Below are 450951 nucleotides of genomic sequence, written 5' to 3'. Positions count from 1 at the left end.
GCGCGCCCGAGAGAATATCGAGATTGCGCGAACGAATGAAGACCTCCCGCCCGCCGAAGCCGATATGATCGTCATTGTCGCCCTCGAAGCGCACCGTGCCTTGCGAAGAGACGAAGATCTGCGCGGTGGGTGCGTTGACCGTCGGCCCTCCGAAGATGCCACCGTTGGCGCTGGCGAAGGTCAGGTTGCCCGAGACATCGAAACTGGCCGAACCGTTGATCATGATCGATCCGGCGTCGGTACGGATCATGGCATCGGCCCCGCCCCGGGTGCCGAAGGCGTGCACCGCAAGCGCGTCGATCTCCATGGTACCGCCCGAGGCATCGAGATCGATCAGCCCGCCGAAATCATCGCCATCGACATCGATTATGGCGTCGCCGATCAAAAGCGACGCGAGCGAATCAACGGCCAATGAAACCGATCCCCCGGAAGCTTGTGCGGTCCCGCCGGTGGTCGCCGACGCGTCGAGGTCGAGCAACCCGATCGAACTGCTGCCCGCTGCGGAGGTACGGAATAAGAGGGCGCCTCCCTGCGCCATCCCGGTACCCGAGAAGGCCGTGGCATAGAGCGACAACGCCGGCGCACTGAAGGTCGCGCCGGACACGGTGATATCGATTCCCCCACCCTGCGCATCGCCGTCGGCATCGGTTCCGGTGCCGCCCGTCGCATCGACCCTCAACAATCCGCCGCCGCCGACGGTGACCTGGCCGGTCGAGCCGACCATCAAGCTGGCGGTCCCGCCGGCGGCATTGCCACCGATCACACCCGCCCCGCCCATTGCCGAAGCGTCGAGGCCAAGCGTGCTGCCAACCGAAAGGCTGCTACTGCCCGTCGTCGATATCCGCGCAATCCCGCCTTGCCCGGTTCCACCATTGCCATTGGCAGAGGCGCCGCCGTAGCCGCCTGCGTAATAATCGATGGCGCCCGTAACAGTCAGCATCGAGTCGAGATCGATCGAGACCTCGCCACCGAGGCCTATGCCCCCATCGCCAGTCGTCGCGTCACCGCCCGTTCCCGTGGTGCTGCCATAGAGGCTGGTGGCGTTGAGGGTACCGGCGAACACACCGATTCCGGCCTCCCCACCCTTGCCGATACCACCGGTCGAGCCGAAACCGCCCGTACCGTTCGCAATCGTGGAGATTGCAGCCGCATCCACGCGTGACTGCGAAGCGAAGACCCCCGCGAGGCCGCCCGTTCCATCACCGCCTGCCCCGAAACCGCTCCCGCCCGAGCCGCCCTGGCCACCAAAGCCACTGGCGGCGAGGTTGAGCGAGGTGAATGTCGCCAGGCCGTTGCCGAGCGACCCATCGCCACGGCCGCTGAACGTGCCCGCCTGCGTCGTACCACCCGTGCCATCGCCGCCACGCCCACCGGCCTGGCCGGTTCCACCGACCCCGCCGATGCCGCCATATCCGGCGGAAACGAGAACGGTCGATCCGGTTATGCTGAGCGTTCCATTGTCCCGCCCGGCAATGGCAAAGACCCCACCCGTTCCCGGCGTGCCCTGGTAGGTCCCGCCGGTTCCATCGCCGCCGTCGCCCGCGGCAATCGAAACGCCATCGCCGGCGCCGCCATCGCCGCCATATCCGCTGGCGTAGGCGGAGGCATTGCCGCCGATCGTGACGCTGGCGGCGAGCGCCTGCGACCCGTCGGCCTGGATAAAAGAGGTCCCGCCGGTGGCATTGCCGCCGTTGCCGCCGAAACCGACCGTCGCATCACCGCCGAATGCCTGGGTGGAAAGATAGGCATCGCCATCGATGGCGATACTGCCGAAAATTGCATAGACCCCGGCATTGCCGCCGATGGCATCGCCCCCGGTATGGCCATCGCCCCCGAAGCTGTTGGCCTGCAGATTGGCATCGCCGGTCAGGGAAATGTCGCCCGTATCCTGCGTCAATATGATCGATCGCCCGCCCAGGCCATCGCCGCCGCGCCCGTTCGCGCCGAGGCCGTCGCCGGCCAGCCCATGGGCACTAGCCGATACGCTGGCGAGGTCGATGGTCCCGGTTCCCCGCGCAAACACTTGCGCGATCCCGCCGGTACCGTTGCCGCCCGATGCACCTTGCCCGCCCAAGCCACGGACCAGCAGGTCCGTCAGGCCGGCTATCGTTATGCTGCCGTCCGTCGACTGGATATTCGCGAGACCGCCCGATCCGGCGCCCCCGAGATCGCCGCCGCTGCCAAGCCCGAAAGCCGCGGCGCCCTCGCCGCCGAAGCCCTCGGCGGAAAGCTGGACCGCACTACCGAAGCTGATCGTGCCTCCGGTCGCCAGGATTTGCGCCGTGCCGCCCATTCCCAGCCCGCCGTTGAAAACGCCGAGCGAACCGTCGGCATCGCCGCCATAGCCCGAGGCGCGCAGCGTGGCGGTGCCGGCGACATCCACCCGGCCGCCGCTTTGCGCAACGATTTCGCTGGTTCCGCCGGTGCCCGTGCGCCCCCGCAGCCCGTTGCCGAATGCGAGTGTATCCATTCGCAGGGTGCCGCCCAGACTGATCGAGCCAGCGTTGGACGCCAGCACGCTGGTGGTCCCGCCAAAGCTGTTGCCGAGCGTTCCGCTGGTAAAATGGTCGTTGCCCTCGGCGCGCAACCAGACGTCTCCGTCGATGGTGAGCGTTCCGCCATTGGCTTCGAGTTTGACGGTGCCCCCGGTCGTATCGCCATTGTTCTGGGTCGGCGTCGCATCGGCGAAGAGACCGCCGGTAACGGCAAGCGCGGCACCGCCGCGTGCGAGCAGATCTATGGTGCCCCCTACGACATCGCCCGTGCCGAGGATCGTACCCTGGGAACCGAGTTCGACATCGCCGGTGATAGTCACGTCGTTGCCGTTTTCGGCGACGAGCGAAATCGATCGCGCGCCACGCGCGATCAGCCCGTCGGCGAAGGAAATCGCGCCGGCATTCGAACTGACCCCGAAAGAACCGGTTGCGCCGGCAAAAACGCTCGACGAAAAGGTCGCGGAACCCAGCACCGAAATCGATTCCTCGAGCGCGTTTTCGTTCACCGCGCCGGTCGAGACCGAGCGGCCGAAGACATCGTAACCGGCCGACAGGATGATATCGCCATTGTCGATGCCCGCCGTGGCCGCTGTGTCGAAGCCGAGATTGCCGCGCAGGAGCATGGTGATCGGATCGGTCGTCGCCCTGGCGACCGCATAGATCAGGTGGTTGTCGCCCGAGCCCGTGCTCGACGGCCCGCCCGTCGTGCCGCTGTGGTCGATCGGATTGGCCACGCTCGTCCCGACCGGTATCTGGATGTCGAACAGTCCATTGTTGTAGGTCAGATTGACTTGCTCGCCCGCGACATAGGCTGTCGAGCCATTGATGTAGGCATTGCCGCGCATGGCGATCTGCGGCGCGGCAACGGCGAAATAGCTGCTCTCACCGGTCGCCGTGATTTGAGCCCCGGCATCGATCGATACACCCGCGGTGGCCCCCGATGCGCCGGTCAGTTGCAGAGTCCCGCCAGCCGCGTAGCTGTCGAAGCTGTTGAGATCCGGGTCGAGCGTGGTCAGCAGGAGCTGGCCGACATCGAACACGGCATTGCTGCCGACCAGGATGCCGGTGGGCGAATAGAAGGCGACCATCCCGCCATTGGAAAAGGCTCCGCTCGCATCCTGCAGGCGCGATATGACCGAGCCCTGGAACACCACCACATTGCCATTGGTCGAGGGCAGGATCCGGTTGAGCACGGCAAAGCCGCCCTGCCCCGGACCGTCCTGGAAATAGGCAGTGCTTCCATTGGGCAGGAAGGTCAGCGCATTGCCGAAATTGTCCTCGAAGATCGTCCAGTCGAGCACTGCGGTGGCAGAGGTAATCGTGATCGTATCGACATTGGTAACCGAGCGATCGACAGTGCCCGTGCCGCGCACGAAGCTGGGAGTGCCGTTGAAGGCATCCGCTGCGGCAGGTTCCGGCAGCGCGAGCGCGGCTGCCATGGCGAGCCCCGCCCCGCCGAGCATCAGGGTCGAACGGCGAGTGTGTGAACGGACCATGTCAGTACCTCCAGGGAAGCAGGCGGGTGGTGAGCGAGAAAAGCAGCCGGACATCGCCGCGATCGGCCGCGAAATCGGGCTTCTCGAGCGGGACGGCGACCGCCACGTCGGCTTGCAGCGCACTGCCATAGGCGAAACGCAGGCCGGCACCGGCCGACCACAGGCGGTCGGGATTGAGCGGCGAACGGCTCGGATCCTCGTTCCAGGTCCAGGCCATGTCGGAGAAGAGATACCCTTCCCAGGCCATTTGCTTGGGGCCCGTGGGCGCGGTCGATCCGTAACCGACCTCGAACGACAGCGCGTAGCCGCTGTCGCCGAGGATGCTGCCCGGATCGTAACCGCGGCCGATCGAATAGTTGCCCGCGGCGAACTCCTCGAAGGCAGGCAACGGATCCCGCGTGAACTGGGCACTCATGCCGAGCGAGAAGCGCAGGTCGGGGATCGGGCGGTAATCGGCCTGCCCCTCGAGCCGTAGCAGCATCGGGGTGGGATCGGCCTCGATCCGGTTCGGCGCAGTTCCGGCGGCGATGCAGGCGAGCGGATCGGCGCGGCAATCGGGACTGGCATCGAAGACGTCGAGCCCCTGCCTCAGCTCGATCGCGCTGCGCGCGGCGAGCTTGGGCGCGAAGCCGCTGTAGCCATCCGTCCCCGCAATGCTCGCTGGATCGGCATAGTTCGATTCAAGCCGCAGGAACACGGTCCTGACCCGGTCGCGCGTCAGCCGCAGGTCGTTGACTGTCAGGTCCTGATCGACGAAATCGAGCCCGCCGCTCAGGATATGGGTCGCGCTCCGGCTGCGCTGGATCGGATAGGCCAGCCCCGCCGTGGCAAAAAGCGTCTCGGATTGCACGTCGAGCCCGGGCAGGCCCAGATCGGGATCGGTCCAGCTGTAGGTGAACTGGCCGAACATTCTCAGCCCTTCGCTTCCCAGCGCGAAGTCGTGGCCGATCTGGACGGTCTGTTGCTCGTCGAAATCGGCGGTCGAAAACAGCGCGAGGCTGGTCCGGTCGCCGAGCCCCGTCAGGTCGTAGACCTCGCCGCGCAGCAGCCCACCGAACCGACCGAGCGATTTCGAACCGAGGTTCTGGACGTTGGAGTCGAGCGCACCGCGCCGCCGGACGACCGCGATGTCGCCGACCAGATCGCCCGGCGCGCCGTCCGCCGCGGGACGCAGCGAGAGGCGTACGTCGACCCCCGGGAGATCGTCGGCCAGCAACAGGTAGCGCTCGGCACGGCGGGTGTTGAAGACCGCATCTTGCGTGAGCGGCTCGAGATAGCCTGCAACCAGCTGTTCGGAAGGACCGGCATCGCCGCGTACCCGCAGCGCGGTGACCCGCCCGAAGACGATCCGCATCTCGGCATCGCCGTTCGACAGCCGCTGCGCCGGGATCTCGACCGTCGCGAGATAGCCCGCCTGCTGCAGCCGCTGGTTGGCGGCCGCGCGGATGTCGCACAGGACCGCGATCGGCAATTCGCGGCCGAGATAATCCTGATAGGCGCCCGCCAGCGCCACGTCGGGTGCCTTCTCCGCCCCGACGAAGCGCACCGAGCGCAAGGTCACTGCGATATCGGCGAGGTCGGGTGCATCGAGCGCACAGGGCGCGCGCTCCATTCCCCCGTCGATGGTCAGCGTGGTGGCCGGACGCACCGGCTCGCGCGCTTGCGGCGGTGCCAGTTCGCCGCGGCTCGGCACCGTCTGTGCTTGTGCCGCAGCAGGCAGAGCGAGCGCCATGGCCCCCGCGAGCAATGCCGCCTTTGCGGTACGCGGTGCGGCGCCACTGCCGCAGATGAAATGCATGTTGATTCGCTGGCCCAAGCCCATTCGGATCGCCCCCTCAACAACGCGCCCTTGCGCGTTTGCCGACTAGTTCAGCGATCCGACGAGCCCGTGAAACCGGGCCTCTTCTTGGTTGATGGCAGTGTCTTAACACCACCCGAATGGAAAAGTCATGCGGAAATTTCCGACCACCCATCAGAGTGTTCCGCCCGCTTGATCAATCCCCGCCCCACCCGGCGCCCTTCATTCTTCTGCAGCCAGAAGCCCAGCGGAGCGACAGAGCCGCAACAGGATTCGGAAGCGGATCGCCGCAATTGCGCCACACGGCCGCCGTGCGCGCGGACAGAGAGTGCTGGAGAAAGGGTATAGGAGTGGTGCCGCTTACAGGACTCGAACCTGTGACCCCATCATTACGAATGATGTGCTCTACCAACTGAGCTAAAGCGGCACTCGTCGCTGACAAGCGAGAAGTGGAGGCCCGAGCCGGAATCGAACCGGCGTGCAAGGATTTGCAGTCCTCTGCGTAACCACTCCGCCATCGGGCCTCGCCCGGCCTCTCGACCCGGGAAGCGGCGCACTAGCGATTCTCCGGGACAAAGGCAATCGCCTCGTGGCGCCTTCCGTTACGTCAGTCTGGACGCGTGCCCACGGAGCGGCAATGACCCGCTACATGAGCATAGCAAATCTCCTCGATCCGATTACCGCAGGTGGCGGCCAGACGCGTTTTTCGGGCCTCGATGCCTGGATGCAGGGACGGACGCTCTACGGCGGCGCCTCGGCGCTGATCGCCTATACCGCCGCCGTCCGCGCCTTCCCCGACCTGCCGCCCCTGCGCGCCGCGCAGGTCGCCTTCGTCGCCCCGACCGGGCCCGAGGTGGAATTGCGGCGCGAGATCGTGCGGCAGGGGCGCAATGTCGCGCAGGTGCGCAGCGAGATCTGGTGCGAGGGCGCATGTACGCTCACCGCCTTCTGGCTGTTCGGGACCGAGCGCGAGGCCAATGCCGAACACGATGCCGCGCCGGTTGCAGACTGGCCCGGCGGTCCGGAAGAGGCCGAACCCGCGATGCACGGCAAGGGGCCGGCCTTCATCCAGAACAATTTCGAACTCCGCCGGGCACAGGAATTGCAGGGTCCCGGCGAACCGGTGGTGCGCCGCTGGGCGCGGCTGACCGAGCGCGAGGGACTCGACCCCGTGAGCGAGCTGGTCCTGCTTGGCGACGTGCTGCCGCCGGGTGCGATGCGCGCGATGCAGCGGCAGGGCCCGATCAGTTCGATCAACTGGAGCTTCAACCTGCTCGAGCCGGCGCCGCAGACACGCGACGGCTGGTGGCTGTCCGAAAACGCCAGCCAGCATGCCGCGCATGGCTATTCCTCGGAGCGGCTGCGGCTGTGGAATTCCGAGGGCCGGCAGGTGCTCGACGGCATGCAATGCGTTGCGGTGTTCGGCTGAAGGGAAGGTCGCGGATTCGACGTTCCCGGCGCCGGTTGGCGGACGCCCCGAACAGGAAATCTTAATCATGATGCGCTACCCGACCAGCGCATGAAGCTGATGATCGAGAACAGGTTGGCGATCGGATGGCCCGCGGCCTTGCTGTTCGCATTTGCCTATGCCGTTCTGGCCGCGGTCTCGCTGACATATACGCAAACAAACGACGGAATCGCGATCATCTGGCCCTCGAGCGGGGTATTCGTCGCCGGCCTGCTGCTGCTGCGGTCCAGGGCACGAGCGCTGCTGATCGCACTCGTCGCGCCGGCAAGCATCGGCATCAATCTGGCATTCGGCGCAAGCCTCGGGGTCGCGCTCGCCTTTACCATCGCCAATCTCCTCGAAGGACTGATCGCCAGCCGGATCGCCGGCGACGGCCGGCGCGGTTGCGGCCGCTTCGACCAGCCGCAATGGGTGCTACGGTTTTCCGTCGGAGCGCTCGCCGCGGCCGTGGTGAGCGCGACAATCGCAACCGTCACCACCGGTCACGCGGCGGATCGGGCCTTCGCGCTGTCCTGGTTCGCCACGGTCCTGCTGGGCATCCTGATCGTGGCACCGGCAATCGTGACCGCCACGCGCATCGTCGCCGGTGAGGAACCGATCGCGGAAGGCAGGCGGCAGGCCCTTGCGGTTCTGGCATTTTGCGCTGCGACAATCGGCCTGACCTTTTTCCAGAGCGATTACCCGCTGCTGTTCCTGCCGCTGGCGGCAACGGTGCTCGCCACCTACGTGCTGGGCGTGACGGGCGCATTGGCGATGGTCTTCGCGATCGCCGCCGCTGGCAGTTTCGCCGTTTCTGTCGGAACCAGCCCCATCGCATTCGTCGGCGATCCGGTTGCAGAAATCTACTTCTTCCAATTCTATCTGCTGACGATGTTCGCTTCGGCACTGCCGCTGGCCACGCTGCTCGCGAAATCGCGCGCGCAGATGAAGGAGATCGCGTTTCGCAAGGCGCAGCACGAGGCGGCGCAGTCCTTCGCCCACGTCGGCCATTGGCGATACTGCCTCACGACCAGAACGAGCGAATGGTCGGACGGCATGTTCCACATCTACGGGCTCGATCCGGACAGGGACCAGGCGATGAACCTGGAGCACGGATCGATCATTCCCGAGGACAATGAGAAGGTCCGCGCGGTACTGGCGAAAGCGGTCGTCGAGCAGAAATCCTTCATCCTGAAGGCGCGCATCAAGCGCTCGGACGGTTCCATTCGCCATGTTGAATCGCTGGGTGACATCGAATTGGAGGACGGGCGGCCCGTCGCTATCTTCGGCGTACTCAAGGACGTTACCGAACATGTCCGGGCCGCAAAGGAATTGGAACGCCAGAAGGGACGAGCCGAAAAGCTGGCGCGCGACGCGGTGCTGCTGGCCGAGACGGACCAGCTGACGCATGTCGCCAACCGGCGCAAGCTGCTCGCGCGGCTGGCCGAGGAAATCGCCCGCGCCGACCGTGCCGGGCGCGACTTGTCGGTGATGATGATCGATGTCGACCATTTCAAATCGGTCAACGACATCCATGGCCACGCGGTGGGCGACCAGGTACTGTGCGAAATCGCGGCGCTGGGCGAGCGCTCCCTGCGCAAGGGCGACCTGTTCGGTCGGCTAGGCGGCGAAGAATTCCTCGCCATCCTGCCCGATACTTCGGCAGAGGGCGCAGCCATGATCGGCGAAAGGCTGCGTGTCGCCTGCCACAAGCTGGACTGGGAAAGCCTCGAAGGACCCCAAAGCGTATCGATCAGCCTCGGCGTTGCCGAGCACCACAGGGGCGCCGACGAAATCTTCCTCCTCCAGGCCGCCGATACCGCGCTCTATCAATCCAAGAATAGGGGCCGGAACCGCCTGACGATCGCGGCCTGAGTGCGGTCACGATACATGGATTGGGGCGTGCGTCGAATGCAGGGAGGCCCCGCAAAGTGACGCCTTCACTCATTTTCGACCATGGCATTCAACCATGGGAGCAAATCGCAGTCTGCGGAAGGCATTTGCCGATTGCCACGCCCACCTAGACGAGAGCGAAGAAGCCTCGCTCAGGACGAATGCGGGGCAGGCAATGCCTGCCCCGAACTCTCAAAGCGCATCACAGCTGCCGTAGATTACAGTATAGTAGGGAGACCAGGTCACCCCTTCCGATACTTCCCTGCCATCACAATATACCGTGAAACTTCCAATAACAGCACCATTAGCATCCAGATACGTATACTGGATATGGAAGTCATAATTCGGGAATGCCGCCGCAGGTGCAGCCGCAAGCATGGCAGCCGCGAAACCGATGAGGATCTTTTTCATGCAAAACCTCCCTTACACTAGGCCCTTTCCTAGTAAGGGGAATTCTATCAACGAGACAGAGTCAAAACAAGTATCCGTTCGCCACCTTTTTTCATCTAAACTGCTATCATTGTAAATATCCATTGGAATTCATCGGCCATTCTCCTTCCAAATTTCCGCTTTTTGGGGCACATCATATTTAATGAATTCCTTAATGTCTGATCGACCCCTGGTTCGAGCTTCGGGTCGGAATCAGAGGTTTATTTGTGTCTATCCCAGGTGCGCCGGGAGGCCGCAATTACAGCGCATCGTCTGTTACCGCAGCCGTGAACAGGCCTGCGGGGCTCATACGCCCCTACTCAGCGGCAGTAGTCGGCGAGGTCCCCGCTAAAATCTCGATCGATCGGCAGCACCGCCGCAAGCCGATATGAGGTTCCGCAGGGAAATTCCTTATCGCCCGCATCAGGTGTCTGGACGGCGCGGGCTCGAACGCCTTGCCGCCTGTCGATCCGCCGTCACTCGTCCTTGAACACCGGCGCGCGCTTCTGCATTTCGGCCATCACCGCCTCGATCTGGTTCGGCTGGCGGATGATGCCGTCCTGCTCCTCGCTCTCGGCGAGCAGGATCGCGTCCTCGCCTTCCTCATGCATCACGCGGAACAGGCGCTTGGCGCCGCGGATCGCCTGCGGGTTCTTGTTGGCGATCGCCTCGGCCAGCGTGGTGGCGCGCGAATGCGGATCGTCCTCGACCATGGTGGCAAAGCCCAGTCCAAGCGCTTCCTCGCCGGAGAACTCGCGATTGGTATAGGTCAGCTCGCGCAGCGTATCGTCGCGCACCAGCCCGCGCCACAGCGCATAGCCGCCCATGTCGGGCACTAGGCCCCATTTCATTTCCATCACCGCCATCCGCGTGGCCGGATGGACCACCCTGATGTCGGCGCCGCTGGCGATCTGCAGCCCGCCGCCGAAGCACACGCCATGGACGGCGGCAATCACGGGAACCGGGCACTTGCGCCAGGTCATGGCGGCTTCCTGCGCGCGATTGGCATTGCCGTGTGTGCGGGTCGCGAGCTTGCCCGAGCCCGCCGGATCGCCACCGAAGCTGGAGGTGTCGAGCCCCGCGCAAAAGGCACGGCCCTCGCCCGACAGCACTACCGCGCGCAGACTCGGCATTGCGCGCAGCGCCTCCCCTGCCTCAAGGATCGCCTCGAACTGCGCCGGATCGAGCGCATTCATCTTGTCGCCGCGGGTAAAGCGCACCTGCGCGACGCCGTTGTCGCCCAGATCGATGGAAACACGGTCGTTGAAATTCATGAAACTGCCTCTCGCCCACGGGATGCCTCGTCCCCTTCGTAGCTCACGGATGCGACAAGTCCAGTTGCTCCGCCACCCGGCTCAAGCTGGAAGCGCAGAGTGGCGAGGCGGTAGCCGCCGAGCGGGTCGGTCTCGACCAGCCAGGCGCAACGCGCGACATGCAGCTTCGCACGCAGGCGCGAGACATGGACGTCGAGCGAGTTGGTTTCGGGGACATGGTCGAGCCGCCAGACTTCGCGCAGCAACTGCTTGCGCGGCACCCGAATGCCGGGAGTTTCGGCGAGCCGCCAGAGAAGCGCGAATTCGCGCGGATGGAGGCCGAGCCAGCGCCCCGCCACACGTCCGTCGCGATGGAACAGGTCGAGCGCCACCGGCCCTGCCTGGAGAAGCCGCGGCAGCGACCGGGCCCGACCCGAGAGACGGGAAATCCGCGCGACGAGTTCGACGAAGCCGACACGGCTGCCAAGCGCATCGCCCAAACCCTGGTCGAGCAGCCGGGCCCGCTCGTGCGCATCGTCGACCCCGATCGCCGCGATCCGCCCGCGCCGGGGCAGCGCGCACCAATCGGCAGGCCGGCTCGCCGAGCGCCAGTCGAGCACCCCCGGCAGGCCGTCAGCCGCTTTTTCGGCACAGGGAGCATGGCGCATCGACCAATCGGCCTGCCGCAGGTCCCATCGGCGCGGCACATCCGGGCTGTTCGAAAGCCAGACGAACGCCGTTCCCCCCATGAATCGACCCCCTCGTTCTGCGAAGCGGGACCGAGACTAAGTAAATGGATTCGTTTGCAAACAGCTGTGAGGGGAGTTGCCTCCGAACCGGAGGCAATTCGCCGCTAGCCGCCCGCGTGTTCGGCGAGGAAACGCTTGACGTTGCGCGCCGCCTGGCGGATGCGCTGCTCGTTCTCGACCATGGCGATCCGCACGAAGCCCTCGCCCTCCTCGCCATAGCCGACCCCCGCCGCAACCGCGACGCCGGCATGTTCGAGCAGCTGCTTGGAGAATTCGAGACTGCCCATATTGTGGAACGCCTTGGGCAGCGGGGCCCAGGCGAACATGCTGGCGGGCGGCGAGGGAATATCCCAGCCCGCGCGGGCGAAGCTTTCGACCATCACGTCGCGTCGGCGCTGGTAGCGCTGGCGATTCTCCTCGACGATGTCCTGCGGCCCGTTGAGCGCGGCGCAGGCCGCCGCCTGGATCGGCGTGAAGGCGCCATAGTCGAGATAGGACTTCACCCGCGTCAGCGCCGATATCAGCGTCGGATTGCCGACCGCGAAGCCCATCCGCCAGCCGGCCATCGAATAGGTCTTCGACATCGAGGTGAATTCGACCGCGACGTCCTTCGCGCCCGGAACCTCGAGGATCGAGCGGGTCGGCTTGCCGTCGTAATAGAGTTCGGAATAGGCGAGGTCGGAGAGCACCCAGACCTGGTTCTCCTTCGCCCAGGCGACCAGTCGCTCGTAGAATTCGAGATCGACGGTCTCGGCGGTCGGATTGCTGGGATAGTTGACCACCAGCACCGTCGGCCTCGGCACGGTATAGGCCATCGCATTGTCGAGCGCCTTCCAGTACTGCTCGTCGGGCGTGGTGGGCACGCTGCGGATGGTGGCCCCGGCGATGATGAAGCCGAAGGTATGGATCGGATAGGATGGGCTCGGCGCGAGCACGACGTCGCCCGGCGCGGTGATGGCGGTGGCCATCGAGGATAGACCTTCCTTCGAGCCCATCGTCACCACCACTTCGCGTTCGGGATCGAGGTCGACGTTGAACCGACGGCCGTAGTAATTGGCCTGCGCCTTGCGCAGCCCGGGGATCCCCTTCGACTGCGAATAGCCATGCGCGCTGGGCTTGCCCGCCACCTCGCACAATTTGTCGATCACATGCTGCGGCGGGGGATGGTCGGGATTGCCCATGCCGAGATCGATGATGTCGCGCCCCGCGCGCCGCGCCGCGTGCCGCATCGCGTTGACTTCGGCGATGACATAGGGCGGCAAGCGCTTGATGCGGTAGAATTCGTCGGACATTCGGGCTCCGTGGCGCGTTGGTTGAGTCACACTGATTACCTATTCACCGGGCAGGTGCCAACGGGACGGATGCATCGGGACGCGCAATATCCTATTGTCCCCCCAACAGGTGCTTGGCACCAGGCAGGAGCGATGATGACCGACGACGGCCCCGATCCCTTCACCAACATGTTCGAAGCCCCGGCCAAGCTGGCGCGCGCGCTGTTCGCGCCAATGGCCGAAGCCACCGCGGGCACGCCGCTGTCGGCCGAGGACATGCGCCACTGGGCGGAGGTCGGGGCGAAGCTGCAGGGGATGTGGCTCGAATATCAGGCCGAACAGATGGCCGATCCGCAGGCGATGGGGCCGTGGTTCGACCCGACCCGCTGGATGCAGCTGGCGCAGGACTGGTATCGCCAGATGCCGCTGGCCGATCCCGCTCGGCAGCAGGCGCTGGTGCAGGATGGGATGGCGCTGTGGCAGCAGGTGATGGACCACTACACGCTCGGCCCCGACGGTCAGCCGGAAGAGAAAGGCGAGGCCGACCTGCCGCGCCGCGACCGCCGCTTCGCCGATCCGCGCTGGCGCGCGCATCCCGCCTACGCGCTGATCCACCAGACCTACCTCTTCCTCGCCGAACGCGCCGCCGAAATGGTCGACCAAATCGACGGCCTTTCGGACGACAAGCGCGAGCAGCTGCGCTTCACCACGCGCGCGGTGACCGAAGCGGCAAGCCCGGCGAATTTCCCGCTGCTCAATCCGGTGGTTATGGAGCGCACGCTCGAGACCAGAGGCGAGAATCTCGTCAAGGGCATGGAGCACCTGCTCGCCGACCTCAGGCGCGGACAGTTGAGCCATACCGATGCAAGCGCCTTCACCCTGGGCGAGAACATCGCGGTGACCCCGGGCAAGGTGGTCCACGAAACGCCGCTCTACCAGCTGATCCAGTACTCGCCCTCGACCGAAGAAGTGCTGGAGACGCCGCTGGTGATCTTCCCGCCGTGGATCAATCGCTTCTACATCCTCGACCTCAACCCGAAGAAAAGCTTCGTCAGATGGGCGGTCGACCAAGGCGTGACCGTATTCATGGTCAGCTGGAAATCGGCCGATGCCAGCATGAAGGATGTGGTGTGGGACGATTACGTCCGCGCCCAGATCGACGCGATCGACCACATCCGCGAACGGCTGGACGTGCCGCGGGTGAACGCGATCGGCTATTGCGTCGCGGGGACCACGCTTGCCGCGACGCTCGCGCTGCTCCACCGCCGCGGCGAACAGGACAAGGTGCAGAGCGCGACCTTCTTCACTGCGCAGGTCGATTTCGAAAAGGCAGGCGAGCTGCTCAATTTCGTCGACGACGGCCATCTCGGCATGGTCAAGGCGCTGAGCGCCGACGGCTATCTCGACGGGCGCTACATGGCGGCGACCTTCAACCTGCTGCGCGGAACCGACCTGATCTGGAATTACGTCGTCAACAACTACCTGCTGGGCGAGGACTACCCGGCCTTCGACCTGCTCCACTGGAACGGCGACGTCACCAACCTGCCTGCAAAGTGGCACGCGCAATATCTGCGCGATCTCTACCGCGACAACCGGCTGGTCGAGCCCGACGCGCTTAGCATCGACGGCACTCCGATCGATCTCCGCCTGGTCGAGACGCCGAGCTACGTCCAGGCGGGCAAGGAGGACCACATCGCGCCGGCCGAGAGCGTTTGGAAGATACGCGACCACTTCAAGGGCCCGATCAAATTCGTCCTCGCGGGCTCGGGCCATATCGCGGGCGTGGTCAATCCGCCCGACGCGAACAAATACCAGTACTGGCTCAACGAAGGCGAGGCGCATACGCTGGCCGAGTTCCGTGATGGCGCGGTCGAACATCCGGGCAGCTGGTGGCCCGACTGGATCGAATGGCTGCGCGCACAAGCCGACGCAACCATTCCGGCCTCGGGCAAGCGCAAGCCTGGCGGCAAGGGCGACAAGGTGATCGAAGACGCGCCGGGACGCTACGTCGCCACTCGCTAAGCCTCGGAGCAACTACCACTTTCCCGATTATTGTGCACTGCACAAAAATCGCTTGACTTCGCACATGCAATGCCTATTTTGTGCAGTGCAACAAAGCGAGGTTTCCGATGGCCGACAACCAGAGCAAGATCGATGCCGCCGCCGAGAAGGCCTTTGCCGAGGCAGCGGAGAAGAAAACCGCAGATGCGGTAAACGCCAAGAAGGTCGAAAAGGCCGTCGAAGCGGACACTACGGCTCCGGTGAAGACCGAGGTCATTGCCAAGGCTGTTGCGGCCAAGCCCGAGAAGGCTGCGCCGAAGAAGCAGGCTCTGGCCAAGAAAGCCGCGCCGAAGAAGGCCCTCGCCAAGAAAACCGCATCGGCCGCCCGCCCGGCTGCAGCGAAAAAGACCAAGACGGCCCCCAAGAAGGCCGCCGCTCCCGAGGCGCAAGCCGCCAAGACCTCTCCGATTTCCCAGTTGAAGGAAACCATCATGGCCACTGCCAAGAAGACCGCAACCACCGATTACACCGCCAAGGCGAAGGAACTGGCTGCCGACGTGCAGACCCGTGCCAAGGCCGCCTACGACAAGGGCACCGAAATGACCAAGGACGCCGTCGAATTCCAGAAGGGCAACATCGAAGCCTTCGTCGAATCGGGCAAGATCCTCGCCGCCGGCATGCAGGACATGGGCCGCACCTATGTCGAGGAAGCCAAGTCGGCTGCCGAGACCGTCCAGGAAGACGTCAAGAAGTTCACCGCGATCAAGTCGCCGACCGAACTGTTCCAGCTGCAGGGCGAAATCGCCCGTCGCAATTTCGACACGCTGGTCGCGACCACTTCGAAGAACGCCGAAGCCATGCTCAAGCTCGCGAACGAAGCCTTCGCGCCGGTTTCGACCCGCATGAGCCTGGCCGCGGAAAAGGTCCGCAAGGCCGCCTAAAGGCGAAATCCAGCTTCAATTCCGCCGGGCACTCTCTCCTCTCTCCCTCGCCCGGCGAATTGGACACCGTGGGCCGGATGGTTTCGTGCCATCCGGCCCTTTTTTCGTCTCATTGCAACCACGCGACCCGCGGCCGCGCCGCTGGCGCCTTGCGATTTGGCCGGGCGATACGATAATGGCACCTGAAATGTCCCAGATTCCGACTCCCCTCGAAATCCGCGCCACAGACGGCGACGACGATGCGCGCGATGGCGAAGGCCAGGTCGGCATTGCCACCAAGACTCGCGCCAAGCCCAAGAAACCCAGCCAGTACAAGGTACTGCTCCTCAACGACGACTATACCCCGATGGAATTCGTGGTCATCGTCCTGAAGCGCTTCTTCCGCATGGACATGGAGGAAGCGACGCGGGTCATGCTGCATGTCCACCAGAAGGGCGTCGGCGTCTGCGGCATCTTTCCCTATGAAGTGGCCGAGACCAAAGTCCACCAGGTGATGGATTTCGCTCGTCAGAACCAGCACCCGCTGCAATGCACGCTGGAAAAGGCCTGAGCGGCCGCTCCCCAGCCGAGCGACAAGGGGCATGACCTGCGCCGAAAAGCGCGCTAGGGGCTCCGGCGGAGACAATTGACCGGCGGCCCCTTGCTCAAATTCCTGCCCAGTATCGATCGGTATATCTTCCGGCTCGTGATCGTGCCGATGCTGGCCGTGTTCGCGATCGCCGCCTCGCTGCTGGTGCTCGACAAGATGCTCCGGCTGTTCGATTTCGTCGCGGTCGAAGGCGGCCCCGTGGGCGTCGTATTCAAGATGCTGATGGCGCTGGTGCCCGAATACGCCAGCCTCGCGATCCCGCTCGGCCTGCTGCTCGGCATCCTGCTCGCATTCCGCAAGCTCGCCACCAGCAGCGAGCTCGACGTGTTCCGCGCGGTAGGCCTCGGCTACGGGCGGCTGTTGCGCGTCCCGTTCGCGATCACCGCCGTGCTGATGGTGATCAATATCGCGCTGGTGTTCTTCATCCAGCCGGTCAGCCGCTATTACTACGAGCAAATGGAATACGAACTGCGCTCGGGCGCGCTCGGGGCCTCGATCAAGGTCGGCGAGTTCACCACGCTGGCCGATCGCATGGCGTTGAGGATCGAAGAGAGCGAGGACGACGGGCGGCGTCTCAAGGGTATCTTCGCCCGCGTCTCCAACGACAAGGGGCAGGTGCTGTCGATATCGGCCAAGGAAGGCGCCTTCCTTGCCACCACCGATGATCCCGACACGATCATCCTGCGGCTGACCGACGGGACCATCGTCCAGGATACCGGCAGCCAGACGCCGCGCGTGCTCACCTTCACGCGCCACGACCTGCCGATCGACCTGCCCAAGATCGAACAGTTCCGCGCCCGCGGCGATGCCGAGCGCGAATACATCCTGCCCGAACTGCTGCGCATCGGCTGGAGCGATGGCCAGAGCGATGCCAAACGCGACGCCAGCCAGGCGAGCTTCAACTTCCGCCTGGTCGAGGTGGTGATGATGGCGCTGATGCCGCTGCTGGCCGTTGCGCTGGGGATTCCGCCGAAACGTTCGACCAGCGCGCTGGGCGTGTTCCTGTCGATCGTGATGGTGGTCGCCTATCACAAGGTCAATCAATATGGCGAAGACATCGCCGCACTCGGCCGGGTTGATCCGATCCTCGCCCTGTGGGGGCCGTTCCTGCTGTTTGCCGCACTAATCGTGTGGATGTACTGGCGCGTCGCCTACGTCCCCGGCGGGCAAGCGATCGGCGCGCTCGAAATCTGGTTCGGCAAGATGACCAAGCGCCTCGGCAAGCTGTTCCGGCGCCGCCGGCTGACGATCGACCTGGCGGCGGCCGAATAACGGGAAATCCATGCAGCTCGACTTCTTCCCCTCGCGCACGCTGACGGTCTACCTCGCCAAGCTCTTCGTCGCGCGGATCGCGGCAATGCTGTTCGTGCTCGTGCTCGTGCTGCTGATGCTCGACCTGCTCTCGACCAGCGGAGAAATCCTTGCCGTCCCGGGCAATGGTCAGGGCGAGTTGCTGACCTATGCGGGGCTGCGGATACCGCAGCTGATCGCGCGCTTCCTGCCCTATTCGGTGCTGCTGGCGACGCTGATCACGCTGGTCACGCTGAACCAGAACAGCGAGGTCATCGCGATGAAGGCGGCGGGGCTGTCCGCGCACCAGGTGCTCGCCCCGCTGTTGTTGACCGCGGGGCTGGTTTCGCTCGCCAGCTTCGGTTTCAACGAACGCGTCGTCACGCGGGCTACCGAGACGCTCAAGGCCTGGGAAGCCGTCGAATACGGCCCGATCCCGACCGAGAGCCGGGTACGCACCAACGTCTATCTGAGCGACGAGGACAACATCCTCACCGCCGCCTATCTTGCAGGCCGCGGCGATGCCATCGCCATGCGCAAGGTCACCTGGTATCGCCGCAATTCCGAAGGAATGATCGTCGAGCAGATCGCCGCCGACAGCGCGCGCTATGCCAATCCCGGCTGGCGGCTCGACGGCATCACCCGGTTCAGCGTGCAGAATGCGGTGACCGACCGACCGCAATCGCTGGTAGTCGGCGAAGCGCTGACCCCCGACCAGATCGACCTCGCCAAGATCGACCCCGATGCCGAGCCCTTCTGGACACTCACGCGATCGATAGCCGAGTTCGAGCGGGCCGGACGCCGAACGACCGAGCTGCGGGCGAAATGGTGGCACAAGATCTCGGGACCGCTGTCCGCGTTCCTGATGCCGCTATTGGGCGCGGTGGCCGCCTTCGGCCTTGCGCGTTCGGGCCAGTTGTTCGTCCGTGCGGTCATCGGCATGGCGCTGGGCTTCGCTTACTTCGTGGTCGACAATGCTGCGCTCGCGATGGGGAGCTTCGGCGGCTATCCGCCCTTCCTCGCGGCATGGGCCCCATTCTTCCTGTTCCTGCTGATCGGCGAGACGGTGCTTATCCGCACCGAGGAATGAGCGACTTCTCGATCCGCCTGGCACGGGTCGAGGACGCGCGTCACTTGCCGGCCATCGAGTTGGCAGCCGGCCGGCTGTTTCGCGATGTCGCAGGGCTTTCCGGCATTGCGGGAACGCATGCGATCCCCGAAGACAAGCAGGCGGCACTCATTCGGAAGGGCCATTCGCTGGTGGCGGAGGCGGACGGCCGGCTGGTGGGGTTCATTTCGACCGAACCCTTCCGCCGCGAGCTTCACATCCGCGAATTCTCGGTCCATCCCGATGTGCAACGGCAAGGCGTGGGATCGGTTCTCCTGCGCGCGCTCGCTATCGATGCGCACAATAGCGGCTTTGCCGCGCTCACGCTGACCACTTTCACCGATGTGGCCTGGAATGCGCCCTTCTACGCGCGGCACGGCTTCGAGCGGATTGCCGATCTCGAGGCGTATCCACGGCTCAAGGCCGACATCGAACAAGAGGCCGCGCACGGCCTTCCGCGCGAGCGACGATGCGCCATGATCCGCTTTCTCGGCTGAAGCACTTTTCGGGGAACCTCCTCGTCCGCGGGCTGTTCTTGCCACAATGTTGCCACAAAGGAGACGTGACATGACCAAGCTCGCCATTCCCGCGCTCGCCGCCGCTCTCGCACTCGCTGCTTGCGGTGAGGCCGATACGGCCGAAACCGCCGATACCGCAGCGACCGATACCGCCGACACGACTGTGATCACGCCGACCGCGACCGAAACCGTCGTTGCCGAACCGGCCGACGCCGCTGAAGGCTCGAGCGTGACTATCGACGGCAAGGACGTTGACGCGACGATCAGCGAAGACGGCGTCAAGGCCGACGTCAACGTCGACTGAGATTGATCGGCTTGCCCGGCTCATTGCCGGGTGGAATGCGAAAGGCCGCTCCCATCCACCGAGGGGAGCGGCCTTTTCTGGTGGCTGCGCTATAGATATGCGTCGATAGCTTGCGGCGGCACCACCCTAGGGCCGCACCGCACGCGAACAACTACCGCATCGTATTCCGCGCGATCCGCGCGACCAGTACGGCCATGCCGGCATGGTTGGCGCCATGATAGCTCGAATCCGCCTCCAGCTCTGCCACCAGGCGGCGGTGCGCCTCGGGCAGAGAATGATAGGGCATCGAGGGCATCAGATGGTGCAGCGCGTGGTAGCGCAGCCCCACCGGCGCCCACAGCTCCGCGACCATGCCGGGCGGCGGCACATTGACACTATCGAGGAACTGGGCGGTGACGGTCATCGCCTCGCCCTCGTTCTCCCACAGATGTGCCACCAGTGTACGCAGCTGGTTTAGCAGTGCGACCACCGACGCCACGGCGAGTGCGACGAGCAGCGGCTTCCAACCGAAGGCGAAGATGCTGCCGATGAGTGCCCAGCTCCACAGCATGCCTCCCGTTTCCTGCAGCACTACGCGTCTGGACAAATCGCCTTCGGGAGGGCGGCGGCGGAAATCCGGATTGATCGCCAGTGCGCTCAGCCGTTGCCAGGTCAGCTGGCGGATCGGCGGCACGACGGCCCCAAGCGGTACCAAGATGGCAAAACGCAGCAACAGCGCGGCGGGTGCGAGCAGCGCGATCAGGACGAAGGCGGGCAGGCTCCACGGCTTCATCAGCGCCAGCGGAAGATATTCGGGATCCTCGATCGTGCCGTATTGTGTGCGCTTGTGGTGCAGCGTGTGCACCTGTTCGTACATGAAGGATGGGGTCAACATGGGGATGCCGACCAGCACGTTCCATGCCGTCCGGAAGCCGGGCAGCGCGCCGTTGCGGAAATGCGATATCTCGTGAATGAACAGTAGCGCGCGATATAGCGCGAGCACCGCCAGAGCCGCCAGAGCCAGGGCTGCGGGAAGGCTTTCGACGAGGATCGCGCCCGCCAGCGCGCCATAGCCTACCAGCGCCGAACCGATCATATCGGGCCAATAGATACGCGCTCGATGGGCCGCGATGTCCTTGGTCAGGTCGCGCGCGGCGCGCAGCATCGCCTTGTCGTCGGGAAGCTGGGCGTGCCAGCCCGAGCCCGCCTCGCGAGGCGAGCCGATCTCGGCAGCCGGAATCGGTGTCTGTTGCACATTCATGGTCGAATTTCCTGGGAGGTCCCTAGCCGAAAACATGCGCACGATACAGCGCACGCTGTCGATCATAGTGATCGCGGACCCGCGTTTCCTTGACAAAGATCAGATAGCGCACACAGGGCTAACCCGAACTGAACGAAGGTTATGCGCGAATGTCCAGAGCAGATGTGGTGATCGAGTCGGTCGTGGGCAAGAAGGGGCGCGCCGAATTCGTCGACTGCGGCCGGGCCATTGCCGTTCGCGAGCCGCATTGGGTGCCACAGCTGCGGTCCGAACAGCTCGAACTGGTCGATCCCGACCGGAACCCCTTCTTCGGCCACGCCTCGCACCAGCTCTTCATCGCCCGCCGCGGAGGCCGCGCGGTCGGCCGGATCTCGGCGCATATCGACCATCTCGCACTCGAACTGCCGCGCGAACAGGGCTTCGGCCCCGGTGCCGGCATGTTCGGCTATTTCGATGCCGAGGACGAGGACGTCGCCCACGCCCTGCTGGCCAGGGCCGAGGAATGGCTCCGCAGTCAGGGCATGAGCCGTGCGATCGGCCCGATTTCGATGTCGATCTGGGAAGAACCGGGCCTGCTGGTGAAGGGTCAGGACCACGATCCGATGATCATGATGGGGCATCACCCGGCGACCTACCAGCACTGGATCGAAAGTGCCGGCTATGTCCGGGCCAAGACGCTGCTGACCTACGATCTCGATGTGACCCACGATTTCCCGCCGCTGATCCGCCGGATCGTCCAATCGGGCCAGCGCAACGCTCGGATCACCTTGCGTCCGGTCGACAAGAAGCGCTGGGACGAGGAAGTTGAGGTTATCCTCGCCATCCTCAACGACGCCTGGTCGAACAATTGGGGTTTCGTGCCCTTCACGCCCCAGGAAATTGCCTATGCCGGCAAGAAGCTGAAGCCGATCATCCATGAAGAGATCAATCTCGTCGCCGAACTCGACGGGCGCCCGGTCGCCTTCATGCTGACCTTCCCCGACGTCAACGGGGTATTGCGCAAGGTCGATGGCAAGCTGCTGCCCTTCGGCTGGTTCCACCTACTGCGCTGGATGCGCAAGCCGGTAGGGTCCGACATGCGCGTACCGCTGATGGGCGTCCTCAGGGAACTGCACAATTCGCGCCTCGCCAGCCAGCTCGCCTTCATGATGATCAGCCAGATCCGAGACACCGCCACGCGTCTCTATGGCACGCAACGCGCGGAAATCGGCTGGATTCTCGACGACAACCAGGGGATGAAAGCGATTGCCGACGCGATCGAGAGCGAGGTCAATCGCGAATATGCGATCTACGAAAAGGCGCTGCCGCACGGCTGAACCGGCGCGGCTGTCGCAATTCGGCCACGCTGCGCCGCCGAAGCGCAGGCCCCGGGAACTGCGGGAGTAGCCACCCCGTTGGCAAATCAGAGACGGTGAACGGTTCGCCGGGCCTCGCGAGATCCTATGACGCAGCATCCCAAATCCACAGCGCACGCGCAATTGCCAGCCCATGTGCTCGTGGTGGAGGACGATGCCATCCTCGGGTTGACGATCGAACAGGCGCTGCTCGATGCCGGCGTCGCCCGCGTCGCCCTGTCGCCCTCGACCGAAGAGGCGCTGCGCCACCTGCGCGAAGAGCGGCCCGAGGCGATCGTGCTCGACGTCCACCTCGCCGACCGCGACGATGGCTGGGCGATCGCCGAACTGGTCCGAACGCTCGGCCCCGACAGCCCGCGGATCATTTTCTCGACCGGGGCGCCGCAGGACATTCCCGCAGACATCGCGGCACTCGGATGCATCCTCGAAAAGCCGTATGACGCCGCGATCCTGATCGATCTGTTGCGCCAGCCCAGGCGACGCGGAATCATCTCGCGCCTGCGCGGCGCATTGCGCTAAGCCTGCACCCCCCCTCCCCCATGTTGCGCGCCCCGTGCCTGTTCGAACCGGCGCGTGCGCCGCAGACAAGAAAAAAGGCCTCCGCTGCGAAGCAACGGAGGCCTTTCGGGATCGTATCACCAGCCGCTTGGACGGGAGGGGGGGTCTCGGCGGTGACATAGGGAATACGCGCCGCAAGAAAGAGGGTTCCCAGGGGGTGAAACTTTTTTGGAGCTCCTCCCAAAACGCTGTCAAATGAAGGGCCTGCACCTGTCTGCCTGACGATCGAACTGCGCATATTGGGCCGTGTGCGCCAGGTCGGGCACATGGATTGCGCGCGACTTCCATTCGACCAGCCCCTCCCGCTCCAGCTGGCGAAGCGTGCGGTTGGTATGGACCAGCGACAGGCCGAGCATGTCGGCGATCTGGCCTTGGGTGATCGGCAACGCGACAATGTTGTGATCGTCGGCCAGGCAGGTCGACTGCGCGCGCTCGAGCAGCCATACCGCAAGATAGGCGACCCGCTCGCGCGCGCTGCGCTGGCCGAGCGAGACGATATGCCCCTCGAGCGCGGTCTCTTCCTTGGCGGCGAGCCAGGTGATGTCGTAGCCCAGCCGCGGATGTGTCGATATGAGTTCGATGAACTCCTTGCGTTGGAAGCGGCACAAACGCGCATCGATCAAGGCTTCGATCGCGTGACTAGAGGGTTCGTCGAAGGCGCCCTGCAAGCCGACGAGATCGCCCGGGAACATGAAGTTCACGATCTGGCGCCGCCCATCGTCGAGCGAGCGAGAGCGGATCAGAACACCATCGAGCACGGTATAGAGCCGCTCGTGCTCGGCCCCCTCCTCGATCAGAATATCGCCACGGTCGAGCCCGATCTCGCCATCCTTGAACCCCTGCAAATAGGCGAGCTGACGCTGATCGAGCGGGCGCAGCCCCGGGCAATTCTGCAAGGGGCAAGCGGTACAGGAAACGGGATTGGCTACTTCGTACAAAGCAATCGTTCCTCTGCAGAAATTTCGCTGCGGGATGCGCTTGAAAAGGCGCGCTTGTCAAACGCATCGCTTGCGGCAGCTTGGTTTGGAACCTAACTCCGTCGCGCACGTTAGAAGCGCGCACCTTAAGGAAGGGGTCTCAATGTCGCTTGGTGATCAGATTGCTCGTAACCTGCCGTACTTGCGCCGCTATGCACGCGCGCTGACCGGTTCGCAGGCTACGGGAGACGCATTTGTCCGTGCCACGCTCGAAGCCGCCTTGGCTGACAGCGAACTCAAACAGTCGCTCGAAGGCGGTCGCGTGCCGCTCTACCGCGCGTTCAACAAGGTATGGTCGAGTGCCTATATGGACATTCCCGAAACCGTGGGTGGCGACGGCCACGAAAGCGCGGCGCAAGATCGCCTCAAGTCGGTGACCCCGCTCAACCGCCAGGCTTTGCTGCTGACCACGCTCGAGGATTTCTCTTCGGAACAGGCGGGCGAAATCATGGATATGCCGGCCGACGATATCGAGCGGCTGGCGCAGGAAGCGGTCGCCGAAATCGACAAGGAATCGTCGACCAGCGTCCTCATCATCGAGGACGAACCGCTGATTTCGATGCAGCTCGAAGATCTCGTCACCTCGCTCGGCCACGAAGTCTGCGGTACTGCGGCCACCCGCACCCAGGCGCAGGAAGTCGTCGCCGACCAGACCCCGGGCCTCGTGCTCGCCGATATCCAGCTGGCCGATGGCTCTTCGGGCCTCGATGCCGTCGATGACATCTTGGCGATCAGCAGCGTGCCGGTGATCTTCATCACCGCCTATCCGGAGCGGCTGCTGACCGGCGACCGGCCCGAGCCGACCTATCTCGTGACCAAGCCGTTCCAGGAACAGACAGTGCGCGCGGCAATCAGCCAGGCATTGTTCTTCGGTTCGAGCCGCCCGCTCGGCTGATTACGCAGCCAGATTTGCACAATTAGAAAGCCCGGGCCGCATGGCCCGGGCTTTTTGTCGCCTGCTTCTATGCAGCGCCCTCTCAGTGCCCCCGGCCGCCCGGTCCCTTGCGACGCAGCTCGAACTCGCTCGGTTCGCGTATCGGAACCAGCAGGATGCAGCGCACCCCCTCGGGCAGGAAATCGAGTTCGACCGGATGCCGCAGCTCGTGCGCGACGATTTTCTCGATGAGATCGGTCCCGAAACCGCGCCGTTGCGGCTTGGTAACGGCGGGCCCGCCGCTTTCGATCCACTCGATCCGGGCCAGCTTGTCATTGACCTGGACCCAGTTTACCGCAACGCTTCCGCCGGGGACGCTGAGCGAGCCGTATTTCGCGGCATTGGTCGACAATTCGTGGATCGCTAGGCCAAGCGACAGCGCATCGTTGGGCGCGAGTTCGGTGTGCGGGCCGATCAGATCGAGCGTATGGTCTTCATCGCTTGCATAGGGGGACAGCTCGACCTCGACCACCGAGCGTATCGGCGTGGTGCCCCAGTCCGATTGCGTCAACAGGTCGTGGGTGGCAGACAGCGCCCGGATGCGTCCGTCAAGACCTTCGGCGAATTCGTCGAGACTGTCCGAACGGCGCCGGGTCAGCGAAACGATGGACAGGACGTTGGCGAGCGTGTTTTTGACCCTGTGGTTGAGTTCGCGGGTCAACGAATTGCGGATCGAATTCTGCTCTTCGAACCAGGTGATCGCCCGCCGGTCTTCGAGCGACTGCTGGGTCAAAAGCCGCGACACCAGCATCAGCAGGCTGGCCACCGCCAAGCCGAACAGCAGGGTAATCATCGACATCGAGGACAGCCCTTCGGCGCGTGCCGACTGCACTTCCAAGATGATCCGCCGGTTGGCGAGCTGGACCTCGCGCCTCACAGCATGGCGCCCGTCGACCCACCCATCGCTCTGCGCCAGGATGGGTTGCGCTGCAGTCTCGCCATCGATCAGGCGCGCCCCGATCACGTCGAAGCTGACCAGCTCTCCGGCCGACGCGAGGAATTGAGACGCGTTGAACGGGCTGTAGATGAAACCCTTGAGGCTGCGCGTGCGACTGAGCCCTTCATAGACCGGCATGTAGATCAAAAAGCCTGCGGCATCGCCGCCACCTTCCTGCACCAGAACGATCGGGCCACTTGCTGTCGGCCGATCCTCGGCCGCAGCGAGATCCATCGCCGCCCGTCGGACCGGTTCGGAATACATGTCGTAACCGAGTGCGCGGCGATTGCGAACGGTATCGGGCTGTAGGTAGAGGATCGGAGCCAGCATATCGCGGGGCAGTTCGGCGAGACTGGGAGTGACCCGTTTCTTCTCGACCCGGCCCTCGCCCAGCCGCGCTTCGAACTGTTCGACCTCGTCGGCATGGATTACGGGAGCCCAGCCGATCCCCTCGGCTCCCCGGTAGTTTGCATCGAGCCGCAATTCCGACACGAACCGGCGGAACAGGTCGGGCGTCACCTGATCCTGCGTTGCCAACAGCGCCGCGCCCGCACGCAAATAGGCCGAGCTGGTATAGGCGCGACGCTCGATCGCCGAAGTCATCGACTGCGCCTTGCGCGCGACATCGGCCGCGTCGCGCTGCTGTTCGCCGCGTTCGATCGCGAATACGCTGAGTACGGTGATGGCGCTGACCAACACGAATATCAGCACCGGGATTCCGCGCGGATAGTCGATCAACCAACGCCTGCGGCGCCCTTTGCGTTGGAGTTCTTCGCTTTCCAGCTTCCTGCCCCTGACGATTTGCCCGTCCCTCGGTATGCCATACTATGCCGCGCGCGGAGTTTGGTTCCGGCCCGCGCGGGCGGGAACTCCAGGCCGTCCCGTGCGTTGTGCCAAGCACATCAGGGATCGATCTTCCCGCCAGCGGCTACGAATATCCGTCGCGGGAAGCCTAAAAGGGTACCATTTTTCAAGCCATGAATTCCGATACGCCGAAAAATCCGCAGCGCTCGAGCGCGGGCGGCCCGCCGCCGACTTCCGCCGCGCAGGACAAGGCAAGCGAGCCGGACTGGGCCAACGGCCTGCGCCAGCTATACGACGAGGTCGTCGAGGAACCGCTTCCCGACAGCTTCCGCAACCTGCTCGCGCAGCTGGACTCGAAAGACTGATGTCCGACGCGAAACGGACGGCCGCCGAAAAGGCCGATTTCAAGCGCGAGCTGACCGAGGTCGTTCCGCACCTGCGCGCCTTTGCACGCGGGCTTTGCGGCCGGGCCGACATGGCCGACGATCTGGTGCAGGAGACATTGCTCAAGGCATGGGCGGCGCAAGAGCGTTTCCAGCCCGGCACCAGCATGCGCGCCTGGACCTTCGTTATCCTGCGCAACGCCTATCTGACCGATATGCGCCGCAACCGTTTCCGCGGCGAATATGACGAAACGGTGGCGGAGCGTGTGCTCACCGCGCCTGCCGGCCAAGAGGAGCCGATCCACCTCTCCGACATGCATCGCGCGCTGCTGACGCTTCCGCCCGAGCGGCGCGAGGCCTTGCTGCTGGTTGGCGCCGGCGGCTTTTCCTACGAGGAAGCGGCAACGATTTGCGGCTGCGCGGTGGGTACGATCAAGAGCCGCGTGGGACGCGCCCGGGCCGCGCTCAACAGCATGTTGTCGGAGGGGAATATACCCCAGCGTTCGATCGACGATCATGGTGCACACCGCGCCATCCTCGAGGAACTCGACGAGGTCGCTGCGGGCCAGGGCGGCAGTCGAGCGTAGGATTCCTTCGCTCCGGCAGCGCTTGTCACGTTTCGTCGTGCAGGGCAGATAGATGGCGATGAGCGATCGCGAGCCACCCGAACAGAAAACGTCCCAGCCCTCCACGCGGCGATCGAACCGTCTCGCTTTCGCCGAGCAGGAGCTGCGGCTGATTTCATCGCTAGTGCTGCTGATCGGCCTCGGCCTGTTCTTTGCCCTGCCTTTCGTCCTGTCGATCGGCTCGGTCGTCTTCCTGCCGGTGGTGACGGCCGTGGTGCTGACAGTGATCCTTTCGCCGCTGGCAGACAAGCTCAACGGGTGGGGCCTGCCCAATGCGCTCGCCTCGATCGCGGCACTGCTCTTTTTCTTCGCCGTGCTGCTGCTCGCGCTGGCACTGATCCTGCAACCGGCGATCGCCCTGTTCGACGACGTGCCGACGATGGTGCGCCAGGTCATGCAGCGTTTCGGCGAGGTACGCGAACAATTCGCATGGATCGCCGCGATCAACGAGCAGCTCGCCGAGCTGATGAAGAACGAGGGCACACGCGAGGTCGTACTCGCCGCGCCGAGCCTGCTCGAACAAGTCGCCTTTGCCACGCCGAGCCTGATTCTCGAAACCGTCCTGACCCTGCTGATGGCGTATTTCATGATCGAGGCCCGCGTGCGTCTGCGCCAGCGTCTGCTGTTCGGCCGCGCCAGCTTCGGCACCAGCATCAAGGCGGCCCGCGTGATCCGCGAAGTACAGGACCGGGTGGCCGCTTACATTCTTACGGTCGGCTGGATCAATGCGCTGGTGGGCGTGGTCGTGGCCTTCGGCGCATGGGCGCTGGGGGTCGATGCACCGATCATGTGGGGCGGGCTCGCCGCACTGCTCAATTTTCTGCCCTATGTCGGTCCGATCGTGATGATCGCCCTGCTCGGCCTATTCGGGATCGGGACGGCAGACACCATCGTCATCGGCCTTGTGCCCGCCCTGGCCTATCTCGTCCTGCACACGATCGAGGCGAATCTGTTCACGCCGTCGATTCTCGGCGCGCGGTTCACCATGAACCCGGTGCTGATCCTCATTGCGCTGTCCTATTTCACTTGGATTTGGGGAGTTTTCGGAGCGCTGCTTTCGGTTCCCATCCTGCTGATGTTGACCGCGCTGTTCGACCATGTCGGACGCCCCAATCTGGTCGGCTTCGTGTTCGGCGAACCGCTCTTCGCGACCAATCCGTTCGACGAGGATTCCGCCCCCCGGTCCGGCGCATAGAAAACCCGCCACCATCGCTGGCGACGGGTTCTCGATAACAGACCTGAAAGCTGCTTAGGCCGGATATTTCCAAGTCGTGCCGCGGGCGAGGTTCTCGCTGGCGAACTTCCAGTTCAGCTTGCCATTGACCGCATCGAGATAGGCCGGGCGGGCATTCTGGTGGTCGAGGTAATAGGCGTGTTCCCACAGGTCGATCACGAGCAGCGGGTTCACCCCGTCCTGGTCGGCCAGCGTGTCACCATCGTGCGTTTCCTCGATCGAGAGCTTGCCGTCCTTGACTGCGAGCCACACCCAGCCGCTGGCGAAGTGACCAGCACCGCTCTCGGCAAGCTTCTTCTTGAGCCCGTCGATCGAACCGAAGGCATCGTCGATCATGCTCTTGAGTTCGTCGGATGCGCTGGTTTCATCGGGGGCCATCGAATGCCAGTAGAAGCCGTGATTCCAGCTTTGCGCCGAATTGTTGAACAGGCCCTGGTTGCTGCCCCGAGCCGACGCGATAACCTCTTCCAGGCTTTTGCCTTCCAGATCACCGCCCTCGATCGCCGCATTGGTCTTGTCGATATAGGCCTTATGGTGCTTGCCGTGGTGGAACGACAGCGTCTTGGCTGAAACGGCCGGTTCCAGCGCTGTGTCGTCGTAAGGCAAGTCGATCAGCTCAAAAGCCATGGATAGTCCCCTCTGGGTTGGTGTAAAAATTTCCGTACTCGCGTCCCTAACGCCCGTGCGGACGCGTGGTTGCACATAGCGGCGATATTGTGCGCGAAAAGGGGGATGAGCGGTCTTTTATTCGCCGCCCATCCACGCCATGGGTGTCCGGCGCAATCTGGAGACGCCCTACACATGGCCCGCAAGTTTTTCGGCACCGACGGCATCCGCGGCCGCACCAACGAGGGCGTGATGACCGCCGCCACCGCCATGCGCGTGGGCCAGGCCGCCGGGACGTATTTCCTGCGCGGCGGGCACCGCCACCGGGTGGTGATCGGCAAGGACACCCGCCTGTCGGGCTACATGATGGAAAGCGCGCTGGTGGCCGGATTCACCAGCGTGGGCATGGACGTGATCATGACCGGCCCGCTGCCGACGCCGGCGATCGCCATGCTGACCCGCGAAATGCGCGCCGATCTTGGCGTGATGATCTCCGCCAGCCACAACCCGTTCGAGGATAATGGCATCAAGCTGTTCGGCCCCGACGGGTTCAAACTGTCCGACGAGGCCGAGCTGGAAATCGAAGGTCTGCTCGAGCAGGACCCGCAGCTGGTCGAGCCCGAGCGGATCGGCCGGGCGCGCCGGATCGAGGATGCGCGCGGACGCTATCTCCATGCGGTCAAGCAGTCGGTCGCCTCGGACATCCGCTTCGACGGGCTCAAAGTCGTGGTCGATTGCGCGCACGGCGCCGCCTACCAGGTCGCTCCCAGCGCGATCTGGGAACTGGGCGCCGAAGTGATCACCATGGGCGTCGAACCCAATGGCACCAATATCAACCGCGAGGTCGGATCGACCTCACTCGATGCGATCAAGGCCCGCGTCGTTGCGGAAGGTGCAGATATCGGCATCGCGCTCGATGGCGATGCCGACCGGCTGATCGTGATCGACGAGCAGGGCGAGACAGTCGACGGCGACCAGATCATGGCGTTGATCGCCAGTCGCTTGCAGGAGCAAGGCAGCCTTTCCGGCGGCGGCGTGGTGGCAACGGTGATGTCGAACCTGGGGCTCGAGCGCCATCTAGCCGGCATCGGCCTGACGCTGGAGCGCACCAAGGTAGGCGATCGCTACGTGCTCGAGCGGATGAAAGAAGGCGGATTCAACGTCGGCGGCGAACAATCGGGGCACATGATCCTGCTCGACCATGGCACCACGGGCGACGGAACGGTCGCGGCACTGCGCGTGCTCGCCAGCCTGGTCCGCTTCGACGGCCCGGCCAGCGAAATGCTGCATGTCTTCGACCGCGTACCCCAGCTACTCCGGAACGTGCGCTACGCGGGCGGTGCGCCGCTCGACAATGCCGGGGTCAAGCAGGTCATCGCCGAGGCCGAAGCCGAGCTCGAGGGCAAGGGGCGCCTGGTGATCCGCCCGTCGGGCACAGAACCGGTCATTCGCGTCATGGCCGAGGGCGACGACGCTGCGCAGGTCGAAGCGGTGGTCGATCGTATCTGCGCCGCCGTGAGCGAGGCCGCCTGATGCTCGAGATGCGACCCGACTGCGAACGCTGCGGCACCGACCTGCCCGCTGCGGCGCCCGGCGCCTTCATCTGCAGCTTCGAGTGCACGTTCTGCGCCGAGTGCGCCGAAGCGCTCGACGATATCTGTCCAAATTGCGGCGGCGAACTGATGGACCGACCGACGCGGGCGATGAAACTGCAAGAGAATTTCCCGCCGAGCGCGACACGGAAATTCAAGGGGTGAGCGGTATTCCGGCTCCTCCCCGCGTCCTGTCGATCGCGGGCTCGGACAGCTCGGGCGGTGCAGGCATCCAGGCCGACATCAAGACCATCACCATGCTCGGCGGCTTTGCCATGACTGCGATCACCGCTGCCACCGCCCAGAACAGCCGGGGCGTGCAAGGCGTCGAAACGCTCGATCCGCAATTCGTGCTCGAGCAGGTCGACAGCTGCCTGTCGGACATCGGCGCCGACGCGATCAAGATCGGCATGCTCGGATCGAGCGAGACCGCGCGACTGCTGGCGGAGAGGTTGGACAGTTTCGCCGGACCGATCGTGTTCGATCCGGTGATGATTGCGACCAGCGGATCGGTGCTGGCCGACGCGGAAACCATCGCCGGCTTTGCCGCGCTGATGGAAATCGCGACCATCGTCACCCCGAACCTGCCTGAACTCGAAGCCCTCACCGGTCGTGAAGGCCTGGCCGACGAACACGTCTTCGAGGCGGCGATGGAACTGGCCGGTCGCCATGGCGTGCAGGTTCTGGCCAAGGGCGGGCATGCGGGCGACCCGGCGCAGGTGGTCGATCGCATTGTCTCTCCAAGCGGCAAGCTTGCCAGCTTCGCCCATTCACGGATCGATACGCGACACACACATGGGACGGGCTGCACGCTCTCCGCCGCGCTCGCGACATTGCTCGGACACCGCCAGCCGCTCACGCATGCGATCCGCATCGCCCGTGCCTTCACCCATGCCGCGATCGAGAATGCGCCCGGTTTCGGCGAGGGCTCCGGCCCGCTCGGACACCAGGCGGTGCGGCGGCTGGAGCCTGCCGAAGAGAGCTAGCGATCGAGTTCGTAAAAGGTGGTGATGTGTTCCCAGGCTTCTTCGGCGCTTTCGCACCAGTGGAACAATTCTAGATCCTTCCGCGAGATCGTTCCCTCGTCGGCGAGCGCCTCGAAGTCGATCACGCGGGTCCAGAACTCCTTGCCGAACAGCAGGATCGGCATGGGCTTCATCTTCCCCGTCTGGATCAGCGTCAGCAGTTCGAAGAATTCGTCGAAGGTCCCGAAGCCACCCGGGAAGACCGCCACTGCACGCGCGCGGAGCAGGAAGTGCATCTTGCGCAGCGCGAAATAGTGGAAGTTGAGCGAAAGATAGGGCGTCACATACTGGTTGGGCGCCTGTTCGTGCGGCAGGATTATGTTGAGCCCGATGCTTTCGGCACCCGAATCGCTCGCCCCCTTGTTCGCCGCTTCCATGATCGAGGGGCCACCCCCCGAACAGACGACAAACTGGCGCTTGCCGTCCTCGATGATCGATTTCTCCGATGCGAGCTTGGCGAGGTTATAGGCCTCGGCGTAGTATTTGCTCTTCTTGACCAGGTTCTCGATCACCCGGCGTTCGTCCTCGGGTAGATCCTTGGCGCCGTCCAGCGCGGTTTGCGCCGCTTCGGGCGGGGGGATGCGCGCCGAACCGTAGACTACCAGCGTTGATCCCACACCCGCTTCGTCGAGCAGCATTTCGGGCTTCAGCAGCTCCAGCTGGAAGCGCACCGGACGCAGTTCGTCGCGCAGGAGGAAATCGGTGTCCTGATAGGCCAGCTTGTAAGCCGGATGCGCGGTCTGCGGGGTCTGGTGCGGATGGATTTTTTCGAATTCGGCCTCTTTGTCGGCCGGGTAGAACTTGCGATCCGAAAGGTCGCGTTCGCTTTTCTTGTCGGTCATGTCCCGCGCGATAGTGCCGCCAAGGGCGGCGCACAAGCACCGACGGAAAAGGAAATGGCAGGGGTGACAGGATTCGAACCCGTGGCCCTCGGTTTTGGAGACCGATGCTCTACCAGCTGAGCTACACCCCTGCAGGAGGGCGCGCATTAGTATGGCCGCCCGCACTTGGCAAGGCGCATATCGCTCTCCCCGATCAAGTGATATATCCGGCTTCCGATGCATGCTCCCGCAACTTCCCGCATTCCGGTCGACCTGCTGCTGCGCGCCTATCGCAGCGGCGTCTTTCCGATGGCCGACCATCGGAGCGACCCCGAAGTCTACTGGGTCGAGCCGCGCGAACGCGCCGTGATCCCGCTCGACGGCTTCCGCCTCGCGAAAAGCCTCAAGAAAGTCCTGCGGCAGGACCGGTTCCGGGTCACCTGCAATGCAGACTTTCCAGGCGTGATCGCCGAATGCGCAGCCCCGCGCGAGGAGCATGCCGAAAGCTGGATCAGCCACCGCATCGAGGCGAGTTACCTCGCACTGCACCAGGCGGGGCACGCGCACTCGATCGAGTGCTGGCAAGGCTCAAAACTGGTTGGGGGTCTCTATGGCGTCGCCTTCGATCGAGTGTTTTGCGGCGAAAGCATGTTCAGCCGCACCGCCGACGCGAGCAAGGTGGCGCTCGCATGGCTCGTCGCGGCTATGCGCAGCGCGGATTACGCACTGCTCGACTGCCAGTTCATGACCGATCATCTGGAGCGCATGGGGGCAGTGGCGATCCCGCAAGCCCGCTACATGGCGCTGCTAGCCGCCGCCGACGGCTATCCCGCCGAGGCATTGCCCGAATCGGTGGCGCGGTTCGGCGCCTCCTCATCACCCGGGAAATCCATTGCGCAGTCCTTGATCCAGACGTCGTAAATCGGGTGCTCGACCACATTGAGGCTGGGCGAGTTCTTGAACAGCCAGCCGGAAAAGACCTTGCGGAATGTGTCCTCGGTTCCGCGCTCCTTGACCAGCAGCTGCACGAAGGCGCCGGTTTCCTTGGGCATTTCCCACGGCGCGGTGCGCTCGCAGGCCTGCAGGCGGACGATCACGTCGCCCACCCGCTGCTGCTCGCCCGGTTTGAGCTCGATGTCCTGGCTGACATTGTTCCGCTTGTTGAGCAGGCCCAGAGTCGCAACCCGTTCGGCCATCGGCGTGCCGAGACCCGCCTCGGCTGCGGGCTGCGCGGGCAGCGCCGACTGCTGCAGATCTTCCGGGATGGCGGTCGCCACCGCGTCGGAAGGCTGGTCGGGCGCATTGTCGCACCCAGCGAGCAGCGCTACCGGAACGATGAGGGCGAGCGCCCCGCGCACCGTCACGCCTCGGGCGACCAGGCTTCGTAATCGCCTGTCGCAGGCGCGCGCCGGCCACCGCGCTCGAGCGCCCCGGCGGGGCGGTAGGCGCCAGCCGTTCCCGTAGCGTTCGGCGTGTAGTCGGCTTCCCAAATGCGGGCAGGCGGAAGGTGGCTTTCGGGAATGTCGTCGAAAGCGCCGTGCAGCCAGCCGTGCCATTCGCTCGGCACGCGGCTGGCATCATTTGCTCCGTCGTAGATCACCCAGCGCCGCTCGCGACCCTCGGCACTCTTCTTCTTGGAACGGTAGTACTTGTTGCCCTGCGCGTCGGTGCCGACATGCTCGCCATTGCGCGAGGACCACAGGAGCGTGCCGATGGTGGCACCGTCCCACCAGGTGAAAATCTTGCCGAGGAAGCTCATGGCCGCGCGGTTAGCGGATTCGCGCGCGCGGGCCAAGACCGTTCGACACTTACCATTCGACGCGATCGCCGGGCTCGATGCCCAGTTCCCCGGCCCGTCCACCGCGCAGTTCGAGTACGCCCAGCACGTTGCCAACCGAATAGACCGGATCGAGCGAATAGGGCTCGGTCATGGCGGCGATGTTGCTGATCGTATTATCCGGTCCGATAAAAATGATGTCGAGCGGGAGCGGAGTGTTCTTCATCCAGAAGCTCTGCGCGGTGGTCCCGTCATAGGGGAAGATCATCCCCTCGAAATCGCCAAGCTCGGTGCGGAACATGAGACCGCGCGCCTGCGCTTCGCGGGTATCGGCCACTTCGACATGGAAACCGATACTCTCGTCTCCGCTGGTGACGGTCAGAGGAATGATTTTCAGTCCCGAGACGGGGTGCACATCCGGAGCGGGAGCTTCGACTGTCTTCAGCGACTCGCCCGCAGTCGATTCGGCCTGTGTCTGCGGCGAGCAGGCGAGCAAGGTCGCCATTCCGGCGAACACGCCGAGGCCCTTCAGTGCGATTCGTCCGGTATTTCTGCGACCCATTCCTCGAGCTCCTCGATGGTGCACGCTTCGATGACGCGCCTGGCATGGTCGAAGTCATGGCCCGCGCGAACCATGGCGGCAAGCCGCTTTTCCCTGAGCTTGCGCACATCTTCGGGGGCGCCGTCGAGCGGACGTCCGAAGGGCCCGAAACCGCGCTTGCGCGCGAGCACCAGCGCCGCGCGGCGCTTCGCCGCCTCTCCGGGCCCGAGATCATGACGCAGTTTCTCGCCGATTCCTGCGGCGCGCAGGGTCTGCTCGACCCGCCGCGCGCCATAGCCACGCGAAGCGAGATCGGCCGCGCGCGCGCGGCCATAGGCCTCGTCGTCGACATACCCCCTGGCAGCGAATTTGGAGACAAGCCTCTCGACATCCGGCTCTTCCCCATCGACGACTCCGCGCTCGCGCAGCTTGCGCTCAAGATAGGCTTTCAACTTGCCGGTGCTGGTCGCGAATCGGGCGACATAGGCCAGCGCCAGCTCCTCCAGCCGGCTACGATCGAGCGGTTTTGCCCGGCGGCTAATGCGCCCGGATGTTGCACGTTCATCATCCATCGGCCATATTCCTGCCACAGTCCTTTAAGATTGGGAAACGTGGGAGAGCGCGCGACCTTACGGTTCGCGTGACAAATCGAGCAATGAGGGAGGCCGCAGGGCCCCAGCAATTCACGGGTATCGCCGAACATTATGACCGACGCCGTATTGACGCCGACGCCGAACGATTGCGACCTGCCGCGTCGCCGCTCGGACTTCGCGACCTTCAACGAAGCCATCGACTACGCTGCCCGTAGCGCGAAGGGCCTCAATTTCCACGATATGCGCGGAGCGCTCGAACGCGTCTATTCCTATGCGCAGATGAGGGAGGACGCGATCGAGGCTGCCCGACGGCTCGTCGCGATGGGCATCGGCAAGGAGGACCGGGTCGCGCTGGTCGCCGATACAAGCCCCGAATTCGCTGCGCTTTTCTGCGGTTGCACGATGATGGGCGCCTGGCCCGTTCCGCTTCCGCTGCCGACCACTTTCGGGGGCAAGGAAAGCTATATCGACCAGCTGTCGGTGCAGCTTCAGAGTTCGGATCCGGAGATACTGATCTATCCCGGCGAGATAGCCGAGATGGCCAAGGCGGCCGCCGACCGGCAGGGTTGCGGCGGCGAAAGCTGGACCGAATTCGCCGAACGCCCCGCACCGGACTGCGCGCTTCCCGAAGCCCGACCGGACGACATTTGCTACCTCCAGTATTCGAGCGGTTCGACGCGCTTTCCCACCGGTGTCGCGGTGACCCATGAAGCGCTGCTGCACAATTTGCGCGGCCATGCCGAATCGATGGAAATCGGCACCAACGACCGCGTGGTCAGCTGGCTCCCGTGGTATCACGACATGGGCTTGGTCGGATGCTTCCTGTCGCTCGTGGCGAACCAGGTTTCGGTCGATTATCTGAAGACCGAACATTTCGCGCGCCGTCCGCTTGCCTGGCTCGACCTGATCAGCCGCAACAAGGGCACAACGCTCAGCTATTCGCCGACCTTCGGCTACGACATCTGTGCGCGCCGCATCTCCAGCCAGAGCCATGTCGCCGACCGCTTCGATCTGTCGCGCTGGCGCGTCGCGGGCAATGGCGCCGACATGATCCGCCCCGACGTGATGCAGAACTTCGTCAACGCCTTTGCCGACGCCGGTTTCCAGGCGAGCAGCTTCAACCCCAGCTACGGCCTCGCCGAGGCGACGCTGGCGGTGACCGTCATGCCTCCGGGCGAAGGCATCCGCGTCGAGCTGGTCGAGGAAGAGCGGCTCTCGGGCCGCCCGCGCGACTTGTCGAAGCCGGCGCGTTATCGCGCGATCGTCAATTGCGGCAAGCCTATCCCGGGGATGGAAGTGGAAATCCGCGACGAGAAGGGCGCGGCTCGCGGAGATCACCAGATCGGCAAGGTCTGGTGCCGCGGCAAAAGCGTCATGCATTCCTACTTCCGCAACGAGGAAGCGACGGACGACTGCCTTGTCGACGGGTGGCTCGACACGGGCGACATGGGCTACATGGCCGACGGCTATCTGTTCATCGTCGGACGCGCGAAGGACATGATCATCATCAACGGTAAGAACCTGTGGCCGCAGGACATCGAATGGGCGGTCGAGCAATTGCCCGGCTTCAATCACGGCGATATCGCAGCCTTTTCGATCGATACCGACAACGGCGAGGAAGCGCCCGCCGTGCTGGTGCATTGCCGGGTGTCCGATCCCGAGGAACGGATCCGGCTGCGTGACCAGATCGCCGACAAGGTTCGCGGCGTGACGGGCATGAGTTGCGTCGTCGAACTGGTTCCGCCGCGCACGCTGCCACGCACGAGTTCGGGCAAGCTGAGCCGTGCCAAGGCGAAGAAGCTGTACCTCGCAGGGGAGATCCAGCCGCTGGAGCTAGCGGCCTGAACAGGTAAGCAGCACCGGTAAAAGCAAACCAGTCGGGCACCTAGGGTTTCACCGCACGAATCGGCGCAGTTCGTCGATTGGTGCGGAACCGGTAGTGCCCATGTGAATATCACGAATGTTCGTGCGGGTCGCTACGCCGGTTATTACGCAGATAGAGAATGTCGCACCTACTCCCTGGCAAACGTGTACTGATTGTCGAAGACAATCCGATAATCGCATACGATATCAGTGATTTGGTAGAAGATACCGGAGCCGAGCCCGTCGGCCCCGCACTCGATCTCGCGACCGGCCTGCGCCTGGCCACCGAAAACCAGCTGGATGCTGCCTTGCTCGATATCGATCTCGGCGGCGAATTTGTCTGGCCGATTGCCGAGGCCCTCGACCGCCACGAAGTGCCCTATGCTTTCGTCAGCGCCCAATGCAGCGCGGATGTGATGCCCGAAGGCTTTCGTGCGCGACCCCGCATCTACAAGCCCGCCAAGCCGAGCGACATTGTCGATGCCCTGGTCGGCTTTGCAGGAAAATCGAAAGACGTGGCTTAGGTCCGAGCGAGCGCGCGCTACGCGCTAGTACGGCGTAAGCCGCTGTGTCAGCCCGACAGCGATCGCTATTTCCGACGGCACCGGGCCGGCCTTGGCGACAAAGTCTCAAGCCCTTATCCCACCTGCAAAAGTCCATGCTGCCGCAGCCCGGCAAGGAGCCAGAATTGGCTTGCCCCGGGGCGGTTCGAGGCGGCATGATCGCAACCAAGAACGACACCGTGCTTGAAGATCGTGTATTGCGACCCTAATACAGGATCATAGCCGCCTGGAGAGACAGCCGCCCATGAGCGAGACCAAAACGCAGACTGCCACCGAGACCGCCTTCGATCTCACCCCGCCCGATCCGGTGCCCGAGGTGAAGCCCGAAAAGGCCGCGGGCCTGGTGCCGGTGTCGGAAGAGGTGAAGAGCAAGCTCGAAAGCAAGGTCGACGGTTTCGTAGCCGATCTCCTTGCGGAGGATGCGAACTCGCCCGAATTCGGCAAAAAGGTCGACCAGCTGACCAATATGGGGCGTAAGGAAATCATGGCGGCGGCCGGCATGTCCAACCGCTTCCTCGACCGCCCGGTGCGCGCGATGGACAAGGACGAGGGTGTCGGCGCCAACCTTGCCGAGCTGCGCCGCGTGGTCGAGGACCTCGACCCAGGCAAGCGCGGCAAGCTGTCGGGCACGCGCAAGATCCTCGGCATCATCCCCTTCGGCAACAAGCTGACCAATTATTTCCGCAGCTACCAGAGCGCGCAGACGCATATCCAGTCGATCCTCAACAACCTTGCCAGCGGCAAGGACGAGCTGATCATGGACAATGCCGCGATCGATGTGGAGCGGCAGAAGCTGTGGGAGGCGATGGGCAATCTGGAACAGATGATCCACATCTCCAACACGCTCGACGCGAAGCTGGAGGAGAAAGCGCAGGAACTCGACGCGACCGACCCGGCCAAGGCCAAGGCGGTGCGCGAAACCGCCCTTTTCTATGTCCGCCAGCGCACGCAGGACCTGCTCACGCAGATGGCGGTCAGCGTGCAGGGGTACCTCGCCCTCGACCTGGTAAAGAAGAACAATGTCGAGCTGGTGAAGGGCGTCGACCGCGCCAGCACCACCACGGTAGGCGCACTGCGCACCGCCGTGACCGTGGCCGAGGCGATGACCAACCAGCGCCTTGTCCTCGGCCAGATCACCGCGCTCAACGACACGACAGCCGGGATCATCGATTCCACCAGCACGCTGCTGCGCGACCAGACCGGCAAGATCCACGAGCAGGCCGCAGCCTCGACCATTCCGCTCGAGACGCTGCAGCGCGCCTTCCAGAACATTTACGACACGATGGACGAGGTAGACAATTTCAAGCTCCGCGCGCTCGACAGCATGAAGCAGACGGTCAACCTGCTGACCGACGAGGTCGAAAAGTCGAAAGGCTATATCGCCCGTGCCGAAGGCCAGGCGCAGGCGCAGAAGCAGGTCGCCGAATCGAATCTGCTGAGCATCGAGGGCTGAGGAGCCAGTCCACGTGAGCGACCTGACCCGCGACAGCGACCGAATCCTCGCCGAAAGCAAGGCGCTGGTGCGCGACAACCGCGAAGGCGGCCGACATCGCCGTGCGCCCTCCATCGGCGCGGGATCGGCCAGGGCGAAGCGCGAGCACCTCAAGGCCAAAATCCGCAACGTGGCCGTGGCGCTGTTCGCAATCTGGGTCGGCATGGGGGTGCTGGGGCTCGTTCTCGACGGGATCGGCTTCGTCGGCGTGATGGCGCTGGCGGTCGCCAGCATCGTCGCGATCGGCGTCCTTGGCAAATACCCGCGGATCAAGACGCCGAGGCGTGCGGACATCAATAAGGGCAATGTCCAGCAGATGGTCAGCCGGACCGAACTCTGGCTCGAGGCGCAGCGCCCCGCCCTGCCTGCACCCGCTGCGCGGATCGTCGAGGACATGGGGGTCCAGCTCGATGCTCTCGGCCTCCAGCTCGAGGGCCTTGACCAAGAGCACCCCAAAGCGCGCGAAGTGCGCAGCCTGGTGGGTGAACAGCTGCCCGAGATGATCGACAGCTACCGCCGCATCCCCGAGCATCTGCGCAGGGAAGAGCGCGCTGGCTCGACCCCCGACCAACAACTGACCGACAGCCTCGACAAGATCAGCAGCGAAATCGATTCGATCACCCGCCAGCTTGCCGAGGGTTCGCTCGACGACCTCGCGATCAAGCACCGCTATCTCGATTACAAGTTCGGGAGTGGCGCCGAAACCAGCCCGCAACTGGAGCACAAGGACTGATGCGCGTTCCCATTCCTCACGATCTCGCCAAGGAAGAGGTTCGCCGCCGCCTGCGCGAACACAGCCATGAAATCGGACAGTTCGTGCCCGGTGGGCTGGCCGACGTGACCACCCACTGGCCCAACGAAGACCGCATGGACCTGTCGGTCCGGGCGATGGGGCAGGGCGTCGACGGCTGCGTCCTCGTCGAGGAAGGGCAGGTCGTGTTCGAAGTCAATTTGCCCCCTGCCTTGTCCTTCTTCGAGCCGATGGTCGCCAATGCGATCCGCCAGCAGGGCCAGAAGCTGATCGCCCCGAAATAGACTGGCGCCTTGCCGCCCGCGGCAGAATTTCCTGTTTCCGGAACGAATTTCGGCCTAGGACGCTGCAAGGGGAAGTACGTAGTCGGTCGAGCCGACCGGGGTACGTTTCGGCCTCCCGAGGCAGGACGGTAGGGAAAGTGAGGCCGAACGAATGCGGGCAACAGATGGGGTGGGTCGCACCATCCGCAATTATCTCAAGGATGAAACTTCCGTCGAGCATGCCCGGCTCGACGAGCGGCTCGGCGCGCTTATAACCGACGACACCAAAGATTACGCCGCATTCCTCGCCATCCAGTATTGTGCTCGTCGCGGCATCGAGTGCTGGCTGGACCGGCATGGCCCACCGGAACCCCCTCCACCGCAGACCGGCCTGATTGCGCGTGACCTGGCCGACCTTGGTCACCAGCCTCCCCTCGCCACCCCCGATTTCGCTATGTCCGACAGTGCGCAGGCACTGGGCGTGTGCTGGGTGCTGGCGGGTTCGGCGCTCGGCAACAGGACGATCCTGTCGCGGATGGCGAGGCTAGGCGCACGGCGCCCGGTGGCCTTCCTTTCGGATCCGGAGATGGGGGAATATTGGCGCGGCTTGCTTCCGGCCTTGCAGCGCCCCGCGACGGAAAGCGGGACCAGCGCCGTGCTCGACGGCGCGCTTGCCACCTTCGCCCATTTCAACGCGGCGGCTGCGGACCACCCGCTCCTCGAGATGGCATGATGCAGCCGCAGGACGTCAATCTCACCAACTGCGATCGCGAACCTATTCACCAGCTCGGTCGGATCCAGGGCTTCGGTGCGCTGATCGCGGTCAATTCCGACTGGTTCGTAGCGCATCGCTCGACCAATCTCGAGGTCGTTCTGGGTGACGGACGCACCATCGCGATAGGCGACCGGCTCGAACGGCTGATCGCGCCCGCCGCCATTGCCGAACTGCGCAGCTCCGCAGCGGCGCTCGTACTCGAAGACCAGGTCGAACGTCTGTTCGGCCTGCAGTTGTTCGGTCGCGGGGAACTGTTCGACTGCGCCCTGCACAGCTCGGGCGCCAACACCATCATCGAGATCGAGCGCCATGTTTCGGGCGACCTGAACCGCCAGCTCGGCATGCTCCAGCCGCTGATGACGCGGCTCGACAAGCAAACCGATGTGCAGGGTCTGGTCGATGAGGCTGCCAGGCAGCTGCGCCACGCGCTCCAGATCGACCGAGTGATGGTTTATCGCTTCCGCGAAGACCTGTCGGGCGAAGTCATCGCCGAGGCCGCCCGCGCGGACCTCGAGAAATTCCTTGGCCTGCGCTATCCGCGATCCGACATTCCCGATCAGGCGCGCGCGCTGTACCTGCGCAATCGCTTCCGGATCATCGCCGATGTCGACGCGGAGCCGATCCCGGTCGAACCGGCTGCCTCGCTCTCGGGCGAGCCGCTCGACCTCAGCATGAGTTCGTTGCGGGCAGTATCTCCGGTCCACATCGAATACCTCAAGAACATGGGTGTGGGCGCCTCGCTGTCGATCTCGATCATCGTCGGGGGCAAGCTTTGGGGACTGTTCGCCTGTCACCATTACGGGCCCAAGCTGCTGCCCTATTCGAGCCGCACCTCAGCCGAGCTCTTCTCCGAATTCTTCTCGCTCATGCTCGATCGCACCATGGCCCGCGAAGGGGCCGAACTGCGCGAGCGGGCGCGCGCGATCCACACGAGGCTGATGCGCGACGTCGCCTCGGGCGCCTCGCTCTCCACGAGCCTGCCCACGATCGAACCGGTGATCCAGCAGATCATCCCGCACGACGGCGTTTCGATATTCGTCGAGGGCGTCTACGACGCGCGCGGTTCGGCGCCGAGCGAGGATGAATTTCGCGCCATGGTTCCCAGCCTCAACGGGGGGGCGACGAGCCGGATATTGGCCAGCGACTCGATCGCCGAGCGGCTGCCCGGTGCCGAAGCCTTTGCCGACCGTGCCGCCGGCGCGCTGATCATTCCCGTGTCCCGGACACCGCGCGATTACCTGGTGCTGTGGCGCAAGCCATTGGTTCAGACCGTAACCTGGGCCGGAAACCCCGATAAGCCGGTCGAGACCGGACCGCTTGGCGACCGCCTGACCCCGCGCAAGAGTTTCGAAGCGTGGCAGGAAACCGTCGAAGGACGAGCAGAAGGCTGGTCCAGCGCGGAAATCGAAATTGCCGAAAGCCTGCGGGTCACGCTGCTCGAGATAATCCTGCGCCTGACCGACGAGGCAATGAGCGAACGAACCAATGCGCAACGTCAGCAGGAACTGCTGATTGCCGAGCTCAATCACCGCGTGCGCAACATCCTCAATCTCATCCGAGGACTGATCAGCCAGTCGAAGAGCGACGCGGTCGATATAGAAAGCTTCGTCGAGATTGTCGGCGGACGCATCACCTCGCTTGCTTCGGCGCATGATAACATCACCAAGGGCAACTGGTCGCATGCCCCCTTTGCCGATTTGTTGGAAACCGAGGCCAATGCCTATCTCGCGGGCAAGAAGGAACGGCTCGACCTGTCGGGTCCCGAAGCGATGATCGCGCCCGAAGCCTATACCGTGCTCGCCCTCGTGATCCACGAGATGATCACCAACTCGGCGAAATACGGATCGCTCAGCGATCAGGCAGGTAGACTGGCGGTCGAGGTCAGCCGCGATGCCGAAGGCCAGTTCTGCCTCGATTGGCGCGAGACCGGTGGCCCGCCGGTCAAGCCGCCAATTCGACGTGGTTTCGGCAGCACGATCATCGCACGCTCGATTCCCCACGATCTGGGCGGTTCCGCAGAGATCGACTATCGTCTGGAGGGGGTCGTCGCCCGCTTCTGTATTCCCGGCCGTTACGTCGAATGGCGGTCGCGCGAAAGCGAATCCACCGCGACTCCCGAATCCCGAAAGAAAGCCCGTTTGGAAAGCCCGCCCGCAAGCGTCCTGCTGGTCGAGGACAGCATGATCATCGCGCTCGATGCGGAAGACTGCCTCAAGGAACTCGGGGTGGAGACGGTGCGCACCGAAAGCACGGTCGCGGCAGCGCTCGATGCGCTGGCGAAAAAGCGTCCCGCGCTCGCGATTCTCGACTACAATCTCGGCAAGGAGAACAGCGAGCCGGTGGCCGAGAAGCTCCGCGAAATGGGCGTGCCCTTCTGGCTCGCAACCGGGTATGGCGAGATGGCCGACCGGATCGCGAAACTCGGCGCGATAGGCCTGCTGACCAAGCCCTATGGCAAGGTCGAACTAGAGCAGGTGCTCGCCAGCTACACCCCGGACTAGGCCGGGACCAGCAAGACGCGATCAATTGAAGAAGCGCTGCTGGTAATAGAAGGTCGCGGCGACCGGGTTACCGCGGGCATCGCGCGCCGGCTCGAAGCGGATTTGCTCGTAAGCAAGCTGGCATACGACCGCGTCGGTCTCCGGAAAGGGGCTTGGGCGATAGATGCTGCACCCTGTGACCCGGCCCGCGGCTGAGACCGATAGCCTGACAATGACCGACTTTCCGATCCGAGCCTGCCGCCCTCCCGGCGGCACGGGAAATGCGCTCGCATCGGTGATCGCGCGCACCAGAACGGGCTTGCTTGCTGCACCGCCGCCATGGCCGCCTCCGCCCTCGCCGCTGCCGGTACCTTCTCCCTGCCCAGCACGACCCGTACCCTGACCCTGGTCGGTGGCCCCGGCACTGTCCGCAGTACCGGTCGACGAGGCGCGTGGTGCGGGAGGGTCCTTGCGCATCGGGCGTTTGGGCTTGGGCGCGGTCACCGCGTCGGGCACCGCCTCGCGGCCGGGATCGCCCTGCGCGCCCTCGGGGTCGGGAGCGGTCGGCTCGGGTTCCTCATCGGGGACGGAAACGGTGACCGTGAAGGCCGACACCACGCTGCGTTCGACACTGGCCACTGCACCGGGAGCAAGTGCCCGGACAAGAGCGTAGAACAGCGCGATGTGGATCAGGACGATCAGCACGACGACCCAAAGGTTGGGCCGCTGTTTCGTCTGGCTGTAGCGGGCGGCCTTCTGGTCCATTCCGGCTCAACGGGAATCGGCACCCTCCTGTTCCGCTTGGCAGGCCGTCGAGCATGAAAAAGGGCGGTCCTCCGCGAGGAGGACCGCCCCTGTAGTCTGCGCGCGGGGCTCGCGGCCCCGCACCCTTATGATCAATAGCCGACGATGACCGACAGGCTGGCTGCGCGCGGCGAACCAATCTGGGCGAAGCCGAAGCCATCCAGCGAGCCGCCGAAGAAGCCGACGTAGTATTCGTCGAACAGGTTCGTCACGTTCAGCTGCAGGGCAACGTCACCGCCGGTCGGGAATTCACCCAGCGTCCAGCGGACGTCGAGGTCGACCAGCGTGTACGAAGGGATCTTCGCATCGAAGGTGAACGGCGTGCCGTCGAACAGTTCGCCATCGACATCGGTGTTGGTGTCGTTGTTGAAGCGCGGACCGGTGTGCTTGACCTGTGCGCCGAACTCGAAGGCACCGACGGCCACCTGGCCGCGAGCACCGAACGAGTACTGCGGAGCACCCGATTCGCTCTTGCCGCCGGTCAGCAGGAAACCCTGCTCGCCTGCGGTGGTGCAGGAGTAACGACGGTCGCCGACCTGGAAGCTGCGGCAGGCACCGATGGCGGTGTCGTCAGCGATTTCCGAGTCGTTGTACGAGCCGAACACGTAGAGCAGCGAGTTGCGGGTCGGACGCCAGGCGATCGAGCCGTCGATTCCCCACTTGTCCACGTCGCCGAGGTTGCGGTAGACGACCGCACCTTCGCCGTTGTTCGCTTCCGGATCGAAAGCCGAAGCAAGACGGTTCTTGTACATCGTGTAATACGCGCCGAGCTGCGCTTCGATCTGACCCGACTGGTAGCGCAGGCCGAGGTCGAAGCTGTCGGTGGTTTCCGGGTTCGGGTTCGCACCGGCATCGCCTTCGTCGAAGAACAGCGATGCGTAGAGCGGGTCCGTGCCGGGGACCGACAGGCCCTTGGCGTAGTTGGCGAAGAGCGAAACTTCCGGCGTGATTTCATAGATGAAACCGACGTTCGGGAGCAGCTTGTCGTACTTCAGCGTGCGCGAACGCGGCGGGGCTGCGTTCGGATTGGCTGCTTCGTAGCCGGCGAGGTCGAAGCCCGGGTTGGGGCAGTCGACGAAACCGTTGGCCGAAGTGGTGTAGCAGAACTGGTTCAGTTCGCGGGTGAAGAACGGAGCGCGCAGGGCGAGCTTCGCGGTGAAGTCGCCGAAGCGACCACGGTATTCACCAGAAAGCTGGTGCAGAATTGCATACGACAGACGGTTGCGCTTGTTCACCTCCACGCCGTTCACGTCGAGCAGCGGGTTGTCGATCGCGAACACGTCGCTGATCTCACCGTTGCCCAGCATGTTGGTGATCTGGCCGGTCTGACGGTGACGTGCACGGTCCCAGGTGTAGGCGAAACGCACGCGGTGATCGTCGTTGATCGAGTAGATCAGGTTGGCCACGACGCCGAAGCGGTCGGTCGTGGTCTGGCTCGGATCGTTACCCGCAACTTCGTCGTCTAGATCGCCGTCGTTGTTGAGGTCGCGGCCGAAGTAGTAGCCGCCGCGGAAAGCACCGGTGTAGTTGGTGCCGCCGGCGTTGAAGAAGCCTTCACGCAGATCGTCCGGGCCGCCGCCGTTTGCTTTGACGTACTGGTAGCTCGGGTCGAAGGTGAAGATCAGGTCGTCGGTGATCGTGAAGCGCGATGCACCACGGATGTTTCCGGTGTCCGACGGGTTGTAGCGGCGATAGAAGGCAGAGCCGCAACCCGTGCGATCATTGTAGTCGACGCTTTCGCCCGGGCTGCCCGTGCCGCCGATGACGACCCGCGGATCGACCTGGCAAGGATATTCCTCGCTCGCGGCGTAGACAGAGAACCGGTCGCTCTTGCTGTCGAAGCCCGGGGTGTTCTCGTAATAGGACAGGAGGGTTTCGAGGCCTTCCGAACCGGCGAAGTTGTTGCGGTTCTGGTTGAAGTGACCCGAAACCGAGACGAAGTCGCCATTGTCGCCGAGGTCCTGCCAGATCCGGCCGTTGACCTGCGTCTTGTTGATGCGACCATACGGGTTGTAGGGCACACCGTAGGTCGTGTAGCTGACCGAGGCGAACGCCTTGGTTCCGATGCCGGTGAAATCGCCGGTGTCGATCATGCCGAAGCCACGCACATAGGTGGTATTCTCGGCGCCCGACGCGAGGACGTCACCGAAGGTCATGGTGCCGACGAAGCCGAAGTCGTCGCCCGGCTCACGCGTGCGGATGTTGATCGTGCCGCCGGTTGCCGAAGCGGTCGGGCTGTCGACGTCGGTGGTGCCGAGGTTGACGTTGACGCTTTCGAGGACTTCCGGATCGACCTGCTGGTTGGTGTAGAGGGCGTAGTTACCCGAATCGTTCAGCGGCAGGCCGTCGAGGGTCTGCGAGACGCGGTCCGCACCGAAGCCGCGGATGGTGAAACCACCGCCCGACGAACCCCAGGGGTCGTTGTTCTGGAAGCTGACGCCAGGCACCAGGTTGATGATGTCATTGACAGTCTGGCCGGGGCGCTGGCGACGGATGATTTCCTCGCCGAGGACCTGCTGGGCCTTGGTGGTGTCCGGGTTTTCGACACCGCCGACACCGGTTTCGCGGGCGCCGGAAACGATGATGACGTTGTCGTCGAAGTCGACCGAACCGGTCGACTGCGCGGCGGCCGGAGCGGCGACCATGGCGCTGGCGGTGCTGACCACCGAGGCGGCCAGGAGATATTTAAACTTCATCGAGATGATCCCTTCGGTCTCTTGATGCGGGATTGCTGGGCGAGAGGTGATCCCCCCCTAGGCGGGACACGTTGCTGCCAAGCTATGGAAATGTGACAGAGTCAAGACAGGCGTGGCACTTACGCCGCGCCACGCCTGCAGATGATTATTTTTCGCTGTAATTTCCGCGCGTTAGAACAGTTGCATTTTAGCAACTCAGTAAAATTTTCGCCTAGCGCGCGATTTTGCCGCGCCGCAAATGGTGCAGCGCGGCAAATCAGGCGAGATTGATCTCGCGCAGACGCTGCATGAGGAAATCATGGCTGCTGATCGCCACCGGATGATCGTCCGGACGATCGGGATCGATGCAGGACGGAAGCGTCTCGATCACGTAGTCCGGCCGGAAGTGGAGGAAGAATGGCATCGAATAGCGCGCGCGATAGGCTGCCTCGCCGCGCGGGTTGACCACGCGATGCGTGGTGGAGCGCAGTTTGCCGTTCGTCAGGCGGTCGAGCATGTCGCCGATATTGACCACCAGCGCGCCCTCGGGCGGCGCCACGGCCTTCCACTCGCCCTGCGCGGTCAGCAGTTCGAGGCCTGCCTCCTCCGCACCGAGCAAAAGGGTGATGGTATTGATATCGCCATGCGCGGCGGCACGGATGGCGCCTTCGGCTTCCTCGCCCTCGATCGGGGGATAGCGCAGCAGACGCATGACCGAATTGCCGTCTTCGACAGTCGGCGCAAAGAAATCGCGGTCGAGGCCAAGGTGCAATGCGATTCCTTCGAGCACGCGGCCACCGGCGGTTTCGAACGCCGCATAGAGTTCGGAGAAGGTTTCGCGGAATCCCGCCACTTCGTCCGGCCAGATATTGTCGGCCATGTATTGGGCGAGCGGGTGGCCTTCGGGCAGTTCGCGCCCGACATGCCAGAATTCCTTGAGGTCGTGGACCGTGGCATCCTTGGCCTTTTCGGTCCCGAAGGGGGTGTAGCCGCGGGCGCCGCCGCCGCCGGGAATATGATAGGCTTGCTTCACCTCGTCGGGGAGCGCGAAGAACTCCTTGGCCAGCGCTTCGGCGCGGTCGATCAGTTCCTGGGGAATGCCGTGATCGCGGATGACGGCAAAGCCGTATTCCTCAAAGCTGCGGCCCAGTTCGTCGGCGATGCTGTCGAGCGGTTGTGCCAGCGACACAACCGCGATTTCGGTATTCGAATCGGTCATAGTGGGTGCGCCCTTTAGTACGGGAGGAAGAGTCCCGCCAGCGCCGCGCTCATCAGATTGGCGAGGCTACCGGCAGCGAGCGCACGGATACCCAGCTTTGCGATCACGGGTCTTTGATTTGGCGCAAGTCCGCCGGTGACCGCCATCTGGATGGCGATCGAGCTGAAGTTGGCGAAACCACACAGCGCGAAAGTGATGATCGCACGGCTACGATCGGACAGTACGGACGGGTCCATTGCGCCGAGATCGATGAAGGCGACGAATTCGTTGAGGACGATCTTGGTGCCGAACAGGCCGCCCGCGGTGCCGGCCTGGTCCCACGGGATGCCGATCAGGAACATGACCGGCGCGAAAACGAAGCCGAGCAGCTGCTGGAAACTGATGTCGGGATAGCCGAACCAGCCGCCGATGCCGCCGAGGATGCCGTTGGCGAGCGCCACAAGCGCGACGAAGACCATGACCATCGCGCCGACTGCGACCGCGAGCTTGACCCCCGTCTGCGTTCCCTGCGCAGCGGCCTCGATCACATTGGCGGGACGGTGCCCTTCCTCGAAGGTCTCGGCGACCTCGACTTCGTGCGGCTTGCCGCTCTCGGTCAGCGCCGCAGGCCCTTCGGAGCTGATGCGCGCATCTGGCAGCTTGATTTCGCCCTCAGGATCGACCCCGGCCAGCACCGCCGCATCGCGCGCCAGCACGCTGTCATCGTCGGGCATGATGATCTTCGCCATCAGAATCCCGCCGGGTGCCGACATGAAGGCCGCCGCAAGCAGGAAGGGAACCGCCTCGGCGCCGATGAAGCTGGCATAGGCCGCGAGTATGGTCCCCGCCACGCCTGCCATTCCGACGCTCATCAGCGTGAACAGCCGGCTCGGCGTCAGCGCGGCAAGATAGGGACGCACGACCAGCGGGCTTTCGGACTGGCCCACGAAGATATTGGCCGCGCTGCCCAAGGCCTCGACCTTGCTGATCCCGGTGATCCAGCCGATCGCGCCGCCGACCCAGCGCACCAGCCGCTGCATGATGCCCCAGTGATAGAGGATCGAGACGATCGCTGCGAAGAAGACGATGACCGGGAGGGCGGCAATGACGAAGGTGTTGGTGAAGGGATTGGCATCCATCGGCCCGAAAACCGACTCGATGCCGACCTTCGAATAGGACAGGAGCGCAATCACCCCGTTCGAAAGCGCCTGGATCAGTTGCACGCCCCACGGCGTCCGCAGCACCAGCAGCGCCATCAGCGCTTGCAGCGCGAAGGCCGCACCCACCACCCGCAATTTGATTCGCCGCTTGCCCGTCGAGAGGAGAAAGGCGATCAGCAGGATCGCCAGCACGCCGGCGAGATTGATCAGGATGGGCGACATCGAGGTCCCTTCGGGCAATACAAGTTGCGGATGAAATCAGCCGCTGTCTTGCTTGCGCTGCCCCATTAGTCAATTTTCCCCGCTCACCGACGGCCTCGCCGTCCCCCGTTAGTACGAGGCCAATCCATGAATGAACCCGCCCACGAGACCCGGCTCGCCACTGCCGCCATGCCGCTCGGGCTGTTCGTCTATACCCTGCTCTATGGCGGGATGACCGTGCTGGCGGGCGTGCTTGCCTACAAGCAGGTCCAGCTCTGGCCCACCGAGCTGGCGGTGGAATCCGGCATCTTCGCCTTCCTGCTGCTGGTCGTGATTTCGAGCACTATCGCCCAGATCTACGGCGAAAAACTCGCGAACCGGATCGTGTGGTGGGGATTCATCCCGCTGCTGATCGCCTCGCTGCTGATGCAGCTGGTGCTGAACCTTCCCGCGTCGGTGGAGATGGTCGAATTCCGCGGCGAGGACCTTGCCGCTTTCGAACGCGTGCATGCGACACTCTGGCGCGTGTGGATGGCGGGACCTGCCGCCTACATCGTCTCGTTGCTATTGAACGTGTGGATTTTCTCGCGCCTGCGCGGATCGGGTGAAGGCGCTTCGACCCTATCGCTCATGGTCCGCGGCGCGATTGCCTCGGCGCTGAGCCAGGCGATCGATTCGGTGATCTTCATCACGCTCGCCTTCTACGGCCAGTTCGAGATCACCAATTTGCTGATCGGCCAGGTTTTGGCCAAGGTCGCGCTCAGCTTCGTCCTTGTGCCGTTCCTGATCACCGGCGGCGTCGCGCTCGCCCGCTGGCTCGACCGGCGCTAGAGCCTTTTCACGTTTTCGATCAGGGTTTCCTGAAGCCTTTCGCCGTGGAGGACCGACACGTCGCCGGTCGTCTCGAGCACAACCGCGCGAACCTGCGAGAGGTCGAGGACATTGGCCTCGCGCAGCTTCGCGACCAGATCGCTCTTGGCAACACGCGTGGCGCCGAGCGCTTCCTCTAGGAATATCCCATCGCGCATCAGGAAGACGGGTTCGTTCTGCATCACCTGTTCGGCCGCTGCCGCAGATTTGCGCAGGCGCGCCGCTGCGTACTGGACTAGGAACAGCCCCGCCATCGCGACCATCGATTGCGCGAACCCCTTCCAGTCGCTTGCTTGCGCCGCACCGGCAACGAGACTGCCAAGCGCCACTGTCATGACGAAGTCGAAATTCGTCATCTTCGACAGCGAGCGAAGCCCGTTGATGCGGATCAGCAGCACGATCCAGACCATCGCTGCAACGGACAGAAGCACGCCGCGGAGGGCGATATCGAGCCAGGTGTCGTCGACAAACATGGGGTAACAACGCACGAACGCCGCGCGTCTTTCCCGAGCAGGACCCTGCCCTAGCGCTTCAAGCGTGCAGCATGCCAGGCGATATGGTCGGCCAGAAAGGTCGAGATGAAATAGTAGGAGTGATCGTAGCCCTCCTGCATCCGGATTTCGGCGGGGATGCCGGTGCGCTTGCAGGCTTGGACCAAGAGCTCGGTCTTGAGCTGGTTCTCGAGAAAATCGTCGCTTGTGCCCTGGTCGACGAGCAGACCGTCAAGCCGCGCGCCGTCCTCGATCAGCGCGCAGGCATCGTATTCGCGCCAGGCCTTGCGATCGGTGCCCAGATAGCCGCCCAGCGCCTTCTCGCCCCAAGGGCAATTCAGCGGGCTGACGATCGGCGAGAAGGCGCTGACCGAGCGGAAGCGGCCGGGATTGCGCAAGGCCACGGTGAGCGCGCCATGCCCGCCCATCGAATGGCCGGTGATCGCCTGACGCTCCAAATCGACCGGAAAATGCTCGGCGATCAGCGTGGGCAGTTCCTGCTCGACATAGCTGCGCATGCGGAAATGCTTGGTCCAGGGCTCCTCGGTCGCATCGACATAGAAGCCCGCGCCCTTGCCGAAGTCGTAGCCCTGGTCGTCGGGCACATCCTCTCCGCGAGGCGAGGTGTCGGGCGCGACGAAAATCACGCCGTGCTCGGCGCAGGCGGCACGAAATTCGCCCTTCTCGGTGACATTCGCATGGGTGCAGGTCAGCCCCGAAAGGAACCACAACACCGGCAGCATCGCACCCTCCGCATGCTCGGGCACGAAGACCGAGAAGGTCATCTCGGTGCCGGTGCTGGCAGAGGCATGGCGATAGACGCCCTGCACACCGCTGTGGCTGCGATGCTCCTCGACCGTTTCCAGCGCCGCCATGGCTTAGAGCGAGGCCTCGTAATCGGCGGTGGTCTTCTCGGCCACTTCCTCGGCCGTCACGCCGGGAGCCAGCTCGATCAGGCGAAACTTGCTGTCGTGATCGGGACGATGGAACACGGCGAGGTCGGTGATGATCATGTCGACCACATTCTGCCCCGTCAGCGGCAGCGTGCATTCGGGAATGAACTTGGGGCTGCCGTCCTTGGCCGTGTGCTCCATCACCACGATGATCTTCTTCACCCCGGCGACGAGGTCCATCGCGCCGCCCATGCCCTTGATCATCTTGCCCGGGATCATCCAGTTGGCGATGTCGCCGTTCTGCGCAACTTCCATCGCGCCGAGCACGGTCAGGTCGATATGCCCGCCGCGGATCATGGCAAAGCTCGCCGCGCTGTCGAAATAGGCGCTGTGCGGCAGTTCGCTGATTGTCTGCTTGCCCGCATTGATCAGGTCCGCATCGACCTCGTCCGGGTACGGGAACGGCCCGATGCCGAGCATGCCGTTCTCGCTCTGCAGCGTGACATGCATGCCCTCGGGAATGTGGTTGGCGACCAGCGTCGGGATGCCGATGCCGAGGTTGACGTAATAGCCGTCTTCCAGTTCCTTCGCCGCGCGGGCGGCCATCTGGTTGCGATCCCAGCCCATTACGCAGTCTCCCTCTCGCGGGTCGTCGTAAATTCGATCTTCTTGTCGTAGGGTGCGCCCACGATCATGCGCTGGACGTAAACGCCCGGCAGATGGATGCAGTCGGGATCGAGGCTGCCGGTCGGCACGATCTCTTCGACCTCGACCACGCAGACCTTGCCGCAGGTCGCGGCAGGCAAGTTGAAGTTGCGCGCGGTCTTGCGGAAAACGAGATTGCCGGTCTCGTCGGCCTTCCACGCCTTCACGATGGCGAGGTCGGCGAAGATGCCGCGTTCGAGGATGTAGGTCTCCCTGACCCCGTCTCGATTGGCGAATTCCTTGTGCTCCTTGCCCTCGGCGACCTGCGTGCCGACGCCGGTCTTGGTGTAGAAGCCGGGAATCCCCGCGCCGCCTGCGCGCATGCGCTCGGCAAGCGTGCCCTGCGGGCAGAATTCGACCTCGAGTTCGCCGGAGAGGAACTGGCGTTCGAACTCCTTGTTCTCGCCGACATAGGACGAGATCATCTTCTTAACCTGCTGGGTGCGCAGCAGCATGCCGATGCCTTCATTGTCGATTCCCGCATTGTTGCTGGCGAAGGTGAGGCCCTTCACCCCGCTGTCGCGGATCGCGGTTAGCAAGCGTTCGGGAATGCCGCAGAGGCCGAAACCGCCGCTGGCGATGAGCATGTCGTCGCGCAGCACACCCTCAAGCGCCGCGGCGGCATCGGGATAGATCTTGCCAGCCATCAGAACACCACCACGCTGCGGATGCTTTCGCCTGCATGCATTAGGTCGAACCCCTTGTTGATTTCTTCCAGGCTAAGGACATGAGTGATCATCGGGTCGATCTCGATTTTCCCGTCCATGTACCAGTCGACGATCTTGGGAACGTCGGTGCGGCCTTTGGCCCCGCCGAACGCCGTGCCGCGCCAGTTGCGGCCCGTCACCAGCTGGAACGGCCGCGTCGCGATTTCCTTCCCCGCCTCGGCCACGCCGATGATGATGCTGGTGCCCCAGCCGCGGTGGCAGGCCTCCAATGCGGTACGCATGACCTCGGTATTGCCGGTGCAGTCGAAAGTGTAGTCCGCCCCGCCATCGGTCATCTCGACCACCTTGGCGACCACCTCGTCATTGCTCATGCCCTTGGTGTTGAGGAAGTGGGTCATGCCGAACTTGCGGCCCCATTCCTCGCGGTCCGGGTTGATATCGATGCCCACGATCATGTTCGCGCCCGCAAGCCGCGCGCCCTGGATGACATTGAGGCCGATCCCGCCGAGGCCGAAGACGACGACATTGTCGCCGACCTGCACCTTGGCCGTGTTGGTCACGGCGCCCACGCCCGTCGTCACCCCGCAGCCGATGTAGCAGCTGGTCTTGAAGGGTGCGTCCTCGCGAATTTTCGCGACCGCGATTTCGGGCAGGACGGTGAAGTTCGAGAAGGTCGAGCAGCCCATGTAATGGAAGATCGGCTCGCCCTTGTAGGAAAAGCGTGTGGTCCCATCGGGCATCAGGCCCTTGCCCTGCGTCGCGCGGATCGCGGTGCACAGGTTGGTCTTCCCCGAAAGGCAGGATTTACACTGGCGGCATTCGGGCGTGTAGAGCGGGATGACATGGTCGCCCGGCTTCACGCTGGTGACGCCTGCCCCGACTTCGCGTACGATGCCGGCCCCTTCATGCCCCAGAACGCTGGGGAAGATGCCCTCGCTGTCCAGCCCGTCGAGCGTATAGGCATCGGTATGGCAGATGCCGGTGGCCATGATCTCGACCAGCACTTCGCCCGCCTTGGGCCCTTCCAGATCAAGCTCGACGATCTCGAGCGGCTGTTTCGGGGCGAAGGCGACGGCAGCGCGGGTCTTCATGGATGTATGTGCTCCGGTTCTTGCAAGCCGGCGCTCCGGCCTCGTGGGCGGAAGGTGGTGGTGAGCCGTGCTGGGTTCGAACCAGCGACCTACTGATTAAAAGTCAGTTGCTCTACCGACTGAGCTAACGGCCCGACCACGGCGTGCCACCTAGGGGCGCTGTCGCGGGTGGTCAAGCGGCTGTTGCAGCTATCGCGTCACGCACGCGCTTCCGCCCGCCGCGACAGCTGGCGCACGGTCAGCCGGGTCACGGGATCGCGCCAGTGCGGGGCGATCTGCGCCGCGGGGCCGAGGACAAAGCGGCGCTCGCGAAACGCCGGGTGCGGGATCGCCAGATCGCGCGAGTGCCACGCACCGCCACTCCACAGAACGATGTCGAGATCGAGCGTGCGCGAGCGCCAGCGCTGCCCCCGTCGCTCGCGTCCGAACACCTGCTCGATCGCCTGGAGGCTTTTCAGCGCCTCGCACGGCTCGAGATCGCCTGCGATCAGCGCGGCACCATTGGAATAGCGGCGCGAAGATGGGCCAAGCGGCCGACTTTCGATCCAGCGCGAGACCGCCTCGACCTGCCAGCCTTCCTCCGCCAGCACCGCCACCGCCGCATCGAGCACCGCGCGTGGGCGCCCCACGCCGGGCAGGCGCCGGTTCGAGCCCAGTGCGATCAGGTAGCGATGTGCGCTTGCCTCGGTCATGGCCCCGCCCTAGCCTCCGCGCGACCAACAGCCAATCGGGAGCGGCGGGGCATGAAGGTGAAGGCAATTCTGCTGGCGGGTGCGCTGGCAATGGCGGGACAGGCTGCGGCGCAGGATGGCAGCGAGCGCCAACTTACCGCGCACGAGCAGCGCGTGCGCGACATCTACCGCGACATCATCGCCTTCCGCAGTGCCGCCGGTCACGACCAGGTGGATGACGAGGTCGCCTATCTCAAGGGGCAGCTCGCCGCAGCGGGCTTTGCCGAGGGTGACCTGATGGTCACCGACTACGACAGCGCCGGCAGTGCCACCCAGGGGCTGATCGTGCGCTATCGCGGCGATGGATCGTCGGGCAAGAAGCCGATCGTCCTGCTCGCACACATGGATGTGGTCGACGCGCTGCCCGAGGACTGGGAGCGCGACCCCTTCACGCTGGTGGAGGAAGACGGCTATTTCTTCGGTCGCGGGACGCAGGACAACAAGTATGGCGTCGCCAATCTCACCGGCACCTTCATCCGGCTGAAGGAGGAAGGCTGGGTGCCCAACCGCGATCTCTACCTCGCCTTCTCGGGCGACGAGGAGACCGGGATGATCTCTACTCGCGCGCAGGCCAGGTGGATCGCCGACAATGTCGACCCCGCCTACGTCCTCAATTCGGATGCCGGCGGGATCGGACTGGCCGACGATTTCTCACCCATCGCGCAGCAGGTGCAGCTCGCCGAAAAGACCTATGTCACATTCGACATCACCGCGACCAATCCGGGCGGCCATTCCTCGCGCCCACGGCCCGACAATGCGATCTACGATCTCGCCGTTGCGCTAACGCGGATCTCGCAACACAGGTTTCCGGTGCGTGAGAGCGCACTGACGCGCAGCTATTTCGCCGCCATGGGCCGGAACATTCCCGGCGATCTGGGCGCGGCGATGCGCGCCTTTGCGGCCGATCCCTCCGATGCCGCGGCGATCGCGACGATAAGTGCCGATCCGGGCTTCGTCGGCACGCTCCGCACCACCTGCGTCGCGACCATGCTCAAGGCCGGCCATGCCGAGAACGCGCTGCCGCAAGCGGCCAGTGCGACGGTCAATTGCCGCGTCTTTCCCGGCGAGGGAGTGGCCTCGGTCAAGGCCGCGCTCGAGCAGGCGATCGGCAATGATGCGATCAGCGTGACGCAGCGCGCCGAGGCGACCGAGAGCGCGATGAGCAGCTTCCCCGACGAGGTCCGCGATGCGCTCGCCACATCGCTGACCGCACGTTTCGGCAAACCCATCCCGATGGTCCCGACGATGTCCTCTGGCGGGACCGACGGGATGCACTACCGCGCACTCGGCTATGACACCATCGCCATTGGCGCGGGGGCCAGCCGCTCGCAGGATATCTACGCCCACGGACTCGACGAGCGCATGCGGGTCGATGCCTTCTATGCCGGGCTGGACCACTGGAGCATCGTGCTCAAGCAGCTCGCCGGAAGCTAGAAGATGTCGTTCTCGGCCGCACGCACGGCAAACTCTCCGAGCGTGAGTATGCGCTTGCGCTTCAGCAGGCCGCCGCGTGCGAGATTGAAGGGCACGTCGACATCGCTCGAATAGTTCGCGGCGCGCAGCCGCACCTCCATCGCTCCCTGCATGGCATGATGCTGGACGATGGCGACCGCCTGGATCGTGCCTTCCTCCGCACGCATCCGGAGCAGTTCGGCAAACCGGTCGAGCACCGACTGCGCCCCGTCGATAGCTGCGGTTTCGAGGACGGCGACGTTCTGGATCGCCCCGTTTGCACGCAGTTCGAACAGGAGCGGGAAGAAGGTCCCGTCCTTCTCGATTCGGGCGATTCCCGCCTCCAGGGCGACCGTGAACAGCGCATCGAGCTGGACCTGGTCGATGCCCCCGCCCAAGCTCAGATATCCTCGCAGATCCGTCCGTAGAGCTGCGGTCGGCGATCGCGGAAGAAGCCCATGCCCGCGCGGTGCCTGGCAGCGCGGTCGAGATCGAGTGTCGCGACCAGGACGCCGCTGTCCGAGGCGCCGAATTCTTCGGTCAGATCGCCCCATTCGTCGCAGATGAAGCTGTGGCCGTAAAAGCTCTGCTGCCGGGCTGCGGGGCCTTCGTGGCCGATCCGGTTGGCCGCGCAGACGGGCATGCAGTTCGACACCGCATGGCCGATCATCGCGCGCCGCCACATGCGGCTGGTGTCGAGATCGGCGTCATAGGGCTCGGAGCCGATCGCTGTCGGATAGAACAGCACTTCGGCGCCCTTCAGTGCCATCACCCGCGCGCATTCGGGATACCACTGGTCCCAGCAGATGCCGACACCAATGCGCGCGCCGAAGACGTCCCACACCTTGAACCCGTCGTTGCCCGGGCGGAAATAGTACTTTTCCTCATACCCCGGCCCGTCGGGGATGTGGCTCTTGCGATAGGTGCCCATGATCGCGCCGTCTGGCCCGATCATCGCGAGCGTATTGTAGTAATGATGCCCGTCGCGCTCGAAGAAGCTGGTCGGAATCGCCACACCGAGCGCCTTCGCGAGGTCCTGCATGGCCCGCACGCTCGGGCTTTCCGCCGTGGGGTGGGCAAGCGCAAAGAGGTCTTCCTCCTCCTCGCGGCAGAAATACTCGCCTGCAAACAGCTCGGGCGGCAGGATCACCTGCGCGCCCTTTGCGGCGGCCTCTTCGACCAGTGCAGACACTGCGGCGATATTGTCCGCTGCATCCTTGCGAGCGAGCGGCAGTTGCAGGACGGCGACGGTCAGTTCTCTCATGCCCGCCGCCCTATGCCGCGGATCCGGGGCTGTCCATAGTTCACGCCTTGGCGAAGAGCAGCGTCATCCGGTCGCTTTCGCCGATGCTCCTGAGCTCCTCGCGCTTGGTCCCCAGCGAGGGGGCGATTTCCCACACGCCCCGGGAATGGTCGGCAGTATCGCGCGGATTGGCGTTGATTTCGCTGCTCGAGACGAGGCGAAAGCCGTGCGCTCGCATAAGTCCGACGACATCCGCCTCGCGCAGATAGCCGTTCTGTCCGAGGGTGTAGTCGGCCGGGGCGTCCGCCTTCGCGCGGTGCTGGACGACACCCACCATGCCCCCGGGCTTGAGCAGGTCGCGGATGCGGGTGAGTTCGGTATACATCACCCCGGAGCGGAGCAGGTTGTGCATCTCGCGGAAGATCAGCACGCGGTCGACCTGCCCCTTCAGCTCGGCGGGCAGATCCTGCGAGCCATAGATTGCCATCGGCGCACCGGTAAGCCCCCAGCCGGGCGCTGCTTCGCGGAACTTGCCGGGAAGCCCGGCGAAGTAGTTTTCGCTGCCCTCGTTGTCGGCTGCGGCGGGATCGGGGGTCAGGCCGATATAGAGCCCCTGCGGTCCCAGGTAGGGCACCAGTATCCGCGTGTACCAGCCGCCCGCGGGCATGTAGTCGACCACGGTCTGCCCCGGCTCGACCTGGAAGAAGGCGAGCGTTTGTGCCGGGTGGCGCCAGACGTCGCGCGCGCGATCTTCGTCCCTGACAGGTGCTGCCAGAACCGTTTCCATCGCGGGGGCGGCAGTATCTGCCTGCTCGGCCTGCGGCTGCTTGTCCGGCCCCAGAATCACATCGAGGATGCGACCGAGCACCTCGCGGGTCGATCCGCCTTCCTGCGCGGCGAGCGGCGCGGCGCCGGCGGCAAGTGCTACACCGGCAAGCACGGTTGTGATCGGTTTACGCATTGATTTCTCCCCTGTTCGTGCCCGCAAAGGAATAGTTTCCTGGGCCCGCATGACAAGGACGAAGCGGCTCCCTATCTGTTCCGCGCAAAGGAGATCGAGTGACATGGCTAAACAGCAGGCGATCGTCGCGGGCGGGTGCTTCTGGTGCACCGAGGCGGTGATGAAGGACGTGATCGGCGTCGACGGGGTCGAGAGCGGTTATATCGGCGGGCACAAGGCCGATCCGACCTACAAGGAGGTTTGCACCGGCGATACCGGCCACGCCGAGGGCGTACGCGTGACTTTCGACGACGACCAGATCACCCTCGCCCAGCTCTACGACGTCTTCATGGGCACGCACGATCCGACCCAGTTGAACCGCCAGGGCAATGATGTCGGCACGCAGTATCGCAGTGCGATCTTCCCGCTCGAGGGGCAGGAAGAGGAAGCCTGCGCGGCCATCGCGCGGTGGAACGACGAGCATCCGGGGCAGGAGGCGGTGACCGCCGTCGAAAGCGGCGAATGGTACCCCGCCGAAGACTACCACCAGGAGTATTGGGAAGGCGAAGGCCAGCGCAATCCCTACTGCCTTGCGGTCATCCCGCCGAAGCTGATGAAGCTGCGCAAGAGCTTCCAGAAATACCTCAAGGACGATGCCTGATCCCGCTTCCGGCCTTGTAGGAAACGGGAAGGATTTCCCCTCGAGAGTCCATAGACATGGACCGCCTGTTACACAGTCCATTGCGAAAAAAGTGCACGGCCCGCACGACGCCTCCTGACGGAGAGGCAACGGGTGTGCGGATCGACCATGCGGCATGGCGCGACCATCGCATGGCGGAGCCATTGTAGGAAAGCGCGTGCTCTGCAATTCTGGGCTCCATGGCGGGAGCACAGGGCAAGCAATTTACGCACGACCATGTCGTCGAGGCCGACGGCAGCGTCACCTTTGCCTGTTCGCAGGACACGCAGACGTGGCCGTGGACGGCGATCGGACCGCACCATCCGGGCGCAATCCAGGCCGCGAGCTACTGGCTGAGCGTCGAAAGCGCCATGGCGCTGGGTGGCTGGGATCCCGACAAATGGTCGGCGCTGACCTGGACCCGCTGGGCCTGCGGAGAACCCGGCGTCGGCCGCATGGCGCATGGGCGATACGAGCGCGTGCGGATCGACGGGAAAGAGAGCTTCTCGATACATCTCTATGATGCGCAGGACGCGCTTGTCTGCCGCCTCGACGGGCGCGGCGTGGTGTTTCGCACGCGCGATTTCGAGAAGTGGCGGAGCCAGGCCAAAGAGGCGTCGGCAAAGGTCGCTTCGGCCGGTTTCGGCTATGCCGATCCCGAAGTGCTCGGCCTGGATGAAAGCGAGTTCGCCTTCCTCGGCCCGCTCGACGGTGCCCGGGCGATCGGCCTGCTCGACGCAGACAACGCCATGCCCCCTGCCCACCCCTGGCTCGACGGCTCGGGCGACCACGTAAACTCAGCGCACCTTGCCGAGGTGGCGCGGCAGTTCACCAGCCTGCTACGCGGCGGCGCACCCTTCCGCGTGACCAAGGCCGAGATGCGCTTCGACCGCTATGTCGAACTGGGTGTGCCGTTCGAGGTCGAACGTGTCGGTGGGACGGAGAACAGGGTTACGATGCAATTGCGCCAGTCGGGACGCGCCTGCACTTGGATCGACTACGGGCTGGAAGCCCTCTAGCCCTTCGTCCATCGCGCAATGAAAAAGCCGTCGAGCCCGCCGTACTCGGCGAGCATGGAGGGATTGGTGCGCAGCCAGCCTTCGGTGGTCGGGGCCAGCCCGGCGGGCAGTTCTTCCGCCAATACCGGCGCGATGGGCAGGTCGACCGCCCTCGCCTGGTCCTCGCCCTCCTCGCGCTCGAGCGAGCAGGTCGCGTAGACCAGCGTGCCGCCCGGCTTGAGCCAGCTTTTCGCGCGGTCGAGCAGCGCGGCTTGCAGATCGGCCATTTCCTCGATCTGCCGCGGGCCGATGCGGTGGAGCACATCGGGATGGCGGCGCGCGGTACCGGTGGCGGTGCAGGGCGCGTCGAGGAGGATGGCATCGAACTGGTGCTTCGGTTCCCATTTGAGCGCGTCGGCGCGGACGGTGCCGGCCTTCAGCCCGGTGCGCTTGAGATTGGCCTTGAGCAGGTCGAGCCGGCGCTTCGAGATATCGAGCGCGGTGACCTGCCAGCCCTGCGCCGCCAGCTGCAGCGTCTTGCCGCCGGGCGCGGCGCAGAGGTCGAGCACGTGGCGCCCCTCTCCCGACCCGAGCAAGCGCGCAGGCAGCGAGGCGGCGAGGTCCTGCACCCACCAGGCGCCATCGGCGAACCCGGGCAGTTTCTCGACATTGGCGCCGCGCGGCAGGCGCAGGTGGCCGGGCATCAGGCTGTCGGCGGACAGCTGGACGGTCCACTGCTCGGTCTCGGCGGAATCGCGCAGCGTGAGGTCGAGCGGCGGCGGTTCGGCAAGTCCTGCGGCCACGGCCGGTGCCCGCTCGCCCCAGCGCTGCGCCACTTCGGGAGGCAGCGTCGGCACCCCGGGCAGCGCCACTTCGCGCTTGGTCAGCGTCGAGAACACGCCATGTGCCAGCCTGCGCGGCCCGCCGGCGAGCAGGTCGAGCCCGGTCGCCACCACCGCATGCGGCGGCGTGCCGAGGCGGAGCCATTGCGCCAGCATCATGCGCAGAACCTGCCGCGCCTTGGCATCGTCGGGCAACGGTCTGGTCGTTGCGCTGTCGATCAGCGCATCGAGATCGGTGAGCCAGCGCAGAACCTCGCTCGCGATCGCGCGGGCGAGTGCCTTGTCCTCGAACTTGCGCAGGTCCTTGGTCGCGCCGGCGAAGGCGATGTCGAGCGTCTCGCCGCGACGCAGCACCGCATCGAGCAGGCGCAGCGCCGCGCGGCGGGCGTGGATACCTTGGGGTTGGGCCATTGGACGCGCGCCTTACGCGCACTTGCGCAAAGCCGCCAGCGCCATCATCTTGCCTGCATGACCGAGCGCGCGACCAAACGCCCCCAGGGCTTCGATAAGCCTTCGCATTGGACCAACGACCCTCCGCCCGAGCCGAAGAAGAGCGAGGACGCAGAAGAGCTGAGCCCGACCCGTTACGGCGACTGGGTCAAGGACGGCATCGCGGTGGATTTCTGAGCGTCATCAGTCATTGCGAGCGTAGCGAAGCAATCCAGTCCGGACGCTTCTGGATTGCCGCGGAGCCTTGCGGCTCCTCGCAATGACTAGGAAAGCGGCTTGAGCGCGATCTTGAGCCCGTCCCTGGGCTTGGGGATCGGCCAGGCCTGCCATTCGGGATCGCCGCCAGTCAGTTCGACGCGGTAGCGCGGCAGGAGCTGCGCCATCAGGATCTTCACCTGCATATAGGCGAAGTGCAGGCCGAGGCACATATGTGCGCCGCCGCCGAAGGGGACCCAGGCGTATTTGTGGCGGGCCTTTACCTTGTCGGGCGTGAAGCGCAGGGGATCGAACTTTTCGGGCTCGTCCCAATATTCCTCGCTGTGGTGGGTCCAGTGGATGTTGATCCCGACCGGCGTGCCTGCGGGAATGCGATAGCCGCCGAACTCGAATTCGCGCAGCGCGCGGCGGGGCATCGAGGGCACCGGGGGAATGAAGCGCAAGGCCTCCTTGAAGGCCATTTCGGTCAGCTCGAGCTTGCCGAGATCCTCATAGGCGAGATCGCGCGGCTTGCCCGAAGCATCGGAGCCGCCGGTCACCGCCTCGACCTCGGCGCGCAACTTTTCCTGCCACTCGGGGTGCTTGGCCAGCAACCACAGCAGCGAGGTCGCGGAAGAGGTGATGGTGTCGTGCGCGGCCATCATCAGGAAGTTCATGTGATCGACCACCTCGTCGACAGGCATCAGCCTGCCATCGTCATACTCGGCGGTGGCGAACTGGCTGAACATGTCCTGCCCGCCCCCCTCGGCGCGGCGGCGATGGGTTTCGCGGGTAAAATAGTCGACGAGATAGGCGCGCCCGTCGACCCCCCGCTTCATCTGCGTGAAGGGCAGCGGCTTGCGCACCGGCGCGACGCTGGCCTGCACCATATCGACGAAGGCACGGTTGATCGTGTCCGCCTCGGGCCCCCAGGGAATGCCGATAAAGCTGTCGGCGGCAAGATCGAGCGTCAGTTCCTTGATCGCCGGGTAGAAGCGCATCTGCCCCGCGCCCCATTCTTCTACCCGCCGGGCGATCCCCCGATTGAGCGCTCCGGAATAATGACGCATCGGCCCCGGCTTGAAGGCAATCGAGAGCGCGCGGCGGTCGGCGCGGTGATGGTCGAAATCCATCAGCATCAGACCGCGCGGGAACAGCTTGTCGAGGATCGGGCCCCAGCCCTGCTCGGAAGAAAACAGCTTGTCGCGGTCGAACAGCACCAGCTCGTTGGCATCGGCACCGATCAGCGCGACGTTCCAGCCGCCGAAAGCCTTGTTCTTGTAAACCTTGCCGTATTTTTCCACCATCGCCTTGGCCATGCCGTGCGGATCGGCGAGCATGCGGAAAGTGTTGCCGACCAGCGGCCAGCCCTTTTCTCCCGGGATATGCGCGAGCGCGTGCGCATCGGGATTGCCCTCGGTCCAATGCGTGGGCGCGGCTTCGGTCGGCTGGTGGGCGGCAAGCGTGGCCATCGGTAGCTCCTGACAACTTACCTCGATGTAAGTAATTTCTAGCCTTGAATCCAGCCTCCAAGCTCGCGCCGCAGCAAGGTTTCGAGCATGGCAATTCCGGCATGGGAGGTATTGAGGCAGGACAGTGCGGCGAAATGCTCGCCCCCGGCTGCGGTGAACTGGTCACGCCCCTGGATCGCCAGCTCCTCGAGCGTCTCGAGGCAGTCGGCCGAAAAGCCCGGCGCGGCAATGGCGAGACGCTTCGTCCCGGCCTTCGCTTCCTCCTCGATCACTGCATCGGTCGCCGGTTCGAGCCATTTGGCACGCCCGAAGCGCGACTGGAAGCTGGTGCGCAGGCGCAGGCCTGGTCGGGCGAGCTTATCCTCCACCAGCCGCGCGGTCTTGCGGCAATGGCAATGATAGGGATCGCCCAGATGCAGCGTGCGCTCGGGCATGCCGTGGAAGCTCAGCAACAGCAGTTCGGGGACGAAATCGAGCGCATCGAGCTGGCGCGCAAGATCGCTGGCGAGAGCATCGATATAGGCGGGATCGTCGTGATAGGGCGGCAGCGTTCGCAGCGCGGGTTGCCAACGCATTGTCCGCAGCTTCTCCGCAGCCTTGTCCACAACGGTCGCCGTCGTCGCCGCACTGTACTGCGGATAGAGCGGCGCGAGCAGGATGCGCTCGCACCCCGCATCCATAAGCGACTGGATGCGGTCGGGGATCGACGGGGTGCCGTAGCGCATCGCCCAGTCGACCATGACGTCGGCGCCCAGCCGTTCCTGCATCGCCTCGGCCTGAGCCCGCGTGATCGCCGCCAGCGGCGAACCCCGCTCGGTCCACACCTGGCTGTAGGCATGCGCACTTTTCTTCGGGCGTGTGTTGAGGATGATGCCGCGCAGGATCGGCTGCCACACGAGCGCAGGGAGCTCGACGACGCGCCGGTCGGACAGAAACTCGGCAAGATAGCGCCTCACCGGGCCCGGCTCGGGCGCATCGGGCGTACCGAGATTGACCAGGAGCACGCCGACGCGCCCCGAGGTAACCGGCGGATGGTCGGCGGGTGGATTCTGTCTCTGCCAGGTCATAGGCCCTCCGAAAGCAATGGCAGGCGGCGAAAGCGCACGCCGGTGGCAGAGTAAAGTGCATTTGCGATCGCCGGCGGCGCAACTGCCACGCCGAGTTCCCCCGGATCGAAAGGTGGCGCCTCGCTGGGAAGGAATTCGATCACCATGTCCGGACAATCGGCCAGCGTCGGCAGCGACAGGCCGGCGAGCGTATTGGGAACCGGCTTGCCATCTTCATAGGCCACGCTCGATCCGGTCGCGAGCGACAGGCCGAAGATCAGCCCGCCCTCGATCTGCTGCCGCGCAATGTCGTGGTTGACGACCCGGCCGATGTCGACCGCGACATGGAAGCGGGTGACGCGCACTCCGCCCTCGGCCAGCGCAGCCTGTGCCACACAGGCGATTCGCCCCCCGGCATCGGGCGTGCCGACCCTGACCATGGCCAGCCCCTGTCCGGTTCCCCGGCGCCCGCCGTCCCAGCTCGCCAGCCGCGTCGCACGCCGCAGGCAATCGGCCATGCGGGGGCTCTTGCCGAGCATCTCCATGCGATAGAGAAAGGGGTCGCGGCCCGCGCGCTCGGCCAGTTCGTCGATGAAACTTTCGGTAAAGAAGGCGGTATAGGCCATCGCATTGCCGCGCATCCGCCCGCTCGGGAAAGGCAGGCTCACCGGCACGTGATCGATCGCGAGATCGGCGATGGCATAGGGCGGCACCGCGCCTTCGCAGGCCAGCGCATCGGCCTTGCCCGCAGCGTGTTCGATCGCCGCCTGCGGGGTCTTGTTGTCGAACAACCGCAGGCCGAACTCGCGCATGGCCGCGGGCATGGCCAGCCGCGCACGCCAGGCCGCGATCCGTCCGCCGCTCGCCGGCTCGAAGCCCGCTTCCAACCGGGCGCTGATTGCCGGCCGCACGGGGAGCGACTGGAATTCCTGGACGCGCGGCCAGGTCAGCTGGACAGGGCGCCCGACCTCCCTGGCGATCTGCGCCACCTCGATCGCATGGCGCCGCTCAAGCCTGGCGTCGAAACTGCCACCCGCGGCCGTCGGGTAAAGCACCACATCCTGCGGCGCTATGCCGATCGCCTTGGCTGCCGCTCGGCGCGTCAGTTCGGGGGCTTGTGCCGCAATCCACAATTCGAGCTTGCCGCCGTCGAAACGCGCGGTGGCGCTGGCGGTCTCGATAGTGGCATGGACTGCGGGGGCGACCGCATAATCCTGCGCATAGTCGGGCCGCGCGAGCAGGTCGTCGGCATCACCCTGATCAACGACACGCTGGGCCTCGCCTTCGCCGAGCGCCGCATCGAGCGCCTGCAGCGCACCGGCGCTCTCGACCGCGCCTGGCCCGGCGAAAGTCGGGCGCATCGCCTTGAGCGCCTGTTCGGCGACCCACCAGCTCTCGCCCACCGCGGCGAGGTAGCGCCGGGATTTCACCACCGCGACGAGCCCTTTCATATCGGTGACCGCGGCGGCATCGAAACGGGCAAGGTCGGGCTGGCCGAGCGGTCCGTGGCGGATCGAGGCAAAGACCATGTTCGGCAGGCGGATGTCGCCCGCGAACAGGAAGCTGCCGTCGACCTTGGCGGGCAGGTCGAGCCGCGGATAGGTCGGCGCGAGTTCGGCCGCTGCGGGAGAGGCCTCCTCGCTTGCAGGCATCACCCGCAGGGGCGGCGGGTCGGGCGGATCGAGTTCGGCCGCCTCTTCGACCAATGCGCCGAAATCGAGCTGCCGACCGCCATGGCGAACCAGACCCTGCTCGACCTCGCACTCCTCCCAATCGACGTCCCACCGGTCTGCCGCCGCCATGGCCAGCAGTGCGCGGGCGCTCGCCGCCGCTTCGCGCAGCGGCTGCTCGTAGGCAGCCAGCGAGGTGCCATCTGCGGTAGCGGCGAAGGCGTTCGAACGGGCGAAGCTTTTCGCCAGCCGGCTGTCGGGATCGTCCGCCAACCCCGGCAGGCGCGACCATAGCGGAGCCCATTTCGCCGCCAGCGGGAGATTGGCGTAGAGCCCCGAAGGCGGCACGGGTTCGATACCCACCTGGCGCCAGTCCGCCCCCAGTTCGACCGCCGCGACCTGCGCAAGTACCGTTGTCACCCCCTGCCCCATCTCGAGCTGGGGCACAGCCACCGTTATCACGCCATCCGTGCCGATGGTGATCCAGCCGCCGAATGCGCGCTCACCGGGTCCCGGGACGAGCGGGCTGGAGTAATGGCGCGGCCAGAGCCACCAGGCGACCGCGAGTCCGCCACCGGCCGCCGCGCCTGCGATAAGCTGACGCCGCGTGACGGGAAGCCGGTCTAGCTGTTCTCGCCAATCCATGCGTCGACCCTGGCGGCGATTTCGTGGAAAGGCGAGCCCAGCGCGCCGTCATCGGCAGCGGGTGGCTTGCCCCGGTCGCTCCCCTCGCGGATCGCAAGGTCGAGCGGTATGCGCCCGAGGAAGGGCAGCTCGAGCCGCGCGGCAGCGGCCTCCACCCCGCCCTTGCCGAAGGGGTCGGACAGCTCGCCGCAATGCGGGCAGGCGTAGCCCGCCATGTTCTCGACCAGGCCGATCACCGGAACGCCGGCCTGGTCGAACAGCTGCCCGGCGCGCGCGGCATCGATGAGTGCGAGGTCCTGCGGGGTCGAGACCAGGATGGCGCCCATCGGCTTGAAGCGCTGGAGCATCGTCAGCTGGACGTCGCCCGTCCCCGGCGGCAGATCGACCAGCAGCGTGTCGACATCGCCCCAATGCGCATCGACCAGCTGCGACAGCGCATTGCCCGCCATCGGCCCGCGCCAGGCGAGCGCACGCCCCGGTTCGACCAGATGGCCCATCGACAGCACCGGAATTTCGAAAGCGCTCTCCACCGGAACAAGCTTTTCGTCGCGCGCAACCGGCTTGGTGCCCTGGTTGCCGAGGATGACCGGCTGCGAGGGGCCGTAGATGTCGGCATCGACCAGCCCGACCCTGTGCCCGCGGCGGGCCAGCGCAATTGCAAGATTGGCGGTCAGCGTCGACTTGCCGACCCCGCCCTTGCCGCTGCCGACCGCGATCAGCCGGCGCTGCGTGCGTTCGGCGGTCATCGCCACATGCACCTGCGAAATATCGTCGCGTGCCGAGAGAATGTCGGTCACCGCGCGCTCGATCTCGGCGCGCTCGCTTTCGCCCAGCCCCGCCGCGTCGATGACGGCGATGGCCCGGCCATCCTTCACGGTCAGCGCGGAAACGCGGGCGGCAATACTGGCGGGCAGAAGCGATTTGGGATCGATCGAACTCATGGGGCGCGCTGCTGTAGCATCGAAAAGCGCGCGGCAACCCCTGTTTTTCCGAAGAACGACACCTATAAGGGATGGCATGAGAATTTTCGACGGGTTCGGACAGAGGATAGCGCTGGCGATGGCGGGCAAGAAAAGCCCCTGGGGCGGCGGCTCGGGCAATGATGGCGAGGGCGAGCAGGCTGGCGGTAGCGACAGCGGCGACAAGCCCAAGGGGCCGCGCAACCCGTGGTTGCCGCCGGGTGGCGGAGACGGCGGTCGCCGCGCGCCCAATATCGAGGATATCTTCAAGAGCCGCGGCCCCGAAGGCCCCCGCCGCAGTGGCGGTGGCGGACCGGGAGGACCCAATTTCCGCTTCCCCCAGCGCCCCGGCGGCAAGAGCTGGTTCCCTATCGCGCTGCTGGGCATCGTCGTGTTCGGGCTGTTCGCAACCAGCGTCCACCTGGTCGAGGCGCAGGAAAAGGCGGTGGTCAAGACGCTCGGCAATTTCACCCGGACGATGGAACCGGGCCTCAATTTCTCCGCGCCCTTCCCGATCGAGACGGTCGACGTCGAGGATGTCGAGGGCGTGCGCACCGTGCGCATCCCGGGTAGCGATAGCCAGGCCAAGCTGATCCTGACCGGCGACCAGAACCTCGTCGACCTCAGCTATATCGTGCGCTGGAACATCAAGGACCTCGCGGACTTCAAGTTCCGCGTGGTCGACCCGATCGAGACGGTCAACGACGCCGCGGAAGCCGCGATGCGCGCCTCAGTCGCCGAGACCGAGCTCGACGAGACCTTCTCGGGCCAGGGCCGCGCGGCGATCGAGCTGGACGTGCGCGAGCGCATGCAGCGCACGCTCGATGGCTATCAGGCGGGCATCCGCGTGCTCGGTGTCGAAATCGAGAAGGCCGACCCGCCGGCGCAGGTGGTCGACGCCTTCCGCGACGTGCAGGTCGCCGAACAGAATGCCGATGCCGCGCGCAACCAGGCGCGTGGCTATGCCCAGCAGGTTATCGCGCAGGCCGAGGGCGAGGCCGAGGCCTTCGACAAGGTCTACGAACAGTACCGCCTCGCGCCGCAGGTGACGCGCCAGCGGCTCTATTACGAAACCATGGAGCGGGTCTTGAGCCAGACCGACAAGACCATTGTCGAGTCCAATAATGTCACCCCCTACCTGCCGCTGCCCGAGCTGCGCAAGCGGGCACAAAGGAGCGCCCCCGCCAACGTCGTGACCGCGCCGGAGGGCCAGTAAGATGAACGATTTTCTGCAGAAATACCGCACCGCGGTGATCGCGCTCGGCGTGGTTGTGATCGCCTTCATGATGAGCGCCTTCGTCGTGCCCGAGGAAGAACAGGTCGTCATCATCCGCACGGGCGAGCCGGTCGGCACGATCAATACGCCGAACGGCAAGACCCGCGCCGGGCTCTATTTCCGTGTGCCGCTGATCGAGAGCGTCAACCGCATCGAGAAGCGCCTGCTCGACCTCGAGATGAAGGACGAGGAAGTTCTATCGGCCGACCAGCAACGTCTGCTGGTCAACGCCTACGCCCGCTTCCGCATCACCGATCCGGTGCGCATGGTCGAACGCGCGGGATCGACCGATGGCGTGCGCAACGCGCTCGAGCCGATCCTCAATTCGGTGCTGCGCCAGGAACTCGGTCGGCGGACCTTCCAGGCCATGCTCACCGCCGAGAGGGGCAATGCGCTGGCCAATGTCCGCGCCAATCTCGACCGCCAGGCGCGCCAGTATGGCGCCGAGGTCGTCGACGTGAAGATCATGCGCACCGACCTGCCCGAGGCGCCGCTGCAATCGGCCTTCCGGCGGATGGAATCGGACCGCGAGCGCGAAGCGCGCACGATCCGCGCGCAGGGTGGCCGCGACGCCCGCATCATCCGCGCCGATGCCGATGCCCAGGCGGCCAAGATCTATGCCGACAGCTTCGGCAAGGATGCCGAATTCTACGATTTCTACCGCGCGATGCAGAGCTATGACGCGACCTTCTCCAATCCGGAGAACAGTGCGGCGAGCAGTATCATCCTGTCGCCGGACAATGAGTATCTGCGGCAGTTCCGCGGGCGGCGTTGATCGTTCGTCGAGCTGGCGCCCTGCCGTTCAATCGGCATTCAGCGGCGAGGGAGACAGTGCCTCGCCGGACCGCAGGGCAAAGGGCGCGGTAGCGATGCCGCGACCCTGAGCCCCGCCCAGTAGAGAAGAGGACGAAAAGGACGTGAAGCCCGTGCGATACGCATATTCCGTGACGAGTGCGCTGCTGGTGGGCGGCGCCGCCATCTCGCTCGCGACCGGCTATCCGGCCGGCGCCCAGGTCGCCCAGAACGACGACAGCCACATGGCGCGCGTCGTGCCGCGCGCCGGCGCCCCGACCAGCTTCGCCGACCTGACCGCGCAATTGCAGCCGGCGGTGGTCAACATCTCCACCCGCCAGCGGATCGAGGTCGCGACCAACAGCGGCAATCCCTTCGCCGGAACGCCTTTCGAGGGGCTGTTCGGCCAGCGCCGTGGCGGCGGCCAGCAGCAGCCGCAGTTCCGCGAGGGCCAGTCGCTCGGCAGCGGCTTCATCATCTCGGCCGATGGTTATATCGTGACCAACAACCATGTGGTCAGCCCCACCGGCCGGGGGACGGTCGAGGAAATCACCGTCACCATGCCCGACGGGACCGACTATCCCGCCAAGCTCGTGGGCACCGACGCGCAGAGCGATCTTGCCGTGCTCAAGATCAGCCGCGGCACTCCCTTCCCCTTCGTCGAATTCGGCGACAGCGCGCAGGCCCGCCCGGGCGATTGGGTGGTCGCGATCGGCAACCCCTTCGGCCTCGGCGGCACGGTGACCTCGGGCATCGTTTCGGCGGTCTATCGCAACACCGGCCAGGGCGGCGCCTACGATCGCTACATCCAGACCGATGCCGCGATCAACCGCGGCAATTCGGGCGGCCCGCTGTTCGACATGCAGGGCAATGTCATCGGCATCAACAACGCCATCTTCTCGCCTTCGGGCGGCAGTGTGGGGATCGGCTTCGCGATCCCCGCCGAAATCGCCGCGCCGATCGTGCAGAAGCTGCGCGACGGGGTCGAGATCGAGCGCGGCTATCTCGGCGTTCAGATCCAGCCGGTCGCCGACGACCTCGCCGATTCGCTTGGCATGGCGCAGAATCGCGGCGAGTTCATCCAGTCGGTCCAGCCGGGCGAACCGGCCGACAAGGCGGGCATCCGTGCGGGCGACATCGTCACCAAGGTCAATGGCAAGGACGTCACTCCCGACCAGACGCTGTCCTATCTCGTCGCCAATATCGCGCCGGGCAGGACCGTCCCCATCGAGCTGATCCGCAATGGCGAAACCCGCCGGGTCAACGTCACCGTCGGCAAGCGCCCGAGCGAGGAGGAACTGCGCCAGCAGCAGCAGTTCAACCCCGATGCCGAGGACGATGACCAAATGCAGCCCGACGAAAATGCAGTGATCGAGCAGAAGCTCGGCCTGCAGGTCCTCCCGCTGACGCCGCAGATCGCGCGCCAGCTGGGCGTTGGCGCCGATACGCAAGGACTTGTGGTTGCCGGGGTCGATCAGAACGCCGACGCGGCGCGCAAGGGCCTGCAGCGCGGCGATATCATCCTCTCCGCCAACTATCGCGGCCTGACCTCGCTCGACGATCTCGAAGCCGCGATCGGCACTGCCCAGCGCGAAAAGCGCGAGGCCGTGCTGCTGCGCGTCCAGCGCCGCGGACGTTCGCCGGCCTACGTCGCCGTCCGCCTGCGCTGACGGTCGGGCTGCCGGACCATCCATAAGAAAAGGGCGGCTCCCTCGATGCGAGGGGGCCGCCCTGTTCTTTCGGGTATCGTTATTCGACCGGTCGGGCCGTCGGCTGCGGACGCGGCGTGGGCTGCGGCCTGGTGTCGCGCCGCGCCCCCGTCGCCTCGTTGAGGAAATCGTCGCCCACCGCCTGCGGTGCGCCATCGGCGCCGCGCTGCGTCGGCGACGGAACCCGCTGGCCGCTGGGTCCCGGCGGCGGCGCGCGCCCCGGATCGAGCGTGCGATCGAACTCGTCGCCGAAGGGATCCTGGCGCGGACGGTCGGAGGTACCCGGTTCGATCAGATTGCCCTGCTCGTCGATGAAATAGTAATCCTCGGGGTCGCCGAGCATGTACTCGTCGTCGGGCTCGAGCTGCCATTCGGGCAATTGCAGGTCGGTGTCGAACTGCTCGACCGGGCGATCCTTGACCGCATAGCGCATATAGGCGGCAAAGGCGCGTGCCGGAGCGGTGCCACCGGCGAGCCCCGCGACGCGGGCGTTGTCGTCACGGCCCATCCAGACCCCCGTGGTGATGCCCGAGGAAAAGCCAACGAAATAGCCGTCCTTGTTCGAGCTGGTGGTACCGGTCTTGCCCGCCACCGGGCGCCCGATCTGCGCCGCGCGGCCGGTTCCCGTGGCCACCGCCGTCTGCAACAGGTCGGTAATGCCGGCCGCGACGTAGTCGGGGACCAGTTGCGTGCTGCGGGCCTGCTCGTGACGATAGAGCAGGTCGCCCTCGGCGGTTTCCACTTTCAGGATGCCATAGGGTTCGACCGAATTGCCGCCCGCCGAAACCGCCGCGAAGGCGCGGGTCATGTCGATCAGGCGGACCTCGTTCGATCCCAGCACCATGGCGGGGTAGGTGTTGATTTCGGTAGAGATGCCGAAGCGCCGGGCCATCGAGGCGACCGTGCCGAAGCCGACCTCGTTACCCAGCTGCGCCGCGACCGTATTGATCGAATAGGCGAAGGCCGTGCGCAGGTCGATCTCGCCGACATTGCGCCCGCTCGAATTGCGCGGGCTCCAGCCGTTGATCGTGACCGGCGTATCGACCACCCGGTCGTCGGGCGTATAGCCCGCCTCGAGCGCGGCGAGATAGACGAACAGCTTCCACGCCGAACCGGGCTGGCGCAACGCATCGGTGGCGCGGTTGTAGTTCGTTTCGACATAATCGGTGCCGCCGACCAGGGCGAGAACGGCGCCGTCGCGATCCATGCTGACCAGCGCGCCCTGCGCTCCCGCGGGCGTGTTCGACTTGATCGATGCGGTCGCCGCGCGCTGCATGCCGACATCGAGCGTGGTCCAGACCTCGATCGGCTCGGTCGTATCGGGCAGCAGCAGGTCGAGCTGCGGCAGCGCCCAGTCGGTGAAATAGCGGACCGAATTCTGGCCGGCCTCTTCCTTGAGCTTGACCGCGCTCGGATCGACCGTGACGTCGGGCGCGATACGCCCCTGTTCCTTCATCAGCCGCAAGACCACGCTGGCGCGGCCCACCGCGGCATCGACATCGGCCGTGGGAGAATAGCGGCTCGGCGCCTTGACCAGTCCGGCGATGATCGCCGCTTCGGCAACCGACAGATCGGTTGCCGGATGGCTGAAGAACTTGCGGCTGGCCGAATCGATGCCGTAGGCTCCACCGCCGAAATAGACCTTGTTGAGATAGAGCTCGAGGATCTGTTCCTTAGAGAACTTCCATTCCAGCGCCATTGCCAGAACCGCCTCGCGCAGCTTGCGATCGAGCGAGCGGTTGTTGTTGAGGAAGACGTTGCGCGCCAGCTGCTGGGTGATCGTCGAGGTCCCGCCGACACGCTCGCGCGAACCCGTAATCCCTTCGATGATCGCCCCGGTTGTGCGCCACGGGTCGATGCCGAGATGCGAATAGAACCGCCGGTCCTCGACCGAGACCATCGCATCCTTCATCACCTGCGGGATCTCGTCGGCGTCGAGCCACTTGCCAAAGCTCGGACCCAGTTCGACGATCTCGGTGCCGTCGCGCGCGCGCACGACGATCGTCTGCGCCGTCTGCGTCGCCTTGAGCTGGTAGTAGTTCGGCATCGAACGTGCCGCGAAAGCGACCGCGAGACCGACGAACAGCGCCACCAGCAGAGCCAATGCGCCGCCCCAGAGTAGCAGGCGGCGGGCCCAAAGCTTGAAGCGGCTTTGCGGTGTGTCCGCGGCGGCCCGTGCAGCGCGATCCTTGCGCGCCGAGCGCTTGCGGCGGCTCCCTCTCTTATCCATCTTTTACGCAGGCATCCTTGTTGCTCGCCGCCCTATAGTTGCCACAATCTTGCATGGCGAGGTCTAACGCCGCGTGAACACGGCGCGATCGGCAACGGGCTATCAATCTTCGGGTTCGAAATCGAGCGCTGCGGAATTGATGCAATAGCGCATGCCCCCGCGATCGGGCGGGCCATCGGGAAAGACGTGGCCGAGATGTCCACCGCAATTGGCACAGGTCACTTCGGTACGAATCATCCCGTGCGACGTGTCGCGATGCTCGTCCACCGCCTCTCCCTCGGCGGGCGCGGTGAAGGCCGGCCAACCGCAGCCGCTGTTGTATTTGGTCCCGCTCTCGAACAGCTTCTGCCCGCACCCGGCACAGTAGTATTCGCCTGCCTCGTAATGCTTGTCATAGCGTCCGGTGAAGGCGCGTTCGGTGCCCGCCTCGCGGAGGATGTGATACTGCTCGGGAGTGAGCTTCTCGCGCCATTCGGCATCGCTGAGTTCGGGCTTGTCGGGCACGGCTTGTCCTTTCCTGTCGCCTTCCCATATAACGGCAACCGGAGCCCGTGCACGCGGTTCCGCAAGCGATAGACGATTTGCTTGACGATTCGGGAGGGCGCCGCTAAGTGCGCCGCTTTCCGGCGGCCCATGCCGCCCTTTCGCACGCATTGTACAAGATTTTCCGCCGCGCACGCCGTGCGGCCTGACGAGGACAGACATGGCCAATACGCCGCAAGCCAAGAAGCGCATCCGCCGCAACGAGAAGCGCGCCGAAATCAACGGCGCCCGCATGAGCCGCATCCGCAACTTCCTCAAGAAGGTGGAAGTCGCGATCGAAGGCGGCGACAAGGATGGCGCCCAGGCTGCACTCAAGACCGCCCAGCCCGAACTGGCTCGCGGTGTCGCTCGCGGCGTGCTGCACAAGAACACCGCGGCACGCAAGATGAGCCGCCTGACGAAGCGCGTCTCCGCTCTCTGAGTGCGCGCCGGTCGCCGACCGGCTTGCCGAACACACAAGGGGCTGCCGGTCGAACCGGCGGCCCCTTTGTCGTATTCCAGTTGCGTTCCGATACCGACCTGAAACGGGCCCGCAACATAAACCCAAGAAAACCCACGATTCGCTGACCGAAATCGCGTGAATTCGAATGAATTCATGGGGTTGAACGCAGGCCTGCGGCTTACACCCGAGTCAACAACTATATTTCATATTTTTTGCAGTTATCCCCCTTGCGACTCATCCGGAGTGCGACTTACACAATCGTCCTCGGCTCGAGGCGGGACAGCTTGGGCTCTTAGACAGTCGACGATTGGGGAACCTTCGGGAAACATCGTTTTCCGGAGCGGGCGGAACTGTGCCCGGACTTGCCAATAGTGAGAAACATAGCAGTCGGCATTGAGAACCGACCGGGGGTGATTGGTGAATGCGTAAGACATCGGACATTGGCGCGCACAAGGCACAGGACGATTTGATGGAAGATCAGGAAGCGGTGAACCTCGCGGCGGACTGGGCTGACATCAGCCAGGGCCTGCGAAAGGATCTCGGTCACCAGCTTCACAGCCAGTGGATCAAACCGATTCAGGTCGGCGGGATCGACAAGGCCACCGGCACGCTCGACCTTTTTCTGCCGACCGAATTCAGCGCCAATTGGGTCAAGGATCGCTTCGCCGACCGGCTCAGCCTGGCGTGGAAGATTGCCCGCAGCGAAGTGCGCGACGTGCGCATCCAGGTCCACCCGGGCCGCCGCCAGATCGCCGACCTTCGCCTGCATTCGGACGGGCGCCGCGCCGCCAACGATGGCGCCGACACCTCGATGATGGCGATCGGTGCCGACACGCTCGGCGATGCCGGCTTCACCAGCTCGGTCGGACTCGATCCTAGCCTGACCTTCGCCGCCTTCATTACCGGCGAAGCCAATGTGCTCGCCTTCAACGCTGCGCAGCGCATGGGCGCGACCGAAAAACCGCAGTTCTCGCCGCTCTACCTCAAGGCCGCCACCGGTCAGGGCAAGACGCACCTGCTTCACGCGATCGGTCATGCCTTCCTGCAAGCGCATCCGCGCAGCCGCATCTTCTACTGCAGCGCCGAACGATTCATGGTCGAATTCGTCCAGGCGCTCAAAGCCAACCAGATGCTCGAGTTCAAGGCGCGGCTGCGCAGCTTCGACCTGCTGCTGGTCGACGACATCCAGTTCATCATCGGCAAGGCGTCGGCGCAGGAAGAGCTGCTCTACACGATCGACGCACTGCTCGCAGAGGGCAAGCGGCTGGTCTTCGCCGCCGACCGCGCGCCGCAAGCGCTCGACGGAGTCGAACCGCGCCTCCTCTCGCGCCTGTCGATGGGCCTCGTCGCCGATATCCAGGCGGCCGATATCGAACTGCGCAAGAAGATCCTCACTTCCAAGCTGGCGCGTTTCGCCCCGCTCGAAGTGCCCGGCGACGTGCTCGAATTCCTCGCCCGCACGATCACGCGCAACGTTCGCGAACTGGTCGGCGGGCTCAACAAGCTGATCGCCTATGCCCAGCTGACGGGGCAGGAAGTCTCGCTCCAGCTAGCCGAGGAACAGCTGACCGACATCCTTTCGGCCAACCGCCGCCGGATCACGATCGACGAGATCCAGCGCACCGTGTGCCAGTTCTACCGCATCGACCGCTCGGAAATGAGCAGCAAGCGCCGCGCGCGCGCGGTGGTCCGTCCGCGGCAGGTGGCGATGTACCTCTCCAAGGTGCTTACCCCGCGCAGCTATCCCGAAATCGGGCGCAAGTTCGGCGGGCGCGACCATTCGACCGTGATCCACGCCGTCCGCCTGATCGAAGACTTGCGCCAGCGCGATGCCGACATGGACGGCGATGTGCGCAGCCTGTTGAGACAGCTCGAAAGCTGACGGGAAAACTCCGCAACCCTGCGGCTCCGCCCTACAATTCATCCACCGCCCGCCGACAGGTCCATGCACAGACCTGTCGACAGGCGGCGTGCGAGGCGTCAAAGAGCCACGCGTCATGCACGAACCCCGAAACCCGCCGCGTACCGAAGTGGCGCTGCCCCATTCCTTCGCCGCCGCGCTGCTGCGCGGGGCGCGCTGCCGTTGCCCGCGCTGCGGCGAGGGGCGGCTGTTCCGCGCCTGGCTCAAGCCGGTCGACACCTGCCCCTGTTGCGCGCTCGACATCTCGGGGCAGCGTGCGGACGATTTTCCCGCCTATGTCTCGATCTTCGTCACCGGCCACCTGCTCGCCCCGGTGCTGATCATGCTGGTCAGCGACTTCGCGCTTTCGACCATGGCGATCCTTGCCATCATCCTGCCGCTCGCCGTCATCTTCATGCTGCTGACTCTGCAGCCCGCCAAGGGGGGCGTGATCGCGCTGCAATGGTGGCACGGCATGCACGGCTTCCGCCGCGAGCGGCTGCCCGAGAACGGGGGCGGTTCCGAATGAGCCTCGAGCCCGACCGCCTCGAACGCTTCGCGCGCCACATCGTTCTGCCCGAGATCGGCGGCGCGGGCCAGGTCGCGCTGGCGGGCAAGCACCTGGTGCTGGTCGGGCTCGGCGGGATCGGCAGCCCCGCCCTCCAATATCTCGCGGGCGCGGGAATCGGCAGGCTCACGCTGGTCGACGACGACCGCGTCGATGCGAGCAATCTCCAGCGCCAGACGCTCTACAACGCGCGCGATGTCGGCCACGGCAAGGCGGTGATCGCCAAGCGCTGGGTGACGGGTTTCGACCCCGCGCTCGATGTCGCGATCAGCGACCGGCGCATAACCGCCGGGAATGCGCACGAGCTGGCGGTGGGCGCCGACCTGGTGCTCGACGGGACCGACAATTTCGCCACTCGCCTCGCGGTTTCCGATGCTTGCGTGGCCGAACGCGTGCCGCTGCTTTCGGCCGCGGTGGGGCGCTTCCAGGGCCAGGTGGGCGCTTTCGCCGGGCACCTGCCCGACCAGCCCTGCTACCGCTGTTTCGTCGGCGACGCCTTCGATGCCGAGGATTGCGACACCTGCGCCGAGGACGGCATGCTCGGCGCGATGGCGGGATGGGTTGCGACCTTCGCCGCGCTGCAGGCGGTGCGCATCCTGCTCAAGGACGTCAGCGCGCTGGGCGAGGCCGACTGGGGCCGCGTCCACTTGCTCGACGGCCTCGCCCCGGCAATGCGCAGCTTCACCATCGCCAAGGACCCGGAGTGCCGGGCCTGCGGGTCAGCCGGCTAGAAGTTCCTCCACCCAGCGCGGCACGATCTGCGTCGCCGGGCCGTGACGCGATTCGTGGAACCAGCGCGAGCCCATGCTCGGCTCGAGATTGAGCTCGAGCGTGCGGATGCGCAGCGCACGGGCATTCTCGACGAAGCCGGCGGCGGGATAGACCGCCCCCGAAGTGCCAATGCTGACGAACAGGTCCGCCTGCCGCAGCGCGGCGTGAATGCGGTCCATCTCGTAGGGCATTTCGCCGAACCATACGACATCGGGGCGCAGCGCGGGCGTGCCGCAGACGGGGCATCCGGGCCGGTCGATCAACGTCCCGGTCCAGCGCGAGCGCGTGTCGCAAGCGGTGCACCAGGCGTTGAGATGCGTGCCGTGCATGTGCAGCACCCGGCTGGCCCCGGCGCGTTCGTGCAGATCGTCGACATTCTGCGTCACGATCAGCAATTCGCCCTCCCACGCGGCATCGAGCCGGGCGAGCGCCTCGTGCGCGGCGTTGGGCTGCTTGGCCTGGATCGCCTCGCGCCTCTGGTCGTAGAAGCGCAGAACCAGGTCGGGATCGCGCGCGAAGGCTTCGGGCGTGGCTACGTCCTCCACCTTGTGCTGTTCCCAAAGGCCGCCGGCATCGCGAAAGGTGTCGATCCCGCTTTCGGCGGAAATCCCCGCCCCGGTCAGGATCACGATGTTGCGCATCTCGCTCATTTGCCTTCAAGTAGCGATGCGGTAGGGCAAGTCAAAGACCGGCCTTGGATCGTGACCGGCAGGGAGACAGAATGGCGCGGATCGGGATAATCGGCAGCGAAGGCGCGATGGGCCACGCGCTGGCCCATGTAATCGCCGCCACGGGGCACGAGCTGTCGGGCGGCATTGACCGTGGCGGCTGCGCCGAAAAGCTGGCCGATGCGAGCGAGGCACTGGTCGATTTCAGCGCTCCGGCAGCGCTCTGCACCAATCTTCATGCTGCGATCGGCGCGGGTGTTCCGATGGTCATCGGCACGACCGGGCTCGAGGAAAAGCATCATCGCGCGATCGACGAGGCGGCGCGCGTCGTTCCCGTACTCCAGACGGGCAATACCTCGCTCGGCGTGACGCTGCTGGCGCATCTGGTGCGCGAAGCTGCCGCGCGGCTCGGCCCCGATTGGGACATCGAGATTCTCGAGATGCACCACCGCCGCAAGGTCGATGCGCCGAGCGGCACCGCATTGCTGCTCGGCGAAGCGGCGGCAAAGGGGCGCGGGATCGAACTCGCCGACCATTCCGAACGCGGGCGCGACGGCCATACCGGCGCGCGCGAGGAAGGCGCGATCGGCTTCGCGAGCCTGCGCGGCGGCACCGTGGCGGGTGAACACAGCGTCATCCTGGCAGGCGAGGACGAGCGTATCACGCTGGCGCACAGCGCCGAAGACCGCAGTATCTTCGCGCGCGGCGCGGTGCGCGCGGCTGAATGGCTGATCGGCAAGCCCGCAGGGCGTTACACGATGGACGAGGTGCTCGGGCTCTAGGAAGGGAGAAGCCGTGGCGGGACTGCGCCGGACATTGCACAACCAGCTCTTCGTCGGGGCGCATCCCGACGGACGGCTGACGCTGCTCAACCGCCTGCTGATCCTCGTCATCGTCGCCGCCGTCGTCTCGGCCGCACTCTCGACCGAATCGACGCTGCCGCCGCAATGGCACCGCGCGCTGGTGCTGGGGGAGCTCGCCTTCGGGGCGATTTTCCTGCTCGAGTATCTGGCGCGGATCTATGCCGCGGCGGAGGAGCCGGGCGACGCAAGCAACTGGGCCAAGCGCTGGGCCTTCATTCGCTCGCCGATCGGGCTGATCGATCTCTTTGTGGTCGTCTCCACCCTGCTGCCGCTGGTTACCGCCGACGCCGCCATGCTGCGCACGATCCGCCTGCTGCGCGTCTTTGCAGTGATGAAGTTCGGCCGCTTCAGCCATGCGATCAAGGCGGTGTGGGGCGCCATCGCCGACCGCGCCGACGATCTCATCGTCACCATGGCGCTCGCGTTCGTCTTCGTGCTCGTCGGGGCGACCGCGCTCTACATGGCCGAGGGGCATATCCAGCCCGAAGTGTTCGGCTCGATCCCGCGCGCGTTGTGGTGGTCGGTCATCACGCTGACCACGGTCGGCTATGGCGATGCCTATCCGGTGACGGCGATCGGCAAGGTTTTCGGCAGCGTGCTCGCGCTGTCGGGCATTGCCTTCGTCGCCATGCCGACCGGGATCATCGCCTCGGCCTTTTCCGAAGCCATGCAGCGCCGCCGCGACCAGAAGATCGAGGATATGCGCGCGCATCTTGCCCGGCTCGACGAGATCGACGAGAGCGTCGAGGCCAAACTCGCCGCTCTCGAAAGGGCCAACAAGCCGCACCCATGACCAAGGACCAGATCTTCGAATTCTTCCGCCGGTTGGCGGAGGACAATCCCGCGCCCGAAACCGAGCTCGAATATGGCAATGCCTACCAGCTGGTGGTGGCGGTCGCGCTGTCGGCGCAAGCGACCGATGTCGGAGTCAACAAGGCGACCCGCGCGCTGTTCCGCAAGGTCGAAACGCCGCAGCAGATGCTCGAGCTGGGCGAGGAGGGGCTGAAGGAGCACATCAAGACGATCGGCCTGTTCAATTCGAAGGCCAAGAACGTCATCGCGCTCAGCCAGCTGCTGGTCGACGAATATGGCGGCGAGGTGCCCGACACGCGCGAGGACCTTGTCCGCCTGCCCGGCGTCGGCCGCAAGACCGCCAATGTCGTGCTCAACTGCTGGTTCGGGCAGGAGACCTTCGCGGTCGACACGCATATCTTCCGCGTCGGCAACCGCACCGGGCTCGCCAAGGGCAAGACGCCCGAACAGGTCGAGGCGAAACTCGAGAAGCGCGTCCCCCAGCCCTTCCGCCTCGGCGCGCATCACTGGCTGATCCTGCATGGCCGCTATGTCTGCAAGGCGCGTACGCCCGAGTGCTGGCGCTGCAAGGTCGCCGATTTGTGCAGCTACCGGAAGAAGGTGCTGGAGAAGCCTAAGGGGCGGTGAGGTCTATCTCTCCGACACTGGCTCAAGCCGTATAAGGTCTTCCACCACAACCTCTCTGTCCGAGCCTCCCAAATGCCCGAAAGCGCCGCTCTTTGAAGTTCGACGGCCAATAAATTCGATCTTGTAGAGCTTATCGGTGGCAAAATTCATCGGCGGGTGCTGCACAGAAACGAGACCCTTCAAACTCATCGAGCCAAAGTCCGGTCCACCGTTTGCTGTTTTCCATTTGAAAACACTCGCGGACATCTTGTGGAATGGCACTCAGTCCGCCCCCTCTAAATGCATCGACACATATCTCGTTGATGCCGGGCAGCGACTCTCGCAACAAAGCGATATCTTCTTGCGCTAGTTGGTCGGTTTCAGACGCGCAGCCTAAGGTCGCCGCGCAAGCGAGACCGCCGATGAGCCTAAACATCGTCCGCCGAGATCATCTCCTCGGTATCGATCTCGCCCGTCATCACCGCCACCGTGGTCGCCACCGCGGCGTCGCCGCTGACGTTGGTGGTGGTCCGCATCATGTCCATGATCCGGTCGACCCCGGCGACGAAAGCGATCGTTTCCAGCGGCACGCCGACCGCGCCGAAGACCAGCGCCATCATAATGAGGCCCGCGCCCGGGATACCCGCCGCGCCGACTGCGCCGAGCGTGGCGAGGATCGAGATGAGGAAATAGTCGCCCCAGCTGAGATCGACTCCGAAGATCTGCGCGCCGAACAAGGTGGCGAGGCCGAGATACATCGCGGTGCCGTTCATGTTGATCGTCGCGCCCAGCGAAATGACGAAGCTCGCCACCGAGTTCGACACGCCGAGATTGCGCTCGGCACAGCGCAAGGTCACCGGCAGCGTGGCGTTGGACGAGGCGGTCGAATAGCTCACTGCCATGGCGTCGATGATGCCGCGGAAGAAATCGCGCACGGGCAGCTTGGCGAGGAACTTGATCATCGCCGAATACATCACGAAGATGATCAGCAGGCAGCCTGCGTAATTGAGGCCGACCAGCTTCGCGAGGCTGACGAGCGCGTCGAGCCCGAGCGTGCCCGCCACCCACGCCATCAGCGCGAAGACGCCGAAGGGAGTCAGCTCCATCACCACCATGGTGACCTTCTGCATGATGATGGCGCCGCTATCGAACACCTTCTGGACCGGCAGGCCGTCGTCCTTGGCCATCAGGATGCCGATGCCGATCAGCATTGAGAAAACGATCAGCGGCAGCACCGCAACGTCGGCCATCACCTGCACCGGGCTTTCCGGGACGATCGACAGAATCATGTCGACCGCGGTGGTCGGATTGGGTTCGGGCGTGGCGCCCATCTGGATCGCGCTGGTATCGACCCCCGCCCCGGGCTGGACCAGCGTGCCCAGCGCGAGGCCGAGCCAGACCGCGATCTGGCCGGTGACCACGAACAGCAGCAGCGCCCTGCCCCCGACCGCGCCGAGCTTGCGCAGGTCGCCGATCGCGGCGACGCCCGATACGAGGCTGAAGAAGATCAGCGGGACGACCAGCATCTTGATCGACTTGATGAAGAAATCGCCGATCCACTTGATGCTCTCGGCTTCGGGGCCCCAGGCCCAGCCGGTCAGCACACCGAGGATGAGCGCAGTCACCACGCGCTGCCACAGCGGAATTTCGAACCAGGTCTTCAGCATATTCCCAACCCCTCTTTTCGTCATCGCGAGGGGCGAAGCCCCGCGGCGTTCCAGGGCGTCACGCGCCCCGCTCCGGATTGCCGCGTCGCCTTCGGCTCCTCGCAATGACGAGGATTATTCCTGTCTCAGCGCGTCCTTGGCAATCCGCGCGTAGATGCGGCTTAGCGTCGAAAGGTCCTCGATGGCCACCGCTTCGTCGCGCTTGTGCATGGTTGCGTTGGTGAGGCCGAATTCGATCACCGGGCAGACGGCGCGCAGGAAGCGCGCGTCGGAGGTGCCGCCAGTGGTCGAGGGCTCGGGATCGAGCCCCGTTTCCGCCTTCACCGCGGCAGCGATGATGTTCGAGAAGGTACCCGGCGGCGTCAGGAAGGGCTCGCCCGAGATGATCGGCTTGGCCAGCCCACCGTGCTTTTGGGCGATGGCGCCAATCCTTTCCGACAGCGATGCGCCCGAATGCCGGTCGTTGAAACGGATCGAGATGCGCGCCTCGGCCTTCGCGGGGATGACGTTATGCGCCATGTTGCCGACCTCGAGATCGGTGATCTCGAGATTGGACGGCTGGAACCAGTCGGTCCCCTCGTCGAGCACCAGCGCGTCGAGTTCGGCAAGCATGGCGACGAGCTTGGGGATCGGATTGTCGGCGAGATGCGGATAGGCGACGTGCCCCTGCGTACCCTCGACCTCGAGCCAGATATTGACCGAGCCGCGGCGGCCGATCTTCATCATGTCGCCGAGCCGGTTGACGGATGTCGGCTCGCCGACGAGGCACAAGTCGGGCCGATGGCCTTCTGCGCGCATGAAGTCGATCAGCGCGCGCGTGCCGTGCAGTGCCGGCCCCTCCTCGTCACCGGTGATGATGAAGCTGATCGTCCCCGCATCGGCAGGCACCTTGGCAACCGCATCGACCATGCAGGCGATCGCGCCCTTCATGTCGACCGCGCCGCGGCCGTAGAGCAGCTCGCCGCGCACCTCGGGCTCGAAGGGCTCGGAAGCCCAGCCGCTGCCGGGAGGCACCACGTCGAGGTGTCCGGCAAAAGCGAAATGCTTCGATCCTTCGGGGCCGCGCCGGATGGCGAAGAGGTTCTCGACCGGCGCCTCGGGCGTGCCGGCCTCACCCTCGCCGCGTGTGAACCGCGCCACCTCGAAGCCGAGGGGAGCGAGCATCGCCTCCAGCGCGTCGAAAACTGCGCCGGTCGCGGGCGTGACGCTGGGCGCGGCGATTAGCGTCTTGGCGAGGTCGAGGACAGTGCTCATCGACGGTCCTCCTCGACCGCCAGCGGACCGGGTTCGAAAGCCTTGTCGAGATAGTCGGCCATCCGCAGACCCGCCTGCAGCACGCGGCGCCGCGCGATCGGCGCGGAGCGGGCGATCAGTTCCTGCGACAACGCGGTCTCGCGCGGCAGCTCGCCTGCGCATGGATCGCAGCCGAAGGTCTCGGGATAGACGAAGCTGCGCGCGATCTCCCAGCTCTCGCGGCCCCAGTCGGCGGCGTTCCCGCCTGCCAGCTCGGCGCGTTCGGCTGGCGAATAGCGGCGGGCAATGGGCGGATCGCCACTGATCGCGCGTTCGGCGAGCGGTCCGTCCCAGATCCAGTGAAGGTTGAGGCCCGGCACGATGCCGTAATCGGCCTTGCGGTCGTTGCCGCCGCGATCGTCGAGATCGCCCGAGTGGAGCGGCATGTGGATGTCGCCGATGAAATGGACAAGGAAGGCGAGCGCTTCGAGGCGGACGTTGTCGGGCAGGCTCTCGTCGGCGAGAATCCGCTCGTTGCGCTCTACCTGTGCGCTGACACAGCCCTGACCCGAGCAGTTCTTGCGCGCGTCGTAGGGCTCGGTGATGGGCTCGGTCTGGTAATGCCAGGCGAAGGTATAGCCCCAGCGCCAGTATTGCCCTCGCAGGCAATCGGGCCAGACGCTCGCATCCTCCAGCGTGTCGAGCGCGCATTCGGGCGTACCGAGCTGCGGCGCGGTCTCGAGCAGCCGCGCGATCTTGGCCCGCGTATCGGGGCGCACGTTCTCCAGCGCGATATCGGCAGTGACAGTGTGCGCGTAGAAGCCCCAGGCCTGCGCCTGTGCTGGCAACAGCCATGTCGCAAGCGCGGCGAGCGCCGCCAGCGCGGTCAGGCGATGGTTTCGTATTGTTCGATGACCCATTCTTCGTTTTCCGATGCCTCGATCCAGGTTTGCAGCCACTCGTGCTCCCATACCGCCTGCATATAGGCGGCGGCGAAGCCGGGGACCGGGATCTGGTAGCTGATGAAGCGTGACACGACGGGGGCGAAGAACACGTCCGCCGCGCCGAAAGTGCCGAACAGGAAGGGCCCGCCGTTGCCGAAACGGCTGCGCGCCTCCGCCCACAGGCCGAGGATGCGCAGGATATCTCCCCGGCAGGCCTCGCTCGGCTCGAAGCCTTCGAAGCGCCGGCGCACGTTCATCGGACATTCGCTGCGCAGCGCCTGATAGGAGGAATGCATCTCGGCAACCATCGAGCGCGCCATGCCGCGCGCGACCGGGTCCTTTGGCCAGAAGCGGTCGCGCCCGACCTTGTCGGCGAGATATTCGAGGATCGCGAGGCTGTCCCACACCACCGCCTCCTCGTCCCACAGGATCGGCACCTTGCCGTGCGAGGGCTGCGTGCCCCCGTCGTTCGACTTGAGCTCGTCCCACGCCTCGCCGAACATCGGCACGGTGATCTCCTCGAACGAGACCCCGGACTGCTTGGCCGCGAGCCAGCCGCGCAGCGACCAGCTCGAATAGTTCTTGTTGCCGATGATCAGTTTCATGCGTGCATCCCACCTTGCTTGCGGGGGCGGTAGAGGTTCAGCTTGGCACTGTCGAGGCTGAACAGGGTGGAAGGGCTCCGGGTGACGAAGGTGACAGCGGGTCACCCGCGCACATGCGCAGCATTCTTCTTTTTGATCAGAGGCTTGCCTTCGATTCTCGTCAGGGTGACACCGATGGGGCGTCCCGGCCACTCCCCGGATCTCCTCGCGACCGGGGCGCGCACTCTAGGCAGAAATGGCAGTTGTAGGAAAACGGTTCTCTCCCGCTCGACTTGGGCCTACGACAGCCGCCATGACGCTGCGCCCCTTCCACCTCGCCTTCCCTGTCGACGACCTCGCCAAGGCCCGCGAATTCTACGGCACGGCCATGGGCTGCCGCGAGGGTCGGTCATCGGACGAATGGGTCGATTTCGATTTCTACGGCCACCAGATCGTGGCGCATCTCGCGCGCGGACAGGCGGGCGACCGCGCGAGCAACCATGTCGACGGCCACGGCGTGCCGGTGCCGCATTTCGGCATCGTGCTGGCAATGGACGACTGGCAGGCCCTTGCCGACCGGCTGACCGCGGCAGGCGTGGAGTTCGCCATCGAACCGACGATCCGCTTCAGGGGCCAGCCCGGCGAACAGGCGACGATGTTCTTTCGCGACCCCAGCGGCAATGCGCTGGAAATGAAGGCCTTCGCCAACGACGACATGCTGTTCGCGAGGTAAGTCGTTTGCGGCCGCAGGTCAGAAGAAAGACTGGCATCCGCGTGGTATTCGACTGCCCCGACAGCGTCCGCTCTTCCAATTTCTCCTGCATCATGCATTATCGGCTTCTCTTTGGGGGGAGGGATTGTCGTGTTGAACAGCAACGACTTGGTCAATCGCACTCTGGACGCGCTCGAGCGTCTGATGCGGATGTTCGCCATCGAGCGGTATCTCTACCTGATCAGCGCCCTGATTTCCTTCATCCTGCTGGTCATCGCGATCGTCCGCCTCATCACCGAGGACGGGGTCGGGGCGCTCGATCTCTCGCTCATCTTCGGGGCGACCGGCCTGATCGCGGCATCGGCGGCGCGGGTCTCCTATTTCCTCAACAAGTCGTTCGACCTCATTTCGTCGATCATCCAGCGGCTCGCCGAAGTGGAGACGGAGGAATGACCAGCCGATTCTCCGAGGACGATCTCGAATCGCTGAACAGCCTGACCGAAAAGCTCGGTCGGTCGAGCAGGGCCGCGATCCCCATCTTCGCGCTGGGCATCATCGCCACGCTGGTCGGCTCGGCGATCGCGATCTTCTATATCTTCAGCCTCTCCGACCGGCTCGAGAAAGCCAATGTCGAGCTCAAGCGGACCGAGGCGGTGCTCGAGGACACCAACCGCAGCCTGGAAACCGCCAACCGCGCGCTGGCGCAGGCGAGCGAACAGGCCGAGACGCCCGCGCCGGTGATCGAAACCGCGATCCGCGAAGTATCGAAGAGCCAGGTCGACCTGACGCAGGCCAAGCGCACCGTATCGCGCGCGGCGACCAGCCTGCCGGTGCAGACGACGCAGCAGACTGCGCAGCGTGTGTCCAACAACGATCTGACCGGCGAATGGGTCGACGGCTACGGCACGACGCTGCGGATCACGCAGGAGGGCAGCGCCTTCAGCTTCGTCACCCATGGCACCCCGATCCCGGGCTTCAAGGAACCGATCCGCGGCCGCGCGGAAGGCCGGGTCGAAGGGAACAGGATCCGGTACAGCTACAGCGACAATATCGGCCGGAAGGGCCGCTGCGTCGCGCGGATCGAGCCGGGCTACAGGAAGCTGGAAGAAACCTGCGTAATGAACGACGGCAGCCGCTCGACGACGACGATCGTCCGGACCTGATCTCCACCGTGCCGGCTGGTCCGTCGGTGCCGGGAAGCCGACTCGCAGCCAACGACCCGATTGCGGGCTTTCGGAGGTTCACGGAGTCCCCCATCCCTGCCTTTGCAAGCCCGATCGAGCCAATCCGCAGCGCATGATCCGAATGTTGAGTGGGAACTTGGCTGTTTATCTCACGTTCATCGCAACATGAATTTGGCCTTGCTTCTACTAATCCAAAGCGCAGCTATCACCTCGACCGCGCCAGAAACGGCCCAGCCGAGCGCCTCACCTCCCGACATTGAAATAGTAGGACAAATTCGCGCCCGTAGCGTCGCGATCGAGCGTGAAGAACCATCATCGATTGTTCTTCACACGGAGCCGTCCGCCGATGAGCCACGAGTGATTGTCGAGCGCTCAGCGCCAGGAGGCGATGCCGAATACGAAGATCTCGAGATCCGCCTTCACGCGGAGGCGCGCATCGACAATGCGCTGGCGCCACCCGCGCGCCGATCCCCACCGTACGAGGCACCCCCCGTGTCGACGCCCGATGTTTCACAGCCGAATTTAGAGGAGACGCCAGAATGAAGACCTACTTGGCGATGATGTCGCTGCCGCTCGCAGCGATGCTTGCCCAACCAGCCATGGCACAGGAGCGCAGCCAGACGCTAGATTATCTGCGCGAGGTCCCGGCAGAGCAGCAGCCCGATGTCCTGCTCGACGTTCCGAAGCTGGCTGTGGAGGAAATCACTCTCGAGGTTGAGGACGTCAACGCCCAGCTCTCGCTCGACGCCCGCGTTGCCAACCTTGTCGAGCTGCGCGCCGGGGCCGATGTCAACATCGGTGGGGTCAAGCTGACAATCAAGGGAGTCGAGGCACAGGTCGCGCTCGTGGTTCGCCTCGATAACGTACGCGGCATCGTCGAGCGCACGCTGCAGACACTCGATCAAAACCCCGAAATCATAAGCACGCTCGGTTCCACGCTCAACAATACGGTTGGAACGGTCGGCGATGTGGCTACGCAAGCGGTAGGCACCGTCGGGGACCTGACTCAAGGAATTCTGCGTTCGGGTCAGGTATTCAATCTCGCACGCTCGGGGCTGAGCCTGGTCAACGAGACCGTCAATTCGGCCGGGAACACGGTTCGCCGACTGCGCGGATCGGATGGATCGGTTTATGAGGTGGTCACTGATGCCTCGAACAAGATCCTTCGGTCTTCGCGCGTCTCCAGCTGATCATCTAAGACGGCTTGCCGACAAGCTCGCCTTTCCCGGTGAACCGGCATTCGGCCAGAGCGGGCCGGGGTACTTTACAAGACCTCGGCCCGACACTGGGATCGACAGTCGGGTTTCACGAAGGCCACGGGCGATGGGCCTTGCCGTTAACCCGCCAAGCGCCGCTTGGCAGGGCCGCCCGAATTGAGGCTGCGACATGCTTGCGCGCCTCGGCCTCGGTCGCGGCGACCACCTTTACGGGCGCCTTGGCGAAGCCGTAGCGAGGCATGGCGACCGCACGAAATCACGCCTATCGATGCCTCCACCCTGTTTCATGGTGCCGAGAGATATTGCAGAATATAATTGGTCGAAGTGCTGACCCAGCCGAGCTCGAGATGGTTGGCAGCCACCGTGACACTGCCGCCGTGGGTCGTCATTCCGGCCGTGTCGCGGCAACTCGCGATGAACACCACCCCGTCGGACGGCCCGGTATGTTCATTGTGGAGGAGCGCGATGTCGGCTTGGTCGCCACATATATTGTGGATCCGCACAGCCGAGGGTGAAGGGGCCTGGCGGATGACGTCGACCAGCGATTTGGGCAGATAGGCTGCCAGGCCCGGTCCCGAACTGTAGAAGCCCTGTCCGCCGTGGAAGGTCGTGTACCAGTCCTGTTCGTTGACCGGCAATCCGTAGGTGCCGCTCCAGTCCTTGAGCAATTGCGCCGAGCCGGGGAAATAGGGCGAATCGTAGGTCCATTCCGCACCCGAGCGCCACAGGCCGTAGCAGACCAGCTTGTCGTGCGGCGTCGGACCGTTGATCACGCCTCCACAGGCCGGATAGACGGTCAAGCTGAACGTCCATCCGTGGCGGAAGGACAAGTCGATGCCATTGTTCGCCGATCCCAGCAGGATCAGGCGGCGGACATCGCCGCGATAGGCGGTGCCCCAGGACTTTCGCACGCTCGAGACATACATGCGCGCGTTCGACGCCGCCTTCGACCATGCCACCACATCGACCTGGCCTGCGCCCGTGCGGGACTTGATGACGGCAATCGCGTCGGCAATCTGCTCGGACCAGAAGTACCCGTCGCCATTCTTATGCGGCAGCCCGAGGGCAAAGACGCGATGGCCCTGGGCCGACAGCTGCTGCATCAGACCGGTAGACGGGCAGCTCGATCGGCCGCAGCCGTAATTGCCCGCTTCATTCGGATCGGCCCAGGCGACATCGGCATCCTGGTTCGCACCATGCACGAGCAGGACGGGGACTTTCGTGCCGACGTTCCAGTTTGGAGCATAGTAAAGAAGAAATCGCGAACTATGCGGGCGAGCGGAGCCGAAGAAGGTCGCCCGCTGGCCGGTCTGATCGCCGCGCCCGTCGGTCGGGAAGCTTTCTTGTGTGAAAGCCGTCAAATTGTCGCGCCAGCGTTCGACGCGTACCCATCCGTTGGCGATCCCGGTGGAATATGTCGCTTCCAGCGTAGTCGATCCGGCATGGGCAGAAGGCCCCCATGCGAGCGCACACAGCGCCAGCAGCAGTATCCAAGCGCGGTTCATCGTCCCTCTCCTCCAGACATGCTTTGCGGTTTTGCGAGCCCCATCTCCCGATGGAGGTAGTCGGCGATCCTGCGACGCACGTCCTGGGCAGCGTCGAGCACTCCGAAGGACAGGAAGGCGTGGATGGTTTCCTCGGCACAGTGATGAACACTTTCGACGCCCGCGGCACAGAGCTTGTCGTGATAGGCGATCGCCTCGTCGCACAAGGGGTCGCAACCTGCCGTTACGATCATCGCGGGGGCCAGGTTTGCGGGGATGGGCGCGAGTAGCGGCGAAACGCGCGGGTCGCCCGCCAGGCTCACTTTATCACCGAGGTAATTGTCACGCGCAAACTCGATCGCTTCCGCGACAAGGAAGTGATTGCCTTGTCCGAACCGGGCGCGAGAGGGAAACATGCCATGCGGGCTGGCGATGTCGGTCATGGGATAGATCAGGACCTGGCAGGCCAGAGGTGGAGCAATGCCAAGGGCAGATCTGCAAGCGAGCACGGCGGCCAGATTGCCCCCGGCACTGTCGCCGATCACCGCCAGCCGGTCGGGATCGCCCCCGATCGTCGCGCCATGGCGATACAGCCATTCGAGCGCGCATTGCGCATCGTTCAGTCCGTCGGGAAAGCGATGTTCGGGAGACAGCCTGTAATCGAGGCTGAGGATCGCGACATCGCTGAGCGCGGCCAGCGACCCTGCCAACCCGTCGTAGGCGGCAATCCCTCCAAGCGACCAGCCACCGCCATGAAGGAACAGCGCTAGCGGCACGGGTCCCTCGTCGGCAACAGCCGGGCGATATAGGCGCGCGTTTCGTTCTCCATCGGCGCAAGGCACCGCGAGGTCGACGACCTGCGCCGGGGCTACGTCGCGATCGGCACCGCGAAAGCGATCGAAGACGGCATCGGCGAAGGCGCGCGATGCGGCCATTCCTTCCGCTTCGATGCGATCCGCCCATTCATCGCGCATCGCATCGTATTCGCGCAGCAGCGCCTGGGACTGCTGGTCCAGCAGTTCCTTTGCCTCAAGCTCGGTCCGGGTCATCAGAAGCGCAGGAAGAAGCGCAGATCGTAGGTGGCCGGGGCGCCGTAGAAGCCAAGCTGCACACCCGGAAAATCGGACAAGTTGAAACCCTGGACGCGTACGGCGTTGTCGGTGAGGTTCTGCACACCGGCGCGCAGTTCCCAGCGATCGTCGCGATCGCCGACCGCCACGAAACCGTTGATCCGTTCATATCCGGGCTGGCGCAGTACCGGAGAGTCGGTGATTTCCGTGGCCACTTCGGACCGGTAGGATCCGTCGATATGAATCGTCAGGGCCAGATGGTCGGATATCGGCCGCTGCCATGTGGCTCCCAGGCTGGCATTGAAATCGGGCGCATTGACCGGGCGCCGGTCGCTGACATCGGTTACGACACCGCCGACCAGGATGTCGAACTCGCGATATTTGGCATCGAGCAGGCCGAGCGATCCGGTCAAAGTCAGCTCGTCGGTGGGACGCGCGGCGAGTTCGAGTTCGGCACCATAGGCGCGCGAAGACGCCGCATTGGTGAACAGGCTGACGAATACGCCGGTCACGGGATCGGAGCCGAAGGACGTGACCTGGACGTCGGTATAGTCGTTATAGAATAGCGCCGCATTCAGCACGAGACGATCGTCGAGCCAGCTCGTCTTCGCACCTGCCTCGTAGCTCCAGACATATTCCGGACGGAATGGCCTGAACCCGAAATCGGTCGTCGCGCGACCGTCGAACCCGCCACTCTTGAACCCGCGTGAAGCGGACAGGTAAATCATGGCATCCTGGCTGAGATCATAGCTTATCGAAGCGCGCGGCGTGAACGCCTCGAAGCTCGCCTCGCCGGAGATCGGCGTTCCGGCAACGCCAATGCCCGTCAGGAAATCGGGCGTGTTTTCGATGACCGAGACCGTCGGGTCGAAGAAGCTCTCGAACAAGCGCGCGGACGTTCGGTCTTCCCAGGTATACCGCGCCCCGGCCGACAAGGTGAGGCGGGGGGTCAACGCATAGGTGAGATCGGCGAAGATCGCATAACTGTCGGTCTTCTGGCGGGTCTCTGCCAGGCTGGACGTCGGGAACCCGAACGCGGTGACCGGAAAGCCGAATAGTGTGGCTGCGCCATTGTCGACCCCCGAAAAGGTCGTGTCGTCATCGTGGAAGTAATACAGGCCCGCGGTCAGGCTGAACCGGTCCCGGTCGTCATAGGTCGCCCGCAGTTCCTGGCTGAACTGTTCCTGGTCCTGCAGCAGCAGAATATCGAGAATCGGCAGCGGCGACCCATCGGTATCGAGATTCAGATCGAATTCGAACGACCTGAAGGCCGTGATCGATTCCAGGGTCACGCGGTCGCTGGCATCGAAGCGGGTGGTCAGCGCAATCCCGTAACCGGTCTGATCGTTGAGACCATTGGCATTGACATCGACGCGATAGGGATCGTTCGATGCCGCAAAGGTGACATTACGGGTGCCGTCGAATCCGGTTATCGCTGTTTCGCGAACGGGGCTGCGCGACGTGTCCGGCCGATCGATCCGGACATCGCCGCTGAGCAGGAATTCGAGGGTGTCGGTCGGCTGGAGCAGGAGGGTTGCCCGGCCTGCAAACGTCTCGACATCACCGTCATCATTGCCGGTGACGCTGTTGCGGGCATACCCGTCCCGCCGGGTATAGGCGGCGGCCAGCTTGCCTTTGAGCACGTCTCCGGCGACCGGGCCGCTGATCCGTCCCTTGGCGGTAACCGACCCGAAATCGCCGGCTCCCGCCTCCATATATCCCGAGAGGTAATCGGTCGGCCGGGTAGACACGAATTTGATCGCGCCGCCAATCGTGTTGCGGCCGTAAAGCGTGCCTTGCGGTCCGCGCAGAACCTCGATCCGTTCCACGTCGAACAGTTCGAGAAATGCCGCCTGTGATCGGGCGATGAAGACATCGTCGACATAGACGCCGACACCCGGGTCGGCGAAGGCGAGCGAATCGTTCTGGCCGACGCCGCGGATGTAGATGACGGCATTTCCGGCATCGCCCTGATCGAGATACAGGTTGGGCGTGGCGTACTGGATACCCGACAGCGTATCGGCCTGGAGGTTCGACAGCGCCTCGTCGTCATAGGCGGAAATCGCGATCGGTACTTCCTGAAGCGATTCCTCGCGTCGGCGGGCGGTGACGATGATGGTGTTGGCGCTTTCGACGATCGGCCCGTCGGCCGGAACTTCCTGCTGGGCCAAGGCCGGCATTGCCTGGACCAATGCAGTCGTGGCACACAGAATGCTCAAGAGGCGCGCCCGCTTTTTCGCCTTATTCATGATGTCCTCCCCGTCCGGCCACCTCGGTCGGCGGCCGATAATTCGGGGCCGATGTGCGGGGGGAGAGCCTATCGTGTCGAGGACGCGCTCGCGCAATCCCGCAGGACATTTTCGCTCACAGCCTCTGCGGCGTACCTCGCCGGGGTGGTCCCCGTCCATTGCTTGAAAGCGCGCGAGAAACTGCGGATATCGGAAAACCCGAGAAGGTCTGCGACGACTTCGGGCGGTCGGCCCGCTTCAAGCAATCGGCGGGCACGGCGGTCGAGCGTTTCCGCTCTCAATGCCCGGAAACTTAGTCCCTCCGCGGACAGCCGTCGGCGCAGCGAGGCTACGCTCATCCCGAGAGCGCGAGCGATCTTGGCCTGATCGTCCATCCCGGCTTCCAGCTTGCTGCGCACCCGCGATACGAGATCGGCGCGCTCGTTCGTCGGGGACCCTGTCGGTCCCACGAACTCAGCCAGGATCCGATCGTAGACGTCGATGGAATTGAGCGTTTGCGCCGGAGCCAGGGGTACGAGTTCGGCTGCCGAACCAGCATATTCCAGCATATAGGCTGGTGCTCCCAGCCGAACCGGCACCGACCAATATCCCAGCATTCCATCTGCGCCGCGCTGTTCCCGGCGACTGTGGACCGCACGGAGTTGCGGCGTAAGGTCGCATCCGGCCCACATCGACAACAGCGTGTGAACGAAGATCATGACCCCTTCCATCACCATTGCACGGGTCAGGGGGCCATCATCGAAGATAAAGGGAAATTCGGCATCGTCGATCCGGTAGAGGATCCGATCTCCGTGGCGCTCGATGCGATTGTAGCTCCCGCCATGGAGCAGGTTATAGGTTTGCGCGGACAGACGCATTGCATCGGCGAGACTGGCCGCGTCGCGAATACGCTCACCGACCAGATTGGTCGCCCCCAGAAGCAATGGTCGGGCAGACAGGGCGCAGGTCTCATCCTCGATTTCCGCGAGCCTGACCCGCATCATCGTGAAGTATTCGAGGGGCGAGAGATCTGGATCGATGGCGTTGCCGTAATCCACCGGGTCGCGGTGCCTGTTGCGGGCCATCGAAAGGGGTTCCGACATGGCGAAATGCTAAGTTCCCGCGCAGCAGGCGTCAATTGTCCGGCGGATCGGAGATGTGCGGCAAGCGCTTCGCTATCCCACTCGCTAGCCGCCCAGAGAAGCCCGGACAGACGAATACCTTGGCTTAGATCGCCCGCAATCGCACCGCCTTATTCACCTCACCAGAGACTGGCTAAAGAAGTAAGCTCCACGATCGTCCGCTTCCCACCCGAACTGAGCCAATTGGCGGGTGCAGCCGAGCGCCCGGGAGCGGGCGTTGCTCAGACCCCGGTATCTCCCAGCACCGCGGCGCGGAGCTCGCCGATGCCCATGCCCTTTTCCGCGCTGGTGACGTGGATTTCGGGATAGGCGGCGACATGCTTGCGCGCCTCGGCCTCGGTCGCGGCGACCACCTTCGCCAGCTCGCTCGCCTTCATCTTGTCGGCCTTGGTCAGCACGACGCGGTAGCCCACGGCCGCTTCGTCGAGCATCTTCATCATCTCGCGGTCGACGTCCTTGGGGCCGTGACGCCCGTCGACCAGCACCAGCGTGCGCGCGAGCACGGGGCGCCCGCGCAGATAGGTCTTCACGAGGGTCTTCCACTTCTCGACCACCTTCACCGGCGCCTTGGCGAAGCCGTATCCGGGCATGTCGACGAGGCGGAACAGCGTCGGATCGCCGACCTCGAAGAAATTGAGTTCCTGCGTGCGTCCCGGCGTCACCGAGGCGCGCGCAATCGCCTTGCGCCCGGTGAGCGCATTGATCAGCGAGCTCTTGCCGACGTTGGAGCGCCCGCAGAAGGCGATCTCGGGCACGGTCGGTTCGGGCAGGAACTTCAATTGCGGGGCCGAGAGGAGGAAATCCACCCGGCCCGAGAACAGCTTGTTCGCCCGCTGTTCGAGCTCGGCCCGCGCGGCGGCTTCTTCCTCGCTCATCAGCCCGCCTTCGCCGCCTCGGCGGCCTTCTTCGCCTTCTCTTCCTCGATCATCGCGCGCATCTGCGGATGCTTCGAGTAGAGATATTTCTGCTGCGCCAGCGTGAGCACGTTGGAGGTTACCCAGTAGAGCAGCAGGCCGGCCGCGAAGGGCGCCATGACGAACATCAGGATCCACGGCATGATGTTGAAAATCTGCTGCTGCATCGGATCCATCGCGGAGGGGTTGAGCTTGAAGGTCAGCCACATGGTGAAGCCGAGCAGCACGGCGAGCACGCCGAGGCCGAAGACGATCATCAGGAACTGCGGCACCTGGATGCCGACCAGCGAGAGCGCATTGGCGAGGTTGGCCGGATCGGGCGCGGCAAGGTCCTTGATCCACAGGAATTCGCGGTGGCGCATCTCGATGCCCAGCACGAGCACCTTGTAGAGCGCGAAGAACACCGGGATCTGCAGCAGCATCGGCAGGCAACCCGCGACCGGATTGACCTTCTCGGTCTTGTACAGCTCCATGATCTTCTGCTGCTGGACCTGCTTGTCGTCCTTGTACTGCTCCTGGATGGCCTTCATCTTCGGCTGGATCGCCTTCATCGAGGCCATGCTGGCGAAGCCCTTCTGCGCGATCGGGAACATCAGCCCGCGCACGATGAAGGTCAGCGCGATGATCGCGATGCCGAAATTGCCCACCGCATCGTAGATCGTGCGTAGCAGCCACAGCATCGGCTTCTCGAACCAGCGGAACCAGCCCCAGTCGATCGCGAGGCCGAATTTCTGCAGCCCGGCATCCTCGTAACGGTCGAGCACCACGCTTTCCTTGGCGCCGGCATAGAGGCGGCTGGTCCGTGTCAGCGACTGACCCGGTGCGATGGTTTCGGGCTGATAGATCATGTCGGCGCGATAGGTCTCGTTGCCCAGCGCGCGGAAGGTCGTCTCGGGCGTGGTCGCATCCTGCGGGACCAGCGCGGCGAGCCAGTAGATATCGGTGAAGCCCGCCCAGCTGGTGCGGCCTTCGGGACTGACGCGGCCCGCCTCGTCGACATCGTCGTAGTCGACATCGTAATCGGCTGCGTCGCCGAACACGCCGATCGGGCCCGAATGCGCGATCCACAGGTCCTGGCTGGCGGTCCGGCTGGTGCGGTTGACGAGGCCGAAGGGCTGGACGACGACGGCACTGGCGCCGGTGTTCGCCACCGACTGCGTGGCGGTGAACATGTAATTGTCGTCGATCGCATAGCGGATGCGGAAGACCAGGCCTTCGCCATTGTCCCAGCTCAGCGTGACGGGCGTGGAGGCGGTCAGGACCTCGCCGTCGGCCTGCCACAACGTATCGGGCCCGGGCACCTTGAGGTTCGAGCCGACCCAGCCGAACTGCGCGAATTGCTGCGCCGGGGTGCCGTTGGGGGAGAACAGGCGCACCGGCTGGCTGTCCTTGCCGGTGCCTTCCATGTGGTCCTTGAGCACGACGTCGTCGATCACCCCGCCCTTGAGGTTGATCGAGCCGGCGACGCGCGGAGCATCGATCGGCAGGCGGTCGGGGCTGGCGAGCGCGGTCTCGAGATCGGCCTTTTCGAGCGCTCGCAGTTCGGGATCGACGAGCCCGCCGGTGCGGGTGTGCTGGGTTGCCGGCGCCTGCGTCGCGTTCTCGGCCGTGGCGGCCTGCTCGGTCGGAGTGTCGGCCTTGCCCGCGACCGGTGCTTGCGGCTGCGGGTAGAAATATTCCATCGCCGAGTTCCAGCCCACCAACAGCAGGAAGGAGAGCGCAATGGCGACGATCAAATTGCGATGGTTGTCCAAGGTCGGTCCCGTCTTTGTCCGGTCGAAATCATGAATGTGGGGTGGTGTCTTAGCCTGTCAAGACAGTTCTAGGGCACCGGGTCGTGGCCGTGGCCGCCCCAGGGATTGCAGCGCAATATACGCTTCGCCGCCATCCATCCACCCTTGATCGCGCCGTATTTTCCCAGCGCCTCGATGGCGTATTGGCTGCACGAGGGATGGTAGCGGCACGAAGGCGGCAGGATCCGGCTCGGGCCGATTTGCCACAGGCGGGCGATCGCGATCAGCAGTTGCTTCATGCCCGCAGGCTCCGGCGGTGGCGCGGTGTGCGCGGGCGATCGCCCTTCCCCTCGGCGGCCCGCGCCAGCGCGGCGGCGAGCTCTTCGCGCAGAAGGGCGAAATCGCGTTCCACCCCGCCTTCGCGGCCGATCAGGATGTGATCGTGATCGGGCAGGCCGGCATCGGGCAGCGCGGCCCACAGCAGTTCGCGAAAGCGCCGCTTCATCCGGTTGCGCACCACGGCATTGCCGATCTTCTTGGTCACGGTGATGCCATAGCGCTTGCCCTGCCCCGCGTTCGGCCGGGCGAGCAGCACGAAGCCCGGACGCGCCACGCGCAGCCCGCGATTCGCGGCGAGGAAATCGCCGCGCTTGCGGATGACGGAGAGCGAAGGGTGCATGAAAGCCAGATACGCGAACGGGCCCCCGATTGGGAGCCCGTCGGCTTTGTCGTCAATGTCGCCGCGCGTCAGGCACGGCGCATCACCTTACGCGCAGAGCTTCTTGCGGCCACGGGCGCGGCGGGCGCGCAGGACCTTGCGGCCACCCGGGGTAGCCTTGCGTGCGAAGAAACCGTGGCGGCGCGAGCGCACGAGGTTCGAGGGCTGGAATGTCCGCTTCATCGGATCGTCCTTACTAAAAATTTGGTTGGCTGCCGGCACACACGAATCGCGCCAACAAAAAGGGCCGCCCCTGCGAGCGACCGCCTTACAGGGCCGCGCGCCTAGGCGAATGCAGCCCGCCCGTCAAGAAAAAGTGACGTTGGCATAGGCCAGCGTCGGGACCGGCTTCGCCACGCTGCGGCGGGCCGGCGTCTTGGCCTGCTGCGGGCGGCCCGACCAGCGGCGCATGTCGCTCGCGCCGAGCCACAGCGCGCGGCGGTGCGGCACCGAATTGGTGAAATCGTAGAAGGCACGCGCCTGTTCGGTGGTCATGCCCATTTCGCGGTAATAGTCGAGATACTGGCGGTTTTCGGGGGCGTCGATCGAGAAATCGGCAGCCTCGCGGCCATAGGGGTCCATCCAGCTGTGCACGGCGAATTCGGCGCCCTCGGCGATGTCGCGCTCGACCCCGGCGAGGAAGAGTTCGACCGCACCCGAACGGACCGAGCCGATCGCCGGGACATGAGTCACCAGGCCCGCCTGGCGGATCATCCGGCCGACGCTGAGATTGGCGCGGTCGTCGCGCGTGCCGGGGCATTCGACCATGTCGAGCTGCTCGAGGCCGGGGAAGTCGCGCAGCATCGCGCGGAAGAAGCCGGGGGTCGAACCGTCGGTTTCGCCGACCAGCGCGACGCGGCGCTCGTCGATCACGCGGAACGGGCCATATTGCGCGATCCCGCGGTTGTAGTCGCGGAAGCGGCGGTCGATGAAGGGCGGTGCCTTCCACACCGGCAGCGCGGCAGGCTGATAAACCTGCGGCCGGACCGCGGCGAGTGCCTGCCTGTCGTCCTGCCGCGGCTGCACCGGGCGAACGACGGCAGCGGGTGTGAGGGCACGGCCCTGATGCGTCTGCTGGACCACCGGGTTCGACACATAGACGACCGGGAGGCTGACCAGCGTCAGCGATTGGGCGGAGGTGGGGACCGCGGTCAAGGCGGCCAGGGCGGACAGGAGGAGGGCGGCGATTCTGGACATGGCAAGTATTTGCCGCCCGCCCGCTTTCCAGCCGCTCAAGACCTATGGCTAACCTGCTGTTAAGCATAATCCTTCAGCTCCGATCCGGAGGTGCTTTCCCCTCGACAAGCCACCACTTTCGCGCCATCGTCTAGGTGCGAACACGGAGGCAGGGGTTAACGCTGGTCGCACTTGTCAAAACCGTGGCCTATCTGGGGCTCGAAGCACGCGGCGTGGAAGTGCAGTGCTCGGTCGCGCCGGGCCTGCCGAAATTCAATATCGTCGGCCTGGCCGACAAGGCGGTGGGCGAAAGCAAGGAACGCGTGCGCGCCGCGCTCGCCAGCATGGGGCTCGCGCTGCCGCCCAAGCGGATCACGATCAACCTCTCCCCGGCCGACTTGCCCAAGGAAGGATCGCATTACGACCTGCCGATTGCGCTGGCGCTGCTCGCGGCGATGGGGGTGACCGACGCCGAACAGCTGGGCGACTGGATCGCGGTGGGCGAACTGGCGCTCGATGCGCGGATCGTCCCCTCGTCCGGCGTATTGCTTGCGGCGATCCACGCCGGCGCGGAGGAGGTAGGGCTGATTTGCCCCAAGGCGCAGGGCCCCGAGGCACGCTGGGCGAGCGAGGTGCCGGTCTGCGCGGCTCCCGATCTCGCCAGCCTGCTCAATCATCTCAAAGGAACCCAGCATCTCCCCGATCCCGAACCCGGCGTGGTCGAAAGCGAGCCGGGCGGCGCCGACCTCGGCCAGGTCAAGGGTCAGGAGACCGCCAAGCGCGCGTTGGAGATCGCCGCGGCGGGCGGACACAACCTGCTGATGATCGGCCCTCCCGGGGCAGGCAAGTCGCTGCTCGCCAGCTGCCTGCCGGGGATCCTTCCCCCGCTCTCGCCCGCCGAGGCGCTCGAGGTGAGCATGGTGCAATCGGTGGCGGGCACGCTCGAGGAAGGCCGCATCAGCCGCAGCCGCCCGTTCCGCGCGCCGCACCATTCGGCAAGCATGGCGGCGCTCACCGGTGGCGGGCTGCGCGTGAAGCCGGGCGAGGTCAGCCTCGCGCACCTCGGCGTACTGTTCCTCGACGAGTTGCCCGAGTTCCAGCGGGCGGTGCTCGATTCGCTGCGCCAGCCGCTCGAAACGGGCCAGGTCGATGTTGCGCGTGCCAATGCGCATGTGACCTTTCCCGCCAATGTCCAGCTGGTCGCGGCGATGAACCCGTGCCGCTGCGGACATCTCGGCGATGCCGCGCTCGCCTGCAGCCGCGCGCCGCGCTGCGCCGCCGACTACCAAAGCAAGGTCTCGGGCCCGATGCTCGACCGCATCGACCTGCACGTCGAGGTCGATCCGGTCAGTGCCGCCGACCTCGCGCTGCCCCCGCCTGCCGAAGGGAGCGAGCTAGTCGCCGCGCGGGTGGCGCACGCGCGCCAGCGCCAGACAGACCGTGCCGAGGCGAGCGGCGCGCGGACCAATGCCGAGCTCGACGGCGATGCGCTGGAAAAATTCGCCAGCCCTGATGAGGCGGGCCGCCAGTTGCTGATGCAGGCCGCCACCGCCATGCGGCTCTCGGCCCGCAGCTATACGCGAATGCTGCGCGTGGCGCGAACGATCGCGGATCTGGCAGGAGCGGAGCAAGTGGGCCGCATTCATGTGGCCGAAGCGCTGAGCTACAGAAGGCAGCCCCCGCGAGCGTGAACGTCACGCCTGGTATCCGGGTGGTAGCGGACTGTCTGCCCTTGGGCCGAAAGGTGGTATGAGAGACTTCCAACCGGCCAGGTTCGACGAGGCGGCCATGATGAACATTGATGGACGATGCCATTGCGGGCGCGTAACCTACGAAGCGTCGATCGACCCTGCGCTCGTTCGGATTTGTCATTGCCTGGATTGTCAGTCGCTGACGGGCTCAGCCTATCGGGTCACGGTTCGTGCAGCAAAGAAAGACCTAACCATCACCGCCGGATCGCCGAAGAGCTATACCAGGTATGGCGACAATGGTCGCAAGCGATTGCAGTATTTCTGTGACAATTGCGGATCGCCTCTGTTTACGACCGGTGAAGGGGCGGATTCGGCGATCTGGGGCATACGCTGGGGCAGCATCAGACAGCGCGAGGCCCTCTCGCCCGCATCGCAGATCTGGCGCCGGTCGGCAGCAAATTGGGTCGACCGCATCGATCAGCTGCCTGCCCACGACAAGGACTAGAAACCCCTCGCTACGCACCATGATTGTGAAGCACCTGAACGGAAACGATGACCACTCAAAGGTAACGAAGGTTCGGTGGCTGGCGCCCGCATCGAGACGTTAGTGGACGATCGCGGCTCTCGCGGATGGCTGACGGTCGGTCGCACCTATGTCGCCCAAGCGTTGAGCTACCGCGAGTGCGAGCGTACCGACCATGCAGGACTATTCGGGCGCGATGAGCCCCGCCGCGTGGCGCACCGCCTGCCAATGCCCTGCCACCGGGGCACTGGCTGGAAAGATTTCGAGTTCGACAGCAGCCGGCAACCCCCGCTCCTCGAAGACCGTCCCGTCGGGCGCAGCGAACACCTCATTCGACAGTTCGAGCAGCCAGCCATTGGGCAGCCGTTTGGCCAGCGGGGTCGAAAAGGAACCGCGAGTGGTGCTGCCCATCTGGACCACCCGCGGGTTCTGCCGCAGCGCCAGGGTGGCAAGTTCACCGCCGCTGACCGTGACGTCGCTGGTCAGGACGGCGACAGGTCCGGTGAAGCGGGGCCCCTCGGCAGGTTCTATCGTATGGGCGAAAGGCGCGAGGCCAGAACCATGGGTGACGGTAGTAAAGCCGGTATAGGCCCGATCGGTGAACCGGCCGGGGATGGCCTTGGCGATCTGGTCCCAGCCACCGCGATTGTTCGACAGGTCGAGCACGACCCCCTTCACTCCAGTCGCCGCGAAGGCAGCGAAGGCTTCGTCCATGATACGGTCGAATTCGGCCAATTCGGCCGCCGCCCACTGGTCGCTGCCGAAATCTTCGCGATCGGTGAACCCGCCCATCTGGAAGATTTGCAGGTAACCGACGCGGCCGTCGATCTCGCCCCACAGGATGCGGTCGCGCCCCGTGTGATGGGCGGTACCGCCGAGCTCGTCCACTGCCTGGTCGATCAGGCCGATGAGCCAGTCGCGCTCGCCGCCCTCGGTCGCGCGCACGCGCGGCAGCGTCACGCCCTGTCCGTCCTGGATTCGGCGCCGTTCGCCGTCCACCTCGCCGATCAGTTTGGTGTGACTGTCCGAGAGACCGTCCATATAGGCCGCCAGAGCGTCCCATAATTCCGCATCGGTCATGTCGGGACGCAAGGTCGCGCGCACGCGCGCGGCACGCGCCTTATGGTCGGGTGGGCGACGATCGAAGAAGGCGTAATGCCGCTCGAATGCATCGAGAAAGGCTGCGGCAACGCCCGTCGGGCTCGTATCGACGGGTTCGGTGCAGGCTTCGGGCAGTGCGGGCAAGCGGTCGAACACCACATTGGTGTCGCCGCGCAGCAACTGGAAGATTGCACTCTCGCCATCGGGGAGCAGACGAAAATAGCGATAGCCGACCGAATCCATCGCGCTGAGCGAACGATCGCCGCGTTCGGGGCTGTAACAGCTTGCGCCAACCTCATATTGACGCGGGCCGTCCTCGTCGATCGCGAGGATCCGTCCATAGCCACGGCTCTGCCAGACACCGCGCACGGCGGGATCGGTCACGCCGTCTTCGCTGGAAACGGTTCGCAGGGCGCCTGCATCCAACCAGGGGTGCGGCAGTTCCTGTGCCGCGACACGCGAGGGCAGCACGCAGCAGGCAAGCAGCGCGAAGGTGAATGCTTTGCAGGGGATATCGGCCATGCGCATTTCTCTAGGCCCGGTGCCGGAAAACGCAAAGCGGGGACGTCGAGCCGATTACCGTAGTCGACGAACTCGCAGAGCCCGGCCCGGCGAGCCCTGCTTCAGTCGGCCTCGCTCAGGTCGAGATTGAGCTTGACCGGTTCGTGTTCGCGTTCGCCTTCGAACTTCTTGAGGAAATCCTCGATCGGAACCTGCTGATCCTTGTCGACGAGCGGATTGGCCTCGCCCGTGGTGCCCCCACGCATATCGTCGGGGGTCATGCGGACATGGATATAGGGTACCCATACCTCGCCGAACTCGGCCTGCTGGTACCACACATCGAGGATGTCGTAGGACGCCCATTGCCCGCCCGGTTCGCGCAAGCGGATGCCCTCGCCGATACGCGGCACCGTCAGCGCCTTGATGCGATGCACGCTCTGATGCGTTTCGTTCTGGACTTCGATTTCGATCACTAGGCAGGTCCGGCGCTGATCGGGTGGAATCGGTGGTGGACGGGCTTATGCCAGCGATGGGTTGAGATCGTTTTAACGATGACGTCACGCAGCCACGGGGTCGCTGCGCAGGGCCACCCGTGCAAGCTGCGCTTGTCACGGCGGCGGAAATCGCCCATTCGGCCAGGCGTGGGGCATGCATTGGAACCGGCCCCGCCGGTGGACCGCCGAGACACAAACGCGAATTCGCCATCCAGCCGTGACCACACCCGCCGATCCGATTGCCTCGCTGCGCCAGCGCTATGCCGACTTGTATCCCGGCCTGCGCGAGCGGCTGCCGGCGATAGCGCTCGCGCTGGTCTTCGAAGCGCTGCTGGTCCTGCTGCTGCTCTCGCTCGGCTCGGTGAAGCGCGAGGTGGTGGCGATGACCGATACGCTGGTGGCGTTCACCACCCCGGCCGAGCAACAGGAAGCGGAGGACGAGCCCGTCCCCGCACCCGCGCCCGCCGAGCAGGCGCAAGCGGCACCGCCCATGCCCACGCCGCCGCAAGCGCGAGCCGCGGAAGAGGCGCCGCGCCGCCCGCTGTCGCCGCCGCTTGCCGCCCCGCGCCCGATCCTGCGCAATGATTTCTCGCTCGACCGCGCCCCGCGCACCGCTCCGCCCGCTCCCGCCGCCAGGCCGCAGGCCTATGGCCCCAGCTTCACCCCCTCGCCCGGCGACACGCCGCGGATCGATGGCAGCGGCCCGCATGGCGAGCCGCTCTATGCCGCGCGCTGGTATCGCGAACCCTATGACGACGAGCTGGCTGGCTATCTCTCGACCGCGCAGGGGCCCGGCTGGGGGTTGATCGATTGCCGCACCGTTGCCGACTATCGCGTCGAGGATTGCGTGGTCGTCGCCGAATCGCCGCAGGGCTCGGGCATCGCAAAGGCGGTGCAGGCCGCGGCGTGGCAGTTCAAGGTCCGCCCGCCGCAGCGTGGCGGACGCCCGATGGTCGGCGAATGGGTGCGGATCCGGATCGACTACGGGATCGCGCCGGCCGATGCGGCGGCGCGGCGGTTTCGCGCCGACTAGGCCGCCGCGAGCCGAGCGGCGCGATTCAGGCCGCGCTCTGCGCCTTGCGCATGCTGGCGATGTCGATCACCTGGCCGCGTTCGAGCGCCGCACCGGCCTCGGCGCGACTGCCGTCGGCACGGATGCCGAGGCTGCCACGTTCGACGAGGTGGAGATCGGCCGGTCCGAGTATCCGGCCGTCGTGGCTGAGAATCGAGGTCGGACCGATCGGCAGGCGATCGCGCTCATCGACCAAGACGGGGTTTTCCACCACTTCGGCGCCGTATTTCTGGCCCCACTGGCGCAGCGCGACCATCGCCGGGAGCAGGTCGAGCCCCTTGTCGGTCAGCCGATACTCGATCTTGCGCTTGTCGTCGGCGCAGGGGTCACGCTTGAGGATGCCGTTGGCGACCAGCTTGGCAAGCCGGTTCGAGAGGATATTGCGGGCAATGCCGAGCTCGCTGAGGAACTCCTCGAAATGATGCAAGCCGTTGAAACTGGCGCGCAAAATCATGAACGACCATCGCTCGCCCATGACTTCAAGCGCTTGCGGCAGGCCGCATTCGGTCAGTTCGCGCAGCGGTTCGCGGAGGTCACCCATAAAATCAGTCCTCTTTCGGCAACCTATCCTCTCTAGCGCAAAATCGGCGTTTGCCAAATAATTCGAAAACTGGGTTGCATTGCAAAACCCAATAGCCTAGAGCGCCTCACAGCATTAGGTTGCGATTTGCAACTGAATTGCAGAAAGCTCAATTCCTGTTGAGATAATTGCAACCCGGAAGGACTCCCCCCATGACCTCCATCCTCTCCCGCGCAAGCCATGTCGGCGTTTTCGCCGCGGCTCTCGCCTATACCGGCCTGACCTTTGGCGCCCTCGCACCGACCGCGGCCGAAGCCAAGTCGAACGGCTATTTCTACACCGTCGAGCTGGCCCAGCCGGTCGCTGCGCCGACCACCACCGTGGCTGGCGGCGTCGCCTGGGCCTGCAAGGGCACCACCTGCGTTGCCAACAAGGGCAACTCGCGCCCGCTGCGCATGTGCCGCGAACTGCAGCGCGAACACGGCGCGATCGCCGCTTTCACTGCCAATGAGGAAGCGCTCGACGCCGACAAGCTGGCGCAGTGCAACGGCTGATGAAGCATCACCCCCACCCCTCTCCATCGGGTGGCTGACTACGGGCTCCGGCGAACGCTCGCCGGGGCCCTTTTTCTTGGCGAGCCTATCTCTTTCTCAGATGAGACCGCGCCGCGCGAGGTCGGCCTCGAGCCGATCGGCAGCAGTGAAATGATGCGCGTGCCAGCCGCAGGCCGCCGCCGCGTCGACATTGGCGCGGTTGTCGTCGATGAACAGCATCCTTTCGGCAGGCAGGCCGAACCGCCGCTCGGCCAGCGCGAAGATCGCCGGATCGGGCTTGGCAAGCTTCTCCTCGCCCGAGACCACGATTTCGCGGAAGCGGTCGAAAATCGGCGCGGTCGGGCGAAAGCCGGCCCAGAATTCGGCCCCGAAATTGGTGATTGCGAACAGCGGCACTCCGTCCGCATCGAGCCGTTCGACAAGCTCGAGGCTGCCCGGCACCGGCCCGGGAATGGATTCGTTGAACCGCGTCGCATAGGCGCGGATTTCGGTTTCGAAATCGGGATAGAGGGCGATTCGCTCGGGCACCATTTCGGCCAGCGTGCGCCCCTGGTCGTGCTGGAAATGCCATTGCTCGGTCACGACCTCGCCGAGCAGCTTTTCCAGCCGTGCCTCGTCGGAGACGATCTTTGCGAACAGGTGCCTGAGCTGCCACTGGTAGAGAACGCGCCCTACGTCGAACACGACGGCTTCGATCGTCATCCTTACCTCGCTACCGGAGGGGCTGCCGCAGGCTCCAGGGAGCATCGCCCCAAACACGAACGGCCCGCACTCCTCGTCGGAGCCGGGCCGGTCGAACAACGCTTCCGCCCGCAAGCGAGCGGAGCCGCGAATTAGCCCTGACGGGCCTTGAAGCGGCGGTTGGTCTTGTTGATGACGTAGGTGCGCCCGCGGCGGCGGATGACGCGGCAATCGCGATGGCGGCCCTTGAGCGACTTGAGGCTGTTGCGAATCTTCATGGTGTCTCTCGTCAAATAAATACGCGCCGGAAATGGTGTCCCGACGCGCGAAATCAAGCGCGCCGTTAACTGCCCCGGGGGATTCGGTCAACTTCTTTTGCGTGCGTGCCGGACCTCCGTCAGGCCCTTGCTGTGCCAGCCCGCGTGCAAAATCATCGCCGCGCGATCATCGGCCCGAGCGGCTGCCCGCCGAATATATGGACGTGCAGATGGGGGACTTCCTGCCCACCATGCGCGCCGACATTGGCCATCATCCGGTAACCCGGCTCTACCAGTCCCTTGTCGCGCGCGACCTGGCCGACAGCGCGCACGAAGCCGGCTATCTCCTCGGCGCTTCCCCGAGCACTGAAATCGTCCCAGCTGACATAGCGCCCCTTGGGCACCACCAGCGTATGCACCTCGGCCTGCGGGTTGATATCCTCGAAAGCGAAGGCCCATTCGTCTTCGTATACCTTGGTCGAGGGAATTTCGCCGCGCAGGATCTTGGCGAAAATGTTGTCGTCGTCATAGGGCAGCGTCGGATCGATCGGCATCTACTTGGTTCTCCCGGCCTTTTCCTCGAGTCCCGATGTCCCCTCGCGCCGGTCGAGCTCGGCCAGCACATCGGCAAAAGCGACATCCCGCGCATCGAGCGCCACGAGCAGGTGGAAGAGGATGTCGGCCGCCTCGCCAGTGAGTTCAGCCTCGCTGCCCGAAAGCGTCGCCACCGCCGCCTCGACCCCTTCCTCGCCCAGCTTGCGCGCGATCTGCGGCAAGCCCTTGGCATGGAGACTGGCGACATAGCTTTGCGAAGGGTCGGCCCGGCGCCGCTCGGCAATGGTCCGTTCGAGGCGGGTTAGCGTGTCCATGGCCCGCGCTATGCACGGGCCCCGCGCCCAGCGTCAATCTTCGTTGCGGCTCACCAGGAAACGACCGATCAGCAGGCCCGCCAGCCCGACCGCGACCAGCGTCAGCGTACTCGGCTCGACCAGCCGCGCGGCCAGGCCCGCGGGACCGCCGAGATCCGCGAATTGCGCGGCCAGGGAAATGAACTGGCTGGACATGGGGCCTTTTTAACATTTGGCACGAAATCCCGCATGAACGGGACGCGCGCCGTCCCGCTGCGGGACGGTCTCAACCGCGGGCAGGCAACCCCGCCGCGCGCAGGGCGGCATGCGCCTCGGCGATCGTATGCTCGCCAAAATGGAAGATCGAGGCGGCGAGCACCGCGCTGGCATGGCCGCGCGTCACCCCTTCGACGAGGTGATCGAGCGATCCGACCCCGCCGCTGGCGATGACCGGAACCGACACCGCATCGGCGATCGCGCGGGTCAGTTCGACATCGTAGCCCGCCCTGGTCCCGTCGCCATCCATCGAGGTGACGAGCAGTTCGCCCGCGCCCAGTTCGGCAAGGCGGATCGCGTGTTCGACCGCGTCGATCCCGGTGGGCTTGCGTCCGCCGTGCGTGTAGATTTCCCAGCCGCGCACCGCGCCGCTGGTCGAGGCTCGCGCATCGACGCTCGCGACGACGCACTGGCTGCCGAATTTCTCGGCGATCTCGCGCACCAGTTCGGGGCGGCTGACGGCGGCCGAATTGACCGCTACCTTGTCCGCGCCCGCGAGCAGCAGTGCCCGCGCATCCTCTACGCTGCGCACCCCGCCGCCGACAGTCAGCGGCATGAAGCAGACCTTTGCGGTGCGCTCGACCATGTCGAGCAGCGTCCCGCGCCCTTCGTGGCTGGCCGAGATGTCGAGGAAACAGAGCTCGTCCGCTCCGGCGGCGTCATAGGCCTTGGCCTGTTCAACCGGGTCGCCGGCATCCTTGAGATCGACGAAATTGACGCCCTTGACGACGCGCCCGTCGCGCACGTCGAGGCAGGGAATGACGCGGATGCGGACGGTCATGCAGCAGTCGACCACGATACGTAGATGACGGGCAGAACCGCAGCACATCCGATTATAATCGGATCGGGGCTCACGCTGATGGGACCCAACCGACGCGCTACCGCCACGATCGCTGTGAGCGCAACGAACAGCACGAGGAATTCGATCACAGACAGCAGTATGATCTTGCCGCTGGAACCAAGGGCAATGCCCGCGCCAGCTGCGACAAGACAACCGACCGCAACGACCAAGAGGCGTTTCATATGCCCTCCGCTGCGCGCAGCGCCTTGGCAAGATCGAGCCGGCCGTCATAGAGCGCGCGCCCGGTGATCACGCCTTCGATCCCCTCATGCGCAAAGCGCGCCAGCAGGTCGATGTCGGACAGGCCCTTGACCCCGCCACTGGCAATCACCGGGATGTCCACCTGTCGCGCCAGCCCGACCGTTGCATCGATATTGACCCCGGTGAGCAATCCGTCGCGGCCGATGTCGGTAAACAGCAGCGCGGCGACGCCGGCATCCTCGAACCGCCGGGCGAGATCGATCACCGACACGTCCGAAACCTCTGCCCAGCCCTCGGTCGCGACCTTGCCATTGCGCGCATCGACCGCCACCACCACGGCGCCGGGATGTTCGCGCGCCATATCCTTGACGAATTGGGGATCCTTGAGCGCGGCGGACCCCATCACCACCCGGGCGACGCCCGCCGCGAACCAGCCTTCGACATCGGCGCGCGTGCGGATACCGCCCCCGAGCTGGACGCGCCCCGGGAACGCCGCGACGATCGCCTCGACCGCCGCGCGGTTCTGCGCCGCCCCCTTGAACGAGCCGTCGAGATCGACGACGTGCAGATGCTTCGCCCCGGCTTCGGCGAAGAGCCGCGCCTGCGCTGCGGGATCATCGCCATAGACGGTCGCGCGGTCCATATCGCCCTCGGCAAGGCGCACGACCGCACCCGCCTTGAGGTCGATGGCAGGAAAGACGATCAAGGTTTCCACTCCAGGAATTTGCCCAGCAGGTCGAGCCCGTAGGCCTGGCTCTTTTCGGGATGGAACTGCACCCCGGCGATATTGTCGCGCCCGACCGCCGCAACCAGCCCGCCGCCATGGTCGGTCATCGCCAGCACATCCTCGTGATGGCGTGCCTTGAAGTGATAGGAATGGAGAAAATAGGCCTCGCCCGCAGCGATGACCTCGTGCCCGCGCGCATGCGGCAGCGGAGCGACATCGTTCCACCCCATGTGCGGGACCTTTACGCTGCTGTCGGTAGGCTCGATCAGCCGCACCGTGCCCTCGATCCAGCCGAGCCCGCTGGTCTCGCCATGTTCGAGGCCGCGCGTGGCCAGCAATTGCATGCCCACGCAGATACCGAGGAAGGGTGCCCCGCCAACGAACACCCGTTCGTGCATCGCCTCGATCACGCCGGTTTCGGCGCGCAGTCCCTCGGCGCAGGCCTTGAACGAGCCGACCCCGGGCAGGACGATCCGGTCGGCGGCGCGGATCGCGTCGGGATCGGCGGTCACCCTTACCCTGGCGCCGACCTTGCGCAGCGCGTTTTCCACCGAGTGCAGATTTCCGGCCCCATAATCGATGAGGGCGATCACTTCACCCACCTAGCTGTCCCTTGGTACTCGGGATCGCACCGCCCTTGCGCGGGTCGATTTCGACAGCGGCGCGCATCGCGCGGGCGAAGCCCTTGTAGATCGCCTCGCAGATATGATGGTTGTTGGTGCCGTAGAGCAGTTCGACATGCAGCGTCAGCCCGCAGGTCTGCGCGACCGAATGGAACCAGTGCTCGATCAGCTCGGTGTCCCATTCGCCCAGCTTTTCCTGGCTGAAGCCCGCGCGCCACACGAGATAGGGCCGCCCGGAAATATCGAGCGCGACGCGCGCCAGCGTCTCGTCCATCGGAGAATAGGCGCTGCCGTAGCGTGCGATGCCGCCCTTGTCGCCGAGCGCGGCGGCCAGCGCCTGGCCCAGCGCCAGTGCGCTGTCCTCGGTCGTATGATGCTGGTCGACATGGAGGTCGCCATCGACCTTCAGTGTCACGTCGATCAGCGAATGCTTGGCGAACTGTTCGACCATGTGATCGAGAAAGCCGATCCCGGTGGCGACTTCGTAGCGCCCCCTACCGTCGAGATCGACCTCGACGAGAATCCTGGTTTCCGCGGTGTTGCGTTCGATCCGTCCTGTGCGCATGCCAGCCGCGCTAGAGCGACGCGCGGCGCGGCGCAAGGAAATGCGCCCCTGCGCGGGGTAAAGACCCACTTAAACCGCTTGACCAGGCCCGCCTGCCACTCCACCTAAAAGGGCATGAGCGACGATACGCCCGACAGCCTGATCCCCTACGATTCCATCGTCCAGGAAGCCCTGCGCGCGGTGGTAGGCCGCGTACTCGGCGAGATCGAACAGACGGGCGGCGAACTGCCGGGCGCCCACCACTTCTACATCACCTTCAAGACCCACGCCCCGGGGGTGTCGATTCCGGCGAATTTGCGCGAGCGGTTCCCCGACGAGATGACTATCGTGCTGCAGAACAAGTTCTGGAACCTGACCGTGCGCGAGGACGGATTCGCGGTTGGCCTGTCGTTCAACCAGGTTCCGGCCGAGCTCGACATTCCCTATGCCGCGATCACCCAGTTCGTCGATCCGGCGGTCGATTTCGGGCTGCAGTTCCAAGCCACCGTCGCCGACATGGCGCCCGCGCAGACCGAGCATCCCGACAATGACGGGTCGGAACAGGGCGGAGACGAGGCCGTTAAGGGAGCAGACGACGGTTCGAACGTTGTCACGGTCGATTTCGGCCGCAAGAAATAGGCGCCGGGCCGTTCCCGGCGGAACGGGGCAGGACATGGCGAGACGCGGGCCGACCGGCGCAGACAAGGCTGATCATCTGACCGATACCATGGGCAAGGCGCTCGAGCGGGTTACCGACGAGCGACCGGCGTTGCCCGATCCGGTCCCCGGACCGAGCCCCAACCCGGCCACCAACCTGATAATCCACGACATCATGCTGCGCAGCGCGGGGCGCCTGTCGCGCATGGCGGTCGAGAAGGCGCTGCTCGGCAAGCAATATGGCAAGCAGTTCGCCAAGGACGCGGTCGAAAACCGTAGCGTGGTTCACACGCTCGCCGCCTATGGCGTGACCAAGGTCGCGACGCGATCGGTGCCGGGCGCGGTGGCGGTGGGCACCGGCCTGCTCCTCAAGGTGCTGTTCGATCGCAGCCAGTCGCGCCGCAAATCTCGCCGCGAGGGCGAGCGGCAATTGCGCAAGCAGGCGAGGCGCGCCGACAAGAACTGACGGCATCGCCCGCGCGGGGGTTGATTTGCCGCCCCGCGATGCGGCAACAGCGCGCATGGCCGATTCCACCAACCGTTCCGACAAACTCGCCCGCCGCGGGCTGATGTTCATCCTTTCCTCGCCCAGCGGCGCGGGCAAGACGACCATCTCACGCATGCTGCTCGCCGCCGACGACGAGATCAAGCTATCGGTCAGCGTCACCACCCGCCCGCCACGCCCGGGCGAGAAAGACGGTGTGCATTACTATTTCGTCGACGATGCCGAATTCGACCAGATGGTCGAGGAGGACGATTTCTACGAATGGGCCCCCGTCTTCGGCCATCGTTACGGCACGCCCAAGGGGCGCATCCGCAACGCGCTGAAAGAAGGGCAGGATTTCCTCTTCGACATCGACTGGCAGGGTACGCAGCAGCTCTACCAGAAGGACCAGCAGGACGTGGTGCGGGTCTTCATCCTGCCGCCGAGCATCGCCGAACTCGAACGCCGGCTGCGCGGCCGCGGAACCGACAGCGACGCCGTGATCGCCGCGCGGATGGAACGCGCCCGCGCCGAGATCAGCCACTGGGATGCCTATGACTATGTCGTGATCAACGAAGACGTCGACAGCTGCTTTGCCAAGGTGCGCGAAATCCTCGACGCCGAACGGATGAAACGCCAGCGACAGACCGGGCTGATTCCCTTCGTGCGCGAATTGATGGCCTGACCGGCTCGACATGGTCTTTTTGCCGGGGACAGTCCGGATGCGAATTGTCAATCTTTGCCCGCTATCGCTAGAACCGCACCGCGCGAGCAAGCGCGAAATCGAGGATCCGGGAATTCAGGGTGGCCATGTCCGCGATGGAGTTTGACGAAGGCGCGAAGACCTTGGCATTCCTCAAAAGCCATCGCCTGCCGCCAACCCCCCAGAATTATACGCTGGCCTATATCGCGCTGCACGATCGCGGATCGCCCATCGCACTGGCGATCAAGGCGATCACCGACGAGGGGTTCCGCATCAAGCAGGAGGAGGTCGACACGATCTTCGAGCGGCACGGCGGGCTCGCCATCTTCGGCTTGCAGGAACGCAACAACGTCTCGCTCGCCACGCAGCTGCGTCACCAGACCCTCAAGATCAGCGAACTGACCTCGTCGGCCGCCGATGCGACGGGCGCTTTTGCGCGCGAGCTGAGCGAAGAGGCCGATGCCTTTTCGGGCGACAGCACCAATGCGATGACGGTCATCGCCAAGATGGTCGAGCATTCGCTGCAGGCACAAAGCCGGCTGACTGCGGCGGTAAAGGAAGTGAAATCGCTGCGCGAGGAGCTCGAGGCGGCACGCAACGATGCGCATCGCGACGAGTTGACCGGGCTGGCCAACCGCCGCGCGATCGACGCGCTGCTCGCCGAGCTCGCCGAAAAGGGCGAACCGCGCGTCATTGCGCTGTGCGACATCGACAATTTCAAGTCGGTCAACGACCGCTATGGCCACAGCGTCGGAGACCGCGTGATCAAGCTGGTCGCCAAGACGCTCGAGGAAACCTGCGCGCCGCATTTCGTCGGTCGCTGGGGCGGCGAGGAATTCATCTTCGTCATGCGTTCGCGCGACTTCAAGGGCGGCGCGAAGCTGCTCGACAAGGCGCGGTTCGAACTCGCGGCGAAAGAATTCAAGCTGCGCGAGACCGACGAACCGATGGGATTGCTCTCCTTTTCGGGCGGTGTCGCGCTCGCCACGGGGGGGGCCGAATCGAATGCCGCGACGCTCAAGGCGGCCGACGAGGCGCTCTACCGAGCCAAGTCCTCGGGCCGCAATCGCGTGATCTGCGCCGAGGAGTTCTGACCGCCGTCCGGGCGCTCAGCCCGGTTCGGCAAAGTGGCTCGGCAGAAGCGCGTTGACGATGCCGCCGTCGACGGTCAGCGTCTCGCCGATCGTATAGTCGCCCGCGCGGCTGGCGAGATACACCGCCGTGCCGCCCATGTCGTACTTGTCGCCCACACGCTTACTGGGAATGCCCGCTGCGGATTTCTCCTCCTGGTCGCGCGCCGCGCGGTTCATGCTCGAGGGGAAGGCCCCGGGCGCCAGGCTGGTGACATAGACATGGTCCTTGACCAGCCGTGCCGCCATCCGGCGGGTAAGGTGGATCAGCGCCGCCTTCGAGGCCTGGTAGCTGTAGGTTTCCCAAGGATTGACCCGCTGGCCGTCGATCGAGGTGATGTTGATCACCTTTCCGGGCTTCTCGGCGCTCGCCGCGGCAGTCAGCAGCTTGTGCAGCTTCTGGGTCAGGAAGAAGGGCGTCTTGACGTTGAGGTCCATGACCTTGTCCCATCCGCTTTCGGGGAACTCGAGATAGTCGACACCCCAGGCCGCGCCGGCATTGTTGACGAGGATATCGAGCTTGCTCTCACGGCTGGAGAGCTCCTCGACCAGCGCCTCGATCCCCGCGAGGGTCGAAAGGTCGCTCTTGATCCCGATCACTTTCTCGCCCAGTTCGGCGCAGGTTTCCTCGATCTCGTGGATCTTGCGCGCGCTGATGTAGACGCGGTCGATCCCGGCGGCGAGGAAGCCTTCGACGATCATCTTGCCGATACCGCGGCTGCCGCCGGTCACCAGCGCCACGCGCCCCTTGAGGCTGAACAGGTCTTCGAGGGTCATTCAATTCTCTCCCAATTGCCCCCTCCCGCCTGCGGGAGGGGCAGTGAGACTTGGCATCTCGATGCCCAGTCGCAGCGGGGTGGGTCCAAGCGCTTGGCCTTCCCACCCCCCGGCCCCTCCCGCAGGCGGGAGGGGAGAGTGTCAGTAGCCCATGAGCTCCGCCACGCGACCGGCATGATAGTACTGGTCGCCGAGGAACTCCTGCAGCGCGCGGTCGCGCTTCATGTAAAGGCCGATGTCGTATTCGTCGGTCATACCGATGCCGCCATGCATCTGCACGCCTTCGCGCACCGCGAGGCCGGCGACCTTGGCCACCTTGGCCTTGGCGACCGACGCCATGAGATCGGCCTTCTCGCTGCCCGCATCGACCAGCTGCGCCGCCTTGATCGTGACCGCGCGGGCGATCTCGACCTCCGAATAGAGGTGCGACGCGCGGTGCTGCAGCGCCTGGAATTCGCCGATTACCCTGCCGAACTGCTTGCGCTGCTTGAGATAGTCGACGGTCATGTCCATCGCGCCGCGGGCGACGCCCACGCCTTCGGCAGCCGAGCCGACCCGACCCGCCATGAGCATGGCGTCGAGCACTGCGCGTCCACCGTCGACCTCGCCGATCACCGCATCGCCGTCGAGCTCGACGCCGTCGAAGGTGATGTGGCTGGCCATCGAGCTGTCGACCAGGCGCACGCTGTCGTGGGTCATCCCCGCGGCATCCTGCGGCACGGCGAACAGCGTCACGCCATCGGGCTCGCTATTGCCGCCCGAAGTGCGCGCGGCGACCACGATCATCTCGGCGCTCGCGCCGTAGACCACGAAGTCCTTCCTGCCCGACAACTTGAAGCCGTTGCCCGATTTTTCGGCCTTGCACGCGATCCGCTCGGGGCGGTGCTTGCGGCCTTCGTCCACGGCGACGGCATAGACCTTCTCGCCCGCGATCAGGTCGGGAAGCCAGCGGCCCTTCACATCGTTGCTGCCGTGCTTGAGCGCGGTGGCCGCAAGCACGGAGGAGGACAGGAAGGGCGAAGGCGTGAGGTTGCGGCCGATTTCCTCGAGCACGATGTTGGCCTCGACCTGGCCCATGCCGAGCCCGCCGTCGTCCTCGTCCACCAGCATGCCGGTGAAGCCCATTTCGGCGAACTGCTGCCACAGGCCGTGGCCGAAGCCGTCCTTGCAATTGCGGTCGCGCCAATGGCGCAGCTGGTTCTTGATCGAACCCTCTTCGCCCATGAACTGGCTGGCGGTTTCGGCCAGCATCGCCTGGTCGTCGTCGTAATAGAGAGGCATCGATCAGGCTCCCGGCAGGTCGAGAATACGCTTGGAAATGACGTTGAGCATGACTTCGGAGGTGCCCCCTTCGATGCTGTTCGCCTTGGTCCGCAGCCAGTTGCGCGAGGGCTTGCCGCCGCCGGTCTCCTCGCTTTCCCATTCGAGCGCGGTCGAACCGCCGGCGGCCATGATCAGTTCGTGGCGGCGCTTGTTCAGCTCGGTACCGGCATATTTCATCATGTTGGGCTGCGCGGGGTGCGCCTTGCCGACCTTGATCTCGTCGAGGAACTTTTCGCCCATGGCGGCATAGGCCAGCGCGTCGACATCGAACTGCGCCAGCTCGGCGCGCAGCACCGGGTCGATCTCGCCATTCGCGCGGGTGAGCACCGCGCCGATCGCGCTGGTACGATCGCCGCCATCGGCGCCCGAGATCATCTCGCGCTCGTGGCCGAGCAGGTACTTGGCAACATCCCAGCCGCGATTGACCTCGCCGACATAGGCGGGAACGTCCTCGCCATAGCTCTTGGGTACCTTCACATCGTCGAAGAAGGTCTCGCAGAACGGGCTGTTGCCGCTGATCAGCAGGATCGGCTTGGTCGACACGCCTTCGCTGGCCATGTCGTAGAGCATGAAGGTGATGCCCTGGTACTTGTTCGCCTTGTCGGTGCGGACGAGGCAGAAAATCCAGTCGGCCTTGTCAGCGTAACTGGTCCAGATTTTCTGGCCGTTGACGACCCAGTGGTCGCCCTTGTCCTCGCCGAAGGTCTGCAGGCTCACGAGGTCCGAGCCGCTGCCCGGTTCCGAATAGCCCTGGCACCAGCGGATTTCGCCGCGGGCGATTTCATTGAGGAAGCGCTGCTTCTGGCCTTCGGTGCCGAAGTGCAGCAGCGCCGGGCCGAGCATCCAGATGCCGAAGCTCGACAGCGGCGGGCGCGCGCCGATGCGGCTCATTTCCTCGCGCAGCACCTTGGCTTGCGCGGGCGAGAGGCCGGCACCGCCATACTCCTTGGGCCATGCGGGCACGGTGTAGCCCTTGTCGCGGCAGGCCTCGAACCAGGCCTTCTGCGCATCGTTCTTGAACCTGGCATTGCGGCCGCCCCAGTAGATGTCGTCCTCGTCGCGGACGGGCTCGCGCATTTCGGGCGGGCAATGGGCGTCAAGCCAGGCGCGCGTCTCGGCGCGGAAGGTCTCCAGGTCGCTGTCGGACATGGGCCGAATCCTCTCTTCTAAAGCAGCGGTATGTTGACGCTTACGTTAGGGTGATTCGCCCCATCCATGCAAGGCCACTCGCGGGAGGCGCCATTGCCGTAACGTCAGCCGGATTTCATTGACGCGCCCCCCTGCTCCCCTAAGCTGGCGGTGGAGAAATTCGGGGAGAGAGTAGGCATGCGATTCTCGGGCAAGACCGTGGTCGTCACCGGTGCGGCATCGGGTATCGGTGCGGCGGCGACCGCGTTGTTCGCGCGCGAAGGCGCGGTGGTCTTCGCCAGCGATATCGATGTTGCCGGCGGCGAGAAGCTGGCTGCCGAGACCGAAGGCGACGTGCGCTTCGCCGAATGCGATGTCTGCGCCCCATATGCGATCAAGGCGTTGATGGATCGCGCCGCCGACGAGACCGGCGGGATCGATACGGTGTTCAACAATGCGGGCGCCGGCGGCGCGCGCGAGAACATCGCCGAGATCGAGCCCGAAGCCTGGGACCGGACGATGGACCTGCTGCTGCGGTCGGTGGCGTTCGGGATCCGCTATGCCGTGCCGCACATGATGGGACGCAAGGGGGCGAGCATCGTCAACGTTTCGAGCGTCGCGGCAGTCGGTCCGGGCTATTCGCCGACGACCTATGCCGTGGCCAAGGCGGGCGTGCTGCATCTCACCAAATGCGCAGCGACCGACTTGGCCCAGCACGGCATCCGCGTGAACGCGGTGCAACCCGGCTTCATCAACACCAACATCTTTACCGCCAGCCTGGACATTCCCGAGGAATTCAAGGCGCAGGCCAAGGCAAGCATCGCGCAAATGTCGTCCAACGCGCAGCCGGTGGCGCGTGGCGGCCAGCCGATCGACATTGCCAATGCCGTGGCCTTCCTCGCCAGCGAAGAAGCCGGCTTCATGACCGGCACCTCGCTGATCGTCGATGGCGGGCTGACCCTCGGGCCGCGGCATAGCTGGGATCCGGAGGAAGGCGGCGCGTTCGAGGCGCTGATTGCGCTCGAGGAACAGGTGAAAGCAGCGCAGCAGACCGCCTGATGCCTTTCGTTTCCGGTCCCCTTCCCCAGCGCCTCAAGCTGGTCCACGGCTTTGGCGCGGTGGCCTTCGGCGTCAAGGATTCAGGCTTCAGCTTCTTCCTGCTGATCTTCTACAACCAGGCTCTCGGCATGGATGCGGGCACTGTCAGCCTCGCGCTGGCGCTGGCGCTGGTCATCGATGCCTTCGTCGACCCGCTGCTTGGCAACCTCTCAGACCGGACCTGGTCGCGCTGGGGCAGGCGCCTGCCATGGCTCTATGCCGCACCGATCCCGCTCGCCTTCGCCTGGGTGCTGATGTGGCACCCGCCGGGCGGAGGCACGCCGGGTTTCTGGGAATTGCTCGCCATCGCGGTGTCGGTGCGCGTCCTGCTGTCGGCCTGCGAGGTCCCCTCGGTAAGCCTGCTGCCCGAAATCACCGCCGATTACGACGAACGCACCACGCTGTTCCGCTATCGCTACCTGTTCGGATGGTGCGGTGGCCTGGTGATGATGTTTCTCGCCTATTTCGTCTTCATGCCCGGGCCCGAAGGGCTGTTGCAGCCGGACGGCTATTTCTGGTTCGGCCTCGTCGGCGCGCTATTGATGGTCGTGTCGGTGCTCGGGTCGGCGCTCGGCCAGCACAGGCTCGTCGCCGGCTACCCCGAGACCAGAGCCCCGCCCTTCAGCTGGCGCGGCGCCTTCGGCGAGATCGTCGATGCCTTCAGCGAGAAGGCTTTCCTGATCTTCGCGGCGGGTGCGCTCGCGGCCTATATCAGCCAGGGACTGACCTTCTCGCTGACGAATTACCTCAACATCTTCGTCTGGCGGTTCGACACCGCCGAACTGCGGATATTCCCCCTCATCCTGTTCCTGTCGGTCATCGCGATGTTCTTCATCGTCGGGCCGATGCACCGGCGCTGGGGAAAGCCCAGGAGCGCGGTCATCGGCTCGCTCGGCTCGCTCGGAGTTATCCTGACGCCCTTCTCGCTCTATCTCGCGGGCCTGTGGCCCACGGTGGGCACGCCGACGAGCGCCGCGCTGTTTTACGGCTTCCTACTGGTATCCAACACGCTGGGCGTGGTGGTGATGATTTCGGGCAGCTCGATGATCGCCGAGATCGTCGAGGCCTACCAGGAACGCACCGGTCGCCGCGCCGAGGGCAGTTTCTATTCGGGCAACTGGTTCGTCCAGAAATGCGCCACCGGCGGCGGCATCCTGCTCGGCGGCCAGGTCATCGCATTGTCGAACCTGCCCGCCAGGGCGGCGCCAGCGAGCGTGGCACCCGAAGTCGTAACGCAGATGATCCTGCTCTATTGCGGAGCGATCACCATTCTCGGACTGATCGCCGCCTACTGGCTCGGGCGCTTCCCGATCGACCGCGCGCAGCACGAGGCGCGGCTCGCCGCACTCGACGCCGCGGCCCGCGCGGATGTCGACGCAGCGGTCACCCCACCCTGATTAGCCCTTGGCGCGGCGTCGCTGTCGTGCCAGTTTCCTAAAGCAACGGAATCGAGAGAGAAGAGGACAGCAACGATGGATTTCGAACCGACAGAACGGCAAGCATACTGGCGCGACCGGGTGAAGAACTTCATCGACGATCACATCCGTCCCGCCATCCCGACCTACAAGGAGCAGGATGCCGAGGGCGACCGCTGGAAGGTCATCCCCGTGGTCGAGGAACTCAAGGCCAAGGCCAAGGCCGAAGGCATCTGGAACCTCTTCATGCCGCCGCGCAACGACGGCCATCACCATGTCGAGGAAACCTACGAATTCGAAGGCCCCGGCCTGACCAATCTCGAATATGCGCTGTGCGCCGAGGAAATGGGCCGCGTCGGTTTTGCCTCCGAAGTCTTCAACTGCTCGGCGCCCGACACCGGCAATATGGAAGTGTTTCACCGCTACGGCACGCGCGCGCAGAAGGACAAGTGGCTGACCCCGCTCATGAACGGCGAGATCCGCTCGGCCTTCCTCATGACCGAACCCTTCACCGCCTCCTCCGACGCGACGAACATCGAGACCCGCATCGAGCGCGATGGTGACGAATATGTCATCAACGGCCGCAAATGGTGGTCCTCAGGGCTAGGCGATCCGCGCTGCAAGGTCTCGATCGTGATGGGCAAGACCGATTTTTCAGCCGGTCGCCACGCCGCACAGTCGATGCTGCTCATGCCGAATGACGCGCCGGGCGTGAACATCATCCGGCACCTGCCCGTGTTCGGCTATGACGATGCGCCGCACGGCCACATGGAGGTCGAGCTCAAGGACGTCCGCGTCCCGGTCGACAACATGCTGCTGGGCGAAGGACGCGGCTTCGAGATCGCGCAGGGCCGTCTCGGTCCGGGCCGTATCCACCACTGCATGCGCACCATCGGCGTCGCCGAGGAAGCGCTCGCCAAGATGTGCAAGCGCCTCCAGGAACGCGAAGCCTTCGGCAAGCCGATCTACAAGCATTCGGTATGGGAAGAGCGCGTTGCGCGCGCGCGTATCGATATCGATATGACACGCCTCCTCTGCCTCAAGGCGGCCGACATGATGGACAAGGTCGGCAACAAGGCCGCCAAGCAGGAAATCGCCATGATCAAGGTGCAGGCGCCCAACATGGCGCTGAAGATCATCGACGATGCGATCCAGGCGCATGGCGGCGGCGGCGTGAGCGAGGACTACGGTCTCGCCAGCGCCTATGCCCACCAGCGCACGCTGCGTCTCGCCGACGGGCCGGACGAGGTCCACGCCCGCTCGATCGCGCGCATGGAATTCGCCAAGCACCTGCCCGAGAAGGGCCCCACCGCGAACGCGCTGCGCGAGGGCGCGGCCCCGACTTCGGGCAATGATAACCTCAGTTCGGGCGACATGGGAGCGACGCGCTGATGGCCAAGGCTGCAATCCTCGAACAGGTCGGTTCGCTCACGATCGGCGAGGTCGAACTCGCCGATCCGGCCCCGCACGAGGTCCTGATCGACACCAAGGCCTGCGGGCTGTGCCATTCGGACCTGCACTTCATCGACGGCGCCTATCCGCATCCGCTGCCGGCCATTCCCGGCCATGAGGCGGCGGGCGTGGTGCGCGCGGTCGGCAGCGAAGTGAAGACGGTGAAGCCGGGCGACCACGTGGTCTCCTGCCTCTCCGCATTCTGCGGGCACTGCGAATTCTGCGTCACCGGCCGCATGGCGCTGTGCATGGGGGCGGACACGCGCCGCGACCAGACTGCCAAGCCGCGCATCATGCGGGCCGACGGCAGCGGCCCGGTCGCCCAGATGCTCAACCTCTCGGCCTTCGCCGAACAGATGCTGATCCACGAACACGCCTGCGTGGCGATCGACAAGGACATGCCATTGGACCGCGCGGCGGTGATCGGCTGCGCGGTGACGACGGGGGCGGGCACGATCTTCAACGCCTGCTCGGTCGTACCGGGCGAAACCGTGGCCGTGGTCGGCTGCGGCGGCGTCGGCCTGGCCGCTATCAACGCAGCCAAGATCGCCGGTGCGGGCAAGGTCATCGCCCTCGACCCGATCAAGGAAAAGCGCGATCTGGCCGAGGTCCTCGGCGCGACGCATACGATCGACGCCATGGCCGACAATGCGGTCGAGGAAGTGATGAAGATCACCGGCGGCGGCGTACACCATGCGATCGAGGCCGTCGGCCGCCAGGCCAGCGCCGATCTCGCGGTCAAGATCCTGCGGCGCGGCGGCACCGCGACGATCCTCGGCATGATGCCGCTCGACTGCAAGGTCGGCCTTGGCGCGATGGACCTGCTTTCGGGCAAGAAGCTGCAGGGCGCGATCATGGGAATGAACCACTTCCCGGTCGACCTGCCGCGCCTCGTCGATTTCTACATGCGCGGCCTGCTCGACCTCGACACGATCATCGCCGAGCGCATCCCGCTCGAAAAGATCAACGAGGGATTCGAGAAGATGAAGGGCGGCCATTCCGCCCGCAGCGTGGTGGTGTTCGACTGAAGCAACGAGCCCCAGCGAGGGCTGGGGCCTCCCTCGGCACAGCGCCGACCATAAGGAGGTCCCAGCCTTCGCTGGGAAACAGGAATGAGTGAGATCGATTTCGACAAGGAAATGGTCGGCACGGTCGAAGTGTCCGACGCCGACGCAATGGACCTCGGCGCGCTGACTGCCTGGTTCGAGGCCCATGTCGAGGGCTTCGAGGGACCGATCGCCTATTCGAAGTTCAAGGGCGGGCAGTCGAACCCGACTTATCGGATCGATACGCCGAACCGGTCCTATGTGCTGCGCCGACAGCCCTTCGGCAAGCTGCTGCCCAGCGCCCATGCGGTCGACCGCGAATACAAGGCGATGCACGCGCTCGGGCCGACCGGCTTCCCCGTGCCCAAGACCTATGGCCTGTGCGAGGATCCGGAAGTCATCGGGTCGAAGTTCTTCGTCATGGGCCTCGCCGACGGGCGGAGCTTGTGGAACGGCTCGCTGCCGAACAACACGCCTGAAGAACGGCGCGAAATCTACAATGCGATGATCGACACCTTCGCCGATCTGCATACCAAGGATCCCGACGCCATCGGGCTGTCCGATTTCGGCAAGCCGACCGATTATTGCGCGCGCCAGATCAGCCGCTGGTCGAAGCAATACAAGCTGTCGGAAACCGAGCACATGCCCAAGATGGAGCGGCTCATCGAATGGCTGCCCCAGACCATCCCGCCGCAGCATGAAAGTTCCGTCGTTCATGGCGACTACCGCCTCGACAACATGATCTTCCACAAGACCGAGAACCGTGTCCTTGCGGTGCTCGACTGGGAGCTGTCGACGCTGGGCGACCCGATCGCCGATTTCAGCTATCTCATGCTCAACTGGCACAATCCGCACGACGGACGTGCCGGGCTCGAAGGGCTGGACCTGAAGCAGCTCGGAATCCCCTCGCAGGAAGAAGCGGTCGAACGCTATGTCGCGCGCACCGGCTATCCGGTTCCGCCGATGGACTGGTACTTCGCCTACAACCTCTTCCGGCTTGCAGGCATCATGCAGGGGATCAAGAAGCGCGTGATCGACGGGACCGCATCCTCCGCGCATGCGAAATCGATGTCCGAACGCGTTGCTCCGCTGGTCGACCGCGCTTACGATTTCGCCGTCGCCGCAGGGATGGACTAGCGCTGCGGGCCTGCTAACGACCCTTCCGAATTCTATTCGGAGATTACCATGAGTGCCGACCTCGAAACTGCCATCGAAGCCGCGTGGGAAGACCGCGCCAATGTCACGCCGCAAAGCGCGGACGTGCGCGAGGCGGTGAATGCGGCGCTTAGCATGCTCGACAGCGGCACCGGCCGCGTGGCGGAGCCCGATGGCAAGGGCGGCTGGACGGTCAACCAGTGGCTCAAGAAGGCCGTGCTGCTCAGCTTCCGCCTCAACGACAACCGGGTGATGGAAGGCGGCAGCGCCGGCCATCCGGCTTTCGACAAGGTGCCGAGCAAGTTCGCCGGCTGGGACGATGCCCGTTTCCGCGACGCAGGCTTCCGCGTCGTTCCCGGCGCGGTGGCCCGCGAGGGCGCCTATATCGCGCCCGGCTGCGTGCTGATGCCGAGCTTCGTCAACATTGGCGCCTATGTCGGCAAGGGCACGATGGTCGACACCTGGGCCAGCATCGGCAGCTGCGCGCAGATCGGCGAAAACTGCCATATCTCGGCGGGCGCGGGGATCGGCGGCGTGCTCGAACCGATGCAGGCCAACCCGACCATCATCGGCGACAATTGCTTTATCGGCGCGCGCAGCGAGATCGTCGAAGGCGTCATCGTTGGCGAAGGCTGTGTCGTATCGATGGGCGTCTTCATCACCCAATCGACCAAGATCGTCTACCGCGACACCGGCGAGGTGATCCGCGGCCAACTCCCGCCCTTCTCGGTGGTCGTTCCCGGCACCTTGCCCGGCAAGGATGGCGGCCCCGGCCTCGCCTGCGCGGTGATCGTCAAGACGGTCGATGCCCAGACCCGCGAAAAGACGGGGATCAACGACCTCCTGCGCGACTGAGCCGCCGGAACATTCGCGCTGTGTGAACGTAAACCTCCCTGAAACACGCGGGTTCGCGACAAGACAGGGAGACAAAGCGTGCACAAGGAAGGCGAAGAAGTCCATCTCGACGAAACCGAGGCGAGTGGCGGCTCGAAGGAAGGCGTCGTGCGCTGGGTGCTGGCCGGCGGCCTGCTGCTCGCGATCATCCTGCTTTCGATCACCTGGATCATACCCGCGCTGAGCACCGGCGATGTCGAGGAGGAAGGGACCGTCAGCGGCCAGATTTCCTCGATGGAAGATGACGGCGACGACACCGACAGCATCGTTACCGATCTGGGCGACGACCAGACGGCCACCCCGGACGATGAGACGACGATGGAAGACGGCATCGAGGTCATCGAGAACTGACCGGGACGGGAGATTCGCACATGGGCACATCGAACAGCTTCCGAACCGGCCAGTATGTCGAATGGGACTGGGGTGACGGCAAGGGCCAGGGCCGGATCGCGGAACGTTACGAACGCGATGTCACCCGCACACTGAAGGGGAGCGAGATCACCCGCCACGGCGATGCCGACAATCCCGCCTATCTCGTCAGGCAGGACGATGGCGACGAAGTTCTGAAGCTCGGCTCCGAGCTCTCCGTCCAAGACTGATGCCGGCGAAGTCGAAAGCCCAGCAGCGTGCGGCGGGCGCCGCGCTCGCCGCCAAGCGTGGCGAGACGAAGGTCGATGACCTCAAGGGTGCCTCGCGCGAAATGTACGACAGCATGAGCGAGGATGAACTCGAGGATTTCGCCTCGACCGAGCTCGATGGCCTCCCCGACCATGTCGACGGCGACTGATCGGGATCGGTTTGCCCCGTTCCTGCAGGCGCAGGATGGCGGGGTCTACGAACGCGCGCTCGAGGAGATCCGCGAAGGCGCCAAGACCAGCCACTGGATGTGGTTCGTCTTCCCCCAGATCGCAGGCCTCGGCAAAAGCGCGGCGGCGCGCAAATTCGCCTTGGCGAACGCAGCCGAGGCGCGCGCCTATTGCGCGCACGAGGAGCTGGGCCCGCGGCTGTTCGAGGCAAGCGAAGCCATGCTCGACTGGGCGGGAACGATGCGCGCCGAGGATATCCTCGGCCCGCTCGACGCGATGAAGTTCCGCAGCTCGATGACCCTGTTCGAAGCCGCCTGCCCCGATGACGACGCGCAGGTCTTTGCCGACGCGCTCGAGCAGTTCTTCGATGGCGAACGCGATCCGCTGACACTCGAACGGCTGTGATCCACCGCCGGACAGCCAGTCCCTATTCTTCGGGCAGCGGAGTTTCGATCGGCGGCATGTCGCGGACGCTCGCCGCATAGCGTTCGGCGGTGCGCAGCACGCGCATCATATTGCCGCTGGCGATCTTCTGCAGATCGGCCTTCGAATAGCCCCGACGGGCGAGCTCGACGAACAGCGCCGGGTAGCCACTGGCATCCTCCATGCCGACCGGGCCGATGGCCATCCCGTCATAGTCGCCGCCGAGGCCGATATGGTCGATCCCGGCGACCTTGCGGATGTGATCAATGTGGTCCGCCATGTCGGAGACCGAGGCGGTCGGCGTCGGGTGCGCTGCGTCCCATTGCTCGAGAGCAGCGGCCACTGCGTCGGGCTGGCCGCGCCACAGCGATTCGAGCCGTGCCTTTTCGCCCTCGCGATTGGCATACCACTGCCGTTGTGCCTCGCTGAGATAGCCCGGCAGTGCCACGACCATCACCACCCCGCCGTTCTTGGGCAGACGCGCCAGCACGCTGTCGGGCACGTTGCGGGCATGGCCGTTGATCGCGCGGGCGCCCGAATGGCTGAATATCACCGGCGCCTTGGCGACATCCAGCGCGTCCATCATCGTCGCCTCGCTGACATGGCTGAGATCGACCAGCATGCCGAGCCGGTTCATCTCGCGCACCACCTGCTCGCCGAAGGGTGTGAGCCCGTCGTGCTGCGGCGTGTCGGTGGCGCTGTCGGCCCAGGACATCTTCTTCGAATGCGTCAGCGTCATATAGCGCGCGCCGAGCGCGTAGAACTGGCGCAACACCGCAAGGCTGTCCGAGATGGCGTAGCCGCCTTCCATGCCCAGCAGCGAGGCGATCCTGCCGCGCTTCATCGCTGCCGCAACCTCGTCGGCCGTTGTGGCGAAGGCGAGGTCGTCGGGATAGCGCGCGATGAGCCGTTTCATCACGTCGATCTGCTCGAGAACAGCCACCGTGGCTTCGGCGTCGGGTAGGCCGGCCGAGACATAGACCGACCAGAACTGCGCCCCGACATGCCCCTTGCGCAGGCGCGGCAAATCGGTGTGCATCCCGCCCTCGCTCCATCCGTTGGGCGGCGCCTGTGTCGTGTCGGTAAAGTCGAAATCGGCGAGCATGTTGCGATAGCGGTCGCGCAGTTGCTCGGGGACGTCGTTGTGCCCATCCCATACCGGCGCCGCCTCCAGCGCAGCCTCGGCCTCCTGCTCGGGCGTCTGGGCCAGAGCGGGCGTTGTGCAGATACAGGCGATGGCGGCGGCGAGCAGGAAATGGCGCATGGTCAGGAACCCCTTGATGTCTTGCGGGCTGTCCTAGCAAAGACGACCCGCAAGGAAAGGCCCAACCATGACGATCACCGCCCGCTGGAACGGCGAGACCCTGGCCCGGAGCGACGATACGGTCGTCGTCGAAGGCAACCACTATTTCCCCGCTCGCGACGTTGCCCGCGGCGTGCTGGTCCCGAGCAAGACGACGAGCCACTGCCCGTGGAAGGGCACGGCGAGTTATTACTCGATCAATGCGGGCGGCGCGATCAACGCCGACGCCGCCTGGTACTACCCCGAGCCCAAGGAAGCCGCCGCCGAGATCAGGGACCGCATCGCCTTCTGGAAGGGCGTCGAGGTGGTCGAGGAGTGAGCCCCGCCCGCGCGATCATCGAGCAACTCGGCCTCGAACCGCATCCGGAAGGCGGCTGGTACCGCGAGACCTGGCGCGCGCCCGCCGCAAAGGGTGAACGCGCTGCCGCCACCGCAATCCACTTCCTGCTCGAGCACGGCCAGGCCTCGCACTGGCACCGTGTCGATGCCTCCGAGATCTGGCTGTGGCACGCGGGCGATGCACTCGAGCTGTCGCTGGCCGAAACCGACCGGGGGCCCGCCCGGACGATCACGCTCGGCCCCGACGCCCTCGGCGGCGAGGCGTTCCAGCATGTCATCGCCCCGCAGTGGTGGCAGGCCGCACGACCCGCCGCGGGCGCGCATGGCTATGTGCTGGTATCCTGCGTCGTGGCGCCCGCTTTCGAATTCGCGGGCTTCGAACTCGCGCCCGAAGGATGGGAACCGGGCGAGTGATCCGGACCGGTTTGCGCTGGCTGCTGGCGCTGTTCTACGCCTTGGCCGGATACATGCATCTCGCAGATCCGGCGCCCTTCCTGGCGATCATGCCCGATTGGGTGCCAGCGCCCGAGGCGGTGGTCTGGTGGACCGGCATTGCCGAACTGCTTGGAGCGGTCGCGCTCACCCAGCCTTTCAGCAAGCCGCTGCGCTACGCGGGCGCCATGGGCCTCGCGCTCTATGCGATCTGCGTCTTTCCGGCGAATATCCACCACTTCGCGCTCGACATGGCGCGCCCCGATGGCGGGTGGGGCCTCGGCTATCACTTGCCGAGGATGCTTGCGCAGCCGCTGCTCGTGTGGCTCGCGCTGTGGACCGGCGGCGCAACGGACTGGCCGCTGCGCCGCCGGTAACCAGGATCAGCTCATGTGCTTCGAGACGGCGCCCGTCATCTTGAACATCGAGATCTGGTCCTTGCCGATCACCGCGCCGAGCTTGTCGTCGGGGTTGATCATGCGCTTGTCCTTGGAATCCTGCAGGTTGTTCGCCTTGATGTGATCCCACACCTTCGACGTGACCTGGGCGCGGGTCATGGGACCCTTGCCGACCACGTTTTCCAGTTCCGGCGACAGGTTCACCGGCTTCTGCAGTGCGTTGTTCTTGCCAGCCATGACTAATCCTTTCCTTGGCTATGCTTCAATCTACGTCGTCGAGATCGTCGACATCCAGTTCCTCGACCTCATGGCCTTCGAACCGGGCTGTCAGGACCGCGGCGGCGGTTACATGTCCGTCGAGATTGCGGACGAGTTCTTCGTGCGTCGCCCCCGGCATCAGCGTGAGCGGGAGGTCGATCGCGAATAGCTGGAAGACGTAGCGGTGTTCCTCGCCGAGCGGCGGGTCGGGCAACAGCCATTCCGAATTGCCGTGGGCGTTCTTGCCGGTGCGCGGCGGGGTTTCGCCCTCCATCAGCTTGCCCTTCTGCGGCGGCAGGCCCCAGACGGTCCAGTGGACGTGGCCGCGATCGGCATCCTCGGCGACCAGCACCAGCTCCTGCGCGCCGGGCGGCGGCGCGGTCCATTCGAGCGGAGGGGCGACCGCGTCTTCCTCGATCGCAGTGAAGGAGGGGTCGAGCTCGCCACCATGGCGGAAGGCCGCGCTGGTCAGCGCGAAGCCGCCGCGGCCGAGCACGCGTTCGTCGGCCACTTTCTCGAGTGTCAGGACATGCCCCACGGCTTCCCCGCCAACCGCATCTCGAACCCAGGGCGCACCACCGCCAGCCATGAAAACTCCTCTTTTCGCGCCCCAAGGGCGTCTTCAGGGACGCCTTTAAGGCATAGCTGCGGGCTACAAACCATACCACGCGGTGAAATTTGCACCGTTTTCGGGGGGAAACGGGGCTTGCCAACGATCATCAGCGCCCTTGCCCCACCCGGAATTACCCGTCATGGATCGTGTCCGGCCCCGGCAGGGGCACTTCGCAATAACTGCATGGGAGCAGGCGCATGAGGCTGGGTCGCACCTTAATCTCCGCCACACTGGCACTGTCGTTGACCGCCTGCGGCGGCGGGAATTCCGGCGGCGGGAATACCGGCGGAGGGGGCACGGGCGGGGGCGGCACGAGCGACTCCTGTTCGCTCGCCAGCCGGCAAGACTGGGCGCTGGGCCAGCTCGACGAATGGTATCTCTTCCCCAGCCTGCTCGACAAATCGGTCAACAAGGCCGGTTACACTTCGCTCCAGGCCTATCTCGATGCGCTGGTGGCGCCCGCGCGCGCGCAGGACCGCGATCGCTTTTTCACCTACATAACCTCGATCGCGGAAGAGAATGCGCTCATCAACAGCGGTTCGAACGCCGGCTTCGGCGTAAGGCTAAGCTACGACGTCGCCGCGCGGCGTGTCTTCGTGGTCGAGGCGTTCGAGAATGCGCCAGCCTTTGCCAAGGGCATCGACCGCGGGAGCGAGATCCTGGCAGTCGACGGACAAAGCGTCGATGCGCTGATGGCCGCCGGCGGGGCGCAGGCGGTGGTCAATGCGCTGGGACCGAGCGACGCCGGCGTCACCCGAAGGCTCACTGTCAAGCAACCCGGCGGCAGCCAGAGCGATATCTCGGTGACCAAGGCGGACTATTCGCTCGATCCGATCTCGGATCGGTACGGCGCCAAGATCCTCGACAATGGCGGTACCAAGGTCGGCTATATCAACCTGCGAACATTCATCATCGACAGCGCCAAGCAACAACTGCGCGAGGCGTTCTCGAGTTTCCGCGCACAAGGCGTGACGCAGGTCATCCTCGACCTGCGCTACAATGGTGGCGGGCTCGTCTCGGTGGCCGAACTGCTCGGCGATTTGCTGGCGGCCGACAAGACCGGTCAGGTTTTCAGCCGGACTTTGTTTCGCGATTCGAAGAGCGAATACAACGAGGTCCGCAATTTCGCCGCCGAAACGCAGGCGATTACGGCCACCAGGATCGCCGTGATCGGGACCGAGGGGACCGCCTCGGCGAGCGAACTCGTGACCAATGCCTTCATCCCCTATCTCGGCGCCAATATCGCGCTGGTGGGAACCGACACCTATGGCAAGCCGGTGGGCCAGATCGCGCGCGACCGCTCAGCCTGCGACGATCGCTTGCGCGTGGTCGCCTTCCGCTCGGTCAATGCCGACGGCGGCGGCGACTATTACAGCGGTCTCGCCGGCGTGATGCCGCGGACCTGCCGCGCTGCGGACGATATCCTCAAGCCGCTCGGCGATCCGCAGGAAGCCTCGATCTCCACCGCGCTCGATTTCCTCGCCGGGCGCAGTTGCACCGCAATCGGCGCCGCGCCCGGCGCCACCGCCACGACCGGTACAACCCCGACGCGGCGCGAACTGGTGATGCCCGAAGCGCCGAGCCCGGCGCAGCTTGAGATTCCGGGGCTGCAGTGAGCAACCGGCGCTACACCAGCTTCGCCGAGTTCTGGCCGTTCTACCTGCGCGAGCATGCACGCCCCGGCACCCGCGCCCTGCATTATGTCGGGACCACGCTGGTCGTGGCGCTCGCGATCGGCGCGCTCGTCACCGGCAGGCTGCTGCTCTTCGCGGCGATGCCGGTGGCAGGGTATCTCTTCGCCTGGGTGGCGCATTTCGGACACGAGAAGAACCGTCCGGCGACCTTCACCTATCCGCTATGGAGCCTGCGTGCCGATTTCCGCATGTGGTGGCTATGGCTGACGCGGCGGCTCGGCCCCGAGCTCGACGCCGCCGGGGTCGCGCGGCGCTAGGCCAGCGCGGCGGCGAGCGTCAGCAGGCCGAGTCCGAGCGAGAGCGGCACGCGCAGGGCCATCCACCAGCGCGGCGCCAGCGCGCCCAGTCGCGCATCGACGCCGATGCTGACCAGCAGCGCCCCTGCGAGCATGACCAGCGAGGGTTCGGGCCATTGCCAGCCGAGGGCCCAGGGCAAAAAGCCCGCCAGTGCGACGAGGCTCGGCACGACGGCCGCAATCCACAGCCAACCGAGTGCATTGCGCCGCTCTGCCGCGGGCGCGGCGGCAGCGATTCCCCACCACGCCCCGCCGAGGAAGGAGAGGATCAGTGCAGCATAGGCGAAAGCCAGCGTCAGCGCTCCGGCGCGCCAATCGGCAGGGCCGGCGTAAAGCACCGCGACGCAGCCGAGCTGCGGCAGGAGCCCGGCGATGCCGAGCCAGCGAGGCAGGACCGGAACGCTAGCCACGCCGGCGCAGCGCGATCAGGAAGGCGACGAACCCCAGCGCGAACAGCAGGTCGCCCGCGACGATCGCGCCGATCGCCGGGTTTCCACCCTCGTCCCAATTGGGCGGACCGAGCATGAGCACGACCATCGCCTTGCCGAGAATACCCGCTAGCAGCACCGGGGCGAAGCGCTTCGGCTCGCGTGCGACCAGCGCGTAGAGGATGCCGAAGGCGAAGATCAGCACGCCGTTGACCGCCTCGGCGAAGCCCCATTCGGAATCGAGGAAGGCGCCGAGACCGATGACCAGATTGTAGGCCGCGGCGATCCAGAAGAAGAGGCGCCAGCCGCCGATCGCCCGCTGCGCCATCACGGCGCCTCCGGTCCGCTGAAGGGCTGGCTGTCGGTCCAGGCGCAGCCCTGCCGTTGCTCGCCGCCGATCATCAGCGTCGCGGTATAGGGATAGCTCCGGTCGCTCATCCCGTCCGAGCACGCACCCGGCGTGATCGTCATGTCGAAGGACGATCCGTTCAGGCTTCCACTGAAGCCGATCCCGTTGTTGCCCGAGAAGCGCTCGACCGCGAACTCGCTGCCGCCCGGATTGTCGGGCGTTTCATAGGTCGCCATTCCGCCCGCCGCAGCCCCGCCCCAGAAGGGCTCGGTGCCGGTATAGTGGACCGTCTCGCCCGCCGCGATCCCGTCGAAGGACCCGGTGGTGGAGTCGCCCGGTGAATCGGCGCTGCCATCGCTGCAGGCGGTCATGCACGCCAGGCCAAGGAGGATCGAAAGGTGGCGAAGGCTCATTCGGCTTTCCTGTGTTCGCGGATGAAATCGACCGTCTCGGCGCGGGCCTGCATCGCCTCGGGCACCGGCAGCAGCATCCAGACGTGGAACATGTCGGCATATTCGCGATAGATGTGATCGGGCATGCCCGGCTCGCCGAGCCTATGCGCCAGCCGCCGCCCGTCGACCAGCAGGATGATGTCCGCCGTGCCCGAAAAGATCGCCATCGGCGGCAGTCCGTCGAGATCGCCGAACAGCGGGCTGACTCGCGGATCTTCGGCCGGCAATTCGCCGCGATACATGGCGCCGCAGGCCTCGAGCCCGCTGACCGCGAGCATGCGGTCGCGCGGTTCGATCTCGTGCTGCCCTTCGGCCTTGCCGGTGGCATCGAGCCAGGGCGAATAGAGCACCAGGCTGCCCGGCAGCGGCGCGCCCTCGGACTTGAGCATTTGAGCCAGCGCCAAGGTCATGCCCCCGCCCGCGCTATCGCCCATGACGGTGAGATTGTCCGCCCCATACCGCTCGGCCAGTTCGAGATAGAGCGCACGCATCTGGTCGAGCGTCCCCGCCGCCTTGGCCTCCGGCGCGAGCGGATAGAGCGGCACTGTGGCCGAGGCGCCGAGCCGCTCGCACAGATCCACCACCGTGTCCCAGTGGAGCGCGGCGATATCCATCACATAGCCGCCGCCATGGAGGTAGAGCAGGTGCGGCGCGCCGGGCCTCGCCCCGCCCCTGGGCTCGATCGTCACCACCGGATAACCGCGGCTGGAGAACTCGCGGATATCGAAGCGCTTGTGCCATTTTGCCTGCGGGCGGACGGGCCTCTGCCGGCGCATCCTGGCGATCCGCTCGGCCAGTTTGTCGGGCTGCGAGAAGAACCGTTTGACCCCGAGCAACGGCAGCGCGAGATTGACGAGGCGGGCGCGGATGCTGGCCATGGTTCGCCCTCAGCCCGGGTTGGTTTCGAAGGCGGGCACCGCGCCGGTCTCGACCCAGCACTGCTTGCTGCGCGTCCAGATATGCACGGCGGGGCTGAAATCGCGGGCGTCGTCGAGCGTCCCCGCCTTGACCCACAGCATGCCGGGCGCGACCTCGACTTTCGAGAACAGCGGCGATCCGCAGGTGCCGCAGAACAGCCGCTCGACGCTCTTTCCGCTCTCGCCGCTGTCGCAATAGGTCACCGGTTCACCGCTGATCGCGACCTGGCCCTCGGGCACGCCGAGGATCGTGGAAAAGGCGCTGCCCGACTGTTTCTGGCAATGCGTGCAATGGCACACCATCGCCGCCGCAGCCTCACCCTCGATCTCGTAGCGGATCGCCCCGCACAGGCAGCCGCCCTCGCCCTTCGTCATGCCGTCTCTCCCATCTGCGCGGGCGAGACTACCCCAAAGGCGCGGCGTGTCCAGCGCTGGCGGGCGCCGGAGAGCGGAACCTAGCTCCCCGCCCCGGCGTTGGCAGGGGAGGAGAGAGCAGCAGTGACCACGCCACGCCATCGCATCCACCGCCCGAGCGCGCACCGGCCGATCGATCGGCGCTGGCTGGCCGCGCCGCTGCTGGTCGCGGCTGCGCTGGCCGGGGCGCTCAGCGGCAAGTCGATCGGCTCGACCCCGATGCTGCGGCAGGCCGGCGTCCCCTCGCCCGGCGATGCGCCGCCCGCACCGCCCGCGCTTGCCGACGCGCGCGCCGTGGCCGAGCCGCTCCCCGACCACTACCCGCTGGTCACCCCGACCGGCACCATCCCGGTGGCTGCGCTCGCCCGCCATGGGCGGCTGCGGGGAACGAGCGACGCGTGGTCCGATGGCGCCGAGCGGGCGTATCTCGAAGCCGAGGCCGATTGGGCCTTGAGCGAGGCCGAGATAGAGCGCCTCGCGCAATGGCAACCGCCCCGCAGCGCGCCGCGCACCTCGGCTCCCCAGCCGGACGCCGCTCCGGCGAGCCCCGCGACGGACGCCGCCCCCGGCGCCTCGTCGAAGCCCTCCGGCGCGCTGGCCGCGAGCGCGCCCGCCAAAGCTCCCGCCAGCACGGCATTGACCGCCCCCGCGAAAGCCCGGTCCGGCACGCTCGCCATCGCAGGCAAACCCGCTGCGACGCCCGCCGCCTCGGCCGCGCCAGCCGCACCCGCGCCCGGCCTCTGACGCTGCGCGCCGCCGCCAGCGGGTGACGAAGGTGACAGCGTGTCACTTTCGCGCTTCCTCCTCAAACGCCTGTAATGCCGCGATCAATTCCGCATCGGACAGCGCGGACGGACAGGGGGACGCGGCGAGATAGGCCGGATCGGCGCTGGTCCCGGCGCGGATCCGTTCGAGTTCGCCCGGATCGCCGGGCCCCGGCAGGCCGGTGGCGGGAGGATCGCCCGCCTCGATCTGTCCCAGCAGCGCCTCGAAATCGCGCGCATGGCGCTCGGCCAGCGGCCCCAGCCGCCCGAGCACCGGATTGCCGCCCAGCGTCGAGCGGCCGAGCAGCGCCACCGTCAGCCGCTCGTCGTAGCGGCGATAGCTGCCGACCTGCTCGCCCTGGTAAAACACCGGCACCTCGACCCCGTTGAGCGCGCGGTCGAGCGCGGCATGCGCGAGCACGTCGAAGGAATGGTGGAACGCCACCTCCCACGCGAGGTCGAAGGCCTGCCCCTTCATCCGGCTGCGCAGCCGATAGGCCGACTGGCGCGACATCCCGACCGACTTCGCCGCCTCGGTCACCGAATGCGTGGCGGACAGCGCGCGCAGGAAGCGCACCTGTCTTGCGAGCGACCAGCCGTCGTGGCGGGTGGGGGCCTCGGGGGCGGAGGGTGCATCGGAGAGCTCGGAAGCGGCGGGCGGGATGGGGCTGTGCTGGGTCATCTGGCAGGATAAGGCACAGAATGGGGGGTGTAGGAAAGTTTGCCTGCACGCCCCCTGGAGAAGCCTCGACTACCGCCGGTCGCTCACGAACGACGGCTAACCCCGAAGTCGCCGGATCCTGCGCCCAACCGCTAGGGCGAAATGATGAACGGCGGACATTGCGTCACCTTGCGCCCCAACAATTCAGATAGCTTGGCGAGGGTGATTGTCATGTCGTGCGTATAGCTCATCGTCCCGTCGCTATACACGATGTAGCAGGCGTATTCGCATTCGCCAGGAGGTGAGCCGGGTCGCAAGTTACATCGTCGATGCAGCGGCCGGGGCGGTTTGGGCCGGCTCGGCGTGGACAGCCAGTCTATGAACGCGACGACAGCGACCACCACTATCGCGACGACGACCACCACCGCCGCTGCGGCAAGCAATGCGGGCCAAGAAATGGCCACTCCGCCCCCAAGGGCCGCGCCTCCTCCAATGGTTACGGCGGCCATCACACAGGCTCCTTGCCATGCGAGGACTTGCCGCTCTGGCGCAATGCTTCGAGCTGGTCGCGATTGATCTCGATCCCGCCGCTGTTTTCGGGGAGAGGCTCGAAAGCCGGCCCCGGCCTTGGCGGTAACCGCTTGACCCACGCAAGCAGGGCCACTGCCGCAATAAACATAACGACCAATACGATAAAAAATTCTGCGTCCGCAGTGATGTATAGCGTGGAGGTATCCGGTGCCATTTCACCCCCCATTGAGTCATTCGACTCGAAATGCGCGCACCCTTCAGCCGCAAATACACATTTTTACAGAAATTCGCAATCATGCGCGATGAACCTTGCAGCCCCTCTATCCGTTTATTCGTATCGAATATTTTGACAGTCCGCGCTGGCAGGTGATGGCGCAGGTGTCGCCGGGCGAGCTGTTCGATGAAGCGCTCCGCCTTCGGGCCGGTCTAGCGGCTGTTGTCGGGCGCGGCGCTGCGCGCGGGGGGATCGGGATCGTCGCTCATCGCGCAGGATAAGCCACAGAATGGGGGGTGTAGGAAAGTCTGCCTGCCGTTTACCCGCCCCACCCGCCTGCGCTAGCGAAGCGCGCATGAGCGCGCCCACCACTCTCGTCCCCACCATCCTCGTCGATGCCGACGCCTGCCCGGTGAAGGAAGAAATCTACCGCGTGGCCGAACGCCATGGCGCACATGTCCGCGTGGTCAGCAACAGCATGTTCCGCGTGCCGGTGAACGAGCGAGTCAAGCGCGTGGTCGTTTCGGACGGCTTCGATGCCGCCGACGATTGGATCTCGGAGCATGCGAGCCCAAGCAGCGTGGTGGTGACCGCCGACATCTTGCTCGCCGAGCGCTGCCTGAAAAGGGGCGCGCAGGTGCTCGCGCCCAACGGCAAGAGCTTCGACGCCGCGAGCATCGGCAGCGCCGTCGCCACCCGCGCGATCATGGAGGATCTGCGCGCGGGGATGGACGGCATGGGCGGCGGCCCGCCGCCGTTCAGCAAGGCGGACCGGTCGAACTTCCTGCAGGCGCTCGACCGGGTGCTGGTGCGGAGGGGGCGCTGAGCGAGCAGCGTTGCGCAAACCACGAGAGTCGAGCCCCTACACGAAATGCGCGGGATCAGTATTCTAAGCTTTGCTGCCCCTCAGCACCCCAAGGAAACGACCGTTGCTTCTCATCTAGGGCAGCGGTGAACTCCCGCTGCGCTTCTGAATAAGCCCAAGTGTGAGATCGACGGTGAAATTCTTCGAGAAGAGCTTCCCGAACAATAGGATCGTGAGCCAGAGAGCGAGCTAAATCGACTATAAATTGGCCTCGGCGTGATCCAAACTGCAATCTGACAAGCTCAGGAATAAGGTGGGCTACCAGATGCGCTCTCTGATTTCTAGGAAAGCTAGACCAGTCCTCTTTGAAGGTTTGTAACCTCCTATGCGCTGCTGTTTCCGCGACCGCCCAAGGCCTATACTCGGAGAATATCCGCTCACCCAATTTAGGCTTTTCAAGAAGTGTTGATAGAAAACGACTCAAGCGCAGCTCTTGGCGCGATGCTCCTGAAATACTTCTAAGTATCTTCGCAAACTCAATTTCAGAAGAATGATCTTCCTTAAAGACCGCACTCAGATGGGCTGTTTCGAGCATTCTCGATTTGAGAGCGTCGTTAAGTGAATTCGCGTCGTAACTCGACTTCTCTAAAGCAGCGGAAAGCTTCTCCCTAGGTATGCTTTGTGTCGTCCAGCCCACCATAAACTTTGAAGCTGCGACAACCTTTGAAAAGCATTGCTCCCCATGACCGTGCCGAGCAAGGTCATCCATTAAAATCTCATAGAAAGCGTTTCTCGAAATTGAATTCGCAATCCATTTGTCGTTTACGAGATTAGTTAGGCGCCCGTCCATCTCTTCGGGTGTTTCAATAAAGGGGCGCAAAACCTCTAGAGCGCGCGCTTCGATCTTATTATTTTCAGCAAGTTGCCGGAAAGTTTCCAAGCCCCAGAATTGAACGTCATCCTTCGCGAATGCGCAACCAACTATTTGGTCTTCTGTCGGATTATAAGCGAGTTCCTCCGCCAAAGGGAAATCAGGCAGTCCGTCGAATGCCAATAATTTTGGCGCGATAGACTCTATCAGACTGGCTTGAATGAACAATTCCGGACCCTCGGGTCGCGAGAAAATTGCTTGAGCAAATGCCGGAAATCCCGGCCGGTCCACGCAATATCCGCAGATTATCCATTGGGACTTCATATCGACAATCCCAATTCTTCATAAAAAGCTCGAACTTGGCCTTCGATCTGAGCCTGGTAATACTCAGGGTGGCGGCCGGGAATGAAGCGATACGGGATTATAGTGACCTCTTCTGGAAGTGCAGACAGAAAAGGCGCCTTCTTGTCGCCATCCCAGAACGTGTGAGGGACGACAACAGCTAGCAAGTTCTGATCGAGTAGGACAGGATCGCCAAAAGTCACTTCGATCGAACAAATCCTATCATCCGGTTCGTTCCGACCCGGCGAAGCGAGCAAAGTCAGATAGGCCCTACCAGACAACTCCCACGCTTCCGCCGCATCATCGGCATTTCTCAGTCTGGAACGGTCAGCGTCAAAGTAAGCACCTTGGCTTTCGAAGCTCGCAGAAATGAGCCTTGCAATTCGCTCAGGATCATCTCCCAACGAGAAGTGTTCGACTTTAAAGTCTTCGTCGAGGACATGCGAGTAGAGGCGATTGAAGAATGCTCCCGTATCAAATGCATGGATATTTTTTGCTCTGGCCAAAATATCAGACTTGAAAAGGAAGCAGCAGGGGCAAGAGGCTTCTATCTGAATGGTGGCGTCAGAAGTGACGCGATAAGCAGGCCGCCCATAAAAAAAGTACGCCAAAGCTTCGCGAAAATGCTTGCACTCGCGAGGCGAAATCCTCTTTTTTTCAAGAATTTCGACTGCTCGCAACGACCGCGCAATATGCGTCAAAGGTAGCTGTGATTCTTCAATCGGATCGTGCTTGTCGACCCATTCCTGAAAATCGCTCACAATCTTTCGAATCCGTTGATGCTGGATGTTACCTGATTCTTTCTGGACTACGCATCTCCGTCTGTCGCGGTAATGTAAAGCTTCTCGCCCTTCTCACGATACACCTCGCTCATCTCCTCCATGCCCTTCTCCGCCACCTCGGCCTCTTCGGCTGAGGTCTCGGCACGCAAGTTCTCGCTCGCGAAGTAGCTGTCCGAGTTCTGCTTCGCCGCGAAGTCGCGCACAACTCCCTACAACGTCATCACCCCCGGGCGCGGCTCCTTGAGCGCGTAGCTCACTGCGCTCAGCGGGGCGCCGGCCTCTTCGAGCGCGGCGCGGCGGCCGGCGGGGTTGGTCGAGAGTTGCGCGGCTTCCCAGCGGCTGGTCGCGGCGAAGCACTCATGCGCGAGGCAGCGCGCGACGAAGCCCGCGGTGCGCGGCCAGCGTTCGGCATCGACCTCGAATCCGGCATAGCGCGCATTGGGAAAGAAGCTCGCCAGCGCCACGTCCGCCAGCCCGATCTCGCCGAAGAGGAAGCCGTCTGCGGGCACTTGCCCTTCCAGATAGTCGAGCACCATGGGCATGTCGGTTTCGAGCGTCGCGGCGATGCGCGCTTCGTCGCCCGGTTCCTTCCACACCAGCGGGTGGACGACCTTCTGGTAGAACAGGCCCCAGATGAAGACATCGCCCATGCGCGTGTCGGCGAATTCCTCGAGCCAGCGCGCGCGGGCGCGATCGGCGGGGGTCGCGGGCAGCAGCGCGTGGCGGTCGGGATATTGCTCGTCGAGCCAGGCGCAGATCACCGAGCTGTCGGACAGCGCGAGGTCGCCCTGCACCAGCACCGGGATGCGGCGCAGCGGCGAGAGGCGGGTGAAGGCGTCATTGCCGTAGAAGGGGGTGATCGGGTCGATCGTATAGGCGAGGCCCTTCAAGGCCATGCAGGCGAGCACCTTGCGCACATAGGGGCTGACGAAGCTGCCGATGATGAGGATATCCTCGTCCGGCGCGGCGCCCGCCCCCTGCGCCGCGCGCTCAGTCATGCTCGCGATCGCCCTGGCCCATGTAGAGCTCGCGGCCGGTTTCCTCGTAGACGCGGCTCATTTGCTCCATGCCTGCCTCGGCATTCTCGACCGGCGCGGTGGCGGCGAGGTAGCTGTCCGAGTTCTGCTTCGCCGCGAAGTCGCGCACTTCCTGCGTGATCTTCATGCTGCAGAACTTGGGCCCGCACATGCTGCAGAAATGCGCGGTCTTGGCGCCTTCTGCGGGGAGCGTCTGGTCGTGATATTGCTCGGCCGTGTCGGGGTCGAGGCTGAGGTTGAACTGGTCGCGCCAGCGGAATTCGAAGCGGGCCTTGCTCAATGCATCGTCGCGGACCTTGGCCGCCGGGTGGCCCTTGGCGAGGTCGGCGGCGTGGGCGGCGAGCTTGTAGGTCACCACGCCGACCTTCACGTCGTCGCGGTCGGGCAGGCCGAGGTGTTCCTTGGGCGTGACGTAGCAGAGCATGGCGGTGCCGTACCAGCCGATCTGCGCCGCGCCGATGCCGCTGGTGATGTGGTCGTAGCCGGGCGCGATATCGGTCACGAGCGGGCCGAGCGTGTAGAAGGGCGCTTCGCCGCAGGCCTCGAGCTGCTTGTCCATGTTCTCCTTGATCTTGTGCATCGGCACGTGGCCGGGGCCTTCGATCATCACCTGGACGTCCTGCTCCCAGGCGCGCTTGGTGAGCTCGCCCAGCGTGTAGAGCTCGGCGAACTGGGCTTCGTCGTTGGCGTCGGCGATAGAGCCGGGGCGCAGGCCGTCGCCCAGCGAATAGGCGATGTCATAGGCCTTCATGATCTCGGTGATCTCGTCGAAGCGCTCGTAGAGGAAGCTCTCCTTGTGATGCGCGAGGCACCATTTCGCCATGATCGAGCCGCCGCGCGACACGATGCCGGTGACGCGCTTGGCAGTCATCGGGACATAGGGCAGGCGGACCCCTGCGTGGATGGTGAAATAGTCGACGCCCTGCTCGGCCTGCTCGATCAGCGTGTCGCGGAAGATTTCCCAGGTCAGGTCCTCGGCAATGCCGCCGACCTTTTCCAGCGCCTGGTAGATTGGCACGGTGCCGATGGGGACGGGCGAGTTGCGGATGATCCATTCGCGCGTGTCGTGGATGTTGCGCCCCGTCGAGAGGTCCATGACAGTGTCGGCGCCCCAGCGGATCGACCAGACCATCTTGTCGACTTCGGAGGCGACGTCGGAGGCGACGGCGGAGTTGCCGATATTGGCGTTGATCTTGACGAGGAAGTTGCGCCCGATCGCCATCGGTTCGGTTTCGGGGTGGTTGATGTTGGAGGGGATGATCGCGCGGCCGCGCGCGACCTCGTCGCGGACGAATTCGGGGGTGACGTAATCGGGCAGGTTGGCGCCCCAGGGCTGGCCGTCATTGCGCGCGGTCAGGCGGGCGGCCTCGTCGCGCAGCATCTCGCGCCCGAGGTTCTCGCGCTCGGCGACATATTCCATCTCGGGGGTGATGATGCCGCGGCGGGCGTAGTGCATCTGGCTGACGTTCATGCCGGGCTTGGCGCGAAGGACCTTCTTCGCCACGTTCGGGAAGGCGGGGACGCCGCCCGAACGGTCGGGGCCGAGCTGGCCGTTGTCTTCGGGCTTCACTTCGCGCGCGTCGTATTCCTCAACGTCGCCGCGCGCCATGATCCACGCGCGGCGCTTCTGCTCGAGGCCCTTGCGGATGTCGATCTGCGCATCGGGATCAGTATAGGGGCCGCTGGTGTCGTAGACGCGCACTGGCAATTCGCCGCCCTCGAGGTCGATCTCGCGCATGGCGACCTGGATACCGCTGCCGGATTTCGCACCGACATGGACCTTGCGGCTGCCGCGGATCGGACCGGTGGTGACTTCGATATTCTCTCCCGAGGGGGGGATGTCGAAATTGCTGTTGATGTCGGCCATGGGTCTACTCTCCAAATGGCGGATGGAGAGCGGGCTTCGATCGCGTGCCGCCCACTCCCTCCGCCGATGCTAATCGGTTCAGGTTCGACGGGTCGGACGCAGCTACGCGCCCCTCTCAGCCACAGCTGGCTCCCCGGGGATGGCGGCCGGTTTAGGCGCATGGAGACAATCCCGCAACCGTCGATGCGGTCGCCCGGACCGGCTTCAGGGTTGCTCGTAGCTCTCGATCCGCGCGTCCACGGTGCGCGGCGGGCTGTCCCAGGCGATGACGAAGGTCTTGCTTTCTGCCTGCGCCATGCGCTCGATCTCGACCACGCGTTCTTGAGCGCCATCACTCACCACCAGCCGCACGGTGTGCGCGGTCCTCGTCCCACGGTTGGTCACCTCGACCGGGAGCAGGAACTGGCCGTTCTGGCTGCGCATCTCGTCGAATTTCGGCTCGGTCTCGAAACGGACTTCCTTTTCGGGTCGGGTCGCTTCGAAGACGAGTATGCCGATCAGCAAGAGCAGCAGCAGCAGGCTGACGAGACGCACGATCCAGCCGAGCACTGTGGGCGGGTGCCCGCCCTCCTCCTCGCCGGTCTCGCGCGTATCGGTCTGGCCGCCCGCATCGCTCCGCATTGGGCTCGCTTGAGTCACAGGATCAATCTCCCTCCAGCGCCACCCAACGTGGTCGCATAGGTCAAGGCAACGGTCTGGGGCAGCCAGACCTCGATCGGGTCGAGCGGAGTTCCGTAACCGAACACCCACAGCAGGATCATGCTTAGGGCGAAGGCGAGGATGTAGGCCAGCAGGGCCTCGAACCAATCGCTCGTGATGAATTTGCGATCGCTGAGATCACGCTCTTCGAACTGCGCGATGGTGACCGTAAGATAGGATATGCCGAGCGAAATCACCGCAGTGGCCAGTACCAACCACCAGCTTTGTCCTTGCACGATGAGCTTGGTTTCCTGCGTGGGCGCGATGTTAAAGGCAAACAGGAAACCACCGAGAAAGGAACCCAGCAGCACCTGCGTGTCTAGGCCGAACGCTGTCTGGCCGACCTTGGCGCTATCCCCGGCGCCGAGCTGGTTGATCGCCACCGCCGCCCCCATGCTCATCGGGATGGTTTCAAGCGCGATGAGTTTGATCGTGATGTAGAAATTCAGCGCGGGTCCGACAATGCCGGTTACAGTCAGGGTTATGACACTGGCGAACATGCCGATGCCGAGTGCGACCACCGCGTCCCACCACTTCGACTTCGACCACTGGCGATGGCGGAAGCCCGAGAATTCCAGGTAAAGCCGGTTGAGCCCGATCGAGAGCAACAGGAAGACGAGCAGCACCCAATCGGAAATGTCGCGCGCGGTGAGCCACATTTCCTCGGTGAAGAGCAGCGGTAGCGAGACGAACAGCGCGCCGGCAATACCACGGGCGAGGTCCCGGATTTCGACCTGGCCGGCCGGACAGCATTCGCGACCATCGTCGATCGGCTGGTTCCACTTGGTAGTTCTCAACCAAGGGCTGCTCGTGAAAGCCTGCACCACGATATCTTGCCCCCGTTTCGATCTGGCATGCCGGAGGCACACATTAGAGGTTGAAACCGTCACGCCTCGACAAGTTCCCGCCCCCCCCGACTGAGCCGCGCGGCATTCGGGCAGACGGGCGAGACTCCGTCACAATGATGCAACTGATTTGCATTAGCCTTGACTCTTGCAAGTGACTCGCATTAGCGGGCTGGCAAGTTCAGACGAGGAAATCATCATGCACATCGCTTCCCCCGCCGCGCGGCTGCTTGCCAGCATCGCGCTCGCCCCTGCCCTCTTGTCCGCCGCGCCCGCCATGGCCGAGGCAATGATGGACAGCGCCGAAAGTGCGCCCGGCATCATCGTGCGGGGCGAGCGGCAGGACGATCCGCCGCGCAGCGCGACCAAGCTGCCGCTCGCCCTGGTCGACACGCCGCAATCGGTCAGCGTGATCGGCGAGGACCTGATCGAGGATTTCGGCTTCGACGAGATCAACGACGCGCTTGCCGTCGTGCCCGGCGTCCAGGTCGAGCAGGTGGAAACCGACCGCACCTATTACACCGCGCGCGGCTTCGACATCAGCTGGCTGATGGTCGACGGGCTGGCGACGCCCAATGTCTACGGCCCCACCAGCGGCTCGCTCGATACCGTGTTCTACAGCCGTGTCGAAGTGGTGCGCGGCGCCAATGCATTGCTTTCGGGCATCGGCAATCCGGCGGGAACGATCAATTTCATCCGCCGCCGCCCGACCGGCGAGACCGGCGGTTCGGCCGCGCTGAGCTATGGCTCGTGGGACACGTTCCGCGGCGAAGCCGATCTCGACCTGGCGCTCGATGAAAGCGGCAGCTGGGGGCTGCGGGCGACCGGCGCGATCACCAGCGGGGAATCGCATCTGCGCGACTACACCGCCGATCGCTTTGCCGGGCAGATCGTCCTCGTCGGCGATCTCGCCCCGAACCTGTCGGTCGCGCTCGGCTATTCGCACCAGCAGAACAATGCCGACAACGTATTGTGGGGCGCGCTGCCGCTGATCCACACCGACGGATCGCCGACCGATTACCCGGTCGGCACTTCGACCACGCAGGACTGGACCTTCTGGGACACGACCAACAGCCGCGGCTTTGCCGAAGCGGCGCTCGGCCTCGCCGAGAACTGGACGCTGAGGACCGTCCTCACACGCCAGGACATTTCGAGCGATTCGGAACTGTTCTATGTCTACGGAACACCCGACCCGGCGACCGGCCTCGGCCTGTTCGGCTATCCGGGCGCCTATAATTACGACACCGGCGGCTGGATCTGGGACACGGAGCTTGCCGGCACATTCGCCGCCTTCGGGCGCGAGCACGATGTCTCGGTGGGCGTGCAATACAGCGATACCGGTTTCCACTATCTCGGGCGCTCGGTCCCCTTCGCCGATCCCGCATGGGGCGCGCTCCCGGCGCTGCCCGACTGGACCGGGCAGGAGGTCGGCCGCCCGGCCTACGATCCGCCCGCCGAGCAGGCCGATTTCGATTATCGCATGTGGCGCGCCTATGCCGCGACGCGGCTCGAGCTGACCGACCGGCTGAGCCTGATCGGCGGCGCCAACGTCATCGACGTCACCTCCGACGGAGTGAGTTTCGGGGTCAATTTCGGGCGCAAGGAGAGCGCGATCAGCCCCTTCGCCGGGGTGACCTTCGAGGCCTTCGACGGCCTCAACCTCTATGCCAGCTATTCGGACATCTTCCTGCCGCAGCACGAAACCGGCACCGACCTCACCCCGCTCGGCGCGGCCAGGGGCGAGAGCATGGAAGTGGGCCTCAAGGCGCAGACCCCCGATGGCGCGCTGCTCGGCACGCTGGCGCTGTTCCGCGCCGAACAGTCGAACCTCGCCGAATCCGTTGGGCTCGACCCCACCACGGGTCAGACGCTCTACACCGGGATCGACGTGGTCAGCCAGGGCGCCGAAATCGAGATCGCCGGCCGGATCGGCGAAGGGCTGGTAGTCCAGGCGGGGCTGACGCATCTCTCGCTGGAAGATGGCACGGGCACCGAAGTGCGCAGCTACGTGCCGCGAACGACCGCCGATGTGGCGCTGCGCTGGCAGCCGACCGAGCGCCTCTCGCTCGGCGCGGTGCTCGCCTGGCAGGACGATGTCCATGTCGACACCGCCTATGGCCGGGTCGAGCAGGATGCCTATGCCACGCTGCAATTGCAGGCCGGCTACCAGCTGACCGACGCTCTCGAACTGCAGGCCAACATCGCCAACGTCACCGACGAGAAATACCTCGCGAGCCTCTATTGGGAGCAGGCCTATTACGCCAAGCCGCGCAATTACACGCTGACGCTGCGGGGCAGTTTCTGATGTCCGACGGCACGTTGTGGCTCGGCTGCGCGCTCGCGGCGGGGGGCGTGGCGGTGCTGCGCCTGTCATGGGGGCGACCACACCGCGATCGCGGCCTCAATGCGCTCGGCTGGGCCGGGATCGCCGGGGGAACGCTGCTCGCGGGCCTCTCCGAGGGGGCCTGGGGCGTGGCGGTGGCAGTGCTATGTGCCACAAGCGCCGCGGCCCTGCTGCTCGCCCATTCCGCCGTGGAGAAACCGCGTGCGGCGCGTCGATCCGCCCCCACCGTTCGGATTGCCGCATCCGCCGCGCGGCCTGCGCGCCCGATCCACGGCCTGACGACTTTCGTGCTGGGCGGACCGCTGGCGCTGGCAGTGGCGGTGGTCCTCGCGCTCGCGATCCGTGTTGCGGCGATGCGCTGGCCGGTCGCCGAGGCCGACGGCAATGTCATGGTCCTCGCGCTGGTGCCGCTGCTCTGGCCGCTGCTCGCATTCGCGATGCTGATGACCGAGCGCCGCCGCGCGCAATTCGCCATGCTGCTCGTGCCGCTCGCCGGCGCCGCGGTCCCGCTCCTGCTGCTGGGGAGCGCCGCATGAGTGCGCTGCTGTCCAAGGACATCGTCCGCCGCGGCGTGGCCGCGCATTCGGCGATCGGCCTGATCTGCTGCGCGCTGCTCTATCTCATCTGCGTCAGCGGCGCGACGATCATGCTCTACGAGGAATTCCAGCGGCTCGAGCAGCGCGATGCACCCGAGATGGACAGCATTGCGCCGCAGGCGGTCGAGCGCGCGGTGGCCGCAGTCGTCGCCTCCGAGGCGGGGCAGGCCCCGACCACGCATCTCTACGTCCACATGCCGACCGAGGCGCTGCCGCGCACCACGATCACCACCGACACGCAGGCTGTGCATGTCGATGCGACGGGCGCGATTGCGGTGCCTGAGGAAAACGCCTGGTCCGAATTCCTGCTCGCGCTGCATTACCGGCTCAACCTGCCACCGGTCTGGGGGATGACGCTGGTCGGGATGTTCGGGGCGATGATCGTCGCGCTCGGCATATCGGGCGTGGTCGCGCATCCGCGCATCTTCCGCGACGCCTTCCGCCTGCGCGCGCGCCGCAAGGACGAGATCGCGACGCTCGACTGGCACAATCGGCTGGCGGTGTGGACGCTACCCTTCGCGCTCGCGATCGCGCTGACCGGGGCGATGATCGGGCTGTTCTACGTCGCGGGCTTCTCGCTCGCCGCGACGGCCTATGACGGCGACAGCGATGCGGCGCTGGCGCCGGTCTTCGGGGCGGAGGGCGAGGCCGACCCGGCCCCTGCACCGCTGCCGCGCGTCGCCCCCGTGCTGGCCCATATGGCGCGCGAATACCCCGCGGTGCGCGTATCCTACGTCATCCTCCACGATCCTGGAACGCGCGGGCAGCATGTGCAGGTTATCGGCGAGCACGCGCGGCGGCTGGTCTTCGGCGAATATTACCACTTCGCGCCCGACGGCACCTTCGAGGGGACCACCGGGCTGGCCGACGGCGCGACGGGGCAGCAGTTCGCCGCCTCGATCTACAATCTGCATTTCGGCAATTACGGCGGGCTGCCGGTCAAGATCGCCTATATCGTCTTCGGCGTGGCGCTGGGCGTGGTGGTCGCCACCGGCACCTTCATCTGGCTCGACAAGCAGGCACGCAAGGGACGACCGCGGCCGCTGGTCCGGGCCGGCTGGTGGGGCGTGACGCTGGGCGTGCCGCTGGCGATCCTCGCCACGCTGATCGCCCGACTGGCGCTGGGGAACGGGGCACCCTTCGTCGCGATCTTCTGGGCGGTGACCGTCGCCACCGTGGGTCTGGCGATCGCGCGGCGGCGAGTCCGGACCAGGCGGCGCCTGCCCCCGGCCAATCCCGAATACGCGCGCTGACCGCGCCCGCCGGAAAAGGAAGAGGCCGCCGTCCCTACTTCCCGCCGGCGGCGATCCAGGCGTCGATCTTGGCTTCGAGCACGGCGAGCGGGATATTGCCCGAATTGAGCACCTCGTCGTGGAACACGCGGATGTCGAAATCCTCGCCCAGTGCAGCCTCGGCGCGCGCGCGCAGCTGCTTGATCTTCAATTCGCCGATCTTGTAGCCGAGCGCCTGGCCCGGCATCGCGATGTAGCGGGCGACCTCATTCTCCGAATAATCGCGCGGATTGCCGTTCTCGACCATGTATTCGACCGCCTGCTCGCGGGTCCAGCCGAGCGCATGCATGCCGGTATCGACGACCAGCCGCACCGCGCGCTTCAATTCGCCGTCCTCGAGCGCCTGCAGCCGGTCGACCGGATCGTCGTAAAGGCCCAATTCGTAGCCGAGGCTTTCGGCATAGAGCGCCCAGCCCTCGCCATAGGCGGTATACCAACCGTGGCGCAGCGTATCGGGCAGGCTCTCATCCTCGATCGCGAACATGATCTGGAAATGGTGCCCCGGATTGCCCTCGTGCATGTAGAGGCGGACCGAGGGGCTCAGCTCGCGCTCGGCGGCATTCCAGCCGCTGAAATAGAAAGTGCCGGGGCGCGATCCGTCCTCTGCACCCGGCTGGTAGGAGGCGGCGAGCTGGAACTGCTCGCGATAGGGCTCGTAGGGCTTGATCTGCAGTGCCGCCTCGGGCTGGCGCAGGAACATCGGCCCGATCGCGGCATCGACCTTGCGGCCGACCTCGTACCACGCCTCGGTCAGCGCCTCCTTGGTTGTGTAGACCGGCGGCCTCCGGTCGCCGCGCGCGGCAATGGTTTCGGCACGCGCCTTGGAGATGCGCGCGACCTCCGACAGGCCTAGTTCGTGGACCTCGCGCGCGGTGAGCGGCAGCGTGGTCATCTCGGCAATGCGGTAATCGTAATAGGCCTCGCCGCCCGGGTTGTCGGTCGCGCCGATACTGCTGCGGGCCCGCGGCAAGTAGGTCTCGGCGAGATAGGTCCGCAGTCGGCGCATGGCCGGGTTGAGTGTGTTTGAAAGGGCGGCATGCAATTGCGTGCGCGCCGTTTCTTTTTCGGCCTCGGTGAAGCTGTCGGGCAGGCTGCGCAGCGGGGCGAGATAGGGGTTGGTGTCGTCGGGTGCGGCGAGCTGGATGTCGAGCTGGTCGATCATCAATTCGACCGTCAGCCGCGGCAGCGTGATCCCCTGCGCCAGCCCCGTGTCGAAGCGCGCAATCACATCCTCGACCATCCGCGCATAGGCCGCGTGCCGCGCGATGTTGTTGGCGTAGTCTTCCGGCGTCTTGAACGGCATGACCCCATCGGGGGCGGAAAGGCTGGGATAGTCGCCCTGTATGCCGCGGAAATGATCGAGCGGCAGCGCCAGTTCGACGGCAAGGACCTCGGGCACGAAGCCGGCCAGCGTGCGCTGGTTGGCATATTCGAAAGTGTCGTAAGCGATCCGGTCGCCCGCATCGAGCGCCGCCCGGTCGATCATCGCCAAGGCGGCGAGGTTATCCTCGGCGGCTGTGCGTTCGGCCTCGAAACCCGCCGCCGACCAGTCGCCCAGCTTGTCGGCATGGGTGAAGTCGCCGCGATAGAAGGCGGCGATGGGGTGACGGACCAGAGCCGCGGCCTCGCTTTGCGCGAGCAGGGCGCGCAGGCGCTGCGCTTCGGTCTGCGGGGCCGCCGTTTCGGCCTGGTCCCGGGCATGGGCCGCGGGTGCGGCGAGCACGCCGGTGGCGATGGCCAGCGCCGAAGCGAGGCGCAGTGCGGTACGGTTCATCATCGTATTTCCTTCGCTGCGGGGGCAGGACTTACTGGCCGCCGCCCGCGATCCAGGCGTCGATCTTGGCTTCGAGCACGGGCAGCGGAATGTCCCCCGTGTTGAGAACCTGTTCGTGGAACTTGCGGACGTCGAAATCCTCGCCCAGCGCGGCTTGCGCCTTGGCCCGCAGCTGCTTGATCTTCAATTCGCCGGTCTTGTAGGCGAGCGCCTGTGCCGGCATCACGATATAGCGCGCGGTCTCGCTTTCGGCGAAGTCGCGCGGCTGGCCGTTGGCGACCATATATTCGATCGCCTTCTCGCGGCTCCAGCCGAGCGCATGCATCCCGGTGTCGACGACCAGCCGCACCGCGCGCAGCAATTCGCCGCCCTGCAGCGCTTCGAGCCGGTGGACCGGATCGTCGTAGAGGCCGAGTTCGTAACCGAGGCTTTCGGCATAGAGGCCCCAGCCCTCGCTGAAGGCGGTGAAGCCGCCATAGCGCATGAATTCGGGCAGCTCCTCGTTCTCGATCGCGAACATCGACTGGAAGTGGTGCCCCGGATTGCCCTCGTGCATGTAGAGGTTGATCGAGGTGCCGAGCTTTCTTTCGGCGACATTGTAGCCGCTAAAATAGAAAGTGCCCGGACGCGTGCCGTCGGCCTTGCCCGACATGTAGCTGGCGGCAAGGTTGAACTTCTCGCGATAGGGTTCGTAGGGCTCGATCCTGAGCTCGGTCTTGGGTTGGCGCAGGAAGACTTTTTCCATCAGCGGATCGACCTGCTCGGCGACGCCGTACCACGCCTGCTGGAGGTCCGCCTTGGTGGTGTAGGTTTCACCGGTGCGGCCGTTCGCCTCGGCCTTGGCGGCATCGATTGCCGCATTGATGCGCGCCACCTCGGCAAGGCCGGTCTGATGGATCTCCTCTGCGGTCAGCGGCAGCGTGGTCATCTCGGCGATGCGATAGGAATAGTAATCGTCGCCGCCCGGATTGGCGGTCGCCGCGATCGTCTCGCGAGCCTGCGACAGGTATTCATCGGCGAGATAGTCGCGCAGCTTGTGCAGCGCGGGGAACAGCGTGTCGGTCAGCACCGCGCGATGTTGTTCGGTCAAGGCGGCGCGGTCGGCCTCGTCCATCGCGTCGGGGAAGTTCTCCACCGGCGCCCAATAGGGGCTCGCCTCGGGGCCTGCGGCAAGCTGCGTGTCGAGCTGCTGGATCATTAGCTCGACCGACATGCGCGGCAGGGTGATGCCCGCTGCCGCGCCGGTGCGGAACCGGTCGATCGCCTGGTCGACGATCTTCGCAAATTCGCGGTGGCGGGCGAAGTTGTTGCGATAGTCCTCGACCGTGTCGAAGGGCATCAGCGCGCCCGGCGCGGAGAGGCGCGGATAGAAGACGTGCAGCCCGCGGAAATGATCCATCGGCAGCGCGAGGACGGTCGGGAAAACATCGGGTGCGGTCTGCGCGAGCTGGCGCTGCTGTGTGTATTCGAAGGTGTCGAAGGCAATGCGGTCGGTCGCGCCGAGCGCATCGCGGTCGATCTTCGCCAGCGCGGCGAGGTTGGCCTCCGCCGCCTTGGTTTCGGCGAGATAGGAGGCAGGCGAATAATCGCCCAGCTTGTCGGCATCGCTGAAATCGCCGCGGAAGAAGGCCGAGGTCGGATTTCGATCGAGATAGGCCGCCTCGCTCGCCTCGAACAGCGCGTGGAGCTGGTGCGCGGCGTGCTCGCCGGCGGACATGCGGGCGTGATGCTCCGCATGGTCCTGAGCGACGGCGGCGGGCGCAGCCACGGTGGCGCAGGCGATGGCGATCGCCGAAGCGAAGCGGGTCAGTCTAATGGTCATGCGAGTCTACCCCCAGGGAATCAGGCCGCGAGGCTAGCGGGGGCGGTGGCCGCGGCAAAGCCCCTTCGACCAACCGGTCAGCACAGTCCGCGAACGGCGTTCAGCCGAACTCGAGCCCTTCGAATGTGCCCGATTTGCGCCACTGGTCGATGTGGCTGAAGAACCCCATCGCCCCGGCGGGATGGCCCATGGCGAAGCGTTCCTGCTCGCCATAGCCCTGCCCTTCATTGTTGTAATAGCCGGGCGTGCATTCGGTACTGCCGAGCCGCGCGCCGGGACCGGTGAGGAGGAAATCGATCCACGCCTGCTCGGCCTCGGCGCTGGGCTCGACCGTCGCATGCCCGCCCTCTTCGGCATGTTGCACAACGCAGGCGACCGTATCGGCGTGGTCGACGAGGTTGTGCGGGTAGTTGGCGATGAAGGCCGCGGCCTGGTTCTGCTGGACGAAGAACATGTTGGGGAAGCCGTGGACGTGGAGCCCGTGGAAGCTCTTCATCCCGTCCGCCCAATAGTCCGACAGCTTTTGCCCGCCGCGCCCGGTGACGTCATAGCCCGCGCGCTCGGTGAAATCGGTGCCGACCTCGAAGCCCGAGGCATAGACGATGCAGTCGACCTCGCACTCGCGGCCATTGGCGACCACGCCTTTCGCCGTGATCCGTTCCACGCCCTTGCCGTCGGTATCGATCAAGTGGGTATTGGGGCGGGTGAAGGCCTGCAGATACTCGTCGTGGAAGCACGGGCGCTTGCACAGCTGGCGGTACCAGGCCTTCAGCTTCTCGCCCGCCTCGCCGCCGACGATTTGTTCGGCGCGCGCGCGGATTTCGCTCATCTTCTGGTTGTCGGCATCTTCGAAGGCGGCCATGATCCCTTCGGGCGTTCGCTGTTCGGGCGGCATGTCGATCACCTGCGCGCGGATACGCTTACCGAGATCGGTCCAGCCATCGTCGACAAGGTCCTCAGCCGGGAAGCCGACGCCGAGATTGGCGACGAAGTTCTCCTGCCATTTCTTTTGCCAGCCGGGCTCGGCGACGCTGTCGAACCAGTCGCGCTCCAGCGGACGGTTGTTGCGTTCGTCGACCGATGACGGGGTGCGCTGGAAGACGTAGAGCTCCTTTGCATCGCGCGCGACGTTGGGCACCACCTGCACCGCAGTCGCGCCGGTACCGATCACGGCGACGCGCTTGTCGGCCAGCCCGGTCATCGGATCGCCTTCGGGCGTGCCGCCGGTATAGCCATAGTCCCAGCGGCTGGTGTGGAAGCTCTTGCCTTCGAACAGCTCGATCCCCGGCAGGCCCGGCAGCTTGGCGACATGCAGCGGGCCGGTGCCCATCCCGACATATCTCGCCGTGAATTCATCGCCGCGATCGGTGCGCACGATCCACACCTTGAGCGCATCGTCCCATTCGAGGTCGGTCACCTGCGTGTGGAACAGCGCCTTGTCGTAGAGGTCGTATTGCCGGCCGATGCGGGTGCAATGGTCGCGGATTTCGGGGGCGTGGGCGTATTTCTCGCTCGGCATGTGCCCGGTTTCCTCGAGCAGCGGCATGTAGATCATGCTCGCCGTGTCGCACTGCGCGCCGGGATAGCGGTTCCAGTACCAGGTGCCGCCGAAATCGCCGCCCTTCTCGACGATGCGGTAGTCGGTGATCCCCACTTCCTTCAGCCGCGCACCGACGACGAGGCCGGCAAAGCCCCCGCCGATGAAAGCGAAGGTGACGTGGTCGGTGACCGGATCGCGTTCTTCGCGCGGCGTATAGGGATCGGTGGCGAGATCGGAGAATTCGCTCTCCAGCCGCTTGTATTGCGCCGAACCGTCGGCGCGCAGGCGCTTGTCGCGCTCCTCGGCGTATTTGCGCCGCAGCGCATCCTTGTCGATCACGCCATCGCCGAGCGCCGTAGCCATGCTTCTCTCTCCCCCGTCGCGCCAGTCTCGATTCGCAACCGACCCATCATGCGGCGGGGGAGGATGATCGACAAGAGCCCAGGCGGCTAGGTTCCGAGGATGCCCGGAAGGTTCAGCCCCTTCTCACGCGCGCATTCGAGCGCGTCGTCGTATCCCGCATCGGCATGGCGCATCACGCCGGTCGCGGGGTCGTTCCACAACACGCGCTCGAGCCGCCGCGCCGCATCCTCGGTGCCGTCGGCGACGATGACCATGCCGGCGTGCTGGCTGAACCCCATGCCGACCCCGCCGCCATGGTGCAGGCTGACCCAGGTGGCCCCGCTGGCGGTGTTGAGCAATGCGTTGAGCAGCGGCCAGTCGCTGACCGCGTCGCTACCGTCCCTCATCGCCTCGGTCTCGCGATTGGGGCTGGCGACCGAGCCGGAATCGAGGTGGTCGCGGCCGATCACCACCGGGGCTTTCAATTCGCCGCTTGCAACCATTTCGTTGAACGCCATGCCGAGCCGGTGGCGATCGCCCAGCCCGACCCAGCAGATGCGTGCGGGCAGGCCCTGGAAGGCTATGCGTTCGCGCGCCATGTCGAGCCAGTTGTGGAGGTGATGGTTGTCGGGCAGCAGTTCCTTCACCTTGGCGTCGGTCTTGTAGATGTCCTCCGGGTCGCCCGAGAGCGCGGCCCAGCGGAACGGCCCGACGCCGCGGCAGAACAGCGGGCGGATATAGGCGGGAACGAAACCGGGGAAGGCGAAGGCATTTTCGAGGCCCTCTTCCAGCGCGACCTGACGGATGTTGTTGCCATAGTCGAGCGTGGGGACGCCCGCGTCCCAGAAGGCAAGCATGGCTTCGACCTGTTTGCGCATCGAGGCGCGCGCGGCTTTTTCGACTGCCTTGGGATCGCTTTCGCGCTTCGCGCGCCATTCGCCCATGCTCCAGCCGAGGGGCAAATATCCGTTCACCGGATCGTGCGCACTAGTCTGGTCGGTGACGATATCGGGGCGCACCCCGCGTTTCACCAGTTCGGGGAAGACTTCGGCGGCATTGCCGAGCAGGCCGACCGATTTCGCCTCGCCCGCCGCGGTCCAGCGCTCGATCATGGCGAGCGCTTCGTCCACGCTGTCGGTCTTCTCGTCGAGGTAGCGGGTGCGCAGGCGAAAATCGATGCTCTCGGGATTGCATTCGACCGCGAGGCAGCAGGCCCCGGCCATCACCGCGGCGAGTGGCTGCGCGCCGCCCATGCCGCCAAGCCCGCCGGTGAGGATCCACTTGCCCTTGAGATCACCGCCGTAATGCTTGCGACCGGCCTCGACGAAGGTCTCGTAGGTCCCCTGCACGATGCCCTGCGTGCCGATATAGATCCACGAGCCAGCGGTCATCTGGCCGTACATCATCAGGCCCTTCCTATCGAGCTCGCTGAAGTGGTCCCAATTGGCCCAGTGCGGCACGATGTTGGAATTGGCGATCAGCACGCGCGGCGCGTCCGAATGCGTGCGGAAAACGCCGACGGGCTTGCCCGACTGGACCAGCAGCGTCTCGTCGTCGGCCAGCGTCTTGAGGCTCGCCAGGATCGCCTCGAAATCACCCCAGCTGCGCGCGGCGCGACCGATGCCGCCATAGACGACCAGCTCGTCGGGGTTCTCGGCCACCGCGCGGTCGAGATTGTTCTGGATCATCCGGAACGGCGCCTCGGTCTGCCAGCTGCCGCAGGTCAGTTCGGGCCCGGTCGGCGCCGTGATTTCGCGCGCATTGCGCCGGTCGATGGTCATGCAAGCTCTCCGAAGGTGGCCTCGATACCGGCGAAGACCTCGGCGAGTGCATCGCGCAGGTCGGCCGCTTTGTCGGCGCAATAGGCAAAGGGCGGTTCTTCCGCCTCGAGATAGGTCGATTGCGCGATCTCCATCTGGATCGCGTGGATGTTGTCGTCCGGGCGGCCATAGTGCCGCGTGGTCCAGCCGCCACGGAAGCGCCCGTTGACGACATAGCTATAGGGGCCATTGGCGCAGGCAATCGCGACCGCGCGCTCGATCGCGGGGGCGCAGGTCGCACCCATGTTCGTGCCGATGTTAAGGTCGGGCAGCGTGCCTTCGAACAGGAAGGGCAGGTGCGACTGGATCGAATGGCAATCGTAGAGCACGGCGAAGCCATGCTGGGCCCGCACGCGGTCGAGCTCGCCTTGCAAGGCCGCGTGATAGGGTGCGTGGAACAGCTCGCGGCGACGCGCGATCTCGGCCTCGTCGGGCTCCTCGCGCCACAGCGGATGGTTCTCGAAATCGACCATGGGCACCAGGCCGGTCGTGTTCTGGCCCGGGTAGAGGCTGGCCCCGTCGGGCGGGCGATTGGCATCGATCACGTAGCGGTTGAACACGGCGCGGACCACACTCGCATCGGGAACGAGCTCGTCGTAGAGCTGGGGGATATGCCAGTCGGTATCGGCCAGCATGGCCCCGCGCTCGGTCAGCCTGGCGCGGATGTCCTCGGGCACGAAGGTCCCCGAATGCGGCTGCGCGAGAACGAGCGGCGAACTGCCGGAAACGACCGTGACCGGGGTCATGGCGCAAAACCCGCAATGGTTTCGACCGCGATCCCATCGGCGAGCAGCTGCCCACCCAGCAATCCGGCCATGGCGGCGATATCGGGCTCCATCAGGCGATCTCCCGTGAGTGTCGGCGAGGCGGACCGGATGTGCTCCATCGCCCGCTGCAGCGTGGCACTGGTTTCGAGCGGGGCGCGACATTCGATCCCCTGCGCGGCCGTCATCGCCTCGATGCCGAGTATGGCGGCGAGATTGGCGTTCATTTCGAACAGGCGGCGCGCGCCGTGGCAGGCCATCGAGACATGGTCTTCCTGATTGGCCGAGGTCGGGGTCGAATCGACCACGCGCGGATTGGCGAGCGCCTTGTTCTCGCTCATCAGCGCGGCGCTGGTGACTTCGGCGATCATCAGGCCCGATTGCAGCCCCGGCGAAGGAGCGAGGAAGGCGGGCAGGCCGAAGCTCAGCGCCGGATCGACCAGCAGCGCGATGCGCCGCTGCGCGATGGCGCCGATCTCGGACACGGCGATGGCGATCCCATCGGCCGCCATGCCCACCGGCTCGGCATGGAAATTGCCGCCCGAAACGATCGCGCCATCGCTGAGGACCAGCGGGTTATCGGTCGCGGCATTGGCCTCGATCCTAAGGACGTTCCCGGCATGGGCGAGCTGGTCGAGACAGGCGCCGATCACCTGCGGCGCGCAGCGCAGGCAATAGGGGTCCTGCACGCGCAGATCGTCCTCGCGGTGGCTCTCGCGGATTTGCGAACCGGCGAGCAGCGCCCGGATCGTGCGCGCGGCGATGATCTGGCCGCGATGGCCGCGCAGCGTGTGGATTTCGTCGCGGAAGGGCGCGGTCGACCCCATCGCGGCATCGAGCGAGAGCGCGGTGGTGACAAGCGAATTGACCGCCAGCCGCCAGCTGTCGAACAGCGCAGCGAGCGCGAGCCCGGTCGAGACCTGGGTGCCATTGAGCAGCGCGAGCCCTTCCTTGGCCTCGAGCACGAGCGGTTCGAGCCCGGCACGCTGCAGCGCCTCCCCCGCAGCCATGCGTTCGCCGCGATGGAAGGCATCGCCCTCGCCGATCAGCGTCGCCGCGACATGGGCGAGCGGAGCGAGGTCGCCCGAAGCGCCGACCGAGCCTTTCTCGGGCACCACGGGGATGACCCCCGCTTCGACCAATTGCTGCAGCCGCTCGACCACCACGGGCCGCACGCCCGAGGCGCCACGCCCGAGCGAGAGGCATTTGAGCGCTATGATGAAGCGGACGATTTCGGGTGCCAATGGCTCGCCGAAACCGGCACTGTGCGAGAGCACGAGATTGCGCTGGAGCGTTCCGAGATCGGTATCGCCGATGCGCACGCTGGCGAGTTTGCCGAAGCCGGTGTTGACGCCGTAGATCGCCTCGCCCGAGCCGAGCGCCGTGGTGAGCCGCTCGGCCGATTGCGCCACCGCCGCCATCGCCGCATCGTCGATCCGGAAGGGATCGGGCGAGCGATAAAGCGCTTCGAGTTCGGCCAGCCCGAGCGATCCGGGCGCAAGGTCATGCATGTGTGTAGGTTCCTGCAGTGATCCGGCCGCGCAGCAGGCGCCCGCCGATCCAGTAGCTGAGGTAGTCGGGGTGGGAGACGTCCCATACGGCGAGATCGGCGCGCTTGCCGGGTTCGATGGTCCCGTATTCGGCTCCAAGCCCCAGCGCCTTCGCCCCGTTTCGGGTCGCGCCCGCGAGCGCTTCTTCGGCGGTCAGCCGGAACAGCGTGCACCCCATGTTCATCGCGAGACGCAGCGAGGAGAGCGGCGAGCTGCCGGGGTTGCAATCGGTCGCCAGCGCCATCGCCACGCCCGCCTCGCGCAGCGCGTCGATCGGCGGCAGCCGCGTTTCGCGCAGCGCATAGAAGGCGCCCGGCAGCAGCACCGCGACGACACCCTTCTCGGCCAGAGTCGGCACATCCTCGGGCGCAAGCCATTCGAGGTGGTCGACCGATAGCGCATCGTATTCGGCGGCGAGCACCGCGCCCTTGAGATCGCTCAGCTGCTCGGCATGGAGCTTGACCCTGATGCCGAGTTCGCGCGCCGTGTCGAAGACGCGGCGGATCTGGTCGGGGGTGAAGCCGATGCCTTCGCAGAACCCGTCGACCTCATCGACCAGCCCTTCGGCGGCGGCGTCTTCGAGGCCGGGAATGACGACCTCGTCGATATAGCGGTCGGCTGTGCCCTCATATTCGGGGGGCAGCGCATGCGCGGCGAGCCAGCTGGTCACGATCCGCACCGGACGCTCGGCCTCGATCGAGCGCGCAACGCGCAGCATGCGCAATTCGTGTTCGATACTGAGCCCGTAGCCCGACTTGACCTCCACCACAGCGACCCCGTCGGCGATCAGGTCGTCCACCCGGCGCAGCGCGCTGGCGAGCAGGTCCTCGTCCGAGGCCGCGCGCGTGGCGGAAACGGTTGAGCGGATACCGCCCCCCGCACGCGCGATCTCTTCATAGCTCGCGCCTTCGAGCCGCAGCGCGAATTCACGGGCGCGGTCGCCGCCGAAGACGAGATGCGTATGGCAATCGACCAGCGCGGGAGTGACGAGCGCGCCGCCGAGATCGACCTGCTCGAAGCCGGCATAGGCTTGCGGCAATTCCGCCTGCGGTCCGACCCAGGCGATCCGCCCGTCCTCCACCGCGACTACCGCATCTTCGACCAGCCCATAGCCGCGCTCGCCCTCGACCAGGGTCGCAGCGCGGCAATGGGTGAAGACTCGGCCGGTCATGCTCTTGCGTGGCTCCTCTCTGTGTGATTATGTATGCACATAATAAGCGAAAGGCGCAACGGCAAATGGGCAGCATCATATCGGCGCGGCAGGTTCTCACGCCTTCGGGCTGGCTCGCCGATCAGGCGATCCATATCGACGATGCGGGTACGATTGCCGAAGTCTCGCCGCGCGGCTTCGATGCGGCGCAGGCAGTCGGCACCGTCCTGCCCGGGCTCGCCAATGTCCACACGCACAGCTTCCAGCGCGCGATGGCGGGGTTGGCCGAAGCGCGCGGCCCCGCTGGGGTGGACGATTTCTGGACCTGGCGGCAGGTCATGTACCGCTTCCTCGACGTGCTCACGCCCGAGCAAATCGAGGCGGTGGCCGCGCTGGTACAGCTCGAGATGGCGGAGGCCGGCTATGCAGCCTCGGCCGAGTTTCACTATCTCCACCACCGCGTCGGCGGCGGGCATTACGACGACATGGCCGAGACCTCGCGCGCGATCTTCGCTGCCAGCGAGGCGAGCGGAATGGGTCTCACGCACCTGCCGGTGCTCTATAGCTACGGCGGGCTCGATGGGCGTGCGCTGAAGGGCGGGCAATTGCGCTTCGGTTGCACGGTGGCGGAATTCGAGACGCTGTACGCACGCATCGCCGATGTCGCGCGCGCCCTGCCCGCCGACTTCCGCCTCGGCGTCGCCCCGCATTCGCTGCGCGCGGTCGACCGCGCCGGGCTCGATGCCTGCCTCGCGCTGTGCCCCGAGGGACCACTGCACCTCCATGCCGCCGAACAGGTCAAGGAAGTCGAGGAGGTCGAAGCGCATCTCCATGCCCGCCCCGTGCGCTGGCTGCTCGACAATCTGCCCATCGACGAGCGCTGGTGCCTGATCCACGCGACCCATCTCGATGCAGGCGAAGTCACTGACCTTGCCGCCTCCTGCGCGGTCGCGGGGCTGTGCCCGACGACCGAGGCGAACCTTGGCGACGGCATCTTCGCCGCGCGCGACTATCTCGCTGCGGCCGGGCGCTACGGCGTGGGATCGGATTCGAACATCCGTATCTCGGTGGCGGAAGAGTTGCGCATGCTCGAGGTCTCGCAGCGGCTCGCGCATCGCCAGCGCGCGGTGCTCAGTGACGATGCCACCCGCTCGACCGGGCGCTATCTCTACGAGCGCGCCGCGCGCGGCGGGGCGCAGGCGATCGGGCGCAATTCCGGAGCGATCGAGGCTGGGCGGCTGGCCGACGTGGTCGCGCTGCGCGACGATTTGCCCTTCCTCGACTGGCCGCGGCCCGACCAGCGGCTCGATGCGTGGATCTTCGGGGTCGAAGCGCGTGCGGTGAGCGATGTATGGTCCGCCGGACGCCATATTGTACGTGACGGTAATCATGTTCGCGCAGCTGCCATCCGGGCGCGCTTCGCCAAGACCATTCGCGAGCTGGGTGCGGCGCTGTGAACGCGCGGACGCACCGCGGCATCCGCGCAGCAATCCGCGCGCGCATCGTCGCGGGCGAATGGCAGCTGGGCGAGCTGATCCCCGGCGAGGCCGACTTCGCGCAGGAATACGGCTGCTCGCGGACCACGGTGAACCGCGCGTTGCAGGCGCTTGCCGAAGAAGGGATGGTCGAGCGCAAGCGGAAGGGCGGAACCCGCGTGCGCCCCCTGCCGCTGCCGCAAGCGCAACTGCGCATTCCGCTGCTGCGCGAACAGGTCGAGGAATCCGGCCGGGCCTATCGCTGCGACACGATAGTGCGGCGAGTTGCACGACCGCCGCAATCCGCCGCCGAACGGCTCGGCACGGGCGAGACCGAGGCGGCCTATCTCGAAACGCTCCATTTCGCCGACGAACGCCCCTTCGCCTTCGAGACCCGGTGGATCAGCCTCGCCGCCGTGCCGCAATTCGCCGAGGCCGAGCTTGGGGAATTGAGCGCCAACGAATGGCTCGTCCGCACGGTCCCCTTCACCCGCGGCGAAGTTGCGCTCTCGGCGGCGACGGCCGGGGAGCGGATCGCCGGCCTGCTCGATACGCAGCAGGATGCAGCGCTGTTCACCATGGACCGCACCACCTGGCTCGAGGATCGCCCAGTCACCACCATGCGGCTGCATTACACGCCCGGCTACACGCTGGAATTCCCGATCTAGCCCGCCGCCAGCGCCTTGCCGCCGCGACTGGCCACTGCGCCGAGCCCGAAGAGCAGCGCGAGCACCCAGGCGAGAAATCCGATGGCCGGGATCATTCCCACCAGCAGGATGGTCGCCGCGCCCAGCACGGGCCACAGCAGCCGTGCGCCCCATCCCGTGGGCGGGGTGTCGGCGCGGGTGGCCAAGCGGCGTTCCTCCATGCCGATGAAATGGGCGCTCGCGGCGACCGCCACCGGGGTGATCGCCAGGCAGATGGCGGCCACCAGCAGCGCCAGCGGCACGCCGACCACGCTGGCGAAGAGCAGCACGATGACGAAGGGAGCGACGAGCGCGACGAGAATCCCGATACCGGCGCTGCGCAGCGGCCGCGTACGGAGGAACTCGGTGGTGGAACGCATCAGGCCGGGGACCGCCGCGGCAATGGCGAGGACGAGCAGGGTGAAACCGGCCAGCGCCGCCAGCGCCAGCATGCCCGACAGTTCACCCGCGCCGCGGCCCCAGTTTTCGAGCGCCGATTTTTCGCCAGGCGGGAGCATACGCCGTTCGCCGGTGATCACCGCTCCGGGTTCGATCACCAGATTGTCGGTACGATAGAGCAGGTTCCCGCCGATCCGCGCATGCGGGCCCAACGTCACCTTCTCGCCGCTCAGCCGCGCATCGCCGCCCACCGCGCTGTCGAGCCGGATCTCGCCCGCCGCCACGCGCAAATCCGCCGGGACGGGCGCGTCGATGCGAACCTCGCCGCCCGCGACGACGGCCGAACCCCCGATGCGGAAAGCCCGCTCGATGCGGATCGTGCCTCCGGTGGCCACCACGTCGTCCGCCACCGCGCCGTCGAGCAGGGCGACCTCGCCCCCGGCGGCCAGGAGATCCTCGAGTGCGACACGGCGCAGCGAGATCTCCCCACCGGCAACCACCAGATGGTCCGCACTCGTCCCGTCGACCCGGACCCGTGCCCCCGCAGCGAAGACATCGTCGCTCGATTTCACCTGCAGGTTGACGTCTTCGGCGGAGAAGAACGACATGTCGGGCAGCCGCGGCCCGACATCGAGCTCGTCGCCGATTTCCCCGGTGATCTGCGAGTGGAGCGCGCCGGCCGAGAGCGTGACGAGCAGGGCAAGCGCGCCCAGCACGAGCCTGCGGGCCCCGCCGCGATGTCGGCGCGCAGGCCGCACTGCGGTACTCTCCATGGTCCCGGTCATCGGATGTCTCCTTCCGCTCTCCACCCTGTGAGCGGCCAGACTGGCGCAGCGCGCTCGCCCGGGGGATACGCAGATGTCCTGAGCTAGGCCGGCGCGGAGACCTCGGCGACAAGTCTGCGGATGTCCTCCGCCCGGGCGAGATCGGTGCCCGGCGTGGCGACAGCCGCCGCCCCGGCAGCGATGCCGAACCGCAGCGCCTTGGTCATGCCGCGGCCGCCCGCGAGGGCGTGAACCATCGCGGCGAGGAAACTGTCCCCCGCGCCGACCGTGCTCGCCGGGGTCACGGGCAGGGCGGGCAGCCGGACCACCCCGTCCGCCGTGGCAAGCATCGCACCGCGATCGGCCATCGTCACTACGACATGCTCTGCACCGCCGCGCCGCACGATGCCCTGCGCCGCTTCGGCGATGACGGCATCTTCGCGCAGCTCCTCGCCCACCAACCCCGACAGTTCGTCGAGGCTGGGCTTGACCAGGTAGACGCCGCCCGCAGCGAGGGCTCCGGCGAGACCAACGCCCGAGGAATCGAGCACGAAGCGCGCGCCGGCATCGCGCGCCGCCCGCGCCGCGCGAGCATAGAAATCATCGGGCAATCCCCGCGCGAGCGAACCGCTGGCGACGATGTAATCCGCCCGCGCCCGACCCAGCCGGTCGAGACAGGCGCCCCATTCCCCCGGTTCGATTTCGGGTCCCTGCGCAACCACGCGGTATTCGCGCCCGCTGACGCGTTCGAAAACGGTGGTCGAGATCCGCGTACTTCCGGCAATCGGCGTGCAGGCCTTCACCAGCTGGTGCTGGTCGAGCAGCGCGTCGAGCGCCACCCCGGTCGGTCCGCCCGCCATATAGTGGCAACGCGCATTGCCTCCCATGCGGACGAACACCCGCGCGACATTGATCCCCCCGCCGCCGGGATCGTGGCGCTCGCCCGCGGCGCGGAGCTTGCGTACCGGCTCGAGCCGTTCGACCTCATAGGCGATGTCGATCGTCGGATTGACGGTGAGCGTGTCGATACTGTTCATGCCGCCACCTGCGCCCGCGCGTCGAGCCTCTGGGCCAGTCGCGCGAAATGGCGGCTGCGATCTTGCGGCGAAGGGCGGATCGTCATGACATCTCCCGAAACTGCACCCACCGCTTCTGCCGCGGCACCCCCGGTCGCGCTCTCCGGAAATGTACGGATACCCGATGGCGACCCGACCTGCTGGTGATGCGGGCATGCCCATCGCCCACCCTGGACCGGCCACCCCTGCAACCGCAGTTTCGGATGGCACGCGGGGCCCCGGACCGGCAGACCCCCGCTTTATGGAGCAAGGCGGTGGGCGCGAAAGCGGCTTCGTCGGCCGTGGGTTGAGCAAGGTCTATATTACCGGCGAAACACAGGTTCATGCCTTGCGCGGGGTCGATCTCGAAATCCGGCCGGGCGAAGTGGTGGTGCTGCTCGGCCCCTCGGGCAGCGGCAAATCGACGCTGCTCAATATCGTCGGCGGCCTCGACCGCCCGACCGGGGGTGACCTGTGGTTCGGCGAGACCGAGCTGACCGCGCTCGACGAGGCGGCGATGACCCGCTTCCGGCGCCGCAACATCGGCTTCATCTTCCAGTTCTACAATCTCGTCCCCAGCCTCACCGCGCGCGAGAATGTCGCACTGGTGACCGATATCGCGTCCGATCCGATGGATGTCCGCGAGGCGCTGGACCTGGTCGGCCTGGGCGACCGGATAGACCATTTCCCGGCACAGCTTTCGGGCGGCGAACAGCAACGCGTGGCGGTGGCGCGGGCGATCGCCAAGCGCCCGCGCGTGCTGCTGTGCGACGAGCCCACCGGCGCGCTCGACAGCCAGACCGGCACCCGCGTGCTCGAAGCTCTGGCCAAGGCCAATGCGGAACTGGGCACCACGCTGATCCTCATCACGCATAATGCCGGCATTTCGGTCATGGCCGACCGGGTGTTCAATTTCCTCGATGGACAGATCGCCTCGATCGAATCCCACCCGCACCGTGCGCCACCCTCGGAGATCAGCTGGTGAAGGCGCTCGACCGCAAACTGCTGCGCGATTTGTGGCGCATGCGCGGACTGGTGCTGGCGATCGCGCTGGTGATCGGCGCGGCCATGGCGACCTTCATCATGGCGCTGGGCGTGCATCGCTCGCTGATGGATACCCGGGCGGCCTATTACGACCGCTACGGCTTCGCCGATGTCTTTGCCTCGATGACGCGCGCGCCGCGCAGCATTCTCGACCGCGTCGCGCAGATCGAGGGCGTCGGACGGGTCGAGGGCCGCATCCAGCAATATGCGACACTTGAATTGCCGGGCCGTATCGAGCCGGTGCGCGCAATCATCAATTCGGTCGGCGAAGGCGGCAGGAGCCGGCTCAACCGCATCGTCCTGCGCAAGGGCCGCGGTCCCGGGCTCGACCGGGCGGACGAAGTGGTGGTCGACGAAGCCTTCGCCGAGGCCAACCAATTCGACATCGGCGACACGGTCGATGCGATCATCTATGGCAATCGCACGCGCCTGCGGATCGTCGGCATCGGCCTCGCCCCCGACTATATCTATTCGATAGCCCCCGGCGAGCTGATCCCCGACGAGCGCCGCTTCGGCATCTTCTGGATGGGCGAAAAGGCGCTCGAAGCGGCAACCAACCGCATCGGGGCGATCAACAGCCTTTCGCTCAGCCTGGAACACGGCGCTGCCGAGGCGGAAGTGATCCGGCAACTCGACGCGCTTGTCGCGCCCTATGGCGGGACCGGCGCCTATGGCCGCGAGGACCACCTCTCGCACGCCTTCATCGACAACGAGCTGATGCAGCTGAAAGCGATGACCACCATCATCCCGCCGATCTTCCTGGTGGTGTCGACCTTCCTCGTGTTCATCGTGCTCGGGCGGATGATCCGCACCGAGCGCGCCCAGATCGGGCTGATCAAGGCCTTCGGTTACAGCGACGCGGCGATCGGCTGGCACTATCTCAAGTTCGCGCTGGCGACCGCGCTGCTCGGCATCCTCATGGGATGCGCATCGGGATACTGGCTCGGCTACGAGATGATGCAGATCTATGGCGAATATTACCGCTTCCCCTTCCTTTTCTTCACGATCACCCCCGATGTCTTCCTGATGGGGGCGTTGCTCGCCGCCGGCTCGGCGGCGCTCGGCGCGGTCGGCGGGGTGCGCGCGGCGACGCGGCTGACCGCGGCGGCGGCGATGGCTCCACCCCCGCCCCCGGTCTATCGCGCGGGAATGGTCGAGAGGATCGGCGTGGCGGCAGGCTTCAGCGCGGTGGGCCATATGATCGTGCGCCATATCGCGCGCTGGCCGGGCCGCTCGGCAGTCACCGTCGTCGGCGTCTCGCTGTCGCTCGGCCTGCTCTTCTCCACGCTGCAATTCATCGATTCGGCGATGTCGATGGTGGAGGATTTCTTCTACCGCGCTCAGCGGCAGGACCTCACAGTCAGCTTCATCGAACCACGCAACGAGGATGTCCTCTTCGCGCTGCGCGGCCTGCCCGGCGTGCTGGCCGTCGAACCGGTCAATTCGGTGCCCGTGCGGATCACCAGCGGGAACCGGACCGAACGCACCGCGATCGAGGCCGCCTCGCTCGACGCGCAGCTGACCGCGCGGATGGATGCGGCGGGGCGCGAAGTGGCGCTGCCCGCCGCTGGCCTTATGCTCAGCGAACCGCTCGCCCGCAAACTCGATGTGCGCCCGGGGCAAAGCGTGCTGGTCGAGACCTTGACCGGGCGCAGGTTGCGCGCGGAACTGCCGGTCACGCGGACGGTCGACGAACTCGTCGGCTCGCGCGCCTATGCCGAGACCGCCGTAGCCGATCGCCTGCTGCGCGATGCCGCACCGGTCGGAGCGGCACTGCTCAGGATCGATCCGGCGGCGCGCGATGCGATCCTGCTGCGCCTGCGCGACATGCCGGTGGTCCTCGGCGTGACCGAGCGCGCAGCGGCGGCCATCCTGTTCGAGAACGTGGTGCAGGACAACATCCTGACCATGGTGGTGTTCTATGTTGTTTTTGCCGGGGCCATTTCGGTGGGCGTGGTCTACAACAGCGCCCGCATCCTGTTTTCCGAGCGCGCGCATGAACTCGCGACCTTGCGGGTGCTCGGCTATCACCGCAGCGAAGTCGCGATCCTCCTGCTCGGGGAGCTGGCGCTGCTGGTCGTGGTGGCAGTCCCGGTCGGCTGGTTCCTGGGATATTGGATGGCACAATTGATGATGGCGATGTTCAGCTCGGACCTTTTCCGCCTGCCCTTCGCGCCCGACCGCGCGACCTATGGCCACGCCAGCCTCGTCGTACTGGCGGCCGCGCTGGGCACGGCGGCGCTGGTCGCACGGCGGGTCAACCGGCTCGATATGGTCGCCGTACTCAAGGCGCGCGACTGATGTGGGCGCGGATCAAGCGCTGGCGCTGGGCCGCCGCGATCGCCGCGCTGCTGGTGCTGGGACTGGGGTGGAGCCTGTGGCCGGAAGCGGTGGCGGTCGACCTCGCCAGCGTCGACCGCGGGCCGATGGTGATCGGCGTCACCGACGACGGCGTCACACGGGTGCGCGATCTCTACACCGTCTCGGCCCCGGTCAGCGGATATGTCACGCGGATCGAGCTCGACCCCGGTGATGCGGTAATCGCCGGAGCGACCGTGATCGCCCGAATGGCGCCGTTGCCATCAGCTCCGATCGACCCGCGCAGCCGGGCGGAACTGGCCAATGCCGTGCGCGCCGCACGCGCCGCCCAGGCGGGGGCACAGGCCGCCATGCAGCAGGCACAAAGCGATCGGGCACGCGCCGAGGCACTCGCCGAGCGCGGGTTCCTGGCGCGCGCGCGGCTCGAGGCGGCACGCACCGGCGCAAAGGCCGCCACGGCCGAGCTCGCGCGCAGCCGCGCCGAAACGCGCCGTCTCGAAGCCGCGATGCGCGAAGCCTCGGGGACCACGCCGCGCGGCGGTCGCGTCGCGGTCCGCTCGCCCGAAAGCGGGGTGTTGCTGCGGCGGGTGTCTGAGAGCGAAGGCCCGATCGCACAAGGCACGCCGCTGGTCGAAATCGGCGATCCCGCGCGGATCGAAGTGGTGCTCGACCTGCTCTCGCGCGAAGCGGCACGGATTGCGCCCGGGGCCGAGGTGCGCATCACCCATTGGGGTGGCGAGGAGGTGCTGACCGGCCATGTCGACCGCATCGAACCCTTCGGCCGGCTCAAGGTCTCCGCGCTCGGTATCGAAGAACAGCGCGTCGATGTCGTGGTGACCTTTCCCCCGGCAGCGGCCGCCCGGCTCGCCCGGCTGGGCCATGGCTATCAGGTCGATGGCACCGTGGTGCTGTGGCAGGATCCGCGAGCGCTGCGGGTCCCGGTGGGGGCATTGTTCCGCGGCAGCGGCGGCGGCTGGCAGGTCTTTATCGCCGAAGGCGGCCGCGCACGGCTACGCGATGTCGCGGTCGGCCACATCAACGACGAACATGCCGAAGTCACCGACGGACTTCGGCCGGGCGAGCAGGTGGTGGTCAATCCCGGCAGCGCGATCGAGGATGGGGTACGCATCGCGCCTCGCTGACCCCCTGCATCATGCGTGATAGTCGCTCGCCCGCACAAGGCATGCGCTTGCTGCGCGCGGCGCCCAGCGGATATCGCAGCCGCAGCTCCGCCATGAAAAAGGCCATCCCGGACAGCCGGGATGGCTATGGCGGCCGGGTCGCCAGGGCCGCCGAACTCGCGATCGCGCAAACGGCTATTGCGCCGCCGCGATCTCGATCTTGTGCTTGGCGCCGGCGGCTTCGGTATCGCGCGCGACGACGATATCGAGCACGCCGTGGCTGGCCTTGGCCTCGACCTTGTCCGTGACCGCGTCGGCCGGAAGCGCGACGCGCCGCTCGAAGGCGCCATAGCTGCGTTCGGAGAAGGTATAGTCTTCCTCCTGCTCGTCGCGCCGGCTGCATTTCTCGCCCTTGAGCACCAGCATGTCGCCCTCGACCTCGAGGTCGATCTCGGGTTCGATGCCCGGCACCTCGATCGAGATATGATAGCTATCGGGCTTCCGGGTCATTTCCATCGCCGGGGCCGGCATTGCGCCGCCGCCGAAGCGGGCGGGGAGATGAAGCGCAGGCCAGCGGGCAGGAAACTCGTCGAACAGCCGGTCCATTTCGCCGCGCAGGCGGTGGAAGGGCTCGAGGAATTGTTCGGAGAGATTGGTTCGCTGCTTGGCCGGCAGGGTATCGTGTTCGGGCATCGGGGGGCTCCTCGCCTCGGTGGGAGGGACAAATCATCCGCGCTGCGATGAGTCGCCGGATACGCAATGGCCCTTGGGTCAGCCCCACCGCCGCACCCCGCTCAGTCGCGACCGTAGACGTCGGGGTGGTAGACCAGCGCCCCATCGGCCCCGGGCGCGACGGTGAAATAGGCCACATAGATCGGGAAAGGTTGCGCCAGGTCGATCGTCCGCGTCGCCCCGTCCTCGATGATCGCTGGCACGCTGGCGCCATTCCAGCCGTCGGTGGCGAGGATCATCGCAGCAAATTCGAGCGCCCCCGCCACACGCACGCAGCCGTGACTGAGCAGGCGCTCGTCCTGTTCGAACAGGCTGCGGTTCGAGGTGTCGTGGAGATAGACGCTGAAGCGGTTGGGCATGACCAGCTTCATGCGCCCCAGCGCATTGCCATCCCCGGGCATCTGGCGGTAGCGACTGCCGACCCTGATGTAGCCGCGCGCACGTGCCGCGGCGGGATCGTTTCGCACCAGCGCGGCGATTCCCTCACGCGCGATGCTGGCGGGTATGTCCCACCATGGATTGAGCACGACGCCGCCGACCTCGGCTGCGAATACGGGTGTGCGGGTCGTTGGCTTGCCGACGATCACCCGGCGACGGTCGGCGATCCGCCCACCATCCCGCATGGTCAGTTCGCGCGCCGCGATGTTGACGAGGATGCTGCGCGATCCGAGCGGTCGCGGCATCCATCGCCAGCGCGCCAGGTTGAGCGCCAGCTGGTGTCGGCGCCCGAGATCGGTTTCGGTGCGATAGGCCAGCGCCAGCGCGCGATAATCCGGATGGCCCGGATGATGGGCGCGCAGGAAGGCCTCGAGCCGGTCTTCGGCCAGCGCCTGCCGCAGTCCATCGCGCAGATCCGCCTCGCGCCACCCGTTGTCGATGTGCCAGTAGGACGGGGCAGCCGGTCCGCAGCATCGACCGTACCACCCGCGGAGCAACGCCATGCCGGCATGTTCGAGCCTCGCGTCGGCAGCATCGACCAGCGCGGGAGCGGCCGCGATCGCATACAGCGCGAGCCGGTCGGCTTGGGGATAGTCGATGGCTTCGGCATCGCTCGCCGCGACCCAATCGAGCATGGTCTGCGCATACCGACTGACGCCAGGTGAAGGCTCGGCGTGCAGGGCGGCAGGCCAGGCGAGGAGGACAGCGAGGAATGCTTGGAGGAACCGCTTCATCGCTGGCGTCCTGCCCAGCTCGCCCGGGTCAGGGCCATAGGGACATGTCCCTAGGGCTCACGGGCACAGTACCGCCGCGCCGCGCACGCGCCCCTCGCGCAACTGGGCGAGCGCGGCATCGGCCTCCGCCAGCTTGAATATCTCGACCTCGGTTTCGACGGGACAGGATTGCAGCAACTCGAAGAAGGCGCGCCCGTCGGCCCGGGTTAGATTGGCCACCGATTTGAGCACCCGCTCTTCCCACAGCAGGGCATAGGGAAAGGCGGGAATGTCGCTCATGTGGATGCCGGCGCAGACCACCGTCCCGCCCTTGCGGACCGAGCGTAGCGCGAGCGGGACCAGCCCGCCGATCGGGGCGAAAAGCAGGGCCGCATCGAGTTCGCGCGGCGAGACGACATCGGACCGCCCCGCCCAGCGGCAACCGAGCGACAAGGCGAAGTCCTGCGCTTCGGCATCGCCCGGTCGCGTGAAGGCGAAGACCTCGCGTCCCTGCGCCACCATGATCTGGCAGATGATGTGCGCCGCCGCACCGAAGCCGTAGATACCGACACGCCCGGCATCGCCCGCCATCGCCAGCGCACGATAGCCGATGAGCCCGGCGCAGAGCAGCGGCGCGGCGTGAACGTCGTCGAGGTGATCGGGCAGCGCGAAACAGAAATCGGCCTCCGCGAGGACATGGGTGGCAAACCCGCCCGGCCGGGTGAAGCCGGTGAACTGCGCCGCGTCGCAGAGGTTCTCGCGGCCATCGCGGCAATAGCGGCACCGCCCGCAGCTCCGCGCGAGCCAGGGAATTCCCACCCGCTGGCCGCGATTCCAGACCGCGTCCGCGCCACGCTCGACGACATGGCCGACGATTTCGTGACCGGGCACGATGGGCAGGGTACCGTCGATGTCGCCATCGACCACATGCAGGTCGGTCCGGCAGACCCCGCAGGCGGCGACTTCCACGAGAACCTGGCGCGGACCGCATTCGGGCCAGGCCATCTCGACCATCCGTAGCGGCGTTCGCGGACGGTCGAGCTGCATCGCGACCATGGTCCGCCGAGAACCGGGCGCGATCATCGCACCCCGTCGGTCGTCGCCACCGCAACAGGTGGCCCGCGAGATCCGCGGGCTGTCGCAGATGGGGGCGGGCCGGGCGTCATGGAGGCATCCTTCGCTACTCGCCCTTTTGCCGGAATGCGTATATCTCCGTATGTTCGCCCTGTCCGGTGCCCGGCGCACTGTCCAACCGCAGGCCACGCATGTCCGAGAGTTCCCAGAACGCGACCCGCACCGCCGCATTCGGCGGAGCCAGGGAACTTCATGCGCTGATCGACACGGTTCCCGATGCGATGATCGTCATCGATACCGAAGCCCGGATCGTATCCTTCAGTCGCGGTGCCGAGCAGATGTTCGGCTATGCCGAGGAGGATATCCTCGGCGAGAACATCAGCCTGCTCATGCCCTCGCCCGACCGCGAACGGCATGACGACTATCTCCGGCGCTATCTCGACACGGGGGAGAGGCGGATTATCGGGATCGGCCGGGTCACCACGGCCAGGCATCGCGACGGGTCGACTTTTCCGATCGACCTCGCGGTGGGCGAATTGCGGCTGGGCGAGGCGCGGCTGTTTTCCGGCTTCATCCGCGACCTCACCGAGAGCCGCGCAACCGAGAAACAGCTCCACGCCTTGCAGGCCGAACTCGCCCATGTCTCGCGCATCACCTCGATGGGAACGCTGGCGACATCGATCGCGCATGAACTCAACCAGCCGCTGACAGCGGTGGCCAATTACACGCAGGCCGCGCGAGACCTGCTGGTCGACCCCGATGCGGAGGCGATCGAAACGGTGCGCGAGGCGCTCGACGAATGCGCGAAGGAAACGCTGCGCGCCGGCCAGATCGTCCGCCGGCTGCGCGATTTCATCTCGCGAGGAGAAACGACGCGGCGCCTGTCGAGCCTCGAAAAGCTGGTCAAGGAAGCGACCGCGCTGGCGCTGATCAATGGCGACGTGCGCGGGCTCGATGTCCAGAGTCGGCTCGATCCCGATATCGACGAGGTGCTGGTCGACCCGATCCAGATCCAGCAGGTGCTGGTCAATCTGCTGCGCAATGCGCTCGAGGCGATGGAGGCTTCGCCGGTCAAGATCCTCTCGATCGAGAGCCGGCCCGGCCCGCAGGGCATGCTGACGGTGAGCGTGTCGGACAGCGGGCCCGGCATCGAACCGCATGTCGCCGACAAATTGTTCCACCCCTTCGTCAGCAGCAAGGAAAGTGGAATGGGGCTGGGCCTGTCGATCTGTCACACCATAATAAGTTCCCACGGCGGCCGAATCTGGGTAGAACCGTCCGAATTCGGAGGAACGCGTTTCAATTTCACGCTGATGACCGCGGATAGCGAGGTCGAGGATGAGTGAATTCCCGATTTACCTGATCGACGACGACGATGGCGTCAGGCGTTCGGTCGGGTTCATGCTCAAGACTTCGCGGCTCGATGTGCAGGTCTTTGCCGATGGCACCGCCTTCCTGAAGGAAGTGAAACATCTCGACCCCGGCTGCGTCCTGCTCGACGTCCGCATGCCGGGCATGGACGGGCTCGAGGTCCAGGCCGAACTGAGAGAGCGCGGTATCGCCTATCCGGTGGTGGTGATGACCGGCCATGGCGATGTCGACGTGGCGGTCAAGGCGATGAAGGCGGGCGCTGTGGATTTCATCGAGAAGCCGTTCGACAAGCAGGTCGTCCTCGAAGCGGTCGAGGAGGGGTTCAGCCGGCTCGACCGGTCGTCGGAAGTATCGCAACGCAGGAAAGAGGCGAGCCTGCGCCTCAATGCGCTCACGCCACGCGAATACGAGGTGCTCGAAGGCCTGGTCAAAGGCCATCCCAACAAGACCATCGGCTACGACCTCGGGATCAGCGCCCGCACGGTGGAGATCCATCGCGCCAATGTGATGAAGAAGCTGGAGGTCTTCAATCTGTCCGACCTGTTGCGGATTGCATTTGCCGCGGGGGTGGGCGAACCGGAGCCGGGCGCGTCCGGGGCGATGCCGGCCTAGGCGCGCGAGGCCGCCGCCGGTTCCACGCGCTTCAGGTGGACCACGGTGAAGGGCAGGATTTCCTCTTCGGCCACCGTTACCGACTCGCCCAGGCAAAAGCTCTGGTCGGGCAGGCGCGAAAAGCACTCGCACCAGTCCGAGAGCGCCTGTGAAAAGGCCCAGCCCCCGTCGAGCGGGACCACCCAGCCCGACCGATCGGGCTGCTGCGGCCAGTAACGCCTGACCGTTGCGCCGCGCGGATCTGCAGCACGCACCGATGCGTCGATCCGGCCCCCGCTATCGAGTGGAAGCCGGAGCAGAAAGGACCGGCTGGGCGAACCGTTCGGGAACTGCGGCGTCCGACCGAGCTCGAGCCTGATGATGCACCATTCGGCCAAGAGATCCCATTCCTTGTTCCGCATATTCACTTTCGACCGCCCCCGCCGGTTCCGCCTATACGCAGTTGTCCGGGGCGGGATCAGGACAAATCCCTACTTACGCATGGCGCGCACGCGGCCATCCTCGCCCGCACGCCAGCGAGGAGGCATTCATGCGTTCCATACTTCTGCACATCCACGACGATCACTGTCTCGAAGCCTGCCGGCAGGTCGCTTTCGATCTTGCCCGGGCCTTTACCGGCCATGTCACCTGCCTGCAGCCCGTGCCGCTCGAAGTCGGCTATGGCGATTTCTACGGCATTGCCGCAGCGCAGATCGTTCCGCAGATCCAGAAGAACGCCGAGGAAGTGCGCGAAGCCCAGGAACGGCACCTGGCCGGGGAAGACGCTCCGTGGAACTGGGTGGTCGACCACCAGTGGGCGCGGCTCGCTCTGCGCGAATACGCTCCGCTCAACGACGTCATCATCACCGGTGCCTGTGGCGACAGCAAGGTCGACGCGAGTTACAAGGCGCTGGCAACCGAAATGGTCATCAAGCTGCGCACCCCGGTGCTGCTGGTGCCCGAGCAGACACGCAGTTTCGATGCGACCGCCCCGCTGGTCATCGCGTGGAACGGCTCGGGCGAGGCGGCCAATGCGATGCGCGGCGCGCTGCCCCTGCTCAAGACTGCAGCATCGGTAACCGTGCTCTCGGTCGAGGAGGAAGCGAGCCACCCCCGGCTCCCGCCCGAAGCTGCCGCCGCCTATCTCTCGCGCCACGGTATCGGGGCCGAGATCGTCGTGGAACCGCCCTTGAAGGACGGCATCGCGGCGACCATCGCGCATGTCGCCGAAAGGATGGGTGCGAGTTGCATCGTCATGGGCGCATACGGCCATTCGCGGCTGCGCGAATTCGCGCTGGGAGGGGTCAGCCGGAGCCTGCTCACCTCGCCCCCGATACCGCTGTTTCTCGCTCACTGAACGCGAAAGGCGCGCGGCTCGCACCGCGGCTAGCCCTCGACGCCTGTCTGCTCCACGGCCACGCCCGATGCTGCGCGCTGGTGCGCCGCGGGCAGGCGGAGCCGCACTTCAGCGGTGCGGCCCCGCGGGGGAAAGGCAACCGGCTTCCACGGGGCGGGCTGGCCATCGATCGTCATCGCCGGGTGCGAAACCTGCGAAGTTTCGACGAGAACCGCTATCGTCCCCCCGTTGCGCGTGATGCGTGCGCTGAATTGCGACCAGCCGGGCGGCAGGCAGGGCGCGAGCGCAAGCGCCCCCTCTTCGAGGTGCAACCCGAGGATGCCTTCCACCGCCAGGCGCCAACTCCAGGCGGCGGCGCCGGTGTACCAGCTCCAGCCGCCCCGTCCGCGCCGCGCCCCTTCGGTGGCGATGTCGCCGGCGACGCAATAGGGTTCGATGCGATAGCGATCGGTGGAAACGGGATCGGCCGACCGGTGTGCCGGGCTGATCGTGGTGAAGACGCGATAGGCCCTGTCGCCATCGCCCGCCGCGGCGAAGGCCAGCCCCAGCCAGGCGGCAGCATGGTTGTATTGCCCGCCGTTCTCGCGCACTCCGGGCGGATAGGAGGCGATATAGCCGGGATCGCTCCCGTCGATGCGGAACGGGGGCCACAACAGCCGGAGCAGATCGGCCTTCCCATCGAGCAGATGGACCCAGGCGCTATCCAGCGCACGCTCGGCGCGCGGATCCTCGCCGAGCGCGAAGCGGGCCCATGACTGGGCTATCGAATCGATCGCGCATTGCGAATTTCCCGCAGAGCCGAGAGGATTGCCGCCATCGTCATAGGCACGCCTGAACCACTGGCCATCCCAGCCGTGTTCGCGCGCCGCAGCGCGGATCGTCGCGGCCCGCGCCTGCCAGTGGCGTGCCTGGTCGCCCCGCGCGAGCCGGGTCAGCATATTGGCGTGGAGTTCCATCACCTCGGAAGCGAACCAGGCGAGCCAGACGCTCTCGCCATGTCCCGCGATGCCTAGGCGGTCCATCCCGTCGTTCCAGTCGCCCGCCCCGATCAGCGGCAGGCCGTGCGCCCCGGTCGCAATACGCTCGAGCGCTCTCTCGCAGTGATCGATGATCGGTGCCGGATTATCCGCAGGGGGAAAGCGGTCGTAGCGATCGCTCTCGTCATCGGCGAGCGGGGGAGCGGCGAGGAAATCGACGCTTTCTGTCAGGATACTCTCGTCGCCGGTGGCCTCGACATAGGTTCCTACGGCATAGGCCAGCCAGTGCAGATCGTCGCTGAAGCGCGTGCGCACCCCGCGCCCGGCAGGCGGATGCCACCAGTGGAGGACGTCGCCCTGCTCGAACTGGTGGCGGGCACAGCGCAGGATCTGCTCGCGCGCCAGCGTGGGTCGCGCACGCAGGAAGGCGAGGACATCCTGCAGCTGGTCGCGAAAGCCATAGGCGCCGCTCGCCTGGTAGAAGCCACAGCGACCGAATATGCGCGAGGACAGCGCCTGATAGGGCAGCCAGCGATTGACCATCAGGTCGAAGCGCGGATCGGGGGTCTCGACCTGCAACGTGTCCGCGAGCCTATCCCAGAATGCGCTCGCGTCGGCGCGCGCCTGCCGCGCCATCCCCGGCGCGGTCCAGCGTGCGACCTTGGCCAGCGCCTCGCTGCGACCGGCGGCGTCGCCCAGCACGAAGCAAGCCTCGACCGTCTCGCCCGGCGCCAGCTCGAGATGCAGCTGATAGGCGCCGCACGGCTGATAGCTGGCGGGAATCGCACTGTGCAGGCCCCAGCGCCGCAGGGCCTCGGGCCGTGCGGGATCGCCGTCCTCGCCCAGGAATTCGCCGCGGTCGACGCAATAGCCGTGCGCGGGTCGGCTTGCGGCGAGAAAGGCGACCCGCTCGGCGAAATCCTCGCGCCAGGGATTGGCAGCGAGCAGCGCCGCGGGCGCATCGGCAAATTCGCAGCGGATGTGGCGACGGTCGGTGCTGGCGAGCGCACCCAGCAGCCATTCGACGTAATAGGTCGCGGTCAACCGGCGAGGCCGGTCGGTCAGATTGCGCAGCTCGACATGGACAAGCTTGACCGTGTCGTCTGGGGGGACGGTCACGGTCATGCGCTGATCGAGACCGTGCGAGCGCGCGTGCCAGCTGCTCCAGCCCTGCGCATGACGGACCTCGCAGCGGATATCGGCCCCGCACGGCGCGGGTGCGATGCTCCACAGCTGCGCCGTCTCTTCATCGCGCAGGTACAGCGCCTCGCTGACGCGGTCGCCGACGGGATCGTTGGTCCAGCTGGTCAGGCGATGCTCGCCGCTGTTGACCGACCAGGTGAAGCCGCCGCCCGCCTCGGTGACGAGCGTGCCGAAATCGGGATTGGCAAGCACGTTTGCCCACGGGGCAGGAGTCGTCCCGTCGGCTTCAAGTGCGATCGCGCAGGCTGCTTCACCGAGCTCGAACAGGGGGACTTCGGCGCGTGTCGAGCGGGGCGTCGCAGCCGGTTCGGAAAGCGGCGGGCGCGAGGCAATGATTGGCGGGATCGGCAGATGGCCCGCGTTTGCGGCCCGCTCGAGCTGGCTTGCAAGCGACCCCTCGTTCTCGACCAGGCAGGCCGCTGCCGTGCCCTTGAGCTGGCGCGTGCGCGCCTCGCCAAGCTGGTCGGAAAAGAGCAGATGCACGCCGCCCCGCGCCCCCAACGCCCCGGCCGAGCCCGCTGCATGCAGCAGCGTCGAAAGCTGTTCGCGCAAGGGTTCGAGATAGCCCGAGCCCGCCGTCTGGAGAAGGACGAGATCGCTCTCGAGGCCGGCCAGGCGCCACTGGCGGTGCGCGCGAACCAGCACTTCGGGCAATTCGCCGCCCTCGCCTTCGACCTCGAGCAGGACGATCGGCAAATCGCCCGAAATTCCCATGCCCCAGAGATCGCTTTGCGCTCCGCCTTGTGCGGACGGGGCAGGATCGCGCTGTGTCAGTGCCGGGTGCGCGAAGGCCAGCATCATGCCGAGTTCCTGAGTGGCGATCAGCTCCGCATCGGAAAGGCCTTCGCCGTCGTGTACCGGGCTGCAGCCGGCGCGGCCCTGGTGCAGCAGCCAGCCGATCGCCGCCGGGGTGCGCAGCGTCTGGGCGACCGACTCAACGGTTTCGGCACTGCCGCCGACCAGCGTGAGGAAGTCGAACTGCCGCTCTTCGCCGGGTTGCAGCCGGCATTCGAGCTGCAGGACGCAGGCCGCGTCGAGCCCCGAAAGATCGTCGGGCGGAAGCTGGCGATGCGCGCCTTGCGGATCGCGCAGGTCGCGGTTCCGCCCGAGGAAGGCGCGGCGATCGCTCGACCAGGTCAGGCCGCGCGCCGGCCCGTTTGCGTCGACCAGCGTGTAGAGCACGCTCGGCGGTGTTTCCTGCGGCGTGCGCGGACGCCGGGTGAACAGCATTCCGGCCGGTGCATCGAGGAATCGGCCCGAGACGAACAGGCGGTTGAAGACCGGGTGCCGCTCGTCCTCGATGGCCCGTGAAAGCACCGGTTCCGCATACCAGCTCAGCAGCAGGTCGCGCTCGTGCGCGGCCTCGTTGCGCAGCGTAATGCGGCGGATTTCGAGATCGTGGTCCTGCGCCAGCGCGATTTCCATCGTCGCTTCGAGCTGCTGGTCGCTGGCGTGGAATTCGGCTCCGTCGGAAGCGAAGCCGATCGACGAGGCGGTGGCGATACCCTCACCGCGTCCCGCACCCATAGCCAGCAGCCGCTGCGACTTCCGGTCCTTGACGTAAAAGGCGGGGCCCGCGTTCTCGACCAGCGGATCGCCGGCAAAGCGGTTGATCGCATACCCCTGCCAGCGCAGCGCGGCGGGGCCGCGATCGGATATCCAGCTCGACAGCCGGCCATTGGCCAGCAGCACGCCCTGCGGCCAAGGCCGCGCGCGCCGCCTCCAGCGCACGGGTGCGCGGGCGGGCGTGCGCCTTTCGCTACCGGCCTGCGCGACCTCCAGCCGGGTGATTTCGGAGGGCAGTTCGTAGGGCACGCGCTCGCTCAGCAGCAGCGCGACGGTGGCCACCCGCGGATGCTGCATGAAACGCCGCGCATGGCAATCGCCGCACAGCGCATTGCCGATCGCGCCGAGGATCATCCCCTGGTGATGCGCCATCGCCGCATTGACCGGTGCGAAACGGCGGCCATCGGGAATCCGTCCGGGGGTGAAGTCGAGCGCTTCGTAGAGCCCGAACCGACTGCCCGCACCGAGACGGTCGATCGCCTGAAGGTTGGCGACCGCCGCCGGGGGATCGACCGCCAGCGCCAGCGCCGTGGCATAGGGCGCGATCACCGCGTCCTCGGCAAGGCCGCGACGCATGCCGAGATCGGGGACACCGAAGGCGCGGTACTGGAAGCGGTTCTCGGCATCGCGCAACGCATAGGCGGATTCGGACACGCCCCAGGGCAAGCCGTTGCGCTCGCCATAGCGACGCTGCAGCGCCGCCGCCGCGGCCTCGCTGCGCCCGACCAGCGTGTTGCGTTCGCTCGGCAGGAACAGCCGCGGCATGAGATATTCGAACATCGAGCCGTTCCACGACTGGATCAGCAGGTCGCGCGCGCGGCGCACGACCGGTCGCCCGAGGTGAAACCAGTGCCGCACGGGCAGGTCGCGCTTGGCGATCGCCAGCAGGCTGGCGAGCCGCGCCTCGGAGGCGAGCAGATCGTAGTGATGCGTATCGATCCGGCCGAGGCTGGCATTGTACCCGAGATAGAGCAGGTCGCGGTTGGCGTCGTAGAGCCAGGCGAAATCCATCGCCCAGGCCAGCCGCTCGTAGGCCTGCGCCAGTTGCGCCATGCGGGTCCCGTGCGGGAGGGCGACGCTGGCGTCGCGTGTCAGCTCACGCAGGTGGTGGTCGAGCCTCTCGAGCCAGCTACGCAGGTCGGTCCGGCGAGCCGGATCGAGCGCCACGGGGTCGGCCAGCAGATGCTCGCCGGTCGCTGCCAACCGCCCCAGTGCTTGGCGCCACTCGCTCTCGAAGGGGACAAGCGGATCGTCGCCCCGCGCCACGCAGTCGGCGATGGCAGTGCCGAGCGCACGCGCCTCGTGCGCCAGCGGCTCGCCCCGGGTGAACGCCGCCGCCTCGGCCACCAGATCGAGCAGGTCGCGCAGGCCCAGCCAGCGCTGGGGTTCGAGCGTTGCGGCCTCCCCCGCCTCGCGCAGCGTCGCGGCATAGGCGATCATCGCCACTGCCAGATTGCCGCTGTCGACCACGCTCACGTAGCGCGGTTCGAGCGGCTCCAGGTCGCGCGTATTGCACCAATTGTAGAAGTGTCCGCGGTATCGCGGGAGGCGGTCGAGCGTGTCGAGCAGGTTCTCCGAGCGCGCTTCGAGCTCGGCCCGGCCGATGAAGCCGAGGTACCAGGCGGTGGCGGTCGAGGTCAGCAGCATCCCGATATTGGTCGGCGAGGTGCGGTGGGCGATTTCCTCGAACGGCGGACCCTGGTAGTTGTCGGGCGGGAGCCAGTGATCGGCCGGTCCTGCAAAGGTCTCAAAATAGAGCCAGGTCCGGCGTGCGAGGCGGCGCAGGTACAGCAACCCCGCAGCATCGATCGCGCGCGCCTCGGGCTGCGCCGGTCGCACCAGCCACCGAGCGATTTCGGGCGCCAGTATCCACGGTACGAGCAGGATCGCCGCGGTCGGCAGCGCCGCGGGCCGGAATTGCAGCACGATCCCCGCGATGCCGAGTGCGACCAGGCTTGCCGGCCACATCTCGCGCCAGCTGCACCGGCGAGGGCTGTCGCCGACTTGCGTCCGCGCCACGCCCGCCGCCGTGGTCCATTGCAGCAGGTGATGGCGCGTGACCAGCAACCGCCCCAGCGTCAGCGCGATGGCATGGGCGGATACCAGCGCCTCGTGGCAGAGGAACGCGATCGCCAGCGCCGCGCGACCGGCATTGTCCTCGATCCGGCCGCCAAGCCCCCGCACCGCCCCCTTGCGCCGCCCCCGCGCCATTCCCGTCGCGAGCTCGATCAGCAATTGTCCCGAATGCGCGAAGACGACCAGCAGGGTCCAGGCAAGAGGACTGCCCGGCAGCACCAGCCATCCGGCTATCGCGAGCGCGAGCAGCGACGGCGCGACAAGGCTGCGCCGCAAATTGTCGAGGAGCTTCCACCGGTCGACCGCGGCGAAGGGGTTGCGCGTACATGCCCCCGCCTCCGACGGCACGCGGGGCCCCAGCCAGGGCAGCAACTGCCAGTCGCCGCGAATCCAGCGGTGCAAACGCCGCGCATATTCGGAATAGCTGGCCGGAAAATTCTCGTAGAGGACGATGTCGCTCGCCAGTGCGGCACGGCAGAACGCCCCTTCGAAGAGGTCGTGGCTGAGGATCGCATTCTCGGGCACGCGATCGGCGAGGCAGGCGCGAAAGGCGTCGACCTCGTAGATCCCCTTGCCGACGAAAACGCCCCAGCCGAACAGGTCCTGGTACACGTCGGAGACTGCGCGGCTGTATATGTCGATCGCCGTGTCGCCGGGAAACAGCCGGGCAAAGAGCGAACGCTCGCCCGATTGCGGCGAAATTTCGATCCGCGGCTGGACGATGGCATGCCCCCGTCGCGGCAGGCGGGTGTCGGGATCGATGCATGGACGGTTGAGCGGATGATCGATCGCCGCCACCAGCCGCGCGACGCTGCCCGCCGAAAGCATGGTGTCGGCATCCAGCGTGACCACATAGCGAAGCCCGTGCAGCGCCTCGGTCGGTCCGACCGTGATCGCGAACGCCGCCGTGTCCCCGGTCGCCACCAGCGTGTTGAACTGCCCGAGCTTGCCGCGCTTGCGCTCCCACGCCATCCAGCACTTTTCCGCGGCGTTGAACCGGCGTGGGCGCATCAGCAGGTGGAACGGCTCATGCCCCTCGGTCGCATAGCGGGCGTTGAGCCGTTCGATCTCGGCGATCAGACCATCGACCAGCTCGGTGTCCCCGGGCTCATGAGGCAGGTCGGCATCGGCCGGATCGGCGAGCAGGACGATCGAGAGTTGGCGATCGATGTTGGCGAGCCAGTGCTGTTCGAGCACGTGCGCAATTTCGCGCCGGTCGTCGCGGGGCGAGAGGATCACCGGAACCACTACCGCCGTCCTTGCACTCGCGGGTAGGCCACCGGTGTAATCCATCTTCGGAAGGATTCGCGGTGGCAGGAAGCGGGTCAGCACACCGTTCAGCGTCACCATGGCGAGGATCGACGAGGGGATCACGGCCAACAGCAGTCCGCCGAGCCACGCCTGGGGCAAGGCCTGCGCGAGATGGAGGAAAAGCGCCGGGGTCACCATGAAGGCCACCCACAGGCCGAACCCGAGGCAGGCATAGACGGCCCAGGGATGCGCCAGTACCACGCGGCCGGCCCGCCTGTTCCACGGGATCGCCGCACCAAGGCGGGTTTCGAGGGCTTCGCGACCGCGATCGAGCAACCAGTAGCCCACGTGTCGCCGCACCGGGTCCTGCGCATCGGCGGTCAGCGTGAGTACCTCCTGCGCCACCTCCTGCTCCGGGCGCCCCGCATCGGCGGCTATCTGCTCGAGCGCGCCGCGATAACGGTCGCGCGTTTCGAAATCCATGCGCGGATAGGCCAGCGCGGGATCGCCCAGCAGCGTCCGTTCGACGATACTCACTGCATCGACGAAATCCCCCCAGGCAATCTCGGAGATCGTCCGCAGGACGGTGATCGATCGCGCCACCCGCTCGACTGCATGCACGGAGCGCGGATCGGGCGGCTCCAGCCAGGAATCGAGCTGCTTCGCCCCTACGCCGCCGAACAGTTCGGCCAGCGCCGCAAGCAGCGTTTCGATCGCGACGATGCGGAGCATGTTGGGCAGCGCCCACAGCTCTGCCAGCGAGAGCGGCCAGCTCTTTTGCAGCTGGCCGATGTAGTTCTCGAATTCGCCGCAAGAGAGCTGCAGGTGGCTGCATCGAAAATAGTCGCGGGCAATCGCGTAGGGGCGCGGCCGGATGTCCTCGCCCGGCGCCCCGGGCAGCTTTGCCAGATAGGCGCGCGGCAACCCCTTGACGACTTCGCGCAGCGCACGCGCGACGTGATAGTCATTGTCGAGCAGCCATTCCGCCGCCTTTTCGGTCCCGTCGGGAGGTGTCAGGGCTTCGCGGCGGAAGGCTTCGAAGGAGGCTTGAACGCGGTCGATCCTGCCGATCAGGTCGATCTCATCGACCGGTCCCGCCACCGGCGTGAAGTCTCCGATGCAGCCGTCCTCGCTACAATGTCCGGCAGCTGCCTCGGCGGACATGTCTAGCCTTCGCCGAACTGGAACAGCGATGGCTGCGGGCCAAGCTCCCTGGCGCGCGCTTCGGTAAACCGCGAACCGGTCCGCACCAGCAGGACCGGAATGTCGGCGGCGCCCAGGAGATGCCTTGCCACACTGCCGCAAGGAGTATGGGCAAGGGCCGATCGACCGTGGGCCGACATGACCACAAGGTCGAAATCGCACTTTTCGATCACTTCGAGAAGCGACAGGCGCGGGTCGCCGGGTCCGCCGACAAGCAGTTCGACCGGGAGATCGGCGATTTCGTATTGGCGGGCAATGGCTTCCAGCCGGCGTCTTGCCCGCAGGGCTGGATCGACCGACGCTCTGGCAGAATCTGTGCCGGGCTCCGCTACGTTGCGGTCGAGGACGTGGACCAGCGCCAGGCTGGCACGGTGTCTGGCGGCGAGACGGCGCGCGAGGGGCAACACGCTTTCAGCACGCGGCGAACCATCGAGCGGAACGAGAATGCGGCGATAGCGCCCCTCGCCGGTGGCCGCGTCGGGCGGGACGACGAGGATCGAGACGTCGGTATGCTCGAGCAGCTGCATATAGGCAGCCTCCGCCCCTCCTGTACGATCCTCGCGCGGGGTCACGATGATCGAGGCCCGCGCCTGCCGCACGATCGACCGCAAGGTCGCCGGCAGGCGATCGATGTCGAACCACAGGATCGGTTCGTCCTCGGCATCCAGGCGGCGCGTCAGCGATTGCAAGTCGGCCTTGAGCGAGCAGTCCTGATAGCGCCAGGCCACCGGATCGGCGGGAATGTCGGCAATGGCAAACTCGTTGATTCTGGCGATGGCGAGCCGGAGATCGAGGCCCTTGCTGACCGCGATCGCGTGAGCGGCCGAGGCGCTCCGCGCGCCGTGATGATCGAGCAGCGCAAGCACGGTGGCGCGATCCGCATCACGCCGGTCGACAAGCTCCGAAGCCTCCCGTCCCAGCGCGGCGACGGGATCGTCGAGAATAGGCGAAAGGTCTGGCATCGGCGGACTCCCCTGGCGGCGGCTTGAGGCTGCGGCCAAGGTGAGCGGCGCCCCCAGGTCAGGCCATACGGAACCTCCCGTAAACCGTCGCCGGACGTGCGACCTCTGTCGGGAAAGCGGGGCCGGAAGCGATCGCCCTATGCGGCGGTCAGTCCCCTCCCGGCTCCGTCGCCCCGGCCAGCAGGTCGGCGAAATTGCGGGCGGCCTCACGTTCTTCCGCGGTTTCGAAAGCGATATCGAGATCGGGAGCGGCATCGAACAGGTGCAATAGCGCCCACAGTGCGAAGCGCTTGGCCGGATTCTTTTCGAGTCCCAGGTCGACCCGGCAATGCTCGATCCCGGCCGCAAGCGCGTCGGGGGAAATGGCGGTCATGTCGGCCGAAGCGAAATAGCGGCGCAGGAGATCGTCGAAATGCATGGCGCTCAAGATAGGCGGTCGCGCGGGTCCAGCAAGTCGGCGGTCACACTTTGGGGTGAGGCATGCAGGCGAGCTAGCGCCAGGCCGTATCGGCGGGAAGTCCGAGACGCAGCGCCGCGCGATAGGCGGGGGATTCGGGATCGACCTTGCGGTCGGCCATCTTCCCCAACAGCTTCACCAGCAGGCGCTCTCCCAGCGAAAGGTCCCACTCGCGGCCGAGTTCGAGTTTCTGGCGGACGATCGGCGGAAAGATACCGAAGATCCATGCCGGAAACTATGTCGCCCGGAGCGGTGTTATCAAGTCTGATAATCAGGCTAGCAGCCCCGCCATCAGCGTTTCGACCGTGTGCCGCTTGTAGCGCTCGTGCAGCGCATCGTCGGCGGCGGCGATGCCTCCGAACACGGCCGAGAGCGTGAAGCGGTTGGAATAGAGCCCGTCGGCAGCGCCAATGGTGTTGAAGTAGAACAGCTTGGGATCGACGCTGCGGAACTCGCCCGCCGCGATGCCTTCCTGGATGATCGAGTGTTGCGCCTGGGCGATCGGCTTGAGCAGCTCCTCGGCAATGTGGTGGACGCGCTCGGGCGAGGCGTCGCGGACCATCGCCTGGATCAGGCGGTTGAGATAGGGAATCCGGTAATAGGTATCGAGAATGCCCTCGAGATGGATGCGCATCTTCTCGGTAGGACTGGCCTCGAGCCGCAGCAGCGCGCGCAATTGCCGGATGCGCACCCCGACATCGCGATCGAGCAACGCGAGAAGCATGCCTTCCTTGCTGCCGAAATAATAGCGGATCATGCCGTGATTGACTTCGGCCCGCGCAGCGATGTCGAGAATACCGATATCCACCGTGTCGAGTTCGCGCATCAGCGAGCTGGCAGCTTCGAGCAGCGTATCGCGGATCGTGCCCTTTGCCACCTGGCGCGCGGCCGTGCTGGATTGTCCCGGCTTCATGCCCCCATCCTTGGGCATTTCGCCCGGGGAAGGCAATCGCCGGCCGCCAGTTACCAGCCGCGGCGTATCCTGTGACGTCTATCGGGTTGGCAGACGCAAAGGGCGGCCGGATCGCGATGACCCGGCCGCCCCGTTCGGCCGCAATGCGGCGCGATAGCTTACTCGACCGTGCTGTCGGCAGGCGGCTGCGACGTCTCGCCCGAGGCAGAACCTTCGGCCATTACCAGAGCATTGCCGCTGGCTGCGAGCGAGGCTGCCGGAACCGCGAACTTGCGGCCCTTGGCCTCGACCACGACCTGTTCGACGCGGCCGCGCGAATCGCTGACCAGCTGGCGAACCTTGCCCACCGGCACGCCCTGCGGCGAAAGCACCGGCATGCCCGGGCTGACCGCGAAGGCGCCGTCGCCCGTAGCGGCCCCACTGCCTGCGGCAGCCAGTACGCCATTGCCGAAGCCGGCCGAGCCTTCACCCGAAGCGGCGCCGCCGCCCTGGCCCGTGGCAGACAGGTTTCCGGCCTGCGCAGCAAGGCTGCCGGCGCGATCGCGCGCGGCGCCGACTGCGGGCGTCGCCAGATTGCGCACGGTGGAGACACCCTCGCGCGCCCGGCCCACGCCCTGGCCTGCAAGACCGCGTACCGCATCGGTGCCGACGAGCTGGGCATCGGCGCTGCCCGAGCCAGAGGCCTCGCCGCTGCCCGAAGCCGAACCCGAAGCCGAGCCCAGCGGGCTGCCGAGGACCTGGTCGGTCGTCGCGGCCACGCCGGTGTCGAGCGAGCGGTCGAGCGACACTTCGCCCGAACGACGATCGACCTTCTGGTTGCCACGCGTGCGGGCAGTGCCGCGCAGCGTGCCGCGCGTGGCCGAATTCAGGGTTCCGGTCGCGCTCTGGGTGATCGGACCGACGCCACCGGTCACCTGGCCGAGGCCCGTGCCCGAGAGGAGCTGGGCATGCGCCTGCGGCGCGGCGGTGATGGCAGTCATGGCTGCTGCTGCGAGAAGAAGCCTGTTCATCGAGAATTCCTTTCTTCCTGCAGGGCTCCGGGAGGGAGGTGAGCGCCTGCTTCGACAAGGAAAACGAACCGGCTGCGCGGGTTAATCCATGCAGGGACGAATTTTCTTACCGGCCGGTGCAGCTGCCGCAGAGGAGCCCACGGCCATAGACCGGGTCGGCGCCCTTCTTGCCGAGGTCCTCGGCTTCGCTGTCGAGCACGCGGCGCCAATCGCCACCCCGCTCGATCGCCCGCGCCAGCCGCGCCGCGACCAGCGGAGTCGCGAACGACGTTCCACGCAGGACGATACGCTTTCCCTTGGCGTTGAGCCCGTGGATGTCCGCGCCGGGCGCGGCATAGTCCAGATGCAGCGCCCGTCCCGCCTCGATCAGCGCGCGGCGCTTGCCGTCGACGGCGGTGACTGCAACCACGCCGTCATAGCTCGCCGGATAGGCGGGCGGCGCGGCAGGTCCGTCATTGCCGACCGCCGCGACCACCACCACGCCGCGCTTGCGCGCACCCGCTATGGCGCGTTCGAGGACCAGGTTTCGCGGTCCGACGAGACTGATCGTCACGACCTTGCTGCCCTGCCCGACCAGCCAGCCCAACCCGCGCGCGATAGCGAGTGCATTGCCGCCCGCGCTGTCGGTGCCATAGACATCGGCTACGCGGATCGGGCCGGCATGCTGCGAGGCGAGTAGCGAGGCCACCGCGCTGCCGTGATTGCTGGGATAGGGTGCCCCATCGGCGAAGCCGCGGGTGGCGGCAACGGTAACCGATCTGCCCGGCGCGCCGTCGATCATGCCCACCGGCGTGCGGCCTGCTCCGCCGGCGGCCGCCGCAAGGGCAAGCGGAACCGGGCCTGCATCGCCCGACTGGAAGTGGAGATTGTCCGGCGCGATCGTGACCGAGGGAAGAAGCCGCTCCAGTACACGTTCGGCCTCGCCGAGCTCCAGCGCCGCCGGCACCCGCAAGCGGCTGACACGCATCCCGAGGTCGGCCAACTCGACGGTCTCGAGCAGGACGAATCCCGCCGCCCCGGCCCTCGCCAGTGCATCCTCGCCCGCGTCCATCAGCAGCACTTCGCCCCACCGCGCAGGTTCGCCGCGCGCATCGAGCGCGATCGCGTCCCCGTGGCGGCGTACCAGCCGATCGATCATGCGCAGCCGGTCGCGGGCCAGGTCGCGCGCAATCCGGTCGGTACGGTCGAGCGTGTCGTCGACCAGCTCGCCGACTTGACCCAGCACACCGCCCACGCGCGGCAGCTGGACGCCCGGCAGGCCGACCTGCGCCGCCAGCGGCGCGGCGAGCGCGGCAAAAAGCGCGAAAAGCGGGGAAATTCTGGGCATCGGTTGCGTTCTTTGCTCCAATTCGCATTAAGCATGGATGAAACGGGTGGGGTCATCCGTTTAATCCACGGAAGGCAGAAACCGCTGAACCCATCGTTCGAGCAGGACTTGCTGGCAATGCTGCCCCGGCTGCGTCGTTTCGCAACCGGTCTTTGCGGCAATCCGGCCGACGGTGACGATCTCTGCCAGATGAGCATCGAGCGCGCGCTGGCCAATCGCGACAAGTGGCAGGATGGCACGCGGCTCGACAGTTGGATGTATCGGATCATGCGCAATCTCTGGATCGACGAAGGCCGGGCTACCACCCGCCGCCGCGAGACATTCGTGGCGGAGGAAGCGGGCCTGTCGGTCGGCGGCGATGGCGCGCAGGAATCGGCAGTCGAACTGTCGATGGTCGATCGCGCGATGCAGCAATTGCCCGAGGAGCAGCGCGAAGCGGTGCTGCTGGTGATGGTCGAAGGCTATGCCTACAAGGAGGCTGCCGAAATCGTCGGCTGCCCGGTGGGCACGCTCAATTCCCGGCTCGTGCGCGGGCGCGATGCGCTTCTCGAAATCCTCGGAGAAAAGGCATGACCCTCACCCGCGAAGACATCGCCGCCTTTGCCGACGGGCAGCTTTCGGGCGCCCGCGAAGCCGAGGTGGCGGCCGCGATCGCCGCCGATCCAAAGCTGCAGCGCCAGGTCGAGGCGCATCGCGCGCTCAAGAGCCGGCTTGCAGGGCATTTCGCACCGATCGCAGACGAGGCTGTGCCCGAAGCGCTTGCTGCCATGCTGGCGCCGAGGCCGGCCGAAGTGGTCGATCTGGCCACCGCCCGCGAGCGGCGCGAGGCGAAGCGTCGGTTGCCGCGCTGGAGCTGGGTCGTGGGGCCCGCCATCGCTGCCTCGCTGGCGCTGGCGGTGTTCCTGCCGCGCGGCGGTACGCCCGAGGGCTATGCCGACGCGCAGCTTGCCGCAGTGCTCGACAGCCAGCTGGTGGCGGAGCAGCCGGGCAATGCCGATACGCGCATCCTGCTCAGCTTCCGCGACCGCGAGGGCGCTTTCTGTCGGGCATTCAGTGCGACCCGAGGCAGCGGGATCGCCTGCCGCGATGCCGAGGGCTGGAAGCTCGAAGCAGTTGGCGAAGGGGCGCAGGCTACCGACACCGACTACCGCATGGCGGGCGCGGGCAATGCCGAGATTCTCGCCCGCGCGCAGCGGATGGCCGCCGGCCCCGCCCTCGATGCCGAAGCCGAAGCCCTTGCCCGCGACGCGGGCTGGCGCTGAACTCCCGACCGCACCCGGACTCGTAAAAAAAGAAGGACCGGCGCTGGGGCCGGTCCTTCGGGGATTGGCGATCGCCCTGGGGGGTAGGGACGCGAGCGATCGCCCGGGAGATAGTCTGCGGTCAGTCGAGCAGCTGGACCGTACCCTGCCGATAGCCGCGCTTCGCCATGTCGTGGATGTAATCCTCGCGCTCATGCTTGAGCTCGTGGGCATATTCCTCCCACGCGTCGCGCTGGTCCTCGAGGTCGCTCGCCCGGCGCAGGTCGCTCGATAGCTCCTTTTGCGCCTCGGCCACGTCGATCCGGTAGTCGAACCACAGATTGTTCTCGATACCGGCGATCGGCCGCGTCAGGATCAGGCGTTCCTCGGCGCGGGCCACCTGCTCTTCGTGCAACATGGGCACGGCAGCGCTCGCCGCACCGGCCAGGCCGAGGGCGATCAGCGGAAGCAGGGCTTTGGTCTTCATGTCGATTCTCCTTCATCGTGCAGGCGGTTCGAAGGCCTGCTCGATGGGGAAACGGCTCGAGCGCCCGGGTTAATCCATCGATGGAGAAATTTTTCGCGGCAGCCCGAAGGAAGGACTGCGCGCAGGCCCCAAGCCTGCCCGCCCCACGGGACTTCGATCGTTCCGAAGAGGATCTGAAAATGGTGCCCAGAAGAGGCATCACATTCGAACTTCTTTTCCGTTTAATTTCTGATGTTTAGATATTTCGGTCAAGCTGAAAAGCCCGCAAAAGGCCCGCAAAATCCCTCTAATGTATTGGTTCGATGCCTTTTTTAGGACTCGGAATTTCAATTTCAAACTTGACCGCGGAGTAGGTCGTTATCCGCTTTGCGCTCCAATCTCCGCTATTCTACGGGCTGCGCGCTCTGCCCGGAAGCAGTCATCCGTTCGGTTTACTTTAAATCATCGATATTCGTTCCAGCTTCTCTTCTTTTTGGCCGATAGTCTGGGAGGGGAGGATTTGATGTAATTCCCTCAACCTGAATATCTTCGATTTTTTCACTGAGAGGAGCAAGTTCGCGACTAAGCTCGCGAAGGTCCGTTTCACCTTCAACCAAAGAATCTTCGACCGCCGGAATGCCACTCCTTATCTGGGAAAGTTTGTTTTCAGCGTTCTGCACGCCCTCCCTGAATTGGCGAAGGCGTCGTTGCGCGATAGCAGAAGCGCTCCGCCCTGAGATCCGCCGATCTGCATCTCGAAGATTATTTCCCCATCCACCAACCCTGTGCCCTAAGTCTAACAATCTTCCTTTTGTTGAGGCCAATCGTTCGTCCCAACCTTCGGCGTCCGATGCGAGTGCGGCCGTCGTGACTCGAAGCCGGACAAGATCGGAGGTGATCACCCGTTGCTTTTCTGGCTCCAGTCCTTCGTTCAGAGCGCGAATGCTATTTGCCACGGTCTCTACAGTGGCGGTCGCATCCCTCCCCAATAGTCCGGTTTCGTCCGCGGCGGGAATGATCTTTTTTCCTGACTTGTCGGTGTAAATGCCCTGACGACCCCGTCGGCCCTCGAGCACGAGCGCAGCCTCTCCAGTTATCAGATCCGTGCTGATTGTCGCTTCAAGGCCGTGGACTTTCGCCGCAGAAGGATCGAGAGTCAGAACAACGACCACGTTTTCCGGTTCATTTTCCGCCAGACGGACCGATGTTACCTGTCCCACAGGGACTCCCGATAGTGTTACAGTCGATCCCGACTGAAGGCCTTCCACGGAGCGATCAAACTTGATCTGATATGTTTCCTGATTTGGTCTGGGATCGATTAGCCACATCGCGAAAGCGATGGTCGTAAGCATCAGAATGCCAACGATCCACGCCACTAGGGAGAAGTTTGCGTTAGTTTCCATCTAGCACGCCGCCAGCGGTTTGTTCGTCCGGCAGAGGGCCGGTGCAATGAAAGTTCGCGTCCCGCATGCTCCATTCGGTTGTCCGCTATAGAACATGACCGAGGTTCGTCCCCTGGCGCAATCGCCACGAGCGGGGCATCCGGGCGCGTCGAATGTGTTTTGGTTTTGAGATCGGCCTAGTCCCAACACGGGCGTGATGCCGCCCCGCCCGTGGCGACCGAATATTGCTATGACTTGCGCAAGCCGCGTCCGGTCACTCAAGCGCGAAGGCGTCATGTCTTCCAGGCCGCTGCTGGAGGATGTGATTTCAAGTCTCCTGGCGATGTCCGTCTGGTTCAGGGCAGGAGCTCTGATCAACTGCGCCAACACACGCCACTGCGTACGATTGAGGCTCAGCGGCTGTGCTCGGTCATCGAATGCCTTGCGCGCGGCGCGGCTGATCTGGTCCATCATGAAGATCGCTCGATCATCGTGGGTGATGACATTGTCGAGTGCGAGAGTGCCCTCATCTTCTGGCATGAGACATTCCTATCGATCGGAGAAAAATAGTAAAGGACTTTCGCATTTTGTTTTGGCCGCTATATCGCTCGCGCAGCGGCTCAAACGATGGCGAGGAGCGAAATAATCATGGCGGACGAGACAGCAGGGGCTAGCGATGAAGGCGCACGTCCGACGGGGTTGTCCAGTCCGCGGGTCCGGCTGGGTCTGCTGATCGCCGGCATTCTGGTCCTGCTCGCCGGGAGCTACTGGTATTACAATCATCAGACGTACGGCAGATTCCAGCAGTCCACCGACAACGCTTATATTGCCGCCGACAGCGTCATCATCTCCCCCAAAATTGCGGGCTACGTCGAGCGCGTATTAGTGACGGAGAATCAAACGGTCGCGTCGGGCGATGCGCTTGTCCAGCTGGACGTGCGAGATTATCGTGCCCAAACGAACCAGGTCGAAGCCCAGATCGCCGCGTCGCTCGCCGGAGCAGATACGGTACGCGCCCAGCAACAAGAGCAGGACGCGGCAATTGCCCAGGCCCGTGCACAGCTCGCAGCGGCATCTGCACAGGCTGGTCTCGCTGCTGAGCAGGTTGTCCGGTACCGCCCCCTTGCCGCTTCGGGAGCGGAGCCGCGCGAGAGGCTCGATCAGCTGGAGGCCCAGGCCAGAGAAGCGCAGGCTCAAGTCGCGGCAGCGCGCGCCGCGCTCACGGCGGCACAGCGCCGACAGAACACGCTTAGCGAGCAGATAGACCAGGCCAATTCGCAAGCCAACGCCGCTCGTGCGCAACTCGAGGCCGCCCGTCTGAACCTGTCATCGACCACGCTCCAGGCCAGTATTTCCGGGCGGGTGGGTGACCTCACGGTCCGACCTGGACAATTTGTCCAGCCTGGCCAACGCCTTATGAGCCTCGTACCGACCGACCGCCTCTACGTGACAGCAAATTTCAAGGAAACGCAGCTCGGACTTGTCCGCCCGGGGCAACCCGTCACCTTGGAAATCGACGCGCTGCCGGACCTCGAGCTATCAGGAAGAGTGCAGAGCATCGCGCCGGGTACCGGGGCAGAATTCTCAATCCTTCCGCCACAGAACGCGACGGGTAATTTCACCAAGATCGTTCAGCGCGTCCCGGTGCGCATATCCATTCAGGCTTCGCCCGAGATCCTGCGTCTGCTGGTGCCGGGCATGTCTGTTGTCGCGAGTGTCGATACGCGCGCCGCTAGAGACCAACTCGATTCGATCCGCAACGCGGCCGGAGACTGACCGATGGCAGGCGCCGCTGCAGCGGTTTCGCCGCCGGTCGAAAAGGCCGATGCTACGGCCTGGATCGCCGTAGCCGCCGGTGCGCTGGGGGCGATGCTGGCAACGCTTGACATCTCGATCGTCAATTCGGCGCTGCCGACGATCCAGGGGGAAATCGGCGCGACCGGAACCGAAGGCACCTGGATCGCGACAGCCTTCCTTGTTGCCGAGATCATCATCATCCCTCTGAGCGCGTGGCTGGAAAGACTGCTCGGCCTTCGCACGCTGCTCATCGTCGCGGTTTCTGCCTTCACGGCCTTTTCGGTGTTGTGCGGCATTGCCACCGATCTGACGACGATGATCATCGGTCGCACCGGTCAAGGGTTCATGGGCGGCGCGCTTATTCCAACCGCCATGACCATCGTCGCAAAGCGACTGCCTCCATCGCAACAGCCGATTGGCATGGCGCTCTTCGGAATGACCGTGGTTCTTGGGCCGGTAATGGGCCCGTTGGTGGGGGGCTGGCTTACCGAGAACCTGAGCTGGCACTACGCCTTCTTCGTCAACGTGCCCGTCTGCGCGTTGCTCCTTGCTTTACTATTCATCGGGCTACCCCATGAAAAGCCCGACTGGGTTTACCTGCGCGAGGCTGATTGGGCGGGAATAGCTGGTATGATCCTTGGGTTGGGTGGGCTGACCATCGTTCTGGAAGAAGGCCACCGTGAGGAGTGGTTCGATTCCACGCTGATCGTCCAGCTCACACTGATGACGGTCGTGGGTTTTGCACTTCTGACCTACGGACAGCTTTACGCGCGCAAACCCGTGCTCAAATTGCGCCTGATGCTCAGCAGGCAGTTTGCCAGCGTCGTGGTGATGGCACTGGCGCTTGGCATGGTCATGTATGGCTCGACCTACGTGATCCCGCAATTTCTCGCGATAATTTCCGATTATAATGCCTTGCAGACCGGACTTGTGATCTTCTGGATGGGCGTTCCGGCTTTCCTGTTGATGCCCGTTCTCCCGTTCATGATCCGCAGGATTCACATCCGCATTGCGGTCGGCGCGGGCATGTTCATCATGGCGCTAAGCTGTTTCGTCAGCATAAATCTGACAGCGGAATCGGGAGGTGGAGTGTTCACCGAAAGCCAGTTCCTGCGTGGCATCGGCATGATCCTCACGATGATGTTCCTCAACCAGGCGACGGTAGCTTCGGTTGCCAAGGAGGATGCCGGCGATGCTTCCGGGATCTTCAACGCGGCGCGAAACCTCGGGGGCTCGTTCGCGCTCGCGGGGCTTGCCTCGTTCCAGGATCAGCGCCTGTGGCATCATAGTCGACGCATGGAAGAAACCCTCAACGCCAACAGCCCCCGGCTACAGGAATACCTGGACGGCATGACGGCGTCGCTGGGCAGCCCACAGGCCGCGCTGGAGATGCTTTCCGGCATCATTCAGCGCGATGCGTTCGTGATGACCTACAACGATGTCTTTTTCGCCATGGGCGCGATTACCCTGGTCACGGTGCCGCTGGTACTGTTCCTCAAGCCTCTCCCGAAGAACTTATCCCTTTCGATGCACTGAGAACTCTATGCGCAAGACCCTAACCCTCCTCGCTCCCATGGCGCTCCTCGCGGGTTGCATGTCCGGTCCCGACTATGCCGGTCCCCCGCAACTTGCGACCGCCGCAGGCAATGCGTTCGTACGCGCCGGCCCCGAAATCGATCCGTTTGCGCCGATTGCCGGCGACTGGTGGACGCTGCTCGGCGATCCGGTTCTCAATGAACTGGAGGCGCGCGCGCTGGTCGGCAATCCGGGCGTGGCCGCGGCGCGCGCTCGCATCGAACAGGCAAGGGCTTCTCTCCGCCAGGAGCGCGCCAACCGGCTACCCGCCGTGGCTGCGCAGGCGACTGCGGTCCAGGCGAATATCCCAGGGCTAGATATCGGCAGCGGCCCGCCCCCGGGATCGCCCGGCGCTCCTGCAGACACCGAAGAGCAGGACAGCCTCAGCGTCTACAACGTCGGGCTCAATGCAAACTGGGAGATCGATTTCGCTGGGGGGCAGGCACGGCGTGTCGAGGCCATTAACGCTCAGGCTGCGGCCTCGGTGGCGAACGCCGAGGATGCGAAAGTCCAGCTCGCCGCCGAAATCGCGCGGGCGTATGTGAGCCTGCGAGAAGCGCAAGGGCGGCTCGAGCTTGTCCAGCGAGAGCGCGACTTACAGCAGCAAATTCTCGAATTGACCTATCAGCGCTATACACAGGGCGCTCTCGCGCTGTTCCCGGTCGGTAACGCGAACGCCGAGCTCGAACTGCTCAAGTCGCAGATCGCGGAAGCTCAAGCGGACATCGATGTATTCAAAGACACGCTCGCGGTGCTGACGGGCGAAGCGCCCGGCGCACTCGACGGGCTCCTGGCGGCTCAGGCCGAAATTCCGCTTCCCCCCGAACGGGTCGCGGTGGGCGATCCCGCAGCGCTAATAGCGCGGCGGCCGGATGTTCGAGCCGCCGAACGCATGCTGGCCGCGGCGAATGCGCGCATTGGCGTGGCAGAGGCTGCTCGCTTCCCCAAGATTTCCTTCATGGGGATTCTCGGTTTGGGCGGATCGGAGCCCGACGACATCCTGGACCCGGGCAACTTATCGGCAATCGCTTTGCCGCGGCTGCAGTGGAACCTGCTTGATTCCGGCCGCACGGCAGCATCGATCGATCAGGCCGAGAGTGCGCGCGACGAGGCCGAAGCGCGCTATCTTGAAGTGGTCCTGGGCGCACTACGCGACGCCGAACAATCGCTTGCTCGGTTCGGGCAACAAAGAGCCAACGTAGCCGCGCTGGCGCAGATCAGTCGGCAGGCCGACACGGCTGCGGAGCTTAACGAGCAACGCCGCGCCGCGGGGGTAATCTCGCAAGGCGAACTCGACACTTCGATCCGCAAGCGCGAACAGGCCAGAGCAAATCTCGATCGGGCGATCGCCGCCATGACAAATGGCTGGATCGCGATCCAGAAGTCGCTTGGGTTGGGATGGGTCGAATTGTCTCGCGACAATCGCACGTCGGTTGAGCCAGCTCCGGTCGATCGAAAATCAGTTATGAAACCTGAACAGAGTTAGGATAAGTTTTCTCAGAAGTCTGCCCCGCAGCCCCTTCCAACTTTTCCTAACGCGTCAGCACCTCGTGCACTGCGACCCAATCTTGGATCATAGGGGTCAGCATGTTTCCGCCTTTCGCAGAGTGCGTTTGCCAGTATCACCATCGGATATCCCGATTGCACTATTCGGTGACTCTTCATTGTCGTTTCTATGTAAGGCCTTAAGCTTTCCGCGAGCATCTCGTAGCGACATCAACGAGCGATCGTACAGGCATTTCGAGTGCAGCTCGCATTTGGCCGGTTCGATGACCGCCTCGTCGGTAGGCTTACGAGGCGGTCATCGAGCATTACGCCGCTCTGGAAAAGCTATAAAGTCATGGGTCGAAATACGAACTAGCTGGCACTGTCCTTTCGGGTCGTTGGGAGGACCACCGATCTCCCCGCCAACACGATCTGGACCTGTTAGAAACTGAACCCCAAAGCAACACCATATCTACGAGGATCCAAAGTGTAGATATTGGTAAAATTCCCCGAGGATGCGTCGGTCAAGTACAATCCTGTCACCGAGCTGCTGTCGAAAATGTTCTGAACAAATCCGCGCACGAACCAACGCTCATCCGCACTGTTCAACTGCACGATCGCGTTGGCTTGCACGAATGGCTCGATCCGGTTGACCCTGCCGTTAAAGATATTGCCGTATTGCTCACCAGTCAGCGCTACGTCCACGCGAGGAACCAGAGTCATGCCATTGTCGAAAGTGGCGGTGTACTGCACACCCATCGAAACCTTCATTTCGGGGGCCTGCGGCAACTTGTTCCCTTTTATGTTGACCTCTACGCCAGGGCTTAATACCGCAAGGCCGCTGCCCGCCGGAACGGCTCCGGCCAAGACATCGCAAATGCTGAATGCGCCGCTTGACGCAAGATTGCCGTCATTAGGAAATTCTTCGGGACCACGAAGACCCAGAGCTGCGTTCACTCCGGCGACGAATGCGTCGGCCACGCCGGGGGCTGGCCCGGTTACGGCACAATTAGCACCGTTGCTGATATCCTTGATGATGACGGCATCAGGATCGCCGCCACCCGGGTCGCGCGGATTGGAGAAGAACTGGTCGCCGGCAACTTCCGCGTTGAGATAACTGAACGTCAAGTTGACAAGCCAATCGGGATCGGGCCGGATAACGGACTCTAGTTCCACACCCCAGATATCGGCATCGATAGTATCATTAACTGAGGTACGGGCGACGATGCGGCTAAGCTGCAACCCGCTATACTTATAGTAGAATGCAGTAGCGTTTAATTGCAGTGCGCCATTCGCAAAGGTATTTTTCGATCCGATTTCAAATGCGTCGATGGTTTCTGATCCGAAGCTTTCAGCCACATCGAAAACGGGCGAAAGGGGCGGGTTGATACCCCCGGATTTATAGCCCCTGGCATAAGATGCGTAAATCGAATTGTCAGGCGTAACTTCGTAGTCGAGCACCGCACGCCCGGTTATTTCATCGAAACCTACTTCTCTAAATTGCGTCAGCTGCTCACCTGGCGTACCAGGATCGGCATCAAAAAGACCAGAGGGACCGGTTAAGGGAGTGATCGGGCTGTCGAACGGCTCCCCGTCATTCGCGTAAGGATTGAGGAAGCTAATCAAGGTCGTGCGCGCAGTCACGTCTTTCTTGTCGTCGTTATACCGCAAACCTCCGGTGAAGGTCAGACGCTCGGTCAGGTCGACGTAGATCTCCCCGAACACACCGAAGCTCTCAAGATTAGCCTCGAGAGAATTGTTGCGGTACATGGATGTTGCGAAGTAGGATGGCGGTGCACCGCCTGCCAAAGTACCAAACGATCCCAGAATGGCACTGGCGTAGTCAAGCGCGAATGAGTTTACATAGTAACTGTTGTCGGTAGTCTTGGACTTTGCATAGATCCCTCCGAGCAGGAAATTGAATGCTCCGTCGAAATCACTGGAAAGGAGGATTTCGCCGCTCCAGGATTCGCGTTGCTCTGAAGACCTGTCGAAGGATAGCGGCGTTTCGCCGCACAATACATTACCTTCGAACGCGCCCCTGTTCCCATCATCGTTATCGGAGGTGCACAATAAGCCCCCTGGGCCATTGGGGATGAGAGCCTCCACAATCGGGGTAAAATACGCCGACGAACCTGGCACGAACGCCGGTGCAGGTGCGGGGAGGCCGGTAGGCAAACCGTTGGCCGCGAAGCCGGACAACACGTTCAAGGCCGTAGCAAAGCCGGTACGATCCTGAATGCCCAGAAAGTAGTCCTGCCGGGAATCGACTTCGGTGTCCTGATAAAGACCGGTTGCAGTCAGTGTCATAGCTCCGATGCGCTGCTCGAGACGGGCCTGTAGCTGCACTTCATCGGCAAAATAGAATGGAGTATACGCCGTGTTTACCGTGCGCACATCGTCGGGCTTATCGAATCCTGCAAATGCATCGGGGCCGTACAGGCTTCCCAATCCCAGTACTGAGGGAATTCCCTGAATAGCGAAGAACTCTTGCGAACTGAGCGTTGCGCCGACTGTGGAATTGGCATTGGTGATGTCAAAGTCGCGGCGATTGTTCAGACAACCCAGCACGCCGAGCGGGTCACGCTGGCAGGCCTGCTTTTGATTACGTAAACGGGTGTCATCTTCCCTGAAATAATATGCCATGAAGTCGAGAGTGGTATCGGCACCGGGTTCAAAACGAAGAGAACCACGAACAGCGTACATGTCTCGGTCGTCGACATCCGAATTGTCGAAAAGGTTTGTGGTGTAACCGTCGCGATTCAGAAAGAATCCGGCTACCCGAACGCCGATAGAATCGCCGATCGGGACATTGACCATCCCTTCGGCCTTGATGCTGTTGTAATTCCCATACTCGAACTCTCCGGCCGCGCCGAAAGAACCGAGGTCAGGCTTGGCTGTCACAAGGTTGACAACACCCGAGGTAGCGTTGCGGCCGAAGAGGGTGCCCTGCGGCCCCCGTAGGACCTCAATTCGCTCAAGGTCAAAATATTCTGTTTCGAACAGCCGGGTACCAAAAAGAGGGGAACCATTGATATGGATAGCCGTCGCTGCGTCACACGTCACACCAACACAAAGATCGCCGATACCACGGATGGTGAAGGACGACCCGGTGAAGTTGCCCTTCGAAAATGAGACGTTCGGGAGCGTCAATTGAAGGTCAGCAGCGTTCTCGATCTGCTGGCTTTCGAGAGCCGTAGCATCGAAGGCACTGACCGCGATCGGCACCTCTTGCAGACTTTGAGATTGGCGTTGGGCCGTCACGATGATTACGGATCCTTGGGGTTCCGCCTCATCAGTTGTGGAATCCTGCGCTAAAGCCATCTGCGGCCAAGCCAAGATGGCCGAAGTGGCGAGCACCATCGCTCTCAGTGTCATATAGCATCCCTTCCCATCTCTTCAGTGCGACGATAATTGGCTCCGCCGCTTACTGCAAAATGGGGCGACCTCGAGGGTCGCCCCTTAGTCTGTGGAGAGGAGAGGGAGAGAATTAGCCCAATCCCCGTCCATGGGCATATACATCCGCGTGATATTAGTAAAGCGCCTTATCTTTTGACCCCATGGGCCACGATCCAGATCGCACGCGGAGTGAACGTTTGCTAAAGATCAGCAATGGTTGGCGTGCTAAGCGAGTTGCTCCCGATAAAGCTTTTGCCCCAGCTGGCATCGAGACCAACGAAGCGTTCGCCGTGCCGACGGCGACAATAGTTCGGATATAGTACAAGATGAATATGGACGCCCTTTGCCCCCATCTCGCTGGCCTCTGACCAGGAACCAGCCTCTTAGTATGGGGGATCTCAGAGGCTCCAAAAGGCCAGTACCGCCCGTAGCGCAGCGACGAACGCGAGCGGCTGATCCAGCATGAGATGATGGCGTGCATCGGGCACTGCAACAATTGGTATCTTTCCCCCTCCCAGTTCCCGGATATAGCGGGCGGAATCGCGATCAAAGAGCTGACTTTTCTCGCCGTACACAATCGCTTTGCGCCCGGGCGCATCGACCAGCCTCTGGCCTACTGTCAGCCATTCGTCGGGCTTGTTGCTGCGCCGGAACACTTCGGGAGAAAACTTCCATGTCCACTCCTCGCCATCGCGGCGGAGAGAGTGATAGGCCATGTAATCCATCAGGAACGGCTCACCAACTGCCTGCGGCGGCGACAGGATATACCTCTCGCGCGCCGCTTCGTAGGTGGGGTAGCGTCGCACCGGTTTGTCAGGATTACCCGACCCGGGGCTCGATCTGCCCATGGTCCAGTATTTCTCCAGCTTTTCGGGCCGCATCACCATGAGATCGCAGACAATAACGCCGGCGAAGGCATCCGGCGATTGGGAAACGGCGGTCAGCGCTGCACCCGAGCCGAAACTATGGGCGATGATCGTCGGTCTGCTTCCATCTGCAAACAAATCGAGCGCTTCGCTGATCTCGACAAATTCCTTTCCCCGCGCAGCTATATCGGCCACGCCGCGCATCTCGCTATCGCCCATACCGGCCAGATCGAACGCCACCACGTCGTAGTCTTCGGCAAGGTACGGTGCGATGAAGGCAAAGCAGCGGGCATGGGCGAGAAAACCGTGAGTCATGAGCAATTTGGGCCGGTCACGCCTGCCCCAGCGAAGATAATGCACCCGCGCGCCACCAACCTCTACGAAGCCTTCCTCACGGGGCACGCTCAGCGCCCAGGCGAACCATTCGGGTATATCCGCCCCGTCGCCGGCCCATACGGGATCAATATCTGTTGACCCGTCGTGGATTGGTTTCATTTCATTCATTTCGGCGCAGTCTCCATACCGGATAGTGTATTCCTGATAAAACCACGATAATCGTGCCGTGCGACATCGTGGCATAGATCGGCGTAACCAGATACGCTGGGGAAATTGATCAGTTGTCGGGGTTTGCCGGGAATATTGGCGCCCATGTACCACGATTCAGCCTTGGGGAAGAGCGTCATCGACCCTACTTGGGCGACCATATCGGTCCAGCTTCGCTGGGCCAGCGCATCGGCTTCGAAAAGGCCGATCCTGTTATCGCGCAGCCAGATCAGGAAATCGCAGATCCAGTCACCCTGGATTTCGGCGCTTGTCGGACCGTTGGAAAAGCCTGAAGGGCTGAGCGGTCCGTAGGCGAACAGCATGTTCGGAAATTGGGCGACAGCCATGCCCAGATAGGCTTTGATCTCACTCTTCCATGCTTCTGCCAGCGCCAGCCTTCCGCGGCCGGTGATGTTCATGTCGATGAGCCCGCCACGACCGGCATCGAAGCCGGTCGCGAAGACAATGAGATCGCACGGGATCATGCCAGTGGCTGTTTCTATCCCGGCCTCGGTGACGCGAGTGATCGCGGTGTCGTTCAGATCGACCAGCGTCACATTGTCTTGTGCGAAGATCTCGTAATAATTCTGTTCGAGCGATGGTCGCTTGGTCCCGAAGGGATGTGGCGGCTCATCGGGAGCGAGCTTCTCGGCAATGGTCGGGTCGCAGATCCGCTCGCGCACCTTGTCACGCCAGAACTCGTAGGCGTGGCGATTGGCGTCCTCGTTCGTCAGTATGTCAGCGAAATTATGATACCAGAAGCGCAACCCTCCTCGCTGCCACAAATCCTCGAAATGCGTAGTCCGCTCTTCCTCGGTCACAGCCAGGGCCGAAATGTCCAGCGATTGGCATTCGAAACCGCCACTTGTCGTAAGCCTTTTCTGGAAGACAGCGGGATATTCGGATTTTTCGCGAAGCTGACGATCTGCGTCCAGTTTTTCCTGCCGCATGGGAAGGGCGAGAATCGGGGTTCGCTGAAAAAGCGTCAGCTGCTCCGCGCAGCTTGCCGCCTCCTGCGCCACCTGTACGCCGCTGGCACCCGTGCCGATCAGGGCGATCCGGCGGCCGGAAAGGTCGATGCCTTCCTGCGGCCAGCGGGCGGTATGGCACCATTCGCCTTCGAAATCGCTAAGGCCCGGGATATCGGGAATGTAGGGTTTCGAGGCGAACCCCAGGGCCGGCAAGAGGAAACGCGCGCTTACTTTTCCGCCATCGTCGAGCTTCAATCGCCAGCAGGCGGTGTCTTCATCGAACGGCGCGCTTTCGACCCGTGTTTTCATTCGCATTGCCGGCCAGAGGTCGAGCGTATCGCAGACGTGGAGGAAATAGGCGCGCAGTTCTTCCCAGCCTGGAAATCGTTCGCTCCACGTCCAGCTTTTCCATACTTCCGCAATGGAAAATTCGTAAAGTGGAACCTGGGAATCGACCCGTGCTCCCGGATAGCGGTTCCAGTACCAGATTCCGCCCGGCTGCTCCGCTGCGTCTACCAGCAGAACATCGAACCCCGCCTGACGCAGCTTGTATAGCAGGTATATTCCGCTGAACCCGGCCCCGACGATTACGACATCATAGTCAGGAAGGGGCGAATGGCTCACGAGGCCCCGGCACCCGCTTTCGCGATGTCTTTGGCCGTAGTATAATCCGCCTTGCCGTTTGACGCGCGCAAGGCGGTTTGCGTTGGGCAAATCGCCTTGGGCGTTTTGTAACCTGCCAGTTGCTGGCGCACGTGATCCTTGATCGCTTGCGCGTCGAAGTCCGCATCCTGGGTCAAATGCACCACAGCGGTCACCGCTTCGCCCCATTTTTCGTCAGGCACCCCGACGACAAGCGCGTCGGCAATGGCGGGATGGGTTTTGAGCACTTCCTCCACCTCCTCGGGGTAAACCTTTTCACCTGCGGTGTTGATGCAGACGCTGCCGCGGCCCAGCAAGGTCAGGCTTCCATCGGATTCCACCCGGCACCAGTCGCCCGGGATGGAGTAACGCACGCCATCGATCGTCCTGAAAGTCTTGGCCGACTTTTCCGGGTCCTTGTAGTATCCTGTGGGGATTGCGCCCTTGCGGGCAATAAAGCCGGGCACGCCGCTCCCCGCCTCGACCTTCCGGTCGTTCTCGTCGAATACGTCGCAAAATTCCCCGATCCCGAATTTCGCGGTGTTGGTGCCGCCCTGTGCGGTCGTCACCGACAAGCCGTAGCCCAGCCCTTCCGAAGCGCCAAAACTGTCCATGAGGATGACCTGGGGGATATGTTTGCACAGGCCCGCCTTTACCTGTTTACTCCACATGACGCCGGACGAGATGATCGAAATCAGGCTGCTCGTGTCCCAGCGCTTCGGGTGGGCGTCCAGCGCCTGCAGCATGGGTTTGGCAAAAGCGTCACCGACAATGGCGATGCTCTGCACCTTGTGCTGGTCCACTGCATCCCACAATTCTTCGGCGTCGAAGGATGGATCGGACAGCGTGACGATGGCCCCGCCCGACATGAGCGTGCCGATAGCAGTAATGAACCCGGTTCCATGCATCAGCGGGCACGCCGGCAAAGTGATGCGCGCAAGCTCGCCCTGCTTCACCAGGGCCACCATTTCCTCCATGGTCTGGGGAACCGGACCCAGCAGCTTTTGCGCGTCGAGCTGAGCCTTGCGCATATCATCGTGTCGCCACATCACGCCCTTGGGCATGCCGGTGGTACCGCCTGTATATATGAACAGCAGGTCATCGGGGGAACGCTCGATATCGAGAGGCGCGCCGTTACCTTCTACAAGTTTTTCGTAAGGAAGCGCGAAGGAAGCGATCTGCGAAGCATCGCCGATTTCTACAAATGTATGAACCTTGGTCAACCGTTCCTTCAGTTCAAGAATGCAGTCGCGGAACTCGGAACTGTAAACAATTACCTCGCTATCGGAATCGTCGAAGATGTAGAAAACCTCCTCGGGACGGTAACGATAATTGATGTTCACGTGCGTGAGGCGGCCCTTGAAGCACGCGGCCATCAATTCCCCGTATTCGGGACGGTTGCGCATGTAGAAGGCTATCTTCGCCCCGTCGCCTGCACCTTGCGCGCGCAGATTGCGCGCCAAATTGTTCGAACGCTTCGACATTTCGGGCCAGCTAATGATCCGGTCGCCGTGAATCAGCGCCGGAGCATCTTCTGGGACCGCAGGCTCGATTGCATCAAGGATGTCGCCAAGGTTCCAGTCGATCACGTATTAATTCCTCTCTCCTTGGTGGCCACGATTTTGTCGGTAGCGTGCGCCTAATTCATCGTCTCATGCGACCTGCGTCCACCCCTGCAAGGCCGCTGCTTCGGCCCGGACCGCTTCGGGACCGCCCAGAACCTGGCGGTCGAAACCGATTCGCTTGAACCAGAAATGCAGACCTAGGAGATCGGTAAAACCCATCCCCCCATGCACCTCGGTTGAGGTTCGGGCGACAAAACGGTGGACTTCGCCCGTATGTGATTTGGCATGGCATGCCACCAGCGAAGCCTCGTCGGGCGTCGCATCGAACGCATGGGCGGCATACCAGACCAGCGAACGGCATGGTTCATGGCGGGCAGCCATTTCCGCGCACATATGCTTGACCGCCTGGAAGCTGCCGATCACTCGTCCGAACTGTTCGCGCTGCCCGGCATAGTCGACCGCTTTTTCGATCATAGCCTGGCCCGCACCGAGGCTATCGGCGGCCAGGAGCACCCGGCCGGCGTCCCGCAGGCGCCTGACTGTGGCCCCACCATCGTCCGCGAGAGCCTCGCCCGCTACGCCAGAAAACCGCAGCTCCCCTACGCTCCGGGTGCGGTCGATCGTTTTGAGAGCAACCTTCTCCAGACCCGCAGCATCGCCAGCTACGGAGTGCATACGACCGGCGGTATCGGCTACCAGAAACGCGTCGGCTTCCAGGAAGTCGAGCGCGAACAAAGCCGTTCCGTCGAGCTTTGCGCCGTCGAAGTCCACGCCTGCCCGGTCCCGGATCTCCACCGTTTCCGCGATCGCGACGGCGATTTGCGCCTCGCCCTTCGCTATCCTCGGCAGCCAGTGCGCCTTCAACTCCTCGCTACCGCCCTGTGCCAGCGCAAGGGGTGCCAGTACATGGGCACCGATAAAAGGCACCGGCGCGACGGCATAGCCGAGCTGCTCGGCCACAACGGCGGCATCGAGCATTGTCATCCCGAGCCCGTCATGTTGCTCGGGAACCATCATTCCCCAAATGCCGATTTCGCCCAGCGCCGAACGCACGTTGTCGCTGAAGGGAACCGAGCCCTCCGCGCATTCGCGCACATGATCGAGCGGACAAGTATCAGCAAGAGTGCGGCTGATCGCGTCGCAGAGCATCTCCTGGTCTTGCGAAAGTCCGAAATCCATCAGGCGGCTCCCTTATTCTGCCCGCTTGCAACGGCCGTCGCCTGTTCGGCCGCGGGAGGCGTTGCGAACTTGGGTTCGCGCGGCATTTCCAGCCCGCGTTCGGCGATGATGTTCTTCTGGATCTGGGCGGTGCCTCCACCGATGATCAGACCAAGCTGGAACATGTAGTTCCACTGCCAGGCACCGTCTTCGCGCTCGCGCTCGCTTCCGTGATAGAGTATGCCCATCTCGCCCATTGCGTCGATCGCGAGCGCGGAAATCTGATGGGCGAGCTCACAGCTCTGCAGCTTCACGACAAGTTTCGCCATGCCGCCGGCATCCCCCCTAAGGCTGTTCGACAGGATGCGCATGCCGTTGAATTTCATCGCCGCGACTTCGGCTTGCAATGCAACCAGCCGGTCACGCAGAACGGCGTTGTCCATTGCGCAACCCTGGCCGATGCGTTCTTTTTGCATCAGCCTGACCAGCGCCTGGAGCCGGTTTTCCAGTGCATCGGGGTCGCCCAGCATGCCACGTTCATGGCCCAGTGTGGCATTGGCCACGTACCACCCCTGCCCGCGCTGCCCGACGATCTGATCCAGGGGAACCCGCACGTCGGTAAAGAACGTTTCATTGAACTCGGCATGACCGGTCATGGTCTTGAGTGGTCGGACCTCGATCCCTGGTGTGTCCATCGAGAAGATCAAGTAGGAGATGCCGCCGTGCTTGGGCGCGTCCGGTTCGGTCCGCACAAGGCAAAAGATCATGTCCGCCTGCTTGGCCGTGCTGGTCCAGATCTTCTGTCCGTTGATGACAAAGTCGCCATTTTCGACGCGGGCGCTGGTCTTGAGCGCGGCGAGGTCCGATCCCGCTCCAGGTTCCGAATATCCCTGACACCAGACTATCTCGCCATTAAGGGTCGGCTCGATCCATTGCCGTTTCTGGGCTTCGGTTCCGAGTTCCAGCAGCGTGGGAACGAGCATGGAAATGCCCTGGTTCGCAAGGCCTGCGGGGATGCCAGCGCGCGAAAATTCCTCGGCAATGATCCGCGATTTCAGGATGTCCGGCTCGGCTCCGTATCCGCCGTATTCTTTGGGAATCGTGCGCGCGGTGTAACCATGCAGGATCAACAGCTGTTGCCATTCGACGGCTTCGGGGGAAGGGCGCGCGGCACGGCCTTGGCCATCGGGTGCGCGGTGACCGTGGGTTTGCAGGAACTGGCGCACTTCCTCGCGAAACACGTCATACTGGGGTCCGTAGTCGAGATCCATCTTGGTCTATCCTTCTGCGCGCGCGATCGCGACGGGTCGGAATACTGGCAGGCGAAAATCTTCGGAGATCGGCTCGAAATCCAGCGTGACCGGCAGATCGAGCTCAAGCTCGTCGAGCGCGCAATCGACCAGCCGGGTTGCCATGCGCACTCCCTCCTCCAGTTCCACCACCGCAGCGATGAAGGGAATCTCGCCGGCGAAGGCGGGATGCAGTGCCTGATGGGTCACCGTCCAGGAAAACAGCGTGCCATTGCCGGTGCTACGCTCCCACGACCACTCAGGAGAACCGCATCGGGCGCACATATAGCGCGGCAAATGCCGAAAACTGCCGCATCCTTCGCACTGCTGGAAGTAAAGGTTGCCGTCCTGACACCGGTTCCAGAATTCCTGCTCCACCGGATCCTGCGGGCGCGGCTTTGGCTTGGCTGGTGCGGCCTGCGCCGAGGGGCGCATCTTGGGCGGCAGATCTTTCTCGTCGCTCACGCAAACCTCCTCAAAATCGCTATACTGCCGTCACCCAGATCGCCCCAGCCGGTCACCAGGCCGGTCTGGGCGCCTTCGACCTGCCGCTCCCCACAATCGTGGCGCAACTGACGCACCGCCTCGACGACATGGTTCAGTCCCCAAACATGGGCCTCGCTCAGCAGGCCGCCATGGGTGTTGACGGGATAGCGCCCGCCCAGCTCGATCTGGCCATTCGCGACGAACTCTGCCTGTCCACCTGGTTCGCAATAGCCCAGGGCCTCCAGCTGCAGGAGAACCACGTAGGTGAAGCAGTCGTAGATCTGCAGAAAATCCATGTCTTCGCGATCGACCCCCGCCATTTCGAACGCGCGCGGCGCGGCGTAGCTCAGGCCGATCTTGAAGGGGTCGGGACGCGAAGGGATATCGTCGGCGGGGTAAGGATGCCCTTCAGCCGCACCGGCGATGCTCACGGGAACATGCGGCATGTCCCTGGCGCGGTCCATTCGCGAAACCACGACTGCGCATGCCCCGTCAGTCTCCAGACAGCAATCGTAGAGGCGAAAGGGTTCGGATATCCAGCGCGCGGAATGGTAGGTTTCGGCATCCAGTTCCCGGCCATAAGTGAAGGCCTGCGGATTCATCTGCGCATGGCGACGGCACGCCAGTGCAACGGCCGCCATCGCTTCCGGGCCGATATCGTAAATTCGGGAGTGCCGGGTGGCGAGCCAGGCATACATCTGCACCGGCAGGAACACGCCATACGGAATGTAATAGCCTTGGATCGTATTCGTCAGGGTGTTCATGTTCATCGGCCGCGTCGGCGGTGCGCCAGGCTTGGGCCGCAAGGCGGAATAACCGTTCCACCCGAGCGTCACCAGCACATGGTCGCATAAGCCGCTGGCAATTGCCATCGCGGCGTTCTGGAGTGCCGTGGTAGGGCTCGCCCCGCCCATGTGGACCGTAGAGGCATAGCGCAGAACTTCGATACCGAGGTTAGCCGCCATCTCTTCCGAGGTGGTGTAGATCGGCGGAGGAACCATGCCGTCGATATCCGACGGCTTCAGCCCTGCATCTGCTATGGCTTTGCGCGATGCTTCCAGCATCATGTCGACCGCGGTTTTCTCGGTGCCTTTCACGAAAGCGGTTTCGCCCACTCCGGTGATGGCCGATTTGTCGCTTAAGCTCATGCCTGCCTGACCGCCTGGTAATCGCGTTCGAGCTGTTCGGAAAGAGCGCGCACCCTCTGATAGGTCTCCGGCGGACGCAGTCGCAACCCGCGGCGGACATCCTCCAACGGACGATCAAGATTTTCTTCCCAGTAGAAGGTGGTCAGATCGGCTGCAGCCCGGCCCCGGCGCCACGCTTCAAATGCAGCGCGCGCCACTGGCAACTGGGCAGCTTCCAGTTTCATCTTGGGAATGCCGACGCCCAAGATGAAAGCGATCCCGTGATTATAGAATTGCGCGTTTCCGAAGGACAGCACGCACAATTCGCCCAGTGCGTCCCTGCCGTATCCGGCGACGACATGAAACAGGTCATGCGAATCGCGAAGGCGCCGACGATAGAGGGAAACATCGGGGTCGCCGAGGTCCTCCAGACCTCCGGCCTCGCTGGCTTCCGCCAGACCTTCTGCTGTCAGACCCTCCCCGTAAACAAAATCGAGGTAGGCTCGGCCAAGCGTGCCAGACGCACAGGTCGCAAGGCGTTTGCGATCGCACAAGGTTTCAAGTAGGTCGGCCCGGTCGGAAGCGATACGCCGCCCATCGCTCGACTTCATGAAGCGATTGAAATTCCGATAATAGGAATTGCCCGACAATGCCTTGACGATACGGAACACCTGCGCCGTATCCTCCCTGTCGGCAATCAACTGCCTCATTGCCCCAGCGCTCTGAGAGGCTCTACGGGGCGGCGCAATTCATGACCTTTGGCGTAAGCCATCTTCTTGCCTCCTGCGCTTCACTTGTAGATGCCAGCGGACGCCAACGCCTTCTCGGCTCCATCGACCAGGTCGCGCATCACTTCGGCGGCAGGCCGGATCGAATCGATCAGGCCGATGCCTTGCCCCGCGAAGCCGGGGATGACATCCTTGCGCTCTGCCTTGATCCCGGAGGCCATGACCGGGCCGGAGATCATCGACTGATAGGGCATCGGCAGAGGCTCCTTTCCGGCCTGCACCCAGGCGTCGGCCCATTTGTTACGGATCATGCGCGCCGGTTTGCCGGTAAGCGATCGACTAACGACCGTATCGGCATCGCCGCTTTCGGTGATCGCCTCTTTCTGGAAGCGCTCGATGCCCGCTTCCTCGGTCGCGAGAAATGCCGTGCCGACCCACGCGCCCTCTGCCCCCAGCATCATCGCAGCGGCAACACCCCGGCCATCCGAGATACCGCCGGCCCCAAGGACAGGAACACGATCGCCAACGGCGTCGACCACCTGGGGAATCAAGGAAATAGTCCCGATCGGCGAGTTGTGACCTCCGCCATCGTGCCCTTGCGCGACGATCATGTCGATGCCCGACCCGACGACCTGTTCGGCGTGCTTGACCTTGCCGATCACCGCCATGACCTTGGTGCCATTGGCATGGAGCCGATCCATCCACGGTTCAGGATTGCCAAGGCCGGCAGCATAAACCGGCACCTTTTCCTCGATCACCACTTCCATCTGCGCCTCAAAGAATTCCTTCGAGAACAACTGCGGGCCGCCCTTGCCCATTTCAGGCGCGCCCGCCGCCCGCATGGCGGCGGCAGCATCGACCTCCGGAAGCTCTTCACGATCCATGAAGTCGCGCGCGAACTGCTGATATTCACCCATCAGATCCATGGGATTTTGGGGTGCAGCACCGCTTTGAGGGGCAGAGCCGCGCCTGACCGACGCGGGGAGCAGCGTATCGACACCGAAAGGTTTGTCGGTCAATTCCCGGGTCTGGCGAATCCAGTCACGCAACTGATCGGGCGAACACGCCGCGGCACCCAGGACCCCGAGCCCGCCGGCATTCGAAACCGCAGCCGCCAGCGCCGGAACGCTCGCTCCGCCCATCCCGGCAAGCAGGATCGGGTACCGGATCCCCAGCATTTCGCATATTCGGCTCTTCAACGCCATTCTTCCTCTCCAGCCACTTGCCTAAACGCACACTCAAACTATTGAAAATTCTACAGCTGCCCCCACCGCACCCGCTGCGAGACCAGCTCGGGGCTGCGCTCCGAAAGATAGACGGCAGAGCCGGCCACCAACCGGCTCATTGCTTGACGGGCCGCGGCGCTGTCGCCAGTCCGCACTGCCTCGAGCACCCGCACCAGAAACTTCATCTGCACCGCCCGTTCCTGTGCCGAATATCCCAGCGAATGGGAAAACTCGCGGGTCAACAGATGCATCGCAGAGGTCAGCAAACCGAACAGCGGATTGCCGCTCGCCCAACCCAACAAGTCGTGAAATCTGCGATTAAGTTCCTCGAATTGATCAGAGGCTTCATGATGCCTCAATTCCGCCAGACACCCTGCCAACGCGCTGAGATCAGCGGTAGTTGCACGCTGGGCTGCATACCCTGCGACATCGGGAGCAATTGCTTCGCGCAATTCAAGCAAACCACGCAAATCGGCTTCCATGAAATGCAGAATCAATGACAAACTGCTTGCAAAATCGCCGGTCTGCGGACGGGCTACGACGGGACCTCCACCACGGCCGAGCTGGAGATGGATGACCCCTTGCAATTCCAGGAACCGCAAAGCCTCCCGCAAAGTTGCGCGCGCAACCTCGTAACGCGCGAGCATTTCATCCTCGCGCGGAAGCCTGTCACCCGGGTTATGGCGACCCGCCTCGATGTCCCGCACGATGCTTTGCGCAAGAGAAAGGGCACGCTTGGCCTTCTTCACCGCTGACATCCGCCACTCATCAGCACACCCGCACCTCTCGAATAAAAAGTATAAGGATATTAGCGAACCTTCTTTGGATCGGCACACTATCCGATGGGATTGGTGTCTGCAAGGGACTAAAAGAGTATACGATTTATTGACTGCACGAGATGTCTCCCTTAAGGATGACTGAAGGCCGATCAGGCCTGAGATGTAGAAGGAATAGTTCTTATGGACAGCCAGATCGCCGAGCCGGATGCCGCGGCGAGGATCGCGTCAATTCCGATCGAGGAAATCGACGTGGCCCGGCCAAGCCTGTTTCAGAACGATACCATCGGTCTATTTTTTGACAGGTTGCGCGCCGAAGAACCTGTCCACTACTGCCGCGAGAGCTATGTCGGCCCTTACTGGTCCATTACCAAGTTCGACGACATCATGGCGGTGGACACCAATCATAAGGTCTTCTCTTCGGAAGCGAAGCTAGGCGGAATTGCAATCCAGGACATGCATTCGGTGGAAGGCGCGCTCGAACTTGAAATGTTCATAGCGATGGACCCGCCCAAGCACGATCAGCAGCGCAAGGCGGTGACTCCGGCAGTGGCTCCGTCCAACCTGCAACTGCTCGAGCCGATCATCCGCAAGCGCGCGGGAGAGATTCTCGATGAACTCCCGATTGGCGAAGATTTCGACTGGGTGGATAAGGTTGCGATCGAGTTGACGACGATGACGCTGGCAACCTTGTTTGATTTCCCTTGGGAGGAGCGGCGCAAGCTGACGCGCTGGTCCGATGTAGCAACTGCGGCACCTGAAACCGGGATCGTCGAATCCTACGAGGCGCGGCGCGAAGAACTCATCGGTTGCGCGATGTATTTCAAGACTCTGTGGGACGAACGGATAAACGAGGAGCCGAAGAACGACCTCATCTCGATGATGGCTCATTCTCCCGCCACGCGCGACATGCCGTTCCTCGAGTTTCTCGGCAATCTTATGCTGCTGATCGTCGGTGGAAACGACACAACACGCAATTCCATCAGCGGCGGCGTGCTCGCCTTGAACCAAAGCCCGGACGAGTACGCGAAACTCGACGCGGATCCTTCGCTCATTAGCAAAATGGTTCCGGAAATCATCCGTTGGCAGACCCCCCTCACTCATATGCGCCGCACCGCGCTGGAAGATTGGGAGATCGGCGGCAAACAGATCAAGAAGGGCGACAAGGTGGTGATGTGGTACCTGTCAGGCAACCGCGACGAGAGTGCTATCGAGCGCGCGGACCAGTTCATCATCGACCGCAAAAATCCGCGCCATCACCTCTCATTCGGCTATGGCATTCACCGCTGCATGGGAAACCGGCTCGCGGAACTGCAGCTGCGGATCATCTGGGAAGAAATTCACAAGCGCTTTTCCCGGGTCGAGGTTACGGGTGAACCAGAGCGTCTTTTTTCAAACCTCGTCCGCGGAATCACCAGGCTGCCGGTGCGGCTCCGCGCCCGCTGACTCTCGAGATCGAAATGCGGAGTTCAAGATGATCAAAATTACGTTCGTGGCTAGCGATGGTGAGCGACGGGAGGTCGAAATAGAAGAAGGCGAGACAGCCAGGGAAGCGGCGCTATACAATGACGTGCCGGGTATCGATGGCGATTGCGGAGGGGTATGTGCTTGCGCGACCTGTCATGTGCATGTCGATCCCGAATGGATCGACAAGGTGGGTCGGCTTATGCATGATGGAATGGAGGCCGACCTCTTGCAGTTCGCCGAAGGCACCACTGAATACAGTCGCCTTGCCTGTCAGATTCCGATGAAGCCGATGCTGGATGGATTGGTTCTTCACCTACCCGAACAACAATACTGACGGAGGGATCCTCGTCCCCGTAGCCTACATTCTTATCTGTCTTTCCTTGATTCTTCGAGAAAACACCCATGGCCACACAAATCGAGCCCGCAACCCAGACCGACGAAGACGCCTTCCGCGCGGAAGTGCAGCAGTTTCTGGCGGACAATTTTCCCGCCGAACTCAAGGGCCAGTCGAACGCGCTGGCCGGCGTGGACGGCCCCACCAATGAAACGCCGGCGCAGACCAAGTGGCGCGAAGCCGTGGGCGCGCGCGGCTGGGGCACCCCCACCTGGCCGAAGGAATACGGCGGCGGCGGCCTCACCAAGGCGCAGGCCAAGATCATCGACCAGGAATTCGCCAAGGCGGGTGCCTACAACCCGATCGGCGGCATGGGCGTCATGATGTTCGGCCCGACGCTGCTCGAATACGGCAACGAGGCACAGAAGCAGGAGCATATTCCGCCGATCTGCCGCGGCGAAATCCGCTGGTGCCAGGGCTATTCGGAACCCAATGCCGGCTCTGACCTCGCGAACCTCCAGACCTTTGCCGAGGACAAGGGCGACCACTACCTTGTCAACGGCCAGAAGACCTGGACCAGCGGCGGCCAATGGGCCGACAAGTGCTTTGCAATTGTACGAACCGACAAGAGCGACAAGCACAAGGGCATCAGCTTCATGCTGATCGACATGGACACGCCCGGCGTCGAAGTCCGCCCGATCACCATGATCAGCGGGACCAGCCCGTTCTGCGAAACCTTTTTCACCGACGTGAAGGTCCCGAAGGAAAACCTCGTCGGCGAGGAAGGCCAGGGCTGGACCATCGGCAAGCGCCTTCTGCAGCACGAGCGCACCAACATCTCGGGCGGCGGCAGCCTCGCCCGACTCATGGGCCAGAGCCTTGGCGATATCGCCAAGAAGTACCAGCCGACGGGCGCCGACGGCGAACTCGCCGATGCGGTGCTGCGCGACAAGATCGCTGATTTCGAAATCCGCTGGAACAGCTTCCTGCTCACCGCGCGCCGCGCGATGGAAGAGAGCAAGGCAGCTGGCGGCGTCTCCGAAATCAGCTCTGTGCTCAAGAAGCTCGGCACCAAGCTGAGCCAGGAACGCAGCGAATTGCTGATCGAAATCCGCGGGTTGCAGGGCCTCGGCTGGGAAGGCGACGGCTTTTCGGACGGCGAGCTCGGGGCCGTGCGCGCGTGGCTCTTCGGAAAGGCCACGACGATCTATGGCGGCTCGACCGAAATCCAGAACAACATCATTGCCAAGCGCGTGCTCGGCATGCTCGACCACCAGTAAGAGAGGGGAGCAAGGACAATGGCCGTTCTCAACGAAGCACAGGAAATGCTGCGCGACATGGCGCGCGATTGGGCCGTCAACGAAAGCCCGGTCACCGAATTCCGCAAGGTCCGCGCCAGCGGCGAGCCCGAAGCCTTCAACCGCGACGCCTATGCGACGATGGCGCAGATGGGCTGGGCCGGGGTCATCATCCCCGAAGAGCATGGCGGGTCGGACTTCGGCTTCCTGTCCGCGGGCCTCGTCGTCGAGGAACTCGGCAAGACGCTCACCGCCAGCCCGCTGGTGATGAACACCGTCGCCGCCTCGGCGATCGTTCTTGGCGGCAGCGACGAGCAGAAGGCCAGGTGGCTGCCCAGGCTGGCGAGCGGCGAGGCCATCGCCACCCTCGCCGTCGACGAAGGGCCGAGCCACGATCCTGCGAAGATCGAGACCAGTGTGTCCGACGGCAAGCTGAGCGGCACCAAGGCCTTCGTCCATGAAGCGCATGGTGCGGACCTGTTCGTCGTCGCGGCGAAGGACGGGCTTTACCTGGTCGAGAAAGGCGACGGCGTCGCGCTCACCACCCGCAAGCTGACCGACCAGCGCAGCCATGCCGACGTCACCTTCGACGGCGCGGCGGCGGAGAAGCTCGCCAATGGCGGCGACAGCCTGCTCGATGACGTGCTCGACCGCGCGCGCGTGCTCACCGCAGCCGAAATGCTCGGCATGGCGCAGCAAGTGTTCGACGACACGCTCGACTATCTGAAGCAGCGCGTGCAGTTCAACCAGGTGCTGGCGAGCTTCCAGGCGCTGCAACACCGCATGGCGGACCTCTTCGCCGATCTCGCCCAGATGCGCAGCGCGGTCGAGGCGGGCCTGCAAGCCGTCGATGCCGGCTTCGGCGTGGCGCGCGCGGCGACCATCGCCAAGACGGAAGCCAACCGCGTTATGCACACCATGGCAAACGAGGGCATCCAGCTGCACGGCGGGATCGGCATGACCGATGAGTACGACGTCGGCTTCTATCTCAAGCGCGCCCGCGTGCTGGAGCAGAGCTTCGGTTCGTCGAGCTGGTTAAAGGACCGATTTTCCAAGCTTTCTGGCTACTAGAAACCTGCATGTAGTGACCTGCATGGCATTTTTGCCACATGCTTGTCGACAATGTGAAATAATCCGTCAATTCATCTACCAAGTCTTGAAATGAAACGCGCTTATCGGCATCGTTTCTAACATCGACTAGTGCCTAGGATGGGGCACATTCTTAGAGGAGAGGCACATGAAAAGATTTCCATCACGCCACCATTGCGCCCTTAGTGCATTGGCAGCGGCACTTGCCTTCACACCGACAGCCGCCTTCGCCCAGGATGTTGGCGAACCCGATGCGGATCTGGTTGAAGGGGCCGATGTCGAAGACCAAAACGTAATCATTGTTACCGCGCAAGGGCGATCGCAGGTCTTGGCGGATGTTCCAGTCGCCGTGTCAGCTGTTTCCGGAGAAACCCTCCAGAATTCGGGCGCCAGCGACATACGTGAGCTGAACCAGGTTGCACCGTCCCTGCTGGTGTCTTCCACCGGCAACGAAGCTAACGGTTCCGCGCGTATTCGCGGTATCGGCACGGTCGGCGACAACCCTGGTCTGGAAAGTTCGGTCGCGGTTTTTGTCGATGGAGTCTATCGCTCTCGTTCGGGAAGCGCCCTGAGTGAGCTCGGCCCTATCGACAGGGTCGAAATCCTTCGCGGTCCCCAAGGTACTCTGGGCGGGCGGAACTCATCGGCAGGCCTGATCAATATCTACACCGCACCGCCCGAGTTCGATTTCAGCGCATACGGGGCCTTCACTTATGGCAACTATGATGCGATCCGCGTCGAAGGTGGCATAAACGCTCCGCTTGGCGACACCGTAGCTGCGCGTGTGGACGGCGTTTACTTTGAGCGCGACGGCTTCTACAACGATATTACCAACGGCGGGACGATCAACAATCGCGATCGTTATCTGGTCCGCGGTCAGCTCCTGTTCGAACCCAATGACGACCTGTCCATTCGCCTTGTCGGGGATTATTCCAAAAAGGACGAAGCGTGCTGTGCCGCGACGTTCGTCCAGCCCGAGTTTGCTCCGCTTGCACGGATCAGCGCTGGATTTGATCCCTTTACGAGGCCATCGGATGGGGCCGCCCTGACGAGTACCGCAAATCCGATCGTTCCCGTGTTGCTTGCGCTTGGGCAGGATCCGCGTGCCCTCACCCAAGACACATTCAACCGCGACCTGTACCCTACGCCGGGCAGAAGCTATGAAGGCGAAACCGAAGACTACGGTATTTCCGCTGAGATCAATTGGGATTTCGGGAACGTCACGTTGACGTCTATCACGGGCTACCGTGAATATGCCAACAGCCAGGGATCTGACACCGATTACACTACTGTCGATATTCTCTACCGCGCTCCGACCGAGAATGCTCTTGCTCGAGACTTTGAAACATTCACTCAGGAACTGCGCCTTACCGGTGAGGCCTTCGATGGCAAACTCGATTGGTTGATCGGCGCGTATTACGCCAATGAAGAACTGCAGGTGCGTGACAATCTGCGGTTCGGCACCCAGTACGGCAATTTCGTAGCGTGCCGCATCGCTATCGCGATCAACCCGGCTTTGGTCAATCCGGGGGCTTCCAATTGCCTGGGTGCCAACGTGGCGGCATTGGACGGTACGCTGACCGGAAGCCCGGCATTCGGCGCTGCAACCCCGGCGATCCTCGCAGGTATCAACAACCTTGCAAGCATCAGCGATTTGGGAACGGTCAGCGAGGTCTACAATCAGACGAGTGAGAACTTCGCGTTCTTCACGCATAATATCTTTGCGATCACGGATACGCTCGATTTGACGCTGGGGCTTCGTTATACAAACGAAACCAAGGACTTCGACGCAACTTTCCGCAACGACAACACGGTTTGTCCGACAAACCGCAATCTGCTCGGAGGCTTTCTGGGTGTTCCGACTTTGGCACCTCTGGCCGGTGGTATCATCAGCCTTTCCTGCCAAGGCAATTCGACATCGGAGCTCGATGGAGTTTCTCTCGAAGACTCGCGCGAAGAAGAGGAGTTTACCGGCACGGCTATCCTGAGCTGGAAGCCAACTCCCGATCTGCTAGTCTACGGTTCGTATTCACGCGGCTACAAGGCGGGCGGTTTCAACCTCGACAGGTCTGCACTGTCAAATCCGCTTGCGTTCGATCCGGCCAATATCTCGGCAGCCGCGCTGCAGTTCGATGAAGAAACAGTCGATGCATATGAGATCGGCCTCAAATACTCGACACGCGAGTTCGGGGTTAGCATTGCAGGCTTCCGGCAAGAGTTCAGTAACTTCCAGTTGAACACGTTCAATGGGGCGTTCTACATTGTGCAGACGGTCAATAGTTGCGATAGCGATCTCGGCGGGGCCGACAGAGACGCAAGCGCGACAACCGGTGCATGCTCTTCCGATGAAGTTGCACCAGGTGTGATCGCTCAAGGTGTCGAGATCGAAACCTATCTACGGCCCGCTCGTGATTTGGATATTACCCTTGGCGTCACCTATTCTGATACGAGCTTTGAAGACAATCTTATCGGGGACGATACCGGGGCACCGCTCGACCCCGCACTACGCTTGCTGCCAGGCGACAACCTGTCGAATGCACCAGAGATCGTGGCAACATCGTCGCTTACGTGGACGCCGCCAATCGGCGACAGTGGGCTCGAAGGCCTGGTCTTCGTGAACGCTCGTATGGCTGGTGATTACAACACCGGCTCCGACCTGCTCTTCGGCAAGGAACAGGACAGCTTCGTCGTAGTGAACGGGCGTGTGGGTCTGACCAATATTGCGGATCGCTTCGCGATCGAGGGATGGGTCAATAATTTGTTTGACGTTGGGTATACGCAGGTGGCCTTCAACACGCCTTTCGTGGCTCCGCAACAAACGTTCTCCGCTTTTCTTGCGGAACCGCGGACTTACGGCATCACCGTGCGCGGCAAGTTTTAAACTTACTCGCTAATTGCAAGAGGGTTCGGCGCTTCGCTGTGTCGAGCCCTCTTTTTCGAACTTTTATTTGCTCACGACTAGGTGGCGTCCGAACAAAAGTTCCGTGTGCTCAATATCGTCGATGATGTGATAGGGAGAGGCCGGCAGCGGTGTTCGCTGCATGAATCCCTCTTCGCTGGGCTACCAGCCGCCGGCCCCACAAACAATCTTGCCTCGTCCTGCCATGCTGCCTTACGCTGCGCTCCAGGCCGCCCAGCAGGGCGACCCCAACCGCCGGAACTCTAACTTAACCGGTGGACCACCCTGATGGGGCAGGTCAGGTGGAAGACTACAACCGAGAGAGACCGCCCTCATCCCTTGGCTACGCGACATCGGCGGCGTTCGCCGCCGAACTAGATAAGCAATGGCCTGCTTCGCCACGCCCTACGGGCTCCGCTGCGCAGCCCATTGCTTCAACCGCGCTCATACGCATCAACGCAGCTCGGCTCTAATCCCGGCTGGGGGGAAGATCAGGGGGTCACGTCACTCATTGGAAGGCGGCTATCGCGACGCAATTCGCTCTGAAAGTCGTGGGACTATTTTGCAGGTCTTCGAGGAACAGACCTGCTAATTTTCGCCCTGCAGTTAGTTCCATTAGGATAACGCTGTTAGCATACGTAGGCACCGCGGCCGCTAGCCAAAAGGTTGCCAGTAGGACCGTATACACGTGTTTCAGCGACCGAGATATTTTTACCGATCTTGATTATTTTGCCCGATGCTACGAGTGGTCCCGAGGTTGCCGGGCGGTGGTAGTCGACCCTCAGATCGGCGGTCGCCTTGGCCCCTGTACCTTGCGACAATAAGGTGTAGAGCCCGGTTAAATCGATCAGAGAGGCGAGCACGCCGCCATGCGCTGAACCGATTGCCGGGTTTGACACGATCTCGTCGCGCCAAGGCATCTCCAGTTCAAGCTGCTCGTTCGAGCATGACCGTAAAGTGAGGCCAAGCCACCGGTGAAACGGGGCAATCTGCAGGATCTCTTCGAGGCGCTTAGGATCGATCCTTGTCAGATTATCGGTCATGTAACGGCTCCCTGCGGACTGTGATTACGCTTGAGAAAATCGAGTATCGCTGCCGAAAAGGCATCGTTGGCATCGCCAACCACCATATGTGTTGCCTCTGCGATGTCGGTGTATTCAGCGTGTGGAACAAGTTCGAGCAATTGCGCGACCGCGTCTTCGGAAACCAGATCGCTCGATCCGCCGCGAATAATATGCAATGGCAGCGAAAGCCTGCTGGCTGCATCGTTCAGCGCATCAAACTGGCGTTCCTGATGAGCCGGATCGCTTCGCTTGGCTAGTGTGATGTTGCGGATAAAGGCCGGATCCCAATGCCAGTAGTAGCGGCCGTCTTCCTTCTCTCGCAGATAGCGCCGTAAGCCCTTGCCGGCTCCGCGCTTGCGGCGATGTGGCATGTAGCGCGCGATGACCTCTGCCGCTTCGTCCGGTGAAGAGAAACCGGTCTCCACGTGCTCCTCCATAAAGCCGACTACGCGCATAACGCCCCCCGTCTCCATACGCGGCGCGATGTCGACGAGAGTGAGCGACGCGAAGCGGCCCGGCGCAAGGTGTCCTTCGGCGATCAGTCCGGCCAACCCGCCAAGGGAGGCCCCGACGAGCGCTGGCTTGCGGTCCATTTTTGAAGCGATCGCAACGAGATCTGAAGCGAAGTCGCGCGTTTCGTAAGCGCCCTCGGCAGACCATTCGCTGTCGCCATGACCGCGCATATCAATTGCGATCGGACGAAATCCCGCATTGGCGAGATCGGCTGTGACACGTTTCCATGCGTGACGGGTCTGGCCGCCCCCATGCGCGAGCAAGACCGGTAAAGCATCGGCATTTCCGGTCGCTTCGGCTGCTATGGAGATGCCACCATCTCCCCCGATATGGAAAGTTTGCGACTGCATACCGCAACCTCATATTGTAAATCGATTTACAGTAAACGGCTTTATTTCCTGATCCGCTATGGTAGGTTGCCCTAGATGGCTGCCATGACGGGCTATGACGCGGATACAAAGGGGGGCAAGTTCCCTCACCGATACCGATCGGCTGTTCTTTCTTATGGAGGAAGTGACCCGGCGTTTGCGCAGGACCGCCGATTCTTCGGTTGAACAATTCGGGCTCACGCGGACGCAATGGAGTATATTGGCTTATCTTTCGGAGCCCAGGCATGACCCAGACAGAGCTGGCTCGGGAACTGAAGCTAGAGCGCGCTAGCATCGGCCAGACTATTGATCGCCTGGAAGAACTTGAGCTGGTGGAAAGACGCAGGCGCGAAGAACGACAGGCGCGTTTGGCGGGTTCATTTACGCCCTGCCGCAATCGAGCTACTTCCCAAGATGCGAGTAGAAGCTGATGCAATGTATGCTCGCTTGCTCGGGGGGATCCGTTTTGGGGAACTGGAGCGCTTACGCGGATCGCTGGCTAGGATGCATGACAATCTGGGCAGCGAGCCATAATCACTCGAAATCGAGCCCATGCCCCGCGTTCACGCCCGCGTTTGCCCTTCAGGGGGTCTGATGCTCAGATGAGGGACGCCGAGCGCATGCGATCATAACATCCCGGCAGTCGTGGCAGGCGAGGTGGCCGGAGCCCCCGCACTCACCCAGCGCCGTTCGGTTCCTTATCAGCTTGAGCGACCATCGGATTCAGTTTCTGCTGTAGCGTGAAATCAGCGAGTGTTTGCATGGCGGCACTGCTAGCGAATATGGTTGACGCTGAGCTTGAACACGCCAGGCATGCGCGAGCCTTCCAAGATAGCGCTATGGATAAGCATATGCCGAAAGATGAGATACGTGATTACGCCCCCAACGAAAAGGATGACATCCTTTATTTGCTAGAAGAGGTGAACAGGACCGCTCGGCGGACCTTCGACGCTCTGATCGTGGGGCTCGACCTCAATCAAACACAATGGCGGATCATCGCGTCCTTGTTGCGAGAACCTACGCTAACACAGACCGAGATTTCTCGCCTGCTCGAGCTTGAATCGGCGACGATAGGACAGGCTGTCGCAGTTTTGGTTGAAAAAGGTTTGATCGAGCGAGAGCGGGCGGCGCACGATCGAAGGGTTTGGAACCTCCACCTCACCGAGCAAGTAAGAACCATCTGGCCGGAACTGCGCGAAGCGGCTGATCGACTCCACGAAATTCTCTGGAAGGGAATGTCTGCGCCTCAAATCGACCTCCTGCGTACGATGCTTCGAAAAGTTGCGGAGAATCAGAAGCAGGCTGACACTTGCGAAGAAAGCCGATGAAGCATGATCTGGAAAACAGTGTCGGTGAACTGACGCGGCTAGCAGAACTCGGTCAGATTTTCGCCCGGCACGGTCTGAAAAATCTCGGAAGCTTGCTTGGCTTTATGCCGGTTTCGGAGAATGAGCCAGATACCGAGGACTTGCGTCCTGCATCGGTGGTGGCGCTGTTGCGCGATGTCGGCCCTGTCGGAATAAAGCTTGGCCAGCTCCTGGCGACCAGAAGCGATCTGTTTACACAACCCTGGATTTCCGCGTTCGGCACTCTCCACGACCAGGTGGAACCGCTGCCGTTCGATAAGATCGAACCGGTGATTGTATCGGCTTGGGGCAGCGACTGGGAACGTGAATTCGCCGCTTTCGAGAGAAACCCGATCGCCTCAGCCTCTATCGCGCAGACTTATGTCGCAACCCTGCTGGACGGAAGCGAGACTATCGTGAAAATCCGCCGACCCGGCATGGCGTCCAGGATCGAGGCGGACATGAGGCTGTTGACACGGCTCGCGGGCCTCGCCGAGCGTCGGTCAAGCGACATTGCTCGCTATCGACCCGTGGAATTCCTTCAGACATTCGCCAAGAATTTAGCGCGGGAGATGGACCTGGCGGCAGAAGCACGTGCCTGTGAAAGGATTGGCGGTTATCTGGAGATGCTTGGGGTGAAGACGCCCGCGATCCACTGGGAACTCACAGGCTTGACGATCAATGTGCAGGAAGCCCTGGGCGGAAAGCCCGCGTCGCGGCACCCGGCAACTGATCCGGCAGGGAATGCCCAGTTCGCGAAGCGCTATGCCGATGCAGTGCTACGGATGATCCTTCTCAATGGAGAGTTTCATGGCGACCCGCATCCCGGCAACGTCTTCTGGATGGAAGGGAACCAGGTAGGCTTCATCGATTTCGGCTCGGTCGGCTTTCTCAGCGGCGCGCGGCGTCAGGAAATCGTCCGACTGATTTTCGCTATCGCGAACGGACAGATAGACAAGGTGGCCGATCTGCTGCTCGACTGGGCAGGCAATCCACTCGTGGATCGCGCGCAATTGGTGATGGACCTGGATGAGCTGATCGCGGAATTTAGCGGCACAGCTCTTGCCGGGATAGAATTCGCGGCAATTTTCGATCGGGTTTTCGGATTGTTGCGCGATTATCGCCTCGTATTGCCGCCCGACCTCGCTATTTTGCTGCGCACCCTGCTGACCGCAGAGGGCTTCGTTCGCTCTTTGGCGCCGGACTACAATATCGCCGAAGAAACGAAGCCGATCGTGATGCAATTGTTTGCCGAGCGATTTTCGATCGGAGCCGCGCGGGATCATTTGGCCAAGGTCCGCAGTGGCCTGCTTGATTTCTCGGCATCGCTGCCCGAGCTAATCGATAACGTTGCCTCGGTCGCTCGATCAGGTACGATTCAGGTATCCATCGACCCAGCCAGTCTGAACCATCTGACGCGGGAAGAGGACCGCAGCACCCCCGTCAAGGGTCCGGTGGTGGCAGCGTTGATCATCTCTGCCGCATTGCTGGCCGACCAATCGTTGTTACTGGCAGGAATTGTTCTGGCTTTCGCGGGAATAGCACTCATTCCTAGATGGAACTGATAAGACCACACACAATGAACGCTTAGACCACGGCCGCCCGGCACCGATATTGGCTACATCAAGGGAGAAGAGTGGAAATGACCGAACAGAAACCTGCCGAAGCGGTGCCTGCCGCCACCATGCTGCTGACCTGCCCCATCAGGGTGGTCCACCGGTTAAGTTAGAGTTCCGGCGGTTGGGGTCGCCCTGCTGGGCGGCCTGGAGCGCAGCGTAAGGCAGCATGGCAGGACGAGGCAAGATCGTTTGTGGGGCCGGCGGCTGGTAGCCCAGCGAAGAGTGTGGCCGGACGGTGTTGTAGTGGATACGCCAGCGCTCGATCAGGATGATTGCCTCCTTCAGAGTGTAGAAGATCTCCCCGTTGAGAAGCTCATCCCTGAGCTTGCCGTTGAAGGATTCGTTGTAGCCATTCTCCCATGGTGATCCGGGTTCGATGTAGAGAGTCTTCACACCAATCCGCCAGAGCCAGTCGCGCACGGCATGAGAAGTGAACTCAGCGCCATTATCGCTACGGATGTGATCAGGCGGACCATGGCGTTGGAACAGCTCGGTCAGCACGGCCAGGACATCATCGCTCTTGAGCTTGCGCTGGACATGGATCGCCAGGCACTGGCGGCTGTACTCGTCGATCACGGTAAGCATGCGGAAGGCCTTGCCGTCATGGGTGCGATCCATGACGAAGTCGTAGCTCCACACATGGCCACTATATTGCGGACGCAGCCTCACGCATGATCCATCGTTGAACCACAGACGCCCGCGCTTTGGCTGTCTCTGCGGAACCTTGAGCCCTTCACGGCGCCAGATCCGCTCGACCCGCTTGGCGTTCACCAACCAACTTTCATTGCGCAGCAGCGCCGTGATCCGGCGATAGCCGTAGCGACCATATTGCTGGGCCAGCCGGATGATTGCAGCTGTCAGCGGCTTCTCGTCGGCTGGTGGTGCGGGCAGCTTGCGCTGGGTCGAGCGGTGCTGGGCAACGACCCGGCAGGCACGGCGCTGGCAGATATCCAATGCCTCCTGCACATGGTCGATGGCCAGCCGACGCCGTGAAGGGCTCAGTACTTTCCCTCGACAACCTCCTTCAGGATCAGCGCATCGAGCGTAAGATCAGACACCGCCTTCCTGAGCCGCTGGTTCTCCTTCTTGAGATCCTTCAATCGCCGAGCCTGGCTGACCTTCAGCCCACCGTACTCGCGTCGCCAGCGATAGTAACTCTGCTCCGAAATCCCCAGCGATCGGCTGATCTCCCCGATCTTCTCTCCGTGCGAGAGCCGAACTTCGGCCTCACGCAGTATCCCGATAATCTGTTCCGGCGTGTATCTCTTCCGTGCCATTCATCAGCCCCTTTCAAGCCGTAAATAGCCGAAATCCTAACTCTCAAAACGGACCACTTTTCGGGGGGAAGGTCACCTCTGGCCGATGGGAAGGACGCTGACAGGCTGGAAACCGCAGTTGGGCGGTTGGGGCTTGATCGACCTTAGAAACGCGCAATCGGTCGATCCGTTTTCCCTGGCCTCAGATGAACTCATTGAGGTTACCGACTGGGAACTACTTGATTTTGCAGTTCAAGTTGTCAAGCAATGGCTCCAAAGGAAGGGTTTCGAGATCATGTCCACTCACTCAAATCCCAACGTCGATCCGAACATCTGATTTGTCGGAGACAATGGACCCGAGTGGGTAATCGTACGAGCAGCGCGATATCCAGAAAAGGTGGCTCAGATCCCGAGCAACGTAGAGGCCATCGCTAAGCAATGCGAAGCTCTCAGTCACTTGGGGAATTTCGCATCTTTTGGCTTTGCGTTGGCGGAAAACGTTGAAAGGCCCATCTGGCGGGGACACGCTGCCGATGTCCAATTCGAAGGCATTAAGCCGATCTGATCCGGAAGCTCTCATTGCTCCACGCAGGTGTGCGATCTCTTGAAGAATCATGCGGCCATATTCGTGCTCGGCGGTCGCTTTTGGGGTGTAATATAGCCGCCGCTCTGCGCCAAAACACCAGACGTCCAGACCGGTAACGGCGTGGGCTGTAGACTGGAGTTCGTTCGACCTGAGGCCGGTCGGATTACGACTTCTTACCAGTCGTCGAAACTTTGAATTTTGCTCAGATTGGAAACCTCATTCAAGTGCGTTTCCAAGTGATGGCGTTCCTCATCCCAAACCGCAAACAGATGTTCTGCGCCAGAATTCTCAATGTTGTTTAATTCGAAATCGTACACATCGAGAAACAATTGCTCGTAGTACTTAAAGAGACGATTCTCCATGCTGGTGAATGTCACGTATAGCTGGGCATTCTTCGGCCATTTTTTTGACGTGGCTATCAACGCGAAGCTCAGCAAACCCTTTCCCGACATACACGCATAACATCGTGTAATTGCCATGGTCGTCGCAGGCGTCATAGTCTACCCACAGGTGATAGAGGCCTGTCTGACCACGGAGGAATTTAAGATAGAGCTTGTACGTTATGTTCCCAATACGAAGTTCGTCGTCGACCGGCAGTTCCGCACAAAATGCGCTCTCGTTCACCAACTCATGGGCAGAAATTGGCTGGCTTAGTTCTAAGAGCGCTATTTGATCGAACGCATCGTACTCTTGATTTTGACACGGGAAATCTTGTTCGATGCACTTTGTCATGATCGGCTCGACCTACTCAATATTGTATGTTCCTTAATAGGCGCCGGTGGCTTCCGAAATCAGCTCGGTTCTTGCAGCGACGAGCGCTCCCAATACTCGAGGGTATCGGGCCGACTGCTTCGATCCGGCGACCGCGCAAAGGATGCCTTTGACTGCCCCTGTCGATGGCACGTCCGCCTCCAACCAGTCAGCTCCAGACCAATAAGCGGTCACTTCAGGCGGTCCGAAATCCAGGCCTCCACTTCGTCTTCTGCCCATGCGACCGCATATCCACCCAGCTGCACGGGCTTCGGAAACTTGCCCTCGGCCATCCAGCGATAGATTGTCGAACGGCCAAGCCCGACGCGATGCTGAACTTCGGGCAGGCGAATGAGCCGCGTCACCCGCCGGGTTTCGGTCGCTCCTTTGTCTATCTCTTCACCCACGATGGCCTCCCTCGGCACCGGCAAAGACATCGCCAAGCAGCGCATCCTTGCGTTCGAGCTCGTCGATGTGGTCGGAGAGCAAGCGGGCGACGCGGTGCGCGGTCCCCTTGGCCCAGCGCGGCTTCACATCGTGAACCTGGTTGCCCAAGACACGCTCGAGCGCTGAAGGCAGTTCGCCGGAAAAGTCCTCGAAGAATTGCGCGAGGTCCGATTGCAGCCACGCAATCGCGTGATCGCCGCCGCTGACGAGGAACAGGAGCAGGTGTGCGTGCGGCGCGACGCCGCTCGCGGCAAGAATGCGCAAGGCTTCGCCGAGGCTGGCCGAGCGTTCGCCCGCAAGAACACGGCGCAGGGCATCCTTATGGATCTGCGCGTCGCGAGCGATGTCGCAGCGGGCACGGCCGCTGGCTTCGACGGCGGCCAAAAGCAGCCGGGCGAGGTCGGCGCGAACCTGTTGTTCGGCAAAGAGCGCCATGTTGGTCATCGACGAATCCTTATCTCCAGAGTGATCGACTCTCCGGCTAACCGCGAAGGAAGCCTGTAGGAAAACAAAAAGAACATTTAGAGAACATAGAGGAAGGAACGATCAGCTTCCTCCGACGATTCGCGCGAATTTCGGTCGCCTGCGCGCATATCGCGGCTCTCTTCGCTCAGATGCCGGCACAGTCAGCGCTGTTGCGCGATCAGCCTGCGCGAATCCCGTGCATCGCACCTCCCGATGTCGCTTTTTGCTTGGTCGAAAGCCCCAAAATCCAATTCCCGATTTCCTACAGCCCGGCTCCGGGGAGAGGAAAGAACATACAGCGAACGCATCGCTGGCTGATGTTCAATCCTCGGAGTTTCCATCCATGACCACCAAGACTGCCCTTCCGGTCCAGCAGCGCTCGCCCAACGGGGCTCGCGGCCGCGACTACATTCTTCCCGCCTGCGTGGCGCTGGCCTGCGCCGGTGCCGCCTTTGCCGGGGCCGATACCACCTTCGATCCCGCGTTGACCAAGTTCACCGACTTCCTCGAAGGTTCGGGCGGCAAGATCATCACTGTGCTCAGCCTTGCGGGCGGCCTGATCGGTCTCGCCTCCGGGCGTTTCTCGCTCGGCCAGGTCGCGGTGCCGGTCGGCGTCGGCATCGGTGTCGGCACCGGCGTTCCGATCGTCACCTCGGTCGTGACCGCGGTCATCTGATCAGCGGATCCGGTCACGACAGGAGGGCGGCATGGCCGACAGGTACCTCGTTCCACGGCGGCTCGACGACCCGGAGCTCATCGGCTTCTGGACCATCGACGAGTTTGCAGGGATCCTTATTCCCTTCGCCTGGGGCATTCTCTCGCAGCATATCTTCATCGGTATCGGCCTGGCCGCCGGGGCCTGGCTTGCCTTGCGGAAGGCAAAGGCACGCGGCGCCGGTTCGGCACTGGTGCATGCTGCGTACTGGTACCTACCCGGGAGCTTTCTCGGGTTGAAGGCCACGCCGCCCTCCCACTGCCGCCTCTTGGCGGGCTGAGGGAGGCGAACCATGCGAGCAGAATTCGCGCACGAACAGGCGCAGACCTACCTGCGGCAACGCAACCGCTTTGCCGTGCTGGCAGGTGTCCTGGGCCTGACCACGCTGGTCAGCCTCGGCGCCGCGGTCACCCGCGACGAGCAGGTTGTGTTGGTGCCGATCACCTCAGAGCGGATCACCGTCTCGAGCGGCGGGATCGACGCGCCCTATCTCGAACTTGTCACCCGCGACACGGCACTGATGCTCCTCAACCGGGCGCCCGAAAGCCTCGATTACTGGATGACGAACATCCTGAAGCTCGCCGATCCCGCCGCGCACGGCCGCCTCAAGGCCGAGCTCGTCCAAATCGTCGAGGAACAGCGCGGCTCGGACATCAGCCAGGCCTTCGTGATCGCGGAAATGCACGTCGACCCCAAGGCCCTGACCTCGACCGTCACCGGCACGCTCAAGACCTTTGTCGGCGCGCAGGTGATCGCGAGCCAGCGCCGCTCCTTCCGTTTCCGCTGGTCGAAGCGTGGCCTCAGCCTTGCGCTCGCCGGCTTTGAGCAACTTCCCACCGACAAGGAGGAACCCGGCCAATGAGCCTTCTCCCATCTCCCCTCGCTGCTGCGCTTGCCGGAACCGGCCTTGCCTGTTTCGCGATCGGCGCGACAAGGCGCCCCGATCCCGGGCTCAAGCTGACCGGCCTCGCCGTGCTTGCCTTCGCGCTCGCGCCGGTCCCGGCGTATGCCGACCAATTCGTCGAAGCGGCCGACAACGCGACCATCGACTGCGAGCTCGCTCGCGGCGAACTCACCCGGATCGCGCTTATCGATGACGGCTTTGCCAATGTCTCGAAGATCGCGAGCGGTTTTCCCTACAATGATTTCCAGGTGACGCACGAGCCAGTGCGCGGAGACATCTATATCTCCGTGCCCCCGCAATTTGCCGCTGCCCGGGTCAGCTTCTTTGCGACCAGCAAGGCGGGCTACGTCTACAAGTTCGCCTGCCGTCTCGGCGGCGAGGAAGCGACCCAGCTCTTCATCACCAATCCCGCGCTCGCTAAAGCCGCGGCCACCGAATGGGAGACCGAGACCGGTCCCGAGGACGCCGCGATCCGCCTGATCGAGGCGATGGCGAGCGATGCCGTCCTGCCCGGATTCACTGCCCGCGCCGAACTGTCGGCTCCGCGCCGTACCGGCGGGATCGAGGTCCAGCTGGTCGCCGAATACCAGGGCGATGAACTTACCGGACAGCGCTTCCTCGTGCGCAACCTCGGCCAGGAAAGCCTTGCGCTTGGCTCCGAGCGCGAAGGTGCCGCAGGCGCGCTCGCTTTTGCCTATGGCCGCGATGCACTCGCTCCCGGTGAAGCGACCAGTGCCTTCCTAGTCTTTGCCAAGGGAGGACTCGACTGATGGCCGAGGCACCACAGAAGGACGCCGGAAAGAGGCCTCTGCCGGGCTCGCCGGAAGCGCGAGAAAGCGGACGGCGCAACCTCAATTCGCAGATCGCACAGCGCCAGAAGATGCTGCTCGCCGGGATCGGGGCCATCGCGCTCATCGGCGGCGGCATGTTCATTTTCGGCGGCGACGGCGACGAGGCTGGCACCGATGCCAATGGTGCGGCGACAATCGACACCGGCGGCCTCGTCAATCGTAACCTCTCGCAGCGCGAGTTCGTCGCGAGCTACGGTAACCGGCTCGATGCACAGGGCCGCGCGATCAAGGATCTCCAGCAGGCCCAGCTGCCGCGCCCCGAGATCGAACAGGAGCTCGAAGCCCTGCGCAGCGAGAACGCGCAGATGCGCTCCGACGGCCAGGCGGCGATCGACGCGATCTCGGCCGAGAATGCCAATCTGCGATCACAGCTGAGCGAAGCTGCGAAGGCACCTGCCGCCGCGCCGCCACTGCCACCGCCACCTGCCTATGGACCCGGCGTCGGCACCGGCGGAGCTGTCCAGCCACCGCAAGGAGCGCCGGAAACGCAAGGCGGACAGCTCAGCCTGATGAGCTTCAGCGCGGAGACGGGCAAGGACGGCAAGCCGCGTGCGGCAGAGACTGCGCCAGCCTTGTTGCTCGAAGCGAGCCGCGATTACCTTCCGCCCAACAGCTACGCACCGGCAACGGTCATCGTGGGTGTCGATGCCTCGACCGGCGTTGCCAGCCAGAGCGATCCGCTTCCCGTGGTGCTCCGGATCACCGGTCCGGCCCGCTCGGTGATGCGCGGCAACAAACTGCTCACCACCGATATCACCGGCTGCCTCGTCAATGGCGCGGCGCGCGGCGATCTCTCGGCGGAGAAGGTCTACGTCAAGCTGGTGCGCATGACCTGCGCGCAACCCGGTGGGCGCTTCGCGGTGAGCGAGGTCAAGGGGTTCATCTCCTTCGCCGGAAAGTCGGGCGTGCGCGGCCGCGTGGTCAGCCGCGAAGGCAGCCTTGTCAGCCAGGCGCTGCTCGCCGGGATTGTGGGCGGCTTCGGCCGCGGATTTTCCGCCAACGCCAACGGCATTTTTACCGGCCAGGTCGGCGCCAACGGTCAGCGCGAGGCGCTGTCGCCGACCGACATCCTCGCCGGTGGCTTTGGCCAGGGTGCCGGCGAAGCCGCCGACACCGTCAGCCGATACCTCATCGAACGCGCCGAACAATACCAACCCGTCGTCGAGATGCCGACCGGCATCGAGGTCGAGATCGTCTTTCTCGACGGCGTCCACGTCAGGAGCCCCTCCAAATGAACTACAATGACTCGCCGCCAAGCCTGAAGGCGCGCGCCGCCCACCTTGCCCTTGCCCTCTCGAGCGCCGCCGCCGTGCTGACGCTCGGCGTCTCTGCCGTCACTGCGATGCCTGCGAGCGCCGCGGGCATGGCGAGCGATGTCGCGCAGGCGCTGAAACTGCGGCTGCCCAAGACCCCGATCGATGCGATCAGCTGCGACACGCTTGGCCCCTGGTGCGAAGTCGTCTCGGGTGACACGCTGTTCTACATCGACGAGACCGCCCGCTACCTGTTCGTAGGCCGTCTCTACGACATGGAAGAACGGCGCGACGTCACTGCCGCCCGCCTGCTCGAACTCAATCCCGATCTGCTCGCGGCCGGGGCGGCGCGCCTAGCCAGCGATGCGCCGGCGGGACGCGACGAAGCGCCCGTCCAGGCGGCCGCCAGCCATGTCGACCTCTCGTCGCTTCCTGCTGCGGGCGCGATCCATTGGGGCAACCCCAAGGGCGAACGCCTGGTCGTCTTCTCGGACTTCCAGTGCGGGTATTGCCAGCGCCTGACTGCCGAACTCGCCAAGGCAAGGGTCCATGTCGAAGAGCGACCGATCTCGATCTTCGGGGCGGCAAGCCGCAAGATTTCCGAGGCGGTGCTGTGCGCCAAGGATCCGGCAAAGGCACTCCATGCAGCCTACGCCGGGCAGGCTCCGGCGACCGGCAAGACCTGCAAGAGCGCGAAGGCGCTCGATGCCAACGAAGCCTTCGCGAAAGCCAACGGATTTGCCGGAACTCCGGTCATCGTGCGCGCCCGCGATGGGGCGGTGCTGCATGGCTACCGCGATGCCGCGGCGATCCGCCGCTTCGTCGCAGAGGGCAAGGGAGAGCCGCAATGAGCCGGCTTCCGATCCTTCGCGCCGTGGTGCTTGCTGCGCCGCTCCTTTTGGCCAGTGGCTGCGCCAGCCTTGGCGGAAACGTCAAAGGCAGTTTCGCCTGCCGCGCTCCGGAAGGGACTTGCGCGCCGACCTCCACAATCGATGCCGGGGCAACCGGCTTCGAAAAGGCTGACGCGTCTCACGCGCATCGGACGGTGACCCCGACCGGAGAAGCGGTTCGCCGCCTGCAGATCGTGCTGACGCCCTACCGCGATGCGGCGGGCCGCGACCATGAGGCGCGCGTCGTTCACCTGACGCTGCCCGAACAGGCAGGGACAGGCTGGCGCGCCCCGCAAGGCCGCCGCGAAGTCCTGCGCTCGCTGGCATCGACCATTGCCGCGACGCGCGAGGGCAACCCCGCACCCGATTTCCAACCGCCAAAAACCCAAGAGGCAGACACATTGCCGGAACAGCTGTTCATCCCCTCGCAGCCCGTTCCGGCGATGCCCGGCGCTGACGCGCCGGAACCCGGGGGACCTGGCTCGTTTTCCCCTCCCCGCGAGCCGGTCCCCCACCGTGAAACACCTGAAGGAGAGAGCCGGTGACGCTATCCCTTGCTGCCGCGCGCGACGCGCTCTCGCGGGGCCTGTTTGCCGACACGGCCCGTCCTGAAAAGCCGCCGGCGCATTTCGGGCTCGACATGCTTTCGGACTGGCTGCCCTACCGGGTCTATGACGAGGGGGCGAAGCTCTACCGCAACGCCCGCTCGAAGGGCTTCGTGCTCGAAGTCACCCCGCTGATCGGGGCCGACGAACGGACCGGCGAGATCCTCGGCCAGTTCTTCTCCGAAGGCCTGCCGCAGGGCGCCTGCCTCCAGGTCCTGAACTTCGCATCTCCGCGGATCGGCAGCGTGGTTGGCCCCTGGTTCGCTCCGCGCTACGAGCAGGGCGGGATCTACGAGGCCATCGCCAGGGCACGCACCAGACGCCTTTACGATCTCGTCTGGAGCTCGGGCTCGGCGCATGCGCCCTTCCATGCTCGCAACGTCCGGCTGATCGTCTCGCTCGGCGTGCCAGTGCCCGGCAGTGTGACCGATGCCGAACTCTCCGAATGCCGCGAAGGGCTGATGGGCATGCTCCATTCGCTCGGACTCCACGCGCAAGAGCTGCGTCCGGGCGGATTGCTGGCGCTGATCGACGAGCTTACTTCGCCTACCACCGCGCACGAGACCGACATCCATGCGTGGAACCCGCATGATACGCTCGATGTCCAGGCCATCCGCCGCGACATCGAGCTTGAGGTCGGCGACGATCGCCTGATCCTCAGGACCGAGCGCTTTCGCGAGACCGGCCGAGACGAGGAGGGCAATCCCGAAGTCGGCGAATGCTATCCCGACCATTTCGACGTGCGGCACTATGCCGTGCGCTCTACCCCTGAGCGCTGGGCACCTTGGGAATGCGCGCGGCTCATCGGAGACATGTTCACCGACAAGCTGCGTTTCCCCTGTCCGACGGCGACCATGCTGTGCCTCGTCTACCCCGACCAGGAAGCCGCATCGGCGCGCGCGGGCTTCAAGTTCATGCGCACGACCAGCCTCAGCCAGACCAAGAGCGCGCGTTTCTTACCCAAGCTCGCCGAACAGTCGGCCGAATGGCGCCACGTCCAGGCCGAACTCCAGGCCGGAAAGAAGCTTGTGAAGCTGTTCTACGGGCTCACCAGTATCTCTCCGCTCGGCCAGGGCGACGCGCACGAACGCATCATCAAGGCGATCTACAAGGCGGCGGGCTGGGACCTTGCCGACGAGCGTTTCCTCCAGCTCCAAGGCCTCGTCGCTTCCTTTCCCCTTAGCCTTGCCGATGGCCTCGCCGACGACATGGCGCGGTTGAAGCGTCTCAAGACCATGCTCTCGACGACGGCGGCGCATATCGCGCCGATGCAGGGCGAGTACCTCGGCGGCGTGATCCCGCACCTCCTGCTCGTTGGCCGCCGCGGCCAGCCCTTCTGGTGGTCACCGTTCGAAAACACTGCCGGCAACCACAATATCGCGATCTGCGGCAAGTCGGGCTCGGGCAAGTCGGTGCTGCTGCAGGAGCTATGCGCTGCCTTGCGCGGCGCAGGCGCCAAGGTCGTGGTGATCGACGACGGGCGCAGCTTCGAGCATTCGGTCAAACTGCAGGGCGGACGCTTCGTCGAGTTCACGCTCGCCTCGGGCTTTTCCCTGAACCCCTTCTCGATGGTCGACGATGCCCGTGCGCACGAAGATGAGGATTACCGCCTCGACTGCTTTGCCATGATCAAGGCGATCATTGGCCAGATGGCGCGTCCCGGCACCGCGCCGAGCGACACCGAACGCGGGCTCATCGACCGGGCCGTAACCGCGACCTGGGAGGCCCTCGGAAGCGGCGCATCGGTCGATGATGTCGCGCACGCTCTCCACGGTTCGGAAAGCGAGGCGGGCCGCGATCTCGCCACCGCAATCGCGCCCTTCTGCCGCGGCGGCAGCTACGGCGGGTTCTTTGCAGGCAAGGCGAGCTTCGCGCTCGACGATGATTTCACCGTCTTCGAGATGAGCGATCTCGCGTCCCGCGAGGAACTGCGCAGCGTCGTCCTCTCGGCGATCATGTTCATGACCAGCCAGGCGATGACCCGCTCATCGCGGGCGACCAAGAAGTTGCTGCTGATCGACGAGGCCTGGGCCATGCTCAAGGGCGGTTCGATGGGCGAGTTCGTCGAGACCTATGCCCGCACTGCGCGCAAATATGGCGGCGCGCTCGCCACCGCGACCCAGTCCCTCAATGACTATTACAAGTCCGATGGCGCGCGCGCCGCGCTCGAGAACAGCGACTGGATGCTGGTGCTTCAGCAGAAGGCCGAGACGATCGCCGATTTCAGGGCGAACGCGCGGCTCGACATGGACGACCGCACCGAGACGCTGATCCGCAGCCTCAAGCGTTCGGGGACCGAGTACAGCGAGGTCTTCATCAAGGGTCCCGAGACCGAGGCGGTCGGCCGGCTCGTGCTCGATCCCTTCTCGGCGACGATCTACTCCTCCGATCCCGACACCTATGCGGCGATCCAGGACTGCGAACGGCGTGGGCACAGCCTCGCCGATGCCATTCGCATCGTGGCGGGAGGCGGACAATGATGGTCTCGCATCTCGCCGACCGAACCCCTCCGGCCAACCTCCGCAGCCTGCTGCCGTTCCTGCAAGGGAGCTGCTTCGTCCTCATCGAAACCGCGCGCTTTGCCGCGACCTCGCTGCTCATCGTGCTGGGATTGCCGCTCGCGCTGTTCCTGTTCGTTGCGGGCTGGGACCTTGGCGGCCTCTTCACCCAGCTCGCCAATCTGTCGGACCGATATCTCGAAGCCGACAGCCTGCGCCGCAGCCTGTTCAGCCAGGACCTCAAGGGCTGCTTCCTCGTCCTCGCTGGCGCGGTGACGCTGTTTCGCATGCCGCGCTTCCTCAAGCGGCTCGCGGCCGATCTCGAAAACCATCCGGCCCGGGAGACAAACCGTGACTGAGACGCGCAGATTACACTCTTTTAATCGCCCGCTGCTGCTCAAGATTATCGGCATGCTCGCGCTCGTGGCCGCGCTGCTCTGGGCGGCTTGGGTCAGCCGAGAGCTGACCGAGCCGCACCAGCAGATCGTGACCGTCCGGCTTGCCGAGACCATCGCGGGTTTCGTCGATGCCGAAGCGCGCGGCCAACAGGATCCCGAAGCCAGCCAGGCGCGCGTGCTTGCCTTCCTTCAGGCTTCCGAACGCGCCGTTGCAGAAATGGGGACCAATGGCCGCGTGGTGCTGGTCGGCGAAGCGGTGCTCGCGGGCGATGCCCCCGATGCCACCGACGAACTGCGCGCACGGATCGCCCGCCAGCTTGAGCAGGGAGGCCGTCAGTGACGCAGTTTGCCTCTCGTCTTGTCCGCACGATCAAACGGCCGTTGGTCCTGACCGGTCTGGTGCTGTTGCCGCTCGGATGGGGCGCAGTCGACGCCTTCGCGAAGGACCATGCCTTCCTCATCAATGCCAGCCCGAGCTTGCCCAACTGGGCCTTCTGGCTCGACAAGCACGCGCGGATCGAGCGCGGCAGCCTGATCTTCTTCGAGCCGCCGGCAAACAGGCTCGTCGAAGTGCATTTCGGAAAAGGCGCGCAGCTCTTCGGCAAGCGGGTGCTGGGCGTGCCGGGCGATGTCGTGAGCCACCGTGGCCACGAGGTCTTCATCAACGGGCGCAAGATCGCCGCGCGGCTCGATATGACCCGTCTCGGCATTGCGCTTCACAAAGGCCCCGAAGGACCGATCCCCGACGGCTGCTTCTACACCGGGACCAGCCATCCCCGCGGCCTCGACAGCCGCTACGCCGAGATCGGTTTCGTCTGCCACGGCCAGATCCTCGGCAGCGGGAGGGCGATCCTGTGAGCAAGCTCATCCTCCCTACGGCCCTGCTTGCAGTCCTGCTCTGCCCTGCCGAGGTGCTGGCACGCGACTATGGCCAGCGCGGCACGGTGTTTCCCGTGATCGAGCGCGACCTCCTCGAGCAGATCCATTCGCGCCTGACGCAGATGGAACGTTCGGGAGAAACCGCGCGGCTCAATGAAGACCTGAAGCGCCGTACGATCGCGCGGGTGGGCCGACCCGACCCCGTCGCGGGAATCGTCCGGGCCAGCGAAGCGCGGCGCTGGCAATTCGATCCGACGATTACGCTCGCTGCCGATATCCGCGGGGCAAAAGGCGAGCTGATCCATGCCGCCGGCACGAGGGTCAATCCGCTCGACAGCGTCGGCCTTCGCGCCGATCTCCTGTTCCTCGATGGCGACGATCCCGATCAACTCACCTGGGCGCTCAAGCAGGACGCCAATGCCAAGCTGATCCTGGTGAAGGGCGCGCCGCTCGAGCTGATGAAGGCTCGCCAGCGCCGCTTCTATTTCGATCAGGGCGGCAAGCTCACGGAGAGGTTCGGGATCAGGTCGGTGCCCGCACGCGTGCGCCAGCAGGGCCGCCTGCTGGAAATCAGCGAAATCGCGCTGCCACCGAAAAGGAGGTCAGCCCAATGACCCGTCTAAGAAAGTTGGCGCTTGTTCTGGCCGCTATTCTTGGTCTCGCCACCGCAACGCCCGCCATGGCCGATGCCGGTCCCGGTCGCTGCACCGGCAGCTTCGTCAACCCGATCACCGACATCTGCTGGTCGTGCCTGTTCCCGATCTCCATCGGCGGACTGGACATCTGGCCGTCGAGCCGGCCCGATCCCGATAACCCCGATCTGCCGGTGTGCCTGTGCGGTCTAAGGCCCGGGATCGCGATGGGCTTCTGGGAACCGGTGCGGCTTGCCGATGTCAGCATGAAGCCGTGGTGCTTCGTAAACCTCGGCGGCATGAAACTCGATCCGGGTTTCGATATCGGCTTTCGCTCGATCTCGGGTCCGTCGGCGGTGGGCGGCGCGAGCCAGTATTATTCGAGCTGGCACGTCCACTGGTATGCCTATCCGCTGATCTACTGGATGGAGATCGTCGCCGATTTCCTGTGCCTGGAATCGGGCTCGATCGACATTCTCTACATCTCCGAGATCGATCCGCTGTGGCAGGATTCCGAGCTTACCGCGATCATCAACCCCGAAGCCGTGCTTTTTGCCAACCCGCTGGCGCTCGCTGCCTGTGCGGCCGACTGCGTCGCCTCGACCGCGAAGCTGCCGATCGACGAGATGTTCTGGTGCGCGGGCTGCCAGGGATCGATGTATCCGATGAACGGCAATGTCTCGGCCAGCATAGGCCACGTCCAGGCATCGCGGCTCGTGCTCTCGCGCTTTGCCTACAAGCTCCACCGCGAACTCGTGTCGTGGGGGACGATGGGGTCCAAGGGACTGTGCGGCAAATATTTGATGCCGGTGATGCGCAAGCAGCAATACCGCTTCCAGGCCACCAACCCAAACCCGGCGACCTCGGGCCGTTACGCCTGCCCGCCCGTCGGCGCCTCAACCACCTTTCAATCGGCCGGACAGGTCATCCCCGCCATCGGCGAAGACATGGGATATCTCGTCTGGCGCAAGCGGAACTGCTGCGCGCTATGAACAAGCACCTCCTCCTTTTGCCCGTCGGCCTTGCCGTCACCCTCGGTGGCCTCGCTCTCGCCCAGAGCGCGCCCGAAGGCATCGATCTCGAAGCGATCCGCGAGCGCGCGGCCGAACACGCCGACGATGCGCAGGCGCTCAGCACCAATGTCCGCCAGCGCGCCGAGGCACTGACCGAGGATGCACAGGCTATCCAGGCGCAAGCGCAGGCCAATCGCGCAGCCTATGCGGACAGCATCGAGGCAATCGAGACCGACGCCGTCCTCGACTTCGACGCGATGATCGCGGGGCAAGCTGCCGCCGAGAAGGCATCGCTCGGGGGAGCACCGCGCTTCATTGCCTTTGCCAGCCTGTCGATGCCGCCCGAGGCGCTGAAAGCACTGGTCCAAGACATGACCAGGGCGGGAGGCGTCACCGTGCTGCGCGGCTTCCCGCAAGGAAACAGCGAGGCGTTCAAGAAGCGGCTCGCCGCCATCTGGAGCACCCGCGACGCGGCCGGTTCGCTCGGCATTGATCCAAGGCTGTTTCGCGCGTTCAACATCGAGGCCGCGCCGAGCTTCGTCATGCTCAGCACCGAGTTCAGCCCATGCGACGGGTTCGATTGCACCAGCGAGGTGCCGCCACACGACCGTATCGCCGGCAACATCAGCGTAAGCGAAGTCCTCGATACCTTCGCCTCGGGCAAGGGTCCGGGCGCCGAGCTTGCCCGTCTCCATCTGCGCCAGCTCTCCAGGGAGGAACGGCCATGACCGGCAGAACTCTCGCCAATATCCTTGCCGCGATCATCACCGTGACCAGTGCATCGGCGCTTCACGCTCAGACCCGCGATGAAGCCCGGGCGGATGGCAAGGACTTTGCCACCGAGCTGCTGGGCGAGGCGCGCGAGGCAGCAACGACCAATCCCGACGCGGCGCGCGTTCCCAATTTCGATCCGCAGGCGACGCGCGACCTGCAGGATCTTGCGCGCGATCCCGACCAGATCGAGGCCCGCGCCCGTAGCGCCGCGCCGACCAGCACGCCGATGCGGACCATCCGCGACAGCATGACCAATCGCGCAAGGTTCGAGCCGAACGAGATCGAGGACGTGATTGCCCGCAGTCTCGCGATCAACGAGACGCCGCTCGACTACACCAGCGGCATGGCCATTTCGGGCAGCCAGGGATCGTGCGTTCCGCTGCCGCCTGGTTCGTATTCAGCGGGCACCTATACCGCGACCTGCAATACGGGCACACGGATCGATCAGTCGGTTGGCCAATGCACGGTGCCACTCGTCGCCAGGGTCAGCCAGCAACCGGAGTATCATTACCTTTGCAGCCCAATGGGCAGCTTCAGCCTGTCAGGTGCGCCGGATTGCGAAGAGTTTTCGGGCGCCCTTTGCCGGGTGACCGGACACCGGGACGGTCCCTGCCTGCAGTGGGGTTGGTCCGGCGGGCGCAAGTGGTGCACCGAGCCCGGTGATCCCCTTACCGAGCTGACTTGCGACGAACAGGTCGCAGGTCAGGCGCCCTACCGCATCGCCACGGCGACCACCGTAACAACGACCCCTGACGAAAGCCAGTGCACAGGTCTCGCAGGCAATAGCGATTGCACGCTGGACGCCGAGATCTGCACCGACACCGATCCGCAGACGCGCGTGATCGACGGCGTCTCTGTCACCAGGCCCTGCTGGGAATGGCAACGCAGCTACACCTGTATCGCGCGCGAAGCGGCGACCGACTGCTCCGACATCGAAAGTCAGGGCACCTGCCGCTTTGTCCGCGAGGAATGTCTCACTGACGAAACTCCATGCGAGACCTGGGAGCGCATCTACGAGTGCCCGCTTCCCGGGAACGACAGTTCCACCCAGTTTGTCTGCGACGGTGATGTCTATTGCATCGACGGCAGCTGCGAGACGATCGAGCGCACCGCGAACGATGAGTTCAAGGATGCCGTCACCGCCCTCCATGCGATGAACGAGGCCCGCGGCCAGTTCGATCCTGAGACGCTGACACTGTTCCGGGGCACGCGTAACACCTGCTCCTCCAAGGTCTTCGGCGTGCTCAACTGCTGCAAGGGCAAGGGCTTCCCGCTCATCCCCGGAATCAGCCTGCTCGTCGCGCTCGGCTGCAACCGCGAGGAAGTGCTGCTCCACGAACGCGATGCGCAGGGACTGTGCGCTTATGTCGGGACCTATTGTTCGGACAAGTTCCTCGGCGTCTGCCTGACCAAGAAGAAGGTCTACTGCTGCTTCGAGAGCAAGCTCTCGCGGATCCTGCAGGAACAGGGCCGCCTCCAGCTGCCCAAGCCGTGGGACAAGCCCAAGGAAGAGCAGTGCGAGGGTTTCACGCTCGACGAGTTCGCCCGGCTCGACCTCAGCCAGATGGATTTCAGCGAGGTCTATGCCGAGTTCACCGAGGCTGCACGGCTCCCCGACGAGCTCGAGACCAGCATCCTTATCCAGCAGAAAATCGAAGACTATTACGCAAGGAGTGGCCAATGACGCGCCGCCAATCACTGCCGATGCTGGCCCTCCCAGCACTGGCTATGTGTCTCGCTGCACTGCTTCCCGTTCGGGCAGTTGCCCAGGAAGAGCGCCAGGCAGAGCCAGCTGCCTCGGCAGACACCCTCTACTGCGAGCAGCGGAGGCTCGGCTACTGGTTCTATTGCGTAAAGCCGGTGCCGGCAGACGAGCCGCAGATGGCGCAGCAACCGGCCCAGGTAACCGCAACGCAAGAACTCGACGCGGTCACGGGGGAACTGCGCGAACTCAAGGCACGCGCAATCCTCTATCCGACGCCGGAAAACGTCACCGCCTACATCCGCTTCCAGCGTGCCCAGCTCGACCGGGCTTCGCTGTTCTCCGATGTCTGGCAGCGCGCGATCTGGCAGGATCCCGAGCTCGACTACACGCTCGAAAGACCGGTCGGCGCGCTCGCCAAGAAGCAATGGCAGGACGCGCGCGCTGCCGACCGCGACGCGGTGATGGCCAGGCTCTCCGAACGCTATGGACTGTTCTACTTCTTCGCCCAGACCTGCGGCGCGTGCGAAGTGATGAGCCCGATCGTGCGCTCGGTGGCGGACCGCTGGCACATCACTGTCCGGGCGATCTCCACCGATGGCGGACCGTCCCGGCACTTCCCCGACTACAAGGTCGAAAGCGGCCAGCGGCCGCGCATGGGGCTCGAACCCGGCATTACCCCGGCGCTCGTGCTGTGGGACAGCGTGGCCAGGCGCCCGATCCCGATCGGATACGGCGTGCTCTCGGCCGACGAGCTGCAGGACCGCATCTACCTCCTCACCTCGAAGGAAGCCGGACATGATTACTAGCATCCGCAATGCGGCGCTCAGCATAGCTGCCGCCAGCATGGTCGCGTCCCCCGTCGCCGCAAACGTCGGCGACAGCATGGACCGCTTCATGGACGACATGGGCGCTGCAGCCAATGTCACCGGGCCGAGCGCGTTCGAAGGCCAGTCGGCGGGCTATTACAGCCTCGGCAATGTCTGGACGCGCTTCCCGCAGAAAACGACCAACATCGCCAATCTCCAGCTGCCGCGTGCCCGCGCTGGTTGCGGCGGTATCGATATCTTCGCCGGGTCCTTCTCCTTCATCAACGCAAGTGAAATGGTCGCGCTCTTGAAGGCCGTCGCGAACAATGCGGTGGGGTTCGCCTTCAGCCTCGCGATCGATACCGTCTGCCCCGAGTGCAACAAGATCATGCAGGAGTTCAGCCAGAAGGCGCAGCTCATGAACAACCTCTCGATCAACTCCTGCGAGATGGCGCAGGGGCTGGTCGGCGGCGTCTGGCCCAAGGGCGATCTCGCCGACAAGGCGATCTGCGAAGCGATCGGCAATTCCGAAGGCATCTTCACCGACTATGCCGCCGCCAAGCATGGCTGCGGGACGCGCGGCCAGCGCGCGTCGACCAATGAGAGCGCCGGCGCCGACTATGCCGACGTCAATCCCGGTGTGCCGCGCAATTACACCTGGCATGTCCTCAAGCAGAGCGCCTTCTTCAACCCCGGTGGCACTTTCGACCGCGATCTTGCCGAGTATGCGATGACGCTCATCGGCACGGTGATCTACGTGCCGCCCCGCGACGACGAACCGGGCAAGTTCGTGCCTTTCGCGGGCGATGCCTCTTCTACGCTGGTGACCGCGCTGCTCGACGGGACACAGGGCCAGTCGGTGCGGGTGTTCCAGTGCGAAGAGCCCGACCAGTGCCTCAACCCCACGTTCCAGCAGATGAGCCTCACGAGCGCAAAGGCCATCCGGCCGCGCGTTGCCCGGCTCATCGGCAGCATGGTCGAGGCCATCCGCAGCGACACAGCGATCGGCAACGAGGAAAAGGAATTGCTCCAGGTGGCATCGGTGCCGCTCTACAAGATCCTCACCGTACAGGCGGCCTATGGTCGCGGGATGGCAACCGACGACCGCGACACGCTGGCCGAGATTGCCAGCATCGATCTCCTCTATGCCATCCTTGAACGCATCACCGCAGAGGCTGGACGCTCGATGGCGAGTTTCATCGCGGCCGATGAAGCGAAACTCGCGATTTGGCGCGCTCAGGTTGCCGAGGTGCGATCGAGCCTCGCCCAGCGGCAAGCGACCGGACAGGCGCGGGTCTCGGCGATCATGCAGATCATCGAAAAGACGGCGATGATCGAGAACATGCTCGCTGCCTCGATGTCGCCGTCGATGGCGGCCGCGCTCGACTGGTCGCGCGGGATGCAGTCCCGCTCCATCGTTCCATAAGGGTCAGGCAGCATGGTCGAGATTTTCACGGTCGGCGGCGGCGAGTACATCGTCAACGTCCTCAACGCCGTTGCCGCCTGGACCGGTGCGGGCGGCTACAAGAGCCTCATTCAGGTCGCGCTGGTCATGGGCATGGTGCTCGCGGTCATAGTGGTCGCGTTCAACCAGGACTGGCGTGCCTGGCTCAACTGGTTCCTCGGCGCGACGCTTATCTACATGTGCTTGATGGTGCCGCGCATGGACGTCCATGTGACCGACCGGGTCAATCCCAGCCTTGCACCGGCAACGGTGGCCAATGTCCCGCTCGGGCTCGCCCTGATGGCAAGCTTCACCAGCCAGGCGGGGGACTATCTGACCCGCTCTGCCGAGCTCGTATTCGGCCTGCCGGACGACCTCAACTACTCGAAGAACGGCATGATCTATGGCGCACGGCTGCTCGAATCGACGCGGAGCTTGCGCATTTCCGATCCTGAGTTTGCTGCGAACTTCGACGAGCATGTCCGGCAATGCGTGTTCTACGATCTGCTGCTCGGCCGCTATTCGATTAAGGAGCTGTCCGAGAGCGATGACATCTGGGCGACGATTGCACCGGGCAGCGCGGCGCGCGCGCAGAAATTCCTCACCCGGCAGGCCGACGACAGCGTGACGGCTTCGATCATAACCTGCCGCGAAGCCTACACCGCGCTTTCGGGGCAATGGGCGAGCCTCATTGACGAGATGACGCTTGTCGCTGGACGCCAGCTTTATCCGCGCCAGACCGAAGCGCTCGCCAAGGCCAAGCTCATGGCCGACCTCCCGATTGCCTATCAGTATCTCACCGGCATCTCGCGCAGCGCGAGCGACATCTTCCGCCAGGTGCTGACGATCAATGCCATGAACCAGGCCATGCACGGCTTTGCAGGGGCGAGCGGCACCGGCAGCATCGACGTCTTCGCGCAGACCCGGGCCGATATTCAGACCGAGCGGACCTATTCCTCGATCGCGCACAACGCGATGAAATGGGTCCCGATCCTCAATGTCGTGCTGACAGTGGTGTTCTACGCGCTGTTCCCTGTCCTGTTCCCGCTGTTCCTGATGCCGCGGACCGGACCCATTGCATTGAGAGGCTACGTCACCGGCTTCTTCTACCTTGCGGCGTGGGGACCGCTCTTCGTCATCCTGCACATGATCCTGATGTTCAAAGGCGCGGGCGATGTCGCCGCCGCTGGCGGCAGCACGGGCCTTAGCCTGGCGACCTTTGCCGGCATGAGCGACGTCAACAGCGATATCGGCATCTTGGCGGGCTATCTTGTCGCCTCGATCCCTTTCCTTGCCGGCGGGGTGGCACGTGGTGCGCTGGCGATCTCGGGCCAGGCAACGAGTTATCTCAACCCAAGTCAGAACGCGGCCGAGGAAGCCTCGCGCGAAGCGAGCACCGGCAATGTCTCGCTTGGCAACTCGAACATCGACAATTCGACGGTGTTTTCCCGCCAGTTTGCGCAGGGCAATCTGGCACCCAACTTCGCCTATGGCGCGGCACAAACGCGTGGTTTCAGCGATAGCGGCACGCAGACTACCAGCTTCCCCGATGGCGAGTTCGCTGCTGTCCCGAATTCAAGCTATCCGTTCACACCGACGCTGGGGCAGGACTTCACCGGACGCCTCGGAACGATGGCTAGCCAGAGCCGAACGCAGAGCGAGACCTATGCCAACCTCGCCCAGCAATCGACGAGCTCTGCGCTCACCCGGTTCAGCGAGATCCGCAACGCCTACAGCCAGGGTCAGAGCTCCGACACGGTCAGCGGCGTCGGCACGAACGACAGCATCGGCACGGCATTCAGCGAAGTCGACAATGCCTCGAGGACGCTCCAGCAGCAGTTCGGCCTGTCCCGGCGCGCGTCTGACGACATCACGGTCTCATGGTTTCTCAACGGCGATGCGTCTTTGGGTCTCAAGGGAGAAAGAGGCCCTGGTACTGCTCAACTTGGCGTCAGGGGAGGCCGAAATCAGACTTGGACGGACAGCGATATCGGGATCGCCTCGGAAGATCGCGGCAGGATCATGGGTACGCTGCGGCAGCTTTCGGATAGCCGCAACTGGTCGAATACGCGTGAAGGCTTTCTGCGCGAGACGAGCTCAAGCTCGGTATCGCAGGTATCGACCAGCTCGTCGGGTCTCAGCCGATCGCTGACCGAAGCCGAGAGCTATACGCGAGAGGCGCGTCGGGCCGAAGAGATGGCCAGTCGCCTCGAGAACCAGGCCAGCTGGTACGAGGCCAACAGCGCCGCAGGCACGCTAAACCTGAGCCAGGCCTATCGCGAATGGGGCATGGCCGAGATGGAAGCCAATCGCGACTATTACGGGCCGGTGCGCTTCGACGACATCGAGTTCCAGATGAGCGCGCGCGGCCAGCAGCTGCAATCCCGGTTTGTCGAAAGCTATGCCGATCGGCTGCAGGACGACATCGAAGCCGACCTTTCGCTGCCGGACTTCGCTCCTGTCAGCCGCCCCGGGATCGGGAGTGCGGGGCAGGTGCGAGCTAGGGGAGCTGTAGGTTCTGCAGGTGGTCCCTCAATGCCCGATGCTCCGGATCGGTCTGGCATCACGGATGAGGTCGAGCGGGTTCGTCGGCAAGGTCGCGGGCGGATCGGAACAGTGAGAGGCTACTTGGATGGCCAAACAGAAGACGCCACAGGCGCGAGCGAGGAGGCGGCAGATGCAATAAAGGAGTGGCGGCGCCCTTAAAGGATTACATCGTTGACGATTACGAACGCGACAAAAGCAGCCAGCGCCACGAAGATTGCGATGAGCTTGATCCTGCCCCACGGGTCGGCCCAGGCCTTCTTCCAAGAGTATGACGTGAGGCGATTTTCGGAGATTGCACGGTCGATCTCTTGCAAGCCTTCCCAGCGATGTTCCGAATTCTGCGTGGGGTCTTCTTTCCCAGCCATAACATTCTCCATTCGACGGGAGTTTAATGTATCGAAATCGCGACACAAAGCCGGAATTCAGACTTAATGCGTCGATTTTGACACCTTATTTCCAGGCTCCCGAAGAGATGACTTGGGCATCCCGATTTAGCTAAAGCTCGTGGCCACGGATTGGCGAGTAGATAGGTCGCTTGCCTACTTAGCTATCAGCGGCTTTTGGGTACGTTAGCACGCCTCCATTTTTGACAAGCCGTGGCGAATGAACGAGCCGTCTTGTCAAAATCGCAATGCAGCATCGCGGAAAGCAGGTCTTCGAAGCTAGTTTTTTCAACCTCGATCCGTATATCGGTTACACCGCCTCCCTTGGAGTCCAGTTCGAGCCAAAGTTCGAGCTTCCGGTTGTGTGTCGCGATATTGACGGGCAGGTCCCGCTGGTACCAATTATTCGACGATTTCCCGCCACGGTCTGCCTTGATAGCCATTGGATATGACCTCCTAGTTCTTGACGCGACGCCCCTTGCGCTTCTTCCCACCGAGTTCTGTCGAAACCAGGAGCAAACGCTCGACGTGGAAGTTAAGCTCGTCGCGGTCCAGCGTGGCGAGCGGCAAGCTTGCCATTGCAACCACTTCCTCGGTCTCGCCGACCTCGCGGAGGGCGACGGTCGTCGCGTTCTCCCAGGCAGCGGACATGAGCTTCTTAAGCGAAGCGACGGTTGGGCGAGCGCCCAGGGTAGCGATCGGCAAAACTAGGTTCACGATAGGGTTGCCAGGCGACGATCGCGAGCAATCCTCGACCATGATAAACTCGCCCTTCGCGCTGCCCGGGCGAATGCCAATCTGCCCGGAGGCACTGTCTAGTTCGACCTTGTAGCCGGCCTCTTGTATCCTGGCCTTGAGCATCACCATGTACGCTGGCGGTTCAACTTGCCGTTCAATTACGCTGTTCCCGGCAACCTTGATAACCTGGTGCCGGGTCAGGTCTGCGCCCGTCTTTGAAGTCTCGATCTTGACCTCGACGGGATCACCCGTGGCCATTCTTTGCCCTACCTCGAGCACGGCATCCATTCTTGGCGCGGGAGACTTCAATTTGCTGTCAATCCGCGAAAGTCCCGCGAAGGCGTAGACTGCAGCCGTGACCAACGCTCGCACGCGCGGACCAGTTTCGAGGTTGCTCTCGAGCTCTTCAAGGCCCGAAGGCTCATGGGACAGGATAATCGCGAGCGAAGCGCGGCGACCGATTTTTTCGCCGTCTGCCAGACTTGGAATGTCTATCTCGGCGTCGATGACTTTCTGGCATCCCCTCACCCAGGATTCTGCTTCTGGGCCATGGTCTGCCAAGCGCCCCTCGACTTCGGCAAGGAATTCGCGCCGATCAAAGCCGCGTTTGCCGAACCGAGACCGCAACGCCTCGATCGTCGCCGTCCAGATCGAGACATCCACCTGCGAAGAACGAGGTTCGAGCGCAAGCAACAGCTTTCGACCGTTCTCGGCAATGTCCGTTCCCGGCTCGTCGAGGAACTTGCAGATCGCCTCATCGAAGGTGCTTTCCGCTAGGAGGTCGATGATTCCCGCCGCGAAGCCCCCGAGAAAGTCGAGGTCGCTTCGTCGACCTGGTTGCTCTATCGGAAGCTCCTGCAGATCTGTAGGACGATCGCCAGCTTCGCGAACCGGCCACTTCGCTGCAAGTTCGACGATGTTCATGGGAACGTCGGGAAATGCATCGTAGGATGCGTTGAAGTTCGCCAACGAGGCCTCGTCTCGGAAATAGGCCGACCTGACCCTCGTTATTCTCTCGGGACCACCAAGCAATTCCATGGTCGCAGGCTCCGCCGCCATCTCTACTCTTCCCTCGAGGCTGAGCAGGACCCTGTCCCCATCTTCGCCCTCTAAGATCGCCCAGGTGGGAACCTCGCCACTGAAGGCGAACAGCCCGTTGGCAGCGTAGCTTTGGAGATCCCGTGCCGCATCACCCTTCAATGACCCACCAAGGTAGCCAGACGCCAACGCGAGGGCAAAATTGTCGGCGTGGATCGGCACGAGGAGTTCACAGCTCGATGCCTTACCCTCTGCTTTCGGTTCGAAATCGAGCTCGAGTTCGCGCTTATCTTCTGTCACTCGGCTGCCTCCATTTCTTCGAAATCATCGTTGGCCTCGATGGCCTCTTGGAACACCCCGACGCTTTGGTCGAGTGATCCCAGGCCCACATACCGGCACAAGTCCATGCTTGGACGAGGCAGCAAGCGGAACGATGCGGGTGGAGCGGCCCTTGGATCTATGTCCTTGAACGCGATGTAGAGCTCGGAACGGGCCCGGGAACTCATAACGTAAAGTGCCATCCGCTCGTTCAAGAAGCCCGAGGTATCGACGCTCATTCCTTCCATGCCGAGGAAGAAAACGATGTCGAATTCTAGACCCTTCGCAGACTGTGCATGGAGGAAGGTAATCGTGTTGCCACTTTCAAAGTCCAGAGACTGGTCGGTGTGCGTACTGTTTCCGCTGAGGTACATCTGCAAATGCGGGGGCTTGGCCAGCTCGCCAACCCGCGTTTTGACTTGGTTGTAGGCCCGCTTTACGTCCTTGGTTCCACCGTAGACGATCACGCCGACCTGCTTACCCGGGTTGATCTTCGCCTTTCGCGCAATGAAGTCAGCGATTTCCCGGTCGTTGGCAGCGAAGACAACCTGCGGGTTCTCACCATCAGCGTCCGGCAGTTCCGCTATGCCGCTCTCGTTTCCGACTTGGAAATGCTTTGCAAACTCGGCGATGGGCCGCGTGTTGCGAAAGTTCTTTTTCAAGTTGAAAACGCGATCGGCTGCAGCACCGAGGAAAAGGTAATCCTTGATATCCTTGATCCGGCTATTCCGGTCAGCCTGCAAACGCTGGTTGTCGTCCGCGAAGATCGTCACCTGCGCCGCGACGCCGTGCGCTTCCATTTGCTTCAGCATCATCCCGAGTGCCATGTACATCTGGGGAGGAAAGTCTTGCCCCTCGTCGATGATGAGATGCCCCCAGGTAAACTTGCGGCTGGCACCCTTTTGGAATGCATTGATCGCTCGGGCGCATATGTCGGGCCAATCGTGAGCCCAGCGATCACCGGCGATCATCGGAGGCCAGGAGCCCGTCGCCCGCTTCCACCACCTGCCTGCCCAGGTATGCATCGTGCTCACGCCAACATCGGGAGCCACGTTTGACCTGCTGGACGTGTACTTGGCCAACACCTTGTTATACATGATAACATGCGGATCTTGACCAAGCTTTCCGAGCTTTTGGGCACGGTGAAAAGCCATGACCGTTTTCCCGGTGCCGGGCGGGCCCACGACCAAGATCGCCCCGTTGGCCGGTGCATCGCCGTAAATGCGACGCTGCTCTCGGTCGAGATCACTTAACGAGGGAAACCGCATACTTAGACCTCTAGAACCTTGCTGAAGTAGCCTACCGGCTCGCGAACACCGCGACCATTCTTCCGTCCGTCGCCGGACACCAGGACACGGTCGAGGAGTACGTTCGAGAAAGTACAACTTGTCTCCGCGACAAGCGAGCACGCGTGGCACGCTGCACGGTTCAATCCGTCGACACCTTGCGCGTCGAGCTCGCGGCAGACCGGGTCCCCGGAACACCATTGGCTGCGTGACACGGCGCGATAGATGACATCCTCGAGCCTTTCGGGCGCACCCATCTCGCTCAGGCCACCCATGGATCCCTCGGCGTCCGAGTCAGCCGTGTAGATGAGCAGCCCGGCATACGGCTCGGAGTCCGTTCCGCAGTAAATTCGCTCCCTTAGCGAGGTCGAAGAGTATCCGCAGTCGAAGGACAGCTGGTTCAGGAGCAAGTGGGCAAAACTGTGGACCATGATGAATGTTGGGTTCGCGTTGAACCCCATGCGTACCGGCAATCCCAGCGCCTCGGCACCCACGAGGTGTGACTGGGTGAACTCCTCGATTTGTTCTTCGTTTTCCTTCCTCCAGCCAGCGATCGCGGAATTAGAGAATTCCAAGAAGACGCCTTCGCCAAGCACCATCATGGCCGGCAACCAGTCAGGCTGCTGCCGTCCCAGCGAGGGCGAGATCATGGCGTGTTTCTCTGAGACGTTGCGCCGCTGGAAGCCTCGGAATGCACGGACCTCACGGAGTCTTTCCACTCTAACGAAACGCTCGAACAGCTCATCGAGACCGAAGCGCGAAGTTGGCTTCTCCGGCCGGGCTATAAGCCACCGGGAATTCTGTCCCTTGGGGTTTGCAAGGACGGGAAACTCTTGGTCAAGAATGCTCTGCTGGCTGATCTCGCCTGCCGGAGGGGTGGGTCCAGTTTCGGCTGGACTAGTTCCTAGGTCCGCTTTGAAGCAAGCAAGCGCATCCTCTAAGGTGATACCGACATCGATGGCGCGTGCCTCGAGGTTTGGGCGGCTGGCCTGGATCGCCATGGTTGTATCGCCGCCCTGCAAGTCCGCGAGCATCCTCGCCGTTTGCAAGGTGCTCTGGTAGATCGCGTCGGCGCGGAGCTTTTCCCAGCTATCCTTCTCCGTGTCGCCGTCGATATCGAGCGCGGAGATCACGGAGGCGTAGTGTAAGGAACTGGAACCTCGCGGCTCCATGTAGAGCGGCTTCGGAGCCCCAGGATTCTTCTTGTTGTCCCGGTCTACGCAAGTCGATGATTGCTCTCCGGGTTGGTAGCCACGGCATTTCTGCGGGAGCGGGCCATCTGCTATTCCCTCCAAGTTACCCGATGATCCACAACTGCACCGTATGACCATGCTTGAGAAGTCACCGCCGCTCTTGCCCGTCACCTCGAAGTGGAGCCTCGCGGTTTGACGGCTGCAAGCACCATGTTTCGCGGGCTCGTGCGACCGGTGCGCCCACCAGTGCCAATCGATTTCGTCGATGTGACCATTGTCGCATGCCGCAACGAACCGCATGGGAACCAGTCTGGCATTCTTGCACTTGCCGCCATCGCAGGTTGGCTTGGGAAGGCTGCCGTCATCCTTTAGGTTTTGCTTGTCTTTTTCCGCGGTCCACCGGGTCATCTTCCGGCATTCCGGGCAGAAATGCCAATGCGGGAACCGCAATATCGCGACTGATTCCGTTGGTTTTCTCAGCTGGCGAGGCCGGAGCCAATCGGTGAGTGATCCCACCTCGATCTTCTCGAGATTGTAGCCCTTCGCCCAGCTTCCCGTGCCACGGACGAAAAAGGACTGGCCGTCGATCTCGCATAGCGAGCCAACACCGAATGGGCTTATGAGCTGCGCGCTACGAATTGTTGGCTTGGGCAAGTGCCATGTCCTCCAAGATAATTTCCTTGTCGACGTGCCGCATCGATTGCAGCGTGTGCCAGCCTGCCCCGTCGATCTTCTTGTTACCGTAGCGAACGAGCAAGTGTGGGCGTTGCTGGTTGCTGGCAAACGTGTACTGCAGCCCCTCTACTGCACTTGCCCACCCGGCCCACTCCGTCACCTTCTCGGTCAATTTCGCCGAGATGCGATCCCGCTCTTCGGCTTCGCGTGGTCCATCGTACGCCCTCAACAGGCGTTGCTCGAGTCGCTCGATGATAGCTACAACCGGCTGCTCAGCGGGATCGAACTGCCTTGCTGTCGCGTTTTTTCGTAGCCTTGTCCCATGACGCACGACCGTCACCAAGGCCGCGTGGAGGCCCCTTTCGATCGCCGGCAAGGCTCCGGGCGTGACGCTTGTTGGCTCGACGAAGCTGTAGAAGCGCTCGTGGTAATCGCGGAAAGACTCGTAATGCGAGCGGTCCCTTGGCTTGCTCGGAGAATAGGCAGCCAATACGAGGCCGGGCACTGCGCCACGTCCCACCCGGCTGGTCGCCTGGATGTATTCTGCACTGAGCTTGGGTTGACCGTTCACCATCATCATGCCGAGACGGTCGATATCGACGCCGACGGAGATGATGTTGGTGCAGGGGACCACGTCGATCGCGGGTTGTTCTGGCCTATGCCGTCGGGCCAACAATTGCCTCGCCCTAGGGACCGGTGTCTCCGCGTGTGCCTTCAATTCTAACACCTGGAAGTTCGATGGCCTCTCCACTTCCTCGTCTGAGGCATAGACCTTCATGCGTGTCGGAATTTCGTCTCGGGTGGCGTTGACTATACGACCCAGTTCGCGCTTGCTGTTATGGTAGGCTACCAACGTCCAGTAGGAATCCGCCTCGTTCGCGGTTAGCTCGCCTGCTTCCACGAGTTCGTATGACGACTGTAGCAGCGTTGCCATCGTCCAAGAGGCCGCGACAGTCGATCGAAGGCCCTGCGCCATTACCCCTGCATAAAGTCTCGACCTTTCCTTGTTGCCCGTGTCGAGCTTCGAGAAAAAGGAATCCTCCGCGCGCAGACCGGGTGATGGAAACACCATCGATGGCCTGCCGTATATCCTTCTGCACTGGACGGAAGCGTTCCTTATGGTTGCCGTCGAGGCAATCACTTTCGGCGGCTTTCCCCCGGCTGCCATCAGGGTCTCGAAAGCGGCTTCGTAGATCCCTGCCAGGGTCCCGAGCGGACCCGAGATCAAGTGCAGTTCGTCTTGGATCACGAGCGAGGGTGACGACCACTTCGTGCCGAGCCCGAGCAGTACCCCGCCGTTTTCCTTCCAAGGGATCATTGCGAACTTGTCGATTGTCCCGAGCAAGAACGAAGGCGGTGCGCGGAGCAACTGCTCGTCGATGAAGTAGACAGGCAATCCGCCGTGGAACGCGCAGTCCTCTTCCGGGCACCTCGTCGTGAAACTGTTGGCGGTCGCAATGAACCCGTAATAGGCCTCGTCAGGGCTACCGTCCGGCTTCGTTTTCTTCTCTTCTGGAACGAGTAGTGTCCCACACGATGGACAACTCTCGATGGGGTAAGGATTCGCGTCGCGAGGTTGGCTTGAATCCAGGAGCTCTTGCGTCCTCGACATCGCGCCGTCATGGCTGCCGGCGAAGGAATTGGGGCTAACTTCGCCTCCCACGAATAGGCCGATCGAGAATTCTTCCTCGCCAACCGATGGGTCGCCCGAAGCGTTCAATTCGCGCCTGATCATTTCCATGGCACAGATCACGCCGGCAGTACGCTGGAACTGGTCGGCGGTCAGGAAGCGGTAGGTATAGCGGTTTATGACCCCGGTTCCGCCGCCCGCTTTCCCTTCGAGAATCCGTCTCCGGAAAAGCTCGAAGGCAGAGACGAACAAGTATGCCTCGGTCTTACCCCCGCCGGTCGAAAACCAGATGACATCGACGAGATCACGATCGGGAAGTTCTTTTCCCGCGAGCGACGGCAAGACGAGAAGAAAGAACGCCAGCTGGAACGGGCGCCACTGCGCGGGATTCTCGAAATAGTCGATCGGGCCAGTTTCTGCCTTTCCAAGCGCGAAGGGCCCCTGCACTCCGTCTTCGCGTCCCCGGCCGGTCGCCCGGCCCGCGTGGGACATCGACATGAGCATCGCGCGGTTCGCCAGCATGAAACAGCGGGCGATGCTCTCGTCGCTTTGAAGGATGCGGATACCTTCCTTCATGCGTTCGGCACTTCGCTCGCATCGTCCGATCATTCTAGAGGCGTCGGCTGCCAGCTCGGAGTCAACCGGTATCGCGGCCTGCGAAGCTATCCATTCTTCGTAGAACTCGACCAATCCCGTTAGGCGCTCGATTAGCTCGGGACCGGAAAGATCACCGCTGGCAAGGGGCGCGATCTTGAACAATTCGTCGTCGTCGAAGGAAACGAGTTCACCGTCCCTCGTGATCGACAGGTTGTCGAAGACCGGTCGCCAAACGTGGGCAGTGGGAAGGGCTTCGGTGCAGACCCATTCGCACTCGTCATTCTCAAGTTTCCAATCGGTCGCCACCCCGTGCCCCACGGCATAGGGGCGTTGCTCACCGTAAATGACCCGGAGTTCACGCTCCTCGTCCGTGGGTGGGACGTACCGGGCCGCCGGGTACTTGAGGATTTGGCCTTCGAGGGGCTCCGCTCGAATTGAAACCTGGTAAAGGGTAGCCTCGCTTGATCTCGCGTTCTTCGCCTCGTGGATGTTTGAGAGGCTAGTTGTCAGAAGAACGTCGCCACTTGGCAAGGTTCGCGCGAGCACTTCCAGTGTCGCGTGATCCTCGAGGACGAGGGTGGTCTCTAAGCCGGTTGCGTCAACAGCTTGCGATGCCGGGGCCAACGCGCGACGTTGCCACCGCCCATCGGCCTTGCTTCGCCGCTTCGCTGACTTCGCATCGCGAGATGCATCCGCCGGGACCGGGGCTTCCGCGGCCTTTGCCTTGTCCTTGGCTGCCTCGGGGTTCTCGGCATCTTCCCTCGGCTCGACCTGCTCGTAGACAGCTGCGTCGACCGTGATCTGCACCTTGCTGCCCGGCGCAATGCACAATGACATCCCCATCGATGCCGGCAGCATAGCGTTAGACATGCTCAGCGGATCATCAGCATCCTCGTCGGAGGCGTCCTCCGCTTCGTCCCCGCCAAGGTCAGCAGGAGACCGCTCGGCGCGAGGGAAGAGCATGCCTTGCATGTAGGCGAGGCTCATGCGCCCTTCGATGATCTCGTCCGCGTGGGTCCCGCTGGGTCCGGGCTTACCGAGACCCGGCCCGATGAGCCTGCGCCGCGTTTCGCGAAGGATCTTGTCCCTTCCTAGCATTCAATTTCCCCCTTCGACGCGCCATGATTGGCGGCCTTGCCGGTCAGTTCGGCCACGGCTTCGCGGGTCGCGACCAGTGTTAGGCCGTGGTTCGCGCGCGAAATTCCCTTGTAGGCGCTCGAGGCAAAACCGTGCTCCTGCCCCAGTCCTGCCACGCAAACGAGCGGTCGTTCCAAGCCCTTGAAGTCTTCGATCGTCGCAACGAGTACACAGTCACGAGGTTTCCCGCCAAGGGCCCGCTTGCTCAATGCTTCTGACCGCACGTTCTTCGAGTCGAGGAGGTCCACCGCCTTGTCGATTTCAACACTGCTAGGCACCAGCAACGCGATCGAGTTTCGCGGCAGTTGGTCATCGTCACTCAACCATTTCCGCACCGCCGCAATTGCGCGGGGAAGGATTTCGTTTTCGGTCTCTACCAGCTGGAGGTCGACGATACCGCTATCAGGCTTGCTGGTTGGCTTGCCGACATCCGCTCCCGCCAAGAGCTTGATTGCCTCGACGATCTTTCCCGCGTTGCGGATATTGTTCTTGAGGTTGGTTACGACACCCTTGGACTTGAGGTAGTCGAGGCAATCCTGATCGACCGGAAAACTCGGGGATACTTGGTAATTGGGATCGCCGAACCATCGCCAGCGGCCGTTCTCCCAGCCTCCAGCCAATACACCGTCCAAGAGGTCGATGCATTCCAAAGAGCAAAGATCCTGCCCTTCGTCGACCACGAGCACGTCCCAAGTTTTGCCTTCATCGTGAAACCTTTGGACCTCGTCGATCGTGGCGACGGTCACCCCGCTGGGCAATCCTTGGTTGGACAGGAAACCAGCCAGGTAGCTGCTACGGGTCAGGAAGAGAACCGAGCGCCCCTCTGCTTCTTCGTAACGTGCGCAAGCGGCAGCTACGAACGTCTTGCCGGTACCCGCGCCACCCGCGACGAGGATCCGTTCATTTTCGGAAATGGCGTCGAGCTTTTCGTATTGTTCGTCGGTGAATTGGTAGAGCCTTTGCTCCATGTCACGCAGCTGGCTGTTTAGAGAAGGAACGCGTTCGAAGTTCGGCCGCAGCGAATCCGAGATCGCCTTGACCAGTTGCGGAGAAAGCTCAACCGCGTTTCTTTGCTTCGATGCCCAGTGGTCATAAGCCCTCGCCAAGAACTTCTTGAACGAGTTATGACCCTTGCAGTCTTCTTCGTAAGCAGTGATCTCGTCTGGATGCTCGGGCAACAAGGTTGAACCGTCGTTGGCCAGCCGGGGGATATCGGTAAACACCACCGCCCAGCCGCGGGGCACTCCATGCAACTCGCGGTAGAACTTGGGATTTAGGTAGTTCTTCTCCAGCGAAAAGTATGCCGACTTGGCCTGCTCGGCGGGGCCTTCCTTCTTGCGGTTCGTTTCGTCGTGGCGGTTGGTAAACTCCCAGATACCGTCCTTGCATGCGACCCGACCGCCCTTCACCTCGAGTAGGAGAATACCGCGCCGCCCGACCAGGAAAAAATCCGCTTCGCCCCATCGCTTGTACTCGTGGTGACCGATGTTGAGTGAATGAAGCGCAACGTCGTAGGCGCTAAAGCCCACTTCCGTGAGAAATCCGAACACCCTCCGCTCCGCAGCGGAATCGCACCCTAGGATTTGCGCAGGAATTAGCCTCATGTACCCCCGAGATCCGGTGCCCCCCGAATGCCAAGTTGAATAGGCGGGGACTTGTTAAGAACCGTGCAAGGGATTGGTAACCCGGCAAGTTTTTTTACTCAAGCCGGGTTCCCATGCTAATTTTCCTTTTCGCAATACTACACCAGGCAAGAAGGAAGGCAGCACCACGAATTCCAACGACCTTCGACATCGATCAACTGAAAAGTCGAAAAACCGAGCGAAAGACCTGGACCGCCGCCAGGCCCCGTGCTAGCAAACACGGCATGACTCTCGACACCAAGACCCTCGACAAGGACGGGACGACCGCGGTCCCGCTGACATCCGCCGAAGAGCCAACGGCGACTCGTTCGATCTATTCCGCGGTCGACTTGTTTGCGGGATGCGGCGGGCTTGGCACCGGGCTCGAGAATGCCGGCTTCACGACGGTCTTCGTCAACGAGCTCGATAAGGACGCGATGGCAACCTACCTGCGCAACCGGGGACACGAGCTCGGCGGCATGCGCTTCTCTGACAATGCCGAGCTTCGCTGCCACGACGCGCACGAGCTCAAGGGCAAGCGGCTCGAGAAGCTGGTCAGCGATCTCGGATCGATGGGCGAGGTCGACCTGCGCTTCGAGCAAGCAAGCCACGGCAAGCTCAGCAACCTCGACCTCGTCGCCGGCGGCCCTCCTTGCCAAGGATACTCGGGCATTGGGATCAGGCGTTCTTACGCGGTCGACAAGGAAGCCCTGCCTTCCAACCGGCTTTACGCGAGGATGACCAAGATCATTGACCGGCTTCGTCCGCGCATGTTCCTGTTCGAGAACGTGCGCGGGCTCTTGACTTCCCGCTGGACGCGCGAGGGTTCGCGGAAGATCTTCCCGGATGTCTTGGAAGAATTCCGCAAGATCCCGGGCTACGAGGTCCGGTGGTCGCTGGTATACGCCAAGGATTACGGCGTTCCGCAGAACCGGCCACGCGTGCTGCTCGTCGGAATACGCAAGGACATTCTCGAGGCCTGTAGCTTCCTCGACAAGGACGAGGACGCGGAAGACGCTGTCGCGTGCGGGTTCTTGCCACCGCCGAACCCGGGATCGTTTCCCGACTTGGTAGACCTGCTTGGTGACCTCATCGATCCCAAGATCACGAAGATCCTGCGAAGCGGCGACTTCCCTGCTGGAGCGTTCGAGACTTCTGCCTACCCGCGCAAGCCGATGAACGAGTTGCAACAGGGTTTTCGCACCCCGCCGGCCTGGGCCGCCTCCCGGGCAGGCAAGCTGACGGAGCAGGAGTACAGCAAGCACAAGCGCGAAATCGTCGAAAAGTTCGACTACATGCTGGCGAATGGCGGCGAGATTCCCACCCACGCGCAAACCAAGAAATTCTCGCAGCGCGTGTTGAAGCCGCGTTGGGGCAATGCCGAGCCGAACATGACCGCGACCTCGCTTCCGGACGACTACGTCCATTTTAGCCAGCCGCGCATCCTTACCGTTAGGGAATGGGCGAGGCTCCAGATGTTCCCCGATTGGTACGAGTTCTCGGGCAAGCGGACGACGGGTGGTATCCGCCGGGCCGGGAACCCGCTCGAGGGCAACTTCGACCGCGAGGTTCCCAAGTACACGCAGATCGGCAATGCCGTTCCCGTCGGCCTCGCCGAGGCTGTCGGCAAGCATTTCCGCAAGGTTCTGGACGAGGCCGTGGGAACCCGTGCTTGAGAAGAGTGACACGGACGTCGGCGATGTCCTCGCCGCGTTCACGCGCCACGAGATCGACGTAGCGCTCTTGGTCCCCACCGAAACGGGGCTGAAGAAGTCGATCATGGACGCGACCGCCAACGTGCGGGATTACCTCCTGTCGACCGGTATCCACGATTTCGACGACCAGGCGCAAGGCCCGGAGAACAAGGTGGTCCGCAGGGCCTACTTCGTCGAGCCCGATCGCCTCGTGGAATCAACGGTGTCCCTGTATCGTCCCCAGACTAAGTCCGGCGACCCACGTATCTGGTTTGCCCTGCTCGGGCGCTATGCCGATCCCTACAACTTGCTTGCCGTCTTCGAGCACGAAGGCGACCTCTACGTGGTCAACGCGAGCCGGCCCGAGGTCTTGGCCTCGCTCGACAACGCTGGCAGCCCCCTTGGGCATATCGCGGCAATGTACCGGCGAGGTGAGGACCCTGTCGTCGGCGAATTGCTCGATGCGCTGAGGGAGATTGCCGAGCAGGGTTTCGTTCGCACGCTACGTCCGGGTGACACCGGCGTCGGCATGACGTTGGAAACCTTGCTCGGCATCGCGGCCAATGCCGAGAAGACGCCTGACTTCAAGGGGATTGAGCTCAAGGCGAAGCGGATCAAGCGGGCTCCCACCAGGTCCACGTTATTCTCGCAGTCGCCCGATTGGACGGTCAGCCCCGTCGGCTCGGCGTGGAACCTGCTCAGCAACTTTGGGTACCATCGCAATGGCAAGCTTCGCTTGAATTGCGAGATCAACGCGAAGGCTCCAAACTCCCTCGGGTTAATGCTGAGCGTCGACACCGAAAAGGACTGGCTGAAGCAGGACCACGTCCGAGCCGAGGAAGAGCGGCGCGCGCATGTAGTCACTTGGCCCCTCGAGGTCTTGAGAGGCAGGCTTCGCGAGAAGCATCCCCAGACATTCTGGGTCGGTGCGCGCTGCCGCGGTAAAGGTGCAGACGAGCATTTCCATTACATGCAGGTAGAACACACGCGCGCACCGAACGTGCGTAATTTCCAAGCGCTCTTGGAAAGCGGCGTGATCTCCGTCGATTACCTCATGAGCCAGAGGGGCGAGAAGCAACTGGTCAGGGACCACGGCTACCTCTTCAAGATCAAGCAAAAGGACTTCCCGGCACTGTTCCCGCCATCCAATGTCCATGTCCTCGCCTGACACGGTCCTCGGGACCGGCGAAAAGCGCAAGCTGACGCTCCTCGCGGCCGATCTCGCGGACTGGTACCGGCAGGGTGGTGGCCGGTCCTTCCCATGGCGCGAGCCGGGTACACCACTCTACCAGCTCGTTTGCGTGGAAGTCTTGCTCCAGCGGACCCGGGCCGAGACGGTCGCAAGCTTCTACCACCGGTTTTTCACCCGATTCCCGGGTTGGCAGGACCTCGCGGAAGCCCCCGTCGAAGTGCTCGAGGAGTTTCTCAAGCCGCTCGGCCTATGGAAACGCAGGGCCGCCTCGTTGCGTGCACTCGCCGCGTATGCTGCCAAGCATGACGGCATGTTTCCTAACCGTTACGAGGAGCTCCTGCAGGTGCCTGCCGTTGGCCAGTACGTGGCCCACGCGATCTTGATGTTCCAGCATGGAGAGAGGTTTCCGCTCATCGACGTGAACATGGCGCGCGTCGTGGAGCGCTTCGTGCGTCCGCGCAAACTTGCCGACATCCGGCACGATCCTTGGCTTCAGCAAGCTTGCAAGTGGCTCGTGAGGCGAGGCGATCCGAAAAAGGTCAATTGGTCAGTGCTCGACCATGCCGCGTTGACCTGTCGCGCGCGGAACCCCGACTGCCAGTCGTGTTTCGTTTCCAGCAGGTGTGCCTTCAAGGCTGCCTAGGATCTTCGCGAGGCACGGTCAGCTTCTCATACGACGCCAAGTAGGTTTCAACTTTCTCGATCGTGCGGCGCCGCGGTCGCCTTCCGAGCCGAAGGTCAAGAACGAACCGGGGGTCGCCGACTGCCCGCCTCCCGAAGCGCGTCGCGGACATCCGCGATTCCCGCAGGTGGCACTCGATCCTATCCAGCAGTTTCATGTGGTCCTCGACTCGCTTTGTCCTTGTGTTCTTGCTTTGTTCTTAGTAGGAAGACTCCATTGAGTCTAGGAAATTTCCTTCACCCCGGAATTGACCGGAAGGATGCAAGCGATGGAACAAGTACGGGAAGAACTCGACAGGCTGATCCAGCAAAGGCGGCTCGGTTACTCCTCTATTTCCCGCCTGATCGGGCGCAACTCGTCGTATATCCAGCAATTCATCAAGCGTGGATCGCCGCGTAGGCTCGACGATAACGACCGGCGAACGCTGGCGAGCTTCTTCGGCGTCGACGAGCAAGTCCTGGGTGGCCCGCCATTGCCGGTTCGCGACGGCTTGGTCGAGATCCCGGTGCTCGATGTCGATGCATCGGCCGGTTTCGGGGCGATTGCCGAGAGCGAAACGGCGCATACCCGGTTCGGCTTCGACGAACGGTGGCTCAAGCGACTTACGCCGGCAAAGAGCCCCAGCCTCTCGATCATCCACGTCTTGGGCGATTCCATGGAGCCAACGCTCAGCGACGGCGACGAGGTCATGGTCGATGCGTCCGACCACGGCTCCCGCCTGCGTGACGGGATCTATGTCCTGCGCGCCGACGATGCCCTCGTCGTGAAGCGCGTCACTCTTAAGCCCGGTGGGCGCAAGATAACGATCAGCAGCGACAACCCGGCCTACCCGAGCTGGGATGACGTCGACCGGTCGGGCATCCAGGTGGTCGGCCGCGTCATTTGGTTCGGCCGCGCGATCTAGCTGTCTGGCAAGCTGTAGCGTGCCTTCACGTGCTGCGCGGTCTCCTGGATGCTGGGATAGACCGTCGTGGCGTTGATGTTGAGGGCGTCGAGTTGACCAAGGATCCGCTTCTTGTCCTTGACGGTGATGCGCGAAACCTCGAGCCCGTCCTGGCCAGATTCGGGCAAGATCGCCTCGTGGCCAAACAGCAAGAATGCACCCGACTGCGACTTGATACGGGTATTCGTTTGCTTTGCCTTCACGCAGACAATCGAACCAAGATCATCGGGCACGATCCTGGCTTCGAAGAAGCCCTTTTCCGACTTGATGTGATGCAGGAGCTTGCCCGTGACCGGCTCGCCGTTGAACGCTTCGAGCTCCAAGGATAGATCGATATCGTTCTTCTGCTCGTAGCTCAGCTTGGATAGGTTGGATATGCAACTAACCGTGTCGGAATCGTAGTATTTGACCTGCTCTTCCGGCACGCGGAAGATGATGACCTCCCCTTCCTCTTCCATCAGTTCGGGCTTGCAATAGCAGGCGAAAAACAGCGCCACCAACGGGTTGCTCGAGATGTCGAGAAGCCGCGTCGGTAACCCGTAATGCTGCATCCTGACCAACTGGTCGAAGCAGTACTGGTCTCCCTCGAACTCGTCGTAGTGGGCGATGAGCAGTTCCTTGCAGAGGCGATCCTCGTTCGGCATGAACTTCCAACTGCCATTCGGCCACTTTCGAAGCAGCGAAGGCGTTAGTTCGAACGTGACATCCTCGTGGCCCCTGTAAAACGTCTGTTCTCCATCCTTGGGCGGATGCGCCTGCAGAACTTCAAGAAACGCTTCAACGCTGTCGACCTCATCTATGATGTTCTTGTGCCTCTCGGGAGGCTCTGCACCGGGAGCATCGGCCACTCCACCGAGCAATTCGGCGACCGCATCGGCAAATGCTGGCTTCCGTTCGGCCAGCCCTGCGAGAATCGGACCGGATGCGCCTTCGCGCACGGCCCAGTGCGTGCGGTAGAGCTGGAACCCGTCGGCGCCAAACATCTCTGTTGCCTGCTCAACGCTCTCGAACGCGACCTCGCCGAAATCTATGATCGGTTCGAAATCGGCCGTAACTTCCCTCTTGCCGGCCTCGAGGTTCGAAACGCGCCCGTAGCGAACAATCATCGTGGGATTGTCGGTCGACCGGTCAATCTCGCTACAGAGGAAGGTCGGCAGCTTGCCGAGGAATTCGAGGGAAGGCTGCCCAAGGTCCTCCAAGCCCTTGGCCAGCTCGGTAGGAGTATACTCGAACATGCGGCCACGGCTCATGCCGATCTCGTCAACATCTATGACGAAATCGGGGTTACCGAATGATATGTAGTTGAAGTTGTCTGCCATGGAGCTACGCGCAAAACCTCGCCTGAGACGGCCCAAAATAGATGCCTCTCACGGGTATGCGTTTCACTTAAAGATTCCAACGCCCAATCAGCCAGCAGCTCCACGGGAGACCATTTCTCGACTCCCGGGACCCGTATCGATAGACAGCAGAACCTTGAGAACACGAAGCTTTAAGCCGTTTCAGTGTAAGTGAGCGCCCTTTTTGACCACTTCTTGAAGGTATCATCATGGCTGTAGGCTATCGGCGCATGAAGCTCACCGTCGAGCTGATCGATGAGGCCATGGAGCGTGCCGACAGCCTCCCCATCTTCGAGAATTCGCATAGGCAAGAACAGGCAAATCTCGTCGGCTGCATCGGCGAGATCGTCTTCGAGAGATACCTCGCTCACCATCAGGTCACCTTCAAGAACGACACGATTTCTACCCGCCGTGATTACGTTATCGGGAATTCGCTCGCGCTGGACGTGAAGACGAAAGATCGGACGGTTCGGCCGCAACGCCACTTCGACAACTCGGTCCCGCTGTACAACCACCCACACCAGCGCCCCGACTATTATTACTTCATTTCGTTGCTCCGCGAAAAGTCTCTCGGCGCGACAGATCCTAGGCGCTTCAAAGAGGCATACTTGATGGGCGGGATCTCGCTACAAGACCTCGACCGGGTGGCGAAACGTTGGGATGCCGGGCAGACCGATCCTTCGAATGGTACGACGTTTTGGACGGCCTGCCTCAATGTCCAGATGGATCAATTGACGCCGAACGACCAGCTCCTCGAGACCTTCCGGAACGCGTAGGAGCGGTCGGCTTCTATCCAATCCCCCTAGATCCCGATCTCGAAGGGCTTTACGCGTTCCTTCGCGAGTTCGAGTTTCTCCTTTTCCGAAGGTACAACCTCGTTCCCGTTGTCCCTCGTGAGGCCCTTGGCAGCCGCCGCCTTGAGCCGCTGCGTAACTTCGAGGGCCGATGTCTTCTCGCCGCTGTTTGACTTGATGGCCCGGCCGAGTTTCTCGGCATTGTCTGCGACAAGCGTCAGGCCATCGCGAAGCCGGGTGACCGTGACAAGAAATGTCTGCCGGTTGGCGAGGTTGCGTTCGCGGCTGTCCATCACGGCAATCCCGCGATCTGACGTCAGTCCCTGTGCCATGTGCGCGTTCAGCGCGTAGGCCAAGTCTAGGCGTTTCAGCATCGGGTCGCTTCGCGACAAGCGCAGTTCTTTTCCCGACGTGGTCTCCACCGTGACGCCTTTCGGATCGATCGCGACGATCCTCGCCTGGTCGGCGTTGAAGAGCGCGCGCTTGTGGTCGTTGTCGGTCCAACGGATCTTGTCACCCTCGAAAGCGACCAGCGACTTTCGCTCGAAAAGCGACAGCCGGTCATTCTTTGCGCCCGGTCGGAGCCGTGATGGGCTGAAGTTGCGGGCACGTCCCTTCTTGTCTTCAAGCACCAGTCGCTTTCGCGCGTGGTCGATCGATTTGACCGTGTAGTCTCCCGCCGCCAGTCCCTGGGTGCGGTCGAAGGATCGGAAGTTGAGGACCATGCCGGCCCGATATGCTCCAAGGTGTCGCAGTTCCTCACGCGTGGCGTTAATCCGTACATGGACGCTCAACCTTGCCGCCCTCGGCCCGAGCTCGCCATTGGCCTTGAGGCCGCGCTGCACAGCCTCGTTGACCGCGGATCGAAGTGATCGCCCCGACGCGTAGATCGACGTCCGATCACGATCTGCCGGGCTCAGCGAGAGCCACTGCTCGGCAGCAACGATCGCACTGTCCCCCCGAGCCTCGATGGTTGAAGGGGCTAGGGCTTGGAGAGCATCGTCGATGCGCCCCTCCTGCGCGGCGGCCTGCGCTCGCTGCAAGGCGGGATCGCGGCCGCGCAGATTCACATCCATCTTGGCGCGCTCGATCCCGGCCTGCTGAACGAGGTCGAAGGGCTTACCGGCATCGACGGCACCAAGTTGTCGCTTGTCGCCGACGAGAACCAGGCGCTGGACTTCGACTAGGTTTGCCAGCCGTACCAGCTTGGCCTTGTCCTCGTTCGACACCATCGAGGCCTCGTCGAGCACCAGGACATGGTCTCCGAGCGCGCTCCGAGCCTCACTCAGCAACGTGGCATTTCCCGGCTCGTGCAGAAGCCTGCCCCATTGCGCGAGAAAGCGGGCGATGGTCATCGAACGGATGCCGGTGTCGCGCTCGAGCATCTGGACGAGCGTGTTCTGCACCGCGAGCCCCAGCACCTGCTTGCCTTCCTCGCGGAGCAATTGGGCGACCGGCTTCATCACGCTGCTCTTGCCCGCCCCGGCAATGCCCTGGATCGCTACAATCCTGTCACGCGATGAGAGCACAAGGCCCGCCGCATCCTCCTGCCCTTCGTTGAGCGAAATTCCGTGGTTGATCGCAGCAACAGCCTGGACCCGTTCTGCGGCGTCCGATCGATCCAGGATGGGCGACACCGCACCTCGTCCCTGGTCGACATTCGCGAGAATGGTGCTTTCAAGGTCAAGCGCCTCCCGGCTCGCCAGCCAGCCTTTGTGCTCGCCTTTGCCGGATTCGAGTGCACCGCTTCTGATCAATGCGTTCACACGGGTTTCGACGTGGCCCACCGTCGTCGGTAGCCCAAAATCGAGCGCCGCCTTCAGCAATCCCTCACGGGGAAAGGCTGCCTCGCGCTGCGAAAGATGACGCACCGCGGAAGCAACTGCCTGTGCAGCCGCAATGGTCGGCGCATCCTGCTTGAGGACATGGGCAGGGATCAGTGGATCAGCAGGATCGCCCTTGATCCGCTGCGCAAACTCCCTCAGCTTCGCAATCCCGCGCTGAAGGAGGCTTTGCTCTTTCGAACCGGCTAATGTCTTCGCCGCCGTACGCATCCGGGATGCGTCGATCAGGCTGCCAAGATCGAGACCGACCTCTTCGGCTCGCTGGCGCCACGACGAAAGAAGGCCCTCGCGATCGCGCACTGGTTCCTTGCCTTTGCGTGTTTCCAGCGTTGCGACAATCCCTGCCTCCAGTCCGCTCCCTCGCCTGGCTGCGAGGACTTCTTCGCGCCGCGTTGAAAAGACCATGACCTGCTCGCGGGCAATGCCCGCTGCTTCGAAATTGCCATGCTTTCCAACCGACCCTGCTTCGTAGCCCATTTGCTCGACCGCCAGACGAAAGCGCGCCATGGTCATCGAGTTGAGCAGGGTGTTGAACGACCAAAGCTTGTCATTGCGAAGCGCGCGCCACTTCCCGTCGCTGCCTTGCGTGACATTGGCTACAACTGCGTGAAAATGCAGGTTTGGCTCCTTGTTGCGGTTGGTGTCGTGCTGGAAAAGACCAATCGTCAGGTTATCTGTCGCGACCTTCCCGTAACCAGCCTGACTACCCATCCGGGTCTGCGCCGCGTTCTTTTCTGCCCAGCGCAAGGTCTCGATGACGGCCTCGCGATAGGCATCGACAATCCGCTGGTCGCCGCCCACCAGCGCGAGCAGAGACCAGCTTTTCGGGAGCGAGAATGTGAGGTCCGTTCCCGGCCTGTGGGCCTGGCCCGCGTTGCCGACCTGGACACCGCCGGGAAGCTCTCCCCGCAGTAAGGCATCGAATTGCTCGGCGCTGACGCGGCCCTCAAGGCCAAGTCGTTCCGCTCCCTTCCCGACCCAGGTTCCGGAACGATCGGCATCGGCGCCGGTGTAGTAATTGTCTGCCGCGAAATAGCTCGCGGCAGCCGAAGGGGAGCGCACATTGGCGACGGAAAGCATCCAGTTTGGTCCTCGTCACGGCTCCCCTCGCGGCCGGGTAATCCCTCCCCATTTGCCTTTCACATGTCGGGCTCGAACTCGCCGAAATCCTTTTCCGGAGGATCTGCAACCGCACCTTCACGAAGGTCTTTTTCGACCGGTGTGAGCGACTGGCGCCCGTTGGCAGCTGAACGGCCAGGTTGCGTCGAACCAGCCTTGCTACCTGCGTCATCGCCGGCGGTTACTGGTTCGGACGGATGCTGTTCTGCGCCCATTGCCGGTGCATCCGCGCCGGTTTGCACGGCGGCGAGAGGTAGCGTTGGACCTGCATCCAGATGCGAAACGGAACCGGTTTCGGCATCGAGATCACCAGTAGCGAGCCCTGCGTTCAGCTTTTCAAGCGGGACAGGCTCCTGCCGATCGTGTGGTTCATCGGCGTCACGGCGCTGCCCCTCGAGGTCGAGTTTGAGCTGCTTTGAATCGACAGGCTTACCGGCACCGTCGTCGTTCGAAGCGGGATGCTCGTCATTCGGTTTCGAACCCGGGTTCGCTTGGGGCGTCGCTGCCGCAGGACCCTGGCCAGGCTTTATGAGCGGTTTCTCGCGGGCGATGAATCCCTCGGCAATACGACCACGCTTGCGCGGAATGAGCGACACCGGCGCAGCGGGAAATCCGTCGGGAAACTTGATGTAGGCAGACAACCGCGGAAGGTTCATGAACTGGTCGGGCAGGAGCAACGGTTCGATCTGCCGCCGAGGTGTCAAGCTGACTGCGTCGCGCGCATTGTTATACCCATAGCTGTAGCCTTCTTCCATGTCGCGCACCTGCCGGTGGCCGATGAAATCGGAGCACCAGGTCGCTGTCTCTCGATCGGCCGTCGCCAGGATGAGCTTGGTGCGCGCAAGCGAGGACAATGTCATGGCCATGTTCTCGCCGTAGACTTCCTTGAGCTTGGCAAACGCATGCACGCCGGTGACGATCGCACCGCCGAAGTTGCGCGCGGTTTGCAGCCCCTTTTCAAGCGCCGGTAGTCGGTGAAGGGCACCGAGCTCGTCGATCAGGAACCACATCCGCAGGTCCTGCGTGCGCTCCAGCGTCATCAGCGTATTCATCGCCGTGTCGAGCCATAGCGTGAGCAACTGCGAGGAGATGCTCATGTCGACATAGCGGGCAGAAAGGAACAGGATCGAGCCCGCCTGGCAGTCGCCTTTGACCCAGTCACGGACCGAAAAGCGCGGTCCGGATGAGGGCAAGAGCTTGAGCACTTTCGCATTCGCATTGAACACCGCGCGGATCGATTCCGCCATGCGGGCCGCTTCCGGGGCGGTCAGCGGATCGGCCATCGTTCCTCGCATCAGCTTATGCACTTCGGACAGGTCAGCGGTCATCAGCCGCCGCGCCAAGGCCTCATTGGTCGCCGTGCCGGTACGGGCAAGATGGAGACACATCTCGACGAACAGCATGCGCGCCGCGAGCACCCAGAACTGTTCGGAACCACCCCCGTCATGGGGCACGAGCGCTTCGGCGGCGGCATGAAACTCAGCTTCCGTCGTGCAGTCGTTGAACACGCTCCATAGCGGACATCGAACATCGACAGGATTGAGAATGATGTCGCGAGCAGGATCGTAGAAGGCCTCGATGAAAGCCCCTGTGAGGTCGAAAATGACCGCGCGCTGGCCGCGTTCACGCGCTTCGGCAACAAGTTCGGTGAGCGCCACGGTCTTACCGGTTCCGGTTGTCCCGATAAGCATGGCGTGGCTCTGTTCGAGCCGCCACGGCCAGCTTACGCCGGCGAGATGTGCAGGTTGGTAATGGCCCGCTTCGGCAAGCGCCGACGAGCTCGCAAGCCGCCACTTCCAGCCGAACTTGCGTCCCAGTTCTTCGGCCCGGAATGCCTTGTTGTGACGCTCGATTTCTTCTTCGAGTTCGTCGAGCGAAACAAGCATTGCACCGCGCTCGTGCTTGCGCTCCTTCGACCGCCCGCCAAAGCGCTCGGCGAACCACCAGAAGAACACGAAGGCCGGGATAAGCAGCACCGCCGAGACCAGCAATCCCTGCTTCGCTGCCGTACGAAACGCCTCGACCGCCTCGCGCATCGGCGGGAACTCACGAACTATGCCAAACGGGAGGCCAACCCTTTCGCCGTCAAGCAATTCAAGGTTGACCAGTTTGGCCGGATCGAACTCCATGAAGGCATAGAGACTGGCGTAGATATGCATCCAGACGAGGTAGATCTGGTGATCGCTCAGGGCCGACCGCACTTCCCAATAGCAGGTGCCGACCGCAACCAGTCCGGTGACAATCAAAGGCCCCTTCAGCCCCGCAGCAAACATGAAACCGAAGTGACCGAGCAGCTGGCTGCCGCGGGTGAAGTTCAGGAGATTATGCTTCATGGGAATGGCCTCCCATGTTCGAGTTGACGGGGAGACCAAGACGCTCGAGGCGTCGCCGGTACGCCTCGTGGGTACGATCGCGCAAACTCGCGTCAGCATGGCTGGCAAGAAGTGCATCGAGCGCTACCGAAATGAAGATAGCTTGGCGCGCGGGATCGAGCCCTGCGGGCCGGTCCTTCGCCTCGTTCTCGCACTGCCACGCCGCGACGATAAGGTCGCGGATGAAGATGCTGACGCTCTCTCCTTGGTCAGCCGCCCGCTGCCGCACCCAGGTGGAAACGGGAAGCGGCACGAATGCTTGGAGCCGATCGTGTCGGGTCATGAAACAGGTTCCTTGTCGGGCCGACGGAACCTGGCTCACCTTGCGGAAGGTGCCGAGGAGAATAAATCGTGAACAACTCGCAGTCAATCGAAAGATTCGGGTTATAATTCAGAGCGATACACCAAGACGAGTGGCTGGCGGATCGGCGCAAAGCCGCTCTACTCGCAGGCGGGTTGAAAGTGCGCAAAACGGAATTTTGGCGCGATAACAGGAAGATAAATCCCGAATTCGCGGGGTACGGTGTGCTCCCCTGCTCCCAAGTGCGCGAGGCGGTCCAGGCAGCAAGGGGGATTGACCGGAGACGACCTTTTCCGATCTCCACGTTGGAGCGCGAGCAACCGGGCCTGGCAGCTCACCGCATGCAGATAGAAAGCAGTTCGACTCCTCCAGCCAAGGACAGCACCTGCGAAAAAGGCAGCGGCCAAGGGCGCGTGGGAAGCAAGGCAAGCGGGGCATGTCGCGTGCCCTAGCTTCACGCCGCCCGACCCGGTGCCGGTTCGCAAGTGCACGCGGGGCCCATGAACAAATCACGCCGCACCCTCAGGAGCGCATCGCCAGATGCGCGGGACAGAGTGCGTCTACAGCACCGCTCCATTTATCGGGCGCCGCCGCATCGCGGTGGGCGACCGCCAGGGCAACCGACCGAACCGGTCTTTTTGTGCTTGATTGGACTATCCGGCGAACAAGAAAAAAGGGCAGGAACCGTCCCCGGTTCCCGCCCTGTCAGAAGTCTCAAAACTCGTCGAGCATGCCGCCGTGGACCGTGTGGACCACCCGCGCTGCGAGATGTGCTGGCAATATGTTGTAGTCACCCTCGTCGAGGGCAAAGTACCCGAGTTCGTCATCCTCGATAACGTGCTGATCGAAGAAGCTGTGCAGCGCTCTCTTCTCGGCTGCTTCCAGGGCCTCGAAATAGCTCCGGGACGGAAGTGCGCAATGCATCGAACAAGCCATGATAATCCTCCTGATTTCTGTCGTGAGACGACAGGAGGCGTGTGCGATGGTCTTGTGGGTTCCGGGTCAGGGATCGCCCGAATGGGCGACCGCGATAGCGGCGGTGGGGGTAACGATTTTGTTCGCTGCCGGATGCAATCCGGTGGCGGGCAAAATGGTGGGGCCCTGCCGTCCTTGAGGCGGGAGGCGCAAGGCCATCATGCTGGAAGAACCGTGAGCAAGGACCCACAACCTCCGCCCAATATCAAACATCTCCTGCATGCGAATTGCCTTTCCTACACCCCGGTGACGCGGGCATGGAAACAACCGGGGAGCGGATCCGAGGGGGACAAAAGGACAAGTAACATGCCCCGAAACAGGAGCGCGATTGCAGCCCTGCAAAAGCTCGAAGCAGACCGCGAGGCGCTCGACGCCAAACAACGCGAACTTGAAGTGCAAGCGGCCAGGGAACTCGGCGAAATCATCCTGGGAAGCGGCCTCGAAAGCTTCTCGAAAAAGGGCCTGAGGACGGTTGCCGAAGAACTCGGGAAACTCGGTGAGCATGCCGCGATCGAGAAACTGACGGGGCGCGGTGTAACCCGTGCTTCGAGTGCAGCGCCGGGAACCCAGTAACCACGGAAGAAGAGGCCCTGCCGCTTGCGGCAGAGCCTCTTCGCAAGGGGGACGACCGGCATCGATGTCAGTCGATATCGGGAGCGTCGGTGTTGTCGTTGTCGTCGCTCGAACTACTACCGCGGGAGAGGAAGTCGACCTTGTCGGCGAGGATCTCGGTGCCGTAGCGCGTGACCCCGTCCTTGTCCTCCCACTGGGTGTAGTGGATGCGGCCCTGCACGCTGACCAGCTGGCCCTTGGAGCAGTACTGGCCGACGGTCTTGGCGAGGCCGTTGAAGCAGGTCACCCGGTGGAACTCGCTTTCCTTGGCGGTGTAGCCGTTCTCGTCCTTGTAGGTCTTGCCGTCCTTGTCGCGTGCGGGGCGATCGGTGACGACGGTGATCCCGGTGACATTGGTGCCACCCTTGGTCTCGCGGGTGTCCGGATCGCGTGCGATGCGGCCGGTGAGGATTGCGATATTGGTCATGATAGTATTCCTTCAGTTCTCCAAACCGGAGACCATCTCCGGCTTGCGAACATCCAGAAGAAGCAGGGCATGGGAGGACTGCACCGCAGGCCTGAAGGGCCGAAGGGAAACCTGTTCATGACGGGTGGTGCGGGCAGGCAGCGCAGCTGCCAACACGGCCGGAAAGGAACGGGTTGCCGTCCTCAGCTGACCTGGTTCAGGACTGTTCGCGACAAAAGCCGGATTGGTATCGGGTGCGGGTCTGAAGACACCAAGACCCTGCTGCAATCAGCTTACCCCATCGCCTTCCGATGCCGCCAGGAGATCCATGAAGTTGCGGGCTGCTTCCCGGTCTTCCTCGTTCTCGAACGCCACATCGAGATCGGGGGCGGACCCGAACATGTGCAGGAACGACCACAGTGCAAAGCGCTTGCCCCGGTCCTCCTCAAGGCCGAGATCGACCCGGCAATGCTCAATGCCGGCTGCAAAGGTGTCGGGACCAACCCCGGAGAGGTCGGTGGTGGCAAAGTAGCGCTGCAGCAGATCGTCAAGTTGCATGACCGGTCCATAGTCGGGTCGGCGCCGAATGCACATCCAGGCAATTCAGATGCAGATGATGAAGGGCCCCTCAGGACCCTGGAGAGGTGCCCAAGGGGCCGCGACGATCGACCACGGTGATCCGGCGCGCCTTGGCATCAATGACGAGCCGTTCGGTCACGCCATTGCCCGGAAAGGCGACGACATAACGCGGATTGAGCGCAAGCATCTGCTCGTTGCGCTTGAACCCGGCGCGCGCACCAAGCCGACGATCGAGCGAATAGGTCAACTGCTGCACTTCGCGGCGTTCGGCCCAGCTGGCGGCCAGGCGATCGGCACCCTTGCCGTCGCCGCCATGGACCAGGAAGAGATCGGGAACCGCATCGCGAACCTTGTCCAGGGTCGCCCAGATATTGTCGGCATAAGCGCGCGCGTCCTCGGCGCTCTCGAAGCTTTGACGACCACCGGCAAAGAGGACCGGAGTGCCCTCGGGGATCAGCGCATGTCGGCGATTTTCAGCGCGTGCGCGGAGGAAGTCGCGGGCATCGATCACGGCCGAGGTAAGGTGGCGCGAATGGCTCGCGCGCGAACCGGATACGGGCTTCCACGAGGAACCGGTCTCGTCGCGGTACAGTGCTGCCGCCGCCTCACGCATCTGCTCGAAGGCCAGCATGCTGGCTTCGGCGGCCTGCGCGCGCTCGATCTGCTCTTCAAGATTGCTCGAATGTACCTCGGATCCATCGGCAGATGCGAGGAGGACCCGGATCTCGTCGCTGGCCCGATCAAGTTGAGCCGACTTGCGGCTGGCTGCGCGGTGAAAGAGATTGACCACGCCCCAGGCAATATCCTCGGCATCTGCTTCCAGGGCCGTGTCGGAAAACATCGCGAAGAGGTCGGACCATACGGCACCAAGCGTCTGGTCGATCGCATCCTCGCAGGGAAAGTCGGTCTCGTTGAAGGGGGCTGGCCTGATGCTGAGGCCTGAAAGGTCAAGGCCGCTCAACTGATCGATGAAGCTGTCGTACATGGGGTGTCTCCTGATCGCGGGGACAAGGAGAGGAGGCACCATTGCCTCGGGCCTGTCCGCCGGAGCCCGATCAGGGCCGTGGAAAGGGGCAAGGCGCACCGCGTAGCGGGAAACCTGCGGCCCTAGGCTGGCGCGGGTAACACGGGCCGACGGGCCGCAGGTTGCGGCGCGCCCCGACCGGCCCAAGGGCCTCTCCCGGCGGAGAGGGATGAGGCAGGATCAGGACCCGGTGTCGCAGTTGGATCGGGAGCGCTCGAAGATCGCTTCGCCATTCGAGAACCGACCGACCAGGCGCAACTCACCGAACATGTCGATAAAGCGTCCCGACACCTGGGCGAGCCAGTGCCGTGCCCTTGCCGTTCTTGGGATGTAGAAATCCGCCTCCCAGTACTGGGAATCGTCGCGCTCGGCGAGCCAGATCGCGGCGAGCCCGCAATAGGTCGATATGCCGCAATCGGCGAAGGCGTTTCGCAGGAGGATGCGGTTCTCGCGGCCGCGCCATCCTTCGAAGCGTTCAAAGGAAGGAAAGGTCGCCTTTGTGGTATCGATGACCTCGTCGACGAGGCACTCGTAGGCCCAGTCGACATCGTCCTCTTCGCCGTCATCAAGCAGGCGAAAGGCCACCACGGAGCCGGTCGGATAGCTGACGGAACGTCCCATCTCACTGCTCCTTAGGCCGCATCGGCGAGATCGACATCGGCCTCGCCTTCCAGAGATTGGTGACCCCCAAGGTCAAGCAACAGGCTGGCCGCTTCCTCGGCCTTGGCCGCAGCGGTCAAGATCGCGCGCTCGTCCGATTTGAGGATCTTGAGCCAGGATGCGATGTAGCTGGCGTGATGGTCGAGGTGAGCAACCGGAAGACCCAGTTCGGCGCCAAGAATGGCAGAGGAAAGCTCGGCGATCAGTTCTTCGGCAGCATAGGCCTCGCTGCCAAACCGGTTCTTGAGATCGCGGTCGAGCCGCGAAGAATGACCCGTCCAGTGCGACAACTCGTGTGCGAGCGTCGCGTAGTAGTGGTCGTAGGCTTCGAATAGTTCGGCTGGTGGCATGGTGACCCGGTCGCGCAGCGGCTCGTAATAAGCCTGCGCGCCATGGTGGCGCAGGTCTGCGCCCACTTGACCGAAGAAGGCATCGAGCCGGTCTTCGCGTCCTTCGGGCTCAAGTGCGGCAACCAGCGGCTTGGGATGGTAAAATGCTGGGAGGCCATCGCACTGGTCAGCGTTGAACACGGCATAGGCCTTGAGCACGCGTCGGTTCTCGGTGTCTGCTTCGCCTTCGGCGTTCTCGACCTCCTTGGTGTAGCTCTTGTAGAAGATCGCGATGGTCGATTTCTCGCCCTTGCGGACCTGTCCGCCAAGCTTCTGGCACTGGCGGTAGGTCATCCAGTAGGGCGAGGCGTAGCCGCAGCCGTCGGCCACCAGCCACAGCCAGAAAGTGTTCATGCCGCGATAGGGTGTCCCGCAGGAACGTAACGGTCGCGAGACGGGCACACCGCGCCATGGCTTGACCCAAGGCTTGGTACCTTGCTCGAGTTTTTCGATTATGGCGGCGGTGATGCGCTGAGCTGGCGAAGCTGAAGCAGTGCGGCGGGACTTGGTCATGGGAGTTCTCCTGATCGCCGGGGACGGACATGTCCCGGTTCAGGCTGAGCAAGGCTCCCTCCCCTCTCCTTAAACGACGACGGTCTTGCGCCTAAGTGCTACCGATCGGGTCCGATCGTCCCATGGTCAACGGCACACATTCAGAATACGGCCAGGCCAAATATGACGACGAAGGATCGAGTAATTTTTGAGCTACTCACTTTATTGAAATCTAGCGAATGTCAGAGGCTTACTTGATCAGTGCAGCCATCGCAGTCTAACGGTCCGGTTCTCTATTGATCTTGCGTTTGATGGGTAAGTCGTCAAACATCGAGGAGGCTGGGCCGGATCGGTTTTGGGCGACTCGTCGGCTAGGAGGTGCGATATTGCGGAAACAGCGCGAACATGGGACCGGTGCCCAATGAATTTGTTCTTTTACCTTGGATCGGCCGCTCCTGAGGGGGCAGCCGAATGATCCGGCTTCCCGTTCTCAAGCACCTCACGATTAGTGATTATGGCTTATTTCCCGGTCAGCCAGAGGGCTCTGGTCTCGATCACGAATTCCAGTCCGGACTGACGTTGATCGCAGGCATCAATGGACTTGGTAAGACGACTATTCTGACGTCGATCTTGCGTGCTCTTACTGGCCCTGTCGATGTCACCGGCGAGGGCGCCCCACACGCTCTCGGCGTCTCCGTTCCTGAAAATCCCGTCGCGCTGCGACCGAAGCAGATTGCGTTTTTCGCGCAGCGGGTCGCCGATGGCGCACAAGCGGCGCTTGTTGTGCTCAGCGCGACGTTCGGCGATCAGTCCTTGCGCGTCACCCGTCGGCTTGCAGATCTGTCCTTAGTCGAATGCGTAATCGACGGGGTCGCGCTGCCTCTCGCTGGCGCCCGCGCGGAGCGCGAAGCGAGTTTTCAAACCGCATTGACCGAACTTATGGGGCTTGGGTCGTTCATCGATGTCCTACTGATTATGCATCATGTGCTGCTGTTCCACGAGGATCGACCTGGCGCACTATGGGATCAAAACGCACAGCGGCAGGTGCTGCGTGCGCTCTTTCTAGAGAAGGACGACGCGACCCGCGTTGCGCAGTTGGAGCGGTTGGTGCAGAGCGCCGACAGTCAGGCGCGCAACATCCAGACGCGGATCACTGCGACTGAGCGCGACCTTCGCGAAGCACGCAAGCGCGAAGCGGGTTCCGAAGGGGTCATCGCTCAGCTCGAAGCCGAGCAGAAATTGCTTGATGCCGAACTGGTCGAGGCGGCGCGGCTCGATAGCGTGCTCGCCGATCTAGAAACTGAGCGTCAAACGGTTCGTCTGGAACATGAAAAGGCGAAACACGAACGCGAAGAGGCGACAGGCGCGGTCGAGCGGCTCAAATATACGGCGCTTCTCAATCTTTATCCGACGATGGACGATGCGGCGCGCCTCGTCGTGGCACGCATCATGACGCAGGCTAAATGCCTCGTATGCGATGCCGATGCAGAGGAGAAGCGCAAGGAGCTGGAGGCCCTGGTCGAGGGCGGGTGCTGCCCGGCGTGTGGGGCCGAGCCCGAAAAGCAGGAACGGATCATCCCGCAGCATAAGTTCGAGCAGGCGAAGCTCGATCAGGCACGCAGGCAGGCCGAACTTGCACGGAAAGAGGAAGAGGCCAAGGCGGCGCGATTGCGCGTGATCGCGGACACCTATGTTCAGACGATCGCTAAGGTAGGCGATCTGCGGCGTTCGATCGCCGATCGCAAGGCGCGTGACCAGAGGCTGCGCGCGAGCCTGCCACGCAGCACTACGAGCGATCAGTTCGAGAAAGCTCTGGTGACATTGCGCGGCCAGCAGCTCGAATGGCGGACGAAGCTCGGGGAGCACCTACTGGAATTGCGGACGCTGCTCTCAGAGAAGGAAGAGCTGGTAACGTCGCGCTCGGCCGAGTTGATGGAAAGCTTCGTCGAACTGACCAACGCGCTGCTCGCCGAAAAGGCTTGCTTGGTCCAGGTCACAGCGGAGCCACGTTACACTCAGGCGGGAAGGGCGGAAGATCGGTTGCGCGTTCCCGCTTTTCAGGCCGACATGGCGGCCGCCAACCGTCCCGGACTTGTCCGAAGAATCGACCCGTCTGACGTGTCGGAATCCCAGCGCGAATTGATCGACTTGGCGTTCCGCCTGTCGCTGGTCCGAGTCGCGACCCAGGGCGCACCCTCCACGTTCATCATGGAGACGCCGGAGGCCAGTCTCGATGGGTTGGCGATGGAGCGGGTCGGGGCGGCGCTCGCCAAGTTCGCGCAGTCTTCGGACAATCGGTTGATCGTCACCAGCAACCTTTCCAATGCCGGACTGATCACGTCGCTGTTCAATGGTCCGGCAAAGGACGACGCGGAAGTGGTTGCGCGGCGCGGTCGGCTCATCAACCTTCTGCAACTTGCGGCGCCGAACCGCGCGCTCGACCGCGACCGCGCCAAATACGAGCAATTGCTGGATCACGCGCTCACCGGGGATCAGCCATGACGAGCGGCGGGCTCTCGCCGGACCAGATCGCGCGACTGCGTCGGCGTGGGCGTTTGCTTCTTCTGCTCGATGCCGCGGAGCGTGCCGCGGTGACACCGCTCGCGTCGGCCCGCCTCCATGCCTTTGCCTATCTATCCGATGTGCTCAGCCCGGTCTGGGATTTACCCGCGTTCGACGGCAAGATTCTGAAGATCGACGGCGGGCCGCACTATCCCGATCTTCAGGAGGAGCTCGATCATCTGGTGGTGCTCGGGCTCGTTGAGGTGAGCAATCTCGAATACGTGGGGCGCGGCGAGAATGGCGCGCGCCTGGAAGGCCAATACGCGCTCAATTTCGCGTCCTCCTTTCTTGCACCGCTTCTCGCGGGATTGGGCGCCGGCAAGGAAGACGAGGCGATCGACGCCGATGATCGTCGGGTGCATAATTTCATGGTCGAACTGGCCGGCGCGCTGGCGACCTTGCCGAACGACGAGATCGACATCGCGGCATCGGTGGACGTGACCTACCGCTCGGTCAATTCGCTCAACAATATCGTCGATTTCGCGGAATGGGCCGAAGATACGTGGCAAGCGAATCCGAGTTGGCAGGCGTCGGAGCGCTTCGAGGCGTTCCTGCCGGACGACGCCGAGCTCTCGCCTGGAGAGAAGCTTTATCTTTACGCCACCTATCTCGGACGGGTCGCCAATGCCGCCTGAGCAGACTACCAGTGTCAACGGCACAGACGACAACGTCTTGGCCGCGGTGGCGGGCATCCTACCGAAGCTGCCCAACGTACGTGCCGAAGACCCAGACCGGTTCGCACAAGCGGCACGCGCGCTGGTCGAGACGCGCGCCCAAGCCGGCTGGCCCTCCGAAGCCGATGCGGACGTCGCTGCATTCGTCATGGTCGATCGGCCTCGCGAATATGCCGCACGATTCCCATCCGATGCGATTATGGACCCGATCGCGACTCAGGAGCCGTTGCTGGGTCGGCTGTTTCTGATGAACCGCGATTGTTCAGCGGGGAGGGGCCTGACGCTGCCATGCGCTCCAGGAAATCTGCTCGACTGGCTCAGCGAAAACGGTCTGGGCGACCTTCCTGTGGCGGTCGCCTACCGCACGACCAGCACAATGACAGTGCGGCGAGAGGGGGTCGAGGATCTGATCCGGCCTCACAAGATCCGGGATCGTCCCCCTGCGGCGACGGTGGAAGAGCTGCTCGACGCGCTGAACCATTTTCATCTGTCCGGACTCTTGACTCCGACCTGCTGCGTGCCTGGGGTCTGGGAGCCCAAGCGCGCCGCCAAATATGTCCCCGGATCACAGCCGGAGCGCAGCATTCAGGACGCGCTCGCACTCGCGCTTGGCATGTGGTTCCAAGGTCTCGTCCGCGTCGGCGTCGAGGATCGGACCAATATAGGCCGTATCGATGTTCGCCTGCTCAAGCCAAGTGCCGAAGGCCAGCTGGCCTATTGGGCGATTGTCGAACTCAAGGTCATCAAGGCGTTCGCGAACGCGAAAGGCAAAGCCAAGGCGGCGGCGGTTTCCCGCACGGTGAATGTCGACGCGATCCAGAAAGGCTTGCGCCAGACCTGGGCATATCAGAGCAATCGTGAGTCCGAGGAAGGACTTCTAGAAATCTTCGATCTGCGCGAGGACAAAAGCGAGGATCTGATGGCCGACGGTGATGTCGTGAAGCTGCTGGGGGAGCTTGCTCCGGTGCCGCGCTACACGGTGCGTCCGCTCTTCGGCTCGTCGGAGCACGCCCGGATCGCGGGCTTTTCCGGCGTCTAGCGGCGTTCGAGCACGACCAGGCTCTCGGCCAGTTCGGGGCGGCCACCCTGTTGCGGCGACGCGCGCATCGACCGGCAAGGCTCGACCCGCAACGGCTCGAGGCCGAGCCCAGGACTGATCTCGGCGAGAATGGCTGCGATCGGCACGTCGATGTTCGCATAGCGGCTGTCTCCGACGACCATGTATATGCGACCGTTCGCGCGCAATTTTTCCGCGAGCCCTTTGAGGATGATCGCCATGTCAGCGGTATAGGCGCCGATCATCGCCGGGATGTGCCGGTTCCACAGCTTTTCGCTCGCCGCCTCCAACTCCTGCATCGTCCGCTGGAGCGTCGTGCTGGAAATCCCGTGGAAGGACATATCCCGGTAAATCTGTACATGGCTGCGAAGCGTCTGTTTGCGCAGCGTCGTGTTCTTCTGCGCGCTGTCGAGATAGCCGAGCGTCCATAGCTCGACATTGTAAACATCCGTATAATCGAATGAATTGGGATAGGGCGGCGAGAAAACGGCCAAATCGAGGTCATCAATTTCGCCAACGCGCTGCCGCGCATCACCACGCAGCAGTCGGTAGTCCCGACATTTGCGATCGGAAAAGCGGCGCAGGTCATACAGCGCGCGCAGCACGCCATCCCGGAACCAGGCATCGATCACGTCGGGACTGGGCCGGCGCGTCTGCCAGCCTCGGCGATACCGCCTTCCCTTTCCGCTCACGACGATATTGCTGGCGGGAACGGTGGCGGAAGCCAACAAAACTTTGAACAAGCGCTTGACCGCTTCATCAGGTTCGAGGGCGATGGCATCGCGGTAGGCAACGAGCCTCCGCGCCACATCCTGCCAGAAAATGAAGCGCCCATCCACGCCGGGTTCCACGAACGTAGGAGGTGCCCCACGAAACTTGGGGATGGTCATCGCTTCGGACTGCCCGACCCGCTCCACCACGCGTCCGAAGGCGACTGCAGCGGCATCGACGTCAATTGGTGCAATCTTGGCCTCGATAAGATCGGCAAGGTAGGGATTGACCTCGATGGTAGTCGGTCGAACGCCAAGGAACTGTCCTGCGAGCGCGGTAGTCCCCGACCCTCCGAACGGATCCACTAGATGATTGATCTTTCCTGATGTTTCTGTCGCAGCTTGGTCGATAAGCTCGGGTGCGAATGCTTCCTTGAAACGGCGCCATTCCTGAAAGGGTAGTGCTATCGCGCCCGCGTTGGTGCCGACAGTCGCGATGGCGCGGTCTCCGGTCCAATCGCGGAAGGCGATGTGGGTCGATCCACTTTGTGCTGCTGCTTCCATCATATCCCAATGTTCAAATCTTGCAGTGAATATGCCAATATGCCACCTTAATGTAAATGGATGATTCGGCCTTCCTTCTTGAATTGGCTATAAAGCTTAAGGCCGTGCGTTCGCGTGGCTTGGCCACACAAACCGCGATCGAAGCAAGGACTGGGATCGATCAGGGGACGATTTCAAAGGTCCTCAATGGCAAGCGAAAGCGGGTCAACGATCGCCTTCGCGCTCTTGATAAATATGCTAATATTCTTCTTGAGGATGTAACTCTGTCGCCGCAGGTCACCGAAGCGGCTCGCGAATTCCTAACATTCGGCAGCGAGGCGGAACTGGTAGACTCCATTCGCCATTGCACCAGGCTCGTGGCTCACCGGATCAACTAACGACGATTGTCGCCAGAAACGCCAGTTGCCGTCATGCTTGATCTGATCGAAGCTAGTCAGCTGCCGGCCAAATGTTTTGTATGGAAAAGGCGGCCCGTCCCAATAGGGACGGACCGCCCGCCGAGTGATCTGGACCTGTCAGGAGGGGTCAGGCAGCCTGCTCGGCTATCTCGTCTGCTGTAACATTGCTGACCGGCTCATCCGCTTCGGCGTCAACCGGTTCGACCTCTTCGGCACCGGCGAAACGCATGATCGAAGGCACCCAGGCCTGCGCCCGTTCCTTGATATCTGCCTCGCCGATAAAGTTGCCCGAGAAAATGCGCTCGGCAGCGCTCGCCAGCTCTGCTTTCTTCGAGGCGGCATAGCGACTGACCAGTTCTGGACCACCAGCGGCATCGAGCGCCTCGAGCGTGCGAGCCTTGGCCACGCGGTCGAAATAGTTGGCCGCCGTGGGACGCCACCAAAGCGCGGTCTCGATTTCGAGGAGGGAGCCAAGCGCCTCGTGCATCGGCACCGAGCGTTCTCCTTCACAGGCCAGGCTGGCGACTAGCGTGCGCGAGACGACATGGCCGAGCCATGCCGAACGCGCCTCGTCTGACAGCGCTCGGAATTTGGCGAACCGCTCGACGTCGCTTTCGCCGGCACGCCAGCTTTCATCGAGCGATCCTGCGAACTCTGCCAGCGCAGCGCTTGCCGGAGCGTCCTTGGCCTCAAACCCGGCAACCGGGCCGGACGCGACCGAGCCGACCAAGGTCGACGCCTTCTGGGCCCGCCAGTCATGCCCATCGGCATCGGCAAGCGTGAAGACCATGAAGTCGAGCGCCAGTGCCGGATCGTTGGCGAGATGGATCGCCAGGATATCGCGGCGTTGCATCGCGAGCTCGTCGAGCAGGCGCTGCGACAACGAGCTCCCCTTGGGCTTCGCCGGGCCGTTCTCTTCAATGGCCTCGACCACACCTTCGTCAGCGATGACTTCGGTCTCGGTGTAGAACTGCGGAACAAGCGAAGGCTCGCCATTGCGCGAGAGGACGAGGAAGGCACCGGCCTCAGCTTTCAGTTCGTCGGCGAGTACCGGCGGCCGGTCATTGAGCGCGCGCATGGCGCGGTCGATCACCATGAGTTCCAGCTCGGCCTTGGCGACCTCATCCTCGTCGCTGTCTTCGTCTTCGAGCACGGCGGCGACGCGGTCGTAGTCGACCTCGAGCTCGCCAAGTTCCTTCGCTTCCTCCTCGGTCATAGGCGCAGGCTCGCATGGCAGACGGCCGAGACCTTCGACGAGGTCATGGCTGACGTAGTTGCCAAGCGTCGGGCGCACCCAGGCAAGGCCATATTCGAGCGCGGCCTTTTCTGCGGCTTCTTCCATGGCTTTGTGCGCGAGGTCTTCGAGCAGCGCGATATCGATCCAGCTTTCACTGGCATCGTCGTCGAACAGTTCGCGCTCGATCCGGCCGCCTGCGGCGAGGTAGGCATCGCGTCCAACGAGCACGGCACGCGGATCGGAACCACGCACCGTGGCATCGAGCACCATGCGGCGGATCGTGTCAGGCGTGATCTGGTACCAGGCGTCCTGCAGCTCGGCATAGACATGCGCCTGGCGCTCGACGTCGGAAATCGCACCGTAGGCCTTCGCCATGTCGAGCGTGATCGTGCCCTCGGCGAGTGCTTCGAAGACGCAGGGTGCCAAACTTGCCAGGCGCAGACGCCCTTCGACGAACCGGACAGTGAGGCCGAAGCGGCGCGCCACGTCTTCAGGGGTGGCTCCCGCCTCGATGATGGAAGCGAAGGCCTGCGCCTCGTCGGCAGGCTTCATCGCCAGACGCTGGAAGTTCTCGGCAAGGCTGGCTTCGCGCACTTCGCTTTCCTCGCCTTCGATGACGAGGCAGGTGACCTCGTGGTTTTCGGACAAGGTGCCCTCTTCGGCCAGCGCCTGCAGAGCGGCGAGGCGACGACCGCCGGCCTCGACCTCGAACTTGCCGCGCTTTCCTTTGCGCACGACGAGGTTCTGCAGCAGGCCGCGCGCGGCGATGTCTGCCCGCAGCTGGAGGTCGGCCAGCACGTCGCTCGACTTGCGAACGTTGCGCGGGCTCGGGACAAGCTTCTTCAAGGGAATCGACTGGATCATGGGTGTTCTCCTGATGGATTGAAGGCGCAGGTGAGGATCACGAGGCCCACAAGCCCAAAGGGCTCCCTCCACTCTCATCCTGAGATTGGGGTCTGCCCGAGGGATCAGGCGGCAAGCGCGGGGAGGACCGACGAGGCTCTCGACACCGGGACGAACAGGCGCGTGCGGTAGCGGATGATCTCGGTGAAGCAGCCTTTGCCCTTGTACCAGTCGAGCCGATCGGGCGAGAACCCGGTCAGTTCAAGGCGCTGTTCGCCGCCGACCAGCGAGCGCTTCACGGTAAGTGGATCGTGGCTTGCAAAGCTTAGCGGTTTGCCGCTGGCGATGACTAGGTCGCCGATCTGCTCTGCCGATGGCCCGGTAACCCCGGAAAGGCTAAAGGTCTCGGCGATCGTAGCGAGATCGATATCGAGCACTTCGCGGCCGATGATCGACTGGCCGTCCTCGGCAACGAGCCGGGTGACGCGGACATGATCGCCTGGGAGGCGCTTCCAGACCGGAAGCAGCAGTCCGGTGGCAAGATGGATGCGCTCAGTCACAGGTGAAGCGGCGGCCTCCTCTTCCTCGGTTCGCCAGGCGCTGGTAAATGCGGTAACGCCAATTTCTTCCCAGTGGCTCTCAGCGAGTGCCTCTAGCGTCCAGTTGGCGGACTTGAGCGGGCGCAGCAGGCGCCGACGTTCGATCACGGCCCCGTCGTCAGTGATGAGGCGCCGGGCTGGAACCGACAGCGCAACCTTGCCCGAGCGTGCATTGCGCATCGGGATCGCGTGCGGGCTGCCGATCTCGTGCATCCGCACCAGGCGCTGCAATCGCAAAGGCCGAAGGTGCCTCGTCACTTCGAGCGAGACGAGGCGAGTTTCTGCTCCGGTCACGGGGTCGGTGCGCAGGAGTTCATCGGCGAGCACCGTGAAGCGATCGACCCTTACGGTTTCCAGTCCCTGGTCGAGGGTTCCGGCCTCGCGCGCAGCTTCGATCCGTGCCTCGACGAGGCCGAGATACTCTTCGAAGATCGCATTCTGTAGCGCGATTGGCAGCGCGAGGATGCGGTTGAGCCAGCGCTGGATGGTCGGGAGGTTGTCGGTCAGCCCGCCATCGGGGTTTTCAAGCCGGAGGCCTGTGCGCTCAACGAAGTTACCGAATGTGGTGGCTTCGAGCTTGCCGTCATAGAGCAACTGGAACCAGCGGCTGAGCGCATCGCGCGCATAATCGCTTTCGAGATTGTCTGCCGGGTCGAACAGGTTCTGTCCGCCGGTCTGGCGCTGGCCGCGCGTAAGCGCGCCCAATGCATCGAGCCTGCGTGCAATGGTCGAGATGAAGCGGCGTTCGCCCTTCACGTCGGTGGTTACCGGGCGGAACAGCGGAGCCGAGGCCTGGTTGGTGCGGTTGGTACGGCCAAGACCCTGGATAGCGTTGTCGGCGCGCCAGCCCGGCTCGAGCAGGAAATGAACCCGGCGCTGCTGGTTCCGGCAGCCAAGGTCGGCATGGTAGGATCGACCCGTGCCTCCTGCATCCGAGAAGACCAGGATGCGCTTGGTCCCTTCCATGAAGCTTTGCGCTTCGGCGACATTGGCACTGGGGCGTCGCCGTTCGAGGCGCTGCTGACCATCGCGGCCTACGACAAGTCTGCGGGTCCGACCCGTGACTTCGGCCACGGCGTCGGTTCCGAAATGTTCGATAATCGCATCGAGCGCAGTGGCGATGGGCGGCAGTGCGCAAAGGTGTTCGATCAGCGCATCGCGCGCAGCAATGGCGCGCGGGCAGAAAACGGGATTGCCCTCTCCGTCGCTCATCGCCTCGGAGCGAAGATTACCATCCTCGTCGGCGAAGACCTGCATCAATCGTACCGGGAAGCTCTTGGAAAGGTAGTCGATGACATATTCACGCGGGGAAAGGTCGATATCGAGCGCTTCGCGCTCTTCCACGGTAAGGTCGGCAAGGCGTCGGTCGAGCATGGCCTCGGCGGTCGAGACCAGCTGCACGACAACCGAATGCTCTTCGCCAAGCGCTACTTCCATCGCGGGGATCAGGCTCGGCAATTTCATCGAGAGCAGGAGCTGGGCAAAGAAGCGCTGCTTGGTGCCTTCGAAGATCGACAGCGCCGCAGCCTTGGCATTGCGATTGAGCGTATCGCCGCTGTCCTCGTCGACCACGCGGGTTGCTTCGAGCGCAGCTTCGAGGTTGCGGTGAATGATCGCCCAGGCATCAGCATAGGCATCGTAGGCTCGGACCTGCGCTTCGGTCAGGCTGTGTTCGAGGATTTCGTACTCGACCCCTGCAAAGGACAGCGCACGGGCAAGGTAGAGTCCTTGGGCCTTGAGGTCGCGGGCGACGAGCTCCATCGCCGCGACGCCGCCAGCGCGGATCTCGGTCATGAACGCCTCGTGGGTCGGGAATGCGGTCTCGGGTCCCCACAGACCAAGCCGGGAGGTGTAGCCGAGGTTGGCGATATCCGAGGCGCCGGTGGCCGAAGCATAAAGCACGCGGGCGCGCGGGAGATGGTTCTGCAGCCTGAGGCCCGCCATCCCTTGTTCGGAGCCCTTGACCTTGCCGCGGGTTGAAGAGCCCCCGAGCGCATTAGCCATCGCATGGGCTTCGTCGAAAGCGATCACGCCGTCGAAATCCTCGCCCGCCCAGGCAAGGATCTGGTCGAGCCGCGTATCCTCGGCGCGGCCCGAGCGCAGCGTCGGATAGGTGACGAAGAGAATACCTTCGGACATCGTTACGGGCTGGCCGAGTTTCCAGCGCGAGAGCGGCTGGAGATCGAGCGACAGCCCGCCAAGCGCTTCCCAGTCGCGGCGTGCATCTTCGAGCAGCGCCTCGTTCTTGGTGATCCAGACATGTCGGCGCTCGCCTGCGAGCCAGCGATCCATGATGACCGCGGCGATCTGCCGTCCTTTGCCCGCTCCGGTTCCGTCGCCGAGGAAGAAGCCTTGGCGGTAGGAGTGTCCGTCCTCGGAGAGTTCCAGCGAGGTGCCTTCCTGGCTCACCTTGAACTGACCCGGAAGATCGCGCGCAAATGCCTGGGTAGCATAGACCAGTGTCTCGCATTGCGCTTCGGACAGCAGGCCATCGGCCTGCCAACATGCGGGAATGCGCGGGCAAACATCGGCCTGCGGTGCCGCGACCGAACCCATGGCGACCGATTCCACGAGCGGGGTGGGATGGACCGGAGCATCTTCGAAGGCGATGCGGCTGGGCCGGTAAGGCAGGTAGATGCCTGCCTGTTCGGGCACAGGCGCGGGGTCGGCGAGGACCGAATAGGCAAGGTCGATCGCATTCGCCGTGGCTGCTGGTGTCGCGGCGAACGGCGCCACCGGCCGCACCGGCGCGCTTTGGGCCGAAGTCTTGCCAACGAGGCGCACTGGCTTGCCGAGCGGCAGGCGATGGATGTTGGCGGAGGTCTGTACGCGTGGCGGAAGCGCAGTGATAAGCTCGTGGAGCGAGATGAGGTCGGCAGTATCTCCGGTGATCGCAGGCGAGGACGCAATCGGCGTCTTGTCGAACACAACCAGGCGAACAGCGATCCCCGTCCCTGTCCGGCGAAACATCTGCTGCAGCCGAACATCGAGGAGCAGCGATGCTTCGTCCTGTTCCTTGGCGAAGGTGGAGGCGTCGAAGCCTTCAGGCATAATGGCGACGATCCTCGCCCGATTAGCAGCGGCCCGGATTGCACCGCGTAGGTGACGCATAGCGGTCTCACCGTCCTTGCCGCGTTCCAGGCTGTGAGCGAACGGCGGGTTCATCAGCACGGCAGACGGAACAGGGCCGCGAAGCAAGTCGGCGATCAGTTCCCCGTCATGCGCAGCGATGGTGGCCGTGGGGAAGACGTGGGCCAGACCGTCTCGTCTTGCCGGATCGATCTCGTTGAGGAGCAGCGAAGCGTTCTGGAGGCAACCCCAGAGAGCAAGGGCACCATTGCCTGCGGACGGTTCGAGGAGCGTGTCTTGCGCGCAGACAGCTGCGGCCTTCGCCATCAGCCAGGCCAGCATTGGCGGGGTCGAGAACTGCTGGAGCTCGACCTGTGCTTCGCTGCGAACGTGCCGCTGCGGCAAGGCTGCTTCGAGCCAGTCGAACCGCGCTTCGGCTTCGTGTACATTCGTCGCCAGATCGATCCGTGAGGACTCTCGAAGCCAGAGTAGTGCGCCGATCTCGACCGCGCTGTTGTAGTCGTCGATCTTCCAGGCGCTTCCCCAGTCCAGGACACCGGTCTCGTCGGCAAACAGCTCGGAAATGTCGGTACGGGTAAGATGACGTCCCGAAACAAGAAGCGCGGCAACTCGGGTGCCAATGGCATAGGCCAATGGCATTGACGGCAACTGCTCGCCGGCGGGAAACAGGTCTGATTGAAACATGGCAATTCGTCCTCCTGATGGGGGCATCGGGACACGCCCTCTGCCGGATCAGGAATCTGAGAAGCCCTCTCTCCTCTACGGCGCCGCTTTGCGGCGCAGCCATGCTGTCAGTTCATCGTTCCAGTCGGTGCCGCGTGAGGATGGTTTGCGGACCTGGATCGTCCGCCCATCGCGGGCATAAGCGGCCAGGCCACGCGATGCGGCCAGCTCGCCGCCAGCATCGTGATCGACGAAGAGATGAAGCTCGGTCACGCTCTCGGGCACGCTGACGAGGCCGAAGCGCTCATTGCCCAGGGTCGCCCAGACGGGGATGCCGGTAAGAGCGTAGGCCGACATCGCACTCTCGATACCCTCGGCGAGGCCGAGCTTGCCGGAGGCCGGAGCGAAAAGGCGGACAGCAGCCTCACCGAGCGCGCCAAGCGCGCGCTTCGGCTTGTCGAAGCCAGCCTTGGCATTGCCCGAAAGGAACGTGCGATGGATGGCGATCGGGCCCTCGTCGAGGCTGACTGCCGCGATCATGGCGGGCAGAAAGCGGGTCCGTCCTTTCGGGCCAAGCGGCGTTCGTGGATGGAAGCGGAGCGCCGGAGATGCGGCGAGGATGCCGCGGCTTCCAAGGTAAGCCTTTGCAGGACTGGCTCGCAAAGCTTGCGCTTCGCGCCAGATCCTCAGCGCTGCCGCCGAGGGTTTGCGCATTCTGGTCGGCTCGGGACCGTCCGTAGTCGCAGAGCCTGAAAAGAGCGAGCTTGCGTCGAAACCTTCACGCGCCAAAGCAGCCAGCACGCTCTGCTGATCGCATCCCGCGAAACAGTGGAAGAGGATGGCCCTTTGGCCGAGCGTCACACCGAGGGACGGCGTGCGGTCATCATGCGCAGGGCAGCAGGCCATGCCCTTAGTACCGGACCATTTGCCCCCTCGCGATTCGCAGATACGGCGGGCGGTCTCGGCAAGCGACCGGTCGGGATGAGTTTGGACAGACAGGGACATGCGAGCTCCTCAGCATGCAAAGTGGCCCTCTCATCAGCGCTCCTCTCCTCTCCCAAACGCAGGCGTTCGCCGCTTTCCTACAGGCATATGTTCTATCTATGTTCTCTTGCGATTCGAATCAATGGAGCACCACTCGAGATGACCTTCCTCAATCGTCTGGCTGCGATAACGGTCGCCTGTCTGGGGATTATCGCGACCTCCTCACAGCAGGTCCGCGCCCAGGATTTCACCTTGTTCGAGCACGCGATCGTTCCGCCGAAGACGGACCAGCAGCCGGCAAGGGAATATCTTCCTGCAATCTACCAGGCCGAGCCAGCAAACGTATCCTACCGGGAAGGCTTGTATATGGCGGCGATAGCCGAGGCTGAACGTCGTTACGGGCTTCCGACCAACCTGCTTCGTGCTCTTATCTGGGCTGAGTCCCGCTTCAATCCGATGGCTGTGAGTCCAGCCGGTGCTGCCGGGCTGGCTCAGCTTATGCCGGCCACGGCGCGAGAACTGGGCGTCCGGAACCGTCATGACCCTCTTGCTTCGATCGACGGTGGCGCCCGGTACCTTCGCGATATGTTGGACCGGTTCGACGCAGTCCACCTGGCCTTGGCTGCTTACAATGCTGGCCCAGGTGCCGTCTCCCGATCACGCGGCATCCCCAACAATGGTGAAACGCCGCAATATGTCCGGTCTGTGTTGGGACGTTGGCAAGCAATTGGTACGTACAATTGACGAAACTACCTGATTTCCGGCTATTGTCTGAAATCATGTGCCGGAATGAAGACGGACAACGCCAGTGAATGAGACCCCCGGTGAGCCGTTCGACTTTCGCAAGGCGTTGAAGGCACAGAAGCGCCGGAAGCTGAGAAAGGAGATCGCGTTGGGTTTGGGAGCATTCGCGATCGTTTTTGCTGGAGGGATGCTGGCACTCAACTGGCCAGTCCATGATGCCAGCCTTGCTAACGACGATCAGCAGCCTCAGGCTTTATTCCAGCAAGCAAGCTCCCCACAATTCGACATCTGCGGATCCATCCGGCGCACATGCGTCGTGGATGGAGATACTTTCTGGCTTGATGGCGTGAAGATCCGGATTGCCGACATCGACACTCCCGAGATCAGCGAGCCTCGTTGCGACTATGAATACCAGCTCGGCATGCGCGCGACGCACCGCCTTGTCGAATTGCTCAATGACGGGCCCTTTGAACTGACGACTATCGGGAGCAGAGATGAGGATCAGTACGGTCGCAAATTGCGGGTTGTAACGCGCGGCGGCCGCTCGCTTGGCGATCAGCTGGTCAGCGAAGGGCTGGCGCGGACCTGGACCGGGAGACGTGAGCCATGGTGCTGAACCGCGATCAGGAATTGTGGGCCGTCGCACTCTGGGTCGAAAAGAACCATGGCGAAGAGGGAACCGCTTATATCGCGCAGCAAATCCAGCGGCTATCCAACGAAGGGGACGAGGCAGGCATAGCAACGTGGAAGACTGTTGCTGAACGCTTCGATCAACTTAGCTGCCAAAGCTCTACGAACTGAGGCTCGGCACGATGCGGAATTGGCTTCGAATCTGGGGCATCAGAATTGAGTTCGCCGTGCTGGCGTCAGTGTCCCTGATAGGGCTGATCCTGAGCCTTCAATCCTGCATTGGCTGAGAAGAAATTCGATCTCCCGATCAACCCTTCGCAAACTTCCCCATGATGACCTTTCCTCCTGTCCGCAGCTCATCGAGGTAGTCGCTCCACCATTGAGCCATTCGCACGCGCTCGTCCCAATGTTTGCCGCGATGGTAGATGCCACGCACAACATTACTGTCGCCATGTGCCAGGGCACGCTCGATCGCATCGGGATTCCAAAGGCCCGACTCGTTCAGGAATGTCGATGCTGTCGCACGGAGTCCGTGAGCGGTGACTTCTTCTTTCGAGTATCCCATGCGACGGAATGCGGCATTGAGCGTGTTTTCACTCATGGGACGCTTGGAGCTGCGCGCAGACGGGAAGACATATCCTTCGCGGCCGAGCATCTCGGCCAGATCAGTGAGATAGCCTCTAACCTGCTTGGAAAGCGGGACGGCATGCGCTCGGCGCGCTTTCATTTTACCGGCAGGGATCTTCCAGACCCCATCGACGAGGTCGATCTCATGCCATTCGGCGTGCCGGAGTTCGCCGGGGCGTACGAACACATGCGGCGCTATCTGCAAGGCTAACTTCGTCACCATGTAGCCAGTGAAGTCGTCGATTGCGCGGAGCAACCCGCCTAGCTCGGTGGGCTCGAGAATTGCTGCATAATGCTTGGCTCGCGGCGTTACGAGTGCACCCTTCAGCATACTGGTCGGATCGGATTTGCAACGGGTCGTTGCGACACCATAGCGAAACACGCGGCCTGCGAACGAGCGGCATTTCTTCGCAGTCTCGTGCTTACCAGTAGCTTCCAGTCGTTTCAGAGGAGCCAGGACTTCGAACGGCTCGATCTCGTTGATGGGTCGGTTCCCGATGGCAGGCGCAAGCTTGTCGAGGAAATAATTGGCCTTGACGATCGTGCCATCGGCACGGCCATTCTGGACCATCATCTGTTCAATATACTCACGTGCGACTGCCTCGAACGTCTGTGCAGAAAGGAACTCGGCGCGGATTTTCCGCTTGCGCTTCTCAAAGGCCGGGTCGCCCCCTGAAGCAACAGCTCGTCGTGCCTCGTAGGCTTCGTCTCGCGCTTGCTTGAGACTGATGTCGGGATAGCTGTCGATGCAGAGCTTCTTTTGCGCGCCGCCGATCCGGTATCGGAATCGCCAAAGTTTGCCGCCGGTCGGCGTGACCTCAACATATAGGCCGCGCTCATCGGTGACCTTGTACGGCTTATCCTTGGGCTTGAGTGCGCGGAGGCGAGTATCTGTCAGCGGCATGTGGGGGCCTTTTCATCTGGGCCTTTGCGAAACGGCCTCAAAAGGCCCACAAAAGTGTCTGGAACCCCCGAGAACAGGCGGGACGATCCGGAACGATCCAAGGGCCAAATCCCTAGGATTTCTGCGGGTTTTATAGATTATTTGGGAGAACGTGAGAAGAACAAATGGTGCCCAGAAGAGGACTCGAACCTCCACGCCCTTGCGAGCGCCGCCACCTGAAGACGGTGCGTCTACCAATTCCGCCATCTGGGCACACTGTCGCTGGCCGGTCATCAAAGCCCGGCTGCGGGTAGGCGCGGGCCACTAGCGAAGGCGGGCGCCCCCTGTCAACGCCTTTCGTCAGCGCCGGAACGCTTGCGGGAAGACGAAAGTTGGGGCTAGGGCGCAGCAAACGAGACACCTTCGAGGAATCAGGCGAATACCATGGCGAAAAGCGGCGCATTGGACGGCAGGCTGGTGGTGCTGATGGGCGGCAGCGGCTTCATCGGCAATTACGTGGCGCAGGCACTGCTCGAGCGCGGCGCGCGCGTCCGGATCGCCAGCCGCCATCCCGAACAGGCGTTCAAGCTCAAGCCGCTCGCCAATCTCGGCCAGATGCAGTTCGCACGCTGCGACGCGGCCGACCGCCAATCGGTCGAGCGCTGCATCGCGGGCGCCGATGCGGTCATCAACCTCGTCGGATCGTTCAGCGGCAATCTGCGCCGGCTCATGGGCGAAGCGCCGGGCTGGATGGCCGAAGCTGCCGCACGCGAGGGCGCGAGCGCCTTTGTCCATGTCAGCGCGATCGCGGCAGAGCCCGGGGAGCATACCGAGATCGAATATGCCGCGGCCAAGAAGCTCGGCGAAGAGCGCGTGCTCGCGGCCTTCCCCCGGGCGACGATCCTGCGCCCGGGCATCCTGTTCGGCAAGGACGACAATTTCATCAACATGTTCGCCGGGCTGATTGCGAGACTCCCCGTGCTGCCGGTCTTCGGTCCCGAGGCCAAGTTGCAGCCGGTCTATGTCGACGACGTCGCCGAGGCGGCGGTGCGCGCGCTCGAGGATCCGGGCGCATTCGGTGGCAAGACCTTCGAACTCACCGGTCCCGAAACGCTCACGATGATGGACATCAACGAGGCGATCGCGGCAGCGCAGCACCGCCGCCGCAGCTTCCTGCCCATGCCCGATGGGTTATCCGCATTGTTCGCTGCGTTGCCCGGCACGCCGATGAATGGCGATCAGTGGCATCTGTTGAAGCAGGGCAATGTCGCCTCGGGCAAATTCCCCGGTTTCGACAAGTTCGGGATCACGCCGAAGCCGCTCGACCTGTTTCTCGACCGGTGGATGGTACGCTATCGCAAGCACGGTCGCTTCGCCGACCGGGTGAGTGCCTGAGCTAGGTCTTGGCGGCGTCCTCGCCGCCGAGCAGCGCCACGGGTTCGACCAGCAATTCGGCACCGCGGCTGCCGGTGATGCGCACCCGTGACCCTGCAGCTGCATCGGCGCCGCGCGCGATCCATTCGCTGTCGCCGACCTTGACCCGGCCCGCCCCGCTTTCGATCGCCTGCGTCACCAATGCGATTTCACCCACCAGCCGCCCGGCGCGGTTGTTGAGCAGCGGATCGGATGAGACGATCGGGCGATCGCGCAGCCAGCGCTTGGCCGAGAAGGCGAAGATCAGCGACAGCGAGACCCATGCGATGACCTGCATCGCCAGCGGCGGCGCGGAAACGAAGGCAAGTACGGCAACCGCCAGCGCGGCCATCGCCAGCCAGATCAGGTAGACGCCGGGCACCAGCATCTCGAGCAGCGCCAGCGCAAGGCCGGCGATCAACCAGATCCAGTAGGTGTCGATACCATCCATGCGCGACGGGCCTAGCCGTTTCGCGAGGGCGGTACGCTGGGGCGGCGCACCGGAGCTCGCTCACGCGGGTCCGGAATCGCCGTGCCCGCATCGACGGTGCCCTCGCCCTTGTCGAAGGTGCCCTTCACCAGCTCGCCGATCCCGCCGAGCGAGCCGATCAGCTGCGTCGCCTCGACCGGGAAGAGGATGGTCTTGGCATTGGGGCTTTCAGCAAATTTGGCGACCGCCTTGGTATATTCCTGCGCAACGAAATAGTTGATCGCCTGGCTGCCCGAGGAAGCGATGGCGTTGGAGACCATTTCGGTCGCCCGCGCCTCTGCCTCGGCCGCGCGTTCGCGGGCCTCGGCATCTCGGAACTGCGCCTCGCGCTTGCCCTCGGCCTCGAGGATCGCCGATTGCTTGCGCCCCTCGGCGCGCAGAATCGAGCTGGTCTTGTCGCCTTCGGCCTCGAGAATCTCGGCACGCTTCAGGCGTTCGGCCTTCATCTGCCGCGCCATGGCCTCAGAAATGTCGACGGGCGGGCGGATGTCCTTGATCTCGACGCGGGTAATCTTGATGCCCCAGGGCGAGGTCGCATGGTCGACCACGCTCAGCAGGCGGGCGTTGATCTCGTCGCGCTTCGACAGCGTCTCGTCGAGGTCCATCGACCCCATCACGGTGCGCAGATTGGTGGTCGTGAGCGCCATGATCGCCTGGTAGAGATTGGCCACCTCATACGCCGCCTTGCCTGCATCGAGGACCTGGAAGAAGACCACCGCATCGACCCCGACCATGGCATTGTCGGCAGTGATGATCTCCTGCCCGGGGATGTCGAGCACCTGCTCCATCATGTTGATCTTGTGCCCCACCCGATCGATGAAGGGGATGATCAGATGGAGGCCGGGATCGGCCGCAAGCGTGAACTTGCCGAGCCGTTCGATGGTGTAGACATAGCCCTGCTTCACTACCCGCACGCCCATCATCAGGAATAGTACGGCGAGCAGCACCAGCAGGATCAGGACCAGCGAACCTTCGAGCATGGGGCCCTCCTCTCAGGGGTTCATCGTAACGCGGGACGAGCGCGTCGCAAGCGAAAGCGCGTCACAGCGCCGCCGAATAGGTGGCGAGCAGGCGGCCCCACGCGCGTTCGGCCTCTGCCTCGTCGTAGGATGGCGAATCGGGCACGCACCAGCCGTGATCTCCACCGTAGACCTCGATCTCGGCCTCGGCACCCACGGCAGCGGCGGCTTCGCGCAGCGCGATCTTGTCGCCGGGCGCCTTGGCGTCGTCGTTCCTGGCGATGGCTATGAGGTAATGCCCATCCTTGCGCATCATGCGGTGTGGGCTCCCTTCTCCCTCGCGGACCAGCCCGCCGCCGTGGAAGCTGGCCCCGGCCATCATCGCAGCATGCGCTGCCGGGGCGAGGAGGGCGAAGCTGCCGGTCATGCAATAGCCCTGCGCGCCCATGCCGCGATCACCATCGACCGCATCCTGGACGAGCAGCCACTGCGCACATCCCGCAGTATCGCTGACGATGGTGTCGACGGTGAACTTCTGACGCCATGGTGTGACCTTCTGGAAGCCTCCCTGCCCGGCGAAGTCGGCGAAGTCGGCAAACTGCTGGCCCTCGACATCGCGGTAATAGGGATTGGCGAGCAGCACCGCATAGCCTTCCTTCGCGAGCCGCCGGGCCATCTGGCGTTTCGCCGGGCGGATGCCGGCGATGTCGGGCCACAGGATCACGCCGGGGTGCCGACCCGTGGCGGGATGGAAGAATTCGCCATCCATCGTACCATCGGCGATGGCGAAGCCGACCTTGCGCTCGGCCAGCGGCGCGGGGCTGCTTTCGCCCGCCGTTCCTTCAATCGGCGCGCAGGCTGCGGCCCCTGCGGCGATCGCCCCCGCGCCGAATGTCCGCCGGCTGACGGCGCCCCTTGCCCAGCGGGCGAGATCCTGTTCGTCGCACATGCTCGTCTCTCCTTCTGCCCGTCATCCTAGAACGCAGCGAGCGATGGACAAGCCTTCGCTCGCGCGGCAGGATGGGTTTCATTGAGCGACGTAAATGTCGCCGGGGAGAGAGCGATGCGAGGGATCGGATGGGCGGCGCTGGCGCTGCTGGCACTGGGCGGCTGCAGCATGGGGGCGAGCGAAACGTCCGACGGCGGGATCGACAATGTTCGTCTGGTCAATGCAGGCGATGACCCGGCCAACTGGATCACGCACGGCAAGACCTATTCGGAACAGCGCTATTCTCCGCTCGATCAGGTCAACCGCGACACGGTTGCCGACCTCGGCCTCGCCTGGTTTGCCGACATGGACACCGCGCGCGGACAGGAAGCGACGCCGCTGGTGATGGACGGCAAACTCTACGTCACCAGCGCGTGGAGCAAGGTTTTCGCTTTCGATGCCGCCACTGGCGAGCCGCTGTGGAGCTACGATCCGCAAGTGCCCGGCGAAACGGGCGTGAAGGTCTGCTGCGACGTTGTGAACCGTGGTCTCGCCGCATGGGGCGATCGCCTGTTCCTAGGCACGCTCGACGGGCGCCTGGTGGCGCTGGATCGCGACAGTGGCGAGGTGATCTGGGAAAAGGTCACGGTCGACCAGTCGCAAAGCTATTCGATCACCGGCGCGCCGCGGGTGATCGACGGAAAGGTACTGATCGGCAATGGTGGCGCCGAATTCGGCGTGCGCGGATATATTGCTGCCTACGACGCCGAGGACGGCAAGGAGCTGTGGCGGTTCTACACCGTGCCGGGCGACGAGGGCGAGGACGCTCCCGAATACCTCAAGGCGGCTGCCGAAACCTGGAGCGGCGATGTGCTGGGCAGTGACAGTGGCATCGGCGGGGGCGGCACGGTGTGGGATTCGATGGCCTATGATCCCGCGCTCGACCTGCTCTATTTCGGCGTAGGCAACGGTTCGCCCTGGAACCGCGCCTATCGCAGCCCCGGCGCGGACGGCGCGGGCGAAGGCGACAATCTCTATCTCTCCAGCATCGTCGCGATCCGGCCCGACACCGGCGAATACGTGTGGCATTACCAGACCACGCCGGGCGAGACCTGGGATTATACCGCCACGCAGCACATCATCCTTGCCGACATGGAGATAGACGGGCGCGAACGGCAGGTGCTGATGCAGGCGCCCAAGAACGGGTTCTTCTACGTGCTCGACCGCGCGACCGGCGAGTTCATCAGCGCCGAGCCCTACATCCCGTTAAACTGGGCGACGGGAATGGACGAGAACGGCCGCCCGATTGAAAATCCCGAAACGCGCGTCGATGTGACCGGCAAACCCGCGCTGGTCATGCCCGGCCCGCTGGGTGGCCACAACTGGCACCCGATGGCCTATCACCCGGGCGAAAACCTCGTTTACATCCCGGCGTTCGAGGCGGCCATGCTCTATGCGCCCGAAGCCGGCTGGAAGCCCGATCGCAAGCGCGGTTTCAATATCGGTTTCGATATCGGCGCTGGCGATCTGCCGCCCGATATGGGCTTCCGCCGCGAAGTGCAGGGCACGATCAAGGGCAAGCTGATGGCCTGGGACCCGGTCAATCAAGAGGCCAAGTGGACCGTTGAACATCCCGGCCCTTGGAACGGCGGCGTGCTGGCTACCGGTGGCGGGCTCGTCTTCCAGGGCAATTCGGGCAGCGAGTTCGCCGCTTACGACAGTGCAACCGGAAACAAGCTGTGGAGTTTTGCGGCGCAGACCGGCGTGGTCGCCCCGCCAATGACCTATGCGGTAAATGGCGAGCAGTATGTCGCCGTGCTGGCCGGATGGGGCGGCGCCTTTGCAATCACCGCCGACGGTACGTTGATCGACCAGATGCACCCGGTGCGCAACATCAGCCGCCTGCTGGTGTTCAAGCTCGGCGGCGAGGCACAGCTACCTCCCGAACCGGCACTGGCAGCCGCGCCGCTCGACCCGCCGCCCAGCCGGGCCAGCGCGGAAACGATCGAACTCGGCCGCACCAAATACGCCCGCTATTGCGCCGTGTGCCATGCGCCGGGCGCGGTTGGTTCGACCGTGCTGCCCGATTTGCGCCGCTCGGGCGCGCTCGACAACCGGCAGGCCTGGCTGCAGATTGTCCACGAGGGCGCGCTTCAGGATAATGGCATGGCCAGCTTCAGGGGATCGCTCACGCCCGCGGAAATCGAGGCCATCCGCGCTTACGTGATCAAGCGCGCGAACGAAGACAGGGAGATGGAGAACGCCCGCGCTGCGAACCGCGTCGTACGGCGCTGATCAGCCTCGGAAGACAATTGTCCGCTGGCCGTTGAGCAGGACGCGGTCTTCGAGGTGGAGACGCACCGCTTCGGCGAGCACCCGGCTTTCGATATCGCGGCCCTTGCGGACCAGTTGCTCGGGCGTGTCGGCATGGCTGATCGGTTCGACATCCTGGTGGATGATCGGCCCCTCGTCGAGGTCTGCGGTGACGTAATGCGCGCTCGCCCCGATCATCTTGACCCCGCGCTCATAGGCCTGGTGATAGGGTTTGGCGCCCTTGAAGCCGGGCAGGAAGCTGTGGTGGATGTTGATGCAGCGCCCGGCGAAATGCGCCGCCTGCGCGTCGGAGAGGATCTGCATGTAACGTGCGAGGACCACCATTTCGGCACCGCTCTCCTCTGCGATGGCGCGGACCTGCGCCTCCTGCTCCGACTTGGTCTCCCGCGTGAGCGGCAGGTGGTGGAAGGGAATATCGCCAAGATGCGTGTGTTCGATCGCCTCGCGCGGGTGGTTGGAGATAATGCCCACCGGCTCCATCAGAAGCTCCCCGATCCGCCAGCGGTAGAGCAGGTCGGCGAGGCAATGGTCGAACTTGCTGACCATCAGCAGCACCCGCCGCGGCCGGTCGCGCAGGGCAAGTTTCCACTCCATGCCATAGTCGCGCGCGATGGTCGCGAAATCCTCGCGGATAACCGCGCGCGAGGCACCGCCGGGGTCGAATTCGACGCGCATGAAGAAGGCATCGCTGGTCCGGTCGTTGAACTGCTGCGCTTCGAGGATATTCCCGCCGCGCTCGAACAGGAACGAAGCAACCTGCGCGGTGATACCCGGGCGATCGGCGCAAGACAGGGTCAGGATTAGCGGTTCGGACATGTCGATGCCATGTCCTGTCACGCGTTGTCCGCGCAAGCCCAAACGCATTTGCCGGCCGCCAAGCCAACCTTGCTCAATCGATTTCGAACACGACCTTGCGCATTCCGGCCTCGAGGAGAGCGGCTTCGACCTTCGCCCGCTCGTCCTCGCCAAGCGACGTTTCGCAACTCACGATATGGGCGACGGGCTCGCGCAACTCGAATGCGCCTTCGGCCAGAACCTTGCGAATGGCCCTGACGATAGTGTCTTCGAGATGACGGGGATCGGAGACGATCGATGTGCAGGATGAAAACGGGTAGTTCGCCGGCTGATCGGCAAACGTCTGGGTGGCGCGGTGCGTCACCTGCACCCGGTCCCGGTAGATTGCGATATCGACGTCGAGACGGTGGATTGTCATGTCAGCGTCGGGTAAGCGCCTCCTCGCTCTGCGCCATCAGCTTCTCGATGATTAAGGCGACAGGCTCCTCTTCCTTGAGCATCCCGACCGACTGACCGGCCATCAGGCTGCCGTTTTCGACGTCGCCGTCGATGACTGCGCGGCGCAGCGCGCCCGCCCAGTAATGCTCGATCTGCAATTGCGCTTCGTTCATTGCGATTTCCTCGCGGTCCAGAACGCCGGCAACCTCGATCTGTTTCCGGGTAAATTCCTCCGTGCCCTTGTTCTTGAGAGCGCGCACCGGAATGACCGGCAGGCGCGGATCGACCTGGACGCTGGCCACCGCATCGCGTGCCGAGGCGCGGAAGAAGGCCTTCTTGAAATCTGGATGCGCAATGCTCTCCTGCGCGCAGGCGAAGCGCGTGCCGAGCTGGACGCCCGCCGCGCCCATTTCGAGATAGCCGGCGATCGCCTGTCCGCGCCCGATGCCGCCGGCGACGAAGATCAGGTGCTCATCGGCCAGTTCGGGGAGCATTTCCTGCGCCAGCACGCTGGTCGAGACGGGGCCGATATGCCCGCCCGCCTCCATGCCCTCGATCACCAGCGCATCGGCGCCCGACCGGAGCAGCTTCTTGGCCAGCGCCAGCGTGGGTGCGAAACAGATCACCTTAGCCGGATTGTCGCCGCCCTTGATCGCCTCGACGCTGCCCTTTGGCGGGATACCGCCGGCGAGCACGACATGACCCACACCATGCTTCTCGCACACCGCGATCAAATCGAACAACTGCGGGTGCATGGTGATCAAGTTCACGCCGAAGGGCTTGTCGGTCAGCGCTTTGGTCGCGGCGATTTCCTTGTCCAGCAGCTCCGGGTCCATCGCCCCGCAGGCGATCACGCCGAAGCCGCCTGCGTTCGAGATAGCGGAAACGAGATTGCGTTCCGACACCCAACTCATCGCGCCGCACAGGATCGCCGTTTCGCTGCCGAGGAATTCTGCCCCGCGCTGCATCAGGCGGGCGGTCTTGGGAAAAATGCTCATAGGCAGGGCGCTTAGGGGCAGGCGCAGCCCGCGGCAAGCGGATGCAGCCTGTCGCAGGCCACCATCCATTCATCGAACCTGTCGCAAGGCTGACAACGCTGCTCCCGCACCGTTCAGCCGAGCGCGCGCAGAAGCATGGCTCCAATCCGGCGCGTCAGGTGGACGGACCCGCCCTCAAAGGAGACAGACCATGAGGAAAACCATCCTGCACACGACCCTCACCCTGGCGGTCGGCACAGCCTTGCTGGCGACGCCCGCACAAGCCTTCGATAGCGGCTATCCCTCGCCCGCCGAAGCCGCCTCGGTAGGCGACATGGCGTGGCAGCACGGCGGCCGCGATCGCTGGGACGACGACGATGATGACGACGACCGCCGCTGGCGCGATCGCCGCCACCGCGATCGCTATTACGGCCGTCACCGTGACCGGAATTACGACGAGCCGATCTATCGCGACACGCGCGTCTGGCGCGGGCGCGATGGCCGGACGTATTGCCGCAAACGCGACGGCACCACCGGGCTGATCGTGGGCGGCGCGCTGGGCGCCATCATTGGTCGTGAAGTCGACAGCCGCGGCGACCGTTCGCTGGGCACGATTCTCGGCGCGGCCGGTGGCGCCTTGCTGGGCCGCGAGGTGGCACGGGGCCGCTGCCGCTAATCGCCGTACAGGATATGGACCTTGCCCGCCGCGGCCCTGGCCTTGCGGCGGGCTTCGTCCGTATCGCTCGCCGTGGCCAGCGCTACGCCCATTCGGCGATAGGGCCTGCTGGTAGGCTTGGCGAAGATCCGGATATCGGCGCCTTCGGCCATCGCTTCGGCCAGGCCTTCGTAAGCAAGGCTCGCGCTGTCGCGTTCGGCGAGGATGACCGCGCTTGCCGCCGGGCGGGCACGCAGTTCGGCGGGGATCGGCAGGCCCAACACCGCGCGGGCATGAAGGTCGAACTCGGTGAGGTTCTGGCTCACCAGCGTGACCATGCCGGTATCGTGCGGGCGCGGGGAAAGCTCGGAAAAGATCACCTCCTCGCCACGCACGAAGAATTCGACGCCGAACAGGCCATGTCCGCCCAGATCGTCGACCACCTTGCGCGCCATATCCTGCGCCTTGGCGATCGCCGCGTCGGACATCGGAGTCGGCTGCCAGCTCTCCTGATAATCGCCGCGCTCCTGCCGGTGGCCGATCGGCGGGCAGAAGGTCACCCCGTCCTTGTGGCGCACGGTCAGCAGCGTGATCTCGTAATCGAAATCGACGAATTGCTCGACGATCACGCGCTGCCGGTCGCCGCGCATGTTGGCGCAGGCATAGTCCCACGCGCCGTCTAGTTCTGCTTCCTCGCGCACGGTCGACTGGCCCTTGCCGCTCGACGACATGACCGGCTTGATCACGCAGGGAAAGCCAGTGTGGTGTGCTGCGACCTTCACCTCCTCGAGGTTCTTGGCGTAGCGGTATTTGGAGGTGACGAGGCCGAGTTCGTGCGCCGCGAGATCGCGGATCGCGTCGCGGTTCATAGTCAGCTGCGCCGCGCGGGCGGAGGGAACGACGGTGAAGCCCTCGTCCTCCAGCTCGGCCAGCACCGAGGTACGGATCGCCTCGATCTCGGGAACGATATAGTCGGGCCGGTGCTTCTCGGCTGCTTCGCGCAGCTTCTCGCCGTCGAGCATGGAGAACACCTCGCGCGCATCGGCCAGCTGCATCGCTGGCGCGTCGTCATAGGCATCGCAGGCCACGACATAGGCCCCCAGCCGCTTGGCCGAGATGACGAATTCGCGCCCCAGCTCGCCCGAGCCGAGCAGGAGGATTTTTGCGGTGTGGCTCACACCGCCTCATCCGCAGCATCCAGCCCGTAAGCCGTGTGCAGTACGCGCACCGCGAGTTCGGTCTCGTCCTCGTCGATCATCACGCTGACCTTTATCTCGCTCGTGGTGATCGCCTGGATGTTAATCCCGCGATCGGCGAGGGCCTGGAACATGGTGGCGGCGACGCCCGCGTGGCTCTTCATGCCCACGCCGACGACCGAAATCTTGGCGATCTTGCTGTCAGTGATCAGCCGGTTGTAGCCGATCTCGTCGCGCCGGTCCTCGAGCAGTGCCTGCGCGCGGGCGAGGTCGGCCTGCGGCACGGTGAAGGTCACGTCGGTCTCGCCCTTGTCGCGGCCCACGTTCTGGATGATCATGTCGACATTGATGCTGGCGGCAGCGAGCGGTTCGAAGATATGCGCCACCGCGCCGGGCTTGTCGGGCACACGGGTGAGGATCACCTTGGCCTCGTTCTTGTCGTGCGCGATGCCGGTCACGTGCTGGCGTTCCATATCGCCCTTCTCCACCAGTTCGTTCATTTCTTCTTCCGACACTATCATCGTGCCGGGGTGTTCGTCTGCGGGGACCGCATCCTCGCCGACGAAGCTGGAGAGGACCTGCACACGCACGCCCTCTTTCATCGCCAGGCCCACCGAGCGCGTCTGGAGCACCTTGGCCCCCACGCTCGCGAGCTCGAGCATTTCCTCGTAGGTCACCGCCTTCTGCTTCCTCGCCTTGGCGACGATGCGCGGGTCGGTGGTGTAGACGCCGTCGACGTCGGTATAGATGTCGCAGCGATCGGCCTTGATCGCGGCTGCCACGGCCACTGCCGAGGTGTCCGAGCCGCCGCGCCCCAGCGTGGTCACGCGGCCATCGGAACCGCACCCCTGGAAGCCCGGGATCACCGCGATCTCGCCGGCCTGCATGCTGGCGACAAGCGCTTGGGCGTCGATCTCTTCGATGCGTGCCTTGGCATGCGCCTCGATCGTGCGGATCGGCAACTGCCAGCCGAGCCAGCTGCGCGCCTTGCAGCCCAGCGACTGGAGGGTGAGCGCGAGGAGGCCCGAAGTGACCTGTTCGCCGCTGGCGACGACCACGTCGTATTCGGCCGGGTCATAGAGCGCATTGGCCTCGCGGCAGAAATTGACCAGCCTGTCGGTCTCGCCCGCCATGGCGGAAACGACCACCGCAACCTCGTGCCCGCGCGCGGCCTGCTTGCGCACGATATTCGCCACGCGCCGGATGCGCTCGGTCCCCGCCATCGAGGTGCCGCCGAATTTCATCACGATACGGGCCAAGCGCAAGGGTCTCCGTGCTGGAATGCGTGAGGCTAGGCTGCTAGCCACGCCGCATGAGCGATGCAACCACGCAAGAGCGTAGCAAAACTTCGGGCGGCCAAACGATCCGGCCCGACGAAGCCGCGCATTTCGGAAAGCTGGCGAGGGATTGGTGGGATCCCAAGGGGAGTTCGGCCATGCTCCACCGCCTCAATCCGGTCCGCTTGCGGTTCCTGCGCGAAGCGATCGACCTGCACTGGGCCCGCGACATCGAGGCGCGCCGCCCGCTGGCGGGCAAGAGCGCGCTCGACGTCGGCTGCGGCGCCGGGCTGTTGTGCGAACCGCTGGCCCGGCTGGGCGCCGAGGTCACGGGTGTCGATGCGGCGCCCGAAAACGCCGCTGCCGCAGCCGTGCATGCCGACGGCGCAGGGCTCGACATCCGCTATATCGCGGGCGAGATCGGCACCCTCGACATCGGCAGCTTCGACCTCGTCACTGCGATGGAAGTCATCGAGCATGTCGCCGACAAGCGCGCCTTCGTCGCCGCGCTTGTCGCCAGACTTGCGCCGGGCGGGTTGATGGTGCTTTCCACCCCCAACCGCACGCCGCAATCGCGACTGTTGATGGTCGGCGCCGCAGAGGGCTTCGGAATGATCCCGAAGGGGACGCATCACTGGGACGATTTCGTCACTCCCGAAGAGCTGGCCGAACTGCTCGACGAAGCCGGTCTGGAAATGGGCGACCCCAGGGGCATCGATTTCTCGCCCGCCAAGGGGCTCCACCTGTCGAACGACCTCGCGCTCAACTACATCGTCACCGCCCGAGCGCGCTGACGACCAGCGCCGGATCGTCGGTGAACACGCCGTCAACGCCCGCGGCGCGCAACAACTGCGCGAGCGCGGCCAGATCGCCCGTCGCCCCTGCTCCCGTGCCGCGCTGCAAGGCACCGGGGAGGAAGACGTTTTCCTTGCGCAGCGTCCAGGGATGCACCTTCAGCCCCGCCGCATGGGCGTTCGCGACCAAGTCGGTCGGAGCGCCGTCGGCATCGAGCACGTGGCCGAGATGGGGCCCTATCGCATCGGCATAGCGGGCCACCTCGGCGAGGCCTGAAGGGGTCATCACATCGGTCCAGCTCAGTGCCGGTTCATCGAAGGGGCCGCCTTCGGGGCCGACCAGCAACACCAGCGGCGTATCGACCAGCGCGTCGAGGCGCTTGAGCGGCCCGATCTCGAAGATCTGCACGAAGACGCGGTCGTCCGCACCGTCGAGACCGGCCTTGCCAAGCGCGGTGGCGAGCAGGTCGACCACGTCAATCCCGGCCTCCTGGAGCAGCCAGGTGGGGTGCTTGAGCTCGGCATAGATGCCGATGGTCCGCCCGGTTTCCGCCTCCTTGGCGCGGACCAGCGCGAGGATCTCTTCGAAGGTCACGAGCGGATAAAGCCCGTCGAAACGCGCATTGCCGGGGCGCAGGCCCGGCATGCGCTCCTTGGCGCGCAACGTCCGCAGTTCGGCCAGCGTGAAATCCTCGGCGAACCAGCCGGTCACCAGCCTCCCCTCGATCGTCTTCGATCGCTTGCGGTCGGCGAATTCGGGATGGTCGGCGACATCGGTCGTCTCGCCGATCTCGGTCTCGTGCCGCGCGACGAGGCGCATGTCCTTGGTCGGCACGAGGTCGGGCTCGATATAGTCGGCCCCCTGGTCGATCGCGCGCTCATAGGCGGCCAGCGTATGCTCGGGCCGCTCGCCGCTCGCACCGCGATGCGCGATGACGAGGAAATCCTTGCTCGGATCGGCCGACGCCGGAGTCGCGACGAGCGCCGCAAGGATCAGGAGAAGTGCGCGGACCATTCGTCTTCCTTGAAACCAACCAGCACGACGCCGTCGTGCTCCACGATCGGCCGCTTGATCATCGAAGGGTTCTCTTGCAGCAATGTGACGGCCTTGGCGGCATCGATATCGGCCTTCTGCTCGTCGCTGAGCTTGCGGAAGGTCGTCCCGCGCCGGTTGAGCACGCTATCGACGCCCGCTTCCTCGATCCAGGCCGCCAGCCTGTCGGGATCGGCGCCTTCCTTCTTGTAGTCGTGGAAGCTGTAGTCGACGCCGCGCGCGTCGAGCCACTTGCGCGCCTTCTTGACGGTGTCGCAATTGGGAATGCCGTAGAAATGGATGGTCATGGATCGTCCTAGGATGAAGGGGTGATATGCGCGTCGGCAATCGCCACGGCCAAGGCATCGGCGGCATCGGCGCCCGCGATCCGGGCCCCGGGCAGTAGCACTTTGAGCATGGCCTGGACCTGCGCCTTGTCAGCGCCGCCGGTGCCGACGACCGCCTTCTTGACCAGCCGTGCGGCATGTTCGTTGACCGCCAGCCCCGCCGCACCGCATGCCGCAAGCACCGCGCCGCGCGCCTGCGCCAGCTTGAGCGTCGATTGCGGGTTCTTGTTGACGAAGACTTCCTCCGCCGCTGCCCGGTCCGGGCAGTGCGCGGCGATCACCTCGGCCAGCGCCGCCTGGAGCGCGGCCAGCCGCTCGGCCAGGGGCGCCTTGGCATCGGTGGGCACGCGACCGTTGGCGACATGCCCAATGCGCGAACCCTCGGCCCGGATCACGCCCCAGCCGGTACAGCTGAGCGAAGGATCGAGGCCGAGGATCAGCACCGCTGGATCAGTCCAGCTTCTCCATCACCTCGTCGGAGATGTCGTAATTGCCCCACACGGTCTGGACGTCGTCGTCATCCTCGAGCGCATCGATCAGCTTCAGCAAGGTCGTCGCGTTCTTCTCGTCCATCTCGACGGTAAGGTTCGGCTTCCACGCCAGCTTGACCGTATCGGCCTCGCCCAGCGCCTTCTCGAGGTCGCTCGCGACCTGATGGAGATCTTCGGCAGCAGTCCAGATTTCGTGGCCGTCCTCGCTGCTGGTAATATCCTCTGCACCCGCTTCCATCGCGGCTTCGAGAACCTTGTCCTCGCTGCCCGCATCGGCGGGGTAGAAGATCAGGCCGAGCCGTTCGAAGCCGTGCGCAACGCTGCCCTCGGTGCCGAGGTTGCCGCCGTTCTTGGAGAAGGCGGTGCGAATGCTGGTGGCCGTGCGGTTGCGGTTGTCGGTCAGCGCCTCGACGATGATCGCGCTGCCGCCCGGGCCGTAGCCCTCGTAGCGCACCTCTTCATAGTTCTCGCCGTCCTGCGCGCTGGCCTTGTCGATCGCGCGCTGGATATTGTCCTTGGGCATCGACTGCGCCTTGGCCGCGTTTACCGCGAGGCGCAGGCGCGGGTTCATGTCGGGATCGGGCATGCCCATCTTGGCCGCGACGGTGATTTCGCGGCTGAGCTTGGAAAACATCGCGCTGCGCTTCTTGTCCTGCGCGCCCTTGCGATGCATGATGTTCTTGAATTTGGAATGGCCGGCCATGGTTTCGCTTTGCGTAAGTCGGGTGGGTGGACGTTTTCTCGTCAGAGATTCTCGGGGGTCGCCTTAGCCGCATGGACGCCGCAACGACAAGCCTTGCGCCCGCGAATTCGACGCGCGGCGAGTGGGCGCAATTCGCCGCCTTCCTGAAACGCCCGGCACTGCCCGCGCGCGCGCCGTTGCCGCAGCTGGCAAGCCTGGTCGCCGTGTTGCGCCTGTTTCTCCTCGACGTCATGGTCATGGCCGCGCTGCTCGCTGTAGCGGGGGCGGTGATGTTTTCGGGAATCGAGGTTCCCAAGACGGCGCTCGCCGACATGGATATCGGCGCCGGGATCGCGTTTGCGGTGATTTTGATCGCCCCCCTGGCCGAGGAAATCGCCTTTCGCGGCTGGCTCTCGGGCCGGCCCGGGCACGTGCTGGCGGTGCTGCTCGGCGCGCTGGCCGCATTCGGGGCGACGGCATTGCTGTTGTCGGCTGCAACCGGTCCGGTCGAGGGCCTCGGCGCAATCGGCCCCACAATGCTCAAGGGGGGCGCTGCAGGGCTGATCGTGGCCGGCCTGACGGTGTTCCTGTTGCGGCATCGCGACGCGATGGGCTGGTTTCAGCGGCTTTTCCCGCTGCTTTTCTGGCTCAGCGCACTCGGCTTTGCGAGCGTCCACCTCTTCAATTTCAAGCCCGACGAGATGATGATGGCGCTGCCGCTGGTGCTGCCGCAATTCGTCACCGGCACCATGCTCGGCTACCTGCGCGTCAATTACGGCCTGTGGGCGAGCGTGCTGCTGCACGCCCTTCACAACGGCGCCTTTATCGGGCTGGTGCTGCTGGCGGGCAGCAGCGCCTGATCAGATGCGGACCGCGGTCCCGGTGACCGAGACCATCAGCATCGACCCCTTCGCCCCGACGACCTCGTAGTCGAGATCGACACCGACCACGGCGTTGCCGCCGCGTTTGTCGCACGCCGCCTGCATTTCCTGCACCGCCCGCTGGCGCGCATCCTCGAGCACCCGCTCGTAGCTCGCCGCCCGGCCGCCGAAGAAATCGCGCAGCCCGGCGAACATGTCGCGGAAGACATTGGCGCCAAGGATCACCTCGCCTGAAACGAGACCGAGATAGGCCTCGATCGGATGGCCCTCGATGCTCGGGGTCGTAGTCACCAGGATCACACGGCGTTCGGGCAGTTGCGCGGGCATCGGGGCTCTGCTTCGGGCAAACCGGCTCAGGCGATGCCGAGCGCGGCCTTGTAGGTATCGAGGATGGTTTCCATCTCGCGGCGATCGTCGGGGGTCATCTTTCTAAGGCGGACGATCTGGCGCATGATCTTGACGTCGTAACCGACCGCCTTGGCTTCGGCATAGACGTCGCGGATGTCGTCGGCGATGCCCTTCTTTTCTTCCTCGAGGCGTTCGATGCGCTCGATCAAGAGGCGCAGGCGGTCGTCGGTGGCTTCTGCCATCTGGTCATACTCCGGAATTTGAGAATCGGTCGGCGGCTCGATAGCCAGCCCTTCGGTCGGGGTGAAGGCGGCGACTCGCTACTCCACGCGATTTTTCGCGATACTGGCTTCCATCCGCGCGAGCTGCTCCTCGGTGGCAGGGGTCTGGCGCGTGGTCTTCCACTCCTCCTGCGTCATGCCGTGGATCAGTTCGCGTGCCGCCGCCTTGTCGCCGGTAAATCCGGCTTCGCGTATCCAGTCGGCCAGGCAATTGCGGCAGAAGCCCGCCAGCCCCATGAGATCGATGGTCTGCGCATCGTGGCGGTGACGCAGGTGGCGCACCAGCCGGCGAAATGCCGCCGCCGCTACGGCATCGTCGAGTTGGTCGAGCGGGTCCCCTGCATTCGTAGTCACAATCGCATCGTCCTTGCTTTGTCGCACCTCGCTGCCATAGGCGATTCGCATGGCCATTACCGCACCCAAGCTCGATCCGCGCGGCCGCAAGGTCAAGATCCTCGCGACCGTCGGCCCCGCCAGCCGCTCACCCGAAATGCTCGCCCGCCTGTTCAAGGCCGGGGTCGATGCCTTCCGCGTCAACATGAGCCATGGCGAACACGCCGATCACGAGGCGACGATCCGCGCAATCCGCGCGCTGGAAAAGGAATTCCACCGCCCGATCGCGATTCTCGCCGACCTGCAGGGCCCCAAGCTGCGCGTGGGCAAGTTCAAGGACGGACAGGCGGTCATCCGCCATTCTGGCCATTTCACGCTCGACCGCAATCCCGAGCCGGGCGACGAGACGCGCGTCGAACTGCCGCACCCCGAACTGTTCGGCCTGCTCGAGAAAGGCCAGCGGCTGCTGATCAACGACGGCAAGATCCGCCTCCGGGTGATTCGTGCCGACGACAAGGAAATCCTCTGCTCGGCCGAAGTGGGCGGAGTCATTTCCGACCGCAAGGGCGTGAATGTTCCCGACGCCGAAGTGCCGATCCCGGCGCTGACCGACAAGGACCGGCGCGACCTTGCCTTCGCGGTCCAGCAGGGAGTCGACTGGATCGGCCTCAGCTTCGTCCAGCGTCCCGAGGATCTGGCCGAGGCACGCAAGCTGATGGGCGGCTATGGCGCGCTCTGCGCCAAGATCGAAAAGCCGATGGCGGTCCGCCGGCTCGACGAGATCATCGACATGAGCGACGGGATCATGGTCGCGCGCGGCGACCTCGGCGTGGAGCTGGAGCCGCAGGAAGTCCCGCCGCTGCAGAAGAAGATCGTCAACGCCACCCGCCTCAAGGGCAAGCCGGTGATCGTCGCGACGCAAATGCTCGAAAGCATGATCGAGAGCCCCGCCCCGACCCGCGCCGAAGTGTCCGACGTCGCCAATGCGGTCTATGACGGCGCCGATGCCGTGATGCTGAGCGCGGAAACCGCGGCGGGCGACTGGCCCGAGGAAGCGGTGACGATCATGCACAAGATCGCGCGGCAGGTTGAAACCGACGAGGCCTATCTCGAACGCGTCCGCCTGCTCGACACGCCGCCCGATGCGACCACCGCCGACGCGCTGGCGCATGCCTGCATGACCGTGGCCGACACTGTGCCGGTCAGCGCGATCACCGTCTTTACCGGATCGGGCTCGACCGCACGCCGTGTCGCGCGCGAGCGCCCGAGCGTGCCGATGCTGGTGCTGACTCCGAGCATGAAGACCGCCCGGCGGCTGGGCCTGCTGTGGGGCGCGCATGCGGTGGCGACCAAGGACATCGGCAGCTTCGAGGAAATGATCGCCAAGGGAAAGCGCATGGCGCTGCGCCACCGCTTCGGCCAGGCTGGCAGCAAGCTAATCGCGCTGGCCGGCGTGCCCTTCGGCACGCCCGGCTCGACCAACCTGCTCCACGTCGTCACCGTTACCGGTGACGAGCTCGAGAAGCACGGGGGCTAGAGCGCAGCGCGTTCCTTCATGATGCGCCGGTTGCGCGCATCGACGGTGCGGAAAGCCTTCAAGACGGAAAGGTCGCGGTCGACCCGGCCCTCGTGACCCAGCAACCATATCTGCTGGTAGAACCAGTAGATGCCGGCGAAGCCGCTGATCGCCTTCATCAACTGGAAGCGCTTGAGGAAGCCGAGCCAGCGGGGCAGCAGATCGAGATTGTCCTCGTAGCGTGCGAGACGCTCCGCCCCCTTGAGCAACTGCGCGGGTGCATCGGTATCGACGCATAGCGGACGCCCCAGTCCGATCAGGTCGGCCGCGCCGCTCGCCAGCGCCTCTTCCGTCGCGCTGAGCGTACGGAAACCACCGGTGACCATCAGCGGCACCGAAACCTCGGCCTGCATGGCCTTGGCGAAATCGACGAAATAGGCCTCGCGCGCGGCGGTCGAGGGCGCGACAGTCTGCACCGCCTCCTCTTCCTGGCCAGCGACTCCGAGCAGCTTGGGCTGCTCATAGGTCCCGCCCGAAATCTCGATCAGGTCGACAGAAGCAGCCTCGAGCCATTTCACCACCTGCAGGCTGTCTCCGAAATCGAACCCGCCTTTCTGGAAGTCGGCGCTGTTGAGCTTTACCGAAACCGGGAAATCCGGCCCCACCGCCGCCCGCACCGCGGCCACGATCTCAAGCAGGAACCGGGCGCGGTTCTCAAGCGATCCACCGTATTCGTCGGTGCGCAGGTTCACCCGCGGCGAGAGGAATTGCGAGACCAGATAGCCATGCGCGCCGTGCACCTGCACGCCGGTGAAGCCCGCTTCCTTGCAGGCGCGCGCGGCCACGGCCCAGCGGTCCACCAGATCGTCGATTTCGTCCTTTGTCAGCGGCGTGGGCTTGCCGAACTGGCCGCCCGGCAGTGCGAGCTGGACGTCGGAGGAGGATTTGGGATGCGGGTTGACCAGCTTCTGCGTCTGCCGGCCGCCATGGCTGATCTGCGCCCAGAAGTGGTTGCTGTTGCGGGTGGCGGCCTTCGCCCAGCTCGCAAGGCGCGCCTTCATGTCGGCGTCGGGCTGGCGCTCGATCACGACGTTACCGGGCCGTTCGAGATGGTCCCTGTCGACGATGATATTGCCTGACAGCAGCATGCCTGCGCCGCCATCGGACCAGATGCCATAGAGGCGCTCGAGCCCGGGTGTGGGCTTGCCATCGGGCGTGGCCAGCCCCTCGGTCATGGCGGCCTTGGCTATCCTGTTGGGAAGCATCGCGCCGCAAGGGAGCTTTAGCTCCGTCCCCAGTCCCACGCCCATTTCATATCCCCCTAGCCCCGCGCTGCAGCCTCCAGCCGCTCGCGCGCGCGCGTTTCGCCGATCAACGGCAGCAATTCGCCCATGTCGGGCCCATGATCCATGCCGGTCAAGGCCTGCCGCAGCGGCAGGAACAATGCCTTGCCCTTCCGGCCGGTCGATTCCTTGAGCACGGCCGCGAGCATGCGCCACGGGTCTTCGCCCCATTCGAGCCGCCGTGCGGCTTCGGCGAGATAGGCGCGGTCCTCTTCGGCAAAGGCCGGCATGTCGACCGGTCCGGTGACCAGCCGCCACCAGCCCGCCGCTTCGGATACATGCGTCAGATTCGGCCTGATCGCGTGCCAGCCCGCCTCGTCCATCCCCGCGGGCAGACGGTCCGCGACCTCGGCGAAGTCCATCTGGTGGACCAGCGCGGCATTGAGCCGCTCGAGTTCGGCATCGTCGAACTTCGCCGGCGCGCGCCCGAAGGTCGCGAGATCGAAACTTTCGAGCAGCAGCTCCCGGTCGGCGATCGCCTCGACCGGGCGCGAAGTGCCGAGCCGCGCCAGCAGCGCGACAATCGCGGCCGGTTCGATGTCGCGTTCGCGGAAGGCGTCGCAGCCGAGCGAACCGAGCCGCTTCGACAGCTTCCCCTCGCGCCCGACCAGCAGCGCCTCATGTGCAAAGCGCGGCATCGGTCCGTCAGCATGGCCCGCTGCGACCAGCGCGTCGAACATCTGGATCTGCACCGCGGTGTTGCTGACGTGATCCTCGCCCCGCAGCACGTCGGTCACCCCCATGTCGAGGTCGTCGACCGCGCTCGGCAGCATGTAGAGCCAGCTGCCGTCGGCGCGGCGGATGACCGGGTCGGACAGCTGCGAGGGATCGAACTTCTGCGCCCCGCGGACACCGTCTTCCCAGGCGATCGGATCGCCGTCGTCGAGCTTGAAACGCCAGTGCGGGACGATCCCCTCCGCCTCCTTCTTCGCCCGGTCCTCATCGCTCAATTCGAGTGCGCCGCGGTCGTAGATCGGCGGCAGGCCGCGCCCGAGGCGGATTTTGCGCTTGAGCTCGAGTTCCTGCTGCGTTTCGTAACAGGGATAGACCCTGCCCGCCTCGCGAAGCGCCGCGAAAGCGCGTTCGTATAGCGCGAGTCGCTCCGACTGGCGTTCCTCGCCATCGGGCGTCAGACCAAGCCAGACGAGATCGGCCCGGATCGCCTCGACATAGTCCTCCCGACTGCGTTCGGCGTCGGTGTCGTCGATCCTTAGCACGAAGCGGCCACCGACCTTCTTGGCCAGCATCCAGTTATGCAGCGCGGTGCGGATATTCCCGACATGAAGCCGCCCGGTGGGCGATGGTGCGAAACGCGTCACGGTGGTCATGGGGGCGCCGATAGCCGAGGGCGCGGCGCTTGGCGAGAGGTCAGCTGGCGCGCCGGGGGCGCTGCTTCATCACGGCTTCGCGTGCCTTGCGATAATCGAGGATTCCGCTCGCTTCGTCATTCATCGCGGCCTTGGCCGCGGAGGAGGTGGCGAAATTATCGCCGGGAACCGGCTCGCAGATCAGATAGCCTTGTGCCTCCTGGCACCCAAGCTTGCGCAGCAGGTCGAGCTGCGCGCGCGTTTCGATTCCTTCCGCAGTGGTCGCCATGCCCAGCGCATCCGCAAGCCGGGTGATGCTGGAGATGATGGCCTGGCTGTCCGCCGACAATTCGACCCCCTCGACGAAGTCGCGGTCGATCTTGATCCGGTCGAAGGGGAAACGGCGCAGATAGCTGAGCGAGGAATAGCCGATTCCGAAGTCGTCGAGCGCGATCTTCGCCCCCAGCTCGCGCAGTTTCTCGAGATTGCTGGCGCAAACGCTGCCCTTCTGCATCAGCACGTGTTCGGTAATCTCGAATTCGACCCGTTTGGGCGAAATCCCGTGCGCATGGATCGCCTGGGCAACGACATCGGCCAGATGCGGGCTGCGCACCTGGGTGGGCGAAAGGTTGATGGCGATGCGGAAATTGCCTTCCCATCGCCCGGTTTCCGCGAGTGCCTGCCGAATGACCCATTCGCCGATCGGCACGATCATGCCCGTTTCCTCCGCCACATCGAGGAATTCGGCGGGGGTCACTACTCCGCGCTTCGGGTGATACCAGCGGAGCAATGCTTCGTACCCCGCCACTTCTCCCGAATCGAGATCCATGACCGGCTGATAATGGAGCCTGAGCTGCCCGCGCGACAGGGCTTCGCGCAGATCGGATTCGATTTCGCGCCGCTCCCGGGAAGCGAGGTCCATGGCCTCGTCGTAGAGCGCAATCGTGTCGCGCCCCTTGTCCTTGGCCGCAAACAGCGCGAGGTCGGCCCGGCGCATCAGTTCTTCCGCGTCGCATTCGCCCTCGCAGCGCTTGGCGATGCCGATGCTTCCAGAGACGCGGTAAACCTGCCCGTCGAGCTCGAAGGGTTCGCGGATCACCGCAAGGAAACGGTGGGCACGCTCGATCAGCATGCCCGCCCCTGCGCGCGTTTCGAGCAGGACGGCGAATTCGTCACCCCCGAGCCGGGCCACCAGGTCCTGGCCGCGTACCTCCTGTTCGAGGCGGGTGCCGATTTCCCGCAGCAGCCGATCGCCCACAAGGTGTCCGCGCGTGTCGTTGACGGCCTTGAAATCGTCGAGGTCGAGATAGAACAGCACCACGTCGCGCGCGCGTGCGCGATCTTCGAGCGCGGTCCGCAACCGTTCGTTGAAGAGGTAGCGATTGGCGAGCCCGGTGAGGTTGTCGTAATGTGCCATGAAGGCAACGCGTTCCTCGATCAACCGGTCGCCCGTCACGTCGCGCGCTACGCCGCTCATCCGACCATCCGAACGGGGACGGGCCGATAGCTCCCAGTACCGCAAGGCATCGCCGGCGCCGAGCTTGAGGACGAGGTCGCGGAACGGGCTGCGTTCCATCAGCCGGCGGGCGAGACGGTCACGGTCCTTGCTGGGAGCGAAGAGGTTGATGAGCGGCAATCCCTCGAGTTCGGCCACCGGCTTGCCCGCGGCAGTCGCGAAACGGTCGGAGACGTCGCGCAGGTTCCCGCATGGCCCGACCGTCCACAGCCAGTCGGACGACTGCTCCTCGTAATCGTTGAGAAGCATGCGCACCGTGTCGGCGGCTTCGCGGCGGCCGCTTTCCGCCTCGGCGCCACTGATGATCTGACGGTTCTGTTCGCGTACCGATCCGCCGAGCGCGATGACGAACAGCGCCAGCAGGACCAGGGCGGGCCAGCCGCTGCTGCCGACCTGGATCCAGACCGCCACCGCGATCGAGGCCGCAAGCGCGCCGATACGGACGCCTGCGGCAAGCGGGGCGGTGCGATGGACCAGCAGCGAGCCGCAAAGATTGGCGATGGCAATCGCAGCCAGAACCACCGCGTCGAGCCCTGTCGCAAAGATTGCCAGATAAGGCGTGATGAAGGCCCAGTTCGCCGATCTGACGATTTCCAGCCCCATGCAGCGACGCCAATGGCGGCGCAACTGTTCCAGTGTCGCGTCTTTGCGATCGAGCCGCGCGGCAAGCACCACGTAGATCGCCAGCACGATCAGCTGGATCGCGGCCCAGGCGAACAGAACGTCGAGCGAAGCCTGGTCGCGGAAAGTATAGATCAGCGCGGCAAGCGAGCCGAGCGACGGGAGAAGTGCCAGCCGGGCGCCGGCGCTGTAATCCTCGAGCCGACGGGTCAGCAGCAAGCGGTCCACAGCGTCGGCTGTAGACCACTCTTTCATATCCGCAGGCCGCTCGGTCTCGAGCTCTGCCATGGCCACGAATTCCCCCCGACTGCCGCCAACACCCTGCGGGCGGCCACTCGAGTGCTTATGGTGCAACCCCCGCAGCTTTCCGTCAAGAAGCAGGAAAATCAGAAATATTGGAGTAAGTAAAGTCCTGCTTAGCAAAGTAAAAGGCCCCGCCGGTTGGCACCGGCGGGGCCTGAAATCATTGAGACGGTCAGGAAGGCTTATTCGCCGTCCTTGGCCTCCTCGTTGAGGTAGTCGCCCGCATCGGCATCGGTGCCGTGGGTTTCACCTTCCATGCTCGCCAGCGGATCGTCGCCGATCGCCGCTTCGGGACCCTGGGCGAGTTCCGCCTCGTGCTCTTCCTCGGCGGTCTGCGCGGCGATGATCGCCTCCTGCGCCTTTTTCCACTGCGCGCGCAGGGCGGCATCGCGGCTCGAGGCGGTGATGCGCATACGGTTCATGCCCGCGCCGGTACCGGCGGGGATGAGACGGCCGACGATCACGTTTTCCTTCAGACCGACCAGCGTGTCCTTCTTCCCTTCGACCGCGGCCTGCGTGAGCACGCGCGTGGTTTCCTGGAACGAAGCGGCCGAGATGAACGAACGCGTCTGCAACGAGGCCTTGGTGATACCGAGCAGGATCGGGGTCCCCTTGGCGGGTTCCTTGCCCTTGCCCAGCTTGGCATTGGTCTCGTTGAGTTCCTCGAGGTCGACCTGCTCGCCGGGCAGCAGTACGGTGTCGCCACCGTCGGTGATCTCGACCTTCTGCAGCATCTGGCGAACGATCACCTCGATGTGCTTGTCGTTGATCTTCACGCCCTGCAGTCGGTAGACTTCCTGGATTTCGTTGACGAGATATTCGGCCAGCGCCTCGACGCCCAGCACCTCGAGGATGTCGTGCGGGTTGGGCGAACCGGAGATCAGCGTGTCTCCCTTCTTCACGAAGTCGCCTTCCTGCACGTCGATCACCTTGGTCTTGGGGATCAGGTATTCGACTGCATCACCTTCCTCGGGCACGATGGCGATCTTGCGCTTCGCCTTGTATTCGCGAACGAATTCGATCTTGCCCGAGATCTTGGCGATGACCGCATTGTCCTTCGGCAGGCGTGCCTCGAACAGTTCGGCCACACGCGGCAGACCGCCGGTGATGTCGCGGGTCTTGGCGGCTTCGCGCGAGGCACGGGCAAGGATGTCGCCCGCTTCGACGTTCTGGCCGTCCTCGACCGAGAGCACCGTGCCCGGCGCCAGCATGTAGCGCGCGGCCTCGGTCTCGTCGCCGGCATCGTTGAACAGCGTCAGGCGCGGACGCAGGTCGTCCTTCTTGCGCCCGGTGGTGCGCATTTCGGTGACCACGCGCTGGGCGATGCCGGTGGCATCGTCGACGCGTTCTTCCATGGTCGTGCCGTCGACGAGGTCCTGGTACTTCACCACGCCCGATGTTTCGGTGATGATCGGCAGGCTGAACGGGTCCCATTCGGCCAGGCGTTCGCCTTCCTTCACCTTGTCGCCGTCCTTGTGCATCAGCACGGTACCGTAGGGCACCTTGTGAATCTCGCGCTCGCGGCCTTCGGCGTCGATCACCGCCAGTTCGCCATTGCGGGCGAGCGACAGGATACGACCCTTCTTGTCGGTGATGGTCGGCATGTCGCGATAGACGACCTTGCCGTCCGAGATCGCCTCGAGATGGCTCGTTTCGTTGAGCTGCGCGGCACCGCCGATGTGGAAGGTACGCATGGTCAGCTGCGTGCCCGGTTCACCGATCGACTGCGCGGCGATGACGCCTACCGCCTCGCCGATATTGACCGGCGTCCCGCGGGCAAGGTCACGGCCGTAGCAGGTAGCGCAAACGCCCTGTTTGGCTTCGCAGACCAGCGGCGAGCGGATCTTGGCGACCTGCACTTCGGCTTCCTCGATCGCCTTGATCATCGGTTCGTCGAGCAGCGTGCCCGCCGGTGCGATGACCTCGTCGGTCGCGGCATTGACGATGTCTTCGGCCACGGTGCGGCCGAGGATGCGTTCGCCGAGCGAAGCGATCACCGAACCGCCCTGCACGATGGCGCGCATTTCGAGCGCGTTCTCGGTCTTGCAGTCATCCTCGACGATGACGCAGTCCTGCGACACATCGACCAGGCGGCGGGTCAGGTAACCCGAGTTGGCGGTCTTCAGCGCGGTATCCGCGAGACCCTTGCGGGCGCCGTGGGTCGAGTTGAAGTACTCGAGGACGTTGAGGCCTTCCTTGAAGTTCGAGATGATCGGGTTCTCGATGATCTCGCCCGACGGCTTGGCCATCAGGCCGCGCATGCCGGCGAGCTGCTTCATCTGCGCCGGGCTACCACGCGCGCCCGAATGGCTCATCATGTAGATCGAGTTGATCTCGGCCTGGAGCCCGTCCTTGTCGATCGGGCGGGCCTTGATCTTTTCCATCATCGCGTCGGCCACCTGGTCGCCGCAACGGCTCCAGGCGTCGATCACCTTGTTGTACTTTTCCTGCTGGGTGATCAGGCCGTCCTGATACTGCTGCTCGTAATCGGCGACCATGTTCTTGGTCGCCTCGACCAGCTCGACCTTCTCTTCGGGGATGATCATGTCGTCCTTGCCGAAGGAGATGCCCGCCTTGAACGCGTGGCGGAAGCCCAGTGCCATGATCGCATCGGCGAACAGCACCGTGTCCTTCTGGCCGGTGTGACGATAGACCTCGTCGATGACGTCGGCGATGTCCTTCTTGGTCAGCAGGCGGTTGACGATGTCGAAGGGAACCTTGTGGTTCTTCGGCAGGCATTCACCGATCAGCATGCGCCCGGCGGTCGTTTCGAATCGCTGCATGACGATGTTGCCGTCCTCGTCGGCCTGCGGGACGCGGGCGAGGATCTTGGTGTGGAGCGAGACCTGCTTGGTTTCGAGCGCCTGATGCACTTCGGCCATGTCGCTGAACATCGGCAGCTTTTCGACCTTGTTGCCGTCGGCATCCTCGACGAACTCGGGAGTCTTTTCCTGACGTTCCATCGACAGGTAGTAGAGGCCCAGCACCATGTCCTGCGAAGGCACGATGATCGGCTTGCCGTTGGCGGGCGAGAGGATGTTGTTGGTCGACATCATCAGGACGCGCGCTTCCAGCTGCGCCTCGAGGCTCAGCGGGACGTGGACGGCCATCTGGTCACCGTCGAAGTCGGCGTTGAAGGCGGCGCAGACCAGCGGGTGGAGCTGGATCGCCTTGCCCTCGATCAGCACCGGCTCGAACGCCTGGATGCCGAGACGGTGGAGCGTCGGCGCGCGGTTCAGGAGGACCGGGTGCTCGCGAATGACTTCGTCGAGGATGTCCCAGACTTCCTTGCGTTCCTTCTCGACCCACTTCTTCGCCTGCTTGAGGGTCATCGAGAGACCCTTCGCATCGAGGCGGGCGTAGATGAACGGCTTGAACAGTTCGAGCGCCATCTTCTTCGGCAGGCCGCACTGGTGCAGCTTGAGTTCCGGACCGGTCACGATGACCGAACGGCCCGAATAGTCGACGCGCTTACCCAGAAGGTTCTGGCGGAAGCGGCCCTGCTTGCCCTTGAGCATGTCGCTGAGCGACTTGAGCGGACGCTTGTTGGCACCGGTGATCACGCGGCCGCGACGGCCGTTGTCGAACAGTGCGTCAACCGCTTCCTGCAGCATGCGCTTTTCGTTGCGGACGATGATGTCCGGCGCGCGCAGCTCCATCAGGCGCTTCAAACGGTTGTTACGGTTGATCACGCGACGGTAGAGGTCGTTGAGGTCCGAAGTCGCGAAGCGGCCACCGTCGAGCGGCACCAGCGGGCGCAGTTCGGGCGGAATGACCGGCACGACTTCGAGGATCATCCACTCGGGACGGTTGCCCGATTCGATGAAGCTTTCGACGACCTTGAGGCGCTTGATGATCTTGGCCGGCTTGAGCTTCGACTTGGTGGTCGCGAGCTCTTCCAGCAGGTCTTCCTTTTCCTGCTCGAGGTCGAGATCCATCAGCATGGTCTTGACCGCTTCGGCACCGATCGCCGCGCTGAAAGCATCTTCGCCGTATTCGTCCTGCGCTTCGAGCAGCTCGTCCTCGGTGAGGAGCTGGAACTTCTCAAGCGGGGTCAGGCCGGGTTCGGTGACGATGTAGCTTTCGAAGTAGAGCACGCGCTCGAGCTGCTTCAACTGCATGTCGAGCAGCAGGCCGATGCGCGACGGCAGCGACTTGAGGAACCAGATATGCGCGACGGGCGCGGCCAGCTCGATGTGGCCCATGCGTTCGCGGCGGACCTTGGTCACAGTCACTTCGACGCCGCACTTTTCGCAGACGACGCCCTTGTACTTCATGCGCTTGTACTTGCCGCACAGGCACTCGTAGTCCTTCACCGGACCGAAGATCCGCGCGCAGAACAGGCCGTCACGCTCGGGCTTGAACGTGCGGTAGTTGATCGTTTCGGGCTTCTTGATCTCACCGAAGGACCACGAGCGGATGCGCTCGGGGCTGGCGATGCCGATCTGGATCTCGTCGAAAGTCTCGGGCTTCGCGAGCTGGTTGGTGAATTTGGTCAGTTCGTTCATGACTTAATCCCTTAGCGGGTGAATTCCTGGGGCGGTTGGGGGGAGCGTTGCCGCTCCCCTATTCCGCCGCGATCGCGAGACCGTCGTCGTCCTCGTCGTCGCTCAGCGACTTGAGTTCGACATTGAGGCCCAGGCTGCGCATTTCCTTGACGAGCACGTTGAAGCTCTCGGGAATGCCCGCCTCGAAGGTATCGTCGCCCTTGACGATCGCTTCGTAGACCTTGGTACGACCGATCACGTCGTCCGACTTCACGGTGAGGATTTCCTGCAGCGTGTAGGCGGCGCCGTAGGCCTGGAGCGCCCAGACCTCCATTTCGCCGAAGCGCTGGCCGCCGAACTGCGCCTTACCGCCCAGCGGCTGCTGGGTGACGAGGCTGTAGGGGCCGATCGAACGGGCGTGAATCTTGTCGTCGACGAGGTGGTGCAGCTTGAGCATGTAGATGATGCCCACGGTGACCTTGCGGTCGAAGGCTTCGCCCGTACGTCCGTCGAACAGAACCGACTGGCCCGAGCTGTGGAGACCGGCCTTTTCGAGCTCGATCGTCACGTCGCCTTCGCGCGCACCGTCGAACACCGGCGTGCCCATCGGGACACCCGCGGTGAGATTGCTTGCCAGTTCCACGATATCCGCGGTCGAACGGCTGTCGATCGCATCGTGATACTGTTCGCCATAGACCTCCTTGAGCCGCGAAATGACGGCTTCGGGCGGCTTGGCCTTGGCATAATCTTCGGCGGCGTTCGGGTTCGCCCGCTTCCACTCCTCGAGCTGCTCGCCGATCTGGTGGCCCAGATTGCGGGCCGCCATGCCGAGGTGCGTTTCGAAGATCTGCCCGACGTTCATGCGCGACGGCACGCCGAGCGGGTTGAGGACGATGTCGACCGGGGTCCCGTCTTCGAGGAACGGCATGTCCTCGACCGGCAGGATGCGGCTGATGACGCCCTTGTTCCCGTGACGGCCGGCCATCTTGTCGCCCGGCTGCAGCTTGCGCTTCACCGCGACGAAGACCTTGACCATCTTGAGTACGCCGGGGGCGAGCTCGTCACCGCGCTCGAGCTTCTCCTTGCGGTCCTCGAACTTCTCTTCGATGAACTTGACCGCTTCGTCATACTGCGACTTGACGGCTTCGAGCTGCGCCTGGCGACCATCGTCGGCCACGGCGAACTTGAACCATTCGTGCTTGTCGACGCCTTCGAGCAGCTCCTCGGTGATCTCGCTGCCCTTCTTGACGCCCTTCGGCGCGGCCGAAGCGGTCTGGCCGACGAGCATGTCCTTGAGGCGGTTGTAGGTCGCCCGGTTGAGGATCGCGCGTTCGTCGTTCGAGTCCTTGCGGAGGCGTTCGATTTCCTCGTTCTGGATCGCCCGCGTACGGTCGTCGATCTCGATGCCGTGGCGGTTGAAGACGCGGACTTCGACGATCGTCCCGGCAACCCCCGGCGGCAGGCGGAGCGAGGTATCGCGTACGTCGCTGGCCTTTTCACCGAAGATCGCGCGCAGGAGCTTTTCCTCCGGCGTCATCGGGCTCTCGCCCTTGGGCGTGATCTTGCCGACCAGGATATCGCCCGGGTGCACTTCGGCGCCGATATAGACGATGCCCGCCTCGTCGAGGTTGCGCAGGGCCTCCTCGCCGACATTCGGGATGTCGCGGGTGATGTCCTCGGGCCCGAGCTTGGTGTCGCGCGCCATGACTTCGAATTCCTCGATGTGGATCGAGGTGAAGACGTCGTCCTTCACGATCCGCTCGGAGATGAGGATCGAGTCTTCGTAGTTGTAGCCGTTCCAGGGCATGAAGGCGACGAGGCTGTTGCGGCCCAGTGCCAGCTCGCCGAGGTCGGTCGAAGGACCGTCGGCGATGATGTCGCCGGCTTCGACCGTTTCACCGACCTTCACCAGCGGGCGCTGGTTGATGCAGGTGTCCTGGTTCGAACGCTGGAACTTCTGCAGCGTGTAGATGTCGACGCCCGACTGGCCGGGTTCGACGTCGCCGATCGCACGGATCACGATACGCGTCGCATCGACCTGGTCGACGATGCCGCCGCGGGTTGCCGCGATCGCCGCGCCCGAATCCCGCGCAACGGTTTCTTCCATGCCGGTGCCGACCCAGGGTGCTTCCGCCTTGACCAGCGGAACCGCCTGGCGCTGCATGTTCGAGCCCATCAGTGCGCGGTTGGCGTCATCGTTTTCCAGGAACGGGATCAGCGATGCCGCGACCGAGACGAGCTGCTTGGGGCTGACGTCCATCAGCGTGATGGTTTCGCGCGGCGCCATCAGGTTGTCGCCGTCGTGACGCGCCGAAACCAGCTCCTCGACGAAGGAGCCATCGTCGGTAAGATCGGCCGAAGCCTGCGCGACGGTGTGCTTCTGCTCTTCCATCGCCGAGAGGTAGACGACCTCGTCGGTGACCTTGCCGTCCACGACCTTGCGGTACGGCGTTTCGATGAAGCCGTACTTGTTGACGCGCGCGAAGGTCGAGAGCGAGTTGATCAGGCCGATGTTCGGGCCTTCGGGCGTCTCGATCGGACAGATGCGGCCATAGTGCGTCGGGTGAACGTCGCGGACTTCGAAACCTGCGCGCTCACGGGTAAGGCCGCCCGGGCCAAGCGCCGAAACGCGGCGCTTGTGGGTGACTTCCGACAGCGGGTTGGTCTGGTCCATGAACTGCGAAAGCTGGCTGGAGCCGAAGAACTCGCGCACTGCGGCCACGGCGGGCTTCGCATTGATCAGGTCGTTCGGCATCACGGTCGACACGTCGACCGAACTCATGCGTTCCTTCACCGCGCGTTCCATGCGCAGCAGGCCGACGCGGTACTGGTTTTCCAGCAGCTCGCCGACCGAACGGACGCGGCGGTTGCCGAGATTGTCGATATCGTCGACTTCGCCCTTGCCGTCCTTGAGGTCGACCAGTTCCTTGACCACGGCGAGGATGTCTTCCTTGCGCAGCGTGGTGACGGTGTCCTCGGCGTCGAGTTCGAGACGCATGTTGAGCTTGACGCGGCCGACAGCCGACAGGTCGTAGCGCTCGCCGTCGAAGAACAGGCCCTCGAACAGCGCTTCGGCGGTTTCCTTGGTCGGCGGTTCGCCCGGACGCATGACCTTGTAGATCGCCTCGAGGCCTTCGTCGCGGTTCTCGGCCTTGTCGACCTTGAGCGTGTTGCGGATCCACGGACCGGTGTTGACGTGGTCGATATCGAGCAATTCCATCGCGTCGATGCCCGCGGCATCGAGCACTTCGAGGTTCTCGGCCGAGACCTCGTCGCCTGCCTCGATGTAGATGCGTCCGGTCTTCTCGTCGATCATGTCACGGCTGGCGTAGCGACCGAAGATTTCCTCGGTCGGCAGCAGCAGCGTTTCAAGGCCGTCCTTGGCCGCCTTGTTGGCAGCGCGCGGGCTGATCTTCTGGCCGGCGGGGAAGACTTCCTCGCCCGTCTTGGCATCGACCAGCGCGAAGGCCGGCTTCTGGCCGCGCCACTGTTCGGCAACGAAGGGAATTTCCCAGCCGTCCTTCGCGCGCTTCCAGGTCACGGTGTCGTAGAAATGCGCGAGGATGTCCTCGGCATCGAGTCCGAGCGCGAACAGCAGCGCGGTGACCGGCAGCTTGCGCTTGCGGTCGATACGCACGTTGACGATGTCCTTGGCGTCGAACTCGAAATCGAGCCAGCTGCCGCGATAGGGGATGATGCGGGCCGCGAAGAGGAGCTTGCCCGAAGAGTGCGTCTTGCCGCGGTCATGGTCGAACAGCACACCCGGCGAACGGTGCATCTGCGACACGATCACGCGCTCGGTGCCGTTGATGATGAAGGTGCCATTGCCCGTCATCAGGGGCATGTCGCCCATGTAAACGTCCTGCTCCTTGATATCGAGGACCGAACGGGTTTCGGTTTCCTGGTCCACCTCGAACACGATCAGGCGCAGCGTCACCTTCATCGGGGCGGCATAGGTGATGCCGCGCTGGCGGCATTCGACGATGTCGTATTTGGGCGCTTCGAGTTCGTAATGGACGAAGTCGAGTTCGGCGGTACCGGCGAAGTCGCGGATCGGGAACACCGAACGCAGCGTCTTTTCGAGGCCCGAGACGTAGCCCGTCTCCTTGTTCGAGCGGAGAAACTGTTCGTAGCTCTCGCGCTGCACCTCGATCAGGTTCGGCATGTCGACGACTTCGTGGATGTCGCCGAAGATCTTGCGGATACGACGCTTCGCCGTACCCTGCGCGTTCGTGCCCCGGGTCTTCTTCGGAGCCTTCGCCTTGGTAGCCATAAGGGGTAGTTACCTCTTCTCGTGTGCGCCGGGCCCGCGCGGTCGGGACCGGAATTCAAGTCTCATGCGCGTGAGATCCATGGCCGGGACGCGAAAAGGCCGCAGCGAATGACGCGCCTGTCCCGGCGGCCTGCTGCAGCTTCTCGAGCGTCGCGATTATGGAAACGCCGCTTCCATCCTGTGCCCGATCCCCGCGCATGAATCGGACTCGCTCGAAGCGTGCGGTCGCGGGGCATTTAGGAATTGGACGCCCGCGGGTCAACCGGGGAATTGCGCAAAGGCCGGTGGCGGCAAGCCGCTAGTCGGCTGGGCGAGTGCTCCACATCATCCGGTGGATTCTCCAGTGCCCCTCGTCGTCGGGCCGCGCATGGATGATATAGTACCCCTCCTGGGCACTGCGCTCGCCAGCATAGCTGAACGCAATCTCGCTGCGCCCCGCAACCGCCGCCAGGGCGGGCGAGCCCTCGATCGTCACGGGCTGGCGCTCGAAATATTCAACCTGGGTCGGCGGTGCCCCTTCGGGAAACCAGTAGGCGCGCAGCTCGTCCGTACCCGAAAGCGGCTCTCCGCCCCCACCGGGATAGATCACCGCATGCGGTTCGAACAGTGCGAGCAGCGCCTCGGCCTGTGCCTCGGTCCCCTGCTTCAGCCAGGCCTTGGCATAACTCTGGTCGAGTGCACGCAACGCTTCGCGATCGCCCGCCGTCAAGCCGGTCCGCTCACCGATGGCATGGGCAGCGGGCTCTGGCTCCGGTTGATCGGAGCACCCTGCAAGACTCAGGGCGGCCACGGCCGACATCAGGCGATACATCCAACCCCCTCTCGGTAGACGCGCTGTCAATGGCCGATCGCTCCTCGCGGGTCGAAGATTCCTCCACCAATCGCTTCCCTCGCACGGCGAACGACTTCGACTTGGTCGGCAGCCATTCGGCGCGTCCCTCTGTGACCAAGCTGTGCGAAAAATTTTCGGCAGGTGAAAATTGTGTCTTCTCCTTGGCGAAAATGAGGCTATTTTATGGCGGCGTCAATCATGGCGCTACAGGAATAGAATCACATGAAGAAGATCGCTCTCGTTGCCGCGCTTCCCGTTGCGCTGACCCTCGCCGCTTGCGGTGAAAAGGCTGCCGAAGAAGCTCCGGTCGAAGAAACCACCGTCGAAGCTCCGGTCGTCGAAGAGACCCCGGCTGTGACCGACGAAATGGCCACCGAAGCTACCGTCGACGCCGCCGCTACCGACGCGACCGCTACCGAAGAAGCATCGACCGAAGAAGCTCCGGCCGAATAATCCCTTCCGGTCCGGCGCTCCGGCGCCGGCCATACGGATTGCGAGAGGCTCGTTCCGCAAGGGACGGGCCTCTTTGCTGTTGGGCGCCCACGCCTAGGCCCCGCTCATATCGAAATTCGATATTATCGTTTGACAATAAACAATCGCAAGAGCATATCGATTTTCGATAAGGGAGAGCGATGCGATGTTTTCTGCCATCATCACCGGCCTGCGCTTAACCAACTGGCTGAACTGGATTGCCGCGGCTCTGCTCATGGCGTTCTTCGGCCTGCTTCTCGTCGATCCGGAAGGATTCCGCGATACGATCTTCTCCGGCTTCGATGCCGAGCCGACCAGCCGCGCCGCAATCGAGCGATACCTGTTCGGGATACTCGCGCTCGTTCCACCGATGGCGGTTGCCGTGCATTACATTCTCACGCGTCTGGCCGGCCTCGTGCGGGATGCAGCGGCGGGAGCAGCCTTCACCGATACCAATGCGCGCCGCCTGTCGGCAATCGGCTGGGCTGTGCTGGCGATCAACCTGGCCGACCTGCTCTACGGGTGGCTCTCCGTCCGCGCGAGCGAGGCGACCGGCGAATATTTCGGCTGGTCGCTTTCCCTGACCGGCTGGATCGCAGTGCCGATGCTGTTCGTGCTCGCCCGCGTGTTCCGCGAGGGCGCCGCGATGCGCGAGGACCTTGCGGGGACCGTGTGATGCCTGATCCCGAACCCCACCGCATCGCCGTGCGGCTCGACGAAATGCTGCGCGATCGCGGCATGACGCTGACCGAACTGGCCGATCGCATCGGCATCACGCTCGCCAATCTGTCGATCCTCAAGACCGGCAAGGCCAAGGCGATCCGCTTTTCCACGCTCGAGGCGATCTGCCGCGAGCTCGCCTGCCAGCCGGGCGACCTGCTGACCTATTCCGAACAAGAGGGGACAAACCGATGACCACCTTTCTCGCCGAGTTTCGCCGGGTCTACACCGCCAGCCTCGCCTTTGCCGCGGTGCTCCCGCTCGCTGCCGCCATCCCGCTCGTCGCCGAATTCGTCCAGCATGTGGTCGAGATGCGTATCGGCATGTACGATGGTATCGAGGCGGCCCAGGCAGTGGAAGGACATGCCGACCGGCTGCTGTTCGGCTTCATCAAGACCGTCGCGCTGGGCCTGCCCGCCTATTTCTACATCCGCTGGCTCGCCTCGGAGGGCAACCGAAGCTTCGCCGCGCGGCTAGAACGCCCCGCGCTGGCGCTGTTCGCGCTGGTCGTCGCGCTGCAGGCGCTATTCGCATGGCTCAGCCTCTATGTCTGGACCAGTGGAGCAATAGCGGTGGGCCTGTACGTCTTCAGCCTGGTCTTTATGCCCTTGATCGCGCGCTTCGTGATTGCGGCGCCGCTGGGCCTGTTCGTCAGCCCGCTGCAATCGATGCGCACGATGGCACCGCATGCTTTCTTTGCCATACTCTTCCCGCTCGCCGCCATGTTGCCGCTGATGGCGGTGCATTATGCACTCGGCCTCGGCGCTATTTTCGTCACCGGGGACGCACTGAAGTGGGCGATGCTCGTGCTCGACAGCTTCGTGACCGCATGGCTGGCGCTGGTGCTGATCGCCGCGCAATATGTTGTCGCCACAAGGCCCGCCCCGATCGGCCCCACCCCAACCGCACCGGCGGTCTGAGCCGAATGGCTTGACAGAATCGTGTAAATCCTTAGAGGCCCGCCCCGAAGGCGGGTCTCTTGTATTCGCCCTCATCCGTCCGAGACAGTTGGTGACCGGAATTTGCCGGTCTTAATTTCCAGCCTAGACGGGGAACAGAGATTTCATGGCGATGCCCCGCATCGTCGTTTCGCGCCGTCTGGCGCACTCCTTCCCCATCAACGGACTCGCCCGTGTCGTTTTCGGCACGGACAAACGTAGCCGATTTCGTCGGAGCCTTCCGACGGAGTCATAGTGAAGGAGTATGGCATGGATCGTTCGCAGAAAGCCGATTCGGTCGCCCAGCTCAGCGAAGTCTTCGCCCAGGCAGGCGTGGTGGTCGTCACCCGCAACCTGGGGCTCTCGGTCGCCCAGTCGACCGAGCTGCGCTCGAAGATGCGTGAAGCCGGCGCGACTTACAAGGTTGCGAAGAACCGTCTCGCCAAGCTCGCCCTGAAGGACACCGACTACGCAGGCCTCGATGAGTACCTGACCGGTCCGACCGCCCTTGGTTTTTCCGAGGATCCGGTCGCCGCGGCCAAGGCCGTGGTGGAGTTCGCCAAGACCACCGACAAGCTTGAAATCGTCGGCGGTTCGATGGGCGCAACGAAGCTCGACGAAGCAGGGGTCAAGGCGCTCGCCTCGATGCCGAGCCTCGACGAACTTCGGGCGAAGATCGTGGGTCTCGTCAACGCCCCGGCAACCAAGGTTGCCCAGGTCGTCAACGCGCCCGCAGCCAAGCTCGCTCGTGTCTTCGGCGCATATGCCGCCACGGAAGCCGCGTAAGAGCTGGTTCGACGCACGAACACATATTCATCGGGGCATGGCCACCCAGGCATTTTGGGGGCACCCCGGCCTTATATTTGGAGTGAAACATCATGGCCGATATCGCCAAGCTTGTTGAAGAACTGTCGAAGCTGACCGTCATGGAAGCCGCTGAGCTTGCCAAGGCGCTCGAAGAAGAGTGGGGCGTCAGCGCCGCCGCTGCCGTTGCCGTTGCCGGCCCCGCCGCCGGTGGTGCCGATGGTGGCGCCGCTGCCGAAGAAAAGGACGAATTCGACGTCGTCCTGACCGGCGACGGTGGCAAGAAGATCCAGGTCATCAAGGAAGTCCGCGCCATCACCGGTCTGGGCCTCTCGGAAGCCAAGGCTCTCGTCGAAGGCGCGCCCAAGCCGCTCAAGGAAGGCGTCAACAAGGCGGAAGCCGAAGAAATCAAGGGCAAGATCGAAGCAGCCGGCGGTACCGTCGAGCTCAAGTAAGCCATTCGCTTACGCTTCGATCTCGTTCGCGAGATCAGACGAAGGGCGGTGCCGCGCGGCGCCGCCCTTTTTCGTGGCGTCGGCGAACCATAGCGGTCAGGCGAGCTGTACTCGCTCGATCGTGTAAAAGCTCTCCGCCCCGGTTCCCTGTCGGCGCAGCACGATGTGATTGTCCGGCGCCGATGCGCCGGGCGCTTCGGCGACGGATTTTCGCTCTACCCGTTCCATCTCCTCTGGCGACAAGGTCTGGAAGAGGAGCCCCTCATCCGCCGCGAAGACTAGTGCCGCGGGTGCCTGTCCAGACCTGCGCGCCATGAATGTCGCGGCCGGCTCGCTCGTCATATAACCGTGAAGCTCGAGGATCTGGGTCAGCGAATGCGCGAAAGCGACATGGTTGTTGCCCTTGCCATTGTGCCATTTGCACAGCGGCATCAGGTAACAAATGCCCGTAGTGGGCACGGTCCCGTCCTGGTTGGGGGTCATATGCCCACCGACCTGGAAGGCCGGGTGCGAGTGGTCGGGAGTTTGCGGATCGACATAGCAATGGTCGTTGCTACCGACGCCGATACCGAATTGCTGGAGGAGGTAATTCCAGCTCGGATAGCCGGGTATTTTGGGGTCCGAAGTGCTGCCGATGACATTGTAGAGCGACGCCGTGTAGGTCACGACATTTGCGCTCGTCGAAAATAGCCGCTGGCCTTCGAAGCGGTCGACGAACTCCTGCAGCCGGCCGATCGATGCGGTGAGCGCGGATCTGTCCATATTCTCCTCCTGTGCTTGTCTGAGGGCCCGCAACGAAGCCCGTCGCTCACCGGAAAACCAAGCGACCTTGCATCCGGATTGGACCCGTCCCGGCTTGCAGGAAACCTGCATTCCGGTTCAGCGGCGGTGTGCGCCAGCATGCCATTGGCTCCCCGATGGATGGAATGGGCCACGTCAACCTTGTGTGGCCACACGGGCGCAGTGGCCGCGTGTTCTATCGCTGGCGGCGCATTAGCGTTTGAGCCGGCGGTAATCCCCGCCTATCCGGTCCGGCTGCATGACGAACGCAACCGCCATGGAGCCCCTGCCCCATGGCGGTGACGGCTGGCGCACAGAGCTCGGTGCGACGCTGCGGCTGAGCTGGCCGCTGGCGGCCGCGAACCTGTTGCAGATGCTGACCTATGCGGTCGACGTTATCTTCATCGCCCGGCTGGGCGAGGACCAGTTGGCCGCCTCTGCACTGGCGGTGGCGCTGTTCGGCCTCGTCCTCTGGGCGCTTTCGGGCCTGACCGGCGCGGTGGCACCGGTCGCGGCGGCCGAACTGGGCGAGCGCGCGCCTGCCTTGAGGCCGGTTCGACGCTCGGTTCGCATGGCGCTATGGTTGGCGCTGATCTCTGGACTTGGCGGAACCGGCATATGCCTGTTGCTCGGCCCGCTCATGCGGGTGACTGGGCAGGAACCGCAGATCATCGCGCTGGCGGTGACATACAATTCACTGCTGGTAGTCTCGCTGGTGCCGGCGTTGTTCAACAACGTCCTGCGCAGCTTCGTCTCGACGCTCGACAGGCCGATCTTCGCCACTGCGACCACGGCAGCGGGAATCTTCGTCAATGCGCTGGCCAACTACGCTTTCATCTTCGGCAATTTCGGCGCGCCCGAAATGGGTTTGCAGGGCGCAGCGGTTGCCACCCTGATTACCAATCTGGTGACCCTGGCAATCTATATTCTGGCCATTCGGCTCGATCCCAAGCTCCATCGCTATCGGATCTTCGGTCGCTGGTGGTCGCCCGACTGGGCACGCCTGGTCCACATCGCGCGGGTCGGCGCGCCGATCGCACTCACGATCACCGCAGAGGCGGGTATTTTCGGCGCCGCAGCATTCCTAATGGGCAATATCGGCGCGAGCCAGCTCGCCGCACATACGGTGGCGCTGCAGATCGCCGCGCTGGCCTTCCAGGTGCCCTTCGGCGTGGGGCAGGCGGCGACCATCAGGGTCGGCTATTTCTATGGCGCGCGCGACAGCGAGGGAATGAAGCGCGCCGGCTGGACCGCGATCGCCGTGGGTACCGGCTTCATGGTACTGACCGCGCTGGCCATGGTAGTGATCCCCAAGCCGCTGATCGCGATCTACGTCGATCCCTGGGATCCGAAGAACGCGGTACTGGTCGGTTTCGCCCTGCGCTACATCGTCATCGCCGCAGCCTTCCAGCTGTTCGACGGCATGCAGGCGGTCGCTGCGGGCGCGCTGCGCGGGCTGCATGATACGCGCGTGCCGATGTGGATCGCCGCTTTCGCCTATTGGGTTCCGGGCATCGGTACCGCGCTCGTGCTCGGCTTCGCCACCCCGCTCGAGGGTGTCGGCGTATGGATCGGGCTCGCCACGGGGCTGACGGTCGCGGCCGCACTACTCGGCTGGCGCTGGCACCGGCGCGAGGCGCTTGGTCTGACCCTGCGCCCCGCGAGCCGGTAGGTCAGGCCGCCTTCTGCGTGACCTCGCGCTGCGGGAAGGGGATCGAAATGCCGACCGCGTCGAAGCGTGCTTTGGCCGCCTCGGTGAGATCCCAGCTCACCGCGACATAGTCGGCGGTATTGCACCAGACGCGCAGGCCGATGCCGACCGAACTGTCGTCAAGCGAAGCGACGAAGGCGACCGGCGCGGGATCGGCCAGCACACGCTCGTCCGCCGCGGCAAGTGCAAGCAGCTCGTTGCGCGCCTGCTCCATACTGTCGCCATAACCGATGCCGACCTTGAGCTCGAAGCGGCGGGTCGGGTGGCGGTTGAAATTGACGATGGCCTGGTTCCACAGCTCGGAGTTGGGGACCATCACGAACAGCCCGTCGAACTGCTTGATCTCGGTCGTGAACAGGCCGATCTGCTGGACCGTGCCGGTGACCGATCCGGCAATGATGCCCTCGCCGACCTTGAACGGTTTCTGCACCAGGATCATCACCCCCGAGGCCACGTTCGAAAGCGTGCCCTGCAGCGCAAGCCCCACGGCGAGCGCCATGCCACCCAATGCGGCGAGGATGCTGGTCGTCTCGACACCGAATTGGGCAAGCACGGTCACGAGCACCAGCGCCCACAGCGCGTATTTGACGACGTTGGACAGGAAGTTGGCGACCGTGGGCTCGAAGCGCGGCGAACTGCGCATCGCGCGCTCGACCCAGCCAGAAACGATTTTCGCCAGCAGCAGGCCGATGACCAGAACCGCAAAGGCGCCGGCGATGTCCATCATGTTGAGCCGCAACCACAGCCAGATCTGTTCGGGAATCGTCAGGGCAGATATGGTCTGGTCCGTGGTCATTGTTCGGGCGGCCCTCTTGCTTGCCTGTCGGGATGGGTTCGGGGCCACCACATGGGAAGGACCGCCCCCGTTTGCCACCCCCAACGCGGCATGGTCGCAAGAGTTCATTTTTTTGTGCGCCGGACCGTTGACTCGTTTCGGGCGCATCCCCAAATGCGCGGCGCTGGCACTCTCACCGAGTGAGTGCCAACACGTGTTTCATACTCCTAGAAGAGAGAGGTCATCATCATGGCATTTCGTCCGCTGCACGACCGCGTTCTGGTCCGTCGCATCGAAGCCGAAGAGAAGACCGCCGGCGGGATCATCATTCCCGACAGCGCCAAGGAAAAGCCCAGCGAAGGCGAAGTCGTCGCCGTCGGCAACGGCACCAAGGCGGAAGACGGCACGGTCACCCCGCTCGACGTCAAGGCCGGCGATCGCGTGCTGTTCGGCAAGTGGTCGGGCACCGAGGTCAAGCTCGATGGCGAAGACCTGCTGATCATGAAGGAAAGCGACATCATGGGGATCATCGGCTGATGATTTCCGTGTCCCCGCACAGCCGGGGGCCAAAGTCGGATTTGCATGAGACCCCCGCCTCAGCGGGGAATCAGACGAAACAGAAAGGTAACACCAATGGCAGCCAAGGACGTAAAGTTCGGCCGCGACGCGCGAGAAGGCATCCTGCGCGGCGTCGACACCCTCGCCAATGCCGTCAAAGTCACGCTCGGCCCCAAGGGCCGCAACGTCGTGATCGACAAGAGCTTCGGCGCCCCCCGCATCACCAAGGACGGCGTCAGCGTCGCCAAGGAAATCGAACTGAAGGACAAGTTCGAGAACATGGGCGCGCAGATGATCAAGGAAGTCGCATCGAAGGCGAACGACGCCGCCGGTGACGGCACCACCACGGCAACCGTTCTCGCCCAGTCGATCGTGACCGAAGGCATGAAGTCGGTCGCAGCCGGCATGAACCCGATGGACCTCAAGCGCGGCATCGACCTCGCGGTGACCAAGGTCGTCGAAGACCTCAAGGGCCGCTCGAAGGACGTTTCGGGCAGCGAAGAGATCGCCCAAGTCGGCGTGATCTCGGCCAATGGCGACCGTGAAGTCGGCGAGAAGATCGCCGAAGCCATGGAAAAGGTCGGCAAGGAAGGCGTGATCACCGTCGACGAGAGCAAGGGTCTCGAATTCGAGCTCGAAACCGTCGAAGGCATGCAGTTCGACCGCGGCTACCTGTCGCCCTACTTCATCACCAACCCGGAAAAGATGACGGTTGAACTCGAAAACCCGTACATCCTGATCCACGAAAAGAAGCTGTCGAACCTGCAGGCGATGCTGCCGGTGCTCGAAGCGGCCGTCCAGTCGGGCCGTCCGCTGCTGATCATCGCGGAAGACATCGAAGGCGAAGCGCTGGCCACTCTCGTGGTCAACAAGCTGCGCGGCGGCCTCAAGGTCGCAGCCGTGAAGGCTCCGGGCTTCGGCGATCGCCGCAAGGCCATGCTGCAGGACATCGCGATCCTGACGCAGGGCGAAATGATCAGCGAAGACCTCGGCATCAAGCTCGAGAACGTCACGCTGAACATGCTCGGCCAGGCCAAGAAGGTCACCATCGACAAGGACAACACGACCATCGTCGACGGTGCCGGTTCGGAAGACGACATCAAGGCTCGCGTGAACGAAATCCGCACGCAGATCGACAACACCTCGTCGGACTATGACCGTGAAAAGCTGCAGGAACGCCTGGCCAAGCTCGCCGGCGGCGTTGCCGTGATCAAGGTCGGCGGTGCCACCGAAGTCGAAGTGAAGGAGCGCAAGGACCGCGTCGACGACGCGCTGCACGCGACCCGCGCAGCTGTCGAAGAAGGCATCGTCCCGGGCGGCGGTACCGCCCTGCTCTACGCCACCAAGTCGCTCGACGGCCTCGAAGGCGAGAACGACGACCAGACCCGCGGTATCGACATCGTCCGCCGCGCGCTGCAGTCGCCGGTGCGCCAGATTGCCACGAACGCCGGCCATGACGGCGCGGTTGTCGCCGGCAAACTGGTCGACGCCAATGACGAAACGCTCGGCTTCAACGCCGCGACCGACACCTACGAGAACCTCGTGGCTGCCGGCGTGATCGATCCGACCAAGGTGGTGCGTACCGCACTTCAGGACGCCGCTTCGGTGGCCGGCCTGCTGATCACCACCGAAGCCGCCATCGTCGAAAAGCCGGAAGACAAGCCGGCGGCCGGCGGCATGCCCGATATGGGCGGCATGGGCGGCATGGGTGGAATGGGCTTCTAAGCCTTACCGACCAACCGGACAGAACGGGGCCCGGCAGGAGCGATCCTGCCGGGCCTTTTCGTGTGCGGATCGCCCTTGGCGCAATTTTCCAAGCCTTGCGGCCATGCAGCCCCTAGTGTCGACGGCATGAGGGATGGGTATGGAACCCGTTCCCGCACCAACGGTCGCGAGGATGGGTTCGAGCCCACCGCGGTCTCGAACGACAATCCTCCGCAGCCCGAAGCGCGGGAACGCTACACGCGGCCAAGGCAGTCGCCGTTGATCCGCATGGGCAAACGCCTGCGCGCTCCGGTGAACCGATGGTTCGCAAGGCAATCGCTGATCGGCGATGCGCCGGTCCTGCGCGCCGATCATCTGCCCTGCCTTCGCGAATTGCACCGCGACTGGCGCGTGGTGCGAGAGGAACTGCTCCCCTTGCTCGCGGAACGCCGGTCGATCCCCGCCTTCGGCAAGATTTCCCCCGACCACCGCCGCATCGCCAATAGCTCGGCCTGGAAGAGTTTCTTCTTCGAAGGCTATGGATTCAAGGCGCGGCAGAATCGCGCACGCTGCCCGCAAACCGCGGCGATGCTGGACCGGATACCGGGTCTCGTCGTCGCCTTTTTCTCGATCATGGAACCCGGCACCCATGTCCCGCGCCACCGCGGGCTGACCAAGGCCTGGCTCAACTGCCATCTCGGCCTGTCGGTGCCCGCGGGACAGGGACGTTGCGAAATGGAGGTCGACGGCAAACCGGTGCGCTGGATCGAAGGCGAATGGCTCGTCTTCGACGAGACCAATGCGCACGAGGTGTGGAACGAGACCTGCGAGCCCCGCGTGGTGCTGTTCCTGCAGGTCCGCCGCCCGATGCGCTGGCCGGGCCGCCTGGCGGCCCGGCTGCTCTATGAAATCATCCGGCGGACGGGCTTCGTCCAGGATGTGAAAAAGGCGATCGGAGCCTAGCTCATCCGCCCTTCCGGCTGGCGTCTGCTGCAGCCACCAGTGCTTCGGGCCAGGTGACCTGGGTCTGCGTCTGCGGGTTGAACAGGTCGCCGGGATAGATCGCGCCTTCGGCGGCAGCGATCTCTGCCGCAGTCAGATATTCGCTCGGCTCGAGGGCGAATACGTCGAGCCCCCGGCTGATCTCGGTCGCGTAGATGCGGCCCTTGTACCAATAGGCCGACCAGTACCCTCCGGTGACGAGCTGGTCCTTGTCGATCGGCCCGCGGTCGAAATAGGCGATCTCGTGGATGTCCTCGGGATCGGTGAAGTCGATCACGCTGATGCCGCCCTGGTACCATGCCTGGACGAAGATATCGCGCCCCGGAACGGGGATGATCGAGCCGTTGTGCGCGACGCAGTTCTCCTTGTCGCCCTGCGGCGCGGGCAGCTTGTAGGTGCCACGGTAGACCAGCTTGCCGTTCTCGATCCCGTAGAAGGCGTCGGCACCCCAGTTCGTCGGGTCGCCCGCCTGGCAGCGCGGCCGCCCACCGCCACCCCATTCGTCGGTGAACAGCACCTTGGTGCCGTCGTTGTTGAAAGTGGCCGAATGCCAATAGGCGAAGCCCTTGTCGGTGACGTCGTCGATGCGCACCGGCTTCAGCGGATTCGCGATGTCGAGGATGATGCCGTTGCCCGAGCAGGCCCCGGCCGCGAGGTTCTTGGCCGGGAAGACGGTAATGTCGTGGCACATGTCGGTGCGATAGGTGTCCTGCGTGCCCTCGCCATGGTCGCCGCCGCGCCACAGCCCGGCGATCTCGCCATCCTTGGCAAAGACTCGCGGCCGGTCGACGATGCGCGCCTTCGAGGGATCGGCCACCGGAATTTCGATCACGTCGATGCTGAACAGCGCGGTGTTGTCGCCCCCGACTTCATAGCAGCCCTCCAGCTCTTCATCGTCGCGGACGTAGCTGGTGCCCGAATTGTAGACCACCAGCCGCTTGTCGTCAGCCGCGACGATCGAGTGCGTGTGGCTGCCGCGGCAGGTCTGGACCTGCCCGACCTGGCGCGGACGGGTGATGTCCGAAATGTCGAAGATGCGGATGCCCCGGAAACGCTCGGCGCTGACCTTGTCGTCGATGCCCTGCAAGCCGCAATCGACGCGCGCGCGGCTATCCTGCACGCTCATCACGAGCAGATCGCCCGCGATCGAGACGTCGCCCTGCCCGCCGGGACACACGACCGAGCTCACCAGCTGCGGCACCCCGTCCTCGCCGAGACGATAGGCATTGAAGCCGTGATAGCTGCCCGCAACGAGCATATCTCCCGAGAAAGCCATGTCGGTGAAAGCGAAGCTCAGCAGCGAGCCGCGTTCGCCGAACTGGGGCTTGTCCTCTTCCGCCTCTTCGCCTTCCTCGCGTGGCGACTTGGCGGCCTCCTTTTCGTCCTCGTCCTTTTTCTCCTTGAGCGGCTTGAGCTGCGCCGGATTTTCCGGATCGAAGAATCCGGCCGGTTTTTCGAGGCTGGCGACCTTGCGCAGGTTCGAAATCGCCTCGCCCGCGTCACGGAAGCCGGGCTCGAGCGTGGCACGCGGATCGGTCGAGAGCGTGGCAAGCGTCGCATTCATCCGGTCGATCTCCGCCTTCTGGTCGGTCACGACATCGTTGGTGAATTCGAACATCACCGGGTCGTAGGCGCTGCCAGGCATGTGGTGGAGATCGTCGACCATGGTCACCGCACCGCGGTGGTGCTCGACCATCAGCTGCAGGAACAGGCGATCGAAGGCGGTGCCATTCGAGGCGGCAAGCTCGCGCATCTGCTCGGGAGAGGCCATACCCTTCATCGTGTGGTGTGCATGGCCCATGCCCGGCATTGCGACCTCGAGATTGCGGTCCTCGAGCCAGGAGCGCATGAACTTCATCTCGTCCTTCTGGCCCGCCTCGATCCGGTCCGCGGTCTTGAGGATCGCCTCGTTATTGGTGCGCTCCTTGACCAGCTTGGCCATCTCGACCGCCTGCTGGTGGTGGACGATCATCCCTTGCATGAAGGCGACGTCGGCGGGCGAAAAGCGCGTATCGGACAGCGCGATCGCCTGCTTGGCATCGATCACGCGGGGCGCCTCTCCCGGTGCGCCCGGGAGCACGATGGGTGTGGACTGGGCGGCAATCGGGGCGGCAGTCGCCAGCAGGGTGGCGACCAGCGAAAGGCGTAGGATCATTGTGTTCTCCCTCATTTGGGTGCGAGGGCTAGCATGCCGACCCGGCATGGCAATGCCGTTCGTCGATCAGCCGTATTTGCCGCGCCTGGGCCCGAGGTAGCCGAACAGATAGGCGCCGACCTTGCGCATCTGGATCTCCTCGGCCCCTTCGGTGATGCGATAGCGGCGGTGGTGGCGATAGATGTGCTCGAACGGCTTGTGCCGCGAATAACCGATCCCGCCATGCACCTGCATCGCCCGGTCGGCGGCCTGGCACACCAGCCGGTTCGCCCAGTAATTGCACATGGAGACCTTGTCGGAGATCGTCTTCTCGATCTCCTCATGCGGCATGTTATCCATTTCCCAGGCGGTCTTGTAGATCAGCAGGCGGAGCATCTCGCATTGCGTGGCGAGCTCGACCAGCGGAAACTGGATCGCCTGGTTCTTCGCCAGCTCCTCGCCGAAAGGCTTGCGCTCGCGCGCGTAGCGGACGCTTTCCTCGATGCAGTAACTCGCCGCACCGAGACTGCTCGCCGCCTGGCGGATGCGATTTTGATGGACGAAGCTCTGCGCCAGCGCGAGCCCGCGGCCCTCGACGCCGAGGATCGCGCTGTCGGGTACCCACACATTGTTGACCGACAGGCGCGGGTGGTCGGTGGGCATGTTGAAGGTCCACAACCATTCCTCGATTTCCAGCCCCGGCGTTGGATTGGGCACGAGGAAGCAGGTGATCCCGCTGGCATCGCCATCCTTGCCGCCGGTGCGCGCGAACATGGCGCAATGCGTGGCGACATGCATGCCGGTGATCCACATCTTCTCGCCGTCGATCCGCCAGCCATCGACCCCGTCGCGCGTTTCGCGCACCGCCCGGGTTTCCATCCATGTTGCGTCGCTGCCGTGGTCGGGCTCGGTCAGGCCGAAGGCGACGCGGCGCGTGCCCTCGAACCCGCCCTCGATGAATTCCTGCTTCTGCTCTTCGGTGCCAAACGTCTCGAACATGGCGACGAAGGGGAAATTGCCGACGATCGAATGCTCGTTCTGGAGATCGTTGTGAAGGCCCAGCCCACGCTGGGCGAAGCGGTCGCGGATCACCGCCATCCACAGGTTGGAGCCGTCCTTGCCGCCATATTTCTTCGGCGCGGAAAAGCGCCAGTGGCCCGCCTCGTCCGCCGCCTTGCGCGCCTGCCGCAACAGATCCTCCCAATCGGGGTTGGGCAGGCCCCCGCGCTCCCAGTCGGTGCGTGCGTCTTCGCGGCGGTGGTCGAAAAAACGGATATTGTCGTCCTTCGCGACGAGCGGCTCGATCGTGCTTTCGATGAATGCCTCGAGCTCGGTATAATAATCCTCCAGCGCCTGCGGTATCGCGAAATCCATCAGTCCTCTCCCATCCATAGCGTCCGCGCCCGGGCGAGCATCGGATATTTGGGCACGTCGGCGGCCAGTTTGTCGAGCGCGGCGCGGCGCAGCCGGGCGAGCATGCCGGGGCTTGCCAGCGATTTCCCGCCGGCTAGCAATTCGCGCGCTAGTGCCGCATCTTCGACCTGCATCGCACCCGCATCATTGCGCGCAATCATCCCCAGCGCGTTGCGCGCGACCGCCAGCTGGAAGCGGTCATGGCCTTCCATGCGCTCCTTCACCGTGCCCAGCCATTCGGCAATGGCGGTGGCCAATTCGCCCGCGCTCGCCTCGCCCAATGGCTCCGCGACGTCGGCTGCGCGGGGGACGGGTCGCAGGCGCTCCTCCTCGGGTGCGTCCTCCTCGATCAGCAATAACAGGTCGAGCTCCTGCTCGCTTGTCCGCCGCGAGATCACCACCCTTTCGAGCATGCGGTCATCGCCGCTGCGCCAGAAGCTCGCCATGCGCAGGCAGCCGAGCACCCACCAGACGGTGCGATAAACCATCCAGAAGCGGAACCGTTCGCGATCGACACCGACGCCGCTGGCTGCCTCATAGGCAGCCAGATAGTCCTCCAGCGGCCCCAGCCCCAATGCGGGCCGTTCGACTCGCGAGAATCGCCACACCGCCATGCAGCCGAAGGCGAGGTCTTCGTGACGGTCCCCGAAATGGGCAAGTTCCCAGTCGAGTACACCCGTGAGGTGCGAATCCTCGGCGAGAATATTGCCGAGACGATAGTCGCCATGGTTGAGTACCGGCTCGACCGGCTCGGGCAGATTGTCCTGCAGCCACTTCAGCCCCAGCGCAATGATCGGGCGGTCCGCGCCAGCCTCTTCGAATTGCTCGGCGAGACCCGCGACCGCGTCGGCATAGTCCATCTCGGGAACATCGCCAGGCAACGACTTGCGGTTCAGCGAATGGATCCGCGCAAGGTCCTGCGCCACTTCGCGCAGCAGCTGGGCCGGATCGCCCATTTCCAGGATTGCCCGCGGATCGGGCGTTCCGGGCAGCGCGCGCATGACAAAACCGCTGCCGATGCCGTCATCGGGCGTCAGTTCGACCACCACTTCGGGCGCGGTCACCCCGGCTCGGTGCGCTGCGCGTATGATCGCCGCTTCGGTCGCGTGGCCAAAGGGTCGTCCCGCCATGAACGAGAGGCTCGGCGCGCGCCGCAGGACGAAGTCTTCGCCTCCACTCGAAAATCGCCAGCTCTCCATCGTCGCACCGCCGGTCAGGCGCCGCAGCCCTTCAGGCGCAGGCAGGCTGACCCGCGCGAGCGCGTTGGCCAATCCGCGTTCGAGCGCCCCCGCGATTTCAGTCTCTCCCATGCAACCTATCTGTGCCCCGTTTCGCCGAGCGGCTCAACCCCGGACCTCTCCGCCGACTGGCACGTTGTCCTGTCGAGAAACGATAGAGGAGACCATCCCATGCGCCTTCCCAACAACGCCCATGTCGCGATCGTCGACGGCGAGAACTTCACCGTGATGCGCAATACGGGCAAACCCTTCGAGCCGCGTCTGGTCGCCGCCGAGCGGCCCCAGCTCGATGCCACCAATTTCAGCGCGGGCGTGAAGCATCAGGACCACGTCGGGCAGCAGATCGGCCGGACCGATCTCGAGGAGCTGGCCCATGGCGCTGCGGCGGCAGAGTGGCTCAACGCCAAGTCGATCGCCGGTGAAATCACCGATGTCCTCGTGATCGCGGACCCGAAGACGCTGGGCGAAATGCGGCGGCACTACCATGCCGAGCTGGAAAAGCGCCTTGTCGGCGAAATCGACAAGACCCTCTCGGGCGCGTCGACGGCGCAAATCGAACAGGCCATTGCCAAAGCATAGGCGCAATCGCGCAGGCCCATTCGCAACAAGACGCATGCCGAACCTGTCCCACGCGCAACACTTTTCGTCGCGCGGAGGCTTGTGTGCTACCCTCAGCTTTGCATTAAGCTTCGCCTAACCACGCGGGGTGTACAGGGTCGGTATGCGAAAAGGACTGTTTGGACGACTGGCAGCAATCGGGGCGATGCTTATCGCGACCCCGGCGCTGGCCAATGATGGCGGTTTCGAGAGCCAATTCGATACGGTGCTGGGCACCGAGGTACGCACTCCGCAGGCGTACGAATCGCTGTTCAGCTCGCCGCTCGAACGGCAGATCGCGCAATTGGCTGACGGTTCGAACGGACGCATCGGCGTCTATGCCATCGACCTGTCGACCGGACGCGAGGTGGGTATCTTGGCGGACCAGCGCTTTCCGATGGCCAGCACGAGCAAGGTGGCGATCGCTGCAACCTTTCTTGCCGGTGTCGACGCAGGGCGTTGGAGCCTGACCACCGAGTATCGCCTGCCTCGGCCCGGCGGCGCTTACCTGCCTGCCTATCAGCACCTCAGCCTGATGATCAGCAAGAGCTGCAACGACTGCACCGATGCGCTGCTTAACGCAGTGGGCGGTCCGCGCGCGGTCAACAAGTGGGTGCGCGATGCTGGCATCGAGGGATTCGAACTGACCCGCGACATTGCCACGCTGATCCGCGAGGACGGTCGAACCGATCCTGCGTGGACCGTGGTGACCGATGACAGCGCTACGCCGCGTGCCATGGGCAAGCTGTTGAGTGGAATCTATCAGGGCAAGTGGCTCAGCGAGCATTCGCGCCGCGTGCTGCTCGACGCGATGGAGGAAACCACCACCGGCAAGCACCGCATGCGATCGGTTCTCCCGGCCAGTGCCAACCTTGCCCACAAGACCGGAACGCTCGCCAGGACGGCCAGCGATATCGGCATCTTCCACACGCCCGACGGTCGCGCGATCGCGGTCGCGATCTACGTCACCGGACAAAGCCCCTCGATGGCCATCGAAAACGGCAGCCGCGGACAAAAGCTCGAGGCGCGGGCCAATCGCGATGCGCGCATTTCGAGCATCACCCAGGCTCTTTACCACGGCTTCTGGCGCAACGAGGTCGACGATGGCCGCAATTGGGCGAGTGCCGAATACGGCGGCGAATAGTCCTGTGCATGACGGACAATGAAAAAGGGCGGCGCCGGATGGCACCGCCCTTTCTGTTCGTGAACGCAAACCGTTCGCGAAGCGGGTCCGATTAGTCGGCCTGAGCTTCGGCGGTGGTTTCGCCTTCGACAGCAGCTTCGGTTTCGGCAGCAGCTTCGTCTGCGGTCGCAGCAACGTCTTCAGCGCCGGCTTCCATGGCGTCGCCAGCGGCTTCCATGTTGGCTTCGGTGTCGGCAGCGGCGTTTTCGGCGGTTGCTTCAGCAGCGTCTTCGGTGGCTTCCGAGCAAGCGGCGAGCGTCAGGGCAGCGGCCGAAGCAGCAGCGAAAAGTGCGATCTTGCGCATAGTTCTAATTCCTTGAACAGCGAGTTTGGATGCGGTTCGTAGGGCATCAGCCCCCTCCCCGCGCGAGTCCCGAATTGGGGCCTCACAGTGTCTAAATAATGGCCGAATTGGGGCACCGCAAGCGGATTCGACCCGATTGCGTCATATTCTTGCCATAATTGGGGCCGCATCCGCTCTATTCTGAGGTTTGCACAAGAGAGGAAAAATCGCGCTCCCCATCACGGCACGCCATTGCTAAGCCGCTCCGCAATGGCTGATACACCGCATCTCTACCTGGTCGATGGTTCGGCCTACATCTTCCGTGCCTACCATCGCCTGCCCCCGCTTACCGATCCTCAAGGCACGCCGGTGGGCGCGGTCTACGGTTATACCACCATGCTGTGGAAGCTCGCCGAGGATTTGCACAAGGCCGATGGGCCGACCCATCTGGCCGTCATCCTCGACAAGTCGAGCCACAGCTTCCGCAACGAGATTTTCGACCAGTACAAGGCGCATCGTCCCGATCCGCCCGAAGACCTGGTGCCGCAGTTCCCGCTGATTCGCCACGCCACGCGTGCCTTCAGCCTGCCCTGCATCGAGGAGGCCGGTGTCGAGGCCGACGATATGATCGCCTCTTATGCGCGGGCCGCGCAGGACCAGGGCTGGAACGTCACCATCGTCTCTTCGGACAAGGATCTGATGCAGCTCGTCGGCGAGAAGAAGGGCGCGCGGATCGACATGCTCGATACGATGAAGAACGCGCGCATCTATATCGAGGAAGTCGAAGACAAGTTCGGCGTGCCGCCCGAGAAGGTCGGCGACGTACTCGCGCTGATGGGCGATTCGGTCGACAACATCCCGGGCATCTTCGGAGTCGGGCCGAAGACCGCAAGCAAGCTGATAGCCGAGCACGGCGACCTCGCCGCCGCGCTCGATGCCGCGGCGGACATGAAGAAGAGCAAGCTCAAGGAACGGCTGCTCGAACATCGTGCCGATGCCGAGATGAGCCGCATACTCGTCACTCTCAAGGAAGACTGCCCGCTCCCCATCTCGCTCGACGATATGAAACTCGAAGGAGTGCCCCACGAGCCGCTGGCGGAATTCCTCTCAAAACACGGCTTCACCAGCCTCCTGAAGCGGCTCGACGCCGGCACCGGCAGCCCGTCGCGCACGACCGATCTCGACCCGGCGAAGCAAGACACGACCGGCGCGGCCGCGAGCAGCGAAGGCAATCGCCAGCCGTTGCCCGATTTTCCGTCCGTCGACCGGTCGTCCTATGAGTGCGTCCAGACGATCGAGCGGCTTGAGCAGTGGATAGAGCGAGCTCTGGCTGCGCGGCTCGTGGCTGTCGATACCGAGACCAGCAGCCTCGATGCCATACGCGCGGATCTCGTCGGTGTCAGCCTGGCGATCGGCGCCAATGACGCGTGCTATATCCCGCTGGGTCATGGCGGCAGCGACATGTTCGCCGAGAAGCCCGAGCAGATCGACAAGGCCGCTGCGCTCGCCGCGTTGCGCCCCTTGCTGACCAGCGACGCCGTGCTGAAGGTCTTCCACAACGGGAAATACGATCTCAACGTCTTTGCGCGCAACGGGGTGGAGGTATCGCCGATCGACGACACGATGATCATCAGCTTCGATCTCGATGCCGGTCGCCAGCTCGACGGGATCGGTGGCGGCCACGGAATGGACGAGCTCGCCGAACGCCACCTGGGCCACACCTGCCTCAGCTTCAAGGAAATCTGCGGCACCGGGAGGAAAGCGATCCCCTTCGGCGAGGTCCCGCTCGACCGGGCGACCGAATATGCAGCCGAAGATGCCGACGTCACCTGGCGCCTCTATCAGCATCTGAAACCTCGGCTCGCGACCGAAGGCGGCACGCGGATCTACGAGCGGGTCGACCGGCCGCTGGTCCCGGTCGTCGCGCAGATGGAACGCCACGGGATCGAGGTCGATCGCACGCGGCTGGCCAAGCTGTCCGAGGAATTCGCCCACGAGACTGCGCGGCTGGAAAAGGAAATTCATGCGATTGCCGGCACCGAATTCACCGTCGGCAGTCCCAAGCAGCTCGGCGAAGTGTTGTTCGACAGGCTCGGCTACAGGGGCGGCAAGAAAGGCAAGAGCGGCCAGTATTCGACCGACCAGAGCGTGCTCGAACGTCTTTCAGGCGACGGTGCGGAGATTGCTGGCAAGGTGCTTGAGTGGCGCCAGTTGGCCAAGCTCAAGAGCACCTATACCGACGCGCTGCAGGAAGCGATCAACCCCGAAACCGGGCGGGTCCATACCAGCTACAGCCTTGTCGGTGCGCAAACCGGTCGCCTGTCCTCGACCGACCCGAACCTGCAGAACATTCCGATCCGGACCGAAATCGGCCGCCAGATTCGCGACGCCTTCGTCGCCCGGCAAGGCCATGTCCTGCTCGCCGCCGACTATTCGCAGATCGAACTCCGCCTCGCGGCGCATATGGCTGACGTGCCCACGCTCAAGGAAGCCTTCGCCAATGGCGAGGACATCCATGCGCGGACGGCGACCGAGATGTTCGGCGAAGTCAATCGCGACACGCGCGGCCGGGCCAAGACGATCAATTTCGCGATCCTCTATGGCATTTCACGTTGGGGTCTCGCCGGACGGCTCGGCGTCGAGCCCGACGAGGCGCAGGCCATGATCGACACCTATTTCCAGCGTTTCCCCGGAATCCAGAAATATATCGTTCGAACGCTCGAGGACGTGCGCGAACACGGCTACTCGGAAACGCTCTTCGGACGCAAGACTTGGTTCCCGCGGATTTCCTCCAAGAATCAGGCCGAAAGGCAGGGCAGTGAGCGCGCGGCGATCAACGCGCCCATCCAGGGGACCAGCGCCGACATCATCAAGCGCGCGATGGCGCGCATGATGCCCGCACTCGAAGAGGCAGGCCTCGGCCATGTGCGCATGCTGCTGCAGGTCCATGACGAACTGGTCTTCGAACTGCCCGAAGCCGACGTCGAAGCCGCTTCCGAGGTCATCGAGCGCGTGATGGCCGGCGCTGCCGAACCGGCGGTGAAGCTGGACGTTCCCCTCGGGGTAGAGATAGGCACGGGCAAAAGCTGGGGGGCGGCACACTGACCGAGATCGACGAATTCGTCGCGCGCACGCGCGATCCGCGCTGGATGAACGTCGCGCTGCTGACCTTCATCGCGGCGGCCATGTTCGCGACCCTGGTGCTGGTCTACCAGACCATCGAGGCGGAGCGTGCGCAGCGCGAACAGGTCGGGCGCACGGTCGAGGTCCTCGAGGAACTGCGCGAGGTATATCGCGCGACGTTGAGCGGGGAGACCGGCCAGCGCGGCTATCTCATCACGCTCGATCGCCGATACCTTGCCCCCTACCATGCCGGGCGCGAGCAGATCGAACCCTCGCTCGATCGCATCCGTAACCTGCTCGGCGAGGATGCGACGCCGCGCCAGACGCAGCTGGTCGACCAGATCGACACACTGGCCCGTGCCAAGTTCGACGAAATGTCCGGCGGCGTCGAATTGCTCGAAAAGGGGCGGCTGCTCGACGCGCGACGTGCCGTTCTGACCGACGAAGGCGTGGAAACCATGGAACGTCTCGGCCGCGCAATTGGCGAGATGGAGGATATCGAGAACGAAATCCTGGGCCAGCGCATCACCGAAGCGGCGCGCACCGAAGCGCGCGTGCTGCCCCTGCTCGGGGCACTGCTAGTCCTACTGGTGCTCGCAATGCTCGCGGGGGCGAGACTGGTCGGCCGGGCCGCCCGGGCGGAAGCCGAAGCGGCACAGGCCGCGGTTGTCAGCGAAGCACGCGATCGCGCGGACCTGCTCGCACGCGAACTCAACCACCGGGTCAAGAACCTCTTCGCCGTGATCCTCGCGATCGTTCAGATGAGCGCACGCGACAAGCCCGAGGCGAAGGAGGTGACCGACAGCATCGCCCAGCGAATTCGCGCACTGCTTACCGCGCATGAGGTGAGCCAGGGCGAACTCGAGCGCCCGGTCGCCTCGCTGCGCGCGCTGGTCGAGACTTCGCTCGCCCCCTACCGCTCGAGCAAGCATCCTGCCGAAATCGAAGGTCCCGAAGTCATGCTCCCGGCCAAGCGCGTCACACCGCTCGGCCTCGTTCTGCACGAGTTGACCACCAATGCGGTCAAATACGGTGCCTGGAAGAACGAGGGCACCGTACATGTTACGTGGACCGAAGCGGACGGGACCGTGAAGCTGACGTGGCGCGAAACCGGCGCCGACCTTGCCGAATTGCCCGAGCGAAAGGGGTTCGGCAGCCTGCTGATGACCAGTGCCGCGCGGCAATTCGGCGGCAGCTTCGAGCGCAGCTTCACCAAGGATGGGCTGCTGGTGACGATCGAGTTGCCGGTCGGCGACTAGGGTTGCCATCGGCGGCGCCCCCCCATACCGCTTGTCACCGATGCTCGAACGCTACGATCCGCGCAATTGGTCGATCTCCTATGACGGCCTGATCCATACGCTCATCGCCCTGGGCGGATCGGTTATTGTCGCGCTTTTGGCGCATTGGATCGCCTTCGCCGTGCTTCGCCGACTGACGCTGGCCTCGGAGAGCACGCTCGACGATGCCGTGGTCGAGGCGGTGCGCAAACCGCTGCGCTGGGCAGCGATAGCCTTCGCGATTGCGGTGGCGGCCGAAAACGACGCGCTGGTCGGGCGCGGGTGGGACGTGCTCACCCGCTTCCTGACACCGGCGGTTGTCGGCTGGGTCGCCTATGCCGTCGTGCGCGGCCTTGCCCGCGGCTACGAAGCCGAAATCGGAGAAGCAGAAGACCCGGTTGCCCAGCGTGGTCGTCTGACCCGCATCGCGATCCTCTCGCGCACGGTAAAGGTGGGTATCATCATCATCACCGTCTCGTTGATCATGCTCAATATTCCGGGCGTGCGCGATGTCGGCACCACCATGCTCGCCTCGGCCGGCCTCGCCGCCTTGGCAGTCGGCGCCGCAGCGCAGCCGGCGCTCAAATCGTTGATCGCGGGCCTCCAGATGGCACTCACCCAGCCGCTGCGGATCGGCGACCTCGTCAAGGTCGATGGACAAGCGGGACGGGTGGAGGAGATCCGCATGAGCTTCGTCACCGTGCGCACATGGGACGAACGCGTGCTGGTGGTGCCCACCAGCCGTTTCCTTGACGACAGCTTCGAAAACTGGTCGCGGGTCAGTGAGAAGCTCACCGGCCCCGTCATGCTGCATCTGGATCCGATCGCCGATATCGAACCGATCCGTGCGGAGTTCGAACGGTTCGTCCAGGAGCACGCGCTGTGGGATGGCCGCAACCTTCAGCTGCTGATGACCGAGGCCTACCCCGAGAGCATCGAACTGCGCCTGTCGATGAGCGCGGAGACGATCGGCGATCTGTGGACGCTGCGCTGCGAGGTGCGCGAGCACATGCTCGCCTGGCTCAAGCAGAACCAGCCCGAGGCCCTGATCCGCCACCGGCTCGAAGTCGAAGCGGCGAACCAGCGCGCAATGGGCGCCTAGCCGGTGGCCTCGCCGCCGTGCTTTTCGTCGCGGGTGCTTTCGACCATGCCCTCGTAGAGAAAGCCGATCGGTCGCACATCTGCGGCGCGCTTCTTCAGCTCGCCCCGCATCTTGCGATATTCTTCCTCCATCTTCGACGTGACCGTGGCCCGGCTGTCGTCGAGCGCGGCGGCGAAATCGGTCGCTGCGACATTCTGCACATCGCCGCCCTCGCGGTGGAGCGCGTTGAGACCCGCCCGGCGCACGACATCCTCCAGATCGGCGCCGGTAAAGCGTTCCGTCCGCCCGGCAATGGCGGCGAGGTCGACGTCGTCGGCCAGCGGCATGTCCTTGGTATGGATGCCGAGAATCTGCTCGCGACCTGCCCTGTCCGGCGTGCCGACATAGACGAGCTCGTCGAAACGACCCGGGCGCAGCAGCGCCGGATCGACCAGCGTGGGGCGGTTGGTGGCGCCGATGACAACCACCGATTGCAGTTCTTCGAGCCCGTCCATCTCGGCAAGGATCGTATTGACCACCCGGCCGGTGACCTGCGGTTCACCCTGCCCGCTTCCCCGAGCCGGCACGAGGCTGTCGATCTCGTCGATGAACAGGACGCAAGGCGCCACTGCGCGGGCGCGCTTGAACAGGCGCGCGATCTGCTGCTCGCTCTCGCCATACCATTTCGACAGCAGATCCGAACTCTTCAACGAGATGAAATTGGCATTGGCTTCCTTGGCCACCGCCTTGGCCAGCAGGGTCTTCCCCGTGCCTGGCGGACCATAGAGGAGGAAGCCCTTGGCCGGACGGATGCCGAGGCGGTGGAACGCCTCGGGGTTCTTCATCGGCAGCTCGATTCCTTCCTTGAGCTTCTCGATCGCGTCGCCGATGCCGCCGATATCGGACCAGCCGATATTGGGCATCTGCACCATGACTTCGCGCATGGCGGACGGCTGGATGCGTTTCAGCGCCGAGAGGAAGTCCTCGCGCCCGACGTAGAGATCGTCGAGCACCTCGGGGGGAATAGTGCGTTCGTCGAGGTCGATCCGCGGCATGATCCGGCGCACCGCGTCGATCGCCGCTTCGCGCGCGAGCGCGGCAATGTCGGCCCCGACGAAGCCATAGGTCGCCTTGGCCAATTCCTTGAGATCGACCTTGTCGCCCAGCGGCATGCCGCGGGTGTGGATACCGAGAATTTCGCGCCGCCCGCTTTCGTCGGGAACTCCGATCACGATCTCGCGATCGAAACGACCGGGGCGCCGGAGGGCCTCGTCGATAGCCTCGGGGCGGTTGGTGGCGGCAATCACGACGAGGTTGGAACGAGCCTCGAGTCCGTCCATCAGCGTCAACAGCTGCGCCACAAGGCGTTTTTCCGCCTCGCCAGGCACGCGGTCGCGCTTGGGCGCGATCGAATCGATCTCGTCGATGAAGACGATCGCCGGGGCAGCCTTGCTTGCCTGTTCGAACACCTCTCGCAACGCTTTCTCGCTCTCACCATAGCCCGATCCCATGATCTCGGGTCCGTTGATGGTGAAGAAATTGGCGTCGCTCTCGTTGGCGACCGCCTGCGCAAGGCGCGTCTTGCCGGTTCCCGGCGGGCCGTGAAGCAGAACGCCCTTGGGCGGATCGACGCCGAGCCGGGTGAACAGTTCGGGATAGCGCAGCGGCAGCTCGACCATTTCGCGCAGCTGCTGGATCGTTTCGCCCATCCCGCCGACATCGTCGTAATTGACCACCGCGCGCGCGTCGCGCGGGGCCTCGAACTCGGCGCGCAACTCGACCTCGGTGTTCTCATCGATATGGACGATCCCCTTGGGGCTGGTCGATACGACGCTGAGGCGGATTTGCGTCAGTGCATAGGCAGGGGCGTTGAACATGCGACGCACTTCGGGCGGCATGTTCTGAACCGGCTGCTGGCCGGTCGTCGCAACGAGGTCGCCGGCGACCAACGGCTTGCGAAAGAAATTGCGCTTGAGCGCTTGGGCCGGGCCGTGCAGCCGCATTTCGCGCTGCGCAGGGGCGAAGACCACCCTTGTGGCGGGGCGCGACTGGGCTGCGGCGACCTTCACATGTTCGCCAGAGCCGACTTCGGCATTACCGCGCTGGAGACCGTCGAGCCGCACGACGTCGAGGCTCTGGTCCTCGTCATAGGCGGCCATGGCAATCGCTGCAGTGGCGCGTTTGCCGGTGATCTCGACAACATCGCCTTCGGTAATGCCGAGTGCCTGGAAGGCGGAGCGCGGCATGCGCGCGATGCCCTGCCCGCTTTCATCCTGCCGTGCCGCCGCCACCTGCAGCCTGACTGTGGTTTCCTCTACCGCTGGTGCAGCGTCCGCATCGGCCATCTGGGCTCGGCTCCATTACCTGTTCGATATTCCGGGCCCCACTTGGGGACCCGCCACAACTGTTGCAATGAGCGAGCCGGGCGCGAAGGTCCAGCGGGCAAGAAAAAAGCCCGGCTGGCGAACCAACCGGGCTGGAAAGTCTTGGGAGAGGATGCCTGAAAGGCAGGAGCACATATGCTGGCCCACGCATTTTTGTGCAAGTGCGAAAAGAACAAGGAATGTTGCACAATCTGCAATCAACGTAACTCGCATTGAGCCAAGTACCTGAAAAACATCGCTGCATTTTCGTGCACCGTAGCGAAATCGCGTTGCACTGCACAATCGACGAACTCTCGACGATGACTGCCGGAGGCTAGTGACAGCGCCCGGGTGCTGGACTACGACAAGCCCATGGAGCGTGAACCGCAAGAGGACGCAATCGCGATCGAACGCTTGGTGACCGATGCCTATGCGGTCATTTCGGGCCCAGCAGGCACGCCGCGAGACTGGGCCGCGATGCGCGCGATGTACTGGTCCGGTGCACGCATGACCGCCATTCGCCCTGACGGCACCGAAAGCTGCACGGTCGAGGAATACATCGCGACAAAGCGCGATTTCCTCACCGATCGCGGCTTTTCCGAAAGCGCACTCGTCAACCGGATCGAGGTCTTCGGTGCGGTCGCGCATGCGTGGTCGTCCTATGCCGGCGACTGGTCCGAGGCCGATGGCACCAGGGGCGCAACCCGCGGCATCAACTCGTTCCAGTTCCGCCGCGACGCCACCGGCGAGTGGCGTATCCATTCGCTGCTGTGGCAGGTCGAAACGCCGACCCTCCCCCTTCCAGCCGATATGGAGCCCAGACCATGACCCGCCTGTTCGTAATAGCAACCAGCGCCCTCGCGCTCGCCGGCTGCACCACCGTCGACGCGTCCTCTGTAGCAAGCACCCCCGCGCCGGCAATCGGAGATCACAAGCCCGCGCCCGACACGATGCGCTGGCTCTATGCTTCGGGCGAAGCCGCCGGGGCCTCGATCCAGACCTGGCGGCAGATCGCCGACTATGCCATCGCGGTTGCTCAGCGACGAACGGTGCCGCAGTCGGTTCCGCTCGGCCTGCCCGACGCAGACGGCGGGATCGGCACGCCTTCGTGCCTCCGCGCCGACGGTTCGGCCAAGCCCTTCGCCGCGGTCTTCGATGTCGACGAGACCGTCCTGCTCAACACCGGCTACGAATATTGGCAGGCTTACAGCGGTAAGTCTTACGATCCCGGCGAATGGAAGCAGTGGGCGGACGATGGAGCGGGGATCGCCCAGCCCGTCCCGGGTGCGGTCACGGGCCTCAGGCGGCTGCGCGAAGCGGGCATCACGGTGATCTTCAACACCAATCGCAATTCCGACACCGCAGCAGGGACGGCCGCCGCGATCGAGGCAACGGGGACCGGACCCGCGGTTCATCTCGAGAACCTGTTCCTGCGCGGCGACGACGCCATGGGCAGCCGCAAGGACGGCCGCCGCGCGCGGATCGCCGAAAGCTATTGTGTGATCGCGATGGCGGGCGACAATCTCGGCGATTTCGCCGATATCTTCAACGCCGAGGACGATGCGATCGCGGCGCGCCGCGCGATGGTGGCGCGGGGAACCTATGCCCGATTGTGGGGCGATGGCTGGTTCCTGATGCCCAACCCGGTCTACGGCGCATGGCAGAAGGGCACCGTCGGCGAGGTCTTCCCCCCCGAGACGCGGTGGAAGCCCGAGCCCGGCGATGCGCCGGCAATCATGGAAGGCCAGTAAACACCGCTTGCGCCACTGCGCGGTCGGGATAGGGTAGGTTTCAAAGGAGAGACCTATATGCCGATGAACCGTGTTTGCGAGATGACCGGGGCGGAGTTTCCGCTGTTCGCCTTCAGCCATTGCCGCGACGTGGTCGCCGCAGTCAGCAAGGCGGGCGGCTTCGGTGTTTTGGGTGCAACGCGCTTCACGCCCGAGCAGCTTGAGGAAGAGCTCGCCTGGATCGACGCGCATGTCGATGGCGCCCCATATGGGGTCGACGTGCTCGTACCCGAAGTGATCGACCCGCGCGTTCGCGAACTATCTGACAATACCAGCAGAGCTGCCGCGATCGATCCCTCCTATCAGGGCTTCGTCAATTCGGTGCTCGCCGAATATGGTATCGAACCGGAACCGGAGCTGCCGATCTTGAAGGAACGGATGGGTATCACTCCCGAAAACGGCCTCGCGCTGATGGAGGTCGCCTTCCGTCATCCGATCCGGCTCATCGCCAACGCGCTCGGCATCGCCCCGGCGGCGATGATCGAGGAAGGCAAGCGCCGCGGCGTGCCGGTGGCGGCTTTGGTCGGCGCCAAAGAGCATGCCATCCGGCAGGCCGAGGCGGGTGTGGACATCATCGTCGCGCAGGGGACCGAAGCCGGCGGGCATTGCGGCGAAGTCTCGACTCTCGTCCTGATCCCCGAAGTGGTGCGCGAGTTGAAGCGACAGGGCCACGAGATCCCGGTTCTGGCGGCAGGCGGAATCATGACGGGTGGGCAGATGGCGAGGATGATGGCGGCGGGCGCGCAGGGCGCCTGGACCGGCTCGATCTGGCTCGCCACGCCCGAAGCCGAAACTTCCGAAGCCTTCCGCGACAAGATGGTCGCGGCGCGCAGCCGCGATACCGTCCGCTCGCGCAGCCGCACGGGCAAGCCCGCGCGCCAGCTCAAGACCGCCTGGCACGAGGCCTGGGACGCTGCCGACGGTCCGGGCACGCTGCCGATGCCGCTGATGGGCATGGTCTCCGAACCGGCTTTCGCGCGGATCGAGCGCGACGCCGCAGCCGGGAACGAGGGCGCCCGAGAACTGGTCAGCTATTTCGTCGGCCAAGGCGTGGGCCTGGTCGAGCAGGTCCGCTCGAGCCGGCAGGTGGTACAGGACTTCCGCGAAGAGTTCCTCGAGGCGGTCGGCGAACTTGCCGCAGCAGTCGGCATGGAGTGACTTGACCGGCGCCGGTCGCCCGCGCAAGCCGCGAACCATGTGGCTCGACGAACCTCGCAATCCGAATGCCCCGCTCGCCGGGCTCAAGGTCCTCGAACTGGCCCGCGTCTTGGCAGGCCCCTGGGCGGGCCAGATCCTCGCCGATCTGGGTGCCGACGTGATCAAGGTCGAAAGTCCCGATGGCGACGGCACGCGCAAGTGGGGCCCGCCCTGGATCGAGCGCGCAAACGGCGAGCGCGAAGCGGCCTATTATCACGCGACCAATCGCGGCAAGCGGTCGATCGTCGCCGATTTCAAGGACCGGGACGACCTCGATCGCGTGCGAGATCTGGCCGCCTCGGCCGACGTCGTGCTGGAGAATTTCAAGACCGGGACGCTGGCGAAATTCGGCCTCGACCATGCGAGTCTCGCCGAGGCCAATCCGCGCCTGGTATATTGCTCGATCACCGGCTTCGGCCAGACCGGCCCGCGCGCGCACGAGGCCGGATACGATTTCGTCATCCAGGCGATGAGCGGTTTCATGGCGTTGACCGGAGAACCGCAAGGCCAGCCGATGAAGATGGGCGTGTCGATTTCCGATCTCACCTGCGGACTATACTCGGCAATCGGTATCCAGGCCGCGCTTGCCATGCGCGAGCGCACCGGACGCGGACAGCTCGTCGACATGGCCCTACTCGATTGTTCGGTCGGCCTGCTGGCCAGCCAGGCGTTGCATTACCTCACCACGGGCGAGAACCCGCCGCGCATGGGGAACGAGCATGCTCAGGTCAGTGCGTATGGCGTTTTCCCCGTCGCCGATGGCGAGGTGGTGCTGGCCCCGGCGAATGACGGCCTATTCCGCAAGCTTCTCTCGCTGCTCGGTCGGGAGGATCTGCTGGACGAGCAGAAATTCGCCACCAACGAAGGTCGCCTCGCCAACCGCTCCGAGCTCGACGCGATCATCGCCACCGAGACCCGCAAGTGGCAGATGGACGAACTCCTCGCCGACTGCGCCGAGGATGGCATCCCGGCCGGGCGCGTCAACGCAATCGACGCCGTCTTTGCCGAGGCACAGGTAAGGGCCCGCGGCCTGCGCGTCGATCTCGACGGTATTCCCGGCGTACGCAGCCCGTTTACCTTCTCCGACGCCGAACTTGCGCTCGACCGCCCCAGCCCGCGCAAGGGCGAGCACGGCTAGGGCTCAGCCGAGAGCGGCCTTGAGGTCCTCGACAAGGTCGGTGCGCTCCCACGGGAAGAAATCACCATCTGTCTGACGGCCGAAGTGGCCGTAGGCCGCGCTCTTGCGGTAGATCGGCTTATTGAGACCGAGATGCGTGCGGATGCCGCGGGGGGTCAGGCCGCCTAGCTTTGCGATTCCGCGGATCGCATTCTCGAGCGCTTCATCGGTCACGCCGTCGGTGCAGGTGCCATGCGTATCGACATAGAGCGACAGCGGCTTCGATACGCCGATCGCGTAGGACAGCTGGATCGTACAGCGCTTGGCAAGGCCTGCCGCGACGATGTTCTTGGCAAGGTAGCGCGTGATATAAGCGGCCGAGCGATCGACCTTGGTCGGATCCTTGCCGCTGAACGCGCCGCCGCCATGCGGCGCCGCGCCGCCATAGGTATCGACGATGATCTTGCGGCCCGTCAGGCCGGCATCTCCGTCAGGACCGCCGATCTCGAAAGCACCGGTGGGATTGATGTGCCACTCGGTATCGCCGGTGACCCAACCTTCGGGCAGGATCTCGGTGACAACGCGCCGGACATAGGCCTTGAGCTCGGCCTCCTTCTCGCCCTCATGATAGCCCTTGGCGTGCTGGGTGGAGACGACCACTGCGGTGCAGGCGACCGGTTTGCCGTCTTCGTAGCGCAGGGTGACCTGGCTCTTTGCGTCGGGTTCGAGGAAGGGGGCAGCGCCGCTCTTGCGGTCGGCGGCGAGCCGCTCGAGAATCTTGTGACTGTAGTCGAGCGTCGCGGGCATCAAATCGGGTGTCTCGTCGCAGGCGAAACCGAACATGATGCCCTGGTCCCCCGCACCCTCGTCCTTGTTGCCGCTGGCATCGACGCCCTGCGCGATTTCGGCCGATTGGCCGTGAAGATGGTTCTCGAAGGTCAGCGTCTGCCAATGGAAGCCGTCCTGCTCGTAACCGATTTCGCGCACGGTATGGCGCACCGCGCGCTCGATATCTTCCTTGGCCCCCGGCGCCCAGCCGCCGTTCTCGGCCCATTCGGGATTTTTGGCATCATACATCGAGGCACAGCGGATTTCGCCCGACAGGATCACCCGCTGGGTGGTGGTCATGGTCTCGCAGGCGACGCGCGCCTCGGGATCCTTGCTCAGCATCAGATCGACGATGGCATCGGAAATCTGGTCGGAAACCTTGTCGGGATGGCCTTCCGAGACACTCTCGGAAGTGAAGAGGAAACTGGTGCGCATGAAGCTGGAAATCCCGATATAAAGAAATCTTTATGTGTCTTTCGCGAGGTAGCGGTCCGCACGACGCATGGCAACCAGCGAAAGGCCCAGCAACGCCAGGCCCCACAGCAGCGTGAGCCAGTGACCGAGGCGGGCGAACCAGGTCGGGGCATGCGGCGGCGGCACCAGCGTATCGATCCGGCCGGCCACATTGCGTCCGATATGCTCGCGAACCACGCCCTGCGCATCGATCACCGCGCTGATCCCGGTAGTCGTCGAACGCAGGACCGGTAGCCCCTCCTCCGCCGCACGCATCCGTGCCTGCGCCAGGTGCTGGGGCGGTCCCCAGGCACCGAACCATCCGTCGTTGGACGGATTGAAGATGTAATCCGGTCGCTTGTCGCGCTCGGCAACTTCGCCCGAGAAGACGATTTCGTAGCAGATCTGAATGCCCGCCTCGCCATAGGCGCCCAGATCGAAACTTTGTGGTCCCGGCCCCGGAATGAAATCGATCGTGCCTGCCACCAGACGCGTCAGGCCAAGCGGTTCGAGCAAGCTCCGCAGGGGCAGGTATTCGCCATAGGGCACCAGATGAGCCTTGGCGTAGCGTTCGCCCAGTCGGCCTTCGGAATCGATGGAAGTGACGGCATTGTAGGCCCCGATCGCGCGTTCGCGCCCATCAACCTCGCCGATTTCGAGGTCGACCAGCCCGGTGAGTAGCAAGCTGTCGCTCCCGATGACCCGACCGATCCGCGCACGCGCGAAGCCTGGATCGCCGCCGGCTGTCATCTGCGTGTAGTAGCGCTGGGGATAGCCCTCCCGAAGATAGTCGGGCACACCGCTCTCGGGCCACAGCACAAGGCGATGGCTCAGCTGGCGCCGCGGTACGCTGAGCCCAGCGATCCTCTGGAACTGGTCCTCGAACTTGGATGCATCGTCGATTTCGTCCTGTCGCAAGTTGGGCTGGACCAGGGTGAGCGGAAGGCTGCCTTGTTCGGCCTTGCCCGTCGGCCAGTAGATCAGCGCGGTCGCGGCCAGCGCCAGCCCCGCGGCGGGCAACCAGAGCCGCCGCTGGACGAGGGCGGCGCCCGAAACGGCCAGCACGACGACGATGCCCGAGAGCGCATAGCTCCCCACGAAGGGAAGCAGCCGAGCGAACCCGGGCCGGTCCCACGGGCCCATGACCATCATCGAAAGGGGCCCCCAGCTATAGCCGGTAAAGACCCAGCTGCGGAGCCATTCCGCGGCGATCCAGCAGGCACCGAAGGCCAGTGCGAATACGGACAGGCTTTTGCGCCGCGCAACCAACCAAGCGGCATAGGCGGCGAAGGCCGGCCAAACGGCGAGATAGAGCGACAGCAGCGGCACGGCGACCCAGCCGAGCACAGCGGGCATTTCCGCCTGATAGGTGAAGGCGGTGGCGATCCAGTTGTTGGTGACGGTGAAATGCGCCACGCCGAACAACCATCCGGCAATCAGCGCAGCCTTCCAGCCAGGCGCGCGCCAGGCGAGCCAGCCGAAGACACCGATTGCGGCCAGACCCAGCGGCCACAGATGGAAGGGCTGGAAACCGAATGCGGACGCCGCGCCCAAGGCGAGCGCGGCAATCTGCGGGTGCGAGCGGGCCAAGCCGGCGATCTTCTCCATCGGCTTGCCCCTTAGATTGTCAGTCCGGCACTGCAAGCGCGATCAGCTGACCGCGCTCACTTCGCTCTCGTCGTCCTGCTTGCGCTTGCGCCGCCGCGGGGCGGGCTTGCCTTCGCTCTCGCCCGCACCGATCGAGGGAGGCAGGACCGTGGCGTCGATTTCGCCATCGTCGCCCTGCGCCCCTTCGTTACCCTCTTTCGGCTTGCGTGGAGCACGCCGCTTCTTGGGTGCCTCGCCGCCTTCGTCGCGACGGGTGAACGGGTTTTCCGAGGGCTCGAACTCGCTGGTGTCGCCATCGTCGTCACCCCGGGGCTTGAGCCCACGGGGCTTGCGACTGCCATCGTCCTGATCATCGCGGCGCCCGCGCGAGCGGCGGTTGCCGCGGCGATCGTCGCCATCGTCCTCATCATCGTCGTCCGACTGGCCGCCACGTTCTTCCTGGCGTTTCGCCTTGGCTTCTTCCTGACGGGCCTTGTTGTCGGCAATCACGCGAAAATAGTGATCGGCAAACTGCAGGTAATATTCGGCCTGGACGCGGTCGCCATTATGCTGGGCGTCCTGCGCGAGCTTCTTGTACTTGTCGAGCAGCTGCGGGGCATTGCCACGGGCACGGCTATCGATGCGATTGGCGTTGTTGCCGCCGCCCTGATTGCGGTTCCCGCGTCCGCGACGACGGTTGTTGCGATTGGTGTTCAAGGGTAGCTGGTCCTCATTCAATGCGCGGCGCGAACCGAACCGGTCCGCATGTGGCCGCGTGACCCCTTGCGCGACTGCGCCTGTCGCAGCTCGCGTGCTCCGGCCTGTGCATGGTATGCAGGGCCGAAGCCGCGCACCAAAACTGCAATGTCGGAGCTGGAACCGGCGGGGAGGCGTGAGCCGCGCACCACTGGCCTGTGGCCAGAGGTAAAGGCTCGAATCGGCTTTGCCAACCCCTAAGTGAGAATCAGTGCCCGCGGACGTCCGCCGAGGTCGCGTTTCATGACGACAGCGAAGCCCGATTCGCGGGCCAATGACGATACGGCCCCCTCCTGAGTCGCCCCGATTTCGAGGACGGCTACCCCACCGGGTAAAAGAAGCTTGCCAAGTTGTGGGATGATAGCGCGATAGTCGTCAAGCCCCTCGGGTCCCGCGAACAGCGCCGAGGCCGGCTCGTAGTCGCGCACGTCCGCATCGAGCGCGGCGCCGGTCTCGACATAGGGCGGGTTGCACAGGATCAGGTCGAATTGGCCGAGCATTGCCGCCCAGCCCTCGTCGAGCCAGCTCGCCTCGAAAAACCGGGCCCGCTCTACCAGCCCGAGTCGCTCGCCATTGGCTGCCGCCACGCGCAGCGCGGCCGGGGAAGCATCGATACCGATCCCGCTCGCCTCGGGACGCTGGTCGAGAAAGGCCAGCAGCAGCGCGCCCGTTCCGGTGCCCATATCGAGCACGCGCGCATCCAGCCTTGCCGCCTCGAGCGCCGCCTCGACGATCGTCTCGCTATCGCCGCGCGGGATCAGCGTGTCGGGGGTAACGGCCAAGTCGAGCCCGAAGAATTCCTGGGTGCCGAGCAAATGGGCGACCGGCTCGCGCGCGGCCCGGCGATCCACGAGCCCGACAAATCCCGCCGGGACCCGATCGCGCATATGCCGCAACAGCAAGTCCGAGCGCGAAACACCCATCGCATGCGCCATCAGCAATTCGGCATCGAGCCGCGCGGTGTCGCTGGTGGAAGACAGGCGTCCTGCCGCCTCGCGGATTGCGTCACCGACAGTCATGGTTGTGAGCCGGGCGACTGTCCTTCGACCGGCTCAGGACGAGCGGGTCTTGCCACTGCCCAGACCCGACCCCGCTCGCCCTGAGCCGGTCGAAGGGTGCTCACCATTGGAACTTTACTCCTCCATCGCCGCGAGCCGCTTGGCTTCGTCCTCGGCGATCAGCGCGTCGATCAGCTCGCCCAGCCCGGGTCCGGCGATGATCTGCGGCAGTTTCTGCAGCGTCAGCCCGATGCGGTGATCGGTCACTCGCCCTTGCGGGAAATTATAGGTGCGAATGCGCTCGGAGCGATCGCCCGAACCGACCATTGCCTTGCGCGCCTCGGCCTCGGCGCCCTGCGTCGCCTCGCGCTGGGCATCGTAGAGCCGCGTGCGCAGCACCTGCATCGCCTTTTCGCGGTTCTTGTGCTGGCTGCGCCCGTCCTGGCAGGTGACCACGGTATTGGTCGGCAGGTGGGTGATGCGCACTGCGGAATCGGTGGTGTTGACGTGCTGGCCGCCCGCCCCGCTGGCGCGATAGACGTCGATCTTGAGATCGCCCGGATCGATCTGGACGTCGACCTCGTCGGGTTCGGGCAGCACCGCCACGGTCGCCGCGCTGGTGTGAATACGCCCGCCGCTCTCGGTCTCGGGCACGCGCTGGACCCGGTGGACCCCGCTTTCGAACTTCAGCTTGGCGAAGACCCCGGTGCCGGTGACATTGGCGACCACTTCCTTGAACCCGCCGACCTCGCTGGCGCTCATGCTGACCGGCTCGACTGTCCAGCCCTGTTCGGCGGCGAAGCGTTCGTACATGCGGTAGAGATCGCCCGCGAACAGCGCCGCCTCATCGCCCCCCGTCCCGGCGCGGATTTCGAGCATGGCGGGCTTGCTGTCGGCGCTGTCGCGCGGAAGCATGGCGATGGCGAGCGCACGCTCGGCCTCGGGCAGGCGCTGGCGCAATTCGGCCAGTTCCTCTTCGGCCATCGCCTTCATTTCTGGATCGCCGAGCATCTCCTCCAGACTGGCGATCTCCTCGCGCGCCGATTTCACCTCGGCGGCGATCTTCGCCACCGGCTCGAGCTCGGCATAATCGCGGCTGGCCTGAACGAAAGCCTCGCCTTCGAGCGTACCCGAGGCCATGCGCGCCTCGAGCTCGGCGAAGCGATGGGCGATCTGGTCGAGACGTTCGGCTGGGATGGTCATGTCAACCAAGCAGGCCTTCGATATGGTCGCGGGCGCCATCATCCGCCTTGATGCGCACATGCTGGTGCCCGTCGCGCATGCTGAAGGCGACGATCTTGTCCGCCCCGGCCTTTACCGCCTTGTCGAAGCGCTTGCGCGGACTGCCCGTGGCAATGAGCTCGGCAGAATGGCCCGCTGCGCGCAGGCGTCCGATCGCAGCAATGGCCTCCGTAACCAGCGTATCGTCCTCGACGACGACGATGACATCGGCGTTGCCTTCGCCCTTCTCCCCCACCAGCATCGCCAGCCGCTCGATCCCCGCGGCCCAGCCGACCGCTGGCGTGGGCGCGCCGCCGAGGCTTTCCATCAGGCCGTCGTAGCGGCCGCCGCCGAGGATGGTGCTCTGGCTGCCGAGCTTGCCCGCTGCCTCGCTGCCAGCTTCGGGGATGAATTCGAAGGCGGTGTGGCGGTAGTAGTCGAGGCCGCGCACGAGGCTTTCGGCACGCGTCCATGTGACACCCGCCGCATCGAGACCGCTCGTGACTGCATCGAAGAAGGCGCGCGCATCGTCCGAGAGATAGGCGTCGATCTTGGGCGCATCGGCGACGAAGGCACGATCGCGCGGGTCTTTGCTGTCGAGGATGCGCAGCGGGTTCTTCTCGAGCCGCTCCTGCGAATCCTCGGACAGCTCGCCCTTCACCGCGCGGAAATGTTCGACCAGCGCGGTGCGCCAGGCTTCGCGGCTGTCGCCGTCGCCCAGCGTGTTGAGGTGCAGCGTGACGCCCTCGATACCCAGTTCGCGGATGACCTGGTCGGCCATCGCGAGCAGCTCGACGTCAGCTTGCGGTTCGGCGGCGCCGATGATTTCGGCGTCGATCTGGTGGAACTGGCGATAGCGGCCCTTCTGTGGGCGCTCGTAGCGGAACAGCGGTCCATGCGTCGCCAGCTTCAGCGGTGCATGCTGCTGCCAGCCATTGGTGAGGAAGGCGCGCGCGATCCCGGCAGTGAATTCGGGGCGCAACGTCAGGCTCTCGCCGCCGCGGTCCTCGAACGAATACATTTCCTTGCTGACCACGTCGGTGGTCTCGCCGATCGCGCGGCTGAACACCTCGGTACGTTCGAATACGGGCATCTCGACGCGGCGGAAGCGATAGAGCTTGCGCACGCGCTCGAAGGTTTCGACGACGAAGGCGAAGGCCTCGGCATCGGCACCGAAAATGTCCTGCGTTCCGCGAATGGCTTGTGGGGTCTTGCTCATGTCGGGCGCGCGTCTAGCGCGTTCGACGGAGGGGGGGAAGCCGCTCGTCGAACTTGCGCTTGCCTTGACCGCACCCGATCCGCATGACTGGCGCCCATGAACAAAATGACCGCGTCGCTCGCCCTGGCCACCGGCCTCGCCATCTCCTCCCCCCTCGCCGCCCGGCCCGATACGAATTCGGCCCCGGTCGCCCCGGCGCTGGAAGACGGGACGCCGCTGCCGCGGGATACCGCCTGGCCCGGCGGGACGATCGCTCTCGACATCGATGCGACCGACACGCGCCGCGGTGTCTATGCAGTGACCGAAACGATTCCCGTGGTGGCGGGCACGCGCGAGCTGGTGCTGCTGTTCCCCGAATGGCTGCCGGGCAATCATGCGCCGCGCGGGCCGATCAACCTGCTCTCGAACATCCGCTTCACCGCCAATGGCCAGCCGCTCGTATGGAAGCGCGACGCGCTCGACGTCTATCGCTTCGTGGTCGAACTGCCCGAAGGCGTGCGCGAGGTCACCGCCAGCTTCCTCCACACCTCGCCCGTCACCGGACGCGAGGGGCGGATCACCATGACGCAGGAAATGCTCAACCTGCAGTGGGAGAAGATGAGCCTCTATCCCGAGGGTCACTACACCCGCCGCATCGCGGTGAAGCCCACGGTCAAGGTTCCCGAAGGCTGGCAGGTGTTCACCGCGCTCGACGGGCAGGCGCGCGAGGGCGACACCGTCACCTGGCAGACAATCGATTACGAAACGCTCGTCGATTCGCCGATCTTCGCGGGCAAATATGCCCGGCAATGGTCGCTCGGCGAGGGGGTGAAGCTCGATGCGGTCGCCGATGCGCCCAAATATCTCGAGCTGGCGCCCGAGAACCTCGCGCGCTTCGACCGGCTGGTGGACGAGGCCGACGCGCTGTTCGGCGCGCGGCATTTCGACCATTACGACATCCTGCTCGCCTTGACCGACCGGATGGGCGGGATCGGCCTCGAGCACCACCGTTCGGCCGAGAACCAGTACGAGCCCGACGCGCTCGTCAAATGGGACGAGATGGACTGGGACCACAATGTCGTCAGCCACGAACTGGTGCACAGCTGGAACGGCAAGTTCCGTCGCCCCGAAGGGCTGTGGACTCCCGATTATCGCACGCCGATGCAGGATGATCTGCTGTGGGTCTATGAAGGCCAGACCCAGTTCTGGGGCTGGATTCTCGCCGCCCGTTCGGGGCTGCAGCAAAAAGACACGATCCTCGGCACGATCGCCAATGCAGTCGCCTATTATGCCGAGGGACAGCCGGGCCGCGCCTGGCGCGCGGTCCAAGACACGACCTACGACCCGATCGTCAATTCGCGCCGGCCGCTGCCCTATTCCTCGCTCCAGCGCAGCGAGGATTATTACGTCGAGGGTGCACTGACCTGGCTCGAGGCCGACCAGATCATCCGTGACGGCACCGGCGGGAAGAAGGGCCTCGACGATTTCGCCCGCGCCTTCTTCGGCAAGACCGATGGCGACTGGGGCGTGCTGACCTATGATTTCGACGAGGTCGTGAAAACGCTCAACGGAGTTTACGCCTACGACTGGGCTACATTCCTCGACACCCGCCTGCGCCAGCCGAACCAGCCGGCCCCCGTGAAGGGGCTGGAGATGGCCGGCTATCGGCTCGTGTGGAAGGACACGCCCAATCCCTATGCCGCGGGGCGGATCAAGAACGGCAAATATGCCGACTTCTATTATTCGCTCGGGGTCAATCTCGACAGCGAGGGCAAGGTGACCTCGACGCTGTGGGACGGGCCGGCCTTCAACGCGGGCATCGTAAACGGCGCGCAAGTGGTCGCCGTCAACGGCACCGCCTATTCCTCCGATACGATCAAGGATGCGATCACCACCGCCAAAACGGACCGCGAGCCGATCAACTTGCTGGTCAAGCGCGGCGACCGTTACGACACGGTAGCGATCGATTACCATGGCGGCCTGCGCTACCCGTGGATCGAACCGGTCGGCAAAGGGAGGCAGGGGCTCGACCTCCTGCTGGCGCCACGCACGCGCTAGGCTTTTGGCCGGTTGCGGCCCGGCCCCGCTCGCTCTAAGGGCGCTCAGTCTTTCTGGGGAGAGGGGCCGCACGCAACGTGAGAGTATAGATGCGCATCGACATGATCCCTGTGGGCGACAACCCGCCCGAAAGCCTCAACGTCATCATCGAGGTTCCGACCGGCGGCGAGCCGGTCAAGTACGAGTTCGACAAGGCCAGCGGCGCGCTGTTCGTCGACCGCATCCTGCATACGCCGATGCGCTATCCGGCGAATTACGGCTTCGTGCCGCACACGCTCAGCCCCGACGGCGACCCGCTCGACGCGCTGGTCATCGCGCGTTCGCCCTTCATCGCGGGCTGCGTCGTGCGCGCGCGCCCGATCGGCGTGCTCAACCTCGAAGACGAGCATGGCGGCGACGAGAAGCTGATCTGCGTGCCCGTCGACACGACCTTCCCTTATTATTCGGACGTCGGCGAGACCAAGGACCTGCCCTCGATCATCTTCCAGCAGATCGAGCACTTCTTCACCCACTACAAGGATCTCGAAAGCGAGAAGTGGGTGCGGATCGGCAATTGGGGCGATGCTGCCGAGGCCCGCCGGATCGTGGTCGAGGCAATCGAACGCTACGCAGCCGACAAGGCCAAGTGATCCGACAGGGGCGCCGCGAGGCGCCCCTTTTTCATTCGCCCCGGATCATTCGACCGGGCGCGAGGTATCGAGCAAATCCTTCTCGCTCGCGCCCTTGGCCAGGCGTCGCTCGGCCTCTACCATTTCGGTGATTTCCTCCTGCGGGGAGACATCCGCCGGCGCATTGCTCGACGCGGCCTTCTTCGGCGGGGTAGCCGCGGCAGGCGAGGCCGCAGGCTCGCGGGTGGTCGCCAGCGGCAGCGGCTGCGTGCGCGCATCGAAGCGCAGGCGATAGATCGGCTCGGGCAGTGCGAAGCCGCCGTCCTCGAGCGCCGCCTTGACCGCCAGGATCGCGCTGCTGCGCGCCTTGTACCAATCGGCCTCGCGCTGGTCGATCCAGCCGAGGAAGCGGAGCACGACATTGCTCTCGCCGACCTCGATCACCCGCGCCTCGGGTGCGGGATCGTCCAGCACGAAGGTCAGTCCGGCCAGTGTCTCGCGGCCCAATCGCCGGGCCGAATCGGCATCGTCGTCGGCATCGACGCCGAGATCGAAATCGAACCGGCGCTGCGGATTGCGCGTGTAGTTGAGGATCACTGCGCGGAACACCTGCCCGTTGGGAATGCGCAAGTGATTGCCCTCGAGCGTCATCAGGATGGTCGCGCGGCTGGTCAGGCGGATGACGCGCCCTTCCTTGTCGTCGATCACCACCCAGTCGTTGGCACGGAAGGGCTGGCGCAGGCTGAGCATCAGCGAGGCGACATAGTTCTCGATCGTATCGCGCATCGCGAAGCCGAGCGCGATGCCGACCACCCCCGCCCCGCCAAGCACCGCGCCGAGCAGCGCGCTCGCCCCGATCATGTCGAGCGCGACCACGAGGCCGACGATCGCAAAAATAAAGCGGATCGCGCTGGCGATCAGTTCGGCGAGAAAGGAGTTGGGGGCCAGGCGGTGCCACAAGCGCTCCAGCCCGGCGATGAGATAGCCGATCACCGTGATCCCGGCCCAGACCGCAAGCGCCAGCGCGACCAGCGGGAGCAGCTTCACCAGCCCGTCCCAGCGATCGGCCAGGGTGGCGATGCCGCCGCTTTCCGAGGAAATCGAGAGATCGCGCTCGAGCCGGTTTTCGACTGTCACCACCCCCGATACCCGGCTGGCGATGGCCTCGGCCCGGGCGATGTCGGCCTGCTGCGGAACCTTCCCCGACAGCGTCACAACTCCCTGCGCGGCCGCCACCGAGACCGACGAGAAGGCGGGCAGTTCAGCAAAGATTCCGGCAATGCGCTCGGCGATCTTGGCGTCGGCACCACTGTCCTGGGTAGTGGCGATGGTCTGCGCAGGAGTAGGGGTGTCGGGACTCGCCTCTTCGGTCGGCTGGTCGAGCTCCGGCAGCTGCGCATGGGCGGGCGCGGATATGGCCAGCCCCCATGCGAGCAGCAGGAGCAGCCGTGCGATCACGTGCCCGCCACCGACATGCCATCGATGCGGAAGGTCGGCACATCGATGCCGCGCTGGAAATCGAGATCGTTCGCCGGCACGAGCCCACGAAACATTTCGGGCAGATTCGCGGCGATGGTGATCTCGGCTACCGGTTCGGCGATCTCTCCACTACGGATGCGCAACCCGCTCGCTCCGCGGCTGTAGTCGCCGGTGACGAGGTTTACCCCTTGGCCGAACAGGTCGGTGACGTAGAGCCCATCCTCGATATCGGCAATGAGTTCGGCGACGCTCGGTTCGCCCGCCGCCAGATAGACATTGTCGACGGAAATACCCGGCGCGCCGCCACTGCCCCGGCTGGCGTGGCCGGTCAGTTCCAGGCCGAGCTGTGCGGCGCTGGCGACATTGGTGAGCCAACCGGTCACCTTGCCGCCTTCGACCAGCGTGCGGGGAACGCTTGCCACGCCTTCGCCATCGTAATTCCGCGAGCGCAGGCCGCGCAGGCGATGCGGATCCTCGAACACCTTGATCGCACTGTCGAACAGCTGTTCTTGCTCCCGACCGATCAGGAAGCTCGCCTTACGTGCGATCGATGGCGCGCCCATCGCGCCGAGCAGGTGGCCGAGCACGCCATTGCCGACGCGCGGGTCGAACACCACCGGCATGCGGCCCGAGGAAATCGATCCAGGCGAAACCTTGCGCACTGCGCGCATGCCTGCCTCGCGGCCGATTTCGGCCGGGTCGGGCAGGTCCACGCGATGACGCTGCGTGCGATAGGCATAGTCGGTCTGCTTGTCGCCGCCCTCGCCCGCGACCACGCTGGCCGAGAGCGAATGCGACCCACCCGAGTGGCCGCGTGCAAAGCCGTTGCTGGTCACCAGCGCGAAGACCGAGCGCGCGTATGACGCACTGCCGCCGTTGGAATTGGTCACACCCGTCACCGCGCGCGCCGCATCTTCGGTGGCCAGAGCCGCCAAGCGCAACTCCTCGGGCGAAGGCGCGCCCGCGTCGGTCAGATCGAGATCGAGCGGCTCGCCCGCGAACAGCGCCCCGGATGGAGCCAGTCCGCCATAGGGATCTTCGGGTGCCAACCGCGCCATTTCGACTGCGCGTTGCGCCAACACGCCAAGCCCTTCGGGTGCGAAATCGCTGGTGTTGATCGATGCAGAGCGGCGTCCGACGAAGACCCTGAGGCCGATTTCCTCGCTTTCCGACCGCTCGACCTCCTCGAGCGCGCCGAGCCGCACACCGACGCTTTCGGAAGAGGAGGCGCGCGCGACGGCATCGGCGGCGTCGGCCCCCATGCGACGCGCGAGGTCGACCAACTCGTGGCAGCGGGCTAGCGCCGCATCGACGCCCATCATGACAGAGGCCGAGGTTCGGAAATCATCCGCGCGACGTAGGCCGCGCATCGCGTGCTGGCAACCGCCGGTCCGGTCAGGAAAAAGCCAGCTTGAAGAAAGCCGTCAGGGCGACCGGCAGGCCGATGGCCAGCCCCCACAACATGATCTGGTCGCGTCGGAAGGCAGGCTTGCGGTCGATATCGGCAGCTTCCTCGTCGCTCAGCCCGGCCCAGCGTCGCTCGAACCAGCGACAGGCGGGGATGATGCCGCCAACGAGTATGACCAGCGCGAGATATGGGACGATCGACGATACGCCCTGTTTCATCGCGCCCACCGTCATGAATATCTGGAGGCCGGTATAGACCAGTAGCGCCAGCGCCACATTGTCGCTCATCGCGCGCCGCCAGTCACGCGCGCGGCGTGCCGTGTGCCCGGTGGCGATGTGATCGTCATGAAGCGCGTCGTTCAAGGCGTCTCTCCCCTGTATTCTCTTCCCGCGGAGCATTGTTTCAAAATTGCGCCCGACTGGCAAGCAATCCTGCGCGAGGCCCCCGCCGACACCGTGGCGATTGCGGGAAACGGATCATGCACGAATCCTGCCAATTCGTCGAAAAAGGCCCCTGCATGGCTTTTCAAGGCCGACTCGCGTGCTATGTCGCGGCCCATGGCCGATATCCAGACGAGCCCTGATTACGATGCGGTACACGACGCCGCCCCGCCGATCCCGCAGGGTGGACTCGAAGTCGTTTCGATCGCCAAGAGCTACGACAAGCGCGCGGTCCTGACCGACATTTCGCTGTCGGTCGGCAAGGGCGAGGTGCTCGGCCTGCTGGGTCCTAACGGCGCGGGCAAGACGACCTGCTTCTATTCGATCATGGGCCTCGTCAGGCCCGATGCCGGTCGCATCCTGATGGACGGCGAGGATGTGACCAACCTGCCTATGTACCGCCGGGCGATCCTTGGCCTCGGCTACCTTCCGCAGGAAACCAGCATCTTCCGCGGCATGACGGTCGAGCAGAACATCAACTGTGTGCTCGAGATGGTCGAGCCCGAGGCCGAAACGCGCGCCGCCGAACTCGAACGGCTGCTCGAGGAATTTGGCCTGACCCGGCTCCGCGCCAGCCCTGCCATGGCGCTGTCGGGCGGCGAACGGCGTCGTTGCGAGATCGCCCGCGCGCTCGCCGCCAAGCCGTCGATTATGCTGCTCGATGAGCCCTTTGCCGGGATCGACCCGCTATCGATCAGCGACATCCGCGACCTGGTGAAAGACCTCAAGACGCGCGGCATCGGCGTGCTCATCACCGACCACAACGTCCGGGAAACGCTCGAAATCGTCGATCGCGCGTGTATCATCTACGGCGGCCAGGTGCTGTTTGCGGGAACGCCCGAGGCGCTGGTGGCCGACGAGAACGTCCGCCGGCTCTATCTCGGCGAGAGTTTCACGCTGTGACGCGCCAAGCCGGCAGGAGTTGAACCATGGCGCTGGGTCCGCGCCTAGACATCCGGCAAACCCAGTCGCTGGTGATGACGCCGCAGCTGCAGCAGGCGATCAAGCTGCTGGCTCTGTCAAATCTCGAGATCGAAACCTTCGTCGCCGAAACGCTCGAATCGAACCCGCTGCTCGAAATGGGCGAGATCCGCCACGAAGCCGGCGAGGAGAGTTCTCCTGAACCGGCGGAACACGACAGCGCCCCAGATTTCGACGGCGACAACGCGCTCGACATCGCCGATCATGCACTCGACCCCGAGGCCGCTCCGGGGGACCGGACACGCGGCGAAGACGGCGACTGGAGCCGCGGCGACGGGGGCCTCGGGACGGGTGAATTGCCCGACCTCGAAAATCGCTCCGCGGAAGGCCCGACCCTCGCCGAACATCTTTCCGAGCAGATCGGCGCGGTAGCGCATGACGCACGCGAGGCGCTCGTCGCGCTCAGGATCATCGGCGAGCTCGACGAAGCCGGCTACCTGCCTACCGATTTGCGGGTGATCGCGGACGAGCTGGGTGTCCCGCTGGCCGAGGCCGAACGCGCGCTGGAAACGATCCAGTCGCTCGAGCCGACCGGTGTCGGTGCACGCACGCTGGCCGAATGCCTTGCATTGCAGGCACGCGAAGCCGACCGCTACGATCCCTGCATGGCGCGGCTGATCGACAATCTTGATCTCGTAGCGACAGGCGACGTTGCCCGCCTCAAACGCATGTGCGAAGTCGATGACGAGGATTTTGCCGACATGCTCGCCGAATTGCGCGGCTACGACCCCAAGCCGGGGCTCGCGTTCGGCGGAGGGGCGCAATCGGCGATCGTGCCCGACGTGCTCATCACCCCGAGCAAGGAGGGATGGGACATCCGCCTCAACGAGGCGAGCCTGCCGCGCCTCGTGGTCAATCGCGAATACTATCTCGAACTGAAATCGGGCGCGCGCGACAAGGCGTCGCAAAGCTGGCTGAACGAGCAGCTGGGCGAGGCCGACTGGCTGATCCGTGCGCTCGACCAGCGGCAGAAGACGATCCTCAAGACCGCAGCCGAAATCGTTAAGAGGCAGGAGGGCTTCTTCCGCCAAGGGGTTACCGCGATGCGCCCGCTGACGTTGCGCGAGGTTGCAGAGCAGATCGAGATGCACGAGAGCACCGTCAGCCGCGTCACCAGCAACAAATATCTGTCGTGCCCGCGTGGCACGTTCGAGCTCAAATACTTCTTCTCCAGCGGGGTGGCCGCGGCCGATGGCGAAGGCGCCTCCTCGGAGGCGATCAAGGCACGCATCAAGGCGCTGTGCGAGGGCGAAGACCCGAAAAAGGTCCTTTCCGACCAGAAGCTGGCCGATCTGCTCAATGCCGAAGGGTTCGATCTCGCACGGCGCACGGTGGCCAAGTATCGCGAGGCTATCGGAATCGGATCGAGCGCCCAGCGCCGTCGCCAGAAGAAGCTCGCATCGCTGTAGCCCCCCCTGGACCACGTGAAAAAAGTTAACGCCATTTACGCCGCGTTAACCTTTCCCGTTCAGATGTTGTGTGGTTAATAGAGGACCACATCCCTTTTCCGGGGTTACCGCTAGAGACCAGCGGCCATACAGGGGACTTACGATGCGCGTACTGCTGATCGAAGACGAGCCGACTACCGCCAAGGCCATCGAGCTCATGCTCACGACCGAGGGCTTCAACGTCTACTCGACCGACCTCGGCGAGGAAGGCTTGGATCTCGGCAAGCTCTATGACTACGACATCATCCTGCTCGATTTGAACCTGCCCGACATGCATGGCTACGACGTGCTCAAGAAGCTGCGCGTGGCCAAGGTCCAGACCCCGGTGCTGATCCTTTCGGGCATCGCCGAAATGGACAGCAAGATCCGCAGTTTCGGCTTCGGCGCCGACGATTACGTCACCAAGCCCTTCCATCGCGAGGAACTGGTCGCCCGCATCCATGCCGTAGTCCGTCGCTCGAAGGGCCACAGCCAGTCGGTCATCCGCACCGGCAAGCTGGCGGTCAACCTCGACGCCAAGACGGTCGAGGTCGATGGGGCCCGCGTCCACCTGACCGGCAAGGAATATGCGATGCTCGAGCTGCTCAGCTTGCGCAAGGGCACCACGCTGACCAAGGAAATGTTCCTCAACCACCTTTACGGCGGCATGGACGAACCCGAGCTCAAGATCATCGACGTCTTCATCTGCAAGCTGCGCAAGAAGCTGAGCCATGCCTGCGGCGGCGAGAACTATATCGAGACCGTGTGGGGCCGCGGCTACGTGCTGCGCGACCCGAACGAAGAGGCCGAGGCGGCCTGACAGCGGTTTCCCCGCGGACGGGACAGCGAGAGACGCCCGGAGCCTCGGCTGCCGGGCGTTTTTCTTTGTCCGGCGCTCACTGCAATGGGGCAACGGCGCGAATCCTGCCAAGCACCCGAGTTACACAGATTTTCTATCTCGCCGGGACACGCGAATCACAGTAGAGGCCGCGGGTATCAACAGCGAAAGGCCCGCCCCCGCAATGGAGGTGCTCGGTTTCGATCTGGGGCCCATTCTCCCCTTCATCCTCATCGGTTTCGCCGCGCAGATGGTCGACGGTGCGCTGGGCATGGCCTTCGGGGTCATCACCAACACGCTGATGGTCGGCCTGCTCGGCGTGCCGCCCGCACTCGCCTCGCAGCGAGTCCATCTGGTGGAATGTTTCACCACCGCGACGTCGGGCATCAGCCACCTGCTGCATGGCAATATCGACAAGCGACTATTCCTGCGGCTGCTGATCCCCGGTGTGATCGGCGGCTTGGCCGGCACCTATCTGCTGACCTCTATCGATGGCGATACGATCAAGCCCTTCGTGCTGCTTTATCTGGCGGGGATCGGCCTGTGGCTGCTGGTGCGCGGCGTGCTCTACCCGCCCAAGTTGCGCGAGGCGAAACATGTCGCACCGCTCGGCCTCGCAGGCGGCTTCCTCGATGCCGCGGGTGGCGGCGGCTGGGGCCCCGTGGTGACCTCGAACCTGCTCGTCCAGGGTGCCGAACCGCGCAAGGTGGTGGGCACGGTCAATTCGGTCGAATTCTTTCTCACGCTGAGCATTTCGGCCAGCTTCGTCTATCATCTCGGCATCTCGCACATCGCCGGCCCGACGCTGGGGCTGATCCTCGGTGGCATTGTCGCGGCGCCCTTCGGTGCGATGGCGGCCAAGCACTTCAGTCCCAAGCTCATGCTGATCCTCGTCGGCATCGCGCTCAGCATGACCAGCGCCTACGGCATCTGGACGACATGGGGATGATGGCGCTACGGCGCGCCGCATGTCAGCATTCAAGGAAGGCGATCCGACCACGCTCAACCGGCTCTACGGCCGCAGCCAGGGAAAACCGCTGCGCGCGGCGCAGCAGGAGCTGGTTGACCGGTTGCTGCCACAGATTGCGGTTCCCGGCGAAGGACGGGTGACCTCGGAAGCGCTGTTCGGTTTCGACCGCCCGCTCCATTTCGAAATCGGCTTCGGCGGCGGCGAACACATGGCCGAACGCGCCGACCTGCTGCCCGATCACGGATTCATCGGGGCCGAACCCTTCGTCAACGGCGTGGCGCAGGCGCTGACGCATATCCGCGACCGCAGGCTCGCCAACGTCCGCATCCACCATGGCGATGCGCTCGAGGTGTTGCGCCGCGTGCCCGATGGCGCGCTGACGATGGTCTACCTGCTCCATCCCGATCCCTGGCCCAAGAACAAGCACGCCAAGCGGCGGATGATGAACGACGGGCCGGTGCGGATGATCGCCGACAAGCTGAAGCCGGGCGGCGAATTTCGCTTCGGCACGGATCATCCGGTCTATCTGCGGCACGCGCTGATGGTGATGCGTCGCTTCACCGACGAGTTCGAGTGGCAGGTCGAAGGCCGCGCGAGCTGGGAGAACCGCCCTTCGGGCTGGCCCGAAACGCGCTATGAGCACAAGGCGCGCACGGTCTATGGCCACGAAGTCTGGTACTTTCGCTTTCGGCGGCGGTGACGGGTCGATCGCGCGGCCGGACACGCTCGATCGCGTGGCCCGGCTGGAGGGGAACCTCCGGCGCATGGCTTCTGGCCTGCCGGTAGGGGAATTCAGAAGGGGATTGTCTGTACCGGCGTACCCGGTGGCAGGGCCTGCTGCCCGGCCGGACAACGGATGAGGCGATCTGCGCGCGCCATTGCGAGTTGGGCTGCGCTGCTTTGGTTGTCCAGCGGCGCCACTTCGTCGCCCTGCCGGATCGCGCGGACGAAGGTTTCGCGCATGCCGGTTCGGGGCAGGGCCTCCGCGAGGCGCAGCGTCTGCCATGGCTCTACCCGGTCGGCCCCGTGCAGCCGCGCGAGAAGGCAGGGCAAGAACAGCGTCGCGGTCACCATCGCCGAGGTCGGATTGCCAGGCAGGCCGAGCACCGCCCTGGGACCGGCACGGCCGAACCAAACCGGCTTGCCCGGCTTGATCGCAACCTTGGAGAAGATCAGCTCGAGGCCGAGTTCCTGCAGTACTTCCTTCGAATAATCCCGGTCGCCCACCGACGCTCCGCCGAGAACGATCAACAGATCGGACACTTGCAGCAAGGCGTCCGCTGCCTCGGCCAGGCGCACCCGGTCGTCCGGGACGATCTTCCGACCGACCAGGCTGGCGCCATGCGATTCGGCCATCCCGGCGATAGGCAGGCTGATGCTCTCGGGGATCGTACCGGGGCGGCCATGCGCACATCCGGGTGCAGCCAGCTCGTCGCCCGTCGCAAGAATCGCCACGCGTGCCCGCCGCGACACCGTGATCTCCGCCCGATCCGCTGCGGCGCACAACACCAGTTGCCGGGCATCGATGCAGGTTCCGGCGGGCACCAGCACGGTGCCGCGGGTGAAATCGCTGCCGGCTTCCCTGATATGGCGGGCGGGTCCATGCCCACTTGCGAACCACACCCTGCCCTGCTCTAGCCGGGCATATTCCTGCATGATCACCATGTCGGCGCCTTCCGGCAGCATCGCGCCGGTGAAGATGCGGGCCGCCTCGCCCTTGCCGATGTGCAGCCGTCGCGCCCCGCCCGCGCGCGCCTCTGCCACCACTGCGAAGCCCATGTGCTCGGCCAGTGCCGCGGAGTTCACCGCATAGCCGTCCATGGCGGCGACGGGCGCCGCGGGAGCGTCCGATCGGGCAAGCAGATCCTCGCGTAACACCCGGCCATACGCCTGGTCTATCGCGGTGACCTCGGTCTCGAGCGCGCCGACGCCCGTCTCGATCAAGCCGATCGCCTCGCTGAAACCGATCATTCGCGTCCCCCCAGCGATCCCGCTCCGCACGCGTCTATCCCCCCGTCATGCTCATGAAGCGCGACACGCTCGGCGTCGCGGCGGAATTCGCAAACGCGTGCCCCTCGGGCTTGCCCGCCAGCAGGCGATCGAGTGCGGCAGCCACCGCTTGTGCCCCCCCTTGCCGCAAGGCATCGCGAAGCTCCACTTTCTGGTCCCGCCCCAGACAGCCGAAGACCGTTCCGGTCGCCGTGACACGGATGCGGTTGCACGAAGCGCAGAAATTGCGCGTCAGGGGCGTGATGAAACCGATCTTGCTGGTCGATCCAGGGATGTCGAAATATCGCGATGGGCCGGGGCTGGAATGCCGCGATTCGACCAGGCCCATGTCTTCGCGCAACCGCGCCTCCACCGGTGCGAGAGACAAGAAGGTCGGTGCGCGATCTTCGCCGATCTCGCCAAGTGGCATCGTTTCGATCAAGGTGAGATCGTGATCGTTGGCCATGCAGAAGCGGATCATCCCGTCGATCTCGTGATCATTGACCGATTTCATCGCGACCATGTTGATCTTGATCCGAAGACCTGCCGCCGTGGCCGCAGCGATTCCTGCGATTGCTTTGTCCAGGTCGCCGCGCCGGGTAATCGCACGATAGGAATCGGGATCGAGCGTGTCGAGGCTGACATTGATACGACGCACCCCGCTGGCAGCCAGAGTGTCCGCATGGTCGGCTAGCTGCGTCCCGTTCGTGGTCAGGGTCAGTTCCTCGAGACCCTTGCCGAGACGCTGGCCGAGGCTCCTTACGAGATCGGAGACACCTGTGCGCACGAGGGGCTCGCCACCGGTGAGCCGGATGCGTCTCACCCCGCGCGCAATGAAAATATCCGCAAGATCGACGATCTCTCCGAGCTCCAGCAGGTCCTTGCGCGGCAGGAAAGTCATCCTGTCGGGCATGCAGTAGCGGCACCGCAAGTCGCATCGGTCGGTCACCGACATGCGCACGTAGTCGATGCGACGGCGGAAGCGGTCCACCAGCGCAGGTGCTGGCGCGATGGCCTGCTGGACGGTCATGCCGCGATTGCCGGCCAGGCGAGCGCGAAAAGCGCCTCAGCCATCCTTGAGCACCTTGACGGGTACCGATTTCGAAGCCGGCGTCTTCGATAGACTGTCGTGATGGCTGATCGGGACAAGGACGTTACACTCGGGATAGTAGGACGCCACGGTGCCCCTTGGCAATTTATAGGCGATGAGCTCAAGCCCCCCCAAAAAGCGATCGACACCATCGTCGTAATCGGTGACGAGACGCACGGTATCGCCATCGACAAGGCCGGCCTCTTCGATATCTGCCGGGTTCATCAGCACGACGTCGCGCGTCCCCTCGATCCCGCGGAAGCGATCGCTGTAGCCATAGACGGTCGTGTTGAACTGGTCGTTGGAGCGCAATGTCATCAGGCGATAGCGTCCCGGCCTGTCCGCAAAGCCCAGCGATGTCAGCTGCGGCGGCGTGGTAATGACCGCCTTCCCGCAATCGGTCTTCCAGATACGTTCGCGGGCCGGGTTGCCGCGGTAGAAACCGCCCGGCTCGAACATGCGCGCGTTGAAATCGGCAAAATCATCGGGATAGGTTTGCTCGATGAGGTCGCGGACCAGCGCGTAATCCCCTGTCCATTCATCCCATTTCAGCCTGGGGTTCGGATCCGTCGCAGCCTTGGCGATACCCGCGACGATCGCCAGTTCGCTTTTCAGCCAATCCGACGCCGGGGGGCGATGGCCGATCGATCCGCTGATCATCGAGAAGCTGTCTTCGCTGGTCACCGCCTGGTTTCCGCCAGCCTGCTGGTCGATTTCGGACCGCCCAAGGCAAGGCAGGATCCAGGCCGATCTGGCAGGATGAAGATGGCTGCGATTGAGCTTCGTCGAGACCATCACGGTCAATTCCTGCGCGGCCCAGGCCTCTTTCATCCGGTCCTGGTCGGGGGTTGCCCTGACGAGGTTCCCGCCCAGCGATATGAACCCCTTCACCTCGCGCCCGATCAGCCCCTCGACGGCATCGACAATATGCAGGCCGTCCTCGGTCGGGGGATCGAAGTCGAAAAGCTGCTTGAGCCGGTCGAGCGGGACCAGCTTGGCCTTTTCCGCGATGCCCACCGTCCGCTGGCCCTGGACGTTGGAATGCCCGCGCACCGGGCAGCAGCCGGTACCTTCGCGCCCGATATTGCCGCGCAACAGGAGCAGGTTCACCATCATCGCGATATTCAGCGCCCCGTGCGTGTGCTGCGTGAAGCCCATGCCGTAAACGCCGATGACGCGGTCCGCCTCCATATAGACCTGCGCCGCTTCGCGCAGGGCAGCCTCGGTCAGGCCGCTGGCGCTTTCGATTTCGGTCCATTCGGCCTTGCGGCAGCAGTCGGCGAAATCGTCGAAACCGGTCGTGTGCTGGGCGATGAAATCATGGTCGATGATCTCGTTCCTGCCGGCCGATCGGGCCTCGTCGTCGGCCTCGACCACGACCTTGCACATGCCCAGGATCGCCGCGACATCGCCGCCTGCCCTGAGCTGGTGGTACTGGTCGGAAATGATGGTTTCCTTGCCCGTCAGCATTGCCAGAGGATTTTGCGGATCGACGAAGGAAACCAACCCTTGCTCGATCACCGGATTGAAGGTCACGATCTTGCCGCCGCGATCCTTCAGGTGCTTGAGATTGTGCAGGAACCGCGGGCTGTTGGTGCCCGGATTCTGGCCAAAGTAGAAATAGGCATCGGCCTTGGCGAGATCGTCGAAGGTCACTGTGCCGACGGGCGATCCGATGACCTTCGTCAACCCTACGGAAGTCGTCTCGTGACACATGTTCGAACTCTGCGGCAGGTTGTTGTTGCCGTAGACGCGCGCCAGCAGGGCATAGAGATAGGACGCCTCGAGCCCCGCATGGCCCGAGGCATAGAAGACCACGCTCTTCCGCGGAAGGCGCTTCAGGATAGAGCCAATCTCGTCGAAGGCCTCCTCCCATTCGACCGGTACGTAACGATCCCTCGCCGCATCGTATTTCATCGGGTGGGTCAGGCGGCCCGCCTTTTCCAGCTCGTGGTCGCTCCAGTTGCGCAATTCGCGAACCGTGTGCCGTTCGCCCGCGAAAAATTCGGGGGTGCAGCGATCCTCCGTCAATTCCCACAGGACGGCCTTCGCGCCGTTCTCGCAAAATTCGAAGGCGGAATAGTTGGCGGGCTTGGGCCAGGCGCAGGACATGCACATGACGCCCTTCGGCTTGTTGAGCCGCCGCAAGCTGTCCAGCGCCCCGGGAGCAGCCCCGCTTTCCCCGTAGATCCGGACAATTCCCTGCAGCGACCCCCATCCGCCGGCAGGACCGGGCGAATGGGGCAGGTCGCGCTCGGCCTCGTCGTCGTCGTCGATCGTCTCGGGCATGGGCGCTTCTCCGGAGGGGCACATTCCAGTGGCTCGATGGTGCCGGGTTGGATTGTCCTTGTCTTATAATATGCTTAGCGCTTCGCATTGTATCGCGCCACCACAACCCCAATCGAAGGCCGACTCTATGACCGGACCCCGCAGGCGCATCCTCGGCGCATTGATCGGCGGAGGACGAAGTCGCCGGTTCGGCTGCGACAAATCCGACGCCCTATGGCAGGGCAGGACATTGCTCGACCACGCTATCCGAGCGATCGCCCCCGCCTGCGACGGTCTCGTGCTCTGCGGCGCGAAGAGAGAGGGCCTGGCCTCGCTCCGCGATCGACCGCACGAAGGGATGGGGCCGTTGGCCGGTCTGTGCGCAGCGCTGTATCACGCTGGCGAAGAGGGATACACGCACGTCCTGAGCGCGCCGATCGACGTCCATCCGCTGCCGCCCGACCTGCTGGAGAACTTTCCCGGTGATCGACCGGCCGTTCTTGATCGTCACTGGCTGATCGGGCTGTGGCCCTGCCACTTGGCCGAGCAGCTGGAGCGGCACTTGCAAGGGGGCGAGCGCTCAGTCGTTTCGTGGCTCGATGGGTGCGGCGCAGCACGCGTTCCGCAAGGGGCCAATGGACTCGTCAACGTCAATACGCCCTTCGATCTCGAACTGCTGGAGATGTCGACTTCGCTTGGTTCGGCCGTGCGATTTTTCGATACGGATGTCCTGAATTTCGATAACGGCCAGGTCACATCGGGGGTCAGGGCGGTGCCGGTCGAGGTTCCCGTCGCCATCGAATTCAATGGTGTCGGCTATGCTGTGATGATGGCATCGCCATCCGACCTCGAGGATTTCGCGGTCGGCTTCGCCTTGAGCGAAGGCCTCGCCGATGCCGGAGAAATGGATGCGCTCGGCACCTTCGAAGCCGAGGGAGGATGGGTTGTCCGCGCCAACCTTCCACCTGGCAGCTTGCCGGCGATCCTGGACCGGGCAAGAACCCGCGTTTCGGAAAGCGGCTGCGGCATTTGCGGGATTGAATCGATCGCCGCCGCCCTCGCCCCGCTCGAGCCGGTGGAAGCCATCCCCCGTCTACGTCCCGCAGCGATCCACAAGGCAATGGGCGCCCTGCGCCAGCACCAAGCGCTGGGCAGGGTGACCGGAGCCGCGCATGCCGCCGCCTTCTGCTCGTTCGACGGCGAGATCGTCTGCACCCGCGAAGACGTGGGGCGGCACAATGCGCTCGACAAGCTTCTGGGCGCCCTGGTGCGGCAAGGGGAAGATCGCGCGAACGGTTTCGTTCTCCTGTCGGCCCGCTGCAGCCAGGAGCTGGTGGAAAAGACAGTGCGCGCCGGCGTGCCGATGCTGGTCACGATCAGCGCGCCCTCCAGCCTCGCTATCATCCGCGCGAGGGAAGGTCAGCTCACGCTCCTGGCCCTTGCCCGCAGCGACACGGCGCTGGTCGTGAACGATCCGCACGGACTGATGCGGAAGGATGTCTAGCGCTTCCGGTCGATCCTCCCGCCCATGAGGGCGGCATGGAAACGCTGCAGTCGCCAAGCGTTGCAGCGAGAGCAGGTTCGCGAACCGCCGACCGCAGGAGAGGGCGCCCGATGAAATCGATTTTCGCAACGCTTTTCCAGGACAATGCCCTCGAACGTAACCTCGGACTGTGGTCGACCGCGCTGGCAGTGCTCTTGTTCGGAACGATCGCGATGACCGTACAGCCTGCCGCGGCGTGGGGCCTGGCAGTCGTCGGCCCGCTGTTTCTCCTGGCCCTGTGGGACCTGTTCCAGAAGAAGCACTCGCTGCGGCGCAACTACCCCCTCGGGGCGCGCTTTCGCTGGCTGTTCGAGGACCTGCGCCCCTTCCTGCGCAGCTACATCGTAGAGGGCCCGCTCGAGGGACGACCATACGACCGTGTCTCCCGTTCGCTGGTATATGCGCGGGCCAAGGGACAGGAAGATGCCAATCCTTTCGGTACCGAGCTCGACGTCTATTCCGAAGAGTATGAAGCCCTCTGCCATTCGACCAGTCCCAACGCCGGTGCGCCCAAGCGTACCCGCGTGAAGGTCGGCAGTGACCAATGCGCAAAGCCTTATGAAGCCGCCCGTCTGAACATAAGCGCGATGAGCTTCGGTGCTCTGGGGGCAAATGCGATCGAAGCCCTGAATCTCGGTGCCAAAATGGGCGATTTCTACCACGACACCGGCGAGGGAGGGCTGTCTCCCTACCATCTCAAGCATGGAGGAGATCTCGTCTGGGAGATCGGATCGGGATATTTCGGAGCGAGGACGAAGGATGGCCGGTTCGATCCCGACAGTTTCGCGGACAAGGCGCGCGACGATCGCGTAAAGATGACCGAAATCAAATTGAGTCAGGGAGCAAAGCCCGGTCACGGCGGCCTGCTCCCCGCTGCCAAGGTCAATCGGGAGATCGCCGACACGCGGCAAGTGGAGGCGCATCGGGATTGCCTGTCACCCCCCGGTCATTCCGCGTTCTCGACTCCTACCGAACTGCTCGAGTTCGCGGCAAGCATGCGCGACCTTTCAGGTGGTAAGCCGGTCGGGATAAAACTGTGCGTCGGCCTCCCGCACGAGGTATTCGCAATCGCCAAGGCAATGGTCGACAGCGGGATCCTGCTGGACTTCATCGTGGTGGATGGGGGTGGCGGCGGAACGGGGGCGGCCCCGCTCGAACTGTCGAACCACGTCGGGCTGCCGCTGCGGGTCGGTCTGCATTACGTCAATGCCGCGCTGGTCGGAACCAACCTCAAGGGAAAAGTCCGGTTGGCTGCCTCGGAAAAGGTGTTCTCCGGCTCGGCCATCGCGATGAATGCGGCTCTCGGCGCGGAATGGTGCAATGCCGCGCGCGGCTTTATGTTCTCGCTGGGCTGCGTGCAGTCGTTGCGCTGCCATACCAATACTTGCCCGACGGGTATCGCAACGACCTCGCGCGCCCGGCAGCGCGGGCTGGTGATCGAGGAAAAGGCCCAGCGAGTGGCCTCGTTCCAGTCGAAAACGCTCGATAGCCTTCACGATATCGTCGTCGCCTGCGGGCTCGAGTCGCCCGATGACTTCACCATGCAGCACCTGCGGCAGTGGAAGAACAATGCCGAAATGGTCTCCATCGGAGCGGTCATGGAAGAAGTTCACCCGGGCAGCCTTCTTGACGATCCGGAGAGCACGCCCTTTGCCGATCTCTGGCGCATCGCCGACCCACATAGCTTTCGGGCTCGCCGACACGCCTAGGCGCTCGGGCAGAGGCGCCCTATCCCCTCGTAATTCGCCCGACTTGGAGCGCCGCTCGCTCCGAGGAATCCGTCTCGCGACAGCTTCAACTCCACGACCGAGCGTGTATGAACGCCGCGCCGATTGCCGATCCTCGAACTCTGGATCGAGAAGTTCGGATATGCGTAGACAGGGCGCCCGCGAATAGCGAAGGGCCGCCCGGTCGCCCGGACGGCCCCCCGATTGTTCGAAATCGGACGACGCCTCAGAAGCGCAGGCCGAGCCCGGCCACGACCTGGTCGGTCTTCGCGTCGCCGACGTCGCCGCCGACATCGTTATAGCGCGAGCGGCGGTATTCGAGACGCCCTTCGAGCGGACCCGGCAGCTGGACCTGCAGGCCGCCGCCGAAGCGCAAGCCGCTGGCGTTTTCCTTCACATCGCTCAACGAACCGGCACTGGTGAAGGCCTTGGTGTCGAGCGCGGTGTAGCCGACCTTGCCGTAGGCCGCGATGCCCGGCGTCAGCGCGAAGCCGGCGCGGGCGCCGAGGTAATACTGGCCCTCGGCCTCGAGCCCGTCGCGGGCGCCGCCGAAGCTGCTCGGGAATTCGGTCGACCCGCCGCTCTTCGACAGTTCGCCCTCGACGCCGACGAAGGCACTGCCGAGCGAGAGATCATAGCCGGCGGTGACGCCGTAGACTGCCGAATCGGCATCGGCAGTAACGCTGTTGTCGGCCGAATCGACGTTGAGGCCTTCGTAGCCGGCGAGCGCGCCGACATAGAATCCGCCCGGAGCGGTGTTGCTGCCCTGCGCCATGGCCGGCGCTGCGACCATGGCACCGGCGAGGATTGCGGCCGCTGCGATTGTCTTTTTCATTTCACTTCCTTTCGGGTGCGTTAGTCTGCCCCCGCACCGCCGTTGGAACCTGCGCGCTTGCGCGGCGATGAACCGGAAGGCGGGAGCGGGTCGCAATGCGGCGAACCGAACGCGACGTGACGCGATCGAAATCGGAGCGAAAGAGACGGAACATGAGCGACAGGACGATCTTCATTCTCGGCGCATCGCGCGGGCTCGGCCTCGGGCTGGTGCGCGAGTTCCTCGGCCGCGGCTGGCGGGTCGTTGCCAGCGAACGCGGACGCAGCGGCGACTTGCATGCGCTTGCCTGCGACACGCTGCGGATCGTCACCTGCGACGTGACCGACCCGGCGAGTTATGCCGACCTCGGCTTCGGCGCAGGCGAACTCGACGTCCTCTTCGTCAATGCGGGCATCACCGGCGCGCGCCACCAGTCGAGCGAGCAGGCCACCGCCGAGGAAGTCGCCGAGGTGATGATGACCAATGCCTTCGGCCCGGTGCGTGCGGCGAAGACGCTGCTGCCCGCCGTCAAGGATGGCGGCACGCTCGGCTTCATGACCTCGCTGATGGGATCGATCTCCGACAGCTCGGGCGGTTACGAGCTCTATCGCAGCAGCAAGGCGGCGCTCAACATGCTCGCCAAGGGCGTGGCCGAACAGGATGCCGGTCCACGCGGGATCGCCACGCTCGCGCTCCACCCCGGCTGGGTCCAGACCGATATGGGCGGGCCGCAGGCACCCTTGAGTATCGAGGAAAGCGCAAAGGGTCTCGCCGATATCCTCGAAGGCGCGCGCGGCGCGGGCTTTCGCTACGCCGACTACACGGGCAAGGACCTGTCCTTCTAGGCCATGCACGCGCGCAGCGTGGCGATCAGCGCTGCACTGTCTTCGGATCGGTTGTAGAGATGCGGCGTCACGCGCAGCGACGAACCGCGCAGCGAGACGTGAACCTGCGCCGTTGCGAGCCGTTCGGTCAGGCCATCGGGCACGCCATTAGGGAATTCGAGCGCGAGGAAATGCGGCGCGCGCGTCCCGATCGCCGCGGATCGGAGGCCCAGTTCGCGGGCCTGATCCGCGATTTCCTGCGTCGCCGCGCCGAGCGTCTCGGAAATCGCGTCGACACCGAATTCAAGCAGGAATTCGAGCGCCGCGGTCGCGCCCATCAGCAGGGGCGGGTTCGATTTCTCGCCCATGTCGAAGCGCCGCGCGCCGGGCTGGAAATCCGCGCGATAGTCGACCAGCCGCGCGAAATCTTCCGACCCGGCGCGATTGATCCAATTGTGCTCTATCGGGCGGCCGCCATGGTGCTTCGGCGCGATATAGCAGAGGCCCACGCCATAGGGGCCCATGAGCCATTTGTAGCAGGCCGCGACGGCAAAATCGGGCTGCACCGCGTCGAAATCGAGCGGCATGGCGCCGAGCGACTGCGTCAGGTCGAGCACCAGCGCAGCGCCGACCGAGCGGCACTTCTCGCCGACCGCGACGAGATCGACCACGCGCCCGTCGGCCCAGTGATTGTGCGGCAGCGCGACGATGGCGGTGTCCGATCCGATCGCCTCGACCACCGCGTCGGTCCAGCAGTCCTGCGCGGGACGCCGGACCGCCACCACCTCGCCTCCGCTGCGCGCGGCAAGGTCGCGCCAGGGATAGACGTTCGAGGGGAACTGGTCCGCCAGCGTGACGATACACTGCCCTCCGGCAATGGGGAGGTTGGCCGCAGCCGTTGCCAGCGCATAGCTGACCGAAGGCACGATCGCGAGGCACTCGGCATCGACTTGCGTGAGCCGGGCGGCAGTGGTCCTGAAACGCTCGGCCACCGCAAAGAAATCGGCCGGGCGGAAATTCCACGGCTGCGCTTTCAGCCGCGCGCCTTCGACCATCGCCTCGCTCACGTCGTGCGCGAGCGGCGCCATATAGGCGCAGTTGAGATAATGCACATCGTCGGGGATGGCGAAGCGGTTGCGCTGGCAGGGGATCACCGCCCTCAGCCCACTACCCCGGCGCTTGCCAGCACCGCCAGCGTCAGCACGTCGGGTGCGATCGCGGTCATCGGGGCGATCTGGACGGGCTTCTCCATGCCGATCATCATCGGGCCAACGGTGGTTTCGCCAGCCAGTTCGCGCAGCAGCTTGGCCGAGAGGTTGGCCGATTGCAGCCCGGGCATGACCAGCACGTTCGCCGGCCCCGAAAGGCGGCTGAAGGGATAGAGCTGCATGACCTTGGGGTTGAGCGCGGCATCGGGCGCCATCTCGCCCTCGTATTCGAAGCCCGGGTCTTCGGCGTCGAGGAGCGCCACCGCGTCGCGGATATTGTCGAGCCACTGGCCCGACGGATTACCGAAGGTCGAATAGGAGAGGAAGGCGACGCGCGGTTCGTGGCCCATGCGGCGGGCTACGGCGGCGGTCTCCTTGGCGATATGGGCAAGCTGTTCGGCCGTCGGGCGCTCGTTGATCGTCGTGTCGGCGAGGAACACGGTGGTGTTCTTGCCGATCATCATGTGGATCCCGAAGGGCACCGCGCCCGGTTTGGGATCGAGCACGCGGCCGACTTCGCGCGCAGTCTGGGCGAAGGTACGGGTCAGACCCGAAATCATCGCATCGCCGTGCCCCAGCGCAACCAGGAGCGCGGCGAAGACGTTGCGTTCCTGGTTGACCATCCGGCCGACGTCGCGCTCGGTATAGCCGCGCCGCTGGAGGCGCTTGTAGAGATAGTCGACCATCGCCGGGACCTTGTCCGACACGGCCGAATTTTCGATGATCCAGTCGTCGGGATCGTCGACTCCGAGTTCGGCGAGCTTTTCGAGGACCTTCTCGGTCCGCCCGACGAGGATCGGCTCGCCATAGCCGAAATCGCGGAACTGGACCGCGGCGCGCAGCGCGACATCTTCCTCGGCCTCGGCGAAGACCATCCGCTTGGGGTTTGCCTTGGCCTGCTCGTAGATATTGGTCAGCGCCGCAGTGGTCGGATTGAGGCGCGCCTTCAGAGCAAGACGGTAGGCATCGAAATCCTCGATCGGCGCCTGCGCCACGCCGCTGTCCATCGCCGCTTTTGCGACCGCGCTCGAAACGACTTCCATCAGCCGCGGATCGAAGGGGGCGGGAATGATGTATTCCTCGCCGAACTGGTGGCTGACGCCATAGGCGGCGGCGACCTCGTCGGGCACGCGCTCCCGCGCGAGTTCGGCGATGGCGCGCGCGGCGGCGACCTTCATCTCCTCGTTGATCGCGGTTGCCTGCACGTCGAGCGCGCCGCGGAAGATGAAGGGGAAACCGAGCACGTTGTTGACCTGGTTGGGATAGTCCGAGCGCCCGGTGGCGATGATCGCATCGGGGCGCACCGCCTTGGCGTCCTCGGGCATGATTTCGGGCACCGGATTGGCCATGGCGAAGATGATCGGCTTGTCGGCCATTTTGGCGACCCACTCGGGTTTCAGCGCACCGGCGGCGGACAGGCCGAGGAAGACGTCTGCGCCTTCAAGCGCCTCTTCGAGGCTGCGCGCCTCGGTTTCGACGGCATGCGCGCTCTTCCACTGGTCGACATTGTCGCGGCCCGGATAGATGGGCCCGGCGCGGTCGCAGACGATCACATTCTCGTGCCGCACGCCGACCGACTTGATCAGCGCGGTACAGGCGAGCGCCGAGGCCCCGGCCCCGTTCACCACCATCTTCACGTCCTTGAGGTCGCGCCCGGTCAGGTGGCAGGCATTGATCAGCCCGGCGGCCGAAATGATCGCGGTACCGTGCTGATCGTCATGCATGACCGGAATGTTCATCCGCTCGCGCAGCGCCTGCTCGATGATGAAGCATTCGGGCGCGGCGATGTCCTCGAGATTGATGCCCCCGAAGCTCGGCTCCATCAGCGCGACCGCCTCGATGAACTTGTCCGGATCTTCCGTGTCGAGCTCGAGATCGATCGAATCGACATCGGCGAAGCGCTTGAACAGCACCGCCTTGCCTTCCATCACCGGCTTCGAGGCGAGCGCGCCGAGATTGCCGAGGCCGAGAATGGCGGTGCCGTTGGAGATCACCGCGACGAGGTTCGAGCGGGCGGTGAAGCGCGCTGCATCCTTGGGATTGGCCGCGATCGCTTCCACCGGAGCCGCGACACCGGGCGAATAGGCCAGGCTCAGGTCGCGCTGAGTCGCCATCGGCTTGGAAGCGATTATCTCGATCTTACCCGGGCGGATCGTCTCGTGGTAGAACAGTGCCTCGCGGGTATTGAATGCGGATTTTTCGTCAGCCATTAGGGTCCTCGTCTCGCTGGCTCCCGCCCCTAACCGCTCGCGCGGCGAAGTCATAGGGGAAAGGGCACCTCGCACGACTCCCGAATCGCTTCCGCGCTCGCTAGGCCCGGGTCATGTCATCCAAGCCCACCCCGATGATGCAGCAATACCTCGCGCTGAAGCGCGAGGCCGGCGATGCGCTGCTGTTCTACCGCATGGGCGATTTCTTCGAGCTGTTCTTCGACGACGCGAAAGTGGCCGCGGGCATCCTCGACATCGCGCTGACCACGCGCGGCGAACATGGCGGCGAGCCGGTGCCGATGTGCGGCGTGCCCGTGCATGCCGCGGAAGGCTACCTTGCGCGCCTCATCAAGGGCGGCTGCCGTGTCGCCATCGCCGAACAGACCGAGACGCCCGAGGAAGCCAAGGCGCGGGCGAAGCGCGAGGGCACCCCCACATCCAAGGCGCTGGTGGCCCGCGATATCGTGCGCTTCGTGACTGCGGGAACGCTGACCGAAGAGGCGCTGCTCGAACCGCGGCGGGCGAACCTGCTTGTTGCCGTGGCTCCGCTGCGCGACGGTGTCGGGCTGGCCGCCTGCGACATTTCGACCGGACGGATGGAGCTCGAGGAATGCGCTCCGCACGCGCTCGACGCCGCATTGGCGCGGCTCGGCGCGAGCGAAATCGTGGCGCCTGAGGACTGCGACGACGTACCCGGCGAGGTGATCGCGCGCCCGCGCGCCGATTTCCGCAGCGAGGAAGGCGAAGCGCGGCTGAAGGCGATCCATGGCATCGCCACGCTCGACGGGCTCGGCAGCTTTACCCGGCCGATGCTGGCGGCGGCGGCGGGGCTGATCGCCTATCTCGACCATGCCGGGCGCGGCAGCCTGCCCTTTCTCCTCCCGCCCGTGGCGCGCGGCCATGGCGCGCATCTTGCGATGGACGCGGCAACCCGCACCAGCCTCGAGATCCTCGAAGCGCAGGGCGGCGGACGCGCGGGCAGCCTGATCGCCTGCGTCGATCGCTGCGCCACCGGCGCGGGCGCGCGCCAGCTGGCCGAGGACCTCTCCGCCCCGCTCGCCGACCGTTCCGCGATCGAGGAGCGGCTCGCAGGGGTCCAGCACTTCCATGCCGATCCCCTGTTGCGCGCCGATCTGCGGGCCGTCTTGCGGCAGGCGCCCGACATCGGCCGCGCGCTCGGGCGGCTCGTCGCCGGACGCGGGTCACCGCGCGATCTCGGCCAGATCCGCGACGGCCTCGCCGAGGCGCGGCGGGTGCGCGAAATGCTGGCGGCGAGCGCAGACCTGCCGGGATTGCTCCAGCGCATGGCCGATGCGCTGGGCGGCCATGCCGCGCTGGTCGACCATCTCGCCCGCGCGCTGGTCCCCTCCCCCCCGACCGAGCGCGGTCAGGGCAATTTCATTGCGGCGGGCTACGACCACGCACTCGACGCACTGCGCGAGACCAGCGGCAATGCGAGGCGGGCGATCGCCGCGCTCGAGAGCAAGTATCGCGAGCAGACCGAAACTCCGTCGCTCAAGATCAAGCACAACAAGGTGCTGGGCTATTTTATCGAAGTGCCCGCCAAGCACGGCGACAAGCTGATGGCGGCCGACAGCGGCTTCACCCATCGCCAGACCATGGCCGGAGCGGTGCGCTTCAATTCGCTCGGCCTGCACGAGGAGGCGACGCGGATCGCCGAAGCGGGCGCGCATGCGCTGGCGGCGGAAGAAGCGCATTTCGAGGATCTGGTCGGCGAAGTCGTTCTCGCACGCGAAGCGATCGCCGCGACCGCAGCGGCGCTGGCGCGGATCGACGTCTGCGCCGCGCTGGCCGAACGCGCGGTCGAGGGCGACTGGGCGCGCCCCGAAATACTGGACGAGCCGTGTCTAGAAGTGACCGGCGGCCGGCACCCGGTGGTTGAACAGGCGCTGGCCAAGGGTGGCGAGCGCTTCGTCGCCAACGATTGCTCGCTCGGCAGCGACGACCGGCTGTGGCTGATCGGCGGCCCCAACATGGGCGGCAAGTCGACCTTCCTGCGGCAGAACGCGCTTATACTGCTACTCGCGCAGGCGGGCAGCTTCGTCCCCGCAGCTGCAGCGCGCATCGGTCTCGCCGACCGCCTGTTCAGCCGGGTCGGCGCCTCGGACAATCTCGCACGCGGGCGATCGACCTTCATGGTCGAGATGGTCGAGACCGCCGCGATCCTCAGCCAGGCGACAGCACGCAGCTTCGTCATCCTCGACGAGGTCGGCCGCGGCACCTCGACCTATGACGGGATGGCGCTCGCCTGGGCGGTGGTCGAGGCGGTGCACGAACAGCTCAAATGTCGCTGCCTCTTCGCGACGCATTACCACGAACTCAGCCGCCTCGCCGAAACCTGCGACGCGCTCAGCCTCCACCATGTCCGCGCGCGCGAGTGGAAGGGCGAGCTGGTGCTGTTGCACGAGCTGGCCAAGGGCGCGGCCGACCGCAGCTACGGCCTCTCGGTAGCCAAGCTCGCGGGTGTCCCCGGCCCGGTCATCCGCCGTGCAAAGGCGGTGCTCGACAAACTCGAAAAGGGCCGCGAAGCGACCGGCGGGCTTGGAGCCGGGCTCGGTGAGCTGCCGCTGTTCGCAGTCTCCACGCAGACCCAGGACGAAGAGCGTGACCGGCTGCGCGAGGCGTTTGAATCGCTCGATGTCGACGCGCTCTCGCCGCGCGAGGCGCTCGACACGCTCTATGCGCTCAAGGCACAGGCGATTGCGGACGAGCACTAGGCCGCCCGTCGTCGGGGTTGAACCGCATCGCCCCTTCGCGCATTGATATGGGCATGGCCCAGGATGATCCTTCCGGCGACGACAGTGCCGATACTTCGACCGAGTTGGCCGAGCTGCGCACCGATCTCGCCGAAGACCGCAATATCATGGCGCTCGAGCGCACCTTTGCCGGCTGGATGCGCACCGCCTTCGCCGCGATCGGCATCGGCCTCGGCTTCAAGGCGCTGTTCGGCGCTTTCGATCCGCCCTGGCTGGCGCGCGCCATCGCCACGATGTTCATCCTCGCGGGGGGCTGGCTTGCGATTACTGCACAGCGGCGCGCCTGCCACACCATGGCGAAGCTCGACGCGCATCGCTTCGAAGCAGTCTCCGCCCCCAACTTTCGTGTGCTGGCCTATGCCGTAGCTACCGGAGCGGCGATCCTGACCGCCGGGCTGTGGATCCTCAACGACGGCAATCTGGCCCCCTGATCAACTGCCATCGGAGGGCAGGTCGGGATCGACCTTGTTCGCCTTGCCGTACTTGTCTTCATTGTCGTCGTGATTGTCTTCGCCGCGATAGGCGGACATATCGATCCGCCCCGAGCTTTCCATGTCGCGCATATGATCGATCGTGTCCTGCGTCGAATCGCCCATCAGGCCGGATGCGTTGTCGCCCTTCACGCTTTCGGTCGGACTGTCGGGCGTTTCGTGCTGCGCGTCCTCTGAAACGGTCTGCGCCTGGCTGCGCTCGTCGTCCTGCTCGTCATTATGCGTTTCGGGAGGAAGGGTATCGGGGGTGCTCATACAATATCTCCTTTGCGGGAGAAACGATGGGCCCGGGGAGAGGGTTCCGTGCTTGTTGCGTGCGTGAAGCGCCTCCGCGCTTCCCTTGCGGCGGCACCGGCCCACTCCCCAGTTCTTGTTGCGTGCGGTCGGGACCTCCGTCCCGACCTTGCTGTTCCGTCCCGCTCCCCCTCCCGGCCAGCCGAACCGTCAGGCAAGCAAACTAGCGCGTAGCCACCGGTTGCTCGCCCGAATAGTCGTAGAAGCCGCGCCCGGTCTTGCGGCCGAGCCAACCGGCTTCGACATATTTCACCAGCAGCGGCGCGGGGCGATACTTGGCATCGCGGGTGGTCTTGTAGAGCACCATGATGATGTCGAGGCAGGTGTCGAGCCCGACGAAATCGGCCAGCTGCAGCGGACCCATCGGATGGTTGAGGCCGAGCCGGCAGCCCTTGTCGATGTCCTCGATATCGGCGGTCGACTGGCCGAGCACGAAGATCGCCTCGTTGATCATCGGCAGCAGGATGCGGTTGACGACGAAGCCCGGCTCGTCCTGGCTCAGCACCACTTCCTTGCCCAGGCTTTCGGCAAAGGCGGTGGTGCGCTCGGTCGTCGCCTGGGCGGTGGCGAGGCCGGGGATGACCTCGATCAGCTTCATCACCGGGACCGGGTTGAAGAAGTGCAGCCCGATGAAGCGCGCCGGGTCGGGCGAATAATTGGCCATGCGGGTGATCGGAATCGAGCTGGTATTCGAGGCCATGATCGCATCGGGCGCGAGAAACTCTCCCGCCTTCTCGAAGATGGCCTGCTTGATCGCCTCCTTCTCGGTCGCCGCCTCGATGATCAGCCCGGCTTCGGTCATCGGCGCATAGTCGGCGATCGGCGTGATGCGCTTCAGCGTCGCTTCGGCCTCCGCAATTTCGATCTTGCCCTTGCCGACAAGCTTGCCCAGCGCCTTGTCGATCCCGGCATGCGCCTTCTCGGCCACTTCGAGGCTGACATCGGCCAAGAGCACGTCCATGCCGTGCGCGGCTACGGTCTGCGCGATCCCCGAGCCCATCTGGCCCGCACCGATGATGGCGACCGTATTGTTCATCGAGATTTCCCTTCGCAAGTGCAGCAAGGCGCGCGGTCTAGCGAAGGCAGCGGGCGCTGGCTAGCGGCGTGTCAGCGATTGGCCCCGGGAACCCATGTCACATCGCCCCGACCATCATCATTAGCGACCCGCGCGAGCACGAAGAGGTAGTCGGACAGGCGGTTGATATAGGCCAGCGCCTGCGGATTGGTGCGCACTTCGGCCGCCATCGCGGTCATCGCACGCTCGGCGCGGCGCGCGGCGGCGCGCGCGACATGGAGGCGCGCGGCGGCCTCGCTCCCGCCGGGCAGCACGAAGCTGGTGAGCGGATCGAGCCGGGCATTGGCCGCATCGATCGCGCCTTCGAGCCATTCGACCTGCGCCGACACGGTGCGCAACACCATTTCCGAAGGGGAGAAATCGTCATCCTCGCCAGCGGGCGTGGCCAGGTCGGCGCCGAGATCGAACAAATCGTTCTGGATACGGAACAGCGGCTCGGCGAAGTCGCTGCCTGCCAGCGCGACCGCGGCAACTCCGAGCGCGGAATTCGCTTCGTCCACCGCCCCGATCGCTTCCATTCGCGCAGCATGTTTGGGCAAGCGCGATCCGTCGACGAGGCCGGTGGTCCCGTTGTCGCCGGTGCGGGTGTAGATCCTGTTGAGCTTGACCAAGGGCCTAGTTCGCGATCGCGAGGATCACCGCGACTACGACGATCGCCAGCGCCTGGTACTTGATGCGGTTGAACATCATCTTGTTCTGCAGCACCTGCATCTCGGTGGCGTCCTGCTGCTCGCCGCTCTCGAGGTCGATCTTGGTGCTCTTGAGGAAGGCGACGATCCCGCGGATCAGCGAGGCGACCACGAGGACCATGAGGATGACGAGGAGGATGGTGAGGAATGTTGTCATGACGCCTCCCGATCTAGGCGCTCGCGAGCGAAATGCCAGACGGAAAACGGTGCAAGCGTAGTTGCTCGGCAAGCAACAGACCGTCTTCGCCTCCCCCACGCCTGTCGGCCAGCGAGGGCGATCCGCGGCGCTTGGCGAGCTTCTGCCCGCTGTCATCCATCAGCAGGCCGTGGTGGTGCCAGCGCGGCACCGGCAGGCCGAGCAATGCCTGCAGCAGGCGGTGGATATGCGTGGCGGGGAACAGGTCCGCCCCGCGCGTGACCAGCGTGACCCCATCCGCCGCATCGTCGAGCGTCGCAGCCAGATGGTAGCTCGCGGGCGCGTCCTTGCGCACGATCACCACGTCACCCGCCTCGCGCGGATCGGCGATCTGCCGCCCGGCGAGCGCGTCATCCCAGTATAGCTGGCCGCAATCGGCCATGGCACGATCGACGTCGAGCCGCAGCGCCGCGGGCTTGTCCGGATCAAGCAGGCGCCCCCTGCAAGTGCCCGGATAGACCGCCCCCTGCGAGCCGAGCCGCGGCTCCATCGCCTCGATCTCGGCGCGGGTGCAGGTGCACGGATAGAGATAGCCGCGTTCGAGCAGATCGTGCGCCGCCGCCTCGTAGCGTGCGAGCCGGGTCGACTGTGCGGGGACCTCCTTCCATTCGAGCCCGAGCCATTCGAGGTCGCTGCGGAATTCCTCGGCCAGTTCCGGGCGCGAGCGCGGCCCGTCGATATCCTCGATTCGGAGCAGGAACCGCCCGCCTGCCTCCCTGGCGAGATCGTGCGCGACCACCGCCGAATAGGCATGGCCGAGGTGCAGCGGCCCGTTGGGGCTGGGGGCGAAGCGGGTGACGATCACGAGGTGCGGTTCTCCGGTTGCGCTGTTGCCCCGGTGCAACCCGGTGGAAAGGCTGTGGATAGGCTGTCTGTAACAGGCTTGACCCTTTCCCGTGCAAGTGCATTTCTCATCGCAAGAGATCGGGAGGGACGCACACCGTGTTCAAGGCCGAACTGCTGGAACGGGCCGCAAGGTTCCGAAGTACCGAGGAAGACCCGACGCGCAATTTGCAGTCGTGTCCTTCCCTCGTCCTGAATGCCGATTACACCCCGCTTTCCTACTACCCCCTGAGCCTGTGGCCGTGGCAGACCGCGATCAAGGCGATCTTCCTCGACCGGGTCGACGTGATCGCGACCTACGATCGCGAGGTCCACTCCCCCTCCCTCGACATGAAGATCCCCAGCGTGATTGCGCTGAAGCAGTATGTGCGTCCAAGCGAATTTCCCGCCTTCACCCGCTTCAACGTGTTCCTGCGCGACCGCTTCAGCTGCCAGTTCTGCGGTGACATGCACAATCTCACCTTCGACCACGTGATCCCGCGCCGGCTGGGCGGCAAGACCACGTGGGAGAACATTGCCACCGCCTGCGCGCCCTGCAACATGAAGAAGGGCGGGCGTACCCCCAAACAGGCCGGCATGCACCTCTATGCCGAGCCGATCCGGCCAACGCATTGGCAGCTGCAACAGCACGGCAAGATGTTCCCGCCCAACTACCTCCACGAAACCTGGCGCGACTGGCTATACTGGGACATCGAACTGGAGGCGTGAGCCTAGACTCTCGTCATTGCGAGCCGCCGCAGGCGGCGCGGCAATCCATGGCCTAACTGTTTAGTCCGAAGAACAGATCTCGCCATTCCGGGTTGGACCCTTCGACCAACGCGAGTTTCTTCGCACGCGAGCCCGCCTTCAATTGCTTTTCGCGCAGGATCGCTCCTTTCATCGTCGCATGGAACTCGAACCAGACCAGCCGCTTGAGCCCGTATCGTTTGGTGAAGCCATCAACCGCCCCTTCGCGATGCTGATGCGCCCGTTTCGCCAAATCGGAGGTGACACCGACATAGAGGGTGCCGCCCTTATGGTTCGCCATGATGTAGACGGCAGGCTGAAAATCGCGGTGCATGGTCCATGGATTGCCGCGCGGCTGCGCCGCTCGCAATGACGAAGTGTGGCTAGGTAACCACCGCCCGCTCGCGGAATTCGTCGCGCTGCCATTCGCCGCTCTCGAGCACTTCGGCCAGGTGCCGCGCGGCTTCGGCCATGTCCTCGAAGCGCAGATAGGCGGGGGCGAAGCCGAAGCGGAGGATGTCGGGATCGCGGAAATCGCCGATCACGCCGCGCGCGATCAGCGCTTGGCAGATGGCGTAGGCCTCGTGGTGGCGGAAGGAGAGCTGGCTGCCGCGTTGGTCGGGTTCGACCGGGCTCACGAGGGTCATCTCGACACCGCATTCCGACAGGCACTGCCGGAAAAACTCGGAGAGCGCCTGCGACTTGGCATAGAGCCGCTCGACGCCGATTTCGGCGACTAGGTCGACGCCCACCTCGAGCGCGGCAAGCCCGAGGATCGGCGGCGTGCCGCAGAGCACCTGCTCGATGCCTGGAGCGGGCGCATAGTCGTCGCTGAAGGCGAATGGCGCGGCATGCCCCATCCAGCCGGTCAGCGGTTGTCGCGCGGTGGCGAGATGGCGTTCGGCAACGAAGGCATAGGCTGGCGCCCCGGGCCCGCCGTTGAAATATTTATACCCGCAGCCGACCGCGAAATCCGCCGCGCAGGCATTGAGGTCGACCGGCAGCGCACCGCCCGAATGCGACAGGTCCCACAGCACCAGCGCGCCCTTTTCGTGCGCCGCTTTCGTCAGCGCTTCCATGTCGAACAGTTCGCCGGTCTTGTAATGCGCATGCGTCAGCAGCAGCAGCGCGACGTCTTCGTCGAGCGCATCGACGATGCTCTCGCGCGCGACCAGTCTCCGCTCGGCAAGCCCCTGTCTTTCGAGACCTTCGATCATGTAGAGGTCGGTCGGGAAATTGCCCGGCTCGCTCAGCACCACCTTGCGTCCAGGGCGCATCGTCAGCGCCGCGGAGATCAGCTTGAACAGATTCACACTTGTCGAATCGCAGGCGATCACCTCGTGCGGCAGTGCCCCGATCAGCGGCGCGATCTTCGCGCCGATCCGGGCCGAAAGATCAATCCACCCCGCCGCATTCCAGCTGCGGATCAGGCCCTCGCCCCATTCGTCGCGAACCACCTGTTCGAGCCGTGCGGGGGTCGCTTTCGGCAGGCAGCCGAGCGAGTTACCGTCGAGGTAGATCACTCCCTCGGGCACTACGAAACGCTCACGGTAATTCTTCAGCGGGTCGCCCGCATCGAGGATGCGCGCGCGCTCAAGCATCGCCCAGCTCCCGCAGGATCGCGCGGCACAATCCGGCATCGCCGCCCGCAATCTTCAAGGGCAGCGCAATCAGCTCGTAGCGCCCTTCGGGCACGCCATCGAGCACCAGCCCTTCGAGAATGCGCATGTCGTGTTCGAGCACCGCCTTGTGCGCGTCCATCGTCTTCGACTCCTGCGGGTCGACGCTGGGTGCATCGGTGCCGACCAGCTTGACGCCCTGCAACGCAAGCCATTCGACCGTTTCGGCATCGATCGCGGTGAAGGTGCTGTCCCATTCGCCATGAGGGAAGCGCTCGAAAGTGCGAAACAGCACGCGATCGACGCTACCCAGATGCGGCAAGTCGCCCACCGATATGCTGCCCCCGTTGACGCCGGTAGCATCGACCACAAGGCACTCGCCGATATAGGGATCGAGTTCCACGCTCGCGATATCTGGCGCGGTTTCCGAATAGTGCAGCGGCGCGTCGCCATGCGTGCCCGAATGGGTCGACATGGTCATCCGCCCGACATTGACCGGCGAGCCATCCTCCATCTTCCATGTCCGCTCGAAGGCGAAGGCGGTGTCGCCCGGCCAGACCGGCAAGCCCCCTTGCTCGTTGGTGGGGCGCAGCGTTTGGGAAATGTCCCAGATGCGCCGTGTGCTCTTCCAGCTGCTCACAGCGCAGTCCGCACGCTGAGGAGTTCGGGGAAGAAGGCCGCCTTCAATACGCCAGCCAGATAGGGCACTCCGGGCGTCCCGCCGGTGCCTTTCTTGAAGCCGATGATCCGCTCGACAGTCTTGAGATGGCCGAAACGCCAGCGCTGGAAATGATATTCGAGATCGACCAGCTTTTCGGCCAGTTCGTAAAGGTCCCAGTATTCCTTCGGGTCGCGATAGACTTCTGCCCAGGCCGCCTCGACTTCGGAAGAATGCGCCCAGGGATCGCCGACCGGGCGCTCGAGGACATCCTGCGGAATGGCGAAACCGCGCCGCGCCAGCAGCGCGACTGCCTCGGCATAGATCGACTTGCGCGTCAACTCTTCGCGCAATTCGGCCGCCACCTCGGGCGTCGCCTCGTGCATGGCGACCATGTCGGGTTTCCTGCCGCCGAGGAGGAATTCCATCATCCGGTACTGCGCGCTCTGGAACCCGCTCGACCCGCCGAGATGCGGGCGGATGGTGGAATAGTCGTGCGGGGTCATCGTGCTGAGCACGTCCCAGCTCTGGATCAGCTGACCCTGTGCGCGCGCCACGCGGGCGAGCATCTTGAAGCTGGGGCGCAGCCGGTCCTGCCGAATGCACTCGCGTGCCTCGAACAGTTCGTGCAGGCACAGCTTAAGCCACAGCTCGCTGGCCTGGTGGACGATGATGAACAGCATCTCGTCATGCGCATCGGAGGCCGGGTGCTGCGCGGCCAGGATGCGGTCGAGATCGAGATAGCTCGAATAGGTGACGTCGGAAGGCATGCGCGCTGCCCTAGCGCGCTATCGTCGCAGATGAAACTACCCCTCGATCACCTGCGTGTGCGGGTGGTGCTTGTCGAGGTGCGCCTTCACGATGCGCAAGTTCTTGGTGTTCGAGCGGTAGACGATGTCGAACGCATCCCCGACCAGCGGCACGGCGCCGATCGCGCTGTCCACCGCAACATTCCCCATCATGCGCCAGAGCTTCCAGCGTGGCAGGCCGAGGTTTTTGGCTTCCCACACGATATAGGCGGCCATCGCGGCGGTCACGATATCGCCGAGTACCGGCACGAAGCCGATGATGGTGTCGAGGCCGATCGGATATCTGGTGCCCGGGATCACCATGCTGCGTTCGAGCAGGTATTCCATGGCTTCGATACGCTTGCGGATCGATACCGGATCGGTCCCGGTCGGCAGTTCGATGCCCATCGGGCGCGGACGGTTCGGGTTATCCATTCGCGTTAGATGGGGGCGCGCGAGAGCGGGAACAAGGGATGGATGTTCCACGGATTTTCGCTGAAAGCCTCGATGTCGGCGCGCACCAGCGACCAACGGATCGGCGCGCCCAGGGGGATGTAGAGATTGCCGGCGAGCAGCGTGTTTTCCGCTTCGAGAAGGTACGAAGCCTCTTCGGAGGTATCGCGCGCATCCAGCGCCAACGAGACAAGATAGTCCGCATCATCGCTGCACTGGGTCCGGCTGACAGTGCAATTGAACTGGTTGAGGAACCAGCGCGGCGAGGCGTATCGGGCGACCCTGTCGCGCAGCACGAGATCGGCTTCCGACGCCGTTTGGGCGCGCGTCGTCGTCACCCCGATCGCGGCGAAATCATCGGCGAGGCCGTCGAACAGCAGGTCGGAGCCAGGCCCCGGCGGAAGGAACACCCGCACTTGCGGCTCGCGTCCGGTCCCCGCACGCCACTGCGCGACCCGCTGGCGTGCGGTGCTGCGTCGCTGCTCGAGCGAGAGTGCTTTCCAGCGCTCGTCGGGCGGAGAAGCTCCATTCGCCAGCGCCGTCGGGACGATCCGCGTCGATGGCAGCCACCCCCCGATATTGAGGGGCTGCATCAGCGCCTGCCGGTCGACGGCCATGGCCAGAGCTTCGCGGTTTCCAGCCGCACCGAGAAAGCCCGCAGGCTTGCGCACATCGAGCCCGAACAGGCCGATCGTCGCATCGAGACGGACATTCCCGCGCGAAAGCGGCCCGGTGCTGGCCAGCGGCAAGCTCGACAGCCTGCCGCCTAAAACCAGGTCGAAACGTCCTTGCGCAAAACCTTCGGCGGCCTCGCGGGCCGGGACTGCATGGAGGCGGACCTCGCGCACGAGATCGTCCCAGCCGGGCTGCTCGGGCAGCCCGCGTCGTTCGGGCGGGAGAGGGGTCAGGACAAGCCCGTCGTCCCCTTCCGTGCGGCTCATGAGCCCTGCTCCCACGCCGTCGAGATCGATTCCCAACTCTGGTTGCGCCAGCAGCTGGAGGAAATCGGGCATCGGGCTGGTCAGGCGAATCTCGATCACGCGCCCGGTCATCGCCCTGACATCGCGAATCTTGGCAAGGTCGAGTCCGAGCGAGGTCCCCCTCAACTGACGCAGGCGGCGCTGCAACGCATCGCGTACCGCCTGGGCAGTAAGCCGGCTCCCGTCGGGCATGTCGAATTCGTTGATGCGGAAGATGTAGCTCGCCCCGCCATCGGTGACGATCCAGCGCTCCGCGACTCCGGGCACCACTACACCGTTCGCATCGAGCCTCACCAGTCCGTCGGAAAGCGCCGCGCGGACATGCTGGCCGGCAAGCCCTAGCCTGAGGCCCTCTGCCGAAAGGTCTTCGGGCGACGCAATGAATGCTACATCGACGATACCATCATCGGAGCCGACGCCGCAGGCGGCGAGCGAAGCGGACAGAAAGGCAAGCAGCCATGATCGCATGATCCGCGGGTTAGCAGCCGGCGCGCGCCGCGTCAGCCAATCAAATCACAGTTTGCGGATGCGGCGTTCTTCGTCGGAAAAGGTCGGCGGAGTGGTTGCGGGCCGCGCGTAGCGCGGCACGTCGGCCCGGCTCGCGACGGGCGCGCGCACGACCTTGGGATCGATCTCGGTCGCGAAGGCCACGCCGAAACGATTGTCCTGCGCCCAGGCCACGCTGCCCTTGACGATGCCGACATTGCGCAGTTCGATTTCGAGGCGGTCGCCAGGCGAGGCCGTGATCTCGCCGGTTTCGGCCATCATGCCGCCCGCAGACAGATTTCGCACTTTGACGCGGTACGCCTGGGTCTGACCTTCGAATGTCAGTTGCGCGAACAGAAACAGGCTGTCGCGCGCAACATTGCGAGTGTCGACCGAAGACATGGCGTTCATCGTATCCCTAAATACGTTGCTCGGACCCGGCGCCCGGCGGATCCGGGACCGGCTGCACCCTAGGGACGAGACCTAAATAATCGGTTAGCGCGAGGCTCAATCGTCGCGCGAAATCTTCTCGCGCCGCTCGTGCGCTTCCTGCGCCTCGACGGTCATGGTTGCGACCGGGCGGGCGATCAGCCGCTTGAGCCCGATCGGGTCGCCGGTCACTTCGCACCAGCCATATTCGCCCTGGTCGATCCGGCGCAGCGCGGCATCGATCTTCGCGATCAACTTGCGCTGGCGGTCACGCGTACGCAGTTCGATTCCCCAGTCGGTTTCGGAGGATGCGCGGTCGTTGAGGTCCGGTTCGCGGATCGGACCGTCCTGCAGCGACTGCAAGGTCTGGCCGGCGGCATCGTGGATCGATTTCTTCCAGTCGAGCAGCAGCATGCGGAAATAATCCTGCTGACGCTCGTTCATATATTCTTCGGAATCGTCGGGAACGTAATCCTCGCCCACCGCTGCGCGGGCCGCGGCGAGCTTTGCCTTATCGTTTGCCACAGAGGCCATTGAGGACCCTCTCACCCTGGTCGAATTCAGCCATCGGACCACCGTCTCCCCCTAAAGCCCGGATATTTCCGGCGCCCCTGAATGACCCGTTCGGCGCGAGCCTATAGGCAAGCCGCCCCCGGGGCACAAGCGCCAATCCGACGAGAGGTTGAGATGCGCACGAGCCGGAGAAATGCGTGTCCCGAAGAGCGCAAAAAGAAATCGGGTTCGTGTTAACTATTTCTTGACCATGAATTTGGCAGTTACTCAATGTCCGGTAGTGAATGCCGGTCGCTTGGGGGAATGACCATGCAGCTTACCGGTATCGAAGGGGGCCACGGCAGGATCATCCAGAGCGAGGACGCCGCGGCGCTGGTCGCCGAATGCCTCGCCAAATACGAACGCGGCAGCGTCGATGCGCTCTTCGCACTCGGAGTCGCGTTCTCGACCGGCAGCCACGGAATCGTGTGCGACCTGATCGAGGCGCACAAATGGTTCAATATCGCCGCATCCAAGGGACACGAGGAAGCGAGCTGGTGCCGTGCCGACATTGCGGAAGAAATGACCGCGCGTGAAATCGCCGAAGCCCAGCGCCGCGCGCGCGAGTGGCTGGCCGAAGGTCGCCGCGCCGCCGCCTAGTTTTTCCTGAACGGAGTCCGCGCGGCAAGATAGTTGCAGTCGGCCGCGACTCCTGCGCGTTCGCGGTCGAGAAATTCCGCGACCGCCGCGCGCAATCCGGGATCGGCGATCCAGTGCGCCGAGACGGTTTCCACCGGTTCATATCCGCGGGCGAGCTTGTGCCCGCCCTGCGCGCCGGCCTCGACGCGTGAAAGGCCAAGTTCGATCGCCGCGTCGATCGCCTGATAATAGCACAGCTCGAAATGCAGGAAGCGCACCTCGCGCGTGCAGCCCCAATAGCGGCCGTAGAGCGCCTCGCCGCCGATGAAGTTGAGCGCTCCGGCGATCGGCTCGCCTTCCTGCAGCGCGAGCACCAGCAGGATGCGATCCCCCATCCGCTCGCCGAAGAGGTCGAAGGCCGCGCGGGTCAGATAGGGCGTACCCCACTTCCGCGCGCCGGTATCCTGGTAGAAATGCCAGAAGGCATCCCAATGCTGGGGCCGAATGGCATCGCCGCGCAGGCGGACGATCTCGACCTCGGCCTGCGCCGCGGCGCGTTCCTTGCGCAGATCCTTGCGCTTGCGCGAGGCGAGCGTGGCGAGGAAATCGTCGAAGCCGGCAAAGCCGCGATTGTACCAGTGGAACTGGATATCGCTGCGCAGCATCCATCCGGCATCGTCGAACAGCGCCTGCTGCGCGGGCTCGATGAAGGTCGCATGCGCCGAAGAAAAGCGGTTCTGCAGACACAATTGCTCGGCCGCGGCGAGCAGCGGTGCGGCATAGGCCGGATCCGACAGCAGCAGCCGCGGCCCCGTGGCGGGGGTGAAGGGCGCCGCGATCTGGAGCTTGGGGTAATAGCGCCCCCCGGCGCGCTCGTAAGCGTCGGCCCAGCTGTGGTCGAAGACGTATTCGCCCTGGCTGTGGCCCTTGAGATAGGCCGGCATGGCGGCGAGCAGCGGGCCGCCCTCCTCGCTGATCACCAGCGGCGTCGGCTGCCAGCCGGTACCCGGCCCGACGCTGCCCGAATCCTCCAGCGCGGTGAGGAATTCGTGGCTGACGAAGGGGTTGTCCGCTCCCGCCAGCGCGTTCCATTCCTCGCGGTCGAAGGCGCCGACCGACCCGCCGACGCGCGCGGCAAGGCCGCCGTCGCTCATGGCAGCCCCGCCCCTTCGGCGATCGGCGCATCGGCATAATCCCCCGCAACGGCCCTGGCCTCGGCCGAGTTCACCGTCCAGGTCAGCACCGGCAGGCCGGCTTCGCGCAGGCCGGCGACCATTGGATTGGGCAAGGCAGCGACATGATAGGCGATGAATTCGGGTTGGGCGATCCACAGCGCAAGATGCCGCTGCCACGGCCGCTGCGTGTAGCCATGCTCGTCCTCGCGCATGACAAGGCCGCGCAGCGTCGCGGGCGAATGGCGTCCGAACCAGCGCGACACACGCGGGTCGAAGCTCATCACCGCGTGCAAGCCGCCGTAACCCGCCAGTGTTTCGGCCACGCGCCGGCAGGTTTTCGTAACGTCGTAGCGCTTGCGCGACTTGATCTCGATCAGCAGCGGGACCGTGCCGGCGACCAGTGCGAGAAGCTCGGCGAGGTCCATCGGCCGATCCTCGCTTTCGAGATAGGCCAGTTCGCGCCACTCCGCCCGGGTCAGTGCCTCGGTGCGTTCGGGCCGCCCGACCAGCCGCGCGAAGTCCCAATCGTGGAATACCATCGGCCAGTCGTCGCGACTGCGCTGGATATCGCATTCGATCCCCAGCCCGGCCTCGAGCGCGGCCTGAAAGGCGCCGCGCGAATTCTCGATTCGCCCTGCCCCATGCAGCCCGCGGTGGGCATAGGTCCATTGCCGCAGCCAGCCGACCCGCGCGGGGTCGGGAGGCCCGACGATCCGGCGATCAAGCCTTGAGAGCAACGATCGCATCGACCTCGACGGCGGCATCGAGCGGCAGCACCGGCACGCCGACCGCGCTGCGCGCATGCTTGCCCGCCTCGCCGAAGACCTCGACCATCAGGTCCGAAGCGCCATTGGCCACCTTGGGCTGGTCGGTGAAACCGGGGGTCGAAGCGACGAACCCGCCGAGCTTGACCATGTGCGAGACGCGTTCGAGCAGGCCCGCCGCCTCGAGCTGCGCGAGGATCATCAGCCCGCAGGCGCGTGCGGCAGCCTGGCCCTGTTCGAGGCTGACAGTATCGCCCAGCTTGCCGGTGACGAGTTCACCATCGACGAAGGGCAACTGGCCCGAGACATAGGCGGTATGGCCGTCGACAACGACGGGCAGGTAGCTGGCGACGGGGGCGGCTGCCTTGGGCAGTTCGATGCCGTGTGCACGCAGTCGGTCGTGGATGCTCATGCTATTTCCTTTTCGAGCTCGCCCAGCAGCCACGGCAGCGCGTCGTCCCAGCTGTCGATCCGCGCATCGGCATGGCCCGAAGTGTGCGCGCAATCGATATGCGGGGCGAGCAGCGGTTCGCCGCAGAGGTGGAGCGTGGTGATGGTGCCGACGGTCTCGCGCGCCGAGCGGTGATGCTGCGCGAGGTCGTCGATGAAGATCGCCTTGGACGGGTTGTATTCGTCGAGGATCGCCTGCAGCGCCGGGCCCTTGGGGCCCTGGTTGGTGAAGACGCGCGCGTCGAGCCCGTGGTCGAGCAGCTGCGCCTTTCGCATCTCCTGCCGCTTGTCGACGAGATTGGTGAGGATCACGACATCGGCATGGTCGCGCAGCGCCGAAATCCCCTCGATCGCGCCGGGAATCGGCGTCTGGCGGTGCATTTCGGTGTCGAAGAAACCGCCGAGCATGCGCCAGATCTCCTCGGGCGCGAGGTACTCGCCGCTGTCCTGCCAGCGCAACGCTTTCGAAAAGTCGTTGCCCTCCATGCGGAACTCCACCCCCTGCGTCTCGCCCAGCCAGTCGCGGAAAGGCGAGACCATGTAGAGCAGCACCTCGTCGCAATCGGAGATGATCAGCGGGCGGCTCATCGCGACAGCTCCCGCGCGGCGGCCACGAGGCTCTCGGGCGTCGTGTCCAGCGCATCGGCGGCAAGCACCAGGTCGGGTTCGTGATTGGCGAGGAATTCGAGCACCGCAGCCTGAACGCCGCGATCGCTCAACCCGTTCCGCAGCCGGTCGGGCGTCAGGCCGGTCAGCGAAAGCAGCCGTTCGGCGCGCTTGTCGTCGGCCAGCGCCCAGCCGAGCGCTTCGAGCGCCAGCACCTCGGCCGGCCGGGTTTCACCTGCGGATGGTTCGCGAATAATTGTCAGCGCTCCCGCTTTTGCATAAGGCCCCCACGCATTCGCAGGGAGTCCGGGCCAAGTGGCAAAGAGAATCCTCGTTGTCGAGGACAACGATCTCAATCGTAAGCTGTTCTGTGACGTGCTGAAGGCAAACGGTCACGAAGTGGTGCCCGTCGCCGACGGCCAGAACGTGCTCGCCACGGCCAGGCGATTCGCGCCCGACCTCGTCATTATGGACATCCAGCTGCCCAATGTCAGCGGGATCGACCTGATCGCCCAGCTCAAGTCCGACGGCGAATTGGCCGAGGTTCCCGTGCTCGCGGTAACCGCCTATGCCGGCAAGGGCGACGAGGAGCGGATCAGGGATGCGGGCGCGGCCGATTACCTCGCCAAGCCGGTTTCGATCGGCCCGTTCATGGCCGCGGTGAGGGCTTTGTTGCCGGAGTAGGTGGAGTTTCTTGTTTGGTGCGCTAGCGAGCTCGGTCGCTCATTGGTCGCTCATTTGCGGCTGTGCCACAGCAAGGGCCGGACGGAGGTCCGGCACGCACGCCAAAGAGACACCCGGGCCGGTGCAGCCGCAAGCTATCGACGGAGGTCGATAGCGCATTCAGAAAACCTCAATTCATCACCATCTCGATCGCGAAGACCGCCAGCGTCACGAACAGGCCGAACATGAACACCTTGTAGGCGAGCGCGAGGAAGCGGTATTTCTTGCCTGCCAGCACCTGGCCGTTCTGGTACATGTCGTGCGCCATGGTCTCGAACACGGTACGATCGCTTTCGAGCCGGGCGAGCAATTCCTCGGTCCATTCGTCCTCGTCCATCCAGGTGTAGTGGCCGAAGAAGATCAGATTGCGATTCTTCACCTTGCCGTCGGGTCGGCCGACCTTGGGCAGCACGGCCATCACCGCGCAGAGCGAGCTGGCGAAGGAAAAGCTCGCCAGGATCATCAGCGAGACGGGCATCTGCCCGGTCAGCGCCCGGCTGACCGATAGCGAGAAGACGAGAAAGGTCGCGCCGAGCAGGATCGAGGCCTTCTGGTCGGCCATCTGCGACAGTTTGAGCGTGCTCATCTGCGCGGTTCGCATCAGGTGAATCGCATGGTTTGAATAAGTCGGCTGTCGCGCGGGGTCGGGCGCAGGCGCCGCGACGCGTTCGTTTGCGGCAGCTGTTGCGGCCTCGACCGGCTTGGCCTGTGCTGAATCGCTCATCCGTTTCCCCTGTTCGAACAGACGTTTGCGACTTTTCTTCAAGTTTGCCATTGCGGCCCGTGCTTGACAAGCACCGCCACAAGCCGCTTTGCGACGGCACTTATCGCGCGAGCGCCCATAGCGGGCCTGCGCCAGCACAGGATTGGAAAGCCCCGCCATGGACCGAGCCGAAGTCGACGCCAGGATCCGCGAACTGGCCGCCCCCTTCAACAAGAAGGGCGTGACCATCACCGAGGAGACGACCTTCGCCAACGATCTCGAATTCGACAGTCTCACGGTCATGGACTTCGTCGCCGAGATCGAGGACGAATTCGACATCATCATCTCGATGAACCAGCAGGCCGAGATCGAGAACTACGGCCAGCTGGTCGACGCGGTCACCAAGCTCCAACAGGACTGATGTCCCAATCCGTTCGCCCCGAGCGTGTCGAAGGGCTGTACTTTTGTTTTAGTGCTGCGCCAGAAGTGAAGAACGGTGCTTCGACAGGCTCGGCACGAACGGGAAAGAGATATGAGCGAAGGCATCCTCCAGCCGGACCAGCCGAAAACCATCGAGGGAGAGGGCAAGGACCTCTTCTCCAAGTTCGACGACATCATCGCGCTGCGCGAAGGGCTGCTCGCCAGCGGGCAGGAAGACCCCTTCAACCTGGTGATGGAAAAGGTCCTCTCGCCGACCCGCGCGATCTGCAACGGGCGCGAGACGATCCTGCTCGGCACCTACAACTACATGGGCATGACCTTCGATCCCGACGTGATCGAGGCCGGCAAGCAGGCGCTCGCCGATTTCGGTTCGGGAACCACCGGCAGCCGCGTGCTCAACGGCACCTACCAGGGCCACAAGGAGTGCGAGGAGGCGCTGAAGGACTTCTACGCCATGGACCACGCGATGGTCTTCTCGACCGGATACCAGGCCAATCTCGGGATCATCAGCACCATCGCCGGCAAGGGCGATTACATCGTCCTCGACATCGACAGCCACGCCAGCATCTGGGATGGCTGCGCGATGGGCAATGCCGAGGTCGTGCCGTTCAAGCACAACGACATCGAGGCGATGGAAAAGCGCCTCAAGCGCATTCCCGAAGACGCCGGCAAGCTAGTCGTGCTCGAAGGCGTCTATTCGATGCTCGGCGACATCGCGCCGCTCAAGGAAATGGTCGCGGTGGCGAAGAAATACGGGGCCATGGTGCTGGTCGACGAGGCGCATTCGATGGGCTTCATCGGCGATAACGGGCGCGGCGTGGTCGAACAGGCCGGGGTGATCGACGATGTCGATTTCATCATCGGCACCTTTTCGAAGAGCGTCGGCACGGTCGGGGGCTTCTGCGTTTCGAACCATCCCAAGTTCGAGATCATGCGCCTCGTCTGTCGCCCCTACGTCTTCACTGCCTCGCTCCCGCCCAGCGTCGTCGCGACGGCGGCAACCAGCATCCGCAAGCTGATGCACGGATCGAACAAGCGCGCGCATCTGTGGGAGAATTCCAAGCGGTTGCACGAGGGGCTCAAGGCGCTCGGCTTCGCGCTCGGCACCGAGGAACCGCAAAGCGCGATCATCGCGGTGATCATGCCCGACCTCGAAAAGGGTGCGGCGATGTGGGAGGCGCTGATCAAGGGCGGCCTTTACGTCAACCTGGCGCGCCCGCCGGCGACACCGGCGAACATGACCCTGCTGCGCTGCTCGCTGTGCGCCGAACACAGCGAGAGCGAAGTCGGCGAGATTCTCTCGATCTTCGAAGAGGCCGGCAAGGAAGTGGGCATCATCTAGACCGCAGGCTCCGCTCGGAGGCTCTCTCGCTCAGGCGGCGCTCTGCGCCGTCCGCTCTGCGGTCGGCTCGCCGTGTCCCTGTTCTTGGGGGATGCTCCCGAACAGCGGCCAGGCGAGCTGTTCGCCGAGCGAGGTCGCGGGCAGGTTCTCGACCCCGTAGCTTTGCGGATAGGTCCTGGTGATCTTGGCGGTGCCGAACAAGACGTCCCAGAAGAACAGCAGGTTGCCGTAATTGCCCTTGTAATTGACCGCCGGATCGCTGGCGTGCCGGCCATGGTGGGCGTGGTGCGTCGCCGGGGTCGAAATCGTGCGTTCGACCAGCCACATGAGCGGCGCGAGCCATGCGATGCGATAGAGCGGCCGGTCCCAGGCGACGTCCGAATGCGCGCCGGTGATGACCAGCAGCTTGACCACGATGTAACCCGCATAGACCCAGCCGAGGCCGAGGTAGATCAGCACGCCCGACAGCCAGATTCCCGGCATCATCATGTAATAGAACAAATTGTTCCGGTAGACGAGGCGGATGCTCATGTAGCGCGCGTTATGGTGCGGACGGTGGAGGTTGTAGAGCCACGGAAAGGTGTGCGCGGCGCGGTGCCACCAATATTGCATCATGTCGTCGAGCAGCAGGAACAGCGCGATCGCGGCGAAGATGTCGAGGCCGGCGAGGGCCCCGGCATATTGGGGTGCGATCGTCCCGGCGAGCGCGGCGGAGAGGAACAGCACCGCAGGCTGGGTCAGGCCGAGCAGCACGACAAGGCTGACCGCCTCGACGATGCCGTCGTCGCGGGTCTGCTCGGGCTTGGCGAAGAGGTCCGAGCGCCACAGCTCGAGCGCCGCGAAGCCGAGATAGATGGCGAGAATGGCAAGGGTCGACGATGGCATGGGCGGGATCCTCCGGCGTTTGTGCGGTGGAGGATTACCGGCTAGGAACGGCGAAGAATGTCGGATGTTTTACATTCTCGCTCTTCGCTGCGCGCGGCGGTTTCGCCGATGCTCTACGCCTCGCTCGAACCCGCGCTGCGCGAGGAGATCGAGGCGCGCACGCACGGGCGGCGCTTCGCCGACGGGCAGATCATCCAGCAGCGCGGCGAGGATCCCGACGGCTTCTGGCTGATCGAGCAAGGCATGGTGGTCGCCGGCCAGTTCCTCGCCGAGGGCACCTTCCGCGCGGTCGCGGTGCTCGGACCGGGCGATTCCTACGGCGAGCTGGCAATGTTCTCGCAGCGCCCGCGGGTGGTCGACGCGGTCTCGCGCGGGGCGAGCATGGTGCGCTTCGTTCCCGCCGGCCTGTTCCTCGAATGCCTCGCGCGGCACCCCGCCTCGGGCCGCGCGCTGCTCGGTGCGCTGTCGGTGCAGGTGCAGGAGCTGATCAACCTGGTGGTCGACATGCGGCGCGGCACCGCGACCACGCGGATGGCACTGCTGCTGGGCACCATGTCCGAGGGACTCGAGGCAGGCGAGGAGCTGCCGGTCACCCAGCAGGAGCTCGCCGAGCTGCTCGGCGTCACCCGCCCGACCGCCAACACCGCGCTGCGCGAGCTCGCGGCGGCGGGGCTGGTCGAGCGCGGCTATGGCCGGCTGCGCGTGACCGATGCCGCGGCGCTGGCGCGCTTCGCGCTCAGGTGACGCGCGGCGCGCCCCGCCGGACGAGCGCGCGCGGCACCCGCCCGTCGATCGCCAGCAGCCCCGCGCCGATCAGCGCCATGCCCGCCCAGTGGACGGGCGCGAGCACCTCGCCCAGCACCAGCGCGCCGAGCAGGATCGCGGTGACCGGGATGAGGAAGGTGACCAGCAGCAGGTTGGTCGCCCCCACGCGCGCGAGCAGGCGGAAATAGAGCACATAGGCGGCGGCGGTCGAAAGCAGCACCAGCCCGGCGAGCGCTCCCCACACCGGCACTGGCGGCGCGGGCAGGCGCCAGGGCGCGTCGAGCCACAGCACCAGCGGCAGCAGCACTGCGGCGGAACAGGAGAGCTGGCCGCAGGCGGTGGCCAGCGGAGGGACGCCCAAAGCATGGAAGCAGCGTCCGTAGATCCCCGCGAAGGCATAGGAGAGCGTCGCCACCAGGCAGGCTGCCTGCGCCAGCAGGCTCGCGCCGCCCATCCCCGCCAGCGCGCCACCGCCGACCATCACCACCACGCCGGCAAAGCCGCAGGCCAGGCCGACGAGCTTGCCCGGGGTGGCCTTTTCATCGGCGGTGAGGACATGCGCGACCACCACCGTCCAGAGCGGCGTCGTGACATTGAGGATCGCTGCGAGCCCGCCGGCGATCTGCGTCTGCCCCCAGGTGAGCAGCGAGAAGGGGACGACATTGTTGAGCAGCGCCATGCCGAGGAAGGCCGCCCAGAGGCGCAGGGCGCGCGGCATGCGCCCGCCGGTGGCGCGGACCACGAGGTAGAGCACCCCCGCCCCCAGCATCACGCGCAGCAGCACCAGCGTGAACGGCGGCAGGCCGCGCAGCGCGACTTCGATGAAGAAGAACGAGCCGCCCCAGAGCGTGGAGAGGAGCGCGAGCGCCCCCCAGTCGCGCGGTCCCATCGTGCCATCGATCGTCGTCATCCCGCCTCCTGCCGTTTGGGGTCGGCCATGCGAAAGCAGAGGGGTTGGCGCGGTGCATCCCGACGCTTGCGGTCAAAGTGCCGCGCGAACCCGCACGGGTCAGGCCGCCTCTTCGCGCTCGCCGGCCAGCCACCCCGCGAGCGCGGTCGCGGCGATGCCGCCAGCGAGCTGCGCAAGGACGAAACCGGGGACATCGCCGGGGGCGATCCCGGCGAAACTGTCGGAAAGGCTGCGCACCAGCGTGATCGCGGGATTGGCGAAGCTGGTCGAGCTGGTGAACCAGTAGGCGGCGGTGATGTAGAGCGCGACGCCCGCGGGAATCGCCTCGACGCGGGTTCGCAGCAACACCAGGATGGTCAGCACCAGTCCGAACGTGGCGACGAATTCACCGGTCCACTGGCCGATCCCGGCGCGCGCCTTGGTGCTGAACTGGAGGATTTCCATGTCAAACATGAGGTGCACCGCGAAGGCGCCGAGCACCCCCGCGCCGAGCTGGACCGCGACGTAAAGCGCAGCCTCGCGCGGGGGCAGTTCGCGGCGCAGCGCGAAGGCGAGGGTCACCGCCGGGTTGAAATGCGCGCCCGAGATGGGGCCGAGCATGGCAATGAGCACATAGAGCACCGCCCCGGTGGCCACGGTGTTGGCGAGCAGGGCGAGCGCATCGTTGCCCTGCGCCAGCCCCTCGGCCATCACCCCCGAACCGATCACGCCGGCGAAGAGGAAGAAGCTGCCGATCGCCTCGGCGGCGAGACGGCGCGCGAGCGTGGGCATCATGCAGGGCGCGCGACGGCGGCGGCCGCGCAAGGGCCGGTGTCACCATCCTCGCTGCCGCCGAGCTGGGTGAGCACCACCACACCGCCCACGACGAGGATTACGAACAGCGTCGTCACCGTGCCGAGATATTTGTCGATCACCCGCTTGATCGGCGCGCCGAAGACGCGGAACAGGATGCCCACGGTCATGAAGATCAGCGCGCGGGCGAAGAGGCTGGAAAGCACGAATGTGACGAGGTTCATGCCGACGAAACCGGCGGTGATCGTCAGCAGCTTGAACGGCACTGGCGTTGCGCCCGCGATCAGGATCGCCTCGAAATCATATTCGCGCAAATGGCAGGCGGCGACGGGGAAGGCCTCGGTTAGGCCGAGCGAGGAGATCAGCCACACGCCGACGCTGTCGTAGAGCCCCCAGCCGATCGCATAGCCGAGCAAGGCGCCCGCGACCGAGGCCAGCGTGGCGACAGTGGCGAACTTCACCGCCTTCTTCGGTTCGGCGAGGCACATCAGGCCGAGCAAGGGGTGCGGCGGGATCGGGAAGAACGAGCTTTCGACGAAGCAGAAGAACGCCAGCCACCCCACCGCATGCGGGTGCGAGGCCTTGTCCATCGTCCAGTCGTACAGCCCGCGCAGCGGTTTCATGATCATGATGTGGGGAGATCCCTCGCGTCCCTTGGGTATGACGTGAATTAGGCGAGCGACCCGCTGTAGGCAAGCGCGAGTGAGTAACCTATTTGGTTCTTTTTTCTTGACATCGTCACGCTGTTTAGGTACATAAAGCGAACATCGGAAAAGTGCGATTCGCGACGGGCGGCTCCTGACACGGGAAGCCGCCCTTCGTCGTCTCGCGCTCTGCGCAATCGGGAGGGACGCATGGCACGACGGAACTGGGCGACGATCTTCCTCAACCAGCTCGCAGAAACCTCCAACGTCAAGGCGGCGGCGGAGGCGGCCAATGTCAGCCAGAGCCTCGTCTACAAGCGGCGGCGCGACGATCCCGACTTCGCGCGGCAGTGGTACGATGCTCTCGCCGAAGGATACGACAATCTCGAGATGGAACTGCTTGGCCGACTGCGCGAAGGGCGGCTGGAGGAGACCGACGCGGACGGCACCAGGCGCAAGTTCGACATCGGCACCGCCTTTCGCTGCCTCATCGCGCATCGCGAGACGGTCAATCGCGAAAAGGGCCGCCGCACGCTCGAAGACGAGGTCGCGACGATGAAATCGATCAACGCCAAGATCGACGCCATCCGCGCGCGGGAAGAAACAGCCGCCGCACTCGACGCGAAGCGACGGCAGAAACGCACACCGCGTGACCGATAGCAGCCGAGACAGTCGCGGAAGCTGGTTCCGCGCACCCGACGAGACCGGCGAGGAGCGACGCCACAATCTCGACAAGCTGCTCCTGCCGCACGAGCGCGAGGCGCTCGGCAGCTGGCACTGGGAGGTCTGGGGTCGAGACGAGCAATTGCCGCCGCCGGGCGACTGGCGCGTCTGGCTGATCTGCGCCGGACGCGGCTTCGGCAAGACGCGCGCCGGCGCCGAGTGGGTGCGCAATCTGGCGCGGCACGACGGCAAGGCGCGAATCGCGCTGGTCGGCGCTTCGCTCGGCGAGGTACGCAGCGTGATGGTCGAAGGCGAAAGCGGCGTCCTCAACGCCGCGCGCGGATCGCTGATACCCGATTACGAACCATCGCTGCGGCGGCTGCAATGGCCCAATGGCGCGCAAGCCTTCCTCTATTCGGCCGCCGAGCCCGACAGCCTGCGCGGTCCGCAGCATAGCCATGCCTGGTGCGACGAGATCGCCAAATGGGACAACGCGGGCGGCCGCGCGCTGGCGGCATGGGACAATCTGCAGCTCGGCCTGCGGCTGGGCGAGAAACCACGGCTGCTCGCGACCAGTACGCCGCGCCGCGTCGCTCTGATGGCGCGGCTCTATGGCGAGGCGCGTTCGGGCGCGGTGGTGGTGGCGACGGGGCGCACCGCCGACAATGCCGGCGCGCTGCCTACGCGCTTCTACGCAGCCATGCTCGACCAGTTCGACGGCTCCTCGCTCGGGCGGCAGGAACTCGACGGCGAAATGCTCGCCGAAGCCGAGGGCGCCTTGTGGACGCGCGCGCTGCTCGAGGCCTCCCGCGACGCGGGGTTCGCCGATCCGCTGCTGCGCATGGTGGTCGGCGTCGATCCGCCCGCGAGCGATCGCGGAGACGAATGCGGCATCGTGGTCTGCGGGCTTGGTGCAACCGGCATCGCGCAGGTGCTGGCCGATTGCTCGGTCGAGAAAGCGAGCCCCGATACATGGGCCCGCGCCGTGGCCGAAGCCGCGCGGGCGTGGCAGGCCGACCGCGTGGTGGCCGAAGCCAACCAGGGAGGCCAGATGGTCGCGCATGTGCTCCGTGCCGCCGACATCGCGCTGCCGCTCAAGCTGGTCCACGCCAGCCGCGGCAAGGCGGCAAGGGCCGAGCCGGTTGCTGCGCTCTACGAGGCGGGGCGGGTGCGGCACGCGGGGCTATTCGCCAGGCTGGAGGACCAGATGTGCGGCTTGCTGGCAGGCGGCGGGTATGAAGGGCCGGGCCGCTCGCCCGACCGGGCCGATGCGCTGGTCTGGGCGCTCAGCGAGCTGATGCTGGGAAAGGGCGCGCGGCCGAGGGTGCGGACGGTTTAGAAGAAAGCACTGGCCCGGATCAGGTCCGGGCCGACGAAATGGAGGGCTAGCTTTTTTCACGTCGCCCCGGACTTGATCCGGGGCTGGTGCTTCTCCCCTTCAGAGGATCACATCATAGAGGTCATCCCAATCCGGGTTGGCCTCTTCGACCAGCGCGAATTTCCATTCCCTTCGCCAGCGCTTCAGGCGCTTCTCATGCGCGATGCAGTCGTCGATGGTATCGCCGCGTTCAGCCCAGACGAGCCGGTTGAGTCCGCGGCGTGCGCAATAATCGGAGCCGGTGCCTTCGCGGTGCTGGCAGACCCTCGCGGCCAACGAACTTGTCACACCGACATAGAGAGCCCCGCGATAGCGATTGGCCATGATGTAGACCCAGCCGCCAAGTGGTTCGCACTGCATAACGAATTGAAGAAGCAAGCACTGGCCCGGGTCAAGCCCGGGCCGACGAAAGCAGAACGAATTCTGAAATCACGTCGCCCCGGACACCGATCCGGGGCCGGTGCTTCTTCGCAAGATTACAGACCGGAGACCCCCCATGTCCTTCCTCACCAGTCTCGCCGCCGCCTTCAAGGGCGGGGGCGGTGCCCGCGTGCCTGTGTCGCGCGGGTTCATCAGCCCCTGGGCGACAAGCTACGATGGCGGGCCGCTGCAGCGCGCGCCCTTCGACTACATGCGCGAGGTGGCCGAGGCCTATCTTGGAAATCCGGTCGCGCAGCGGTCGTTGCGGATCGTGGCCGAAGGGGTCGGCGGCGCGCCACTGGCTTGCCCCGACGATCGGCTGGCCGAGCTGCTCGCCTGCTCCTGCGGGTCGCAGCCGCTGCTCGAAGTGCTCGCCGCGCAATTGAGCCTGCACGGCAATGCCTATGTCCAGATCGTCAAGGACGGCGCGGGCGTGCCGGTCGAGCTCTTCCCGCTGCGGCCCGAGCGCGTGCAGGTGGTGGCGGGCGAGGATGGCTGGCCGCGCGCCTATCGCTACGTCCTTGCCGATCGCACGCTGACGATCCCGCTGGAGGACGAGGATGGCTGGCCCAACATCGTCCACCTCAGGGGTTTCCACCCGACCGACGACCATTACGGCGCGGGCAGCCTCGCCGCCGCGGCGCCCGCAGTGGCGATCCACAATGCGGCAAGCGAATGGAACCGCGCACTGCTCGCCAATGCCGCGCGGCCATCGGGCGCGCTGGTCTATGACGGGGGCGATGCGGGCGGGCTGAGCGCCGACCAGTTCGACCGGCTCAAGGCCGAGCTTGCCAGCGCCTTCCAGGGCCATGCCAATGCCGGCCGTCCGATGCTGCTCGAAGGCGGGCTCGACTGGAAGGCGATGAGCCTCTCCCCCGCCGACATGGATTTTGCCACGCTGAAGGCGGCTGCCGCGCGCGACATTGCGCTCGCCTTCGGCATTCCGCCCATGCTGCTCGGCCTGCCGGGCGACAACACCTACGCCAATTACCGCGAGGCCAACCGCGCGCTGTGGCGGCTCACGCTGCTGCCGCTGGCGGGCAAGATCCTGACCGGGCTGCACGCGGGGCTGTCCGACTGGTTCGCCGATCCGCCCACCGTCGATCTCGACCGCGTCCCCGCGCTCGCCGAAGACCGCGAGAAGCTGTGGGCGCAGGTCAGCACCGCCGATTTCCTGAGCGGCGCGGAAAAGCGCGCCATGCTCGGCCTAGAACGGCCATAGCGGCGGAACCTCACCCCGATAGTTTTCGGTGAAGCTGCATTCGCCGCGGTCGTAGTGGAAGCTGCCGCCCGCATCGGCGCACTCGTCCGCCGCGAGGAAGTCGATCGAATACAGGTAGGCCGCGTAGGCGAGCACCAGAGCCGCCACGAGGCCGGCGGTCCACAGATAGCCTGACTTTAAACCCTGCATCGGCGCTTCCTGCCCGATTGCACAGCGATGGTGAACCCATGACACGAGAAGACATGCTCGCGCGGCTGATCGCGCAGGCAAACCGCGCCGATACCTCCGGGGGCGTCGAGCTGATCACGCTGCGCGCGATCGTCGAGGAGGCGAGCGAGCTGGGCGCCGAGCGCGTGCTGGGCCGGCTCGGCCTCGCCGATCCGTCGGCGCAGGAGGATCTGGGCGAATTGCGCGAGCTGCTTTCGGCCTGGCGCGATGCCAAGGCGAGCGCATGGAAGGCGGCGGTCGAATGGATCGTACGCGGCCTGCTCGCATTGTTGCTGGTCGGCATTGCGGTCCGGCTGGGCGTCGGGGAGATGCTTTCGTGACCCTTCGCCAGGCTCAGGGCGAGCGGGTACTGCGCATCGCCGGCTATGCCGCGCTGTTCGACAGAGTGGATGGTGCACGCGACACGATCCGCCGCGGTGCTTTCAGCCGGACCTTGTCCGAGAGACGCGGCCCCTACCCGCTCTATTGGCAGCACCGGCCCGAGCAGCGCATCGGCTGGGTCGAGACCGCGGGCGAGGATGCGCGTGGCCTCAGGATCATCGCCACGATCGACAATCCGGACGGCCGCGCCGCCAAACTGCTGCGCGAGCGCGCGGTAAACGGCCTCAGCTTCGGCTACCGCGCGCGTAATTATCGCCACACGCCGCAAGGCCGCGAGCTGGCCGATATCGAGCTGTTCGAGGTCAGCGTGGTGACGCACCCGCTGCAGGATGGCGCCCGGGTGCATTGGACCACGCAAGACCCAACTATCCCGTCGCCCCGGACTTGATCCGGGGTGGGGCTAGCCTTCTCCGCCGCATCCAAAGGCAGCACTGGCCCGGATCAGGTCCGGGCCGACGACTAGTCTTTTGATCTCTCCCTTCGCCGCCTTCCGGGCGGCTTTCTTTTGTGCCCTGAAGAAAGAGGTTTTCTATGGATACTCCCACGACCCCCACCGACCCCGCCGAAGCCAGCTTCGATATCGTCGCGCGCCAGGACAGGACCGAAGCCGATGTCGCCGCGCTGCGCTCCGACGTCGACGAGGTGAAAGCGCGCGTCGACAAGATCGGCCGTGCTGCCGCCCGCCCCGCGATCGGAGGCTCCGACGAGACCGCCCCCGAAGTGAAGGGTTTCGTCGACGGCTATCTGCGCCGCGGCTCGACGGCGGAGTTCAAGTCGATCAGCGGCACCGTGCCCGCCGATGGCGGCTATGCCGTACCCCGCCAGATCGACGCGATGATTGCGCGCGAGCTGACCGCAATCAGCCCGATCCGCGCGATTGCGCAGGTCGTCCAGACCGGCAGCGCGGGTTATCGCAAGCTCGTCACCACCGGCGGCACGGCATCGGGCTGGGTCAGCGAAACCGCCGCGCGGCCCGAAACTGCCACGCCCGAATTCGCCGAAATCGCCCCGCCCACGGGCGAACTCTACGCCAACCCCGCGGCAAGCCAGGCGATGCTCGACGATGCCGGGTTCGACCTCGAAAACTGGCTCGCGAGCGAGATCGCGATGGAATTCGCCCGCGCCGAAGGCGCCGCCTTCATCGGCGGCAGCGGGATCGACCAGCCCGAAGGCTTCCTCAACGCGCCCGCGACGCTGGTCGACGATGCCGCGCGCCCCTTCGGCACGCTGCAATATCTCGCCTCGGGCGATGCTGGCGGGTTGGGGGCCGACCCCGACCTCACGCTGATCGACCTCGTCCATACGCTGAAAGCCGGACACCGCCAGGGCGCAAGTTTCGTGATGAATTCGGCGACGCTCGCCGAGGTGCGCAAGCTGAAGAGCGCCGATGGCGCCTTCCTGTGGCAGCCGGGCCTGGTCGAGGGCCAGCCCGACCGCCTGCTCGGCTATCCGGTGGTCGAGGCCGAGGACATGCCCGATATCGCGGCGGGGACCTATCCGATCGCCTTCGGCAATTTCCGCCACGGCTATCTGATTGCCGAACGCAGCGCCACGCAGGTGCTGCGCGATCCCTTCACCAACAAGCCCTTCGTCCACTTCTACGCCACCAAGCGCGTGGGCGGGCAGGTGCTCGACAGCAATGCGATCAAGCTGCTGAAGATCGAATTGTAAGAGCTGGCAGGCAGGCCCGGTGTCCCCTGCCGGGCCTGTTTATTTTTTTGTTTCGCCTCAAGCGCCGGCGGCCGCGTCCGCGGCCTTAGGCTTTCCTCGCTCATGCGGACTTCGTCCGCGTCGCTGCGGGCGGCCAGTCGGCCTTGCCGGGCCTCCACCGGCCCGGATCCAGCGCACGGTAGCAAACTGGCGAAAGTCTCCGAGCCGAAGGCGAGGCAAGGGCGACCGCCCGCCCGCAGCGGGTGCAGCTTGCTGCACGTCTAGCGAGGACGAACCCGCGGAGGCGGGTTCGAAACACAAGGACCACCCAATTCATGCCCCCAGACCTCTCCGGCCAGCCGCTTGGCGAACTCAAGCAATGGCTGGCGATCAGCACGGCCAGCGAGGATGCGCTGCTGCTGCGCCTGCTCGAAACCGCGTGGCAAATGTGCCTGCAATTCACCGGTATTGCCGCGACCCAATGGACCGAGCTCGACGAGGCGCTGCGCCACGGGATCGTCCGTTTCGCCGCCTATCAGTATCGCGAGCGCGACGCGGGCGCGGGCGAGCCACTGCCGGCCGCGATCACCGCGCTGTGGCGGCCCTGGCGCATGGTGCGGCTGTGAGCTTCGCCGCGCTGGCCGAGCGCCTCACCCGCCGCGCCGCGACGCTCGCCACTTCCCGGGGCGAAAGCCACCTCCGGGCCCGTCGCCGCGCTGGCGGACAATGGCGGCGCGCGGCGCTGCTGTGGCCGCTGTTTTCCGGGGGAGACCGGTAGATGGAAACCGCCCTCCGCAGCGCGCTCGTCGCCTGGCTGCGCGCCGATACCGTTCTCGCCGGCATGATCAACGCAATCGAGGAAGAGGGACCCGTTGCCGCCAGCCCGCCGCATATCGCCCTCGTCGCAAGCGCCAGCGCCGACTGGTCGACCAAGTCGGGCGCGGGCCGTGAAATCCGCCTTGCGCTCGAGCTGGTCGATCGCAGCGACGATCCAGCCGCAAGTGCCGCCATCGTCAGCCGCGTCGAGCAGCGCATCGCCACGCTCGCCCCGCAGCAGGGCGGGTTTCGCGTGGTCGTCACCCAATTCCTGCGCAGCCGCGCCGAACGCCGCGCGCGCAGCATGCGCGCCATGCTGCTCGAATATCGCTTCCTGGTGATGGCGGATTGATTGTTTTTCGCACCGACATCCGTCGGTGCGTCCTCGGTGCCGTTTCGACGCGAGCCGCGTCGAGCACCTGCGGTCGGGCGGTCGCCCTTGCCGGGCCTCCCCCGGCCCGGATTTGCCGCGACACATCTGATCAACTCGGTTTTCCGAGCCGAAGGCGAGGCAAGGCCGACTGGCCGCCCGCAGCGACGCGACCTTCAGGTCGCATGAGCGAGGAAAGCCAAGTGAGCGGACGCGAACGCCGGCGATTGAGGCCAAACAAAAAAGGACACATAATATGACAGCCCAGAAAGGTGCCGCCTTCCTCCTCAAGATCGGCGATGGCGGTTCGCCGGTGACCTACGAGACCGTCGCCGGCCTCAGAACCACGCAGATGAGCGTCAACGGCGACACGGTGGTCGTCACGCACAAGGAAAGCGGCGGTTGGCGCGAACTGCTGTCGGGGGCGGGAACGCGCTCGGTCTCCGTCTCGGCCTCGGGCATCTTCCTCGGTTCGGATGCCGAAGCATCGGTACGCGCCCACGCGCTCGCCGGGACGCTCGACGACTATGAGCTGAGCTTCGAGGACGGCGCGAAGATGCGCGGCCGCTTCCTTGTCCAGCGCCTCGATTATGCGGGCGATTTCAACGGTGAACGGACCTATGCGCTCCAGCTCGAAAGCTCCGGTGCGGTGGTGCCCTCGTGAACGGCGCTCAAGCAGCCCTAAGCGGTAGCGCCGACCAGAAGCCGAGTAACCCTGCACGAGGCGAGGCCACGCTCATCATTGCGGGCAGGCCACACGTCCTGCGCCCCACATTCAACGCGCTGGTCTGCGCCGAGGAAGAGCTCGGGCCGCTGTTCGCGCTGGTCGAGCGCGCGGGCGAGGGCCAGTTGCGCCTGGCCGAGATCGCCACGCTGTTCTGGCACTGCCTTGCCGAGCGCGGCACGCTGGCCCGCGAAGATGTGGGCGAAGCCGTGCTCCGGCAGGGGCTCGCCGCCGCCGCCAAGCCGCTGCGCGTGGTGCTGGGCGAGATTCTCAAAGGCTCGGGATGAGCCGGACCTTTGCCGCAGGCGCGCTGCGGCTGGCCGCGCTCGCCGCGATGCATCTTCGCTGGACGCCGCGCACCTTCTGGAGCGCGACACCCGCCGAGCTCGCGGCCTGCCTCGCCCCGCCACTGCCCGCCGGGGCCCCGCCAAGCCGCGCCGAGATCGCGGCGCTGATCGAGAGAGACAGCCATGGATGACGATTTCGAAGAGCTGGTTGTGGCGGTACGCGCCGACACGGAGGCTTTCGCCGCCGACATGCGCGCCATGCGCAGCACCTTCGACACCACGCTGCTCGACGGCTTCGAAAGCGCGGGCCGCGTGCTCGAACGCGGACTGCTATCGGCCATCCGCAAGGGCGGTCTCGGCTTCGAGGACCTCAAGCGCATGGCGACCCGCGCGCTCGACCAGATCGCGGCGCAGGCGCTGCAGCTCGGGCTCGACCGGCTGTTCGGCGGATCGGGTGGCGGCGGTCTCGGCGGCCTGCTCGCAGGCACGATCGGGGCGCTGTTCGGCCTGCCGGGACGCGCAACCGGCGGCCTCGTCGCGCCCGAGCGGCCCTATCTGGTCGGCGAGCGCGGGCCCGAGCTGTTCGTGCCGGCGAGCGCGGGCCGGGTCGAGGCGAACCGGGTTGACGCGACGAGCCGGTCGGACGTGCGCGTCGCGATCAATTTGTCCGCCCCGCGCGGCATGTCCGCACCGGTCGCGCTGCAGCGTTCCTCGCGCCAGGTCGCGAGCGCGGTCCGCCGTGCCCTCTCGGTCTAGGAGACACCATCATGGCTTTCTGGCTCGCTCGCGAACGCAACGGGCAGCATTCCGACTATATCCAGCGCTTCGATCCGCGTTTCTGGACGGTCAATTTCCCGCGCCCGATGATGGCCAGCGTGGTCACCACCGCACCCGATACGCTGCGTGTCGAGTGCGAGTTCTTCCACGAGGGCGAGCTGGCTGGCCTGATCTGGGAGAGCGAGGACAGCCTCGACCACCCGCTGCTCGCCTATGAAACGCAGCGAGACTATGCGCATTGCGTGCTGCGCTTTCGCTGGCGCAGCGGCGGAGTGCTGGCACTCGACGTGCCGCATGGGCCGACGCTGACGATCGAGGGGCGCGATGCGGCAGGCAACGAACGCGCCTGGTATGTCCGGCTGTGGAATTATGCCAGCGGTTCGCCTACCGATGCGCAGATCGAGCTGCCCTTCTCGGCGCTGCAATCGGGCTATGGCCTGCCCGGCGAGCCAGTCTACCCGGCCGATATCGACCGCATGTTCATCAGCCTGGTGCCCGAAGGCTATGTCGAGGGCAGCGACGCGCAACTGCCCGCGCGCGTCGACGGTTGGGCCGAGATGTCGGGTGTCGAATGCGAAGGCGAGCATGCCTCGCTCGAAATCGGCGACGTGCTGGTGCCCGCGCATGGCGAACAGATCGCCACCGCCTATGACGATTGTTTCAACCAGACGCCCGCGCGCCTGATCCGCAGTATCGAGGGCCTCGGCTATCGCGGGCGCGTGGTCCATTATGTCGGGATGAGCCATTATTTCCGGCTCGAACCGCTCGGCGGCGGACATTACGTCAGCCTGGCGGGCGGCGCGATCAACGGGCCGTGCGAGGCCTGGCACCGCGCCTATGCCGTAGCAGCGCGCGACCATGGCTTCGAGCTCATCTGGTCGCTCTCCTATGAAGTGTTCGATGCGCATTGCTGGAACGACTGGAAACAGCGCGCGCTCGACGGCTCGCCCGCGCTGACCGGCTGGGTGCCGCCCTCGACGTTGCTGTCGCCCGCGCATTCGGGCGCGATGGCCTATCTGCAGCAGGTCGCGCAGGCCTTTGTGGCGATTGCGGTCGATGCCGGAATGCCGGTGCTGTTCCAGATCGGCGAGCCATGGTGGTGGACCGTGCCGGAGACCGGCGCGCCCTGCCTTTACGATGCCAGTGCGCAGGCCGCGCTGGGCGGCAATCCGGTGGCCATCGCTTCGCTGCGCGATCCGCTCGATGCCGCGCAGGTCGCGCTGCTCGATGCGGCGGGGCAATTGCTCGCCGATTCTACGCTTGCGCTGGCCGACGCGGTGCGCGCGGCGGTGGGCGGCGCGGCGGAAATCCTGCTGCTGACCTTCACTCCCACGGTGCTCGATCCGGCGACGCCCGAGGCCTGGCGCGCGAACATGCCGACCGGCTGGCGCTATCCCGCCTTCGACCGGCTGCAACTGGAAGATTACGACTGGCTGACCGCCGGCGCCGAAGCCGCACGGCGCAGCGCCTATGCCTTCGTCGACCAGCATCTGGCCTACCCCGCTAGCGCAACCGACTATCTGTCCGGCTTCGTCCTTGCGCCTGCCGATGCGGAGGATTTCTGGCCGCTGATCGACGACGCGCTCGACGAAGCGCGGCGGCGCGGCGTGACGCAGCGCTTCGTCTGGGCGCTGCCGCAGGTCGCGCGCGACGGATACACCCGCTTGCCCCCAGGAGACGAAGACGTGATCCCCTTCGACGATGTAGCCTATCCGCTCGCGCTCGGGCGGGATGCCGCGGCCAGCCCCGAATTCTCCACATCGGTCGCTGTGACTGCCTCGGGCTACGAACACCGCAATGCGCTGTGGTCCGATGCGCGCATGCGCTACGATGTCGGACCGGGCATCCGCTCGGAAGAGGAACTCGGCACGCTGATCGCCTTCTTTCGCGCGCGCTATGGCCCGGCGCGGGGGTTCCGCCTGCGCGATCCCTTCGACTTCAGCTCGAACGGGATGACCGGGACACCGCAAGCGACCGACCAGCTGCTGGGCACGGGCGACGGCACGACGAGCCGCTTCCGGCTGGTCAAGCAATACGGTGAACAACAGCGCGTCATCACCCGGCCCGAGGTAGCCAGCATCGCGGTCGCGCTCGACGGCATGGCAGCGACCGGGTGGAGCTACGAACCCGGCGGCTGGATCGTCTTCTCTGCCGCGCCCGCCGATGGCGTCACGATCACCGCGGGCTTCCTGTTCGACGTCCCGGTGCGCTTTGCCGAGGACAGGCTCGAGGTTTCGGGCCTGTCCTTCGCGGCGGGCGAGGCGCCTTCGGTGCCGCTGATCGAGCTTCGCGAGGCGGCATGAGCAGGACTTTCTTCGCTGCCGAGCTCGACACCGCCGCGACCTGGTGGAGGATCTTCCGCAAGGACGGCGTGACGCTCGGCTTCACCACGCACGATCGCGATTTGTGGTTCGACGGCGTGCTCCACCGCGCCGCGCCGGGAATGCTGCCTTCGGCGGTGCGCAGGATGAGCGGATTCGAGGACGATCCGGGCGACGTCGAGGGCGCGCTGGACCACGATGCGGTGCGAGCCGAAGACCTCGCCCAAGGGCGCTACGACGGCGCTCGCGTCGAGAGCGGCATCGTCGACTGGGAAACGCGCACCGGCGCCACGCTCTACAGCGGCACCATTGCCGGGCTGCGCCAGGAGGGCGGCAGCTTTCGCGCCGAGCTATCCTCGGCCAAGGCGCGGCTGGCGCAAGAACCGGTGCCGCTGTCGAGCCCCGCATGCCGGGCGCAGTTCTGCGGGCCCGGATGCGGCCTTGCCACCGCCGCGCATAGCGCCATCGCCCGCGTGATCGCGGTAGATGGCGACGCGGGAACCGTGACGCTCGACCTCGCCGATGCGGCGCCCTATCGCCACGGCGCATTGCGCTGGCTCGATGGTCCCGCGACCGGCCTGACGACGCGCATCCTCGACACCGATGGCGGCGTGCTGACACTCGCCGGTCGGCTCGACTCTTCGCTTGGCGAGGGGCTGCGCGTGCGCTTGCGCGAGGGCTGCGACAGAACCGTCGCCACCTGCAGCGCGCGGTTCGACAATGCGCTCAACTTTCGCGGCGAACCCTTCCTTCCGGGCAACGACATGCTCGCCCACTATCCGATGCCGCGATGAGCCTCGCCGGCGCCGAAACCTTCGCCCAGGCCGCCGAGGCGCTGGTGGGAGTGCGCTTCCGCCTCCACGGGCGCGATCCCGCGACCGGGCTCGACTGCATCGGGCTGGTCGGCGCCGCGCTCGCACGATGCGGGGCGCCCGTGCGCTATCCGCAGGGCTACCGCCTGCGCAATCATGGCATCCGGCGCTGGCTGGAGTTTGCGGAACCCAACGCCCTGTATCGCTGTGCCGAACTGGTCCGGCGCGGCGATGTGATCCTGACCCGGCCCGGCCCCGCACAGCACCACCTGCTGGTCGCGCTCGGCGCGGGGCGCTTCGTCCATGCCCATGCCGGGCTGCGGCGCGTGGTCGCCCAACCGCTCGACATTCCCCAACCGCCGCCCGCGCACTGGCGGCTCGATCCCGATCCGGAGCATGTATGGCAACGCTAGTTCTCGGCGCCCTCGGCACGCTCGTCGGCGGACCGCTGGGCGGCGCGCTCGGCGCGACCCTCGGCCGCGGCCTCGACGCGCTGTTCATCGGCGGCCCGCGCCGCGAGGGACCGCGGCTCAAGGAGCTTGCGGTCAGCACCTCGGCTTACGGCCAGCCTATCCCCGCGCTCTACGGCAGCACGCGCGTGGCCGGGACGGTGATCTGGGCAACCGACCTCGTGGAGCGACGCGAGACCAGCGGCGGCGGCAAGGGCAAGCCCAAGACCACCAGCTACAGCTACAGCGTCTCGCTCGCCGTTGCGCTCTCGAGCCGCCCGATCGATGCGGTCGGGCGGATCTGGGCCGACGGCAATTTGCTGCGCGGACGAGCCGGCGACCTCAAGACCGGCGGCACGCTGCGCTGTCATACCGGCCATGCCGACCAGCAGCCCGACCCGCTGATGGCGGCCGCCATCGGGCCGCAATGCCCGGCACATCGCGGCTGCGCCTACGTCGTTTTCGAGGATCTCGCGCTGGAGGATTTCGGCAACCGCATCCCCGCGCTCAGCTTCGAGGTCTTTGCAAGTCCGGCACGCATGCTGGCGCGGGAAATCGCCGCGCTGGGCGGGATGGCCAGCCGCGACGCCGATTGTCCCGAACTCGCGGGTTTCATCCATGAAGGCGGCAGCCCGGCGCAGGTCCTCGCGCTGGTCGACCGGTTGAGGCCGCTCGCGGTCACGGCGCAGGACGGTACGACCAGCGTCGACGGTATCGTTGCGCCGGGCGGCGCGATCCCGCTGCTGCCGCCCCCCGCCGCTTGGGACGAGGGCGAATTCGGGCAAGCCGAGGGACGGACTCTATCGCGGCGGTCGACGCCCGAGGGCACGCTGGCCGCGCTACGCTATTACGATCCGGGTCGCGATTACCAGCCGGGCCTCCAGCGTGCCGAAGGGCAGGAGCCGTCGCACGGGCAGGACGTGCTCGAGTTTCCGGGCACTTTCTCCGCAAGCGACGCGCGGACCCTGGTCGCGCGCGCGAATAGCCGCGAACAGCGCGATCGCGAGCGGCTGGCCTGGCGGATGGCCGAACTCGATCCCAGCCTTGGCCCCGGCAGCATCGTGCGCGCGCCCGACCATCCCGGACTGTGGCAGATCGCCGATTGGGAATGGCGCGAACGCGGGGTGGAACTCGAGCTAGTCCGCTTCGTCGCGGCCAGCCCGACGAGCGCCGCGGGCGATGGCGGCTCTGCCTGGGCACCGGCCGATCGCGACGCGGTGGCGACCAGCCTGCGGGCCTTCGAATTGCCCTGGGACGGCTTCGGATCGAGCGCATCGGCCCAGCGCTACGCCGCGCTCGGCGCGCCGACCGGGCGCTGGGCGGGTGCGGCCCTTTACCGATCGAGCGGCACAGCGCTCGAGCCGCTGGCGCAAAGCGGCCCCGTCCGCGCGATCTCCGGCACCCTTCTCGAGACGCTGCAGTCCAGCCCCGGCCTGCGGCTGGAACCTTCCGCCGTCCTGCGGCTCGTCCTCGAAGATACCGAGAGCGAGCTCGAACCGGCCACGACCACGGCGCTCGCCCTGGGCGCCAACCGGCTGCTGGTAGGCGCCGAGATTATCCAGTTCGCGATGGCCCAGCCCGAGGGGGGCGGTATCTGGCGGCTCGGCGGCTTGCTCCGCGGTCGCGGCGGGACCGAACGCGAGGCCCTGGCCGGCCATGCGGCGGGCACGCCGGCGACCTTGCTCGACGATCGTCTGCTTGCCCTGCCCGCCGAGCTTTCTCTCGCGCAGTCCGACCGTCTGGCGGCGATCGGACTGGCCGAGCAGGAGCCGGTGACAGCGCTGCTGGAGGGCGCTGGCCGTAGCCGGCGCCCGCTCTTCCCCGTGCATCCACGGTCCAGCACCGATGCGCTGGGCGGGCTGACGCTGCGCTGGACCCGCCGGACACGCGGCGGCTGGCCATGGCTCGACGAGGTCGATCAACCGCTCGTCGAACAGGTCGAAGCCTACGAGGTTGGGCTCGGCCCATCCGATGCCCCCGCCGCGCTGTGGACCGTCGCGCAGCCCAGCCTCCTGCTCGATGCGGCCGAAGTATCGGCGTTGTCCGCTGCCCATCCCGGCGCGCCTCTGTGGGTCCGCCAGAAGGGCAGTTTCGCCCTGTCCGACCCGCTGCGCCTTGCCACCCTTCCCCCGTCCGCCTGACCGGAGTTCGTCATGACCGAGCCCATTGCTTTCGATGCCCAGTCCGCCCGCCACGCCTTGCCCCTGCTGGTGGCGGGACAGGCGCAGAAGGAATTCTTCGTCAACGAGGCCTTTGCCCGGATCGACGCGCTGCTCCACCCGGCCATCGAAGGCGAAGCGATCGAGCCACCTGCGGCTCCCCAGCCCGGCGAATGCTGGCTGGTCGCGGCTCCGGCGACCGGCTCTTGGGCCCAGCACGAGGAAGAGCTGGCAAGCTGGGACGGGACCCAGTGGACCTTCTGCGCACCGCATGATGGCATGATGCTGTTTGATGGGGCAACCGGCGCGCGGATCGTCTTTCGCAGCGGCTGGCAGCGGATCACACGCCCCGCCGCCCCGACCGGCGGGGCGGTGGTGGACAGCGAGGCACGCGCGGCGATCACGCTCATGCGCGACATGCTTGCAACACTCGGACTTTTTCCGCCCGCCTGACGGGAACCGCACCGCTCGCGCGTCGTTCGGCAGACATTGAATGGGCGAGAAATGCCGGAACCCATTCTAAGCGCGCGGGAAAAGCGGCATTAATGCAACAGTTCCCGCCGATTGTTTGCTTGCCACCTTGGGGGTTGAAAGATAGATATGTTCCACTCGGTGGCTCCAATTCGCAAAAAGGGGAAACTATAATGCGGAAATTCGTCATAGGAATGGCGATGGCCTCTACGGCCCTTGCATCGCCAGCCCTGGCAAAGGATGACAGCTGGTATATCGGTGGTGAATTCGGCGCTATGCTCGTCGAAGACGGCGATTTCACTATCAACAGCACCAACGACGCGCATGAAGTTAGCCATGAGGTTGGTTTCGATGGCGGTGGCTACGTCGGTTACGACTTCGGTGGTTTCCGTCTGGAAGCTGAAGTCAGCTATCGTCAGGCCGACATCGACAGCGTTGCTATCGGCGCCTCCGGCCTGCCCTTCTCCGGCGCTGGCCTTCTGACCGGCAATTACAACAACATGGGCGGCGACGCCAATTCGCTGTCGTTCATGCTGAATGGTCTTCTCGACTTCGGCCCCGACGACGGCCTGCAGGGCTATGTTGGCGGTGGTGTGGGCGTAGCGCGTACCAAATATGAGCTTGCGCCCTTCTCGAACACCGCTCCGTCGGTCGACGATTCTGACAGCGGTCTTGCCTGGCAGATCCTCGCGGGCGTTCGCGCGCCGCTGACCGACAATATCGACGTCGGCCTGCGCTATCGTTACTTCAACGCGCAGGACGTGCAACTGGTCGATATCGGCGGCAACGCGCTCGAAGACACCTTCACCAGCCACTCGCTGATGGGCACGCTCGAATACAACTTCGGGGCTCCGCCGCCGCCGCCGCCGCCGCCGCCCCCGCCGCCGCCTCCGCCTCCGCCTCCGCCTCCGCCTCCGCCGCCGCCGGCGCCGGTCTGCGAGACGGGTCCGTACATCGTCTTCTTCAACTGGGACAAGTCGGACATCACTCCGGAAGCAGCGACGATCCTCGACAACGCGGTTTCGGCCTACGCCAACTGCGGCACCGCCGCGGTCATGCTGGCCGGTCACACCGACCGTTCGGGTTCGGCGACCTACAACATGGGTCTCGCCGAGCGTCGTAACGCCTCGGTCCGCAGCTACCTGACCTCGCGCGGTATTCCGGATGGCCGGATCACCAGCAAGGCCTTCGGTGAATCGCAGCCGCGCGTCCCGACTGCCGACGGCGTCCGCGAACTGCAGAACCGTCGCGTCGAAATCACTTACGGTCCGGGCTCGGGCATGTAAGCGAAGGCGACACGCCAAAACATCGAAAGGGGCCGGAGCAATCCGGCCCCTTTTTCGTTGGCTATCCAGGACTCGAATTCACCCACGAAAGGACTGCCATGACCGCCGCCCGTCTTGCCCTGCCCGCGCTTGCCGCATTGGCCCTCGCCGGCTGTACCACTGTCGAATCGCTTCCCACCGACCGCGTGGGCGAAGCGCGCCTGACCTTCGCCAACGGCCTACCTGCCGGAACCGTCCAGCTCCTGAGCAATGGAAACACGGTCAGCGTCGCGGTGGCAGCCGTCGGCCTGACCGAAGGCGAGCATGGCTTTCACCTGCATGCGATCGGCCAGTGCGAAGCGCCCGATTTCAAGAGTGCCGGCAGCCACCTCAACCCCGGTCGGGCCACGCATGGCGCACTATCGCCGGGTGGCAAGCACCTCGGCGACATGCCCAACTTGAAGGTCGGGGCGAACCGCACCGGTAGCGCCGAGGTCGCGCTCGACGGAAACGCGCGCACCGTGCTGGGGGACATTTTCGATGCCGACGGCACCGCCGTGGTGATCCACGCCGGCCCCGACGACTATCGCACCGATCCGGCCGGCGATGCCGGTGCGCGAATCGCCTGCGGGGTGGTGAGGCCGGTCTAGACCTCCTCGCCTGCTGCCCGCGCCCGTTCGACCACCGTGGCGCCGGCAGCCGGGACAAGCTTCAGCGCTAGCAGCAGCAGCGCCAGACCGAAGGGGGCCGCAATCAGCGTCGTCAACATACCGGTGCTCAAGCCGCCCGCGCTGACCGACGAAACATAGCCCGCCAGGAAGGGGCCGATCCCGAGCCCTATAAGCGTCGTCGACAGGAAGAAGATCGCGGTCGCCATGCCACGCATCCGCGGCAGGACAAGAGCCTGGCTGCTGGCCGCTGCCGCGCCCAGCGCCGATGCAGAAGTCATCTGCGCGAGGAAGCTCGCGATGTAGAAGACCAGAAGGCTGTCGGTGGTATAGGCGACTACGATCGGCGGCAGCGAGGCGAGCAGGCCAAACAGCACGACCATCACGCGGCCGTTGGCGAATTTCTCGAGCAGGAGATCGGCCATCCGTCCGCCGAGGATGACCCCGAGAAATCCTGCCAGTGCCGATGGCGCGCCGAGGAACCAGCCGAGGTCGGTCTTGTCCGCGCCGAGAACGCGCTCGGCATAGGGCGCCCCCCAGTACGAGGCCGCATAGGCCATGAATGCGACGGTACCGTAGCCCAGCACGACACTGAGGAAGGCAGGCGAACCCCATGTGAGGCGGAATGTCGGCAGGTCGCGCGTATGCAAGGCCGTCGCCCAGCTGAAGACTGCGTAATAGCCGACACCGAGGAACAGCCATTGATCGCTGACGGGTAGCCCTGCCGCCGACAGGCCGATTGCCTCCGACAGATACGCCGATGCGCCCGGAGTGATCGATGTGAGGAAGATCGCCAGCGCGGAAAAGCCGGCCAGGCCCAGGAGGTTGACCGCGAATGCTCGCGGTCCGCGCTGGATGGCTCCGAGCAGGGTAAAAGGCGGAATGACCTGGAAGAGCTCCTGGAAAAATCCGCGGAAGGGCCTCGGGTTCTCCGGCGTCGGAAGTCCGTCGATCGCCCCGCGCACCGGTTCGCGCAGGGTCAGAACCCACAGCGCCAGCAGCAGGCCCGGAAGGCCGACGGACAGGAAGGCAGCCTGCCAACCCACCAGGCCAAGCGGGCCGCCATCGGGATAGGCCTTGTTCCAGTTCTCGACAACAAGGCCGCCGATCAGCAGCGAAATGCCGCCGCCGATGTACAGGCCGCTCGAATAGATCGCCAAGGCGGTGGCGCGCAGCCGCGCGGGAAACCAGTCGGAAATGAGCGAGTAGGCCGAAGGGCTGGCAGTCGCCTCGCCCACACCTACGCCCACGCGCGCGGCGGTCAGTGTCCCGGCGTTCTTGGCGAAGCCCGAGAGCGCGGTCATCGTCGACCAGAGCGCGAGGCCGAAGCTCATCAGCCGGACGCGCTTCCAGCTGTCCGCCAGCTTGCCCAGCGGAATGCCGAACAGCGCATAGAAGACCGCGAAGGCGGTGCCGTAAAGAAAGCCGAGGTAATCGTCCTCGACGCCCAGGTCGGCCTTGATGTCGTTGGCGAGGATCGAGAGGATCTGCCGGTCGATGAAATTGAGGACGTAGATCAGGACGAGGACGCCGAGCGCGTACCAGCTGTAGGCCGGGACCTTGTCCGCCCCCCCGCCGGCTGCGGTCTCGGCAGGCGTGGCGGCATCCTTCGCTTCGGTCAAATCCCTACTCCGTCAGTTCTGGGGCATCCTTGGAATAGGGGGTCGTATCGACAAGCCCCGCTTCGGCAAAGCCTTTTCGCCGCAGACGACAGGAATCGCAGGCCCCGCAGGCCAGCCCTTCGGGCGTCGGATCGTAGCAGGACCAGCTCCACGCCGGATCGAGCCCGAGCCTGTGGCATTCGCGCGCGATGTCCGCCTTCGTCATGTGCTGCAGCGGCGCATGGATGGTGAAGGGCTGGCCTTCGACCCCCTGCTTGGTGCCCAGCCGCGCGGTCTCGGCAAAGCTGGCGATGAATTCGGGGCGGCAATCGGGATACCCCGAATAGTCGAGCGCGTTGACCCCGATGAAGATATCGCGCGAGGCGGCCGTCTCGGCGAAAGCCGTGGTCAGCGCGAGAAACACCAGGTTGCGCGCCGGGACATAGGTGACGGGGATGTCGTTACCGACGCCTTCCTTGGGTACGGCGATGTCCGCCGTCAGCGCCGAACCGCCGAATTGGCGCAGGTCGAGAGGAAGCTCGACATGGCGTTCGACACCAAGTTTCTCCGCAATCGCGCGTGCCGACTGCAGTTCACGAACGTGGCGCTGGCCATAGTCGATCGTCAGCACATGCAGCGCATGTCCGCGCTCGCGCGCGATCGCTGCGGTGACCATCGAATCGAGCCCGCCCGACAGCAGGACGACGGCGGGACCTGGGAGAGCTGATGGGGTCATGCCGCCCCGCTATGCGCGAATGCGGCTTGCTGCAAGCCGGGGCTCAGTTGCAGGTACCGGTCCGTCGCGCTTCGGCGGTGAACTGGAACGGCTTGCCCCCGGCAATACCCTGACTGTCGAGCTGGACTAGGCTGGAAGATTCCTTGCGGATATGCGTCCGGCCATAGCCATTGCCACGGCAGGTATATTGCACGGTGACTGTGTCGGCCTTGTCCTCGATCACGAAGCGGTTGCAGTCGCCTTCCGGGTGCCGCAGCTGGATCAGCTCGCGCCCCGTGCGGACGCAGATCTTGCGAACCCCGCTCCCGTCGCGGAAGCGCACTTCCCAGCCACCGTTTTCGAGGCTGTCGAGCATCGCCAGCGATACTTGCGCCACGACCGGCGCGGCGAGGGTCGCAAGCGATGCGCCCAGCACCGCGATGAGGACTGCCCGTTTACGAGCCATAGTGGAATTGACCTTTCGTCCGTGAAACCAGACGCGCCCGTGATTCGCCGTTACTACAGCACATTCACGCTGAACCGTAGTACAACAACGACACGCCGTTCACACTTCGATCCCGAACTGCTTCGAGCAGAATGCGCAATCGACCAAGACGATCCCGTCTTCGTTGCGCATGTCCTCGCGGTCTTCCTCGGGGAAGCGTTCGAGCACCTCGCGGTAATGTTCGACCGAACAGCGGCAGCCACGCGTAATCGCAGCGCCCGGCTGGACGCGCACCTCTTCCTCTTCGTGGAACAGGCGCCAGGCGATCGCTTCGAGCGACAGGTCCGGGTCGAGCAGTTCTTCGTGCCGGAGCGACCCGGCGAGGATGGCGACGTGTTCCCACTCCGGGTGGTCGAGCTTGGCGTGGAGCCGCTCGCGCCCCTCTTCGCCTTCGGGCAGATGCTGGACCAGCAGGCCTGCCGCGCGCACGCCGGCCCCGTCCGAGCGCACCGCGCAGCGGATTAGCGTCGGCACCTGTTCGGACTGGTAGAAATAGCGCTCGCATGCTTCGGCCAGGCTGTCGCCCTCCAGCGGAACGATCCCCTGATATCGGCCCCTGCCGCCCGCGAGATCGAAAGTGATCGCGAGATAGCCTTTGCCGAACAGCGCGAAAAGCGAGGGATTGGCGCCCAGTTCGGCCAGCGCCGCGGCGTCGAAATCGACATAACCGCGCAGCTCGCCGCCCTTGTAGTCGCACACCAGCAGGCGCACCGCGCCGGCTTCGGTCTGCGCCTGCATGGTGACCTGAGAACCGTCCTCCTTGACCAGCCCGCCCATCAGCACCGCCAGCACCAGCGCCTCGGCGAGGAGATGCGTGATCGGTGGCGGATAGTCGTGTGCGGCGAGGATTTCGTCGAGCGTGCTGTCGAGCCGCACGAGGCGGCCACGCGCATCGCGCGAGGGGATGGTGAAGGCGAGCAGTCGACCGGCGTAGGTCTCCGGCGAAGTGTCGGGAGTGGCGTCCATCGGCGCCATATGGGGCCGGTCCCGGCCGAATGGTAGGGGCCGCGCCGCCCTGTCAGATTTTATCGAAAGCCCACAGCAGCACCGACTTCTGCGCGTGAATGCGGTTTTCCGCCTCGTCGAACACCACCGAGCGCTCGCTTTCGAAGACCTCGACGGAGACTTCCTCGCCGACATGGGCGGGTAGGCAGTGGAGGAATTTGGCGTCCGGTTTCGCGCAGTCCATGAGCCCCGCCGTGACCTGGAACGGGGCCAATGCCGCGATCTTGTCCTCGGCATGGTCCTGCCCCATCGAGACCCAGGTGTCGGTGACGACGATGTCGGCACCCGCAGCGGCCTCGTACGCATCGGTGGTCAGCGTCACCGTGGCGCCGCCGGCGCGCGCCATCGCAACGAATTCCGCATCGGGCCGGTAGCCATGCGGTGTCGCCACACGAACATTGAACTTCATCAGGCCCGCCGCCTCGAGGATCGAATGCAGGACATTGTTGCCATCGCCCAGCCAGGCAAGCTCGAGCTCGGGCAGGGCCTTGCCGTGCTCGACGATGGTCAAGAGGTCGGCCACGATCTGGCAAGGGTGCGAACGATCGGTCAGGCCGTTGATCACCGGCACGTCGGCGAATTGCGCCAGTTCCTCGGCCTTGGCATGGTCGTCGGTCCGGATCATGATCGCATCGACCATGCGGCTGAGCACGCGCGCGGTATCGGCAATCGTCTCGCCGCGCCCAAGCTGGCTGGTTCCCGATTCGAGGATCAGCACCGAACCGCCAAGCTGGCGCATCGCAATGTCGAAGCTGACCCGCGTACGGGTCGAATTCTTCTCGAAGATCATGCCGAGCACATGGCCCGCCAGAGGCGCATCGGCATCGGGCCTGCCCTTGGGCCAGCCGACCCGCGCCGCCTTGCGGTCCTGCGCATCGTTGATCATGGCGGCGATCGCATCCCCGCCTGCATCCGAAAGGTCGAGGAAGTGCCGCATGCTCATCGCTCGGTTCAATCCGCCGGATCGTAGCTCGCGGCACCCGCCGAAAGCTTGTCGAAGAATTCGTCGAATTCGGCATCGCCCGCCACCAGCGGCGGCAGGACGCGCAGCGTGTTGTCGCCCGCGGCAACGGTCAGCAGCTGGTGCTTGTCGCGCAGGTGGACGAAGAAGGGTCGGCTTTCGACCTTCATCTTGAGGCCGAGCATCAGCCCCTTGCCGCGCACCAGCTCGAAGAGCTCGGGATAATTGCCGATGAACTGTTCGAGCCGCGCGCGCAGGCGTTCGCCCTTCTCGGTGACCTCGGCAAGGAATTCGTCGTTGGCGACCGCTTCCATCACCGCCTTGCCCGCCGCCATGGCGAGCGGATTGCCGCCATAGGTCGAGCCATGCGTGCCGAAGCCCATGCCGCGCGCGGCCTTTTCGGTCGCGAGGCAGGCGCCGAGCGGGAAGCCGCCGCCAATGCCCTTGGCAGTGGCCATGATGTCGGGCTCGATACCATAGTGTTCGTAGGCATAGAGCTTGCCGGTGCGGGCGACGCCGCACTGAACTTCGTCGAACACCAGCATGAGGTCGTTTTCGTCGGCGAGCTGGCGCAGCCCGCGAATGAATTCCTCGCTTCCCGGACGGATGCCGCCCTCGCCCTGGATCGGCTCGACGAGGAAGCCCGCGGTCTTGTCGCTCATCAGCGACTTGGCATGCTCGAGATTGTCGAACTCGGCATATTGGAACCCGGCGAGCAGCGGCATGAAGCCCTTGTGCATCTTCTCCTGGTTCGACGCGCTGATGGTTGCCATCGTGCGGCCGTGGAAGGCATTGGTGAAGGTGATCAGCTCGGTCCGGTTCGGATCGCCGCCTTCGTGCTGGTGATAGGCGCGCGCGGTCTTGATCGCGCATTCCACCGCCTCTGCGCCCGAATTGGTAAAAAAGACGGTGTCGGCGAAGGTCTTGTCGACCAGCATCTGCGCCAGTTCTTCGCCCTGCGGACTGCCATAGAGGTTGGAGACGTGCATCAGCGTCTCCGCCTGGCGCTGGATCGCGCCGATCAGCCCGGCATGGCTGTGGCCGAGGAGATTGACCGCGATGCCGCTGGCGAAGTCGAGATAGCGTGTGCCGTCCTCGTCGATCAGGTGGCAGTGCTCACCCTTGACCGGGCGCACCCCGCAGCGGGGATAGACGGGCATCAGCGGCGAAATCGACATGGGTCCTCCAGCGGCACCTCTTCGTGGGTGCATTCTCGGGTGAAAGACAAATGGCGGTCCCCGAGAGGAACCGCCATCTGCGTGTTTGCCAGCGATCTATTGCGTCTCGCGCGCCGGGTCAAACCGGTTCGCGCGGGGCGCGCGCCTCACCCCTCCACGGGGACGAGGTTGACCGCCGAATACTTGCCGCGTCGATCGACCTCGAGGTCGAATTCGTAGCGTTCGCCCTCGTTGATCCCGGCCAGGCCGGACCGTTCGACAGCGCTGATGTGGACGAAGGCGTCAGGCTGGCCATCGTCACGGGTCAGGAAGCCGAATCCCTTCATCGAATTGAAGAACTTGACCGTGCCGGTGGCCTTTTCGCCGGTCAGCTCGCGGCGGGGCGCGCCAGCCGGAGCGCCGCGTTCGCCACGATCACCGCCGCGCGACTGCACGGGAATGACGTCGCCGACGACCTGCAGGTCCTGTGCCGAAACCTTCCCGCCGCGATCGACGAGGTTGAATTCGAGTTCCTGCCCCTCGGCCAGGCCTTCGAGGCCCGCGCGTTCGACCGCGCTAATGTGGACGAACACGTCCTCACCGCCGGTTTCCTGCTGGATGAAGCCGAAGCCCTTCTGGCCGTTGAAGAATTTGACCGTGCCCTTGCCGGTGCCGACGACCTGTGCGGGCATGCGGTTGAAGCCGCCGCCCCCGCCGCCGCCGCCGCCGCGGTTGCCGCCGCCGAAACCGCCACCGCGATTTCCGCCGCCGAATCCACCGCGATCGCCCCCGCGGTCACCGCCGCCGAACCGATCGTTCTGAAACGCTTCGTGCGGAGCGAAGTCGGACGGGGGTCCGCCGAAATTGTCGAAACCGTCCTCGCCGAAACCGTCGCGCTTGTCCCGTCCGCGGCGGCGCCCTCTGTCGTAACCCATAAGTCGAACAATACCTTGTCGCGCAGCCTGCAAGTCGGATGTCGGCGGAAAGGAAGGCTGCATTCCCCCCGTCGCGGATGAGCACGAAACCCACCCTTGCCCATTCGTCATAGCGCGAAAGACGGCCATGCGCGAACAATTTAGCGGCAGAACCCAGCAAACCGCAGAAATGTGACATTTTCGCATGGCGATTTTGGCGTTCATAACGGCTTGAATGCGGCGGGCCGCTTGGGCACAGAGGCCACATGGAACTGATTGCACTGTTCGCAGAGCCCGCCACCTGGCTCGCCCTGCTCACGCTGATCGCGCTCGAGGTCGTACTCGGCGTCGACAATCTCATCTTCATCGCGATCCTGTCGAACAAGCTGCCCGAGGAGCAGCAGCAGCGCGCGCGGCGAATCGGCCTGGCGCTGGCGCTGATCATGCGCATCGGCCTGTTGATGCTGATCGGCTGGCTGGTGACGCTGCAGACGCCGATCTTCGATCTCGGCCTGGTCGGCACTCCCAACCAGTATGGCGAACCGAGTTTCGAGACGGCGTTCTCGGGCCGCGATTTGATCCTGCTGGTCGGTGGCCTGTTCCTGTTGTGGAAGGCGACCAAGGAAATCCACCATTCGATGGAGCCCGAAGACGATTCGGGCGACCTGCTCGACAAGACCCCCGGCGTGGTCGACGCGGCCAAGGCCACCTTCGGGGCGGTCATCGCGCAGATCGTGGCGATCGACATCGTCTTTTCGGTCGATTCGATTCTCACCGCGGTCGGCATGACCGACGACATTCCGATCATGGTCGCGGCGGTGGTGATTACCGTGGGCATCATGATGGTCGCCGCCGACCCGCTCGCCAAGTTCATCGAAAAGAACCCGACGCTGGTCATGCTGGCGCTGGCCTTCCTCGTGATGATCGGGCTCGTGCTGATCGCCGACGGGTTCGGCTTCCACGTTCCCAAGGGCTATATCTACGCCGCCATGGGCTTCTCGGTCGGGGTCGAACTGCTCAACATGATGCAGCGCCGCCGCCGTGCGACGAAGCAGGCGCGCGCGAAGGGTGAGGCGTGATGGCCCGATTTCGCAAGCTGTCCGACGATTTCTATGCCAGCCCGCAAGTAACGCCGGGAGAGATGTCCGAAGCCGCGGCGATGGGCATCGCGCTGGTGGTCAACAACCGTCCCGACGGCGAGGCGCCCGACCAGCCGCCGGGTGCGGATATCGAGGCGGCAGCGCGCGCAGCGGGGATGGACTATCTCGCCATTCCGGTGGGCAACGCCGGCTTCAGCGAACCACAGGTCGAACGCCTGCAGCAGGCGCTGGCCGGAGCATCCGGCCCCGTACTCGGATTCTGCCGCTCGGGCACGCGTTCGACGCTCTTGTGGTCGCTCGCCCGCGCGCGCTCGGGCGAGGACCCGGAAAGCATCGCCGACGCCGCCGCCGCGGTCGGCTATGATGTCACACCCGTGCGCCCGGCAATGGACATGTTCGCCGCCCGCGGGCGCAGCTGACTACTGCCGATAGTCGAGCGGCGGCTGGCGGTCGCCGAGCAGCGATTCATAGACGTAATCCTCGCCTCGCGCGGCGATGAACTCGGCCTTTGCGGTCTCGCGCAGTGCCGGGTTGGTGTAGAGTTCCACCGCCGCCAGGACCATGGCCTTCGCCGCCTGCTGCGTGCCCTTCGCGCCATAGCTGTGCCCGCTCGCCGCAACCGCCTGCCAGCTGTGTGCGGCAGTACCCGGGACCCAGGTCGCCGTGCGCACGCTGACCGTGGGTACCGCGCGGCTGACATCGCCGACATCGGTCGAACCGTAACCGGTGAGAACGGCGTAATCCTCGACCTCTTTCGCCTGCGCCAGGTCGGGCGCGTCCTCGCCGAGGCTCTCGCGGATCCTCGCCGCCCACGCCAGTTCATCAGCGGTGTATTCGATCGGCTCGAGCTGCCGCAGCTTCTCGGTCATCATCCTCTGGAGCGATTCGAGCGGCAGTGTCGGATTGTTGCCGTGGATGATTTCCCAATCGACCTGCGTGCCCGTGCCCATCGCCGCGCCCTTCGCCGCGGCTTCGAGCCGCGGCCACAGCGCGCGCACCTCGTCGGCATCCGAATGGCGCACGTAATAGAAGACCTCGGCGAAGTCGGGGACGACGTTGGGTGCCTTGCCGCCATCGGTGATGACATAGTGGATGCGCGTATCCATCGTGGTGTGTTCGCGCATCATGTTGACCATCATGTTCATCGCCTCGACCCCGTCGAGTGCCGAACGGCCGCGTTCGGGCGCGCCTGCCGCATGCGCCGAGACGCCGTGAAAGCGGAACTTGCCCGAACGGTTGGCGAGGCTCATGCGCGAGGCGGCCGAATTGGCATCCGAAGGGTGCCAGTCGATCACGAAATCCGCATCGTCGAACAGGCCCGCGCGCGCCATGTAGACCTTGCCCGAGCCGCCTTCCTCCGCGGGCGTTCCGTAAAGCCGGACGCGGCCCGGCGTACCGGTCGCCTCGAGCCAGTGCTTGATGGCGATCGCTGCGGTGAGCGACCCGGCCCCGAAGAGGTTGTGCCCGCAGGCATGTCCGGCGTGCTTTTCCGCCAGCGGATCGCGCGTGGGCGCGGTCGACTGGGTGATCCCCGGAAGCGCGTCGAACTCGGCTAGCAGGCCGATCACCGCCCCCCCGGTTCCCCATTCGGCGACGAAGGCCGTCGGAATCCCCGCGACGCCCGAGCGGATAGCGAAACCTTCGTTCTGCAATTCGTCGACCAGCAGCCCGCTCGACCGCGTTTCGAGATAGCCGAGTTCGGCATAGTCCCAGATCTGCTTGGCGACCCGCGCGGTGCGGTCCTGTTCGGCCTCGACCTGCGCCAGCGGATCGGTCGCCTGGGCAAGGGCCGGCGCGGTGAGAACAGCCGACGCGGCGGCAAGAACGGCAAAAGCTTTCATCATCGTCTCCCTGTTGCGCCTTGCTTGCCGGAAAGCGCGGCGCGTGCCAACGCTTGCGTCATGGAATTGCCGCCAGCCCTTATCCAGTTTCTCGGTTCGCTCGCCGCGATCCTGGCGCTTGCGGGTCTCGCCCGGTGGCTGAAGCTGGGTCCCGCACCGCGGCTGGCGGACGAAGCGGCCGCGCGGCAGGCGGCCGACGAGGCGGTCAGCGGGTTCGTGCCCGTGGCGATCGGTCTCGATCGGGACGGCCATGGAGCGGTGATGCGCGATGCCGCGGGTCGCTACCTGCTGCTGCGCCCGCATGGCGTGCATTTCGCCGGCCGCCTGCTTTCGCGCGAAACCCGCGTCCGACGCGACGGCGATGCGCTGGAGATCGACCCCGGCGAACGCCGTTACGGCAAGGCGCGCCTTGTACTCGACGATGTATCGGCTTGGGCGGCGGCGATAGAAGCGGTAGGGTCCTGAGCGCGATGCCCGATTTCTCGCCCACCGAGTATGCCGTGCCCGGCTTCGTCGCTCTGGTCCTGATCGAAATGATCTGGGCCTGGCGCTCGCGGCCCGATGCCTATGAGCCCAGGGACACGCTCACCAGCCTCGCGTTCGGGCTCGGCAGCACGGTTTCGGGCCTGCTGTTCGGCGGCCTGTTCTTCGCGCTCTACCTGTGGCTGTGGGATTACCGCCTGTTCGATATCGGCTGGGCTTGGTGGGCATGGATCGCCTGCTTCGTTCTCGACGATCTCAAATATTACTGGGTTCACCGCACCGGCCATCGCGTACGCTGGTTCTGGGCGAGCCATGTGAACCACCATTCGAGCCAGCATTACAACCTCTCGACCGCTCTGCGGCAGACCTGGACCGGCTTCCTGACGCTGGGCTTCGCCTTCGCGCTGCCGCTGGTGCTGCTCGGCTTCCATCCGGCGATGATCGCGATCTGCGGTGGCTTCAACCTGATCTACCAGTTCTGGATCCATACCGAAGCGATCGACCGGATGCCGCGCTGGTTCGAAGCCGTGATGAACACGCCGAGCCACCACCGCGTCCACCACGCGACCAACCCGCGCTATCTCGACCGCAACTATGCCGGGGTTTTCATCGTCTGGGACAAGCTGTTCGGGACCTTCGAGCCCGAGGTGAAGGACGAGACAATCCGCTACGGCATCGTCAAGCAGCTCGGCAGCTTCAACCTCTTGTGGGCGGTGTTCCACGAATGGATCGGCATCGTGCAGGACATGTGGCGCGCGCCGTGGAAGCACAAGCTGTCCTATCTCCTGCGCGAACCCGGCTGGACGCATGACGGCAGCCGCGAGACATCGGACCAGATCCGCGCGCGGTGGCTCGAACGGTCCGGCGGCGCGGAAAAACCCGTTGCATCGGAAAACCCGATTGCGAGCGAGGCCGAGGCTGCCTAACCTCTCGAATCGAGAGGAGTGTCCATGGACGAATTCGATGTCATCGTGATCGGTGGCGGCAGCGCGGGCAGCGCCGTTTCGGGGCGGCTGGCCGAGGCCGGCAAGCGCGTTTGCCTGCTCGAAGCCGGGCCGCGCAACGATACCATGCTGGTCAAGACGCCGGGCTTCATGCCCTTCCTGCGCGATGCCTCGAACTACCGCTTCGAGACGGTGCCGCAAAAGGGCCTCAACGGGCGCATCGGCTACCAGCCGCGCGGGCGCGGGCTCGGCGGTTCCTCGGCGATCAACGCGATGGTCTATATTCGCGGGAACTCCTTCGACTACGACCAGTGGGCAGAGCTCGGCTGCACCGGCTGGAGCTACGAGGACGTCCTGCCCTATTTCAAGCGCGCCGAGCACAATGTGCGCGGAGGGGACGCATTCCACGGGGCCAGCGGCCCGCTCTGGGTCAGCGACCAGAAATGGCCCAATCCCGGCAGTCTCGCCTTTGTCGAGGCCGCCGCACAGCTACAGCTGCCGCGCAATGCCGATTTCAACGGCGCGCGGCAGGAAGGCTTCGGCCTCTACCAGGTGACCCAGCGGAACGGCGAGCGCTGGTCGGCGGCGCGCGCCTATGTCGAGCCGCGCCGCGGCGACAAAAATCTCGACGTGCGCATCGGGGTCAGCGTCCAGCGGCTCGAGATCTCCGATGGCCGTGTTACCGGGGTGACCTATTCGGTCGGCAAGAAGGAGCGCACGATCACGGCGCGTGGGGCGGTCGTGTTGTCGGCCGGCGCCTTCAATTCGCCCCAGCTCCTGATGCTCTCGGGGATCGGTCCCGCCGCGCACCTCAAGGAGCACGGGATCGACGTCGTGCTCGACAAGCCTGCGGTGGGTGCCGACCTGCAGGACCATATCGACTACGTGTCGAGCTGGGAAACGCAGAGCAAGGACTTCATCGGCGATAGCCTCGCCGGGACGGTGCGAATGGCCAAGGCGATCATCGAGCACCGCCGCAAGAGGACCGGTGCCATGACCACGCCCTATGCCGAAGCGGGCGGGTTCTGGACGGTCATGCCCGATGCCCCGGCGCCCGATATCCAGTGGCATTTCGTTCCCGCGATGCTCGAAGACCATGGCCGGACACGGGTGAAGGGGCATGGCTTCTCGCTTCACGCCTGCGTGCTTCGGCCCGAAAGCCGCGGGACGGTGCGCCTCAATGGCGGCGACGCGCGGATGGCTCCGCGGATCGATCCCAATTTCCTCGACGACGAGCGCGATATCGCGACGCTGCGCGAGGGCGTGCGCCTGTCGCACCGCATCGCATCCTCCCCGAGCCTCGCGAAATACGAGCCCCGGGATCGCTATCCGATCGACCTCGCCGACGATGGGCAGCTCGACGAGCTGATCCGCAATCGCGCCGATACGGTCTATCACCCGGTCGGCACCTGCCGCATGGGGTCCGACGAGGAAGCGGTGGTCGATCCGACGCTCAAGGCGCGCGGGATCGAGGGGCTCTATGTCGCCGATGCGAGCGTGATGCCGCGGCTCGTCAGCGGCAACACCAATGCGCCGAGCATCATGATCGGCGAACGCTGTGCCGATTTCGTCAGGGCTGCGCTTGCTGCCTAGCCTCAAGCGCTGGGCTGCCGCGCTGAAGGACGAGGTGGTTGCGCTCTACGTCGCTGCCAGGGACAGGCGCACGCCGCTGGTCGCGAAAATCGTGGCCGGTGCGACTGCGGCCTATGCGCTATCGCCCATCGACCTCGTTCCCGACTTCATTCCGGTGATCGGCCTGATCGACGACCTCATCCTCGTGCCAGCCGGCATCTGGCTCGCGGTTCGCCTGGTGCCGCCCGCGTTGATGGTCGAGTGCCGCGAGGTCGCCGCGCGAATCGCACGGCGCCCCACCTCTCCCGTCGGCCTGCTGTTCGTTGTCGCCCTGTGGATGATCGGCATCGCCCTCGTGGGCCTGTTCCTCCTGCCCGGATGAAGATACGGGCTGGAGGTCGCCCCCCGGCCCGTCTCGTTCCAGCTCCGTCGCTGTCAGAACGCCTGACGCACCGTCATGCCGAAGGTCTGCGGCGTGCCGACGCGATAACCCAGACGCGCTCGCCCACCCCGTTCGCGATCGAAGCTCAGCAGCGCATTCTCGTCGAACAGATTGTTGGCATAGAGCACCAAGGACAACCCGCTGTCGAAGTCGATCCCGAAGTTGAGATTGACGAGATCGTAGGACGGCAGCAGCAGGTCAACCGTGGTCGAAGCGCCGGCGGGCGCCCCGCCGAAAGGCAGACCGTGCACGAAGGTGCGCGGATTGTTTTCCTGATCGCCCGGCTGGGTATAGCGATTTCCGACATGGCTCCACGATGCGGAGACATAGGCGCTCGCATTGTCGGCGACCGGGAATTCATAGCTGCCCGAGGCCGAGAACTGGAACTTCGGCACCGATGCGAGGCGGTTTCCTTCGCGAATGCCGGTTGCCGCGGCGAGCGGCCCCGGCAGGGTCGAATCGAATTCGGCTTCGATCAGGCTGCCGGTAAAGACCAGGTCGAGGCCGACCGTCGGAGAGAAGCCGAACTCGGCCTCGACTCCCATCGAATGGGCCTTGTCGACATTGAAGACGATCCGCGACGAACAGCTTCCGGCATCGATCGTGGTCTGAAGGTTCTTGATGTCGTTGTAGAAGCCCGCGACATTGGCGTAGAAACCCCGTCCGGAGGCCTTGGCGCCCAACTCGTAATTCCAAAGCGTCTCGTCGTCATAGCTTTGGAACCCGCCAAACAGGGCCCGGTCGGGTCCATTGGGCGCGCCGCCATCGCACAACCTGAGATTGAGAGGGTCGTTCACCCCGCCGAGACGGAAGCCCTTCGATGCCTGGGCGTTGAGCGTCACCGCATCGCTGACGTCGTAGCTGAGCAGGATACGCGGGCTGAAACCGTCCGACTTGGTGGTGTCGGTCACGTTGTCGCCATTGGAAAACAGGCCGCCCGAAATGAACTTGCGGCTTTCCTCGAAGTCGTAATAGCGCGCGCCCAGCGTGATATCGAAGGCATCGCTGAGGGCATAGGTGCCCTCGCCGAAGATCGCGATCTGCTCGAGCTGGTACGGCAAGTCGGCATTGTAGGGCGAATCGAGATTGGGGAATCCGTTCGCCACCGCAGCCGAGGTGCCCGCGCCCAGCACCGCATCGGTGACCGCAGCATAGCCCGGAGTGGGCAGGCGCTGGCGATAGAAGCGGTCGGTCGAGGCATAGAAGCCGCCGAGCACCCACTGGAACGGGCCAGACCCATTCGAGGCGAACCGCACTTCCTGCGTGATCCCTTCGACATCGGTCGTGTCGCGCAGGTTCGACGGCAGCAGCACGCCCGAAGCGGGATAGCCCAGATCGACCGAAACCGAGCCGGTCAGCGCGCTGGCATCGCGGCTGACCAGGATGTCGCGGTTGGTGTAGGAACTGACCGAGGTCAAGGTGACCGCGCCGAGCTCGGCCTCCACCACCAGATCGGCGATCAGCGTCTTGTCCTCGAAGGCCTCGCGCAGCTTCAGATACTGCTCGCGCTCGCCCAGCTGCACCGGGGTTCGCGTGGTCGTGTAGGGGTTGGCGTAGAGGTTGTAGATCTCCTGCCGGTTGAAACCGTTGGCCTCGACCTTTTGATAGATGATGCGCGGCGTGATCGAGAAGCCTTCGCCCGTATCGACCGTGAAGGCGATGCGGCCGCCGAGGCGTTCGCCGTCGTTCACATCCTCGCCGCCGGCCGGGCCGAGCGCGTTGATGAAGCCCGCGTATTTGGTGTAATAGGCGACCGCGCGCATGGCTGCGTTCTGCCCCATCGGCAGATTGACTGCGCCCTTCAAGTGCCAGCCGATGTCGTCGCCATCGACGAGATTTACGTTGCCCTCGACAAGGCCCTCGCTCACCCCGATCTCGGGCTGATTGGTGATGTAGCGGATCGTCCCGCCGACGCTCCCGGAACCGAACAGCGTGCCCTGCGGCCCGCGCAGCGTTTCGACGCGGTTGAGGTCGAACAGGTCGAGATCGGGCGTGAACAGGGAAAGCGAGATCACGCTCTCGTCGAGATAGACGCCGACCTGCTCCTTCACACCGGGCTGGTCGCGCACAACTTGGCCGGCGGACACGCCACGCACCGAAACCTGGCTCTGTCCCGGCCCGAGGTTCTGGACCGAGAGCCCCGCCACATTGCGCGAGATGTCCTCGAGATTGGTAGAACCCGATTTCTGGATGTCTTCCTGCGTCTGTGCATTTATCGAGAAGGGCACGTCCTGAATGGTCGAATCGCGCTTGGTCGCGGTGACGACGATGACGTTGGTGCGCCCCTCTGCCTGCTCCGCCTCCTGGGCGATTGCCGGGCTCGCCATGGCTGCAAGGCCGGTGCCTGCCATGAGCAGCGCTGCGAACGAAGCCTGACGGTGGGTGGATGACGGCATGCTGACTCTCCTCGGCGATTGTTCTCTCGTGGTAACATTGGGAATGAATCAATGCAGATGGAGAAACAATCGAAACCCTTCGCGCGACAGACCGAACGTTTCGTAGCGTAACAAAAGAGTCACACCCGCTTGGACGCAAAAAAGGGCCGGAGATTCGATCTCCGGCCCGGAAAGTCGGTGTTCGCAGGAGGAACACGGTTGGGCGGGGACACCCGAGGAGAGGAGAGAAAGGCGCCCCGCCGAGCTGGTGATCAGTTGTAGGCGCGCTCCCCATGCTCGCCGATGTCGAGGCCGTCGCTCTCGATCTCGGGGGTAACGCGCAGCCCGGTGACGAGCTTGGTGGCCAAGGTCGCAACGAGCGTGCCGATAGTGGCCCAGGCGATCGCAACGACCACCGCGATGATCTGCGTCGTCACCTGTGCGCCCATGGCGTATTCGGCGGCGTCGCCCGGCCCACCCAGCGCGGGCGAATAGACGATACCCGTGCCGATCGCCCCGACGATCCCGGCTACGCCGTGGATCCCGAAGACGTCGAGCGCATCGTCATAGCCGAGCTTGGGCTTGAGCTTGGCGACCGCGTAATAGGCGATCACCGAGGCGACGATGCCGAGCACGATCGCGCCGAAGGGGCCGCTGTTGCCGGCCGCCGGGGTAACCGCGACGAGACCCGCGATGACACCCGAGGCGAAGCCCAGTGCCGATCCCTTGTGGCCCGCGAAACGCTCCATCAGCATCCACGCCAGCGCACCGGCCGCCGTAGCGACGAAGGTGTTGATCATGGCAAGGCCGGCAGTGCCGTCGGCTTCGAGTTCCGAACCCGCGTTGAAGCCGAACCAGCCGACCCACAGCAGGCCCGCACCGACCAGCGTCAGCGTCAGGCTGTGCGGCGGCATGGGTTCGGCCGGATAGCCCTGCCGCTTGCCGAGAAAGAGCGCCAGGACCAGCGCCGAGACACCGGCATTGATATGGACCACGGTACCGCCGGCAAAGTCGAGTGCGCCCATTTCGAACAGCAGGCCGCCGCCCGCCCACACCATGTGGGCGATGGGGAAATAGACGATCGTCAGCCAGATCGCGGTGAACAGCATTGCGGCCGAGAACTTCAACCGCTCGACCGTCGCGCCGAGCACCAGAGCGGCGGTGATCGCAGCGAAGGTCATCTGGAAGCTGACAAAGACATATTCGCTGATCACTTCATCGCTGAAGGTCGCCGCGGTGCTGTCGGTCGTCACTTGCGATAGGAACAGGTTCCCCCAGCTGACGAAGGCATTGCCCTCGGGCCCGAAGGCCGTGGAATAGCCCCACATCACCCAGATCAACATGGCGAGGCAGGCCGCGCCGCCGATCTGCGTCATGGTCGAAAGCATGTTCTTGGAACGGGTCAGGCCGCCATAGAACAGCGCCAGGCCCGGCAGGATCATCAGCAGCACGAGGATCGTGGCGGTCATCATCCAGGCGTTGTTGCCGGGGTTGGCCACGGCGGGTGCGGCCTCGACCGCCTCCTGCGCGAAGGCCGTTACGGGCGTGAACAGCGCGAGGCCGGCGGCGGCGCTGCGAGAAAGAGTTCGAAGCATCATGGGTCCCATCCTGTCCGTCAAAGCGCGGTGTCGCCGGTTTCGCCGGTGCGAATGCGCGTGGCGCTGGCGAGGTCGAATACGAAGATCTTGCCGTCGCCGATCGCCTCGGTGCTGGCGGTCTGCTGGATCGTCTCGACCACTTGCGGTGCGAGGTCGTCGCTCGCGGCGATTTCCAGCTTCACTTTGGGCAGCATGTTGGTCGAATATTCGGCGCCGCGGTAGATTTCGGTCTGGCCTTTCTGGCGTCCGAATCCCTTGACTTCGGTAACGGTCATCCCAGCCACACCGATGCCGCCGAGAGCTTCGCGCACCTCGTCGAGCTTGAATGGCTTGATGACGGCGATGATGAATTTCACGCGTACACCCCCTCAAATGGTCACCGGCCCCAGCACCGGCATTCGCACCTGCAGCAATGTGCGTGCCAAACGGGGATTCGGGGGAGATAGAGGCGCGGTTTCGCGAGAAGCGGACCTCTTGATGCCTAAATTATAGGCAGCTGCCTAAAATTACATCAACTCAAGAGTGGCCACTACGGGCAGGTGATCGGAGGCCACGGCCGAAAGGCCGGTATGGTGCACCTCGTGCGAGACGCAGTGCCAGTGCGGGCTGGCAACGATGCGGTCGAGCGTCGCCACCGGCTGGCGGCTGGGATAGCTGCGGCCGGGGGTGATGATACGCCAACCCGGCGGGAATTCGCGCATCGCCCCGCTTTGCCGACCCCATTGGTTGAAATCGCCCATGATGACGGTCGGCAGGTCGCCCGCACAGTCCTGCACGAAGTCGAGCAGCGAGCGGATCTGGTCGCGACGGCGCAGTCCCGACAGGTCGAGATGCGTGCCGATGATGCGAAGGCGATGCCCCTCGACCACGACCTCGCCGCAGGCCGCTCCGCGCGGCTCGAGCGTGGGCAGGTCGAGCGGTTCACCGTCGACGATCTCGATATTGCGCCGCACCAGCAGCGCGTTGCCGTGCCAGCCGATGCTGCGCGGGCGTCGGGCAACCTCGACCACCCGCCAACGGGTGTCGTCGATCTCGGCGCGTGGCAGCACGCTCGCGCGTTCGCCGATACGCCGGTCGGCCTCCTGCAGCGCGATGATATCGGCATCGATCTCGTGCAGCACGGTGAGAATACGTTCGGGGTCGCGCTTGCGATCGAGCCCGACGCCCTTGTGGATGTTATAGCTGGCGAAGGTGAGGCGCACGCCGGCGTCAGCTCACAGGAATCCGCGCAAGGTCGCCATGAAGCGGTCGAACTGGTCGTGGTGGAGCCAGTGGCCGGCTTTCTCGAACTCGATCACCTCGGCATTGGCGAAATGGTCGAGCCGCCCGTCGCCTTCCGGGTTCGAGGCCCAGCTATCGGCGCCGTAGAGCAGCAGCGTGGGCGCGGTGATCGCCGCCCAGGTCTGGTGGAGGAATTCGTCGGCAATGTCCTCGACCGGCCAGACATTGAGATGCGGGTCGAATTTCCAGCTGTAGGTGCCATCCTCGTTGCGGTTGACGCCATGTAGCGTGAGGTGCCGAGCCTGCTCCTCGGTGAGGTAGCTGTTTTCCTCGATCATCCGTGCGAAGGCAGCCTCGATGCTCTCATACTTACGCGGGCTCCGGCCCGAGGCGGCGCGCTTCTTGCCGATCCATTCGGCGAGGCGCTCGGGATAGGGCCGACTGCGCATCTCGGCCTGCCGCTTCGGGCTCGGCCCGAGGCCCTCGATCGCGACGATCTTCGTGACCATGTCGGGGAAGGTCCCGGCATAGCGCAGCGAGACGTTGCCACCCATGGAATGGCTGACGATGGTCACCGGGCCGACACCCAGCTGATGGACCAGCTGCGCGAGATCGTAGACCATGTCGCTGGCCGAGTAATTGCCGTCGCTGACCCAGTCGGAATCGCCATGACCGCGGTGGTCCATCGCCACCACGTGGTAATCCTCGCGCAGCTGCTCGGCCACCCAGTCCCAGCTGCGCGCGTGGTCGCGCCCGCCATGGACGAGCACCAGCGGCGGCTTTCCGCGATTGCCCCAGTCGAGATAGTGCAGCCGCATGCGCTGCGAGATGAAGGTCTGCGAAGTCGGTCCGGCGTGAAGCGTCATGGCGCTGCCATGCCGCCTTGCCGCGCGCCCCGCAAGCCTACCGCTCCTTCGTCGCCGAGAAGGTAAGGTCGGGGTTCTTTTCCTGCTGGTAATTCACGTCCCATGGGCTCTTGGCCATGAAGACGAGATCGCCGTCGCGATCCCTGGCGAGGTTCGAGAGATTGAACTTCTCGAATTCGTTCATCGCTTTCTCGTCGCCCTTGATCCAGCGGGCCGTCGCAAAGGGCGAGGCTTCGAGCTTCGCATCGACCTTGTATTCGGCCGAGAGACGGCTGATCAGCACGTCGAGCTGGAGCTGGCCGACCACGCCGACGATCCACTGGCCGCCAATCTCGGGATAGAAGACCTGGATTACCCCTTCTTCCGAAAGATCGTCGAGCGCCTTGCGCAACTGCTTGGTCTTGGTCGGATCGACCAGCGCCACGCGGCGCAGGATTTCCGGCGCGAAGTTCGGCAGCCCGGTGAAGCGGATCTGGTTCTTTTCCGACAGCGTATCGCCGACGCGCAGCGTACCGTGGTTGGGGATGCCGATGATGTCGCCCGGCTCGGCGGTGTCGGCCACCTCGCGGTCCTGCGCGAAGAACAGGATCGGCGAATGGATCGCGACCGGTTTGCCGAGGCCCGAGGGCGTGAGCTTCATGCCGCGCTTGAAGGTCCCCGAGACCTGCCGCATGAAGGCGATGCGGTCGCGATGGTTCGGGTCCATGTTGGCCTGGACCTTGAAGATGAAGCCGGTGACCTCGTCGCGGGTGGGGTCGATCTGCTCTTCGCCCGCGGGCTGCGGGCGCGGCGGCGGCGCGTATTTCGCGATCGCCTCGATCAGCTCGGTGACGCCGAAATTCTTGAGCGCCGAGCCGAAATAGACCGGGGTCAGGTCGCCGTTGCGGTAGGCTTCGAGGTCGAATTCGGGATAGCCGATCTGCGCCAGCTCGATTTCCTCGGCAAAGCGCTCGGGAATGTCGGCGTCGCAATCGCGCGTGCCGGCAAATTCCTTCGACGGCCCTTCGGGCCGCGCGATGCAGCCGCTCTCGAAATCGAGCACGCCTTCGAATTCGCCGCCCATGCCGACCGGATAGGCCTGCGGGCTGACGTCGAGCGCGAGCATGTCGGCGATCTCGTCGAGCAGTTCGAACACCGGGCGACCTTCGCGGTCGACCTTGTTGACGAAGGTGATGATCGGCACGCTGCGCAGGCGGCAGACTTCGAACAGCTTGCGCGTCTGCGGCTCGATACCCTTGGCCGCGTCGATCACCATGATGGCGCTGTCGACTGCGGTCAGCGTGCGATAGGTGTCTTCGGAAAAGTCCTCGTGCCCCGGCGTGTCGAGGAGGTTGAAAGTGATGCCCTCGCGCTCGAAGGTCATGACCGAGCTGGTCACCGAGATGCCGCGCTGCTGCTCGATCTTCATCCAGTCCGAGCGCGCGCGCCGCGCAGCACCGCGCGCCTTGACCTCGCCGGCAAGGTGGATCGCACCGCCGGTCAGCAGCAGCTTTTCGGTCAGCGTGGTCTTGCCCGCGTCGGGGTGCGAGATGATCGCGAAGGTACGGCGGTTGGAGGTCATGGAATCTCTGTATCAAATATCGTCATCCCGGCCCCCGAGCCGGGATGGTGCCTTCCTATGGCGCAGCGCCAGTTAGGGAGGCACCGCGCAAAGATAAACCGCCGGCCCCGGATCAAGTCCGGGACGACGGGGTAGCTAGTGACGCTCTCGCGCGACGCGGAAGCCGGCGAAATCCTGATTCACCGGCATCGGCTCGAGCCGGTTGATGTTGAGATGCGGCGGCAGTTCGGCGACCCATTTGATCATGTCGGCGATATCCTGCCCGGTCATCGGATCGGCGCCGCGATAGAGATCGTCGCTGGCTTCCTGACTGCCGGTGCGCACCAGCGTGAATTCGGTCTCGACCATGCCCGGCTCGATGCTGGTCACGCGCACGCCCGTGCCGTGGAGATCGGCGCGCAGCGCGAGAGTGAAATGGTTCACGAAGGCCTTCGACCCTGCATAGACGTTGCCGCCCGGGTAGACGTAACTGCCCGCGACCGAACCGATCGCGATGATCGCGCCCTTGCGCTCGATCAGCGCGGGCAGCAGCTTCCGCGTGATCGTGACCATGGCGGTCACATTGGTGTCGATCATGGTCTGCCAGTTTTCCAGATCGGCCTCCTGCGCGGGCAAAAGGCCCTGCGCCAGACCGGCATTGTTCACCAGCAGGTCGATACCCGCGAACGGCCCGGGCAGTGCGGCGATCGCCGCATCCATCGCTTCGGTGTTGCGGACATCGAAACAGGCAGCATGGACCTTGTCCGCGCCCAGCTCCGCAACCAGCGCGTCGAGCCGTTCCTTGCGTCGCCCCGTCGCGACGCATCGCCACCCGCTGGCGACGAGCGTGCGCACAGTTGCTTCGCCGATCCCGGCAGTGGCTCCCGTTACGAAAGCGGTCTTGTTCATCCCCTCAACTCCGCACCCTGCTTGGCGGCCGCGGAGACTACCTTGTCGGAAATCGCCTTGATCTCCGCCTCGGTGAAGCTCTTCTCGCCCGGCTGGAGCACGACTTCGACCGCCACCGACTTCTTCCCTTCGGGCACGCCCTGGCCGGCGAAAACGTCGAATACGCGCGCGTCGACCACGGCCTTCTTGTCCGCCCCCCGCACCGCCCTGACGAGATCGCCCGCAGCAAGATCGGCAGGAACGAGGAAGGCGAAATCGCGCGTTACCGGCTGGAGCGCTGGCGGCGCGTAAGGCGCGCGGGCGAAGGCCCCGCCGCCCTTCTTCGCGGGGACCGCGTCGAGGAATATCTCGACCGCCATCACCGGGCCGTCGATATCGAAAGCCTTGAGCGTGCTCGGATGCAGCGCGCCGCAACGGGCAAGCACGTTCTTGGGGCCGAGCCGCAGCGTGGCCGACTGGCCGGGGTGGAACTGGTCGCCCGCCTCGCCCATCACCATGAGGTTGCCGACCGGCGCGCCGGCGGCGTCGAGCAAGGCCAGCGCCTCGGCCTTGGCGTCATAGGCATCGAAGCCCTGCGCCTTGCCGCTGGCCCAAGCGCGCGGCGCCTTGTCCCCGGCAAGGACGACTCCGAGAGTCGGCCTCTCGTCGCTGGCACCGTTTTGCCCTCGGAAATAGCGTCGCCCGATTTCGAACAGGCGCGAGCCCGGCGCGCCGCGGTCGGCATTGCGTTTGGCGGCGGCGAGCAGGCCGGGGATCAGCGAAGGGCGCATCGCCTTCATGTCTTCGCTGATCGGGTTGTCGAGAACCCACAGTTGGTCCCGCTCATCCTGAGCCTGCCGAGGCGCGAAATGCTCGGCCTCGGCTGTCGGCAGGAAGGACCACGTCACCGCCTCGTTGAGGCCGCGCGCGGCGGCGGCGCGGCGCAGCTTGCGTTCGAGCTTCTGCAGCGGGGTGGCGGTCGGGCGCGCAACGCCTTCGACTCGCGGCAGCGCGACGCTCTCGACCTTGTCGAGCCCGTAAATGCGGACGATTTCCTCGACCAGGTCGGCCGGACCCTCGATATCGTGGCGGCGCGCCGGGCAGGTGACCTTCCAGTCCGCAGCAACCGAGAAATCGAGCGCTGCGAGAATGCGGCGCTGCTCGTCTTCAGTCACCTCGATCCCGCCGAGGCGGGCGGTAAGCGCCGGGTCGTACTGCACGGTCTTCGGCTCATCCGGTGCCTGTCCGGCGCGAACGACTTCGCTCGCGGTGCCGCCGCAGCTGTCCACGATAAGTTCGGTCAGCAGCGCAAGGCCATCGTCGAGGAAATCCGGATCGACACCGCGTTCGAAACGCGTGCGCGCATCCGAGGCAAGGCCGAGCTTGCGGCCGGTCACACCGATCCGCTCGGGGTCGAAATAGGCCACTTCGAGCAGCACATCGGTGGTAGAATCGGTTACACCCGAGTGTTCGCCGCCCATGATGCCGGCAATGTCGTGGACGCCGGCATCGTCGGCGATCACGGTCATGCTCGCATCGAGCGTATAAGTCTTTTCGTTGAGCGCCAGCACCTGCTCGCCATCGCTGGCGCGCCTTGCGACGACGGCGCCCGATAGCCGGGCGAGGTCGTAGGCATGCGCCGGGCGACCATAGGCGAGCATCACGTAATTGGTGATGTCGACGATGGCCGAGATCGGACGCTGGCCAGCCGCCTTGAGGCGCCGCTGCATCCATTCGGGCGAGGCGCCGTTGGTCACGCCGGAAATTGTACGGCCGTAGAACGCCGGGCAGCCCTCGGGATCGTCGGTGCGGATTTCGACCGCGCAGGCACTCTCGCCAGCGAGCTGCGGCACGGCGAGGGCCTTCAGCTTGCCCAGCCCCGCTGCCGCGAGATCGCGCGCGATGCCGAGGACGCCCATGCAATCGGGCCGGTTGGGGGTAATGGCTACGTCGAAGACGGGCGAGGCATCGCTGAATTCGGCGAAGCTGGCGCCAACGGGCGCGTCTTCGGGCAGCTCGATGATGCCATCGTGCTCGTCACCCAGTTCGAGCTCGCGCACCGAGCACATCATGCCGTTCGATTCGACTCCGCGGATCGCGCTCTTGCGCAATTCCATGCCGTTGGCCGGAACGACCGCGCCGGGCAGGCCGAGCACGCCCTTCATCCCCGCGCGGGCATTGGGCGCGCCGCAGACGACCTGCAGCGGCTGGCCGTCACCCGTATCGACGCTCAGCACCTGCAGCTTATCGGCATCGGGGTGTTTGTCCGCGGTGAGCACCTTGGCGACGCGGAACCCCGCCAGCTTGTCCGCTGGATCCTCGATCCCTTCGACCTCATGGCCGATGGCGTTGAGCGCAGCGGCGATCTCGGCAACCGAGGCCTCGGTGTCGAGGAAGTCGGTCAGCCATTCGAGCGAGAACTTCATGCGCCTGCTCCCACCCCGGCGGATAGCGTCGGCTGGTCGAAGGGCGAGAAGCCGTAGTGGTCGAGCCAGCGCTGATCGCCGTCGAAGAACGCGCGCAAATCATCCATCCCGTATTTGAGCATGGCGAGGCGGTCGACACCCACGCCGAATGCGAACCCCTGCCACTCGTCCGGGTCGAGTCCCGTCATCTCGATCACCCGGCGGTTGACCACGCCGCTGCCGAGCAATTCCATCCAGCCGTGGCCGGGCGCATCGCCGTCGCCGCCGAGCACGCGGCGTCCGCCCACATCCTGCCAGCCGACATCGACTTCGACCGAGGGTTCGGTGAAGGGGAAATAGGAGGGGCGCAGCCGCAGCACGATATCCTCGCGTTCGAAAAAGGCCTTGAGGAAGGTCTCGAGCGTCCACTTGAGATGGCCGAGGTGGATATCGCGGTCGATGACCAGCCCTTCGATCTGGTGGAACATCGGCGTGTGGGTCGCGTCGCTGTCGCTGCGATAGACGCGGCCCGGGGCGATGATGCGCAGCGGTGCCCCCCGCTCGACCATCGCGCGGATCTGCACCGGCGAGGTATGCGTGCGCAGCAACATGCGGCGCCCTTCGCTGTCCACATCGGGGAAATAGAAGGTGTCGTGCATCGCGCGCGCCGGGTGCGTTTCGGCCATGTTGAGCGCAGTGAAATTGTGCCAGTCGTCCTCGATCTCGGGCCCGGTGGCGACCGAGAAGCCAAGGTCGGCGAAGATCTCCGCGAGCTCGTCCATCACTTGGCTGACCGGGTGGACCGAGCCTTTCGGCGTTTCGGGCGCGGGCAGTGTCAGGTCGATGCCTTCGGTCGCCAGCCGCGCCTCGAGTTCGGCCTCCTCCAGCACCGCCTTGCGCGCGGCGATCGCGTCGGCGGTATCGCCGCGCAGGCTGTTCAGCAACGGCCCCTGCACCTGCCGCTCTTCGGGCGACATCTTTCCGAGCGTCTTCATCAGCCCCGAAATCGAACCCTGCTTACCAAGAAATTCGATCCGCAGCGCTTCGAGCGCAGCCGCATCGGGAGCATTTTCGATACGGGTCAGCGCATCGGTCTTGAGTTGGTCGAGGTCTGTCATTCTGTCTGGCTTGAGAAGGTCGGGGAATCTATGCCAGCAGCCCCTAGCGGCAAGAGCACGATTGCTAAAGCCCCAGTTCGGAATCGGTCGAACGCTGCGGATGGTAGAGCGCCTGCATGGCGACGCCCGCATTGGCACTGGTGACGCTCACGGCTGCGCTGCTGATCGGATGCGGCAGCGCAGCGAACTCGCTCGGCGTCATGTTCATCGTCCGGCGAAAGTCCCTGATGAAATGCGCCTGGTCCCAGTAATGCGTGTCGAGCGAGCCGATCCATTTCATCGACGGATCGAGCATATATTTGCCGAGGCTGCGCAGGAAGCGCTGGCGCCGCAGCAGCACGCGCGGGGTAAAGCCGAAATGGCGGGTGCAAAACCGTTCGAAGGTACGCGGCGTCATGCCCGCGAGCGCCACCAGGTCCCCAACCGAAGAGGCATCTTCGGAAAGCAGGGCGAGATGGACCGACTGGATCGTCTGGTCGGCGTCGGGTGGCTCGCCCAGCAAGGTACGAAAGGTGTCGGTGATGAGCGTGGCGGAGGCGACGATATCATCGCCTATGTCGCACAGCCGCAAAAGCATCGTCTCGAGGACCGGAGCCGCGTCCGACTGGCCGATATCGCAGAACCGGTTGGCCATCGTGCATACCGGAGTGCGCAGGAAGCGCGCCCAGCCGGCGGGGGTCAGGCCGATGCCCCAGAACTTGCCGCCTGCGATGCGCAGGCGGGTTGCGCGATCGGTCGGCCCCGAAAGCACCGCTGCCGGCACCGCCTGCAGCGGGCCCTCGCCAATGACCGCCTCGTAGATATCCGCCTTGCCGGTCCGCAGGTTGGCCTCTTCGGGTGGCAGCCAGTCAACGACTTCGACGCCTGGCTCCACTTCGGTGCGATAATAGGCGGAAAGGTAGGGCACCAGGTCGGCTGGCGGCCTGACCAGCCGCAATCGCAACCCAGCCGATTCATACTCCGTGACCCGAAGCGATGCTGTCGCCATTGCGCCCCCTTTATAAGGCGAAATAGAGAGTTAATTTCGTTTAAATGCAAGAGTTTTGGTCGCGCGCATGGCGCATCGGGACCCTGCGCAGGACAGCCGCTCAGCCACCCGAAGGTTGCTGCAGAACCTGCATCGCCTCGCCTGCCACGGCCATCCGGGCATGCGCCGCGGCGGCCAGCACGGGGTGCGGGAGCTTCCCGTATTCGCTCGGCGACATGGTCATGAAGCGCTTGAAATCGCGTACGAAATGAGCCTGGTCGTGATAATGTCCATCGAGCGTGTCGATCCATTTCAGCGACGGGTCGAGCATGAATTTGGCGAGGCTGCGGACGAAGCGCTGGCGTCGCAACAGCAGTTGGGGGCTGAAGCCGAAGACCCGGCTGCAGAAGCGCTCGGTCGTACGCGTGCTCATGCCCAGCGCGGCAGCCAGTTCGGTCACGCTGTGATGGCGGGGATCGGTCAACGCCGCCTCCGCGCGCAAGATCTGCGCCTCGCGCGCGGCGGGCTGGGCCAGGAGCAGTCGCAATTCGCGCAGCAATGCGTCGCGCTCGTCCAGGACCGAGCCCTCCCGTTCGGTGACGCAGCCACAAAGCGGTCGCAGACGCGCCAGGCCGGCGTCGGCCTCGGCATCGACATAGCGATCGGCATAGGCGCTGGCCGAGGCGCCGGTCAGGCGCGCCCAGCCCCGCGGCATGAGGCCGATCCCCCAAGACCGCCCCGTCGACGCGCGGAACCGGGTCGCCACGCTGGTCGGGCCCGTCATGACCGCGCGCGGCATGCGCTCGAGCGGAGTCTCGCCGATGCCGGCTTCGATCGTGCGGTCAGGAATGATGCGCAGATTGGCCCATTCAGGGTGGAGCCAGTCTTCGACCGGCTGCTCCTCCGCGCCGGAGATCTCCATGTGATAGAGCGTGGTGACGAACGGGCGCATGCGCTCCGGCGGCAGGAAGAAGCGCAGGGCCACGGCAGCCGATGCACCGCCCTGTTTCACCGCCGCAGCACCCGTTCGTGGCCCGGCTTTCGATGCCCTGTGACGATCATTCAATCCTGTCCCTGCGTCCGGGATAGCAAATAGGCGTTTGTTTATCGACAGCTATTGCGGATCGTCCAGCGTCTGCGCCGGCGAGCCCCAGACCCGTTTGCGCTCGGCCATGAAGGCGCTCATGACGGGATGCGGCTTGGCGGCATATTCGCTCGGCGAGCAGCGCATGAAGGCGTGGAACTCGTGCACGAAATGCGATTGGTCGTGATAGTGGCGGTCGAGCACCGCTGACCAGCTCGCCTCGGGCTCGAGCATGTAGGCGGCCAGGCTGCGCATCAACCGCTGGCGACGCAGCAGGAGGCGCGGCGAAAATCCGAAGTGGCGCGCGCATACGCGTTCGAGAGTACGCTTCGACAGACCGCACTTGCGGGCGAATTCCTCGACCTGCAGCAGGTGCGGATCGACCATGACCTCATGCACCCTCTGGATCCGCTTCTGGTCGCGCGGGGGATCGGCCAGCTTGCGGAAAAACGCGGTGAGAAAGGCGAACTGCTCTTCGTCGGAATAAGCACGCGTGCACAATTTCCCGCACAGGGGGGCGAAGCGCGCGAAGAGGGGAGATCGTTCGCCATCGACCACGGTATTCGCCTGCGCACTCGCATCTTCGCCGATGAACCGGGCCCAGCCCAGCGGAAACAGCCCGACCCCCCACATCCGGGTACGGCCAAGCGTGAAATGCGTCGGGCAGGAACTGGGGCCGGTCGCCTGGAAGCGCGCACCCTCGACTCTCTCGCCGTCGGGCATTTCTGCGGTGGGAGCGTTTTCGGCAAAGAAGCGCAGATTCGCCCATTCGGGCTGCAGCCAGTCCTCGAGCACTTCGCCGGGCGGGAGATCCACTTCGAGCCGGTAAAAGGTCGTGAAGCAGGGGGCCAGATCGGCGGGCGGCGCGAAAAAGCGGACGTCGATGCTGTCCTGACCGATCAATTGCCTCATCCTGCTACGGAGGCAAAATATACTCGCTTGTAGGAAGGCGACAATCGGTTGCCATACGTAAAGGGCGCCCCTAACGGAGCGCCCTCTGCGTATGTCTTATGAGTCAAGAACTTAGGCAGGAAGCGCCTTCTTGGCCTGTTCGATGATCGCCTTGAAGGCTGCGCCTTCGTTCATGGCGAGATCGGCCATGACCTTGCGGTCGAGTTCGATGCCGGCCAGCTTGGTGCCGTGCATGAACTGCGAATAGGTCAGCCCTTCGGCGCGGACCGCGGCGTTGATGCGCTGGATCCACAGGGCGCGGAAGTTGCGCTTCTTGATCTTGCGGTCGCGATAGGCGTACTGGCCGGCCTTCTCGACGGCCTGGCGGGCGATGCGGATCGTGTTCTTGCGACGGCCGCGATAGCCCTTCGCCTGATCGAGGATCCGCTTGTGCTTCTGGCGCGTGGTGACGCCGCGTTTGATGCGAGGCATTTCGTATATCCTTTCAGAATTTCGGAGCCGGCCCCGCTTCCCCTCCCCGCCACCCGATACGCTACCCGTTATGTGGTCGGGTGGCCGGGAGGGGGAGCGGGCTGGAGCCGCTCAACGATTAATCAAGCCCGTAGGGGGCCCACTTCTTCACCGTCTTGCTGTCGGCTTCCGACAGGACAGTGGTGCCGCGGTTCTGGCGAATATACTTCGCATTGTGGCTGATCAGGCGGTGGCGCTTGCCGGCCACACCATGCTTGACCTTGCCGGTAGCGGTGATCTTGAAGCGTTTCTTCACACCGCTCTTGGTCTTCAGCTTGGGCATTTTCATCTCCTACTCGGATATCGGGTCAGAGACACGTCCAACCAGCCCTGGCAGCCCTTACAGCCAGACCGGCAGATGAATCACGTGTCGGTGAAGGCCGCGCATCTAGCGATTCTGCGCATAAAAGCAAGTCAGAAGTGGGTGACGTAGCCGCCGTCGACGATGAGCGTGTGCCCGGTGATGAAACTGGCTGCCGACGAGGCGAGAAAGGCCACCGGCCCGGCGATTTCTGCCGGCTCCGCCCAGCGACCGAGCGAAGTCCGCCGCGCGAGATGCGCAGCGATCGCGTCGCCGTCGGTGAACCAATCCTCGTTCCTTTCGGTGAGGACGAAGCCCGGCGCCACCGCATTGACGGTGACGCCGTCGGGTCCGAGTTCGGCAGCCAGCGCGCGCGTCAGCCCGTCGAGCGCCGCCTTGCTCGCGGTATAGGAAGCATCGCCGCGGGCGATTTCGGACGCGATCGAAGTGATGTTGATGATCCGGCCCTGTGCGGATTTGCGCAGCAGCGGGGCCGCGCGGCGGGCCAGGTCGAAGGGCGCGATCAGGTTCACCTCCAGCAGGCGCGCCATGTCGCCGCGCCCGATCTCCTCGAAGCTGCGCCGGTCGCGCTGCCCGACATTGTTGACGAGAATGTCGAGGCCGTCCTCGGCGAGCAGGGCGAACTCCGCCTCCACCGCAGCGGCATCGCCGACATCGAAGCACAGGGGGCGCGCCGCGCCGCCGATCCGCTCTGCCGCATCCTCGAGCGCCGCCTTGTCGCGCCCGTTGAGCCAGACCGTCGCGCCCTCCCCGGCCAGGTGCTGCGCGATGGCGAATCCCAGCCCGCGCGCGGCGCCGGTGACCAGCGCTATACGTCCCTCGAGCGATCCCGTCCCTGCCATGTCAGTGTTCGTAGATCATCTTCGCGGTCATGCCACCATCGATGTTGAGGTGCTGCCCGGTAACGAAGCCCGCTCCATGGAGATAGGCAACGGCTTCGGCGATATCCTCGGGCCGGCCGATTCGGCCCACCGGATGCTGGGACCGGTCCTTGGGGCGATGATCGGGATCGCGACGCGCGCCGCGCTTCTGCCACGGCCCGGTCTCGATCCAGCCCGGGCGGATCGCATTGACGCGAACGGCCGGGCCCAGCGACACGGCGAGCGCATGGGTCAGCGCATCGAGCCCGCCCTTGGCCGCGGCATAGGCGAAGCTTTCTGGTTCGCTCATCACCGCTCGCGTGGAGGAGATGTTGGCGATGCTCGCGCCTTCCGCGCGACGCAGGTGCGGCAGACTGGCGCGGGTGACGAGGAAAGCTGCGGTCAGGCAGGCGTCGATCCACGCCTGCCAGTCCTTCAGCGCAAGTTTCTCGAGCGGTCCCGCATAGGGATCGGCGATTCCGGCATTGTTGACCAGGCAATCGAGTGGATCGCCACCCAGCCACTCGGCAATCCGCGCGAAGGCCGCGGCGACGTCGCTCTCGCGCCCGACATCGCAGGTCAGGAAAAGTGCTTTTTCGCGCGGCAGGGCATCGCGCAATTCCGCCAGCGCCTCGGCGTCCCTGTCGAGCCCGATCACGCGCCAGCCCATCCCGTGAAAATGCATGGTGATGGCGCGTCCGATCCCGTTGCCCGCGCCGGTTGTCAGAATGGTCTGCATGCCCGGCAAACGGGTCCGCGCGCGATCAGTGCCCGTGATGGTGCGAGGATGCGCCGCCCATTGCCTCGAGCACGTCCTCGAGCCGTGCTGCATCGCCGAGCGCGACGACCCGCCCGTCGCTTCCGGCGTCGAGCGGATGGCCTTGCCAGTCGCTCATCACTCCGCCCGCGCCTTCGACCACCGGGACCAGGGCTGCGAAATCGTGGAGCTTGAGGCCCGCCTCGATGACGACATCGACATGGCCCGAGGCGACGAGGCCGTAATTGTAGCAATCGCCGCCGTAGATGATCTTGCGCTCGGCCACCGCCTTGGCGACGCCCATGAAGGCGTCGACATCATCGCCTGCGAACTGGTGCGGCGTGGTCGTGCCCAGCACGGCATCGGATAGGTCCTTGCACGCTGCGGCGCGCACCGGCTGGCCGTTGAAGGTGGTACCCTCGCCGATCCGCCCGACCCAGCGTTCGCGCGCGATCGGCTGGTCGATCACGCCGAGCACCGGCCAGCCGTCCTGCATCAGCGCGATCAGCGTGCCGAAGATCGGGCGCCCGGCAATGAAGCTGGTGGTGCCGTCGATCGGATCGAGCACCCACTGGCGGCCCGCACCTTCGTTGCGGGTGCCGTATTCCTCGCCGATGATGCCGTCGGCCGCACGCTCGGCTTCGAGGATCGCGCGCATCGCCGCCTCGGCGGCGCGGTCGGCCTCGGTCACGAAGCTGCGATCTGCCTTCTGCTCCTGCGACCACGCGCCGCGGAACAGCGGACGGATGGCTTCCCCCGCCGCGTCGGCGAGACGATTGGCCAGCGCGAGATCGGCGGCGTTCGCCATCTCAGTCGAAAAGGCTCGAAACCGAGCTTTCGTCGGCGATGCGGCGCACTGCCTCGCCGATCAGCGGGGCGATGGTGAGGATGCGCAGCTTGTCCGAATCCTTGGCGGCGTCGGTCGGGCGGATCGAATCGGTGATCACCAGTTCCTTGAGCGCCGAGCCGTCGACCCGGGCCACCGCGCCGCCCGACAGTACGCCGTGCGTGATATAGGCGGCGACCGAAGCCGCGCCCTGGTCGAGCAGCGCCTGCGCGGCGTTGCACAGCGTCCCGCCCGAATCGACGATGTCGTCGAT

432 protein-coding genes, 5 tRNA genes, 2 pseudogenes and 1 riboswitch (2 of these 440 cut by a window edge) are annotated in these 450951 nt (G+C 64.5%); of the genes and pseudogenes, 195 read left to right on the top strand and 244 right to left on the bottom strand.

The window, feature by feature from the left end:
• From ACEQZ0_RS11115 to ACEQZ0_RS11100, 4 genes are all read right to left on the bottom strand, one after another.
• Positions 1–3991 carry the 5' portion of a beta strand repeat-containing protein gene (locus ACEQZ0_RS11115; RefSeq protein ID WP_370190841.1) on the bottom strand. The gene continues 1136 nt to the left of window position 1, outside the view, so only the first 3991 of its 5127 coding nucleotides appear in the window; it begins with the start codon at positions 3989–3991; the stop codon falls past the left edge of the window.
• A 1-nt stretch (position 3992) separates the two neighbouring features.
• Entirely contained in the window at positions 3993–5813 is a 1821-nt protein-coding gene (locus ACEQZ0_RS11110; protein ID WP_370190840.1) for a ShlB/FhaC/HecB family hemolysin secretion/activation protein, read from the bottom strand.
• Between the two features lie 327 nt (positions 5814–6140).
• Positions 6141–6216: transfer RNA gene (locus ACEQZ0_RS11105), tRNA-Thr, on the bottom strand.
• A 23-nt stretch (positions 6217–6239) separates the two neighbouring features.
• A tRNA-Cys gene (locus tag ACEQZ0_RS11100) sits at positions 6240–6313 on the bottom strand.
• A 113-nt stretch (positions 6314–6426) separates the two neighbouring features.
• Here ACEQZ0_RS11100 and ACEQZ0_RS11095 point away from each other — a divergent pair.
• Together ACEQZ0_RS11095 and ACEQZ0_RS11090 are read left to right on the top strand one after the other, a co-directional pair.
• Positions 6427–7218 carry an acyl-CoA thioesterase gene (locus tag ACEQZ0_RS11095; RefSeq protein ID WP_370190839.1) on the top strand — a complete coding sequence of 264 codons (792 nt, stop codon included), beginning with the start codon at positions 6427–6429 and terminating at the stop codon, positions 7216–7218.
• A gap of 90 nt (positions 7219–7308) precedes the next feature.
• A complete protein-coding gene (locus tag ACEQZ0_RS11090) occupies positions 7309–9111 on the top strand; it encodes a diguanylate cyclase (RefSeq protein ID WP_370190838.1) in 1803 nt (600 codons plus the stop codon).
• A gap of 210 nt (positions 9112–9321) precedes the next feature.
• Here the strand turns inward: ACEQZ0_RS11090 and ACEQZ0_RS11085 are convergent, their stop codons facing one another.
• From ACEQZ0_RS11085 to ACEQZ0_RS11070, 4 genes are all read right to left on the bottom strand, one after another.
• On the bottom strand, positions 9322–9540 hold the full coding sequence (locus ACEQZ0_RS11085; protein WP_370190837.1) for a hypothetical protein: 219 nt from the start codon (positions 9538–9540) through the stop codon (positions 9322–9324).
• Positions 9541–10034: 494 nt separating this feature from the next.
• Positions 10035–10832: a crotonase/enoyl-CoA hydratase family protein gene (locus tag ACEQZ0_RS11080; RefSeq protein ID WP_370190836.1), complete on the bottom strand. Its 798-nt coding sequence runs from the start codon at positions 10830–10832 to the stop codon at positions 10035–10037.
• Positions 10829–11560 (bottom strand): response regulator transcription factor, encoded by a 732-nt coding sequence (locus tag ACEQZ0_RS11075; RefSeq protein WP_370190835.1) that lies wholly within the window; start codon positions 11558–11560, stop codon positions 10829–10831. Before ACEQZ0_RS11075 ends, ACEQZ0_RS11080 begins: the two co-directional genes overlap by 4 nt.
• A 104-nt stretch (positions 11561–11664) precedes the next feature.
• A complete protein-coding gene (locus ACEQZ0_RS11070) occupies positions 11665–12852 on the bottom strand; it encodes an LL-diaminopimelate aminotransferase (RefSeq protein ID WP_370190834.1) in 1188 nt (395 codons plus the stop codon).
• Positions 12853–12987: 135 nt separating this feature from the next.
• Here ACEQZ0_RS11070 and ACEQZ0_RS11065 point away from each other — a divergent pair, with 135 nt between their 5' ends.
• The 7 genes from ACEQZ0_RS11065 to ACEQZ0_RS11035 all read left to right on the top strand — a co-directional run bounded on the left by ACEQZ0_RS11065 (position 12988) and on the right by ACEQZ0_RS11035 (position 19582).
• Entirely contained in the window at positions 12988–14853 is a 1866-nt protein-coding gene (locus ACEQZ0_RS11065; RefSeq protein ID WP_370190903.1) for a PHA/PHB synthase family protein, read from the top strand.
• 107 nt (positions 14854–14960) lie between these two features.
• Positions 14961–15773: a phasin family protein gene (locus ACEQZ0_RS11060; protein WP_370190833.1), complete on the top strand. Its 813-nt coding sequence runs from the start codon at positions 14961–14963 to the stop codon at positions 15771–15773.
• A gap of 187 nt (positions 15774–15960) precedes the next feature.
• Positions 15961–16323: an ATP-dependent Clp protease adapter ClpS gene (gene clpS / locus ACEQZ0_RS11055; RefSeq protein ID WP_370190832.1), complete on the top strand. Its 363-nt coding sequence runs from the start codon at positions 15961–15963 to the stop codon at positions 16321–16323.
• Between the two features lie 90 nt (positions 16324–16413).
• Positions 16414–17634 carry an LPS export ABC transporter permease LptF gene (gene lptF, locus ACEQZ0_RS11050; RefSeq protein ID WP_370190902.1) on the top strand — a complete coding sequence of 407 codons (1221 nt, stop codon included), beginning with the start codon at positions 16414–16416 and terminating at the stop codon, positions 17632–17634.
• Positions 17635–17644: 10 nt separating this feature from the next.
• Positions 17645–18742 (top strand): LPS export ABC transporter permease LptG, encoded by a 1098-nt coding sequence (gene lptG, locus ACEQZ0_RS11045; RefSeq protein WP_370190831.1) that lies wholly within the window; start codon positions 17645–17647, stop codon positions 18740–18742.
• The gene (locus ACEQZ0_RS11040; RefSeq protein ID WP_370190830.1) at positions 18739–19257 is read left to right on the top strand and encodes a GNAT family N-acetyltransferase; all 519 of its coding nucleotides are present in this window, start codon (positions 18739–18741) and stop codon (positions 19255–19257) included. The genes lptG and ACEQZ0_RS11040 overlap by 4 nt, the downstream gene beginning before the upstream one ends.
• A gap of 70 nt (positions 19258–19327) precedes the next feature.
• Positions 19328–19582 carry a hypothetical protein gene (locus tag ACEQZ0_RS11035; protein WP_370190829.1) on the top strand — a complete coding sequence of 85 codons (255 nt, stop codon included), beginning with the start codon at positions 19328–19330 and terminating at the stop codon, positions 19580–19582.
• 151 nt (positions 19583–19733) lie between these two features.
• On the opposite strand, the gene ACEQZ0_RS11030 is transcribed toward ACEQZ0_RS11035, so the two are convergent.
• On the bottom strand, positions 19734–20822 hold the full coding sequence (locus ACEQZ0_RS11030; RefSeq protein ID WP_370190828.1) for a fatty acid desaturase: 1089 nt from the start codon (positions 20820–20822) through the stop codon (positions 19734–19736).
• 149 nt (positions 20823–20971) lie between these two features.
• Here ACEQZ0_RS11030 and ACEQZ0_RS11025 point away from each other — a divergent pair, with 149 nt between their 5' ends.
• The gene (locus ACEQZ0_RS11025) at positions 20972–22138 is read left to right on the top strand and encodes an N-acetyltransferase (protein WP_370190827.1); all 1167 of its coding nucleotides are present in this window, start codon (positions 20972–20974) and stop codon (positions 22136–22138) included.
• 126 nt (positions 22139–22264) lie between these two features.
• Positions 22265–22696, top strand: coding sequence for a response regulator (locus ACEQZ0_RS11020; protein WP_370190826.1), 432 nt, complete (start codon positions 22265–22267; stop codon positions 22694–22696).
• Positions 22697–22926: 230 nt separating this feature from the next.
• Here ACEQZ0_RS11020 and ACEQZ0_RS11015 read toward each other — a convergent pair whose 3' ends face one another.
• Positions 22927–23631, bottom strand: coding sequence for a Crp/Fnr family transcriptional regulator (locus tag ACEQZ0_RS11015; protein ID WP_370190825.1), 705 nt, complete (start codon positions 23629–23631; stop codon positions 22927–22929).
• A gap of 184 nt (positions 23632–23815) precedes the next feature.
• Here ACEQZ0_RS11015 and ACEQZ0_RS11010 point away from each other — a divergent pair, with 184 nt between their 5' ends.
• Positions 23816–24607, top strand: coding sequence for a response regulator (locus ACEQZ0_RS11010; RefSeq protein ID WP_370190824.1), 792 nt, complete (start codon positions 23816–23818; stop codon positions 24605–24607).
• Between the two features lie 82 nt (positions 24608–24689).
• On the opposite strand, the gene ACEQZ0_RS11005 is transcribed toward ACEQZ0_RS11010, so the two are convergent.
• The gene (locus tag ACEQZ0_RS11005) at positions 24690–26282 is read right to left on the bottom strand and encodes a CHASE domain-containing protein (protein WP_370190823.1); all 1593 of its coding nucleotides are present in this window, start codon (positions 26280–26282) and stop codon (positions 24690–24692) included.
• Positions 26283–26560: 278 nt separating this feature from the next.
• Between ACEQZ0_RS11005 and ACEQZ0_RS11000 the strand changes: the two genes are divergently transcribed.
• Genes ACEQZ0_RS11000 through ACEQZ0_RS10990 form a run of 3 tightly spaced genes read left to right on the top strand, consistent with a single transcriptional unit; the run spans position 26561 to position 28591 of the window.
• Positions 26561–26752: a NepR family anti-sigma factor gene (locus ACEQZ0_RS11000; protein WP_370190822.1), complete on the top strand. Its 192-nt coding sequence runs from the start codon at positions 26561–26563 to the stop codon at positions 26750–26752.
• A complete protein-coding gene (locus ACEQZ0_RS10995) occupies positions 26752–27357 on the top strand; it encodes a sigma-70 family RNA polymerase sigma factor (protein WP_370190821.1) in 606 nt (201 codons plus the stop codon). The genes ACEQZ0_RS11000 and ACEQZ0_RS10995 overlap by 1 nt, the downstream gene beginning before the upstream one ends.
• Positions 27358–27415: 58 nt before the next feature.
• A complete protein-coding gene (locus tag ACEQZ0_RS10990) occupies positions 27416–28591 on the top strand; it encodes an AI-2E family transporter (protein WP_370190820.1) in 1176 nt (391 codons plus the stop codon).
• Positions 28592–28645: 54 nt separating this feature from the next.
• Here the strand turns inward: ACEQZ0_RS10990 and ACEQZ0_RS10985 are convergent, their stop codons facing one another.
• Entirely contained in the window at positions 28646–29257 is a 612-nt protein-coding gene (locus ACEQZ0_RS10985) for a superoxide dismutase (protein WP_370190819.1), read from the bottom strand.
• Between the two features lie 174 nt (positions 29258–29431).
• Here ACEQZ0_RS10985 and glmM point away from each other — a divergent pair, with 174 nt between their 5' ends.
• The 3 genes from glmM to thiD are packed head-to-tail and all read left to right on the top strand — an operon-like array spanning position 29432 to position 31814.
• Complete coding sequence (glmM, locus tag ACEQZ0_RS10980) at positions 29432–30769, top strand: phosphoglucosamine mutase (protein ID WP_370190818.1); 1338 nt, start codon at positions 29432–29434, stop codon at positions 30767–30769.
• Complete coding sequence (locus ACEQZ0_RS10975) at positions 30769–30993, top strand: DUF1272 domain-containing protein (protein WP_370190817.1); 225 nt, start codon at positions 30769–30771, stop codon at positions 30991–30993. The genes glmM and ACEQZ0_RS10975 overlap by 1 nt, the downstream gene beginning before the upstream one ends.
• 5 nt (positions 30994–30998) lie before the next feature.
• On the top strand, positions 30999–31814 hold the full coding sequence (gene thiD, locus ACEQZ0_RS10970) for a bifunctional hydroxymethylpyrimidine kinase/phosphomethylpyrimidine kinase (protein WP_370190901.1): 816 nt from the start codon (positions 30999–31001) through the stop codon (positions 31812–31814).
• Here the strand turns inward: thiD and ACEQZ0_RS10965 are convergent.
• A complete protein-coding gene (locus tag ACEQZ0_RS10965; protein WP_370190816.1) occupies positions 31811–32695 on the bottom strand; it encodes an LOG family protein in 885 nt (294 codons plus the stop codon). The genes thiD and ACEQZ0_RS10965 overlap by 4 nt on opposite strands.
• Before the next feature lie 55 nt (positions 32696–32750).
• Positions 32751–32826 (bottom strand) — tRNA-Trp (locus ACEQZ0_RS10960).
• Between the two features lie 85 nt (positions 32827–32911).
• Here ACEQZ0_RS10960 and aat point away from each other — a divergent pair.
• A complete protein-coding gene (gene aat, locus ACEQZ0_RS10955; protein ID WP_370190815.1) occupies positions 32912–33595 on the top strand; it encodes a leucyl/phenylalanyl-tRNA--protein transferase in 684 nt (227 codons plus the stop codon).
• Here the strand turns inward: aat and ACEQZ0_RS10950 are convergent.
• From ACEQZ0_RS10950 to ACEQZ0_RS10935, 4 genes are read right to left on the bottom strand one after another with little or no spacing between them, the layout of a single operon-like run.
• Entirely contained in the window at positions 33499–34038 is a 540-nt protein-coding gene (locus ACEQZ0_RS10950) for a DUF2155 domain-containing protein (protein ID WP_370190814.1), read from the bottom strand. The genes aat and ACEQZ0_RS10950 overlap by 97 nt on opposite strands.
• The gene (locus tag ACEQZ0_RS10945) at positions 34035–34433 is read right to left on the bottom strand and encodes an NADH:ubiquinone oxidoreductase subunit NDUFA12 (RefSeq protein ID WP_370190813.1); all 399 of its coding nucleotides are present in this window, start codon (positions 34431–34433) and stop codon (positions 34035–34037) included. The genes ACEQZ0_RS10950 and ACEQZ0_RS10945 overlap by 4 nt, the downstream gene beginning before the upstream one ends.
• 49 nt (positions 34434–34482) lie before the next feature.
• The gene (locus ACEQZ0_RS10940; RefSeq protein WP_370190812.1) at positions 34483–35013 is read right to left on the bottom strand and encodes a DUF192 domain-containing protein; all 531 of its coding nucleotides are present in this window, start codon (positions 35011–35013) and stop codon (positions 34483–34485) included.
• Positions 34980–35564, bottom strand: coding sequence for a regulatory protein RecX (locus ACEQZ0_RS10935; RefSeq protein ID WP_370190811.1), 585 nt, complete (start codon positions 35562–35564; stop codon positions 34980–34982). Before ACEQZ0_RS10935 ends, ACEQZ0_RS10940 begins: the two co-directional genes overlap by 34 nt.
• A 132-nt stretch (positions 35565–35696) precedes the next feature.
• Between ACEQZ0_RS10935 and ACEQZ0_RS10930 the strand changes: the two genes are divergently transcribed.
• The 7 genes from ACEQZ0_RS10930 (at position 35697) to ACEQZ0_RS10900 (ending at position 43793) form a co-directional block, all read left to right on the top strand.
• Positions 35697–37430: a fatty acyl-AMP ligase gene (locus ACEQZ0_RS10930; protein ID WP_370190810.1), complete on the top strand. Its 1734-nt coding sequence runs from the start codon at positions 35697–35699 to the stop codon at positions 37428–37430.
• A 158-nt stretch (positions 37431–37588) separates the two neighbouring features.
• On the top strand, positions 37589–37972 hold the full coding sequence (locus ACEQZ0_RS10925; protein WP_372520070.1) for a hypothetical protein: 384 nt from the start codon (positions 37589–37591) through the stop codon (positions 37970–37972).
• A 283-nt stretch (positions 37973–38255) separates the two neighbouring features.
• Positions 38256–39464, top strand: coding sequence for a toxic anion resistance protein (locus ACEQZ0_RS10920; RefSeq protein ID WP_370190808.1), 1209 nt, complete (start codon positions 38256–38258; stop codon positions 39462–39464).
• A 13-nt stretch (positions 39465–39477) separates the two neighbouring features.
• Positions 39478–40236 carry a hypothetical protein gene (locus ACEQZ0_RS10915; protein ID WP_370190807.1) on the top strand — a complete coding sequence of 253 codons (759 nt, stop codon included), beginning with the start codon at positions 39478–39480 and terminating at the stop codon, positions 40234–40236.
• Positions 40236–40538: a polyhydroxyalkanoic acid system family protein gene (locus tag ACEQZ0_RS10910; protein WP_370190806.1), complete on the top strand. Its 303-nt coding sequence runs from the start codon at positions 40236–40238 to the stop codon at positions 40536–40538. The genes ACEQZ0_RS10915 and ACEQZ0_RS10910 overlap by 1 nt, the downstream gene beginning before the upstream one ends.
• A gap of 151 nt (positions 40539–40689) precedes the next feature.
• Entirely contained in the window at positions 40690–41250 is a 561-nt protein-coding gene (locus ACEQZ0_RS10905) for a biliverdin-producing heme oxygenase (RefSeq protein WP_370190805.1), read from the top strand.
• Positions 41247–43793: an HWE histidine kinase domain-containing protein gene (locus ACEQZ0_RS10900; RefSeq protein ID WP_370190804.1), complete on the top strand. Its 2547-nt coding sequence runs from the start codon at positions 41247–41249 to the stop codon at positions 43791–43793. Before ACEQZ0_RS10905 ends, ACEQZ0_RS10900 begins: the two co-directional genes overlap by 4 nt.
• Before the next feature lie 21 nt (positions 43794–43814).
• Here the strand turns inward: ACEQZ0_RS10900 and ACEQZ0_RS10895 are convergent, their stop codons facing one another.
• From ACEQZ0_RS10895 to ACEQZ0_RS10880, 4 genes are all read right to left on the bottom strand, one after another.
• The gene (locus ACEQZ0_RS10895; protein ID WP_370190803.1) at positions 43815–44537 is read right to left on the bottom strand and encodes a TonB family protein; all 723 of its coding nucleotides are present in this window, start codon (positions 44535–44537) and stop codon (positions 43815–43817) included.
• A 131-nt stretch (positions 44538–44668) separates the two neighbouring features.
• Entirely contained in the window at positions 44669–47272 is a 2604-nt protein-coding gene (locus ACEQZ0_RS10890) for a TonB-dependent receptor (protein ID WP_370190802.1), read from the bottom strand.
• A gap of 256 nt (positions 47273–47528) precedes the next feature.
• Positions 47529–48470 carry an isopenicillin N synthase family dioxygenase gene (locus ACEQZ0_RS10885; protein WP_370190801.1) on the bottom strand — a complete coding sequence of 314 codons (942 nt, stop codon included), beginning with the start codon at positions 48468–48470 and terminating at the stop codon, positions 47529–47531.
• A 14-nt stretch (positions 48471–48484) separates the two neighbouring features.
• Positions 48485–49831 carry a NupC/NupG family nucleoside CNT transporter gene (locus ACEQZ0_RS10880; protein ID WP_370190800.1) on the bottom strand — a complete coding sequence of 449 codons (1347 nt, stop codon included), beginning with the start codon at positions 49829–49831 and terminating at the stop codon, positions 48485–48487.
• A 126-nt stretch (positions 49832–49957) separates the two neighbouring features.
• On the opposite strand from ACEQZ0_RS10880, the gene ACEQZ0_RS10875 reads away from it, so the two are divergent.
• Positions 49958–50641 carry a queuosine precursor transporter gene (locus ACEQZ0_RS10875; RefSeq protein WP_370190799.1) on the top strand — a complete coding sequence of 228 codons (684 nt, stop codon included), beginning with the start codon at positions 49958–49960 and terminating at the stop codon, positions 50639–50641.
• Here the strand turns inward: ACEQZ0_RS10875 and ACEQZ0_RS10870 are convergent.
• The 7 genes from ACEQZ0_RS10870 to folK all read right to left on the bottom strand — a co-directional run bounded on the left by ACEQZ0_RS10870 (position 50638) and on the right by folK (position 55220).
• The gene (locus tag ACEQZ0_RS10870) at positions 50638–51153 is read right to left on the bottom strand and encodes a DUF421 domain-containing protein (protein WP_370190798.1); all 516 of its coding nucleotides are present in this window, start codon (positions 51151–51153) and stop codon (positions 50638–50640) included. The genes ACEQZ0_RS10875 and ACEQZ0_RS10870 overlap by 4 nt on opposite strands.
• Positions 51154–51203: 50 nt before the next feature.
• Positions 51204–52046 carry an S-formylglutathione hydrolase gene (gene fghA / locus ACEQZ0_RS10865; RefSeq protein ID WP_370190797.1) on the bottom strand — a complete coding sequence of 281 codons (843 nt, stop codon included), beginning with the start codon at positions 52044–52046 and terminating at the stop codon, positions 51204–51206.
• Between the two features lie 3 nt (positions 52047–52049).
• Positions 52050–52691: a CoA transferase subunit B gene (locus ACEQZ0_RS10860; protein WP_370190796.1), complete on the bottom strand. Its 642-nt coding sequence runs from the start codon at positions 52689–52691 to the stop codon at positions 52050–52052.
• Entirely contained in the window at positions 52691–53416 is a 726-nt protein-coding gene (locus tag ACEQZ0_RS10855; protein ID WP_370190795.1) for a CoA transferase subunit A, read from the bottom strand. The genes ACEQZ0_RS10860 and ACEQZ0_RS10855 overlap by 1 nt, the downstream gene beginning before the upstream one ends.
• A complete protein-coding gene (locus tag ACEQZ0_RS10850; RefSeq protein ID WP_370190794.1) occupies positions 53416–54528 on the bottom strand; it encodes an S-(hydroxymethyl)glutathione dehydrogenase/class III alcohol dehydrogenase in 1113 nt (370 codons plus the stop codon). Before ACEQZ0_RS10850 ends, ACEQZ0_RS10855 begins: the two co-directional genes overlap by 1 nt.
• 58 nt (positions 54529–54586) lie before the next feature.
• Positions 54587–54662: transfer RNA gene (locus tag ACEQZ0_RS10845), tRNA-Lys, on the bottom strand.
• Between the two features lie 63 nt (positions 54663–54725).
• The gene (gene folK, locus ACEQZ0_RS10840; protein WP_370190793.1) at positions 54726–55220 is read right to left on the bottom strand and encodes a 2-amino-4-hydroxy-6-hydroxymethyldihydropteridine diphosphokinase; all 495 of its coding nucleotides are present in this window, start codon (positions 55218–55220) and stop codon (positions 54726–54728) included.
• A 51-nt stretch (positions 55221–55271) separates the two neighbouring features.
• Between folK and ACEQZ0_RS10835 the strand changes: the two genes are divergently transcribed.
• A complete protein-coding gene (locus tag ACEQZ0_RS10835) occupies positions 55272–56693 on the top strand; it encodes a M20/M25/M40 family metallo-hydrolase (protein ID WP_370190792.1) in 1422 nt (473 codons plus the stop codon).
• Here the strand turns inward: ACEQZ0_RS10835 and ACEQZ0_RS10830 are convergent.
• The 3 genes from ACEQZ0_RS10830 to ACEQZ0_RS10820 are packed head-to-tail and all read right to left on the bottom strand — an operon-like array spanning position 56690 to position 58915.
• Entirely contained in the window at positions 56690–57109 is a 420-nt protein-coding gene (locus ACEQZ0_RS10830) for a hypothetical protein (protein ID WP_370190791.1), read from the bottom strand. The two genes, ACEQZ0_RS10835 and ACEQZ0_RS10830, sit on opposite strands and share 4 nt — an antisense overlap.
• A 2-nt stretch (positions 57110–57111) precedes the next feature.
• Positions 57112–57975, bottom strand: coding sequence for an N-carbamoylputrescine amidase (gene aguB, locus ACEQZ0_RS10825; protein WP_370190790.1), 864 nt, complete (start codon positions 57973–57975; stop codon positions 57112–57114).
• Positions 57976–58015: 40 nt separating this feature from the next.
• Positions 58016–58915, bottom strand: coding sequence for a class I SAM-dependent methyltransferase (locus ACEQZ0_RS10820; protein WP_370190789.1), 900 nt, complete (start codon positions 58913–58915; stop codon positions 58016–58018).
• 103 nt (positions 58916–59018) lie between these two features.
• On the opposite strand from ACEQZ0_RS10820, the gene msrA reads away from it, so the two are divergent.
• Positions 59019–59555 carry a peptide-methionine (S)-S-oxide reductase MsrA gene (gene msrA / locus ACEQZ0_RS10815; RefSeq protein ID WP_370190788.1) on the top strand — a complete coding sequence of 179 codons (537 nt, stop codon included), beginning with the start codon at positions 59019–59021 and terminating at the stop codon, positions 59553–59555.
• 218 nt (positions 59556–59773) lie between these two features.
• Complete coding sequence (locus tag ACEQZ0_RS10810) at positions 59774–60592, top strand: hypothetical protein (protein WP_370190787.1); 819 nt, start codon at positions 59774–59776, stop codon at positions 60590–60592.
• Here ACEQZ0_RS10810 and ACEQZ0_RS10805 read toward each other — a convergent pair.
• Positions 60589–61824 carry an RsmB/NOP family class I SAM-dependent RNA methyltransferase gene (locus ACEQZ0_RS10805; RefSeq protein WP_370190786.1) on the bottom strand — a complete coding sequence of 412 codons (1236 nt, stop codon included), beginning with the start codon at positions 61822–61824 and terminating at the stop codon, positions 60589–60591. The genes ACEQZ0_RS10810 and ACEQZ0_RS10805 overlap by 4 nt on opposite strands.
• A gap of 57 nt (positions 61825–61881) precedes the next feature.
• Between ACEQZ0_RS10805 and ACEQZ0_RS10800 the strand changes: the two genes are divergently transcribed.
• A complete protein-coding gene (locus ACEQZ0_RS10800; protein WP_370190785.1) occupies positions 61882–62040 on the top strand; it encodes a DUF1674 domain-containing protein in 159 nt (52 codons plus the stop codon).
• Positions 62041–62126: 86 nt separating this feature from the next.
• Here the strand turns inward: ACEQZ0_RS10800 and ACEQZ0_RS10795 are convergent, their stop codons facing one another.
• The 4 genes from ACEQZ0_RS10795 to ACEQZ0_RS10780 are packed head-to-tail and all read right to left on the bottom strand — an operon-like array spanning position 62127 to position 67832.
• The gene (locus ACEQZ0_RS10795; RefSeq protein ID WP_370190784.1) at positions 62127–63530 is read right to left on the bottom strand and encodes a cytochrome P450; all 1404 of its coding nucleotides are present in this window, start codon (positions 63528–63530) and stop codon (positions 62127–62129) included.
• A 38-nt stretch (positions 63531–63568) separates the two neighbouring features.
• Positions 63569–64597, bottom strand: coding sequence for a ferrochelatase (gene hemH, locus ACEQZ0_RS10790; RefSeq protein ID WP_370190783.1), 1029 nt, complete (start codon positions 64595–64597; stop codon positions 63569–63571).
• Positions 64594–66891, bottom strand: coding sequence for a molybdopterin cofactor-binding domain-containing protein (locus tag ACEQZ0_RS10785; protein WP_370190782.1), 2298 nt, complete (start codon positions 66889–66891; stop codon positions 64594–64596). The genes hemH and ACEQZ0_RS10785 overlap by 4 nt, the downstream gene beginning before the upstream one ends.
• Entirely contained in the window at positions 66870–67832 is a 963-nt protein-coding gene (locus ACEQZ0_RS10780; protein WP_370190781.1) for an Mrp/NBP35 family ATP-binding protein, read from the bottom strand. Before ACEQZ0_RS10780 ends, ACEQZ0_RS10785 begins: the two co-directional genes overlap by 22 nt.
• A 76-nt stretch (positions 67833–67908) precedes the next feature.
• On the opposite strand from ACEQZ0_RS10780, the gene hflK reads away from it, so the two are divergent.
• From hflK to ACEQZ0_RS10765, 3 genes are all read left to right on the top strand, one after another.
• Entirely contained in the window at positions 67909–69066 is a 1158-nt protein-coding gene (gene hflK / locus ACEQZ0_RS10775; RefSeq protein ID WP_370190780.1) for a protease modulator HflK, read from the top strand.
• Position 69067: 1 nt separating this feature from the next.
• Entirely contained in the window at positions 69068–69901 is an 834-nt protein-coding gene (gene hflC, locus ACEQZ0_RS10770) for a protease modulator HflC (protein WP_370190779.1), read from the top strand.
• Between the two features lie 151 nt (positions 69902–70052).
• Positions 70053–71588, top strand: a complete 1536-nt coding sequence (locus ACEQZ0_RS10765) for a Do family serine endopeptidase (protein ID WP_370190778.1) — start codon at positions 70053–70055, stop codon at positions 71586–71588.
• Between the two features lie 79 nt (positions 71589–71667).
• Here ACEQZ0_RS10765 and ACEQZ0_RS10760 read toward each other — a convergent pair whose 3' ends face one another.
• Together ACEQZ0_RS10760 and msrB are read right to left on the bottom strand one after the other, a co-directional pair.
• On the bottom strand, positions 71668–73857 hold the full coding sequence (locus ACEQZ0_RS10760; RefSeq protein WP_370190777.1) for a transglycosylase domain-containing protein: 2190 nt from the start codon (positions 73855–73857) through the stop codon (positions 71668–71670).
• A gap of 102 nt (positions 73858–73959) precedes the next feature.
• Positions 73960–74361, bottom strand: a complete 402-nt coding sequence (gene msrB / locus ACEQZ0_RS10755) for a peptide-methionine (R)-S-oxide reductase MsrB (RefSeq protein ID WP_370190776.1) — start codon at positions 74359–74361, stop codon at positions 73960–73962.
• Positions 74362–74560: 199 nt separating this feature from the next.
• Here msrB and rpsT point away from each other — a divergent pair, with 199 nt between their 5' ends.
• From rpsT to ACEQZ0_RS10735, 4 genes are all read left to right on the top strand, one after another.
• On the top strand, positions 74561–74821 hold the full coding sequence (gene rpsT / locus ACEQZ0_RS10750) for a 30S ribosomal protein S20 (protein ID WP_370190775.1): 261 nt from the start codon (positions 74561–74563) through the stop codon (positions 74819–74821).
• A gap of 442 nt (positions 74822–75263) precedes the next feature.
• Positions 75264–76724 carry a chromosomal replication initiator protein DnaA gene (dnaA, locus tag ACEQZ0_RS10745; RefSeq protein ID WP_370190774.1) on the top strand — a complete coding sequence of 487 codons (1461 nt, stop codon included), beginning with the start codon at positions 75264–75266 and terminating at the stop codon, positions 76722–76724.
• 115 nt (positions 76725–76839) lie between these two features.
• On the top strand, positions 76840–77271 hold the full coding sequence (locus ACEQZ0_RS10740) for a DUF983 domain-containing protein (protein ID WP_370190773.1): 432 nt from the start codon (positions 76840–76842) through the stop codon (positions 77269–77271).
• Positions 77268–78041 carry a ThiF family adenylyltransferase gene (locus ACEQZ0_RS10735; protein WP_370190772.1) on the top strand — a complete coding sequence of 258 codons (774 nt, stop codon included), beginning with the start codon at positions 77268–77270 and terminating at the stop codon, positions 78039–78041. The genes ACEQZ0_RS10740 and ACEQZ0_RS10735 overlap by 4 nt, the downstream gene beginning before the upstream one ends.
• On the opposite strand, the gene ACEQZ0_RS10730 is transcribed toward ACEQZ0_RS10735, so the two are convergent.
• Positions 78030–78731, bottom strand: a complete 702-nt coding sequence (locus ACEQZ0_RS10730) for an NAD-dependent deacylase (protein WP_370190771.1) — start codon at positions 78729–78731, stop codon at positions 78030–78032. The genes ACEQZ0_RS10735 and ACEQZ0_RS10730 overlap by 12 nt on opposite strands.
• 71 nt (positions 78732–78802) lie before the next feature.
• Between ACEQZ0_RS10730 and dapB the strand changes: the two genes are divergently transcribed.
• Genes dapB through nth form a run of 3 tightly spaced genes read left to right on the top strand, consistent with a single transcriptional unit; the run spans position 78803 to position 81052 of the window.
• Positions 78803–79531: a 4-hydroxy-tetrahydrodipicolinate reductase gene (gene dapB, locus ACEQZ0_RS10725; protein ID WP_370190770.1), complete on the top strand. Its 729-nt coding sequence runs from the start codon at positions 78803–78805 to the stop codon at positions 79529–79531.
• Positions 79532–79544: 13 nt separating this feature from the next.
• Positions 79545–80405 carry an ion transporter gene (locus tag ACEQZ0_RS10720; protein ID WP_370190768.1) on the top strand — a complete coding sequence of 287 codons (861 nt, stop codon included), beginning with the start codon at positions 79545–79547 and terminating at the stop codon, positions 80403–80405.
• Positions 80402–81052, top strand: coding sequence for an endonuclease III (gene nth, locus ACEQZ0_RS10715; protein ID WP_370190767.1), 651 nt, complete (start codon positions 80402–80404; stop codon positions 81050–81052). The genes ACEQZ0_RS10720 and nth overlap by 4 nt, the downstream gene beginning before the upstream one ends.
• A gap of 407 nt (positions 81053–81459) precedes the next feature.
• On the opposite strand, the gene ACEQZ0_RS10710 is transcribed toward nth, so the two are convergent.
• The 4 genes from ACEQZ0_RS10710 to ACEQZ0_RS10695 form a co-directional block, all read right to left on the bottom strand.
• Positions 81460–82698 carry a dicarboxylate/amino acid:cation symporter gene (locus tag ACEQZ0_RS10710; protein ID WP_370190766.1) on the bottom strand — a complete coding sequence of 413 codons (1239 nt, stop codon included), beginning with the start codon at positions 82696–82698 and terminating at the stop codon, positions 81460–81462.
• Positions 82699–82812: 114 nt separating this feature from the next.
• Positions 82813–83952: a succinyl-diaminopimelate desuccinylase gene (gene dapE, locus ACEQZ0_RS10705; protein ID WP_370190765.1), complete on the bottom strand. Its 1140-nt coding sequence runs from the start codon at positions 83950–83952 to the stop codon at positions 82813–82815.
• Positions 83949–84851: a S1/P1 nuclease gene (locus ACEQZ0_RS10700; protein ID WP_370190764.1), complete on the bottom strand. Its 903-nt coding sequence runs from the start codon at positions 84849–84851 to the stop codon at positions 83949–83951. The genes dapE and ACEQZ0_RS10700 overlap by 4 nt, the downstream gene beginning before the upstream one ends.
• Positions 84818–85480 (bottom strand): glutathione S-transferase family protein, encoded by a 663-nt coding sequence (locus ACEQZ0_RS10695; RefSeq protein WP_370190763.1) that lies wholly within the window; start codon positions 85478–85480, stop codon positions 84818–84820. Before ACEQZ0_RS10695 ends, ACEQZ0_RS10700 begins: the two co-directional genes overlap by 34 nt.
• A gap of 292 nt (positions 85481–85772) precedes the next feature.
• Here ACEQZ0_RS10695 and ACEQZ0_RS10690 point away from each other — a divergent pair, with 292 nt between their 5' ends.
• From ACEQZ0_RS10690 to ACEQZ0_RS10675, 4 genes are all read left to right on the top strand, one after another.
• Positions 85773–86192 carry a VOC family protein gene (locus ACEQZ0_RS10690; RefSeq protein ID WP_370190762.1) on the top strand — a complete coding sequence of 140 codons (420 nt, stop codon included), beginning with the start codon at positions 85773–85775 and terminating at the stop codon, positions 86190–86192.
• A gap of 132 nt (positions 86193–86324) precedes the next feature.
• A complete protein-coding gene (locus tag ACEQZ0_RS10685; RefSeq protein ID WP_370190761.1) occupies positions 86325–86624 on the top strand; it encodes a hypothetical protein in 300 nt (99 codons plus the stop codon).
• A complete protein-coding gene (locus ACEQZ0_RS10680; RefSeq protein WP_370190760.1) occupies positions 86621–87334 on the top strand; it encodes a hypothetical protein in 714 nt (237 codons plus the stop codon). Before ACEQZ0_RS10685 ends, ACEQZ0_RS10680 begins: the two co-directional genes overlap by 4 nt.
• 560 nt (positions 87335–87894) lie before the next feature.
• Positions 87895–88545, top strand: coding sequence for a hypothetical protein (locus tag ACEQZ0_RS10675; RefSeq protein ID WP_370190759.1), 651 nt, complete (start codon positions 87895–87897; stop codon positions 88543–88545).
• 311 nt (positions 88546–88856) lie between these two features.
• Here the strand turns inward: ACEQZ0_RS10675 and ACEQZ0_RS10670 are convergent, their stop codons facing one another.
• From ACEQZ0_RS10670 to ACEQZ0_RS10625, 10 genes are all read right to left on the bottom strand, one after another.
• On the bottom strand, positions 88857–90077 hold the full coding sequence (locus ACEQZ0_RS10670; protein WP_370190758.1) for an esterase/lipase family protein: 1221 nt from the start codon (positions 90075–90077) through the stop codon (positions 88857–88859).
• Complete coding sequence (locus ACEQZ0_RS10665; protein ID WP_370190757.1) at positions 90074–91105, bottom strand: alpha/beta hydrolase; 1032 nt, start codon at positions 91103–91105, stop codon at positions 90074–90076. The genes ACEQZ0_RS10670 and ACEQZ0_RS10665 overlap by 4 nt, the downstream gene beginning before the upstream one ends.
• On the bottom strand, positions 91105–93375 hold the full coding sequence (locus ACEQZ0_RS10660; protein ID WP_372520108.1) for a TonB-dependent receptor: 2271 nt from the start codon (positions 93373–93375) through the stop codon (positions 91105–91107). Before ACEQZ0_RS10660 ends, ACEQZ0_RS10665 begins: the two co-directional genes overlap by 1 nt.
• Positions 93376–93443: 68 nt before the next feature.
• Positions 93444–94439 carry a helix-turn-helix domain-containing protein gene (locus tag ACEQZ0_RS10655; RefSeq protein WP_372520109.1) on the bottom strand — a complete coding sequence of 332 codons (996 nt, stop codon included), beginning with the start codon at positions 94437–94439 and terminating at the stop codon, positions 93444–93446.
• 278 nt (positions 94440–94717) lie between these two features.
• A complete protein-coding gene (gene yihA, locus ACEQZ0_RS10650; protein WP_370190754.1) occupies positions 94718–95371 on the bottom strand; it encodes a ribosome biogenesis GTP-binding protein YihA/YsxC in 654 nt (217 codons plus the stop codon).
• Positions 95371–97164, bottom strand: a complete 1794-nt coding sequence (gene yidC / locus ACEQZ0_RS10645; protein WP_370190753.1) for a membrane protein insertase YidC — start codon at positions 97162–97164, stop codon at positions 95371–95373. Before yidC ends, yihA begins: the two co-directional genes overlap by 1 nt.
• Before the next feature lie 68 nt (positions 97165–97232).
• On the bottom strand, positions 97233–97442 hold the full coding sequence (gene yidD, locus ACEQZ0_RS10640; RefSeq protein WP_370190752.1) for a membrane protein insertion efficiency factor YidD: 210 nt from the start codon (positions 97440–97442) through the stop codon (positions 97233–97235).
• Entirely contained in the window at positions 97439–97822 is a 384-nt protein-coding gene (rnpA, locus tag ACEQZ0_RS10635; protein WP_370190751.1) for a ribonuclease P protein component, read from the bottom strand. The genes yidD and rnpA overlap by 4 nt, the downstream gene beginning before the upstream one ends.
• Positions 97823–97909: 87 nt before the next feature.
• Positions 97910–98044, bottom strand: coding sequence for a 50S ribosomal protein L34 (rpmH, locus tag ACEQZ0_RS10630; RefSeq protein ID WP_370031342.1), 135 nt, complete (start codon positions 98042–98044; stop codon positions 97910–97912).
• A 123-nt stretch (positions 98045–98167) separates the two neighbouring features.
• Positions 98168–99058, bottom strand: a complete 891-nt coding sequence (locus tag ACEQZ0_RS10625; RefSeq protein ID WP_370190750.1) for an alpha/beta hydrolase — start codon at positions 99056–99058, stop codon at positions 98168–98170.
• Between the two features lie 161 nt (positions 99059–99219).
• Here ACEQZ0_RS10625 and ACEQZ0_RS10620 point away from each other — a divergent pair, with 161 nt between their 5' ends.
• Both ACEQZ0_RS10620 and ACEQZ0_RS10615 read left to right on the top strand, forming a co-directional pair.
• On the top strand, positions 99220–100728 hold the full coding sequence (locus ACEQZ0_RS10620) for a YifB family Mg chelatase-like AAA ATPase (protein ID WP_370190900.1): 1509 nt from the start codon (positions 99220–99222) through the stop codon (positions 100726–100728).
• Between the two features lie 58 nt (positions 100729–100786).
• On the top strand, positions 100787–101233 hold the full coding sequence (locus tag ACEQZ0_RS10615; protein WP_370190749.1) for a GFA family protein: 447 nt from the start codon (positions 100787–100789) through the stop codon (positions 101231–101233).
• Positions 101234–101434: 201 nt separating this feature from the next.
• Here ACEQZ0_RS10615 and ACEQZ0_RS10610 read toward each other — a convergent pair whose 3' ends face one another.
• Both ACEQZ0_RS10610 and ACEQZ0_RS10605 read right to left on the bottom strand, forming a co-directional pair.
• Positions 101435–102874: a S41 family peptidase gene (locus tag ACEQZ0_RS10610; RefSeq protein ID WP_370190748.1), complete on the bottom strand. Its 1440-nt coding sequence runs from the start codon at positions 102872–102874 to the stop codon at positions 101435–101437.
• 101 nt (positions 102875–102975) lie between these two features.
• Complete coding sequence (locus tag ACEQZ0_RS10605; protein ID WP_370190747.1) at positions 102976–103326, bottom strand: hypothetical protein; 351 nt, start codon at positions 103324–103326, stop codon at positions 102976–102978.
• 238 nt (positions 103327–103564) lie between these two features.
• On the opposite strand from ACEQZ0_RS10605, the gene ACEQZ0_RS10600 reads away from it, so the two are divergent.
• Positions 103565–104380, top strand: coding sequence for a hypothetical protein (locus ACEQZ0_RS10600; RefSeq protein ID WP_370190746.1), 816 nt, complete (start codon positions 103565–103567; stop codon positions 104378–104380).
• Between the two features lie 25 nt (positions 104381–104405).
• On the opposite strand, the gene ACEQZ0_RS10595 is transcribed toward ACEQZ0_RS10600, so the two are convergent.
• Positions 104406–104960, bottom strand: a complete 555-nt coding sequence (locus tag ACEQZ0_RS10595; RefSeq protein ID WP_370190745.1) for a winged helix-turn-helix transcriptional regulator — start codon at positions 104958–104960, stop codon at positions 104406–104408.
• A 191-nt stretch (positions 104961–105151) separates the two neighbouring features.
• Here ACEQZ0_RS10595 and ACEQZ0_RS10590 point away from each other — a divergent pair, with 191 nt between their 5' ends.
• Complete coding sequence (locus tag ACEQZ0_RS10590) at positions 105152–105493, top strand: hypothetical protein (RefSeq protein WP_370190744.1); 342 nt, start codon at positions 105152–105154, stop codon at positions 105491–105493.
• Between the two features lie 96 nt (positions 105494–105589).
• On the opposite strand, the gene ACEQZ0_RS10585 is transcribed toward ACEQZ0_RS10590, so the two are convergent.
• The 10 genes from ACEQZ0_RS10585 to hisB form a co-directional block, all read right to left on the bottom strand.
• Complete coding sequence (locus ACEQZ0_RS10585) at positions 105590–106195, bottom strand: HAD family hydrolase (RefSeq protein WP_370190743.1); 606 nt, start codon at positions 106193–106195, stop codon at positions 105590–105592.
• Positions 106196–106326: 131 nt separating this feature from the next.
• Complete coding sequence (ykgO, locus tag ACEQZ0_RS10580; RefSeq protein ID WP_050599643.1) at positions 106327–106452, bottom strand: type B 50S ribosomal protein L36; 126 nt, start codon at positions 106450–106452, stop codon at positions 106327–106329.
• A 152-nt stretch (positions 106453–106604) separates the two neighbouring features.
• Positions 106605–106985: a histidine triad nucleotide-binding protein gene (locus tag ACEQZ0_RS10575; RefSeq protein WP_370190742.1), complete on the bottom strand. Its 381-nt coding sequence runs from the start codon at positions 106983–106985 to the stop codon at positions 106605–106607.
• On the bottom strand, positions 106986–107300 hold the full coding sequence (locus ACEQZ0_RS10570; RefSeq protein WP_370190741.1) for a phosphoribosyl-ATP diphosphatase: 315 nt from the start codon (positions 107298–107300) through the stop codon (positions 106986–106988).
• 33 nt (positions 107301–107333) lie between these two features.
• Positions 107334–107495: a hypothetical protein gene (locus tag ACEQZ0_RS10565; RefSeq protein WP_370190740.1), complete on the bottom strand. Its 162-nt coding sequence runs from the start codon at positions 107493–107495 to the stop codon at positions 107334–107336.
• Between the two features lie 70 nt (positions 107496–107565).
• Positions 107566–108336 (bottom strand): imidazole glycerol phosphate synthase subunit HisF, encoded by a 771-nt coding sequence (gene hisF, locus ACEQZ0_RS10560; protein ID WP_370190739.1) that lies wholly within the window; start codon positions 108334–108336, stop codon positions 107566–107568.
• The gene (locus ACEQZ0_RS10555) at positions 108333–108578 is read right to left on the bottom strand and encodes a hypothetical protein (protein ID WP_370190738.1); all 246 of its coding nucleotides are present in this window, start codon (positions 108576–108578) and stop codon (positions 108333–108335) included. The genes hisF and ACEQZ0_RS10555 overlap by 4 nt, the downstream gene beginning before the upstream one ends.
• Positions 108575–109303 carry a 1-(5-phosphoribosyl)-5-[(5-phosphoribosylamino)methylideneamino]imidazole-4-carboxamide isomerase gene (gene hisA / locus ACEQZ0_RS10550; RefSeq protein WP_370190737.1) on the bottom strand — a complete coding sequence of 243 codons (729 nt, stop codon included), beginning with the start codon at positions 109301–109303 and terminating at the stop codon, positions 108575–108577. The genes ACEQZ0_RS10555 and hisA overlap by 4 nt, the downstream gene beginning before the upstream one ends.
• Positions 109300–109926: an imidazole glycerol phosphate synthase subunit HisH gene (gene hisH / locus ACEQZ0_RS10545; protein WP_370190736.1), complete on the bottom strand. Its 627-nt coding sequence runs from the start codon at positions 109924–109926 to the stop codon at positions 109300–109302. Before hisH ends, hisA begins: the two co-directional genes overlap by 4 nt.
• Positions 109919–110512 carry an imidazoleglycerol-phosphate dehydratase HisB gene (gene hisB / locus ACEQZ0_RS10540; protein ID WP_370190735.1) on the bottom strand — a complete coding sequence of 198 codons (594 nt, stop codon included), beginning with the start codon at positions 110510–110512 and terminating at the stop codon, positions 109919–109921. The genes hisH and hisB overlap by 8 nt, the downstream gene beginning before the upstream one ends.
• Before the next feature lie 114 nt (positions 110513–110626).
• Between hisB and ACEQZ0_RS10535 the strand changes: the two genes are divergently transcribed.
• The 4 genes from ACEQZ0_RS10535 (at position 110627) to ACEQZ0_RS10520 (ending at position 113429) form a co-directional block, all read left to right on the top strand.
• Positions 110627–111130, top strand: coding sequence for an SspB family protein (locus tag ACEQZ0_RS10535; protein WP_370190734.1), 504 nt, complete (start codon positions 110627–110629; stop codon positions 111128–111130).
• A gap of 34 nt (positions 111131–111164) precedes the next feature.
• Positions 111165–111614: a hypothetical protein gene (locus ACEQZ0_RS10530; RefSeq protein WP_370190733.1), complete on the top strand. Its 450-nt coding sequence runs from the start codon at positions 111165–111167 to the stop codon at positions 111612–111614.
• Positions 111615–111669: 55 nt separating this feature from the next.
• Positions 111670–112317: a guanylate kinase gene (gene gmk, locus ACEQZ0_RS10525; protein ID WP_370190732.1), complete on the top strand. Its 648-nt coding sequence runs from the start codon at positions 111670–111672 to the stop codon at positions 112315–112317.
• Between the two features lie 161 nt (positions 112318–112478).
• The gene (locus ACEQZ0_RS10520) at positions 112479–113429 is read left to right on the top strand and encodes a GGDEF domain-containing protein (protein ID WP_370190731.1); all 951 of its coding nucleotides are present in this window, start codon (positions 112479–112481) and stop codon (positions 113427–113429) included.
• Between the two features lie 15 nt (positions 113430–113444).
• Here ACEQZ0_RS10520 and ACEQZ0_RS10515 read toward each other — a convergent pair whose 3' ends face one another.
• The 3 genes from ACEQZ0_RS10515 to ACEQZ0_RS10505 form a co-directional block, all read right to left on the bottom strand.
• Complete coding sequence (locus ACEQZ0_RS10515; protein WP_370190730.1) at positions 113445–114242, bottom strand: SDR family oxidoreductase; 798 nt, start codon at positions 114240–114242, stop codon at positions 113445–113447.
• A gap of 141 nt (positions 114243–114383) precedes the next feature.
• Positions 114384–115523, bottom strand: a complete 1140-nt coding sequence (locus tag ACEQZ0_RS10510) for an acyl-CoA dehydrogenase family protein (protein WP_370190729.1) — start codon at positions 115521–115523, stop codon at positions 114384–114386.
• A gap of 3 nt (positions 115524–115526) precedes the next feature.
• Complete coding sequence (locus tag ACEQZ0_RS10505) at positions 115527–116714, bottom strand: acyl-CoA dehydrogenase family protein (RefSeq protein WP_370190728.1); 1188 nt, start codon at positions 116712–116714, stop codon at positions 115527–115529.
• 177 nt (positions 116715–116891) lie between these two features.
• Between ACEQZ0_RS10505 and ACEQZ0_RS10500 the strand changes: the two genes are divergently transcribed.
• From ACEQZ0_RS10500 to ACEQZ0_RS10455, 10 genes are all read left to right on the top strand, one after another.
• Positions 116892–117752: an SDR family NAD(P)-dependent oxidoreductase gene (locus ACEQZ0_RS10500; RefSeq protein WP_370190727.1), complete on the top strand. Its 861-nt coding sequence runs from the start codon at positions 116892–116894 to the stop codon at positions 117750–117752.
• Positions 117752–119188, top strand: coding sequence for an MFS transporter (locus tag ACEQZ0_RS10495; RefSeq protein WP_370190726.1), 1437 nt, complete (start codon positions 117752–117754; stop codon positions 119186–119188). Before ACEQZ0_RS10500 ends, ACEQZ0_RS10495 begins: the two co-directional genes overlap by 1 nt.
• 75 nt (positions 119189–119263) lie before the next feature.
• Positions 119264–120598, top strand: coding sequence for an acyl-CoA dehydrogenase family protein (locus tag ACEQZ0_RS10490; RefSeq protein WP_370190725.1), 1335 nt, complete (start codon positions 119264–119266; stop codon positions 120596–120598).
• Entirely contained in the window at positions 120598–121686 is a 1089-nt protein-coding gene (locus tag ACEQZ0_RS10485; protein WP_370190724.1) for a Zn-dependent alcohol dehydrogenase, read from the top strand. Before ACEQZ0_RS10490 ends, ACEQZ0_RS10485 begins: the two co-directional genes overlap by 1 nt.
• Positions 121687–121770: 84 nt before the next feature.
• A complete protein-coding gene (locus tag ACEQZ0_RS10480; protein ID WP_370190723.1) occupies positions 121771–122841 on the top strand; it encodes a phosphotransferase family protein in 1071 nt (356 codons plus the stop codon).
• Between the two features lie 48 nt (positions 122842–122889).
• On the top strand, positions 122890–123714 hold the full coding sequence (gene dapD / locus ACEQZ0_RS10475) for a 2,3,4,5-tetrahydropyridine-2,6-dicarboxylate N-succinyltransferase (protein WP_370190722.1): 825 nt from the start codon (positions 122890–122892) through the stop codon (positions 123712–123714).
• Positions 123715–123792: 78 nt separating this feature from the next.
• Positions 123793–124104: a hypothetical protein gene (locus ACEQZ0_RS10470; RefSeq protein ID WP_370190721.1), complete on the top strand. Its 312-nt coding sequence runs from the start codon at positions 123793–123795 to the stop codon at positions 124102–124104.
• Positions 124105–124124: 20 nt separating this feature from the next.
• Positions 124125–124352 carry a DUF2945 domain-containing protein gene (locus ACEQZ0_RS10465; protein WP_370190720.1) on the top strand — a complete coding sequence of 76 codons (228 nt, stop codon included), beginning with the start codon at positions 124125–124127 and terminating at the stop codon, positions 124350–124352.
• Entirely contained in the window at positions 124352–124540 is a 189-nt protein-coding gene (locus tag ACEQZ0_RS10460) for a DUF3008 family protein (RefSeq protein WP_370190719.1), read from the top strand. Before ACEQZ0_RS10465 ends, ACEQZ0_RS10460 begins: the two co-directional genes overlap by 1 nt.
• Positions 124524–124964: a DUF1810 domain-containing protein gene (locus ACEQZ0_RS10455; protein ID WP_370190718.1), complete on the top strand. Its 441-nt coding sequence runs from the start codon at positions 124524–124526 to the stop codon at positions 124962–124964. Before ACEQZ0_RS10460 ends, ACEQZ0_RS10455 begins: the two co-directional genes overlap by 17 nt.
• A 22-nt stretch (positions 124965–124986) precedes the next feature.
• On the opposite strand, the gene ACEQZ0_RS10450 is transcribed toward ACEQZ0_RS10455, so the two are convergent.
• Entirely contained in the window at positions 124987–126246 is a 1260-nt protein-coding gene (locus tag ACEQZ0_RS10450; protein WP_370190717.1) for a dipeptidase, read from the bottom strand.
• A gap of 67 nt (positions 126247–126313) precedes the next feature.
• On the opposite strand from ACEQZ0_RS10450, the gene ACEQZ0_RS10445 reads away from it, so the two are divergent.
• Genes ACEQZ0_RS10445 through ACEQZ0_RS10435 form a run of 3 tightly spaced genes read left to right on the top strand, consistent with a single transcriptional unit; the run spans position 126314 to position 127433 of the window.
• A complete protein-coding gene (locus tag ACEQZ0_RS10445; RefSeq protein ID WP_370190716.1) occupies positions 126314–126604 on the top strand; it encodes a DUF427 domain-containing protein in 291 nt (96 codons plus the stop codon).
• Complete coding sequence (locus tag ACEQZ0_RS10440) at positions 126601–127038, top strand: cupin domain-containing protein (RefSeq protein WP_370190715.1); 438 nt, start codon at positions 126601–126603, stop codon at positions 127036–127038. The genes ACEQZ0_RS10445 and ACEQZ0_RS10440 overlap by 4 nt, the downstream gene beginning before the upstream one ends.
• On the top strand, positions 127035–127433 hold the full coding sequence (locus tag ACEQZ0_RS10435) for a DoxX family protein (protein ID WP_370190714.1): 399 nt from the start codon (positions 127035–127037) through the stop codon (positions 127431–127433). The genes ACEQZ0_RS10440 and ACEQZ0_RS10435 overlap by 4 nt, the downstream gene beginning before the upstream one ends.
• Positions 127434–127439: 6 nt before the next feature.
• Here ACEQZ0_RS10435 and ACEQZ0_RS10430 read toward each other — a convergent pair whose 3' ends face one another.
• Complete coding sequence (locus ACEQZ0_RS10430) at positions 127440–127691, bottom strand: SWIB/MDM2 domain-containing protein (RefSeq protein ID WP_370190713.1); 252 nt, start codon at positions 127689–127691, stop codon at positions 127440–127442.
• A 25-nt stretch (positions 127692–127716) separates the two neighbouring features.
• Positions 127717–128301, bottom strand: coding sequence for a YbhB/YbcL family Raf kinase inhibitor-like protein (locus ACEQZ0_RS10425; RefSeq protein ID WP_370190712.1), 585 nt, complete (start codon positions 128299–128301; stop codon positions 127717–127719).
• 221 nt (positions 128302–128522) lie between these two features.
• On the opposite strand from ACEQZ0_RS10425, the gene ACEQZ0_RS10420 reads away from it, so the two are divergent.
• Positions 128523–129941, top strand: a complete 1419-nt coding sequence (locus ACEQZ0_RS10420) for a S41 family peptidase (protein WP_370190711.1) — start codon at positions 128523–128525, stop codon at positions 129939–129941.
• Positions 129938–130276 (top strand): Mpo1-like protein, encoded by a 339-nt coding sequence (locus ACEQZ0_RS10415; RefSeq protein WP_370190710.1) that lies wholly within the window; start codon positions 129938–129940, stop codon positions 130274–130276. The genes ACEQZ0_RS10420 and ACEQZ0_RS10415 overlap by 4 nt, the downstream gene beginning before the upstream one ends.
• Here the strand turns inward: ACEQZ0_RS10415 and ACEQZ0_RS10410 are convergent.
• From ACEQZ0_RS10410 to ACEQZ0_RS10390, 5 genes are read right to left on the bottom strand one after another with little or no spacing between them, the layout of a single operon-like run.
• Positions 130273–130725 (bottom strand): DUF3429 family protein, encoded by a 453-nt coding sequence (locus ACEQZ0_RS10410; protein WP_370190709.1) that lies wholly within the window; start codon positions 130723–130725, stop codon positions 130273–130275. The two genes, ACEQZ0_RS10415 and ACEQZ0_RS10410, sit on opposite strands and share 4 nt — an antisense overlap.
• Positions 130718–131074 (bottom strand): hypothetical protein, encoded by a 357-nt coding sequence (locus tag ACEQZ0_RS10405; protein ID WP_370190708.1) that lies wholly within the window; start codon positions 131072–131074, stop codon positions 130718–130720. The genes ACEQZ0_RS10410 and ACEQZ0_RS10405 overlap by 8 nt, the downstream gene beginning before the upstream one ends.
• A complete protein-coding gene (locus ACEQZ0_RS10400) occupies positions 131071–131505 on the bottom strand; it encodes a COG3650 family protein (protein WP_370190707.1) in 435 nt (144 codons plus the stop codon). The genes ACEQZ0_RS10405 and ACEQZ0_RS10400 overlap by 4 nt, the downstream gene beginning before the upstream one ends.
• Entirely contained in the window at positions 131502–132422 is a 921-nt protein-coding gene (locus ACEQZ0_RS10395) for an alpha/beta hydrolase fold domain-containing protein (protein ID WP_370190706.1), read from the bottom strand. The genes ACEQZ0_RS10400 and ACEQZ0_RS10395 overlap by 4 nt, the downstream gene beginning before the upstream one ends.
• Before the next feature lie 9 nt (positions 132423–132431).
• Positions 132432–132836 carry a GFA family protein gene (locus tag ACEQZ0_RS10390; RefSeq protein ID WP_370190705.1) on the bottom strand — a complete coding sequence of 135 codons (405 nt, stop codon included), beginning with the start codon at positions 132834–132836 and terminating at the stop codon, positions 132432–132434.
• Between the two features lie 123 nt (positions 132837–132959).
• Between ACEQZ0_RS10390 and ACEQZ0_RS10385 the strand changes: the two genes are divergently transcribed.
• Entirely contained in the window at positions 132960–133619 is a 660-nt protein-coding gene (locus ACEQZ0_RS10385) for a hypothetical protein (RefSeq protein ID WP_370190704.1), read from the top strand.
• A gap of 42 nt (positions 133620–133661) precedes the next feature.
• Here the strand turns inward: ACEQZ0_RS10385 and ACEQZ0_RS10380 are convergent, their stop codons facing one another.
• The 3 genes from ACEQZ0_RS10380 to ACEQZ0_RS10370 all read right to left on the bottom strand — a co-directional run bounded on the left by ACEQZ0_RS10380 (position 133662) and on the right by ACEQZ0_RS10370 (position 135045).
• Complete coding sequence (locus ACEQZ0_RS10380) at positions 133662–134321, bottom strand: hypothetical protein (protein WP_370190703.1); 660 nt, start codon at positions 134319–134321, stop codon at positions 133662–133664.
• A 131-nt stretch (positions 134322–134452) separates the two neighbouring features.
• Entirely contained in the window at positions 134453–134809 is a 357-nt protein-coding gene (locus ACEQZ0_RS10375; RefSeq protein ID WP_370190702.1) for a hypothetical protein, read from the bottom strand.
• Positions 134809–135045 (bottom strand): hypothetical protein, encoded by a 237-nt coding sequence (locus tag ACEQZ0_RS10370; protein ID WP_370190701.1) that lies wholly within the window; start codon positions 135043–135045, stop codon positions 134809–134811. The genes ACEQZ0_RS10375 and ACEQZ0_RS10370 overlap by 1 nt, the downstream gene beginning before the upstream one ends.
• Before the next feature lie 355 nt (positions 135046–135400).
• On the opposite strand from ACEQZ0_RS10370, the gene ACEQZ0_RS10365 reads away from it, so the two are divergent.
• Positions 135401–135871, top strand: coding sequence for a YaiI/YqxD family protein (locus ACEQZ0_RS10365; RefSeq protein ID WP_370190700.1), 471 nt, complete (start codon positions 135401–135403; stop codon positions 135869–135871).
• 55 nt (positions 135872–135926) lie between these two features.
• Here ACEQZ0_RS10365 and ACEQZ0_RS10360 read toward each other — a convergent pair whose 3' ends face one another.
• From ACEQZ0_RS10360 to ACEQZ0_RS10330, 7 genes and pseudogenes are all read right to left on the bottom strand, one after another.
• Positions 135927–137045 (bottom strand): hypothetical protein, encoded by a 1119-nt coding sequence (locus ACEQZ0_RS10360; RefSeq protein WP_370190699.1) that lies wholly within the window; start codon positions 137043–137045, stop codon positions 135927–135929.
• Positions 137042–137824 carry a hypothetical protein gene (locus tag ACEQZ0_RS10355; RefSeq protein WP_370190698.1) on the bottom strand — a complete coding sequence of 261 codons (783 nt, stop codon included), beginning with the start codon at positions 137822–137824 and terminating at the stop codon, positions 137042–137044. Before ACEQZ0_RS10355 ends, ACEQZ0_RS10360 begins: the two co-directional genes overlap by 4 nt.
• Before the next feature lie 47 nt (positions 137825–137871).
• A pseudogene (locus ACEQZ0_RS10350) lies at positions 137872–138048 on the bottom strand (hypothetical protein); the annotation flags it as partial.
• Positions 138049–138054: 6 nt separating this feature from the next.
• Positions 138055–138843 (bottom strand): glutathione S-transferase family protein, encoded by a 789-nt coding sequence (locus tag ACEQZ0_RS10345; RefSeq protein WP_370190697.1) that lies wholly within the window; start codon positions 138841–138843, stop codon positions 138055–138057.
• On the bottom strand, positions 138836–140749 hold the full coding sequence (gene thiC / locus ACEQZ0_RS10340; RefSeq protein ID WP_370190696.1) for a phosphomethylpyrimidine synthase ThiC: 1914 nt from the start codon (positions 140747–140749) through the stop codon (positions 138836–138838). The genes ACEQZ0_RS10345 and thiC overlap by 8 nt, the downstream gene beginning before the upstream one ends.
• 37 nt (positions 140750–140786) lie before the next feature.
• Positions 140787–140895: riboswitch (TPP riboswitch) on the bottom strand.
• A gap of 58 nt (positions 140896–140953) precedes the next feature.
• Positions 140954–141370, bottom strand: coding sequence for a hypothetical protein (locus ACEQZ0_RS10335; RefSeq protein WP_370190695.1), 417 nt, complete (start codon positions 141368–141370; stop codon positions 140954–140956).
• 14 nt (positions 141371–141384) lie between these two features.
• Positions 141385–142245: a DUF2391 family protein gene (locus tag ACEQZ0_RS10330; RefSeq protein WP_370190694.1), complete on the bottom strand. Its 861-nt coding sequence runs from the start codon at positions 142243–142245 to the stop codon at positions 141385–141387.
• A 247-nt stretch (positions 142246–142492) separates the two neighbouring features.
• Here ACEQZ0_RS10330 and ACEQZ0_RS10325 point away from each other — a divergent pair, with 247 nt between their 5' ends.
• The 3 genes from ACEQZ0_RS10325 to ACEQZ0_RS10315 are packed head-to-tail and all read left to right on the top strand — an operon-like array spanning position 142493 to position 146486.
• Positions 142493–144598, top strand: a complete 2106-nt coding sequence (locus ACEQZ0_RS10325) for a TonB-dependent siderophore receptor (RefSeq protein WP_370190693.1) — start codon at positions 142493–142495, stop codon at positions 144596–144598.
• Positions 144598–145173 (top strand): hypothetical protein, encoded by a 576-nt coding sequence (locus ACEQZ0_RS10320; protein WP_370190692.1) that lies wholly within the window; start codon positions 144598–144600, stop codon positions 145171–145173. Before ACEQZ0_RS10325 ends, ACEQZ0_RS10320 begins: the two co-directional genes overlap by 1 nt.
• A complete protein-coding gene (locus tag ACEQZ0_RS10315) occupies positions 145170–146486 on the top strand; it encodes a PepSY-associated TM helix domain-containing protein (RefSeq protein WP_370190691.1) in 1317 nt (438 codons plus the stop codon). The genes ACEQZ0_RS10320 and ACEQZ0_RS10315 overlap by 4 nt, the downstream gene beginning before the upstream one ends.
• Positions 146487–146520: 34 nt before the next feature.
• On the opposite strand, the gene ACEQZ0_RS10310 is transcribed toward ACEQZ0_RS10315, so the two are convergent.
• The 7 genes from ACEQZ0_RS10310 to hutI form a co-directional block, all read right to left on the bottom strand.
• On the bottom strand, positions 146521–148302 hold the full coding sequence (locus tag ACEQZ0_RS10310) for a DUF885 family protein (protein WP_370190690.1): 1782 nt from the start codon (positions 148300–148302) through the stop codon (positions 146521–146523).
• A gap of 28 nt (positions 148303–148330) precedes the next feature.
• A complete protein-coding gene (locus tag ACEQZ0_RS10305) occupies positions 148331–150121 on the bottom strand; it encodes a DUF885 family protein (RefSeq protein ID WP_370190689.1) in 1791 nt (596 codons plus the stop codon).
• Between the two features lie 100 nt (positions 150122–150221).
• The gene (locus ACEQZ0_RS10300; protein ID WP_370190688.1) at positions 150222–152024 is read right to left on the bottom strand and encodes a flavin-containing monooxygenase; all 1803 of its coding nucleotides are present in this window, start codon (positions 152022–152024) and stop codon (positions 150222–150224) included.
• Between the two features lie 86 nt (positions 152025–152110).
• Positions 152111–153784, bottom strand: a complete 1674-nt coding sequence (hutU, locus tag ACEQZ0_RS10295; protein WP_370190687.1) for a urocanate hydratase — start codon at positions 153782–153784, stop codon at positions 152111–152113.
• Positions 153781–154569: an N-formylglutamate deformylase gene (hutG, locus tag ACEQZ0_RS10290; RefSeq protein WP_370190686.1), complete on the bottom strand. Its 789-nt coding sequence runs from the start codon at positions 154567–154569 to the stop codon at positions 153781–153783. Before hutG ends, hutU begins: the two co-directional genes overlap by 4 nt.
• Positions 154566–156098, bottom strand: a complete 1533-nt coding sequence (gene hutH, locus ACEQZ0_RS10285; RefSeq protein ID WP_370190685.1) for a histidine ammonia-lyase — start codon at positions 156096–156098, stop codon at positions 154566–154568. Before hutH ends, hutG begins: the two co-directional genes overlap by 4 nt.
• Positions 156091–157308 (bottom strand): imidazolonepropionase, encoded by a 1218-nt coding sequence (gene hutI / locus ACEQZ0_RS10280; protein WP_370190684.1) that lies wholly within the window; start codon positions 157306–157308, stop codon positions 156091–156093. The genes hutH and hutI overlap by 8 nt, the downstream gene beginning before the upstream one ends.
• A 65-nt stretch (positions 157309–157373) precedes the next feature.
• On the opposite strand from hutI, the gene ACEQZ0_RS10275 reads away from it, so the two are divergent.
• Both ACEQZ0_RS10275 and ACEQZ0_RS10270 read left to right on the top strand, forming a co-directional pair.
• The gene (locus tag ACEQZ0_RS10275) at positions 157374–158744 is read left to right on the top strand and encodes a formimidoylglutamate deiminase (RefSeq protein ID WP_370190683.1); all 1371 of its coding nucleotides are present in this window, start codon (positions 157374–157376) and stop codon (positions 158742–158744) included.
• On the top strand, positions 158741–159430 hold the full coding sequence (locus ACEQZ0_RS10270) for a GntR family transcriptional regulator (protein WP_370190682.1): 690 nt from the start codon (positions 158741–158743) through the stop codon (positions 159428–159430). The genes ACEQZ0_RS10275 and ACEQZ0_RS10270 overlap by 4 nt, the downstream gene beginning before the upstream one ends.
• Here ACEQZ0_RS10270 and ACEQZ0_RS10265 read toward each other — a convergent pair.
• Both ACEQZ0_RS10265 and ACEQZ0_RS10260 read right to left on the bottom strand, forming a co-directional pair.
• Complete coding sequence (locus ACEQZ0_RS10265; protein ID WP_370190681.1) at positions 159427–160632, bottom strand: hypothetical protein; 1206 nt, start codon at positions 160630–160632, stop codon at positions 159427–159429. The two genes, ACEQZ0_RS10270 and ACEQZ0_RS10265, sit on opposite strands and share 4 nt — an antisense overlap.
• Positions 160633–160715: 83 nt before the next feature.
• Entirely contained in the window at positions 160716–161648 is a 933-nt protein-coding gene (locus ACEQZ0_RS10260; protein WP_370190680.1) for a 1-phosphofructokinase family hexose kinase, read from the bottom strand.
• A 280-nt stretch (positions 161649–161928) separates the two neighbouring features.
• Here ACEQZ0_RS10260 and ACEQZ0_RS10255 point away from each other — a divergent pair, with 280 nt between their 5' ends.
• Genes ACEQZ0_RS10255 through ACEQZ0_RS10245 form a run of 3 tightly spaced genes read left to right on the top strand, consistent with a single transcriptional unit; the run spans position 161929 to position 166171 of the window.
• On the top strand, positions 161929–162651 hold the full coding sequence (locus ACEQZ0_RS10255) for an ABC transporter ATP-binding protein (RefSeq protein WP_370190679.1): 723 nt from the start codon (positions 161929–161931) through the stop codon (positions 162649–162651).
• The gene (locus ACEQZ0_RS10250; RefSeq protein ID WP_370190678.1) at positions 162648–165011 is read left to right on the top strand and encodes an ABC transporter permease; all 2364 of its coding nucleotides are present in this window, start codon (positions 162648–162650) and stop codon (positions 165009–165011) included. The genes ACEQZ0_RS10255 and ACEQZ0_RS10250 overlap by 4 nt, the downstream gene beginning before the upstream one ends.
• The gene (locus tag ACEQZ0_RS10245; protein ID WP_370190677.1) at positions 165011–166171 is read left to right on the top strand and encodes an efflux RND transporter periplasmic adaptor subunit; all 1161 of its coding nucleotides are present in this window, start codon (positions 165011–165013) and stop codon (positions 166169–166171) included. Before ACEQZ0_RS10250 ends, ACEQZ0_RS10245 begins: the two co-directional genes overlap by 1 nt.
• Positions 166172–166345: 174 nt before the next feature.
• Here the strand turns inward: ACEQZ0_RS10245 and ACEQZ0_RS10240 are convergent, their stop codons facing one another.
• From ACEQZ0_RS10240 to ACEQZ0_RS10230, 3 genes are all read right to left on the bottom strand, one after another.
• The gene (locus ACEQZ0_RS10240; protein ID WP_370190676.1) at positions 166346–166843 is read right to left on the bottom strand and encodes an Hsp20/alpha crystallin family protein; all 498 of its coding nucleotides are present in this window, start codon (positions 166841–166843) and stop codon (positions 166346–166348) included.
• Positions 166844–166944: 101 nt separating this feature from the next.
• On the bottom strand, positions 166945–168054 hold the full coding sequence (locus ACEQZ0_RS10235) for a L,D-transpeptidase family protein (RefSeq protein ID WP_370190675.1): 1110 nt from the start codon (positions 168052–168054) through the stop codon (positions 166945–166947).
• 57 nt (positions 168055–168111) lie between these two features.
• Complete coding sequence (locus ACEQZ0_RS10230) at positions 168112–169116, bottom strand: zinc-dependent alcohol dehydrogenase family protein (protein WP_370190674.1); 1005 nt, start codon at positions 169114–169116, stop codon at positions 168112–168114.
• Between the two features lie 182 nt (positions 169117–169298).
• Between ACEQZ0_RS10230 and ACEQZ0_RS10225 the strand changes: the two genes are divergently transcribed.
• A complete protein-coding gene (locus tag ACEQZ0_RS10225) occupies positions 169299–170453 on the top strand; it encodes a nitrogen regulation protein NR(II) (protein WP_370190673.1) in 1155 nt (384 codons plus the stop codon).
• Entirely contained in the window at positions 170446–171090 is a 645-nt protein-coding gene (locus ACEQZ0_RS10220; protein WP_370190672.1) for a response regulator transcription factor, read from the top strand. The genes ACEQZ0_RS10225 and ACEQZ0_RS10220 overlap by 8 nt, the downstream gene beginning before the upstream one ends.
• On the opposite strand, the gene ACEQZ0_RS10215 is transcribed toward ACEQZ0_RS10220, so the two are convergent.
• On the bottom strand, positions 171087–171497 hold the full coding sequence (locus ACEQZ0_RS10215; RefSeq protein ID WP_370190671.1) for a hypothetical protein: 411 nt from the start codon (positions 171495–171497) through the stop codon (positions 171087–171089). The genes ACEQZ0_RS10220 and ACEQZ0_RS10215 overlap by 4 nt on opposite strands.
• Positions 171498–171619: 122 nt before the next feature.
• Between ACEQZ0_RS10215 and ACEQZ0_RS10210 the strand changes: the two genes are divergently transcribed.
• Positions 171620–172426 carry a universal stress protein gene (locus ACEQZ0_RS10210; protein WP_370190670.1) on the top strand — a complete coding sequence of 269 codons (807 nt, stop codon included), beginning with the start codon at positions 171620–171622 and terminating at the stop codon, positions 172424–172426.
• A 29-nt stretch (positions 172427–172455) separates the two neighbouring features.
• On the opposite strand, the gene ACEQZ0_RS10205 is transcribed toward ACEQZ0_RS10210, so the two are convergent.
• The 6 genes from ACEQZ0_RS10205 to ACEQZ0_RS10180 all read right to left on the bottom strand — a co-directional run bounded on the left by ACEQZ0_RS10205 (position 172456) and on the right by ACEQZ0_RS10180 (position 185371).
• Complete coding sequence (locus ACEQZ0_RS10205; RefSeq protein WP_370190669.1) at positions 172456–180663, bottom strand: GH36-type glycosyl hydrolase domain-containing protein; 8208 nt, start codon at positions 180661–180663, stop codon at positions 172456–172458.
• 2 nt (positions 180664–180665) lie between these two features.
• Positions 180666–181664, bottom strand: a complete 999-nt coding sequence (locus ACEQZ0_RS10200) for a universal stress protein (RefSeq protein ID WP_370190668.1) — start codon at positions 181662–181664, stop codon at positions 180666–180668.
• A gap of 148 nt (positions 181665–181812) precedes the next feature.
• Entirely contained in the window at positions 181813–182082 is a 270-nt protein-coding gene (locus ACEQZ0_RS10195; RefSeq protein WP_370190667.1) for a hypothetical protein, read from the bottom strand.
• Positions 182083–182392: 310 nt separating this feature from the next.
• Positions 182393–183034 (bottom strand): TetR family transcriptional regulator, encoded by a 642-nt coding sequence (locus ACEQZ0_RS10190; protein WP_370190666.1) that lies wholly within the window; start codon positions 183032–183034, stop codon positions 182393–182395.
• Between the two features lie 158 nt (positions 183035–183192).
• Positions 183193–184044, bottom strand: a complete 852-nt coding sequence (locus ACEQZ0_RS10185) for a hypothetical protein (protein WP_370190665.1) — start codon at positions 184042–184044, stop codon at positions 183193–183195.
• Between the two features lie 106 nt (positions 184045–184150).
• A complete protein-coding gene (locus ACEQZ0_RS10180) occupies positions 184151–185371 on the bottom strand; it encodes a S8 family serine peptidase (RefSeq protein ID WP_370190664.1) in 1221 nt (406 codons plus the stop codon).
• Positions 185372–185404: 33 nt separating this feature from the next.
• Here ACEQZ0_RS10180 and ACEQZ0_RS10175 point away from each other — a divergent pair, with 33 nt between their 5' ends.
• Entirely contained in the window at positions 185405–185944 is a 540-nt protein-coding gene (locus ACEQZ0_RS10175) for an RNA polymerase sigma factor (protein WP_370190663.1), read from the top strand.
• A complete protein-coding gene (locus tag ACEQZ0_RS10170) occupies positions 185941–186633 on the top strand; it encodes a hypothetical protein (protein ID WP_370190662.1) in 693 nt (230 codons plus the stop codon). Before ACEQZ0_RS10175 ends, ACEQZ0_RS10170 begins: the two co-directional genes overlap by 4 nt.
• 121 nt (positions 186634–186754) lie before the next feature.
• Here the strand turns inward: ACEQZ0_RS10170 and ACEQZ0_RS10165 are convergent, their stop codons facing one another.
• The 3 genes from ACEQZ0_RS10165 to ACEQZ0_RS10155 form a co-directional block, all read right to left on the bottom strand.
• Positions 186755–187099, bottom strand: a complete 345-nt coding sequence (locus tag ACEQZ0_RS10165) for a hypothetical protein (protein ID WP_370190661.1) — start codon at positions 187097–187099, stop codon at positions 186755–186757.
• 431 nt (positions 187100–187530) lie between these two features.
• Positions 187531–188430 carry an MlaD family protein gene (locus ACEQZ0_RS10160; protein ID WP_228135201.1) on the bottom strand — a complete coding sequence of 300 codons (900 nt, stop codon included), beginning with the start codon at positions 188428–188430 and terminating at the stop codon, positions 187531–187533.
• A 51-nt stretch (positions 188431–188481) separates the two neighbouring features.
• Positions 188482–188931, bottom strand: a complete 450-nt coding sequence (locus ACEQZ0_RS10155; protein ID WP_224802040.1) for a MarR family transcriptional regulator — start codon at positions 188929–188931, stop codon at positions 188482–188484.
• Positions 188932–189108: 177 nt separating this feature from the next.
• On the opposite strand from ACEQZ0_RS10155, the gene ACEQZ0_RS10150 reads away from it, so the two are divergent.
• From ACEQZ0_RS10150 to ACEQZ0_RS10140, 3 genes are read left to right on the top strand one after another with little or no spacing between them, the layout of a single operon-like run.
• Complete coding sequence (locus tag ACEQZ0_RS10150) at positions 189109–190236, top strand: HlyD family secretion protein (protein ID WP_050599652.1); 1128 nt, start codon at positions 189109–189111, stop codon at positions 190234–190236.
• A gap of 3 nt (positions 190237–190239) precedes the next feature.
• Positions 190240–191793 carry a DHA2 family efflux MFS transporter permease subunit gene (locus ACEQZ0_RS10145; protein WP_050599572.1) on the top strand — a complete coding sequence of 518 codons (1554 nt, stop codon included), beginning with the start codon at positions 190240–190242 and terminating at the stop codon, positions 191791–191793.
• Positions 191794–191830: 37 nt separating this feature from the next.
• A complete protein-coding gene (locus tag ACEQZ0_RS10140) occupies positions 191831–193318 on the top strand; it encodes an efflux transporter outer membrane subunit (RefSeq protein ID WP_050599651.1) in 1488 nt (495 codons plus the stop codon).
• Between the two features lie 440 nt (positions 193319–193758).
• Here ACEQZ0_RS10140 and ACEQZ0_RS10135 read toward each other — a convergent pair whose 3' ends face one another.
• From ACEQZ0_RS10135 to ACEQZ0_RS10085, 11 genes are all read right to left on the bottom strand, one after another.
• Positions 193759–196695, bottom strand: a complete 2937-nt coding sequence (locus ACEQZ0_RS10135; protein WP_050599571.1) for a TonB-dependent receptor — start codon at positions 196693–196695, stop codon at positions 193759–193761.
• A gap of 419 nt (positions 196696–197114) precedes the next feature.
• A complete protein-coding gene (locus tag ACEQZ0_RS10130; protein WP_050599570.1) occupies positions 197115–198086 on the bottom strand; it encodes an alpha/beta fold hydrolase in 972 nt (323 codons plus the stop codon).
• Complete coding sequence (locus tag ACEQZ0_RS10125; protein WP_050599569.1) at positions 198083–199720, bottom strand: NAD(P)/FAD-dependent oxidoreductase; 1638 nt, start codon at positions 199718–199720, stop codon at positions 198083–198085. Before ACEQZ0_RS10125 ends, ACEQZ0_RS10130 begins: the two co-directional genes overlap by 4 nt.
• Positions 199717–201327 carry an acyl-CoA synthetase gene (locus tag ACEQZ0_RS10120; protein ID WP_050599568.1) on the bottom strand — a complete coding sequence of 537 codons (1611 nt, stop codon included), beginning with the start codon at positions 201325–201327 and terminating at the stop codon, positions 199717–199719. Before ACEQZ0_RS10120 ends, ACEQZ0_RS10125 begins: the two co-directional genes overlap by 4 nt.
• Positions 201328–201390: 63 nt before the next feature.
• Complete coding sequence (locus tag ACEQZ0_RS10115) at positions 201391–202482, bottom strand: acyl-CoA dehydrogenase family protein (protein ID WP_141457922.1); 1092 nt, start codon at positions 202480–202482, stop codon at positions 201391–201393.
• On the bottom strand, positions 202482–203732 hold the full coding sequence (locus tag ACEQZ0_RS10110; RefSeq protein ID WP_067463598.1) for an acyl-CoA dehydrogenase family protein: 1251 nt from the start codon (positions 203730–203732) through the stop codon (positions 202482–202484). Before ACEQZ0_RS10110 ends, ACEQZ0_RS10115 begins: the two co-directional genes overlap by 1 nt.
• A 6-nt stretch (positions 203733–203738) precedes the next feature.
• The gene (locus ACEQZ0_RS10105; protein ID WP_006834185.1) at positions 203739–204215 is read right to left on the bottom strand and encodes a Zn-ribbon domain-containing OB-fold protein; all 477 of its coding nucleotides are present in this window, start codon (positions 204213–204215) and stop codon (positions 203739–203741) included.
• Complete coding sequence (locus ACEQZ0_RS10100; protein WP_050599565.1) at positions 204212–205384, bottom strand: transporter; 1173 nt, start codon at positions 205382–205384, stop codon at positions 204212–204214. The genes ACEQZ0_RS10105 and ACEQZ0_RS10100 overlap by 4 nt, the downstream gene beginning before the upstream one ends.
• Complete coding sequence (locus tag ACEQZ0_RS10095; RefSeq protein ID WP_050599564.1) at positions 205381–206073, bottom strand: Coq4 family protein; 693 nt, start codon at positions 206071–206073, stop codon at positions 205381–205383. Before ACEQZ0_RS10095 ends, ACEQZ0_RS10100 begins: the two co-directional genes overlap by 4 nt.
• 80 nt (positions 206074–206153) lie before the next feature.
• Positions 206154–207296: a nitronate monooxygenase family protein gene (locus ACEQZ0_RS10090; RefSeq protein WP_006834188.1), complete on the bottom strand. Its 1143-nt coding sequence runs from the start codon at positions 207294–207296 to the stop codon at positions 206154–206156.
• 50 nt (positions 207297–207346) lie between these two features.
• Positions 207347–208075 carry a FadR/GntR family transcriptional regulator gene (locus ACEQZ0_RS10085; RefSeq protein ID WP_006834189.1) on the bottom strand — a complete coding sequence of 243 codons (729 nt, stop codon included), beginning with the start codon at positions 208073–208075 and terminating at the stop codon, positions 207347–207349.
• 201 nt (positions 208076–208276) lie between these two features.
• On the opposite strand from ACEQZ0_RS10085, the gene ACEQZ0_RS10080 reads away from it, so the two are divergent.
• From ACEQZ0_RS10080 to ACEQZ0_RS10055, 6 genes and pseudogenes are all read left to right on the top strand, one after another.
• Positions 208277–209539 carry a cytochrome P450 gene (locus ACEQZ0_RS10080; protein WP_006834190.1) on the top strand — a complete coding sequence of 421 codons (1263 nt, stop codon included), beginning with the start codon at positions 208277–208279 and terminating at the stop codon, positions 209537–209539.
• A 28-nt stretch (positions 209540–209567) separates the two neighbouring features.
• A complete protein-coding gene (locus ACEQZ0_RS10075; protein ID WP_006834191.1) occupies positions 209568–209894 on the top strand; it encodes a 2Fe-2S iron-sulfur cluster-binding protein in 327 nt (108 codons plus the stop codon).
• A gap of 68 nt (positions 209895–209962) precedes the next feature.
• Positions 209963–211174: an acyl-CoA dehydrogenase family protein gene (locus ACEQZ0_RS10070; protein WP_006834192.1), complete on the top strand. Its 1212-nt coding sequence runs from the start codon at positions 209963–209965 to the stop codon at positions 211172–211174.
• Positions 211175–211192: 18 nt separating this feature from the next.
• The gene (locus ACEQZ0_RS10065; RefSeq protein ID WP_141457924.1) at positions 211193–212263 is read left to right on the top strand and encodes an acyl-CoA dehydrogenase family protein; all 1071 of its coding nucleotides are present in this window, start codon (positions 211193–211195) and stop codon (positions 212261–212263) included.
• A 166-nt stretch (positions 212264–212429) separates the two neighbouring features.
• Positions 212430–215162 (top strand): TonB-dependent receptor, encoded by a 2733-nt coding sequence (locus ACEQZ0_RS10060; protein WP_141457925.1) that lies wholly within the window; start codon positions 212430–212432, stop codon positions 215160–215162.
• 311 nt (positions 215163–215473) lie between these two features.
• Positions 215474–215653, top strand: a pseudogene (locus ACEQZ0_RS10055) (IS3 family transposase); the annotation flags it as partial.
• Positions 215654–215809: 156 nt separating this feature from the next.
• Here the strand turns inward: ACEQZ0_RS10055 and ACEQZ0_RS10050 are convergent.
• Both ACEQZ0_RS10050 and ACEQZ0_RS10045 read right to left on the bottom strand, forming a co-directional pair.
• Positions 215810–216223, bottom strand: a complete 414-nt coding sequence (locus ACEQZ0_RS10050) for a hotdog fold thioesterase (protein WP_006834195.1) — start codon at positions 216221–216223, stop codon at positions 215810–215812.
• Positions 216220–217107, bottom strand: coding sequence for an alpha/beta fold hydrolase (locus tag ACEQZ0_RS10045; RefSeq protein ID WP_011415890.1), 888 nt, complete (start codon positions 217105–217107; stop codon positions 216220–216222). Before ACEQZ0_RS10045 ends, ACEQZ0_RS10050 begins: the two co-directional genes overlap by 4 nt.
• A gap of 263 nt (positions 217108–217370) precedes the next feature.
• Here ACEQZ0_RS10045 and ACEQZ0_RS10040 point away from each other — a divergent pair, with 263 nt between their 5' ends.
• The 3 genes from ACEQZ0_RS10040 (at position 217371) to ACEQZ0_RS10030 (ending at position 220036) form a co-directional block, all read left to right on the top strand.
• Positions 217371–217556: a MarR family transcriptional regulator gene (locus tag ACEQZ0_RS10040; RefSeq protein ID WP_228135198.1), complete on the top strand. Its 186-nt coding sequence runs from the start codon at positions 217371–217373 to the stop codon at positions 217554–217556.
• 330 nt (positions 217557–217886) lie between these two features.
• Positions 217887–218453: a MarR family winged helix-turn-helix transcriptional regulator gene (locus ACEQZ0_RS10035; protein WP_006834198.1), complete on the top strand. Its 567-nt coding sequence runs from the start codon at positions 217887–217889 to the stop codon at positions 218451–218453.
• Complete coding sequence (locus tag ACEQZ0_RS10030; RefSeq protein WP_006834199.1) at positions 218450–220036, top strand: AarF/ABC1/UbiB kinase family protein; 1587 nt, start codon at positions 218450–218452, stop codon at positions 220034–220036. The genes ACEQZ0_RS10035 and ACEQZ0_RS10030 overlap by 4 nt, the downstream gene beginning before the upstream one ends.
• Positions 220037–220174: 138 nt before the next feature.
• Here ACEQZ0_RS10030 and ACEQZ0_RS10025 read toward each other — a convergent pair.
• Positions 220175–221367, bottom strand: a protein-coding gene (locus ACEQZ0_RS10025) for an IS3 family transposase (protein ID WP_369765956.1) whose coding sequence is annotated in 2 segments (ribosomal slippage) — positions 220175–221118 and positions 221118–221367 — 1194 coding nt in all. Because the reading frame shifts where the segments join, the coding sequence is not laid out codon by codon here.
• An 85-nt stretch (positions 221368–221452) separates the two neighbouring features.
• Here ACEQZ0_RS10025 and ACEQZ0_RS10020 point away from each other — a divergent pair.
• Positions 221453–221683, top strand: a complete 231-nt coding sequence (locus tag ACEQZ0_RS10020; RefSeq protein ID WP_006834202.1) for a hypothetical protein — start codon at positions 221453–221455, stop codon at positions 221681–221683.
• A gap of 591 nt (positions 221684–222274) precedes the next feature.
• On the opposite strand, the gene ACEQZ0_RS10015 is transcribed toward ACEQZ0_RS10020, so the two are convergent.
• The 3 genes from ACEQZ0_RS10015 to ACEQZ0_RS10005 form a co-directional block, all read right to left on the bottom strand.
• Complete coding sequence (locus tag ACEQZ0_RS10015) at positions 222275–222664, bottom strand: hypothetical protein (RefSeq protein ID WP_196793211.1); 390 nt, start codon at positions 222662–222664, stop codon at positions 222275–222277.
• Positions 222665–222873: 209 nt separating this feature from the next.
• Positions 222874–223089: an AlpA family transcriptional regulator gene (locus ACEQZ0_RS10010; protein ID WP_006834205.1), complete on the bottom strand. Its 216-nt coding sequence runs from the start codon at positions 223087–223089 to the stop codon at positions 222874–222876.
• A complete protein-coding gene (locus tag ACEQZ0_RS10005) occupies positions 223082–223573 on the bottom strand; it encodes a hypothetical protein (protein ID WP_006834206.1) in 492 nt (163 codons plus the stop codon). The genes ACEQZ0_RS10010 and ACEQZ0_RS10005 overlap by 8 nt, the downstream gene beginning before the upstream one ends.
• A 364-nt stretch (positions 223574–223937) precedes the next feature.
• On the opposite strand from ACEQZ0_RS10005, the gene ACEQZ0_RS10000 reads away from it, so the two are divergent.
• From ACEQZ0_RS10000 to ACEQZ0_RS09915, 18 genes are read left to right on the top strand one after another with little or no spacing between them, the layout of a single operon-like run.
• The gene (locus ACEQZ0_RS10000) at positions 223938–224270 is read left to right on the top strand and encodes a hypothetical protein (protein WP_006834207.1); all 333 of its coding nucleotides are present in this window, start codon (positions 223938–223940) and stop codon (positions 224268–224270) included.
• Between the two features lie 31 nt (positions 224271–224301).
• Entirely contained in the window at positions 224302–224589 is a 288-nt protein-coding gene (traL, locus tag ACEQZ0_RS09995) for a type IV conjugative transfer system protein TraL (protein WP_006834208.1), read from the top strand.
• A gap of 12 nt (positions 224590–224601) precedes the next feature.
• Complete coding sequence (locus ACEQZ0_RS09990; RefSeq protein WP_067695812.1) at positions 224602–225171, top strand: type IV conjugative transfer system protein TraE; 570 nt, start codon at positions 224602–224604, stop codon at positions 225169–225171.
• Positions 225168–225983, top strand: a complete 816-nt coding sequence (locus tag ACEQZ0_RS09985; protein WP_006834210.1) for a type-F conjugative transfer system secretin TraK — start codon at positions 225168–225170, stop codon at positions 225981–225983. The genes ACEQZ0_RS09990 and ACEQZ0_RS09985 overlap by 4 nt, the downstream gene beginning before the upstream one ends.
• Positions 225983–227299 (top strand): TraB/VirB10 family protein, encoded by a 1317-nt coding sequence (locus tag ACEQZ0_RS09980; RefSeq protein ID WP_006834211.1) that lies wholly within the window; start codon positions 225983–225985, stop codon positions 227297–227299. The genes ACEQZ0_RS09985 and ACEQZ0_RS09980 overlap by 1 nt, the downstream gene beginning before the upstream one ends.
• Positions 227296–228168: a DsbC family protein gene (locus ACEQZ0_RS09975; protein WP_305930431.1), complete on the top strand. Its 873-nt coding sequence runs from the start codon at positions 227296–227298 to the stop codon at positions 228166–228168. Before ACEQZ0_RS09980 ends, ACEQZ0_RS09975 begins: the two co-directional genes overlap by 4 nt.
• Entirely contained in the window at positions 228165–228752 is a 588-nt protein-coding gene (locus ACEQZ0_RS09970) for a hypothetical protein (RefSeq protein ID WP_305930432.1), read from the top strand. The genes ACEQZ0_RS09975 and ACEQZ0_RS09970 overlap by 4 nt, the downstream gene beginning before the upstream one ends.
• Positions 228749–231292, top strand: a complete 2544-nt coding sequence (gene traC / locus ACEQZ0_RS09965; protein ID WP_305930433.1) for a type IV secretion system protein TraC — start codon at positions 228749–228751, stop codon at positions 231290–231292. Before ACEQZ0_RS09970 ends, traC begins: the two co-directional genes overlap by 4 nt.
• Positions 231289–231669, top strand: a complete 381-nt coding sequence (locus ACEQZ0_RS09960; RefSeq protein WP_305930434.1) for a hypothetical protein — start codon at positions 231289–231291, stop codon at positions 231667–231669. The genes traC and ACEQZ0_RS09960 overlap by 4 nt, the downstream gene beginning before the upstream one ends.
• Positions 231662–232048 carry a TrbI F-type domain-containing protein gene (locus ACEQZ0_RS09955; protein WP_305930435.1) on the top strand — a complete coding sequence of 129 codons (387 nt, stop codon included), beginning with the start codon at positions 231662–231664 and terminating at the stop codon, positions 232046–232048. Before ACEQZ0_RS09960 ends, ACEQZ0_RS09955 begins: the two co-directional genes overlap by 8 nt.
• Positions 232045–232566, top strand: a complete 522-nt coding sequence (locus tag ACEQZ0_RS09950; protein ID WP_305930436.1) for a S26 family signal peptidase — start codon at positions 232045–232047, stop codon at positions 232564–232566. The genes ACEQZ0_RS09955 and ACEQZ0_RS09950 overlap by 4 nt, the downstream gene beginning before the upstream one ends.
• Complete coding sequence (gene traW / locus ACEQZ0_RS09945) at positions 232563–233201, top strand: type-F conjugative transfer system protein TraW (protein WP_006832442.1); 639 nt, start codon at positions 232563–232565, stop codon at positions 233199–233201. Before ACEQZ0_RS09950 ends, traW begins: the two co-directional genes overlap by 4 nt.
• Positions 233198–234211 (top strand): conjugal transfer pilus assembly protein TraU, encoded by a 1014-nt coding sequence (gene traU / locus ACEQZ0_RS09940; RefSeq protein WP_305930437.1) that lies wholly within the window; start codon positions 233198–233200, stop codon positions 234209–234211. Before traW ends, traU begins: the two co-directional genes overlap by 4 nt.
• A complete protein-coding gene (gene trbC / locus ACEQZ0_RS09935; RefSeq protein ID WP_305930438.1) occupies positions 234208–234960 on the top strand; it encodes a type-F conjugative transfer system pilin assembly protein TrbC in 753 nt (250 codons plus the stop codon). Before traU ends, trbC begins: the two co-directional genes overlap by 4 nt.
• Positions 234957–236690, top strand: coding sequence for a conjugal transfer protein TraN (locus ACEQZ0_RS09930; RefSeq protein WP_305930439.1), 1734 nt, complete (start codon positions 234957–234959; stop codon positions 236688–236690). The genes trbC and ACEQZ0_RS09930 overlap by 4 nt, the downstream gene beginning before the upstream one ends.
• Positions 236687–237517: a conjugal transfer protein TraF gene (locus tag ACEQZ0_RS09925; RefSeq protein ID WP_305930440.1), complete on the top strand. Its 831-nt coding sequence runs from the start codon at positions 236687–236689 to the stop codon at positions 237515–237517. Before ACEQZ0_RS09930 ends, ACEQZ0_RS09925 begins: the two co-directional genes overlap by 4 nt.
• The gene (locus ACEQZ0_RS09920; protein WP_305930441.1) at positions 237507–238943 is read left to right on the top strand and encodes a conjugal transfer protein TraH; all 1437 of its coding nucleotides are present in this window, start codon (positions 237507–237509) and stop codon (positions 238941–238943) included. Before ACEQZ0_RS09925 ends, ACEQZ0_RS09920 begins: the two co-directional genes overlap by 11 nt.
• 12 nt (positions 238944–238955) lie before the next feature.
• Positions 238956–241667 (top strand): conjugal transfer protein TraG N-terminal domain-containing protein, encoded by a 2712-nt coding sequence (locus tag ACEQZ0_RS09915; protein WP_305930442.1) that lies wholly within the window; start codon positions 238956–238958, stop codon positions 241665–241667.
• On the opposite strand, the gene ACEQZ0_RS09910 is transcribed toward ACEQZ0_RS09915, so the two are convergent.
• The 7 genes from ACEQZ0_RS09910 to ACEQZ0_RS09880 form a co-directional block, all read right to left on the bottom strand.
• Positions 241664–241873: a hypothetical protein gene (locus ACEQZ0_RS09910; protein WP_305930443.1), complete on the bottom strand. Its 210-nt coding sequence runs from the start codon at positions 241871–241873 to the stop codon at positions 241664–241666. The genes ACEQZ0_RS09915 and ACEQZ0_RS09910 overlap by 4 nt on opposite strands.
• Before the next feature lie 185 nt (positions 241874–242058).
• Entirely contained in the window at positions 242059–242334 is a 276-nt protein-coding gene (locus ACEQZ0_RS09905) for a hypothetical protein (protein WP_305930444.1), read from the bottom strand.
• A gap of 13 nt (positions 242335–242347) precedes the next feature.
• Positions 242348–243967, bottom strand: a complete 1620-nt coding sequence (locus ACEQZ0_RS09900) for a hypothetical protein (RefSeq protein ID WP_305930445.1) — start codon at positions 243965–243967, stop codon at positions 242348–242350.
• Positions 243964–245253, bottom strand: a complete 1290-nt coding sequence (locus tag ACEQZ0_RS09895; RefSeq protein WP_305930446.1) for an AAA family ATPase — start codon at positions 245251–245253, stop codon at positions 243964–243966. Before ACEQZ0_RS09895 ends, ACEQZ0_RS09900 begins: the two co-directional genes overlap by 4 nt.
• A gap of 2 nt (positions 245254–245255) precedes the next feature.
• Positions 245256–247118 (bottom strand): DUF1998 domain-containing protein, encoded by a 1863-nt coding sequence (gene drmB / locus ACEQZ0_RS09890; RefSeq protein ID WP_305930447.1) that lies wholly within the window; start codon positions 247116–247118, stop codon positions 245256–245258.
• Positions 247096–250353, bottom strand: a complete 3258-nt coding sequence (locus ACEQZ0_RS09885) for a hypothetical protein (protein ID WP_305930448.1) — start codon at positions 250351–250353, stop codon at positions 247096–247098. Before ACEQZ0_RS09885 ends, drmB begins: the two co-directional genes overlap by 23 nt.
• Positions 250354–250457: 104 nt before the next feature.
• A complete protein-coding gene (locus ACEQZ0_RS09880; protein ID WP_305930449.1) occupies positions 250458–252107 on the bottom strand; it encodes a nuclease-related domain-containing DEAD/DEAH box helicase in 1650 nt (549 codons plus the stop codon).
• A 263-nt stretch (positions 252108–252370) separates the two neighbouring features.
• Here ACEQZ0_RS09880 and ACEQZ0_RS09875 point away from each other — a divergent pair, with 263 nt between their 5' ends.
• From ACEQZ0_RS09875 to ACEQZ0_RS09860, 4 genes are all read left to right on the top strand, one after another.
• Complete coding sequence (locus ACEQZ0_RS09875; protein WP_305930450.1) at positions 252371–253801, top strand: DNA cytosine methyltransferase; 1431 nt, start codon at positions 252371–252373, stop codon at positions 253799–253801.
• Positions 253794–254987 (top strand): MvaI/BcnI family restriction endonuclease, encoded by a 1194-nt coding sequence (locus ACEQZ0_RS09870; protein WP_305930451.1) that lies wholly within the window; start codon positions 253794–253796, stop codon positions 254985–254987. The genes ACEQZ0_RS09875 and ACEQZ0_RS09870 overlap by 8 nt, the downstream gene beginning before the upstream one ends.
• Positions 254974–255654, top strand: coding sequence for a hypothetical protein (locus ACEQZ0_RS09865; RefSeq protein WP_305930452.1), 681 nt, complete (start codon positions 254974–254976; stop codon positions 255652–255654). Before ACEQZ0_RS09870 ends, ACEQZ0_RS09865 begins: the two co-directional genes overlap by 14 nt.
• 307 nt (positions 255655–255961) lie before the next feature.
• On the top strand, positions 255962–256597 hold the full coding sequence (locus ACEQZ0_RS09860; RefSeq protein ID WP_221597146.1) for a S24 family peptidase: 636 nt from the start codon (positions 255962–255964) through the stop codon (positions 256595–256597).
• On the opposite strand, the gene ACEQZ0_RS09855 is transcribed toward ACEQZ0_RS09860, so the two are convergent.
• A complete protein-coding gene (locus ACEQZ0_RS09855; protein ID WP_305930454.1) occupies positions 256594–257955 on the bottom strand; it encodes an FRG domain-containing protein in 1362 nt (453 codons plus the stop codon). The two genes, ACEQZ0_RS09860 and ACEQZ0_RS09855, sit on opposite strands and share 4 nt — an antisense overlap.
• Positions 257956–258203: 248 nt before the next feature.
• Here ACEQZ0_RS09855 and ACEQZ0_RS09850 point away from each other — a divergent pair, with 248 nt between their 5' ends.
• Positions 258204–258749: a hypothetical protein gene (locus ACEQZ0_RS09850; protein WP_305930455.1), complete on the top strand. Its 546-nt coding sequence runs from the start codon at positions 258204–258206 to the stop codon at positions 258747–258749.
• Positions 258750–258775: 26 nt separating this feature from the next.
• On the opposite strand, the gene mobF is transcribed toward ACEQZ0_RS09850, so the two are convergent.
• The 4 genes from mobF to ACEQZ0_RS09830 all read right to left on the bottom strand — a co-directional run bounded on the left by mobF (position 258776) and on the right by ACEQZ0_RS09830 (position 265339).
• Positions 258776–261691, bottom strand: coding sequence for a MobF family relaxase (mobF, locus tag ACEQZ0_RS09845; RefSeq protein WP_305930456.1), 2916 nt, complete (start codon positions 261689–261691; stop codon positions 258776–258778).
• A 59-nt stretch (positions 261692–261750) separates the two neighbouring features.
• Positions 261751–264063: a type IV secretion system DNA-binding domain-containing protein gene (locus tag ACEQZ0_RS09840; RefSeq protein ID WP_305930457.1), complete on the bottom strand. Its 2313-nt coding sequence runs from the start codon at positions 264061–264063 to the stop codon at positions 261751–261753.
• A complete protein-coding gene (locus tag ACEQZ0_RS09835) occupies positions 264053–264385 on the bottom strand; it encodes a hypothetical protein (RefSeq protein ID WP_305930458.1) in 333 nt (110 codons plus the stop codon). Before ACEQZ0_RS09835 ends, ACEQZ0_RS09840 begins: the two co-directional genes overlap by 11 nt.
• A 732-nt stretch (positions 264386–265117) precedes the next feature.
• On the bottom strand, positions 265118–265339 hold the full coding sequence (locus tag ACEQZ0_RS09830) for a hypothetical protein (protein ID WP_305930459.1): 222 nt from the start codon (positions 265337–265339) through the stop codon (positions 265118–265120).
• 81 nt (positions 265340–265420) lie between these two features.
• On the opposite strand from ACEQZ0_RS09830, the gene ACEQZ0_RS09825 reads away from it, so the two are divergent.
• The gene (locus ACEQZ0_RS09825) at positions 265421–265951 is read left to right on the top strand and encodes a DUF6437 family protein (protein WP_305930460.1); all 531 of its coding nucleotides are present in this window, start codon (positions 265421–265423) and stop codon (positions 265949–265951) included.
• A 67-nt stretch (positions 265952–266018) separates the two neighbouring features.
• Here ACEQZ0_RS09825 and ACEQZ0_RS09820 read toward each other — a convergent pair whose 3' ends face one another.
• From ACEQZ0_RS09820 to ACEQZ0_RS09800, 5 genes are all read right to left on the bottom strand, one after another.
• Positions 266019–266417, bottom strand: a complete 399-nt coding sequence (locus tag ACEQZ0_RS09820) for a single-stranded DNA-binding protein (RefSeq protein ID WP_305930461.1) — start codon at positions 266415–266417, stop codon at positions 266019–266021.
• 267 nt (positions 266418–266684) lie between these two features.
• A complete protein-coding gene (locus ACEQZ0_RS09815) occupies positions 266685–266954 on the bottom strand; it encodes a hypothetical protein (RefSeq protein WP_305930462.1) in 270 nt (89 codons plus the stop codon).
• Between the two features lie 70 nt (positions 266955–267024).
• A complete protein-coding gene (locus ACEQZ0_RS09810) occupies positions 267025–267960 on the bottom strand; it encodes a DUF2493 domain-containing protein (protein WP_305930463.1) in 936 nt (311 codons plus the stop codon).
• A gap of 219 nt (positions 267961–268179) precedes the next feature.
• Positions 268180–268620 carry a hypothetical protein gene (locus ACEQZ0_RS09805; protein WP_305930464.1) on the bottom strand — a complete coding sequence of 147 codons (441 nt, stop codon included), beginning with the start codon at positions 268618–268620 and terminating at the stop codon, positions 268180–268182.
• Positions 268621–268631: 11 nt separating this feature from the next.
• Complete coding sequence (locus ACEQZ0_RS09800; RefSeq protein ID WP_305930465.1) at positions 268632–269561, bottom strand: ArdC family protein; 930 nt, start codon at positions 269559–269561, stop codon at positions 268632–268634.
• A gap of 450 nt (positions 269562–270011) precedes the next feature.
• On the opposite strand from ACEQZ0_RS09800, the gene ACEQZ0_RS09795 reads away from it, so the two are divergent.
• The 3 genes from ACEQZ0_RS09795 to ACEQZ0_RS09785 are packed head-to-tail and all read left to right on the top strand — an operon-like array spanning position 270012 to position 273815.
• Positions 270012–272042: an AAA family ATPase gene (locus ACEQZ0_RS09795; RefSeq protein WP_305930466.1), complete on the top strand. Its 2031-nt coding sequence runs from the start codon at positions 270012–270014 to the stop codon at positions 272040–272042.
• On the top strand, positions 272039–272737 hold the full coding sequence (locus ACEQZ0_RS09790; protein WP_370190659.1) for a hypothetical protein: 699 nt from the start codon (positions 272039–272041) through the stop codon (positions 272735–272737). The genes ACEQZ0_RS09795 and ACEQZ0_RS09790 overlap by 4 nt, the downstream gene beginning before the upstream one ends.
• Positions 272727–273815: a hypothetical protein gene (locus ACEQZ0_RS09785; protein ID WP_305930468.1), complete on the top strand. Its 1089-nt coding sequence runs from the start codon at positions 272727–272729 to the stop codon at positions 273813–273815. Before ACEQZ0_RS09790 ends, ACEQZ0_RS09785 begins: the two co-directional genes overlap by 11 nt.
• Here the strand turns inward: ACEQZ0_RS09785 and ACEQZ0_RS09780 are convergent.
• Positions 273812–275110 carry a hypothetical protein gene (locus ACEQZ0_RS09780; protein ID WP_305930469.1) on the bottom strand — a complete coding sequence of 433 codons (1299 nt, stop codon included), beginning with the start codon at positions 275108–275110 and terminating at the stop codon, positions 273812–273814. The two genes, ACEQZ0_RS09785 and ACEQZ0_RS09780, sit on opposite strands and share 4 nt — an antisense overlap.
• Positions 275111–275163: 53 nt before the next feature.
• On the opposite strand from ACEQZ0_RS09780, the gene ACEQZ0_RS09775 reads away from it, so the two are divergent.
• The gene (locus ACEQZ0_RS09775; protein WP_305930470.1) at positions 275164–275484 is read left to right on the top strand and encodes a helix-turn-helix transcriptional regulator; all 321 of its coding nucleotides are present in this window, start codon (positions 275164–275166) and stop codon (positions 275482–275484) included.
• Between the two features lie 148 nt (positions 275485–275632).
• Here ACEQZ0_RS09775 and ACEQZ0_RS09770 read toward each other — a convergent pair whose 3' ends face one another.
• From ACEQZ0_RS09770 to ACEQZ0_RS09760, 3 genes are all read right to left on the bottom strand, one after another.
• Entirely contained in the window at positions 275633–277606 is a 1974-nt protein-coding gene (locus ACEQZ0_RS09770; protein ID WP_305930471.1) for a ParB/RepB/Spo0J family partition protein, read from the bottom strand.
• A gap of 104 nt (positions 277607–277710) precedes the next feature.
• Positions 277711–281958 (bottom strand): strawberry notch-like NTP hydrolase domain-containing protein, encoded by a 4248-nt coding sequence (locus ACEQZ0_RS09765; RefSeq protein ID WP_370190658.1) that lies wholly within the window; start codon positions 281956–281958, stop codon positions 277711–277713.
• 75 nt (positions 281959–282033) lie between these two features.
• The gene (locus tag ACEQZ0_RS09760; RefSeq protein WP_305930762.1) at positions 282034–282942 is read right to left on the bottom strand and encodes a toprim domain-containing protein; all 909 of its coding nucleotides are present in this window, start codon (positions 282940–282942) and stop codon (positions 282034–282036) included.
• 138 nt (positions 282943–283080) lie between these two features.
• On the opposite strand from ACEQZ0_RS09760, the gene ACEQZ0_RS09755 reads away from it, so the two are divergent.
• The 3 genes from ACEQZ0_RS09755 (at position 283081) to ACEQZ0_RS09745 (ending at position 284466) form a co-directional block, all read left to right on the top strand.
• On the top strand, positions 283081–283665 hold the full coding sequence (locus tag ACEQZ0_RS09755) for a lytic transglycosylase domain-containing protein (RefSeq protein ID WP_067506378.1): 585 nt from the start codon (positions 283081–283083) through the stop codon (positions 283663–283665).
• Between the two features lie 64 nt (positions 283666–283729).
• Entirely contained in the window at positions 283730–284281 is a 552-nt protein-coding gene (locus ACEQZ0_RS09750; protein ID WP_233997481.1) for a thermonuclease family protein, read from the top strand.
• A complete protein-coding gene (locus ACEQZ0_RS09745) occupies positions 284272–284466 on the top strand; it encodes a hypothetical protein (RefSeq protein WP_061921215.1) in 195 nt (64 codons plus the stop codon). The genes ACEQZ0_RS09750 and ACEQZ0_RS09745 overlap by 10 nt, the downstream gene beginning before the upstream one ends.
• Before the next feature lie 136 nt (positions 284467–284602).
• On the opposite strand, the gene ACEQZ0_RS09740 is transcribed toward ACEQZ0_RS09745, so the two are convergent.
• Both ACEQZ0_RS09740 and ACEQZ0_RS09735 read right to left on the bottom strand, forming a co-directional pair.
• The gene (locus ACEQZ0_RS09740) at positions 284603–285826 is read right to left on the bottom strand and encodes a tyrosine-type recombinase/integrase (protein WP_370190657.1); all 1224 of its coding nucleotides are present in this window, start codon (positions 285824–285826) and stop codon (positions 284603–284605) included.
• A gap of 165 nt (positions 285827–285991) precedes the next feature.
• Positions 285992–286078 (bottom strand) — tRNA-Leu (locus ACEQZ0_RS09735).
• A gap of 171 nt (positions 286079–286249) precedes the next feature.
• Between ACEQZ0_RS09735 and ACEQZ0_RS09730 the strand changes: the two genes are divergently transcribed.
• A complete protein-coding gene (locus tag ACEQZ0_RS09730; protein WP_370190656.1) occupies positions 286250–287200 on the top strand; it encodes a complex I NDUFA9 subunit family protein in 951 nt (316 codons plus the stop codon).
• Position 287201: 1 nt separating this feature from the next.
• Here ACEQZ0_RS09730 and ACEQZ0_RS09725 read toward each other — a convergent pair whose 3' ends face one another.
• The 3 genes from ACEQZ0_RS09725 to ACEQZ0_RS09715 all read right to left on the bottom strand — a co-directional run bounded on the left by ACEQZ0_RS09725 (position 287202) and on the right by ACEQZ0_RS09715 (position 289616).
• Entirely contained in the window at positions 287202–287669 is a 468-nt protein-coding gene (locus ACEQZ0_RS09725; RefSeq protein ID WP_370190655.1) for an NfeD family protein, read from the bottom strand.
• An 11-nt stretch (positions 287670–287680) separates the two neighbouring features.
• Positions 287681–288688: an SPFH domain-containing protein gene (locus ACEQZ0_RS09720; RefSeq protein WP_370190654.1), complete on the bottom strand. Its 1008-nt coding sequence runs from the start codon at positions 288686–288688 to the stop codon at positions 287681–287683.
• 61 nt (positions 288689–288749) lie between these two features.
• Complete coding sequence (locus tag ACEQZ0_RS09715) at positions 288750–289616, bottom strand: dienelactone hydrolase family protein (protein WP_370190653.1); 867 nt, start codon at positions 289614–289616, stop codon at positions 288750–288752.
• Between the two features lie 114 nt (positions 289617–289730).
• On the opposite strand from ACEQZ0_RS09715, the gene ACEQZ0_RS09710 reads away from it, so the two are divergent.
• A complete protein-coding gene (locus ACEQZ0_RS09710; protein WP_370190652.1) occupies positions 289731–291890 on the top strand; it encodes a PQQ-dependent dehydrogenase, methanol/ethanol family in 2160 nt (719 codons plus the stop codon).
• On the opposite strand, the gene purU is transcribed toward ACEQZ0_RS09710, so the two are convergent.
• The 3 genes from purU to ACEQZ0_RS09695 all read right to left on the bottom strand — a co-directional run bounded on the left by purU (position 291891) and on the right by ACEQZ0_RS09695 (position 294160).
• Positions 291891–292745, bottom strand: a complete 855-nt coding sequence (gene purU, locus ACEQZ0_RS09705) for a formyltetrahydrofolate deformylase (RefSeq protein ID WP_370190651.1) — start codon at positions 292743–292745, stop codon at positions 291891–291893. It lies immediately after the preceding gene.
• 73 nt (positions 292746–292818) lie between these two features.
• Complete coding sequence (locus ACEQZ0_RS09700) at positions 292819–293142, bottom strand: hypothetical protein (protein WP_370190650.1); 324 nt, start codon at positions 293140–293142, stop codon at positions 292819–292821.
• A 1-nt stretch (position 293143) separates the two neighbouring features.
• Positions 293144–294160, bottom strand: a complete 1017-nt coding sequence (locus ACEQZ0_RS09695) for an NAD(P)H-dependent flavin oxidoreductase (protein ID WP_370190649.1) — start codon at positions 294158–294160, stop codon at positions 293144–293146.
• A 190-nt stretch (positions 294161–294350) separates the two neighbouring features.
• Here ACEQZ0_RS09695 and ACEQZ0_RS09690 point away from each other — a divergent pair, with 190 nt between their 5' ends.
• The gene (locus tag ACEQZ0_RS09690) at positions 294351–294815 is read left to right on the top strand and encodes a glycine zipper 2TM domain-containing protein (RefSeq protein ID WP_370190648.1); all 465 of its coding nucleotides are present in this window, start codon (positions 294351–294353) and stop codon (positions 294813–294815) included.
• On the opposite strand, the gene purT is transcribed toward ACEQZ0_RS09690, so the two are convergent.
• Positions 294812–295972 carry a formate-dependent phosphoribosylglycinamide formyltransferase gene (gene purT, locus ACEQZ0_RS09685; RefSeq protein ID WP_370190647.1) on the bottom strand — a complete coding sequence of 387 codons (1161 nt, stop codon included), beginning with the start codon at positions 295970–295972 and terminating at the stop codon, positions 294812–294814. The genes ACEQZ0_RS09690 and purT overlap by 4 nt on opposite strands.
• Entirely contained in the window at positions 295969–297249 is a 1281-nt protein-coding gene (locus ACEQZ0_RS09680; RefSeq protein WP_370190646.1) for an aspartate kinase, read from the bottom strand. The genes purT and ACEQZ0_RS09680 overlap by 4 nt, the downstream gene beginning before the upstream one ends.
• A gap of 53 nt (positions 297250–297302) precedes the next feature.
• On the opposite strand from ACEQZ0_RS09680, the gene ubiG reads away from it, so the two are divergent.
• The gene (gene ubiG, locus ACEQZ0_RS09675; protein WP_370190645.1) at positions 297303–298061 is read left to right on the top strand and encodes a bifunctional 2-polyprenyl-6-hydroxyphenol methylase/3-demethylubiquinol 3-O-methyltransferase UbiG; all 759 of its coding nucleotides are present in this window, start codon (positions 297303–297305) and stop codon (positions 298059–298061) included.
• Here the strand turns inward: ubiG and ACEQZ0_RS09670 are convergent.
• Genes ACEQZ0_RS09670 through ACEQZ0_RS09655 form a run of 4 tightly spaced genes read right to left on the bottom strand, consistent with a single transcriptional unit; the run spans position 298042 to position 300635 of the window.
• Positions 298042–299076 carry a glycerophosphodiester phosphodiesterase family protein gene (locus ACEQZ0_RS09670; protein WP_370190644.1) on the bottom strand — a complete coding sequence of 345 codons (1035 nt, stop codon included), beginning with the start codon at positions 299074–299076 and terminating at the stop codon, positions 298042–298044. The genes ubiG and ACEQZ0_RS09670 overlap by 20 nt on opposite strands.
• Positions 299055–299402 (bottom strand): ArsC family reductase, encoded by a 348-nt coding sequence (locus ACEQZ0_RS09665; protein WP_370190643.1) that lies wholly within the window; start codon positions 299400–299402, stop codon positions 299055–299057. Before ACEQZ0_RS09665 ends, ACEQZ0_RS09670 begins: the two co-directional genes overlap by 22 nt.
• A gap of 8 nt (positions 299403–299410) precedes the next feature.
• Complete coding sequence (gene ruvC / locus ACEQZ0_RS09660; protein ID WP_370190642.1) at positions 299411–299884, bottom strand: crossover junction endodeoxyribonuclease RuvC; 474 nt, start codon at positions 299882–299884, stop codon at positions 299411–299413.
• A gap of 7 nt (positions 299885–299891) precedes the next feature.
• A complete protein-coding gene (locus tag ACEQZ0_RS09655; protein WP_370190641.1) occupies positions 299892–300635 on the bottom strand; it encodes a YebC/PmpR family DNA-binding transcriptional regulator in 744 nt (247 codons plus the stop codon).
• A 71-nt stretch (positions 300636–300706) separates the two neighbouring features.
• On the opposite strand from ACEQZ0_RS09655, the gene ACEQZ0_RS09650 reads away from it, so the two are divergent.
• Positions 300707–301474 carry a type II CAAX prenyl endopeptidase Rce1 family protein gene (locus tag ACEQZ0_RS09650; protein ID WP_370190640.1) on the top strand — a complete coding sequence of 256 codons (768 nt, stop codon included), beginning with the start codon at positions 300707–300709 and terminating at the stop codon, positions 301472–301474.
• Here ACEQZ0_RS09650 and ACEQZ0_RS09645 read toward each other — a convergent pair whose 3' ends face one another.
• From ACEQZ0_RS09645 to ACEQZ0_RS09635, 3 genes are all read right to left on the bottom strand, one after another.
• Complete coding sequence (locus tag ACEQZ0_RS09645) at positions 301475–301822, bottom strand: YbjQ family protein (RefSeq protein WP_370190639.1); 348 nt, start codon at positions 301820–301822, stop codon at positions 301475–301477.
• Positions 301823–301848: 26 nt separating this feature from the next.
• On the bottom strand, positions 301849–302085 hold the full coding sequence (locus ACEQZ0_RS09640) for a DUF2312 domain-containing protein (protein ID WP_221601743.1): 237 nt from the start codon (positions 302083–302085) through the stop codon (positions 301849–301851).
• A 78-nt stretch (positions 302086–302163) separates the two neighbouring features.
• A complete protein-coding gene (locus ACEQZ0_RS09635; protein ID WP_370190899.1) occupies positions 302164–302478 on the bottom strand; it encodes a DUF1244 domain-containing protein in 315 nt (104 codons plus the stop codon).
• Between the two features lie 49 nt (positions 302479–302527).
• Between ACEQZ0_RS09635 and pyk the strand changes: the two genes are divergently transcribed.
• Positions 302528–303994: a pyruvate kinase gene (gene pyk / locus ACEQZ0_RS09630; protein WP_370190638.1), complete on the top strand. Its 1467-nt coding sequence runs from the start codon at positions 302528–302530 to the stop codon at positions 303992–303994.
• Here pyk and ACEQZ0_RS09625 read toward each other — a convergent pair.
• The 6 genes from ACEQZ0_RS09625 to ACEQZ0_RS09600 form a co-directional block, all read right to left on the bottom strand.
• The gene (locus ACEQZ0_RS09625) at positions 303991–305238 is read right to left on the bottom strand and encodes an NADH:flavin oxidoreductase/NADH oxidase family protein (RefSeq protein WP_370190637.1); all 1248 of its coding nucleotides are present in this window, start codon (positions 305236–305238) and stop codon (positions 303991–303993) included. The two genes, pyk and ACEQZ0_RS09625, sit on opposite strands and share 4 nt — an antisense overlap.
• Positions 305239–305294: 56 nt before the next feature.
• Complete coding sequence (gltX, locus tag ACEQZ0_RS09620) at positions 305295–306644, bottom strand: glutamate--tRNA ligase (RefSeq protein WP_370190636.1); 1350 nt, start codon at positions 306642–306644, stop codon at positions 305295–305297.
• Positions 306645–306684: 40 nt separating this feature from the next.
• On the bottom strand, positions 306685–309048 hold the full coding sequence (locus tag ACEQZ0_RS09615) for a putative bifunctional diguanylate cyclase/phosphodiesterase (RefSeq protein WP_370190635.1): 2364 nt from the start codon (positions 309046–309048) through the stop codon (positions 306685–306687).
• 197 nt (positions 309049–309245) lie between these two features.
• Positions 309246–313571: a DNA-directed RNA polymerase subunit beta' gene (gene rpoC / locus ACEQZ0_RS09610; protein ID WP_370190634.1), complete on the bottom strand. Its 4326-nt coding sequence runs from the start codon at positions 313569–313571 to the stop codon at positions 309246–309248.
• A 58-nt stretch (positions 313572–313629) separates the two neighbouring features.
• Positions 313630–317823: a DNA-directed RNA polymerase subunit beta gene (rpoB, locus tag ACEQZ0_RS09605; RefSeq protein WP_370190633.1), complete on the bottom strand. Its 4194-nt coding sequence runs from the start codon at positions 317821–317823 to the stop codon at positions 313630–313632.
• 298 nt (positions 317824–318121) lie between these two features.
• Entirely contained in the window at positions 318122–318532 is a 411-nt protein-coding gene (locus ACEQZ0_RS09600) for a DUF4440 domain-containing protein (protein ID WP_370190632.1), read from the bottom strand.
• A gap of 345 nt (positions 318533–318877) precedes the next feature.
• Here ACEQZ0_RS09600 and ACEQZ0_RS09595 point away from each other — a divergent pair, with 345 nt between their 5' ends.
• The 6 genes from ACEQZ0_RS09595 (at position 318878) to rplL (ending at position 322043) form a co-directional block, all read left to right on the top strand.
• Positions 318878–319108, top strand: coding sequence for a hypothetical protein (locus ACEQZ0_RS09595; RefSeq protein WP_370190631.1), 231 nt, complete (start codon positions 318878–318880; stop codon positions 319106–319108).
• Between the two features lie 184 nt (positions 319109–319292).
• Positions 319293–319802 (top strand): DUF2975 domain-containing protein, encoded by a 510-nt coding sequence (locus tag ACEQZ0_RS09590; protein ID WP_370190630.1) that lies wholly within the window; start codon positions 319293–319295, stop codon positions 319800–319802.
• Positions 319802–320041 carry a helix-turn-helix domain-containing protein gene (locus tag ACEQZ0_RS09585; RefSeq protein WP_370190629.1) on the top strand — a complete coding sequence of 80 codons (240 nt, stop codon included), beginning with the start codon at positions 319802–319804 and terminating at the stop codon, positions 320039–320041. The genes ACEQZ0_RS09590 and ACEQZ0_RS09585 overlap by 1 nt, the downstream gene beginning before the upstream one ends.
• Entirely contained in the window at positions 320038–320766 is a 729-nt protein-coding gene (locus tag ACEQZ0_RS09580; RefSeq protein ID WP_370190628.1) for a hypothetical protein, read from the top strand. The genes ACEQZ0_RS09585 and ACEQZ0_RS09580 overlap by 4 nt, the downstream gene beginning before the upstream one ends.
• A gap of 288 nt (positions 320767–321054) precedes the next feature.
• Complete coding sequence (gene rplJ / locus ACEQZ0_RS09575) at positions 321055–321570, top strand: 50S ribosomal protein L10 (RefSeq protein ID WP_370190627.1); 516 nt, start codon at positions 321055–321057, stop codon at positions 321568–321570.
• Positions 321571–321662: 92 nt separating this feature from the next.
• A complete protein-coding gene (rplL, locus tag ACEQZ0_RS09570) occupies positions 321663–322043 on the top strand; it encodes a 50S ribosomal protein L7/L12 (RefSeq protein WP_219954804.1) in 381 nt (126 codons plus the stop codon).
• Positions 322044–322139: 96 nt separating this feature from the next.
• On the opposite strand, the gene ACEQZ0_RS09565 is transcribed toward rplL, so the two are convergent.
• Entirely contained in the window at positions 322140–322805 is a 666-nt protein-coding gene (locus ACEQZ0_RS09565; protein WP_370190626.1) for a hypothetical protein, read from the bottom strand.
• Between the two features lie 277 nt (positions 322806–323082).
• On the opposite strand from ACEQZ0_RS09565, the gene ACEQZ0_RS09560 reads away from it, so the two are divergent.
• Entirely contained in the window at positions 323083–324495 is a 1413-nt protein-coding gene (locus ACEQZ0_RS09560; RefSeq protein WP_370190625.1) for an MATE family efflux transporter, read from the top strand.
• A gap of 1 nt (position 324496) precedes the next feature.
• Here the strand turns inward: ACEQZ0_RS09560 and ACEQZ0_RS09555 are convergent, their stop codons facing one another.
• Complete coding sequence (locus ACEQZ0_RS09555) at positions 324497–325330, bottom strand: mechanosensitive ion channel family protein (RefSeq protein WP_370190624.1); 834 nt, start codon at positions 325328–325330, stop codon at positions 324497–324499.
• 228 nt (positions 325331–325558) lie between these two features.
• Between ACEQZ0_RS09555 and groES the strand changes: the two genes are divergently transcribed.
• The 3 genes from groES (at position 325559) to ACEQZ0_RS09540 (ending at position 328534) form a co-directional block, all read left to right on the top strand.
• Positions 325559–325846 carry a co-chaperone GroES gene (groES, locus tag ACEQZ0_RS09550; RefSeq protein ID WP_370190623.1) on the top strand — a complete coding sequence of 96 codons (288 nt, stop codon included), beginning with the start codon at positions 325559–325561 and terminating at the stop codon, positions 325844–325846.
• Between the two features lie 96 nt (positions 325847–325942).
• A complete protein-coding gene (groL, locus tag ACEQZ0_RS09545; RefSeq protein WP_370190622.1) occupies positions 325943–327592 on the top strand; it encodes a chaperonin GroEL in 1650 nt (549 codons plus the stop codon).
• A 126-nt stretch (positions 327593–327718) separates the two neighbouring features.
• A complete protein-coding gene (locus ACEQZ0_RS09540; RefSeq protein ID WP_370190621.1) occupies positions 327719–328534 on the top strand; it encodes an aspartyl/asparaginyl beta-hydroxylase domain-containing protein in 816 nt (271 codons plus the stop codon).
• A 1-nt stretch (position 328535) separates the two neighbouring features.
• On the opposite strand, the gene ACEQZ0_RS09535 is transcribed toward ACEQZ0_RS09540, so the two are convergent.
• The 3 genes from ACEQZ0_RS09535 to ACEQZ0_RS09525 are packed head-to-tail and all read right to left on the bottom strand — an operon-like array spanning position 328536 to position 333430.
• Positions 328536–330743, bottom strand: coding sequence for a DUF305 domain-containing protein (locus ACEQZ0_RS09535; protein WP_370190620.1), 2208 nt, complete (start codon positions 330741–330743; stop codon positions 328536–328538).
• Positions 330744–330794: 51 nt separating this feature from the next.
• On the bottom strand, positions 330795–332081 hold the full coding sequence (locus tag ACEQZ0_RS09530) for an acyl-CoA dehydrogenase family protein (RefSeq protein ID WP_370190619.1): 1287 nt from the start codon (positions 332079–332081) through the stop codon (positions 330795–330797).
• Entirely contained in the window at positions 332081–333430 is a 1350-nt protein-coding gene (locus tag ACEQZ0_RS09525) for a phosphotransferase (RefSeq protein ID WP_370190618.1), read from the bottom strand. The genes ACEQZ0_RS09530 and ACEQZ0_RS09525 overlap by 1 nt, the downstream gene beginning before the upstream one ends.
• A 99-nt stretch (positions 333431–333529) precedes the next feature.
• Here ACEQZ0_RS09525 and ACEQZ0_RS09520 point away from each other — a divergent pair, with 99 nt between their 5' ends.
• Both ACEQZ0_RS09520 and ACEQZ0_RS09515 read left to right on the top strand, forming a co-directional pair.
• Positions 333530–333937, top strand: coding sequence for a host attachment protein (locus tag ACEQZ0_RS09520; RefSeq protein WP_370190617.1), 408 nt, complete (start codon positions 333530–333532; stop codon positions 333935–333937).
• Between the two features lie 184 nt (positions 333938–334121).
• Positions 334122–335099, top strand: coding sequence for a serine hydrolase (locus tag ACEQZ0_RS09515; RefSeq protein WP_370190616.1), 978 nt, complete (start codon positions 334122–334124; stop codon positions 335097–335099).
• Positions 335100–335190: 91 nt separating this feature from the next.
• Here ACEQZ0_RS09515 and ACEQZ0_RS09510 read toward each other — a convergent pair whose 3' ends face one another.
• Complete coding sequence (locus tag ACEQZ0_RS09510; protein ID WP_370190615.1) at positions 335191–335442, bottom strand: hypothetical protein; 252 nt, start codon at positions 335440–335442, stop codon at positions 335191–335193.
• Positions 335443–335691: 249 nt separating this feature from the next.
• Between ACEQZ0_RS09510 and polA the strand changes: the two genes are divergently transcribed.
• Genes polA through ACEQZ0_RS09495 form a run of 3 tightly spaced genes read left to right on the top strand, consistent with a single transcriptional unit; the run spans position 335692 to position 340923 of the window.
• Entirely contained in the window at positions 335692–338526 is a 2835-nt protein-coding gene (gene polA, locus ACEQZ0_RS09505) for a DNA polymerase I (RefSeq protein ID WP_370190614.1), read from the top strand.
• Between the two features lie 44 nt (positions 338527–338570).
• A complete protein-coding gene (locus ACEQZ0_RS09500; RefSeq protein ID WP_370190613.1) occupies positions 338571–339803 on the top strand; it encodes a sensor histidine kinase in 1233 nt (410 codons plus the stop codon).
• Between the two features lie 40 nt (positions 339804–339843).
• Positions 339844–340923, top strand: a complete 1080-nt coding sequence (locus ACEQZ0_RS09495; protein ID WP_370190612.1) for a mechanosensitive ion channel family protein — start codon at positions 339844–339846, stop codon at positions 340921–340923.
• Here ACEQZ0_RS09495 and ACEQZ0_RS09490 read toward each other — a convergent pair.
• On the bottom strand, positions 340920–343247 hold the full coding sequence (locus ACEQZ0_RS09490; protein WP_370190611.1) for a CDC48 family AAA ATPase: 2328 nt from the start codon (positions 343245–343247) through the stop codon (positions 340920–340922). The two genes, ACEQZ0_RS09495 and ACEQZ0_RS09490, sit on opposite strands and share 4 nt — an antisense overlap.
• Before the next feature lie 369 nt (positions 343248–343616).
• Between ACEQZ0_RS09490 and ACEQZ0_RS09485 the strand changes: the two genes are divergently transcribed.
• Genes ACEQZ0_RS09485 through ACEQZ0_RS09470 form a run of 4 tightly spaced genes read left to right on the top strand, consistent with a single transcriptional unit; the run spans position 343617 to position 347390 of the window.
• Positions 343617–344093: a hypothetical protein gene (locus tag ACEQZ0_RS09485; protein WP_370190610.1), complete on the top strand. Its 477-nt coding sequence runs from the start codon at positions 343617–343619 to the stop codon at positions 344091–344093.
• Positions 344090–345016, top strand: coding sequence for a 5'-nucleotidase, lipoprotein e(P4) family (locus ACEQZ0_RS09480; RefSeq protein ID WP_370190609.1), 927 nt, complete (start codon positions 344090–344092; stop codon positions 345014–345016). Before ACEQZ0_RS09485 ends, ACEQZ0_RS09480 begins: the two co-directional genes overlap by 4 nt.
• Before the next feature lie 57 nt (positions 345017–345073).
• Entirely contained in the window at positions 345074–346213 is a 1140-nt protein-coding gene (locus ACEQZ0_RS09475; protein ID WP_372520100.1) for an NAD(P)H-dependent flavin oxidoreductase, read from the top strand.
• A gap of 37 nt (positions 346214–346250) precedes the next feature.
• Positions 346251–347390 carry a CaiB/BaiF CoA transferase family protein gene (locus tag ACEQZ0_RS09470; RefSeq protein WP_370190607.1) on the top strand — a complete coding sequence of 380 codons (1140 nt, stop codon included), beginning with the start codon at positions 346251–346253 and terminating at the stop codon, positions 347388–347390.
• 3 nt (positions 347391–347393) lie between these two features.
• Here ACEQZ0_RS09470 and metK read toward each other — a convergent pair whose 3' ends face one another.
• From metK to hisS, 6 genes are all read right to left on the bottom strand, one after another.
• Positions 347394–348632, bottom strand: coding sequence for a methionine adenosyltransferase (gene metK, locus ACEQZ0_RS09465; RefSeq protein ID WP_370190606.1), 1239 nt, complete (start codon positions 348630–348632; stop codon positions 347394–347396).
• 30 nt (positions 348633–348662) lie between these two features.
• The gene (lnt, locus tag ACEQZ0_RS09460) at positions 348663–350258 is read right to left on the bottom strand and encodes an apolipoprotein N-acyltransferase (protein WP_370190605.1); all 1596 of its coding nucleotides are present in this window, start codon (positions 350256–350258) and stop codon (positions 348663–348665) included.
• Positions 350259–350300: 42 nt separating this feature from the next.
• Positions 350301–350954: a DUF4167 domain-containing protein gene (locus ACEQZ0_RS09455; RefSeq protein ID WP_370190604.1), complete on the bottom strand. Its 654-nt coding sequence runs from the start codon at positions 350952–350954 to the stop codon at positions 350301–350303.
• A 236-nt stretch (positions 350955–351190) separates the two neighbouring features.
• On the bottom strand, positions 351191–352012 hold the full coding sequence (prmC, locus tag ACEQZ0_RS09450) for a peptide chain release factor N(5)-glutamine methyltransferase (protein ID WP_370190603.1): 822 nt from the start codon (positions 352010–352012) through the stop codon (positions 351191–351193).
• Positions 352013–352126: 114 nt separating this feature from the next.
• Complete coding sequence (gene prfA / locus ACEQZ0_RS09445; protein ID WP_370190602.1) at positions 352127–353194, bottom strand: peptide chain release factor 1; 1068 nt, start codon at positions 353192–353194, stop codon at positions 352127–352129.
• Between the two features lies 1 nt (position 353195).
• Positions 353196–354431 carry a histidine--tRNA ligase gene (hisS, locus tag ACEQZ0_RS09440; RefSeq protein ID WP_370190601.1) on the bottom strand — a complete coding sequence of 412 codons (1236 nt, stop codon included), beginning with the start codon at positions 354429–354431 and terminating at the stop codon, positions 353196–353198.
• 96 nt (positions 354432–354527) lie between these two features.
• Between hisS and ACEQZ0_RS09435 the strand changes: the two genes are divergently transcribed.
• Together ACEQZ0_RS09435 and ppa are read left to right on the top strand one after the other, a co-directional pair.
• Positions 354528–356468, top strand: a complete 1941-nt coding sequence (locus ACEQZ0_RS09435; protein WP_370190600.1) for a M61 family metallopeptidase — start codon at positions 354528–354530, stop codon at positions 356466–356468.
• An 89-nt stretch (positions 356469–356557) separates the two neighbouring features.
• Positions 356558–357097 (top strand): inorganic diphosphatase, encoded by a 540-nt coding sequence (gene ppa / locus ACEQZ0_RS09430; RefSeq protein ID WP_370190599.1) that lies wholly within the window; start codon positions 356558–356560, stop codon positions 357095–357097.
• Between the two features lie 45 nt (positions 357098–357142).
• On the opposite strand, the gene ACEQZ0_RS09425 is transcribed toward ppa, so the two are convergent.
• From ACEQZ0_RS09425 to ACEQZ0_RS09415, 3 genes are all read right to left on the bottom strand, one after another.
• A complete protein-coding gene (locus tag ACEQZ0_RS09425) occupies positions 357143–358534 on the bottom strand; it encodes a mechanosensitive ion channel domain-containing protein (protein ID WP_370190598.1) in 1392 nt (463 codons plus the stop codon).
• Positions 358531–359877, bottom strand: coding sequence for a TldD/PmbA family protein (locus ACEQZ0_RS09420; RefSeq protein WP_370190898.1), 1347 nt, complete (start codon positions 359875–359877; stop codon positions 358531–358533). Before ACEQZ0_RS09420 ends, ACEQZ0_RS09425 begins: the two co-directional genes overlap by 4 nt.
• A gap of 73 nt (positions 359878–359950) precedes the next feature.
• On the bottom strand, positions 359951–360325 hold the full coding sequence (locus ACEQZ0_RS09415) for a hypothetical protein (protein WP_370190597.1): 375 nt from the start codon (positions 360323–360325) through the stop codon (positions 359951–359953).
• Positions 360326–360520: 195 nt separating this feature from the next.
• On the opposite strand from ACEQZ0_RS09415, the gene lptB reads away from it, so the two are divergent.
• The 5 genes from lptB (at position 360521) to ACEQZ0_RS09390 (ending at position 365319) form a co-directional block, all read left to right on the top strand.
• Entirely contained in the window at positions 360521–361306 is a 786-nt protein-coding gene (gene lptB / locus ACEQZ0_RS09410; protein ID WP_370190596.1) for an LPS export ABC transporter ATP-binding protein, read from the top strand.
• Between the two features lie 26 nt (positions 361307–361332).
• Complete coding sequence (gene rpoN, locus ACEQZ0_RS09405; protein WP_370190595.1) at positions 361333–362793, top strand: RNA polymerase factor sigma-54; 1461 nt, start codon at positions 361333–361335, stop codon at positions 362791–362793.
• A gap of 142 nt (positions 362794–362935) precedes the next feature.
• Entirely contained in the window at positions 362936–363631 is a 696-nt protein-coding gene (ctrA, locus tag ACEQZ0_RS09400; protein WP_050601718.1) for a response regulator transcription factor CtrA, read from the top strand.
• A 202-nt stretch (positions 363632–363833) separates the two neighbouring features.
• Positions 363834–364598: a sulfite exporter TauE/SafE family protein gene (locus ACEQZ0_RS09395; protein WP_370190594.1), complete on the top strand. Its 765-nt coding sequence runs from the start codon at positions 363834–363836 to the stop codon at positions 364596–364598.
• Positions 364599–364617: 19 nt separating this feature from the next.
• Positions 364618–365319, top strand: a complete 702-nt coding sequence (locus ACEQZ0_RS09390) for a tRNA (guanosine(46)-N(7))-methyltransferase TrmB (protein ID WP_370190593.1) — start codon at positions 364618–364620, stop codon at positions 365317–365319.
• A gap of 92 nt (positions 365320–365411) precedes the next feature.
• Here the strand turns inward: ACEQZ0_RS09390 and ACEQZ0_RS09385 are convergent, their stop codons facing one another.
• From ACEQZ0_RS09385 to ACEQZ0_RS09375, 3 genes are read right to left on the bottom strand one after another with little or no spacing between them, the layout of a single operon-like run.
• Entirely contained in the window at positions 365412–366590 is a 1179-nt protein-coding gene (locus ACEQZ0_RS09385) for a molybdopterin molybdotransferase MoeA (RefSeq protein WP_370190592.1), read from the bottom strand.
• 34 nt (positions 366591–366624) lie between these two features.
• Positions 366625–367638, bottom strand: a complete 1014-nt coding sequence (moaA, locus tag ACEQZ0_RS09380) for a GTP 3',8-cyclase MoaA (protein WP_370190591.1) — start codon at positions 367636–367638, stop codon at positions 366625–366627.
• A gap of 36 nt (positions 367639–367674) precedes the next feature.
• Positions 367675–369987, bottom strand: a complete 2313-nt coding sequence (locus ACEQZ0_RS09375) for an FdhF/YdeP family oxidoreductase (protein ID WP_370190590.1) — start codon at positions 369985–369987, stop codon at positions 367675–367677.
• On the opposite strand from ACEQZ0_RS09375, the gene fdhD reads away from it, so the two are divergent.
• Together fdhD and ACEQZ0_RS09365 are read left to right on the top strand one after the other, a co-directional pair.
• Positions 369986–371470, top strand: a complete 1485-nt coding sequence (fdhD, locus tag ACEQZ0_RS09370) for a formate dehydrogenase accessory sulfurtransferase FdhD (RefSeq protein WP_370190589.1) — start codon at positions 369986–369988, stop codon at positions 371468–371470. The genes ACEQZ0_RS09375 and fdhD overlap by 2 nt on opposite strands.
• A 110-nt stretch (positions 371471–371580) precedes the next feature.
• Entirely contained in the window at positions 371581–373218 is a 1638-nt protein-coding gene (locus ACEQZ0_RS09365) for an FMN-binding glutamate synthase family protein (RefSeq protein WP_370190588.1), read from the top strand.
• Between the two features lie 244 nt (positions 373219–373462).
• Here ACEQZ0_RS09365 and ACEQZ0_RS09360 read toward each other — a convergent pair whose 3' ends face one another.
• Entirely contained in the window at positions 373463–374071 is a 609-nt protein-coding gene (locus ACEQZ0_RS09360) for an outer membrane protein (protein ID WP_370190587.1), read from the bottom strand.
• A gap of 152 nt (positions 374072–374223) precedes the next feature.
• Here ACEQZ0_RS09360 and ACEQZ0_RS09355 point away from each other — a divergent pair, with 152 nt between their 5' ends.
• On the top strand, positions 374224–374895 hold the full coding sequence (locus ACEQZ0_RS09355; RefSeq protein WP_370190586.1) for an SDR family NAD(P)-dependent oxidoreductase: 672 nt from the start codon (positions 374224–374226) through the stop codon (positions 374893–374895).
• On the opposite strand, the gene ACEQZ0_RS09350 is transcribed toward ACEQZ0_RS09355, so the two are convergent.
• A complete protein-coding gene (locus ACEQZ0_RS09350; RefSeq protein ID WP_370190585.1) occupies positions 374892–376028 on the bottom strand; it encodes an aminotransferase class V-fold PLP-dependent enzyme in 1137 nt (378 codons plus the stop codon). The genes ACEQZ0_RS09355 and ACEQZ0_RS09350 overlap by 4 nt on opposite strands.
• Positions 376029–376033: 5 nt before the next feature.
• Entirely contained in the window at positions 376034–378292 is a 2259-nt protein-coding gene (locus tag ACEQZ0_RS09345; RefSeq protein WP_370190584.1) for an NADP-dependent malic enzyme, read from the bottom strand.
• Positions 378293–378405: 113 nt separating this feature from the next.
• On the opposite strand from ACEQZ0_RS09345, the gene mutS reads away from it, so the two are divergent.
• Both mutS and ACEQZ0_RS09335 read left to right on the top strand, forming a co-directional pair.
• Positions 378406–381030: a DNA mismatch repair protein MutS gene (gene mutS / locus ACEQZ0_RS09340; protein ID WP_370190583.1), complete on the top strand. Its 2625-nt coding sequence runs from the start codon at positions 378406–378408 to the stop codon at positions 381028–381030.
• A 53-nt stretch (positions 381031–381083) separates the two neighbouring features.
• Positions 381084–381500: a YidH family protein gene (locus ACEQZ0_RS09335; RefSeq protein WP_370190582.1), complete on the top strand. Its 417-nt coding sequence runs from the start codon at positions 381084–381086 to the stop codon at positions 381498–381500.
• Here the strand turns inward: ACEQZ0_RS09335 and ACEQZ0_RS09330 are convergent, their stop codons facing one another.
• From ACEQZ0_RS09330 to gluQRS, 5 genes are all read right to left on the bottom strand, one after another.
• Positions 381501–381815, bottom strand: a complete 315-nt coding sequence (locus tag ACEQZ0_RS09330) for a hypothetical protein (RefSeq protein WP_370190581.1) — start codon at positions 381813–381815, stop codon at positions 381501–381503. It abuts the gene before it with no gap.
• 202 nt (positions 381816–382017) lie between these two features.
• Positions 382018–382890 carry a 3-hydroxyacyl-CoA dehydrogenase family protein gene (locus tag ACEQZ0_RS09325; RefSeq protein WP_370190580.1) on the bottom strand — a complete coding sequence of 291 codons (873 nt, stop codon included), beginning with the start codon at positions 382888–382890 and terminating at the stop codon, positions 382018–382020.
• A gap of 71 nt (positions 382891–382961) precedes the next feature.
• Complete coding sequence (locus ACEQZ0_RS09320; protein ID WP_370190579.1) at positions 382962–383540, bottom strand: cob(I)yrinic acid a,c-diamide adenosyltransferase; 579 nt, start codon at positions 383538–383540, stop codon at positions 382962–382964.
• A gap of 4 nt (positions 383541–383544) precedes the next feature.
• A complete protein-coding gene (locus tag ACEQZ0_RS09315; RefSeq protein WP_370190578.1) occupies positions 383545–383775 on the bottom strand; it encodes a hypothetical protein in 231 nt (76 codons plus the stop codon).
• Between the two features lie 13 nt (positions 383776–383788).
• On the bottom strand, positions 383789–384619 hold the full coding sequence (gene gluQRS / locus ACEQZ0_RS09310) for a tRNA glutamyl-Q(34) synthetase GluQRS (RefSeq protein ID WP_370190577.1): 831 nt from the start codon (positions 384617–384619) through the stop codon (positions 383789–383791).
• A gap of 137 nt (positions 384620–384756) precedes the next feature.
• On the opposite strand from gluQRS, the gene ACEQZ0_RS09305 reads away from it, so the two are divergent.
• Positions 384757–385365 carry an HNH endonuclease gene (locus tag ACEQZ0_RS09305; RefSeq protein WP_370190576.1) on the top strand — a complete coding sequence of 203 codons (609 nt, stop codon included), beginning with the start codon at positions 384757–384759 and terminating at the stop codon, positions 385363–385365.
• Between the two features lie 52 nt (positions 385366–385417).
• On the opposite strand, the gene ACEQZ0_RS09300 is transcribed toward ACEQZ0_RS09305, so the two are convergent.
• The 8 genes from ACEQZ0_RS09300 to dksA form a co-directional block, all read right to left on the bottom strand.
• Positions 385418–385717, bottom strand: a complete 300-nt coding sequence (locus tag ACEQZ0_RS09300; RefSeq protein WP_370190575.1) for a GIY-YIG nuclease family protein — start codon at positions 385715–385717, stop codon at positions 385418–385420.
• Between the two features lie 49 nt (positions 385718–385766).
• On the bottom strand, positions 385767–386984 hold the full coding sequence (gene kynU / locus ACEQZ0_RS09295; protein WP_370190574.1) for a kynureninase: 1218 nt from the start codon (positions 386982–386984) through the stop codon (positions 385767–385769).
• Positions 386977–387642 (bottom strand): arylformamidase, encoded by a 666-nt coding sequence (gene kynB, locus ACEQZ0_RS09290; RefSeq protein ID WP_370190573.1) that lies wholly within the window; start codon positions 387640–387642, stop codon positions 386977–386979. The genes kynU and kynB overlap by 8 nt, the downstream gene beginning before the upstream one ends.
• The gene (locus tag ACEQZ0_RS09285) at positions 387639–388430 is read right to left on the bottom strand and encodes a tryptophan 2,3-dioxygenase (protein ID WP_370190572.1); all 792 of its coding nucleotides are present in this window, start codon (positions 388428–388430) and stop codon (positions 387639–387641) included. The genes kynB and ACEQZ0_RS09285 overlap by 4 nt, the downstream gene beginning before the upstream one ends.
• Positions 388431–388466: 36 nt before the next feature.
• Positions 388467–388883 (bottom strand): DUF4112 domain-containing protein, encoded by a 417-nt coding sequence (locus ACEQZ0_RS09280; RefSeq protein ID WP_370190571.1) that lies wholly within the window; start codon positions 388881–388883, stop codon positions 388467–388469.
• Between the two features lie 5 nt (positions 388884–388888).
• Complete coding sequence (locus ACEQZ0_RS09275; RefSeq protein ID WP_370190570.1) at positions 388889–390349, bottom strand: ABC transporter substrate-binding protein; 1461 nt, start codon at positions 390347–390349, stop codon at positions 388889–388891.
• Positions 390350–390394: 45 nt separating this feature from the next.
• Positions 390395–390778, bottom strand: a complete 384-nt coding sequence (locus ACEQZ0_RS09270) for a PilZ domain-containing protein (protein ID WP_370190569.1) — start codon at positions 390776–390778, stop codon at positions 390395–390397.
• Positions 390779–390874: 96 nt separating this feature from the next.
• Positions 390875–391330, bottom strand: coding sequence for an RNA polymerase-binding protein DksA (gene dksA, locus ACEQZ0_RS09265; protein ID WP_370190568.1), 456 nt, complete (start codon positions 391328–391330; stop codon positions 390875–390877).
• A 288-nt stretch (positions 391331–391618) separates the two neighbouring features.
• Here dksA and ACEQZ0_RS09260 point away from each other — a divergent pair, with 288 nt between their 5' ends.
• Positions 391619–391948, top strand: a complete 330-nt coding sequence (locus ACEQZ0_RS09260; protein WP_370190567.1) for a hypothetical protein — start codon at positions 391619–391621, stop codon at positions 391946–391948.
• Here the strand turns inward: ACEQZ0_RS09260 and ACEQZ0_RS09255 are convergent.
• The 5 genes from ACEQZ0_RS09255 to ACEQZ0_RS09235 are packed head-to-tail and all read right to left on the bottom strand — an operon-like array spanning position 391945 to position 395134.
• Positions 391945–393081, bottom strand: a complete 1137-nt coding sequence (locus ACEQZ0_RS09255) for a GNAT family N-acetyltransferase (protein WP_370190566.1) — start codon at positions 393079–393081, stop codon at positions 391945–391947. The genes ACEQZ0_RS09260 and ACEQZ0_RS09255 overlap by 4 nt on opposite strands.
• On the bottom strand, positions 393078–393839 hold the full coding sequence (locus ACEQZ0_RS09250; RefSeq protein ID WP_370190565.1) for a glycerophosphodiester phosphodiesterase family protein: 762 nt from the start codon (positions 393837–393839) through the stop codon (positions 393078–393080). The genes ACEQZ0_RS09255 and ACEQZ0_RS09250 overlap by 4 nt, the downstream gene beginning before the upstream one ends.
• Complete coding sequence (locus tag ACEQZ0_RS09245) at positions 393823–394278, bottom strand: RidA family protein (protein WP_370190564.1); 456 nt, start codon at positions 394276–394278, stop codon at positions 393823–393825. The genes ACEQZ0_RS09250 and ACEQZ0_RS09245 overlap by 17 nt, the downstream gene beginning before the upstream one ends.
• A complete protein-coding gene (locus ACEQZ0_RS09240) occupies positions 394275–394904 on the bottom strand; it encodes an HAD family hydrolase (RefSeq protein ID WP_370190563.1) in 630 nt (209 codons plus the stop codon). Before ACEQZ0_RS09240 ends, ACEQZ0_RS09245 begins: the two co-directional genes overlap by 4 nt.
• Positions 394901–395134, bottom strand: a complete 234-nt coding sequence (locus ACEQZ0_RS09235; RefSeq protein WP_370190897.1) for a DUF3572 family protein — start codon at positions 395132–395134, stop codon at positions 394901–394903. Before ACEQZ0_RS09235 ends, ACEQZ0_RS09240 begins: the two co-directional genes overlap by 4 nt.
• A 103-nt stretch (positions 395135–395237) precedes the next feature.
• Here ACEQZ0_RS09235 and ACEQZ0_RS09230 point away from each other — a divergent pair, with 103 nt between their 5' ends.
• Positions 395238–395606, top strand: a complete 369-nt coding sequence (locus tag ACEQZ0_RS09230) for a response regulator (RefSeq protein WP_370190562.1) — start codon at positions 395238–395240, stop codon at positions 395604–395606.
• A 169-nt stretch (positions 395607–395775) separates the two neighbouring features.
• Here ACEQZ0_RS09230 and ACEQZ0_RS09225 read toward each other — a convergent pair whose 3' ends face one another.
• Entirely contained in the window at positions 395776–396369 is a 594-nt protein-coding gene (locus ACEQZ0_RS09225; protein WP_370190561.1) for a Pycsar system effector family protein, read from the bottom strand.
• A 157-nt stretch (positions 396370–396526) separates the two neighbouring features.
• On the opposite strand from ACEQZ0_RS09225, the gene ACEQZ0_RS09220 reads away from it, so the two are divergent.
• The gene (locus ACEQZ0_RS09220; protein ID WP_370190560.1) at positions 396527–396769 is read left to right on the top strand and encodes an acyl carrier protein; all 243 of its coding nucleotides are present in this window, start codon (positions 396527–396529) and stop codon (positions 396767–396769) included.
• A 111-nt stretch (positions 396770–396880) separates the two neighbouring features.
• A complete protein-coding gene (locus tag ACEQZ0_RS09215; protein ID WP_370190559.1) occupies positions 396881–398131 on the top strand; it encodes an aminotransferase class I/II-fold pyridoxal phosphate-dependent enzyme in 1251 nt (416 codons plus the stop codon).
• 30 nt (positions 398132–398161) lie between these two features.
• Here the strand turns inward: ACEQZ0_RS09215 and ACEQZ0_RS09210 are convergent, their stop codons facing one another.
• Positions 398162–399016 (bottom strand): sterol desaturase family protein, encoded by an 855-nt coding sequence (locus ACEQZ0_RS09210; protein ID WP_370190558.1) that lies wholly within the window; start codon positions 399014–399016, stop codon positions 398162–398164.
• A 57-nt stretch (positions 399017–399073) separates the two neighbouring features.
• Between ACEQZ0_RS09210 and ACEQZ0_RS09205 the strand changes: the two genes are divergently transcribed.
• Complete coding sequence (locus ACEQZ0_RS09205) at positions 399074–399760, top strand: Crp/Fnr family transcriptional regulator (protein ID WP_370190557.1); 687 nt, start codon at positions 399074–399076, stop codon at positions 399758–399760.
• Here ACEQZ0_RS09205 and ACEQZ0_RS09200 read toward each other — a convergent pair.
• The 3 genes from ACEQZ0_RS09200 to ACEQZ0_RS09190 all read right to left on the bottom strand — a co-directional run bounded on the left by ACEQZ0_RS09200 (position 399753) and on the right by ACEQZ0_RS09190 (position 402112).
• Positions 399753–400691 (bottom strand): DMT family transporter, encoded by a 939-nt coding sequence (locus tag ACEQZ0_RS09200; RefSeq protein WP_370190556.1) that lies wholly within the window; start codon positions 400689–400691, stop codon positions 399753–399755. The two genes, ACEQZ0_RS09205 and ACEQZ0_RS09200, sit on opposite strands and share 8 nt — an antisense overlap.
• 99 nt (positions 400692–400790) lie before the next feature.
• Complete coding sequence (locus ACEQZ0_RS09195) at positions 400791–401462, bottom strand: aquaporin (protein WP_370190896.1); 672 nt, start codon at positions 401460–401462, stop codon at positions 400791–400793.
• On the bottom strand, positions 401462–402112 hold the full coding sequence (locus ACEQZ0_RS09190) for a YqaA family protein (protein ID WP_370190555.1): 651 nt from the start codon (positions 402110–402112) through the stop codon (positions 401462–401464). Before ACEQZ0_RS09190 ends, ACEQZ0_RS09195 begins: the two co-directional genes overlap by 1 nt.
• Before the next feature lie 225 nt (positions 402113–402337).
• On the opposite strand from ACEQZ0_RS09190, the gene ACEQZ0_RS09185 reads away from it, so the two are divergent.
• Together ACEQZ0_RS09185 and ACEQZ0_RS09180 are read left to right on the top strand one after the other, a co-directional pair.
• Positions 402338–402787 carry a hypothetical protein gene (locus tag ACEQZ0_RS09185; protein ID WP_370190554.1) on the top strand — a complete coding sequence of 150 codons (450 nt, stop codon included), beginning with the start codon at positions 402338–402340 and terminating at the stop codon, positions 402785–402787.
• On the top strand, positions 402777–404129 hold the full coding sequence (locus ACEQZ0_RS09180; protein ID WP_370190553.1) for a DNA-packaging protein: 1353 nt from the start codon (positions 402777–402779) through the stop codon (positions 404127–404129). Before ACEQZ0_RS09185 ends, ACEQZ0_RS09180 begins: the two co-directional genes overlap by 11 nt.
• Before the next feature lie 99 nt (positions 404130–404228).
• Here the strand turns inward: ACEQZ0_RS09180 and ACEQZ0_RS09175 are convergent, their stop codons facing one another.
• Entirely contained in the window at positions 404229–404528 is a 300-nt protein-coding gene (locus tag ACEQZ0_RS09175; protein WP_370190552.1) for a GIY-YIG nuclease family protein, read from the bottom strand.
• Positions 404529–404664: 136 nt separating this feature from the next.
• Here ACEQZ0_RS09175 and ACEQZ0_RS09170 point away from each other — a divergent pair, with 136 nt between their 5' ends.
• Complete coding sequence (locus tag ACEQZ0_RS09170; RefSeq protein WP_370190551.1) at positions 404665–405810, top strand: phage portal protein; 1146 nt, start codon at positions 404665–404667, stop codon at positions 405808–405810.
• On the opposite strand, the gene ACEQZ0_RS09165 is transcribed toward ACEQZ0_RS09170, so the two are convergent.
• Positions 405796–405999, bottom strand: a complete 204-nt coding sequence (locus ACEQZ0_RS09165; RefSeq protein ID WP_370190550.1) for a hypothetical protein — start codon at positions 405997–405999, stop codon at positions 405796–405798. The two genes, ACEQZ0_RS09170 and ACEQZ0_RS09165, sit on opposite strands and share 15 nt — an antisense overlap.
• A 38-nt stretch (positions 406000–406037) precedes the next feature.
• Between ACEQZ0_RS09165 and ACEQZ0_RS09160 the strand changes: the two genes are divergently transcribed.
• The 16 genes from ACEQZ0_RS09160 to ACEQZ0_RS09085 all read left to right on the top strand — a co-directional run bounded on the left by ACEQZ0_RS09160 (position 406038) and on the right by ACEQZ0_RS09085 (position 419170).
• Complete coding sequence (locus ACEQZ0_RS09160) at positions 406038–406358, top strand: DUF6127 family protein (protein ID WP_370190549.1); 321 nt, start codon at positions 406038–406040, stop codon at positions 406356–406358.
• Positions 406355–406807, top strand: a complete 453-nt coding sequence (locus ACEQZ0_RS09155) for an HK97 family phage prohead protease (protein ID WP_370190548.1) — start codon at positions 406355–406357, stop codon at positions 406805–406807. The genes ACEQZ0_RS09160 and ACEQZ0_RS09155 overlap by 4 nt, the downstream gene beginning before the upstream one ends.
• A 143-nt stretch (positions 406808–406950) precedes the next feature.
• The gene (locus ACEQZ0_RS09150) at positions 406951–408090 is read left to right on the top strand and encodes a phage major capsid protein (RefSeq protein WP_370190547.1); all 1140 of its coding nucleotides are present in this window, start codon (positions 406951–406953) and stop codon (positions 408088–408090) included.
• Between the two features lie 314 nt (positions 408091–408404).
• Complete coding sequence (locus tag ACEQZ0_RS09145) at positions 408405–408695, top strand: head-tail connector protein (protein WP_370190546.1); 291 nt, start codon at positions 408405–408407, stop codon at positions 408693–408695.
• A gap of 152 nt (positions 408696–408847) precedes the next feature.
• A complete protein-coding gene (locus tag ACEQZ0_RS09140; RefSeq protein ID WP_370190545.1) occupies positions 408848–409237 on the top strand; it encodes a DUF3168 domain-containing protein in 390 nt (129 codons plus the stop codon).
• A gap of 274 nt (positions 409238–409511) precedes the next feature.
• A complete protein-coding gene (locus tag ACEQZ0_RS09135) occupies positions 409512–409919 on the top strand; it encodes a phage major tail protein, TP901-1 family (RefSeq protein ID WP_370190544.1) in 408 nt (135 codons plus the stop codon).
• The gene (locus tag ACEQZ0_RS09130) at positions 409916–410266 is read left to right on the top strand and encodes a gene transfer agent family protein (RefSeq protein ID WP_370190543.1); all 351 of its coding nucleotides are present in this window, start codon (positions 409916–409918) and stop codon (positions 410264–410266) included. The genes ACEQZ0_RS09135 and ACEQZ0_RS09130 overlap by 4 nt, the downstream gene beginning before the upstream one ends.
• Positions 410263–410457 (top strand): phage tail assembly chaperone, encoded by a 195-nt coding sequence (locus ACEQZ0_RS09125; RefSeq protein WP_370190542.1) that lies wholly within the window; start codon positions 410263–410265, stop codon positions 410455–410457. The genes ACEQZ0_RS09130 and ACEQZ0_RS09125 overlap by 4 nt, the downstream gene beginning before the upstream one ends.
• Positions 410450–411022: a tail tape measure protein gene (locus ACEQZ0_RS09120; protein ID WP_370190540.1), complete on the top strand. Its 573-nt coding sequence runs from the start codon at positions 410450–410452 to the stop codon at positions 411020–411022. Before ACEQZ0_RS09125 ends, ACEQZ0_RS09120 begins: the two co-directional genes overlap by 8 nt.
• A gap of 11 nt (positions 411023–411033) precedes the next feature.
• On the top strand, positions 411034–413346 hold the full coding sequence (locus ACEQZ0_RS09115) for a DUF2460 domain-containing protein (RefSeq protein WP_370190538.1): 2313 nt from the start codon (positions 411034–411036) through the stop codon (positions 413344–413346).
• A complete protein-coding gene (locus ACEQZ0_RS09110; RefSeq protein WP_370190536.1) occupies positions 413343–414158 on the top strand; it encodes a DUF2163 domain-containing protein in 816 nt (271 codons plus the stop codon). The genes ACEQZ0_RS09115 and ACEQZ0_RS09110 overlap by 4 nt, the downstream gene beginning before the upstream one ends.
• Positions 414155–414589, top strand: a complete 435-nt coding sequence (locus tag ACEQZ0_RS09105) for an NlpC/P60 family protein (RefSeq protein WP_370190534.1) — start codon at positions 414155–414157, stop codon at positions 414587–414589. The genes ACEQZ0_RS09110 and ACEQZ0_RS09105 overlap by 4 nt, the downstream gene beginning before the upstream one ends.
• Positions 414577–416766, top strand: coding sequence for a phage tail protein (locus ACEQZ0_RS09100; protein WP_370190532.1), 2190 nt, complete (start codon positions 414577–414579; stop codon positions 416764–416766). The genes ACEQZ0_RS09105 and ACEQZ0_RS09100 overlap by 13 nt, the downstream gene beginning before the upstream one ends.
• Before the next feature lie 12 nt (positions 416767–416778).
• Positions 416779–417237 carry a DUF2793 domain-containing protein gene (locus tag ACEQZ0_RS09095; RefSeq protein ID WP_370190530.1) on the top strand — a complete coding sequence of 153 codons (459 nt, stop codon included), beginning with the start codon at positions 416779–416781 and terminating at the stop codon, positions 417235–417237.
• A 191-nt stretch (positions 417238–417428) separates the two neighbouring features.
• Complete coding sequence (locus ACEQZ0_RS09090) at positions 417429–418541, top strand: OmpA family protein (RefSeq protein WP_370190528.1); 1113 nt, start codon at positions 417429–417431, stop codon at positions 418539–418541.
• Positions 418542–418639: 98 nt separating this feature from the next.
• Entirely contained in the window at positions 418640–419170 is a 531-nt protein-coding gene (locus ACEQZ0_RS09085) for a superoxide dismutase family protein (RefSeq protein WP_370190526.1), read from the top strand.
• Here the strand turns inward: ACEQZ0_RS09085 and ACEQZ0_RS09080 are convergent.
• The 7 genes from ACEQZ0_RS09080 to ACEQZ0_RS09050 all read right to left on the bottom strand — a co-directional run bounded on the left by ACEQZ0_RS09080 (position 419167) and on the right by ACEQZ0_RS09050 (position 426067).
• Positions 419167–420810 carry an MFS transporter gene (locus ACEQZ0_RS09080; RefSeq protein ID WP_370190524.1) on the bottom strand — a complete coding sequence of 548 codons (1644 nt, stop codon included), beginning with the start codon at positions 420808–420810 and terminating at the stop codon, positions 419167–419169. The genes ACEQZ0_RS09085 and ACEQZ0_RS09080 overlap by 4 nt on opposite strands.
• 4 nt (positions 420811–420814) lie before the next feature.
• Positions 420815–421525, bottom strand: coding sequence for a 7-cyano-7-deazaguanine synthase QueC (queC, locus tag ACEQZ0_RS09075; RefSeq protein ID WP_370190522.1), 711 nt, complete (start codon positions 421523–421525; stop codon positions 420815–420817).
• 43 nt (positions 421526–421568) lie between these two features.
• Positions 421569–421970, bottom strand: a complete 402-nt coding sequence (locus ACEQZ0_RS09070; RefSeq protein WP_370190520.1) for a DUF3617 domain-containing protein — start codon at positions 421968–421970, stop codon at positions 421569–421571.
• Positions 421971–422069: 99 nt separating this feature from the next.
• The gene (locus ACEQZ0_RS09065; RefSeq protein WP_370190517.1) at positions 422070–422984 is read right to left on the bottom strand and encodes an Hsp33 family molecular chaperone HslO; all 915 of its coding nucleotides are present in this window, start codon (positions 422982–422984) and stop codon (positions 422070–422072) included.
• A gap of 43 nt (positions 422985–423027) precedes the next feature.
• A complete protein-coding gene (gene argF / locus ACEQZ0_RS09060) occupies positions 423028–423957 on the bottom strand; it encodes an ornithine carbamoyltransferase (protein ID WP_370190516.1) in 930 nt (309 codons plus the stop codon).
• Positions 423958–423965: 8 nt separating this feature from the next.
• The gene (locus ACEQZ0_RS09055; protein ID WP_370190514.1) at positions 423966–425153 is read right to left on the bottom strand and encodes an aspartate aminotransferase family protein; all 1188 of its coding nucleotides are present in this window, start codon (positions 425151–425153) and stop codon (positions 423966–423968) included.
• A 146-nt stretch (positions 425154–425299) separates the two neighbouring features.
• Complete coding sequence (locus tag ACEQZ0_RS09050; protein WP_370190512.1) at positions 425300–426067, bottom strand: cold-shock protein; 768 nt, start codon at positions 426065–426067, stop codon at positions 425300–425302.
• 245 nt (positions 426068–426312) lie between these two features.
• Between ACEQZ0_RS09050 and ACEQZ0_RS09045 the strand changes: the two genes are divergently transcribed.
• Both ACEQZ0_RS09045 and ACEQZ0_RS09040 read left to right on the top strand, forming a co-directional pair.
• Entirely contained in the window at positions 426313–427125 is an 813-nt protein-coding gene (locus ACEQZ0_RS09045) for a TerC family protein (protein ID WP_370190510.1), read from the top strand.
• A complete protein-coding gene (locus ACEQZ0_RS09040) occupies positions 427125–427565 on the top strand; it encodes a TIGR01244 family sulfur transferase (protein WP_370190508.1) in 441 nt (146 codons plus the stop codon). The genes ACEQZ0_RS09045 and ACEQZ0_RS09040 overlap by 1 nt, the downstream gene beginning before the upstream one ends.
• Here ACEQZ0_RS09040 and ACEQZ0_RS09035 read toward each other — a convergent pair whose 3' ends face one another.
• Positions 427566–428987, bottom strand: a complete 1422-nt coding sequence (locus ACEQZ0_RS09035) for an amidohydrolase (protein WP_370190895.1) — start codon at positions 428985–428987, stop codon at positions 427566–427568.
• Between the two features lie 60 nt (positions 428988–429047).
• Here ACEQZ0_RS09035 and ACEQZ0_RS09030 point away from each other — a divergent pair, with 60 nt between their 5' ends.
• From ACEQZ0_RS09030 to ACEQZ0_RS09015, 4 genes are read left to right on the top strand one after another with little or no spacing between them, the layout of a single operon-like run.
• Complete coding sequence (locus ACEQZ0_RS09030) at positions 429048–429452, top strand: hypothetical protein (RefSeq protein WP_370190506.1); 405 nt, start codon at positions 429048–429050, stop codon at positions 429450–429452.
• A 5-nt stretch (positions 429453–429457) separates the two neighbouring features.
• Positions 429458–430396, top strand: coding sequence for a sterol desaturase family protein (locus tag ACEQZ0_RS09025; RefSeq protein WP_370190503.1), 939 nt, complete (start codon positions 429458–429460; stop codon positions 430394–430396).
• Between the two features lie 24 nt (positions 430397–430420).
• On the top strand, positions 430421–432007 hold the full coding sequence (locus ACEQZ0_RS09020; RefSeq protein WP_370190501.1) for a GMC family oxidoreductase: 1587 nt from the start codon (positions 430421–430423) through the stop codon (positions 432005–432007).
• Positions 431997–432368, top strand: coding sequence for a YkvA family protein (locus ACEQZ0_RS09015; RefSeq protein ID WP_370190499.1), 372 nt, complete (start codon positions 431997–431999; stop codon positions 432366–432368). The genes ACEQZ0_RS09020 and ACEQZ0_RS09015 overlap by 11 nt, the downstream gene beginning before the upstream one ends.
• A 53-nt stretch (positions 432369–432421) precedes the next feature.
• Here the strand turns inward: ACEQZ0_RS09015 and ACEQZ0_RS09010 are convergent, their stop codons facing one another.
• The 18 genes from ACEQZ0_RS09010 to ACEQZ0_RS08925 form a co-directional block, all read right to left on the bottom strand.
• On the bottom strand, positions 432422–434824 hold the full coding sequence (locus ACEQZ0_RS09010) for a TonB-dependent receptor (RefSeq protein ID WP_370190497.1): 2403 nt from the start codon (positions 434822–434824) through the stop codon (positions 432422–432424).
• 251 nt (positions 434825–435075) lie between these two features.
• On the bottom strand, positions 435076–436398 hold the full coding sequence (locus ACEQZ0_RS09005) for an ammonium transporter (RefSeq protein WP_370190894.1): 1323 nt from the start codon (positions 436396–436398) through the stop codon (positions 435076–435078).
• A gap of 20 nt (positions 436399–436418) precedes the next feature.
• A complete protein-coding gene (locus ACEQZ0_RS09000) occupies positions 436419–436757 on the bottom strand; it encodes a P-II family nitrogen regulator (protein ID WP_219954901.1) in 339 nt (112 codons plus the stop codon).
• A gap of 150 nt (positions 436758–436907) precedes the next feature.
• Positions 436908–437603 carry an endonuclease/exonuclease/phosphatase family protein gene (locus ACEQZ0_RS08995; protein ID WP_370190495.1) on the bottom strand — a complete coding sequence of 232 codons (696 nt, stop codon included), beginning with the start codon at positions 437601–437603 and terminating at the stop codon, positions 436908–436910.
• Between the two features lie 12 nt (positions 437604–437615).
• Positions 437616–438488, bottom strand: coding sequence for an alpha/beta fold hydrolase (locus tag ACEQZ0_RS08990; RefSeq protein ID WP_370190493.1), 873 nt, complete (start codon positions 438486–438488; stop codon positions 437616–437618).
• Positions 438489–438525: 37 nt separating this feature from the next.
• Positions 438526–440049 (bottom strand): peptide chain release factor 3, encoded by a 1524-nt coding sequence (locus ACEQZ0_RS08985; protein WP_370190491.1) that lies wholly within the window; start codon positions 440047–440049, stop codon positions 438526–438528.
• A 135-nt stretch (positions 440050–440184) separates the two neighbouring features.
• Positions 440185–440937, bottom strand: a complete 753-nt coding sequence (locus tag ACEQZ0_RS08980; protein WP_370190489.1) for an SDR family NAD(P)-dependent oxidoreductase — start codon at positions 440935–440937, stop codon at positions 440185–440187.
• Positions 440934–443342, bottom strand: coding sequence for a phenylalanine--tRNA ligase subunit beta (gene pheT, locus ACEQZ0_RS08975; protein WP_370190487.1), 2409 nt, complete (start codon positions 443340–443342; stop codon positions 440934–440936). The genes ACEQZ0_RS08980 and pheT overlap by 4 nt, the downstream gene beginning before the upstream one ends.
• Positions 443339–444439, bottom strand: coding sequence for a phenylalanine--tRNA ligase subunit alpha (pheS, locus tag ACEQZ0_RS08970; RefSeq protein ID WP_370190485.1), 1101 nt, complete (start codon positions 444437–444439; stop codon positions 443339–443341). The genes pheT and pheS overlap by 4 nt, the downstream gene beginning before the upstream one ends.
• 64 nt (positions 444440–444503) lie before the next feature.
• On the bottom strand, positions 444504–445346 hold the full coding sequence (locus ACEQZ0_RS08965; RefSeq protein WP_370190483.1) for a helix-turn-helix domain-containing protein: 843 nt from the start codon (positions 445344–445346) through the stop codon (positions 444504–444506).
• Between the two features lie 181 nt (positions 445347–445527).
• On the bottom strand, positions 445528–446418 hold the full coding sequence (locus tag ACEQZ0_RS08960; RefSeq protein ID WP_370190482.1) for a helix-turn-helix domain-containing protein: 891 nt from the start codon (positions 446416–446418) through the stop codon (positions 445528–445530).
• Between the two features lie 102 nt (positions 446419–446520).
• On the bottom strand, positions 446521–447402 hold the full coding sequence (locus ACEQZ0_RS08955; RefSeq protein WP_370190480.1) for a helix-turn-helix domain-containing protein: 882 nt from the start codon (positions 447400–447402) through the stop codon (positions 446521–446523).
• 111 nt (positions 447403–447513) lie between these two features.
• Positions 447514–447873 (bottom strand): 50S ribosomal protein L20, encoded by a 360-nt coding sequence (gene rplT / locus ACEQZ0_RS08950; RefSeq protein WP_103024611.1) that lies wholly within the window; start codon positions 447871–447873, stop codon positions 447514–447516.
• A 118-nt stretch (positions 447874–447991) separates the two neighbouring features.
• Positions 447992–448195, bottom strand: coding sequence for a 50S ribosomal protein L35 (gene rpmI, locus ACEQZ0_RS08945; protein ID WP_067693021.1), 204 nt, complete (start codon positions 448193–448195; stop codon positions 447992–447994).
• 131 nt (positions 448196–448326) lie between these two features.
• The gene (locus tag ACEQZ0_RS08940; protein WP_370190478.1) at positions 448327–449076 is read right to left on the bottom strand and encodes an SDR family oxidoreductase; all 750 of its coding nucleotides are present in this window, start codon (positions 449074–449076) and stop codon (positions 448327–448329) included.
• Between the two features lies 1 nt (position 449077).
• Positions 449078–449833, bottom strand: a complete 756-nt coding sequence (locus ACEQZ0_RS08935; RefSeq protein ID WP_370190476.1) for an SDR family NAD(P)-dependent oxidoreductase — start codon at positions 449831–449833, stop codon at positions 449078–449080.
• A 25-nt stretch (positions 449834–449858) separates the two neighbouring features.
• Positions 449859–450659, bottom strand: a complete 801-nt coding sequence (hisN, locus tag ACEQZ0_RS08930; protein WP_370190474.1) for a histidinol-phosphatase — start codon at positions 450657–450659, stop codon at positions 449859–449861.
• 1 nt (position 450660) lies between these two features.
• Positions 450661–450951, bottom strand: the end of a protein-coding gene (locus tag ACEQZ0_RS08925; RefSeq protein WP_370190473.1) for a ribose-phosphate pyrophosphokinase. 645 nt of this gene lie beyond the right edge of the window; only the last 291 of its 936 coding nucleotides appear in the window; the start codon falls outside the window, past its right edge — the gene reads right to left on this strand; the stop codon is at positions 450661–450663.

It is taken from the genome of Qipengyuania sp. (assembly GCF_964227205.1).
Classification (GTDB): Bacteria; Pseudomonadota; Alphaproteobacteria; order Sphingomonadales; family Sphingomonadaceae; genus Qipengyuania.
Note: the sequence above shows the minus strand (reverse complement) of the source record. Positions and strands in the feature narration are given on the sequence as shown.

Coding starts and splice junctions, on each gene's coding strand:
- dapD (WP_370190722.1), top strand. CDS start 122,890: ATGAGTGCCGACCTCGAAACTGCCATCGAAGCCGCGTGGGAAGACCGC.
- ACEQZ0_RS09820 (WP_305930461.1), bottom strand. CDS start 266,417: ATGACCAATATCGCAATCCTCACCGGCCGCATCGCACGCGATCCGGAC.
- dapB (WP_370190770.1), top strand. CDS start 78,803: ATGGCGCGGATCGGGATAATCGGCAGCGAAGGCGCGATGGGCCACGCG.
- ACEQZ0_RS09355 (WP_370190586.1), top strand. CDS start 374,224: ATGAGCGACAGGACGATCTTCATTCTCGGCGCATCGCGCGGGCTCGGC.
- ACEQZ0_RS10190 (WP_370190666.1), bottom strand. CDS start 183,034: ATGAAGCCGGGACAATCCAGCACGGCCGCGCGCCAGGTGGCAAAGGGC.
- ykgO (WP_050599643.1), bottom strand. CDS start 106,452: ATGAAGATTCGCAACAGCCTCAAGTCGCTCAAGGGCCGCCATCGCGAT.
- rplL (WP_219954804.1), top strand. CDS start 321,663: ATGGCCGATATCGCCAAGCTTGTTGAAGAACTGTCGAAGCTGACCGTC.
- ACEQZ0_RS10370 (WP_370190701.1), bottom strand. CDS start 135,045: ATGGCACCGGATACCTCCACGCTATACATCACTGCGGACGCAGAATTT.
- ACEQZ0_RS09190 (WP_370190555.1), bottom strand. CDS start 402,112: ATGATCATGAAACCGCTGCGCGGGCTGTACGACTGGACGATGGACAAG.
- ACEQZ0_RS10245 (WP_370190677.1), top strand. CDS start 165,011: ATGTGGGCGCGGATCAAGCGCTGGCGCTGGGCCGCCGCGATCGCCGCG.
- ACEQZ0_RS09535 (WP_370190620.1), bottom strand. CDS start 330,743: ATGAGGGAGAACACAATGATCCTACGCCTTTCGCTGGTCGCCACCCTG.
- ACEQZ0_RS09905 (WP_305930444.1), bottom strand. CDS start 242,334: ATGGCTATCAAGGCAGACCGTGGCGGGAAATCGTCGAATAATTGGTAC.
- ACEQZ0_RS10300 (WP_370190688.1), bottom strand. CDS start 152,024: ATGGCTACGGCGCTCGGCGATGGCGTGATCGACAAGGATGCGCTGCGG.
- ACEQZ0_RS09280 (WP_370190571.1), bottom strand. CDS start 388,883: ATGGATAACCCGAACCGTCCGCGCCCGATGGGCATCGAACTGCCGACC.
- ACEQZ0_RS09665 (WP_370190643.1), bottom strand. CDS start 299,402: ATGACCATCCATTTCTACGGCATTCCCAATTGCGACACCGTCAAGAAG.
- ACEQZ0_RS10425 (WP_370190712.1), bottom strand. CDS start 128,301: ATGGCTGGCGGTGGTGCGCCCTGGGTTCGAGATGCGGTTGGCGGGGAA.
- ACEQZ0_RS10045 (WP_011415890.1), bottom strand. CDS start 217,107: ATGCAGTCGCAAACTTTCCATATCGGGGGAGATGGTGGCATCTCCATA.
- ACEQZ0_RS10780 (WP_370190781.1), bottom strand. CDS start 67,832: ATGAGTTCGATCGATCCCAAATCGCTTCTGCCCGCCAGTATTGCCGCC.
- ACEQZ0_RS09960 (WP_305930434.1), top strand. CDS start 231,289: ATGATGGTCTCGCATCTCGCCGACCGAACCCCTCCGGCCAACCTCCGC.
- ACEQZ0_RS10625 (WP_370190750.1), bottom strand. CDS start 99,058: ATGTCCAGAATCGCCGCCCTCCTCCTGTCCGCCCTGGCCGCCTTGACC.
- ACEQZ0_RS10895 (WP_370190803.1), bottom strand. CDS start 44,537: ATGGACCAGAAGGCCGCCCGCTACAGCCAGACGAAACAGCGGCCCAAC.
- ACEQZ0_RS10220 (WP_370190672.1), top strand. CDS start 170,446: ATGAGTGAATTCCCGATTTACCTGATCGACGACGACGATGGCGTCAGG.
- ACEQZ0_RS10135 (WP_050599571.1), bottom strand. CDS start 196,695: ATGACACTGAGAGCGATGGTGCTCGCCACTTCGGCCATCTTGGCTTGG.
- ACEQZ0_RS09915 (WP_305930442.1), top strand. CDS start 238,956: ATGGTCGAGATTTTCACGGTCGGCGGCGGCGAGTACATCGTCAACGTC.
- ACEQZ0_RS09270 (WP_370190569.1), bottom strand. CDS start 390,778: ATGAACGCCATGTCTTCGGTCGACACTCGCAATGTTGCGCGCGACAGC.
- ACEQZ0_RS09025 (WP_370190503.1), top strand. CDS start 429,458: ATGCCCGATTTCTCGCCCACCGAGTATGCCGTGCCCGGCTTCGTCGCT.
- ACEQZ0_RS10180 (WP_370190664.1), bottom strand. CDS start 185,371: ATGCCCAGAATTTCCCCGCTTTTCGCGCTTTTTGCCGCGCTCGCCGCG.
- ACEQZ0_RS09780 (WP_305930469.1), bottom strand. CDS start 275,110: ATGATGGAAGCAGCAGCACAAAGTGGATCGACCCACATCGCCTTCCGC.
- ACEQZ0_RS09365 (WP_370190588.1), top strand. CDS start 371,581: ATGAAATCGATTTTCGCAACGCTTTTCCAGGACAATGCCCTCGAACGT.
- ACEQZ0_RS09730 (WP_370190656.1), top strand. CDS start 286,250: ATGGCGAAAAGCGGCGCATTGGACGGCAGGCTGGTGGTGCTGATGGGC.
- hutI (WP_370190684.1), bottom strand. CDS start 157,308: ATGACCGGCCGAGTCTTCACCCATTGCCGCGCTGCGACCCTGGTCGAG.
- ACEQZ0_RS11020 (WP_370190826.1), top strand. CDS start 22,265: ATGACGCAGCATCCCAAATCCACAGCGCACGCGCAATTGCCAGCCCAT.
- ACEQZ0_RS09435 (WP_370190600.1), top strand. CDS start 354,528: ATGAACAAAATGACCGCGTCGCTCGCCCTGGCCACCGGCCTCGCCATC.
- prmC (WP_370190603.1), bottom strand. CDS start 352,012: ATGACTGTCGGTGACGCAATCCGCGAGGCGGCAGGACGCCTGTCTTCC.
- ACEQZ0_RS11065 (WP_370190903.1), top strand. CDS start 12,988: ATGACCGACGACGGCCCCGATCCCTTCACCAACATGTTCGAAGCCCCG.
- ACEQZ0_RS09555 (WP_370190624.1), bottom strand. CDS start 325,330: ATGACCACGGACCAGACCATATCTGCCCTGACGATTCCCGAACAGATC.
- ACEQZ0_RS08935 (WP_370190476.1), bottom strand. CDS start 449,833: ATGCAGACCATTCTGACAACCGGCGCGGGCAACGGGATCGGACGCGCC.
- ACEQZ0_RS10900 (WP_370190804.1), top strand. CDS start 41,247: ATGATGCAGCCGCAGGACGTCAATCTCACCAACTGCGATCGCGAACCT.
- ACEQZ0_RS10445 (WP_370190716.1), top strand. CDS start 126,314: ATGACGATCACCGCCCGCTGGAACGGCGAGACCCTGGCCCGGAGCGAC.
- ACEQZ0_RS08940 (WP_370190478.1), bottom strand. CDS start 449,076: ATGGCAGGGACGGGATCGCTCGAGGGACGTATAGCGCTGGTCACCGGC.
- ACEQZ0_RS09525 (WP_370190618.1), bottom strand. CDS start 333,430: ATGGGAGAGACTGAAATCGCGGGGGCGCTCGAACGCGGATTGGCCAAC.
- ACEQZ0_RS10145 (WP_050599572.1), top strand. CDS start 190,240: ATGGCAGGCGCCGCTGCAGCGGTTTCGCCGCCGGTCGAAAAGGCCGAT.
- ACEQZ0_RS10160 (WP_228135201.1), bottom strand. CDS start 188,430: ATGCTTACGACCATCGCTTTCGCGATGTGGCTAATCGATCCCAGACCA.
- ACEQZ0_RS09720 (WP_370190654.1), bottom strand. CDS start 288,688: ATGCTCGAAGGTTCGCTGGTCCTGATCCTGCTGGTGCTGCTCGCCGTA.
- ACEQZ0_RS10315 (WP_370190691.1), top strand. CDS start 145,170: ATGAGTGCGCTGCTGTCCAAGGACATCGTCCGCCGCGGCGTGGCCGCG.
- ACEQZ0_RS10095 (WP_050599564.1), bottom strand. CDS start 206,073: ATGAGGCAGTTGATTGCCGACAGGGAGGATACGGCGCAGGTGTTCCGT.
- ACEQZ0_RS10085 (WP_006834189.1), bottom strand. CDS start 208,075: ATGTCAGCGGTGAAGAAGGCCAAGCGTGCCCTTTCTCTTGCGCAAAGC.
- ACEQZ0_RS09065 (WP_370190517.1), bottom strand. CDS start 422,984: ATGGCGCCGATGGACGCCACTCCCGACACTTCGCCGGAGACCTACGCC.
- lptB (WP_370190596.1), top strand. CDS start 360,521: ATGGCCGATATCCAGACGAGCCCTGATTACGATGCGGTACACGACGCC.
- ACEQZ0_RS09140 (WP_370190545.1), top strand. CDS start 408,848: ATGGAAACCGCCCTCCGCAGCGCGCTCGTCGCCTGGCTGCGCGCCGAT.
- ACEQZ0_RS10195 (WP_370190667.1), bottom strand. CDS start 182,082: ATGCATTTCGACGATCTCCTGCGCCGCTATTTCGCTTCGGCCGACATG.
- ACEQZ0_RS11030 (WP_370190828.1), bottom strand. CDS start 20,822: ATGAATGTGCAACAGACACCGATTCCGGCTGCCGAGATCGGCTCGCCT.
- ACEQZ0_RS10505 (WP_370190728.1), bottom strand. CDS start 116,714: ATGTCCGACAGCGACCTGGAGACCTTCCGCGCCGAGACGCGCGCCTGG.
- ACEQZ0_RS10265 (WP_370190681.1), bottom strand. CDS start 160,632: ATGACCGGGACCATGGAGAGTACCGCAGTGCGGCCTGCGCGCCGACAT.
- ACEQZ0_RS09285 (WP_370190572.1), bottom strand. CDS start 388,430: ATGCCTTCCGACGTCACCTATTCGAGCTATCTCGATCTCGACCGCATC.
- ACEQZ0_RS09315 (WP_370190578.1), bottom strand. CDS start 383,775: ATGACAACATTCCTCACCATCCTCCTCGTCATCCTCATGGTCCTCGTG.
- purU (WP_370190651.1), bottom strand. CDS start 292,745: ATGTCCGAACCGCTAATCCTGACCCTGTCTTGCGCCGATCGCCCGGGT.
- ACEQZ0_RS10855 (WP_370190795.1), bottom strand. CDS start 53,416: ATGGCTGGCAAGATCTATCCCGATGCCGCCGCGGCGCTTGAGGGTGTG.
- pheT (WP_370190487.1), bottom strand. CDS start 443,342: ATGAAGTTCTCGCTCGAATGGCTGACCGACTTCCTCGACACCGAGGCC.
- ACEQZ0_RS10375 (WP_370190702.1), bottom strand. CDS start 134,809: ATGGCCGCCGTAACCATTGGAGGAGGCGCGGCCCTTGGGGGCGGAGTG.
- ACEQZ0_RS09670 (WP_370190644.1), bottom strand. CDS start 299,076: ATGGTCCGCGCACTTCTCCTGATCCTTGCGGCGCTCGTCGCGACTCCG.
- ACEQZ0_RS10005 (WP_006834206.1), bottom strand. CDS start 223,573: ATGACCAACATGGCGCTCTTTGCCGAACAACAGGTTCGCGCCGACCTC.
- pyk (WP_370190638.1), top strand. CDS start 302,528: ATGGCCATTACCGCACCCAAGCTCGATCCGCGCGGCCGCAAGGTCAAG.
- rpoC (WP_370190634.1), bottom strand. CDS start 313,571: ATGAACGAACTGACCAAATTCACCAACCAGCTCGCGAAGCCCGAGACT.
- ACEQZ0_RS10820 (WP_370190789.1), bottom strand. CDS start 58,915: ATGCGTAAACCGATCACAACCGTGCTTGCCGGTGTAGCACTTGCCGCC.
- ACEQZ0_RS10020 (WP_006834202.1), top strand. CDS start 221,453: ATGGGAAGGACGCTGACAGGCTGGAAACCGCAGTTGGGCGGTTGGGGC.
- kynU (WP_370190574.1), bottom strand. CDS start 386,984: ATGCTTGAGCGCGCGCGCATCCTCGATGCGGGCGACCCGCTGAAGAAT.
- ACEQZ0_RS09975 (WP_305930431.1), top strand. CDS start 227,296: ATGAACTACAATGACTCGCCGCCAAGCCTGAAGGCGCGCGCCGCCCAC.
- ACEQZ0_RS09470 (WP_370190607.1), top strand. CDS start 346,251: ATGTGGCTCGACGAACCTCGCAATCCGAATGCCCCGCTCGCCGGGCTC.
- ACEQZ0_RS10275 (WP_370190683.1), top strand. CDS start 157,374: ATGGGCAGCATCATATCGGCGCGGCAGGTTCTCACGCCTTCGGGCTGG.
- ACEQZ0_RS10110 (WP_067463598.1), bottom strand. CDS start 203,732: ATGGATCTCGACTACGGACCCCAGTATGACGTGTTTCGCGAGGAAGTG.
- ACEQZ0_RS10490 (WP_370190725.1), top strand. CDS start 119,264: ATGGATTTCGAACCGACAGAACGGCAAGCATACTGGCGCGACCGGGTG.
- hutG (WP_370190686.1), bottom strand. CDS start 154,569: ATGACCCCGGTCACGGTCGTTTCCGGCAGTTCGCCGCTCGTTCTCGCG.
- ACEQZ0_RS09165 (WP_370190550.1), bottom strand. CDS start 405,999: ATGCAGGGTTTAAAGTCAGGCTATCTGTGGACCGCCGGCCTCGTGGCG.
- ACEQZ0_RS09260 (WP_370190567.1), top strand. CDS start 391,619: ATGCAGCTTACCGGTATCGAAGGGGGCCACGGCAGGATCATCCAGAGC.
- ACEQZ0_RS10795 (WP_370190784.1), bottom strand. CDS start 63,530: ATGGCCACGCTTGCCGCCCACCAGCCGACCGAAGCCGCGCCCACGCAT.
- ACEQZ0_RS09885 (WP_305930448.1), bottom strand. CDS start 250,353: ATGAGCCTCGCCTACATGCAAGGCATGCTCTTCCCTCGCGCCGAGCGG.
- ACEQZ0_RS10675 (WP_370190759.1), top strand. CDS start 87,895: ATGAAGACCTACTTGGCGATGATGTCGCTGCCGCTCGCAGCGATGCTT.
- ACEQZ0_RS09595 (WP_370190631.1), top strand. CDS start 318,878: ATGAAGAAGATCGCTCTCGTTGCCGCGCTTCCCGTTGCGCTGACCCTC.
- ubiG (WP_370190645.1), top strand. CDS start 297,303: ATGAGCGATGCAACCACGCAAGAGCGTAGCAAAACTTCGGGCGGCCAA.
- ACEQZ0_RS09695 (WP_370190649.1), bottom strand. CDS start 294,160: ATGAGCATTTTTCCCAAGACCGCCCGCCTGATGCAGCGCGGGGCAGAA.
- ACEQZ0_RS10870 (WP_370190798.1), bottom strand. CDS start 51,153: ATGTTTGTCGACGACACCTGGCTCGATATCGCCCTCCGCGGCGTGCTT.
- ACEQZ0_RS10115 (WP_141457922.1), bottom strand. CDS start 202,482: ATGGATTTCGGACTTTCGCAAGACCAGGAGATGCTCTGCGACGCGATC.
- ACEQZ0_RS09725 (WP_370190655.1), bottom strand. CDS start 287,669: ATGGATGGTATCGACACCTACTGGATCTGGTTGATCGCCGGCCTTGCG.
- ACEQZ0_RS09810 (WP_305930463.1), bottom strand. CDS start 267,960: ATGTACGACAGCTTCATCGATCAGTTGAGCGGCCTTGACCTTTCAGGC.
- mobF (WP_305930456.1), bottom strand. CDS start 261,691: ATGCTTTCCGTCGCCAATGTGCGCTCCCCTTCGGCTGCCGCGAGCTAT.
- dapE (WP_370190765.1), bottom strand. CDS start 83,952: ATGAGCACTGTCCTCGACCTCGCCAAGACGCTAATCGCCGCGCCCAGC.
- ACEQZ0_RS09010 (WP_370190497.1), bottom strand. CDS start 434,824: ATGCCGTCATCCACCCACCGTCAGGCTTCGTTCGCAGCGCTGCTCATG.
- ACEQZ0_RS10200 (WP_370190668.1), bottom strand. CDS start 181,664: ATGCCAGACCTTTCGCCTATTCTCGACGATCCCGTCGCCGCGCTGGGA.
- nth (WP_370190767.1), top strand. CDS start 80,402: ATGACCAAGGACCAGATCTTCGAATTCTTCCGCCGGTTGGCGGAGGAC.
- ACEQZ0_RS09145 (WP_370190546.1), top strand. CDS start 408,405: ATGCCCCCAGACCTCTCCGGCCAGCCGCTTGGCGAACTCAAGCAATGG.
- ACEQZ0_RS09225 (WP_370190561.1), bottom strand. CDS start 396,369: ATGAGCGATTCAGCACAGGCCAAGCCGGTCGAGGCCGCAACAGCTGCC.
- ACEQZ0_RS10740 (WP_370190773.1), top strand. CDS start 76,840: ATGCACGAACCCCGAAACCCGCCGCGTACCGAAGTGGCGCTGCCCCAT.
- aat (WP_370190815.1), top strand. CDS start 32,912: ATGCATGCTCCCGCAACTTCCCGCATTCCGGTCGACCTGCTGCTGCGC.
- ACEQZ0_RS09925 (WP_305930440.1), top strand. CDS start 236,687: ATGACGCGCCGCCAATCACTGCCGATGCTGGCCCTCCCAGCACTGGCT.
- ACEQZ0_RS09985 (WP_006834210.1), top strand. CDS start 225,168: ATGAGCCTTCTCCCATCTCCCCTCGCTGCTGCGCTTGCCGGAACCGGC.
- ACEQZ0_RS10595 (WP_370190745.1), bottom strand. CDS start 104,960: ATGGGTGACCTCCGCGAACCGCTGCGCGAACTGACCGAATGCGGCCTG.
- ACEQZ0_RS10255 (WP_370190679.1), top strand. CDS start 161,929: ATGGAGCAAGGCGGTGGGCGCGAAAGCGGCTTCGTCGGCCGTGGGTTG.
- ACEQZ0_RS10850 (WP_370190794.1), bottom strand. CDS start 54,528: ATGAAGACCCGCGCTGCCGTCGCCTTCGCCCCGAAACAGCCGCTCGAG.
- hflC (WP_370190779.1), top strand. CDS start 69,068: ATGAACGATTTTCTGCAGAAATACCGCACCGCGGTGATCGCGCTCGGC.
- ACEQZ0_RS11010 (WP_370190824.1), top strand. CDS start 23,816: ATGTCGCTTGGTGATCAGATTGCTCGTAACCTGCCGTACTTGCGCCGC.
- ACEQZ0_RS09835 (WP_305930458.1), bottom strand. CDS start 264,385: ATGACCCGACACGATCGGCTCCAAGCATTCGTGCCGCTTCCCGTTTCC.
- ACEQZ0_RS09375 (WP_370190590.1), bottom strand. CDS start 369,987: ATGCCCGAGACGATCGACGACGACGACGAGGCCGAGCGCGACCTGCCC.
- ACEQZ0_RS09005 (WP_370190894.1), bottom strand. CDS start 436,398: ATGCTTCGAACTCTTTCTCGCAGCGCCGCCGCCGGCCTCGCGCTGTTC.
- ACEQZ0_RS10465 (WP_370190720.1), top strand. CDS start 124,125: ATGGGCACATCGAACAGCTTCCGAACCGGCCAGTATGTCGAATGGGAC.
- ACEQZ0_RS09970 (WP_305930432.1), top strand. CDS start 228,165: ATGAGCCGGCTTCCGATCCTTCGCGCCGTGGTGCTTGCTGCGCCGCTC.
- ACEQZ0_RS09790 (WP_370190659.1), top strand. CDS start 272,039: ATGACGAGCGGCGGGCTCTCGCCGGACCAGATCGCGCGACTGCGTCGG.
- ACEQZ0_RS10910 (WP_370190806.1), top strand. CDS start 40,236: ATGCGCGTTCCCATTCCTCACGATCTCGCCAAGGAAGAGGTTCGCCGC.
- ACEQZ0_RS10060 (WP_141457925.1), top strand. CDS start 212,430: ATGAAAAGATTTCCATCACGCCACCATTGCGCCCTTAGTGCATTGGCA.
- ACEQZ0_RS09815 (WP_305930462.1), bottom strand. CDS start 266,954: ATGCAACTTGACGATCTGCTGCAGCGCTACTTTGCCACCACCGACCTC.
- ACEQZ0_RS09200 (WP_370190556.1), bottom strand. CDS start 400,691: ATGACGACGATCGATGGCACGATGGGACCGCGCGACTGGGGGGCGCTC.
- ACEQZ0_RS10035 (WP_006834198.1), top strand. CDS start 217,887: ATGGCGGCACTGCTAGCGAATATGGTTGACGCTGAGCTTGAACACGCC.
- ACEQZ0_RS10225 (WP_370190673.1), top strand. CDS start 169,299: ATGTCCGAGAGTTCCCAGAACGCGACCCGCACCGCCGCATTCGGCGGA.
- dksA (WP_370190568.1), bottom strand. CDS start 391,330: ATGGCCTCTGTGGCAAACGATAAGGCAAAGCTCGCCGCGGCCCGCGCA.
- fghA (WP_370190797.1), bottom strand. CDS start 52,046: ATGGCGGCGCTGGAAACGGTCGAGGAGCATCGCAGCCACAGCGGTGTG.
- ACEQZ0_RS09090 (WP_370190528.1), top strand. CDS start 417,429: ATGCGGAAATTCGTCATAGGAATGGCGATGGCCTCTACGGCCCTTGCA.
- ACEQZ0_RS10890 (WP_370190802.1), bottom strand. CDS start 47,272: ATGAAGTTTAAATATCTCCTGGCCGCCTCGGTGGTCAGCACCGCCAGC.
- ACEQZ0_RS10325 (WP_370190693.1), top strand. CDS start 142,493: ATGCACATCGCTTCCCCCGCCGCGCGGCTGCTTGCCAGCATCGCGCTC.
- rpmH (WP_370031342.1), bottom strand. CDS start 98,044: ATGAAGCGGACATTCCAGCCCTCGAACCTCGTGCGCTCGCGCCGCCAC.
- ACEQZ0_RS09275 (WP_370190570.1), bottom strand. CDS start 390,349: ATGCGATCATGGCTGCTTGCCTTTCTGTCCGCTTCGCTCGCCGCCTGC.
- ACEQZ0_RS10610 (WP_370190748.1), bottom strand. CDS start 102,874: ATGGCCGATATCCCCTGCAAAGCATTCACCTTCGCGCTGCTTGCCTGC.
- ACEQZ0_RS09590 (WP_370190630.1), top strand. CDS start 319,293: ATGTTTTCTGCCATCATCACCGGCCTGCGCTTAACCAACTGGCTGAAC.
- ACEQZ0_RS10155 (WP_224802040.1), bottom strand. CDS start 188,931: ATGGACCAGATCAGCCGCGCCGCGCGCAAGGCATTCGATGACCGAGCA.
- ACEQZ0_RS09650 (WP_370190640.1), top strand. CDS start 300,707: ATGGACGCCGCAACGACAAGCCTTGCGCCCGCGAATTCGACGCGCGGC.
- ACEQZ0_RS11090 (WP_370190838.1), top strand. CDS start 7,309: ATGAAGCTGATGATCGAGAACAGGTTGGCGATCGGATGGCCCGCGGCC.
- thiC (WP_370190696.1), bottom strand. CDS start 140,749: ATGGCCGACATCAACAGCAATTTCGACATCCCCCCCTCGGGAGAGAAT.
- ACEQZ0_RS10655 (WP_372520109.1), bottom strand. CDS start 94,439: ATGGCCCGCAACAGGCACCGCGACCCGGTGGATTACGGCAACGCCATC.
- ACEQZ0_RS09330 (WP_370190581.1), bottom strand. CDS start 381,815: ATGAGCACCCCCGATACCCTTCCTCCCGAAACGCATAATGACGAGCAG.
- ACEQZ0_RS10185 (WP_370190665.1), bottom strand. CDS start 184,044: ATGAACAGGCTTCTTCTCGCAGCAGCAGCCATGACTGCCATCACCGCC.
- ACEQZ0_RS11040 (WP_370190830.1), top strand. CDS start 18,739: ATGAGCGACTTCTCGATCCGCCTGGCACGGGTCGAGGACGCGCGTCAC.
- ACEQZ0_RS09515 (WP_370190616.1), top strand. CDS start 334,122: ATGCTTATCGCGACCCCGGCGCTGGCCAATGATGGCGGTTTCGAGAGC.
- ACEQZ0_RS09115 (WP_370190538.1), top strand. CDS start 411,034: ATGGCTTTCTGGCTCGCTCGCGAACGCAACGGGCAGCATTCCGACTAT.
- ACEQZ0_RS10835 (WP_370190792.1), top strand. CDS start 55,272: ATGAAGGTGAAGGCAATTCTGCTGGCGGGTGCGCTGGCAATGGCGGGA.
- ACEQZ0_RS11060 (WP_370190833.1), top strand. CDS start 14,961: ATGGCCGACAACCAGAGCAAGATCGATGCCGCCGCCGAGAAGGCCTTT.
- ACEQZ0_RS10090 (WP_006834188.1), bottom strand. CDS start 207,296: ATGGCGTTGAAGAGCCGAATATGCGAAATGCTGGGGATCCGGTACCCG.
- ACEQZ0_RS10680 (WP_370190760.1), top strand. CDS start 86,621: ATGACCAGCCGATTCTCCGAGGACGATCTCGAATCGCTGAACAGCCTG.
- ACEQZ0_RS09095 (WP_370190530.1), top strand. CDS start 416,779: ATGACCGAGCCCATTGCTTTCGATGCCCAGTCCGCCCGCCACGCCTTG.
- rplT (WP_103024611.1), bottom strand. CDS start 447,873: ATGCCTCGCATCAAACGCGGCGTCACCACGCGCCAGAAGCACAAGCGG.
- ACEQZ0_RS10050 (WP_006834195.1), bottom strand. CDS start 216,223: ATGACCGATAATCTGACAAGGATCGATCCTAAGCGCCTCGAAGAGATC.
- ACEQZ0_RS09755 (WP_067506378.1), top strand. CDS start 283,081: ATGACCTTCCTCAATCGTCTGGCTGCGATAACGGTCGCCTGTCTGGGG.
- hisS (WP_370190601.1), bottom strand. CDS start 354,431: ATGAGCAAGACCCCACAAGCCATTCGCGGAACGCAGGACATTTTCGGT.
- hisF (WP_370190739.1), bottom strand. CDS start 108,336: ATGACCGTCCGCATCCGCGTCATTCCCTGCCTCGACGTGCGCGACGGG.
- ACEQZ0_RS11035 (WP_370190829.1), top strand. CDS start 19,328: ATGACCAAGCTCGCCATTCCCGCGCTCGCCGCCGCTCTCGCACTCGCT.
- ACEQZ0_RS10660 (WP_372520108.1), bottom strand. CDS start 93,375: ATGAATAAGGCGAAAAAGCGGGCGCGCCTCTTGAGCATTCTGTGTGCC.
- ACEQZ0_RS10515 (WP_370190730.1), bottom strand. CDS start 114,242: ATGACCCTCGAAGACCTGTTCAGCCTCAAGGGGCGCGTGGCGCTGGTG.
- ACEQZ0_RS10800 (WP_370190785.1), top strand. CDS start 61,882: ATGACCGAGCGCGCGACCAAACGCCCCCAGGGCTTCGATAAGCCTTCG.
- ACEQZ0_RS09865 (WP_305930452.1), top strand. CDS start 254,974: ATGTCCTCGCCTGACACGGTCCTCGGGACCGGCGAAAAGCGCAAGCTG.
- ACEQZ0_RS10100 (WP_050599565.1), bottom strand. CDS start 205,384: ATGAGCTTAAGCGACAAATCGGCCATCACCGGAGTGGGCGAAACCGCT.
- ACEQZ0_RS10940 (WP_370190812.1), bottom strand. CDS start 35,013: ATGGGTCGCAGAAATACCGGACGAATCGCACTGAAGGGCCTCGGCGTG.
- ACEQZ0_RS10565 (WP_370190740.1), bottom strand. CDS start 107,495: ATGTCCAGCCAGTTCATTTCCCTGGCCGCGCAATTCGCGGATCTCGGC.
- ACEQZ0_RS10400 (WP_370190707.1), bottom strand. CDS start 131,505: ATGAGCCTTCGCCACCTTTCGATCCTCCTTGGCCTGGCGTGCATGACC.
- moaA (WP_370190591.1), bottom strand. CDS start 367,638: ATGACCGTCCAGCAGGCCATCGCGCCAGCACCTGCGCTGGTGGACCGC.
- trbC (WP_305930438.1), top strand. CDS start 234,208: ATGAACAAGCACCTCCTCCTTTTGCCCGTCGGCCTTGCCGTCACCCTC.
- ACEQZ0_RS09300 (WP_370190575.1), bottom strand. CDS start 385,717: ATGCACCGCGATTTTCAGCCTGCCGTCTACATCATGGCGAACCATAAG.
- ACEQZ0_RS09495 (WP_370190612.1), top strand. CDS start 339,844: ATGCTCGAACGCTACGATCCGCGCAATTGGTCGATCTCCTATGACGGC.
- ACEQZ0_RS09120 (WP_370190540.1), top strand. CDS start 410,450: ATGGATGACGATTTCGAAGAGCTGGTTGTGGCGGTACGCGCCGACACG.
- ACEQZ0_RS11070 (WP_370190834.1), bottom strand. CDS start 12,852: ATGTCCGACGAATTCTACCGCATCAAGCGCTTGCCGCCCTATGTCATC.
- ACEQZ0_RS10015 (WP_196793211.1), bottom strand. CDS start 222,664: ATGACAAAGTGCATCGAACAAGATTTCCCGTGTCAAAATCAAGAGTAC.
- groL (WP_370190622.1), top strand. CDS start 325,943: ATGGCAGCCAAGGACGTAAAGTTCGGCCGCGACGCGCGAGAAGGCATC.
- argF (WP_370190516.1), bottom strand. CDS start 423,957: ATGAGCATGCGGCACTTCCTCGACCTTTCGGATGCAGGCGGGGATGCG.
- ACEQZ0_RS10810 (WP_370190787.1), top strand. CDS start 59,774: ATGGCGGGAGCACAGGGCAAGCAATTTACGCACGACCATGTCGTCGAG.
- ACEQZ0_RS10170 (WP_370190662.1), top strand. CDS start 185,941: ATGACCCTCACCCGCGAAGACATCGCCGCCTTTGCCGACGGGCAGCTT.
- ACEQZ0_RS09585 (WP_370190629.1), top strand. CDS start 319,802: ATGCCTGATCCCGAACCCCACCGCATCGCCGTGCGGCTCGACGAAATG.
- clpS (WP_370190832.1), top strand. CDS start 15,961: ATGTCCCAGATTCCGACTCCCCTCGAAATCCGCGCCACAGACGGCGAC.
- ACEQZ0_RS10935 (WP_370190811.1), bottom strand. CDS start 35,564: ATGGATGATGAACGTGCAACATCCGGGCGCATTAGCCGCCGGGCAAAA.
- ctrA (WP_050601718.1), top strand. CDS start 362,936: ATGCGCGTACTGCTGATCGAAGACGAGCCGACTACCGCCAAGGCCATC.
- ACEQZ0_RS10585 (WP_370190743.1), bottom strand. CDS start 106,195: ATGACGATCGAAGCCGTCGTGTTCGACGTAGGGCGCGTTCTCTACCAG.
- ACEQZ0_RS10430 (WP_370190713.1), bottom strand. CDS start 127,691: ATGGCTGGCAAGAACAACGCACTGCAGAAGCCGGTGAACCTGTCGCCG.
- ACEQZ0_RS10500 (WP_370190727.1), top strand. CDS start 116,892: ATGCGATTCTCGGGCAAGACCGTGGTCGTCACCGGTGCGGCATCGGGT.
- ACEQZ0_RS10590 (WP_370190744.1), top strand. CDS start 105,152: ATGACCTCCATCCTCTCCCGCGCAAGCCATGTCGGCGTTTTCGCCGCG.
- ACEQZ0_RS10395 (WP_370190706.1), bottom strand. CDS start 132,422: ATGGCCAGCATCCGCGCCCGCCTCGTCAATCTCGCGCTGCCGTTGCTC.
- ACEQZ0_RS10570 (WP_370190741.1), bottom strand. CDS start 107,300: ATGGACACGCTAACCCGCCTCGAACGGACCATTGCCGAGCGGCGCCGG.
- ACEQZ0_RS09770 (WP_305930471.1), bottom strand. CDS start 277,606: ATGATCCAGTCGATTCCCTTGAAGAAGCTTGTCCCGAGCCCGCGCAAC.
- ACEQZ0_RS09855 (WP_305930454.1), bottom strand. CDS start 257,955: ATGGCAGACAACTTCAACTACATATCATTCGGTAACCCCGATTTCGTC.
- prfA (WP_370190602.1), bottom strand. CDS start 353,194: ATGACCATCCCAGCCGAACGTCTCGACCAGATCGCCCATCGCTTCGCC.
- hutH (WP_370190685.1), bottom strand. CDS start 156,098: ATGCATGACCTTGCGCCCGGATCGCTCGGGCTGGCCGAACTCGAAGCG.
- ACEQZ0_RS09860 (WP_221597146.1), top strand. CDS start 255,962: ATGGAACAAGTACGGGAAGAACTCGACAGGCTGATCCAGCAAAGGCGG.
- ACEQZ0_RS09110 (WP_370190536.1), top strand. CDS start 413,343: ATGAGCAGGACTTTCTTCGCTGCCGAGCTCGACACCGCCGCGACCTGG.
- ACEQZ0_RS09920 (WP_305930441.1), top strand. CDS start 237,507: ATGATTACTAGCATCCGCAATGCGGCGCTCAGCATAGCTGCCGCCAGC.
- ACEQZ0_RS09645 (WP_370190639.1), bottom strand. CDS start 301,822: ATGCCCGCGCAACTGCCCGAACGCCGTGTGATCCTGGTGACTACGACC.
- ACEQZ0_RS10665 (WP_370190757.1), bottom strand. CDS start 91,105: ATGACCCGGACCGAGCTTGAGGCAAAGGAACTGCTGGACCAGCAGTCC.
- ACEQZ0_RS10860 (WP_370190796.1), bottom strand. CDS start 52,691: ATGGGCTGGGATCGCAACCAGATGGCCGCCCGCGCGGCGAAGGAACTG.
- ACEQZ0_RS09390 (WP_370190593.1), top strand. CDS start 364,618: ATGTCAGCATTCAAGGAAGGCGATCCGACCACGCTCAACCGGCTCTAC.
- rnpA (WP_370190751.1), bottom strand. CDS start 97,822: ATGCACCCTTCGCTCTCCGTCATCCGCAAGCGCGGCGATTTCCTCGCC.
- ACEQZ0_RS10880 (WP_370190800.1), bottom strand. CDS start 49,831: ATGTCGCCCATCCTGATCAATCTCGCCGGCGTGCTGGCGATCCTGCTG.
- ACEQZ0_RS09020 (WP_370190501.1), top strand. CDS start 430,421: ATGGACGAATTCGATGTCATCGTGATCGGTGGCGGCAGCGCGGGCAGC.
- ACEQZ0_RS10030 (WP_006834199.1), top strand. CDS start 218,450: ATGAAGCATGATCTGGAAAACAGTGTCGGTGAACTGACGCGGCTAGCA.
- ACEQZ0_RS10495 (WP_370190726.1), top strand. CDS start 117,752: ATGCCTTTCGTTTCCGGTCCCCTTCCCCAGCGCCTCAAGCTGGTCCAC.
- ACEQZ0_RS09170 (WP_370190551.1), top strand. CDS start 404,665: ATGTCCTTCCTCACCAGTCTCGCCGCCGCCTTCAAGGGCGGGGGCGGT.
- ACEQZ0_RS09215 (WP_370190559.1), top strand. CDS start 396,881: ATGAGCGAAGGCATCCTCCAGCCGGACCAGCCGAAAACCATCGAGGGA.
- yihA (WP_370190754.1), bottom strand. CDS start 95,371: ATGAGCGAGGAAGAAGCCGCCGCGCGGGCCGAGCTCGAACAGCGGGCG.
- ACEQZ0_RS09895 (WP_305930446.1), bottom strand. CDS start 245,253: ATGCGGTTTCCCTCGTTAAGTGATCTCGACCGAGAGCAGCGTCGCATT.
- ACEQZ0_RS10905 (WP_370190805.1), top strand. CDS start 40,690: ATGCGGGCAACAGATGGGGTGGGTCGCACCATCCGCAATTATCTCAAG.
- ppa (WP_370190599.1), top strand. CDS start 356,558: ATGCGCATCGACATGATCCCTGTGGGCGACAACCCGCCCGAAAGCCTC.
- ACEQZ0_RS09880 (WP_305930449.1), bottom strand. CDS start 252,107: ATGAGGCTAATTCCTGCGCAAATCCTAGGGTGCGATTCCGCTGCGGAG.
- ACEQZ0_RS09565 (WP_370190626.1), bottom strand. CDS start 322,805: ATGGACAGATCCGCGCTCACCGCATCGATCGGCCGGCTGCAGGAGTTC.
- ACEQZ0_RS09740 (WP_370190657.1), bottom strand. CDS start 285,826: ATGCCGCTGACAGATACTCGCCTCCGCGCACTCAAGCCCAAGGATAAG.
- rpoB (WP_370190633.1), bottom strand. CDS start 317,823: ATGGCTACCAAGGCGAAGGCTCCGAAGAAGACCCGGGGCACGAACGCG.
- ACEQZ0_RS10365 (WP_370190700.1), top strand. CDS start 135,401: ATGAGCGCGCCCACCACTCTCGTCCCCACCATCCTCGTCGATGCCGAC.
- ACEQZ0_RS09640 (WP_221601743.1), bottom strand. CDS start 302,085: ATGGCAGAAGCCACCGACGACCGCCTGCGCCTCTTGATCGAGCGCATC.
- ACEQZ0_RS11000 (WP_370190822.1), top strand. CDS start 26,561: ATGAATTCCGATACGCCGAAAAATCCGCAGCGCTCGAGCGCGGGCGGC.
- rpoN (WP_370190595.1), top strand. CDS start 361,333: ATGGCGCTGGGTCCGCGCCTAGACATCCGGCAAACCCAGTCGCTGGTG.
- ACEQZ0_RS10690 (WP_370190762.1), top strand. CDS start 85,773: ATGACGCTGCGCCCCTTCCACCTCGCCTTCCCTGTCGACGACCTCGCC.
- ACEQZ0_RS10210 (WP_370190670.1), top strand. CDS start 171,620: ATGCGTTCCATACTTCTGCACATCCACGACGATCACTGTCTCGAAGCC.
- ACEQZ0_RS09875 (WP_305930450.1), top strand. CDS start 252,371: ATGACTCTCGACACCAAGACCCTCGACAAGGACGGGACGACCGCGGTC.
- ACEQZ0_RS10140 (WP_050599651.1), top strand. CDS start 191,831: ATGGCGCTCCTCGCGGGTTGCATGTCCGGTCCCGACTATGCCGGTCCC.
- ACEQZ0_RS09910 (WP_305930443.1), bottom strand. CDS start 241,873: ATGGCTGGGAAAGAAGACCCCACGCAGAATTCGGAACATCGCTGGGAA.
- ACEQZ0_RS08985 (WP_370190491.1), bottom strand. CDS start 440,049: ATGACCTCCAACCGCCGTACCTTCGCGATCATCTCGCACCCCGACGCG.
- ACEQZ0_RS11085 (WP_370190837.1), bottom strand. CDS start 9,540: ATGAAAAAGATCCTCATCGGTTTCGCGGCTGCCATGCTTGCGGCTGCA.
- ACEQZ0_RS10320 (WP_370190692.1), top strand. CDS start 144,598: ATGTCCGACGGCACGTTGTGGCTCGGCTGCGCGCTCGCGGCGGGGGGC.
- ACEQZ0_RS09325 (WP_370190580.1), bottom strand. CDS start 382,890: ATGAACAATACGGTCGCCATCATCGGTGCGGGCCAGATGGGCTCGGGG.
- ACEQZ0_RS09500 (WP_370190613.1), top strand. CDS start 338,571: ATGAACGTCGCGCTGCTGACCTTCATCGCGGCGGCCATGTTCGCGACC.
- ACEQZ0_RS10670 (WP_370190758.1), bottom strand. CDS start 90,077: ATGAACCGCGCTTGGATACTGCTGCTGGCGCTGTGTGCGCTCGCATGG.
- ACEQZ0_RS09710 (WP_370190652.1), top strand. CDS start 289,731: ATGCGAGGGATCGGATGGGCGGCGCTGGCGCTGCTGGCACTGGGCGGC.
- ACEQZ0_RS10455 (WP_370190718.1), top strand. CDS start 124,524: ATGTCGACGGCGACTGATCGGGATCGGTTTGCCCCGTTCCTGCAGGCG.
- ACEQZ0_RS09760 (WP_305930762.1), bottom strand. CDS start 282,942: ATGTCCCTGTCTGTCCAAACTCATCCCGACCGGTCGCTTGCCGAGACC.
- ACEQZ0_RS10510 (WP_370190729.1), bottom strand. CDS start 115,523: ATGCCTCTCTATTACGACGACGACCAGGCGATGCTGGCCGAAACCGCC.
- ACEQZ0_RS09205 (WP_370190557.1), top strand. CDS start 399,074: ATGTCGGATGTTTTACATTCTCGCTCTTCGCTGCGCGCGGCGGTTTCG.
- ACEQZ0_RS09540 (WP_370190621.1), top strand. CDS start 327,719: ATGAGGGATGGGTATGGAACCCGTTCCCGCACCAACGGTCGCGAGGAT.
- ACEQZ0_RS09050 (WP_370190512.1), bottom strand. CDS start 426,067: ATGGGTTACGACAGAGGGCGCCGCCGCGGACGGGACAAGCGCGACGGT.
- traL (WP_006834208.1), top strand. CDS start 224,302: ATGGCCGACAGGTACCTCGTTCCACGGCGGCTCGACGACCCGGAGCTC.
- ACEQZ0_RS09105 (WP_370190534.1), top strand. CDS start 414,155: ATGAGCCTCGCCGGCGCCGAAACCTTCGCCCAGGCCGCCGAGGCGCTG.
- ACEQZ0_RS10335 (WP_370190695.1), bottom strand. CDS start 141,370: ATGCGGAGCGATGCGGGCGGCCAGACCGATACGCGCGAGACCGGCGAG.
- ACEQZ0_RS10240 (WP_370190676.1), bottom strand. CDS start 166,843: ATGCCCGAACACGATACCCTGCCGGCCAAGCAGCGAACCAATCTCTCC.
- lnt (WP_370190605.1), bottom strand. CDS start 350,258: ATGGAGAAGATCGCCGGCTTGGCCCGCTCGCACCCGCAGATTGCCGCG.
- ACEQZ0_RS09335 (WP_370190582.1), top strand. CDS start 381,084: ATGGCCCAGGATGATCCTTCCGGCGACGACAGTGCCGATACTTCGACC.
- ACEQZ0_RS10785 (WP_370190782.1), bottom strand. CDS start 66,891: ATGGATTGGCGAGAACAGCTAGACCGGCTTCCCGTCACGCGGCGTCAG.
- ACEQZ0_RS10530 (WP_370190733.1), top strand. CDS start 111,165: ATGGCGAGACGCGGGCCGACCGGCGCAGACAAGGCTGATCATCTGACC.
- ACEQZ0_RS09510 (WP_370190615.1), bottom strand. CDS start 335,442: ATGCGCAAGATCGCACTTTTCGCTGCTGCTTCGGCCGCTGCCCTGACG.
- ACEQZ0_RS09655 (WP_370190641.1), bottom strand. CDS start 300,635: ATGGCCGGCCATTCCAAATTCAAGAACATCATGCATCGCAAGGGCGCG.
- rplJ (WP_370190627.1), top strand. CDS start 321,055: ATGGATCGTTCGCAGAAAGCCGATTCGGTCGCCCAGCTCAGCGAAGTC.
- ACEQZ0_RS08990 (WP_370190493.1), bottom strand. CDS start 438,488: ATGACGCTTCACGCCGGACCGACTTCGCAGACCTTCATCTCGCAGCGC.
- ACEQZ0_RS10695 (WP_370190763.1), bottom strand. CDS start 85,480: ATGAAACTGATCATCGGCAACAAGAACTATTCGAGCTGGTCGCTGCGC.
- ACEQZ0_RS09070 (WP_370190520.1), bottom strand. CDS start 421,970: ATGGCTCGTAAACGGGCAGTCCTCATCGCGGTGCTGGGCGCATCGCTT.
- metK (WP_370190606.1), bottom strand. CDS start 348,632: ATGCGCACCAGTTTCCTCTTCACTTCCGAGAGTGTCTCGGAAGGCCAT.
- ACEQZ0_RS10730 (WP_370190771.1), bottom strand. CDS start 78,731: ATGAGCGAGATGCGCAACATCGTGATCCTGACCGGGGCGGGGATTTCC.
- ACEQZ0_RS09785 (WP_305930468.1), top strand. CDS start 272,727: ATGCCGCCTGAGCAGACTACCAGTGTCAACGGCACAGACGACAACGTC.
- ACEQZ0_RS09560 (WP_370190625.1), top strand. CDS start 323,083: ATGACGAACGCAACCGCCATGGAGCCCCTGCCCCATGGCGGTGACGGC.
- ACEQZ0_RS09475 (WP_372520100.1), top strand. CDS start 345,074: ATGCCGATGAACCGTGTTTGCGAGATGACCGGGGCGGAGTTTCCGCTG.
- ACEQZ0_RS09135 (WP_370190544.1), top strand. CDS start 409,512: ATGACAGCCCAGAAAGGTGCCGCCTTCCTCCTCAAGATCGGCGATGGC.
- ACEQZ0_RS10260 (WP_370190680.1), bottom strand. CDS start 161,648: ATGAACAGTATCGACACGCTCACCGTCAATCCGACGATCGACATCGCC.
- ACEQZ0_RS09175 (WP_370190552.1), bottom strand. CDS start 404,528: ATGCAGTGCGAACCACTTGGCGGCTGGGTCTACATCATGGCCAATCGC.
- ACEQZ0_RS10990 (WP_370190820.1), top strand. CDS start 27,416: ATGAGCGATCGCGAGCCACCCGAACAGAAAACGTCCCAGCCCTCCACG.
- ACEQZ0_RS10000 (WP_006834207.1), top strand. CDS start 223,938: ATGACCACCAAGACTGCCCTTCCGGTCCAGCAGCGCTCGCCCAACGGG.
- ACEQZ0_RS10735 (WP_370190772.1), top strand. CDS start 77,268: ATGAGCCTCGAGCCCGACCGCCTCGAACGCTTCGCGCGCCACATCGTT.
- aguB (WP_370190790.1), bottom strand. CDS start 57,975: ATGAGAGAACTGACCGTCGCCGTCCTGCAACTGCCGCTCGCTCGCAAG.
- ACEQZ0_RS09150 (WP_370190547.1), top strand. CDS start 406,951: ATGGATACTCCCACGACCCCCACCGACCCCGCCGAAGCCAGCTTCGAT.
- ACEQZ0_RS09850 (WP_305930455.1), top strand. CDS start 258,204: ATGAAGCTCACCGTCGAGCTGATCGATGAGGCCATGGAGCGTGCCGAC.
- ACEQZ0_RS09930 (WP_305930439.1), top strand. CDS start 234,957: ATGACCGGCAGAACTCTCGCCAATATCCTTGCCGCGATCATCACCGTG.
- ACEQZ0_RS10485 (WP_370190724.1), top strand. CDS start 120,598: ATGGCCAAGGCTGCAATCCTCGAACAGGTCGGTTCGCTCACGATCGGC.
- ACEQZ0_RS09195 (WP_370190896.1), bottom strand. CDS start 401,462: ATGCCCACGCTCGCGCGCCGTCTCGCCGCCGAGGCGATCGGCAGCTTC.
- rpmI (WP_067693021.1), bottom strand. CDS start 448,195: ATGCCCAAGCTGAAGACCAAGAGCGGTGTGAAGAAACGCTTCAAGATC.
- ACEQZ0_RS09360 (WP_370190587.1), bottom strand. CDS start 374,071: ATGAAAAAGACAATCGCAGCGGCCGCAATCCTCGCCGGTGCCATGGTC.
- ACEQZ0_RS09255 (WP_370190566.1), bottom strand. CDS start 393,081: ATGAGCGACGGCGGCCTTGCCGCGCGCGTCGGCGGGTCGGTCGGCGCC.
- ACEQZ0_RS09125 (WP_370190542.1), top strand. CDS start 410,263: ATGAGCCGGACCTTTGCCGCAGGCGCGCTGCGGCTGGCCGCGCTCGCC.
- msrA (WP_370190788.1), top strand. CDS start 59,019: ATGGCTAAACAGCAGGCGATCGTCGCGGGCGGGTGCTTCTGGTGCACC.
- fdhD (WP_370190589.1), top strand. CDS start 369,986: ATGGGCGCTTCTCCGGAGGGGCACATTCCAGTGGCTCGATGGTGCCGG.
- ACEQZ0_RS10310 (WP_370190690.1), bottom strand. CDS start 148,302: ATGATGAACCGTACCGCACTGCGCCTCGCTTCGGCGCTGGCCATCGCC.
- ACEQZ0_RS11080 (WP_370190836.1), bottom strand. CDS start 10,832: ATGAATTTCAACGACCGTGTTTCCATCGATCTGGGCGACAACGGCGTC.
- ACEQZ0_RS10760 (WP_370190777.1), bottom strand. CDS start 73,857: ATGGATAAGAGAGGGAGCCGCCGCAAGCGCTCGGCGCGCAAGGATCGC.
- queC (WP_370190522.1), bottom strand. CDS start 421,525: ATGACCCCATCAGCTCTCCCAGGTCCCGCCGTCGTCCTGCTGTCGGGC.
- ACEQZ0_RS09825 (WP_305930460.1), top strand. CDS start 265,421: ATGGGCGACCGCGATAGCGGCGGTGGGGGTAACGATTTTGTTCGCTGC.
- ACEQZ0_RS10070 (WP_006834192.1), top strand. CDS start 209,963: ATGGCCACACAAATCGAGCCCGCAACCCAGACCGACGAAGACGCCTTC.
- ACEQZ0_RS10390 (WP_370190705.1), bottom strand. CDS start 132,836: ATGACGAAGGGCGAGGGCGGCTGCCTGTGCGGGGCGATCCGCTACGAG.
- ACEQZ0_RS09990 (WP_067695812.1), top strand. CDS start 224,602: ATGCGAGCAGAATTCGCGCACGAACAGGCGCAGACCTACCTGCGGCAA.
- glmM (WP_370190818.1), top strand. CDS start 29,432: ATGGCCCGCAAGTTTTTCGGCACCGACGGCATCCGCGGCCGCACCAAC.
- ACEQZ0_RS10230 (WP_370190674.1), bottom strand. CDS start 169,116: ATGATCGCGCCCGGTTCTCGGCGGACCATGGTCGCGATGCAGCTCGAC.
- ACEQZ0_RS09800 (WP_305930465.1), bottom strand. CDS start 269,561: ATGACCAAGTCCCGCCGCACTGCTTCAGCTTCGCCAGCTCAGCGCATC.
- ACEQZ0_RS09030 (WP_370190506.1), top strand. CDS start 429,048: ATGGAATTGCCGCCAGCCCTTATCCAGTTTCTCGGTTCGCTCGCCGCG.
- ACEQZ0_RS09840 (WP_305930457.1), bottom strand. CDS start 264,063: ATGAAGCATAATCTCCTGAACTTCACCCGCGGCAGCCAGCTGCTCGGT.
- groES (WP_370190623.1), top strand. CDS start 325,559: ATGGCATTTCGTCCGCTGCACGACCGCGTTCTGGTCCGTCGCATCGAA.
- dnaA (WP_370190774.1), top strand. CDS start 75,264: ATGCGTAAGACATCGGACATTGGCGCGCACAAGGCACAGGACGATTTG.
- hisB (WP_370190735.1), bottom strand. CDS start 110,512: ATGCGCACAGGACGGATCGAACGCAACACCGCGGAAACCAGGATTCTC.
- yidD (WP_370190752.1), bottom strand. CDS start 97,442: ATGAAGCAACTGCTGATCGCGATCGCCCGCCTGTGGCAAATCGGCCCG.
- gmk (WP_370190732.1), top strand. CDS start 111,670: ATGGCCGATTCCACCAACCGTTCCGACAAACTCGCCCGCCGCGGGCTG.
- ACEQZ0_RS10175 (WP_370190663.1), top strand. CDS start 185,405: ATGGATGAAACGGGTGGGGTCATCCGTTTAATCCACGGAAGGCAGAAA.
- ACEQZ0_RS10345 (WP_370190697.1), bottom strand. CDS start 138,843: ATGACTGAGCGCGCGGCGCAGGGGGCGGGCGCCGCGCCGGACGAGGAT.
- rpsT (WP_370190775.1), top strand. CDS start 74,561: ATGGCCAATACGCCGCAAGCCAAGAAGCGCATCCGCCGCAACGAGAAG.
- ACEQZ0_RS09160 (WP_370190549.1), top strand. CDS start 406,038: ATGACACGAGAAGACATGCTCGCGCGGCTGATCGCGCAGGCAAACCGC.
- ACEQZ0_RS10885 (WP_370190801.1), bottom strand. CDS start 48,470: ATGACCGATTCGAATACCGAAATCGCGGTTGTGTCGCTGGCACAACCG.
- ACEQZ0_RS10480 (WP_370190723.1), top strand. CDS start 121,771: ATGAGTGAGATCGATTTCGACAAGGAAATGGTCGGCACGGTCGAAGTG.
- ACEQZ0_RS10075 (WP_006834191.1), top strand. CDS start 209,568: ATGATCAAAATTACGTTCGTGGCTAGCGATGGTGAGCGACGGGAGGTC.
- ACEQZ0_RS09715 (WP_370190653.1), bottom strand. CDS start 289,616: ATGTGCGACGAACAGGATCTCGCCCGCTGGGCAAGGGGCGCCGTCAGC.
- ACEQZ0_RS09745 (WP_061921215.1), top strand. CDS start 284,272: ATGGTGCTGAACCGCGATCAGGAATTGTGGGCCGTCGCACTCTGGGTC.
- ACEQZ0_RS09395 (WP_370190594.1), top strand. CDS start 363,834: ATGGAGGTGCTCGGTTTCGATCTGGGGCCCATTCTCCCCTTCATCCTC.
- traU (WP_305930437.1), top strand. CDS start 233,198: ATGACCCGTCTAAGAAAGTTGGCGCTTGTTCTGGCCGCTATTCTTGGT.
- polA (WP_370190614.1), top strand. CDS start 335,692: ATGGCTGATACACCGCATCTCTACCTGGTCGATGGTTCGGCCTACATC.
- ACEQZ0_RS10920 (WP_370190808.1), top strand. CDS start 38,256: ATGAGCGAGACCAAAACGCAGACTGCCACCGAGACCGCCTTCGATCTC.
- ACEQZ0_RS10700 (WP_370190764.1), bottom strand. CDS start 84,851: ATGGGTCATCGAACAATACGAAACCATCGCCTGACCGCGCTGGCGGCG.
- hutU (WP_370190687.1), bottom strand. CDS start 153,784: ATGACCATCGACCGGCGCAATGCGCGCGAAATCACGGCGCCGACCGGG.
- ACEQZ0_RS10150 (WP_050599652.1), top strand. CDS start 189,109: ATGGCGGACGAGACAGCAGGGGCTAGCGATGAAGGCGCACGTCCGACG.
- ACEQZ0_RS10925 (WP_372520070.1), top strand. CDS start 37,589: ATGTCGCACCTACTCCCTGGCAAACGTGTACTGATTGTCGAAGACAAT.
- ACEQZ0_RS09040 (WP_370190508.1), top strand. CDS start 427,125: ATGGCCCGATTTCGCAAGCTGTCCGACGATTTCTATGCCAGCCCGCAA.
- ACEQZ0_RS09085 (WP_370190526.1), top strand. CDS start 418,640: ATGACCGCCGCCCGTCTTGCCCTGCCCGCGCTTGCCGCATTGGCCCTC.
- ACEQZ0_RS08980 (WP_370190489.1), bottom strand. CDS start 440,937: ATGAACAAGACCGCTTTCGTAACGGGAGCCACTGCCGGGATCGGCGAA.
- ACEQZ0_RS10945 (WP_370190813.1), bottom strand. CDS start 34,433: ATGAGCTTCCTCGGCAAGATTTTCACCTGGTGGGACGGTGCCACCATC.
- ACEQZ0_RS10305 (WP_370190689.1), bottom strand. CDS start 150,121: ATGACCATTAGACTGACCCGCTTCGCTTCGGCGATCGCCATCGCCTGC.
- hflK (WP_370190780.1), top strand. CDS start 67,909: ATGAGAATTTTCGACGGGTTCGGACAGAGGATAGCGCTGGCGATGGCG.
- ACEQZ0_RS10965 (WP_370190816.1), bottom strand. CDS start 32,695: ATGACCGACAAGAAAAGCGAACGCGACCTTTCGGATCGCAAGTTCTAC.
- ACEQZ0_RS10985 (WP_370190819.1), bottom strand. CDS start 29,257: ATGGCTTTTGAGCTGATCGACTTGCCTTACGACGACACAGCGCTGGAA.
- ACEQZ0_RS09420 (WP_370190898.1), bottom strand. CDS start 359,877: ATGATGGGCGTCGATGCGGCGCTAGCCCGCTGCCACGAGTTGGTCGAC.
- ACEQZ0_RS09385 (WP_370190592.1), bottom strand. CDS start 366,590: ATGATCGGTTTCAGCGAGGCGATCGGCTTGATCGAGACGGGCGTCGGC.
- ACEQZ0_RS09775 (WP_305930470.1), top strand. CDS start 275,164: ATGGATGATTCGGCCTTCCTTCTTGAATTGGCTATAAAGCTTAAGGCC.
- ACEQZ0_RS10450 (WP_370190717.1), bottom strand. CDS start 126,246: ATGCGCCATTTCCTGCTCGCCGCCGCCATCGCCTGTATCTGCACAACG.
- ACEQZ0_RS09765 (WP_370190658.1), bottom strand. CDS start 281,958: ATGTTTCAATCAGACCTGTTTCCCGCCGGCGAGCAGTTGCCGTCAATG.
- lptG (WP_370190831.1), top strand. CDS start 17,645: ATGCAGCTCGACTTCTTCCCCTCGCGCACGCTGACGGTCTACCTCGCC.
- ACEQZ0_RS10930 (WP_370190810.1), top strand. CDS start 35,697: ATGACCGACGCCGTATTGACGCCGACGCCGAACGATTGCGACCTGCCG.
- ACEQZ0_RS09220 (WP_370190560.1), top strand. CDS start 396,527: ATGGACCGAGCCGAAGTCGACGCCAGGATCCGCGAACTGGCCGCCCCC.
- ACEQZ0_RS10080 (WP_006834190.1), top strand. CDS start 208,277: ATGGACAGCCAGATCGCCGAGCCGGATGCCGCGGCGAGGATCGCGTCA.
- folK (WP_370190793.1), bottom strand. CDS start 55,220: ATGACCGAGGCAAGCGCACATCGCTACCTGATCGCACTGGGCTCGAAC.
- ACEQZ0_RS09980 (WP_006834211.1), top strand. CDS start 225,983: ATGGCCGAGGCACCACAGAAGGACGCCGGAAAGAGGCCTCTGCCGGGC.
- ACEQZ0_RS10555 (WP_370190738.1), bottom strand. CDS start 108,578: ATGAAACGCCTCTTGGTCGTTGCGGTCGGTTGTCTTGTCGCAGCTGGC.
- ACEQZ0_RS09625 (WP_370190637.1), bottom strand. CDS start 305,238: ATGCTTCCCAACAGGATAGCCAAGGCCGCCATGACCGAGGGGCTGGCC.
- ACEQZ0_RS10875 (WP_370190799.1), top strand. CDS start 49,958: ATGAATGAACCCGCCCACGAGACCCGGCTCGCCACTGCCGCCATGCCG.
- ACEQZ0_RS09245 (WP_370190564.1), bottom strand. CDS start 394,278: ATGAGCATCCACGACCGACTGCGTGCACACGGCATCGAACTGCCCAAG.
- ACEQZ0_RS10420 (WP_370190711.1), top strand. CDS start 128,523: ATGAGGCTGGGTCGCACCTTAATCTCCGCCACACTGGCACTGTCGTTG.
- mutS (WP_370190583.1), top strand. CDS start 378,406: ATGTCATCCAAGCCCACCCCGATGATGCAGCAATACCTCGCGCTGAAG.
- ACEQZ0_RS10615 (WP_370190749.1), top strand. CDS start 100,787: ATGAGAGACTTCCAACCGGCCAGGTTCGACGAGGCGGCCATGATGAAC.
- ACEQZ0_RS09795 (WP_305930466.1), top strand. CDS start 270,012: ATGATCCGGCTTCCCGTTCTCAAGCACCTCACGATTAGTGATTATGGC.
- ACEQZ0_RS09345 (WP_370190584.1), bottom strand. CDS start 378,292: ATGGCTGACGAAAAATCCGCATTCAATACCCGCGAGGCACTGTTCTAC.
- ACEQZ0_RS10380 (WP_370190703.1), bottom strand. CDS start 134,321: ATGACCCAGCACAGCCCCATCCCGCCCGCCGCTTCCGAGCTCTCCGAT.
- ACEQZ0_RS09690 (WP_370190648.1), top strand. CDS start 294,351: ATGAGGAAAACCATCCTGCACACGACCCTCACCCTGGCGGTCGGCACA.
- ACEQZ0_RS10040 (WP_228135198.1), top strand. CDS start 217,371: ATGACCCAGACAGAGCTGGCTCGGGAACTGAAGCTAGAGCGCGCTAGC.
- ACEQZ0_RS09805 (WP_305930464.1), bottom strand. CDS start 268,620: ATGGGACGTTCCGTCAGCTATCCGACCGGCTCCGTGGTGGCCTTTCGC.
- ACEQZ0_RS09830 (WP_305930459.1), bottom strand. CDS start 265,339: ATGGCTTGTTCGATGCATTGCGCACTTCCGTCCCGGAGCTATTTCGAG.
- ACEQZ0_RS11075 (WP_370190835.1), bottom strand. CDS start 11,560: ATGGGGGGAACGGCGTTCGTCTGGCTTTCGAACAGCCCGGATGTGCCG.
- ACEQZ0_RS09185 (WP_370190554.1), top strand. CDS start 402,338: ATGGCACGACGGAACTGGGCGACGATCTTCCTCAACCAGCTCGCAGAA.
- ACEQZ0_RS10975 (WP_370190817.1), top strand. CDS start 30,769: ATGCTCGAGATGCGACCCGACTGCGAACGCTGCGGCACCGACCTGCCC.
- ACEQZ0_RS10165 (WP_370190661.1), bottom strand. CDS start 187,099: ATGAAGACCAAAGCCCTGCTTCCGCTGATCGCCCTCGGCCTGGCCGGT.
- ACEQZ0_RS10535 (WP_370190734.1), top strand. CDS start 110,627: ATGAGCGACGATACGCCCGACAGCCTGATCCCCTACGATTCCATCGTC.
- ACEQZ0_RS09035 (WP_370190895.1), bottom strand. CDS start 428,987: ATGAAAGCTTTTGCCGTTCTTGCCGCCGCGTCGGCTGTTCTCACCGCG.
- ACEQZ0_RS08955 (WP_370190480.1), bottom strand. CDS start 447,402: ATGAGGCAATTGATCGGTCAGGACAGCATCGACGTCCGCTTTTTCGCG.
- ACEQZ0_RS10995 (WP_370190821.1), top strand. CDS start 26,752: ATGTCCGACGCGAAACGGACGGCCGCCGAAAAGGCCGATTTCAAGCGC.
- ACEQZ0_RS10575 (WP_370190742.1), bottom strand. CDS start 106,985: ATGCCGATCGATCCGACGCTGCCCTATGACGACGACAACATTTTCGCC.
- ACEQZ0_RS10205 (WP_370190669.1), bottom strand. CDS start 180,663: ATGTCCGCCGAGGCAGCTGCCGGACATTGTAGCGAGGACGGCTGCATC.
- hemH (WP_370190783.1), bottom strand. CDS start 64,597: ATGACCTGGCAGAGACAGAATCCACCCGCCGACCATCCGCCGGTTACC.
- ACEQZ0_RS09045 (WP_370190510.1), top strand. CDS start 426,313: ATGGAACTGATTGCACTGTTCGCAGAGCCCGCCACCTGGCTCGCCCTG.
- ACEQZ0_RS09240 (WP_370190563.1), bottom strand. CDS start 394,904: ATGAGCCGCCCGCTGATCATCTCCGATTGCGACGAGGTGCTGCTCTAC.
- ACEQZ0_RS09520 (WP_370190617.1), top strand. CDS start 333,530: ATGCGCCTTCCCAACAACGCCCATGTCGCGATCGTCGACGGCGAGAAC.
- gltX (WP_370190636.1), bottom strand. CDS start 306,644: ATGACCACCGTGACGCGTTTCGCACCATCGCCCACCGGGCGGCTTCAT.
- ACEQZ0_RS09480 (WP_370190609.1), top strand. CDS start 344,090: ATGACCCGCCTGTTCGTAATAGCAACCAGCGCCCTCGCGCTCGCCGGC.
- ACEQZ0_RS10460 (WP_370190719.1), top strand. CDS start 124,352: ATGCCGGCGAAGTCGAAAGCCCAGCAGCGTGCGGCGGGCGCCGCGCTC.
- ACEQZ0_RS09530 (WP_370190619.1), bottom strand. CDS start 332,081: ATGGATTTCGCGATACCGCAGGCGCTGGAGGATTATTATACCGAGCTC.
- ACEQZ0_RS09580 (WP_370190628.1), top strand. CDS start 320,038: ATGACCACCTTTCTCGCCGAGTTTCGCCGGGTCTACACCGCCAGCCTC.
- ACEQZ0_RS09700 (WP_370190650.1), bottom strand. CDS start 293,142: ATGACAATCCACCGTCTCGACGTCGATATCGCAATCTACCGGGACCGG.
- ACEQZ0_RS11025 (WP_370190827.1), top strand. CDS start 20,972: ATGTCCAGAGCAGATGTGGTGATCGAGTCGGTCGTGGGCAAGAAGGGG.
- ACEQZ0_RS11095 (WP_370190839.1), top strand. CDS start 6,427: ATGACCCGCTACATGAGCATAGCAAATCTCCTCGATCCGATTACCGCA.
- ACEQZ0_RS10130 (WP_050599570.1), bottom strand. CDS start 198,086: ATGAATGAAATGAAACCAATCCACGACGGGTCAACAGATATTGATCCC.
- ACEQZ0_RS10065 (WP_141457924.1), top strand. CDS start 211,193: ATGGCCGTTCTCAACGAAGCACAGGAAATGCTGCGCGACATGGCGCGC.
- ACEQZ0_RS09100 (WP_370190532.1), top strand. CDS start 414,577: ATGGCAACGCTAGTTCTCGGCGCCCTCGGCACGCTCGTCGGCGGACCG.
- pheS (WP_370190485.1), bottom strand. CDS start 444,439: ATGACAGACCTCGACCAACTCAAGACCGATGCGCTGACCCGTATCGAA.
- ACEQZ0_RS11110 (WP_370190840.1), bottom strand. CDS start 5,813: ATGGGCTTGGGCCAGCGAATCAACATGCATTTCATCTGCGGCAGTGGC.
- ACEQZ0_RS09210 (WP_370190558.1), bottom strand. CDS start 399,016: ATGCCATCGTCGACCCTTGCCATTCTCGCCATCTATCTCGGCTTCGCG.
- ACEQZ0_RS10710 (WP_370190766.1), bottom strand. CDS start 82,698: ATGCTGAAGACCTGGTTCGAAATTCCGCTGTGGCAGCGCGTGGTGACT.
- ACEQZ0_RS10235 (WP_370190675.1), bottom strand. CDS start 168,054: ATGAAGCGGTTCCTCCAAGCATTCCTCGCTGTCCTCCTCGCCTGGCCT.
- ACEQZ0_RS10805 (WP_370190786.1), bottom strand. CDS start 61,824: ATGGCCCAACCCCAAGGTATCCACGCCCGCCGCGCGGCGCTGCGCCTG.
- ACEQZ0_RS10360 (WP_370190699.1), bottom strand. CDS start 137,045: ATGAAGTCCCAATGGATAATCTGCGGATATTGCGTGGACCGGCCGGGA.
- ACEQZ0_RS09490 (WP_370190611.1), bottom strand. CDS start 343,247: ATGGCCGATGCGGACGCTGCACCAGCGGTAGAGGAAACCACAGTCAGG.
- ACEQZ0_RS09055 (WP_370190514.1), bottom strand. CDS start 425,153: ATGTCGATTTCGCCGCTGATGCCCGTCTATCCCCGCTGCGGGGTGCGC.
- hisN (WP_370190474.1), bottom strand. CDS start 450,659: ATGGCGAACGCCGCCGATCTCGCGCTGGCCAATCGTCTCGCCGACGCG.
- ACEQZ0_RS09615 (WP_370190635.1), bottom strand. CDS start 309,048: ATGGCAGAGCTCGAGACCGAGCGGCCTGCGGATATGAAAGAGTGGTCT.